This window comes from Nostoc sp. ChiVER01 (assembly GCF_034531155.1).
GTDB lineage: Bacteria > Cyanobacteriota > Cyanobacteriia > Cyanobacteriales > Nostocaceae > Nostoc.
Map to the genome: position 1 here is coordinate 1 of NZ_JAVRBS010000001.1, position 461,373 is coordinate 461,373.

Annotated in this window: 335 protein-coding genes and 17 pseudogenes (1 of these 352 only partly in view); 173 read left to right on the plus strand and 179 right to left on the minus strand. The window is 41.5% G+C overall.

Translation table 11 applies throughout. The features are described 5' to 3' along the window. From RMY00_RS00005 to RMY00_RS00020, 4 genes are all read right to left on the minus strand, one after another. A partial coding sequence (locus RMY00_RS00005) for a tetratricopeptide repeat protein (protein WP_322645601.1) occupies window positions 1–831 on the minus strand: 831 nt, incomplete at its 3' end. After that, window positions 828–1,598 carry a hypothetical protein gene (locus tag RMY00_RS00010; protein WP_322645602.1) on the minus strand — a complete coding sequence of 257 codons (771 nt, stop codon included), beginning with the start codon at window positions 1,596–1,598 and terminating at the stop codon, window positions 828–830. The genes RMY00_RS00005 and RMY00_RS00010, both read right to left, overlap by 4 nt. Beyond that, window positions 1,595–2,095, minus strand: a complete 501-nt coding sequence (locus RMY00_RS00015) for a hypothetical protein (RefSeq protein WP_322645603.1) — start codon at window positions 2,093–2,095, stop codon at window positions 1,595–1,597. Before RMY00_RS00015 ends, RMY00_RS00010 begins: the two co-directional genes overlap by 4 nt. Window positions 2,096–2,294: 199 nt before the next feature. Further along, window positions 2,295–2,441, minus strand: coding sequence for a hypothetical protein (locus RMY00_RS00020; RefSeq protein ID WP_322645604.1), 147 nt, complete (start codon window positions 2,439–2,441; stop codon window positions 2,295–2,297). A gap of 195 nt (window positions 2,442–2,636) precedes the next feature. Between RMY00_RS00020 and moeB the strand changes: the two genes are divergently transcribed. Next, window positions 2,637–3,812, plus strand: a complete 1,176-nt coding sequence (moeB, locus tag RMY00_RS00025; RefSeq protein WP_322645605.1) for a molybdopterin-synthase adenylyltransferase MoeB — start codon at window positions 2,637–2,639, stop codon at window positions 3,810–3,812. A gap of 140 nt (window positions 3,813–3,952) precedes the next feature. Here moeB and ftsH4 read toward each other — a convergent pair whose 3' ends face one another. Both ftsH4 and RMY00_RS00035 read right to left on the minus strand, forming a co-directional pair. Further along, entirely contained in the window at window positions 3,953–5,818 is a 1,866-nt protein-coding gene (ftsH4, locus tag RMY00_RS00030; RefSeq protein ID WP_322645606.1) for an ATP-dependent zinc metalloprotease FtsH4, read from the minus strand. Between the two features lie 174 nt (window positions 5,819–5,992). Beyond that, a complete protein-coding gene (locus RMY00_RS00035) occupies window positions 5,993–6,178 on the minus strand; it encodes a DUF2949 domain-containing protein (protein ID WP_322645607.1) in 186 nt (61 codons plus the stop codon). A gap of 547 nt (window positions 6,179–6,725) precedes the next feature. On the opposite strand from RMY00_RS00035, the pseudogene RMY00_RS36040 reads away from it, so the two are divergent. Further along, window positions 6,726–6,833, plus strand: a pseudogene (locus RMY00_RS36040) (hypothetical protein); the annotation flags it as partial. Between the two features lie 247 nt (window positions 6,834–7,080). On the opposite strand, the gene RMY00_RS00045 reads toward RMY00_RS36040, so the two are convergent. Next, window positions 7,081–9,327, minus strand: a complete 2,247-nt coding sequence (locus RMY00_RS00045; protein ID WP_322645609.1) for a protein phosphatase 2C domain-containing protein — start codon at window positions 9,325–9,327, stop codon at window positions 7,081–7,083. Between the two features lie 233 nt (window positions 9,328–9,560). Here RMY00_RS00045 and RMY00_RS00050 point away from each other — a divergent pair, with 233 nt between their 5' ends. From RMY00_RS00050 to RMY00_RS00065, 4 genes and pseudogenes are all read left to right on the plus strand, one after another. Further along, entirely contained in the window at window positions 9,561–9,995 is a 435-nt protein-coding gene (locus RMY00_RS00050) for an NfeD family protein (RefSeq protein ID WP_322645610.1), read from the plus strand. A gap of 85 nt (window positions 9,996–10,080) precedes the next feature. Continuing rightward, window positions 10,081–11,088 (plus strand): SPFH domain-containing protein, encoded by a 1,008-nt coding sequence (locus RMY00_RS00055; protein ID WP_322645611.1) that lies wholly within the window; start codon window positions 10,081–10,083, stop codon window positions 11,086–11,088. 93 nt (window positions 11,089–11,181) lie between these two features. Beyond that, on the plus strand, window positions 11,182–15,624 hold the full coding sequence (locus RMY00_RS00060; RefSeq protein WP_322645612.1) for an NACHT and WD40 repeat domain-containing protein: 4,443 nt from the start codon (window positions 11,182–11,184) through the stop codon (window positions 15,622–15,624). 115 nt (window positions 15,625–15,739) lie between these two features. Then, window positions 15,740–16,309, plus strand: a pseudogene (locus tag RMY00_RS00065) (Uma2 family endonuclease). A gap of 76 nt (window positions 16,310–16,385) precedes the next feature. Here the strand turns inward: RMY00_RS00065 and RMY00_RS00070 are convergent. The 3 genes from RMY00_RS00070 to RMY00_RS00080 all read right to left on the minus strand — a co-directional run bounded on the left by RMY00_RS00070 (window position 16,386) and on the right by RMY00_RS00080 (window position 17,612). Next, window positions 16,386–16,808, minus strand: a complete 423-nt coding sequence (locus RMY00_RS00070; RefSeq protein WP_322645613.1) for a type II toxin-antitoxin system VapC family toxin — start codon at window positions 16,806–16,808, stop codon at window positions 16,386–16,388. Continuing rightward, window positions 16,805–17,041: a hypothetical protein gene (locus tag RMY00_RS00075; protein ID WP_322645614.1), complete on the minus strand. Its 237-nt coding sequence runs from the start codon at window positions 17,039–17,041 to the stop codon at window positions 16,805–16,807. The genes RMY00_RS00070 and RMY00_RS00075 overlap by 4 nt, the downstream gene beginning before the upstream one ends. Before the next feature lie 166 nt (window positions 17,042–17,207). Beyond that, the gene (locus tag RMY00_RS00080) at window positions 17,208–17,612 is read right to left on the minus strand and encodes a Fur family transcriptional regulator (protein ID WP_322645615.1); all 405 of its coding nucleotides are present in this window, start codon (window positions 17,610–17,612) and stop codon (window positions 17,208–17,210) included. Window positions 17,613–17,756: 144 nt separating this feature from the next. Here RMY00_RS00080 and purS point away from each other — a divergent pair, with 144 nt between their 5' ends. Both purS and purQ read left to right on the plus strand, forming a co-directional pair. Beyond that, window positions 17,757–18,035, plus strand: coding sequence for a phosphoribosylformylglycinamidine synthase subunit PurS (purS, locus tag RMY00_RS00085; RefSeq protein WP_100897184.1), 279 nt, complete (start codon window positions 17,757–17,759; stop codon window positions 18,033–18,035). Window positions 18,036–18,207: 172 nt separating this feature from the next. Continuing rightward, window positions 18,208–18,882, plus strand: a complete 675-nt coding sequence (gene purQ, locus RMY00_RS00090) for a phosphoribosylformylglycinamidine synthase subunit PurQ (RefSeq protein ID WP_109008146.1) — start codon at window positions 18,208–18,210, stop codon at window positions 18,880–18,882. A gap of 410 nt (window positions 18,883–19,292) precedes the next feature. Here purQ and RMY00_RS00095 read toward each other — a convergent pair whose 3' ends face one another. The 4 genes from RMY00_RS00095 to RMY00_RS00110 form a co-directional block, all read right to left on the minus strand. Continuing rightward, the gene (locus RMY00_RS00095; RefSeq protein ID WP_322645616.1) at window positions 19,293–20,876 is read right to left on the minus strand and encodes an HlyD family efflux transporter periplasmic adaptor subunit; all 1,584 of its coding nucleotides are present in this window, start codon (window positions 20,874–20,876) and stop codon (window positions 19,293–19,295) included. Window positions 20,877–21,180: 304 nt separating this feature from the next. Then, complete coding sequence (locus RMY00_RS00100; RefSeq protein WP_322645617.1) at window positions 21,181–24,183, minus strand: peptidase domain-containing ABC transporter; 3,003 nt, start codon at window positions 24,181–24,183, stop codon at window positions 21,181–21,183. Between the two features lie 812 nt (window positions 24,184–24,995). Then, window positions 24,996–26,606 carry a putative Ig domain-containing protein gene (locus RMY00_RS00105; protein WP_322645618.1) on the minus strand — a complete coding sequence of 537 codons (1,611 nt, stop codon included), beginning with the start codon at window positions 26,604–26,606 and terminating at the stop codon, window positions 24,996–24,998. Between the two features lie 410 nt (window positions 26,607–27,016). Then, the gene (locus RMY00_RS00110) at window positions 27,017–29,683 is read right to left on the minus strand and encodes an alkaline phosphatase family protein (RefSeq protein ID WP_322645619.1); all 2,667 of its coding nucleotides are present in this window, start codon (window positions 29,681–29,683) and stop codon (window positions 27,017–27,019) included. A 172-nt stretch (window positions 29,684–29,855) separates the two neighbouring features. Here RMY00_RS00110 and RMY00_RS00115 point away from each other — a divergent pair, with 172 nt between their 5' ends. Further along, window positions 29,856–30,074: a hypothetical protein gene (locus RMY00_RS00115; RefSeq protein WP_322645620.1), complete on the plus strand. Its 219-nt coding sequence runs from the start codon at window positions 29,856–29,858 to the stop codon at window positions 30,072–30,074. A gap of 38 nt (window positions 30,075–30,112) precedes the next feature. Here the strand turns inward: RMY00_RS00115 and RMY00_RS00120 are convergent, their stop codons facing one another. From RMY00_RS00120 to RMY00_RS00130, 3 genes are all read right to left on the minus strand, one after another. After that, on the minus strand, window positions 30,113–33,202 hold the full coding sequence (locus RMY00_RS00120; RefSeq protein ID WP_416212022.1) for an esterase-like activity of phytase family protein: 3,090 nt from the start codon (window positions 33,200–33,202) through the stop codon (window positions 30,113–30,115). 767 nt (window positions 33,203–33,969) lie between these two features. Next, on the minus strand, window positions 33,970–38,190 hold the full coding sequence (locus RMY00_RS00125; protein WP_322645621.1) for a phytase: 4,221 nt from the start codon (window positions 38,188–38,190) through the stop codon (window positions 33,970–33,972). Between the two features lie 310 nt (window positions 38,191–38,500). Beyond that, complete coding sequence (locus RMY00_RS00130; RefSeq protein WP_322645622.1) at window positions 38,501–43,471, minus strand: Ig-like domain-containing protein; 4,971 nt, start codon at window positions 43,469–43,471, stop codon at window positions 38,501–38,503. A 231-nt stretch (window positions 43,472–43,702) separates the two neighbouring features. On the opposite strand from RMY00_RS00130, the gene RMY00_RS00135 reads away from it, so the two are divergent. After that, the gene (locus RMY00_RS00135) at window positions 43,703–43,843 is read left to right on the plus strand and encodes a hypothetical protein (protein ID WP_322645623.1); all 141 of its coding nucleotides are present in this window, start codon (window positions 43,703–43,705) and stop codon (window positions 43,841–43,843) included. Window positions 43,844–44,052: 209 nt separating this feature from the next. Here RMY00_RS00135 and RMY00_RS00140 read toward each other — a convergent pair whose 3' ends face one another. The 7 genes and pseudogenes from RMY00_RS00140 to RMY00_RS00170 all read right to left on the minus strand — a co-directional run bounded on the left by RMY00_RS00140 (window position 44,053) and on the right by RMY00_RS00170 (window position 51,454). Then, entirely contained in the window at window positions 44,053–44,835 is a 783-nt protein-coding gene (locus tag RMY00_RS00140; protein ID WP_322645624.1) for a COP23 domain-containing protein, read from the minus strand. Between the two features lie 183 nt (window positions 44,836–45,018). Continuing rightward, window positions 45,019–45,204: pseudogene (locus RMY00_RS00145) on the minus strand (hypothetical protein); the annotation flags it as partial. Window positions 45,205–45,491: 287 nt separating this feature from the next. Then, window positions 45,492–47,303 carry a vanadium-dependent haloperoxidase gene (locus RMY00_RS00150; protein WP_322645625.1) on the minus strand — a complete coding sequence of 604 codons (1,812 nt, stop codon included), beginning with the start codon at window positions 47,301–47,303 and terminating at the stop codon, window positions 45,492–45,494. 891 nt (window positions 47,304–48,194) lie between these two features. Continuing rightward, complete coding sequence (gene psb34, locus RMY00_RS00155) at window positions 48,195–48,365, minus strand: photosystem II assembly protein Psb34 (RefSeq protein ID WP_322645626.1); 171 nt, start codon at window positions 48,363–48,365, stop codon at window positions 48,195–48,197. A 498-nt stretch (window positions 48,366–48,863) separates the two neighbouring features. Beyond that, the gene (locus RMY00_RS00160; RefSeq protein ID WP_322645627.1) at window positions 48,864–49,187 is read right to left on the minus strand and encodes a hypothetical protein; all 324 of its coding nucleotides are present in this window, start codon (window positions 49,185–49,187) and stop codon (window positions 48,864–48,866) included. A gap of 184 nt (window positions 49,188–49,371) precedes the next feature. Next, window positions 49,372–50,418 carry a DUF1611 domain-containing protein gene (locus RMY00_RS00165; RefSeq protein WP_322645628.1) on the minus strand — a complete coding sequence of 349 codons (1,047 nt, stop codon included), beginning with the start codon at window positions 50,416–50,418 and terminating at the stop codon, window positions 49,372–49,374. Next, complete coding sequence (locus RMY00_RS00170) at window positions 50,402–51,454, minus strand: dipeptide epimerase (RefSeq protein ID WP_322645629.1); 1,053 nt, start codon at window positions 51,452–51,454, stop codon at window positions 50,402–50,404. The genes RMY00_RS00165 and RMY00_RS00170 overlap by 17 nt, the downstream gene beginning before the upstream one ends. Before the next feature lie 126 nt (window positions 51,455–51,580). Between RMY00_RS00170 and RMY00_RS00175 the strand changes: the two genes are divergently transcribed. The 3 genes from RMY00_RS00175 (at window position 51,581) to RMY00_RS00185 (ending at window position 52,927) form a co-directional block, all read left to right on the plus strand. After that, complete coding sequence (locus tag RMY00_RS00175) at window positions 51,581–52,135, plus strand: NUDIX hydrolase (RefSeq protein WP_322645630.1); 555 nt, start codon at window positions 51,581–51,583, stop codon at window positions 52,133–52,135. A 186-nt stretch (window positions 52,136–52,321) separates the two neighbouring features. Further along, window positions 52,322–52,651, plus strand: a complete 330-nt coding sequence (locus tag RMY00_RS00180) for a flavoredoxin (protein ID WP_322645631.1) — start codon at window positions 52,322–52,324, stop codon at window positions 52,649–52,651. Window positions 52,652–52,666: 15 nt separating this feature from the next. After that, window positions 52,667–52,927 carry a hypothetical protein gene (locus tag RMY00_RS00185; RefSeq protein ID WP_099101510.1) on the plus strand — a complete coding sequence of 87 codons (261 nt, stop codon included), beginning with the start codon at window positions 52,667–52,669 and terminating at the stop codon, window positions 52,925–52,927. 27 nt (window positions 52,928–52,954) lie between these two features. Here the strand turns inward: RMY00_RS00185 and RMY00_RS00190 are convergent, their stop codons facing one another. Next, a complete protein-coding gene (locus RMY00_RS00190) occupies window positions 52,955–53,878 on the minus strand; it encodes a nucleoside hydrolase (protein WP_322645632.1) in 924 nt (307 codons plus the stop codon). A gap of 15 nt (window positions 53,879–53,893) precedes the next feature. On the opposite strand from RMY00_RS00190, the gene RMY00_RS00195 reads away from it, so the two are divergent. After that, complete coding sequence (locus RMY00_RS00195) at window positions 53,894–54,325, plus strand: nucleoside deaminase (RefSeq protein WP_322645633.1); 432 nt, start codon at window positions 53,894–53,896, stop codon at window positions 54,323–54,325. 158 nt (window positions 54,326–54,483) lie between these two features. Here RMY00_RS00195 and RMY00_RS00200 read toward each other — a convergent pair whose 3' ends face one another. Continuing rightward, window positions 54,484–55,608: a metallophosphoesterase family protein gene (locus tag RMY00_RS00200; RefSeq protein WP_322645634.1), complete on the minus strand. Its 1,125-nt coding sequence runs from the start codon at window positions 55,606–55,608 to the stop codon at window positions 54,484–54,486. A gap of 329 nt (window positions 55,609–55,937) precedes the next feature. On the opposite strand from RMY00_RS00200, the gene RMY00_RS00205 reads away from it, so the two are divergent. Further along, window positions 55,938–56,810, plus strand: coding sequence for an S-methyl-5'-thioadenosine phosphorylase (locus RMY00_RS00205; RefSeq protein WP_322645635.1), 873 nt, complete (start codon window positions 55,938–55,940; stop codon window positions 56,808–56,810). Window positions 56,811–57,009: 199 nt separating this feature from the next. Then, window positions 57,010–57,815 (plus strand): annotated as a pseudogene (locus tag RMY00_RS00210) (Rpn family recombination-promoting nuclease/putative transposase). Window positions 57,816–58,029: 214 nt separating this feature from the next. Here the strand turns inward: RMY00_RS00210 and RMY00_RS00215 are convergent. Beyond that, window positions 58,030–58,548: a DUF2085 domain-containing protein gene (locus RMY00_RS00215; RefSeq protein WP_322645636.1), complete on the minus strand. Its 519-nt coding sequence runs from the start codon at window positions 58,546–58,548 to the stop codon at window positions 58,030–58,032. Between the two features lie 124 nt (window positions 58,549–58,672). Then, window positions 58,673–60,784, minus strand: coding sequence for a TIGR00300 family protein (locus RMY00_RS00220; protein ID WP_322645637.1), 2,112 nt, complete (start codon window positions 60,782–60,784; stop codon window positions 58,673–58,675). A gap of 364 nt (window positions 60,785–61,148) precedes the next feature. Between RMY00_RS00220 and RMY00_RS00225 the strand changes: the two genes are divergently transcribed. Beyond that, a complete protein-coding gene (locus RMY00_RS00225) occupies window positions 61,149–65,123 on the plus strand; it encodes a DUF2157 domain-containing protein (protein WP_322645638.1) in 3,975 nt (1,324 codons plus the stop codon). 20 nt (window positions 65,124–65,143) lie between these two features. On the opposite strand, the gene RMY00_RS00230 is transcribed toward RMY00_RS00225, so the two are convergent. After that, on the minus strand, window positions 65,144–65,485 hold the full coding sequence (locus tag RMY00_RS00230; RefSeq protein WP_322645639.1) for a DUF5615 family PIN-like protein: 342 nt from the start codon (window positions 65,483–65,485) through the stop codon (window positions 65,144–65,146). A gap of 2 nt (window positions 65,486–65,487) precedes the next feature. Then, window positions 65,488–65,814, minus strand: a complete 327-nt coding sequence (locus RMY00_RS00235) for a DUF433 domain-containing protein (RefSeq protein WP_190727535.1) — start codon at window positions 65,812–65,814, stop codon at window positions 65,488–65,490. A gap of 726 nt (window positions 65,815–66,540) precedes the next feature. Here RMY00_RS00235 and RMY00_RS00240 point away from each other — a divergent pair. Further along, the gene (locus RMY00_RS00240) at window positions 66,541–66,900 is read left to right on the plus strand and encodes a hypothetical protein (protein ID WP_322645640.1); all 360 of its coding nucleotides are present in this window, start codon (window positions 66,541–66,543) and stop codon (window positions 66,898–66,900) included. Window positions 66,901–67,077: 177 nt separating this feature from the next. Here the strand turns inward: RMY00_RS00240 and RMY00_RS00245 are convergent, their stop codons facing one another. Continuing rightward, window positions 67,078–68,037: an NAD-dependent epimerase/dehydratase family protein gene (locus RMY00_RS00245; protein WP_322645641.1), complete on the minus strand. Its 960-nt coding sequence runs from the start codon at window positions 68,035–68,037 to the stop codon at window positions 67,078–67,080. A 596-nt stretch (window positions 68,038–68,633) separates the two neighbouring features. On the opposite strand from RMY00_RS00245, the gene purD reads away from it, so the two are divergent. From purD to RMY00_RS00265, 4 genes are all read left to right on the plus strand, one after another. Continuing rightward, a complete protein-coding gene (gene purD / locus RMY00_RS00250) occupies window positions 68,634–69,929 on the plus strand; it encodes a phosphoribosylamine--glycine ligase (protein WP_322645642.1) in 1,296 nt (431 codons plus the stop codon). A 359-nt stretch (window positions 69,930–70,288) separates the two neighbouring features. After that, entirely contained in the window at window positions 70,289–72,235 is a 1,947-nt protein-coding gene (nblS, locus tag RMY00_RS00255) for a two-component system sensor histidine kinase NblS (protein WP_322645643.1), read from the plus strand. A gap of 181 nt (window positions 72,236–72,416) precedes the next feature. Next, the gene (locus RMY00_RS00260) at window positions 72,417–72,674 is read left to right on the plus strand and encodes a hypothetical protein (protein WP_322645644.1); all 258 of its coding nucleotides are present in this window, start codon (window positions 72,417–72,419) and stop codon (window positions 72,672–72,674) included. After that, entirely contained in the window at window positions 72,664–73,044 is a 381-nt protein-coding gene (locus RMY00_RS00265) for a type II toxin-antitoxin system RelE/ParE family toxin (RefSeq protein WP_322645645.1), read from the plus strand. The genes RMY00_RS00260 and RMY00_RS00265 overlap by 11 nt, the downstream gene beginning before the upstream one ends. A gap of 133 nt (window positions 73,045–73,177) precedes the next feature. On the opposite strand, the gene RMY00_RS00270 is transcribed toward RMY00_RS00265, so the two are convergent. Beyond that, window positions 73,178–73,549, minus strand: coding sequence for a zinc ribbon domain-containing protein (locus RMY00_RS00270; RefSeq protein ID WP_322645646.1), 372 nt, complete (start codon window positions 73,547–73,549; stop codon window positions 73,178–73,180). A 259-nt stretch (window positions 73,550–73,808) separates the two neighbouring features. On the opposite strand from RMY00_RS00270, the gene RMY00_RS00275 reads away from it, so the two are divergent. Beyond that, window positions 73,809–75,188, plus strand: coding sequence for an AAA family ATPase (locus tag RMY00_RS00275; RefSeq protein WP_322645647.1), 1,380 nt, complete (start codon window positions 73,809–73,811; stop codon window positions 75,186–75,188). Beyond that, on the plus strand, window positions 75,188–75,904 hold the full coding sequence (locus tag RMY00_RS00280; protein ID WP_322645648.1) for a chromosome partitioning protein ParB: 717 nt from the start codon (window positions 75,188–75,190) through the stop codon (window positions 75,902–75,904). The genes RMY00_RS00275 and RMY00_RS00280 overlap by 1 nt, the downstream gene beginning before the upstream one ends. Window positions 75,905–76,113: 209 nt before the next feature. Here the strand turns inward: RMY00_RS00280 and RMY00_RS00285 are convergent, their stop codons facing one another. Then, the gene (locus RMY00_RS00285) at window positions 76,114–77,061 is read right to left on the minus strand and encodes a glycosyltransferase family 2 protein (RefSeq protein ID WP_322645649.1); all 948 of its coding nucleotides are present in this window, start codon (window positions 77,059–77,061) and stop codon (window positions 76,114–76,116) included. A gap of 296 nt (window positions 77,062–77,357) precedes the next feature. Between RMY00_RS00285 and RMY00_RS00290 the strand changes: the two genes are divergently transcribed. The 3 genes from RMY00_RS00290 to RMY00_RS00300 all read left to right on the plus strand — a co-directional run bounded on the left by RMY00_RS00290 (window position 77,358) and on the right by RMY00_RS00300 (window position 80,934). After that, window positions 77,358–77,780 carry an ester cyclase gene (locus tag RMY00_RS00290; RefSeq protein ID WP_322645650.1) on the plus strand — a complete coding sequence of 141 codons (423 nt, stop codon included), beginning with the start codon at window positions 77,358–77,360 and terminating at the stop codon, window positions 77,778–77,780. A gap of 372 nt (window positions 77,781–78,152) precedes the next feature. Continuing rightward, on the plus strand, window positions 78,153–79,916 hold the full coding sequence (locus RMY00_RS00295; protein ID WP_322645651.1) for a Rieske (2Fe-2S) protein: 1,764 nt from the start codon (window positions 78,153–78,155) through the stop codon (window positions 79,914–79,916). A gap of 568 nt (window positions 79,917–80,484) precedes the next feature. Beyond that, window positions 80,485–80,934, plus strand: coding sequence for an antibiotic biosynthesis monooxygenase family protein (locus RMY00_RS00300; RefSeq protein ID WP_322645652.1), 450 nt, complete (start codon window positions 80,485–80,487; stop codon window positions 80,932–80,934). 298 nt (window positions 80,935–81,232) lie between these two features. Here RMY00_RS00300 and RMY00_RS00305 read toward each other — a convergent pair whose 3' ends face one another. The 10 genes from RMY00_RS00305 to RMY00_RS00350 form a co-directional block, all read right to left on the minus strand. Continuing rightward, window positions 81,233–81,400 (minus strand): hypothetical protein, encoded by a 168-nt coding sequence (locus RMY00_RS00305; RefSeq protein WP_322645653.1) that lies wholly within the window; start codon window positions 81,398–81,400, stop codon window positions 81,233–81,235. Between the two features lie 484 nt (window positions 81,401–81,884). Next, window positions 81,885–83,267, minus strand: a complete 1,383-nt coding sequence (locus RMY00_RS00310; protein WP_322645654.1) for a PAS domain-containing sensor histidine kinase — start codon at window positions 83,265–83,267, stop codon at window positions 81,885–81,887. Window positions 83,268–83,271: 4 nt separating this feature from the next. Further along, window positions 83,272–83,874, minus strand: coding sequence for a cysteine hydrolase family protein (locus RMY00_RS00315; protein WP_322645655.1), 603 nt, complete (start codon window positions 83,872–83,874; stop codon window positions 83,272–83,274). A gap of 910 nt (window positions 83,875–84,784) precedes the next feature. Further along, on the minus strand, window positions 84,785–87,886 hold the full coding sequence (locus RMY00_RS00320) for an efflux RND transporter permease subunit (RefSeq protein ID WP_322645656.1): 3,102 nt from the start codon (window positions 87,884–87,886) through the stop codon (window positions 84,785–84,787). A 284-nt stretch (window positions 87,887–88,170) separates the two neighbouring features. Further along, window positions 88,171–91,293, minus strand: coding sequence for an efflux RND transporter permease subunit (locus tag RMY00_RS00325; RefSeq protein ID WP_322645657.1), 3,123 nt, complete (start codon window positions 91,291–91,293; stop codon window positions 88,171–88,173). Continuing rightward, window positions 91,290–92,822 (minus strand): efflux RND transporter periplasmic adaptor subunit, encoded by a 1,533-nt coding sequence (locus tag RMY00_RS00330; protein ID WP_322645658.1) that lies wholly within the window; start codon window positions 92,820–92,822, stop codon window positions 91,290–91,292. The genes RMY00_RS00325 and RMY00_RS00330 overlap by 4 nt, the downstream gene beginning before the upstream one ends. 457 nt (window positions 92,823–93,279) lie before the next feature. Then, the gene (locus tag RMY00_RS00335) at window positions 93,280–94,251 is read right to left on the minus strand and encodes an RNA polymerase sigma factor, RpoD/SigA family (protein WP_322645659.1); all 972 of its coding nucleotides are present in this window, start codon (window positions 94,249–94,251) and stop codon (window positions 93,280–93,282) included. A 20-nt stretch (window positions 94,252–94,271) separates the two neighbouring features. Continuing rightward, the gene (locus tag RMY00_RS00340) at window positions 94,272–95,180 is read right to left on the minus strand and encodes a hypothetical protein (RefSeq protein WP_322645660.1); all 909 of its coding nucleotides are present in this window, start codon (window positions 95,178–95,180) and stop codon (window positions 94,272–94,274) included. Window positions 95,181–95,225: 45 nt separating this feature from the next. Next, complete coding sequence (locus RMY00_RS00345) at window positions 95,226–96,506, minus strand: S41 family peptidase (protein WP_322645661.1); 1,281 nt, start codon at window positions 96,504–96,506, stop codon at window positions 95,226–95,228. Window positions 96,507–96,605: 99 nt separating this feature from the next. Beyond that, complete coding sequence (locus RMY00_RS00350) at window positions 96,606–96,983, minus strand: hypothetical protein (protein ID WP_322645662.1); 378 nt, start codon at window positions 96,981–96,983, stop codon at window positions 96,606–96,608. Between the two features lie 389 nt (window positions 96,984–97,372). Here RMY00_RS00350 and RMY00_RS00355 point away from each other — a divergent pair, with 389 nt between their 5' ends. Both RMY00_RS00355 and RMY00_RS00360 read left to right on the plus strand, forming a co-directional pair. Next, window positions 97,373–98,590 carry a sensor histidine kinase gene (locus tag RMY00_RS00355; protein WP_322645663.1) on the plus strand — a complete coding sequence of 406 codons (1,218 nt, stop codon included), beginning with the start codon at window positions 97,373–97,375 and terminating at the stop codon, window positions 98,588–98,590. A gap of 48 nt (window positions 98,591–98,638) precedes the next feature. Continuing rightward, entirely contained in the window at window positions 98,639–99,286 is a 648-nt protein-coding gene (locus RMY00_RS00360; RefSeq protein ID WP_322645664.1) for a response regulator transcription factor, read from the plus strand. Window positions 99,287–99,485: 199 nt separating this feature from the next. Here RMY00_RS00360 and RMY00_RS00365 read toward each other — a convergent pair whose 3' ends face one another. Together RMY00_RS00365 and RMY00_RS00370 are read right to left on the minus strand one after the other, a co-directional pair. After that, window positions 99,486–99,716 carry a hypothetical protein gene (locus tag RMY00_RS00365; RefSeq protein ID WP_322645665.1) on the minus strand — a complete coding sequence of 77 codons (231 nt, stop codon included), beginning with the start codon at window positions 99,714–99,716 and terminating at the stop codon, window positions 99,486–99,488. A 34-nt stretch (window positions 99,717–99,750) separates the two neighbouring features. Next, on the minus strand, window positions 99,751–100,545 hold the full coding sequence (locus tag RMY00_RS00370) for a tryptophan-rich sensory protein (RefSeq protein ID WP_322645666.1): 795 nt from the start codon (window positions 100,543–100,545) through the stop codon (window positions 99,751–99,753). Window positions 100,546–100,850: 305 nt separating this feature from the next. Between RMY00_RS00370 and RMY00_RS00375 the strand changes: the two genes are divergently transcribed. The 4 genes and pseudogenes from RMY00_RS00375 (at window position 100,851) to RMY00_RS00390 (ending at window position 125,252) form a co-directional block, all read left to right on the plus strand. Then, the gene (locus RMY00_RS00375; protein WP_322645667.1) at window positions 100,851–101,807 is read left to right on the plus strand and encodes a putative 2-dehydropantoate 2-reductase; all 957 of its coding nucleotides are present in this window, start codon (window positions 100,851–100,853) and stop codon (window positions 101,805–101,807) included. Between the two features lie 238 nt (window positions 101,808–102,045). Further along, window positions 102,046–102,619 (plus strand): annotated as a pseudogene (locus RMY00_RS00380) (DUF4114 domain-containing protein); the annotation flags it as partial. Between the two features lie 729 nt (window positions 102,620–103,348). Next, window positions 103,349–117,991, plus strand: a complete 14,643-nt coding sequence (locus RMY00_RS00385; RefSeq protein WP_322645668.1) for a DUF4347 domain-containing protein — start codon at window positions 103,349–103,351, stop codon at window positions 117,989–117,991. Further along, window positions 117,966–125,252 carry a transporter substrate-binding domain-containing protein gene (locus RMY00_RS00390; RefSeq protein ID WP_322645669.1) on the plus strand — a complete coding sequence of 2,429 codons (7,287 nt, stop codon included), beginning with the start codon at window positions 117,966–117,968 and terminating at the stop codon, window positions 125,250–125,252. Before RMY00_RS00385 ends, RMY00_RS00390 begins: the two co-directional genes overlap by 26 nt. Window positions 125,253–125,306: 54 nt before the next feature. Here RMY00_RS00390 and RMY00_RS00395 read toward each other — a convergent pair whose 3' ends face one another. The 3 genes from RMY00_RS00395 to RMY00_RS00405 form a co-directional block, all read right to left on the minus strand. After that, entirely contained in the window at window positions 125,307–126,623 is a 1,317-nt protein-coding gene (locus RMY00_RS00395) for an FAD-dependent oxidoreductase (RefSeq protein WP_322645670.1), read from the minus strand. A gap of 136 nt (window positions 126,624–126,759) precedes the next feature. Further along, on the minus strand, window positions 126,760–128,295 hold the full coding sequence (locus tag RMY00_RS00400) for an NAD(P)/FAD-dependent oxidoreductase (protein WP_322645671.1): 1,536 nt from the start codon (window positions 128,293–128,295) through the stop codon (window positions 126,760–126,762). 317 nt (window positions 128,296–128,612) lie between these two features. Next, entirely contained in the window at window positions 128,613–131,060 is a 2,448-nt protein-coding gene (locus RMY00_RS00405; RefSeq protein ID WP_322645672.1) for an S-layer family protein, read from the minus strand. Between the two features lie 244 nt (window positions 131,061–131,304). Between RMY00_RS00405 and RMY00_RS00410 the strand changes: the two genes are divergently transcribed. The 3 genes from RMY00_RS00410 (at window position 131,305) to RMY00_RS00420 (ending at window position 136,462) form a co-directional block, all read left to right on the plus strand. Beyond that, window positions 131,305–131,946: a glutathione S-transferase family protein gene (locus RMY00_RS00410; RefSeq protein ID WP_322645673.1), complete on the plus strand. Its 642-nt coding sequence runs from the start codon at window positions 131,305–131,307 to the stop codon at window positions 131,944–131,946. 117 nt (window positions 131,947–132,063) lie between these two features. After that, window positions 132,064–133,389, plus strand: coding sequence for a guanitoxin biosynthesis MATE family efflux transporter GntT (gene gntT / locus RMY00_RS00415; RefSeq protein ID WP_322645674.1), 1,326 nt, complete (start codon window positions 132,064–132,066; stop codon window positions 133,387–133,389). Window positions 133,390–133,696: 307 nt separating this feature from the next. Beyond that, complete coding sequence (locus RMY00_RS00420; RefSeq protein WP_322645675.1) at window positions 133,697–136,462, plus strand: TIGR02921 family PEP-CTERM protein; 2,766 nt, start codon at window positions 133,697–133,699, stop codon at window positions 136,460–136,462. 382 nt (window positions 136,463–136,844) lie between these two features. Here RMY00_RS00420 and RMY00_RS00425 read toward each other — a convergent pair whose 3' ends face one another. Next, complete coding sequence (locus RMY00_RS00425) at window positions 136,845–136,982, minus strand: hypothetical protein (protein ID WP_322645676.1); 138 nt, start codon at window positions 136,980–136,982, stop codon at window positions 136,845–136,847. Between the two features lie 118 nt (window positions 136,983–137,100). On the opposite strand from RMY00_RS00425, the gene RMY00_RS00430 reads away from it, so the two are divergent. The 6 genes from RMY00_RS00430 (at window position 137,101) to RMY00_RS00455 (ending at window position 144,402) form a co-directional block, all read left to right on the plus strand. After that, on the plus strand, window positions 137,101–138,345 hold the full coding sequence (locus RMY00_RS00430; protein WP_322645677.1) for a cytochrome P450: 1,245 nt from the start codon (window positions 137,101–137,103) through the stop codon (window positions 138,343–138,345). A gap of 209 nt (window positions 138,346–138,554) precedes the next feature. Next, complete coding sequence (locus RMY00_RS00435) at window positions 138,555–138,719, plus strand: hypothetical protein (protein WP_322645678.1); 165 nt, start codon at window positions 138,555–138,557, stop codon at window positions 138,717–138,719. Further along, window positions 138,709–139,458, plus strand: a complete 750-nt coding sequence (locus tag RMY00_RS00440; RefSeq protein WP_322645679.1) for an SDR family NAD(P)-dependent oxidoreductase — start codon at window positions 138,709–138,711, stop codon at window positions 139,456–139,458. Before RMY00_RS00435 ends, RMY00_RS00440 begins: the two co-directional genes overlap by 11 nt. 902 nt (window positions 139,459–140,360) lie before the next feature. Then, a complete protein-coding gene (locus RMY00_RS00445) occupies window positions 140,361–142,253 on the plus strand; it encodes a lipoxygenase family protein (RefSeq protein ID WP_322645680.1) in 1,893 nt (630 codons plus the stop codon). A 190-nt stretch (window positions 142,254–142,443) separates the two neighbouring features. After that, window positions 142,444–143,793: a cytochrome P450 gene (locus RMY00_RS00450; protein ID WP_322645681.1), complete on the plus strand. Its 1,350-nt coding sequence runs from the start codon at window positions 142,444–142,446 to the stop codon at window positions 143,791–143,793. Window positions 143,794–143,841: 48 nt separating this feature from the next. After that, the gene (locus RMY00_RS00455; RefSeq protein ID WP_322645682.1) at window positions 143,842–144,402 is read left to right on the plus strand and encodes a hypothetical protein; all 561 of its coding nucleotides are present in this window, start codon (window positions 143,842–143,844) and stop codon (window positions 144,400–144,402) included. Between the two features lie 103 nt (window positions 144,403–144,505). On the opposite strand, the gene RMY00_RS00460 is transcribed toward RMY00_RS00455, so the two are convergent. Together RMY00_RS00460 and RMY00_RS00465 are read right to left on the minus strand one after the other, a co-directional pair. Then, a complete protein-coding gene (locus RMY00_RS00460) occupies window positions 144,506–144,898 on the minus strand; it encodes a hypothetical protein (RefSeq protein ID WP_322645683.1) in 393 nt (130 codons plus the stop codon). A 522-nt stretch (window positions 144,899–145,420) separates the two neighbouring features. Next, on the minus strand, window positions 145,421–145,825 hold the full coding sequence (locus RMY00_RS00465; RefSeq protein WP_322645684.1) for an NIL domain-containing protein: 405 nt from the start codon (window positions 145,823–145,825) through the stop codon (window positions 145,421–145,423). Window positions 145,826–146,205: 380 nt separating this feature from the next. Here RMY00_RS00465 and RMY00_RS00470 point away from each other — a divergent pair, with 380 nt between their 5' ends. From RMY00_RS00470 to RMY00_RS00480, 3 genes and pseudogenes are all read left to right on the plus strand, one after another. Continuing rightward, window positions 146,206–149,223: a response regulator gene (locus tag RMY00_RS00470; RefSeq protein ID WP_322645685.1), complete on the plus strand. Its 3,018-nt coding sequence runs from the start codon at window positions 146,206–146,208 to the stop codon at window positions 149,221–149,223. Continuing rightward, the gene (locus RMY00_RS00475; RefSeq protein WP_322645686.1) at window positions 149,195–149,578 is read left to right on the plus strand and encodes a response regulator; all 384 of its coding nucleotides are present in this window, start codon (window positions 149,195–149,197) and stop codon (window positions 149,576–149,578) included. Before RMY00_RS00470 ends, RMY00_RS00475 begins: the two co-directional genes overlap by 29 nt. Before the next feature lie 31 nt (window positions 149,579–149,609). Next, window positions 149,610–149,792 (plus strand): annotated as a pseudogene (locus RMY00_RS00480) (L,D-transpeptidase); the annotation flags it as partial. A gap of 209 nt (window positions 149,793–150,001) precedes the next feature. On the opposite strand, the gene RMY00_RS00485 reads toward RMY00_RS00480, so the two are convergent. From RMY00_RS00485 to RMY00_RS00495, 3 genes are read right to left on the minus strand one after another with little or no spacing between them, the layout of a single operon-like run. Beyond that, window positions 150,002–150,709: an actin-binding WH2 domain-containing protein gene (locus tag RMY00_RS00485; RefSeq protein ID WP_322645687.1), complete on the minus strand. Its 708-nt coding sequence runs from the start codon at window positions 150,707–150,709 to the stop codon at window positions 150,002–150,004. Window positions 150,710–150,751: 42 nt separating this feature from the next. Beyond that, window positions 150,752–151,456 carry an actin-binding WH2 domain-containing protein gene (locus RMY00_RS00490; RefSeq protein WP_322645688.1) on the minus strand — a complete coding sequence of 235 codons (705 nt, stop codon included), beginning with the start codon at window positions 151,454–151,456 and terminating at the stop codon, window positions 150,752–150,754. A 30-nt stretch (window positions 151,457–151,486) separates the two neighbouring features. Further along, window positions 151,487–153,028, minus strand: coding sequence for an FAD-binding oxidoreductase (locus RMY00_RS00495; protein ID WP_322645689.1), 1,542 nt, complete (start codon window positions 153,026–153,028; stop codon window positions 151,487–151,489). 232 nt (window positions 153,029–153,260) lie between these two features. Here RMY00_RS00495 and RMY00_RS00500 point away from each other — a divergent pair, with 232 nt between their 5' ends. From RMY00_RS00500 to RMY00_RS00510, 3 genes are all read left to right on the plus strand, one after another. Further along, window positions 153,261–153,482 carry a hypothetical protein gene (locus RMY00_RS00500; protein ID WP_322645690.1) on the plus strand — a complete coding sequence of 74 codons (222 nt, stop codon included), beginning with the start codon at window positions 153,261–153,263 and terminating at the stop codon, window positions 153,480–153,482. Between the two features lie 153 nt (window positions 153,483–153,635). Continuing rightward, on the plus strand, window positions 153,636–153,869 hold the full coding sequence (locus RMY00_RS00505) for a hypothetical protein (protein WP_322645691.1): 234 nt from the start codon (window positions 153,636–153,638) through the stop codon (window positions 153,867–153,869). Further along, complete coding sequence (locus tag RMY00_RS00510; protein WP_322645692.1) at window positions 153,866–154,099, plus strand: PIN domain-containing protein; 234 nt, start codon at window positions 153,866–153,868, stop codon at window positions 154,097–154,099. The genes RMY00_RS00505 and RMY00_RS00510 overlap by 4 nt, the downstream gene beginning before the upstream one ends. Window positions 154,100–154,307: 208 nt before the next feature. Here the strand turns inward: RMY00_RS00510 and RMY00_RS00515 are convergent, their stop codons facing one another. The 3 genes from RMY00_RS00515 to RMY00_RS00525 form a co-directional block, all read right to left on the minus strand. Next, entirely contained in the window at window positions 154,308–154,742 is a 435-nt protein-coding gene (locus RMY00_RS00515; RefSeq protein ID WP_322645693.1) for a hypothetical protein, read from the minus strand. Window positions 154,743–155,344: 602 nt separating this feature from the next. Continuing rightward, window positions 155,345–157,366: a pentapeptide repeat-containing protein gene (locus RMY00_RS00520; RefSeq protein WP_322645694.1), complete on the minus strand. Its 2,022-nt coding sequence runs from the start codon at window positions 157,364–157,366 to the stop codon at window positions 155,345–155,347. Window positions 157,367–157,741: 375 nt separating this feature from the next. Continuing rightward, entirely contained in the window at window positions 157,742–159,253 is a 1,512-nt protein-coding gene (locus tag RMY00_RS00525) for a hypothetical protein (RefSeq protein WP_322645695.1), read from the minus strand. A gap of 416 nt (window positions 159,254–159,669) precedes the next feature. Here RMY00_RS00525 and RMY00_RS00530 point away from each other — a divergent pair, with 416 nt between their 5' ends. The 6 genes from RMY00_RS00530 to RMY00_RS00555 all read left to right on the plus strand — a co-directional run bounded on the left by RMY00_RS00530 (window position 159,670) and on the right by RMY00_RS00555 (window position 166,504). Beyond that, entirely contained in the window at window positions 159,670–159,855 is a 186-nt protein-coding gene (locus RMY00_RS00530) for a hypothetical protein (RefSeq protein ID WP_322645696.1), read from the plus strand. A 343-nt stretch (window positions 159,856–160,198) separates the two neighbouring features. Further along, window positions 160,199–162,076 (plus strand): NAD(P)H-quinone oxidoreductase subunit F, encoded by a 1,878-nt coding sequence (locus RMY00_RS00535; protein ID WP_322645697.1) that lies wholly within the window; start codon window positions 160,199–160,201, stop codon window positions 162,074–162,076. 61 nt (window positions 162,077–162,137) lie between these two features. After that, window positions 162,138–162,854, plus strand: a complete 717-nt coding sequence (locus tag RMY00_RS00540; RefSeq protein ID WP_322645698.1) for a carbonic anhydrase — start codon at window positions 162,138–162,140, stop codon at window positions 162,852–162,854. 112 nt (window positions 162,855–162,966) lie between these two features. Continuing rightward, a complete protein-coding gene (locus RMY00_RS00545; protein WP_322645699.1) occupies window positions 162,967–164,463 on the plus strand; it encodes an NADH-quinone oxidoreductase subunit M in 1,497 nt (498 codons plus the stop codon). 43 nt (window positions 164,464–164,506) lie between these two features. Next, complete coding sequence (locus tag RMY00_RS00550) at window positions 164,507–165,814, plus strand: CO2 hydration protein (protein ID WP_322645700.1); 1,308 nt, start codon at window positions 164,507–164,509, stop codon at window positions 165,812–165,814. Window positions 165,815–166,189: 375 nt separating this feature from the next. Next, complete coding sequence (locus RMY00_RS00555) at window positions 166,190–166,504, plus strand: hypothetical protein (RefSeq protein ID WP_322645701.1); 315 nt, start codon at window positions 166,190–166,192, stop codon at window positions 166,502–166,504. Window positions 166,505–166,549: 45 nt separating this feature from the next. Here the strand turns inward: RMY00_RS00555 and xylB are convergent, their stop codons facing one another. The 6 genes from xylB to RMY00_RS00585 form a co-directional block, all read right to left on the minus strand. Next, window positions 166,550–168,016, minus strand: coding sequence for a xylulokinase (gene xylB / locus RMY00_RS00560; RefSeq protein WP_322645702.1), 1,467 nt, complete (start codon window positions 168,014–168,016; stop codon window positions 166,550–166,552). A gap of 232 nt (window positions 168,017–168,248) precedes the next feature. Continuing rightward, the gene (locus RMY00_RS00565; RefSeq protein ID WP_322645703.1) at window positions 168,249–169,736 is read right to left on the minus strand and encodes a mannitol dehydrogenase family protein; all 1,488 of its coding nucleotides are present in this window, start codon (window positions 169,734–169,736) and stop codon (window positions 168,249–168,251) included. Further along, window positions 169,693–170,850, minus strand: a complete 1,158-nt coding sequence (locus RMY00_RS00570) for a sn-glycerol-3-phosphate ABC transporter ATP-binding protein UgpC (RefSeq protein ID WP_322645704.1) — start codon at window positions 170,848–170,850, stop codon at window positions 169,693–169,695. The genes RMY00_RS00565 and RMY00_RS00570 overlap by 44 nt, the downstream gene beginning before the upstream one ends. A 101-nt stretch (window positions 170,851–170,951) precedes the next feature. Continuing rightward, window positions 170,952–171,773, minus strand: a complete 822-nt coding sequence (locus tag RMY00_RS00575) for a carbohydrate ABC transporter permease (protein WP_322645705.1) — start codon at window positions 171,771–171,773, stop codon at window positions 170,952–170,954. 1 nt (window position 171,774) lies between these two features. Continuing rightward, entirely contained in the window at window positions 171,775–172,698 is a 924-nt protein-coding gene (locus RMY00_RS00580) for a sugar ABC transporter permease (protein ID WP_322645706.1), read from the minus strand. Window positions 172,699–172,779: 81 nt separating this feature from the next. Then, window positions 172,780–174,126, minus strand: a complete 1,347-nt coding sequence (locus tag RMY00_RS00585; protein ID WP_322645707.1) for a sugar ABC transporter substrate-binding protein — start codon at window positions 174,124–174,126, stop codon at window positions 172,780–172,782. Between the two features lie 147 nt (window positions 174,127–174,273). Between RMY00_RS00585 and RMY00_RS00590 the strand changes: the two genes are divergently transcribed. Beyond that, window positions 174,274–175,074, plus strand: coding sequence for an SDR family oxidoreductase (locus tag RMY00_RS00590; RefSeq protein WP_322645708.1), 801 nt, complete (start codon window positions 174,274–174,276; stop codon window positions 175,072–175,074). 101 nt (window positions 175,075–175,175) lie between these two features. Then, window positions 175,176–176,168 (plus strand): sugar-binding transcriptional regulator, encoded by a 993-nt coding sequence (locus RMY00_RS00595; RefSeq protein WP_322645709.1) that lies wholly within the window; start codon window positions 175,176–175,178, stop codon window positions 176,166–176,168. Between the two features lie 5 nt (window positions 176,169–176,173). Here the strand turns inward: RMY00_RS00595 and RMY00_RS00600 are convergent, their stop codons facing one another. Then, window positions 176,174–178,093: a sensor histidine kinase gene (locus RMY00_RS00600; protein ID WP_322645710.1), complete on the minus strand. Its 1,920-nt coding sequence runs from the start codon at window positions 178,091–178,093 to the stop codon at window positions 176,174–176,176. Window positions 178,094–178,483: 390 nt separating this feature from the next. On the opposite strand from RMY00_RS00600, the gene RMY00_RS00605 reads away from it, so the two are divergent. After that, window positions 178,484–179,542, plus strand: coding sequence for a glycosyl hydrolase (locus RMY00_RS00605; RefSeq protein ID WP_322645711.1), 1,059 nt, complete (start codon window positions 178,484–178,486; stop codon window positions 179,540–179,542). A 337-nt stretch (window positions 179,543–179,879) separates the two neighbouring features. Continuing rightward, window positions 179,880–182,471, plus strand: a complete 2,592-nt coding sequence (locus RMY00_RS00610) for a chloride channel protein (protein WP_322645712.1) — start codon at window positions 179,880–179,882, stop codon at window positions 182,469–182,471. On the opposite strand, the gene cofG is transcribed toward RMY00_RS00610, so the two are convergent. The 7 genes and pseudogenes from cofG to RMY00_RS00645 all read right to left on the minus strand — a co-directional run bounded on the left by cofG (window position 182,472) and on the right by RMY00_RS00645 (window position 187,462). Further along, window positions 182,472–183,485, minus strand: coding sequence for a 7,8-didemethyl-8-hydroxy-5-deazariboflavin synthase subunit CofG (gene cofG / locus RMY00_RS00615; protein WP_322645713.1), 1,014 nt, complete (start codon window positions 183,483–183,485; stop codon window positions 182,472–182,474). It lies immediately after the preceding gene. 86 nt (window positions 183,486–183,571) lie between these two features. Next, window positions 183,572–184,333 carry a beta-carotene ketolase CrtW gene (gene crtW, locus RMY00_RS00620; protein WP_322645714.1) on the minus strand — a complete coding sequence of 254 codons (762 nt, stop codon included), beginning with the start codon at window positions 184,331–184,333 and terminating at the stop codon, window positions 183,572–183,574. Between the two features lie 324 nt (window positions 184,334–184,657). Further along, window positions 184,658–184,744, minus strand: a pseudogene (locus RMY00_RS00625) (high light inducible protein); the annotation flags it as partial. Between the two features lie 24 nt (window positions 184,745–184,768). Then, window positions 184,769–185,218 (minus strand): SRPBCC family protein, encoded by a 450-nt coding sequence (locus tag RMY00_RS00630; RefSeq protein ID WP_322645715.1) that lies wholly within the window; start codon window positions 185,216–185,218, stop codon window positions 184,769–184,771. A 19-nt stretch (window positions 185,219–185,237) separates the two neighbouring features. Beyond that, window positions 185,238–185,426: a CPXCG motif-containing cysteine-rich protein gene (locus tag RMY00_RS00635; protein ID WP_012411100.1), complete on the minus strand. Its 189-nt coding sequence runs from the start codon at window positions 185,424–185,426 to the stop codon at window positions 185,238–185,240. Window positions 185,427–185,437: 11 nt separating this feature from the next. Beyond that, window positions 185,438–187,084 carry a radical SAM protein gene (locus RMY00_RS00640; protein ID WP_322645716.1) on the minus strand — a complete coding sequence of 549 codons (1,647 nt, stop codon included), beginning with the start codon at window positions 187,082–187,084 and terminating at the stop codon, window positions 185,438–185,440. A gap of 171 nt (window positions 187,085–187,255) precedes the next feature. Continuing rightward, window positions 187,256–187,462 (minus strand): SemiSWEET transporter, encoded by a 207-nt coding sequence (locus RMY00_RS00645; RefSeq protein WP_322646011.1) that lies wholly within the window; start codon window positions 187,460–187,462, stop codon window positions 187,256–187,258. Here RMY00_RS00645 and RMY00_RS00650 point away from each other — a divergent pair. Next, window positions 187,380–187,565, plus strand: a complete 186-nt coding sequence (locus tag RMY00_RS00650; RefSeq protein ID WP_322646025.1) for a hypothetical protein — start codon at window positions 187,380–187,382, stop codon at window positions 187,563–187,565. The genes RMY00_RS00645 and RMY00_RS00650 overlap by 83 nt on opposite strands. Window positions 187,566–188,306: 741 nt before the next feature. On the opposite strand, the gene RMY00_RS00655 is transcribed toward RMY00_RS00650, so the two are convergent. From RMY00_RS00655 to RMY00_RS00685, 7 genes are all read right to left on the minus strand, one after another. Continuing rightward, window positions 188,307–188,510, minus strand: coding sequence for a hypothetical protein (locus RMY00_RS00655; protein WP_322646026.1), 204 nt, complete (start codon window positions 188,508–188,510; stop codon window positions 188,307–188,309). A gap of 220 nt (window positions 188,511–188,730) precedes the next feature. Further along, window positions 188,731–189,627 (minus strand): S-layer family protein, encoded by an 897-nt coding sequence (locus tag RMY00_RS00660; RefSeq protein ID WP_322645717.1) that lies wholly within the window; start codon window positions 189,625–189,627, stop codon window positions 188,731–188,733. Window positions 189,628–189,645: 18 nt separating this feature from the next. After that, on the minus strand, window positions 189,646–192,576 hold the full coding sequence (locus RMY00_RS00665) for a filamentous hemagglutinin N-terminal domain-containing protein (protein ID WP_322645718.1): 2,931 nt from the start codon (window positions 192,574–192,576) through the stop codon (window positions 189,646–189,648). 367 nt (window positions 192,577–192,943) lie between these two features. Next, complete coding sequence (locus RMY00_RS00670; protein ID WP_322645719.1) at window positions 192,944–195,523, minus strand: CHAT domain-containing protein; 2,580 nt, start codon at window positions 195,521–195,523, stop codon at window positions 192,944–192,946. Window positions 195,524–195,577: 54 nt separating this feature from the next. Continuing rightward, complete coding sequence (locus tag RMY00_RS00675; RefSeq protein ID WP_322645720.1) at window positions 195,578–200,914, minus strand: filamentous hemagglutinin N-terminal domain-containing protein; 5,337 nt, start codon at window positions 200,912–200,914, stop codon at window positions 195,578–195,580. A 131-nt stretch (window positions 200,915–201,045) separates the two neighbouring features. Then, window positions 201,046–202,428: an HlyD family secretion protein gene (locus RMY00_RS00680; protein WP_322645721.1), complete on the minus strand. Its 1,383-nt coding sequence runs from the start codon at window positions 202,426–202,428 to the stop codon at window positions 201,046–201,048. Window positions 202,429–202,469: 41 nt separating this feature from the next. Continuing rightward, on the minus strand, window positions 202,470–203,726 hold the full coding sequence (locus RMY00_RS00685) for a polysaccharide lyase family 7 protein (RefSeq protein WP_322646012.1): 1,257 nt from the start codon (window positions 203,724–203,726) through the stop codon (window positions 202,470–202,472). On the opposite strand from RMY00_RS00685, the gene RMY00_RS00690 reads away from it, so the two are divergent. Beyond that, the gene (locus RMY00_RS00690) at window positions 203,674–203,880 is read left to right on the plus strand and encodes a hypothetical protein (RefSeq protein ID WP_322646027.1); all 207 of its coding nucleotides are present in this window, start codon (window positions 203,674–203,676) and stop codon (window positions 203,878–203,880) included. The genes RMY00_RS00685 and RMY00_RS00690 overlap by 53 nt on opposite strands. 86 nt (window positions 203,881–203,966) lie before the next feature. On the opposite strand, the gene RMY00_RS00695 is transcribed toward RMY00_RS00690, so the two are convergent. The 3 genes from RMY00_RS00695 to RMY00_RS00705 all read right to left on the minus strand — a co-directional run bounded on the left by RMY00_RS00695 (window position 203,967) and on the right by RMY00_RS00705 (window position 207,628). Further along, complete coding sequence (locus RMY00_RS00695) at window positions 203,967–206,183, minus strand: peptidase domain-containing ABC transporter (RefSeq protein WP_322645722.1); 2,217 nt, start codon at window positions 206,181–206,183, stop codon at window positions 203,967–203,969. A 203-nt stretch (window positions 206,184–206,386) separates the two neighbouring features. Continuing rightward, the gene (locus RMY00_RS00700) at window positions 206,387–206,731 is read right to left on the minus strand and encodes a beta/gamma crystallin-related protein (protein ID WP_322645723.1); all 345 of its coding nucleotides are present in this window, start codon (window positions 206,729–206,731) and stop codon (window positions 206,387–206,389) included. A gap of 477 nt (window positions 206,732–207,208) precedes the next feature. Then, on the minus strand, window positions 207,209–207,628 hold the full coding sequence (locus RMY00_RS00705; RefSeq protein WP_322645724.1) for a hypothetical protein: 420 nt from the start codon (window positions 207,626–207,628) through the stop codon (window positions 207,209–207,211). Between the two features lie 619 nt (window positions 207,629–208,247). On the opposite strand from RMY00_RS00705, the gene RMY00_RS00710 reads away from it, so the two are divergent. After that, window positions 208,248–208,742, plus strand: a complete 495-nt coding sequence (locus RMY00_RS00710; protein WP_322645725.1) for a helix-turn-helix domain-containing protein — start codon at window positions 208,248–208,250, stop codon at window positions 208,740–208,742. A gap of 32 nt (window positions 208,743–208,774) precedes the next feature. On the opposite strand, the pseudogene RMY00_RS00715 reads toward RMY00_RS00710, so the two are convergent. From RMY00_RS00715 to RMY00_RS00725, 3 genes and pseudogenes are all read right to left on the minus strand, one after another. Next, a pseudogene (locus tag RMY00_RS00715) lies at window positions 208,775–209,801 on the minus strand (transposase). 491 nt (window positions 209,802–210,292) lie between these two features. Continuing rightward, complete coding sequence (locus RMY00_RS00720; protein ID WP_322645726.1) at window positions 210,293–210,961, minus strand: DUF6875 domain-containing protein; 669 nt, start codon at window positions 210,959–210,961, stop codon at window positions 210,293–210,295. 777 nt (window positions 210,962–211,738) lie between these two features. After that, complete coding sequence (locus tag RMY00_RS00725) at window positions 211,739–213,385, minus strand: alpha/beta hydrolase (RefSeq protein ID WP_322645727.1); 1,647 nt, start codon at window positions 213,383–213,385, stop codon at window positions 211,739–211,741. 810 nt (window positions 213,386–214,195) lie between these two features. Between RMY00_RS00725 and RMY00_RS00730 the strand changes: the two genes are divergently transcribed. Continuing rightward, the gene (locus RMY00_RS00730; protein WP_322645728.1) at window positions 214,196–214,651 is read left to right on the plus strand and encodes a hypothetical protein; all 456 of its coding nucleotides are present in this window, start codon (window positions 214,196–214,198) and stop codon (window positions 214,649–214,651) included. Window positions 214,652–214,702: 51 nt separating this feature from the next. Here the strand turns inward: RMY00_RS00730 and RMY00_RS00735 are convergent, their stop codons facing one another. The 3 genes from RMY00_RS00735 to RMY00_RS00745 all read right to left on the minus strand — a co-directional run bounded on the left by RMY00_RS00735 (window position 214,703) and on the right by RMY00_RS00745 (window position 217,625). Further along, entirely contained in the window at window positions 214,703–215,755 is a 1,053-nt protein-coding gene (locus RMY00_RS00735; RefSeq protein WP_322645729.1) for a M28 family peptidase, read from the minus strand. Window positions 215,756–215,889: 134 nt separating this feature from the next. Continuing rightward, window positions 215,890–216,288, minus strand: coding sequence for a type II toxin-antitoxin system death-on-curing family toxin (locus RMY00_RS00740; RefSeq protein WP_322645730.1), 399 nt, complete (start codon window positions 216,286–216,288; stop codon window positions 215,890–215,892). 362 nt (window positions 216,289–216,650) lie between these two features. Continuing rightward, window positions 216,651–217,625: a toll/interleukin-1 receptor domain-containing protein gene (locus RMY00_RS00745; RefSeq protein ID WP_322645731.1), complete on the minus strand. Its 975-nt coding sequence runs from the start codon at window positions 217,623–217,625 to the stop codon at window positions 216,651–216,653. A 240-nt stretch (window positions 217,626–217,865) separates the two neighbouring features. Here RMY00_RS00745 and RMY00_RS00750 point away from each other — a divergent pair, with 240 nt between their 5' ends. Continuing rightward, entirely contained in the window at window positions 217,866–219,137 is a 1,272-nt protein-coding gene (locus tag RMY00_RS00750; RefSeq protein WP_322645732.1) for a sulfite exporter TauE/SafE family protein, read from the plus strand. Beyond that, a complete protein-coding gene (locus tag RMY00_RS00755) occupies window positions 219,112–219,807 on the plus strand; it encodes a hypothetical protein (protein ID WP_322645733.1) in 696 nt (231 codons plus the stop codon). The genes RMY00_RS00750 and RMY00_RS00755 overlap by 26 nt, the downstream gene beginning before the upstream one ends. Before the next feature lie 84 nt (window positions 219,808–219,891). Here the strand turns inward: RMY00_RS00755 and galE are convergent, their stop codons facing one another. Beyond that, window positions 219,892–220,890 carry a UDP-glucose 4-epimerase GalE gene (gene galE, locus RMY00_RS00760; protein WP_322645734.1) on the minus strand — a complete coding sequence of 333 codons (999 nt, stop codon included), beginning with the start codon at window positions 220,888–220,890 and terminating at the stop codon, window positions 219,892–219,894. A gap of 413 nt (window positions 220,891–221,303) precedes the next feature. On the opposite strand from galE, the gene RMY00_RS00765 reads away from it, so the two are divergent. The 4 genes from RMY00_RS00765 to sppA all read left to right on the plus strand — a co-directional run bounded on the left by RMY00_RS00765 (window position 221,304) and on the right by sppA (window position 227,119). Beyond that, window positions 221,304–221,933: a hypothetical protein gene (locus tag RMY00_RS00765; protein WP_322645735.1), complete on the plus strand. Its 630-nt coding sequence runs from the start codon at window positions 221,304–221,306 to the stop codon at window positions 221,931–221,933. 372 nt (window positions 221,934–222,305) lie between these two features. Next, entirely contained in the window at window positions 222,306–224,057 is a 1,752-nt protein-coding gene (locus tag RMY00_RS00770; RefSeq protein ID WP_322645736.1) for an ABC transporter ATP-binding protein, read from the plus strand. A 68-nt stretch (window positions 224,058–224,125) separates the two neighbouring features. After that, window positions 224,126–225,175, plus strand: coding sequence for a type 2 isopentenyl-diphosphate Delta-isomerase (fni, locus tag RMY00_RS00775; protein WP_322645737.1), 1,050 nt, complete (start codon window positions 224,126–224,128; stop codon window positions 225,173–225,175). 108 nt (window positions 225,176–225,283) lie between these two features. After that, entirely contained in the window at window positions 225,284–227,119 is a 1,836-nt protein-coding gene (sppA, locus tag RMY00_RS00780) for a signal peptide peptidase SppA (protein WP_322645738.1), read from the plus strand. A gap of 308 nt (window positions 227,120–227,427) precedes the next feature. Here the strand turns inward: sppA and RMY00_RS00785 are convergent, their stop codons facing one another. Together RMY00_RS00785 and RMY00_RS00790 are read right to left on the minus strand one after the other, a co-directional pair. Beyond that, window positions 227,428–228,531, minus strand: coding sequence for an aromatic ring-hydroxylating dioxygenase subunit alpha (locus tag RMY00_RS00785; RefSeq protein ID WP_322645739.1), 1,104 nt, complete (start codon window positions 228,529–228,531; stop codon window positions 227,428–227,430). Window positions 228,532–228,544: 13 nt separating this feature from the next. Then, a complete protein-coding gene (locus tag RMY00_RS00790; protein ID WP_322645740.1) occupies window positions 228,545–229,276 on the minus strand; it encodes a DUF3865 domain-containing protein in 732 nt (243 codons plus the stop codon). Between the two features lie 460 nt (window positions 229,277–229,736). On the opposite strand from RMY00_RS00790, the gene RMY00_RS00795 reads away from it, so the two are divergent. After that, complete coding sequence (locus RMY00_RS00795; protein WP_322645741.1) at window positions 229,737–231,959, plus strand: sensor histidine kinase; 2,223 nt, start codon at window positions 229,737–229,739, stop codon at window positions 231,957–231,959. 56 nt (window positions 231,960–232,015) lie between these two features. Here the strand turns inward: RMY00_RS00795 and RMY00_RS00800 are convergent. Further along, window positions 232,016–232,216: pseudogene (locus RMY00_RS00800) on the minus strand (S-methyl-5'-thioadenosine phosphorylase); the annotation flags it as partial. Between RMY00_RS00800 and RMY00_RS00805 the strand changes: the two are divergent. After that, a pseudogene (locus RMY00_RS00805) lies at window positions 232,217–232,372 on the plus strand (ISKra4 family transposase); the annotation flags it as partial. 35 nt (window positions 232,373–232,407) lie between these two features. Here RMY00_RS00805 and RMY00_RS00810 read toward each other — a convergent pair. Beyond that, the gene (locus RMY00_RS00810; protein WP_322645742.1) at window positions 232,408–232,965 is read right to left on the minus strand and encodes an HPP family protein; all 558 of its coding nucleotides are present in this window, start codon (window positions 232,963–232,965) and stop codon (window positions 232,408–232,410) included. A 761-nt stretch (window positions 232,966–233,726) separates the two neighbouring features. Here RMY00_RS00810 and RMY00_RS00815 point away from each other — a divergent pair. The 7 genes from RMY00_RS00815 to RMY00_RS00845 all read left to right on the plus strand — a co-directional run bounded on the left by RMY00_RS00815 (window position 233,727) and on the right by RMY00_RS00845 (window position 243,299). Next, window positions 233,727–236,159 carry a dynamin-like GTPase family protein gene (locus RMY00_RS00815; RefSeq protein ID WP_322645743.1) on the plus strand — a complete coding sequence of 811 codons (2,433 nt, stop codon included), beginning with the start codon at window positions 233,727–233,729 and terminating at the stop codon, window positions 236,157–236,159. Window positions 236,160–236,728: 569 nt separating this feature from the next. Beyond that, on the plus strand, window positions 236,729–236,854 hold the full coding sequence (locus tag RMY00_RS00820; protein WP_322645744.1) for a hypothetical protein: 126 nt from the start codon (window positions 236,729–236,731) through the stop codon (window positions 236,852–236,854). 272 nt (window positions 236,855–237,126) lie between these two features. Then, window positions 237,127–237,681 (plus strand): calcium-binding protein, encoded by a 555-nt coding sequence (locus tag RMY00_RS00825; RefSeq protein ID WP_322645745.1) that lies wholly within the window; start codon window positions 237,127–237,129, stop codon window positions 237,679–237,681. A gap of 32 nt (window positions 237,682–237,713) precedes the next feature. Then, entirely contained in the window at window positions 237,714–238,736 is a 1,023-nt protein-coding gene (locus RMY00_RS00830) for an S-layer family protein (RefSeq protein WP_322645746.1), read from the plus strand. A gap of 188 nt (window positions 238,737–238,924) precedes the next feature. Continuing rightward, complete coding sequence (locus RMY00_RS00835) at window positions 238,925–239,944, plus strand: LD-carboxypeptidase (RefSeq protein WP_322645747.1); 1,020 nt, start codon at window positions 238,925–238,927, stop codon at window positions 239,942–239,944. A gap of 201 nt (window positions 239,945–240,145) precedes the next feature. After that, complete coding sequence (locus tag RMY00_RS00840) at window positions 240,146–241,759, plus strand: NAD(P)/FAD-dependent oxidoreductase (protein ID WP_322645748.1); 1,614 nt, start codon at window positions 240,146–240,148, stop codon at window positions 241,757–241,759. Window positions 241,760–241,958: 199 nt separating this feature from the next. Continuing rightward, window positions 241,959–243,299: a TMEM143 family protein gene (locus tag RMY00_RS00845; protein ID WP_322645749.1), complete on the plus strand. Its 1,341-nt coding sequence runs from the start codon at window positions 241,959–241,961 to the stop codon at window positions 243,297–243,299. 151 nt (window positions 243,300–243,450) lie between these two features. Here RMY00_RS00845 and RMY00_RS00850 read toward each other — a convergent pair whose 3' ends face one another. After that, a complete protein-coding gene (locus RMY00_RS00850; protein WP_322645750.1) occupies window positions 243,451–243,717 on the minus strand; it encodes a hypothetical protein in 267 nt (88 codons plus the stop codon). A gap of 84 nt (window positions 243,718–243,801) precedes the next feature. Continuing rightward, window positions 243,802–244,926 carry a THUMP domain-containing class I SAM-dependent RNA methyltransferase gene (locus tag RMY00_RS00855; RefSeq protein ID WP_322645751.1) on the minus strand — a complete coding sequence of 375 codons (1,125 nt, stop codon included), beginning with the start codon at window positions 244,924–244,926 and terminating at the stop codon, window positions 243,802–243,804. Between the two features lie 447 nt (window positions 244,927–245,373). Between RMY00_RS00855 and RMY00_RS00860 the strand changes: the two genes are divergently transcribed. Further along, window positions 245,374–246,771: a hypothetical protein gene (locus RMY00_RS00860; RefSeq protein WP_322645752.1), complete on the plus strand. Its 1,398-nt coding sequence runs from the start codon at window positions 245,374–245,376 to the stop codon at window positions 246,769–246,771. A 102-nt stretch (window positions 246,772–246,873) separates the two neighbouring features. On the opposite strand, the gene RMY00_RS00865 is transcribed toward RMY00_RS00860, so the two are convergent. Together RMY00_RS00865 and hemW are read right to left on the minus strand one after the other, a co-directional pair. After that, the gene (locus RMY00_RS00865) at window positions 246,874–247,761 is read right to left on the minus strand and encodes a UTP--glucose-1-phosphate uridylyltransferase (protein WP_322645753.1); all 888 of its coding nucleotides are present in this window, start codon (window positions 247,759–247,761) and stop codon (window positions 246,874–246,876) included. A 44-nt stretch (window positions 247,762–247,805) separates the two neighbouring features. Continuing rightward, window positions 247,806–248,987, minus strand: a complete 1,182-nt coding sequence (gene hemW / locus RMY00_RS00870; protein ID WP_322645754.1) for a radical SAM family heme chaperone HemW — start codon at window positions 248,985–248,987, stop codon at window positions 247,806–247,808. A gap of 405 nt (window positions 248,988–249,392) precedes the next feature. Here hemW and RMY00_RS00875 point away from each other — a divergent pair, with 405 nt between their 5' ends. After that, the gene (locus tag RMY00_RS00875; protein ID WP_109008493.1) at window positions 249,393–250,469 is read left to right on the plus strand and encodes a PIN/TRAM domain-containing protein; all 1,077 of its coding nucleotides are present in this window, start codon (window positions 249,393–249,395) and stop codon (window positions 250,467–250,469) included. Between the two features lie 86 nt (window positions 250,470–250,555). Here the strand turns inward: RMY00_RS00875 and RMY00_RS00880 are convergent, their stop codons facing one another. The 4 genes from RMY00_RS00880 to RMY00_RS00895 all read right to left on the minus strand — a co-directional run bounded on the left by RMY00_RS00880 (window position 250,556) and on the right by RMY00_RS00895 (window position 255,829). Then, on the minus strand, window positions 250,556–251,347 hold the full coding sequence (locus RMY00_RS00880) for an Rpn family recombination-promoting nuclease/putative transposase (RefSeq protein ID WP_322645755.1): 792 nt from the start codon (window positions 251,345–251,347) through the stop codon (window positions 250,556–250,558). Window positions 251,348–251,711: 364 nt separating this feature from the next. Then, window positions 251,712–252,098 (minus strand): VOC family protein, encoded by a 387-nt coding sequence (locus RMY00_RS00885; protein ID WP_322645756.1) that lies wholly within the window; start codon window positions 252,096–252,098, stop codon window positions 251,712–251,714. Window positions 252,099–252,182: 84 nt separating this feature from the next. Further along, complete coding sequence (locus tag RMY00_RS00890) at window positions 252,183–252,710, minus strand: PEP-CTERM sorting domain-containing protein (protein WP_322645757.1); 528 nt, start codon at window positions 252,708–252,710, stop codon at window positions 252,183–252,185. Window positions 252,711–252,805: 95 nt separating this feature from the next. Then, window positions 252,806–255,829, minus strand: coding sequence for a beta-propeller fold lactonase family protein (locus RMY00_RS00895; protein ID WP_322645758.1), 3,024 nt, complete (start codon window positions 255,827–255,829; stop codon window positions 252,806–252,808). Window positions 255,830–256,310: 481 nt separating this feature from the next. On the opposite strand from RMY00_RS00895, the gene RMY00_RS00900 reads away from it, so the two are divergent. Both RMY00_RS00900 and RMY00_RS00905 read left to right on the plus strand, forming a co-directional pair. Continuing rightward, the gene (locus tag RMY00_RS00900) at window positions 256,311–257,711 is read left to right on the plus strand and encodes an esterase-like activity of phytase family protein (protein WP_322645759.1); all 1,401 of its coding nucleotides are present in this window, start codon (window positions 256,311–256,313) and stop codon (window positions 257,709–257,711) included. A 258-nt stretch (window positions 257,712–257,969) separates the two neighbouring features. Continuing rightward, window positions 257,970–258,188, plus strand: a complete 219-nt coding sequence (locus RMY00_RS00905) for a DUF433 domain-containing protein (protein ID WP_322645760.1) — start codon at window positions 257,970–257,972, stop codon at window positions 258,186–258,188. Here the strand turns inward: RMY00_RS00905 and RMY00_RS00910 are convergent. Further along, window positions 258,175–258,579 (minus strand): type II toxin-antitoxin system VapC family toxin, encoded by a 405-nt coding sequence (locus RMY00_RS00910; RefSeq protein ID WP_322645761.1) that lies wholly within the window; start codon window positions 258,577–258,579, stop codon window positions 258,175–258,177. The two genes, RMY00_RS00905 and RMY00_RS00910, sit on opposite strands and share 14 nt — an antisense overlap. Beyond that, on the minus strand, window positions 258,569–258,829 hold the full coding sequence (locus RMY00_RS00915; RefSeq protein WP_322645762.1) for a hypothetical protein: 261 nt from the start codon (window positions 258,827–258,829) through the stop codon (window positions 258,569–258,571). The genes RMY00_RS00910 and RMY00_RS00915 overlap by 11 nt, the downstream gene beginning before the upstream one ends. Window positions 258,830–258,842: 13 nt before the next feature. On the opposite strand from RMY00_RS00915, the gene RMY00_RS00920 reads away from it, so the two are divergent. Next, window positions 258,843–258,974 (plus strand): hypothetical protein, encoded by a 132-nt coding sequence (locus tag RMY00_RS00920; RefSeq protein ID WP_322645763.1) that lies wholly within the window; start codon window positions 258,843–258,845, stop codon window positions 258,972–258,974. Window positions 258,975–259,250: 276 nt separating this feature from the next. Here RMY00_RS00920 and RMY00_RS00925 read toward each other — a convergent pair whose 3' ends face one another. Then, complete coding sequence (locus tag RMY00_RS00925; protein WP_322645764.1) at window positions 259,251–260,531, minus strand: VWA domain-containing protein; 1,281 nt, start codon at window positions 260,529–260,531, stop codon at window positions 259,251–259,253. Continuing rightward, window positions 260,528–261,784, minus strand: coding sequence for a VWA domain-containing protein (locus tag RMY00_RS00930; RefSeq protein WP_322645765.1), 1,257 nt, complete (start codon window positions 261,782–261,784; stop codon window positions 260,528–260,530). The genes RMY00_RS00925 and RMY00_RS00930 overlap by 4 nt, the downstream gene beginning before the upstream one ends. 238 nt (window positions 261,785–262,022) lie before the next feature. Here RMY00_RS00930 and RMY00_RS00935 point away from each other — a divergent pair, with 238 nt between their 5' ends. The 3 genes from RMY00_RS00935 (at window position 262,023) to RMY00_RS00945 (ending at window position 264,333) form a co-directional block, all read left to right on the plus strand. Continuing rightward, a complete protein-coding gene (locus RMY00_RS00935) occupies window positions 262,023–262,685 on the plus strand; it encodes an ATP-dependent Clp protease proteolytic subunit (protein ID WP_109008535.1) in 663 nt (220 codons plus the stop codon). A gap of 157 nt (window positions 262,686–262,842) precedes the next feature. Next, window positions 262,843–263,454: an ATP-dependent Clp protease proteolytic subunit gene (locus tag RMY00_RS00940; RefSeq protein ID WP_109008536.1), complete on the plus strand. Its 612-nt coding sequence runs from the start codon at window positions 262,843–262,845 to the stop codon at window positions 263,452–263,454. Between the two features lie 252 nt (window positions 263,455–263,706). After that, a complete protein-coding gene (locus tag RMY00_RS00945) occupies window positions 263,707–264,333 on the plus strand; it encodes a J domain-containing protein (RefSeq protein ID WP_322645766.1) in 627 nt (208 codons plus the stop codon). Between the two features lie 167 nt (window positions 264,334–264,500). Here RMY00_RS00945 and RMY00_RS00950 read toward each other — a convergent pair whose 3' ends face one another. Further along, window positions 264,501–265,700 (minus strand): PLP-dependent aminotransferase family protein, encoded by a 1,200-nt coding sequence (locus tag RMY00_RS00950; protein ID WP_322645767.1) that lies wholly within the window; start codon window positions 265,698–265,700, stop codon window positions 264,501–264,503. Window positions 265,701–265,924: 224 nt separating this feature from the next. On the opposite strand from RMY00_RS00950, the gene RMY00_RS00955 reads away from it, so the two are divergent. The 3 genes from RMY00_RS00955 to RMY00_RS00965 all read left to right on the plus strand — a co-directional run bounded on the left by RMY00_RS00955 (window position 265,925) and on the right by RMY00_RS00965 (window position 270,402). Beyond that, complete coding sequence (locus tag RMY00_RS00955) at window positions 265,925–266,743, plus strand: basic amino acid ABC transporter substrate-binding protein (RefSeq protein WP_322645768.1); 819 nt, start codon at window positions 265,925–265,927, stop codon at window positions 266,741–266,743. Window positions 266,744–266,998: 255 nt separating this feature from the next. Continuing rightward, window positions 266,999–268,993: a serine/threonine phosphatase gene (locus tag RMY00_RS00960; protein ID WP_322645769.1), complete on the plus strand. Its 1,995-nt coding sequence runs from the start codon at window positions 266,999–267,001 to the stop codon at window positions 268,991–268,993. Between the two features lie 140 nt (window positions 268,994–269,133). Further along, a complete protein-coding gene (locus RMY00_RS00965; protein WP_322645770.1) occupies window positions 269,134–270,402 on the plus strand; it encodes a protein kinase domain-containing protein in 1,269 nt (422 codons plus the stop codon). 77 nt (window positions 270,403–270,479) lie between these two features. On the opposite strand, the gene RMY00_RS00970 is transcribed toward RMY00_RS00965, so the two are convergent. After that, window positions 270,480–270,698 carry a DUF4327 family protein gene (locus RMY00_RS00970; protein WP_012407469.1) on the minus strand — a complete coding sequence of 73 codons (219 nt, stop codon included), beginning with the start codon at window positions 270,696–270,698 and terminating at the stop codon, window positions 270,480–270,482. A gap of 859 nt (window positions 270,699–271,557) precedes the next feature. Here RMY00_RS00970 and RMY00_RS00975 point away from each other — a divergent pair. The 15 genes and pseudogenes from RMY00_RS00975 (at window position 271,558) to RMY00_RS01045 (ending at window position 289,600) form a co-directional block, all read left to right on the plus strand. After that, window positions 271,558–271,983 carry a tetratricopeptide repeat protein gene (locus tag RMY00_RS00975; RefSeq protein ID WP_322645771.1) on the plus strand — a complete coding sequence of 142 codons (426 nt, stop codon included), beginning with the start codon at window positions 271,558–271,560 and terminating at the stop codon, window positions 271,981–271,983. Window positions 271,984–272,033: 50 nt separating this feature from the next. Further along, window positions 272,034–273,023 (plus strand): UDP-N-acetylglucosamine 4,6-dehydratase (inverting), encoded by a 990-nt coding sequence (gene pseB / locus RMY00_RS00980; protein ID WP_322645772.1) that lies wholly within the window; start codon window positions 272,034–272,036, stop codon window positions 273,021–273,023. Continuing rightward, complete coding sequence (gene pseC, locus RMY00_RS00985) at window positions 272,981–274,186, plus strand: UDP-4-amino-4,6-dideoxy-N-acetyl-beta-L-altrosamine transaminase (protein ID WP_322645773.1); 1,206 nt, start codon at window positions 272,981–272,983, stop codon at window positions 274,184–274,186. Before pseB ends, pseC begins: the two co-directional genes overlap by 43 nt. Continuing rightward, window positions 274,183–274,920: a glycosyltransferase family protein gene (locus RMY00_RS00990; protein ID WP_322645774.1), complete on the plus strand. Its 738-nt coding sequence runs from the start codon at window positions 274,183–274,185 to the stop codon at window positions 274,918–274,920. Before pseC ends, RMY00_RS00990 begins: the two co-directional genes overlap by 4 nt. Beyond that, window positions 274,910–275,548 carry a pseudaminic acid biosynthesis-associated methylase gene (locus tag RMY00_RS00995; RefSeq protein WP_322645775.1) on the plus strand — a complete coding sequence of 213 codons (639 nt, stop codon included), beginning with the start codon at window positions 274,910–274,912 and terminating at the stop codon, window positions 275,546–275,548. Before RMY00_RS00990 ends, RMY00_RS00995 begins: the two co-directional genes overlap by 11 nt. Beyond that, window positions 275,545–276,582: a UDP-2,4-diacetamido-2,4,6-trideoxy-beta-L-altropyranose hydrolase gene (pseG, locus tag RMY00_RS01000; protein WP_322645776.1), complete on the plus strand. Its 1,038-nt coding sequence runs from the start codon at window positions 275,545–275,547 to the stop codon at window positions 276,580–276,582. Before RMY00_RS00995 ends, pseG begins: the two co-directional genes overlap by 4 nt. Continuing rightward, window positions 276,579–277,628 carry an N-acetylneuraminate synthase family protein gene (locus RMY00_RS01005; protein ID WP_322645777.1) on the plus strand — a complete coding sequence of 350 codons (1,050 nt, stop codon included), beginning with the start codon at window positions 276,579–276,581 and terminating at the stop codon, window positions 277,626–277,628. Before pseG ends, RMY00_RS01005 begins: the two co-directional genes overlap by 4 nt. Before the next feature lie 51 nt (window positions 277,629–277,679). Then, entirely contained in the window at window positions 277,680–278,369 is a 690-nt protein-coding gene (locus RMY00_RS01010) for a class I SAM-dependent methyltransferase (protein WP_322645778.1), read from the plus strand. Between the two features lie 7 nt (window positions 278,370–278,376). Next, window positions 278,377–279,300, plus strand: coding sequence for a methionyl-tRNA formyltransferase (locus tag RMY00_RS01015; protein ID WP_322645779.1), 924 nt, complete (start codon window positions 278,377–278,379; stop codon window positions 279,298–279,300). Beyond that, window positions 279,293–279,895 carry a class I SAM-dependent methyltransferase gene (locus tag RMY00_RS01020; RefSeq protein WP_322645780.1) on the plus strand — a complete coding sequence of 201 codons (603 nt, stop codon included), beginning with the start codon at window positions 279,293–279,295 and terminating at the stop codon, window positions 279,893–279,895. Before RMY00_RS01015 ends, RMY00_RS01020 begins: the two co-directional genes overlap by 8 nt. Further along, a complete protein-coding gene (locus RMY00_RS01025; protein ID WP_322645781.1) occupies window positions 279,892–280,611 on the plus strand; it encodes a WbqC family protein in 720 nt (239 codons plus the stop codon). The genes RMY00_RS01020 and RMY00_RS01025 overlap by 4 nt, the downstream gene beginning before the upstream one ends. Then, complete coding sequence (locus RMY00_RS01030; protein WP_322645782.1) at window positions 280,608–281,291, plus strand: PIG-L deacetylase family protein; 684 nt, start codon at window positions 280,608–280,610, stop codon at window positions 281,289–281,291. Before RMY00_RS01025 ends, RMY00_RS01030 begins: the two co-directional genes overlap by 4 nt. Window positions 281,292–283,869: 2,578 nt before the next feature. After that, a pseudogene (locus RMY00_RS01035) lies at window positions 283,870–286,290 on the plus strand (glycosyltransferase family 4 protein); the annotation flags it as partial. Window positions 286,291–286,500: 210 nt separating this feature from the next. Then, window positions 286,501–287,181 (plus strand): annotated as a pseudogene (locus RMY00_RS01040) (FkbM family methyltransferase); the annotation flags it as partial. Between the two features lie 280 nt (window positions 287,182–287,461). Continuing rightward, window positions 287,462–289,600, plus strand: a complete 2,139-nt coding sequence (locus tag RMY00_RS01045; RefSeq protein WP_322645783.1) for a tetratricopeptide repeat protein — start codon at window positions 287,462–287,464, stop codon at window positions 289,598–289,600. Window positions 289,601–289,826: 226 nt separating this feature from the next. Here the strand turns inward: RMY00_RS01045 and RMY00_RS01050 are convergent, their stop codons facing one another. The 3 genes from RMY00_RS01050 to RMY00_RS01060 form a co-directional block, all read right to left on the minus strand. Next, complete coding sequence (locus RMY00_RS01050; protein WP_322645784.1) at window positions 289,827–292,037, minus strand: O-linked N-acetylglucosamine transferase, SPINDLY family protein; 2,211 nt, start codon at window positions 292,035–292,037, stop codon at window positions 289,827–289,829. Between the two features lie 118 nt (window positions 292,038–292,155). Next, window positions 292,156–292,710, minus strand: a complete 555-nt coding sequence (locus tag RMY00_RS01055) for a type IV pilin-like G/H family protein (RefSeq protein ID WP_322645785.1) — start codon at window positions 292,708–292,710, stop codon at window positions 292,156–292,158. Between the two features lie 187 nt (window positions 292,711–292,897). Then, window positions 292,898–293,464 (minus strand): Uma2 family endonuclease, encoded by a 567-nt coding sequence (locus RMY00_RS01060; RefSeq protein WP_322645786.1) that lies wholly within the window; start codon window positions 293,462–293,464, stop codon window positions 292,898–292,900. 114 nt (window positions 293,465–293,578) lie between these two features. Here RMY00_RS01060 and trxB point away from each other — a divergent pair, with 114 nt between their 5' ends. Beyond that, window positions 293,579–294,949: a thioredoxin-disulfide reductase gene (gene trxB / locus RMY00_RS01065; protein ID WP_322645787.1), complete on the plus strand. Its 1,371-nt coding sequence runs from the start codon at window positions 293,579–293,581 to the stop codon at window positions 294,947–294,949. Window positions 294,950–295,018: 69 nt separating this feature from the next. On the opposite strand, the pseudogene RMY00_RS01070 reads toward trxB, so the two are convergent. Beyond that, a pseudogene (locus RMY00_RS01070) lies at window positions 295,019–295,237 on the minus strand (XisI protein); the annotation flags it as partial. A 148-nt stretch (window positions 295,238–295,385) separates the two neighbouring features. Here RMY00_RS01070 and RMY00_RS01075 point away from each other — a divergent pair. The 6 genes from RMY00_RS01075 to RMY00_RS01100 all read left to right on the plus strand — a co-directional run bounded on the left by RMY00_RS01075 (window position 295,386) and on the right by RMY00_RS01100 (window position 301,001). After that, a complete protein-coding gene (locus RMY00_RS01075; RefSeq protein WP_322645788.1) occupies window positions 295,386–295,652 on the plus strand; it encodes a hypothetical protein in 267 nt (88 codons plus the stop codon). A gap of 276 nt (window positions 295,653–295,928) precedes the next feature. After that, window positions 295,929–296,993 (plus strand): vWA domain-containing protein, encoded by a 1,065-nt coding sequence (locus tag RMY00_RS01080; RefSeq protein ID WP_322645789.1) that lies wholly within the window; start codon window positions 295,929–295,931, stop codon window positions 296,991–296,993. A 262-nt stretch (window positions 296,994–297,255) separates the two neighbouring features. Continuing rightward, the gene (ligA, locus tag RMY00_RS01085; RefSeq protein WP_322645790.1) at window positions 297,256–299,292 is read left to right on the plus strand and encodes an NAD-dependent DNA ligase LigA; all 2,037 of its coding nucleotides are present in this window, start codon (window positions 297,256–297,258) and stop codon (window positions 299,290–299,292) included. Between the two features lie 275 nt (window positions 299,293–299,567). Beyond that, the gene (locus RMY00_RS01090; protein ID WP_322645791.1) at window positions 299,568–300,536 is read left to right on the plus strand and encodes a TauD/TfdA dioxygenase family protein; all 969 of its coding nucleotides are present in this window, start codon (window positions 299,568–299,570) and stop codon (window positions 300,534–300,536) included. Window positions 300,537–300,552: 16 nt separating this feature from the next. After that, window positions 300,553–300,708 (plus strand): hypothetical protein, encoded by a 156-nt coding sequence (locus RMY00_RS01095; RefSeq protein ID WP_322645792.1) that lies wholly within the window; start codon window positions 300,553–300,555, stop codon window positions 300,706–300,708. Between the two features lie 62 nt (window positions 300,709–300,770). Continuing rightward, on the plus strand, window positions 300,771–301,001 hold the full coding sequence (locus RMY00_RS01100; RefSeq protein ID WP_322645793.1) for a DUF6737 family protein: 231 nt from the start codon (window positions 300,771–300,773) through the stop codon (window positions 300,999–301,001). A 95-nt stretch (window positions 301,002–301,096) separates the two neighbouring features. Here RMY00_RS01100 and RMY00_RS01105 read toward each other — a convergent pair whose 3' ends face one another. Continuing rightward, complete coding sequence (locus RMY00_RS01105) at window positions 301,097–302,605, minus strand: SIMPL domain-containing protein (RefSeq protein WP_322645794.1); 1,509 nt, start codon at window positions 302,603–302,605, stop codon at window positions 301,097–301,099. An 845-nt stretch (window positions 302,606–303,450) separates the two neighbouring features. Then, on the minus strand, window positions 303,451–303,804 hold the full coding sequence (locus RMY00_RS01110) for a hypothetical protein (protein ID WP_322645795.1): 354 nt from the start codon (window positions 303,802–303,804) through the stop codon (window positions 303,451–303,453). 507 nt (window positions 303,805–304,311) lie between these two features. Between RMY00_RS01110 and nifH the strand changes: the two are divergent. Next, window positions 304,312–304,407: pseudogene (gene nifH / locus RMY00_RS01115) on the plus strand (nitrogenase reductase); the annotation flags it as partial. A 526-nt stretch (window positions 304,408–304,933) separates the two neighbouring features. Here the strand turns inward: nifH and RMY00_RS01120 are convergent. Together RMY00_RS01120 and RMY00_RS01125 are read right to left on the minus strand one after the other, a co-directional pair. Continuing rightward, complete coding sequence (locus RMY00_RS01120; RefSeq protein ID WP_322645796.1) at window positions 304,934–305,719, minus strand: WecB/TagA/CpsF family glycosyltransferase; 786 nt, start codon at window positions 305,717–305,719, stop codon at window positions 304,934–304,936. Window positions 305,720–305,785: 66 nt separating this feature from the next. Next, complete coding sequence (locus RMY00_RS01125) at window positions 305,786–306,862, minus strand: glycosyltransferase family 4 protein (protein WP_322645797.1); 1,077 nt, start codon at window positions 306,860–306,862, stop codon at window positions 305,786–305,788. Window positions 306,863–307,086: 224 nt separating this feature from the next. On the opposite strand from RMY00_RS01125, the gene RMY00_RS01130 reads away from it, so the two are divergent. From RMY00_RS01130 to RMY00_RS01140, 3 genes are all read left to right on the plus strand, one after another. Continuing rightward, window positions 307,087–308,586 carry an acyl--CoA ligase gene (locus RMY00_RS01130; protein ID WP_322645798.1) on the plus strand — a complete coding sequence of 500 codons (1,500 nt, stop codon included), beginning with the start codon at window positions 307,087–307,089 and terminating at the stop codon, window positions 308,584–308,586. 40 nt (window positions 308,587–308,626) lie between these two features. After that, complete coding sequence (locus tag RMY00_RS01135; protein ID WP_322645799.1) at window positions 308,627–309,016, plus strand: hypothetical protein; 390 nt, start codon at window positions 308,627–308,629, stop codon at window positions 309,014–309,016. 194 nt (window positions 309,017–309,210) lie between these two features. After that, window positions 309,211–310,320 (plus strand): DNA-methyltransferase, encoded by a 1,110-nt coding sequence (locus tag RMY00_RS01140; protein WP_322645800.1) that lies wholly within the window; start codon window positions 309,211–309,213, stop codon window positions 310,318–310,320. Between the two features lie 11 nt (window positions 310,321–310,331). Here RMY00_RS01140 and RMY00_RS01145 read toward each other — a convergent pair whose 3' ends face one another. Continuing rightward, on the minus strand, window positions 310,332–310,904 hold the full coding sequence (locus tag RMY00_RS01145; RefSeq protein ID WP_322645801.1) for a restriction endonuclease: 573 nt from the start codon (window positions 310,902–310,904) through the stop codon (window positions 310,332–310,334). 98 nt (window positions 310,905–311,002) lie between these two features. After that, a complete protein-coding gene (locus tag RMY00_RS01150) occupies window positions 311,003–311,251 on the minus strand; it encodes a helix-turn-helix transcriptional regulator (RefSeq protein WP_322645802.1) in 249 nt (82 codons plus the stop codon). A gap of 180 nt (window positions 311,252–311,431) precedes the next feature. On the opposite strand from RMY00_RS01150, the gene cobJ reads away from it, so the two are divergent. From cobJ to RMY00_RS01165, 3 genes are all read left to right on the plus strand, one after another. After that, on the plus strand, window positions 311,432–313,150 hold the full coding sequence (gene cobJ, locus RMY00_RS01155; RefSeq protein WP_416212025.1) for a precorrin-3B C(17)-methyltransferase: 1,719 nt from the start codon (window positions 311,432–311,434) through the stop codon (window positions 313,148–313,150). A gap of 129 nt (window positions 313,151–313,279) precedes the next feature. After that, the gene (locus RMY00_RS01160; protein WP_322645804.1) at window positions 313,280–313,771 is read left to right on the plus strand and encodes a DUF4174 domain-containing protein; all 492 of its coding nucleotides are present in this window, start codon (window positions 313,280–313,282) and stop codon (window positions 313,769–313,771) included. Window positions 313,772–313,876: 105 nt separating this feature from the next. Continuing rightward, window positions 313,877–314,233 carry a hypothetical protein gene (locus tag RMY00_RS01165; protein ID WP_322645805.1) on the plus strand — a complete coding sequence of 119 codons (357 nt, stop codon included), beginning with the start codon at window positions 313,877–313,879 and terminating at the stop codon, window positions 314,231–314,233. A 202-nt stretch (window positions 314,234–314,435) separates the two neighbouring features. Here the strand turns inward: RMY00_RS01165 and RMY00_RS01170 are convergent, their stop codons facing one another. From RMY00_RS01170 to ssuD, 6 genes are all read right to left on the minus strand, one after another. Continuing rightward, window positions 314,436–314,783, minus strand: coding sequence for a cupin domain-containing protein (locus RMY00_RS01170; RefSeq protein WP_322645806.1), 348 nt, complete (start codon window positions 314,781–314,783; stop codon window positions 314,436–314,438). Then, window positions 314,783–317,674: a glycerol-3-phosphate acyltransferase gene (locus tag RMY00_RS01175; protein WP_322645807.1), complete on the minus strand. Its 2,892-nt coding sequence runs from the start codon at window positions 317,672–317,674 to the stop codon at window positions 314,783–314,785. The genes RMY00_RS01170 and RMY00_RS01175 overlap by 1 nt, the downstream gene beginning before the upstream one ends. A 357-nt stretch (window positions 317,675–318,031) precedes the next feature. Next, the gene (locus RMY00_RS01180) at window positions 318,032–318,208 is read right to left on the minus strand and encodes a hypothetical protein (RefSeq protein ID WP_181374256.1); all 177 of its coding nucleotides are present in this window, start codon (window positions 318,206–318,208) and stop codon (window positions 318,032–318,034) included. Between the two features lie 288 nt (window positions 318,209–318,496). After that, a complete protein-coding gene (locus RMY00_RS01185; RefSeq protein WP_322646015.1) occupies window positions 318,497–319,447 on the minus strand; it encodes a D-2-hydroxyacid dehydrogenase in 951 nt (316 codons plus the stop codon). A 102-nt stretch (window positions 319,448–319,549) separates the two neighbouring features. Next, window positions 319,550–320,497: a D-2-hydroxyacid dehydrogenase gene (locus RMY00_RS01190; protein ID WP_322645808.1), complete on the minus strand. Its 948-nt coding sequence runs from the start codon at window positions 320,495–320,497 to the stop codon at window positions 319,550–319,552. Between the two features lie 426 nt (window positions 320,498–320,923). After that, the gene (gene ssuD / locus RMY00_RS01195; RefSeq protein WP_322645809.1) at window positions 320,924–322,072 is read right to left on the minus strand and encodes an FMNH2-dependent alkanesulfonate monooxygenase; all 1,149 of its coding nucleotides are present in this window, start codon (window positions 322,070–322,072) and stop codon (window positions 320,924–320,926) included. A gap of 228 nt (window positions 322,073–322,300) precedes the next feature. Between ssuD and RMY00_RS01200 the strand changes: the two genes are divergently transcribed. From RMY00_RS01200 to RMY00_RS01275, 16 genes are all read left to right on the plus strand, one after another. Beyond that, complete coding sequence (locus RMY00_RS01200; protein WP_322645810.1) at window positions 322,301–322,621, plus strand: DUF433 domain-containing protein; 321 nt, start codon at window positions 322,301–322,303, stop codon at window positions 322,619–322,621. A gap of 591 nt (window positions 322,622–323,212) precedes the next feature. Then, window positions 323,213–323,920 carry a TVP38/TMEM64 family protein gene (locus tag RMY00_RS01205; RefSeq protein ID WP_322645811.1) on the plus strand — a complete coding sequence of 236 codons (708 nt, stop codon included), beginning with the start codon at window positions 323,213–323,215 and terminating at the stop codon, window positions 323,918–323,920. Window positions 323,921–324,027: 107 nt separating this feature from the next. Beyond that, the gene (locus tag RMY00_RS01210) at window positions 324,028–325,032 is read left to right on the plus strand and encodes a glycosyltransferase family 2 protein (RefSeq protein ID WP_322645812.1); all 1,005 of its coding nucleotides are present in this window, start codon (window positions 324,028–324,030) and stop codon (window positions 325,030–325,032) included. Between the two features lie 727 nt (window positions 325,033–325,759). Next, window positions 325,760–327,574 (plus strand): iron uptake porin, encoded by a 1,815-nt coding sequence (locus RMY00_RS01215; protein ID WP_322645813.1) that lies wholly within the window; start codon window positions 325,760–325,762, stop codon window positions 327,572–327,574. 532 nt (window positions 327,575–328,106) lie between these two features. Beyond that, on the plus strand, window positions 328,107–329,720 hold the full coding sequence (locus RMY00_RS01220; RefSeq protein WP_322645814.1) for an FAD-binding protein: 1,614 nt from the start codon (window positions 328,107–328,109) through the stop codon (window positions 329,718–329,720). Then, entirely contained in the window at window positions 329,717–330,046 is a 330-nt protein-coding gene (locus tag RMY00_RS01225; RefSeq protein ID WP_185582283.1) for a 4Fe-4S dicluster domain-containing protein, read from the plus strand. The genes RMY00_RS01220 and RMY00_RS01225 overlap by 4 nt, the downstream gene beginning before the upstream one ends. Before the next feature lie 19 nt (window positions 330,047–330,065). Continuing rightward, a complete protein-coding gene (locus RMY00_RS01230; RefSeq protein ID WP_322645815.1) occupies window positions 330,066–331,115 on the plus strand; it encodes an ABC transporter substrate-binding protein in 1,050 nt (349 codons plus the stop codon). 340 nt (window positions 331,116–331,455) lie between these two features. Continuing rightward, window positions 331,456–332,946 carry an amidohydrolase family protein gene (locus RMY00_RS01235; RefSeq protein WP_322645816.1) on the plus strand — a complete coding sequence of 497 codons (1,491 nt, stop codon included), beginning with the start codon at window positions 331,456–331,458 and terminating at the stop codon, window positions 332,944–332,946. A gap of 150 nt (window positions 332,947–333,096) precedes the next feature. Then, the gene (locus tag RMY00_RS01240) at window positions 333,097–334,578 is read left to right on the plus strand and encodes an amidohydrolase family protein (RefSeq protein ID WP_322645817.1); all 1,482 of its coding nucleotides are present in this window, start codon (window positions 333,097–333,099) and stop codon (window positions 334,576–334,578) included. A gap of 374 nt (window positions 334,579–334,952) precedes the next feature. Then, window positions 334,953–336,134: an acyl-CoA dehydrogenase family protein gene (locus tag RMY00_RS01245; RefSeq protein ID WP_322645818.1), complete on the plus strand. Its 1,182-nt coding sequence runs from the start codon at window positions 334,953–334,955 to the stop codon at window positions 336,132–336,134. Window positions 336,135–336,621: 487 nt separating this feature from the next. Next, window positions 336,622–337,728: an aliphatic sulfonate ABC transporter substrate-binding protein gene (locus tag RMY00_RS01250; protein ID WP_322645819.1), complete on the plus strand. Its 1,107-nt coding sequence runs from the start codon at window positions 336,622–336,624 to the stop codon at window positions 337,726–337,728. 36 nt (window positions 337,729–337,764) lie between these two features. Further along, complete coding sequence (locus tag RMY00_RS01255; protein ID WP_322645820.1) at window positions 337,765–338,628, plus strand: TauD/TfdA family dioxygenase; 864 nt, start codon at window positions 337,765–337,767, stop codon at window positions 338,626–338,628. 278 nt (window positions 338,629–338,906) lie between these two features. Then, a complete protein-coding gene (locus tag RMY00_RS01260) occupies window positions 338,907–340,103 on the plus strand; it encodes an aliphatic sulfonate ABC transporter substrate-binding protein (RefSeq protein ID WP_322645821.1) in 1,197 nt (398 codons plus the stop codon). Between the two features lie 89 nt (window positions 340,104–340,192). Continuing rightward, the gene (locus tag RMY00_RS01265) at window positions 340,193–341,275 is read left to right on the plus strand and encodes a sulfonate ABC transporter substrate-binding protein (protein WP_322645822.1); all 1,083 of its coding nucleotides are present in this window, start codon (window positions 340,193–340,195) and stop codon (window positions 341,273–341,275) included. A gap of 210 nt (window positions 341,276–341,485) precedes the next feature. Continuing rightward, complete coding sequence (locus RMY00_RS01270) at window positions 341,486–342,523, plus strand: aliphatic sulfonate ABC transporter substrate-binding protein (protein ID WP_322645823.1); 1,038 nt, start codon at window positions 341,486–341,488, stop codon at window positions 342,521–342,523. Between the two features lie 296 nt (window positions 342,524–342,819). Beyond that, window positions 342,820–343,860, plus strand: coding sequence for an aliphatic sulfonate ABC transporter substrate-binding protein (locus RMY00_RS01275; protein WP_322645824.1), 1,041 nt, complete (start codon window positions 342,820–342,822; stop codon window positions 343,858–343,860). A gap of 21 nt (window positions 343,861–343,881) precedes the next feature. On the opposite strand, the gene RMY00_RS01280 is transcribed toward RMY00_RS01275, so the two are convergent. Continuing rightward, entirely contained in the window at window positions 343,882–347,721 is a 3,840-nt protein-coding gene (locus RMY00_RS01280; RefSeq protein ID WP_322645825.1) for a PAS domain S-box protein, read from the minus strand. A gap of 412 nt (window positions 347,722–348,133) precedes the next feature. On the opposite strand from RMY00_RS01280, the gene RMY00_RS01285 reads away from it, so the two are divergent. The 3 genes from RMY00_RS01285 (at window position 348,134) to rnhA (ending at window position 352,349) form a co-directional block, all read left to right on the plus strand. Continuing rightward, window positions 348,134–348,418 (plus strand): hypothetical protein, encoded by a 285-nt coding sequence (locus RMY00_RS01285; protein ID WP_322645826.1) that lies wholly within the window; start codon window positions 348,134–348,136, stop codon window positions 348,416–348,418. 181 nt (window positions 348,419–348,599) lie between these two features. After that, window positions 348,600–350,798: a CHASE2 domain-containing serine/threonine-protein kinase gene (locus RMY00_RS01290; RefSeq protein WP_322645827.1), complete on the plus strand. Its 2,199-nt coding sequence runs from the start codon at window positions 348,600–348,602 to the stop codon at window positions 350,796–350,798. A gap of 642 nt (window positions 350,799–351,440) precedes the next feature. Continuing rightward, a complete protein-coding gene (rnhA, locus tag RMY00_RS01295) occupies window positions 351,441–352,349 on the plus strand; it encodes a ribonuclease HI (RefSeq protein WP_322645828.1) in 909 nt (302 codons plus the stop codon). 100 nt (window positions 352,350–352,449) lie between these two features. Here rnhA and cruG read toward each other — a convergent pair whose 3' ends face one another. Then, window positions 352,450–353,679: a 2'-O-glycosyltransferase CruG gene (cruG, locus tag RMY00_RS01300; protein ID WP_322645829.1), complete on the minus strand. Its 1,230-nt coding sequence runs from the start codon at window positions 353,677–353,679 to the stop codon at window positions 352,450–352,452. 212 nt (window positions 353,680–353,891) lie between these two features. Continuing rightward, window positions 353,892–354,803, minus strand: coding sequence for a gamma-carotene 1'-hydroxylase CruF (gene cruF, locus RMY00_RS01305; RefSeq protein WP_322645830.1), 912 nt, complete (start codon window positions 354,801–354,803; stop codon window positions 353,892–353,894). A 424-nt stretch (window positions 354,804–355,227) separates the two neighbouring features. Here cruF and RMY00_RS01310 point away from each other — a divergent pair, with 424 nt between their 5' ends. The 3 genes and pseudogenes from RMY00_RS01310 to RMY00_RS01320 all read left to right on the plus strand — a co-directional run. Then, window positions 355,228–356,313, plus strand: a complete 1,086-nt coding sequence (locus tag RMY00_RS01310) for a spermidine/putrescine ABC transporter substrate-binding protein (protein ID WP_322645831.1) — start codon at window positions 355,228–355,230, stop codon at window positions 356,311–356,313. 83 nt (window positions 356,314–356,396) lie between these two features. Further along, a complete protein-coding gene (locus RMY00_RS01315) occupies window positions 356,397–357,290 on the plus strand; it encodes an ABC transporter permease (RefSeq protein ID WP_322645832.1) in 894 nt (297 codons plus the stop codon). A 58-nt stretch (window positions 357,291–357,348) separates the two neighbouring features. Further along, window positions 357,349–358,051: pseudogene (locus tag RMY00_RS01320) on the plus strand (Uma2 family endonuclease); the annotation flags it as partial. A 44-nt stretch (window positions 358,052–358,095) separates the two neighbouring features. On the opposite strand, the gene RMY00_RS01325 reads toward RMY00_RS01320, so the two are convergent. From RMY00_RS01325 to RMY00_RS01360, 8 genes are all read right to left on the minus strand, one after another. Next, window positions 358,096–361,794, minus strand: a complete 3,699-nt coding sequence (locus tag RMY00_RS01325) for a hybrid sensor histidine kinase/response regulator (RefSeq protein ID WP_322645833.1) — start codon at window positions 361,792–361,794, stop codon at window positions 358,096–358,098. A 191-nt stretch (window positions 361,795–361,985) separates the two neighbouring features. Beyond that, window positions 361,986–362,375 (minus strand): four helix bundle protein, encoded by a 390-nt coding sequence (locus tag RMY00_RS01330; protein ID WP_322645834.1) that lies wholly within the window; start codon window positions 362,373–362,375, stop codon window positions 361,986–361,988. A gap of 31 nt (window positions 362,376–362,406) precedes the next feature. Continuing rightward, complete coding sequence (locus RMY00_RS01335; RefSeq protein WP_322645835.1) at window positions 362,407–365,715, minus strand: GAF domain-containing protein; 3,309 nt, start codon at window positions 365,713–365,715, stop codon at window positions 362,407–362,409. Between the two features lie 125 nt (window positions 365,716–365,840). Beyond that, window positions 365,841–366,314 (minus strand): chemotaxis protein CheW, encoded by a 474-nt coding sequence (locus RMY00_RS01340; RefSeq protein ID WP_322645836.1) that lies wholly within the window; start codon window positions 366,312–366,314, stop codon window positions 365,841–365,843. 125 nt (window positions 366,315–366,439) lie between these two features. Next, entirely contained in the window at window positions 366,440–366,802 is a 363-nt protein-coding gene (locus RMY00_RS01345) for a response regulator transcription factor (RefSeq protein ID WP_322645837.1), read from the minus strand. 889 nt (window positions 366,803–367,691) lie between these two features. Beyond that, a complete protein-coding gene (locus RMY00_RS01350; protein ID WP_322645838.1) occupies window positions 367,692–368,894 on the minus strand; it encodes a response regulator in 1,203 nt (400 codons plus the stop codon). A 639-nt stretch (window positions 368,895–369,533) separates the two neighbouring features. Continuing rightward, a complete protein-coding gene (gene murQ, locus RMY00_RS01355) occupies window positions 369,534–370,460 on the minus strand; it encodes an N-acetylmuramic acid 6-phosphate etherase (RefSeq protein WP_322645839.1) in 927 nt (308 codons plus the stop codon). A gap of 163 nt (window positions 370,461–370,623) precedes the next feature. Next, window positions 370,624–371,052 carry a DUF3110 domain-containing protein gene (locus RMY00_RS01360; RefSeq protein WP_322645840.1) on the minus strand — a complete coding sequence of 143 codons (429 nt, stop codon included), beginning with the start codon at window positions 371,050–371,052 and terminating at the stop codon, window positions 370,624–370,626. A 264-nt stretch (window positions 371,053–371,316) separates the two neighbouring features. On the opposite strand from RMY00_RS01360, the gene RMY00_RS01365 reads away from it, so the two are divergent. Continuing rightward, entirely contained in the window at window positions 371,317–377,112 is a 5,796-nt protein-coding gene (locus RMY00_RS01365) for a translocation/assembly module TamB domain-containing protein (RefSeq protein ID WP_322645841.1), read from the plus strand. 21 nt (window positions 377,113–377,133) lie between these two features. Here the strand turns inward: RMY00_RS01365 and RMY00_RS01370 are convergent. Both RMY00_RS01370 and RMY00_RS01375 read right to left on the minus strand, forming a co-directional pair. Continuing rightward, window positions 377,134–377,925 (minus strand): annotated as a pseudogene (locus RMY00_RS01370) (Rpn family recombination-promoting nuclease/putative transposase). A 44-nt stretch (window positions 377,926–377,969) separates the two neighbouring features. After that, window positions 377,970–378,899 carry a sugar ABC transporter permease gene (locus tag RMY00_RS01375; protein WP_322645842.1) on the minus strand — a complete coding sequence of 310 codons (930 nt, stop codon included), beginning with the start codon at window positions 378,897–378,899 and terminating at the stop codon, window positions 377,970–377,972. 123 nt (window positions 378,900–379,022) lie between these two features. Here RMY00_RS01375 and RMY00_RS01380 point away from each other — a divergent pair, with 123 nt between their 5' ends. Beyond that, entirely contained in the window at window positions 379,023–379,685 is a 663-nt protein-coding gene (locus tag RMY00_RS01380; protein WP_322645843.1) for a GIY-YIG nuclease family protein, read from the plus strand. A gap of 35 nt (window positions 379,686–379,720) precedes the next feature. Here the strand turns inward: RMY00_RS01380 and RMY00_RS01385 are convergent, their stop codons facing one another. From RMY00_RS01385 to RMY00_RS01395, 3 genes are all read right to left on the minus strand, one after another. Next, window positions 379,721–380,761 carry a methyltransferase gene (locus tag RMY00_RS01385; protein ID WP_322645844.1) on the minus strand — a complete coding sequence of 347 codons (1,041 nt, stop codon included), beginning with the start codon at window positions 380,759–380,761 and terminating at the stop codon, window positions 379,721–379,723. A gap of 144 nt (window positions 380,762–380,905) precedes the next feature. After that, on the minus strand, window positions 380,906–381,688 hold the full coding sequence (locus RMY00_RS01390; protein WP_322645845.1) for an ABC transporter ATP-binding protein: 783 nt from the start codon (window positions 381,686–381,688) through the stop codon (window positions 380,906–380,908). Window positions 381,689–382,033: 345 nt separating this feature from the next. Continuing rightward, a complete protein-coding gene (locus tag RMY00_RS01395) occupies window positions 382,034–382,876 on the minus strand; it encodes a methyltransferase domain-containing protein (RefSeq protein WP_322645846.1) in 843 nt (280 codons plus the stop codon). 230 nt (window positions 382,877–383,106) lie between these two features. Here RMY00_RS01395 and RMY00_RS01400 point away from each other — a divergent pair, with 230 nt between their 5' ends. Both RMY00_RS01400 and RMY00_RS01405 read left to right on the plus strand, forming a co-directional pair. Next, the gene (locus RMY00_RS01400; protein ID WP_322645847.1) at window positions 383,107–384,444 is read left to right on the plus strand and encodes a TrkH family potassium uptake protein; all 1,338 of its coding nucleotides are present in this window, start codon (window positions 383,107–383,109) and stop codon (window positions 384,442–384,444) included. Window positions 384,445–384,618: 174 nt separating this feature from the next. Next, window positions 384,619–385,314, plus strand: coding sequence for a TrkA family potassium uptake protein (locus RMY00_RS01405; RefSeq protein ID WP_322645848.1), 696 nt, complete (start codon window positions 384,619–384,621; stop codon window positions 385,312–385,314). 266 nt (window positions 385,315–385,580) lie between these two features. On the opposite strand, the gene RMY00_RS01410 is transcribed toward RMY00_RS01405, so the two are convergent. From RMY00_RS01410 to queA, 3 genes are all read right to left on the minus strand, one after another. Beyond that, window positions 385,581–386,711: a tetratricopeptide repeat protein gene (locus RMY00_RS01410; RefSeq protein ID WP_322645849.1), complete on the minus strand. Its 1,131-nt coding sequence runs from the start codon at window positions 386,709–386,711 to the stop codon at window positions 385,581–385,583. A gap of 100 nt (window positions 386,712–386,811) precedes the next feature. Next, window positions 386,812–387,435, minus strand: coding sequence for a serine acetyltransferase (locus tag RMY00_RS01415; protein ID WP_322645850.1), 624 nt, complete (start codon window positions 387,433–387,435; stop codon window positions 386,812–386,814). A 154-nt stretch (window positions 387,436–387,589) separates the two neighbouring features. Further along, window positions 387,590–388,789: a tRNA preQ1(34) S-adenosylmethionine ribosyltransferase-isomerase QueA gene (gene queA, locus RMY00_RS01420; RefSeq protein ID WP_416212023.1), complete on the minus strand. Its 1,200-nt coding sequence runs from the start codon at window positions 388,787–388,789 to the stop codon at window positions 387,590–387,592. Between the two features lie 272 nt (window positions 388,790–389,061). On the opposite strand from queA, the gene RMY00_RS01425 reads away from it, so the two are divergent. Then, on the plus strand, window positions 389,062–389,451 hold the full coding sequence (locus RMY00_RS01425) for a hypothetical protein (protein ID WP_322645851.1): 390 nt from the start codon (window positions 389,062–389,064) through the stop codon (window positions 389,449–389,451). A gap of 70 nt (window positions 389,452–389,521) precedes the next feature. Here the strand turns inward: RMY00_RS01425 and RMY00_RS01430 are convergent, their stop codons facing one another. Beyond that, complete coding sequence (locus tag RMY00_RS01430; RefSeq protein WP_322645852.1) at window positions 389,522–390,058, minus strand: YraN family protein; 537 nt, start codon at window positions 390,056–390,058, stop codon at window positions 389,522–389,524. Window positions 390,059–390,081: 23 nt separating this feature from the next. Between RMY00_RS01430 and RMY00_RS01435 the strand changes: the two genes are divergently transcribed. Then, the gene (locus RMY00_RS01435; RefSeq protein ID WP_322645853.1) at window positions 390,082–390,678 is read left to right on the plus strand and encodes a pentapeptide repeat-containing protein; all 597 of its coding nucleotides are present in this window, start codon (window positions 390,082–390,084) and stop codon (window positions 390,676–390,678) included. A gap of 140 nt (window positions 390,679–390,818) precedes the next feature. Here the strand turns inward: RMY00_RS01435 and RMY00_RS01440 are convergent, their stop codons facing one another. From RMY00_RS01440 to RMY00_RS01450, 3 genes are all read right to left on the minus strand, one after another. Then, entirely contained in the window at window positions 390,819–391,196 is a 378-nt protein-coding gene (locus tag RMY00_RS01440; protein WP_322645854.1) for a hypothetical protein, read from the minus strand. A 350-nt stretch (window positions 391,197–391,546) separates the two neighbouring features. Continuing rightward, window positions 391,547–394,810, minus strand: a complete 3,264-nt coding sequence (locus tag RMY00_RS01445) for a calcium-binding protein (protein WP_322645855.1) — start codon at window positions 394,808–394,810, stop codon at window positions 391,547–391,549. A gap of 464 nt (window positions 394,811–395,274) precedes the next feature. Continuing rightward, window positions 395,275–397,050 carry an N-acetylmuramoyl-L-alanine amidase gene (locus tag RMY00_RS01450; RefSeq protein ID WP_322646017.1) on the minus strand — a complete coding sequence of 592 codons (1,776 nt, stop codon included), beginning with the start codon at window positions 397,048–397,050 and terminating at the stop codon, window positions 395,275–395,277. 86 nt (window positions 397,051–397,136) lie between these two features. On the opposite strand from RMY00_RS01450, the gene RMY00_RS01455 reads away from it, so the two are divergent. Both RMY00_RS01455 and RMY00_RS01460 read left to right on the plus strand, forming a co-directional pair. Then, the gene (locus RMY00_RS01455) at window positions 397,137–398,774 is read left to right on the plus strand and encodes a CTP synthase (RefSeq protein ID WP_322645856.1); all 1,638 of its coding nucleotides are present in this window, start codon (window positions 397,137–397,139) and stop codon (window positions 398,772–398,774) included. A 94-nt stretch (window positions 398,775–398,868) separates the two neighbouring features. Then, a complete protein-coding gene (locus RMY00_RS01460) occupies window positions 398,869–399,291 on the plus strand; it encodes a hypothetical protein (protein ID WP_322645857.1) in 423 nt (140 codons plus the stop codon). Between the two features lie 16 nt (window positions 399,292–399,307). Here the strand turns inward: RMY00_RS01460 and RMY00_RS01465 are convergent, their stop codons facing one another. The 5 genes from RMY00_RS01465 to RMY00_RS01485 all read right to left on the minus strand — a co-directional run bounded on the left by RMY00_RS01465 (window position 399,308) and on the right by RMY00_RS01485 (window position 402,713). Continuing rightward, entirely contained in the window at window positions 399,308–399,964 is a 657-nt protein-coding gene (locus RMY00_RS01465) for a type I restriction endonuclease subunit R (protein ID WP_322646018.1), read from the minus strand. Window positions 399,965–399,967: 3 nt separating this feature from the next. Continuing rightward, window positions 399,968–400,870, minus strand: coding sequence for an ROK family protein (locus RMY00_RS01470; protein ID WP_322645858.1), 903 nt, complete (start codon window positions 400,868–400,870; stop codon window positions 399,968–399,970). 96 nt (window positions 400,871–400,966) lie between these two features. Continuing rightward, entirely contained in the window at window positions 400,967–401,176 is a 210-nt protein-coding gene (locus tag RMY00_RS01475; protein ID WP_322645859.1) for a hypothetical protein, read from the minus strand. A gap of 66 nt (window positions 401,177–401,242) precedes the next feature. After that, on the minus strand, window positions 401,243–402,139 hold the full coding sequence (locus RMY00_RS01480) for an ABC transporter permease (protein WP_100901440.1): 897 nt from the start codon (window positions 402,137–402,139) through the stop codon (window positions 401,243–401,245). A 118-nt stretch (window positions 402,140–402,257) separates the two neighbouring features. Then, window positions 402,258–402,713: a hypothetical protein gene (locus RMY00_RS01485; RefSeq protein WP_322645860.1), complete on the minus strand. Its 456-nt coding sequence runs from the start codon at window positions 402,711–402,713 to the stop codon at window positions 402,258–402,260. 246 nt (window positions 402,714–402,959) lie between these two features. Here RMY00_RS01485 and RMY00_RS01490 point away from each other — a divergent pair. Continuing rightward, window positions 402,960–403,167, plus strand: a pseudogene (locus RMY00_RS01490) (glycerophosphodiester phosphodiesterase family protein); the annotation flags it as partial. Between the two features lie 35 nt (window positions 403,168–403,202). After that, a complete protein-coding gene (locus RMY00_RS01495) occupies window positions 403,203–404,339 on the plus strand; it encodes a DUF3466 family protein (RefSeq protein ID WP_322645861.1) in 1,137 nt (378 codons plus the stop codon). Between the two features lie 281 nt (window positions 404,340–404,620). Here RMY00_RS01495 and RMY00_RS01500 read toward each other — a convergent pair whose 3' ends face one another. The 4 genes from RMY00_RS01500 to RMY00_RS01515 all read right to left on the minus strand — a co-directional run bounded on the left by RMY00_RS01500 (window position 404,621) and on the right by RMY00_RS01515 (window position 409,533). Then, window positions 404,621–405,316 carry an SAM-dependent methyltransferase gene (locus RMY00_RS01500; RefSeq protein WP_322645862.1) on the minus strand — a complete coding sequence of 232 codons (696 nt, stop codon included), beginning with the start codon at window positions 405,314–405,316 and terminating at the stop codon, window positions 404,621–404,623. A 222-nt stretch (window positions 405,317–405,538) separates the two neighbouring features. Then, complete coding sequence (locus tag RMY00_RS01505; RefSeq protein WP_322645863.1) at window positions 405,539–406,645, minus strand: iron-containing redox enzyme family protein; 1,107 nt, start codon at window positions 406,643–406,645, stop codon at window positions 405,539–405,541. 189 nt (window positions 406,646–406,834) lie between these two features. After that, window positions 406,835–408,658, minus strand: coding sequence for a penicillin-binding protein 2 (locus tag RMY00_RS01510; RefSeq protein ID WP_322646019.1), 1,824 nt, complete (start codon window positions 408,656–408,658; stop codon window positions 406,835–406,837). Window positions 408,659–408,831: 173 nt separating this feature from the next. Then, the gene (locus RMY00_RS01515; protein ID WP_322645864.1) at window positions 408,832–409,533 is read right to left on the minus strand and encodes a hypothetical protein; all 702 of its coding nucleotides are present in this window, start codon (window positions 409,531–409,533) and stop codon (window positions 408,832–408,834) included. Window positions 409,534–410,031: 498 nt separating this feature from the next. On the opposite strand from RMY00_RS01515, the gene RMY00_RS01520 reads away from it, so the two are divergent. From RMY00_RS01520 to glgB, 3 genes are all read left to right on the plus strand, one after another. After that, window positions 410,032–410,250 (plus strand): hypothetical protein, encoded by a 219-nt coding sequence (locus tag RMY00_RS01520; protein ID WP_322645865.1) that lies wholly within the window; start codon window positions 410,032–410,034, stop codon window positions 410,248–410,250. Window positions 410,251–411,163: 913 nt separating this feature from the next. Beyond that, window positions 411,164–411,496: a hypothetical protein gene (locus RMY00_RS01525; protein ID WP_322645866.1), complete on the plus strand. Its 333-nt coding sequence runs from the start codon at window positions 411,164–411,166 to the stop codon at window positions 411,494–411,496. A 173-nt stretch (window positions 411,497–411,669) separates the two neighbouring features. Further along, complete coding sequence (gene glgB, locus RMY00_RS01530) at window positions 411,670–413,961, plus strand: 1,4-alpha-glucan branching enzyme (RefSeq protein ID WP_322645867.1); 2,292 nt, start codon at window positions 411,670–411,672, stop codon at window positions 413,959–413,961. Window positions 413,962–414,005: 44 nt separating this feature from the next. Here glgB and RMY00_RS01535 read toward each other — a convergent pair whose 3' ends face one another. Further along, entirely contained in the window at window positions 414,006–414,188 is a 183-nt protein-coding gene (locus RMY00_RS01535; protein WP_322645868.1) for a hypothetical protein, read from the minus strand. A 111-nt stretch (window positions 414,189–414,299) separates the two neighbouring features. Between RMY00_RS01535 and RMY00_RS01540 the strand changes: the two genes are divergently transcribed. Next, window positions 414,300–416,384, plus strand: a complete 2,085-nt coding sequence (locus RMY00_RS01540) for a protein kinase domain-containing protein (protein WP_322645869.1) — start codon at window positions 414,300–414,302, stop codon at window positions 416,382–416,384. 320 nt (window positions 416,385–416,704) lie between these two features. Here RMY00_RS01540 and RMY00_RS01545 read toward each other — a convergent pair whose 3' ends face one another. The 6 genes from RMY00_RS01545 to RMY00_RS01570 form a co-directional block, all read right to left on the minus strand. After that, on the minus strand, window positions 416,705–418,594 hold the full coding sequence (locus tag RMY00_RS01545) for a VgrG-related protein (protein ID WP_322645870.1): 1,890 nt from the start codon (window positions 418,592–418,594) through the stop codon (window positions 416,705–416,707). Window positions 418,595–418,694: 100 nt separating this feature from the next. Next, on the minus strand, window positions 418,695–419,195 hold the full coding sequence (locus RMY00_RS01550) for a hypothetical protein (RefSeq protein ID WP_322645871.1): 501 nt from the start codon (window positions 419,193–419,195) through the stop codon (window positions 418,695–418,697). A gap of 33 nt (window positions 419,196–419,228) precedes the next feature. Continuing rightward, window positions 419,229–419,822: a hypothetical protein gene (locus RMY00_RS01555; protein ID WP_322645872.1), complete on the minus strand. Its 594-nt coding sequence runs from the start codon at window positions 419,820–419,822 to the stop codon at window positions 419,229–419,231. 21 nt (window positions 419,823–419,843) lie between these two features. After that, entirely contained in the window at window positions 419,844–420,359 is a 516-nt protein-coding gene (locus tag RMY00_RS01560) for a phage tail protein (RefSeq protein WP_322645873.1), read from the minus strand. Between the two features lies 1 nt (window position 420,360). Further along, window positions 420,361–420,552, minus strand: coding sequence for a hypothetical protein (locus RMY00_RS01565; RefSeq protein WP_322645874.1), 192 nt, complete (start codon window positions 420,550–420,552; stop codon window positions 420,361–420,363). Between the two features lie 167 nt (window positions 420,553–420,719). After that, a complete protein-coding gene (locus RMY00_RS01570; RefSeq protein ID WP_322645875.1) occupies window positions 420,720–421,763 on the minus strand; it encodes a hypothetical protein in 1,044 nt (347 codons plus the stop codon). 603 nt (window positions 421,764–422,366) lie between these two features. Between RMY00_RS01570 and RMY00_RS01575 the strand changes: the two genes are divergently transcribed. The 9 genes from RMY00_RS01575 to RMY00_RS01615 all read left to right on the plus strand — a co-directional run bounded on the left by RMY00_RS01575 (window position 422,367) and on the right by RMY00_RS01615 (window position 429,590). Further along, window positions 422,367–424,214 (plus strand): bifunctional serine/threonine-protein kinase/formylglycine-generating enzyme family protein, encoded by a 1,848-nt coding sequence (locus tag RMY00_RS01575; protein WP_322646020.1) that lies wholly within the window; start codon window positions 422,367–422,369, stop codon window positions 424,212–424,214. A 518-nt stretch (window positions 424,215–424,732) separates the two neighbouring features. After that, window positions 424,733–424,900, plus strand: a complete 168-nt coding sequence (locus RMY00_RS01580; protein ID WP_109008822.1) for an NblA/ycf18 family protein — start codon at window positions 424,733–424,735, stop codon at window positions 424,898–424,900. Between the two features lie 519 nt (window positions 424,901–425,419). Then, window positions 425,420–425,974, plus strand: a complete 555-nt coding sequence (gene cpeB, locus RMY00_RS01585) for a C-phycoerythrin subunit beta (protein ID WP_322645876.1) — start codon at window positions 425,420–425,422, stop codon at window positions 425,972–425,974. An 80-nt stretch (window positions 425,975–426,054) separates the two neighbouring features. Further along, the gene (gene cpeA, locus RMY00_RS01590) at window positions 426,055–426,549 is read left to right on the plus strand and encodes a C-phycoerythrin subunit alpha (protein WP_322645877.1); all 495 of its coding nucleotides are present in this window, start codon (window positions 426,055–426,057) and stop codon (window positions 426,547–426,549) included. A 153-nt stretch (window positions 426,550–426,702) separates the two neighbouring features. Further along, complete coding sequence (locus RMY00_RS01595) at window positions 426,703–427,980, plus strand: HEAT repeat domain-containing protein (protein WP_322646021.1); 1,278 nt, start codon at window positions 426,703–426,705, stop codon at window positions 427,978–427,980. A 163-nt stretch (window positions 427,981–428,143) separates the two neighbouring features. Then, complete coding sequence (locus RMY00_RS01600; RefSeq protein WP_322645878.1) at window positions 428,144–428,758, plus strand: HEAT repeat domain-containing protein; 615 nt, start codon at window positions 428,144–428,146, stop codon at window positions 428,756–428,758. A 92-nt stretch (window positions 428,759–428,850) separates the two neighbouring features. Further along, window positions 428,851–429,000 (plus strand): hypothetical protein, encoded by a 150-nt coding sequence (locus RMY00_RS01605; protein WP_322645879.1) that lies wholly within the window; start codon window positions 428,851–428,853, stop codon window positions 428,998–429,000. Between the two features lie 39 nt (window positions 429,001–429,039). Beyond that, window positions 429,040–429,297, plus strand: a complete 258-nt coding sequence (locus tag RMY00_RS01610; RefSeq protein ID WP_322645880.1) for a type II toxin-antitoxin system ParD family antitoxin — start codon at window positions 429,040–429,042, stop codon at window positions 429,295–429,297. Next, a complete protein-coding gene (locus RMY00_RS01615; protein WP_322645881.1) occupies window positions 429,294–429,590 on the plus strand; it encodes a type II toxin-antitoxin system RelE/ParE family toxin in 297 nt (98 codons plus the stop codon). Before RMY00_RS01610 ends, RMY00_RS01615 begins: the two co-directional genes overlap by 4 nt. A gap of 225 nt (window positions 429,591–429,815) precedes the next feature. On the opposite strand, the gene RMY00_RS01620 is transcribed toward RMY00_RS01615, so the two are convergent. The 5 genes from RMY00_RS01620 to RMY00_RS01640 all read right to left on the minus strand — a co-directional run bounded on the left by RMY00_RS01620 (window position 429,816) and on the right by RMY00_RS01640 (window position 433,871). Next, complete coding sequence (locus RMY00_RS01620; RefSeq protein ID WP_322645882.1) at window positions 429,816–430,727, minus strand: HEAT repeat domain-containing protein; 912 nt, start codon at window positions 430,725–430,727, stop codon at window positions 429,816–429,818. Between the two features lie 218 nt (window positions 430,728–430,945). After that, window positions 430,946–431,224, minus strand: a complete 279-nt coding sequence (locus RMY00_RS01625) for a hypothetical protein (protein WP_322645883.1) — start codon at window positions 431,222–431,224, stop codon at window positions 430,946–430,948. A gap of 304 nt (window positions 431,225–431,528) precedes the next feature. Then, complete coding sequence (locus RMY00_RS01630; RefSeq protein WP_416212024.1) at window positions 431,529–432,314, minus strand: phycoerythrobilin:ferredoxin oxidoreductase; 786 nt, start codon at window positions 432,312–432,314, stop codon at window positions 431,529–431,531. Window positions 432,315–432,358: 44 nt separating this feature from the next. Continuing rightward, window positions 432,359–433,090 (minus strand): 15,16-dihydrobiliverdin:ferredoxin oxidoreductase, encoded by a 732-nt coding sequence (locus RMY00_RS01635; RefSeq protein WP_322645884.1) that lies wholly within the window; start codon window positions 433,088–433,090, stop codon window positions 432,359–432,361. A 193-nt stretch (window positions 433,091–433,283) separates the two neighbouring features. Further along, window positions 433,284–433,871: a phycobiliprotein lyase gene (locus RMY00_RS01640; protein ID WP_322645885.1), complete on the minus strand. Its 588-nt coding sequence runs from the start codon at window positions 433,869–433,871 to the stop codon at window positions 433,284–433,286. 70 nt (window positions 433,872–433,941) lie between these two features. Here RMY00_RS01640 and RMY00_RS01645 point away from each other — a divergent pair, with 70 nt between their 5' ends. Continuing rightward, on the plus strand, window positions 433,942–434,745 hold the full coding sequence (locus RMY00_RS01645) for a pentapeptide repeat-containing protein (protein WP_322645886.1): 804 nt from the start codon (window positions 433,942–433,944) through the stop codon (window positions 434,743–434,745). 203 nt (window positions 434,746–434,948) lie between these two features. On the opposite strand, the gene RMY00_RS01650 is transcribed toward RMY00_RS01645, so the two are convergent. The 3 genes from RMY00_RS01650 to RMY00_RS01660 all read right to left on the minus strand — a co-directional run bounded on the left by RMY00_RS01650 (window position 434,949) and on the right by RMY00_RS01660 (window position 437,023). Beyond that, entirely contained in the window at window positions 434,949–435,155 is a 207-nt protein-coding gene (locus RMY00_RS01650; protein ID WP_322645887.1) for a hypothetical protein, read from the minus strand. A 368-nt stretch (window positions 435,156–435,523) separates the two neighbouring features. Next, window positions 435,524–436,183 (minus strand): HEAT repeat domain-containing protein, encoded by a 660-nt coding sequence (locus RMY00_RS01655; protein WP_322645888.1) that lies wholly within the window; start codon window positions 436,181–436,183, stop codon window positions 435,524–435,526. A 42-nt stretch (window positions 436,184–436,225) separates the two neighbouring features. Beyond that, window positions 436,226–437,023, minus strand: a complete 798-nt coding sequence (locus tag RMY00_RS01660) for a DUF1838 family protein (protein ID WP_322645889.1) — start codon at window positions 437,021–437,023, stop codon at window positions 436,226–436,228. Window positions 437,024–437,141: 118 nt separating this feature from the next. Between RMY00_RS01660 and RMY00_RS01665 the strand changes: the two genes are divergently transcribed. After that, window positions 437,142–437,723 carry a phycobilisome protein gene (locus RMY00_RS01665; RefSeq protein WP_322645890.1) on the plus strand — a complete coding sequence of 194 codons (582 nt, stop codon included), beginning with the start codon at window positions 437,142–437,144 and terminating at the stop codon, window positions 437,721–437,723. Between the two features lie 159 nt (window positions 437,724–437,882). Here the strand turns inward: RMY00_RS01665 and RMY00_RS01670 are convergent, their stop codons facing one another. The 4 genes from RMY00_RS01670 to RMY00_RS01685 all read right to left on the minus strand — a co-directional run bounded on the left by RMY00_RS01670 (window position 437,883) and on the right by RMY00_RS01685 (window position 443,836). Beyond that, window positions 437,883–439,004, minus strand: a complete 1,122-nt coding sequence (locus tag RMY00_RS01670; RefSeq protein ID WP_322645891.1) for an ABC transporter permease — start codon at window positions 439,002–439,004, stop codon at window positions 437,883–437,885. Between the two features lie 83 nt (window positions 439,005–439,087). Continuing rightward, window positions 439,088–440,194 carry an ABC transporter permease gene (locus tag RMY00_RS01675; RefSeq protein WP_322645892.1) on the minus strand — a complete coding sequence of 369 codons (1,107 nt, stop codon included), beginning with the start codon at window positions 440,192–440,194 and terminating at the stop codon, window positions 439,088–439,090. 94 nt (window positions 440,195–440,288) lie between these two features. Beyond that, on the minus strand, window positions 440,289–442,286 hold the full coding sequence (locus tag RMY00_RS01680; protein WP_322645893.1) for an ATP-binding cassette domain-containing protein: 1,998 nt from the start codon (window positions 442,284–442,286) through the stop codon (window positions 440,289–440,291). Window positions 442,287–442,468: 182 nt separating this feature from the next. Further along, entirely contained in the window at window positions 442,469–443,836 is a 1,368-nt protein-coding gene (locus RMY00_RS01685; RefSeq protein ID WP_322645894.1) for an HlyD family secretion protein, read from the minus strand. A 122-nt stretch (window positions 443,837–443,958) separates the two neighbouring features. Here RMY00_RS01685 and RMY00_RS01690 point away from each other — a divergent pair, with 122 nt between their 5' ends. The 6 genes from RMY00_RS01690 to RMY00_RS01715 all read left to right on the plus strand — a co-directional run bounded on the left by RMY00_RS01690 (window position 443,959) and on the right by RMY00_RS01715 (window position 451,353). Then, entirely contained in the window at window positions 443,959–444,594 is a 636-nt protein-coding gene (locus RMY00_RS01690; protein ID WP_322645895.1) for a TetR/AcrR family transcriptional regulator, read from the plus strand. Next, the gene (locus tag RMY00_RS01695) at window positions 444,587–444,931 is read left to right on the plus strand and encodes a hypothetical protein (protein ID WP_322646028.1); all 345 of its coding nucleotides are present in this window, start codon (window positions 444,587–444,589) and stop codon (window positions 444,929–444,931) included. The genes RMY00_RS01690 and RMY00_RS01695 overlap by 8 nt, the downstream gene beginning before the upstream one ends. Window positions 444,932–445,331: 400 nt before the next feature. Continuing rightward, complete coding sequence (locus tag RMY00_RS01700; protein ID WP_322645896.1) at window positions 445,332–445,877, plus strand: PadR family transcriptional regulator; 546 nt, start codon at window positions 445,332–445,334, stop codon at window positions 445,875–445,877. 32 nt (window positions 445,878–445,909) lie between these two features. Further along, entirely contained in the window at window positions 445,910–449,290 is a 3,381-nt protein-coding gene (locus RMY00_RS01705) for an efflux RND transporter permease subunit (protein WP_322645897.1), read from the plus strand. 231 nt (window positions 449,291–449,521) lie between these two features. After that, window positions 449,522–450,892, plus strand: coding sequence for an efflux RND transporter periplasmic adaptor subunit (locus RMY00_RS01710; protein WP_322645898.1), 1,371 nt, complete (start codon window positions 449,522–449,524; stop codon window positions 450,890–450,892). Between the two features lie 305 nt (window positions 450,893–451,197). Then, window positions 451,198–451,353, plus strand: a complete 156-nt coding sequence (locus RMY00_RS01715; protein WP_322645899.1) for a hypothetical protein — start codon at window positions 451,198–451,200, stop codon at window positions 451,351–451,353. Window positions 451,354–451,483: 130 nt separating this feature from the next. Here RMY00_RS01715 and RMY00_RS01720 read toward each other — a convergent pair whose 3' ends face one another. Continuing rightward, on the minus strand, window positions 451,484–451,840 hold the full coding sequence (locus RMY00_RS01720; protein WP_322645900.1) for a hypothetical protein: 357 nt from the start codon (window positions 451,838–451,840) through the stop codon (window positions 451,484–451,486). Between the two features lie 566 nt (window positions 451,841–452,406). Between RMY00_RS01720 and RMY00_RS01725 the strand changes: the two genes are divergently transcribed. Continuing rightward, complete coding sequence (locus tag RMY00_RS01725; protein ID WP_322645901.1) at window positions 452,407–453,207, plus strand: SDR family NAD(P)-dependent oxidoreductase; 801 nt, start codon at window positions 452,407–452,409, stop codon at window positions 453,205–453,207. A gap of 100 nt (window positions 453,208–453,307) precedes the next feature. Next, window positions 453,308–453,772, plus strand: coding sequence for a YbhB/YbcL family Raf kinase inhibitor-like protein (locus tag RMY00_RS01730; RefSeq protein WP_322645902.1), 465 nt, complete (start codon window positions 453,308–453,310; stop codon window positions 453,770–453,772). Between the two features lie 333 nt (window positions 453,773–454,105). On the opposite strand, the gene RMY00_RS01735 is transcribed toward RMY00_RS01730, so the two are convergent. From RMY00_RS01735 to RMY00_RS01755, 5 genes are all read right to left on the minus strand, one after another. Continuing rightward, entirely contained in the window at window positions 454,106–454,723 is a 618-nt protein-coding gene (locus RMY00_RS01735; RefSeq protein ID WP_322645903.1) for a hypothetical protein, read from the minus strand. 361 nt (window positions 454,724–455,084) lie between these two features. After that, window positions 455,085–455,813 (minus strand): phycocyanobilin:ferredoxin oxidoreductase, encoded by a 729-nt coding sequence (locus RMY00_RS01740; protein WP_322645904.1) that lies wholly within the window; start codon window positions 455,811–455,813, stop codon window positions 455,085–455,087. A 188-nt stretch (window positions 455,814–456,001) separates the two neighbouring features. Continuing rightward, window positions 456,002–457,948: a response regulator gene (locus tag RMY00_RS01745; RefSeq protein WP_322645905.1), complete on the minus strand. Its 1,947-nt coding sequence runs from the start codon at window positions 457,946–457,948 to the stop codon at window positions 456,002–456,004. Between the two features lie 8 nt (window positions 457,949–457,956). Beyond that, a complete protein-coding gene (locus RMY00_RS01750; RefSeq protein WP_322645906.1) occupies window positions 457,957–458,331 on the minus strand; it encodes a response regulator in 375 nt (124 codons plus the stop codon). Next, window positions 458,303–460,516, minus strand: coding sequence for an ATP-binding protein (locus tag RMY00_RS01755; protein WP_322645907.1), 2,214 nt, complete (start codon window positions 460,514–460,516; stop codon window positions 458,303–458,305). The genes RMY00_RS01750 and RMY00_RS01755 overlap by 29 nt, the downstream gene beginning before the upstream one ends. 353 nt (window positions 460,517–460,869) lie before the next feature. Here RMY00_RS01755 and RMY00_RS01760 point away from each other — a divergent pair, with 353 nt between their 5' ends. Continuing rightward, window positions 460,870–461,373, plus strand: the 5' portion of a protein-coding gene (locus tag RMY00_RS01760) for a Uma2 family endonuclease (protein ID WP_322645908.1). 123 nt of this gene lie beyond the right edge of the window; the window shows 504 of its 627 coding nt (coding positions 1–504); it begins with the start codon at window positions 460,870–460,872; its stop codon lies off the right edge, out of view.

Sequence of the window (461,373 nt, forward strand, 5' to 3'; positions counted from 1 at the left end):
TAGGAACTGCAAGACATCGCCGATTGCTATTAAAGTATTAGCTTCACCCAAGCGATCGCCAATGTCGCGGTAGAATGCCAATGCTGCTTCGTAGCGCTCTAAGGCTTCGCTGCGTCGGTCTAGGAACTGCAAGACATCGCCGATTGCTATTAAAGTATTAGCTTCACCCAAGCGAGCGCCAATGTCGCGGTAGAATGCCAATGCTGCTTCGTATAGCTCTAAGGCTTCGCTTGCTCTATAAACTCGAAATTGTGCTTTACCTGCCCAATAATAAACTTCTGCTTTAGCTGGAGTTGCCACTTGCTCTGTTGCAACCTGTTCTAATAATGCTGTAATCAGCGATTCTAGTTCAGCAACACGAAAATTATTGTTCCACTTTTGGGCTAAATCCCAAAGCTCACTGCCTTTCCACTCCCGGTCAACTACAATCAAGTGATACAGCCATTCAATTTGAGTTTCTGGCTGTTCATTGGCGCTGCTAAAATACTCGGCTGCCCGTTGCGACAACGTGATAAACTCATCACGACGTTCTTGCCGCAGATGTTTTAACATCAGATTTCGCGTCAAATCATGAACATTATGCCCTCTATCAGGAAACTCTTCCACAAAAGGTAAAGCTTGCAATTCTGTATAGAGTTGAGATGATTGGGTTTGCAATTCTGGGCGCAGTGCTGCCAAAATCTCTGCATTAAACCAGTGTGGTACTACCGCCGCCCATACAGCCGCCGCTAACTCAGGCGAAAGCGTTAAGAGAAAACTCTCCGTTACAATCCAAGAGCGTTCTTCGTCTGTTTGTGCCTTTGCCAGCTTCTCTAAGAATGAATTATTCACAGCCGTTTCCTCGCCATCGCGTGTAGCGTTTTTAAGGCTGTCATAGTTGCCGCAGGTTGACCTTTAGACAGTATCATTGCGGACTCAACTTGAAATTCATTCAGCGATAGTCCTTCATTTTGGGCATAATCACACCAGGCTTTCAATTCCAAAATCGCTTCCAAAGGACAAAAGTCATGTAAACCCATCCACTCAACTGTTGGTTCCGGAATCTCTTGTCCGGCAATTACCACAATCAGCTTTTTTATCTTGACAACTTGTCTTAAAAATTTGCCACTTAACCAGTTTGCCAGTTCAGTAGGAGCTTTTTGATAAGAATCAAACAAAAATACTAGCTTTTCAGGAATTTGCTCTAAGTCCTGAAAAAAGGCCTCTTGTACTTTAGCAAAGCGAATATCAAGTGCCAACTTATCTTCACCAGACAAAACCACACTTAATTGGTTATCTTTGCCAATTATTGTTGTGTCAGAGACTTCTATTCCTGAACTGAGATATTGCTCCATAGCAGCATTTAATCTGGGAAAACGTTTCTTTCCTAGATAGTCAGGTACACAATCAAAAATGTAGGCAATTCCTCGCTGTGCCGATTTTATATCTATGTCCACACACAATACATTTTCTTCAGGTAATGTGTGCTTAAACCTTGTTAGTAACCAAGTTTTGCCAAAACCAGATTCAGCTTTAATTAAAAGTATACGTTTGGCAACGCTTCCCTGCACCATCCGATTAAAAAGTAAAACTTCCTGTGTGCGATTGGCAATAATCATGGATTCGGAGGATTATTTTGTTGAGGAGAAGCGGGAGGATTAGCATCATCTGTCACAGAAAACTCTTGGTTTTCACCGTCTATATTAGTATCTTCTACCCAAACATCTCCTTTAGTAACTCTTGCTTTATTTCCCTTCCCTTTCATTCGTGTTCCTCTAACAACAGTTCCCGGATTTGTCCCTGGCTGAGGGGGAGTTGGTTGTGAAGACTGTCTACCCCAAACATTACCGAAGATGAGTTGAAGAATATTAACTAAAAAGGCTCCCATTAAGGCAGCACCAATCATTTGAACCAATCCTCTGACATTTGATGTTTTCGCAACTTCTCCAGATAACCATGCCCAGATTCCTCCCAAAAGAGCAAGTTCAATTACTACAGCAATAACCAAGAACCAGCTACCCCGAAAGGTTCTTAACGGGGGTAATTGATTAATCAGATATCCAGAAACGGCACCGATAAATGCAGGTACTAAAATTTGTAAAAGCTCGTTTGGCATAGCAAAACAAACTAATTCGGTTGCGATTTTGCTTAATTAGGCTGAATTTACTATACACCCTAGATATAGCGGTTCTCGAATGGAAGCAATACACTTTGACCTCTCTCCTAAAAGGCTAACGGTGTACACACAAGTCGAATTACCCCCCTTAATCCCCCCTTGTGAAGGGGGGAAACAATAGATTTTCGTTCCCTCCCCTTTACAAGGCTGTAGCGATCACAGAACCACAGGAAATAATCACCGAAACAATAGATTTTCGTTCCCTCCCCTTGTAAAGGGGAGGGTTAGGGTGGGGTAATTCGAGGACTGGTAGTGATTCGATAACTTGTGCGTAAATCTTATTCATGGATAACCAAGTGCGTTCGTCGAAGACGTTGCCGTTCGCGGTAGCGTCTCTGAAAGAGAAGGCATCGCTAATCCCAAAACGAAGAGGTACAGAAGTAGCTTTTCCCACAGTAAGATAAAAAAACAGCTCAAAAACTAAATTAGTATATTTAATACTAGAATTACAGATTAAACCTTAAAACTATTGGTACATGGTATGTCGCTCAATCCCAATCTGGATGAAATCCAGTTGACCAAAGACGATTACGAACGCTTCTCCCGACACCTAATTTTGCCGGAAGTAGGACTAGAAGGACAAAAGCGCCTGAAAGCTGCCAGTGTCGTGTGTATCGGTACAGGTGGACTAGGTGCACCACTACTTTTATATCTGGCGGCGGCGGGTATTGGACGTATCGGGATTGTCGATTTCGATGTTGTCGATACTTCTAACTTACAACGCCAAGTCATCCACGGTACATCCTGGGTAGGTAAACCTAAGATTGAATCGGCAAAAAACCGCATTCACGAGATTAACCCCTATTGTCAGGTTGATTTATACGAAACCCGCCTAACTTCCGAAAACGCTCTAGAAATCCTTGAACCTTACGATATCGTCGTGGATGGTACTGATAACTTCCCCACTAGATATCTAGTTAACGACGCTTGCGTATTGCTGAATAAGCCCAACGTCTACGGTTCAATTTTACGCTTTGAAGGGCAAGCTACTGTATTTAACTACCAAGGTGGGCCAAATTATCGTGACCTTTTCCCAGAACCACCACCACCAGGAATGGTTCCCTCTTGTGCAGAAGGTGGGGTATTGGGAATTTTGCCCGGAATTATTGGTTTAATTCAAGCAACGGAAACTGTCAAAATTATTCTGGGACAAGGTAATACCTTAAGTGGACGATTGCTACTATACAATGCCTTAGATATGAAATTCCGGGAGTTGAAGCTGCGTCCTAACCCAATTCGCCCTGTGATTGAAAAACTGATAGACTACGAACAATTCTGCGGAATTCCCCAAGCTAAGGCAGAGGAGGCTAAACAGCAGATGGAAATGCAAGAAATGACCGTTAAGGATTTGAAGGAGTTGCTAGATAGTGGTGCGAAGGATTTTGTACTGCTAGATGTCCGCAACCCCAATGAGTACGACATTGCTAAAATTCCTGGTTCAGTGTTAGTGCCCTTACCAGACATTGAAAATGGCAATGGCGTTGCTAAGGTGAAGGAAATATTGAACGGTCATCGCTTAATTGCTCATTGTAAGATGGGCGGGCGATCGGCAAAAGCCCTCGGCATTCTCAAAGAAGCTGGGATTGTTGGGACGAATGTCAAAGGCGGAATTACCGCTTGGAGCCGAGAAATTGATCCTTCTGTTCCAGAGTATTAAAAACGCATAGGCGCTTCTCTACGAGACGCTACGTGTAGCTTGCTTCCCCGTAGGGGTACGCCTTCCCGGAGGGTAGGAACGCAGAGGTACGCAGAGAATAATCTTTGCGTACCTCTAAGTTTACAACCTGACTTTCTTAATTATGAATGAGCTACAGGTTTAACTTGACCCAACAAACTGTGCAGTTTTTCGCCTTCAATGACCTCTGTTTCTAAGAGTTGAGTAGCGATCGCTTCTAGCAAGTCTCGGTTCTGTCTAAGAATCTCTAGGGCTTGCTCGTGGGCTGTTTCTACGATTTCCTTGACTTCGATATCAATAGCTTTCGCTGTGTCTTCACTCACCGCCCGCCGAGGATTAGGAGCACCATTACCCAAGAACATAGACTGTTGTCCTTGTTGGTAAGCTAATGGCCCTAAAACTTTGCTCATACCATAAGTTGTTACCATCCGTTCTGCCAAGTCAGTTGCTCGTTGCAAATCGTTGGAAGCACCGGTTGTAATACTGTTAAACACAATCTCTTCGGCGGAACGTCCACCTAACAAAGTCGCAATCTGACCCCGCAGTTCATCTTCATTCAGCAAAAAGCGGTCTTCAGTTGGTAATTGCAGAGTGTAACCCAAAGCTGCCATTCCCCGAGGAATAATCGAAATCTTTTCTACGCGACCGTTTCCTGTGGTTAGCGCCCCGACCATTGCGTGACCAACTTCATGGTAAGCAACAATCTTTTTCTCAGTCTCGTTCATCACTCGACTTTTCTTCTCTAAACCGGCGACTACCCGCTCAATTGCTTCAGCAAAGTCTTCTTGAGCAATCCTTTCACGCATATTACGCGCTGCTAATAGTGCCGCTTCATTTACCAAGTTTGCCAAATCTGCACCAGCAAAACCAGGGGTACGAGTAGCGATCGCTCTTAAATCTACATCATCTCCTAATTTTACCTTTTGAGCGTGAATCTTGAGAATTGCTTCCCGACCAGATAAATCGGGACGGTCTACCAACACCTGGCGGTCAAAGCGGCCTGGACGCAGCAATGCAGAGTCAAGGCTTTCGGGGCGGTTGGTAGCTGCTAATACAATCACTGTTGCATCTCCTGCTGCAAACCCATCCATCTCAGTTAGTAACTGGTTGAGAGTCTGTTCTCGCTCATCATTACCACCGTAAAAGCCGTTACTGCTACGAGACTTACCGATTGCATCTAATTCATCAATGAATACAATACAAGGAGCCTGTTTCTTTGCCTGCTCAAACAAATCCCGCACTCTAGAAGATCCTACACCGACAAACAATTCTACAAACTCCGAACCAGAGATACTAAAGAATGGAACTCCTGCTTCTCCGGCTACGGCTTTCGCTAAAAGTGTCTTACCAGTACCCGGAGGCCCAACTAACAAAACACCTTTGGGAATCCTAGCGCCAATTTGCGTAAATCGTGCCGGAGTCTTGAGGAAATCCACAATTTCCACTAACTCAGTTTTTGCTTCTTCTACCCCAGCCACGTCTGCAAAGGTGATTTTACCTGATTCGCCTTCAACGTAAACCTTAGCTTTGCTCTTACCAATAGAAAGCGCACCTTGGGGGCCACCGCCACCACCACGGGCAACAAAGAACTGCCAAATACCAATAAAAATTAGTGGTGGAATCACCCAACTTAAAAGGGTTGTAAACCAAGTATTCTTGGGTGGAGGTGTAGCAGCGAATTCAACTCCCTTTTCTTCTAGCAGTTTGGGTAACTCTAAATCAAAGATTGGTGTAGTTGCAAACACCGGGCCCGGCTCGGCATTTTCTGCTTTTAGTTGGTAAATAATCTGGTTTTGACCAACAGAAACGCGACTAACTTCGCCTTCTTGTACTTGATGTATAAATAAGCTATAGGGAACACCAGTAGGGCCAGAGGCAAATAAACCAGGCGAAAATAAATTTAAGAGCAAAAATAGCCCTGATACTGCCAGTAATATATTAGCAATGATCCGAAAACGAGGTGACTTAGGCTGTTCTTTAATTGGCATTGAGGTTACTAATCCTTAAAATGAAACCCGTTAAAAATGTGACTTTCACAGAAAGTCTGTTGTTTGCCATCCAAATAGTTGAAGCAGTAGCTCATACCATTTAACAAACAATTTGATACAGAAGTAAACCTTGAAAGCATTGCTGTATCTAAGTTTTTTAATTGCGAATTGGTATTATACTGTCTCCAACCAATCAAAAATTTGGGCTAACTGATCCAGTGTTACCAGTCCATACTGCCAGAGGGTCATAGCCAGAAAGTTTGGGGTTTGCTCACAATGTCGCAAAGCAAGAGAAATTGCTCCACTAGGAACACCCAACTCTTCTTTTAAGAAATGCACCAATTGATCTGTAGCTTTCATAAAAATGTTAAATAAGCTTTATTTCTGAGAGAGCTTAACTTGGGTGATGTAATGCCCAGGCTTGTTCAGTTTGTTTTTATCGTTAACAATACTAACGCTTCTCATAATTTCTCTCCTCTAGCAATGGTTGCAGAATTTTTTATTTATGTAACTAAACTTAACAATTAAATTAATCTTTGTGAACTAACGAGCAAATACGGTTTACCGTACTCAAAGAGTTAATATCACTTGAAATGAGAAAATTTTAGGAACGCGGATTTAATTAAACCTGAGTTCGACAGATTCCAAAGAACCCCTCTGCAAACCTCTCTCTGCTTCGGGGAGAGGTTCATTGATTTTACAACTTACCAGAGCGATCGCCTTTGCCAAAGTCATGTAAAGTTATCTGTGGTGCGATCGCTTCACTGTATTATCTCACCAGTTAAACCGTGACTTTAAATCCAGAAACTGTCTTCAGCAACATTGCAACTGAGACGATTCCCGTCAACTCTGTAGCGGCTCCCGTCAACTCTGTAGCGGCTCCCGTCAACTCTGTAGTGGTTCCCGTCAACTCTGTAGTGGTTCCCGTCAACTCTGTAGTGGTTCCCGTCAACTCTGTAGTGGCTCCCGTCAACTCTGTAGTGGCTCCCGTCAACTCTGTAGTGGCTCCCGTTAACTCTGTAGTGGCTCCCGTCACGATTGAGATGACTAATATTTAAAAATTGGTCATCTCAATCGTGATTTTGTGACTATATAGGTAATAAACCTACAATAGTTGTCACTAGAAGCTAGTTTCTACTTCTGATATCAAAATCGGTGAATCACTTATGATTACCGTATCTGTGGAAAAATCGGAAAAGCCTCTTTCCCCCTGCCTCCTATGCTCTAAATGATAAGTCTTTAGCCGGACATGATATGATTCCCTATTTTCCACCGGGACACACTTGCTGCAATCTTTGGGGAAGTTGCCGACACATCTGCTGAAATCCTTGAGGATTAATTTGCCACCAAGCAAATAATCCCAAACTTGTACCCCCCACAAGCAATGCCAAAACTCCCCCTAGCATTACCAAACGTTTACCCCGCTTAGGTTTTGTAATTAAAGTTGGTGGAATTTCAGGGCTTAAAACTGGTTCCTCTGAAAGATCCAAATCTAAATCCAAATCTAAATCCAAATCTAGCAAAGCTTGCGAACTTTCTGTAAAAGAAATTGGTTCTTCTAATTTCTCTAGTTCCTCTAATTCCTCTAGTTTTTCTTCCTCTGGTTCCTCTAATTCCTCTAGTTTTTCTTCCTCTGGTTCCTCTAATTCCTCTAGTTTTTCTTTCTCTGGTTCCTCTGTTTCTTCTTGTATCGCTGCTTCTATAATTTCTTCTGGCAACGCCGGAGTCACAGGTACTAAGTATTCTGGGGAGATACGGCAATAAGTGAGAACAACCGACGTATTATCATGCCCATTTTTTTCGTTTGCTAAGTTAATCCAGTTGCAAACAGCATCTTCAACTGTCAGTTCACCTTTTAACACGGGTATTGCATAATCTTGCCAAGATTGTTCCACCAAGTTTTTATCACTTAAACCATCAGAACAAAGTAGCAATATGCCATCTTCTTCCAGGATGAATCGCTGAATTTTGATACGCAAAGATTCTGCATCTCTAGTCCCCAATGCTTGAGTTAAGGCATTAGCATCTGCTCTCAAGAGTGCTTTTCGATACAAGCTTTTAGCAAAACGCACTTCTCGCGTTGCCACATCATCATCTACTGTCAGTAGCTGACAATAATTGCGAGTAATCCAATAAGCACGGCTATCGCCAACATTAGCCAAGTAAAGTTCATGAGTATTATTAGATTGCCAGCCAGTACTCGTCTGCACTCGTTGTGGAACTTGCAGCGCCATCACAATGGTTGTAGCCATGCGTTCTTTGCCTTGGCGTTTTTGTTCATTATTGCGGGCACTAATCAGATTATTTACCACCCGTAAGCTTGCTTCTAATTGTTCCTGCAATAACTCTGGTGGTACAAGTACGGTTTGTTCTCTAACCTCCTTAAGTAAAGCGCGGATTTGCAACTTTACAGACTGCACCGCTAACTTACTGGCAACCTCCCCGCCTTCATGTCCGCCAATGCCATCGCAAACAATCGACAAGTGAGGCAATAAAGGTTCATTGAAAGCGACGGGAAACTCCATCCCCTTGTCGGTGGAGAGGGACAGTTGCTCCGCCGCATGGGGCATTGGGGATTGAGCATTGGTAACTTCTTCCTCATGCCCGATGCCCGATTCCCCACGCCCAAAAACTCCATCTCCTTGTGAGTGGAGTTTGTTATCTAAGTCACTTACAGCATTTGGGTAGCAAGCGTCTTCATTTTGCGCCATAATTGGCCCAATATCTGTAGAGCCTGCCACCTTCAAAACTAGTGGCAATTCTGCCGCAGACGCTAGTAGTAAATTATTGAGTTGAATATTAATAGTCTCTAACTCAACCTCATCACACATCTGCTGGACTATGTTCTGTAACCCTTTGGCTACTGATGCCTTTGCAGACGCTACCCAAAACTGCCAACACTCTCCCAGATTTCGTAAACTCAGTTTCTCATCTGCTGGTGTTTGGTAAAGTTCCAATAGTCGCACACACCAACCTTGAACTCTCAAGTTGTCTACTACTAGTAAACTGCGGCTAAGTCCCAATTCTGATAAAGATGGCCAAAGTTGGAGAATTTGCCACAGCCAATAAACTTGTCGTACCGCCGTTGCTTGCTCCCATGCCTCAACAATAGTTGAATAGATATTTCCTTTCTCATCTATCGGCACATTTTCTAACAACAGAATATCAGTTGTATCTCCCTCAAAGTTACTAGCAAACCCATAAGCCTGGGGGAGATGTAATCGCTCTTGATATAATCGTAGGTAAGGAATTACTTCCGTTGGCAATTCTTCAGGTGCATCTGGCGGCAGTCCCGGTTGAGTATCCAGCCAAATCTGGGGACTAATTACCTCATATCTCTGTGCTACCCTCGTACCTGGTGAGATTTTGGCAGACAATGAGCCAGTAGCCCAAAGATAGCGGTGAACTAAAGGAGTTTGACAAGTGGCACAAACACTATCTCCAATCGGATTAATGGGGCTATTACAGCGTGGATTTATACAATAAATTATCAGTTGAGTAGAAATCATAAAGGTATAAATTTAACAAACAAATCAACTAATGAACTTCGATTAAGTTTAGCTGGCAAAGATTTGAAGGCTAGAATAGACTTGATTTGTGTACCGCTAGCTACATCTTGTTACTGAAATTAATCAAAATTATTGGTAAAAAGACCAAGTTTTGTTTTCTGTAAATAACTTACGTCTGGCTGTATCTAATCGTAGAAATGCATTTACGTCAATGTAGAGTTTAGGATGGCGCTATGCCAAGTTTTACTTTAATTTGGCTTCTGGCAGGAGCAGTACTGTGTTTAATGGAACTGTTGTTACCATCGGCGTTTGTTGCTTTGATGATGGGAATTAGCGCTTTGGTGGTGGCGCTGCTGTCTGGTGTGGGTTTGGCAAGTGTATGGTTGCAAATTGTAGTTTGGCTATTACTTTCCACATTACTAATCGTGCTTTCTCGTCGGTTTTTGCAACCGCGACAACGCAAATCAAAAATTCGGGATGCAGTCATAGCTGAAACTTTAACAGAAATTCTGCCTGGGAAAACAGGGCGGGTGCTGTATGAAGGAAATTCTTGGCAAGCACGATGTGACGATGACAAATTTACCGTACCACCTCATCAAAAAGTTTATGTGGTTAGGAGAGAAGGTACTACTTTGATTGTGATACCAGAAAATTTGTTGAATTCTTAGTCATTTGTCATTAGTTCTTCTTCCCCTGCTCCACTCCCCTTTCCTTTTGAGTCACATTTAATACTTAAAAATTAGGAGATTTACAATGGAACAGTTTTTTTTACTAATATTTTTAGCCCTTGGTGGTTCTGCCGTAGCGGGATCTGTGAAAGTCGTTAATCAAGGCAATCAAGCTTTGGTGGAAAGATTGGGTAGTTATAACAAAAAACTGGAACCAGGACTAAACTTTGTCGTCCCTTTCGTAGATAGAGTTGTCTACCGAGAAACTATCAAAGAAAAAGTTTTAGATATTCCTCCTCAACAGTGCATCACCCGTGACAACGTTGGCATTGAGGTAGATGCAGTGTTTTACTGGCGCATTGTGGATATGGAAAAAGCCTGGTATAAGGTAGAAAATCTCCAGTCGGCAATGGTAAATATGGTGCTGACTCAAATTCGCGCCGAAATGGGACAACTGGAGTTGGATCAAACCTTTACTGCTCGTTCCCATATCAGTGAGCTTTTATTACAGGATTTGGACGTTGCTACCGATCCTTGGGGTGTGAAAGTGACACGGGTAGAACTACGAGATATTATTCCGTCTCAGGCGGTGCGAGAATCGATGGAATTGCAAATGTCGGCAGAACGGCGCAGACGGGCAGCAATTTTAAATTCTGAAGGTGAACGCGAAGCTGCCATCAATAGCGCCAGAGGTAAAGCTGAGGCACAAATCTTGGATGCTGAAGCTCGTCAAAAATCGGTAATTTTGCAAGCAGAAGCCGAACAAAAGGCGATCATTTTGAAGGCTCAAGCTGAACGTCAGCAGCAGGTTTTGAAAGCCCAGGCGATCGCAGAATCATCAGAAATTATTGCCCAAAAGCTCCACAATAACCCTAATGCCAATAAAGCGGTGGAAGTTCTGTTTGCCTTGGGTTATCTCGATATGGGCGCGACAATTGGTAAAAGCGATAGCAGCAAGGTGATTTTTATAGATCCGCGCACCATCCCCGCTGCTTTAGAGGGCATACGTTCTGTCGTTTCAGATGGTCAGGTTAGCTCTAACGAATTGTTTTCTAAACAAATACCAGGATTAGAAAACAATCGCCCTAGTTAGAAGGGGTAGAAGGGGCATGAGGGGACAAGTTTCTTTCTTGTCTCTTGGTCTTTTCCCAATGACCAATGACCAATGACTAATGACTAATGACTAATGATAATTAACCCAGAACAGGTCATCAACGCTATTATTGCGATCGCTAATCCTTTAATTAAGGAAAAGATTCAGCGCAATGAGACTGTAATTAAATTACTTCAGCAGTTTAACCTCGACCCAGAGCATCCACCAGCAGATTTTAGTGGGGTTTATGCATACACACTGGTAGAGTACGGTGTTGGTAAACCCAAGCCTTTTTTAGAACTTTTTCGCCAAGAAGCAATAAAACAGGCTTTCCGCAAAGCATTTGACCATAATAACCCCTCAATTTTGCTTTCTGAGGTTGATACTTGGCTTGATGCCTACGCGTTGGGTGATGACATTAGAAGTTTGGGAATTAATATTAGACGGGAAATTGCCGCATTTTATGTTGTTTTTGCAGAAGTTGCTAAACGCACTCGCAACCCAGCAGATACACTTATGAGTCAACAAATTGGCTCTTTGCAAAAACGTATTGTAAATATCCAAGAACTACTTGACAGGTTGCCAACGCTGGAAGGTATTCGTACAGAAATAGCACGGTTGGCTGCACAAAATTCCCCCGCATTGCTGGAGGCTGAAACATCTACTGAAAATAAATGTCGAGCCATAGCCCTAGCTCAACAAATGCGCGGCTGGTTTGAAACCTTGGGCTACCGCTTTGAAAAGTATGAAATTTGGGGTGATTCATATTTTGAGTGGATTATTAATGTGCCAACACGGCGTAACCGATATGACCGCATTTTAATCAGGGGAATTGAGGGGGAAGTTGGACTCAAGGATGTAGCTGTTTTGCGTTCCTCTGTGGAGCAGCAGAGAACTGATGAAGGTTGGTTAGTAACAGCCAGACGGATTGCACGCGCGGCACGGAATGAGGTGGAAAAGGAGGAAAATCGCCATTTAGGTTGTTATACTTTTGACGAACTCATTGACCAAGATGCCGATTTTAGCGATTATCTGGATTGGTTGTCAGCAGAAATTATCCGGCGGCAAATAGATACAAAATACGTTCCTTTAGCCTGCACAAAAGAGGAAATTGACCCCGATACTAAGCAGCGAATCGGCATTAGTCATTATAGCGATCGCGATGGTTGGATTGATGGTTATATTGATGTGTGGTTGGACGATCCCGCCAAAGAGCATATTTCTATACTAGGAGAATTTGGTACGGGGAAAACTTGGTTTGCTTTCCATTATGCTTGGGTGGCATTGCAACGTTACCGAGATGCCCAAAAACGCGGTGTTGAGCGTCCCCGTTTGCCTTTGGTAATTACACTCCGGGATTTTGCCAAAGCAATAAATGTTGAGAACGTTTTAGCTGGGTTCTTTTTTACACAACATAATATCCGTTTAACTAGCGAAGTATTTGATCAGTTGAACGGCATGGGTAAATTGCTGCTAATTTTCGATGGTTTTGACGAAATGGCAGCAAAAGTTGACCGTCAGCAGATGATTAATAACTTCTGGGAACTGGCAAAAGTGGTGGTTCCCGGTGCCAAGGTTATTTTGACTTGTCGCACCGAACATTTTCCTGAAGCTAAAGAAGGACGCGCTTTACTTAATGCCGAGTTACAAGCTTCTACCAAGCAGTTGACGGGAGAAACACCGCAGTTTGAAGTGCTGGAACTGGAGAAATTTAACGACGAGCAAATTCGACTGGTGTTGTCGCATCAAACGGAAGCTGCAACAGTTGAACAAGTAATGGGAAATCCGCAATTATTGGATTTAGCCCGTCGTCCGGTGATGACAGAGTTAATTTTAGAAGCTTTGCCAGATATTGAGGCGGGTAAACCTGTGGATATGTCGCGGGTTTATTTGTACGCGGTGCGGCGGAAAATGGAACGGGATATTAAGAGCGATCGCACGTTTACATCTTTGGCAGAAAAGTTATACTTTTTGTGCGAACTATCTTGGGAAATGCTGTCTAAAGATGAAATGAGCCTCAATTATCGGCTTTTCCCTGATAGAATTCGGCGGTTATTTGGTTCCGTGGTGCAGGAAGAGAAAGATTTAGACCACTGGCATTACGACATGATGGGGCAAACAATGCTCATTCGCAATGCTGATGGTGATTATACTCCAGCACATCGCTCGCTGTTAGAGTTTTTTGTAGCGTATAAATTTGCGGCAGAGTTAGGAGTCTTGGCTAGTGATTTGACGGAGTTAGCTCAAGCACAATCGTTTATAGATAGGAGTGCTGCACCCGTTGATTATACTTGGTCTGGTTATTTTTCGCGTCAATTAGATGAAACTATCGCACCACTAAAAGCATTTACAAGTGAGTCTTTTGAAAAGTTAAGGCAGACTTTTGGCAAAGCGCCACTCACAAAAGTGGTTATAGAATTGCTTTTACCGATAATTAATGTTGATGCTCAAGCTGACATAATCAAACTAATTGAAGTAACACAAGAAAAAAGTGAGGATGAGGTTGGTTATGTTGGTGGGAATGCAGCAACGTTGGTAGTGAAGGTAGATAAGGCGGCTTTGGAAGAGAAAAATTTCAGCCAAGTAGTAGTTAAGGGAGCAGATTTTTCTGATGCAAGCTTACGTCATACTAATTTTATAGGAGCCAATCTAACCGAATCAGTTTTTCCAAAAGTCTTCGGTGCAGTTTTTTCAGTTGCGTATAGTCCTAATGGTGAACTATTTGCAATAGCTGATGGCAATTGTGAAATTAGTATATGGCTCGCTGAAAATAATCGACAAATTTTGAAATGTAAAGGACATAATAATTGGATACGCTCAGTAGTCTTTAGTCCTGATGGTCAAATTTTAGCAAGTGGTAGCTATGACCATACTGTGAGGCTGTGGGATACTGCCACTGGAGTATGTATAAAAATTCTGGAAGAACATAGCGATAGAGTGAATTCGGTAGCATTTAGTCCAGACGGTAAAACTTTAGCAAGTGGAAGTCGGGATAGAACGGTAAAGTTATGGAATACTAGCACTGGAGAATGTCTGAAAACTTTAGAAGATATGAGCAGAATATTTTCAGTAGTTTTCAGCCCTGACGGTGAAACTATTGCAAATGGAGGAAACGATAAAACGATAAAATTGTGGGATATTTTTACTGGCAAATGTTTAAAAAACTTTGAAGGACATACCAATCGGATATTTTCAGTGGCTTTTAGTCCTGATGGTCATACTTTAGCTAGTGGTAGTGATGACAAAACGTTGAAAATATGGAACGTGCGTAATAATCAATGCATTAAAACTTTAGAAGGACACGCCGACCGGATATTTTCAGTGGCTTTTAGCCCTGATGGTAAAACTTTAGCTAGTAGCAGCAAAGACCAAACGGTAAAGCTATGGAACATAAAAACAGGCGAATGTTTGAAGACTTTACAAGGACATACTAGTTGGGTACGCTCAATAGCAATTAGTCCCGATAGTACTAATTTAATTAGCGGTGGTGACGACGATCAAACTGCTATGAAATGGGATATCAATACCGGAAAATGTTTGAATATTTTGCAAGGTTCTAATAGTTGGGTACGTTCAATTGCTATTAGTCCTAATGGTAAAATTTTAGCTAGCTCCGGTGAAAATACAACTATAAAACTATGGAATTTCGCTACAGGAAAATACTTGAAAAACTTGCAGGGACATAGAAGTAGAGTTAATTCAGTTGCAATTAGCCCTAACGCTAGTATTTTAGCCAGTAGTAGTTATGACGGAACAATTAAGTTATGGAATATCAGTACTGGAAAATGTTTGAAAACTCTATCTGTTCATGCTGGAGGAGTGAATTCAGTAGCTTTTGCTCCTGATGCTATAACCCTTATAAGTGGTAGTGGTAATGACAAAATCAATGTATGGGATGTTAGTACAGGAGATTGCCTTAAAACCTTGGCAGGACATACTGACTGGGTATGGTCTGTAGTAAGTAGTCCCGATAAAAAAATCTTAGTCAGTAGCAGTCATGATAAAACTGTGAGATTATGGGATGTCGAGACTGGAGAATGTTTAAACATAATTCAAGGTCATACTTTGAGAGTAACTGCATTAGCAATCAGTCCCGATAGTTGCATAATTGCTAGTGCAAGTGGTGATACAACAGTAAAGCTTTGGAATATCCATAATGGCGAGTGCTTAAAAACTTTGCATGGGCATTTGGATTGGGTAAACACGGTAGCATTTAGTCCAGATGGTAAATTTTTAAGCAGTGCTAGCAATGATGCACAAATAATCATTTGGGATGTCCATACTGGTGAATATATTAAAACTTTGCTGGGACACAGTAGTTGGGTCAATACTGTTATTTTTAGCCCTGATGGTCAAACTATTGTCAGTGGCGGTAGAGATGAAACAATTAAGGTTTGGGATTTTCAGTCTGGTAAGTGTCTAGTAACACTAGACAATAGACTTTATGCAAGCATGAACATCACAGGTGTTAAAGGTTTAACCGAAGCCGAAATTGCTACCCTCAAAGCGTTAGGTGCTGTGGAAGATGGGGAATAAATTTTAGGTGATACCTAACTGTAAGCTAGGGCGATGTCTACGACGGGCACACTTACGCACTAATTGTTACATTTTTGTATAAACGAAATAATCAAGTTTTGATAAGTTGTAAATTATGAAATTATCTATTCAGCGAACCACAGGACTAAGTTTATAAAAGTTCTTACAACTAGCAGAGACAAAACCAGCAAGCGAGTATTTTAATGGAAAAATATACCAAAAGCCTATGCCGCAAGGAGAAGATAGTACTTTACAAAGCAGTTTAGTTACAGCTATTAATGAGATTGCTAAACCGCAAAAAATTGCTTATGCCTTTCCTGAATTACGCTGTACATTTGAAGGTCGTTCAATAGTACCGGATATTACTGTGTTTGAATGGCAAAGAATTCCCCTTGATGCAAAAGGTAGAATTGCGAATAAATTTGAAATTCCTCCAGATTGGATAATTGAAATTCTTTCACCAGAACAATCACCCAACCGAGTTATCAGCAAAATTACATTTTCTATTCAAAATGGAGCAAAGCTAGGTTGGTTGCTCGATTCTGCTGATGAGTCAATCATGATTTTTGAACCCAATAAATTACCAGAATTAAAATAACAGCAAGATATATTACCCGTTTTGAGTGTTTTAGAAAATTGGCAATTAACAGTTGCAGACGTATTTAGTTGGTTAACTTTTGTTTGAATAAAGCAACAGTAAGCTGACGCTAATGCACTTCTGAATCATTATGCTAAATGAATATTTGTAAAGGAAAGTTGATTTACCGCAGTAACAAAACCTCAACTCCTAAAATTTCAGCACTTGTTGCTAAAGCTTCATCAGCCGTTACCAATTGAATATTATTTTGAAATGTAATTGTCAAATGTAGAGCATCCAGTGTACGCAATGGTGTATCAAACCGACTAATCCACTCACGCGCTAAATTATAGTGAACTGTTTCTACTGCAATTTGAGTATAAAATCCACTATCCAAATCTGCTTGGAAACTTTCTACAATGGCTATTGCATCTTGCTGAGATATTTCTTGCATTCTGACTCGACGCGATAACGCAGAAACGAGTTCAACCTCAACCAACTGACTCAAACCTACTTCAGTTTCATTGAGTAGTAATTGTTCAACTGCATCGCTTAAAGCTTCTGTCCAATACAAAGGAGCAATAACGCTTGTATCTAAATAAATCAACGACGTTCCTCTATACGTGTATTTATGACAGTTGTACTCAATGACTCACCCTTAATCCCAAGAGAATCACGAAATTGTTTCATACTTGCTAATCGTCCTTCTTTTTGTAGCGGAGGAACTAAACGAGCTACAGCTTTATCTTGCTCTAGCAAAATTACTTCTTCTCCCTTAGCTACTAGTTCTAAGAGAGATTTTAAATTCATAGCTGCTTCTTCAACGCTAATTCTCAACACTGCATTACTCCTGTAGTTAAGCTTGAAGACCAAAGAAAATTGCCTGCTCACACCATTTCTTTATAGAAATTCACATTATTAGCCTGCATAAGCAGGCTTTTTTCTGGTAGCCACGGGCTTGAGTCTGTGGAAAAATGAAATGCAACATCACATAAAATGGGTATGATTATTGACTAATTTCACTAGCTTGATTTACTTGGCATTGACTGCACAACCCAAAAAACTCTAGGGTGTGGTAAAAAACTTTAAACTTATGGCTGGATTTTAACTGGTCTTCTAGGTCATGAACGGGGCATTGATTAATCGGAATTGAGACACCGCATTGCAAGCAAGTAAGGTGGTGTTTGTCTTGCTGCGCTAGACTATAGAGGGCTTCACCGTTAGCCAAATTTCGCACTTGTACCATGCCTTCGAGTTTTAAGGCTTCTAGGGAACGGTAAACTGTTGCTAAACCCATGCTCTGATTTGTGTTACGTAGTTCTACGTAAATATCTTGAGCGGAAATGCCTTTTTTGATGGTTTTCAGTAGATTGAAAATACGCTCTTGACTGCGGGTGCGTATGACTCTCATAGATAATTATTTTAATATGCCACTGTAGTTGAAGCTGTTAGATAGGCTAATTGATCAATTAACTTTAACGGCTTCGTAATCTTATTTTCACTCAGTTGGAACAGAAAGTTATAGTATAGCGATCGCAGCATTCAGCAAAAGCCCGTGCAAACCAAGTATCTAGCCAAAATTTTCGTGACGCTTCGTCCTTCAGTCTTAGACCCTGCTGGCGTAGCTGTACAATCCGGTCTTAAGCAAATGGGATACGAGAACGTTGACCAGGTGCGGATTGGTAAGTACATTGAACTCACCATTACTTCGTCTGATGAGAAAAAAGCTCGTCAAGACCTCGATCGCATTTGTGACCAAATGTTAGCAAATCCCGTGATTGAAAATTATCGCTTTGATTTGATTGAGGTCGAAACCCAAACGGGAGTCTTTTAGGGATTAGGCATGGAGAAGAGGACAAGGGGACAAGGAGAATTGGGGACAAGGGGAAAGACTTGTTGCAAGTTCTAACTTTTGTCCCCTTGTCCCCCTGCTCCCCCTGCTCCCCCTGCCTCCCCTGCTTCCCCTGCCTCCCCCACTCCCCACTCCCCACTCCCTTTGATTAATCATGAAATTCGGTGTTATTGTTTTTCCCGGTTCTAATTGCGATCGCGATGTTGCTTATGTAACCAGAGACTTGTTGGGGCAACCGACTCGCATGGTTTGGCATCAAGAAACAGATATTGCTGATTTAGATGTCGTTATTATCCCTGGTGGCTTTAGTTACGGGGATTATCTGCGCTGCGGTGCGATCGCGCGTTTTTCACCCGTGATGCAACAGGTTATTGAACATGCCCAAAAGGGTAAGTTTGTAATCGGTATTTGCAACGGTTTTCAGGTATTAACTGAAGCTGGACTTTTGCCAGGGGTGTTGACTAGAAATCGAGATTTACATTTTATTTGCGATCGCGCCCCCTTGAAAGTTGAGCGGACTAATCTCCCTTGGACGCAAGCTTATACGACTGGTGAAGTTATCACTTTGCCCATTGCCCACGGAGAGGGTCAATTCTACGCTAACGCAGCCACTCTGGCAGAAATTGAAGATAACGGGCAAGTTGTGTTTCGCTATGAAGGGGAGAATCCTAACGGTTCACTCAATAACATTGCCGGAATTTGCGATCGCCAGGGCAATGTGTTGGGGATGATGCCGCACCCAGAAAGAGCCTCTGACGCGATGCTAGGGAATAGCGATGGCTTGAGGCTGTTTCAGGGATTGTTGGAGAAGGTAGCGGCATTAGCCTAGTACCGCAGGGCGGAAGTCAAAAGTCAAAAGCCAAAAGTTTTATATATCAAGACTTTTGTAAGTTTTAAAATGGTAGTTTGATTTTTACCGCGCTGTACTAGTAGTCTGTCAATAAAAGACCTCTTGCAAAAATCCCTAACACCCCATCCCCAACCCCTCCCCGCTTGCGGGGCTACGGTGTACACACAAGTTATCGAATCACTACCAGTCCTCGAATTACCCCACCCTAACCCTCCCCTTATAAAGGGGAGGGAACTAGATAGATTTCTTTTTCCCCCCTTTCTAAGGGGGGATTAAGGGGGGTAATTCGACTTGTGTGTACACCGTAGGCTTGCGGGGAGGGGAGCGTTTGCGTTAGCAAATGCGGGGTGGGGTTCTTCGGGTTAATAAGTAATCAAGCAGACATAATATTAACGTACCTCTTTAAGAGTATCAATTTGCTTGGTAAACAATTCAGTGAATAAACTAAGCACAGTCCGTTCTTCGCGTACTTTTATATTGGCACTAATTGACATACCTGATTGTAACTTGACGTTTTTCCCCTTAATCACTAAGAATTGTCTATCTAAATGGAGTTTTGCTGGAAATCTATAAAACTGATGTGTTTGATCTGGTGGTAATGCGTCTGATCCTATCCCATCCACTTCTCCTTTGATATCGCCAAATTCGCTGTAAGGAAAAGAGTCAATTCTGACATCTACCTTCATTCCTTTTCGGACGAAACCAATATCTTTGTTAGTAATGAAAACTTCAGCTATATAGTTTTCATTTGGGACTATTTGCATCAGTTTTGTAGTCGGAGTCGCTACGAATCCAGGGTTTTTTGCTTGTAAATCGAAAACTGTTCCGGCTACAGGCGCACGGAGTTCTTGATATTTAACATTTAACTGGGCTTGAGAGATTTTACTATTGACATCTGCCAAACGTTGCTCATTATCTAAAATAACCTTCATGAATTGGCTATCGATTTCGGCAATGCGCTGCTTATTATCAGCTATCTTATCCAAAATGTTTTTATCAGAAAGAGCCACTGTATTGCTTAACTCTTGTTGCCCTTTTTGTATATCAAACTGGAGGCGCTTTTCTTCCTCACCTAATTGTGCTACTTCCGCCGTGCGGTTTTGTACTTCTTGTTGCTGGTTGAGATACTGAAGCTGAGAAATACCACCTTCTAATGCTAATATTTTAAGTTTAGCTAAAATCCCCTGTTGAATAGCTAAACTTGCTTTACTATCTTCCAGCTTATATTTATTTTGAGCGAGTTGTTTTTTGGTTTTTTCTACTTCTAATCGTGCTGCTGAGGAGCGAGAGTCTAATTCTTTTTTGGCAACTTGTAGGAGTTGTTGTTCATCAATACCTAGTGCGGAACCACTACCAGAATTTTTTAATTGAGTCCGTAATAATTCGTTTTCTGCTACTAACGTTGCCCGACTTTTCAGCAGAAAAGCAGCTTCTTGTGGCAAATTACTGCGTAAATATAACAGTTCAGAACCACTGGTGTTAGTTGCCATCATCAATCGGCGATAAATTTGGTTTTCTTGAGTTAATGCAACGCGAATTTTCTTCAAAGAATCTAATTCAGCAACAGAAGCGATAGAATCAAAAGTTAGCAACAAATCTCCTGGCTTTACTGCTTGCCCATCTTTAACATTAACTGTTTTCACGACTCCACTAACAGGAGCCTGAACTTCTTTAACTGTTCCTTCTGGCTTTAATTGCCCTGTTGCTGGCACTACTTGCTCAATTTTGGCAAAATAAGCCCAAGCAATCCCAAAGCAGGCTAATGCCATTAGAGTGATCATGATTGTACGCGACCACATTGGAGATTGGCGCAAGACAATAGATTGCTCAAATTCCTGACTACTTGAGTTGATTAAAGACTGTTGAGCAGCTTTCTGTTGTTTTGTAAGGACTAATGAATCTTGCTTGACTCCATTTTTGTGATTGCCGCTTTTGTGATTGCCGTTGATGTGATTCCCATTAAGTTGAGTCATAACGATTTTAGATTTTGGATTTTAGATTTTGGATTTTTTGTAGAGTCGGCATTCTTTACCAATGCGAAAACCTTGATTTTGATATTTTGTAATAGTACCTACTTTACAGTTATTGCTATATCTATAAAATGTTAGTCAAACGGAAATATTTTGAAAAAGATGCAGAGAGTGAGGGGCATGAGAGAGCAGGGGAAGCAGGGGAGGCAAGGGGACAAAAGTTTAGAACTTGCAACAAGTCTTTCCCCTTGTCCCTAATTCTCCTTGTCCCCTTGTCCTCTTCCCCATGCCCAATGCAATTGACTAATTACAAGTTCACATCTTGTTGCTGATACAGGTAAAAATAATGACCCTTAGCAGCCATTAATTCTTGATGGCTACCTTTTTCTATAACCCTGCTATTATCCATCACAACGATCATGTCTGCATTACTTACAGTATTCAGTCGATGGGTAATAAAAAATACTGTATCACCCTTGAATGCTTTGGCTAAATTGAGACATATTTGCCGCTCTGTGGGATAATCTAATGCGCTGGTTGCTTCATCTAAAACTAGCAATTTTGGTCGTTGTAAAACAGAACGAGCGATCGCAATTCTTTGTCGTTGTCCCCCTGAAAGTGCAGAACCCCGTTCTCCTACCCGCGTGTTGTAACCGTTGGGTAAGTTCATGATAAACTCGTGGGCGCACGCCACCTGAGCCGCTTCGATAATTTCTTCGGTTGTCGCATCAGGATTGGTTAGGGCAATATTTTCCTGAACGCTACCATCAAACAACAACGTTTCTTGGGGAACTACGCCAATTTGTCTTCGCAGTGAATAAAGTTCAACTTTGGCAATATCATAACCATCAATCAAAATTCTGCCGGACTCAGTTTCGTAAAGCCTCAGCAATAACTTCATCATCGTACTTTTACCAGATCCACTTTGTCCGACAATGCCGACAAATTTTCCTGGCTCAAATTCGAGGTTGACATTAGAAAGTTGCAGAGGGCCACTTGTGCCAAAACGGAAGGAAACATTTTCGTATTTCACTGCTCCCTTAATCGTAGGTAAGGGTATATTGTAGCGGTCTGTTTCTCCTTCTTGTGGCGTATCGACAATATCACTTAAACGTTCTAAAGACAAGGCTGTTTCTTGGAAGCTTTGCCAGAGTTGAGCTAAACGCAATATTGGGCTGGTGACGTAACCCGATATAATTCTAAAGGCAATTAATTCGCCTAAAGTTAATTCTCCTTGGAGTACTAAATAAGCTCCTACCCACAAAACGAGTAAGCTACTGAGTTTGTTGAGAAAGTTGCTGGTAGAGTTAGCGAGGGTGGAAGTAACAACAGTTTTAAAACCAGCAGCAACAAACCGAGCGTAACGCTCTTGCCAAGAAAAGCGCGATCGCAATTCGATATTTTGCGCTTTTACGGTTTGAATTCCTGACATCACCTCAACTAAATAAGATTGAGTTTCGGCGTTGCGTTCGGCTTTGCCACGTAACTGTCTACTAATCGTGGGAGAAGCAACTAAGGTGATAATCACAAATATTGGAATTGTGCTTAAGCCTACTAAGGTGAGTTGCCAACTGTAAATCAGCATCACACCGATATAGACTAGCGAAAACAGAGCATCTAACCCAACTGTTAAAGCAGTACCTGTCAAGAATTGGCGGATATTTTCTAATTCGTTGATCCGAGTGGAAAGCTCACCCACCGGTCGGCGTTCAAAGTAGCGCAGTGGTAAACGTAACAAGTGGTCGATAATTTGTGACCCTAAACCCATATCGATCCGGTTAGTGGTATCGACAAATAAGTAGGTTCGTAAAGTAGTCAATACTGCTTCAAATAGCCCGACTACTAATAGTAAAATCCCCAAAATATGTAATGTGCCAATACTATTTTGAGTGATAACTTTGTCGATAATTAACTGAACCACCAGAGGATTCGCCAACGCTGCCAACTGCACGAAAAAGGAAGCGACAAATACCTCTATCAGAACTCGGCGGTGGCGTGACAAATAGGGTAGAAACCACCGTAAACTAAAACGCTCTTGCGGTGTTTGATTGGTAGCAGTCAGCAGTAATACCTTAACTTTGGGCGGAAAGTCGGTTGGATCGACATCTAGTTGTTCAACCAATTGAGCGGGTTTGCAGCGCACAATTCCTTTGGATGGGACACCGACAACCACGCTATTTGCATCCACTTCATATAAAACGGCAAAATTATCACCATAACGAATCAGCGCCGGTGTGGGGATGCGCGACACTGAGGCGATTGGTAGCTCTATCAACTGCGCCTTCAGTCCGATTAACTCTGCCAGGTAAGCAGTAACTTGAAACGATATGACACCCTGACGTTTGACTTGCTCAGTTAAGATACGGCGAACCACTTCTCGACGAAACGGCATTTCTAGGTGCTTCGCAATCATTTGGAAGCAGGCGAAGGCTGTATTTAATTCTCCCTTACCACTAAAAAACGGGTATTTTTGTTTTGACGAACTTTTTGAGGTTGTGGGGGGTGTCTGAGGAAATATTTCGTCTGATGCATAGGGAATATCTAATTCCTCTGTGCTATCTGATTTAGTGTTACTTGCCGCAAGGACTATCTCATGACTATCTTCTAATATCAAATCTGACGGATGTATGCCAACCAACCGGGCAGGGTTTTGACTTATGACTTGGATATTGTCTCTGTCATTATCGAATTCTATGCGATCGCCAGGTGAGAAATTCGTGACTATACCTCCACCACTCAAAAACCAGACCCTTTCGCTATCGAGTTGGTTGAATGGAGTTGCCCCTGGAGGGAGGTAATGTATTTTTGCCTGTGGTAGGGCATTTTCTGCCACTTCTTTAAAATTTAAAGTAGCAAGCGGTTGCTGTTTCCAATACGAGCTGAAAATATCAAAAACTTCTACTAAATAGCTGCGGTTCTTGCGAGCATTGGCAAAATCTGGGTATAAACCCAGAAAGCTAAAATATGCCGATGCACTCACGGTTAAACATACTACTTCGGTGGAGGCGATCGCGGTTTCACAGGCAACATCGCGTAACAAACCAATTTCGCCAATAATTTCCCCCGGTTGCAGCAATTTTAGGGTAATTGGCAGTTGCGTGTGGGGATCGTATCCCAACAGGCGCACTTGTCCCTCATAAATGATGGTAATGTGTTCTGGGAGACTTTCCTTACCAATGATTTTCTGACCTATCCGATAGCGCCAAGCTTGCACCTGTTCTGATAGGTTAGCGATCGCTGCATCTGGTAAACGATCAAACCCTTCTAGGGTGGTGACAAATTCGAGGAAACTGTTCTTAATATAAGTCATATAAAACAAGTAAAAGTGAGGAATTAAGCCGAAAACATTAGGGAGTATTACTTACTAACAGTTAGAGCTTTGGCTTTTATGCTAGTACTGGCAATACTTCTGTGCATTCCGGTGTCTAAATATGTAAAAGTACAGAGGGTAGCTTCGTCTAATTGCAAGAATGTATTTATATCACACGGTTAAAATTGTTGGGCGTTTTTCAAAATCAATTAAAGTATGGTGTAAATACATTGAGGATAAGTTATCACTTGAGTAACCTACATAATTTATACAAGCTTAAAATCAGTAACTAGCATTGCAATTATGTAAAATGGATATTTATCATCAGACGAAGACACATAAACGCAGTTATTAAATTTAGTATCGCCTATTCTAATTTATGATAATCAACATGAAACTATCACAGATGCTTTTTTAAGTAAATACCCTAGTTAAGAATTATGTAATAAACAAAACTTTAAATTTCGGAATTTTTTTAACAAATTCTTGATTATGGGGATTGAGGGTATCACTGATGGCAAAATAGTAAGCTTTTCTCAGCAAACAGCGCTATCCTGATTTGTAAAACAATTCTCCATCACTTTTTTGCTAGCCTAATTTAATAAAAATTAACTAGAAAAGTAAAGGTGAAGATTTTTTGTCACCTTACAGTAATTAAGTATTAAATTTATGAATAAAAGACAATAACTGGCTTCGGTAAATTTACCGATTTAATTAATATCAAGTTCATCTAATTACTATGCATAAAACAACCTCTTTTTCAATAAGTATGAGGTTGTTTTATGCTACTAAGTAATTACTATGATTAGATATTACGCAGGATTAATACGTAAATTTGCCTGCACAATTATATCGTTGTAATCTTTGTCGCCACCATTTACCAAATCCTCAAAGCCAAAGGTGTTGTTCCCTAACATCCGAATGTGATCTGTCTTGTCTGAGTTAGCACCCAAGAATGCGAAGTAAACATTATTATTAGCATTGTTATTGAGAATCGTATCAGGACTACCATTAACAATAATAAATGGTGCAAACAGAGAATCAGGCCCGAAAGTCGCAGTAGAATCTGCTGTCCCTTGGTTATTCACTCTTAAGTCAATGCTTGAAACGCGTCCACGCACGGCGGCTTGGGCGTAACCAGCCTGTCCAACGAGAATATCTGCTGTGCCATCACCATTGGTGTCAATGCCACCATTTTGATCAGCCACCCGATAAAAGCCCACAAAGTTGTTGTAAGAAGCTTCTCTGTTGACTACAAAGTTAGCTGTTACCGATTGTGCCACACCCCGTAAATCAATCAGTTCCCCTTGATACTGATCTTGCAGATTTGTACCTAAAGTTACTTGTTTATCTGTTGGCTGAATCGTCACAACCAAATCCGGGAAGTTGAGAGAAAACCCTTCCTCTTCTGTGTTGTTATTTGTAGCTGAGGAAAAAATAACGTTTGAGAAAGAGCTTTTTCCTGAGAGTATATCCTGAGTAGTGCTGTTAGATACCAGATAAAATCTGAGTTTGGTATCAGAGTCAAGTTCTAAGATGTTTGTTAGATCGGCAGGATTAAAACCATTAGGCAGATTGGCAAGGGTAGAAAAAACCAGTTTGGAGCGCAAAAGAGCTGCTTGTGTATAGCCTTCTGCACCAGGGGCTATGCCGTTAATCCTACCTTGTTCATCATCAACAGTAAATACATTCAGTTCATTCACCTCTTTGGAGGTGTTGGTTTTAATCTTGATTGAGAGCTTTCCTTTATCACCTTTAAGGTTCAGCTTAGTCTTGACACTAAAGATATCGCCTGTAATTTTTGTCAGTAGAGGAGTCCCCTCAGCAACTGCAATTGTAAACACATCACTGGCTTTTTCTCCAGCAACATCCTGAGCGGTAACTTTGATGTTTATACTACCTACCTCCTGATTATCAGGAGTACCAGTAAAAGTCCTGGTAGCAGCATTAAATTTCAATCCATTCGGCAGAGGCGTATCGTCGTCTAGAGTTGCAGTGTAGGTGAGGGTATCTCCGACATCTGGATCGGTGAAAGTGTCATCTGGTACAGTGAAGCTGAAGAAAATACCTTCAGTGGCTTGTTGGTCTGCGATCGCCTTAGACAAGACTGGAGGATCATTGACATTATTAATCGTGATTTTAAACACATCACTGACTTTTTCTCCACCACCATCCTGAGCGGTAACTTTGATGTTTCGACTACCTACCTCCTGATTATCAGGAGTACCACTGAAAGTCTGGGTAGCAGCATTAAATTTCAATCCATTTGGTAGAGGCGTATCGTCGTCTAGAGTTGCAGTGTAGGTGAGAGTATCTCCGACATCTGGATCAGTAAAAGTGCCATCTGGTACAGTGAAAGTGAATAAAATACCTTGGGTGGCTTGTTGGTCTGCGATCGCCTTGGACAAGATTGGTGCTGCCATAATCTTAATTGATTAGTACTTACTATTTATGAATATCTTCGCCAAAAAAAGGGTACGAAAAAATCACGCTGAAGTAGTAGAGTTATTGTTTCTCACTACGACAACTCAGAAACCACTTTTCAGCCCGTGCCGGATATCTTATCACTGTTACACTACCGCAGATCACCCCTACAACGGAAGCCAATACGGTTCGGTTAATAATATTTTAAGAGTTACATACTTTACAAATTAAGCATCTTATGAGTTATCAAGCTTATTAAGATAAAACTTTTGCCCTATCTCGTTCCTGGGCTGCTACCTGGAAATGCGATCGCTCAAAAGCAAGAATGAGTAACAAAAAATCGGGCTTTTTGCTCCCCTCTCCTTACTAAGAAGAGGGGTTAGGTTTTGTAATTTATTAAATCCGCGTTTTAAGTCAAGACACTAGCAGAAAAAACGAAATCATTTATTGTGAGGCTAGTTGATACAATTCCCACTAATGAAGCCAACTCTATATTTCCAGTTTTCACGATAGTGTCAGCACCCTGTTGCAATAGCCTGAGATTACTGAAGTTAATACCGCCCAACCCGATTTTATCAATGCCGATCGCAAAATCAGTAATAATGTTCTTGCTAGTTGGCAGACTGGCGTTAGCAATCCAAAACTGGTCAGTACCAGCACCACCAGTTAAGCGATTACCGCCTCCAATACCTGCAAATAGCACATCATCGCCATCACCACCAAACACCGAATCATTAGCACTAGAGAAGAGTTTGTCATCCCCAGAACCACCGTAGAGACGGTTATTGCTACCATTACTTTTGAGGGTGTCGTTACCTGAGCCACCGAAGGACAGTTGACGAGTTCCTTCAACTACTGTGAGAGTATCATTGCCTGCTGCCCCAAATAGGTTATTACTACCATTGGCTTCAACTACGGTAATTTCATCATTACCATTTCCACCATCAGCACTAGTGTTGTTAGCAGGACTATTTGCGCCAATCAAGACTTGATCGTTACCCTCCCCTGTCGACACCGAGGAGTTACTGCCGACCACCACCGTGTCATCACCTGTTCCAGTGAAAATTGTGTTACCTTTATTACCCTCTAAAAAGTCTGCTCCGTCGCCTGTAAATAAGGTTTGCTTTGGCTTGAGTGTGACATCATCACTGTTAGTAGAACCAAATTGAAGGTCTAGTGTTGTTAGTCCAACAGTGCGACCATCAAACCCTGCGGCTGTAAAGTACTGAGTATTACCTACACTTTGATAATCTAGAGTTGTTGCTTGACCATTAGTAGTTTCTTCCGAAGTCAAGACTTGTTTATTGGAGAGAACTGCATTCGGGCCTCCCACTAGTGCTTCTGTAATGACACGACCTTTTAAATCGCCATTACTGGGAATATCTAAACCCAGAATCCGAGCAAGTGTAGGCGTTACATCAGCATTACTGACGGGTGCATAGTCTACATAGCCTTGTTTAAAGTCGGGGCCAATAGCCTCCATGTTATTAAAAGTATCACCTCGACCAAAGCTGCCATGCATCCCCTGTCCTTGCTGCAAAGTTGTATCAGCAATTTCTACTTGAGCTTGAGGATTGTTTGGGTTGCTTGGGTCAGTGCTAAAGCTTTTGAAATTGATAACTATAGATGGAACTGGTGTTTTAGCATCACCTTTTAGCCCGATCGCACTCAGTGGTAAAGCACCTGGGATGTCTCCATAGGCATCGTCTACAAAAATACCACTGATGTAGTCTTTTTGGGAAAGCAGATCCACGACTTGTTTAGCAAAGTTAGCATTGCCATTAGGCAGATAAATTAAGTCAGAACCACCATTGGCAGCTACAACTATCTTTGTACCTGAGTCAAGTTGGCCATTAATTACCTGACCTGTACCACCAATTACACCATTCCCAGAAATAGGACGTTGACCTTTTGTGGCATCAACAGTTGCATACTGGATTTGGTTGAGGTTTGGGGGAAGGGTTGTCGGGTTAGGATCGTATAATGGTAGACCGAGATCGTGAGCTAAATCAATCGCCACAAAGCCTGCTGGTAGAAATCCCGGATTTACGCCTTCATAAGTTTGGGTGGCAGCATAACTTGTAGTTTTTGTGCCTTGACTATCAATAGCTTGTTTGCTGATGGTAGAAAAACCGTGGTCAGAAGTAACAAAGACATCAGTAGTCTTGTCTAAGCCTGTGCTTTTGAGATAGTCAAGAAGTTGCTTTAAATTATCATCAGCATTTTTGACCCCAGCTTTTGACGTAGGGCCATTGATACCTGGTGTCAAAGTGTTTAAACTATCACCCTGATTGTGTTGACTACCATCAGGATCTCTTGACCAGTAAACCAATGCGAATGGTTTACCGTCTTCCTGAAACTTGGGTAAAATTACTTTGGTAGTGGCATCTGCAAAATATTGTTGTTGAGCAATATTGGCATTGAGAGTGCCAGGAGTTGTATTATTACCAGCTGGTTGGACTCGTGGTGTGGGTTTTACATCTAGACCAGCTGCTTGTAAGCGATTAACAATATCTGGATCGAGTGGAACACCAGAAGGTGAACCGGCGGCTGTAGGCGGCGGTGTTGCACCATTTGTAGTGTCATCAATAATAATTGTATCGGGAGTAGAAATAGTACCTGTAGTACCACCTTCTCGGTTAACTTGGGTAACATCTTGGATGGCAACTGGCCCTAGTTTACCAACTGCTGCTGTGTTGAAACCCTGCGATCGCGCATAAGCTAGAAGTGACTCTTCATCTAAAAAGTTGTTACCGGGAAACTTTTCGTCAATATCCCCTAGAACCGCATCATTTTCGATAAATGGCGTAACACTACCATTGGCATTAGCACTAGGAAAACCAGTGTAGATGGTGTTGCTAAAGTCACCTGTATCACCAAGATAATGCCCGGTGGCGATCGCAGAAGCATTCGGCGTGGTAAATGTCGGAAACAGTGAATGACTATTGGCAAAAGTAACTCCCTGCTGACGGATGCTATATAAAGTTGGCGTATCAATGGGGTTTACAGAACCGTTACGCAATCCATCTGCAACAAAAATAATGACATTTCTACCGTTGCCATTTGTATCAGCCATGTCAGTTAATCCTTAAGTATTGTGAGCTACGATTAATCGCAGCAATTGTATGTCTGTAGACTGAGCGATTAATTACACTCAACCCAAACTGAAAAATTTTTTGCTAGAGAAACCTGGGTAGTATTTGGCGACAAAATGCTTGGTGTCCACATAAATTAGTGGAGAAAATCAAATGAGTATAACTCTGGTCACTGCCTCAAAAGATAGTTGCTCAATGTTTAAGAAAGGTTATAAAAAAGTTAAGATTTGGGACAAAAAGCAGAAGGCTCTTTACGAACAAAAAGATCCCCGATTTATTGAAGGAATCGGGGATCTGCTCCTTTCGGTGGAGAGCAAATCAAATATGATTGCTATATCACTTTTTTGCATTAGCAAAATTGCTACAGCTTAATTAATGAATGTTACATCTAAGCTGTAATCATCTTTGGGCTAAATGACACTAGCAGAAAAAACGAAATCATTTATTGTGAGGCTAGTTGATGCAATTCCCACTAATGAAGCCAACTCTATATTTCCAGTTTTCACGATAGTGTCAGCACCCTGTTGCAATAGCCTGAGATTACTGAAGTTAATACCGCCCAACCCGATTTTATCAATGCCGATCGCAAAATCAGTAATAATGTTCTTGCTAGTTGGCAGACTGGCGTTAGCAATCCAAAACTGGTCAGTACCAGCACCACCAGTTAAGCGATTACCGCCTCCAATACCTGCAAATAGCACATCATCGCCATCACCACCAAACACCGAATCATTAGCACTAGAGAAGAGTTTGTCATCCCCAGAACCACCGTAGAGACGGTTATTGCTACCATTACTTTTGAGGGTGTCGTTACCTGAGCCACCGAAGGATAGTTGACGCGAACCTTCAACTACAGTGAGAGTATCATTGCCTGCTGCCCCAAATAGATTATTACTACCATTGGCTTCAACTACGGTAACTTTATCATTACCATTTCCACCGTCAGCACTAGCGTTGTTAGCAGGGCCATTTGCGCCAATCAAAACTTGATCGTTACCCTCCCCTGTCGACACCAAGGAGTTACTATCCACAAGCACCGTATCATCCCCATTCCCAGTTTGGATTGTGTTACCTTTATTACCTTCTACAAAATCTGCTCCGTCGCCTGTAAATAAGGTTTGATTTGGCTCAAGTGTAATATTATCGCTGATAGTGGAGCCAAACTTAATTACTTCGGATTGAGGTTGACCTAAACCAGGAGCAAGATTGAGGGAATTATCCAGCTTCAACAGAATAATTTCATTGTTGTCTATGACTGGATTTTGAGGATCGTTTCCAGGACGACCTGTAGAGAAAGGATAGTTGTTGTCATTAGCTACCAAAATGGTGTTTTTGTCAACAACTAAAACATTTTCAATGGTTTGGAATGGGAAGTCAAAGGTAGTTTTACCATCTCCATTCAGGTCGTTGGGGTCTTGGATCTTTAACAAGTCTGCAACTTCTTGTTTAGCTACATAGCCATTAGAATCTGTCTTAGATAGATCTATTTTGTAAATCTTCTTAAATTTAGCCGCAGCCCCTTGATTGTTATCCCGTTCAATAACTAGGTACTCATTATCATTAATTACTGCTAAATCACCGATGGAATTTGACGGATTATCCAATCTGTAGTAACGTAACTGATCGCTGTATTTATGGCTAGCAATATCAAATTCGTTAATCCGCAAAGCACCAGGAGTATCGCCTTGAACCGTACCCTCTAGCAGCATATAGAGTTTGGTTTTGCTGGCGTTGATTGCTCCACCTTCAAAACCTTTAGAACTAGCTAAGTTAGCAAAAGCATCTCCTGAGAGAACATCGGGGTTTTGTGGCGATCGCACTACATTATATTGAGGATCGTCTCTGAGTTTATCTCGTACTTGATCCGCGATATCTGGAAAATCTGAGAAGAGTGCATCTACGCCTAATTGATAGAACTGCTGAATTTCTAGTGCCAGCTGGCCTTTGTAATCTGCTGCTAAATATTGGTCTTCCGCGCGGAAGGTGTAAGGATGAACCTGCAACCCGGCATTGTGAGCATCTTGAATTAAGGTAGAGGGAGGTAATGTTGTCTTATCAGCATCATTTACTGTTCCATCGCCATTGACATCATCGGCTTTGCCATCACCATTAGCATCAGTACCTTTAACGCTAACAATCATCCGCTTCCAAGGGCCAATGCCATCAGCATAAGTGGCAACTTCAGCCAAACCTTCTGGTGTTCGCAAGTCGCCATAAGTGCGAGTGTCACCACTGACTTTCAAATCATAAGGCTGACTCTCGATGATCTTGCCGTTAATATCAATGTCACTAGCATCTAAAAGTTGAACAAGGGGAATATCCACCCCTGCCGCAGGCATAATGCGATCGTGCAGTTCTTTAAGGTTACTCACTTCAAAGGACTGGATGAAAATGCGACTGGGGTCAGTAAAATTATTTGCCTTCAGTGTATCGATTAATAACTGGCTGATATTTCTGTTTATTTTGTTCGTGGTACCAACATAGGTAGCTTCATCGGCAAAATAGGTCGGATGCTTAGTTTCAGGGTAGATACCAATCTTTTTACCTGTATCAGCTTCTACTTGCTTAACTAAATTAATGATTTCCGTGAAGGTAGGAATTTCAAATTGATCGTCAAAGGAGTGATCGCGGAAAGGTAGACGTTCTTCTGCACGTAAAGTCTTGATTTCAGCTAAGGTGAAGTCTTCAGCAAACCAACCTGTAATTGTGTTTCCATCTAAACTTACCGTTTTCTTGCGATCGGCAAACTCTGGATGCTTGTAAACATCTGTGGTTGTATTGTTGAAATTGACAGTACCATCAGCGTTCAAAACTGCTAAAGCTGGCTCATGACGAGCAATTAGCACACCATCTTTTGTAACTACCAAATCAGGCTCAATAAAGTCAGCGCCTCGCGCAATTGCTTGTTTATAAGACTCTAAGGTATGCTCTGGACGATAGCCACTTGCACCTCTATGACCAATTACTTTAGGAGCTTCTCCATCTAAAGTTTTGAATCGGTCGGGTGTAGCGATCGGAGCCTCTAATAACTTACCAGTCGCATCAAAATGTAGTAAGTAGGGGCCAAACTCATCTCCCACCCAGATTGTCCCATCTTTATCAAAGACGAATGACTCTACATCAAAGTCTGCACCAGTTAATAATCTTCCAGTAGTTCCCTCATTTACAATTTGGAAAGGAACTTTTTTATTAGGATCAGACAGTTGGATGTAGTCTAAAACTTTAACGCTGCCGTCTCCATTTTCTGTTCCTTTAAAATTTGGATCTACACGATTGATTCGTAGTAGAAAATCTGCACTATTATCTTTGCTACCGTAACCATTATCTGATAAAAAGTACAAAGAGTCACTGTTAGCAAATTGGACACCGCTAAAGCCTTGTATTGGCTGTCCTGGGAAAGGCCCGGTTCTGCCATTAGCTGAAACGTCTGCACCAGAAGCTGGCCCATCACTAAAGGTATCAGCAGGTAAAGAAGCAAAGCCGACTAACTCAATTGCCATAATTTAGAATGTTGGTTGGGTATTTGGATTTAACTGCATCACAAGCTATTAAAGTTTTCTCATTGCTTGTGGGAAAAATAAATCATGAACTCAGCCTAGAAAACGGAATTACTAGTAAATTTCAGAATTGCAAAAATATAGCTTGGAGACTTGTACCCGAAATTAATCAATTATTCAATTACGTCAGCAATTGCAAACTGCGATTTGTTCAGTCAACTACTAATGTGTGTTAGTGAATAATGAGTCTAGAATCTGAGATTCAGAGAATATTTTTCCAGGAGAAGATTAAGATAAGATAAAATTAAATAGAAGAAATGATTAAGTATTTACATGAAAAACAAAACTTATACAGATGAGATTTTGACATGATAAAGTCAGCCCCTTGCCCACAAGATGCTGCGCGAACGGGGAAGTCATACCGTTTCACTTTAAGGTTGATACATTTAGGCAAGCAGGGGAGCAGAGGAGCAGGGGAGCAGAGGGGAAAGAATTTGTATCAGGATTTTAGTGAAATGGTATCAGAAGTCAAAAGTCAATATATTTATATTTGAAATCCAACTTAATGTGTTGAGAATTATCAAAAGATAAAATTTGAGTTTTTGCAGCTTGATTATGCTAGCGATCGCATCACTTTTAATCGTCAGTATTTATATCATTTGTGAAAATATTTATAACTAATGAAATGTTTAGATACCCGACTTGTTTAAGGAGTCGGGCATCTCATTGTTCAAGAATAATTTAGGATTCGGATGACCCTAGCCAACAAACTAAGCCACAACGCTAGCAGAAAAAACGAAATCATTTGCAGTCAGACTCGTTGAAATAATTCCTAGCAATGAAACCAACTCTGTATTTCCAATTTTCACCAAAGTGCCACTACACTGTTGCGACAGTGTTAGCTCACTAAATTGAGTTACGCCAACACCGCCAAGCCCAATTTTGTCAATCCCGATCGCAAAATCAGTCACAATGTTCTTGCTAGTTGGGAGACTACCATTGGCAATCCAGAATTGATCGGCACCATCACCACTACCGAGGCGATTACCGCCCTGTTGAGCAGCAAAAAGCACATCATTACCATCATCACCAAACAGCGAGTCATTGATATTAGAGAAGAGTTTGTCATCTCCAGAACCACCGTAAAGACGGTTATTGCTACCATTACTCGTGAGGATGTCGTTACCTGAGCCACCGAATAATGATTGACGAGAACCTTCAATTACTGTGAGAGTATCATCACCTGCCGCCCCAAATAAATTATTACTACCACTGGCTTCTACTACGGTAATAACATCATCACCATTGCCACCATCAGCACTGGTATTTTGAGCCGGGCCATTTTGACCAATAAAGATGCGATCGCTACCATCTTCCCCAGAAACTGAAGAGTCGCTGCCTGCAAGCACTGTGTCATCATCGTTTCCAGCTAGGATTGTGTTACCTTGAGTGCCTTCTACAAAGTCTGCTCCGTCACCGCCACTAAAGAATTGTCCTGGCTCAAGATTGACAGTATCGCTGTTGCTAGAACCAAAACCATTGGGGAAAGTAGGTAGTTGGGCAACAGGATGACGCGGATCGTAACTAGTGGTGTCGATATTTAGAGAATCAGGGAAGGCATTGGCGATATTTTCCCAAGGTACTAGCTTAAAGTTAGAGTTGACATTTTCGCCATCGATAGTCTTAGCAGGTTCATTGGAGCCGTCTTGGGTGACAAATAAACCAAATGGGAAGTTAGGCCCCAGTGGCACATTAATCACATCAGCCCCATCTGACTCTTGTACGCTATCAATTGATCCATTGTTACCAATAGCAAAGTTACCCACGTATTCGTTGTTACCTTCACGAGTGTAGGCAACAAAGGTGCTATCGCCTTGGCTGGATGCTAGCAGGTAGCCTGTGCCGTTTTTGCCGTAGTAGATGGTTAATCCTTCTGCATCGTCGGTAAGGTGAGAACCACCCTCAAAACGAACGCGATCAATTAGCTTGCCTGTTGTGCTACCGTCCGGTTCTGCCTGGAATTTCCAGATGCCCACATCTTCTTGGGCTATATAGAGAAAACCGGTTTCTTGGTCAACCACCATACCCTCTGTTTGGGGAGAACGCCCTTCTGTAGTAGGCGAGGGGATGGTGAATTCCCGCACCAGTTCTGTTCCAATTTGGCCATTACCTTTGTCAATCAATTTGAACTGGGCTATATCTCCAGTTTGGCGGCGACTGGTAAAGACATAGTAATCATTAGTTACAGGACTACGGTATAAGGTAAGTCCGTAAGAACTGCGAGTTGATGGCGAATAAGGAGGTTCAAAAGGTGATGCTTGGAAGATAGTACCAATATTGCTATCGGTGATATTTTCCAGATATTGACCGGGAGTGGTGGGGTTGGGGTTAATTTTGAAGATTGCTAGTTTGTCGTTATTGCGATCGCTAGCTACGGCAATATCAACAGATTGATTGCCTAATTTGAAACCGTATTGCAGGTCAATGTTGTTGTAGCGAATGCCACCAGGATTAACTGTCTGCAACAAATTACCAGACAAGTCATAAACCCGCAATCCAGCATTTTTGACTGAGGTTAATACTAGGCTATCACCAGAGTTTGTAGCATTAACATAGATGGCAGGATCATCAGCATCGGCATTCTGATCTACAGCAGGTAGTGCTGAATCTTCATCATCAAATAAATCGGGGTGGGTTTCTACTGTGGGTGCAGCAGTAGGAACTAAGTCTGCATTCAAAGTGAGAATTTGGGTAAATTGACTTTGGCTGAAGTTATTATCACTTACCAGCACAATCGACTGGCTACCATCTGCTAGTTTTGGCCCAAAGGTAATGCCCTCGATGTTATCTGTACCGTTAGGCAAGTTTAAGTCATTTAAATTCAACAGCAGACGTTTTTGAGCAGGTTTGATAGTAGCTAGTTGTTCAGCACTCAAATTATTGAGAGAATCGTAAAAACTAATGTCAGTTGCACCTTGCAAAGAAACTTCGTAGATTTTAATGGTGTTGCCTACACCTTCGGCAAAGGAACGTTCTAAGGCCAGTAAGGTTCCCCGGTTATCTATTGCTAGTAAATCTGTCAAACCATTGTTACTGGAACCTGTGCTAGGGTTCGGCGCTTGAGCGATAGTATCGGTAGTGTAGAGGTATTCTTTTTCTGGTTGTCCAGTAACCAGATTGTATTGCAGAATCCGGGAAGGGCTGCCACTAGTGAGTGAAGCCTTTAATCCATCTTGGGAGAGCGCGTTTTCAGTGGCGGTAAATAAAGTTTTTTGGTCGGGTGTAATGGTGAGACTTTCAAATGCCAAATTATTGTAAACGCCTGATGTCTGCGTATCACCTGCATCGATAATACCGTTGTTGTTGGTATCTTCAACTACTGGTAAGAATTTGGTAGGAATAAGTAGAGATCCTACTTCTTGCCCTGTTGTAAGGGAAAATTCCTTAATAAAGGGATTGGTAACACGACCAGCAGTAGGATTTACTTCGCCCTCTGAAGAAATGAAAACATTACCATTGTTAGTTAAAGCAATGCCTTCTGGGTCAAGGCTATTGAGTGCAAAGAAATTACCATTGCTATCTTTTAATGGTGTAACATCCGTAAAAGTTACCCCATCGCCAGCAGTGAAGGTATAAAAACGAGCAGGGGCAACTTGAGAGCGATCGTCTGAGATCGCGTAGTAACGATTATTTGCTGCATCATAAGTTACACCAGACAATCCACCTAAGGGAGTAGAAACTCCATTTACAGTTCCCGCCGCACCAGCAGGAATAAAGCCAGTAACGAAGGTAGTTTGTGTTTCAAAACTTACATTAGGAATGGTTTTACCTGCTTCAGTTGGTCTACCTTGCACATCTGCGAACACTAAGCGATGGTCAGAACTGGGGAAGGGAAAAGTACCTACTGGGGAGAATGTCGGGTCAGTATTTAAAGGCCAGAAGATTCCTGAGTTGGTAATTGTTAGGTCAGCAGATGGTAGCACGTAATCAGTCCGCAGGTTTCCGGGAGTTGTATCAGCAAAGTCTGCGGTATCAAAGCTAGGATTACCTTTTTGGCTAGCATTTGCACCACCTTGTAACCTTGCTTGTTGGGGGCCACCAAGGCTGGTAGGGATGACATTAGTATTGATATTGGGATTTTGCAGCAGTTGGCGAACAGCGTTGTCATAACTGTCACCATCTACGGGGTCAGCATTTTGATCACCCATAATCACAAAGTCTGAACCAGCAGCAATACCACCCGTTTTACCTGCATCATCATAGATATAATCATTTTTACCAGGCGTAATATAGTCTGCCCAAAAACGGATTTCATCATGGTTGCGTTTGCCGTTGCGGTCTTCCGGCCCATCAAAGGTTGGGGGTGTAGGGTGGCTGACGAGCACATGAATTGTCTCGCCGTTTACCTGAATGGGGACATCCCAATGACTTTTGGAGGAGAGGCGTAAAACTTTCAGTTCGTCCTCAGAATACCAATCTCTTGTCTGTGGTGTTGTCGGATCATCGGGAAGCAAAGCATTGGGCATATCCTTCCAGAGGAAGTTTTGGAAGGTGCGGACGTTGGCAGTGTCGATGGGATATTTAGATAACAGCAACATTCCGTATTGACCAGGAAAATTACCGAATCCGAAGGCATCATCACCATATCCCGGTTCGCCTGGGGTTGTAACTACTGTGCCGTTATTGTTCAAGTCAAAGCCAGAGGCAATACCCGTGTTGGAAGGGGCAATATAAAAATAAGGGTAATCAACAGGATTTGCACCATTCTGGCTGACTGCAAGGTAATTTTGCTTGAATAACTGAACTGCTTCTTGGGAGTAGTCAAACTCATTGATTAGCAGCACATCCGGGTTGTTACGCTGGATAATTTCTGCAACAGCTTTTGCTTGAGCATTGTCGGGGGTAGACAGATCGGTTACTAGCTGACCTGCTTCATTGCGATTCAAAGAAGCATTGAACTGGGAAAAGCGAATTGTATTTGTAGTTACCATACTGGGAAAAGTTAAAGGAATTTTTAAAACTTATTGTTTTTGCCTAGCCTCAGACAACAGCGAGTTAATAGTGAAAGCGTCATCAACTCACCCTCGTAAATTGGCGAAGGTATTGGTTAAGAATCTGCTTTCTTGGATTAACTTTTGCAGGTGGATACAACAAGGTTTCAGGTCGATACATCAAAGGTGCAGGTGGATACATTAAAGATGCAAGTCGATGCAACTTAGTTACAAGTCAATACATCAAAGGTGCAAGTCGATGCAACAAAGCAATTTGTAGAGTGGGCAAACATTTGCCCACCCAACACACTTAAACAGAGATAAAATTACTTTGCGTCAGCGTCTTAGTATCAAACGCAGTCAGCACCGCTAGAGTTTGATTGCCTAAGCTAATCTGATTACCAGAGAAAGACAACTGATTAAAACTCAAACCAGACAAGCCGATTTTATCGCCCTCACCTAAACTGAAATCGGTAATGGTTTCTCGACCTGTGGCTTTCTCCAACACAAAGATATCGCTACCAGTACCGCCAGTTAAGTTATCATCACCCTTGCCACCGTTGAGGAAATCATTACCCGCACCGCCGACAAGTAAATCTTGACCATCACCACCTAAAAGGGTGTCGTTACCGTCACCGCCATAAAGTTTATCATCACCGTTATCACCTTCAAGATTGTCATTACCAGCATCACCATAAAGTGTGTCTTGACCATTACCGCCAAAGAGATTATCGTTGCCAGTACCGCCATAGAGTAAATCGTCACCATTGTCACCCACAAGGTTATCATTGCCAGCATTGCCGGAAATGGTATCTTGCCCATTGAGTCCGTTAATGATGTCGTTGCCGGATGTGCCACTGAGGTTATCGTTATTGTTAGTGCCGTTGAGGTTTGTACCGATTGCTACCGTTACTATCGCCACATCTGTGCCACCATTACCATCGCTGACGGTATAGTTAAAGCTGCCATTACCAGTGAAATTGGTTGTGGGAGTGAAAACTACATTGCCACTGCCATTTAAGGTAACACTACCGTTAACACCGTTATTCACAGCAGTGATGCTCAAAGCACCGCCGTCTACATCGGTATCGTTGGCTAACAAATCAGTCGCTAACAGAGTCAATGGCGTATTTTGATTGGCGCTAGCAGAGTCATCACCGGCTACAGGTGCTTGGTTTGCAGACAGATTAAACCGAGCTAGGCTAGGGTCATGGTCGCTATCCTGATCGGCGAACTCTGAGTTGATGTGAACTACATCATATCCATCCAGCTTACTGAGTAAACTATTACTCACTAAAACGTGGTCAAGTGTCTGCGCGTTGCCTTCAAAGTTGTAGGTGTAACGCTCATTTGGAGGTAGGGTTTCAATTAAGGAAGTCAGCCCAGCGCTTTCTAAAATGCTAACAGGATTGGAGAACTCAAAGTCATTTAAGTCGCCTACTACTGCGACATTGGCATTGGAGTCGATCGCTAAAATACTTTGGACAAAGTTTTTCACCAGCGTAGCTTGTTGCTGACGCTGGGTTTCGCTACTAAGAGTTGGCGGTTGGTTTGGCCCATATAGCGGTTGGTCGCCACCTTTAGAATTAAAGTGGTTGCCAACTATATAAACAGTTTTACCGTTGAAAGTAAATTCACCAACTAACGGTTTGCGACTGGTAGTAAAGGCGGAGTTGGTGGGATCAATGCGACCAGGGCTAGCAGAAAGTGTGGGTACACCATTGACATTGCTGACTGTGGTATTCGTTAGAGTACCGCCACCGGGGATGTCTACAAACTGAACTCGGCTAGGATTAAATAAGAAACCTTGGCGAATATTACCACCAGGTTCACCGCCATCTTGGTTGTTTGCTGGGTCAATTTCTCGATATTGATATGTGGGGCCGCCAGCCGCAACAATGCTATTTATTAATGTTTGGAAGGTTGTGCTAGCATCAACTACACCGTTATTTGTCGGCCCGTTATTGTCTTGAATTTCTTCTAGAGCAATGATATCTGGCGATTTCAGATTATTAACAATGCGGCTGGCAAGGTTGTTAAACTTGGCTGCACCATCGCCAGGGTCAAGGTTTTCAACGTTGAAGGTAGCAACTGTCAGTTGATTATTGGTGGGAGTTAAATTAGTGACTTCCTTAGTCAGCGTGTTGGAAGTCACACTCACCGAGGTAGGCAAAACTTCATAGTTGCTGAAACTGTAATCGACCACACCTTTAATCGTGTCGAAAGTAGCACCGACGTTAACTTTGGGTGAGCTACCAGAGGTAAACAGCGCGTCATCAATTTGGATACGTTCTGGATTAAAATCATTAGGACTAATCACCACACCACCGCGTGCTGTGCGTCCAGTGGCATTTGCGCCATTGTCCGCTAGTACCCAAATCTCTCCAAAAGAATTAGTTGGACTCACTGCCACAGGATTATTTACTTGTACTAGCATTCCTTCTAAACTTTCATAGAAATCAATGCCATCTTGGGCAGGGTCAAAGGTGGTGGTTCCAGTTTCGATATTACCAGTAGTGTCGTTATCGATTACTGAAGTGGGAATGGTTCTGCCGCCATTGCCGAGAATGGTTGCAGATGGTAAAGCATTACCACTAGAGAGTTTGACAATTGTGGGGTTAGTAATTTCTGTGGTTGTGAGGTTGTTAGAACCAGTAGCGCCACCAGGGCGGAACTCTGTTACCGTACCGCTTACCTTTACAGAGTCACCTACTTGTACAGTTGGCGCTGATGAGGTGAAGATAAAAATACCTTCGGAAGTGCGATCGTCGCTGTCTGGGTTGGGGTCTTGGATGTAGAAACCATTAGATTTCAGTGCGGTAACAATTCCTGGAACATCAGCTACATCTTGTCCATTTAAGGGTGAGATGTGAGATGCACCCTGAATATCGTGAATCCGAGGATTCACGACAACAGCGCCTAGTATAATGCTATCGGTGCGAAACTTTTTGAAATTGTTTTCTGATAAATCTTTGGCTGCTGTGCCGTCGTTGTAAAGAACGCTGTTGCCATCATCGCTGACGAATTGAATTTGAGAGGTATTTGTTAAATTCTCAGGGATGGTGATAATTCCTTCCGGGTTGAAGCTAGCAGGAAAAGTGGCAGTACGCAATTGCGGGGCGCTGTTAGGATTGCCATCCCAAGTGTAGAGGCGGAAATCGTTAGGGGCTGCTCCGGCATCTCCTGCTGGGCCAGCAATAATTACGTACTGGTTATTGGAATTCTTGCGAATTTCCCGAATACCCCGACCGCCTAAATCTAATTCTATAGGAGCGCCGAATTGTGCCGAGCCTTGTGTACCACCGCTAGCTGATATTAGGCTGGCGAAGTTGGTAACTTGAACAATCAGGGCATTAGCTCGTCCAGACGGGGGAACTTGGGGGGCGCGGAAAGCAATATAAGCTGTGGTATTGTCGGGAGCTATTTCTAAGCCCTCAATATTGTAGCCGTTTGTTTGCTTTGACCCGATACTAGTTGCAGCACTAGCAGCCAAGCCGTAGTAATTGGCTCCCTTGCCATGACCATTGGTAACATCCCAGTTAATGATGTCTTCGCGTAAAAAGTTATAACGTCCACCATAGCTAAGTGTGGTGGATGCTCCCGTACCAGTAATATCGGTGGCAAAAACCCGATCGCGGTTAGGGCGAGATTTACCATCATCGCTATTACTTTCTGATCCTAACCAGAAAATGCGATTGCCTACCCTGGTAGAAGCTTCAAGATCCACTTCTCGTAATACCCCAGAAGAACTATCAGTTAATCCTAAAGAGCTTGTAAAATCAAAGCCAGTTACCGGGAGTCCTGACTTACTGGAATCGTAGAGACGCAAAACTTGATTTTCGTCATCGGCTTCTAAGAAAAATGTTCCGCCCACGGGGATAGCGGTAGATGCATCACTCGTACCCGTTAAAAATTGAGTTGTGGGAGTACCGTTATTCGCTGATGCTGCATAAGCGATCGCATAATTAGCAGTATTAGCACCATCACTGACGGTCACTGTAATATTGGCATTACCAACACCTACAGGATTAATTTTCAGATTGCGGCTATTTCCAGTGCCAGTTAGCGTTAAATTGCCGTTAGGAACTACTGCGGCATTACTGCTGGTGACTGTGACGGTTAAATTGTCTACAAGAGTATCGGAATCTGCGATCGTAAAGTTTACGCCTAGTGTCTTTGCTGGATCGTTGGGGTTGTCGATAACACCGCTAATTGCTCCTGTTCCTGTGGTGGATAAAGCACCGTTAGCATCTAACAAATCTGTGGTGCTGGCTGTGTCTAGTTGAATAGTTGGCGCTTGTCCACTGACAACATCATTATCGGTGATGGTAATATTTTGAGTAGTAGTGCTGCCAAGGCTGATACCAGAGGAAGGGTTGCTGATAGTTAAGGTAGCGGTTTCTGTACCTTCAACCAAGGCATCATCAACAACGGTAAAGGTAACAAAACCTGTGGTTGAACCACTAGGGATAGTAATTATAGTGTCGCTGAGGTTGTAATCCTCTGGGGTGATGTTAGTTCCGGTTACAGCCAAGTTAACTGTTTGATTGCTGGATACTGCACTAGAAGTTGTGGCTGTAACAGTAATTGCTGTTTTACCTGCTTCCGAACCAGCATTCGGACTGACAGATAGGTTGACTGTTGGTGTTGCTGCACCACCAATACTAAACGTACCACTGAAATTTGTTGTGTCGGTGTCGCTACCAGTCCAGTTGCTTGCTGTATTAATTGCAGTCCTCGCTTCTGCTACTGATGCAAAACTAGTCGGGCCTGTGTAGCGTGAATCGTCAAATTCAGAAGATGCCTTACCGACTGCAACTGCATTGGTTCCAACAGTCAAACCAGTCGGCAAGGCAGTGGTGTTAGAATCGATCGCATTGGCATCGAAGCTTGAACGGTTGATAGTCACAGCAGCCAGGAAAGTAGGCGAAGTGCTGGTAGTTGAACTACCTGAACCACTTAGCGCACCCTGAAAGGCAATCAGGGAGTCACCCGATGTTGATAGGGCAAAGCTTGTACCGCCACTAACATTAGTCCAACCAGTGTTAGTGCCTCCATCAACATAAGTAACGACGGTTCCGACAGTCTGAGCCGTGGGTGCTACATACTGCAAAACTCCTTCGCCAGTACGGAAAGAGCCAGATGACTGCCAGCCATTATCTGTAACATTAATGATAGTCCCAGCGTCGATGTCTTTTAGCAGTACAAAAGAGAAGGTGTCGGGATTATCGGCAATCAGACTTAGAAATGCAACATCGCCAGCAGTTAGATTTGTAGGCATAACAATTTTCTTTTCCTTGAATTGGGGGAAACAAGCTTGAAGAATTCAGAAGTGAGAATTTAGTAGTCAAAATTAAAACAAAAACTCAAGTAATTTTAACGAAGCCAATTAATTCGCAAACAATCTAGATCGAACAAGGGTAGTTATGTGACAAGTATGACTTAATAAGATGTAATTGCTTATGTATTAAGTGCGATCGCAACACTCATACTAATTCACGAAAATCCTAATATGTATAGATTTATTGTAGGGGATGATAATGCCATGCCCTTACCAGTATTTAAAGTGAAATGGTATCACCAGCAACTGAGGCGATCGCATCCCATAACCACAAAAGGATGGATGCAAAAACTTAATTCATCCAAAAATTGACTATATAGTTAGTAAAAAAGTCACATATTTTAGTAGTATTAATCCGTATTCAACAACCTCAAACTATCTTGTTAACATTAAGAAACCGCTAGCAAAAGGTTAAAACAACAAATATTTGGTATGGCATCTCGTTTGCCCATAAAAAAAGCGGACACGATGCCCGCCTTACAATAAGTAGTTGGATATTATTAACTAAAAGTTACTATTGCCTACCGGAAATTACCAGGATTTAAGCGAACAGAGTTAGGTTGAGACTGACGACGAATTGCTACTCCATTGCGAAGATTTCTAGCGCTACCACCATCTTTGCGATCAAGGAAAGGTTTGAGATTAATACCACTTCTAGATGAACTAACCCGATTATTGCCACCGCCTAAAAGAGTGCGTCCTAAATTATATAATTCGTTGCCTCCACTACTGCGATCGCCATAGGTGTTAACGGCTATAGTTTGTTGCCCACTGTCAGCAGTGGTCAAGTTCTGAAAAATACTATTGCGGATAACATAGGGGTCTTTCCCAGGCGGTACTGTCAGCACAATTCTACAGGTTGGGTTAGCTTGTGTTGTAACGCAGACAATATTTTCGTTATTTTCTGTTGCTGTCTGGAGTTCCTGTAAGCCATCTGGGCGATACTGTTCTAAGCGACTGGCAATTGCTGTACAACGTCTTTGTGCATCCCAACCACCGCCCAAAGCTGCAGGTGCAGCCCAAGCAAAGTATTGCCCTGGTTGACTTTGTGGCTGATACATAACAGTGTATTGACCATTGTAAGTCTGACAGGTAAACCGAGTTGTACCATCAGCTGAGGGTGAAGTTGGTATACCGGTTGACGTGTCTATTGGTACTGGTGCTGATGAACCATCTGATGGTACTGTTGGTACGACAACGCCATCGCCAGTAGAATTATATTGCGCCATTGCTACGGAATTGCCCAGACACAAAGATAAGCCAAGACTACCCAAAGATATCAATCGAAGCAGTTGTGATGGCATAAATCATCCTCCAGTAGAAATAGGTAGGGAACTGATAATTTAAGTGACGAATAATTCTCTGTTTTGATTCATCAAAAACGCTATTTTTTTTCCTCTCTTGCTTTTTTCTCTGCAAGTAGCTTTTTTACCCGTGCTTTAATTTCTAGATAACGCATTATTAATTTTGACTTTTGACTTTTGACTAAAATTCGAGGCTATCAACATCTGCGGTTGGATAAAACCACTTATCTCAAGGCTTTCGCGCAAAGCACCAGCCAATAGTGGCTGACCTGTATTTTCCACAGATTCATCCTCTAACTGAAAATCTGCGGGCAAGGCTTCCCAAGATATTACCAATTCTGTTGAAGATTTAGCTTTAGGGACTTCCAGAAAATAAATTATCCAATTTACTCAGATCATATTTTTCTTTCTCCCCCAGCAAGAACTGCTCCCTGCCCCCCTGCCTACACCACGATAGAATATTTTTTTAGTTGGAAGTCCCTTATCGAGTTGGGTTGTCATAAACACCCCTTTTTATTGATTTGTCTTTATTTTATGGCTGACCCGTAGCTTGTTGCTGACGAGGTGACAAAAAAAGGCTAGGATGTAAGTCAACCGCTCCGCCCACAAGGGGGTGGGGCGGTTGAACCAGCGCTCCCATAACACCGAAAATCTGTTTAAACTGTGACTTTTGTACCGTCAAATTTGGTGAATGTAAAGCCATTGAATATTTCGTTGTAACCCAGTCTCTCATCCCTAAGCAGGCTAATAGCAACCTCTTCTCCCAAAGCCAAAGCAGCTGAACCATCGGAACGCCAATGGATACCGCCATGACCGCGACCAATAGCATAGTTAGTTGCTAATTTATTCAATTCTCCACCTACAGTTAGTGGTGTCCCACTGTAAGGAATTACTTTTGTGGGATCATTGGGATCAGGTACTACTGGTGAAGGGATAATAAAGTTTTCATCAAAAAACGCTTTCAACAGTGTGACATTGACGCCAGCAGTGGCAGCCGCACCACCAGTATAAGAGGAATGGGTTGGCGCTGCTTCTGGATATGCTTGGGGCAGTAGATAGGTATTGAAGGTGCTAAAGGTCTGAGCCAAAGCTTGGGAATTAAAAACCTCCGAATTAATCGGATACTTAGTTTTATTAACAATGTTGTTGTATACTAGCCCACCAAACGCTTCTGGGCGTAAAGTGCGGTGTACATAATACTTCTGCCAGTATGATGCTCTGATTACACGCGAGCTAGCCAAGTTAAGCAAGGCTTGGAAATGTCCCAGTGCAAAGGTTGCATTAGAACCAATTTGAGTCTTCGATCTGACATAGGGATTGCCCGGATTCAAAGGTGTACCGTTGCTATTAAGAATCAAGGAAGCTCCCAGGTATGTAGGGCCGCCAATATGGGCATATTCACCTAAATCCCGAACTGTGGTTATGTAACGATTTTTGGGATCGTATTTTATGGATTTCCCTGAACTACCTCCATTCTGAATAGTCAACCATTCTTGAAAATTGAGTAGAAAGTCATTACCTGGAAGAGCGGTACGAATCAATGGCGAAACAAACTGAGTTCCCCAAGGAATAGTTAGCAACAAAAATTGTGAGAGATAGGGCCCATCTAGTACTCCTGGTGGAATAACATATCTTGTACTTGAACCTGAACCAACGTAGTTGACACTACCACGAAATAAAGTTTGAGGAGTGACACGGCCATTTTGTTTTGGCCCTCGAAACGCCGAAAGCTTGTTGAGGTCTTCGACGGCTGCTAAAACTTTTGGGTTGTCAGTATTGTTTTGCAGCTTGGAAAGAGGTACATCTCGGAGTAAAGCTTGCCAGTAGAGTTCAACTGCTTCAGCAGCGCGTTCGGCGCTAGCTAGAGCTGGTGGTGGCGGCACAGCTATCTGTGCAGCATTGATTCCTTCTAGGCTAATTGCCAGAGGCCCTTGAGGATTAACCAGCTTTCTGCCGCCACCCAAGATGATATTTTCATAATCATTCGGGTTTTGCGTTGTCAGTGCTTTGGTCAAAGAGTTGTAAGCTTCTAGCTTGACTTCGCCTCGCTCGTTATGCGGTAATCCCCTACTGTCTGAGCCGATTTTGTTGGGATAACGCTCTTCATCGCCGTTGGTCGGATGCGGCGGAATGGGAATACTCCGTTCAACTCTGGCTGCTTCAACACGGACTCGATAGGCTTTATCAACAAAGCTGTTGTAGTTGAAGGCTCGATTATACCGTCTGTTGATATCTTGGGCTTGTACAACATTTCCTCCCTTCTTTGAAGAGAAAGGTGAACCTAAAACTCCTGCAACAACGCTAGCGGCACTAAACAAACCAGCACGACCGAGAAATGAGCGTCTGCTAGCGTGACTACCAAAAAAACGTTTGCTAGCTACACGGGGTTGTTTCAGTTTATTTATTTCGCTATTAGCCTGAGCAGCTTGCTCGGAACCTTCATGAGAATTCGGATCTTCTACTTGCATGAGATGTTCTCCATTGGCAAAAAATAATACAAAAATTTAGTTATGAGTGAATACATGAGCATTGCAAAGCTAGAACAACTAGCCACACACAAAATACGCGCCTCCAGAAAAACAAGTTAATATCGCCGGATTTAGGATGAAATCTGGGATTACTCTACTGGAGGTTAACTTGCATAGAAGGTGATTTTTCTGAAAGTCATCTAGATATTCAGTGCTGTTATGATGCTTTCATCACACGGCTGTTATAACTTTGTGGTTGTAACTCAGTCTGATAGGATGTTGCCGGGGTTAAAACATAGCTAAAACTACGGCTTAATTCTAGTCAAACTACAAACTACTGTAAATTTATCGATTTACCGTATTTTATAGATATTAAATTAGACTTTCTCACAATCGGTGATAAAAATCAAGAGGTTTTTACGTTAAACTTAGGGACTTCCAAGAAATAAATTATCCAAATGAACGAACCACAGAGACAAGGCAGCGCGGTCTTGGGGGTTTCCCCCATGAGCGACTCCGCGCACAGAAGCCAGTGCGTCCTTGCGGTTCCCCGACTTCTACCCCTACGGGGATCTTGTCTTGCTACGCTTTTAGCATTCCCGCTCTTTAGCAACTGGCGCGACATAGAGAGAGAAGGAAGAGAAGGAAAAATTGCTTAACTGAACTGTATTGAGATAAATTTCCGTCAAGACAAAGGATTGATTATTGCAAAGACGGCGATTTATCGCGTCTCTTGCCTTAACCGAACCATATTTGGATTAGCGCCAATCAGAGAAGCATTAAAGCCAACCCACAGGATTAAAAAACAAAAAACCCCGGCGAAACTAACCGAGGTAAGAGAGAGAGGTACGAATGACGATGAGATACAGCAATACCGAAATTTAAAAAATCTTAGCTAACGCTAAAACCTACTAAAACTAAAGTTGTAACAATTAAAGTTGCAAAAAGACCCTGTAAAACATATTTACGTTGTTCCCAAATTGCTGGGTACTCAGCGTAGTAAATTTTGGGTTCAGATGCGTAGTTATTGAGAACGCCGTCTTCGTTAGTGGTGGTGTACATAGTTTTTTCTCTTTTTTGTTTGTTTATGTAACTAAATTTAACAATATTGTTACAAAACGTCAAGAGTACTTGACAAAAAAAGACTGATGGATTTAATAAAAGTTGCTTATCAGGTATAGGGGATTTAGGCGAAGCTGCCCCAGCCGCCGAAAGCGGCATATCTGTTGGCTCACCGCTATGCCTTTACGAAATTTTTTAAATCGCAAAATCTAAAATCCAAATTAGAAACACGTTAGCGTAGTGATTTCGCGTCTCTACTAGTAATCACATTTAGCGCTCTATCTATTGCAATTATTCAGGACTTACGCAAAAATTGCTAACTTTGCTTAATTTATCGAACTGCCAAGAGCGCCGAGAATTCATAGAGTGTGCGTAAGTCCTACTAACCAAGGTGCGAAGCTCGTCACATCGAACCTTCGACGTGGTAGACTTCGGGCGATCGCTTTACTTTTTCTGGTTGGAGATCGCCTGTTTATTCGACAAGCGCTCGCGCTTCGACTAAGACTCTGCATCACCATCATCATCTATTCGTTGAATTTGCTCTTGATGAGTTGTCACTGTGGTAGTGGGATTGCTTTGCATAATCGCTGGCGGAACAGGTATTGATGGTTTTAAAACCATCACCGCCAAAGCAAAAAACATTGCAGTTATAGCTACGATGGCAACATTATTGCTACTGTCTTTACTCACGGCAGTCATCACATGTTTTAGCAGTGCATGAAACTGCTGCTCTTGTTCGGCATTTGCTGCCCTAAGCACAAATGCTTTAGGAGCATTTAATTTATGATTGAAATTGCTGGGTCTAGGGTGATCGGATTTCATGGTTGTAACCTCCTACTTTTGATACTTGCCTGGAGAAATCCAGGTTTTTTCTTGAAACAGCGATCGCTCTCTATCTGAAGTTGTCGTCAAAAGCTTGAAACGACCAAATTCCGTTAATACACAAGATAGTATTTTTGTACAGTGCGTAAGTCCTATTATTTTTAGATGAAGTATAAATCTACATCTAATTATTCATTACCGCATCCAAAAGCACATTGGCATCAAAGCGGACTACATCTGTGCAAGGTAGCCCAGTTTCTGCTATTGTTTGAGCAATGCTTTCCTCTGCGGCAGACTGATCTAAATGGGCTGTATTCAGCGCTATCCCCACTACAGGAACACTTCCAAAAGCACCACCAGCGCTAGCAACAGTTTCATAAAGCCGAATCACTTCTGATAAAGGTGGAATTAGTACATGGGGATGATTACGTACATGAACTTGTCTTGCGCGATGTGCTAACAGCAGTTGGGTTGGTTGCGAACCACGGATTAGGGGTAAGGTTGCTGTTGAACCAGGATGTAGCAGTGAACCTTGTCCTTCAATGTGCAGGATGTCGTGGTTTTTGCCATAGCGCATAACTATTTGTTCTACAGCACCGGCGGCAAAGTCTACCCGCACGGCATCTAAAGCCACTCCGTCCCCTTCTAACATCACGCCAGTTTGACCGGTGGCGAGGAATTTAGAACGCCAACCTCGCTGTTTTGCTGCCCAATGTAACTCTAGACTAGTTGACATTTTACCGATCGCCATATCGGTTCCCACTGTCAAAACCCGCCGACAGGAAAGGGTACGTGCCATTCCACTAGCAACACTTATATTAGGTGGCTCTTTGCGTATATCCCAAATTACTTGCCCTGGTTTTAACAGTGCATTTAACTCTGGTATGTTCGCCATTGGTGTATGTAAACCATTTACCAGCGACATTCCAGCTTCTAGAGCGCCTTTAATTTCCAACCAGTAATCATCTGGTACAGCACCACCTCCTGGAGCAATGCCAATTACCAAGACTTCTGGCTTGTATTCTAGGACTGCGGCTACCGATGCCACTATTGGGACATCACGCTTGATTTTGGTTAATTCTGGTAGGGATTTGCCAGCACACTCGCGATCAATTACGGCTACGATTGGGGCTTGACTGTAACGTAAAATTGCTAACCCTGTTTTGCCGTGATGCCCAATAACTCCTTCATGCAGCAAGATAGCTACTCGTTGATTAAGTGATAGTTGCACTGTGGTGTACCCCCAAACCTGGTAAATCGTTTGGCAAAACTTTTCCTTCTTTTAGCAATGCACCCATAAAAGGGTCATCAATTAAATTGAGGTGACTGTCTAAATCTAGATAATCAGCTAGTGGCGCTAGCTGTAATGCTGCTGTATTAGCTAGGGAACTGTCAGAATAGCAACCAAACATTACTTGCAACCGATATGCTCGCGCTGTATGTACCATTCGCATTGCTTCAGTTAGCCCCCCTGATTTCATCAGTTTGATATTAATACCATCCACGTAGTTTGCCAAATGGGGAATATCGGAGCTTGTGAAGCAACTTTCATCGACAAAGATGGGCAGGGGAGAGTGTTCTTTGAGTTTTGCTAAACTTTTTTCCTGCCCCCGTGGCAATGGCTGTTCTACATATTTTATACCTAAATTAGCTAGCCAATTGCACATTGCGATCGCATCCTCCAAACTCCAGCCCCCGTTGGCATCAACAAAAAATTCTAATTTAGGTGCTTCTTCTCGCACTGCTAAGAGCATTTTTTTATCTGCATCTATGCCATCTGGATTACCCAGCTTTACCTTGAAAAGGCGGACATCAGTAAATTGTAACCAGTCTCGCGCTCTAGCCCTGGCTGCTTCTGGTGAATTAATCCCAATTGTGACGGAAGTCGGGACTATTTGGTTGCGATCGAGTCCCCAAATTTGCCATAAGGGTAATCCTACGCGCTTACCCAACCAGTCATGCATTGCTATATCTAACGCCGCTCTTGCAGCAGAAGGAACCTGGTTTTGTGTTAAAACTTGTTCAATTTCTTGTCGTTGTAAAGGGCTGAATCCTTCCAAAAATGAAACAACTTGCTGTAGGGCATCTTTGATTGTATCAGTTGATTGCCGATGATTACCCACACCGAATGGCGACGCTTCCCCCCAGCCTTCGATCCCATCATGTGAAATTCTCACCCAGACATTAGTTGTCTGTGCCGTTGTACCTCGACTAATAGTCAACGGAAACCTTTTATTTACTGTAAATAACTTTATATTTATTTGCATACTTCTTATACATATTATGTTATGCAAAGCCAGTGTAAGTTCAAAGTTTAGATTATTAGATGCATCTGTTATACTTTTTTACATTCATTGCTTGATGACTGAAGTTTTTATACATTATTTTTATTTATGAATGACTTAAAAAAATGGAAGATTTTAAAATCAAAAATGGTTTTAGATCATCCTTGGTGTCAGGTGAGGCAAGATGAAATAGAATTACCGAATGGGAAAATTATAGATGATTATTTTGTCAGTATTAAGCCTGACGTTGCGATGGTTTTACCTATTACTAATAATAAAGAGATAATTTTTGTCCGGCAGTACAGACATGCAGTAGGTGAATTTTTCTTAGAACTGCCAGCAGGCAATTTTGACCCAACAAAAGAGAGTGCAAAAATAGCAGCAATTAGAGAACTGAGAGAAGAAACGGGTTATATTTCCCAAATAATTAGAAAAATCGGAACTTTATACGATAAGCCGAGTAAAGATACCAATAAAATACATTTATTTTTAGCAGAGAATGTGAGCAAAATTGGAGAGCAACAATTAGATATTACAGAAGAGATTGAAGTTGTATTAATTCCCGTAGAATCAGTTTTAGACAAAATTATTCAGGGAGAGATTTGTGTTGCAGGAACTATAGCCGCTCTCTTCTTAGGTTTAAAGTTTATCACTTCTCAATAATTAATATAGCTTTTTTGGTTTTAGCAAGAATGATGCTTGAGACAGTTTTAAACTTTGGGTAATTTCAACTACTTCAATTGACATATAGTTACGCATAGCAGCCTAACAATTCTTTAAATTTGTAGCATACAATGCAATCCATGAGTACCGGACAAATTCCAATCTTTAATCAAAAACACTATACTTGTGACGATAATTCCAGATGAAGCATTGGTAGTTCGGGGAGGGCGTAATCGTCCAGAGGATATTCGACGTGGAATAGCTACTCATCCTAGTGGCATAACAGGAATTTCTGTAGAATGTGCAGTAGGATCGTCAGTAGCGGAGTTGGCATTGAGTATTCCTCATGGGCAGATTGGTGTAACAACAGTTGGCGAGGTTCGCCAAGCAGGTGGTGATGTAATCCGAACATCCGGTAGAAGTGCTAATCATGCAACATTAAGGGGTTTAAACCCGCAGCAAGTTAGTCAACTCCTTACACCTACTGTTCCAAATCCAATAAAGCAGCAGTTATAGTTTGGATCACCTAGAATGATTACTCCTAGAGTTTTTGCAGATTTTCATAATGCTGATGCTGAAGGGCGTTTGCGTTTGAACTGTATTGGTACAATCGAAGACTTGGCGAATCAAAGTATTGAGCTACGAGATGGGCAGTTACTCACTATATATAGCGAGGATTTGGAAGTTGATGGAGTGGTGCAGTTCTCCGAAGAGGAGAAGTTGTGGGTTGCTGCCATTGATTGGGATCGAATCAGACAAGTTGAAGATTTTGTTGTGCAGGCACAAGTTTGAGTATGCACGCACCTAATTTTTTAGTTTTTATCTTGCCCATTGCTGCAAGATGTAAGCATAAAAAGCCTCTTTATCTACTTTATCCATTGCATAAATTTTCCGACCACCAGGAACTACTTTAGTACGCCCCTGACTAATACCAGTGGTGATAATTTCTGTTTCCCACTCGCGCAATTGATAAAATTCTGGATGTCCCAGATAAGCTGTTGCCAACACATCCCAAAAATAATAATCCTGGGGGATAACTAGTGCATAACATTGTCCGGCTAAATCAGAAATTGGGTAGTGGCGTTGTCGTCCCATTTTGTATACTAACTCCGATGTAACTGGAACATTGTTAGTCAAATCTAAAGGACACATAATAATTTCAATTTGCGTTTGCCATACCCGCGCTGCTGAAACCGCATCCCAATAAACATTCCATTCGGCAGAAGCATCTTGTCCTGCTTCTAAGCTTTTTTCAACATTGCCACCAACATTTAATGCACCCCCCATCCACACAATTTTGTGAATCTTGGCTTCAATGTCTGGTGCTTTGTCTAGCGCCACTGCAACCGTTGTCAAAGGCCCAGTTACCATCAACGTTACGGGGTCTGATGCCTCCCGCAACACCTGTATCATGAAATCTTGACCTGTTTCGGCAACCAAAGGCGTAGTGATGGTTTGGCTTTGATTGAGAATGGGGAGATGATCAACGATAAACGAATCACGGCGATAGAGAGTAGGAAATGGATTGATACCGCGCACAGTACTTTCTGCTACCGGGATATGAGAAAATCCCATCAAATCTATAATTTTACGTGTGGCGCTAACAGCTGGTTGAATGTAGCAATCTGCTGGAGTAACAACAATACCAAGGAGTTCAATATGATCCATTGTCAAGAGCAGCATAGTTGCTAAATAATCATCTACACCGCCATCGTGATCCATTAATACTAGTTGTTTTGTCATAGAAGGAGAATTAATATGGATGAGTTTATGGAAGCTGCTATTCAACAAGCAAAACAAGGTAGACAAGAAGGCGGAATTCCCATTGGTTCAGTTCTTGTCAAGGATGGCAAAATTCTCGGCAGAGGACACAATAAACGTGTGCAAGACGCAGATCCTGTCACTCACGCGGAAATCGATTGTCTCCGCAATGCTGGGAGAGTTGGCAGCTACAGAGGTACTACACTTTATTCAACTCTAATGCCGTGCTACCTATGCGCTGGGGCAGTGGTACAATTTGGAATTAAAAAAGTCATCGTTGGAGAATCTAGAACTTTTCCTGGTGCTAAAGAATTTATGGTATCTCACGGTGTGGAAGTAATTGATCTTAATCTTGATGATTGCGAACAAATGATGAGTGAGTTTATTGAAACTAACCCCCAACTTTGGAATGAAGATATCGGTAATTAGAGACAAGAGAGACGCGATTAATCGGCGTCTGTACAAGAGAGACGCGATTAATCGCGTCTGTACAAGAGTAGCCGGTGTCTTAGTGACTTTTGATAGGAGAATTATAGTAAGAGCGATCGCTATCTAAAAAGTCACCTTCACACGGACACTCATCACTCCTAACCTAGCAAAAGTGTGCTGTTATTATCAATCAGCGTCAGAGTTGCATTAGTAGCCATACCGGGGTTTTGCTGCGCCAATGCACCATAAGACTGAATGTAACGTCGCACTTCTAGGGGAAAGTGGGGGTAATCTAATAGTGCATCTCCATCAGCAATAGTTGCCCAAAACTCGCGCAAACTAGGAGCTAATTTTTTTGCCTGTGATAATGGTAAGTTTAATGGAGAGTGAGTTAGTAGCTTGATTAAGAATGGGAAAGAGCGATCGCCCATCCACTGCCGCGATGACTGTTGCAAGTCGGGGAACTCAGGCAATGACTCAACCCGATGAGATAAAATTTGCAACGATTCTTTACCTTGGTTATCTCGATGAAACTCTAGCACCCGATAAGGGTGAGGATAGCTTACTAAAGAACCTGTGGTAATATCATATACTCCATCTGAGTAAGCAATATCCTGAACGTGCAAATGCCCCGTAAATACTAGTTTGACTCCGTAGCGCCTTAGCAACTGCAACAGTTCTGCTGAATTGGATAACATATAGCGATTTGCCAGTGGATGGTTGGATTGATTAGGCAAATGCTCCACTACATTATGATGCACCATCACCAGAACTAATTCATCAACAGATGCCGCCAGCACCTCTTCTAACCACCGTAGCTGTTTGGCATCCAAACACCCTACCTGCTCACCTTGGTCATTAAAGGAGTTAGAATTCAGCCCAATCAGCTTAACTCCAGGCAATAACTGACGAATATAGTAAATCTGTTGTGGATCTTCATAGCCATACTTTGTGTAATAGTAGGGAAAATCCGCAAAAGCAATTGATTGCTGATCAGCCCATAGCACAGGAACATCATGATTGCCAGGAACAACATAGACGGGAAAAGGTAGCTGGGCTAAACATTGTTGCAACCAGGCGTGGTTCTCTGGTTCGCCGTGCTGGGTTAAGTCTCCTGGTAACAACAAGAAATCTAAATCAAGTTGTGTTAAATGTTCTAGTACACTTTGAAACGCCGAGATACTGACTTCTACTAGATGGAACCGATTGGGATGATCCCAGATTGTATGGGGAAGTGCCAGGTGTAAGTCACTGACTACCGCAAAGCGAAAATTGAGAGCCATTGATTTATGAAAATGTTAAAAGCAGAGGTTAAAACAAGCCTTTTCTCAAAAGTATAACGCTTGCTTTGTTTCGCTGCTCAGGAGTGCATTTACTTAATATTTGTATACATTGAGCATAGATTAAACGCTATGCTGACAATTAATTTAAAAGCTGAATATAACCATTAATCTGTAAAAATTATCGGAAATTAGCATCAGCCAATAACTAATGGGTAATAATTCAATAGTGTTAGCGACACGAAATGCAATCGCTTTGTTTGTTGGTTTCTCTGCTACTCACCTTTTCGGTAAAATAACTTAGCAGATCAGCAAGGAACAGGTTCAGGATCATGGCTCAAGCTAGTATTGGGATTATTGGTGGTAGTGGTCTGTATAAAATGGACGCGCTCAAAGATATAGAAGAGGTGCATATCCAAACCCCCTTCGGTTCACCATCAGATGCTTTGATTCTGGGGACTTTAGATAGTACACGGGTAGCTTTTCTGGCGCGTCATGGTCGCAATCACACACTGTTACCCTCTGAGTTACCGTTTCGCGCTAATATCTATGCGATGAAGCAATTGGGTGTGAAGTATTTAATTTCAGCTAGTGCTGTGGGTTCTTTGAAGGAAGAAGCGAAACCATTGGATATGGTAGTGCCAGATCAGTTTATTGACAGAACGAAAAACCGAATTTCAACGTTTTTTGGTGAGGGAATTGTTGCTCACATTGCCTTTGGCGATCCAATTTGTAAGAATTTGGCTGGTGTGTTGGCAGATGCGATCGCATCTCTCAATTTACCAGAAGTTACTCTCCATCGCGGCGGTACTTATGTGTGCATGGAAGGGCCGGCTTTTTCCACCAAGGCGGAATCGAATCTTTACCGCAGCTGGGATGCAACAATCATTGGGATGACGAATTTACCAGAGGCGAAGTTGGCAAGGGAAGCCGAAATTGCCTACTCAACTTTAGCTTTGGTGACAGATTATGATTGTTGGCATCCAGATCACGACAGTGTGACAGTAGAATTGGTAATTGCCAATTTGTTGCGAAATGCTGCGAATGCTCAAAAGGTTATTCAAGAAACTGTGCGGCGGTTGAGTGAAAATCCGCCGCCGAGTGAGGCGCATTCGGCGTTGCAGTATGCAATTTTGACTCAGTTAGATAAAGCACCAGCAGCGACGAAGGAAAAATTAGGGTTATTGTTGCAGAAGTATTTGTAGTATAAGAATTCAGAATTTATAAAAATTGGAAACCCTAATTTCATAATTTGAAGGAAATTAAGCAGCTTTACCACCCTTAATTTTCCAGTCATTCTGACTTCTAATTTTTGTACAGGCGCGATTAATCGCGTCTCCTAAATTCTTACAAAATAACTAATGGCAAATGACAGACAAGACCTCGCTAATATAATATCCATCTATGTTTGATAACGTCTGTCGCTTTTTAGCAGAGTCATTTTCAGGCGATTTTGCCACCTGGTTACTTGGCGAATCTATTGCACTTACCCAACTCAGTCCATCAGAATTATCCCTCGAACCGATTCGAGCAGATGCGTTAATTCTATTACAGTCAGACGAAATTGTTCTGCATATCGAATTTCAAACCGAAGCAAAAGCCGAAATTCCCTTTCGGATGACTGATTATCGATTAAGGGTGTATCGCAAATTTCCCCGAAAGCGAATGCATCAAGTTGTCATTTACCTGCAACCCACAACATCTGAATTAGTCCAACAAACAGCTTTTGTTTTAGAAAACACCCGTCATGAATTTGGAGTTATTCGTCTTTGGGAACAACCAAGCGAGATATTTTTAAATACTCCTGGTTTGTTACCGTTTGCAACTCTCAGTCGAACTGAGGATAAAACGCGAACATTGCAACAGGTTGCTGAAGCTATTGAGCAAATAAACGATACCCGAACACAAAGTAATATTGCTGCGTCAACGGCAGTCAAAGCTTAGGGTTAGTATTAAACAAGGAACTGATTAAAAGGTTATTACGGAGTGATGCTATGCGCGAGTCTGTAATTTATCAGGATATCCAGCAGGAAAAAGCTTTATCGATTGTTATCCGACTACTTTGCCGTAAAGTCGGAACTGTTCCACCTGCACAGCTATTAAAAATTCAAGCTTTAGACTCAACACAGTTGGATGATTTAGCAGAGGCTTTACTTGATTTTTCGAGTTTAACCGATTTAGAAGCTTGGTTAGCGCAAAATCAAAGTTAGTACAGCAGAATTGGGGAGTTTTCCGAGTCAGATATAGTTCAATACAGTTCAGTTAAGCATTTCTTTCTTCTCTCTGCGTCCTTGGCGTCCTTGGCGGTTCGTTAAAAAAATTGAGTTTGACAAAGAGTTTTAGCCTTAACTGAACCGTATTGAGATATAGTTTTTTAAATTAGAGCAAAAGCACAGATGCGTCAAGGAAGTACCAACGACGAATTTATTCGTCTTGAATATTAGCACCTCGCCATCCATGCAAAATAGGCATAGCAAACAATCCCCATGCCAAACCTGTAATCAACCCAAAAGGCGTAACCAGATAGTTATTAAAACTCCACAAACCGAAAATCTGTGCTGCTAATTCCAAAGGATAAGCCATCATTAGCACACTAGCTAAAGCTACACCACTCCAGCCATATTGATTCAGCCAGTAAAAACCTTTACCACCAGTTACCCCATACAACACACGAGTAATCAGCAAACCCGTGACAGTGCCGTAGCAGCGCATACACACAGCCATAATAAATGGTGGTGCTAAATCTAACCCCATATCTGGTTGCGGACATACATGATTACCCATGAAATAAATGATGTCCGCAATCCCAGGAAGCAAAGACACTCCAGACGCAGCCAAAAAGGGAGCGATAGGTGGGCCAAAAACCATCCCTACCAACAAGAAATCAGCAATCAAACTTACCCAATTAATCTGCAATTCTTCAGTGAAAGCTACTCTTGTCATTTTCCTTTCTTCGCGCCCTTTGCGTCTTTGCGGTACCCTGCGGGAAGCCCTACGGGTTCGCCAGATCCTTTATGCCGGGGAACCCGTCCACCGGACTGGCTCACCGTTTCCCGTCTACGTCCTCTTAACCTACCTTATTAACATAAGGACTTGTCAACTTATCCAACTGCTGAATCAACAGACTTAAGAATAATCCCACATCTGTCACTACACCCACCGATTCTACAGAACCGCGATCGCTTAACTTAGTCACCACAGCTGGATTAATATCCACACACACCATTTTCACTCCCGCCGGAGTCATATTCCCTACGCCAATGGAGTGCAGCATTGATGACAGCATCAAAATCATCTCCGCACCTTCTAAGTGTTTAGCGTATTCCTCCTGTGCTTGAATCAAATCCATTACGGTATCAGGCAAAGGCCCGTCATCCCGAATCGATCCCGCAAGCACAAAAGGCACATTATTGTGGACACACTCATACATCACGCCACTTTTAATTGCCCCCGCTTCCACAGCTTTATGAATGCTGCCATAACGGCGGATACTATTAATTACCTTCAGGTGATGCCGATGTCCACCATGCACTACAACACCCCGCTTCATGTCTACACCCAAGGAAGTGCCCATGATATTTTGCTCGATGTCGTGAACTGCGATCGCATTACCACCCAGCAACGCTTGCACGTATCCTTGCCGAATCAGTTGCGCCAAGTGTTCACCGCCACCAGTATGAATCACTACCGGGCCAGCCGTGACAACTACCTTACCACCAGCATCACGGATTTTCCGCAATTCCCAAGCCACTTGCTCAACAACCAATTCCACGCGCCGTTCGCTGGAAACTCCCGCCGACATAAAGCTGAATTCTTGGGTGCTGCGGAGTTCGCGCGATTCAGTTTTGCGGATGGTGCGGATACCTAACACATCTACAATTACTCGTTCGCCAACTTTTAAATCGCGTAGTATTTTACACCGAGCAACTAGGCCATTAGCGGTTTGGGTAATTGCGATCGCACCATCCATCCGTTGATTTTCCACCTTCACCCACTGGCCATTAATTCGGACTTCGGTGGGATAAATTGTACTAACGTAGAAATCATCAGGTGCAACGCCGTCTTGAATTACCGGCTCAAGTTTTGCGTCTCGCTCATCATGCGGTAAATCTACAGCACCCAAATCAATCAACCGAGAGATGATTTCTTCCATCACCTCATGGGATGGCGCTGATACCCTAACCTCGGCGGCTGAGGTACTTTGACGCTGTTCTCCCAAGTTAAAATTCAGGACTTTGAAGCTTCCCCCAGCGTCTATAATTAAATCCAAAGCGCGGTTAATTAAGCCTGCGTCGAGCAAGTGTCCTTCCATGCGGATGACACGGCTTTCTACCGAGACATTAGCATGAAGTTCATCTCTAACTGGTTCTGTTACCCGCAAAGTTAAGCATTTAGCCGCACCGCCAGCTTTGAGAAATTCGGTAAGCGGTGTTTCCAGCACTTGGAAACCTACATCTGCAAGGCGGGTTTTCAAAGCCTCACTCGCCTTGTTCATAATGACGATGCTATCTACATTCACCGCATTACAAGCGAAGTTGACTGCATCAGCTTCTTCAAGTGCGATTCGCTTTTCGGGTGCGACTCGCATTTCGATTAAGCGGTTAGAGTAAGCATCAAAAGCGCCTGGATAATATAGCAAATAGCCATTTGCTAAAGGACAAAAACAGGTATCTAAGTGATAGAAACGTTCGTCTATGAGTCGCAGGGATAGCACCTCAATATCCAGCCATTTAGCTAAATAAGGGTGAGAATCTAATTCCGAGCGGAAACCGTATCCCGCCCATAACCAGCGTCCTTCTCGATCCAGCAGTGCGTCCCCTGCTCCCTCAAAGGGCAAATCTTTGGGAAGTTCATTGACTGTATAACCATTTGCCTCAAACCATTGTTTGAAGAAAGGCTCCTCTCCCTGACGTTCTTTGTGTAAAAAGCGACTGAGGACGACATTATTCCCTAATACTAAGCCAGCGTTGGCGGTAAAAACCAAATCTGGCCAACCTTTTTCAGGTGGTACTAAGTCTACAATGGCGTGTTCTTTAAGGATCTGGTGTAGTCCCTGCCACTGTTCCACGGCGCGATCGCGCGATGACTTGTGAATATTTCCTTCCATCCAAGGATTAATCACATAGTCCACATCGTAGTGGTCAGGAGGGCACATCAAAAAGCGAATACGGGAAGTCATAAAAATCTTACAAGCGTTTTATATGCTAGCCTATTTGGGATACAGAGGGATAGAGATTTTCGATTTACTGACATTCGATAGAATCTGTTACTAGAGCTTCTATCTTTTGATAGTTGAAGGTTTTACAAAGGGTTCACTATTAATTCTATTACTGGTAGATAGTAATAAGTACAGAAGGTGGCAAAAGTAATTAGTCATTAGTCATTGGTCATTAATATTCTCCCCCTGCCTCCTGCCCCCTGCCTTAAAATATTGCTCGTAGGTTAAAAATTAATATCATTTAGCCTAATAAGTGGCACAAGTAGAGCCAAAATATACTTTAATTAGATGAAAAATTAAGTATATACTTATACTGCTGCCGCTTATGTCATCGCCCCTTGAGCGCCCGCTAAAACTTGAGATCAGACTGCCATCCTCCCATCCTCACTTATTAGAAGGGCTAGATATATGGCTGCGTTTGGGTTTGATATCCGATGCCCAAGTTAAGCAGCTATGCCGAGAATTCTTGGTGTGTACGGTGGTGTTACAACCCCAGCCTGAAGCTAAAACAAAGGTAGCGTTTGTAACTTCCAACCCCGTGCAGCAGTTGCCCGTAGCAGCTTTACAACCTAGTAGCCGTAGACAACCGCAGCAACAACCAGCTAAACCCAACTTTATCAGCACAATGTTGCAGTCCTTGGGGGCAGAACTGAGTGTGCGTTGGCTACTTTTTCTAGGGGTATTCTTGGTAGTTGTGTCCTCTGGGGTACTGGCTGCGAGTCAGTGGGAGAGGTTTCCGGCTTCTGGACAGTATGGAGTTTTATTTGCTTATACTTTAACTTTCTGGGGATTAAGCTTTTGGGCAATTAGGCAAAGCAACCTTAGATTGACGGCTCAGACATTGCTAATTGTCACCATGCTGTTAGTGCCAGTGAATTTTTGGGCAATGGATAGCTTTCGATTGTGGCAAAATCCTTTAGATTGGATTGTAGTTGCGATCGCTTGTCCTACCCTCACTGCTATAACTGTTCTACTCTCCAAAAATCGCAGTATTTTTCCCAATTTACTTACCGGCAAATTACCTCTAATAAATATTCTGGGGCTGAGTTATCTGCATTGGGGTTGGCAATTACCAGGATTTCCCTTGATTGCCGTTTATGTGGCAATGATCGGCACAACTATTCTTACCGTTTATCATAATTACCAACAGCTTAATGCTATCAGTGAAGAAGATCGGCGTGATAAGCGCCAAGCAAGTATTAGTTTGGCTGCCACTGTAATTATTTATGCTTTGATAGTGCTGCTAGTGCGGGCAATTTTTGTTGTTCGGGTAGATGTGACGCAGTTGGGGTTAGCTATTGGTATTTGTGGCTGGCTTGTAACTTGGTTAGCAGAGAAGGGGAGGGCAGGGGGCAGGGGGCAGGGGGTAGGGGGAGCAGGGGAGGCAGGGGGAGCAGGGGAAGATAAAGAAGTAAATTCTTCATCCTCCTTATCTCCTCCATTCCCTTCGTCCTTGTTACTCTGGGAAAGACTGGGCGGCACTCTACTCTTCTTGGGTTGGCTGGTTTCGGTAGTAAGTTATCCTTGGCAGGCAATAGCTGTAAGTGGTTTGGGTTTGTGGTTTGTCGGAAGTCGTCTGCGGCAGTACAGTTTAAAATTAGACTTTGCAGCAGTTTTCGTTATTGGCTTGCAGACGATTTGGCTAGGTTGGCGATTAGTACCTGATAGCTTACAGAAATTAGCGATCGCAACCGCTACTCAACTTACTAATTCTCAAAATGAACCTTGGGCGTTGCTGAGTATAGCTTTATTTCCCTACATAATTTTGATGGTGGCGTTCACAGATAGTTTGCATCGCAACGAAAAGCGAGAATTGGCTAAATTTGGCGAACTGCTCACCCTCTTATTTGGAGCTTTTTTAACAACGATCGCAATAGTAAATCCGGCATTGCGATCGCTAAATCTGCTATTTTCTACAATTACTCTGGCATTTGTCACTCAACGCCGCTCCCCCGCATCCCTTCCCCTGATATATCTAACTCACATCGTGGGAGTGCTGACTTTTTGTTTTACCATTAATTGGTTATTACCAACCCTGAATCATCAAGTCTGGGCAAGTATTTTATTAGCTCTGATGGTTGCAGAATGGATATTTAGTTTAAGCGAAGGACTATGGCGACGTAGTGCCTGGGACATTGGTTTAGGATTAGCCGCCGCTAGTTTTTTCCTATTGTGGATGAATGCAGAATCATCTTGGTATGGCATAGCTGATAGACAAGCTTATTGGGGAGTCTTATGGCTAATTACGCCTATAACTCTCACAGGTGTTGCCAATGCCACAATTATAGAGCGTCGCCTTACTAGCCGTTACTTGAGTGTATTGGCTGTGGGAGTTGCCCAGTTACTGACTTTACAGCTACCTGAAACCAGATTAATTGGTTTAGCTGTAGGTACAGGATTGATGTTTGTAAATACGCGCTATTTGCGAAACCAAATATCTGCGGTAATTACAGAAGGATTTCTTCTAAGTTTTATCGTGGCACTTTTATGGGTAGGCGTACCTGGCTTACCTCGCCTCGCGCTACCAGGTTGGTTCGTCGTCGGAGCGATCGCAATCCTAATTTTATGGTTAACGCGGACAGTTTTGAACCAACGCGGTAACGAATTAGCAATTATATATGCTACCGCCAGTGATAAATGGGCGATCGCCTTGTGTGGTTTTGAGTTGTTTGGTTTAACGGTACACTCAATATTAATTTACTCAGGGTTTATTACTTCGGGATTTTTGTACTTAGCTGCCACTGCAATCACCCTGGTAGCCATTGTTTATCGAAGTTGGCGAGAACCGACAAATTGGGCATTTTATGGCATCGGTTGGTCTTTGGAATTATTGACTGCCCAAGTGTTGGGATTTGGGGAACGATCAATAATTAGGATTGCGATCGCAAATATTGCTTTAGGTTTAACCGCTCAACTTGTCGGCGAGTGGTGGCGGCGACGACATCAATTAGAAAGCCTTCCTAGCAGTTTTCACATTTTGCCATTAATTTATGGTGCATTCAGTGTATTGCTGCGTGTGAACACCTTCACCGAATGGACTGGTTTGTATTCTTTGGGTGTAGCTTTAATTATCATTGGCGTGGGGCGACGCCGCGAAGACTTTAAACTCCTGCTGTACTTAGGAATTATTGGCGTATCAATTTCTGCCTATGAACTTTTGTTCTATCAAATGTCACAAGCTACAGGAGGAGCATTAGGTGATGGATTGATTGCCATGTCTACCCTTGGCGCAACTATTATGTATGCTTACCGCATCCTGTCGCCTTGGTTGGTAAGCTACTTACGGCTGACTCCTCAAGAACTGAAAGGAATTGCCCATATTCACTGGGCTTGGAGTAGTTGTTTATTAATGGCTGCAATTCCTCTTCCCATTGCAGTTAACCGTTTAGTGGGATTGGGAACAGGGGTATTTTTGATTCGTTATGCCATCTTTCAGGGACGAAATTTGCCCACTTCCCCCAGCATTTTTGGAAGAATCACAATAGCCGAAATGTGGGTTTATCTTGGCTTATTAGAGGTAGCTGGGATGAGGGTTTATTGGCGCGAGACAGCAGTAGGACGATTTTGGGCTGGGCCGTTAGTTCCTTGGAACGGTGCGATCGCCTGTGTGGTAGCCTATTTTCTATATATTCTGCCTTGGGAAAGTTGGGGTTGGTCTAAAAGACCTTGGCAGCAAGCCGCCTACATCATACCATTGATAATTTTATGGGAAACTAGACTGCAAACTTACCCCATTACCTTGCTAATTGCAGCTGGATTTTACATCTTCCTGGCAAAGGTAGGTGAAAACATCCGTTTTACTTATGTTAGTGTGGCGTTGATTAATTGGGCGCTTTACCGTTGGTTTAATTCCTTACGCCTGACAGATGCTTTGTGGTATGTAACACCCATTGGGTTATCACTGCTTTATGTTGCTCAAGTAGATACCCAACTGAAGTTACCAGAGTATAAAGGCGCTCGTCATCTTGTTAGATTGCTAGGTAGTGGTTTAATTTGTGGGTGGGCAATTTTATTTAATCAAAATGCAGCTTGGATACCTGGAATTTTCAGCCTCATCGCCATTTTTGCAGGATTAGCTTTGCGAGTGAGGGCTTTTCTCTACGTTGGTACAGCTACTTTTTTAATCACTACAATCTATCAATCAGTCATTTTTAGTTTGCAATACTCCTTTTTAAAATGGGTTGTTGGCTTGCTAGTTGGCATTCTCCTGATTTACATCGCCGCTAACTTTGAAACCCGTCGCGCTCAAATAACTTCCTTAATTCGTAGCGCCATTGATGAATTCCAATCATGGGAATAGTCAGCTAAATGTTGAACTAATTAGATAGGCGGGCGATTGACTCGTATCAGTTTTCCAAACAAAGATTCTTCAGCTGCAATTGCCTCATGAATCCGGGTGGCTAATCGCTGCCGATCCAAATCCTCTGTGCAAACAATGATACCTGCATGATCTGGACTCATGCGATGCAAGCGGATAAAATCATCTCGATTTACTGTCAGCACTGCCCGCCCCTGAATCGTCGCCAATACAAGCACTTGGTCATCAGGAATTTGCTGGTTGGCTTGCCCTGCTTCTTGTACCGTCAGCACATCGTGACCAAATTGACGCAATAGCCCCGTAACCACTTTGGGAAACCCTTCATCGGCATAAAGCAATGCCACCTTTAAGCCGCCTCTTGCCGTGCGATCGCTGCCTCAATTTCTTTAGGATAAACCTCAGCGTACAGCCATGCGTTCACCAAATCAGCAGCAGTTAGCGTCGGGTAATCTTCTAACAAATAGGCTTCACTTGCCCCTTGATGGCGCAAGCTAACCAACAGCCAAACCGGAATTCGAGTCTGCCGAATACAGGCATCGCCCCCCATCACCCCTGGTGTTTTCTCAATACCAATCAACCCATTGCCCAGACTCGCCGCCAAAATCTGAATTGCTTGTGCCTTTTCTTCCAAAGACAGGGCTAAAAGTTGAGGTTGTAGCTCTTTGAGTGTCATTGTGAGTATTAAACTGAATACTTGAGATGACTCATCTCCTAAATTGTTTAATTCTATCTTAATAGAACACTCTTGACTCCCGATGCGATTCGTTCGCGTAGCATCTCGCACGAAAAGAGCAATTACAGGAGATAAATTGCAACTAATACAGCAATCCTATCTAATTTGTGAAAATTCGCAGTGTCCAGATCCCCGACTTCTTTAAGAAGTAGGGGATCTAACTTTTCAATAAAACTCGTTAGCATCCATCAAAAAATATTGCTCCAGGGTTGACGTTTCGGTGTTTCGCGCAGTCTGTAGCAGCTTCCGTCTTCCCTGCAAGAACTTCTGTCTTCACGTTTCGGTGTTTCGCGCAGTCCGTAGCAACTTCCGCCTTGCCTGCAAGAACTTCTGTCTTCACGTTTCGGTGTTTCGCGCAGTCTGTAGCAACTTCCGTCTTCCCTGCAAGAACTTCTGTCTTCACGTTTTGGTGTTTCGCGCAGTCTGTAGCAACTTCCGTCTTCCCTGCAAAAATTTCCGTTTTTCCTGTAGCAACTTCTTCTTTAACTCAGTGCTAAGTCGTGAGTCGTGAGTAAAGAGCAACTACGGTTATAAAAGGGAGAGGAAGAATGAAAATTGCTGAAATGACTCAAATTTTAGTTTTCTGAAAAAAAATCAACAATTTTACGCAGGACAACCTTGTAAAAAATTGTCCACTATTGAATTACTTGAATTAGGGTATTAATTATGGCAAGACAAAAACGCGATTCACGTATCCTTAGCAAAGCTGAGATGCGCTTGGCAAGTGTTAAATCTATCAGTCCTACTCTAGATGTAGGAGATAATTTAACGGTTAAAGATTATACAAACAAAATTGCAAGTCTCCGTCAATCTTTGGAAGCATACAATACCACTCTCTCTACTATTGATGTTTTATTAACCCAAATCACCGAAAATGAAAGAGATTTGGCAGACTATTCTGAAAAAATTTTGCTTGGTGTTGCTTATAAGTTTGGTAAAAATAGCCACGAGTATCAGATGGCTGGTGGTACTCGTAAAAGCAATCGCAAGCGTAGTGTACGCCAAGGTGTTGTTTTAACTAAGTAGGTCGTGGTGAATATTTATCGTCAGGATAAGGCAGGAGGCAGGAGGCAGAAGGAAAGAGGGTTTAAGCCTATTTCATTTTTCTTTACATAGTTTGGTTTTTCTTACTCGTTCTACTTACCAGCTAAAGGCAAGACTCTTCAAAAGTGAAGTTTAAGAAGATGAGGGGGATAAGGAAAGTTAAGAGGATAGGGAATACAAAGATTTTATCCACTCCCATTCCTGTATCAAACCTTCTCTTAAGGAAACTTGCGGCTGATATCCGAGAATTTTTTTCGCTTTAGATATATCAGCCGCCGTGTGGCGGGCGTCTCCCATCGCTTTTTCTATGTAGTTTTTCTTAATTGATTTTCCAACAATTTCTTCAATCGTATCCAAGACTTCTGCTAAAACCACCCTGCTACCGCCACCGATATTAAAGATTTCTCCTACTGCTTCAGATGTAGAGGCGGCGGCTAAATTGGCGGCGATGATATCACTAACAAATGTAAACTCTCGCGTTTGCTGGCCATCGCCGTAAATAGGAATCGCCTCATCCTGCAAAATCGATTTAAAGAACTTATGAAATGCCATATCTGGGCGCTGTTTGGGCCCATATACTGTAAAATAGCGCAATGACACACAAGGGACGCCAAAGTTTTTGTGGTATAGTTCACATAAAAACTCCGCAGCTAGTTTCGTAATGCCGTAAGGAGAAACTGGTTTAGGACAAATTCTTTCATGGGTAGGTAACGTTTCTGCATCACCATATATACTAGATGAAGATGCAAACACTAACCTTTTCAGATGTTTAGCATCCTTAGCTGCTTCTAACAAAACTTGTGTAGCGTTAATATTTCGTTCTGTATAACCTCGAAAAGCTTTACCCCAACTTGCTCTAACACCTGCTTGCGCCGCTTGATGGTAAACTACATCTACATCTTTTAAGAGTTTTTGCCAATCTAAAAACTGCATGTCTGCTTCAATTAATGTAAAGCCAGGTGACTGATGTAAGTGTGCAATATTTTTACGCTTTAACATCGGATCGTAGTAATCATTAAATTCATCAATTCCGATCACTTCTTCTCCTTGTTGCAGTAATGTTTCTACAAAATGAGAGCCAATAAAGCCAGCAGCTCCAGTAACAATAATTTTAGCCATGTTGCCTATTTTTTGATATTTAAATTGTTTTCTATATTCACAGATTCATAATTGTAATCAATAATCGTCATTACTTGAAGATGATTTTTTTACTCAATTATTTAAATGGTTAAAAACCATGATAAATAGTTAAATATTTTACTGACATTGGAACAAATTCATATACTTGTTTAAGTATTGCAATTTGAGAAAAGTTATAATTATACTAGTTAATTAAGTTAAATTTTAAGAATTAATACAGTAAAAATTCAATATAGTAGTTCTCAGTTTACTAGGTACAGAACCCCATTTTTAACCTAAGATCAAACAAAGAGCTTGCTTTGATGAACTTCATTGGATTACGAAAAGCTATAGCTATATTTATTACCGCCCCTGCTTGTGAGCCTTTTTATTTATGAGGCAATACAGTTCAGTTAAGCTTTTATTCTCTCCCCCTGCCTCCCCTGCCTCCCCTGCCTGCCTTAACAGATAAATTTCCTTAACCCAAGCGTATTGATTTAGGAGGGGGCTTGCATAAGTGTGAAAATTAATGAAAAATTGATCCGCGAGAGCCAAATAGGGCATTCTCATTTCGCAAGGAACGCACGAGGAAAGCAGTGAAAGTTTTAGTTGTAGGGAATGGAGGGCGCGAACATGCTCTGGCATGGAAACTGTTGCAATCTAAGCAAGTTGAGCAAGTTGTCTGTGTACCAGGCAATGGAGGCACAGCAAGTCTGGAACGTTGCCATAACTTGTCTTTAACAGTAGATGATTTTGAGGGCATGAGCCAATATGCTCTAGAAAATGGTATTACTCTGGTGATAGTTGGGCCAGAAGTGCCTTTGGCAAAGGGAATCACAGATTACCTCCAAGGCAAAGGGTTAATGGTATTTGGCCCAGTCAGAGCGGGAGCGCAAATTGAAGCGAGCAAAGCTTGGGCAAAAGCCCTGATGCAAGAAGCAGGGATTCCGACGGCACGGGCTGCGGTATTTACGCAGGCAGCAGCAGCAAAATCTTATATTAAATCTCAGGGAGCGCCAATTGTCGTTAAAGCTGATGGCTTGGCGGCTGGTAAGGGCGTAATAGTAGCTGAAACAGTTGCACAGGCAGAAAGTGCCGTTGATGCAATTTTTCAAGGGCAATTTGGCAGTGCTGGTGAATTTGTTGTCATTGAAGAATGTTTAGTTGGGCAAGAGGTATCAATTCTAGCGTTAACAGATGGGTTAACGATTCGCTCCCTGTTGCCAGCTCAAGACCATAAGCGAGTTGGTGAGGGCGATACAGGAGACAATACTGGTGGCATGGGAGCATACAGTCCAGCACCCATCGCTACGCCAGAGTTGATGGCACGCATTCAAACGGAAGTATTAGAAAGAGCGATCGCAACCTTACTAGCTCAAAATATTGATTACCGAGGTGTACTGTATGCTGGGTTAATGATTGCACCCGATGGCGACTTTAAGGTTTTGGAATTTAACTGTCGCTTTGGCGATCCAGAAACCCAGGTGATTTTGCCACTCTTAGAAACACCCCTAGAAGAGTTGCTTCTAGCCTGTGTACAACAGCGATTAAGTGAATTGCCACCCATTGCCTGGAAAAAGGGAGTATCTGCAACTGTAGTTGCAGCTTCAGGTGGTTATCCAGGAGAATATGAGAAAGGCCAAGTCATTACTGGCATTAGTGAGGCAGAAGCAACCGGAGCAACTGTATTTCATGCAGGTACGAAATTGAACCAACAACAAGAAGTTGTCACAGATGGGGGTCGAGTATTAAATGTGACTGGAATTGGAGAAAATTTTCAGCAAGCGATCGCCCAAGCATACGCAGGTATCAAATATATCCAGTTTGAGGGGATATATTACCGGAGAGATATTGGGCATAGAGTAGCCAGCGTAAAGCAGAGGCAAGGATAAGGCAGGGGGCAGGGGGAGGGAAAGTCGTAGTGAAGTCCAGAAATTGGATAATTTATTTTTTGGAGTTCGCTAACCTGAGCCGGAAAACTAGCCTAAAATCACGACAGGTTGAATTTTTGTTAGACTGCTCATCTGATCTGTGCGTAACTAATAGTCACAAAAATGGAGTTTAACGCCTTAATCCTCAACTGGATATCAACTCGGATGCCTGAAATGAGGTAAATTCGTTAAGACTACCTTACATAAATATCCCCTGGAGTTTCCCATCTCTCCCTCTTCCCTAACATGTTTGTCAAATTAACTGTTAATTTTTTAGTTGTTGGGCTTTATAACAAAGAGTATTAACAACTTTATTTAAGATGCTAAGTCTGTTTAAAACAATTCGACACGCGATCGCCACTTGGTGGTCGGAGTTCACACTCCAGACCAAATTATTGGCTGTAGCCACAATGGTAGTTTCATTGGTGATGAGTGGCTTGACCTTCTGGGCTGTGAATACAATCCAGCAGGATGCGCGGATGAATGACACCCGCTTTGGCCGCGACTTGGGGCTGCTGTTGGCTGCCAACGTTGCCCCCCTAGTCGCTGACAATAATCTGACTGAGGTTGCCCAATTTTCTCAACGCTTCTACAGCAGCACCTCTAGTGTGCGTTATATGCTTTACGCTGACGAAAACGGGGAAATCTTTTTTGGCATTCCTTTTTGGGAAGCGGAGGTAGAAAACTCTCTCACCATAAAACGGCGGATACAACTGCCGGAAGATTACCCTGGTGATGGGGAAAAGCCAATGGTGCGGCAACATACAACCCCAGATGGAACAGTCACCGATGTATTTATTCCCTTGATTGTCAATAAAAAATACTTAGGTGTATTAGCGATCGGTATCAACCCCAATCAGACTGCTGTCATCTCCACCAATTTTACCCGCGATGTCACCATTGCCGTTTTTATTACCATTTGGGTAATGGTGATTTTGGCAGGAGTAATAAACGCCTTGACCATCACTAAGCCCATTAAAGAACTACTGGTGGGAGTGAAGCAAATTGCTACCGGGAATTTCAAGCAGCGCATTGATTTACCTTTAGGGGGCGAACTGGGGGAGTTAATTTTAAGCTTTAATGAAATGGCAGAGCGATTAGAACGCTATGAAGAACAAAATATTGAGGAACTGACCGCAGAAAAAGCCAAGCTACAAACCCTAGTTTCAACGATCGCAGATGGCGCTGTGTTGATTGACAACAACATGCAGGTGATTTTAGCTAACCCCACAGCAGAGCGAATTTTTGGCTGGGAAAACGCTGATGTGGAAGGTAACAATTTGTTACATCACTTGCCATTATCGGTACAAATGGAAATCGCTAGCCCCTTGTACGAAATGGCAGCAGGCAAATGCGAAAGCGCCGAATTCCGAATTTTTCTTAACCAACCCACCCCGCGAACGATCCGAATTCTCTTGACTACAGTACTCAATGTGCAAAGGGAAAGCATCAAAGGTATTGCGATTACTGTCCAAGATATAACCCGTGAGGTGGAATTAAACGAGGCAAAAAGCCAATTTATCAGCAACGTTTCTCACGAACTGCGAACGCCTCTATTCAACATCAAAACTTATATTGAAACCCTGCACGACTACGGCGAAGACTTAGCTTTAAAAGAACGAAAAGAGTTTCTGCAAACAGTCAACCATGAAACCGATCGTTTAACCCGCTTAGTTAATGATGTTTTAGATTTGTCAAAACTCGAATCTGGTCGCAACTACAGCTTCGATGGCGTAGATTTAGCCCAAGCGATCGAGCAAACCCTGCGTACTTACCAACTGAATGCTAAAGATAAAGGTGTTGAACTCATTCAAGAAGTTGCTCCTAATTTGCCATTAGTGATGGGTAATTACGATCTATTAGTACAAGTGTTTGGCAATCTGATTGGTAATGCCCTTAAATTCACTAAAGCCGGTGGTAAAGTGGCAATCCGCGCTTACCAACTAGATTTTAAACCCAGTCACACCCAATCTGCTCCAGTGCGGATTGAAATTTCTGATACTGGAATTGGCATCGCCACAGAAGATCAACACTCAATTTTTGAACGCTTCTTTCGCGTAGAAAACCGAGTTCACACTCTAGAAGGCACGGGTTTAGGTTTATCGATTGTCAGAAATATTATTGACAGACATCGTAGTAAAGTCCATCTGGTGAGTGAAGTTGGTATAGGCACCACTTTTTGGTTCGATTTAGCCACCTTTGAAGAAAAAGCGCCTGCCATATTGATTGAACCTATTGTTGAAGCATCCAAAATCACAACAGTTTGAAGGTTACGGAAGCATCCAAAATCATCACAGCCTGGAGATTAGGAATTGGGCATGGTTTGTTATTTTTTACCATTCCCTATAGTGGCGATTTTGGATGAAGCGTTTGAGGGAATTGCCAGATGAATGGGGAATAGCTGCACTAGACTATAAGTAAGTTGAATTGACTCAATATTTAACAACATTGTCATTATCTATGAAAGCAATTGAAACCACAGCGACAATTAATGAGAGTGGACAACTTACGCTCGATCAATCACTGGGATTCATCAAACCACAACGTGTTCGTGTTATTGTCTTACTTTCCGAAGATGACGAAACCGATCCCGATGAAACACCTACAGAAGTTGTTATAGAAGGTATTCGCCAAGGTTTACACGAAGCTTTAACTGGGCAAACTCTTCCCCTCTCCGAAATGTGGTCAGGTATCGATGCAGAGTGAACCATCGCCAACCCAGATCGCTCTTACACCTCGTTTCAAAAGGGATCTTCGAGAACTTGCCAAACGTTATCGTTCAATTCGTACTGATCTCCAACCCTTAATTGACCAACTTCAAGCAGGTGAAATCCTCGGTGATAGAATTGCTGGAGTTAAATATCAGGTTTTCAAAGTTCGTCTCAAAAATAGCAACATTCAAAAAGGAAAAAGTGGAGGTTATCGAGTCATTTATTATCTGAAAACTGATCGAGGAATTATACTTACTACAATTTATTCCAAATCCGATATTTCAGATGTTAGTAATGAAATAATTGAAGAAGCAATCGCACAATACGAGCAAGAAATTCAAATAGCTGATAATTCAGATGTATAAACTTGGGTTTTTTGATACATCATCAATTGCAATTTAGCTGGGGAGACAATTTAAATATAAAATCGTAACTATTTAGCTCTGTATTAGACTCAACACAAAAGCATTATATTCCCTACTCCCCAGAAAACCCAAATCAAGACCTTAATATAACGAACAACAAACAAACCAATAATAAACCCAAAAGTAACAGCAAAGCCTGATTGCGTTTTACCCAATTTTTTACAGTTATTGCAAAACTATTACTGTAACGTTGCTGTTCTAACTCTAACTTTGTCTCTTCAATATTTTGGTAGAGGGTACAGTCTTTAGCGTAGGGACGCTGAGGAAAATTGCAAGTATCATCAGCGTGATAAGTGCAGGTGTCACATAGATATCCGCCCCCAGTGGCGCGGTGCAATGGTATACCGGGATGACCGTAAGCTTTGAGTGTCGTCCGGCAATAAGGACAACTAATAGCTTGACTATCAACGAGTTGATGGCAGTGGGGACAAGATACAGTAGCCAAAACCTTTAGCGCAAATAGGTAAACACTTTGATTCTAGCCATTTACAAAAATAATGGGGAAATACATACATAGGCTGGTACTTTTGAATATGGCTAGCTCTCAGAAGTGGTTATTATATCAGCAAAAGTACTAATTTTATGATGACTCTTTATATCTTTGTAAGTGATTTATATCACTTAACATAATTAAGGCTATGCCATAATCTAGCAAATATCAGGTTTTATCCCAAGTTCAATAATTATTTAGAGGTAGAAAAATATTGCCTTTTAATCCTGAGCTGTGCCGTAACGAAAGCGAAGTTGAAAGCAAACTCATAGTGCAATATTTGCTACCGCAGCTAGGTTATACCCCTGATACCTGGCATCAAGAGGTTGCCGTTGGTAGCATCCGCTTAGATTTCTTAGCATTTGCCGCACAAGTGATTCCCTTTGTCTTAGATGCCAACTCGCCGTTGAGTGTCGTCATGGAGGCAAAGCATCCCAAACAAAACTTAAATCATCATGTCCCCCGGCTCAGGCATTATTTAACCAGCTTGAATGTCAGATATGGATTGTTGACTAATGGCAGAGAGATTAGAATTTATCAAAAATTGCAGACTGATATTCAACTCGTATTTCAATGTTCTGGGAAGGACGTTGAGACGAAATTAGAGAATATTAAAGGTCTAATTGGTAGAGAGAGTCTAAAAGAAGGACAGTTAGTAGATAAGCCAGAAGTTCAAATCAATAAAAGTAATTTAGATTTTGAAACAAAGAGGCAACATTCAATGAAAACGATTGCAATCTACCACAACAAAGGTGGCGTTGGTAAGACTACTGTTGCAGTAAACCTTGCAGCAGCATTACGTAAGAAAGGTAAAAGAGTACTTTTGATTGATATAGATTCTCAGGCGAATACTACTTTTGCGACAGGATTGATCAAATTTCAATTTGAAGAAGATGATAATTTAAGAGAGCGAAACGTGTACCATTTATTAGAATCAGGAGATTTTAATTTTATTGCAGAATTAGTGCGTACATCTGATTATTTTAATAATCCAGAAATTGATGTTATTCCTTCACATATCACATTGATTGAGTCTCAAGATAAACTAACTAAAATATTAGCTAGTAGGAGCAGGCTAGTAACAAAATTAAAAAAGGTAGAAGACAGCTATGATGTTGTAATCATTGATACTCCACCTTCTAGAGATTTGTATGCTGAAGTTGCACTGATTGCTACTGATTACCTGATAATTCCATCGGATTTGAAACCATTTGCTAACCAAGGTTTGCCAACGGTCAAAAATTTTGTTAATCAAATTAATGAATCCAGAGAAATTATGGGTAAACCGCCCATTAGTATAATAGGTGTTCTTGCTTCTAAAATCTCAACAAATGCTAAATTTTTACAATACAATTTCCCCAAAAAGAGAGAAGTAATTTTAGAGCGTTATCAATTGCCACTTATGGAAGCTGTAATTTATGACAGAACAGCGTTATCAGAATGCATGAATCAAACTATCCTAGTTGGAGATTTAGAATATCCTGACCCTAAATCTATTATTAAATTTGCCGAATTAAAAACTTCTGCTCAAATTTCTGCTGAAGAATTTAATGTATTAGCAGATGAAGTTATCCAAAAAATAGGAGCTAATTAATGATTAATTTTTCTTTGGTAGACGTAAAAAATATTACTTCTAATGAACCTCGGTCAAATTTTTCAGAGGCCGATTTGGAAAACCTCGCAGACATAATTATAGAAACTGGAGGAATTATCAGACCATTAGTCGTAAAAGTGACAGGATTAGAGAGCTATACAGTAGTTGATGGACATTTTGAATATTATGCTGCTGTCAGAGCACGAGAAAAAAATCCTCGGCAAGCTGAGATGGTTAATGCCTTTGTCATCGCCCCAAAATTAGAGGATTTAGTACTAAAGCAAATTGTATCTCTCCAAGAAATTGATTATTCTGGTAAAACAGTAACACTACAGCCTGAAACAACAAAGTTAGAACCACGTTTGGCAAATCTAGAATTACGTCTTGAGAAGCAATTCAATGAATTTAAGTCAGAATTTCTACAAGAAAGACAGAGAATAGATAGTCAGTTCAAGCAACTTGAAAACCTTATTCCCCAAAAGGGTGAACAGAGTAATCCACTTAGTTTATTGAACTCTTTGGATAGAGACGAGTTATCCAGAAAGTTACAACGCTCTAGAATTTCTGGGGCGGAAAAACTTGCAAAAGCCATAGAAGATGCTCGGCATAAAAAACCAAAGCAAGAGTTTGAAGATTATCGTGATGTAGTAAAATCTGTTAAGAACTTGGGTGATAAAACAATTTTGACTATTATTGATGAGTGGTCAAGAAGTTAGTAGTTAGTCAAATAAGCAGCTACTAGGTTGAATTTCACTTCGTTCAACCCAATGATTAAGACTTAATGTTGGGTTTCGTTCCTCAACCCAACCTACGTAGCTTGAAGTTTTTAGGGCTAACTTAACTGTATTCGGAGAGGTTCTTCACAGTGTAAAATCCTGCATAATTTTCTCTGCACCTCGACGTGAAACATTTCAAGAACTATTTTCTAACCCCGCGCTTGTCGCAGTGCATTAAACGCCTTACCTCGTAACCCAACTGGTAACAGCGATAATCCTAAACCAGTCAAAGCTTTAACAGCCGAAAAAGACTGTCCCGCTAAAACTAATTCTCTACCTTTTTGCGTTTCACCCTTTTCAATTAAACGCAAACCTAATAGTAATTGCGTTTCTATTAAACGATTTTTCCTGATTGTCTCTATTTTTTCAGACTCAAACTTATAACTTTCTAAATACTGCATTTTATCATATAAATAAGGAATAGCCCGATTAATACCTTGCTGCTCTGCATGGGTGCGATATTCCATCAATAATTCTGGTAAGTAATAACCTTTTTTGCCAGCCAACGCCAGACGCACAAATAAATCATTATCCTCACAATTTTGCAGATTTGGCTGCATATATCCTAATTCTTGTAATGTTTTACGGCGAAATAATGTCGCCCCAACTTGAAAGCTTTGCTGAATAAATACCACTTCCAACAAATTATCTACAACACCTACTGGTAAATTCTTTCTACCCCAACGATGAGAATTTTCTTGAGTTTTTACTTCATCCCGCACATTGTCAATATCAATTATCCAATGATCTGTGCCAACAAAATCAATGCTAGAGTCTTGAGCAAGAATAGCTGCTGTACTTGCTAGAAAATCGGGTGTTAGCCGATCATCATCATCAAATTTAATAAAGTATTCACCACTAGCTGCATCAAAGCCAGAACGCATATTATTACTTTTACCAATATTTTGCAGATGACGGATATATTTAATCCGGTGATCTGTATACTGTGACATTAATTCGGGTGTGCGATCGCTAGAACCGTCATCACAAATAATTAGCTCAAAGTCTTGCTCAGACTGATTGAGTACACTGTCAATGGCATAAGGAAGGAGATGAACACGATTAAAAGTAGGAATACAAACAGTAATGTTAGGCATATCTTATACTATTTTAGGAAATAAATATAGTAAATAAAATTGTATCCGCTCAATAAGTAGGGGTAAAGAGAAAAATAACAAGGAATATTGATACGTTTCACGAATGATTTAAGATTGGTATAGTTTGTATAACGTTAACATTACCCTTTGTTTGTTTACATTGGTAAAATCCCTGCTGTGCTATCGTTTGTCTCAAAAATTCACTGTGCCCTTGGGCATTCGATTAAAACACTCAGCCGACAGTTAATCACTGATAAATAAATACTATTTTTAATTTAAGTAGAAAAGGAGTAACAATGTCTGGCATTGAAGACAACAAAATAATTGCTCGACGGTGGATAGAACTCATTAGCGAACATCGGATTGAAGATATCTGCGAGATGACTGGCCCAACTTGGAAAATGCACGGTGGTTTACCTGGGCTTCCTCCAGGGCCAGATGGAGTACGTAAACTTTTTGGTTCATTTGGGGCTATCCAGCAGAAATGGACAATTGAAGACGTAATTGCTGAAGGTGACAAAGTAGTGGTGCGTGCAACTAATACCTGCCTTCAGGAAAGTTTCTTTGGAATACCAAGTTATGGTCGAGAGCAAACGTTCACGGCTATTTTCATTCATTGGATTGTTGACGGGAAAATAATTGAAACCTGGCGTAACGCTGATGATCTCGGACGAGTTCTTCAGCTTGGGGCGCGGATTGAGCCAGGAGCTTCTGTATAGTAACTTTAGAGACTTGCTGAAATGGCAAGTCTCTTGAGAAACATTGGTGTCGTCGTTTTGATGACTGCTTTGGTTGCAGAAGCGGAGATTCATTGAGATTAACTTTGTCGCTAAATTGAGCCAAGCACTCTTGTATTTGGCGATCGCTTAAATAACTGCCATCCCAGTAGTACTAGTGTATCGCTAACAATATTTATCCAATTCCACGTTCATCTGGGTTAAAGCCTTTTGCATCCGTTGAAAATGAACACAAGCACTATTAGTAGCTTAAGGTATTGTTAACAAAAATTAGTATTTTGCAAATGCTCCAAGAAAGGAAAATTTTGTCAGAGTAGAAGTAAAGCTTTTGATATTCATTCGTGTGTAAATTAAATGACTCTAATATTTAAAGAAACAACCAATAAAGACAATTATACCCGTGTTGCTCAACTTAAAGATGTTCAGGCAGCAGGCAGTTTGTTAGTCCACAAGGGAAAACATACTATTGTTTTGTTTTACTCAGATAATAAAGTTTATGCAATAGATAACCGATGTCCCCACATGGGTTTTCCATTGCAAGGTAGCACCTGCAAAGATGGTATTGTTACTTGTCCTTGGCATTATGCCCGCTTTGATATAGCTAGTGGGGGAACCTTCGACTCTTGGGCAGATGATGTTCCGGCATTTCCTGTGGAAATCCGTGATGGTGAAGTTTGGGTAAATTTAGTACCGCCAGTTAATCTTCATGCCCACCAACGCCAACGCCTTGAAGATGGTTTAAAGCAGAGTATTTCTTTAGTGATTGCCAAATCAACGATCGCACTGTTAGATATAGGAGTAAATCCGGCTGAACCATTTCAAATCGGTTTAAAATTTGGCACTAGTTACAACAAAACAGGTTGGGGTATAGGTTTAACTATCCATACCTGCATGATGAATCTCCTACCTTATCTAGATGAAGAAGACAAGCCTCGTGCCTTATTTCACGGACTTTCGGCAGTCGCTAATGATAGTGCAGATGCGCCGCCTCTATTTGTTGTTCAGCCATTGCCTAACTCTACCGTTGATTTTCCGACTCTTAAAAGCTGGTTTTGCCAGTTTATTGAGGTACGGGATAGTGAAGCTGCACAAAGATGTCTGGTATCTGCGATTCGCTCAGGGGCTAATTTAGAGCAAGTTGCAGATATGCTATTTTCATCGGCTACAGATCATCGTTATCTTGATATTGGGCATACCCTTGATTTTATTAACAAAGCACTGGAGGCACTTGATGTTGTTGGTTGGGAAGCTGCGGAATCTGTTCTACCTAGCTTAGTTTCGGGTTTAGCTAGTGCATCCCGAATGGAAGAATCTAATTCTTGGCGCTACCCTGTAGATTTGGTGGCAATATTAGAGTCGGCTTTTGAGCAATTACCCACTGTTTTAAATGCGGGGAAATCTCAACGAGGAACTTGGTCAAACTCGGAGCAATTAATACCAATTTTATTAGGTGAAGACCCACAAGCGATCGCAGACTCGCTACTAAATGCCCTACAAGCTGGTTGTACAGAAGAACAATTAGCAAGTGTAGTTACTTATACAGCCGCACTGCGTGTTGCTCGTTTTAATACTAACAATGACTTTGGAGATTGGAATTCAGCACATCATCCATTTACTTTTGCTAATGCTGTACATCAAGGGTTACGACGAGTACCAACAGTTGAACTACTCAGAGGAGTCTTTGATGCGGCGATGAGTGTCTATTTAAATCGTTTTTTGAATGTACCACCAGCACGACTTCCAGAGGCTAAAGACTCCGTTTCAAATCCCGAAGAATTACTCCAGCAGTTACCAGATTTATTAAATCGTCAGCAGCAAGTTAACCAGACAGGTCAATTAGTCGCTAATTATTTATATAGTGGTGGCAAGCCTGAAAGACTCATGGCGCTGCTAGGAAAAATGATGCTCAGAGAAAACCGTGATTTTCATGTAATTCAAGAGATAGAAGCCGCTTTTCGTCAGTATTCTTTATTAGGTGACACTCCTGCTGGGATTCATGTATTAGTTGCTGCTGCCCGGTATTTAGCAGCCCATTCTCCCACAATGCGATCGCAAGCACAAACCTATCAAATCGCTTATCGGTTACATAAAGGCGATCGCCTATTCGAGGAATCTTGACAAGCTCTCGGTTTCTAGTCATAAGCGCCGACTTTGAAAATTGAGTTTTCAATTTAAAAAGCCCTGGTAAAAATCCAGGGCTTTGTTTTATATCGGTTTATTAAATGCCAGCTAAAAATCTTTGCCAGCGCTTTCTATACACATAATCATCGCTCAATTATTTACTAAAAAATACCGCAGAACTACCCAATTTTTACCCATCTTACCTGGGTATTGCCTTAATAATTTCTTTAGATTTGCACATATTTTTACAGCGAAATCATTTATCTTCAGATTTTGCACTACGGGATTTTAGTGTAAACGCTCCTCCCTAACTACTCTACCCCCTACAATCCATGCTACCCAATGGCTTTAGGTCAACAGCAGCACTACACCCGACATCCTCCGTTATCACTTAGCATGAGGTCATCTGCTTTGTAATCCCAGGCGTGACAAAGCAGATACTCCTACCCTACCAAATTCACTTTGCTGTTGCTTACCAATATCTTGTAATCTATTTTTTAAACTTGATAATGTTATGAAAAAAATATCATCGCTCAAATCTTCTAACTTTAGCAAAAAATTCACAATGAGAAGAAAAAAAACTTTTGGCATATTTCTTGCATCTGCGCTATTACTTGCTTCTTTACCTTGTGTAACAGTTGCACAGAATAAACCTGGCGTAGTTCCATCTAAAATTAATGGCAGTACAACCCAATCCAAAACAGTAGTTGCACGTATTTGGCATGGTCAAACACTGACGAATAAAGCAGAGGAATATTATAAATATTTAACTGAAGCTGGAATCAAGAAAATCCAATCGATTCCTGGAAATCGAGGAGCGCAAGTATTTCGTCGAACTAATGGTACAATTACAGAGTTTACTGTTATCTCTTATTGGGAGTCACGCGATGCTATTCGTGCCTTTGCTGGCAATGATATAGAACAAGTACACCCTTTACCCAAAGATAACCAGTATCTGATTGAACCAGAAACCAAGGTTAAACATTTTGATGTTTTACTAGATCAACGCCAATAACTCTTAAGGGAGTAAATACTCTTACGTCGAGATTCCACCTTAAATGCCGATTACTAAAATTTACCCTAGCAATACCGACCGGAAGCAATTGGTTTAGTAGAGCTAGCGGTAAAGGGGAGCATTGGCTCTATATTACTAAATTACTAAGCCGCCGCGAACTGAATCACACCCCATTGTCCATTGGTCAACCAAGAATGGTCAGATTTTGCTACTTTCTCAACAACCTCATATTCTAAACCCACTGCTACTTCCGACTTTAGGGCGCGTAATGCTACTGTTGGTACAGGTAAATAACAGACTACAGTTCTGTAGCAAGGCTTTCTAATCTTGTATTAATATCGTCTGAAAAATTATTTTCCACGATAACTCGGCGAGCGATCGCAGGCATTCTTTGAGTGACTGTAAACTCAGTAAAAGAACCGATTTCTGAACCTAAAAGTGATGGAGGTAGTGGTAATTTTAGCACTTTATATGAATTGATCACTCTTTAAGAGGAACATATGTGTGTAATAACGTTAAATTCCTAATATTTGAGTTCATCTCCTTGAATTGCTTAAGCATCACCGCAAAAATAAGTTGTATAAATTTATTTTTAAACTAAATATTAGCCTTAATTTTCAAGCAAAAATATTTAATTTTTTTTTCTGTGGCTCCTTACAAGAGCTATAACCTTAACCAAGACTACTTGTTTTAAAAGTAATAGTTACATGAACCTATCCCACTAATAATATTTGTGCTACAAAGCTTAAGTTAATTGAGAACTGAAAACGAAAAATCAAGGTTTTCAAGCATATTTTACGAAAAGAAGTAGGGATTTTTAGAATAGTGGGATAGGTTCATAGAACTCATATTTGATTTTTGAACAAAACTCAGTACACCCTTATTCCTTTTTCCCAGTCCCCAATCCTTTACCTCTAGGAGTGATTCAAAAATCAAATCGGATTGCTATATTAGATAGGAATTTGGATACAAAATTCTGTTTCTTGGCTTGTTTTTGAGGTGCAAGTTAATTTGCCCTGATGCATTTCTACTACAATCTGATAACTAATAAATAAGCCAAGCCCAGTTCCTTTGCCAACAGGCTTTGTTGTAAAGAACGGATCAAATATTTTGGAAATTACTGATTCTTGAATACCTAGACCATTGTTTTTAATGCAAATATTAAGCCAAGTTTCATCAACGATATCAGTATTAATCCAAATAGTAGGAACAAAAGTTTGACATTGAGTCTCTTGACTAATTGATAGATTAGCAATTGCCTCGTTTAAAGCATATATAGCGTTATTTAAAATATTTAAAAATACTTGATTCAGTTGTGCAGGATAGCACTTTACATAAGGAATTACTCCATAGTTTTTAATTATTTGAATTACCGGATTTCCTGACTCACTTTGGAAGCGGTGACGAAGCAATGTGATTGTATGATTGATACCTGCGTGAATATCAACATTTTTGATATCTGCTTCATCCAACCGAGAAAAATTTCGCAGTAACAGCACAATTTCTCTAATGCGTTCGCTGCCAACTTGCATTGACTCCAGCAGCTTACCTAAATCTTTTTGAATAAAGTCCAAATCCCAGGCTATTATTGCTTCTTGAATGTGTAGCGAGGGAACTGGATAGGTTTGCCGGTAGAGTTGCAAGATTTTTAATAAGACTTCTGTATACTCAGATGCATGAGTGAGATTAGCGTAAATAAAGTTAACTGGATTATTAATTTCGTGAGCAATCCCTGCAACTAATTGCCGCAAACTCGACATTTTTTCAGTTTGCACCAGTTGAGCCTGAGTATATTTGAGTTTATCAAGGGTAACTTTTAGGTCGTGATTAGCTTGAATTAGCTCAATATTTCGTTGTTCTACCCTAGCTTCCAGTTGCTCATTCGTTTGCTTCAATAATGCTTCTGCTTGTTTGCGTAAGCGAAGCTCGTTGTAGACATCACTAATATTGATCAGTGAGCCAGAGAATTCTGTTTCACTTTGAGGTTGAGCAGATAGTTCCAACCAAACAATTACACCAGTTTGATGGTAAAAGCGGAGTACTTGACAAACCTCTACTCCGGTTTGTAGCTTTTCTAGAGTTTCTGACCACAAGTGCCGATCATCCAAGTCAATGAAATTGCCTAAAGCACTACCGATGACATCTGTTATCCCATAACCAAGGGTGTTTGTCCAGGCTCGGTTAAGAAAATTGAGATTACCCAAGCGATCGCACTTAAACACAATTTCGCGCAGACTATTCACCAATTCCCGGTAACGCCGCTCGGATTCAGACAATTTCTCAATCAAACTGTACTGAATCTGTGTATGCAATTCATTGTTTAGATCTGACATTCTACTATACTCTCAAACGCTGAAGTAGCTCGGTATGGTTAATTGTATCGGCGTATAAGGGGAAAACGTGAGTGTGGTAGAATTCTTGCTCAAAAACCGTGCGAGCAGAAGTACAATCAGACAAAATAACAACCTGATAGCCTTTCTCATGTGCAGAACGACCTGTAGAATCAATACAGACCGAAGTGACTGCACCAGCTAGAACTACATGAGTAATCTCTTTTTCATGGAGAATTATGTCTAAGTTCGTATTCATGAAAGCATTAAATCCTCGTTTCCCGGGAACTTCGAGAATTCTGCTGCTAAAGGGTAGCAACTCATCAATCATCTGCGATCCCTTCGTACCAGCTTGAAAAGCCCCAACTGACTTGATAGTTTTAAGAATGCCAACAGGTTCAACCAATTCCTCATAGTTTGGTGTAAAAAAAATCGGTGTGGCAATCATCAACACTGGAGTTTGTCGCAAACATTGTACAAGCTCAACAGTGTTTTCTAATACTTTGGTGGCCCTTGAAGATTCCTCAATCACATTATGTAGAATACCATCGGCTGCAAAGTAGTCATTTTGATAACCAATCAAGATCACAGCAGTACTTTGGGGTTGCATTGTATTTTTAAGTATTTAGTATATATAGACTCTTTATTATTCCCGTTTTAAATGTGTTTCTAACGAAAACTAACACAGAGAACATATAGGGGTGTGAGTCGAATGGCATAATCGTTAAGCGTTAACCCTGATCTGGTTGGCTTTGAAGCGTAGGGCAAAGCAGCGCCATCGCTCTTAAGGCAAGCGAACGCGAACGGCATCAAAAAAGCCCAAAGATTTCCATTCTTAAGTATAATTACTCTTAGCTATTCCGATAGAAGCCAAAGAGCTTAAAACTTTGTAATAGTTCTCCCTAGTTGCTGTTATCTAGTCAGGACTTACGCAACCGACACAGAGCAATCGCAAACTAGTAGTACATAGGTATTGCTTGGAAGGAGAGATTTAAGTCTTCAGGTTTTAAATCACCGTTATCTTCAGATGCGTCTTTTAAGATTCTTTCTATACCTTTAGATACCATATTATGTATGCCCGAATCTAATACTTTTTGTATTGTTTTCTGTGCAAGTTAGTTGTTTGATATAAGTTCTTTTCTTTCTCACAAAATTTAGGTGTTCACTGAAGGGTTTTCTACATTTTTCACATTTGATTTCCTATCAAGGAGCAAAGCTGAAACCGATTACTAAAATTGCATCAATCGCTGCTTTAAAGCAAATTAATTGGTATAAGCTTTCCCGTTAAGTCTTTCTAACTCTAGTAGTTCGCCAAGGGAACTTAGCGGGGTAAAGGTTAAGGGGTAAGGGGGAAAGGTTTTAAATCCCTTACCCTTTTCCCTTTTTCCTTTCCCCAGCTCTCACCCAGCATTTTTGGGTTGGCAGAGTACTAGTGGTTTATCTCATAAGTTCTGATTGATTAGTTTGTTACCAAAACCCTATAGAGACGCGAAATTTTGCGTCTCTACAACCCAGCAGAATTAATGCGACAGACCACTAGTACTTTGTCTACCAAGCTTTTTCCGCCATGCCTCCATGTAAATGTAAAACACTGGAGTTAGATAGAGAGTCAATATCTGAGAGAACGCTAATCCACCAACGATCGCAATTCCCAAGGGACGACGCGCTTCTGAACCTACTCCTGTACCCAGAGCAATAGGGAGCGTGCCAATTAAAGCTGCCATCGTCGTCATCATAATTGGGCGGAAGCGAGTCAAGCAAGCGGTATAGATGGCATCAAAGGAATTTTTACCTTCCTTTCGCTGCGCTTCAATGGCAAAATCCACTAGCATAATGCCGTTTTTCTTGACGATACCCACTAGCAGAATGATGCCGATGAAAGAGTAAAGGTTTAAATCAACCTGGAAAATCAGCAGCGTCAGTAATGCGCCAAAACCCGCCGAAGGCAGACCGGAAAGAATAGTGATTGGGTGTATAAAATCTTCATAGAGGATACCGAGAATTAGATAAATTACTAAAATAGACACCAACAACAATACACCTAAATCGTTGAAAGATTGTTGGAAGGTTTGGGCTGAACCTTGAAAGCTGGGGGTAATTGTTGAGGGTAATAGCTCACTGGCTGCTTGCTTGATAGCATCTGTAGCCTGACTTAGAGATGTTCCTGGGAGCGTATCAAAAGAGATAGTTGCAGAGGGGAGTTGAGCAACGTGAGTAACGGTGAGAGGGCCGACATTTTGAGTAATATTAGCGATCGCACTCAGGGGAACCTGTTTTCCAGTACTCGATTGCACATATAGTAGTGATAGGGCGCTGGGATCTCGCTGAAACTCCGGTTTTACTTCTAAAATTACATAAAATTGGTCATTTGGAGTATAGATAGTTGACACCTGGCTGGAACCATAAGCGGCGCTGAGGGTTTGTTCAACTTGTTGGGCGGTAATCCCAAGAGTTGCAGCTTTGTTGTGGTCAACTTGGACTTGGATTTGAGGAGTGCTGAGTTGTAAATCGCTGTCAACGTCCCGGAGTCCTGGTAGAGTTTTGACTTTATTTACAAGTTTAGGAACGTATTGGCGCAGGTCTTGTAAATTCAAACTCTGCAAGGTGAATTGATAAGTAGAATTAGTTTGTTGACCACCGATGGGAATAGCTGGCGGAGAACGGAGGAATGTCTTAACCCCAACTACACGTCTCAATTTGGGGGTTAGTTCTTGAATGATTTCGTCAGCACTCAGTTTACGTTCTGAACGTGGCTTGAGCCGAATCGTAATTCGCCCGGAGTTTACCGACGCATTCGGGCCACTTGCACCTACAATTGAGTCAACTGCTTCAATGTTGGGGTCTTTACGAATGATGTCAACAACCTTTTGCTGGTGACGGCGCATATCATCAAAAGAAATATCTTGCGCTCCTTTGGTGTTCGCCATCAGTTGTCCGGTGTCTTCGGTTGGAATAAATCCTTTGGGAACGATGACGAACAGATAGACGGTCATTACCAGCAAAATGCCAGAACCAATCAGTGTCATCAGGCGGTATTTTAAAATTGGTTTGAGCGTCCAATCATATCCTCGCAGTAGTAAATCAAATGCCCGTTCTGAAACTCGATACAGCCGATTTGGTCTTTGCTGATGTGAACCTAGAAAGCGACTGCATAACATGGGGGTGAGACTGAGGGAAACAAAACCCGAAACCAAAATTGCCACTGCGATCGTCACGGCAAATTCATGAAATAATTTCCCGATTATTCCACTCATAAACATGATGGGAATAAACACCGCTACTAAGGAAAGGGTCATTGACAAAATGGTGAAGCTGATTTCCTTCGATCCCTTCAATGCCGCGTTCAAGGGAGATTCGCCCATTTCTCGATAACGGACGATATTTTCTAACACCACGATCGCATCATCCACGACAAAGCCCACAGAAAGGGTTAACGCCATGAGTGAAAGGTTGTCTAGGGAGAAACCCGACAGATACATCACCGCAAAAGTGCCAATAATTGCTACAGGTAACGCCAAACTGGGAATTAGGGTAGCTGTTATGTCACGTAAAAATAAGAAAATCACCAAGACAACTAGACAAACCGAGAGAACCAAGGTAAATTTCACATCATTAACAGAGGCTCGAATGGTTTGGGAGCGATCGTACATAATCCCCATTTCAATGGATTTGGGAACTTGTTCGCGGAGTGTAGGTAAAAGCTCTTGGATAGCATCAACAATATTTACCGTATTAGCACCCGGCTGCGGCTGTACAGCGAGAACAACAGAATGACGATTTGTTACTTTGCGATCGCTATACAAATTCGAGACTTTAACGTTTTGTTCGCTGTCAATTACCTGCCCCAAATCCTGAAGCCGCACGGGCGCACCATTCTTGTAAGTTACAATTAGCTGGCGATAGCTGGCAGCATCGGTGAGTTGACCGTTCGCCTGAATCGTATAATTTTTGTAACTGTCAGAGAGACTGCCAGTTGGTAAGTTGACATTTCCTTGTTGAATTGCAGTTTTTACCTGACTTAGACCAATTCCCCGCGATGCTAACTCTCGCGGGTCAAGCTGGACGCGGACTGCATATTGCTGTTGACCAAAAACCTGTACCTGAGCAACACCATCAATCATCGAAATTGGTTGACCAACTGTTACCTCTGCGTATTCATCTACTGTCGAGATTGGCTGTGTCTCCGAATACATATAGAGGAAGAGAATTGGTGAGACAGATGGGTTAACTTTGCGATAGGTGGGTGGGTGAGGCATTCCGGCTGGTAGTTGTCCGGCTGCTGCTGAGATGGCTGCCTGTACATCTTTGGCGGCATCTTCCACTCTGCGGCTAAAGTCAAATTGTAGGGAGATGTTAGTGCTGCCTGTGGAACTGGTGGAATTGAATGAATTGAGTCCGGCAATTTCGGTAAACTGTCTTTCGAGGGGTGCGGCGACTGAAGATGCCATTGTTTCTGGAGTGGCACCAGGGAGACTAGCAGAGACAGATATAAAAGGATATTCAACGTTGGGTAGGGCGCTGATGGGTAATAGTAGATAACTCATCAGACCGAAGATGAGGATACCCATCATTACCAAAGTGGTCATGACTGGACGACGGATGAAGAGTTCTGAAAGGTTCATGGGTTTTGTTATTGAGTTAAGGCTTAACTCTTTGTCAAAGTCAATTTTTTTTAAACGAACCGCAAAGGACGCAAAGAGCGCAAAGGAAGAGAAGGAAGAAATGGTTAAGTGAAATGTGTTGAAATTATATTTCAAAGTGAGTTTAATAAATGTGTGATGGGTGCAACGGCTCTATCTGCATATTTATAAACATCTCTAACGACTCCCACACTGCTTCTTGAACTTATCTATCTCTTCCTTTGTGTCCTTTGCGTCCTTTGCGGTTCGTTTAAAAAAGTTAAACATTACGATCGCTCACCTGTAAATGAGAACACCCGCCGAAACTTAACTTGATTAAGCTTTTTCCGCCACGATTCCATATATATATAGAACACGGGTGTTAAATAAAGCGTTAATATCTGAGAAAACACTAGTCCACCCACAACTGCAATACCTAAAGGACGGCGGGATTCGGAACCAGCCCCAAATCCGATCGCAATAGGCAAGGTTCCCATTAATGCTGCCATCGTCGTCATCATAATTGGACGGAAGCGCACCAAACAGGCTTGATAAATCGCCTCGGACGGCTTTTTCAATTCATTTCGCTGGGCTTCGATGGCAAAGTCCACCATCATGATCCCGTTTTTCTTCACAATGCCCACTAAAAGAATTATGCCGATGAAGGAGTAAACGTTGAGTTCAACATGGAATATTATCAGCGTTAACAATGCCCCAAAACCTGCTGATGGTAAACCCGAAAGAATTGTAATTGGGTGAATGAAATCCTCATAGAGAATACCCAGGATTAGATAAATTACTAGGATGGCGATCGCTAACAATAAACCCAAACTCGGCAGTGAACTTTGAAATACTTGGCTTGCGCCTTGAAAGCTGGTGGTAATGCTCTTAGGAATTACCTGATCGATCAGTTCTGTAATTTTTTGGTTGGCATTTCCCAAGGACGCACCAGGAGCGAGGTTAAAGGAAATGGTGGCGGCGTTCATCCGACCGTTATGATTGACCATTAACGGGCTGACTCCCTGAGATAGTTTGGCGAATGTCTTTAGAGGAACTGCTACTCCTGTGCTGGAGTTAATGTATAAGGTTAACAGAGCATTGATATCCTGCTGATATTGCGGTGCTAATTCCAAAATCACCTGATACTCATTAGTTGCTGCATAGATGGTTGACACTTGATAGGAACCGTAAGCACTTCTGAGGGTATTTTCGATTTGCTCGGCGGTAATCCCATAAGTTGAAGCTTTATCGCGGTCAATGTCAATTTGAATCTGGGAAGCAAATTGTAAATCGCTGTTGACATCCTGGAGTTCTGGCAAGTTCTTCATCTTCAGAACAAGTTGGGGAACATATTCCTGCAAGGGTTTGACATCAGAACTCTGAAGTGCAACCTGATAAAGTCCTGTGCTTTGTTGAGCGCCAATGGGTATCGCTGGCGGATTTTGTAAGAATACTTGGATGCCTGGAACAGTGGCGAGTTTGGTTCGCAAATTTTGCACGATTTCGTCAGCCCCTAGTTGACGCTGCGATCGCGGTTTTAACCGAATAAACAAACTCCCAGAATTGGCTGCAACTGCTGCCCCACTGCCACTAGCACTCGCTCCTGCCCCGATATTGGAGTTGACTGCATCTACATTCGGGTCTTGGCGAATCAGGTTAGCAACTGTCTGCTGATGCTGAACAAGATTATCAAAAGATGCATCTTGGGCTGCTTGGGTAATGCCTGTAATTTGTCCGGTATCTTCGCTAGGAATAAAGCCTTTGGGAACTATCACCAACAGCCCAACTGTCACCGCCAATAGAAAGGCAGATAAAATCATTGTGGTAAGGTGATATTTTAAGACTTTTTTGAGACTCCAATCGTACAGAGCAAGGAAGCGATCGAATACATATTCGGAAGCTTGATATAACCGACTTTGATTAGCATGATCCACAGGACGCAGAAAACGGCTGCACAACATCGGAGTCAAAGTCAAAGACACAAAACCAGAAACGAGAATTGCCACTGCGATCGTTACAGCAAATTCATGAAATAATCGTCCCAGTACTTCACTCATGAACAACATGGGGATGAAGACTGCAACTAAGGAAAGGGTCATCGATAAAATTGTGAAACCAATTTCTCTCGACCCATTCAACGCCGCTTCTAGGGGACGTTCTCCCATTTCCATGTGACGGACGATATTTTCTAGCATAACGATCGCATCATCCACAACGAAACCCACCGAAAGGGTCAATGCCATCAGTGATAGATTATCTAGTGAGTAGTGCAGCAAATACATCACCGCAAAGGTTCCAATCAACGAAACAGGTAATGCCAAACTGGGAATCACAGTCGCCGAGAGGTTCCGTAAAAAGATGAAAATTACTAAGATAACTAGAGCGATCGTCAGAATCAACGTAAATCTGACATCATCTACTGAATCTCGAATTGATTGAGATGCATCATAGAGAATCCCAATTTCCACGGATGCCGGAATTTGATCTCGCAAATCCGGGAGCAATTTCTTAATCGTGTCTACGACTTGTACCGTATTGGTTCCGGGCTGTCTTTGAATGGTAAGAATAATGGCGCGAGTATTGTTATACCAGCTTGCTACCTTGTCATTTTCTACACTGTCAATAATCCGACCCAGTTGATTGAGATAGATGGGCATTCCATCTTTATAAGATACTATTAACTGACGATAAGCAGCCGCATCCTCAAGTTGTCCGTTAGTTTGGACTGTAAAATTCTTGTGATTTCCTGAAAGACTGCCGGTAGGCAAATTGACATTACCTTGTTGAATCGCCGTCGCCACCTGATCTAGCCCAATTTGTCGCGCTGCCAATTGCTGCGGATCGAGTTGAATACGAGCCGCATACTTTTGGGAACCGTAGACAGCTACCTGTGCTACCCCATTGATTGTAGATAGCTTTTGCGCTAAATAAGTCTCGGCATAATTGTCTACCTGGGAAAGCGGCAGAGTAGGAGAGTCTAAGTAAAGGTAGAGAATCGGTTGATCTGCGGGGTTAACTTTGCTGTAGGTAGGAGGATTGGGTAAATCGTTAGCAATTTGTCCCGATGCTCCCGATATCGCAGCTTGTACATCCTGCGCTGCATCATCAATGTTCCGACTCAGGTTAAATTGCAGGGTAATTTGAGTCTGTCCTAGAGTGCTAGTTGAGTTGAGCGAATCGAGTCCAGCAATACTAGAAAATTGCTTTTCTAGAGGACGGGCAACCGATGCTGCCATTGTTTCGGGGCTGGCTCCCGGTCGGGAAGCACTTACCTGAATTGTGGGATAATCTACACTTGGTAAATCGCTGATTGGCAGCAAGCGATAACTCATGAAACCGAAGATCAAAATCGCTGCCATCACCAGAGTCGTCATGATCGGGCGACGGATAAATGGTTCTGAGAGGTTCATGAATCACCTCCACCAGAGTTACGGGAATGATTTCTTCTTGGCTGATTCGAGTCATTACCGCCTTGGGAATTGCCGGCTGTTTTAACGCGAACTTTGCTCCCGGAAATGAGATTCGCTTGACCATCGGTAACAATTTTATCCCCTGGTTGTGGCCCTTTCTGAATTACATCTAGCCCCTGAATCGTGCTGCTAACTGTAACTGGAACGTTTTCTACCGTCATGTCTGGCTTAACTACAAAGACAAACTGCCCATCGGGGCCATTCTGCACGGCTTGGGAAGGAACAACCGTTGCATTCGGTTCTTCGGTCAACGTCAGCGTTGCGTTAACAAATTGACCAGGAAATAAGTGTCCCTGAGTGTTGTCAAAGTCGCCAATTAGTTGAATTGTCCCCGTGGTGTTATCAACTGTGTTATTGACAAAGGTCAAAGCACCTGGTATTGGATGAGATGGATTATCGGGGAACGTTACATCTACCTTCAGCTTGCCATTCTGCATATACTTTTGTACCTGGGGCAGATTTGTTTCAGGAATGGAAAAAGCAACTTGAATCGGGCGAATTTGGGTGATGGTAACAAGTGGAGTCGTGCTATTGGCTTGTACCACATTGCCCTGAGTCACGAGAATATTGCCAGCGCGACCATCAATCGGCGCATAAATTTTGGCGTAAGATAATTGCACTTTGGTATTGTCTAATGCTCCCTGGTCTGAAACGACAACAGCTTGAGCATTAGCGATCGCAGCTTGATCGCCCTTGACAACTGCGCCAGCATTAGTCAGCGCCACTTGATCGCTTTTCAAAACTGCTTCAGCATTAGCGATCGCTTCTCGATCTGCTTGGAGGGTTGCTGTAGCCGATTTACTATTAGAAACGTATTGTTGTGCTTGATCTAAACTGATAGCGCCTTTTTTGTATAACGTAGTATAGCGGTCGCTCTGTCCTTGGGCAAATTCTGCTTGCGCTTGATCCTTGGCCAAATTCGCCTGGGCTTGTCGCACTAAAGCTTGGTCTTTGACTAAAGTGGCTCTGGCTTGATCTACCTGACCCAAATCTCTAGTTAATGCGTCTCTGGCTTGTTGTACCGAGGCTTGGTCTTTGGCTACAGTACCTTGAGCTTGCTGGATTGCAGCAGCTTGCGATCGGTCATCTAGAGTAAACAAAAGTTGTCCCTTTTTTATATCTTGACCTTTCTTGAAATAAACGCCAACAATCCGCCCACTAGCTTGGGGCGTAATCGATACCGTAGAACCCGCTTGTACATTACCGATCGCCTGTAGTTGCAACGGAACCGTTTTTTGTGTCACCATTGCCACAGTTACAGGTGTCACTTGCTGCCGATTACGCCCAGACTTTTCAGATTTGTCTGACTTGGCTGCACTCGCATGGATACCAAAAAAACCTAGCCCAGCCAGCAATAGCATACCCAAAATTACCAAACGAATCTTTTTCTTTTTAGGCGATCGCGGTAGCTCTGGTTCTATCCTGTTCTCAGTCAAATTCTCGTTAGAAATTTCAATTTCATGGTTCATCAGAACCTCCAATGGATTTTAGTGTAAATATCTAGGCGTAAATAAATTAAAGTTTGTAGTGAGTTAGCGCGGTCTTCTCCCAAAGGGAGAGGCTTCTGCTAACACGAAGCGTCTCGTAGAGAAGGCGGTTTCCCTGATGAGCGACTAACTTTCCTGTTGGGTAAGGACTTTAGTTTTGATAGTCATTATTTTTAGAGATGAATCACTTATCACAAACCAGGATTATTAGAAACAATGAAATCTTTTACCACTTCAACTCCCGCTTATACCAATTTTATTTGAGGCGGCACATTTGAATAATTAGTTTTTTCCGGCTTGCCCGACGTGTTTTACAAATGGTGATTTTGTAGAATGTGAATCAAACCAATAATATTGTTCAATGCTTTTTAGAAAATCATACTTAAAATATTTCCTCATTTTATATACTTTGATAAATACTTATCTTTGTGTTTATTTATTACTTGTTAAACTGCCGATATAGAACTTGTAGAGCTTGTTTTTCTATCTGTCTAACTCGTTCTCGACTAATACCTATTCGCTTACCTATCTCTTCTAGAGTAAATTCATGTCCATCTGTTAATCCAAAATGCAAGGTTAATATTTCTTGTTGTTGTTTGGACAAGCTTGACAATAAGCTATCAACTTCATCATCGAAAAATTGCTGAGTAGTATAGCCATTTTCAGAATATCTATAATCTTCTATTAAATCTTCTAATTTCATCTCTTTATCTGACCCAACTCGAAGTTCGAGGGAGATAGTTGTACGAGCCAAAGCTAGATATTCTCGAATCTGACTAGGCTCTAAAGAAAGTGCATGAGCAATTTCTTTAGTGGTAGGAATACGTCCCAGCTTTTGAGATAACTCTCGCTGAACGCGCTTAATTTTGTTTAACTTTTCATTGATGTGCATCGGTAATCGAATCGCGCGTCCTTGTTGGGCGATCGCTCTGGTAATTCCTTGACGAATCCACCAGTAAACGTAGGTTGAAAATCTGTATCCTAGAGCCGGATTGAATTTTTCAACTCCTCTCTCTAAACCTAATGCACCTTCTTGAATTAAATCCATTAGCTCTAAGTTACGTCTTTGATATTGCTTGGCAATTGACACCACAAGCCGAAGATTAGACGCGATCATTTTCTGCTTGGCTTTTTTACCTTGATTTAGCTGTTGAAGTAGTTCCTGTTCACTTAACTGCATCTGGTTAGCCCATTCTGGCAATGTAGGTGTACGCTTTAATTCAACAGTCATTTTTTCTGATTCAGCAAGTATTTTCATCATCTGCTGAACTTGCTGGGCAAAAAAAACTTCTTGTTCTTGAGTCAACAGAGGTATCCGTCCAATTTCTTGAAGATAAGCACGGACTGTATCAGTGGAAGCTTTGCTTGTGTTAATAGCTTTAGTATCTGGAAATGATGTTAAATTACTCATAGTGAGTTAGCCTTTGCTCATTAATTAGGGTATTTTAGATTAGGGAAAAACCGTAGATAGTGGCTCGACGCTCCATAAAGGTTTTTATAAAAAAACCAGGTATCAAGCACTAGCTCCAAAAGAGCAATCAATACCCAAATTGCTAAAGAAACAATTACAGGTAGGCTGATATCAGGAAACTTCCTTTGCAAATCGATAATGCCAAATAACAGCAAAAACAGAAGTGAAACTCCCAATAGAAAGGACAGCTTAACGATCGCCAGAATGAAACGACTCATCTCTAAGATGCGATTGTAAAGCCTGGAAAATCTTTCCAGGATTTCCTCCATATTATTGATGACCAGTAGAATTTGTTGTTGATGTAGATGGGTAGCTAACGATAATTGTTGCTGCATTTGCATCAATTCATGTTCATTCTTGAAATTATCTAAAAGCTTGTCCCAAGGCAGTACTTGAGAGTTATTTGCCCAGATTGGAAAATCTTTTAAATGCAAGGGAACTAAATAGTTAATGAGTGCTATCAGAGCTTCATCAAAGTTACTAAGTTCAGAGGGAAGGGACTGAGTTAAACGAATGAGTTGGTCAATCTGAATCTGAAGTGTATAGTAATCTTCATATCTCCTTTGAGCGATCAACTGACTAGTAAAGGTGAGGAAAACAATTAACACCCCCAATAAAGCAGCTAGGGACTGGGATACAGCAGAAAAAAATTCAATCGCTACCTGTTTAGGTACTGTCAGCCAGGGGGCGTTTTCCCGCATAGAAAAAACTAGAGTGGCAACAAATACAAGCCCAACGATCGCTAGCTGATGGCGGGTAATCATAGCTATGACTATCCGCACTAAAGGAGTGTTACTGAGTTGAACCAGGATTTTTAGACCTGGGGCTGGTTCATAAATTTGGAGTCGTTTGGTTTTATAGGTTGACATGGTTGAAAGATACACTTCTTGACTTGTTGACAAGTATTCGTATACTTATTTACCACGCTGTAAACTTAGATGATTGTCCCCCGATTGAATCAATTTGCTCAGGTTAGCAACGGCGCTAGCATACTGAGGATCGGCTAATGTCGCCAAGGTTTGGTTTTGCACTAATGCTTTCTGTTGTGCCTCGCTTAACTCCACGTTAATATCTGGGGCAATGCCGACATGATTGATATCTCGACCTTTTGGTGTGTAGTATTTAGCGATCGTTAGTTTCAGACCTGAACCATCCTCTAGTGGCTCTACGGCTTGAACTAAACCTTTACCGAAAGTGCGAGTCCCTACTAAGGTAGCGCGATGATCGTCTTGCAGCGCTCCCGATAGAATTTCGCTAGCGCTAGCAGATCCCTTATCAACCAGTATTACTAAGGGTTTGTTGGTGAGAGGATGTCCCGATGCATTGTAGCTCTCTTTAACTTGGTCTCGATTTACCAAAGACACGATCGCCCCTTGCTTCAACCACATACTGGCAATTTGCAAACTTGCATCCAGCAGTCCACCTGGATCGGAACGCAAATCCAAAACGTAGCCCTGCACCTGCTGTTTTTCTAATGCTTGAATTGCTCGGTGCATCTCTGCGGGGGCAGTTTGTGTAAACTCTGGCAAACGAATATAACCAATTTTACCTGCTGTGGTTGTTTGCGTGTTGTAAGTTACAGGATGGATAGCAATATTGGCACGGGTAAGTTGGAAAGTTTGCGATTTATTGCCCCGTTGAATCATGAGTACTACTTTGGTTCCCACGGGGCCAAGAATCCGCTTAACGGCATCGTCAATTTTCATCCCCTGAGTTTTTTGACCGTTAATCTGAACAATTACATCATCCGGCAAAATACCTGCTTTAAAAGCAGGGGTTCCTTGAATTGGGGCGACAACGGTTAAGGCTTTAGTTTTTTCATTCTGTGCAAGTTCTAATCCTACGCCACTGAGGTTGCCAGAAATGTCGTTATTTAGGGCTTTAAATTCTTGTGGGTCAAAAAACTCCGTGTAGCGATCGCCTAATTTTGCCACCATTTCTTGAATCGCTCCATAAGCCTCTTTCTTAGAACTATAGGAACGGCTCATATACTGTTGTCGAATTGCTTTCCAATCTTGATGGTTAAAGCTGACATCAACATAATTTTTATCTAGGATTTGCCACACCTCATCCACCATATTTTGGGAGTTAGATTGGGGTTTACCTAAAGCTTTAGAAGCGTAAAAACTACTTCCTACAAGGATTGCTGCGATAGCGGCTAGTTCTATATTGACGAAGAATTTTTGTTTAAACATGCTTTAACTCTTGAAGAATAAGACAGAATTTAGAATATAATCCATGAAGGACTAATTTTTGACTTTTGGCTTTTGACTTTTGACTTCCGCCTTGCGGTACTAGGAGTTACCTTGGGATTGTCCTTTGCGGTGGGGATAAGCAGTCTTAAAAATATTCTGAATTTTAGTCTTTTGTTCAGCCGTAAGATTCAGGCTCAAAACTGCTTTACGCATTTTTTCACCTTGCTGTAATTTCGTTGACAATTCCTTTACCTGATCTGGGGTCAGAACTGCCTCAACTTGCTTGCGAACTTCTTCGCGCTTCTGGGCACGTTCTGGCGTATTGGCTCCTGGAGATGTCGTAGAAGTATCAGATACCTTTGTTCCATCATTCCCTTGAGATACATCTGGAGATTTAGAACTGGTGCAACCTGTCATTCCTCCAATCAGGATAGTTGCAAATAGCAGGATTGGTAAAATTATCTGTTTTTTAATCATTTACTTCTCTTGTGTTTGTTGTGTGTAATTATAAATAGCTATTTAGTAGAAGATGTTTGAAAAGTCGCTGCTTTACTTACACAAGCTAATCTTAAAAGTTAGAATCAGTTTGCACATGAGCTAGAATTACTAACCTAACCAGTAAAAAAGTACTCAAGTTATTGTGACTTTTTTCCTAATTTAGAAATAGTTAATTAGTCGGAACGGCTCTACCGATACTAGAGACAGATTCGTTATATAGGGAAGTAATGAGGACTGGGTACTGGGTAAAAAATTATCAGTCCCCAGTCCCTAGTTTCCATTCCCCATTTTCCAGTTCAATATTTACCTCTAAAATTGTGAAAATACCTATGGTTTTGTTAGAAAGACCATTGAGTTGGAACAGTTCTATGGTTCGCTTGATCTACCCATCTTTCCGTCTGTTGCTTTACTTAGAGTGGCTGTTATTAGCCACGGCAGTGTTCATGGAAGTTCTGCTGCCGTTTCAGTTGTCCTGGTCGTTGCTGCTAAGAATTCTGGCGATCGCAACTTTCAGTTTGATGGGCTTGAGACTACCAATGGTTAAGCTGGAAACAAAATTACTTTATACAGCCCTGGAATTCGGTTTAATTTGGCTACCGGCGACTCAACATAGCTTATCTCCTCGCTCCGTTTTGCTACTGTGTCTGGTACTGGTGATGCGGAGTTGTCTGATATTTAAGCGATCGGGACAGTTGGTTGTCTTGGGTTTATCTTTGCTATCGCATGGAATACTGCTTTTGTCAAGACCCATTGAACCTGAGAATTTTATGCGAGATAAGATGATCGCTATGTCTTGGGATTGGCGATTAAGTAATATATTATTGTTTAGCTTAACGTTAGTATTCGCTTTATTGTTAATTAACGCCCTGCTTGCAGAGCGCCAAAGTCGAGAGCAGTTAGAAATTGCCCATCAGCAATTAGAGAAAATCAATCAACAACTGTGCCAGTATGCTCTACGGATTGAAGATCAGGCAACTTTGCAGGAACGCAACCGAATTGCCCGCGAAATTCATGATGGGTTAGGACACACTCTCGCCGCCCAAACCATTCAGATTAATAATACTTTGTTGTTTTGGCAATCAAATAATGATAAAGCATTGACATTTCTCAAGCAGGCGAAAGAATTGGGGGCTGAGGCACTGCTAGAAATTCGGCGATCGCTTTCTGTTTTGCGTTCAAATCCTTTGCAAGGGCAATCTCTCAAATCAGCCATTGAAAAGCTACTGACAGATTTTCAGCAAACCACAGGTATTGAACCGTCCTGTAAAATTGATCTACCGTACAGTTTATCAACAGAAGTAAACACGGCCCTTTACCGCATTGTGCAAGAATCGTTGACAAATATTTGCAAACATGCTGAGGCAACGAGTGTCACTGTTAGACTACTGGCTCACGCTGGAATGATTCATCTGTCAATCGAAGATAATGGAAAAGGGTTTAACCCCACTCAAAATACAACCGGGTTTGGGTTACAAGGGATGCGAGAACGGGCTGTTGCACTGGGCGGCCAGTTGAATCTCCACAGCCAACTAGGAACCGGTTGCTGTATTTCTGTTTCTTTACCACTATCAAAGGTGTTGTTATAAGGCTTTTCAATTAATTGAATTACCCACTCCCTACTCCCCATCTAAGTTATGATTCAGATTTTATTAGTTGACGATCAGCATCTTATTCGCCAGGGACTTAAGAGTATGCTTGAGTCGAATGCCCAGATGCAGGTAGTCGGTGAGGCGGAGAATGGGCAACGGGCGCTCGAACAGATTGCCGCGCTGCAACCCGATATTGTACTAATGGATATCCGAATGCCTGTAATGGATGGAGTTGCCACAACAAAAGCGATCGCTCAACAATATCCTAATATTAAGGTTCTCGTCCTCACCACCTTTGATGATGATGAGTATGTTTTCCAGGCGATGCGACTAGGAGCCAAAGGCTATTTGCTCAAGGACACCGAACCAGATGAACTAATGTTGGCAATTCGAGCCGTCTACAAGGGACAAACCTTACTCGGCCCAGGATTGTTTGAGAAAGCACTCACGCCTATTGCTGCACCTGTCGCATCTGTGCAACCTCCTCCAGAATTGGCGCAACTTACAGCTAGAGAATTAGATGTATTGCGGTTAATTGCTTGTGGAGCCAATAACCGTGAAATTGCTGAATCCCTGTTTCTCTCAGAAAATACTGTTAAGAATTATGTTACCAACATTTTGAGTCGGTTGAGTTTACGCGATCGCACTCAAGCCGCTTTGTTTGCCTATTCGTTGTTTGGTGAACTTAAATAGATAAATACAAAAATAATATTAAGGGCAGGGGGCAGGGAGAAAGAGAGTTTGAGGCTTGTTTATTTTATTTACACAGTTTGGTTTTATTATGCCGACTTATTTAAATTTGGGATTGTGAATGAGGAAAATCAATATTTTCTTTGATCGACAATTTAAAATTTGGGCATTGTTTAACTCTATAAGTATGTTAATAGAGGAACTATTCAATTTGCTGTCTAAGCGACGGTGTTAGAATCATTAGTCCCCGGACAATCTCTTCAGGAGTGGCTGTGCCATCTATCGTCTTTTGAGCGATCGCCATCACTTCCAAAGCTAGGTTCGTGGGAATTCCCCTTGCTTCTAACCGCTTCAATTCCAAAATGTCAATGCCTGCTGCCAATCCATCCAAATACTCTTCTACACTCACTCCTAAGTTTTCAATTTCCGACATGGGTATAATTAGTTTTTTGTTTGACTTCTATAATTCAAGCATCAATATGTTCTTGTTGGGGGCGTAAACTGTTAATCGTAGCGGTCAAAACTAGGACAATTGCCAAAATCAACACGCTATTTCTGAGCATTGAATTATCAAAGTGCTTGATTGCGATCGCCACCAATGCCCAGAGTATTACTCCTGTATAAGCGATGTCTCGACGCTGGATGACAATAAATGCTGCAACTGCTGTTGCTATCGATACCATGACGAGAGTCCAGATTACAGCAGAAATTCCCCAACCGTTCCACCTATGAAAATACAAAGCACACGCTACGTTGACAATGGTAGCCACGCTGATCCAGCCTAGATAAATGCTGATCGGAAAGTGAATACACCATTTTTTCAGCCGAGATACACGCGATTTACCAATTTCTAACCGCATATAAACACCAATCAGGGGCAACAGAATCAAGAGCATTGCTATTACAGAAAGAGCAAAAAAGCGAGACAAAAACAGATACACCCAGATACTTTGAGCAACACAGGCAATTACCAATAGATAACCTGTGTTACGCAAATCAGGCTCATCTCGTTGGTTAGGTAGAGCTTGGTATACCCCAAAAGCAAATAACCCAAGGTAAATCAGCCCCCAGATAGCAAAGGCATAATTGGCAGGGATAATCAGGACATTTTTAAACAAAGTATTGGAAATTTCCCCTATGCTAAGTCCATTGAGCGGAAAAATATTCGATATTACGTTGATAACAAATGCACCAAAGATTGCAGCCAAAGTAACAAGCTGTCGCCAAAAATCCCGGTAATTGCCTTTTGTGGACTGCTGCATAGGATGTTAACTCATATCTTTTGTGTTTTTAGCTTACATCTGAAAAAGAGCGACGCATATAAACCACAGGCATATCGTGCAAGTTAATGAAGAGAGCGATCGCTCTCTACCTAACTCAAATTTCTTTTCTGCGATCGCCTGCCGGAAATTGTAAACCAGCCCACTGCCAGAGATTTCCTTTCTACGAGACGCTGAACGCGAACGCTAGAAAGAGCGTGATTCAGTACCTAATGCCACACCAGCAGTTTTTGGCTGTATGTATACAATGTGTTCTATGATCATTGAAAAATCTTTTTGTTAGCAAAATGTCCAAGCGTAGTTACGCCATTCTAGGAACTGGTGCATTAGGTGGCTTTTATGGTGCAAAACTGCAAAAAGCTGGCTTAGATGTCCACTTTTTGCTGAAGAGTGATTATGAATATGTCAGTAAATCTGGTTTACTTATTGAGTCAAAAGATGGTGATTTCACCTTGACTCAAGTCAACGCTTACAATGATATAGAAAAAATGCCACAATGCGATGTGGTGGTGATAGCACTAAAGACTACACAAAACCATTTATTGCCGCAGATGTTACCGCCACTCGTCAGGGATGATGGGGTAGTGTTGGTATTGCAAAATGGACTGGCGGTGGAAGAAGAAGTTGCCAAAATAGTTGGCAATGTCAGCATTATTGGTGGTTTGTGTTTTCTTTGTTCCAATAAAGTCGGAGCAGGACATATCCGCCACGTTGACTATGGAAAAATTATTTTAGGGGGATATGCTTCTGGCTATGATCCTACTGAGATTACAGATAAGATGCAGCAAATTGCCGATGACTTTACTAATGCTGGTATCTCAATAGAATTAGTTGAAGACTTATTAATAGGGCGATGGAAAAAATTGGTGTGGAATATTCCCTATAATGGACTGTCTGTAATTCTCAACGCTAGAACAGATGAATTAATGTCATATCCCCACACCCGCAAATTAGTTGAACAATTGATGTATGAAGTTGTAGCAGGGTCGAAAAGTTGTGGACGCATCATTCCTGATAGCTTCATTCAAACAATGCTGGATTACACCTTGAAGATGAAGCCTTATCGTACCAGTATGAAAATTGACTACGACGAAAGGCGACCTATGGAAGTAGAAGCAATTTTCGGGAACCCATTACGGAAAGCGCAAGCAGCAGATGTAGATTTACCGCAGATTAGCTGTATATACCAGCAGCTAAAGTTTTTGGATGAAAAAATAAGAGTGGGAGAACGGGAAAACGCTTAATTATTATTGTCTGAAACACTACACCCAACACTTAATATCGTGGTAAGACGATTAGCATAAAATTTTACCCCTCAAAACTTTTCAAACAGCCTCTAAAAACACAAGACATCATGAGTCAGGGAAGCATAATATCTCTCGGTAACGTTAATGCAGATTTTCAGGTACGAGTTGATCGCCGTCCAGACTGGGAGCAACGCGAAAAAATGAAACCATGAATGCGGATGGAAGAATACTTTAAATAATCGTAAAAATTCAGTCCACAAATCAACCTTTACCTCTTGGTGTAAATCTGCAAACCCAACAACAGGGAGAACTGATTGATTTACGGGGTGTCACAGAATTGGTTAAAGCTGATTTTGTGGTGAATAGAGAAGCTGCTTTTAATAACTTTGTTGGATTCTATCAAGTAGCGAATGAGAATGGTGGTATTGATACTAATGGCGATAGCCAACCTGATATTCTCCCCGGAGAGGCTGGTTATACTCAAGCAGCAGTTCGTGGGCGTATTGCTGGCATTGAACTAAAAGTTAATAACCAAGGTACGCCTATTTACATCGGCAGTTTAACACCTGGTTCTATCTTTGCACCATTTATATATAATTGTTGATGGCAGACCCGATGCAGTGTTAGATACTAATTCTAGTAACGATCCAAGCGTTTACTTCCCTTTTTTGGGTGCTAACACTGAGAAAGTGGATCATCTTCGCCTGTTAGGAAGTAATATCTTTGGTTTTGAAGATTTAGTCAATGGTGGCGATCGAGATTTTAATGATGTAATTGTGCAAGTTAATTTAAGTAAATATATTGTTTAAATAGTCATACCTCCTCAAGTTTCAGCACTTAGAACCGGGAACTCTAAACCCTCAATAGACCATTCGTAAGAGGTTAAGATCACAGGAAATCTATTGCTTTATCTTGTCGCAGCATCCCAATGTTTACCTGGCTTTGGGGTTGCCGATTTAGAGCTTGTTCCAAACCCTCCTCCACAAATAGCTGTCTTACCCTTTCAATTGTTGAGGTCCTGATGTTTATGGTCGAAGCGTAGGCGTAGCCCGCCGTAGGCATCGCTTGATCTATCCAACCTCCTGACTCTCGGTTAGTATCTGCCACTAGTAACACACGCGTGTAATTTATTTTATACGCAGAAGTTTTACATGTAGTTGTCAATTTATCTAAGTATGCTCTCTCTTTAGATGTTAGAGAGACAATGTATTTTTTCTTCGGCATCAGATACGCGCACTACTTTGAGTATCTACAGATTACACTATCCGCATATCCATCAATTTTAAATTGACAGACTACTAAAACTGTATTCAATCAGACTCCTTTTTTTTCTTGAACATTACCGATTTAGTCTAAACTTCAGTATTAATACTAGTGTTGTTAGTATTTTTTCATGCCATATTAGGGCATCAATCTCAGTGTTTTAACTAAGAATCATTAGATATTTTACACAGATTGAAAACTATAGTTTTCAATCTAGTATTTCTGGCTAAACAGCAAAAATAACTGTAATTTCACCTTACCTTAAAGAAATAACTATGAATATAAATCATAATCTCCCCTATACCATTGTTTTTATTGATGCCAACATTTCGGGCTATCAAGACTTAATACAGAAAGTTAACCCAGACACTGAAGTAGTAATACTTGATACTGCAAAAGATGGAATTGAGCAGATTACTGAGGCTTTAAACGGACGGCAAGGTATAGAGAGTATTCACATTGTCTCTCACGGCAGTGCTGGAAAACTGCAATTAGGGACAACGCAGTTAAACGGAGATAATTTACAGGCTTATTCTGCTCAATTAAAGCAATGGGGACAAGCCTTAAGTAATAACGGAGATATTCTTCTCTATGGATGTAGTGTTGCTGGAGACAAAGCAGGATTCGAGTTTGTTCAGAAATTAAGCAAGATTACAGGAGCAGATGTTGCCGCTTCAGACGATCTTACAGGGAATGCCGCTTTAGGGGGTGACTGGCAGTTAGAAGTTGAAACTGGCGCGATTGAAGCACAGCAAGCTTTTTATGATGTAGAAAACTTTGCTGGGCTTTTGAATATTATTTCCGTCAAGAACACCAACGATAGTGGCGATGGTTCTTTACGAAAAGCCATTGAAGATGCGGCAAGCAATCCAGGACTTGATGTCATTGATTTAGGAGGAATTTTTGGCACGATTTACCTTAACTCTTCCCTGCCGACCATTCAAAGTGGAAATGATCTTTTCTTTGTTGGTAATAGCAACCTGACTTTCTTTTTTGGTAATAGCAACCTGACTATTGATGGCGGTAGTAACTTTCAGATTCTAGCGATTGATGGTGCAACCGTAGGATTTGAAGGACTGACCTTTGCCAAGGGCTATGCAAGGGGTGGAAATGCTTCCAGCGGAGGCGGGGGTGGACTGGGTGCAGGGGGCGCTCTATTTATTAACAATGGGAAAGTTGTTGTTAATAATGTTAACTTCCAGAATAACAAAGCTGAAGGAGGAGATTCCTCCGACGATGGAGGTGCAAAAGGAGGGAATGATGAGCAAAGCGGTAATACCGGCGGGCGCGGTGGTAGAGCAAACTCAACTGGCTCTTTTTATCTTTTTGGAGGTAATGGGGGTAGTCGGGGCAATAGTAGTGGTGGGAAGGGTGGTCAAGGCGGTCAAGGTGGGTTCGGCGGCGGCGGCGGTGGCGGCGGTGGCGGTGGTGGTGGTGGTGATGATTATGGTCATGGTGGCGCTGGCGGTCAAGGTGGGTTCGGCGGCGGCGGCGGTGGCGGCGGTGGCGGCGGCGCTGATGTTGACACTTTGAGTAATGGAGAAAATGGTAGTGCCGGTGATAGAGGGTATGGAGGCTCTTTTGGTGGTGGTGGTGACAGCGGTTGGGGTGGTGGTGGGCCAAACCGCGATACTATAGGCGGTAAAGGGGGGCGAGGTGGCGGTGGGGCTGGTTTAGGTGGTGCTATCTTTGCGCGTCAAGGAGCAGCACTAACTATTCTCAACAGCAATTTCACAGATAACTCTGTTGTGTATGGAAATGGATACAACAAAGGTCAAACTTATGGTTCAGCATTTGCAGCCCAGTACAACAATACTGCAATTAGTGGTAGAGACAATGGTACGTGGTCTAAAGTTGTCTATCGAGGCAACAATGACCCTGAACGTGCAAATACAGATATTAGTCTGCCCACTATTAGCATTACTCCTGATAGTGCTTCAGAGGTGAGCGGTAAAGCTAACTTCAAGCTCAATGTTAATGGGAGTTTGCCGTCTAATAGTGTAGATGTTTATTATTATGTTAGCAATACAAGTGGAGCTATAGAAGGCACTGATTTTAAGAGTAATACAGGTAAATTTAGTCTGAATCCTAATGAAAAATTACTAACTTTTGATGTAATTAACGATCAGATTTATGACCCTAATGAGTCTTTTACGGTGCGGCTGCTGCCAGGAATAGAATACCAAAAAGATGCTAATAACTTTGAAGCACGAATTACGATTCAAGATGACGAACCGCTCATTAGTATTGAAAAACTCACCGATGGCTCAGAAAATAGCAGCAAAAATGCTGAGTTTAAACTTACCTTTGACAGGGTAAAAACAGAACAATTTAAATTAAAGCTGGACATTCCTAGCGTTTATGAAAAAGACAATAATAATCCCAAAAAATACTTATTAATAACAGGTAATGAGACAATCCGAGGTGCTTATAACAACACGGCTAAAGGTGCTGATTATAAGGTTTATTGGCGCTATGCAGATCACTCTACAAAACAATATTTGACTGGTAATGAAATTACCATTGAACCCAACACAGGAAGAGATAATAAAGCCATTGTGATTGGGCTAGAGCCTATTGATGATGATGTTGCGGAGAAGACGGAATCAGTAACTGTGGGATTGTTACAACAAAAAGACAGTTCTGGTAATCTCTACTATCAGGTTGATCCAAATAAACCATCAGCAACAGTTTCTATTCAAGACAACGAACCCACCTTAGAACTGGTAGAAATTAGAGATGCTAAAGAATATGGCAAGTTACTACTCGCTCAAGAAGATTCTGAGTCTATTGGTTATATTGAATTAAAAGCAGATAGACCAATTACCAATTCTTTTGGGTTGTGGGTAAAATACACTATTACTGCTGGCAGTAATGTAATTCAAGGCATTGATTACCTCAATTCTCAGTATCGGAAAGTATCTTTGCAACCGGATACACAACAAAATGGCATCATTATTCCTCAAGGCGAACAATTAAATATTCCGGGCAATAGTGTTGTCGATGCTTCTAAAATTAGAATTTACTTTATGGCATTGCCAGATGCTATTAAAGAAAATGCTGAAACTGTCACAATTGATGTTCAGCCTTATCATTTTGATACAGATATCACAGGCAATCCCTCAATTTCTAATTTCCGGTTGAAACAAGACGGTCAAATTGTTAGTAAAATTACGGCTAAGTTAAATATTGAAGATAGTAATCTCTATCAGCCACAAGTTTTCATATTAGATCAGGATAATCAGTTGGTTTCTGCAACAAATCCCTTAATAGTTAGAAACCAAAAAGTTGTCTTTAAGGTCAAGTTAGGCAGCCAACCTATTAGTGATGTTAATCTTCAATTTAATTCCCCAACATCAGGGAATTTAGACCGCAGCAATGTTAAATTCCAGGCATCGGCAAAACTAAATCTCGGCACAACAACTGTCAGCGAAGAAACCACAGGTGCTACAGAACCTAATAATACAGCATTCCAAGCAATTCCCATTACAACAACTAGCTTCAAATTTGATGGTTCCATTACTAGTAGCGCCTCCTCGACTGATGTTGATTTGTTTAAAATTTACTTGCAAAAAGGTGACAAAATTACTATTCGGGTAGATGCTCAATCGATCAAGTTATCGAATTTAGATTCAAGATTAAGGTTGCTAAATTCTCAAAGTGAAATTATTGTCGATAACGATGATACGAATGGAAGAGATCCGTTTATACAATATACAGTTACTGCGACGGATACTTACTATATCGGAGTTGCTCATTACAGTGTAAATTATAAACTTTCAGGCGCAACAGATACCAATTCAGGTTCTGGAAAATATAAATTGGCTGTTGATGTAAATCCTATATCTGCTACCAATTCTTGGGATGAATTACAAACATTCACTATTAATAATGTTACATCAGATTTGAATTTGACGGCTCAGATTACAAGTCAGGATGCTAACTTTGCTAACTTAAATATTAGCATTCCAGTTACAACGCAAATACCCTTAAAAACAAAGGTTACAGAAGGGACACAACCACAGGATCTTGGTAACCCAGAAATTAGCCTTTTAGTTTCTGACGCTATCAAAGAAGACAATAATCAACCGGGGCAATTTGGATTACAGTTGAATCATGCAGCGAAGCAAGATTTAGCTGTCAAATATACCATTAACGGTAATGCCACCCTTGGTAAGGACTATCAAGGTTTAATTAGTCAAGGAACGATCGCGATCGCTAAGGGTGAAACATCCGTCACAATTCCCATCTCTGCAATTAGCGATTCTATTAAAGAACCGACAGAAACGATTACTCTGACTTTAGATCAGGGAACAGGCTACACCCTAAATAGTGCTAATTCCACTAAAACCCTAAATCTTTTCGATAGCAATACTGTAGGGCTAGAAATAGCAAACGTTACCGTTGATGATCAAATTGTCAATGCTGAAGGTAAAGTCCTACCCATAATTGCCCCTACGTTCCGGACATTGCAAACCTCAGAACGGGTTGATAAAGAAACCTTTGCCATTCGTCTGAAAAGTCAACCTACTCAAGATGTCACCGTCAGCTTTGATGGATTAAATCAGGCTGAAGGTGAGTTAAAACTCTATAACGGTGCTTCTGTATCGACAATCACTTTTACTCCAACCAACTGGGATAAATACCAACTCTTTGATATTGTTGGGAAGCCTGATAATAAAGTTGATGGCGATATTACTTATCAGCTACAAGCAAAAACTACAAGTAGTGATTCTAACTACAATAAATTAACGTTTCCCATTGCCGTTGCCAATCAAGATATTGATGACGATATCGATAATTCGGTAACCATAACTCGTCCTGACCCTACCATAGCGATCGCCAGCTTGCAAGGAGGGAATGTCAATCTTGCTGAAGACAATGGCACGCAAACATTGAAAGTGGTACTCGACCGACCTGCACCACAAGGGGGAACCACGGTCTTCTTATCTTTAGATGGGAGTACTGCAACCTTAAATCAGGATTTCGCCCTCAATACAAACTACTTCCAATTACAAAGCGATAATAGCCCCTTTCAAGGGATAGGTGTCGGTCAATTTAGTACGCCCAGTTTTGCCGATCTCGATCAAGATAGCGATTTAGATTTAATTGTTGGCAAAGCCGACGGTCAAATCGCATTTTATGAAAACACTGGTACACCTGCTGTTCCCTTATTTAAAGAACTACAAAAAACCAATAATCTTTTTAACAACATTAATGTAGGCAATAACAGTACGCCAACCTTTGCTGATCTCGATAAAGATGGCGATCTAGATTTGATTGTTGGTAATGCCGATGGCAAACTTGCCGAGTATGAAAATATTAGCGATCGCACAGGAGTTAAATTTGGGCAGCGTTTCGGCTTAAGTAATCCTTTTGAAGAAATTAATAACAGCCTGCCAAACTTTTTTGAACGCTATTTTAGAAATATTAGTGTACCGCAAAACAGTGCCCCAGCCTTTGCCGATCTCGATCAAGATGGCGATCTAGATTTGATTCTTGGTAATGCTGATGGCAAACTCAAATACTACATAAATACTGGCACAGCTTCAAAACCAGTCTTCTCACTTAAAGAAAATAGTCCATTTGACGGTATTGATGTTGGCGATAATAGCATCCCATCTTTCACAGATATCGATAACGATGGTGACTTAGACTTATTTGTGGGGCGAAAAGACGGTTCTGTTGCTTTCTATCGCAATACAGGTAACCCAACAACACCAACTTTTACCGTAGATACTATCAACTTCCCTGGTAGTCCGTGGAAAGTAGGAGCAAATAGTGCGCCTGTTTTTGCCGATTTAAATAACAATGGCAGTGTAGATGTTGTCATTGGCGCAGCAGATGGAAAACTGCAATACCTCAAGCAATTTCCAGCAGTTGTGATTCCTGAAGGACAAACTAGCGCTGAAATTACAGTTAAATCTCTTGGCGATCAAATTAAAGAAACAGACGAAACTATTAATCTGAAACTCGGTAGTGGAGAAGGATATCAAATCGATCAAAATGCGCCAGAAAATTTCCGGCAACCTCTGACAATTCAAGATAATGACCAAGCTGGAATTCTGATTAAGGATGCTCAAGGAAAATCATTACAGTCGCTACAATTTTCTACGAAAGAAGGCGATACTACTCCCCTCACCTTCACAGCCGAATTAACCAGTAAACCCACAGATACAGTTGAGATTTATTTTTCTACTAGTAATAGTATAGAAGGAAAACTCATCACCAAAAACTCAAAAAAGTCACAATCTTCAGATGAAGTTGCTTTAAAATTTACTCCCGACAATTGGAATCAACCGCAACAATTTTTCATTGTTCCCCAGGACGATCGCGTTCAAGATGGGGCTGTTAGTTATGTTATTAACAGACGTATTCAAAGTAATGACCCCAACTATAACGATACGAACGATACGAAAAAATATCAGTTGACTGTCGTCAACAATGACGATGGTGACCAGGCAGGATTGACAATCACTCCACTAGTGGGTGTGACAGAAGGTACAGGAGATTCCTTTACAATTAAGCTCAACAGTCAACCTGTTGGTAACGTCGTGGTAACGATGACTCCAGGTAATGAGGAATTTAACTTCATCGGTAAACAACCTGGAGAAATAGTCAGTCTTACCTTCGATTCACAAACATGGGATATACCTCAAACCGTTCAAATTACTGCTGTTGATGATGACAAAGTTGAGTATCTACAAAAAAGTCAGATCAACTTCCAAGTTTCTGGAGAGGATGAACTTTATAAAAAACTAACTGCAACTCTCAAGCCTTTAGAAGTCCTCATCAAAGATAATGATATTCCTACAGCTCGCATTACAGCAGGGAGAGCCGCAGCAGAAATTTTCTCCACTCCTGGATACTTCATTATCGACTTGGATCGCGATCTGACATCACTACCTCCAGAAAATACAGGAATTGAGGTCAATTATCGTATTAATGGAGGAAGTGCTACTCTCAATCAAGATTATCAATCAATTCAAACTGATTCTAATACAACTGGTAAGGTTCGCGTTTTTGGTAATCAAGTCTTAGTGCCGATTGTTCCCATTGACGATAAGGTAGTTGAAGACCTAAACCTTTCTGTTAAGAATGTAACTCGAATTAACAATACAACATTAAAATTAGGAGTTTCTGCCAAAGCTTTAAGCTCTAATAAAGACGTAAAAAATGCCCAATCTTTGCCATTGTCTAAAGACAGCATTGTTGAATTTGGTAATATTAAAGGAACCGTAACTGAAACCACAAATCTGACTCAAATTGGCCAAGGTTGGTTCAACTTTGATGGCAAGGATGACTACGTTTCTGTCAATGATCCGAAAATTAGCGGCGATTATACAATTGAGGCTTGGATTAAAATCGATCAACATCAATCATTCTCACGGATTGTTGATTTTGGTAATGGTGAAGCACAAAATAACATCATTTTGAATTTTGATGGTGCTACAGGGAGACTGCGCTTAGAAACCTATGTAGGGAAAAACAGAAACTATACATCGGTAACCACAGAGAACTTGCTACCAACTGGTGAGTGGATTCATGTTGCTGGAGTCAATGATGGTAAAGGAAATGCTCATCTCTATATCAATGGAGAGTTAGTAAAATCAGCAAGCGGACAAAATATAGCTGAGAATGTGGATCGGGCAAGTAATTACATTGCTCGCAGTAATTGGGCAAATGATAAGTATTTTCAGGGGAATATAGCGGAAGTCAGAATTTGGGATACTGCCCGTACGCAACAGCAAATTGTAGAAAACATGAACCGTTTTCTCATTGGTAAAGAAGATAGTTTAAATGTTTACTACAGTGCTAATACTAATAGTATCAACCAACAGCAATTAACAACGGGAACAATTACAGATATCAATGGCAAGGGTGTCAATGGCAGCTTAAAGAATGGGGCCAAGTGGACAGTTGACACTAATAATAACCCTGTTGACAATAACGTACTAAATTACAGGGGCGATATTCAAGTAAATGTTGACTCTGCTGTAGCACAGCAAATTACGGCAGGTTCTGTGGCCCGAATTCCTTCAGAAACAGTGTCGGTAGAGTTACTTCCTGATGACGGCTATAAGTTAGATAATGCTACTAAATCAGCCAGTCTGAATATTATTGACAATGATGTCCCAGGAGTGCGAATTGTCGAAGCGGGAAATCGGACAGTTGCGATCGAAGATGATCCCTTCAAAACTAGCGATCAGGATCAAATTCGCTATTCTCAATTTGAAGTGTCGTTACTGAGTGAACCTTCTGCACCTGTGACATTAACGTTAACTAGCCCCACCACGAAAAATGGGAAAAAGCAGTTAACCTTGATGGATCTGTCTAGTGGAATTCCTAAGCCTGTTGATTCGGTGACGCTAACGTTTAAACCAGAAAATTGGTATCAACTGCAAACCGTTAATGTGCAAGGGTTTGATGATGGTATCCTCGAATCCGATACAGACCCCACAAATCCCCATGAGGCGAAGATTAAATATCAAGTTACCAGTAGCGATCCCAATTACCATAATTTACCAGTTGTCGATCAAACTATTGGTTTAGTCGATCGCGTTCTGGATAAAGCAAAAACCACTGAAGGCGTAACAGCAGGCTTTGGGACACTGCAACAGACGATAAATCAAATTGAATTGCCAATTATTGGTTCTTTAGAAGGGCGTTCGCCGACGTTGTTTGCAGATTTAGGGAATGCGATTGTTAAAGGCATTTCTCAAGCGCAAACCGATCGCCTGACTTCAACAAAACTCGATAGCATTATTGAAAACGCTTTAACAGATTTAGGACTTACTGGTGTCAAAGTTAATACTAAAGTTACAGATACAGACACTTATTTTTCCTTTGAACTGAAAAAGCAGTACAACGCCTTTAATGTCAATCTGTCTAGCAATTTGGGGTTACCAGCTTTAGGAATTGGGTTTCAATCGCAAGGGAAACTCAGTGCTGATTTTAAATTTGATCTATCGATTGGGTTTGGGCTAAATAAGTTACTTGGGTTCTATCTCGATCCAGAAAAGACAAAATTGAGTGCGGATGTCAGCCTCACCCTCCCAGGTTTTGCAGCTAAGGGGAATTTAGGATTTTTGCAAGTTGACTTTAAAGACGACGATAAAAATCCGACGAAGTTAGGGGTTTCTTTTAACGCCCGTCTCAAAGATCCCGAAGCAGAGAAAAACAAACGTCAAACTGTTGAGACTCCTACAATTACAACAATTGATGTTAAAGCTACTCAAGTAGAAACCTCTCCAGATGATGCGGTAACAATTCCCAAAACGAAGAGTCTTGCCGCTGTTCCGTCAGAAAAAGCGCCCAGTGAACCTTTGGCGAATCCTGATAAAGGGCTACCCGATCAACTCACCAAGGCGATTCCCACCAAAAAGATGCAGCAAATTCCTGTGGGTAGTCGTACTTTGGCACAGACGGTAGACCAAAAAACGGTGCAATACAATCAGAATTTGCAGACAATTGAGCGAATTCCAGATTTAACTTCTGCTTTTCCCAAGGTATCTACCCAAACCTTAATAGATTGGTTAAAGAAGCCGTCTACAGAGATTTCTGGTATAGATCAGGCGATCGCCGATCTGCTCAAGCAAGCTTCTCCAGAAGTGAAAACAGCGCTGTTAACTCTCCTCAAAGACGCGGGTAATGTTGACATCGCACTGACAAATTTGCCTAATCAAAAAGACCTGCAAATTACCTATACAGGAACCCTAGATTTAACCAAGCTGTTGAGTGTGATTCCTGGAGTTAAAGATTTACCACTCAAAGGATTGAAGTTACCTGTCGAAAAACCCAGATTAACTATTACAAATTTAGGGCAGGAAAATGCAGACTACATTTTTGCGGCTGACAGTCTACCCAAACAAGAATTAATAACTTGGCTCGCAAACCAAGGCAAAACTCTATTACCTACAGAAGTTCAAAGTGTTCTCGATCAACTCTCAGCCCTGACAAAAAAAGTCAATTTAGTATTAGGGAAGCATCAAATTAAAGTCTCCTATCAAGGCGACTTAGATATAGCGCAGTTGACTGGTATAATTCCAGGTATTAAAGATTTACCCTTGAAGGGATTAACCCTAAACGTCACCAATCCTAGTATTACGATTACCAATCCAGGTAGTAAAAGTGCAAATTATGCGTTTATCGCTCAAGAACTGCCGAAGAAAGCACTAGTAGATTGGTTAACTAACCAAGGCAAAACACTTTTAAGCACAGAAAGTCAGGATGTTTTAAATCAGCTTTTAGCACTGACAGAAAAAATTGATTTGGTGCTAGGAAAAGAGCAAATTAAAGTCACTTATAAAAATAGTTTAGACTTAGCGAAGCTGACAACAGTAATACCTGGGATTAAAGATTTACCTTTAAATGGATTAACGCTACCTGTCATCAATCCTAGCATTACGATTACCAATCCTCAGAGCAAAAATGCCAGTTACGCCTTTAGTGCCGATAGTCTACCAAAGAAACAACTAGTAGATTGGTTAAGCAACCAAGGAAAAACACTTTTACCCGCAGAAGTTCAAAGTGTTTTAAATCAACTGTTAGATTTTACAGAAAACATCGATTTGGTGTTAGGGAAGGATCAAATTCAAGTCGCTTATCAAGGTAACTTAGATTTAGCCAAGTTAGCTAAAGTAATTCCAGGGGTTAAAGATTTACCTTTAACTGAATTGATTTTACCTGTTACCAATCCCCACCTGACAATTAGTAATCTCAAAGGGACTCCAGATTATGCCTTTGCTGCTGACAGTCTACCAAAACGTCCTCTGATAGAGTGGTTAAGCAAAAAAGGTAAAGAACTTTTACCCGCAGACGCACAAACTGTTCTCAATCAACTTTTTGCTTCTGGATTGGAACAGGTAGATGTGATTTTGGGCAATCAACAAATGCAAATCACTTATAACGGCGATTTGCAGTTGAATGCATTAATACCCTTAATTCCTGGGTTGACAGATTTACCTTTAGAAGGGTTGAATTTGCCTGTCACTAATCCCAGCCTAACGTTACTAAATTTCGGCGTGAAAGATAAAGCAGTTGATTATGCTTTTTCTGTGAAGCGCTTACCGAAAAAAGAGCTACTTGATTGGGTGAAGAATAAAGCTGTAAACCTTCTACCGCAAGAGGTACGTGAGGTTTTAGATAATCTATTGCAGTTAACAGAAAATGTTGACTTACAACTAGGTAAAAACCAGATTCAAGTTGCTTATTTGGGCGATCTAGATTTAGGGGCGATTTTAAAACAAGTTCCGGGGCTAAAGGATTTACCATTAAACACCCTGAAACTACTTGTAACAAATCCTCGGCTAACAATTACGAATCCTAGCAGCAGAGATATTGATTACAGTTTTAGTGCCGATCGCTTACCTAAAAAGGAACTGATTGAGTGGTTGGTGCAGCAGTTACCCGAAGATGCTAAATCCATTGTAAATCAGGTTTCTGATATCGCCCAACAGGTGGATATTCTGTTTAGCGATCGCCAATTGCAATTAGCTTATCAGGGCAATGTCGATTTAGCTGCGATCGCAAAAGTCATACCTGGCATTAAAGACCTATCTTTAGATGGATTGACTTTACCTGTTAACAATCCGCGCCTCACTCTCAGCAATTTGGGAACAAAGAATCTCAAAGATATTGATTTTGCATTTGCTAGCGATCGCTTACCTAAGACAGAATTAGTCAATTGGTTGACAAAAACTGTCATCGCCAAGTTACCCCAAGATGTTCGAGAATTTATCAAAGGAGCGATCGCGGTTGTTGAGAATCTCGATGTGAAGTTTGCCAACAATCAAATCCAAATCACCTATTTAGGCGATCTCAATTTCAAAACTATCCTCGATAAAATCACCACGCAACTAGGAGACTTTTTACTTCCCCTCAAAGGATTAGATTTAGCGATCGCTAATCCCAGCATCACGATTACCAATCCTCAAGATTCCCCTAGCTTCAGCTTCAGTGCCGATCGGCTACCGCTCAACACCATCAATTCAGTGAAAACTTGGTTGACTAATCAGGTTAACACTTACATTACCGATGAAAGCACGCGTAATGTCTTCACGGGACTGTTGAAGGAAATTTCTCAAGTTGATTTAGTGCTGGGAGATAAACAAACTCAAATCAACTACCTGGGAACAGTCGATTTAGCCAAGGCGCTGAGGGTGATTCCGGGATTAAGTTCTTTGACTCCCAGTACTTTACAACTTCCGGTTCTCAATCCCAGCTTTACTGTCATTACCAACGCCAAGAATCGCAGCTATAGTTTACTTGCTGAACAGTTGCCCAAAAAACAGTTAACAGAATGGCTAACTGAAAAAGTTAAGGCGTTGCTTCCAACAGAAGTGAGTAGCATCATCGATTCCCTGTTGAACATAGGCGATCGCTTGGATGTGGAATTGGGTAACAATCAACTGCAACTGAGTTACAAAGGAAACCTTGATTTAGCCAAAATTATCGCAGTCATTCCGGGATTAAAAGACTTACCACTCAATGGTTTGCAGTTACCTGTTCTCAATCCCAGATTTGCGATTACGAATTTGGGTAAAAATGCCAGCTTTAGCTTTGCTGCCGATCAGTTACCCAAACAACAACTAATTACTTGGATCAAAGCCCAATTGCCTGAAGATGTGCGATCGCTACTCGATAATATCTCTGCGGTAGCACAGCAGTTGGATGTGGTTATGGGCAACAACCAGATTCAAGTCACCTACAATGGTGCAGTCGATTTGGTGCAAGTGCTTGGCTTGATTCCGGGAGTAAAAGAACTGCTTGCTAGTTCTACAACTCCCCTCAACATTATCAACCCCAGTCTGACTATCTTCAACCCTGGTAAGAACGCCAGCTTTAGCTTTGCTGCTGAGAAGTTACCCAAAAAAGAACTGCTCGATTTAATCAGTTCTCAATTACCAGCAGATGTTAAAGCTGTCTTTGATAAGTTATCAGCGAATCTGGATGTTGTCTTTGCCAAAGATAAAATTCAACTGGATTATCGCGGCGATATCGATCTCATGCAGATCGCCAATTTAATTCCGGGGGTAAAAGACTTACCTTTGAATGGGTTGGCACTCATTGTTACTAATCCCAGCTTGACATTAATCAACCAAGGTAAGCAAGGAGGAGCCTATAAATTTGACTATCTCTTGAGTGCCGAACGCCTCCCTGTTCAACCCCTAATTACTTGGGTAAAGGCTAATACTGGCAATGTCTTACCCCAACAAGTGGGTACGCTTCTCGATCAGCTACTAGCAATCGGTAAAGATAAGAATGGTAAAGACCTTGACATTAATCTCATTTTAGGAACTGGACAAATGCAAATCGCTGTGGTTGGCGATCTTGACATTGTGAAAGTCATTAGCTTGATTCCGGGTGTGAAAGATATCAAAGCCCTTGCGGGACTTAACTTGCCAGTTACCAATCCCAGCATTACCATTATTAATCCTAAGAGTAGCGATCCCAATCAAAAAGCTCAGTACCTCTTCAAGAGCGATCGCCTACCCAAAGAAGAACTCGCAACATGGTTAAGAGAGCAGGCGAAAGTCGTACTACCACAAGATGTAGTAGCAATAGTGAATAGTTTGAGTGCGATCGCTCAAGGAATTGATTTAGAAGTCAGTAACGATCAAATTGAGTTGTCCTACGAAGGGACAGTAGAACTGAGCGACATCCTCAAGCAAATTCCCGGCGTTAAAGACCTTCCCCGCGACCAATTCAAGTTACCTGTTCTCAACCCTAGTCTCACAATTAGCAATCTCGGAGCCAATCAAAAGGCTAATTATAGCTTCGTCGCCGATCGCTTGCCCAAAAAAGAATTGATTGATTGGCTGAAAGTCCAAGGAAAAGAACTAATTCCGGCAGAACTGCAATCTATCTTCGACACCTTAAGCGCAATAGGTGAACAGCTAGATGTTAAAGTCGGTGATAGTCAAATTCAAGTAACTTATCAGGGTGACTTAAAGCTAGTAGACATAATTAAGAATATTCCTGGGTTATCCTCCTTTAATTCCCAAGATTTAACTCTTAATGTTAAGAATCCTAGTATTACTATTCTCAACCCTGGCAAAAAAGCTGACTTTCGCTTTCAGGCAGAAAATGTCCCGATTCTAGACTTAACTACCTGGTTAGGAAATCAAGCAGCAGATATACTTCCGCAAGCTGCTAAAGATATTCTCAAGAGTCTGTCTGAGCAAAAAGGCAATCTCAATGTTGTCCTTGACAAGAACGAAATTCAAGTTCTTTATGATGGTGATTTTGATCTGTTTAAGCTTCTGGGACAAATTGATGGAGTCAAAACTTTAACATTGCCACCAGCAGGCAGTTTGTTAGTTAGCAAGCCAGCCTTCACGATTACCAGATACAAAGACAAACCCACAGACACTACTTACAAAACAGACTTTAACTTCACCGCCGAAAAACTCAAAAAAGACGGATTAAAGCAATGGTTAATCGACCAGGCAGGGTCTGCACTACCCCAATCCGTCAAAGATATTGTGTCTGCGTTAGTGGATACAGCCGCAGAGTTTGATGTCCTGTTCAAGAACAATAAACTGCAAATTAGTTACCCCGGAACGCTGGATGTTGGCAAGATTATTCAGAAGATTCCGGGCTTGTCAGACTTAACCACAGGATTGAACTTACCGATTACCAATCCCGTGCTGACAATTTATGACTTAAATAAAGGACTCAGCAAAGCAAATTATACCTTTGCAGCAGATCATTTACCCAAGGAAGAATTGGTAGATTGGCTGACCAAACAAGCCAACGCTCAACTCCCCCAAGAGGTGATGAATGTTGTCAATGATCTTCTGGAATTAGCTCGTCGCCTTGATGTACAGCTAGGCACAAATAAATTCCATCCAAATCACTTACGAAGGCGTTCTCGATTTAGCCACAGTCTTGAAAAAGATTCCTGGCATAGATAACTTATCCGTTGATAATTTAAAACTACCAATTACCAATCCCAGTATCACCATTATCAAACCGGAGAAGAATGCTAGCGGGTTAGCTGGCACTTGGAAAGATGCAACTTTTAAATTTAAGGCAGATCAATTACCAACAAAAGAGTTAACATCTTGGCTTGGTGAAAAAGCGAAATCCATATTGCCGAGTGAAATGTCTAATACCGTTACCCAGGTCTTGAATGCTTTTGGTACGGTCAATTTGACATTAGAAAGCAATAAATTTCAAGTTACATCGGATCAGATCAAACTGGATCAGGTAATTAAGGCAATTCCTGGGCTAGACACTGTATTCACCACCATCCCCGATTTGTCTTTAACCAATCCCAGCTTGACACTGAGCAATTTTAATAAAACAACCAATTATCAGTTTTCTGCTAGTGGCATTAATCTGAGTAATTTAGCCACTTCCTTGGGATTACCAGCCAAAATTGGGGATGTAGATTTACTGCCGTCTACTGTTAATTTATTTGTCAGTAACGATCGCGTACAAATAGTTTCGCCAACTAGTCTTAATCTCACATCCTTAAGTAAAACTCTGGGCTTGCCAGAGGTGATTACTAAATATATTCCGGAAATTAAACTAGATAATCCTCAAATTAGCGTGATTAAAAGCAGCGCTTCCTCCAATAAAGAAATAAGTCTTTCAGGAGAGTTGAGCGGCTTGCAAGTTGGCTTAAGTTACAAAAATGGCAAGTGGGAATCTCAGGGCATTAATGATGGCAATCGCTTAAGTGTCTTGGATTTGGTCAACTTACTAAAAACAGCTAAATCTGTGGCAAAACAAGGTTTCTATGACCTGGTTGAGTATCAATTAGTAGGTGCGGCAAATCTGGGACTGAAAGCAAAAACAAGTATCAACGGTAATTCAGTATTTCCATCCTTCAGTTTTGATATCGCGGCTCAATTCCCCATATTTAACTACGGCAATCAACAACAAGCCGAAAAAAATGGGGCCAACATCAAACTTAATAATATCGCTATTGACTTAGGGACATTTATTAGTAATTTTCTTGGGCCAATTATTAAAGAAGTCAACGAAATTATTGAACCTATTCGCCCTGTAATTAAACTGTTAAATAGTGATACAAAACTTCTGGGTGAATTGGGGCTAGGAAAAGTATTTGATGCGAATAATGATAAAAAAATCACTCTTTTAGAAATTGCCAAAAAGTTAGTTCCAGCAGAACAGAAAGCGAAATTAGAACAATCAGAAAAATTCATCAAGGCTGCCGGGGATATTATCGATCTGATTGAGATTTTAAGCCAGATTCCTGCTAATGAACCGATTGTGATTGATTTGGGCAGCTATGCATTAACTGACTTTAAAGCAGCCAGTCAGAATGCTAAAGATGCTGCGGGTAAAGTAGATACTGGTGCGGGTAATACTAACGGACTACAAACAACAAAAACCACATCCGATCCACTCAAGCAATCGGAACAGAAAGTTAGTAGCAATCCTAATGCTAAAGCTACATCTAGTTTCTTCAGCAAACTAAAAAATCTTGAAGGGTTACAGTTCCCCATCCTCACCAATCCCCTCAAGGCAATTGATCTGCTGTTAGGTAAAACTACCGACCTGGTGATTTATGACATCCCCGACCTTGATTTTAACTTTGCTATTTCACAAAGCTTCCCTATCTATACTCCTGTCTATGGAGAGTTAAGCGGTGGATTTACAGCCAAAACAAATTTGGTTGGGGGTTTTGATACCTATGGAATTAATCAGTGGAAAAACAACAATTTCTCCTTAAAGGATTCCTATAAAGTCTTCGATGGTTTCTATCTCAGTGACTGGGATAGTACAGGAAAAGATATTGATGAGTTGACCTTAACTGCCACTATTGCTGCTGGCTTGCAGTTAAAAGCCTTAATTGCTGACGCAACGCTCCGAGGCGGTATTCAAGGTACGGTTGGTTTAGATATTGTCGATGTGGGTGAAAACAATGGCACCAGCGATGGCAAGATTCGAGCTTCTGAAATTATTTCTCGGATCGACAAACCATTTGAATTGTTTAACCTCAATGGTAAAGTTGATGCTTTTCTCGAAGGAGAAATTAAAGTTTTCGGATTGGGTTCAGTCTGGAAAAAAGAATTTGGACGACTGAATTTAGCAAAGTTCTCTTTGGGTGCATCAGGATTTAGTGCTAGTGGTTCTGTTTCTCAAAGCTATATTGCGGCAGCGACAATTATCTTCGATACGAATTTCAACAATCAATGGGATGAAGGCGAAATTAAGACCATTTCCGATGAATATGGTCAATTTAATTTAGATTTACCCCAAGAATTCGATATCAATGGTGATGGCATCATTAACCCATCAGAAGGGCAATTGCTAGCTTTGGATGGTTTTGATACTTCCAGTGGCTTGCCATCTGGTGCTTTGATTGCGCTTCCAGATGCCAAGATTATTACGCCTCTAACGAGTTTACGAGCGAAATTAGTTCAAAAAGCAGGATTAACTGATAAAGAAGCAGATGTGCTGGTAAAAGAGCAACTAGGGCTAGAAAAATTTGACGATGATATCGATACCTTTGATCCGCTTTTGGCTTTAGGTAAAGGTAGCCAAAAAGGTTTAACTATTTATCTCACCCATATTCAAGTACAGGCGTTGCTAAATCATGGGCGTGCTTTTCTGGATGGTTTACAGAGCAATCCCAATAATTTACTAGAGGCGATCGCATCTTTGGCGAAGTTTTTCCAACAGCGATCGCAACAGCAATTACCAGCTTTTGATTTAACGAATTCAGAAGTTGTCAAGTCTTTCCTCACCTTCTTACTCGCAGAAAATCAACTCACAGCAACAGATGCCCAACTAAGTAAAGTTGCTGAAATTACCGCCGAAGGGAACAAATTCTTATCCCAAGTTGCTAAAGTTGGTGCATCAAAATCTCTAGTGGATGCTTTACCCGCCTTAGCTTCTGTGAAGCGAGTAGTTCAAGGCGATGTCGCAAAGTTAGTTAAGCAATTGGCTGAGGGGGGCAATCCAGATGTCATCTTCCAAGAGTTTCAAACCACCCTCAACCAAAACTATACTTTTGTAGATGCCGATATCAGCGCCTTTGGCAATCGCATAATTCGCGTTATTGCTACTGAAGACATCAATGAAACTACTGATAATAAAGCAGAATTTAAAATTGAACTCAGTCAAGTTGCACCGAATCAAGGGTTAACGATACTCTACTCACTGTCTGGGACTGGAACTGAGAATGAAGATTATAAAGTTGGACAAGAAAATGTAGAAGAACTCTACATTCAACCAGGAGAAAGCAGTGCCACAATCACGGTTTCTGCCCTAAATGACGAAGGTACCGAAGGTCAAGAATCCATTACCCTAACACTCAAGTCTGTTGGCGAAGGTTATCTTATTGATCCGACAGCAAAAGTAGCGTTAATCAAGATTGGAGATGATGAGAAGCAGGTAATTAATAGTGTAGTCAAGGGATCTGATATTCGCGGTGGCTTAGGTGATGACACCTTAAATGGCACTCCAGATGATGACCAGTTAGATGGAGATTATGGTAATGATCTGCTGGATGGTAAAGATGGAGATGATGATCTCTTAGGCGCTCAAGGTAACGATACCCTGATCGGTGGTTTAGGTGATGATGTTCTTGAAGGGAATTTCGGGGATGACAACCTTGACGGTGGTTTCGGAGATGATTTTATCGCAGGTAGTTCCGGAAGCGATCGCCTCGTGGGGGGTGACGGTGCAGATATCCTCAATGGTGGAGTTGGCAATGATTATCTCGAAGGAAATCATGGTAACGATGAAATTGCAGGCGGCAGCGGCGATGATATCCTGAACGGTAATGAGGATAATGATTGGCTGGTTGCTGATGACGGCAATGATATTTTAATTGGTGGTACGGGTGATGACATCCTCAATGGCGGTGACGGTGCAGATGTCTTCTTCCTTAATTCTCCTGAAGATGGATTTGATACTATTTTGGATTTCAATCCTCAAGAAGGAGATAAAATTCAGATTTCTAGCAAAGGTTTTGGTGTCACCAATCTGAATGATTTCCGCTTCATTAGTGGTGTGTTAGATTTTAAAGGTAAAAATATTGCTCTCATCCAAAATCAAGGCGATACATATTCCTACTTCCCGAATCTAGCTGACAATATTCAGATAGTTGATCAACAACCCACGGCGATTTCTCCGCCAACCAACAACAATCACAGCAACTCTATAATACCCAGCGATCCAGCCAAAGCTGCTAATACTAATAACCCTACACTGCTCGACAAAATTTTGCAGCGTGGTTATATCAAATTGGGTACATCTGCATCATCAAATACTCTGAAGTTTGATACTGAATTTGTCCGCGCTTTGGCTGCGGCACTTTTTGGGGATGCTAGTAAAGTTGAGCAGGTTACAAGCAATTTTGCTGACACATTCCAACTCGTTGCCGATCGCAAAGTTGATTTAAGTGCGCGCCGAGTTACCGAAAATCTCACAAGAGATGCCAGCCTGAATGTAGATTTTGGCCCTGTTTATCTCTACGATCACCAAGCTGTTCTTGTCCGAGCTAATAGCAATATCAAAAATGTCTTAGACCTGAATAGTCACACAATTGGTCTGCTGACTGGGACAACAGCCTTAGATAATTTACAAAACCTCTTAACTCCTGAAGGAGTTAAATTTGTTCCCCGCTTCTTTACCTCCACTGATGAACTATTTACTGTTTATAGCCGAGGTGAAATCGATGCTGTTTCTACAGATCGGTCGCTGATTTATAATCGAGTAGGCAGTTTATCCCAAGCGCAAAATCAGCGGGTTTTAGATGTCGAATTTTCTCAAGAACCCATTGCCTTAGTCTTACCGGAAAATGAGTCAGAGTGGGCAGATGTTGTGCGCTGGGTGACGAATGCGACAATTCAAGCTGAAGAATTTGGCATTAGTTCCCAGAATATTGACCAGATTTTCGCTGATAATACCGATAAGCGTGATGATAATGATTCTGATCTGGCAATTCGTCGTTTCTTAGGTTTAGAAGACGAATTGGGTGCAGCCTTGGGTATCCGCAAAGATTTTGTTGTCCAAGTAATTAAGCAGGTGGGGAACTATGGGGAGATTTATCAACGTAGTTTCCCAAATTTAGAGCGCGATCGCAATCTTCTGTGGACAGATGGCGGTTTAATGTATTCTCTACCTTTCTCTGGTAGCTCAGACGATGTTCAGTTAATCGATAACGATCAGCGCCAATTGTTAGCAGAGATTCAGCAGCGAGGCGTAATCAAGTTTGGTTTACCGGAAACTCTACAATTTCCAGGAATTGCCGCTAAACAAAATGATGGCACTCTCAAAGGCTTTGATGTTGATTTAGCTAGAGCTTTATCTGCTGCGGTGTTCGGAGATGCAAGCAAAGTTGAATTTGTCACCCAATTATTAAATGATGCTTTTGTCAATGCAGCTAATGGCATTGTTGATGTTTCTGCGGGAGCTTATACCCACAACCTGATACGTGATGCCAAGCTGGGAATTGACTACAGTCCAACTTATCTTTACAGCCAACAAGGGATTCTGACTCGGTTTGATAGCGGAATTACTACACTACCTACCCTCAATGGTCGTAAAATTGGTGTCGTCACAGGAACTTCTGCCCTGCAAAACCTGGAAGATGCTCTGGAGAAATTTGATGTCAGTTTCACTCCTTCCTACTTCGATCGCAGTGATGATATGTATGCTGCTTACGTCAAAGGAGATGTGGATGCTATTTTCAATGACATCACCCTGCTGGCAGGAAAAATACCGACTTTTGAGCATCCAGAAGAACACGAAATTTTAAAAGAAGTCTTCTCTAAGGAACCCTTAGCTTTAGTGATTGACGAAAACCAGTCAGAGTGGGCTGATGTGGTGCGTTGGGTAACTTATTCCTTAATTCAGGCGGAAGAATATGGTATTACCTCAAAAAACATTGATGAGTTGATTGCTAAAAATACCAATGACAACCTGGCTGATGATTCTGATGCCCAAATTCATGAATTTTTAGGAATCAAAGGGAATTTAGGAGCCACCCTTGGCTTACCCAATGACTTTGTAGTCAAGATAATTCAGGCAGTAGGTAACTATGAGGAAATCTATGCACGGAATTTCAACACAGACTTGTTACCCCGCGATCAAAATGAACTCTATAGCAACTTTGGCATCCAATATGCTCCACCTTTTAGTGTTAACAACGCTAGTTTAACCGATGAACCAGATTTCCCATTGCTGCTGAGTCGCTCTCTTGCCAATGACAAAGTGCTAAAACTGGGTAGTGCAACTAAACTAAAACTGAAAATCAATAAAAACAATAGTACCCAAGTTAACGAAATTGGCGTATTTGTCGTAGATGACGACGCTGGTACTATAGGCGGACTGACTCCAGGTGCATCTGGTTATGCCCAAGCAGCATTAGCAAGGGCGCAAATCATGTTTAGTGCGATCGCTAACTTACCCCAAGGTTTTGCAGCAGAAGAACTGTCACGCATCTTAGACGAATTACCAGCATACACTCGTTTGGGCTTCTACGCCGTACAAAATGGTACTACTGATGCTCTCCTGCGCGGACAAAATCAAAGCGTATTCTTTGGCACTGTAGTTGGCAGTGATAATGCATTGAAGCTGTTGGATGCAGGTAACAATACCTTCTCCTTAGTTTGGCGCACCCCAGATGGCAGCAATTTTCTTGACTTAGAAATGACCATACAGCCAACTACTCAACTCCCAACCTTGGGCACAAAAACACAAACTCGATCCCAAGGCGAGATGCTAGACTTGCGCGAAATGAGTAACCAAAGTACCACAGCCAACTTCATGATTTATCGTGAAGCTGCCTTCGATAACTTTGTTGGCTTTTATCGGGTGATTGATCCCCTTAACGGAGCTATTGATACTGGTAATGGCATTGTGCTGCCAGGTGAAGCTGGTTACACTCAAGCTGCGATCAAAGATGCTCAAAAACTAGGTATCAATCTAAGTACCGCTAACCAAAACACCACAACCTTGAGCGCTACTCTTGATAAATCGATATTTGCACCATTTATTGTCAGCAATAGTAGTTTTGAACAAGTACTGAATGGGCAAGAACTTGACCAAGTTTACTTTTCGTTCCTCAGCGCTAATCGGGATGGTGTAGACCACATACGGATGTTAGGAGATAACATCTTTAGCTTTGAAGATTTGCCAGGAGGTGGTGATGTTGACTATAACGACATCATCATCCGCGTTAATTTGTAGCAAGGATTTTAATATCATGCATAATCATTTTCATATATGAAATCAGCAACGCCTCTAATCAACCTGCAAAACTTTGTCATGCTCTGTTGTACATGCTGCTAACCTGAGCGTGTTTGTATTTTTGTCGTTGAAACCAGAAATGGAGAGAGCCAAAGGTGAACCGATGAGTTGAGCAACTCGAAAGGCAGACTCGATCGCTCCTTCATGCAAGCCATCTCCAAGATAAGCTCCCGCATAATAAGTATTGTTCTCTCCATTGGTGGCAACTACTTCATCTCGATATATAAAAGACTCAGTAGTGTACAACGGAGTGTGATGTTCTTGAGTGTGAATAATGCGATCGCGAGCAATCAATCCTTCTAGTTGAAACGATAAAAAATAATGCTGTGGCGATGAGATGTCGCAAAGCTGATTCAAATAACTGTTATATCCCCATCGGGTATCTGTCTGGAAGAAATCAAATTCCGAGGGGTGGTGGATGTGATGACGATCGTACATGGAAGTATCCGTATGAATTGTAGTGGTTGCATAATTGGCTCTCCAACCTGAAAAACGTTTAATTTCAGCATCGGTTGGGTCAGCTAACAGCGCCATAACTTGGTCGGGTGGCGTGGCAAACACGACTTTATCAAACTCTTGGATCTCACCCTGCGATCGCTTAATTTTCACACCATCTAGGCTTCTTTCAATATTGGCAATCTCCACATTCAATAAGACTTCACCTTTAAATCGTTCCAAAATTTTTTCAATATAGGAATATACACCGCCTTTAATCCTGACCCATTTAACTGCAAGGTAGTCGCGTAACATCGGAATTGCCATCTCTGCGGGAAAGTTATCAATGAGTTGAAACGGCATTGAGTAACTATACATCGTCAGCAATTTTAGCCAGATATTGCTGATACTTTGGTTGTTCACATATTGAGATAGTGGCTGATCGTAAAAATCTTCCATCTGAGCAAATCGCGTTTTTAGCCATAATCCAACAGAACGGGCATGGAGAACATCGAACCGCAGAGATTCAATAAGGCGGTGGATGCCTGTATAGTTGTTCTCAATCGTGACCTTCGAGAAAAAGGGATTGCCATCTTTGGGGAATAAAGCTGAACCAACATGGATGGGTTCTAATTCCACTCCTAGCTCTTGCATGAGAGCAATGAAGTTGTGAAATACAGTAGGAAATTCTAGCACTCCACTTTCCAACATTTCATTGCAATCAGATTGGTTAGGCTGAACATTCTTGTTGAGTGTCCGAATATGTCCCCCCAACATCGACTGCCGTTCAAACACGGTGACATGATGCCCTTGTTTATCAAGTAGGTAAGCTGTAGCCATACCACTGCCTCCGCCACCGATAACTGCAATTCTCATAACTGACCTCTCAGTTGTTGAATATGAATGATATGTGTGATATCAAGTCCGGTTAATCACTTGTGATTACCGCATCTGTGCAAAAATCAGAAAAGCCTTTTTCCCTCTGCCTCCTTTCCTCTTCCTAACTGTCTATTTAGCTATTGCCTAAAAGCACATCACCAGATAATCGTTGATACAGCAATGCTCCAGTCCAGAATGTGGGAGCAAAACCGGGATAGCCTGATGAAGCATTGCAGAAATAGAAATGGTTGAGTGAGGTTTCGTGATTTAAGCGTCCCAGACCCATGTTGCGGGGTGTGAGACTAGAACCGTAGGAATTTCCATTGGGACACCAGCAAAAACGTTCATTGGTGGTAGGGCTGCCCGTGATATGAAAGACTAGATGCTTTCTAAAGTTCGGCACATATTCTTTTTCTACGACATCCAAAATAGAGTCAAAGATTTCTTGCTTTTTCTGGTTGTAAGCTTTGCGATTGCTCTGCCGCAATTGTTTAAAGTAGTTGTAATTAGCAACGGTAAGAAATTCGACAATCTGGGAATCTTCTGGACAATCCCGACTTGCTTGTGTCAATAAAGTGGGCGTTGTTATGGCAAAACTGGGATTGGAAAAATCATTATGTTCATACATCTGAGCAAAGGCTTCATTCAAATCCTGATGACCTGTGTGGAAAAGATTCCACTCGCCAAATCCATAATTTCGCAAGTCCAGGTCTTTGACGACGCAATAAGCCATGTAGTTAGATGCAGAATACTCATAGTTGAGTTTTCGGCGCACAGTTTTAGAGAAGTTTGACTCACCAATCATTTTGGCGGCTTTTTTAGGGTCAATGTTGCAAATCACCATGTCGCCTCTAAATTCATGAGTTTGATGGGTAGTTAAATCCATCGCCTCAACTCCCGTAACTGTGCGGTCTGTGAGTCTAAAATTCGTGACTTCATGGTTGAGCAATACCTGCCCTCCATTTGATTCAATCACTTTGACTAAGGAATTGATTACATGCTCAAAATGCTGGGTTGGGTAAAATGCACCGGCTTGATAACCTTTGAACAAAGCTACCCAGGCATAAAACGAGAGTTGATTCGGAGGCAGCAAAAAATCAGGCCATTGCAGAGCCAATAGGGTTTGGGCGGCTTGGGGTAGCTGAAACTTGTTGAATACATCCTGAAGTGTGCTGTTGAGATATTGCACGGTACAAACCACTTCACCCGGATGTTGGAGCAGTTCAATTGGTTTAACTGGAGGAGCGAGTATTTTCAAACCTGCGCTCGTTTTTTCGACATCGTTAACAAATTGGCGAATGCGATCGCTATATGCAGGAAACAACCTTGATAATCGCTGGATTAGTTCTTCCGCTTCCGAAGGAATATCTAATGCATATCCCGGCATTCGCATGTGGTCAAAGCCATCTGGGTCGTACCGCTCAAAAGTCACTTCCCGATCCAAGCCCAGTTTCTTGAGTACCCGATTGACCGTTTGTCCTTCACCGCAATCCCAAACATAATGGAATTGGGCATTAAATGTATATTTTTTAGCCATCGTAAAGGTGTGACCAAAACCACCTGGATGCTCATGGGCTTCAAGGATTTGCACGGTCTTGCCATTTGACATTAAAGCACCAAAGACTAATGCTGATAAACCGCTACCGACAATAAGATAATCCGGTTTCATAGTATGATCCCTCGCTCGACGAGATATTCACAATTCGTCCGCTTTTTATGCTAATAGCCGTATTTCAAACAGGATGCGATTAAATGATGGCGATCGCATCGTAAATTAATTATTTAATACCACTTTAGAAGATGTTGATGCTTAAGTTCTCTTTCATCAGGAATAAACACCAATTCGTCAATAGGTGAACTTATAATAAAAAATATTGTGATGCCGAAGATGGCGGCATAAATTTCTCTTGATACCGCCCGGAATTAGAGTAACTTTAGTAGAGACAAACGTCCTGATAATTTGGGGTTGCAGAGTTCCTAGAGCCACTAATTCTTCACAAGTGCAGCACAAGTTAACTGGGGTTGTGTATTTGCGGGAGATTGCGTTGCAATTAATTCAACTTTGCCATTAGCGTTGCGATGCCAGGAAGTAGCTTGGACAAGTCTCTCTGGAGAGGGAGGAATTTTGACTGTCACCTCACGATTGCGGTATGCTGAGATATCGCGGGTGTCAGACCAAGTGCGATCGCTCACTATTTGTTGATTTGGATTTTGCGGCACACCACCCCGACCCGTTGCGATAAAGCGGTTGCTTTCATTGTCCGCGCAGCCTGTGGCAATTTGCTGAGATGGATCGGTGACATTTGCTGGTAATTCAACTAAACCCGAATTTGGATCAACGCCGATGGTATTGACTTGAACCGTGCCGCTAACCCCAAATTGGGAACTGGCAGTGATGTCATTTTCTGGCGTCAGTTGGGGACGAAACTTTAGTCCGAAAAGCCCTTGTGTAGTGATTTGGATATTGCCCCCCCGACCTTTGACGGCATTAGCAATAATGTCACTATTTTCTAAACCTACAATGTTCGGAGCGTTGAGCGTGATATTACCACCATCTCCTGCTTCCTTGGCTTCAACAGAAATTTTGCTGTTACCCCGCATTAATAACAGTTGTTGAGCATTGAGAACCAAGTTTCCTCCGTTTCCAGATTGTGTAGTTGCAGAAATTGTCCCGCGATTAGTCAGGAGAATCGAGTCAGCATAAACCTCGAAATTACCTGCATTGCCTGTACCCTCATTTCTCACCCCGATGTCACCTCGATCCATAACGCGCAATTGAGGCGTTATCAGGATTACCCCTCCCGCATTACCACTGGGAAATTCCGGTAGCCCATAAGTCGCACGGGTGACAGGATTAAGGCGTAGTGCATTAGAGCCAATTCTACTACTTAACATAGTATTTGGTGATGCACCGCTCACCTCGATAAAGTCTGAAGCCAAAATCTTTACATTGCCAGCATTTCCGATTGCGCCAGTTGAAGAGGTAACTAGGCTTCCAGCCTGCACTGTTAATCGTGCAGTTGTGATAGTTAGATTTCCAGCATTTCCACTTCCTACTGTTGATGAACTCACAACAGTAGGGAGAAATGTGATGTTATTAATTCCAGAAACATTTATCGAATCTGAGGCATCAATTTCGACATCGCCACCATTACCAATTGTAAGAGTCGTTGACCCAATAGTAGCGCCGTTAGCAACTGTAAGTTTTTGAGTTGACAAGGTAACGTTTCCTCCCTTTCCAGAACCAAACGAGCTTGTCAAAATCGATGTCATTACTGAAGGATTAACAGGATTAAATCCATTGGCTGAGATAGACTCGGCAGCCTTTACCATGATATTCCCACCCTGCCCCGAACTCAAGTTTTGAGATTTGATTTGCGCTCCATCCCGCAGCAATAGTTGTCCAGTTGAGATGGTAATGTCTCCAGCCTGCCCCTTCCCGGTTGTGTAGCTTGCTAATTGGCTGCTTGTAGTTCCTGTTGGGTTCGTTCCTGCGAGGGTGAACGATCCAGTGCTATTAATCGTAATCCGATTCGATGAAAAGACACCTTGATTTTGACTGGTAACAGCCGAACCTTCTAAAAAGCTGATATCTCTACCCTGCATTTGAATAATACTATTGCCAAACCCAAAGCCAGATACTTGTGCTTGTTGAGTCAACTGGATATCGCTTAGTCCCTCAGTATTAGAATAATCAAATGTCCACCCTTGGCTTGTAGGATTTAAGCGAACTTGTCCTGACTGGACACTACCAAGTTGGATCGAGCCATTTACGGTTCTGAGAACGCCACCTGCTAAATCAATTCCATTTCCTAGCAAAGCAAGGGTATTACCTGAACTTAGCTGCAAACCGAGTGGAGTTTGGGGGATGCTATTAATCGAGTTTTGTACTGCGATCCCGCCTGAGTTTTGGCCAAATTGCAAGCCAACTGGTACATTGATTGTCAACAGGGGTGCTACTGTAGTGTTGGTAGCATTAAACTCCACCCCATCAGCAAATTTAATGCTATTTGCAGTTGTACCAATAAAGGAGCCACCAATATTCAGTTGAGCATTGGGGCCAAAGACAATACCACTAGGATTGAGCAAAAATAAGCTAACCGGGTTGTTGTTGTTAATGGTTTGAATCACGCCATCAATGTGAGAAATACTACCTCCTGTAACCCGACTGAATATTGAGGATATATTAGGTGTGTTGATTAAATCAAAGATGGCTGAAGTACCCGTGGGAACACTAAACTGCTGAAAACTGTGAAAAAGGTTACTGTTTGCAGCACTACCATTAGTAATAGTGAAATTATTCCCAGTTTGGGAGACAGTGGTGTTGACAGTGCCATCTGCGGTGACTTGAGCGTTGGCAAAGCCGCACCAAAAGAGCATCCCACCTGTCAAAATTACATTAACCAAATTCCAGCAAACAGAGACAGCTTTCATCGCTCAGTTCCCATCAATATATATATATCAATAGGTTTCCCTAAATAAGATTGTGCATTAACAGTTTTAGAATCTTTAGTGTAATTCTGTAAAAACAGAACTTGCCGCAGACATTGCGTTCACCCTACCTTGATAGGTTTGTCCTTGCGATCGCATTGTGGGACAATGGGCTGCTAGATACCGAGTAAAAAATGCAGTCCCAATCTCCTCGGAAAAATCGTACTAAGAAAAAATAAGAGAAGCAATGAAGTTATATTACATCCCCACAACAAGAGCGGTACGGCCAAGGTGGCTTTTAGAAGAAATGGGAATTGCTTATGATTTAGTTCGAGTCAATATGAGCATGACCAAACAACCAGAATATAAAGAATTACATCCACACAGGAAAGTACCAGTTTTGGTAGATGGATCAGTGACAATTTTTGAGTCTGCTGCAATTTGTGCTTATCTTGCAGACAAATATATCAGTTTGGGATTTGCTCCACTGCCAGATAGCCCTGAGCGTGCTTATTATCATCAGTGGCTCTTTTATGCGGCAGTTACCCTAGAACCACCTGTTGAACATTATATGTTTAATGTTTTGCCAAATCTACCAGAAAAACTGCTGCCGAGCTTTGTGAGGTTGGAAACTTCAAAACAAGAATCTCGACAATGGTTTGACAGAGTTGCTGAACCTCTAAGAGAAGTATTGGTTGGCAGAAATTATTTAGTAGCTAATAGGTTAACGACTGCTGATATTATCACCGGGGGAGTTTTGCTCTGGGCTAAAAAGTTAGGAATGCTCTTAGATGATGATCCCCTCAATGAATATATCAATGGCTTGATGCAGCGGCCTGCTTTTATACGTGCTGATGAAGATTTTTATGCCAATATAGCTACAATGTAGAACTCCTCTTGCTTTAAAGAGCAAAAAAGAATCATCAGAGGTTGGTTAAGAAATTGATAATTATTGTTGTTATTTCTAAATTAGAATTTATAGCAAAGGTCAAGGAATTTAGTAATTTTGTCTAGCTTTGCTCAACGTTCAGTATTCATCCGCCATTTTCTAAAACTTGCATCTGTAAATGTTCTTTCAAATCTAATGGTTCCGTTGGCAGGACTAATAGATGTAATGTTTTTAGGGCATTTAACGGAAATTCGCCATTTAGCAGGTGTAGCACTAGCAACAATTTTATTCAATTATATTTATTGGACATTCGGTTTCTTACGCATGGGTACAACTGGAATGGTTGCACAGGCGATCGGGCGTAAAGATAACCAATCGGCAGTACTGATTGGTTTACAGCATGGAATTTTAGCACTGATATTAGGACTCGCCATCCTGATATTTCAACAACCTTTACAAATATTAGGGTTTGCGATTCTAAGTGCTACACCAGAAGTTAAAAGTTCTGGTGTTGATTTCTATAATGCCTTAGTATGGGGTGCCCCAGCAACACTGATTAACTTTGTCTTGATTGGTTGGTTTCTTGGACAAGCACAAAGTAGTAAAGTGTTGTTGCTTTCAGCTATTAGTAATTTTGCAAATGTGCTACTTGATTATCTATTTATTGTTCAGTGGGGATGGGCAAGTAAAGGAGCTGGGTTAGCCACAGCCACTAGTCAATATCTGATGCTAATAGTAGGGATTTTGCTATATTGTCAAACAATTTCATTTAAACAAATACAAGCTTTAATTCGGGAACTATTTAACCTATCTGCTTTAAAATCAGCTTTAATGCTGAATGGAGAAATTATTATTCGGACTTTCGCTTTAATTTCGACAATGGCGATGTTTAGCAACCTCAGTTCTATGTTAGGAACTGAAATTTTGGCGGCAAATACCCTGCTGATGCAAGTGGTAAGCTTGGCAGCATATTTCATAGATGGCTTGGCATTTGCTACTGAGAGCTTGGCTGGAATTTTTCAAGGTAGTGGAAATATTACTTCTTTAAAAAAACTGTTGCAAACTTCTGTAGTCAGTAGCTTAGTTATAGGATTAATGTTTGCTACTGCATTTATTTTGGCCCCAGAATCATTGTTAAGATTGCTGACTAATCATACTGAAATTATCAATCATTTACGTTCTTATATTCCCTGGTTGTTACCAGTTTTGGGTTTTGGCTCAGTCGCTTATGCGTTAGACGGTTATTTTCTAGGGTTGACTCAAGGTCATATACTTCGGCAAGCTATGCTTACAGCCACTGTAATCGGTTTTATTCCATCAGCAATTACAGCTTGGTACTTTCATAATAGTCATTTACTATGGCTATCAATGTCTTTATTTATGGCAGCAAGAACAATAACTTTGGCATTGTGCGTACCAAAAACATTTTCTAAAAGACAGTGAGTTTATTGACAAAGATTGGGGCGTAGACGTAGCCCTTCGTAGACATTAGATACGCTGGGTAAGGAAATCTAGGATAGAGCAGCGAGCGCTCTAAAATCGAGGCATAGAATCTTAATATTGCCAAAACCCTGCTGATGTGGGCTATTGGAGTGATAAATAGAATATTTGATGTTAAAGTGCCAAGATTTCATTATCTAAGCAAATTGTTAGAAAAGCCAAGGTTGAGGGAAAACTTAAAGTAAGGAACTATGAACTATTAAGGCTGGAGTATGAATGCAGGAACATCGACTTTAGGAGGAGTAAAGCTGTGAAATGGTTTTGGAATATAAGTTTTTACGCAATTTTTTGGCTTTGGAATCTGACATTTTTAATGTTAGTTTACGTGGGGATATTGCCATACGTAGGTGTGCCATTATTTCAGGCAACCTTAATAGGTGATATTCCAACTGAGTTTTCCTTGACTCTAGTTACTTTAATTGCCATTCCCACAATTTGCAGTATTATTGGTGGTTGGAGGTTTATTAAACAACCTTTACAACTAATTCGCCTGTTTTATGGTGTAGAAGCACCACTATTTGTGTTGTGTTTATTGCGGTTATTTGTGATTCGAGAACTGACATCAGCTAGTAGCCAAATTCTGATAACAACGGGCGTATGTATAGCCGCTTTTACTGGAGAATTATTTTGGGGTTATGCTTCCCGGCGCAAAAGTAGTTTGCAATGGGTACAAATGTTAGCCCATACATTAATGCTGATATTTGGCATTTATGCAGGTGCAGTATTGTTATTTTATGCCTTGCCTTTAGCAATATTTCTGTTGCAAGCATTCATCAAATTTGCATGGGTACAACCATTATGGGATGTACTATATCACTCAGCTTTCGTGGGTGGTTTATTCCTGATTCTCACTTGGCTAGCTATTCTTGGTTTTAGCGCCACATTGTTTATTGCAATGCCATCGGTGTTAACAGCAATGTATGTACATTCGGGAGCAAAAATTTTAAGAGCTTTTGCTTCAGAACATGGTAAAAATAAAACATTTGCTGGTGCTGGTGCAGTTGTTGTGGCATTTGTAGTTACTTTTGTATCTTTACAACAACAACCCCAAGTATTAGCTTTTTCACTCTTAGCTAATGCACCCAAAAATGATGGCGATCGCCAAACACTCGTAGCCAAATCAGAACAAATCCGCACAGGATTAGTTAACGCTTATTTATCTTCTTACCGCTATCTTAGCAGCAAGCAAGAAAATAACCACATCAGTGCTATGTATGAGTATGTATTAGGCTTAGATAAGTCGGCTGCTAATGGATTGCAAGCAACTTATAACTTTCTAATGTCACCATTTTTATATAATGGCTCTGACAAAGATCCTGCTAAGGCAGAGAAACTTTATGCCGATTTTTTTGATACACCTCTACAAAAAGCAGAAAAAGCAGCAGTTAGTCACGCAGTACAATCTACTTTTAATGAACAAGAAGTTAAAGCAGGTTTATTAAATATCAACGAAAAAAAAGTTTTATTGGTATCGCAACAAGTCACAGTTAAAGAACATGGTGATTGGGCTGATGTCGAATTGTACGAAGTTTATAAAAACCAAACACAAGAAGTTCAGGAAGTTTTTTATTCCTTTTCTTTGCCAGAAAGTGCTGTAATTACTGGCTTATACTTGGGAGATACTAATAAATTAGACCAACGTTTCCCTTTTGTTGTCTCTCCTCGTGGTGCTGCCCAGAAGGTTTATAATTCTCAAGTTAGACGTTCACGGCCTATAGATCCCGCTTTATTGGAACAAGTAGGGCCGAGACATTATCGCTTACGGGCTTTTCCTATTCCTCCTAAGAATGTACAACAAATAGTAGGGCAATCACCACTCCCCACAGAAATGCACCTATGGTTAACTTACAAAGTGCTGGGACAAAACTTAGGTTGGGAAATGCCCGATTTAGGGGAAAGACGTAATATATTCTGGACTAATCAAACCAAGCGTATCCGCAACGGCAAAGAAATCGGTTTGAAAGACGATGCTTGGTTAGAAAAATTCATCCCCGCGAGTGGAAAAATTCAGCCTGTATTACATGAAGTAAATTTAGAAGAAGGCTACAAAATATTAGCTAAACCCCTATCTCGTCAAGATTATACCTTACCCAAACACCAACAAATTGCGGTAGTTCTCGATACTTCTCGCAGCATGGGGAAACATATTAAAGAATTGGCGCAAACATTATCATGGTTGAAAAAACACGGTTTTGCAGATAATGATTTGACAAACAACGATGCAGATTTATATCTTAGTGTTTCTCCAGGGGCTGCACCCAAACGGTTAGATGATCTCCAGAAATTTCAACCGGAAAAAGTCGCCTTTTACGGCACAATTCAACCCCAAGAAATGCTGACACAGTTTAATAATTTGCGTGAAGATACAGCTTATGATGTCGTTTTGCTGTTGAGTGATGAAGGTAGTTATGAATTGTCGAAGAACGATAAAACCGTTCCCGATACGCCCGCACCTCTGTGGATGGTACATCTAGGTGGATTACCTGGGGTTTATAACGATGGCATCATTAAATCATTACAAGATAGTGGTGGTGGAGTTGGTGTTGATATTTCTGAAGTGCTGCAACGAATTGCTACCAAATCAGTTTTAAGCGATGTTGTGAGTGTTGTTAATGGTTATGCTTGGTATCTGCAAACATTAAACACAGCAATTGTAACTAGCAACCAACAGGATGATTTATTGCCCTTAGCAGCCAGACAATTAATTTTAGGGTTGAGTAAAAAAATTAAGTTAGACAATCTCAAAACTTTAGATGCAATTCATGCCGTAGCTAAAAAGTACAAGATTGTCAGCCCTTATTCTTCGATGTTGGTATTAGTCAACGATGAACAAAGACAGTTACTCAAAGAAGCAGAAGCCCAAAGCGATCGCTTTGACCGTAAAGTTGAGAATGGTAAGGAAAATCTCTCTAAACCCATTAATCCCTTGAAAGTTAGCGTCCCTGAAGCATCAGGGGGATGGCTTTTAGGTGTGAGTGCGATCGCCCTATTGATCTTTGTCAAGCGTCGGCGTTAATTAATTACTCACCGTTCTCGATTAAACAACGAAATCATCTCAGTGGATAAGTACACCTATTGATGGCTAGCATATACTGTTGATAAATGCGGATACATGATAACTGATTTCACCTACACTGCAACCAGGCAATCACAGACCACGGATTTATACCATGTGTAGGGTGGGCGTTGGCAATTGTCAGCGCAGTAAATGAGTTTAGCTGCACCGTGAGACTTTGGGATGGCGAACACACTGTTGGGTTGCATTTGAAATCATGCAATTACTTACCGATTGAGTGCTAGCAGGTTCAGAAGATTAACGATGGCACAAGCCAATACTGCACGCTTTGTGCATTTTTAACTCGGAATTGGGTTTTGGGAAAAGGTTAAAGGGTAAAGGTTCAAGGTTTTTTCTTTCCCCTTTTCCCCTTAACCGACAAGTATTGTGGCACAAGCAAGCGCCTACCGTAGGCGATCGCATCAGTATAATTATTCCAGTTCCCTCGAAGAATCAGTTTTTGCACAGATCCGGCAATCATAACTAATCAGGCAAACATCATATAATTCCTCAAAAATGAGCCAACGGTGAGTAACTTGCTAAGATGATGTTGATTCATTTTGACTCAAAGCAAACCATCGCTGACGAGCATTAGAACCATGAAGCATTTGTCAGACTACAACTTCTTTGACCCAGAAGTGCTTGTGTGCCCTTATGAATTCTACAAGCTAGCACAAGAGCAAGCACCAATTATGGAGCTACCAAGTCCCAGAAGGGAAGCAAAACTGTTTCTTGTTACTCGCTATGACTTAGTGCTCGAAATTCTTAAGGATACCAGAGTATTCTCTAGCAATTTCTCTACTTTACTAGCTGGCAAAGAAGAACAGGATGATGAGTTGCAGAAAATTTTGGATCAAGGCTGGCCTCAGATGAACACCTTACTCACGGCAGATCCACCAGAACACGAGCGATTTCGCTCGTTGGTAAATAAGGCATTCACCTCGGCGCGTGTTAATAAAATGCGTGACTTGATTGAGCAGATTGTTGATGAACTCATTGACAGTTTCATTGCTCACAGCAAGTGTGAATTCGTCAGTGAGTTTGCCGTACCTTTACCGCTCAAAGTTATTTCTCAACAGTTAGGTGTGCCGCAAACACATCTGCCGAAGTTGAAGCAATGGTCTGATGCTTTTATTGCGCGTTTAGGTAACACACTTTCTAAAGAGCAGCAGATCGAGTGTGCTAAAGATGTTGTGGCTTTCCAGCATTATTTTCGTGATGTCATAGAGTCACGCCAAAAACAGCCTCAAGATGATTTGATCACTGACTTAGTAGAGGCAAAAGTGGATGGAGAGCGATCGCTCGATACTGCTGAACTATTGAGTATAATTCAGCAAATATTAGTGGCAGGCAATGAGACTGTCACTAATGCGCTTGCAGGTGGGATGTTGTTGCTGACAAACAATAAAGAGCAGATGAAGTTGCTACAAACAGATATTTCTCTGTTAGAGAACTTTGTTGAAGAAGTTTTACGAATGGAAAGTCCCACAGCAGGAATGTGGCGAGTTGTGACGCAAGATACAAAACTCGCGGGCGTTGATCTCAAAGCTGGGTCTTTAGTTATGATCCGCTTTGATGCTGCTAACCGCGACTCTATAAAATTTATTGAGGGTGAACGTTTCGATGTGCGTCGCCATAATGCCAGCAACCACCTAGCTTTTGGTCATGGCATTCATTTTTGTTTGGGCGCTATGCTTGCTCGTAAGGAAATGCAGATCGCATATCAGCGTTTGCTACTACGGCTGAAGGACATTCGCTTGGCACAAGAAGGATACCAATACTTACCCAACGTACTCATGCGGACACTGAAGCACCTCTATATTGAGTTCGATAAGGTAGCATGAAATCTGCCTGACCACAACCAAACGGGAGCAGTATCAAGCAGTATTACTTACAGATGTGATGTCTATTACTATGACATCTGGGGCATCGATTTATCAACAAGACCTACAATAATCTTCTTCATTACAAAACTATTCACATTTTTGCAACACCAATTGTCTCGCTAACTCTTGAGGCGTGATCTGTCAAACCAAGCAGCATTTTCTTTCTCGTGAAAGTCATCTTCACGCCATCCATTCCACCTAATCGGGCGCTGCTAACACCAGTTGATAAAACTTGGATAGGTCAACAGAAACAACTGCATAATTTTTGGTCAATTGATTTTTACGTAAAAAACGAAAAAACAAACAACGGAGAAGCTAACAATGGCTGGTAAGTTAACTGACAAAGTGGCAATTATAACAGGGGCATCGTCTGGTATTGGCGAGGCAACAGCACTAGCGCTGGCATCAGTTGGGGCTACGGTAGTGATTACTGCCCGTCGAAGCGATCGCCTACTTGACCTAGAAACCCGTATTACTAGCACTGGTGGAAAAGTCTTATCCATTACTGCTGATGTTTCAGATGAGGCACAGGTAGAAGCATTGGTGAATAAAACTCAGGAAGAATTTGGCAGAGTTGATATTCTGAGCAACAATGCAGGGTTGATGCTGTTAGGTCTGATTGACGGTGCAAATACAGAAGACTGGCGACGCATGATCAATCTCAACGTATTGGGATTGATGTATGCCACTCACAAAGTTTTACCCTTGATGAAGGCACAAGGTACTGGGCACATCGTCAACATTTCATCGGTAGCAGGTCGAGTTGCAAACGCCGGAAGCGGTGTCTACAACGCCAGCAAATGGGCGGTTGGTGCATTTTCGGAAGCACTTCGCAAAGAGGTTTATCAAAACAACATCCGCGTCACGATTATCGAGCCAGGGTTGGTAGCAACAGAGCTAACACAGCACATTACAGATTCCACTGCAAAAGAGCAGGCGAAAAACTTTTACGGTTCGGTCAAAAATCTGGAGAGTGAAGACATTGCTAATGCGATCGTCTATGCCGTCACACAGCCGTCACACGTTAACGTCAACGAAATCTTGATCCGCCCGACTGAACAAGAACGGTAATTGACATTCTCTTAAAACTTTAAAGTTGCTTTATATTTTAACCTGCAATGCCATTGCATCGACCCGTTATGCCATTGCATCGACTCGTTATGCCATTACATCGACTCGTTATGCCATTACATCGACTTGTTATGCCATTACATCGACTTGTTATGCCATTACATCGACTCGTTATGCCATTGCATCGACTCGTTATGCCATTACATCGACCCGTTATGCCATTGCATCGGCCCGTTATGCCATTACATCGACCCGTTATGCCATTGCATCGACTTGTTATGCCAATAAACTGGTAAAAGTTAGCCTACTCTACGTTGTTACGTAGCAACTCTAAAACACTTGTGTCTACACCGTAGCTTTGATAAGGAGAGGGACTGGTTTTGCTTAAGCATTACCAGGGTGAAGTATCTCAGAATCTATCTGGACGATAAACTTGAATGACCTCAACAAAGACTTGTGTTTACACCGTAGCCCGAAGAGCGACGAGTTAATGGCAAAGAGTCTATAGGACTAATGTTTGATTTCTGAAAAAGCTTGGTACAAATTAAATAGCCTAATTCCCTATTCCCTACTCCCTACTCCCCGCCCACGGAGATAATTTCAAAAATCAAATACGATTCCTATAATCGTTTCAGTGTTAAAAATGTAAATTAAAGTACAGGCTTTTACTACGAAAGTGTTCTTTGAGAATTGTTTCTAAATCTTGGCAAGTATGATTTGTATTGCTAAAAATTACTTGTAATATTTCTAAAGGTTCAGTCTGTGGTTGAGAAGTTGATAAATTCCAGAAAATTTCTTTAGAAAAATCACAATTTTAAACTAGATTGCGATAATACGTTTAGAGTAACTCAAACCTGTTTATCCTTAACTGTTAATCCCCATATTAAATATAAGTAGAGTCAATGGCTGCTTCATCACCAGATAATTCAATCAGTTCATCAAGTACTCATACTTTAGATATAGCTAGGCAAGAGTATCAATATAACTACATCCATATTCCATCTATTGCGATGCTGGATCAGCTTTCTATTGCTGAAGAGTTCACCACTAACTGGTATTTTTTATTAGCCCAGCAGTTACGAGTTATTTTTGTCAATACCTTGATTGTCAACAGAGGTAATCAAGGTTCTAAGTCGATTCGTGATGATGTCGAAAGGTTTATTTTAGAAGCCTTGCTTAAGGGAGCATTACCAGCCCGAATCAGCATTATAGTAAGAGTCCTGCAAATTATCCCTCAGTTTTTACTCAAAAGCATATCTAAGGATCTTAGAGAACTCGACGATCTTTTTTATTCTATTTTGAAAGAAAACGGACTTGTAATCCTCAGAGATGCTCTAAATAGGGTAATTAACCTTTTATATGAAGGACAGCCTACAGGACATGCAACCAGTCTCAAAGACTACGAAAATTTGTTTCCAGTGATTGGTGTCCCAGCGATCGCTAAAAGTTACCAAGAAGATGAAGTCTTTGCCTACACGCGAGTGGCTGGCTATAATCCCGTGATGATCGAGCGAGTAACTAGTCTAGGCGATCGCTTCCCAGTCACAGAGGAACATTACCAAGCAGTGATGGGAAGTGACGATTCATTAGCAACAGCAGGACAAGAAGGAAGGCTCTACTTAGCTGACTATAAAATTTTATCCGGTGTGATCAACGGGACATATCCACATGAGCAAAAATATGTCTACGCTCCCTTAGCACTGTTTGCCTTACCCAAAGGCTCAGATCCCACCAGGCTATTACGTCCGGTAGCCATTCAATGCGGTCAAACCCCAGGTTCAGATTATCCAATCGTTACCCCTAACTCCGGTAAATACGCTTGGCTTTTTGCCAAAACAGTTGTTCAAATAGCAGATTCCAACATCCACGAAGCTGTTACTCACCTAGCAAGAACTCACTTGTTAGTTGGTGTTTTTGCGATCGCAACTGCTCGACAATTGCCACTTACCCATCCCCTCCGAATTCTGCTGCGCCCACATTTTGATAGTACCTTAGCAATTAACGATGCCGCCCAACGGATTCTCGTTGCTCCTGGCGGTGGCGTAGATAGATTGCTCTCACCATCAATCGATAACTCTCGCGTTTTAGTAGTGCTAGGGTTGCAAAGCTATGGTTTTAATAATGCCATCTTACCCAAGCAATTCCAACAGCGTGGTGTGGATGATCCCAATCTATTGCCTGTTTATCCTTACCGGGATGATGCATTATTAGTCTGGGATGCTATTCATCAATGGGTTTCAGACTACCTAAAGCTTTACTACCCTACCGATGAAACCATTCACAAAGATATAGCCCTGCAAACATGGGCAGCTGAAATCTCAGCTTACGATGGTGGTCGTATCCCTGATTTTGGCGAAAATGGGGGCATCAAAACGCTAAATTACCTGATTGATGCCACTACGCTGATTATTTTTACTGCCAGTGCCCAACATGCAGCCGTTAACTTTCCGCAAAAAGATTTGATGGGTTACGCCGCAGCCATGCCATTGGCAGGTTATTTACCAGCCTCAACTCTCAAAAGAGAAGTTACCGAGCAAGACTACCTCAATTTGCTCCCCCCTCTAGATCAGGCACAACGGCAATATAACCTACTCAGCTTATTGGGGTCTGTATACTACAACAAGCTAGGCGAATATAAGCAAGGATACTTTACAGACGAGAAAGTAAAACCATTTTTACAAGCATTCCAAAGTCATCTTCAGCAGGTAGAAAATACAATCAAGGAGCGTAATTTGCACCGCCCAGCCTATGAGTATCTGCTTCCTTCTAAAATTCCTCAAAGCATCAATATCTGAATTGGGGACTGAGGGAGAAATCAATTCAAAATTCAAAAATTTCCCCTGACAGGTATCTTGCTACGCGCAGGCTCTCGTAGAGAAAAAAAGGACTTGAAAAGATAAAGAACAGAGGGAGAAAAATTAATTACCAATGACCAATGACCAATGACAAATGACAAATGACAAATGACAAACGACAGTAAATATTATGACACTCAAAGATAAAGTTCTCAAAGGTCATGCTCGCCAGCTTTGGCTTGCACCCATACTAGATAAAGTAGGTTATGACACTGCGATCGGCAAGTTTCTGCGTTTGATTTTCTATTATATGGATGCCTTAATCATGCTCAAAGCATGGCGGGACTTTCTTTACATCCGTAAGAACAATATTGGAAACAAGTATTTTGCAGTAGACCAAGCAATTATGCATTCTTCTCACTCCCAAGTGAGTGAATTAATGCAAACCCAACCACAACTGCGAGGAAATGATTTAGGCATTATCAGAATATTAGCTCCTAGCTACCTGCTCGATAATCCTTTAAGCTTGGGAACCAACAGTAACGAACATACAGGGCTACGTACTGTGATCTTACAAGCCTTACCAGAACCGTCTCAAAAGATAGACTTTTTAGGGAATCTAGTTGAGCAAAGCTTGTTAGAAGCTGTTAAACAAGGCAAATTACACATCGGCGACGATTTGCCAAAAATTATCCTGTCAATTTTGCACCAACTGATTTTTCAGATATCTTTATCTGAGGAAGAAATCACAGCATCACGTAGTTACATTAAGGGTTTGCCTCTTGCATCCTTGCCTAATTTCATAAGCAAGTATCTGCTAGCAATATTAACAGCGCCAAAAATTCGGCATCGTCAACATTTAATCAAGCGATATAAACAATCCGCTAAATGGGCATCTTACTTTGAAACAGGCGCTCAGTATCAGTTGAACGAACACCAAATCGCTAATACCCTTTTCGATACGATTCATATAGCTGGTACTGCCGGTACAAGTGCGCTTTTAGGATCAGTTATTGGTGTTCTATGCTTGGATAATGCCCTCAGAAATGATGTAGTTTCAGAAGTCAATGCAGTCTGGAATGGCAAGAAAACTTTAGATCCAGATGCTTTAGACCAGTTAACAATCCTCAATCAGGTGATTTTAGAAACAGCTCGTCTCTATCCACCTGTGCGATTTGTTAGTCAACTCACCACTGAAGGAGGTGAAGTTGAGATTGGAGAACAAAAATGCCCATTCCAAAAAGGTACTCGCTTGCTAGGCTCTATTTTTACGGCTAATCGGGATGCCAACAGATACCAAAATCCAGATGATTTTGACCTAACACGGAATTTTTCAGATATCTTATCTTGGAACGGCGAAGGACATGAGCGAGCTTGTCCTGGTAAATCCTTATCAATTGGCTTTATTAAGATTTTCTGTTTACATCTATTCCATAACTATCAATGGGAATCAATTACAGAAGTCAAGTGGGATTTTGAAAAAGTGACTGCCGTTACTCCTAATAATTTAGTACTACAAGGTTTTTCTCAACGACCGTGAGTAATAAGTTACCGTTTGCCCTTGAGTAATTATGAATTACAAATTAGTATGACTGAATTAATTGAGAAAAAGCAACTCAATGATATTGCAACCTGGATGATTCCAATCAAACCAACAAACTTACCATCTGTCCTTCAGGGTGTGTTTTTTATGGATGGGAATCCACTGCCAGATACTTGCATTACTATGTACAATTTGGAATGGGACATACAGAATAGAACTTTGGTTTTACCAATTTTTGCCCCGTTACAGTGGACTTTTCATAACTCGATTGCGGGTTGGATATTACTACGTTCAGTTCAATTGTCTAAAGCAACTTACAAAATTCAGTTTGAAGATGAAACTTTGCAAGAAGCTCAAATCATACCTGTTTTCTGGGGAATACCAATTCCAAGAGCGATTCTAAGTTTAACAATGTCCCAAGACAAAAATTCTGTCAATGGAGATATTTGGCATAGAAAGAACGTTTGGTTTGGTGGACTTTCTAGAGTTGGTGAGTATACTCTCCGTAAGGTTGTTGATAAAGATGGTCGTTATACTCCTGCTTTTAACGATATGCTTACCAGGGTGGAAAATGAGTGTTTAGTGATTGTAGCCCACTCAAATTGACAGTTTCCCGGCTAATGCTCTCTTAGAAAAGAAAACTCAAGTGATTCTTGCGCCGTAAATTTATCAACAAAAGACTAAAGTTTAGACAAAAGATAGTGAATATTTACTCCAAACTAATTTTCCACAACCCATCTAGCGGATTGGACTGTTGCAATTGATTATCACTGCTGCCGAGCCAATTATTGTCATATACCAACCCAACACTGAATGTTCGATTTAGAGGATATTGCCCTAGCTTTCCAAAACCTTCAATATTGCGTGAGTCAGTGATCACTTTCTGGTTCAACTGTATGGTTGTTTGGTTGCCGTCGTCAAAGTAAATTGTGGCTCGTTTATTGTGAAAACTTACTTGAACTTTGTAGACACCACCAGTTGCATAATAGTAAGCTTTAGCAGGTAGCTTTTGACCATCAATATTTTGCCCTTTGAACTCAACTGCGATCGCAGGCGTGCCTAGCAGTAACAGGACTGGTAGGACTAACCCTAAAACTTTCATTGGTAGTAACAAGCACTTTCAATCAAACTACTTTCTACTTTAAAACATAAAACTAATTTGTGGGTTAACTAGCGATGGAAAGTAACAAGCCGCTTTAAGCCTTTACGCTTAATGTTTCGTTACATACTTGTAATTTTTTCCGCCCACCTACTTAGGTGATAGGTAAAACTGGGGCTGATTCATCAAACAAACTGAGTTGTTGTATAATCTTATTCTCCAAGCTTTTGAGTCAGAATTCTAGAAATATTGCAACCATGCTTGTGCAAGTTTTTTGACTTGTGTGAGCGTTAAATAGTATGCTAATAACAAGCAACTAACTAGAGTATTCGGCTATCATAGTCAAGCGAACGCTTTTTAAACGAGCGTTCGCTTTTAACTTTTGCTCAACACTTGTGGCTTCTCAGTAGCAAAAGCCCGACTCTCCAGCAACAACTAGACTGGTGAGTGATAGTGGTGTAAGAACGGATGTGTTTAAGCTGGGATAATATGAATCTTGGGTTTTAGATTTTAAATTTTGGATTGTTAAAGGTTAGTGGAGATTGCTTGTACAGGGCAGGTGGGGATACACTGTTCGCAAACGATACAACGCGATCGCGTGAATGTGAGTTTGTATGTCTCTGGGTGGAGAGTGAGAGCTTCGGTAGGACAAACCCCAGTACACAAGCCACAATGGACACACACATCCTCGTCGATCGCAATTTCGCCTAAGGTATGAGAAACATTAACATGGCGCGATCGCATCCACTCGATCGCCGCATCTAATTGATCGATATCTCCCGATAGTTCTACTACCAGTTTGCCAATTTGATTTGGGGCAACTTGGGCACGGATAATATTGGCGGCAACGTTGAACTCTTTGGCCAGTAAATAAGTGACTGGCATTTGTACGGCGCGTTTCGGGAAGGTAAGAGTTACTCGTTTTTTCACAAGTTTTAGCAGAGGGTTTTTTCTGTTGTAGCGTATTCATCGAAGAGGCAGGGGGAAGAATTTTTAAATTTTCCTGCCTTTATGGTCTTAGAGCCAGCAAGTTTATTTATCTCAAAGTAAAAATATTTATTTTCCAGACCCGAAGCGCAATAAATAATGCGTCCTTGTTTCAAAGCCAATAAATTTATTTATGCGGTTCTCTCCCCTGCTCCCTGCCCCTTTTCCTCTTTGATGACTCGAAAGATAGTTAATCAGTTAGAGGGTGTAACGAGTAGGGAATGGTGTGGTTTAATTACTTGAAAAGCACTGTAATTAATTTTGCAATTTAAGTTTATTACTTGTTATCTGTAGTATCCATTTTAACTTAGAAAACTTTTAACATGAAAATTTTAGTTGTAGAGGATGACGAGTTAAATGCTTATGTACTCACCGCCGTTTTGACTAACCAAAACTATGCGGTTGAAGTTGCCACTGATGGAGATGCAGCTTGGGATCTTATTCAAACTTACGATTATGATTTAATTCTCTTGGATGTAATGTTACCCAAACTAGATGGCATTAGTCTTTGCCGTCAAATCCGGTCTAGTGGTCTGCAAATGCCAATATTGTTATTGACAGGGCGCGATAGTAGTCATGAGAAAGCAATCGGGCTAGATGCAGGTGCAGATGACTATGTAGTTAAACCCTTTGATCAAGAGGAATTAGTTGCCCGGATTAGGGCGCTGTTACGTCGCAAAGTTGTAACCTCACAACCTGTGTTGGAGTATGGTCAGTTGCAGCTAGACCCTAGTAGCTGTGAAGTGACTTATGCAGGCAAGCTACTACCACTTACGCCCAAAGAGTTTGCTCTATTAGAATTATTCTTGCGGAATAATCATCGGGTGTTTAGCTGCGACATGATTTTAGAACATCTTTGGTCTTATGAAGATACGCCACAAGAAGAAGCTGTTCGCACTCATATCAAAGGATTACGACACAAACTCAAAACCGTAGGAGCGCCCAATGATTTGGTTGAAACAGTTTATGGTATTGGCTATCGTCTGAAACAACTAGGAGAGGGAATAGGGAGTAGGGAGCAGGGGGTAGGAAATAGGGAAGAATTAAATTGTGCAAAATCCTCGGTTCCAAATCTGAAATCACAGCAGCAAGCACTAATGGCAGTTGCAGAAATTTGGCAACGATTTCAAGGGCGAGTAGATGAGCAGGTGAAGGTAATAGAGCAAGCGATCGCAACTTTGAATCAAAATAGTTTAAATCCTGAATTGCTCTCCCTTGCAACCAAAGAGGCGCATACTTTAGCAGGATCTTTAGGTACTTTTGGCTTACCTCTCGGTTCAAAATTGGCACGCAATATTGAATTGCTGCTGAGTTCTGATAAAAGCTTGAGTAAATCTGAAATTGGCAACCTCGCAAGTTTGGTAAAGTTATTGCGTCGAGAAATTGAAGGAAACGACACAGCAGCAATATCTACATCAACAACGCCACAGGTATTAAAAACAGTAACGCAACCGCCGCAAAATGACCCCCAGGCAGAAACTAAAATATTGGTTGTAGATGATGATCCACAAATTCAGGCATTGTTGCAAACCTTACTTAGTCCTTGGGGATTCAAAGCGATCGCTCTTGAAGATCCGCTTCATTTTTGGAGTACTTTAGAAGAAGTTGCGCCAGATATGCTGATTCTAGATGTGGAATTACCCTATAAAAATGGTATAGAACTTTGCCAATTGGTACGCAACGATTTGCGCTGGGGTGAGTTACCCATCTTATTCCTCACTGTGCATAGTGATGCCAAGATGATAAATCAGGTGTTTAGCGTTGGTGCTGATGACTTTGTAAGCAAACCAATTGTCGGGCCAGAACTAGTTACCCGAATCGTCAATCGCCTAGAACGAATAAAATTGCGGCAACGCATGGTGCAGGTAGGCAGAGGAGTAAAGGGAGCAGGGGGAGTAGGGGGAGATAAGAAAGTAAATTCTTCCTCATCTCCCTCATCTCTAAATTTACAAGCTATCAGTGATCTGGAACTGAGGGTAGCAGAGCGCACTGCTGAGTTAATTACTGTAAATCGACAGTTACAGTCACAACTAGATGAACGTCAGCGAACACAGGAAGAACTACGATTTTCTGAAGCCCGATTTGCGCGGATTTTAGATATTGCTGATGATGCAATTATTTCCATTAACGGATTTCAAAGCATCACCTTGTTTAATCAAGGAGCAGAGAAAATTTTCGGCTACTCTGCCCAAGAAGTGATTGGCCAGGGTCTTGATTTACTCTTACCGCAACGCTTTTCACAAATGCATCGTCAACATGTGGTTGACTTTGGTCAATCTCCCAATATTGCCCGCAGAATGGGGGAACGGCGTGAAATCTATGGTCGTCGTAAGGATGGCACTGAATTTCCAGCAGAGGCTTCCATCTCTAAAATTGATATGGGCAAGGAAATATTTTATACAGTTATATTACGAGACGTGACAGAGCGTAAGCAAATTGAACGGATGAAAGATGAATTTATCTCCGTTGTTAGTCATGAACTCCGCACTCCATTAACTTCAATTCACGGCTCTCTAGGAATGCTAACCAGTGGTTTGCTACCGACAGACTCAGAGCAGGGAAAACGCCTGCTGCAAATTGCTACTGAAAGCACCGAACGTCTAGTACGCTTAATCAACGACATCCTAGACATTGAGCGGATTGAGTCGGGTAAAGCGAAGATGGAACCAGAAATCTGCAATATTGTTGATCTGATTGTTCAAGCAGTAAATGTTATACAGCCTTTGGCCGACAAAGCAGGAGTGACGCTATCCATTTCAGCTTTATCTAATCAAGTATTGGCAGATTGCGATCGCATTGTTCAAACTTTGACCAATCTACTAAGTAATGCCATTAAGTTTTCGTCTACTGGATCTACAGTTTGGTTGGGGGCGCAGCAACAAGGGGATGAAGTTTTGTTGACAGTCAAAGACACCGGACGCGGTATCCCATCTGACAAACTTGAGAGTATCTTTGAGCGCTTTCAACAAGTTGACTCTTCAGATTCGCGCAACCATGATGGTACTGGTTTAGGTTTGGCAATTTGTAAGAGCATTATGCAACAGCACGGCGGACGCATCTGGGCTGAAAGTGTATTAGGCGAAGGTAGCACTTTTTACGTCACTCTACCTTTGTTTTGGACTTTGAAAAATGCTGATTTAGAAGATTCTAACATTCCTCTAATTTATAGTCGTTATGAGCAAACTACAAATAGCCAATTAAATCAAGATACAGAATTTTTGACTAAAGAGAGTGTGACTAACGAAGATTTTGAACAACGCATGATGGAGTTACTTCAGCGAATTACCGTGAACCAACAAGAGGATGGCAATAATGACAACAAAGCAAATTCTAGTGGTTGATAACGAGCAGTATATTCAAGAAGTTGCCAAGATTTGCTTGGAAACAGTTGCAGGCTGGGAAGTAATGACAGCAAGTTCTGGTAAAGAAGGCATAATAAAAGCCGAGACTTACCTACCAGATGCGATTTTATTAGATGTGATGATGCCAGAGATGGATGGTATCGCTACCTTTGAAAAGTTACAAGCTAATCCGTTAACTAAAGCGATTCCAGTGATTTTGTTAACTGCCAAAATCCAGGCTTCCGATCGCCGTCGCTATACTCAGATGGGAATGATCGGTGCGATCGCTAAACCATTCAATCCTCTAGAATTAGCCACTGAAGTAGCCGTAGCACTGGGTTGGAGTCTAGAGTAAGCTAAATACCCCCCATATCATCTATTAATCACTTGGCAAATACTGGATTGGATTTTGGACAAACGGTAAAAATTGGGTTGGCTTTCACGGAACGCCTAATCCTGATTCAGTTGGTAAAGCTGCCTCACACGGTTGTATTCGGATGTACAACAAGGATATGAGAGAATTATTCGAGCAGGTAAGTCTGGGAACACCAGTTATTGTAGTGCGATAACTGATATCGGGGGATGATATTAAAGCAATTCGCAATGGGCAACTCTTGGAGACGCTAAAAGCGAACGCCCCGCTACACTAACGCAATTACATTTTGCTATGGGGATTTAGACCCCGACCCAAAACGGGCTGCCGTCATTAGGCAGAGGACTTAAACCCCCAAAGTTTATTAAATGTGAAAGAGTTTATAAAACACGTATAAATCTTAGATTAACGCAAACCTAAAATTTCGGAAATCGCCGCTACAATATCCAAATAAAAATTGCCTTTCACTGCCCGAAATAATTCAAATTTAGAGTCAGGGGCACCAAAAAAGGGTCTGAGAAACCATCCTAACTGCATACCAACAAAGGCATAAAGCAATAACCAGGATCTTAGAATAGTGGTGCGGGTTTTTTTACCAACTTCATCTTGTTGAGAAAGTAATTGCATTCCTTCATAAAGGAACTTAACTCCAAAGATGCCTGTAATACCAAAAATTAATACATTTAACAGCTTAAAAAATTGATAAGAATCGGGTGTAGTGATCAGAAAAAATAGCGTAACTGGTGCCAAGCTGAATAAAAGCACACTAATCACTGATACCGATGTGAGCAACACAACGAAATGCTGTTGAATACTGCTCCGTGAACCAAACAAAACGTTAAAAAAGAACAAAGTTGGAAAACAAATGATCAGTGTTAATAGATAAAATGCTGGAAGCTTGATAGCACCAGATAATGCCTGTGCCCAACTGTTAGATGCACCAATAATTGCGCCATATATTGCAAAGAAAATGGAACTAGATACAAACAGAGAACTGATTTTATTTTGTAATCGGACTCCTTGACGAATTTCTTCTAGAAATGCCTGGCGATCGCGCAATAAATTAACCAAAACTCCAAATTGTTGAATCCCGAACTTTTCGTTTTTCCGCATATTTTTAAATCTTTTATATTTTATATAATTACTAATGCCTGATTAACGGATTCCTAAGAGATAGCTAATAGCTTGAATCACACTCAAATAGAAATTACCTTCTCTTTCGCGGAATAGTTGAAAAGCAGAATCAGGCGTACCAAAAAACGGTCTGAGAGTCCATCCTAACTGACTACCTACGAAAGCGTAAAGAAATAGCCAAAATTGTAAAATCTTCTGACGTGTCTTACTACCTTCATTATCTTGTTCTAAAACTAAACTTGTGGCCTGATATAAAGACGAAATACCAATGAATCCTGTTAATGCAAATATGAATACATTTAACAGAATTAAAAATTGGTAGTTATTGGTAGTAATCAAGAAAAACAGTGTGATTGGCGCAAAGCTAAATAAAAGTACACTCGTAACTGAAACAGCAGTCAAGACTAATGCTAAATGCTGTCCAAATGTGCGCTTTGAACCAAAAACAATGTTAGCAAAATACAACGTTGGAATACAAATTAGCAGTGTGATTAAATAAAGTGCTGGAAGTTTAATAGCGGAAGACAAAGCTTGCATCCAACTATGGTATGCACCAATGATTCCGCCATAAGCAGCGAGAAATAAAGAACTGCAAACTAGTAAAGAAATAATTTTATTTGGTAATCTCGTACCTTGGCGAACTTCCTCTAGAAATCCTTGGCGATCGCGCAGGAATCCAATCAGCACCGCAAAGTATTTGATTCCTACAGATTTCCGTTCAATCATATTATCCTCACACAGCTAAAATTCTAAGTTTCATCTTCCTTGATCACCGCCAGAACCATACTTCCAGGCATCAATCAAACGATGCCAATAATATTGTTGTTCTTTTGGTTGATTTTTAATCCATGTTTCTAACATTGGACTTAGCCAAAATAAAGTAGTGTATACACCTAAATTACTGTAATGTAACATCCAATCTAACAAACTGGCAAAACCTACTTGCGGAATTATTTTCGCAACTAATACAGGATGATCTAAACCAGTTTTTAGCAGTGTTTTTGTTAGTGCCGAAAACTGCACTATATCCTGTAAAAATGGTTTTAGCACCGGTGTACCCAACTGCTGCATTTCTTGAAATACCGCAGAGAGGAGTTGGTTGATTTGATCTGGGGCAATTTTCTGATTTACACCAACACTCATCGCCCTTTGAAACAACCAGGTAACAGTCAAACTTGGTTGATAGGGTTGCAGTAGTGTTAACGCTTTTGCAGATAATTGTTCTGTTTCCAGTGCTTCGTAAATGCCAAACGTTAAACGCTTCAAATGACGCACCATTGCCCCAAAACCACCAAAACTCAAAGGAGATTGACTACCACTGCTATCTCCGGCTGGTAGAATGCGATTCCAAGGGGTTTTGATGGGGCTTTGGCGATAGGTGGGAAAGAAACCAAATAGCGATCGCTGAAATTTCAGTTTGCTTAATTCCACTCCCTGATATTCTGGTAAAAGACGCAGATATTCCTCAAATAGAGCTTCTAAACTTAAACGTTGGGGATCTGCATCCATATAAGTAAACAAGTAAGTTGTTCTGCCATCTCTAGCTGGAAAAGCTTCCCAGAAGTACTGACATTGATTTTGCAAAGGTGTAAATGATAATAACAAGTCGCCTGAGTTATTTTCCGCAAAACCTTGGGCGCAACTTCCTACAACTAAGCACAGTGCGTCTGGTTTTTTGCCTTGACGTGCTTGTTGGCTGATAGGTGAAAGATGTCCCATTGCGTCGATTAATAACCGAGTTTTGAATTGGTTATTTACCATCACCCCATCTGGATGAACTACCGCTTCAGTAAAGGGTGTGTTTTCTAACAACTTTCCATCTGCGGCGAGAAATCGAGTTTTCAAAGTAGCTAGTAGGTAAACTGGATCTACACCGATATTCAAGACATCCTCTACCCAAACTTCTGTACCGCCAGCAAAACTAACTCGCGCTGGGTTATATTGAGTTGCGATCGCACTTTCTAATTCTTCCTCAGTCAGCAAGTTTAATTCCACAAACACATCTAATTCTTTGCGAGAAATATTCCACTCTTGTTCCCTCCCCCGCAAGATTCCCCGTTCCAGTAACGCTACCCGCAGTCCCTTTACCGCCAAGGCGCAACCAATTAAAATGCCCAAAGTACCACCGCAGATAAGCACATCGAAGTCTACAGCGCCTAAAGGCTGTTGATTTTCTTTAACTAACGTTGGTACTGGTGCGGAGTTTTCGCGCAGAGATGTTAGGATGCGATCGCTTTGGCGCAATCCTGCTAAAGCATCGCCGGGTAATTGGGAAAGAATTTCTTCAGTTAAAGACATTTTGGAAAAATTCAACTCTACATTCCAAAACTACCTGAGAATGAAGAAAGTAGATACGATACAGCATTTTGCATTTGAATGAAGTACATCTTTTACCCCCCTTAATCCCCCCTTGTAAAGGGGGGAAATTCCCAATCTAGTTCCCTACCCTTTCCAAGGGGAGGGTTAGGGTGGGGTATTTTTGTACTTCATTAACTTGCAATCTGTTGTATATTTATGGAGAGCTACGAGCATGGTCAACAATAAGAATCAAATACTACCATTAACCTCAGAGGTTGATAGAGAAGAGTTAGAAGGCGTTGTACAGGTGTTAGCAAACGTAACTAAGTTCCCTGCTGAAGTGGTTAAGCCACGTTTAGATGCATTGCTTGAGCAGTTGATCAAATCAAAACAGGAGCAACCATTTTACAAAACTGCAACGGCTTTTGAGTGGATAATAGCTTTTTGGGAATGAGCAGAGAGCCATAGGAGAGATACGCCCTTATTATCAGAGTATGCTTTAAGTCGGGCAGGAATATACGATGATGAGGAATCGGAAGATATTTAAGTGACTTATCTTGTCGATACCAACTTATTGCTACTAAGCTTTTATTAGGATAAAAATACGATGGATAGTATAAAAATCCGGTCGCATGTGGGTAAAGATGGTATTTTACATTTAGATATCCCAGTAGAAATGCCAGATACAGAAATTGAAGTTACGGTAACAATTCAAAGAGTTACACCACAACAACGGGGCTGGATACCTGGGTTTTTTGAAGAGGTAATTGGTGGTTGGGTAGGAAAACCGCTAGAACGGGCAGAACAGGGAGAATACGAAACTAGGGAGCCGCTATTTTGATTTATCTGCTCGATTCTAATGTCTGTATGCGTTTAATAAATAATAGTAGTCCTGCGGTAACAACTAGACTGGCATCCCAACAACCGGAAGATATTTTAGTTTCTAGAATAACCCAATTAGAACTGTACTATGGTGCTTACCGTAGTGCCCAACAGGAGAGAAATTTAGAAATATTGCAATTAGCTGCTTCAACTAGGGAAGCGATCGCAGGTAAGCTGTTCTATATTTAAGTTGCATAATTATGGCGGGCAAGATGCCCACCCCACAAGACTTATGTTTAATTCAGTTATGCAAATTAGATGTTTTTCAGCTTAAGCCTGTAAATATCCCTTTCAACATGGTAATTGTTTCGGGAATAATGGAAGTGCGATCTTTCAGGCAGCAGCAGAGCAACGCTTACGCCCATTAATTTTCAAGCGTCGGGACAGATGGAGTAAATCAGTTCACTTTTTTCCAAGTCCCAACAATTACTGTACCTGGATTGGTTTGCAAAAGCAAGATTTCCTTGCCACCATCAACAATAGTACCGGAAGCACTACTGCCATCTGTATATCTTATCTGCACCGTGCAATTTTGTTTAACACTATAGGTTCCTGAGTATGTTGCGTTTAGAGATATGGTACCGTCAAGGCTACTAGACTGTGTTGCTTGAAAATTTCCCCTTCCATTAAACTGGACTAAAGCAACTCCAGCTATAGGCGTTGCTAAGATCGTCCCAGTGAATTGAGTTCCATAGCTACCTGTTATGGTTGCATTATTACAAGAAGGCGTAGCTTGGGCGTTCACCTTTTGAGAGATAGCATCTGAAATGGTCAACGCTGACACACTACCAATTATTAATGTCGTAAAAAAGCCCTGGATTTTAAAGTTCATCAGATTCATGGAATCAAGACACCTTTGCATTAAATATTGACATAGGTCTTACGCACTGTACAAATTAATCATGGTATGAATTTACCAAAATAGGTTATTTCAAGCCTTGATTAATTATTCTTGGATAGTAAATAAACGCGTGTTGTAGGGGTTTATCAATGCTAAACCCTACGACAGATATGGTTTTTAAAACCATCTATATTTATTTTGTATTTCTGTCAATGCGTAAGTCCTGTGACACTAGAAGATTACTATTAAATGACTTAACTTGTAAATACCACGAGAAAGTAAAAATACAATTTTTTCCACCTTTGAGGTTAGCGTTAGTGAAGTTTGCCCCTCGGATGTGGGCAATAATTAGTCAAATAAAAAGACCTCTAAGAGGTTTTACTACATAAAATCTGTCCCTCTTATACCAATTCACGAAAATTCTGATACAAATGATTTATCTTTAAATTCTTTCCCCCTGCTCCCTGCCCCCTGCCCCCCTGCTGCCTATTTGTATCAATTTTAAAGTGAAACGGTATTACGCGTCGCAGAGGGACAGAGTTGAACTTTAGTCCAAATCAAAGCAGGGAGAGGTTCGTCTAACTCACGCAAAATTATCCTAAACCAAATAATTTTGCGATCGCAGGCAATAATTTATTACTCGCTTCAACCAGTGAAGCAAAAGCAGGTAAGCCTGTAAATATCCCTTTCAACATAGTAATTGCTGTTTTTGCAGTCTTCTGCTTAGTCGATTCTTGGGGATTTTTCCCCGCTTCAGCCAAAGTTTTCACCTGTTCTAGGGCTTCGGCTTTCTCTTCTTCTGGTAAATATGTGGATTGGATGATTGCATCTTGCAACTGCGACAATAATTCTTTAATTCCTGGTTTCTCGGCATCGGTTGCATCAGGTAACTGATTCAGGGCAATACTCACGTTACCGCTAATGGTTCCTAGATTAGCAATAGAATTATTGCCAGCGATACCGCTAACATTACTACTACCTTCAATATTGATGCCGCTAATATCTGACATATTTGTATTTCCTTGTGTATAAAATTTCGGCTGCTTGAGAGCAGTATCTACCATATTTTCTAAACTAATAATGCGCTTATCTTTTTCTACCAGCAATAATTGCTGACTCTGCGATAAAGCTTTGAGTTGATTATAGTCATCAAAATACTCGGCACTCAGTTGAGATTTATCGCTAAGAGCGGCGGTTTTGGCTCTGAGCAAGATTTTATCATCGCCGCGTTTCTCCATTGCCACGATTTCTAACTCGGCTTCGGGATGGTTTTCGGCAAGGTTTTTGAAGGCTATGGCAACAGCGCGGGGGTCAACACCTTGATTATGGTAAAGGTCGAGAGTATCAAAAATTGGTTTGATAAAATCGGCAAAGTCACCGTCTGCAAATACCTCTTGTTTATTATCAGGTTTGCGGAGCGGGTCGGGGTCTTCTTTGGTGGGTAAGCGCATAAAGACATATTCACACCTTACCCCATGCAATTTAGTTGTATTTGTAATGCCCCAATCTTCAATGTACGCGCCTGTGAGGGTTGCACCTGTAAAATCTGTGCCGTCTAGTTGCGTTTGCTTCAGTTTTGCTCTTGACAAATCGGCATCTTGCAAATTGGCTTCACTGAGATCGACACCAATAAAGCTGGCATCTGCTAAATTTGCTGATTGTAAGTTGATACCCCGCAGGTTTTCACGGTAAAAATTCTTATCCTGTCCCTGTCCTGTAACCAGCAGTTGACGTACTTGTGAGTTTTGCAGATAAGTTGAGCCAGGACGAACACGGTCAAGCATTTTGGCTTGATGCCAACGGCTACAGATAAGAATAGTGTTTCGCAAATCTGTACTTTTGAGTGTGGCTTGAGTGAAATCAGCATTGGTTAAGTTAGCACCACGAAAACTTGTACCTCCTGTTGCAGCAAAGGCGATCGCGATATTACGAACTAAAGAGTGTTTTTGATCTCCTTTTATGGCTCGCCAGCTGATGTAGATACTAAGGAACGCTCCGGCTCCGGCTCCGGCTACGGCTCCGGCTCCGGCTACGGCTCCGGCTCCAGCTATGGCTCCGGATAAGGCTACGGCTCCAGCTAAGGCTCCGGCTACGGCTACGGCTCCAGCTACGGCTCCGACTCCGGTTAAGGCTCCGGCTACGGCCAAGGCTCCGGCTACGGCTAAGGCTCCGGCTACGGCTAAGGCTCCGTCTACGGCTAAGGTTCCGGCTACGGTAAAGGCTCCGGCTAAGGCTACGGCCAAGGCTCCCGCTCCTAAACCAGTTGCTATTCCTTGGCGAGTTGTGACGAAGAAAAAGGCAATTAATACGATTAGGGCAGCCCAGCCGCTAATCTGCTCCTTTAAGCTGGAAGTATCAAATATTAGTGACACCAAAGAACCGTTGATAGCCCATAAAAATCCTGACAGTCCCGACAATAAGAATGAGATAATAACTAAACCAATTGTCCAACGTCGTTGCAGTCCAGCTTTGGCATGACTGAAGTTTGCCCCTGTCAGGTTGGCTTTGGTGAAGTTTGCCCCTCGAATGTCGGCATAGCTAAACTTTGCACCCGCAAGGTCTTGTTCCTTGAAGTTGCGTCCTCGAAGATTTTGACCGGAGAAGTCTAAAGCCATGTTGCACTTTACGGAGGTGAGCAAATTTTACTACACGCTCACCCCTGTAAATTCAGGAATGGTTAGATATATTTGTTAGTTGAGCTTAAAAGGTGCAATTTCGAGGATAAAAGGTGCAACTTTGAGCTTCAAAAGGTCAACGTCGAGGATAAAAGGTGCAACTTCGAGCCTCAGAAGGTCATCGTTGAGCCTCAAAAGGTCAACGTCGAGCCTCAGAAGGTCAACATTGAGGTTCTAAAGCTGATTGTTGTACAGCCAATAGGGTTTGGTTATCTCAAAAAATAAAATTTACAGGTGCGATTTCGGTGATTTTAGCGATCGCCTACTTTATCCTAGTTCAACTGCTAGACTACCACCACATGAAACCTACCCCGATCATTTGATGATATACCAAATACCGTTATTGCTTTGACGTAAAATCTGGTATTTTTGCTCAACAAATTCCAGCAGCTTAGGAAAATTTTCTTTGATTATCTTCTGTGGTTCATAATCAATGAAGATATAAGGAGGCTTTGATGAATCTAACTGCTCTACAAGTGTTAACCATTGCTCAGGTAGAAAATATTCAAGTGCCCAACCACGTAGTATTGTCGCTTGAGTCCGACCAGAAAAGTAGTAAATAGCTGGATCGCCAGCTACATAAATCTCACCAGCAACACTTCCTGATTGAGATATAAAGTTAGCCTCTGAATGAAGAGATGGATATTTTTTTCTAAACACAGTCTGATATTTCAATCGTGTATTTTCAGTTAAAGCGAAGTTATTATTAACCAGAGTTACACTCTTTTTTATAAGAGTGGAAGACAAGGGTAAGAACAATAAAAATATTAGCAGCATTGTTGGGAATGGGGAACTTAATTCTTTTAAATAGCCCCATAATATATCTAATCCTTTTGTTGCTAAAATACCTATGGGTACAAACAATAGTAAAAAATGGTATTCCCACAATGCTTTATATTGTAGAGCAATAACACTCAAACCAAAAATGCACCAAGCAACAAGTAACCAAGTTAATATATTCTTAGACTTACGCAATGAAGTATCTATTGCAACAATAGCTATTAAACCTAAAGGATAAAAATTCTGTAAGAACCATTTTACTCCCGAAATTAAGTCCTTTTTATTTAATGCAGAATTAGCAATAATAAGAGGCGGATCTATAAAAAATGTCTTATACACTATTGAAAAACTATTAAACCAGGCAAAGTAGCTGGCAACCACTAAAAGAGGGAATATAACCCCTAAAAATATTGGTAAACAAACTTCAACAAATATTTTTTGAATGTTCTGCTGTTTTATTAGTACAGAATACATTAATATAGTTAGCCAAAATGAAAGTAATATCAGCAAAAATATTAATTTAAATAAGAGGACAATTCCACCAATAAAACCTGATAGTAAAAGCAGGATAAATCTTTGTTTCCCTTTGCTTTGAAAAGATTGAAAAGTTAGCCAAAGACAAAGGAATAAAGGAAAACCAACCAGTGCTTCCACTTGAGTAAGATGCCAAGCACCTGAAACAATGTAGTAAACACCAACCGTTAACAAAGGTACTAGGCTTGCGATTATCTGATGCCGAAAATAGCTTTTTAGAGTCAGCAGTAATATTATGGAAAAAAATACCATGTAAATAAGTTCAAAGGCATGGATGCCAATCTCATTAAAACCAAACAAAGTTCCTGCCAAAAAATAAAAGCAGAAAATTCCCGGTTGCTTTACATCCCAAAAATCACGATAGAGTAGCTTTCCTTGTTGCATCTCTAAAGCACCTAGCCTAAAAAATGCTTGATCTCCATCAAAGGGAAAAGGTAAATGTACAAGACCAATTATGACAATAAAAATTACAACTAAAAAGTCAATTTTATTTAATTTAGTAATACTAATCATGACACTTTTAATTTAAATACAAGTGACTATCCCGCATTAATAAATATCCTAGCAAGATAATAGTAATTATGTAGCTTATTTATCACTGATAATGTTTAGATAATGTTTATAAACTATAAAGAAACTGTAATAGGGAATAGCTATAGTCTCTTAATACTTAACTTTAATCTTAATTTTGTTTTGCTATACCAAACTTTTTATAGTTTGCAAATGCTTGCGGTGTAAGCAAAACTCCATATTTATATCTCGTTTTAATAAGCAGGTAGGCACGGAAAAACTAAACTATGTAAAGATAAATAACTTGAATGCATTATTAACGGAACGTCTAAACCGTTGCCTCGATAAACTGCAAGTATGTCTCAAGTATTAATGTAGATATAGATACAGCACAATAACTTGCATTAAAGGAAATACTGATGGAGCGTTCAAAATTAGTTGCCATTATTACAGGCGCGATTTCGATCATTTTAGCGATCGCCTACCTCATCTTAGTCCAACTCCTCGACTACCGGGATATGAAACCCGCCCCCATCAGCCAATTTGACCAAGCACCTGCGATTATTTCTGTTTTTTGGCAGGTTGACAAAACTACCGAGGCATGAGTCACATTTAGCTGAATTGTAGAGACGCAAAGGACTTGCGTCTTTTATCATTTATGTCAATAAGTAATAACTCATAATGAATAGATAAAAAACAATAGCTATTATTCATTACTCAAATAGTTTTATATATAAGATTTATTTAGAGGATTTATCTCAAATTTGTTTAGATAAAGTAATACCATTTTGACAAAGATAACGGTAAGCTGTTTTTAAGAACATTAAATAAAGATAAATTTGTCTGATCTGCGTAGGCGTAGCCTATCGTAGACATCGCTAGGTTAACGGGGATCAACGCGAGTTGACTCAAACCCCAAATTTTTGATGACAATATAGAGGTAAGTTAATGGCTCAGTTTCTACTAGAGACTGTTTGGCTAGTTCCGTGCTATGCCTTAATAGGTGGTTTGTTAGCCGTACCTTGGTCGCCAGGGATCATTCGGAAAACGGGGCCAAGACCGGCGGGTTATGTAAATTTGGTAATGACATTTTTGGCATTTGTACATAGTGTGGTCGCCTTACAAGCAACTTGGAATCATCCAGCCCAAGAAGTATTTATTCCTTGGTTATCTACAGCTGGTTTAAACCTCACCATTGCTTTAGACATATCCTCGGTGAGTGTCAGTGCTTTAGTTGTGATTACTGGCTTGAATTTGCTGGCGCAGATTTATGCCATCGGCTACATGGAGATGGATTGGGGTTGGGGACGCTTCTATTCCTTATTAGGACTATTTGAAGCAGGACTATGCGCCCTTGCTTTATGTAATAACTTGTTCTTCAGCTATGTAATTTTGGAAGTCCTGACACTGGGAACCTACCTATTAGTTGGCTTATGGTTTAGCCAGCCGTTAGTAGTCTCAGGTGCGAGAGATGCTTTCTTAACTAAACGGGTGGGAGACTTATTCTTACTAATGGGCGTGTTGGCATTATGGCCCTTAGCCGGAACTTGGAGTTATCCAGAATTAGCCAAGTGGGCGGCTACTGCTAACGTCAACCCGACAACAATGACACTGGTAGGTTTAGCCTTAATTGCTGGGCCAATGGGTAAATGTGCCCAGTTCCCCCTGCATCTGTGGCTGGATGAAGCGATGGAAGGCCCTGTTCCCAGTACGATTTTGCGGAACTCGGTAGTAGTAGCTAGTGGTGCATGGGTACTGATTAAATTGCAACCTGTGTTAACTATCTCGCCTATAGTTTCCTCAGCTATGGTGGCCATTGGGGTAGTGACAGCGTTGGGTGCTTCTTTAATTGCGATCGCTCAAATTGATCTTAAGCGCTGTCAATCCTATTCTGTCAGTGCATACATGGGTTTAGTATTCATCGCCGTAGGAACGCAACAATACGAAACGGCGCTATTGTTAGTACTCACCCATGCTATATCCGCAGCCCTTTTGGTAATGAGTACTGGGGGAATTATCTGGAATAGCATTACCCAAGACGTAACCCAATTAGGCGGATTGTGGAAACGTCGCCCGATTTCAGCAATAGCCTTTATCATCGGGACTTTGGGATTAATTGGTTTTCCACCCTTGGGTAGCTTTTGGGCGTTAGTGAAACTAGCAGATGGCTTGTGGCAAACCCAACCTTGGTTAGTAGGCGTAGTAATAGCGGTAAATGCTTTAACAGCCGTGAGTTTAACCAGAGAATTCGGTTTAATTTTTGGCGGTAAAGCTACACAAATGAGTCAGCGATCGCCTGAAGCCCACTGGCCTATGGTTCTGCCAATGGTGATTTTACTTGGTGTTAGTCTACATCTTCCTTTAGTGTTGCAAAGCTTATCACTTTTACCCGATTGGGCAACTCTCAATAAAGATGTCGCACTGCTTTTAATTTGGTCGAGTATTTTCGGTTGCACTATAACTGGGGTGATTTATTTAGGCAATATTCCTAAACCGATTCGCCTGCCTTGGCAAGGTTTACAAGACTTAATCGCATACGACTTTTACACCCCTAAACTCTATAAAATGACCATAATTTTTGGAGTTGCCAAAATTTCCCAACTTGCCGATATGATTGACCGCTTTGTAGTCGATGGCATTGTTAATTTCATTGGTTTATTTTCGCTACTAGGTGGTGAAGGTCTTAAATACAGCACCTCTGGTCAAACCCAGTTTTATGCCTTAACCGTTCTTTTAGGAGTAGGTGCTTTAGGAATGTGGGTAACTTGGTCATTTTGGAAAGTGCAGTTTTTAAATTTGATTTTTCAAATCTTGACACTTGGTTAGTTAAGCACCCCTTTCTTACAAACAGATAGTTTAATATTTTGACAATTTGGACAAGAATTTTATGAGCAGACAACATCCTCAAATCAATCTTTCTAGAAGAACTTTATTCAAGTTTAGTGCAGGCGCGATCGGTACAGGTGTATTGACAGCCGGACTTAGCTCAAACTTACTTGCAGCCGAAAAAAAAGCCCCAGTAGAAGATGATATTAGCCCTGACAAGGCATTGCAAGAATTATTAGAAGGTAATAGAAGATTTGTTGCAGCAAAACGGCGCAATCCTAACCAAACTCAATCACGTTTAGTCGAAGTTGCCAAAGGTCAAAAGCCCTTTGCTTCCATTCTAGGTTGTGCAGATTCACGGGTTCCTTCAGAGATTGTTTTTGACCAAGGGCTTGGAGATTTATTTGTCTGCCGTATAGCTGGTAACATTGCCACAACACAGCAAATTGGTAGTTTAGAATTTGGCAGCTTAGTATTAGGTACTAAAGTCATAATGGTAGTGGGGCATGAAAGATGTGGTGCAGTAGATGCCGCTCTTAAAGGTGCTGAAGTCCCAGGACAAATTGGAAGTTTGCTTGAGGCAATTAAACCAAGCGTAGAAAGTTCAAAAGGAAAAGCAGGAGATAAGTTAGAAAACGCTTGTAAAGCAAACATCTTAGCACAAATTGAAAAATTGAAATCATCGTCAGTTTTATCTGAGTTAATCAAGGCAGAAAAGCTGAAAATAGTTGGTGGTTATTACGATTTAGATACTGGCAAAATCAGTATAGTCAGTTAGATTTTTTCAATCTCGTTTCCAGGTTCCACCTGGAAATGTACTTCGTTGCTATGCAACCGCAAATTCAGAGACATTTATAACAATTATCAATTTTTTCAAATCCCCAATTGCCATGTTAAGTGTTTTGATTTGGCTTCCAATTTTCGCTGCTATTGTTATAGCAATATTACCTGAAAGTTTCCCTAAACATCGTATTCGTTTAACAGCATTAATTTTTTCTGGGATAGTTCTTTTCTGGAACCTTTTTATCCTGCTAAAATTTGATATCAGCAATCCAGGGATGCAATTTAAAGAGTATTTACCCTGGAACGAAACCCTTGGCTTGAGCTATCAAATAGGTGTTGATGGGCTTTCTATATTAATGTTGGTGTTAAATAGCTTGCTCACCTGGATTTCCATTTACAGTAGTAGTAAAGAAACTGAACGCCCCCGGCTGTTTTACTCCATGATTTTATTAGTTAGTGGAGGAGTTGCAGGCGCTTTTCTAGCAGAGAATTTGCTACTATTCTTCTTATTCTACGAACTAGAATTAATCCCCTTCTACTTACTAATTTCCATTTGGGGAGGGGAAAAACGGGGTTATGCTGGAATTAAATTCCTGATTTATACTGCTGTCTCAGGAGCATTAATTCTGGCAACATTCTTGGGTATGGTATGGCTGAGTGGTTCTACCAATTTTGCTTTTGATGCAGTCTCAACAGAAAACCTGTCAACGGCAAAACAAATCCTTTTACTAGCAGGGATAGTATTAGGTTTTGGTATTAAAATTCCCTTAGTTCCCTTCCATACTTGGCTACCGGATGCTTATGTTGAAGCTTCAGCACCAATTGCAATTCTTCTCGGTGGTGTGTTAGCAAAACTGGGAACTTATGGACTGTTGCGATTTGGATTGGGTATGTTTCCCCATGCTTGGAGTATTATTGCACCGACTTTAGCAATTTGGGGGGCAGTCAGCGCTATCTATGGAGCAGTAATTGCGATCGCTCAAAAAGATATCAAGCGGATGGTAGCATACAGTTCCGTAGGTCACATGGGCTATATCTTGCTAGCTGGTGCTGCTAGTACTCCCTTAGCACTTGTGGGTGCAGTCGCTCAAATGTTTAGCCACGGTATTATCCTAGCGATTCTCTTCCATTTGGTGGGAGTTGTAGAAGCCAAAGTTGGCACCCGTGAATTAGATAAACTCAATGGTTTGATGAGTCCCATACGCGGTTTACCCCTAATTAGTGCCTTACTAGTTTTAAGTGGAATGGCTAGTGCAGGTATTCCTGGTTTAACAGGATTCATCGCAGAATTTATCGTTTTTCAAGGTAGTTTCTCTATCTTTCCCATTCCGACAATTTTGTGTGTAGTAGCTAGTGGATTAACCGCAGTTTATTTTGTCATCCTCCTCAACCGCACTTGTTTTGGCAGACTCGATAACGTCGCCTACTATCCTAAAGTTCTTTGGTCTGAGAAAATACCAGCTTTAGTTTTAGCAGCTTTTATCATCTTTTTAGGAGTACAACCCACTTGGTTAGTGCGTTGGAGTGAATCCACAACTACAACAATGGTCGCTGCAATTCCTGCTTTAGAAAAAACTGTAATCTCTGAAGTCGCGTTGAAATAAGTTACAGTTTCTTCCCCATTCCCCATTCCCCATTTTTTTTACCATGACAGCAATTAAAACAGCAATTAAATTACCTCCTTCCAAGCACGAATTTGCCGATGTAATTCATCGCTTAGAAGCTGGTGGCGCAATGTTACCCGATACTCCAGAAAATTTGATGCAAATCATCGGTTTATACAAAGCTTATGCTGTACCGATGGATTTCTACTGGCGCGACCTACTTTATATTGCCGAACGTGAATTTTTAAACCCGCTTCCCTTCTTTAAATACTTCTTACCCAAAGAGTATTTAGAACTGCATAATCATTACGCTGGCGATGATGCCGATTTGCGAATTTGGCGCGGCGAAGCTACTGCACATCCAGAACTTTTGGCATTTATCGAAAAAGGTGAAACCTTCAAAATGCCGAAACTGTTCCATCACTTGTTCCACGATCGCATTAACATGGAATTTGCCGAAGCTTGTATGCGGGCGATGTTATGGCATAGAGGGATGGGTGGACAATTTGACCCTTACCTAGATTCAGACGAATACAAAGCCAACGCTGACAGGGCAATAAAAGCTTACTTCCAAGGGAACCCTGTAATGCTGGGACTTTACAAGCTGTTCCCAGATATGTTTTTGGAACAGTGCCGCCAGATGTCATACTACGCTAACCTGGGCTTATTCTGGGAAATCATGGCTCCGGTATTCTTTGAAATGTCAGACCGCTATGACGAAGGTACTATTACCAGCGTCCCAGAGGCGATGAGCTTCATAGTTAATGGTATATTTGCGATCGCAGGTCGTCCCATTTACCATCACGTTTATATTCGTGGCGAATGCTACGAAATAGTCCCTAAATCCAAGGGTTTCATGTGGCTATATGAAGCAGCATTACCTTATGTAGAAGCCGTTTTCTACCGCACCGCACCCTTCCGAGGGACAAAATCTTATAATGCTCAAGCGCGTCAAGTACCGGCAGACCAGAAAGACTTTCACTTTGGTATTCTTTACGCTGATGTATTTCCAGTGGGTACTGCTGGCATTCCTCCCACATTATTAATGCAAGATATGTTGCATTTTTTACCCCCATATCTTCTTGATTACTACAGCCAATATTGCCGGGGCGAAGAAGATATGTTGATTCAGTTAGGAGTTAGTTTTCAACGGTCAATGTACTGTGTAACTTCTGCGGTAATTCAAGCCTTGCGAACTGCTCTTTTATATCCATTAGATGACCCAAATCCCAAGCATTTACAAGCCAATCGTGATTTCTTTGAGATGCAGATAAATCGCTTTACTCGAACCGACTACAATATTCGTGATGCTGCTCGTTTGCGGAGTATTCAAAAGCAAGATTATAGATAAGAAAACACCTAAGAAGATGCTTGAAAAGGGTCGCCTTGAGCCTCAAGTGCGACTCAGAGGTGCAAAACTCAAATGCCAAACTTGAAGGAGGCAGAGGGCAGAAAGAACAATTGCAAAACCTTACAGCAATTTTCATGTATTTAGACCACAATTATGAGACCTAACCCCCAGCCCCCTCCCTACAAGGCAAGGGGAGAAAATCAAAGCCTCTCTCCTACGAGGCTACGGTGTATACACAAGTCTGAAATAGCTGATGAATCTGGATTTTACCCCACCCTAACCCTCCCCTTATAAAGGCTACAGTGTACACGCAAGTCTTTTAAAGTTGCTGTGTAACGTAGGGTGGGTTAATTTTTGTAGGTCGATGCAACAAAGGTGCGAGTCGATACAACCAAAGTGCAGAACGATGCAACAAAGGTGCGGGTCAATACAACCAAAGTGCAAAGCGATGCAACAAACGTGCAGGTCGATGCAACAAAAGTGCGAGTCGATACAACCAAAGTGCAGAGCGATGCAACAAACGTGCAGGTCGATGCAAGAGACTTGTGTGTACACCGTAGCTCCTACGAGGAGAAAGGTTTAGAGAGAGGTCTATTTGTGGTTCATTTACCTGAAAATCGCTGTAAGGAGCTTGCGAAAGCTTCTAGCTACAAAGGAGATATGAACTTTTGTTACATCCAAAAGCAATAAAGAGTGGGTATTAGCTTTTTTAAATTTTTTGTAAAAAGTCCAATATCAACGAACAGCTTTCAGAGTATCGTAAAGTAGTTTGTAGCGATTAAAACCTGCTTCATATAAAAGATTTGCCTGTGGCTGTACTACATTACTATCTGGCGGTAAAATTTTAAGTGCAGTTTCTAAATTGGGGTAAACACCAATCCCCACCATTGCCAAAATAGCTGCCCCGTAAGCAGCTCCTTCTTCGGCTTTGGGAGCTATGAGTTTTGTTTGCAAAATATCTGCTAAAATTTGTAACCAAATGTGAGAGCGTGCGCCTCCACCTGTTGCTAAAAGTTGAGCGAGGGGAGCGATCGCACTAATTACCTCCAATGCTGATCGCAAGCTAAATGCAACCCCCTCCAGCACAGCACGAGTTATATCTGCTTGTGTATGAGCTAATGACAAATTCAGGAAAGCACCGCGAGTATCTGGATCGAGGTGCGGACTGCGTTCTCCTGCAAGGTGGGGTAAAAATAGCACACCACGCGCACCAGGCTGCGATCGCTCTGCCATATCCATCAAATCGGTGTAGGATATCTGCGGGGCAAATGTATCTCGATACCAACGTAGAGAACCACCTGCTGCTAGCGTCACTCCCAGCAGATGATAGCCACCATCCACATGACAGAATAAATGTACCCGACCTTCGGCATCGGGAATTGGATGATTGCACGGTGCAAAGATCACTCCTGATGTGCCAATACTCAAACTACCCCGGCTCAGGTTGCTTGATGAGATGCCCAAACCGATCGCTGCTGCGGCATTGTCACCTCCACCTGCGACTATGGGTAATCCGGCTGGTAATCCCACGCGGGCGGCTATTTCTGGTTTGAGTCGTCCTGCGATCGCAGTAGATTCGATTACCGGAGGAAACAACGCTGGATTAATATTAAGAGGATGGAGAATATCTGTATCCCATTGTCGATTTGCCAGATTTAGACAGCCGACACCAGAGGCATCAGATGGTTCTGTTACTGCTTCGCCCGTTAGCACATATCCCAGATAATCTTTGGGCAAAAGAATCTGCCATAACCGAGTGTATGCTTGTGGTTCTTCAGTCCGTAACCATAAAAGCTTCGGCAGTTGAAACCCTGTAATTGCCGGATTTCCAGTGCGCTGGATCAACTCCTGTCGGGGAATAGCGGCTTCAATCTCAGCAACAGCTTTACCTGTGCGCTGATCGTTCCATAGAATTGCCGGTCTAATCGCTTTGCCATCCGCATCAAGAGCAACCATACCATGCATTTGTCCAGATAAACCGAGGGCAATTACCCGATGTCCGTTTAGCTGTTGAGTAACATCGAAGAGAGCATCCAAACTGGCTTCCACCCAATCCGATGAGTTCTGTTCCGTCCAACCGGGTTGTGGAGTTAACAGGGGATAGCTTCTGGTTGACTGAGCAATAATTTGCCCTTGTAGATCAACTGCGATCGCTCTTACTCCTCCTGTACCCAAGTCTAAGCCAACTACGATGTCAGTCAAGTCGCTTCGCTCCCAATTAAAAATTAAAAATTATTAATTAAAAAATTGAATAAACAAATCTTAATTTTGCATTTTTAATTCCCGCAGGGTGGGGGCTTATACATAAAATTAATTAAAAATTATTATTCTTAATTTTTAATTTTAAAAAAGTTAATTGCCCCTCCAAATTCTTAATATTCAAAAGGCAGAAATGAAACTTCCGCCTTCAAAGCTCGCAGCTTTCACTCTCCGGTTAAGTTTTGACTAATGTTTCTTTAGCTCCAAACTCATACAACCTGCGTAAATGATTCGTAACTGCATCAACAAAAAGCGATGACTGTGATAAATCACCAAAAATCTCAGTTAAATTAAGCAATGGTTTGGCATCGCTACCACTGGAATGAGCTAGTTGAGTCAGAGTACCTGCTATTGGGTCATCAATGGCAATGGTATTGCCTTGGTCATCGTTTCCATTGAGGTAACGGAACCAAGCAGCAACAGTTAGGCTCATATAATCAATGGCTCCTCCTTGATGCAGCGCGTCACGGACTGAGCCGAGAACAAATTTTGGCATTTTAGCGGAGCTATTCAAGCAAAGACGCGGGAGTTGATCCCGAATCTTGGGATTGGCAAAACGTTCGATTAAAGTTTTTTTGTAATTATCTAAATCAATCCCCGGTACAGGTTGGAGTGTGGGCGTAACTTCTGCCATCAAATTATCAACGGCTTGCCGAATCAATGGATCTGCCATGACTTCATGAACGTATGTATAACCTGCCAAGGAGCCGAGATAGCCAATCAACAAGTGACTGGCGTTGAGTAGCCGGATTTTCATCATCTCATAGGGATGAACATCGCTAGTCATCTGAACGCCAACTGATTCCCAATCAGGTCTACCTGCGCTGAAGTTGTCTTCGACTACCCACTGAAGAAACGGTTCGGCAACAACTGGAAAGGCATCATCGATATTAAACTGTTCCGCCACCATTTTGATATCTGCTGGGGTTGTGGCGGGGGTAATGCGATCAACCATGCAGTTAGGAAAAGCCACCTGTTCAGCAACCCAATGCCCCAATTCTGGATTCTGCATTTGGGCAAATGCGGTTAACATTTTGCGGGCAATATTGCCGTTACCTTGCAGATTATCGCAGGATAACACGGTAAACGGTGCTATTCCTTGTTGACGGCGGCGATTAAGGGCTGCTGTCAGAAAGCCATATACTCCAATTGGTTCATCAGGATGCTGCAAATCGTACTGGATTGTTGGGTGATTGGTATCGAATTCACCGCTACCTTCAATATAGTAGTAGCCGCCTTCGGTAATGGTGAGGGTAACAATGCGGCATTTGGGATCTGCTAAGGTGTCAATCACCGCTTGGCAGTTATCTGGAGCAAACAAATATTTTGTAATTGCTCCAATCACACGGGCGCGATCGCCTTCTGTGGATCTTTCAACTAAGGTATACAAACAATCTTGTGATTTCAGTGCATCCCGCATCCGTTTATCGAATTCTAGTAGCCCAACCCCGTATATTCCCCATTCACTATCGGGATTTTGATGAAAGTAATTATCCAGGTATAAAGCCTGATGTGCGCGATGGAACCCACCCACACCGATATGGACAATACCGTTAGTAATTCGATGGCGATCGTAATTGGGTACGCGAATGTTATTGCCTAAATGAGACAGAGATGCTTCATTCAGCTTGATTGCTGAGTCTGTGCTGATATTGCTGTTCATGGGATTCATTCTGGGTTAGGTGGTGACGATGAACTTTGGGGATGGCTTCACCGTCGCGATCAAACAGATGGCAAAGCTCACCATTAATGTAAATCGGAACGTAATCGTGCATGTTGGCTGGATTATCTCCGTCTGTTTGCACAACTATGGTTTCGCCACCGGCAATTTTGATGTAGAGAAAGGTTTCTTTGCCCAATCGTTCTACGACTAATACTTCACCATTCACGCTTGGGTTATTGCGATCGAGCCGCAGATGTTCGGGACGAATCCCTAATGTTGCTCTATCCCCAACTGAGAGGGTTTTGGGCTTCACCGGAATCGTTACGGTTGCGTCACCAGGGAGTCTAACTGTTGCCCCTGAGTCATTGACGGCTGAAACTGTCACCGAAATAAAGTTCATTTTTGGCGAACCAATAAATCCGGCGACAAATAGATTGCGGGGATGATGGTAGAGTTCCAGGGGAGAACCCATTTGTTCGATGATACCGCCTTGTAATACCACAATTTTGTCGGCAAGGGTCATTGCCTCAACTTGATCGTGGGTAACATAAATCATCGTGGCTTGCAGGCTGTCGTGTAAACTGGCAAGCTCAATCCGCATCTGCACCCGCAATGAAGCATCCAGGTTGGACAGTGGCTCATCAAACAAAAATACTTTCGGATTACGCACCAAAGCACGGCCGATCGCTACCCGTTGCCGTTGTCCTCCTGATAGTTCTTTGGGCTTCCGGTTCAAGAGTGGCTCCAGTTGCAGGATACGGGCGACTTCACGCGCCCTTTCATAACGCTGGGCTTTCTGCATACCTGCAAGCCGGAGGCTAAAGGCCATATTTTCTGCCACTGTCATGTGAGGATATAAGGCATAAGTTTGAAACACCATTGCTAAACCACGTTTATCGGGTGGCACATCATTGACTTTTTGTCCATCAATAAGTAAATCGCCGGAGGAAATTTCTTCTAGTCCAGCAATCATGCGGAGTAAGGTTGATTTTCCACAGCCGGAGGGGCCGACGAAAACAACAAATTCGCGATCGCCCACGTCGAGATTTATGCCTTTGATAATCTCTGTGTCGGCGTAGGTTTTATGGATATTTCTTAAAGCAACTGTTGACATAAAATGTTTCCATTAATGAGTTTAAGTTTTTCTCACGCACAGACGTAAAGGTGCAGCGAGGAACACAAGAGTTTGTTTTAATACCTTCTCCCTTCTGCCTCCTACTTCACAGCACCAAAGGTCAGACCCCGGACTAACTGCCGTTGACTCAGCCAGCCAAAGATAAGGATGGGTGCGATCGCTAGTGTTGATGCTGCGGAAAGTTTTGCCCAAAATAATCCTTGAGGACTAGAAAAGGAAGCAATAAAAGCTGTGAGTGGGGCGGCATCTGCCGTTGTCAAGTTTAAGCTCCAAAATGCTTCGTTCCATGACAAAATAATCGAAAGCAAAGCAGTAGATGCAATTCCGGGTACTGCTAATGGCAACAACACATGCACAAGTTCTTGCTGTGTGGTTGCTCCATCCATGCGATCGGCTTCGAGAATTTCTTTGGGAACTTCTTTGAAGAAGCTGTAAATCATCCAGACGACGATTGGCAAATTAATCAGGGTATAAATAATAATCAAACCGATGTGAGTATCCAGTAATCCGGCGTTGCGACACAAAATGTAGATTGGCACTAGCACACCAACAGGTGGCAGCATTTTGGTAGACAGCATCCAGAGTAAAGTGCCCTTGGTGCGTTTCGTTGGGAAAAATGCCATTGCGTAAGCGGCAGGTACGGCAAGCAGTAGTGCGACTATAGTCGATCCAAGGGAAATCGCTACGCTGTTAAACGCATAATTGAAATAATTTGCTCGGTCTTGGATGGCAATATAATTCTCCAATGTCGGGCGGAAAAACAACTGGGGCGGAGTTGAAACTGCTGCTACTTCGGTTTTGAAACTGGTGAGAAACATCCAGAAAATTGGAAAAAACAATATGCAAGCGGCAAGCCAGCCGAGTAATGTCCATAGCCAAATCTTCGAGGTTTTACGTGCCATGTTAAGTATCCAAATTACGAGCAACACTACGCATCAAAAATATTGCCACGATGTTGGCAAGGATTACGGCAATTAATCCACCGGCTGATGCACCGCCGACATCGAATTCCAGCAAGGCTTTTAAGAAGATGTAATAGGCAAGGTTAGTGGTTGCAAGTCCTGGCCCGCCGCCTGTGGTAACAAAGATTTCAGCAAAGATGGTCAGGAAGAAAATTGTCTCAATCATGGCAACCACAGAAATGGCGCGGCTCAGATGCGGTAGCATGACGAAACGAAATAGAGCGATCGCATTTGCGCCATCCATTCGCGCAGCTTCTAACTGATCGCGATCGAGTGACTGAATTGCAGTCAATAAAATCAGCAAAGCAAAGGGCAGCCATTCCCAGGAAACAATAATAATGATGGCAAGTAAGGGAACGCTAGCAAACCAATCAATTGCCCCTAAACCCAAACCTCTAGTAATTTGAGCAAACAGCCCATTCACTGGATGCATCAGCATATTTTTCCAGATTAGGGCGCTAACTGTGGGCATCACGAAAAATGGAGAGATTGCTAGTACCCGCGCCACTCCACGACCATAAAAGTCTTGGTCAAATAGTACTGCTAGTAATGTACCCAGACCAATTGTGATTGCTAAAACGGAAACAACCAAAACTATTGTGATAGCGATCGATGTCCATAAAGCTGAGTCACTGAGGATGAAAGTGAAATTTTCAATGCCGATGAATTTCCGTGCATCTGGATTCAGCAAGTTATAACGCTGAAAGGAAAACCATATAGTCATCACCAGAGGCACAATCATCCACAGCAGTAGGACAACGACTGAAGGCGCAACCAGAGGTAAGGTTGACACTTGCCGCGTAGTCCGTTGTTTGGTTGGTGGTGGTGTTTCGGATTGAGGTTTTACCGCTAATGAAGAAGACATAAGCAATTCGTAATTCGTAATTAAGAAAATCAGGTTAAATCTGGGTTTCTGGGGTTGGTATCGCCGTGGAACATCTGAGAATTATTCGATATAACCTGTGTGTTTCATGAAGCGTTCAGTCGATTTCTGCGATCGCTGCAACGCTTGATCTACCGAAGTTCGATTGGTTAACGCTGCTGCCAAGGTTTGCCCGACTGAAGAACCGATCGCCTGAAATTCTGGAATATCTACATATTGAACTCCCTTATAAGGAGTTGGTTGTGCTGATGGACGGGTAACATCGGCAGATTGGATCGCTGCCAGCACGATTTCTGCAAAGGGTGCAGCTTTTCGATAGTTGGGATTTTCATAAGTGGAAGTCCGAGTTCCTGGTGGTACAGCAACCCAGCCATTTTCCTTGGCAACCAGTTGAATGTATTCTTTTGATGTTGCCCAAGCAACGAATTTTTGCGCTGCTTCGGGTGATTTTGAGGTTTTTGGAACCGCTAGCGCCCAAGCCCAAAGCCAATTTGAGCCGTTAGGATATTTTTCAATTGGCGCACGAGCAAAGCCAACTTTGTTATACACTTGGGATTCTTTGGGATTGGATAACAACCCCGCAGCAACGGTTGCATCTACCCACATCCCGCATTTACCCGTTGAGAATAATGCTAAATTCTCATTAAATCCATTGGAACTGGCTCCTGGCGGCCCATATTTGTTAAGCAAATCGACATAAAAGGCGATCGCCTCTTTCCAAGGTGGAGTATTGATCGTTGGTTGCCACTTCATATCAAACCACTGTCCACCATAGGTATTAACCAATGTGGAAACAAATGCGATGTTTTCACCCCAACCAGGTTTTCCGCGCAGGCAAACACCATAAACCCCATGCGCTGGGTCGTGGATTTTGCTTGCCCATTCTCTCATTTGGGGATAAGTTGGCTGTTGAGGAACCGCAATCCCAGCTTTTTCAAACAAGTCTTTTCGGTAGTACAGCATGGAACTTTCCCCATAGAATGGTACGGCATATAGTTTGCCGTTATTGGAAAGCCCTTCTCGTATGGGTTTGAGCAAGTCATTTACGTCATAGTTTGCGCCTAGATCCAAGGGTCTTAACCAATCCCGTCTAGCCCAGATTGGTGTTTCATAGGAACCAATGGTCATGACATCAAACTGCCCACCTTGGCTTGCAACATCTGTAGTTGTGCGTTGGCGTAACACATTTTCTTCCAGCACAACCCACCGGAGTTGAATATCAGGATTAGCTTCCTCAAATTTGCGAGAAAGCCCTTGCATCACCACCATGTCGCCATTATTTACAGTGGCGATCGTTACTTTAGTTTTCTCTGCGGCTTGGGATCGCGGTGAGCAAGCATATAGCAGTTGCGCCAGCATCACTCCAGCGAGAAATGCAGCTACCACTTTAGCGAAGCGGCGAATACGCATCGCATAACTCCTTTAAAGTAAAAACCGAACGAAATAAATTTTTGATTTTATGCTCTAATTTTGGGCAAAAGCTCAATAATAGAAATCATACCAATCTGACTTCCATCACGGTCATTTGCAACAATTCTTCAATAAGAGGTTGAATCTATGACAGCAAAAGCAACTTATCAGTTTGCAGGTAAAACGATCCTAATTACTGGCGGTGCAGGAGATATTGGCAAGGCAACTGCACACCGTTTTGCTGCCAATGGTGCAGGAATAGCCCTGCTAGATTTGAATGAACCGAAGATGGCAGATGTGGCTGGGGAACTAAAAGGTTACAACGTTCCAGTTGGCACGTTTCGCTGTGATGTTACAGCTAGTGATGATGTTGCCAAAGCTTTTACTAGCGTTGTAAAGCAGCTTGGGCGGATTGACTATGTGTTTAATAATGCGGGTTATCAAGGAGTGTTTGCCACGACTGACGAATATCCTGAAGACGACTTTCAAAAGGTAATTAACATTAACGTTGTCGGCGTTTTTCATATTCTCAAGGCGGCTGCACAACAACTACGCGATGCAGGTGGAGGCGCGATCGTCAACATGGCGAGTTATGCAGGGGTGGTTGGGCCGCCAAATATGTTGGCTTATGCTGCTTCTAAGTTTGCTGTCATTGGAATGACTCAAACAGCAGCAAAAGACTTAGCTCCCTATGGTATTCGGGTGAATGCGCTCTCGCCTGCGTTGATTGGCCCTGGTTTTATGTGGACGCGACAAACCGAATTGCAAGCAGCAGTAGGGTCACAATATTTTGATGCCGATCCCAAAGTAGTTGAGCAACAGATGATTAATTCAGTACCAATGCGGCGTTTGGGAAGCTTGGAAGAGGTGGCAAATGGAGTAGCGTTTTTGATGAGTGAAGAGGCAAGCTACATTACTGGGTTTAACTTGGAGGTGACTGGGGGATAATAGAATTTTAAAAATAATTGAGCAAAGATTATCTCTTTGGGCATATAGTATAAATAATGCAATTATACCTTTGATAGAGACATAGTTTTTGCAGGTAGTATATGGGACAACCTTTTTTAGAGCAGCGCGATGCCAGCAAAGCTGGCTTGCCTCTGAGGGCGCGCAAATTAGACCTGGCTGCACATGCTGCTTGGCTCTATTACATCGCTGGCAATACGCAAGAAGAAATTGCCGCCAAGCTCAATGTGTCCCGGCAAGCTGCACAACGCTTAGTAGCACTGGCAGTCAGTGAAAAATTGATTAAATTTCGACTCGATCATCCCCTGAGTGAATGCATTGCTCTGGCTGAGTCGTTACGCGATCGCTTTGCTCTGTCACTTTGTGAAGTAGTACCAACTGATGCAGGCAGTGGTGATACATTATACGGAATTGGTGTATGTGCTGCCACCCATTTAGAGGCTTACCTGATGGCTAAAACCCCGACCATACTAGCGTTGTCATCAGGTCGCACATTGCGAACAATGGTGGAGCAGATACCCTCAATGAACCAACCCCAGCATAAAATTGTATCAATTATTGGAAATATGTCTCATTCTGGGCGTGCAGGTCGTCACGAAGTAGTTATGCATTTATCCGATCGCGTCGGTTCCCAAGCTTACCCAGTGCCGACTCCGGTTGTTGCGACTAGCATTGAAGAACGAGAACTTTTGCAGACTCAGCGATCGTTTGTCGCCGTCAAAACTCTTGCAGAGCAAGCCAAAGTAACTTTTGTTGGAATTAGTCATATTGCCTGGAATGCTCCGTTACATCAAGACGGCTTCATCAATGACGATGAAGTGGCTGAGTTGATTGAACTGGGAGCAGTCGGAGAAATTGCAGGTTGGGCTTATAGCGATCGCGGAGTATTGCTGCAAGAAGGGACAAACAGTCGGGTTGCCAGTGTAGCCCTCGAACAACCCGCTCATCGACTCATTATTGGTGTGGCAGGCACTGTGAGAAAGTCGGAGGCGATTTTGGCTGCTCTACATGGCAAGTTAATTACAGGACTGATTACCGATGAAGCTGCTGCTCAAGCGATTCTTTCTAAGATTTAATAAGTTTACTTTTTACTTGTTAAAGGAATACGAATAGTAAACTCTGTTCCACATCCTGGTGTAGAATCAACTTCAATAATTCCTGCATGTTTGTCTACAACAATTTGATATGCGATCGCCATTCCTAATCCCATTCCTTTGCCTACGGGTTTAGTAGTAAACATATAATCAAATACCCGTTGCTTGACATCCTCTGACATCCCAATACCATTATCGTAAATCTGAATGATCGCGTAATGACTTGATTTATCAACTTGAGTTTGAAGCTTAATTTGATTGGTGTTGGTTTTAATATCCTTAAAACTCCGCTTTTGGCTGGCTTCTTCAAGTGCGTCAATCGCATTCATTAGAACATTTATAAACACCTGATTGAGTTGCCCTGCGTAGCATTCTACTAGGGGTAAATCACCGTATTTCTTAACGATCTGAATTTCTGGTTGATTGGGCGTGGCTGTCAGACGATGGTTCAGAATCATCAGAGTGTTGTCTAATCCTTCATGAATGTCTACAAATTTCATGTCTGCTTCATCGAGGCGCGAGAAATTACGCAGCGACAACACAATTTGACGAATGCGCTTGGTTCCCCCTTGCATCGATGCCATTAGCTTGGGTAAATCTTCTGCTAAAAACTCAATATCAAGGTCTTGGGCGCGATCGCGAATTTCTGGTGTAGGATTTGGGTAGGTTTGTTCATAAAGCTTTAGCAAATCGAGGATGTTTTGGCTGTATTCATTGGCATGGTTGAGGTTGGCGTGAATAAAATTAGCAGGATTATTGATTTCGTGTGCCACCCCAGCCACCAATTGTCCCAAACTAGACATTTTTTCAGTATGGATAAGTTGAGCTTGGGTATTTTGCAATTCTTTCAAGGTTTTGCTGAGTTCCTGCGCCTGCTGACTGAAAACAAAGGCGCGATTGCGGATTTGTTCATATAGTTGCACCTGTCGCCATGCACTGATCAACCCAATCACCAACAATCCTCCCAAAACTGTAGCCAACAGGTTCAACGCCTGCAATGGCGATTCAATATTTTCTTGTGGCACAATCAACGCTACCGACCAATTTGCTTCTCTGAGGGGAGTGTAAGCAACATAGCTCCACCTACCATCCAGTTGAACCAATTCAATACTTGTGCGTTTAGCTACCATCTTTTGAGCAATTTCCACTAACTGGGGATTAGGCAAATTAAGGAAACTTTGAGCAGCTTTTTCGGGTGTACCAATTAGTTTTATATTGGGATGGGCGATAGGAATTCCTTGAGAATTCAGCGCAAAGGCATAGCTGCCCTTACCTTGATGTAAATTGCTGATCACCTCAACTACCCGGTTAATCGGAATTCCTCCCATTAATACACCTGCTGGCTTTGTGCCTGTCTCGGCAGGAATCGGCGAACTAATCTGAATCTGTAACTGATTAGTTGTACGGCCAATAATTGGATCGGCAGCTACCGTTTCACCTACCATACTCCGCTTAAAAAATTCTCGATCTTTAACATTAAGATGATCCCCATGAGTATTAATTAATGTAGCATCTGGTGTAGCCAAAGCCATAAGTAAAAACGTTTGCAGCCGTTTTACCTCAGATTGCAAGTAAGGTTGAATTGCAGACAAATCCAGCGATCGCACCACAAGAGAATTTGCTAAAGTCTTAATTTCTGTCTTACGAATGGCTAACCAGTTATCAATATCATCCTGACCTTGGGATGTTTTTAATAGTGCTTGCTCCTTAAGACTATCGAGCAACAATCCCTTAACAATGTTGTAACTAGTGATAGCTGTGGCGCTAATGCTAATAGACAAAATCACCACAATTGATAACAATAGTAAATTTCGCGATCGCCATTTCGATAAATAGTAATTTTTTTTGATTGGTACATACCGCCGGAGGTTGACTTTCAACCAACATCTGCGTAATTTAAGGATCATCGTCACTTTGCTCAAAATCAAAATTTAACAACAAAGACAATGTTGCTGGAAGAATAAACTAAAAAATATCTAATGTGCCTTAGGTCGAAAAGCCCACCCAGCTTATGTAATTTAAAGGTAGAAGAGCTTACTGCCCTTTGTCTCCTACTTTTTTGAAAAGCAACTGCTGTATTCATACTCGATCAACGTTAAATCAGCTATTTCTTTAAAGTAGTCTGCCCAAAAATCAGCTTTTTCTAACCCAAATTGGCGAAGTCTGCCAAATGATAGATGCAAAGGCAAAAAAGAAGAAAGAGAAAGAGATATATAATTTTTACAAATGATTTAAGACTGCTATATTAACCAAGTTACTAGTTATAGACATTTTCTTTTTTAGATTTTAGATTAGATATGAGTGACCCAAAAACCCCAAATGATCAACCAGGATTGGTTTTGATGCCTGGCCCAGAAGGCTGGTGGGATTCGGAACGAGTTTCTTCGCCACAAGTCTTGTATTGTCCCGATGGAACTTGGAAGATGTGGTATTACGGTCGGGATGCGTCTTTTGATCGGCAAATCAATTTGCCCACTGGTCGTTGTGGTTTAGCGATTTCTGCTGATGGAATTCATTGGCAACGCGTCCAAGGATTATTAACTATGGGGGCTGTCTTTGAGCCTCACCAAAATCCTAGTCGGTTTGACTCAGCCCATGTTGGTGTGAGCAATGTCTACTTCTACGATGGGCTTTATTGGATGTGGTATTTCGGTGGAGACCACACAGTTGTTGAAATGGGAGGCTTTAAAGCTAAAGGATTAAATATGCGCCCTGGCTGCGCTATCTCCCGTGATGGCATAAATTGGGTACGGTTGGAAGGTACTTATCAAGGAGCTTTTCTCGATTTAGGCAAGGCAGGGGAGTTTGATGCTCTATTTTGCGCCTGGCCACAAGTCTTGCGTGATGATGATGGAACCTGGAAACTTTACTACCATACCTTAAATCCTGACAAAGGATTCTTGGTCGGTTTAGCTGTGTCTTCCGATGGTTTTCATTGGCAAAAAGTTGGTCATATTTTAGAAGCAGGTGAGTCTGGCAGTTTTGATGAGAGAGGCATTGGTACTCGTAATGTTCTGAAAATAAAGGGACAGTATGTAATGTTCTACGAAGGTGTTAACAACAATGGTTATCACTCCATAGGTCTAGCTGTTTCTAGCGACGGAATTCATTGGCAAAAACATCTAGGACAGCAAGTTGGAGGTTCTATCTTTTCCCATGCTCAAAAGGGTTCTGGCCGTTGGGATGCACGGGCTGTAGGCACACCTTGTGTAGTCGCAATGGATGATGGCAGTTTCCGGATGTACTACATTGGCGCAAACGAAGGTGGCCACGATGAACTATCTTCACAGCACCAAATTGGTTTAGCTGTAAGTGCCGGAACAGATTTTCGCCAATGGCATCGTTGGGGTGAATAGTCAAGTCGTAGTGAAGTCCAGAAATTGGATAATTTATTTTTTGGAGTTCCTTAACTACTCGCTCTACTAGGTCAGAGCAATCACCTACTGTACATATCTATCTTTAGGTACAGAAAAAATTCATTTTGATTTCATTTTTTTATGGAACACTATGGATAGGTGAACGATAAGATATTTCAGACATTTATCGTGAATTAAAGGGTTTAAGACCCCTACATAATATATGTAGCACCCATTTCAATCGGGGTTTAAATCCCTGTCTGAAATGTCTTTAATTTTGAATTTTGAATTTTGAATTGTTAAATACCTTCATTTATGACAAGTGATTGTTAAAAATATGTTAGCCCGGAGTAAAATTCTCTGGTTAAGGCTTTGGCGTCAGCTGCTTCGACCCAGGCGATTAGCTTTCGTGGAAGCTTGCCTGATTGGTCTTGTCTCTGGGCTAGCGGCAGTTCTGTTAGGACAGGCAGTGGATTGGGCAGGCGCATTGCGAGTCCATATTTCTTACCTTTGGCCTGCCTACTTGGTGCTACCAGGCATTGGACTGATAGGAGGAATCTTAGCTGGTTGGCTAGTCGAGCGCTTTGCACCTGAAGCATCAGGTAGTGGAATGTCTGAAGTCAAAGCCGTATTGGCTCGCGTACCAATGCCGTTAAATCTGCGGATTGCTTTGGTGAAGTTGATCAGCGCAACACTAGTGCTGGGTTCTGGAATGCCTTTAGGGCGGGAAGGGCCAACTGTCCAAATTGGGGCAGCCTTGGCAAATCAACTGAGTAATTGGGCGCCGACTTCACCAGAGCATCGTCGGCAACTCATCGCCGCCGGAGCCGGGGCTGGGTTAGCGGCGGCTTTTAATGCACCGATCGCAGGTGTACTCTTTGTAGTGGAAGAATTACTGCAAGATGTATCAGGTATTACTCTTGGCACTGCGATTTTGGCTTCTTTTATCGCTTCAGTCATCTCCCGGCTCTATGGTAGTCACAGCCTGGATCTGAATCATCTAAATTTAGGTCTTCCCGATACAACTTTCTTTGCTCAGGAAATCCCTTTCTACTTGATTTTGGGAGTGCTGGCAGGACTTCTAGGCATTCTATTTAATAAAGGCATTCTTGAGAGTCTAGCAATTAACCGTCGCCTGGTAAGGTTGAGTTTACCCTGGCGAATTGGAATTGCTGGGTTAGTCAGTGGTATTGCGATCGCTTTGTTACCTGCTACCTTTCGGGATCATGCTGGGCTAAGAGAAATTTTGCTTGTAGGTAATACTAATTGGTCATTTGCCGCGATCGCTCTTTTAGTTCAGTTTACCTTAATTATTTTTACCTACGGCTCTGGAGCGCCAGCAGGTTTACTAGTTCCCACCTTAGCTTTGGGGGCTGCCCTTGGTTACTTAGTAGGTGCTGTCGAACACAGTTTACTGGGAATGAGTGCTGCAACAGTCTATGCTCATGTCGGCATGGCTGCTTTTTTTAGCGCTGTCTCTAAAGTACCAATTACAGCAGTCGTCATTGTGTTTGAGATGACAACTGATTTCAATCTGGTGCTACCGTTAATGATTGCTTCTGTGGTTGCCTATTTAGTAGCAGAAAAAATTGATCGGCGATCGCTCTACGACCTTCTACTAGAGTGGAAAGGGATTCACATTACCAAAGAGCCAAGCACAGAGGGGCTTTTAGCACAACTGAGTGCCGCAGATGTGATGCAAAGGCGTGTGGAAACTCTCTCTAGTCAAATGAGTACTGATGAAGCAGTACAAGCATTTTCCCACTCTCACCATCGCAATTTTCCAGTTTTAGAGAATGGTAAAGTTGTTGGCATTGTCACTCAAAAAGATTTAGTTAATATTGCTTCCCAACAGTTAGAAAAAGATACAACGATCAGCCAGATTATGACACCAGAGCCAGTGACAGTAACCCCCACGGCTACACTAGCTCATGTCCTGCATATACTCAATCGTTATCATCTAAGCTGTTTACCTGTTACAGAAAATCGGAAGTTAATCGGAATTATTACTCGTAGTGATATTATCCGTGTAGAAGCAGAGCGACTCAGTGGTAATAGCGAACAAATAGAACGTAAATCAGCACCTTCTTATGTGGTTTACCAAACGCGCGCTCCGGCTACAGGCAAAGGACGTTTGTTAGTACCACTCTCACATCCACAGACAGCCGAGACTTTACTGGCAATGGCAGTTGCGATCGCTAAAGATCGCAATTACGAAATAGAATGCCTACAAGTGATTATCGTTCCATCTAGCCGCATCCCATCGGAAACACCAGTGCAAATCAGCAAAAGTCTTCAACTTTTGCAACAGGCAATATTATTAGGAGAGAAATGGCGGATTCCTGTTCACACCCAAATCAGAGTTACACATAATGTTGCTGGGGCAATTTTGGAGACTGTCAAAGATCGACATATTGATTTGGTACTGATGGGTTGGAAAGGCAGTACATCAACTCCTGGTAGAGTTTTCAGCCGAGTGGTTGATACGGTAATTCGACAGGCTCCTTGTGATGTTATTTTAGCGAAATTGGATGATAAAAGAGCTTTTGACCGTTGGTTGTTGCCAATGGCAGGCGGCCCTAACTCTAGCCAAGCAATTAAGTTATTACCTGCTCTTGCTTCTTTAAGTACATCACCTCAAATCAAGTTATGTCAGGTTTTTCAGCCTACTAATTCTATTCTTGACACAACATTACTAGATAAATCTGTTCACTTTCTGCAACGCCGAGTTAGTGGTAAAGTTATGGCAACTCCAGTTCGTGCCAATTCTGTTTCTGATGCTGTGCTTAAGTGTGCAAAACTTGACAACAGTGATGTGATTGTTCTGGGAGCTAGCCGTGAAAGTTTACTACAACAGGCAATTCAAGGAAATATTGCAGAGAATATTTCTCGCAAGAGTAATTGTACAGTTATCATGGTCAAAACTTAATTACGAATTACGAAAATCTCTACTTCGCTGTTCTGACAAAAGAGAAACTGGTGTTAGAGTTTTTCGCCAGCGTTTCACTGCTGTTTGTAATTCCCCCGACAACCAGCTATCAAATTGCGGATAAACTGGCGATCGCGCCACCAATTCCCACTCAGCAGGTTGTAAAATTTCTCTTAATGCTTGTTCTTGAACATGAGGATAATCGGGATTCACTTCATCTTTTGGGCCAATTCCACCTAAATCTCGCGCACCAGCTTCGATACAAGCGAGTAACCAGCAGTTATCTTGAACTAAATTGGGCGGAATTTGAATAGTAATATCTGGCGGTAAAATCTGACGCGCTTTCGCAATTACTTCTGGTAATTCATGGGGATCAAAAGGTGGTGCATCAAAAGTTTGCTGATGTCCAGGACTATGAGGTTGCAGGATGACTTCTTGAATGTGACGATAACGTTGATGCAATTTAGAAATAGCTTCCAAAGTTTCCCACCAATCATTTACAGTTTCTCCAATTCCCAACAGTAACCCAGTTGTAAAAGGAATCTGTAACTCTCCCGCCCATTGCAATTGTTGTAAACGAACTTCTGGTAATTTACTTGGTGCGTGCCGATGTACAGTATTTAACAATGTTGGCGTTAACTGTTCCAACATCAGCCCCATCGAAACATTTACACGCTTAAGCTTTTGCATTTCCTCAAAACTCAGAGGGCCTACATTGCTATGCGGTAAAAACCCCATTGAAAGTGCTAATTCACACAAATCAAAAATCCGCCCAAACCACGCTTGACGTCTTGACGAATGGGGATGCACTTCACCACTGAGGATAAGAATTTCACAAACTTTTTCGCTTTGAAGCGATTTTAAAATACTTTCTGCATCTGAAATACTCATCCAAGGACTTTTACCCGGTTCGCTGCGAAAGTTGCAGTAACTACAGCGATTAAAGCACTCGTAAGTAGGAACGATTGTATAAGCAGGGCTATAGGTGACAAGACGAGAATTATTAATTGGCATAAGTAAGATAATCTAAAAGAATGCTTTGCTCAAACTATATAGATTATCGTGTGATTTTTGTTGCTATTATATTAGATAGACAATAACTATTTTGCTTTATAAACTTCTGGTAACTGCCACCAAGAAATATGAGGATATTCGTGATGTTCTTCGTGGTAGCCGAAATGATAGCATGTAATAAATGACCACCAAATTGGACGGCTAATCGTTTGAGCACGATGAGGCTGAATATAACCTCCTATGGGTTCGCTATGGGGTATAAAAGTACCAAAATAAAATAATTGCAATGAACTTAAGAGCGAGGGAATCACCCAAAAACTCGTTAGATTAGCATGGGGTATATGAAGGATGTGATTAGCAAAGTGATAGATAATCGTCAAAGCAATCATTTGTCCCCAACTCCAGTAACCCTTCATAAAATGAAAATACCAAGCAAAGAAATTTTTGTGCTTTCCATTATGGAAATCTGGGTCTATTTGACTTGCTGGATTGTGGTGATGTACCCAATGTTTTTGCAATAACTTTTTATAGGGTAAAAGACCATAAAGAGATAAACTTAATGTCCCAATAAAATGATTAATCTTGGGGTTCTGGGGAAACACTACCCCATGCATGGCGTCATGAGATGTAATAAATAATCCTGTATATAAAAATGTTTGCCATAGGATTACAGGCAATAACATCCAAAATTTTAGCTTAGAGATGTCAAGGGAAAGTAATAAACTCAGGCTAATGACCCATGCGCTAATAATGATGATAGCAATGAAAAGCCCCTTAAACTGAGATTTACTTTTCACTACTGGAGTCAGTTTTGTTGGATGACTGGGTGGTTCTTCTAACTGGATCACGCTTTTACTCCGCCTAGCATTCAGGTGAAAATTCCAAAAATATAGTCATGAAAAAAGCAATTAACAGAGAAAATCTGTTAGTGGCCAATGTTTTACACTGGACAATGCCAATGCTCAAAATATATATATGTATAAATATTAAGATACTTTAACTAGTATTACACAAGTAGATGCTATTTTAAAAACTGTTTTCGGTTGAAAGGTTGAGTAAAATAAGTAAAGATACTGCCAGACTTAGTGTTTATTACAACTAATGCTTTCTGTTTGATACTTGTAGATATAATCTAAGCCTGCAACAAAGATGGTCAATAATTAGCAGCAAACTTAGGAAACGAGGTGAAGCACGTCCCGCAATACGCTATAACCCTTGAGATCCCAAAATAGGTAAGCTAGAAAACCGATCATAGCCAAGATTTTTGCTACCAGTACATTCTGCTATTGTGACTCACATTCTCGTTTCGTTACATAGTGGCGATAGCGAAACATCGCTTCTAGTTGCACTTGCACTAACCAACCACTGACAAATTCAACTGTTCCTCCGCCGGGCATAGAGAAGGAAATAGCATCAGTCAGCCTAGTTTTACCAGCTTCCGGTTCAAATTCATGGCGATGTACCCAAGATTCAAAAGGGCCAGATATCTGTTCGTCGGTAAACAGGCGATATTTTTCACATTCAGTATGACGCGCTAACCAAGTTAAGGGTAATGGGCCGAGAAACAGGCGAAATTCTGTGATAGCGCCCACGTTCAGCCCCCCCTCACGACGAACGATTTGGACTGGCTGCCAAGGTGGATTCAGCAGTTGCAAAATATCTGCCCTTTCGTGAAATTTCCAAACTACTTCTGGTGGGGCATTAATTACTGAGGAATGTTTAAAGTGCAGCATGGAAAGAAAAACCTAAAATTCAACTTTCGGATTCTGTATCAATCTCGATATCTAGGGTATCTTCATCAACCCGCACGTACAAAATATTTGGGTTACAGCAAACTTGACAATCTTCAACATAAGATTGCTGTCCTCCAGCACTCAAGTCAATAAAAGTTAAGTTCGGTTCGCCGCAATAGGCGCAGTAATACTCGGCTGTGTTTTGCATCAAGTTTTCAGCTATAAATTCAATGGCTGTAGTTCCTTGAGGGATGGGTTGATATAACTCTGAGCTTCAGCCAAATGCTTTAGTAGTGTAGACTGTGGCAGAGGCCCTTGCAAGTGGCTCCAAGGTAATACTTGTTCTGTTGACCAATCGGCGTGGACGTAGTAATCTAAATCGGGGATTTGTCCTTTGAGTTGTTTAAAAGCACGTTTGTAGCTACCCAAGGAGTCGCCAAAGTCACGAGTCAGTTGCAGGAGTTGGGACACTCTGCGATCGCCTCTCGATAACAAAGCCTGTATAATCGACCAATTATAGCTTTCTGGGCGAAACTCTATTCCCTGTGGTTTTAGCTGTTTTTGCAAAAACTGCAACCGCTTTTCGGCTTGGCGATTCACCCCAAACCATTGAAACGGTGTGTGTGCTTTGGGTACAAAGGTGCTGCATCCGTATGTTAACCGCAATCCCGGCGCAGCTTTTTTGATATTACGCATCATCGTCACGGTTTGTTCTAAATCTTCTGCTTCTTCACCGGGAATTCCTGCCATTCCGTAGAGTTTCAAGCTTTTTAATCCGCCAGCTTTGGCATTTACCGCCGCTTGGATAATTTCGTCGTTATGCAGCTTTTTGTTGATGATTTGCCGGATTTTCTCAGAACCACTCTCTACTGCAATGGTAAGCGATCGCGTGTCTCGTTTCGTCAAAGTTTCTGCTAACTGCACTGTTACGGTATTAGTTCGCACTGAAGCAATGCTGAGACGGACATCATCGTATTTTGGCTGACTAATATAATCTAGCAAAGTCTCAAACTCTGGGTGTTGAGTTACAGAAGCCCCTAATAATCCTAGCCGATTTGTGACTTCTAGACCTTTTGCGATCGCTGGAATTAATGAACTCTCAAGACTGGCTGTTCTAAAAGGCAGTGTTAGATAACTCGCCAAACAAAAGCGGCACATTTCTGGACAACTTCTCACCACTTCCACCATGTAAATATTTTCCCATGCGGCTTTTTCGGTGACTACAGTTGATGCCGATAGCGTATTTCCTCTGTAAGTTTGCTTTTGCACCACTGCGGGAATTTCGGAAGAAATTGGTTTAATTGACTTTACTGCACCATCTATGCTGTGATATTCGATTTCATACAAACTGGGTACATAAATTCCTGGGATTTGTGCAAGTCTTTTTAATTGAGTTTGTCTAGAAGCATTTCTCACTTCTTTGTACGCCTCAATGAAATTTCCCAGGAGGTTTTCGCCATCCCCGAGTAAAATTACATCAAAAAAATCTGCAAAAGGTTCGGGATTCGCTGTGAGAACGGGCCCACCACCAAAAATTATCGGATGAGAATCGTCACGAGAAGTTGCCAGAATAGAAATTTCTAAAGATTCCAGCAAATTTAGAATATTCACATAATCCAGTTCCCAGGAAATCGAAAATCCCACAATTTCCGGGGTTCTAGGGAGTTGTTCGTGAGTATCTGTAAACAGGCGACTCACCTGCACATCATCACGCATTGCTAAGGTTGCCCAAACTACCTGATAGCCGAGGCTAGTTATGCCTACGCTGTACTCATTAGGAAAGGCGAAGATGATAGGTATAGCGTTGGTATCTGGGTTAGCGGGGGTGAAAAGGAGGTGTTCAGAGGTAAATACAGATGATGTCACAGATGTTGTTAGGGGTGTTTAAATAATGGAGTCTCATAGAATTCGCGCCTACACAGGCAAAAACCATTCCTTCTCTTTTCTACGAGACGGTACGCGAACGTGGGTTTGATTTTAGTCCGCGCAGGCTGACAAGAGTTTGTCTAGCCGAGATTTATAGTCGCCAGGGCTTCTTTATCTATATTTGATTTTAAGCCATAAAATTATCAAGTTAAAAAACAATGTCACGCTATTAGCAAGAATAATTGGCAAGGCTTGTAAATAAATTCCGTAGATTAACCACAAAAAAACACCAATAATGAATGTAATCAGTGTTACCATAGAAACATCTTTTGCTGATTTTGTTCGCCACGTTTTAAACATCTGTGGTAAAAAAGAGATTGTGGTTATTGTGGCAGCCGCTAATCCTAAAATTGTCAGAAAATCCATTACGATGCAAACCTATAAAATAAAGTTTTCATTGGTTAAACAACTTATAAATTGATTTTTGCTTGAGAGTTTGTAATTGGCAGTTCTCCAATAATACTTTTTATTTAAGAGCAACGTGATTTTCTGAAATTTGGGAAAAACAGGCGACAATGCTATACCGAATATCTTTGCGATCGCTAAAACATAGCTTTCAGCAAAATTTTTGAAGAAGAATTCAGAAGTCAGAATTCAGCAGTCAGAATTAATCAGTCGGGGATTCAGACCGGCGCAGGAATTGAAGACCTCCAAATCGGAGATTTGGAGGGGGTTTTAGACCCGTTTATTCATCCGCTAAATCGATTCAGAATTCATACTGAATTCTGGCTCCTGACTTCTGAATTCTGTTTGATAAAATATTCAAGCACTGCTGGGATTAAGGAAAGAATCGAAAATAGAGTTACAAAAATTATCTCAACACCCAGCTATCCATCGACATCGTAAATGTAATATAATCTCTGCGTTACCTTGCAGCCAAAATTTACTGTTTTCCTTCATTATGTGATGAAATATATGATGCAATACGGTTCAGTTAAGGCTAAAACTGTGTTATCAAAATCAATTTTTTAACGAATCGCCAACACGCAGAGAAGCCAGTGCGTTGGGCGGGCTTCCCGACTTGAAGCAACTGGCGCGACGCAGAGAGAAGAAAGAGATGCTTAACCCAAGCGTATTGATATATGATGAGCTTTCAATATCTAAAAAATATATGTGTGCTAATTTTATCGTAGTTAGAAATCTAACTCCTGAACAAGTGAAATCAGATAAAAATTGAAAAGATGCTTGTTATGATAAATGCCATGTAAACAATTCCTTCAATTAATTCTACTTTTTTTCGGTCTGGCATCGCATGATAACGGCGTTCAAACTCGCTTTGAGTTAGTCTGTCACCGTTTTCCAGAGCAGGAATTGTGTTTTTTGGCGCGATGTCTTCGACATAGCTAAAGTAGGCATTTGAAGTCATAGCTGGAATATTAAGAGGAGAAACTGTAGGGAAAATATTTTGCTTCTATCCAGATTCTAAAACATTACTATGCTGATATAGGATTACTATTTGATTTTTGAACGAATTATATGTGCGCCAATGCGATCGCATTGTTAGTCGATGCAATGGCATTGTCAGGCGATGCGATCGCATTGTTAGTTGATGAAAAAAACCAGATTGCAATCTGACGAATCTGAAATTACGAATTACGAATTGCTTTGCAAGATGCAGGCTTTAACCAAGGACTATGGGGCGTAGTGGTAGGATGATTTGCTGTTAGCACGACTTCCCCTTTTTGATTTAGCGCCAAACCAGTAGCTTCTATAATCGGTTCTGGTGCGGGGGTAGTTGTTTTGCTGGGAACAAATGAGCGATCAGGGTTATCACTGTTTGGATTGAGACTCACCAAATCTACATGCACTAGGTCAGGAGTTAGAATATCCGTTGTCGGATTAGGCGGTAAACCGCCGCGTCCAGTGATTGTAAAACTGCTCTTAGCAAAAGTTCCACCAGCTTGACAAGTCTGTGCTACTTCAGTGTCAATTGGTACTGTTGGTAGGTTGACTAAGCCACTCTTGGGTTCAACATCGGGCGTGTTTAATGTGACCTGTCCAGTTGCAACAATGTCACTTTCAGGGGATAACTGTTGCCGAAATTGAGTGCCAAAAATTCCTTGTGCATTGACTTGAATATTACTACCGGGGCTGCGTCCAAAGCCAGTCGCAATAATATCACTATTCTCTGAAGGAACAGCAACTAAAAATTTAGTACCAATGTTTATATTGCCATCAACTCCATTACTACCAGCAACACCACTAGTGGCAGAAATTAAACCCTGATGACGTAACATCAGTAAATTTTTTATCTTTAGCACAATATCTCCACCCCGACCTGTTCTGGATTCTGCAAATACACCCGTGGGTGAGCCATTGCTATTAGCTCCATTTACTAAAAATTTATCGGTAGCTTCAATTGTTACAGTACCTGCATTTCCTTCTCCAAAACTGCTGGCAACTAATTGAGCGCCACCCTTGAGTGTTAGTTCATTTGTGGTAATTTTAATGGTTCCGGCATTTCCCACTGCCTCTTTTTCCACTGCACTAAAAACACCGCTCTATAAACCATTGATATTAGTACCACTGAATACTGCATTTTGGGTATTAATATTAATACTACCTGCGTTTCCTCTGCCAAAAGTGCTAGCGCTCAGTCGAGCGCCATTAGTGATAGAAAATAACCCAGATGTGATATTTGTGTTTCCACTATTACCTTGAGCATTTGGATTGATAGTTTGTTTTCTAGGCTCAATTGTGACTGGAGGAGCGCCATTAATGATAGAAAATGACCCAAATGTGATATTTATGTTTCCACTATTACCTTGAGCATTTGGATTCATAGGTTGTTTTCTAGGCTCAATTGTGACTGTAGGAAACCCAAAGTCATTTTTGTTGACTTTAATGATTGGCGCCGTTGTAGAACCTAGCGTGCTGAATACACCGCTTTTGAAACTATCAAGCGCAATTACATCTGCGTCTAAAACTATAGTGCCTGCGTCGCCCACTCCTAAGGCACTAGTAGCTACTTGCGCCCCATCAATTAGTGATAGAGTTCCAGCATTGATGTCAATATTGCCGCCTTTACCTACGCCTCCAGATTCCACCGTGCTGAAAATGGCAGCTTCTCTAAGCTCAACAGCATTTTTGGCACGCACTGTCACATCCCCCGCCTTCCCTTGTCCACTGGTTAAGGCAGTGAGGAATGCGCCATCGTGTAACGAGAAAGAACCAGAATCAATAGTAATATTACCCCCATTACCAACTACCCCCGTTTCCACCGTACTGAAAATCCCACTGACAATACCTTTTTTCTCGCCAGTAATATTAACAGCGCCTGTAACATTAATATTGACATTCCCTGCATCCCCTTGTCCTGCTGGCTGGGTAGCAGATGCTCGACGAATAAGGGTTTGCAGTTGAGCGCCATCAGTGAGTGACAGAGTTGCAGCATTAATGTCAATATTACCTCCCTTACCCATGCCTCCAGATTCCACCGTGCTGAAAATAGCAGCTTCTCTAAGGTCAACAGCATTTTTGGCACGCACTGTCACATCCCCCGCCTTCCCTTGTCCACTGGTTAAGGCAGTGAGGAATGCGCCATCGTGTAACGAGAAAGAACCAGAATCAATAGTAATATTACCCCCATTGCCAACTGTCCCCGTTTCCACCGTACTGAAAATCCCACTGAAAATATCATTTTTCTTGCCAGCAATATCAACTTTCCCAGTCACATTAACGTTGACATTCCCTGCATCCCCTTGTCCTGCTAGCTGGGTAGCAGATGCTCGACGAATAAGGGTTTGCAGTTGAGCGCCATCAGTGAGTGACAGAGTTGCAGCATTAATGTCAATATTACCTCCCTTACCCATGCCTCCAGATTCCACCGTGCTGAAAATAGCAGCTTCTCTAAGGTCAACAGCATTTTTGGCACGCACTGTCACATCCCCCGCCTTCCCTTGTCCACTGGTTAAGGCAGTGAGGAATGCGCCATCGTGTAACGAGAAAGAACCAGAATCAATAGTAATATTACCCCCATTACCAACTACCCCCGTTTCCACCGTACTGAAAATCCCACTGACAATACCTTTTTTCTCGCCAGTAATATTAACAGCGCCTGTAACATTAATATTGACATTCCCTGCATCCCCTTGTCCTGCTGGCTGGGTAGCAGATGCTCGACGAATAAGGGTTTGCAGTTGAGCGCCATCAGTGAGTGACAGAGTTGCAGCATTAATGTCAATATTACCTCCCTTACCCATGCCTCCAGATTCCACCGTGCTGAAAATAGCAGCTTCTCTAAGGTCAACAGCATTTTTGGCACGCACTGTCACATCCCCCGCCTTCCCTTGTCCACTGGTTAAGGCAGTGAGGAATGCGCCATCGTGTAACGAGAAAGAACCAGAATCAATAGTAATATTACCCCCATTGCCAACTGTCCCCGTTTCCACCGTACTGAAAATCCCACTGAAAATATCATTTTTCTTGCCAGCAATATCAACTTTCCCAGTCACATTAACGTTGACATTCCCCGCATACCCCCGTTTTGCTGGCTCTCCTGCAACAGTTTCAGGTGTCTTCAAACCTTGCCCAATACCAGCAGTTAGGACAGTTCCTCCTAAAATCTCTAGATTCCTGGCATTGACTGCAATATTACCGCCACCAGCCCCAGTTACAAATACACTTGAATTATTAGTAAGGGATACATCTGTTCGCGCAACATTATCAGGAAATTTCAAGCTGAGATTATCACCATCTACACCCAGCGCTACACTACTAGGTTCCGCCACTCCTCCTAACTCAACTCGTCCACCATAAGCATTTAATTTTCCCCCATCCATGCTGACATTACCACCAACCAGCAGTAAACTTTTACCATTTGGTACTCGTAGACCAAATGCGTCAAACCCTGCTGGATCTTTACCTGCAAATGCAATTGAGTTATTTTGAATCGCTGCGTTTTGATTAATCTGATTAAATAGCAATGCTGAAGGATTAATAGTCAATAACGGTGAAGGAATATTTTTCTCAGTAGCGCTAAAAAATCCTCGATTTCCAAATTGCAGTGCATTCGCTGTTGTCGCCACAAACGAACCGCCAACATTTAATTGAGCATTCTGACCAAATACAATTCCATTGGGATTAATTAGAAACAGGTTCGCCGTAGGATTAGTGCGGATTATCCCATCAATATCAGAACGTGACCCACCCGTTACCCGACTGATGATATTTTGAATATCCGCAGCATTATTAAATATTGCAGTGCCTCCAGTGGGAACAGAAAACTCCTGAAAACTGTGGAACAAGTTGCTTCCTGCTTGAGTTCCTTCAGTGATATTGAAGATGTTCCCATTCTTTGTAACATTAGAGTTATTAGGCAAAGTGCTATCTGGAATAATTTGGGCAACAGCGCAATTTGTACTCCCAATGCTTGAACCACATATTGCTGCAATTCCTATAAACCAGCCCCAACGAATATTTATCTTGGACATTGCACCCCTCTTAGCAAACAGCAGTTGCTAAACTTTTGGTTATGTCACACCACTAACGTGGGTTTACGATGATTAAAGTCACCTCTGGATAATTTTTAGTTGCGATCGCATTAGTTTTACGCAAAACTTGCTGATTTCTTTACATAAATTTATACAATGGCATTGTCAGTCGATACAATGGCATTCTCACCCAATACAATCGAATTGTTAGTCGATGCAATCGAATTGTCAGTCGATGCAATGGCATTGTCAGTCGATACAATGGCATTGTAAGTTGATGCGATCACATTGTCAGCCGATGCAATGGCATTGTCAGCCGATACAATAGCATTGTAAATTGATACAATCTTGAAACCAAATATCATAATTACAGCCAATTACCCAACAGAACATAGGGGGCCCAAAACCTGGGACGTTTGTATTTGGGATTTTGCAAAAGAGCTAGCTGGGCGCGACGGAGTACTTCAGCTTTAGTTAGGTTTTTGTTGGCTAACTCTTGGTAAAATTGACTCATCAACACAGCAGTAGACTCATCATCTAAGTTCCACAAAGAAGCGATCGTACTGCGTGCTCCTGCTTGAAAAGCGACACCAGCAATTCCCAATGCAGCTTGTTCGTCCCCAGCAGCTGTTTGACAGGCACTAAGGATGAGCAATTCAATCGCTTCGGGTCTATTTTGCTCTAGTGTTCGCACTAACTCATTTAACTTTTTGACATAAATACGCTCATTCCAAGCGACAATAAATGTCTTCTCAGCCTTAGAGCTAAACTGACCATGAGTTGCAAGATGAACGATAGGGAAAGATAAAGAATTAATCCGGTTTTGCAAAGTTTTGCTGGTAAATTCTTGATTTAGAAGGATAGTGCTAGGGACTTGAGAGCGAATTTCTTCTAATTCAAGTTTGACGTTGGGTAGTGCAGAAAATCCCGAACTTGCTTGAGTCAATCCTGCTGCTATTGCCTTTAATCCTTTATCCAATGGTTTGGGTTCAATCAGTTGCAGACTGGGGGTAAGTGCAATGTTATACTTCTCAACTAGATACTGTTTGCCATCGTATAGAGCTGCCATCGGAATATTCCGCAACCAACCATCCAGTATAAACACTAAAGTAGGAGTCTTATTTTCAGCTAAGGCAGCTTCAGCAGGTTGAATCAGCCATTTGTAAACCTTCTGGGATAAAGATTGAACCTGTCGCAGCGTGTGTGGTTTGGGTAGATTTTCTTGTAGTTGCGCTAAAATAGTTTCCAATTCTTTTTCAACTACAGGGCTACTGTAGTGCAACCAACGCTGTTGAGGCAACTTAATAATTACCTCTAGTCGATCTGGCAAAATAAATGGATAAATAATTGCTGCCGTTGGATCTTTTTTGGGATTACGGATTTGAGCATTTAAACAGTTGTTGCGAAAGAAGTTTTCTAGTTCTGCTATTTGGAGTGATTCGATTGTATTGCTGGCTTTGGCAAGATTTTCTGAGCTAACTTGATTACCGTGAGATTGCAAAAGTAAATCAACCAACTGACGATAGACTGGTTCAACTTCCTCTCTAAAGGAAAATTTCACCGCAGAATTGACAGCAACTAAATCACTACGGAGGGCTTGGAGGTTATTAACTGCTTCTGTGTAAGCTGCTACTGCTCCTTTTGTATCTCCCTTAGTTTTAAGCAAACGTCCCAGTTGCCATTGCCATTGATAGCCAATATCTTTAGCATCGATATCTTGAGCGATGAGTAAGGCTTGTTGGGTGAGGTTTTGGGCATCAGACCACTGTTGAGTTTGTTCGTACACTTGACCTAAAACACCTGTAGCATAGGATTGTGTGCGTTTATCTTGCAAACTTTTTGCTTGCTCAATCGCAGTTGCTAGTAATTGGGCAATATCCAACCATGAGTCCGTGTCTGCGGCGGTCTTTTTTCGGAATTGCATTAGACTTTGGGCAAAGTTAATGCGGGCAGAAATTGCTGTCCGACTAAGGGGTAAGTCGTTAAGCTGAGTTTTAATTTCAGAGGATAATGTTTGGAAAGCTGACAATTGATCAGTTTTCAGCAGTAGTCTTAGTTGATTGGCTTGAGCTTGGATACGTGTAGTCGGTGAGGTTGCAGTTTTGATAGTTTGTTGATAGTACTTTATCGCTGTTTGCGTGTCTTGCTGGACACGGGCTGTATTACCCAGACTGAGGAGAATATCAGCGATCGCTTCTCGATCTGGCAACGATGAAGCTATTTCTAAACTTTGCTGCAATATTTGCCGAGATGTTTCTAAATCACCTGTAACTTGCACGACATTGCCAAGACTATGCAGGGCTGCGACTTTAACAGGTGAGTTGGGTTGACTTTGGAGAATCTGGGTACTTTCTCTTAAGGTCTTCTCGGCTTGCCGATAAAACCCTAAAGCTTGCAAAGCTTGGGCTTGGTTAATCCGATTTTGAATAGTTGCCCTTTGATTTCCTATTTTGGTATAAATGTCAAGTGAAACTCGCCAAGTATCTAGGGCATCTTCAGTTTTGCTTTGAGCCAATTGCAGGCGACCTTTGATATCCAGGACTTGGGCTAGAATTTGCGAGGAGTCTTTGGTGTCTATTTTTTTAGCAGTTTGTAATAAGTTGAGACTTTGAGCGATCGCAGTTTCTGCCTCTGACCACTTTCCCAATTGCTGATAAGCTAATGAGAGATTACCCAGTGCGATCGCTTGTCTTAGTTCATCTTCATTAGCTTTGAATGCAGAGATAGCCTGTTGCCAAGAAGTAGCAGCTTCAGCAAACCGTTCAGCTTCATAAAATTTACTGCCCTGTTCCAGCAAATGGGCATAAGACAACTTTTGAAGACTAGAGTTTTCCGCAGTTACATGTGCGAAAGTAGGGGGCAATAACCCCGCGCCTAAGAACATAGCCAAAAGCAGCAGTACACTTAAAAAGCGTTTGATTTTCCGTAATCTAAATTTTTTTGCCATGTTTTTGTCCCCACTTGCACCGCGTTTTTACTAAAAATAGACAGTGTTAAGTTCTCAACCTCCCTGGCGTTGATTAAATACACGACAATCGGCTGTCCTCTGCCAAGAAGAATGAGGCGTGACAGTCGGTGCAGAGTTAGTGAGAATTACATCGCCATTAGCAGCAATTACCCAACCAGTAGCTTCTACAATGCGATCTGGTGTTGGATTAATAGGATTTGTGGAAACTGCTGGAGTATTACCTACTTTTGGGTTGAGAGTCACTAAATCTACCTGCACTGCGTCAGTGCTGAGGGCTTCACCCGGATTAGGTGGTAAGCCACCGCGTCCAGTGATTGTAAAACTGCTCTTAGCTACAGTGCTACCTGCGGTACAAGTCTGTGCTACTTGGGTATCAACTGGTACGGTTGGTAAATTGACTAAGCCACTGTTAGGGTCAACATCAGGTGTGTTAATTTCTACAGTGCCGTTTACGCCAAACTGAGAACTGGCAGTAATGTCACTTAAAGAAGTTGGGTTAGAACGGGGCTGGATACCAAAAATACCCTTAGCTATAATGTCAACTCTGCCACCTCTACCTGTGAAGGCATTGGCGCTAATGTCGCTATCTTCACTAGGGACGGCAACAATGAAGCCGTTGGGGATATTAACTTGAATATTTCCGCCATCTCCACCCTGCTGTCTAGTACCCGCAGTAGTAGAAATTTCACTGCCTTGACGCATCAGCAGTAAGTCTGCAATATTTAGCGTTATATTGCCACCATTACCAGAGAAAGTTTGGGCGCTAATCGCTCCATTGTTGAGTTCCACAGATTTAGCAGTGATGTCGAGGTTGCCTGCTACTCCTGTTGCTAGGCTGCCAACTGTAGCTTCTGCACCGTCAGATATCAGTAATTGCTGTGTATTGATTCTCATATCTCCTGCCTTTCCTGTCCCTTGAGTTTGAGCAGATAAGACGCTAGCAGACTGACCATTAACTGAAGTGCCAATCACTTGTATTGTTTTAGAGGCATTGATATTTAAACTTCCTCCCTCACCTGAACCAAAGGTACTAGCATCAACTTGTCCTCCATCAAAAACAAATAATTCTGGAGAGTTAATTGTCAAAGAACCCGCCTTTCCTGTACCCTGAGTTCTGGTACTTAAAACGCTAGCAGACTTACTATTGGCTGAGATGCCATTCACTTGCACCGATTGTGAAGCATTGATATTTAAACTTCCTCCCTCACCTGAACCAAAGGTACTAGCATCAACCTGTCCTCCATTAAGGACAAATAACTCCGGAGAGTTAATTGTTAAAGAACCCGCCTTTCCTATACCCTGAGTTCTGGTAGTTAAGACACTAGTAGACTGACCATCGGCTGAGATGCCATTCACTTGTACTGATTGTGAAGCGTTAATATTCAAACTTCCTCCCTCGCCTGTACCAAAGGTACTAGCATCAACTTGTCCTCCATTAAGGACAAATAACTCCGGAGAGTTGATTGTTAAAGAACCCGCCTTTCCTGTTGCTGTCTGGCTAGCTTGAGTAGACAAGATGCTGACAGCCCGACCACTAGCTGATTCTCCAGTTACTAAAACCGATTTGGAAGCATCAATATTTAAACTACCTCCCTCACCTAAACTTCGGGTAGCAGCTGAGATTAATCCTCCATTAGAGACAAGTAACTCACGAGTATTAATCGTCAAAGAACCCGCCTTTCCTGTACCTTCAGTTCCAGTGAATAAGCCGCTAGGAGACCTTTCATTGACTGAAGTGCCAAACACTAGCACCGATTCTGAGGCATTGATATTCAAATTTCCCCCCTCGCCTGCACCATCGGTACTAGCACTTATTTGTCCTCCATCAAAGACAGACAAATTGGGAGTGTTTATAGTTAAGGAACCTGCCTTTCCAGTAGCTGTCTTTCCAGCTTGAGTAGTCAAGGTGCTAACATTTGTACGATTGGCTGATTCTCCAAACACTAGCACCGATTCTGAGGCATTGATATTTAAATTTCCTCCTTTACCTGAACCTAAAGTACCAGCATCAACCTGTGCCCCACCATAGACAGATAACTCAGGAGTAGTAATTGTTAAAGAACCTGCTTTGCCTGCGCCTTCGGTTCTAGTAAATAAGCCGCTACTAGGCTGACCATTGGCTGAAGTGCCATACAGTTGCACCCGTTGTGACGCATTGATATTCAAGCTCCCGCCCTCACCTGTACCAATGGTACTAGCGTCAATCTGCGCTCCATCAGCGAGGAGTAGTACAGGAGTGGTAATTGTTAAAGAACCTGCTTTTCCTGTCCCCGTAGTTCTACTAGACAAGCCAGTAGTGAAATTACTATCAGAGGAGATGCCATACATCAGCACAGATTCAGAAGCGTTAATATTCAAACTTCCTCCCTCACCAGCGCCAAGAGTACCAGTAGTAACCTGTGCCCCATCAGAGAGGAATAAAATGGGAGTGTTTATTGTTAAGGAACCTGCCTTGCCTATACCCGCAGTTGCAGTAGACAAGCCACTGACGTATCCATCTGAACTGACTCCAAAGATATCAACCAACTCAGAAGCATTAATTTGAATACTTCCTCCTTGTCCGCGTGCAGTAGGAAGATTGTTACGTGAATTCTCAACATTTGCTCGGATTTGCGAGCCATCTCTCAATTGGAGCGATCGCGTTTGAATATTAATATCTCCTCCATCTCCTGTAGATCCTGGTGCTACTGAGCTGCTAATCTGGCTATTGTTTGCGAGAGTCAAAAAGTCATTAATTTGCAAAAATATATCTCCAGCATTCCCTTTTCCACTAGTGCCAGCAGCAAAAAGAGCATCATCTAAAGCAAGAGAATCAGCAATTATACTAATATTACCTCCTTTACCTTCTGCTTCCGTTTCTCCGATACCTGGAAAATTCAGGCTAGTAGTAGCACTTAAGATATTACTACCACTAGCAAAGGAAACAGAACCACTAGCATTGACAAATACATTACCTGCATCTCCCTGACCATAAGTACTGCTACTTAGTCTAGATTCATCACTTAAGGAGAGCGATCCAGTTAGAATACTAATATCTCCTGCCTTGCCTGCTAATTCTCCTACATTGTTGAAGATTTCGCCGTAACTACCACTAGCAATGTTACTGTTTACAAGCGAAATTGAGTCATTCGCTTGAATTAATACGTTGCCAGCATCTCCTTCTCCATCTGTGGCAGTACTCAATCCAGAGTCATAGAAAGATAGCGAGTTAGCTTTAATTTCAATATTGCCCCCTTTTCCTACTGCTGTTGATAGCAAATCGCTACTAATTGAGCTATTAAATAGTAAAACTGAGTCATTCGTTTGCACAGAGATACTACCAGCATTTCCTCTGCCAAGAGAGCTAGTACTGAGTCCAGCACCGTCTAAATCAAGGTCATTTGTCCATAAGAGTGACCTGGCTTGAATATCTATATCACCCCCATTACCAATGGCTGGCTGTGTCATACTGCTAGAAATAAGGCTACTTTCACCACTAACCAAGTCACTCGTTTTGATAAAAATACTGCCAGCATTTCCTCGTCCCGAAATGTCAGTATTTAATGAAGCATTGTCTGTCAAAAACAATGACGTAGCTTGGATATTTATGTCTCCGCCATTACCTACGGCTTCCTCTCTCACATTGCTACTGATCGAGCTATTATTTAGAAACACAGAATCTCTGGCTTGCACAGATACCTTGCCGCCGTCTCCTCGTCCATCAGTGCTAGTATCCAATTGTGCTTCATTGTCTAAGGAAAGTGACCCAGTTTTGATATTGATATCACCGCTCTTTCGCACTCCTCCCTCTACTAAAGCGGGAAAGTCGCCCAAAATTTGGCTATTAACGCCACTATCAAAAAATGCAACAGAATCATCGCTCTGAATCAAGACGTTACCACCATTTCCCTGTCCGCTAGAAAAGGTATCAATAGAAGCTTTATCACTTAAAAAGAGTGAGCTAGCTTTGATTTCGATGTTACCGCCATTACCTACTGCTTGCTCTAATACACTAGTGGTCAACGAGCTATTGGTGAGGGAAATTGCATCATTAACCTGTATGGACATACCGCCAGCATTCCCCTTTCCGGCAGTTAAAGTACTCAGTGTAGTGTTATTGAGGGAGAGTGATCCAGCCTTAATGTTGATGTCGCCGCCTTCACCTGCTCCCTTTTCCAATACACTAGTGCCAAAGAGGCTATTAGCGATCGCTGCTGAGTCGTCAACCTCTATAGAAATAGCACCTGCATTTCCCAAACCATTAGTAAAGGTACCCATTCTAGTATTATCAAAGGAGAGTGACCCAGCTTTGATGTTGATGTCACCGCCTTTGCCTGTTGCATTCTCATCTAAAACGTTGAAAATCTGACTAAAAGAGTTTTCGCTACTATTAGTGACTGTGATGGCTCCTGTTGCATTCAGTGTAATATCCCCTGCTTGAGTATTCACTGATCCCCGTTGTGAGCTGATTCCAGCAAGCAGTGAACCTCCTAAAATATCCAAGTTCCCGGCGTTGATAGCAATACTACCACCGTCCCCAGATACATTAATTAAAGCCGGATTTGTGAGGGTGACATCAGCTAATGTTACGCCATCAGGAAAACTTAAGCTTAGACTATTGCCTTCTACATTTAACCCAACCGTTCCTGTTGCGGTTAATCCTCCGAGTTCAACTCGTCCACTGGGAGCAGATAGAGAGCCTTCATTTAATATTGCTCCAGTCGCAGTTAGAGTTGGGGACACTTTGCCCCCTACTAGTAACAGGCTTTGACTATCACTAACTGAGAGAAATCCTCGATTCTCAATAGAATAAACTGGCTGAGATGTAATTTGATTGAATAACAAAGCTGAAGGATTGACTGTCAGCAAAGGTGGAGTATTTGGATTAGTAGCACTGAAAAAACCTTGATTGCCAAATTGCAGTGCATTAGCTGTTGTCCCAATAAAGGAACCACCAATATTTAATTGAGCATTCTGACCAAATACAATTCCATTGGGATTAATCAGAAACAGATTAGCTGTTCCATTAGCGCGAATTATCCCATCAATATTGGAAGCTGACCCACCCGTTACTCGACTAATGATATTTTGAATATCCGCAGCATTATTAAAAAAAGCAGTGCCGCCAGTGGGGACAGAAAACTGCCCAAAACTGTGGAACAAGTTCCTTCCAGCTTGGGTTCCCCCTTCAATGGTACTGATGTTATTTTGTGTTGTAACCCTGGAATTATTGGGTAGAGTGCTATCGGGGGTAATTTGGGCAAAAGCGGAATTAACAGAAAAAGCGAATGTCTGCAATACAGCTTCGCCGATCGCACTACTCATCACCAACCAACTTCCCAGTGCAAATTTCCACCACCAATGCTGCCTATGTCGCTTCATTGTAGACATTGCACCCCTTAAATAACCAGCAAGAAGACTACATCCCCTTATCAAGGATAGATAGAAAATCCACAGTAGGATTACGAGAAATAATTACGAATAGTTACAATGCGATGCCTGCGGCGGGCTACGCCAAGGCTCTACAAATCTGCAATCAACCTTGCCTTCCTCAAAAAGAATTGCATCACAGTCTCTTCTCTAGAAATAATATCAACTGTACCCTCCATTCCTAATTGAATAGCACACTGGTGTTTGTCTCTACCTAAAGAAAGGCTTTCTGGCTCAATTGTTAACTCATAGAACGCACCAACATCTGTCATCTTTTGGCTGGCAGATGTTGTGGCGGTGGCATTAGCAGCATTTCCTTGAGGTGCTATCGCATCTGGGGAAATCGTCTTAACCTTGCCTTTGAGAGTCCCATAATCTGGATAAGGACAAGCAGAAACTCGCATTTGTACCTTTTGACCTTGTTTCAACTTATTTTTATCCTGAAGTGCTACTGCTGCCTTAATCTCCAAAAGAGCATCACTAGGGACAATTTGGGCAATCTGCTCTCCAGCAGGCACAGTTTGACCGGAGTTTCGCAGGTTTAATTTAGAAATAATTCCGTCTGCTGTGGCAGTAATTTTAGTCTGGCTGAGGTCAATATTTACTTGTTGAAGTTCGCGGGTGTCACTCTCTAGTTGTTTTTGGATTTCAATTCGTTGCTGGATTAAAGCTTGGCGTTCTTTGTCCAAAGTAGCAATGTTGGCTTGACCTGTAGCTTTTTCTTGGGCAATGCGATTATAAGCGATCGCTACTTGTGCATTACTGGGATTAAGAGCAGTTTGGACATTTTGCAATTTGGCTTTAGCTGCTAAGAGAGCTTGTTCTTGCTGGCGAACAGTTAGTTGTGCTTCCTCAAATTGATCTTGAGACAAGGCTCCGGCTTTGGCTACAGTCTCATAGCGATTTCGCTTTGACTGGGCTGCTTTTAAACTAGCATCCGCAGCTTTGACATTGGCATCCGCTTCTTCGACATCAGTAGTGGTAGTAATAAGTTTATCTTGATAGTTCCGGCTGCGATCGCTTAATTCAGCTTCAGCACCAGCAATAACCCGGTTGACGCGCTCAGTTTCAGCTAAAACTTGGCTATTAATGGCATTAATCTGGGCGTTGATTTGAAACAGTTGTAAACGACTTTGCCCAATGTTACTTTGCAGTTGGCTCTTTTTGGTTTGTAGCTTCGAGTTGTCAATAGTAGCAATCACATCCCCTTTTTTGACAACTTGATTTTCTGCAACAAAAACCCGCATCACCTGACCTTCCGTAGCAGCTTGCACAAGTCGCAATTCACCAGCAGGGCGGACAACAGCTTGTCCTTTAACTGTCACTTTATATTTGGTAACAGAGGCGAGTGGAACGCCTAACCCCACAGCACAGACAAGAACTAGTCCGCCCCAAGTAGTCCAACGACCAAGTGGCGGGAGAAATTCGTTGTCTTGAATTGGGGGCAAGTAGTCTGAGTTTGAATGGCTAACCATGATGGTTTAACTTAATGTATTGACAAATTAGAGTGGCAAAATTAGCGTAGGGTAATTTTGCGTACTTCTATTTCCGAGTAAGCGTAAGGGTCAGTTTCGTATTTATTAGCAGATAAGTTTTTGTTCGCACACACAGTGTTGGTTTTGCCGTAAATATCAGTTTTTGAGCAAGCTTGAATATACATGCCAGCCTTGAAGTAACAGGAACCGATAATACCCGTCATCCTCACTGTACCAGTACTACTCGTTACACCGGAACGCAGGTTTTTATAGTTGACGGTAACATTGCCACCGGACGTAACAGCAATGTCGATAGTCATCGGATCGCCAATCTTATATGTGCTGTCGAGAAGCTTGGTAATATTGTCGTTGTTGAAGCGGGCTTCAAGCTTGCCGATGTCCGTCGAGCCGTTAGCAAAGGACGGGCCGAAGTACTTCACCATCACGAGGTCGTTTTTTGAGTCATGGATCTGCCCGATGGTGGCTTCCGGCTTGTTCGTGGTGGTGTGCAACAGGGTCTGTTCCAGGTACATGGCATGATCAATATTCCTACAGTTCCAGGCAGCGGACTCCGTACCATCACCCTGCATTTCACGCAGTTCAGAACGGGGGTAAGCAGTATTTGTGCTGGTACGTGCGCCACCAGCGATCGCTTTCAAAAGCACACCATTCTTCGCAGCATTCAGACGAAAATATTCTGAATTACTGTATGTTTTGAGTTGCGGCTGCTTAATTTCCGTTGCCTTGTTTGAGTTGGGCGGGGAATTCAAGCTGATTGGCAGGGTGAGCTTCCACTTGCTTAAGTCAAGCACATCGGCCGGATACTGAGCGTTACCATTGCTCTCACCAGTTGAAGAAATTGAAGTATCACTACTTTCATCAGTTGAAGAATTTAAAGTATCACTACTTTCACCAGTTGAGGAATTTGAAGTATCACTGCTCTCATCAGTTGAGGAATTTGAAGTACCACTGCTCGTACAGCCATTGGTCGAACGCAAGGAATTAATCTTCAATTCGTCGATACGCAATCTAGAATCATTATCACCCACAATCTTGATCGCGTTGGCGGCTTGGTCGTTGACGTTTTGCTTGTTTTCATTGCCCTTGCCAGAGGTTTTACTGACCACAGTAGTCCAAGTTGCACCATTGTCCTTAGAAAGCTGTACGCTGTAGGTATACTTGTTCGTGCCGTACCAGTTAAGCACCAGATCATCTACGCGCTGGCAGCTATTGAATCTCGCAGTTATGGAAGCACCACGGGCGGCAGCCTCCCAATGGGTATTCTTATTTTTGTCAATAGCGTTGTCTGCAACAAACGAACCACTAGTAGATGTGGCAGTAGCATCGCTGAACGACACAACGGTAGGCGACGCTAGAGAAGTACTAGCTATCATTGCAGTCGAGACAGCTATCGTGAAAGACAGCTTTGAAAATTTTCTATTCATTCTTTAACCTTTATTAAATGTTGAACAATGAGTTGTTACTTAGATTTCATAAATGAATGATCTTTTTTGTCAATGCGTAAGTCATAGATGATTTTATTTACTGATTGCGCTGAATTTACCATTAGAGTTAGAAGAGAATGGCACTAAACCATTTGTAAATGGGTCAACGCCGTCTAAAAAGTCTAAGTGTTCACCAGGCTGATGGCGCAGAGCCTCTGGAGTGCCTTGGATTTTTAAACGCCCTTCTTCTAGCAGTACAATCCAATCAGCCCGCCCAATGACTTTCGGGCGATGGCTAATCATAATTGTGGTTTTGCCCAGGCGATGAGATAGCAGTCTATCTAGCAGTTTGGCTTCACTCACTGGATCGAGAGCGCCAGTGGATTCATCTAAAATTAATATTGGCGGATCAGTAACTATAGCTCTAGCGATCGCTAATCTTTGTCGTTGCCCACCAGAAAGATTCGCGCCAAATTCGCCTAAAACAGTTTGATACTTATCGGGAAGTTTACTAATAAACTCATCTGCACCAGCAATCTCGCAAGCTTGTACAATTTGTTCAAAGGTGATTTGAGGATAGCTGAAGCGGAAGTTTTCAAGAATTGAGCGACTCCAGAAGTGAGGTTCTTGAGGTACTAGCACCACCTGTTGACGCAGACATTCCATTGAGAGGTCTTGCTGATTATAGATGCCATAGCGGATATTGCCAGATTGGAGGAAATATAAACCAGCAAGCAGTTTGGCGAGGGTGCTTTTACCACAACCGGATTTACCAATCAGAGCAACGACTTGACCGCCAGGGATAATCAGCGAAAAATCTTGCAGCAAATCAACTCTACCTGCGTGGTGGAAATTAAGGTTGGTGCAAGTAATATCTACATTGCCCTTAAGTTCTGCCCAAGGCTTTTTCTCGTCTTTGTCATCTTCTGGCGTAGCATCAATCACCTCCGTCAGGCGTTGGATGACAATCTGGGCAGTGATAAACTCATCAACTAAGCCGATGACTGAACTCAGAAAGCCGAGAAAGTTACCACTCATCCCACTAAACGCTAGCAACTGACCGATGCTTAAGGTGTGATTAATTACCAAGTATGACCCTAACCACAGTAAGGCAATACTAGTAAAAGTGGAAATAATATTAGTAATTGTGCCACTGTAAAGCCCCAACTTCATAGTACTCCAGCCCAAGTTAGCCAGCCGACCATAATTTGCCTGATACTCTTGCCAAGCTTGGGGAGTGGCTTGGGTAGTTTTTAGCACCTGGACACCGCGAAAAGTTTCAACGAGAAAGCCTTGGTTTTCTGTACCCAAGACGATCGCCTGACGGGTTTTCTGGCGCAAAGCCGGGAGAAAAAGCAAGTTAACAAGGGTGACAATCATAAAGGCAGCCAGGGAAGCCAAAGTCAGCCCCCAACTGTAAAAGAGCATGAAGCCCAAGGAAACCAAGGCGATAAAAAATTGGCTGGGTAAACCGAGGACAATTTGGGAAACTAGCTCGTTGATGTGATCCACATCGGCAATGCGGCTAACTACTTCCCCACTGCGTCGTCCTTCAAAGTATGAGAGGGGCAAACGCAACAGTTGTCGCCCGTATTCTAGAATCAGTCCTAATTGCAAGCGTTGACCAAAGTGACCAATTAGGTGAGATTGTACCAAACCGATCGCACTGCTAAATAGACTCATAGCGATCGCTCCAATTGCCACGACTGTCAGCAGTTGCGTATCTCCCCGCACAAGTACGTCATCGGTAAGCAATTGCATCATTAAAGGAGAGACAAGGGAAAGTAGTCCGATGACTATGTTAATTGCGATCGCTTGAATCAGAATAGCGCGATAGGGTAAAACCCGCATCAGATAACGCCCAAAGCCACCGATTTTATCATCTGATTGCTGATAAAAGCGGTTGTCATCTGGCGTTAGCAGCAGCATGATGCCATTGCCCCACCCTTCGAGCAACTCCTCGCGGGTGAGATAGCGGATGCCTACACCAGGGTCAGCAATTACGTATTTTCTCCCCTTTTGCCCATACAGAACTACCCAGTGGTAGCCTTTCCAGTGAATGATGGCAGGTAGAGGCGCTTTATGCAATTGGTCAAGCAGTTGCACGGAGGCTTTAACTTGACGCGTATTAAATCCTAGAGTTTCTGCACCCCGGCTCAAACCCAGCAGGCTGGTTCCCCGCGATCCTGTACCAACTACTTCCCGCATTCGACTAATGGCAAAGGTGCGTCCGTAGTGTTTGGCAATAGTAGCAAGGCAGGCAGCACCACAGTCTTCTTCACTGTGTTGGAGTACACTTTGGTATTTCATAACTTAGAACTTACACATAGGAGAAAGTGAGTCGGGGCTTTCACCCCGACCAAAGCTAGTTTTCAAAATGTTAGAGGTGTTGACTCAACTCAAAAATGAATAAAATAGGTCAACCTAATTAAATTGGAAAACTAAGAAAAATCGGGGTAGACCAATTAAAATTTCAGCCCCACCGTGCTGCACAGTTTCGGTTCTTTACGGGATTATTTTACACGCTGAACCGATGAGATCGAATCGTTAGGCAAGCCTATGTCAAAGAAAAGATTCGGATACTTTCCTACTCCTACTCGCCTAGACGTCCCCGTGTAATTCGCGCCTGTCCATAACAACCATGTACCACGCTTAACTATAGCTGAGGTAGTTAGGTCATTTGCGGTATCACCTACATTCTTGCGGCTTTTGTTCGTAGCCAGTATCAAACCCCTAAATTTGTCGCCATTGTAAAGTTCTAAATCCGCACCACCTTCGATGATGGCTCCTTCTTCAGGAGTTAATTCTGTAAATAGTTGTTGCTCAGAACTACAAATTACTTTATCGGTACTGAACATTGTTTTTCTCCTATTCAAGTATGAATTATTCTGCAAGAATTGATTAAGCAATAGCTAGAACCAGTTTCCTTGATTTCATATTGATATTGAAATGTAATTAGTGAAAATTGGTCTAATCCCACTTTAAGATTCTGATATTAAATCTATAAAGTCAAGAATACAAAAGTGATTTTTTTTGCATAATTAAATGATTTATGTTTTTATTATTCAAGTTTTTTTATTAAAAAATACTTCATTTTTTATTTTTATTTTTGAGCATAAAAAAATGAATGTAGGAGCGCTCGTTATATGCCCCTACAGGTTTAATGTGTATGATCTTGGAAAGTGTAATTAGATTGTTGAAACAGAGGTTGTTTGATTTTACATTGCCCTTGATTGAACAGGAAGGCGATCAAGAGAAAAGTAGCGATCGCTTTAGTTAAGCTAGTCTATCAGCTTGTTCTATCGGACTCCTAAGCGTTTAGTAAAAGTGCTACCTCAGGTATCGTAGGCAACGCCTATAGTGCCAGTGACATATATACCATCTTTAGTATCTTTAAAATCGATTTTGTAAGTACCTCCTCGTATTTTGTCCCATTGAGTAGTAATTGAATTACCAACTTTAACTGACTTTGGTGGCGTTGTATTACCAGTCTTAACATTTCTAATAATGGCATTAAAGGATCGGTTATTCTTACCCGATTTGGTACTGGTAACGAGAGTGATGCCTCCACCTGGCCGCACATTGAACGATCGTGAGGAGAGAGATGTATCAAAATTAATTGTACTACCAAAACTATCAATACCAGCTCCTCCTTCAACAACGGCAGCAGCCTCGGGAGTTAATTCGGTAAACAAAAGCTCCTGTTGAATAGTATCCATCTCAAGTTGATTGAAATGTTCTTTGGTGTTTAACATTGTTACTTTCCTTTATTTCAGATTTTTATGTGGAATTAGTAATGTCTTGTCTAAATCCATTTAGATTTTCTGAGATTAAATCTATAAAATCAAGGCTTTTCAACTAACTTGTTACACATAATTCAATGAATTATGTTTTCATCATTCAAGTTTTTTATATTAAAAACAAGTTAATTTTGTTTCTCAAACTAAAGTTTTATAACATTCTTTGACTACTCTGAATCATGGAATTTAAGGGACTTGGTTCATGTAGCGAATGGCTTTAGCCTCTTGGGTATTCTTTTTAAGGGGATTAGGCGACTGAGACCAATTCTATATAAAGATGCGCCCAATTATATGAGGAACGAACCGCAAAGGGGAGGCAGCGCGGTCTTGGGGGTCTCCCCCATGAGCGACTGCCGTCGCAAAGGGCACAAACAAGAAGAATCCAAGGAAATTTGGGGCAGCCTCACAAAGAAATGGTATGAGTGCCTAAGTCCTAGTTAATCCACTTGATAATTATGAACTTTTGTAACTAGTTGCGGAATTCATAGACTTTTGATTCCGATAAGTAAGCAGAGGTTCGCAAAGAAGCTAAACGAACTTTCAAAGAGTGCAAGTTCTACTAGGGGGAATCGTTATGGAAAATCCAGGTCTTTGCTTAACACCCTTTCAGCGCAGATACCTGCTGAAAAGCTTAGAAACCGACTTACGTGCAGAATACCGTCGTCGCATTGAAATTATGCTGCTTTTCGATGCAGGTGAATCTCAAACTCAAATTTGTGAAGCTTTGGGATGTTCTCAAGAGACAGCACGCTACTGGATTACGATCGCACAAACAGGACAAGCTCACAAATGGAGCGATCGCTTGATGGGAAGACCTAAAACTGTCAATGAGCAATACCTCACTCACTTAAAAGAATTGGTAAGCCATAGTCCACGCCTTGCTGGCTATTCATTTGAAAACTGGACAGCACAATGGTTAAGCAAGCATTTGGCAAAAGAATTGGGAATTAAGGTTAGCAGTTGTCATATTAACCGTTTGCTTAAGGAGATGGGGCTTTCCACACGACCAAAAGGCAACACAACTAAGCAAGAAACCTTACACCAAAAAGGTTTAGTGCGGCTTTTATAAAAAACAGTACTCTTTTCAATACCTTAGCCAATTTACGAGGGTTCAACACCTGTGGAAAGGGGATGAATACGTCCCAAAGAAGCGAGCTTGGCAAAAATTTGCGCTAATAAAATAGGCTCAGGCTTTTGAGGAAGTATTTTTAGCATTTCACGGACATATCGAAAACCTCGGTAATAAGCTTTCAGGTCAATAATGCCAGAACCAGGATTATGTTTACGGAAATCAGCCAAAAGATGATGGGATAAATTAACCATAAAGAAGGCGAGATTAGCGGCATTAGTCACAGCAGTTTGGCTCAAATTCATAAAATCCTCTAAACCCCAAAATTGCTTGGCATCCCGGAAGTTAAATTCGATTTGAAAACGGAGTTTGTAGTAATCTATTATTTTGTCAAATGATAAATCTAAGTCACTAGAAAAGAGAATTACACGGCTGCGAGCATTGGTTTTGAGATTGATTTTAACTAGAATCACTACATTGAGAGACTGGGCAAATTCTTTGTGAAGAAGTGTGGCTTGATAAAGATCAGTTTGAATCTCATCTTCAATATCACTTTTACATAAATATTTGTCAGGTATATGACAATAGTCTAGTTTGTCACCGTATTTACGACGAGAGCGTTTACTGAAGTCAGGATTTTCATAAGGGACGTATAATGCTGAATCATGGCGCAGCTTGGAAATTATGTGCAAGTTAACTTGTCGTGCCATCTGCAAAGCATTCTTGTTACCAAAATGACCATCTAATACCAAGTACGTCAAAGGGATAAAGTTAGCTACTAGCTCGAATAGTGAGTTAATCATCTTTTTAATTAGTAATAGTTCAGATGTTAATATCACTAAAAAACAGCCAAAACAATGTTGCCCAAGGTATTACTGTCGAGAAAAATCTCCCCATTGTCCTATAGCTACCACCTGCACTTGTCCAACGGGCAATTCCCAACATCGTAACTCGACCATTTAGAGCTAACATTGCCAGGATAATTTGGTTCAATTGCCGCATCGTTGTTGCGTTTATTTGCGGCAGCAGGCATTGCAGGAGTGATAAGATATCGGGCATGGGCGAGAAGTAGTTTTTGAGTTGTCGTTGTGAGAGACAATAACTCTACTACGAAACGCCCTACCTCTTCATGCTCTTATTTTGGCTACGGTATTGCTTTTAAATAGTAAAAAAGTCATTAGTAATTAGTACCAATGACTAATAGACTTCTTGCATAAGTCGGGAAAAGGGGAAGGTAGGGCCCCCTCTGGGGATAAGGGGAAAAAGTTCTGTATCGTCTTTTTCCCCTTTACCCTTTTCCCTTTCTTGCAAAAAGCACAAATGCCAAGAGGTCTAATGACTAAATCGGCGGACAACTAAGCTAATCGGCATTCAAATTGCATAATCAGCACGGGCAAGATGCTCACCGCACAAAATATTAAAAAAATTTTAATATGCACATTTAGATGTATTTTAGCTTATTCCTCCCATTCCTTGAAAGAATGGGATTACCGCCGATTTTCGTTGACACCCATAGGCATTGCTATGTCCCTACAGAGTGGTTGGTATATTTACCTGAAAATAGCTGTTTGTTCTTTTGCTAAAGCTAATGCGCGATGAGCATTTCTAAACTTTGTTTCATCTGTAAATTTATGACCAAAACACTTTAAATAAGCTTCCAGATATCGAATACGTAAGTATGGATCAGCCGGACTCTCAAGAAAGGGTAGGTCAGCTTCAACCATAAATCGGATAGCCAATAAGGGGATAGGGCTACGAAGTGGACGAAAGTTTGGGTTGTGCAAACCAGGACTTTGATTACGGTTATGAAATTCTCCTATCATTAGTCCTGACTCAACAAACAAAGGTTTAAGTTTTTGTTGGACACTATCTACTAACTTAGGAGCATCTTCTACATGGATGTCAGGAAAGATAAGTAAAAAAGCTCTATTTATTGCTAATTCCTCCTCTTTAACTTCCATCTCAAGAAAGATATCTCGGTAGCGTCCAACAATTTCTTCTAATTCCTCTACATACAAATCTTTTGTGTGAATAACTGCCAGACGAATACTGTTTGACTTGAGAGAGTGAGGTACAAAAGGGCAAACTACGCCAGGTCTTCCTAAGTTAGGATGAGGTCTTCCTAAAAAATTTTTCACCCAATTCATAATTTCAATCAAGTAAGGAAGGTCTTCATTCTGCTGGAGTTTTTCGATTTCAAGAGTTGTATAAAGTTTCATGAGCTTAACTCAAATAGGGTAATTGTCTAATTCTGAATCCAAAATTGCTTTGACAATATGATGTGTCTGAAACTACTTATTATCTAAGCAAACAAAACAAGCCTTGAACTCTCTTTTTTTGGGTTAATCTGTGATTTTAGCGAATAAAAATGCTTTAATATTTTTGTGAATTTAAAAGAGCTTACACCAATAAATACACAAACATATTTTGCATCAAGCCAGTTGTATTCATTTATCTATCCTTTGAGCAAGGTAGAAGTCAGAGGACAGATAAAGTTTTAAGCTATGCTTTTGTGCCTTGCCCAAACTAGGTTTAAGACTCCCAACTAAATCATAAATTTAGTGGTTTTCAATTAGAAGGGATTCAGACCCCCTCTAATTGCCTTCAGCATAGCTGCCTTCATCAATTTGGTAATTTTAGGTAGAATACATCTGTATTATTCAGCAAATATCCATACTTTTTTACACTCTTAAGCTTCTATTATTTTTAATGAGTATATTATAAAGTTTATATGTAAGTAGTTATTTTTACTGTAAAATTTTAGTGTAGATTTAACAGTAAACACGCATTTAATATCAAGTTACTATGATTTTATCTAGCTTAAATTACTATAATTTAATCTAGCTAGATATTATAAATTCAGCCTAATTTTATCATCTGTATATTACTTAATAGATAAAGTCTAGTCTATTAAGCTAGTACCGTTTCGACAAGGGCTTAGACATCTGCAAAATCTATTTAGTACAAAATTGGATATTTGTTTAATTGGAAGTCGCTTATTTCTCAACAAATTCTCTCACTACTGCCATAGCATCAGGAGGAATCTGCGTAATTAGGCGAAATGGAAATGCCTTAGTTGAAGCAAATTGGGCATAATCTGATGTCAGAAAAATAGCATATTTTTTAGCTTCTGGAGTCATCTGGAAAGCAAAGGCCAAAGCTATAGCTTTAACGTACTTGCGAACATCTGCTGCTTGTTCACCCACAACTTCACCACCACTAATTGGTGTATTTGGTTTTCCTATCTGATCCAATGTGGTAGTGGGGTCTTTTACACTCAGATGAGTACCGCCAACTATACCAACTAGCCATTTTGGGGATGGGATTTTGTCAAATCCCGCAATCTGTTCTGTTAAAGCTGGGGTGGTTTTATCTGCGGAACTTGCTAACACTAGGGTAGGAACTTGCACCTTAGTTAACCCAGTTTCGCCAAAAATCAGAGAAGTTGTAGGATTGAGAGCGATCGCCTGTTTTATTCTAGTATCCCGTAGTTGATAGGTATTTTCTGGTAGCTTTTGAGCGATGCACTGCATAACTTCTCCCTCACTGAAAGTAGTCAACTTATTTTTACAGCGTTGTTTGAGTTGTTCAAGTTGTAACTCTGCTCCAGCAATTTCTAAAGCTGTACCACCACCAAAAGAATGGCCAATGACCATCACGTTATTTGTTGCAAGTTTTCCTTGTAGCGGATGATTAGCCGTTTGGTTGAGCTTTTCTAATTCGTCGAGTATAAAACTAATATCTCGAGGGCGATCCAAAAACTCCTCAGGCTTCATAAGACTGGTTTTGCCTTGTAATGCTGAGTTAGTATTTGCCTGGTTACTACCGGGATGTTCTAAAGCTGCTACTACATAACCGTGAGATGCTAAATGTTCTGCCAGGTAATGCAAGTCTGTGCGGACTGATGTGAAGCCGTGAGAAAGGACAATCAAAGGTTTGTCGGGAGTTGCAGTAGTTGACCAGTAAACATCAACTGGAATTTTACGGTCGCGCTTTTGGTCATTCAGGCTTAAGTTGAGTATTTTTACTTGAGCGGTTCCTGGTTGACTGGGATCAAAAGGGTAAGCAATCTGCGGTGTTTTGGTGTCGAGTTGGGGAGCGATCGCTAGCATAAATTGCTGGGTGCGCCAAAAAGCTGTATTCAAACTCTGTGCAACTATAAAAGCCTTTGGTAAATCAATTTCTAAACGTTTACTGGGATAAGCCGCGATAAAACTCAGTATAGAAAGACCTTCCGGCGCTGTAGAACCTAATACCAATCCTGCTCTCAGTGCTTGCACCCCAGCTTTGTCCTTTCTGGCTAAGGCTGTAGCAAAGTCACTGAGAATAGTTGTACCAATCTGGGTATTAACTAACCTATTAACAGTGACAACATTCATCGGTATATTCATACCCAACGCTCCCAAGAAGAAACGGCGTTGTTCTTCAGATAATCGTTTAGCGTAAGGCTGTAAACTCCCAGGTAATTCCCCAGTTTTTGCAGCCTTTCGCAACTCAGCAAGGGAAATGGTTTCTGTAAATAAACCTAAACGTACAACAACTGTATCAGCCGCAATGACCGGAGTATTTGCCCCGAATTGTGTAAGTACAATTGCGCCAAAGAAACCCGCAATTGTCTTAAGACTTCCCCAACTTCTTCTCATAAATATATACCAAGTGTTACTTACGGGAATATAACGGATATTTGTGTATTTGGCTACCCTAATAATTATCTATAAATAAAAGCAGATTTATGCATGAATTTGATAATGATGTTTAGGATGGGCTGCGATGCTCGTTCGCGCAGTGTGCCGTAGACAAGGCTCGCTATTGGCATTATGCTGATCTCCTTAAAGCATTAGCAGATGCGGACAGAATTACATCAAAAACTTGAAGAAGAATTCAGAATCAATCAGTGAAGGATTCAGATTCATCACTGATTGAAGACTACTAAATCAAAGATTTAGTGAAGCTCTTAAACCTGCTTATTCAGACGCTCTCTACGAGACGCTAAAAGCGTAGCTTGCAACTCTTACAGAGTAAGCAGACTCGCTAACTCTACGCTATCTGCTTTTTTGGTCTTCAGAATGAATTTTGACTAATAAATTCTGTTTCGATAACAAAAGCAACGAATTGTAAAATTCATCACAGCTAAAAAAATTGAGGATAAATCAGTGTTGACAGCCACAAAAGCCTGATTGCTTCTCAGCTAGGTTTAATACTGTAAGGAAAGTCTAGAACAGGGTAAGCGATGCCTACGGCGGTAAACTAAGCATCTACAATCTGAACTTTTTGTAGGTTGATATCTTGACTGCAATTTTTTTCAACAGCAAAGTTTAACTCATCGCTTAATGTTCTGTTTTTTCCCTTTAGAACGTGTTGCAGAGGTGTTGCCGGGGATAGTCTTACTGCTTTAGTAGCTTGTCATTACCCATCAAATTCTACCAGCTACATCAACAATTTTTCTTGGCTTTATGCATCGCAGACTCCGCTACATTTTGATTTTGCTGCTCTCCCTGAGTATTATTATACTGTGGTGGCCTGTGAATAATTCTGAGTGCAATTCCGAGGCAATTCTTGCTGCCAAAACTACAAAGTTCAAAGTACATGCTACTCAGGTTATAGTTCAGCCGTGGCGTGGTCGTCATCATGTTTATGGGATTTTTATGATTCCTGACAAATACAAAAAAGCTCCATTTCTTGTATTAACCGTAAAAGGTGCCGGCAGTTACTGTTCAAAACAATTTGGTCAGATAAAAAACTATAATGATATTTTTCCTGAACCAGGAACTTATTTGGTGAGAAATTTTATTAGAACTCGAACGGCTTTGCGGCTGATTCTCCAAGGTTTGTACTTTCAAATCAATGATAAAAACAATTGGACTTTGACTTTTCCTGAACCAAACACTAGTACCGTTACACGTAATTAGTCATTTCTTCTTTAATTACGAATTACGAATTACGAATTACGAATTATTCAGTCAGTTTGGTGATTGAGTTTCCAAAACTTCGTTTTTCTCTAACAAGACACTAGTAGCATTGACCACAATCTGTGCTGCTCCGGTAAAAAACGATCGCTCGATAGTCGCTGGAACATCGCTAGGTTGATGATAGTGCGGAGTACGTAAATTTGCGGTATCAGTCACTAACACAGCACCCACACCTTGATACCAAAATGGTGCATGGTCGCTGCGTAGGGTGTCTGGTGTCAGTAAACCTTTAAAAGGAATTGGTAATGTTAGGACTGATGGCATTGATTTTTGTTTATTCAGAGCATTTGAGGGAAGCATCTGTGAGTTTTGAAAAGCACTCAGCAAAGGTAAATGTTCTGTATCACCGACTACTGCCAAAAAGTCGCCCTTGTCGCTAATTGGGGTAATAGGCAACCCCGCAGGGTATTTTTGACATCCGGGAGTGTAACATGCATAACTTACCATATCCATAACGATCGCTCCGCCTAAATTTTGTAAGCGTGCTGTCTTGCTGACAAAAGCTTGACTACCCAAAAGTCCTGCTTCCTCTTTGTCAAAAAAAGCTAACTGTAACGTTCGTGGCGTGGGACGGGAACCAAGCAACCGAGCAACTTCCAACACCACAGCTACACCACTGGCGTTATCATCAGCACCAGGGGATAAGGCAACAGTATCGTAATGCGCTCCTACGAGAATTGCTTTAGCGGCTTTGTTAGTTCCTGGGCGTTCGGCAAAAATATTTACACCCTCAGAGAACTTTTCCAATTTGGGCTTCCAGCCTAATTTTATGAGTTCAGTTGTGATATAAGTGCGAGTAAGCGATCGCTCTTTTGTTGTGTAGCGCTGAAAATTCAATTTTTGGATATGGGTTAATAGCTTATTAGTAGACACTTGCGGCGCATTGTCAACTTCTTTTGACTCTGGCTGTGGTTGGGATGTTTCCACTGGAGTGCGCTCAACAATTGCTGGCGACGGACGCTGTTCAAAAAACGTGCTACCTCTGCTACCCACTACGGCAACTGCCATCAGCACCAACAGCATCAGCCAAATCCATTTTCTCATGTGATTTATCCTTGCCTTCCAGACTTAGGGTAGCGCAAATCCCCAGGCACAACTTTTCAGGATTGCTAGGAAGGGTTTAGTATTTTGGTTCCTTAAATTCTTATATAAACCTGCAAAGCTACTTTGTAATCAGCTTAATTGTCTATTTTAATAGAATTTTCTTTAATCCAATCCGCGATTGAGTCTTGAGTCTCTTGATCAGTTGAAAGTCTTTTTATCATTAATACAACTTCTTCTTCTGGCACTTCTAAAGAATATCCATTCAATATAAGAAAAGTAGCCATCGAAACGAAAGCGATCCTTTTGTTACCATCTATAAATGCATGATTTTTTACAAATGCAAAAGCATAAGCTGCCGCTAATTCAAAAACAGTTGGTGTAGGTTCGCCATAAGCAAATAAATTTTTGGGTCTATCTAAACTAGCTAAAAGCAGATTTCTATCTCTTATACCTGGAAGTCCGCCGTGTTCCACTAGTTGTTCTTTGTGCATAGCTTTTATGACTGCCTCAGTCAACCAAAAAATATCATTCACTGAGCTAGTTCACGAAGTGCATTTCTATACTTACTGCTTACTTTTTGATAAGCTTCTATAGCCTTTTCAAATTCAGACTTATCAGGTGTCGTTTGAGCATTACCAGAATGTTTCGTAACTAAAAGTACCCCATCCTTACTACGTCTAAACTTTAGACTTTGAAAAGATGGTATCAATTTGTTTTTTATCTTACTAAGTCTCAAGGTTTGCATGATAAACTCAAAATTGGTGGTTAGAAGTTAGAAGATACAAATGTTGACGGTAATCCTCAGTTAGCTTTTTAGTTAATCAGTTATTATAATATAAATTATTTGTGCAAGAGGTCTCTTTTAGTTTACAGATTGACCCTTATCACAGAACGCTCATGTTGAGCCTTGTTGCAATGGTCTTAGCAAGATATCCCAAAAATACTCAGAGGCTCCTTGTTGAGACAATAATTTATTGACATTTTGTTGGCTTGCAAAGAAAGCCATTCCCAAAGGTTGCAGAAAAAGAGCATATCCATCATCAACTATAGATATGGATTCATTAATACTATTATCACTTCCTGAAGCATTCGAGGAATATGCAATCCCGTTTGTAAAAAGGTGGCTACTTCCTCTTATCCAAATTCGACATTCAGTAGCTTTCTTTCCCCTAATGTAGACAATAGCCGAAAAATGATTTGCATCTATACGCTTGAAATGTGTATCCACTTCTAGATTTCGGTTGGATAGTTCAGCAAGTGAATTCTCAAAAAAGTTGGATATGTATTCAAACGATTCCTCTACAAATTGATCCCTGTCTCGATCCAAGAATGTTTTGCGAATACGAAGATTGCTCGATCTTGGTATATCCAAAATTTGTGGTTTGATAGCAGAACCGTAACTTATGCTTGGTGACGTGGAATCCTGACGGAGTTTTAGGCGAGTAATTGTCCCTTTTATAGCGTTGACTACTTCAAGAAAAGCATCGTCTTTATCAGGGAATTTTGTGATAGGCTTGCCATCAGTTGGCATGACCAAGAGCTTGCCAAATGGGGCACTGCGCCAATCGCATGGACGCAGGATGATAGGTATAATGTAGGATTCTCCTTTCTCATGCTTTTCCATCGCACGTTGCATCTCAATGTCATAACAATAATTGGAAGCTAAAAAATCTGAACTGACTAATAAAAGAATGATGTCTGCTTCTTCCAAGTTTTTGCTTATTGCCTTATCGAATTCCTCACCAGCAGTTATTCGCCGATCATGCCACATCTCAATGAAGCCTTGCCTTTTTAGCATAGCAAGATGAACTTCCAACTCATCGCGCAGGGTTTCATCCCGATGTGAATAAGAGAAAAAAATTGTAGCCATTCCACGATTATTAATTAAAGGCAGGTATTTACTTATGATTAATACCTTTATATCTTATACCAGTACAAAGGAACTAATAAAGATCAAGTTTGACGCTTTGTCTTTTGACAGCGATCGCAACTTCACTTACAGTGCCCCACTAGAGGAGTGCTGAGTAAAGAAGAAAAGAATTTATTATTACTTCTTCAAAATCTTTATTCTGACACTCAGAACTGATGACTCAGAACTCAGGGCTTTTTTATGGTAGATTTGTTGCTGATCACAATACTGGGGTTCCTGGGGAGTTTTGGACATTGCTTTGGGATGTGTGGCCCTTTAACAATGGCATTTTCCCTATCTCATCAGCCGAAAATACCACCAGCAGCCTCTTTGGGACGCACATCAACCTTAGAAAAGTCCGGCACTTGGCAACAGCAATTAAAATTTCATATTTTGCTAAACCTGGGGCGGATGTTGAGCTATGCTCTAGTCGGTGCTGGCATTGGGGCGCTAGGTTCGGTATTGTTGCAAGGCGGACAACTAGCGGGTGTTGGTAGCGACTTCCGGCGCTGGATGGCAATTCTAACTGGCGTAATGCTGATTTGGTTTGGCTTAGGACAAGTAAAACCCGATTTACTGCCGCGAATACCCGTGTTACACCCCTTGTTACAAGGTAGTTTACACGATCGCCTCAGCACAGGAATGGTTAAGCTTTCCTTAAAAACCAAATGGTGGACACCAATGCTTTTAGGAATGACTTGGGGTTTAATGCCCTGTGGTTTCCTATATGCTGCCCAAATTAAAGCTGCTGAAACTGGCAATTTATGGATGGGTGGGGCAACTATGCTGGCTTTTGGCCTGGGAACTCTGCCCACTATGCTAGGTGTAGGCGTTTCCACATCTTTGGTAAGTAAAGACAAGCGCAGTCAGTTGTTTCGATTAGGCGGTTGGGTGACACTCATCATTGGCGTTATCACCTTGCTGCGAACTGGTGACACAATGGTAGATTACACCGGACACGCTGCCTTAATCTGCTTAATTTTGGTTTTAATTGCGCGTCCCATTAGTGGCTTGTGGGCATCACCACTGCGTTACCGTCGAGCCTTGGGAGTGGGATCTTTTGTGCTTTCTGTGGTTCACACCGCCCACATGATGGAACACTCATTGCAATGGAAATTTGCCGCCTTTTCTTTCCTGCCGCCAGAATTTCAGTGGGGTATGGCTGCGGGTGCTGTAGGATTGGTATTAATGTCCCCCGCCGCTTTAACGAGTTGGGAATCGTTGCAGAAATCTTTGGGCAAGCGTTGGCGACAGATTCATCTATTGGGTGTGCCAGCCTTGCTCTTGAGTGCCATTCATGCCGTGTTGATTGGTTCCCATTACCTGGGTTCCTCGCAATCAACTTGGGGAAATAAATTAGCAGTAGTACTGATGGGAATTGTTACCCTCAGTGTCTTAATGGTGCGATCGCACTTTTTTTGGTCAAAGTTAGCCGTAGAAAAGTTTTATGTTCCCCCAACCAAATCGCGGTAAATCATCTTTATTTTCTGGCTCCATCTCAACGAGTCAAAAACAGAGGCGTTACCTATTTAAAGCCATTTCCTGGCATCAAGGAACAATAAAGTATTTATTATTCCTGAGTTGCTTAGTTATATCAATAACTAATATTTACCCGGCGTCTGCTCATAAAGTGGAAGTAGCCAGAGATGTCGGTGGCACTCTCCACATTGAACCAAATGATAATCCTCGTGCTGGAGAACCAAGCCAAGCCTGGTTTGCGCTTACCCGCAGAGGTGGAAGAGTGATTCCCCTGTCACAGTGTAATTGTCAGTTAGCCGTTTATGCCGAACCTTATGCCACCGGAGAGCCACCACTGTTAGAACCAGAGTTAAAACCTGTAACAGCTGAACGTTATCAAGGTATTCCAGGTGCGGAAGTTGTCTTTCCTAAGCCAGGTATTTATGAGTTGCAACTAAATGGTAAACCAGTTTCTGGAGCAAGATTCAAGCCCTTTGAGTTCAAATTTGAAGTTACTGTGGCAGGCGGATCCACACAGGATACACAAAAGCTACGAGATGTCAACGGTAATTTAGGAGAGAGTGAATCTCAGCAATTACCAATTTGGGCGATCGCACTGCCAATCCTCGGATTTATCGGCATTTTAGTTGTCGTACTACGAAATATGAGAGGGGGTGGGGAGTAGGGAGTGGGGAGTGGGGGCAGGGGGCAGAGGGACAAGGTGATTTGAGTGAGAACTTACAACAAGTCTTTCCCCATTCCCCTCTTCTTACTTATGTCGCTTTTGATGCCACTGCCACGCATGACCGACAATATCTTTAATGGCTGGATACTGAGGTTGCCAGCCTAAAATTGTTCTGGCTTTTTCGCTAGCGCCAATGAGAATTGGGGGATCGCCAGGACGGCGATCGCGTTCTTCTACTGGTATAGAAATTCCTGTTACCTGTTCAGTAGCTGCAATAACTTCTCTGACAGAGAAACCACTGCCATTGCCCAAATTGAAAACTTCGCTATCGTTACCTTTTAATAAATATTCCAATCCCAAAATGTGGGCATCTGCTAAGTCATTAACATGAATATAATCACGAATACAAGTACCATCGGGCGTAGGGTAATCAGTGCCAAAAATTGAGATAGATTCTCGTTTGCCTAAAGCTGTCATCAGCACCAAGGGAATCAAATGGGTTTCTGGATTGTGATCCTCTCCAAGCAAACCACTGGGGTTAGCACCAGCAGCATTAAAATAGCGGAAACGCACTGATTTAAAACCGTAAGCAACATCAAAATCAGAAAGAATCCGCTCTACCATGAGCTTTGTCGCGCCATAAGGATTAATCGGATTTTGGGGATGGTTTTCTGGAATGGGTACAAATTCTGGTACACCGTAGGTGGCACAGGTAGAAGAAAAGACAAATTTCTTTACAGATGCCGTCAGCATCGCTTCTAACAGAGTCAAAGTACCAACAACGTTATTGCGGTAATATTTAGCCGGATCAGTTACTGATTCTCCTACGTAGGCATAAGCAGAAAAGTGCATCACAGCAGCAATATCACGGGTTTTAAATAGATGATCTAGCAAAGGGCGATCGCCTGTATCCCCTACTATCAGTTCTACCTGTAAAACTTTTTCTACCAAATCACGATGCCCATAGACCAGATTATCAAGTATGACAACGTTATAACCCGCTTGCTTCAAGGCAAGCACCGTATGAGAACCAATATATCCAGCTCCCCCCGTGACCAAAATGGTAGGCTTTCCAGGCGACATAATTTTTCCTTTTGAGTCGATTACTCGATTGATTTAGTTTACCGGTACTATATTACTCTTCTAGAAAAATATAAATAATAGACGCAGTGTCAAAAAATTGCACTAAAATCACTACGACGGTAGTCATTAGGTGTGAGGTTTAAGGTATTTTAAGTCAAACAGTGCAATTACAATTTGGCAATAAAATAAATTCATTTCCCGAAACCTCTAAGTTGACCCTTACGGGTGACGCTCCTAGCGTCGCTAAAGCTAAGAAGTCGCTAGTTGTTTTATGCAGGGAAACCATGCACGACAGTTACTCTTGGGGAACCACTTCTTTTCTGAACAAAAGAAATGGTGTGGAAATTCCAAGCAAGGAGGACTGTTTTACCACCTCATTGGCTCACTGCACCAGAAAATTTGAGAGTTAATCTATGTTTCTATTGTTAAGCCGAGTATTGCTGTGGCTGCTGATTGGCACTATCGTATATTCTCTGTTCCAGCGATTTTATCCCTCTGGAAGTTTTGTCGGACGATTAATCCTAGTCGTTATCTTGGTAATCGTAGCCCTATCATTTCTTAACCCCAGTGAACCTGCTGTGGCGTCGTTGTGGAGGATGCTGTCTTTTCCACTCAAGCCATTAGGAGCCTCTGTTTTACTGATGATTTTGGCAGCTCAGAAAATAAAAGGAGGTGGCATAGACAAACCAGGAGGATACATGATCGGTTGGGCACTGACAATTTTGCTGTTAGCAAGTACACCAGCCGTTGCCTATTTCCTTTATAGGGCACCTCTAGTAACTGCTACACCAACATCTGGGACACTGGTGGCGTTAGGACAACAAACCACCGCAGCGAACATTTCAGATGTTACAGGGGATGGCATTTTTTCTTATAATTTGAAAGTGCCTCCCTATTTATTACAAGGAAGTCCCCAAGATATTCGCACACGCGGTTTACGACTGGAAGACTTTGTACCGAATGCGGAAACGTTGCAATTGACAACAAGAACTTGGGAAAGTTATCTCGTTGAAATTTACAGGTTCTTACGTGTTCAGAGGTAATAAAGGTGAAGAAGGCAGGAGAAAAGAAGCAGGGGAGCAGGGGAGCAGGGGAGCAGGGAGAATTGGGGAAAATTTTCCCCTTACCTTTGCACCAATTCTTCTTTACCCTCTGCTCTTCGCCCCCTGCCCCAATTCCTCTTCTCTTCTGCCTCCTGCCCAATGCTCGCAAACTCGCTCATAGCGTTGCCATGCCGTTGGCGCAGCCTCTCGTAGAGAAGGCTTTACGCGGCGCTATCTGCCTCCTGCTTTTTTCCATAACTATCCAGTTCAAAGAGGTAATAAAAGCTTAATTTACAAGCAATATTCCCTCTACAGTGCTGTCTCCTTGGACTAGCAGTTAATCTAGGATGATAAAGTTGCAAAATTGCTTTAATGGCAAAATCTCGACGAATCGCTAAACTCATTGCTTACCTACGTCCCCATTGGCGGGAGGCGTCTTTAGGCATTCTCGCTTTGTTGTCTGTCAATGCACTGGGCGTTTATATCCCCTTGTTGATTCGTGCTGGCGTTGACAAACTCTCCACAACCTTCGTCTTGAGCCAAATAATACATGACGTAGTAATCATTGTCTTACTCAGTTCGGCAATGTGGCTAATGCGGATGGCATCCCGTATTTGGCTATTTGGGGTAGGGCGACAGGTAGAATTTGATCTGAAACAAAGGATTTTTGAACACTTACTCAAGCTGGAGCCGGCTTATTTTGCTAGTAATACTGCTGGCGATTTGATTAGTCGGGCTACCAGTGATGTGGACAATATCAAGCGGTTGTTGGGTTTTGCAGTCTTGAGTTTGGCAAATATCGTGTTTGCCTATGCCCTAACACTGCCAGTAATGCTGGCAATTAGTGTGGATCTCACACTAGCCTCTCTGGCAGTGTACCCTTTTATGCTCTTGTTAGTGAGTCTGTTTAGTAATCGCTTACGCAAACAACAAGCAGCAGTCCAAGAGCAACTCTCTGACATCAGCGAACTTATCCAAGAGGATATCAGTGGTATTGCCTTAATTAAAATCTATGCCCAAGAAGCAAACGAGCGTCGAGCTTTTGCCAAGAAAAATCAGCAGCTATTGACTGCTAACTTGGAACTGGCAAAACTCCGAAATATACTGTTTCCGGTAATTAGCGGGTTAGCCAATATTAGTTCGCTGATAATCATCTGGCTAGGGACGGCACGGATGTCTTCTGGGACACTTCAAGTTGGTGATTTTTTAGTACTGTTAATTTATGTAGAGCGTCTAGTTTTCCCCACAGCCATTTTAGGATTCACAATTACAGCCTACCAACGGGGTGAAGTTAGTATAGATCGCCTTGAATCGATTCTCTCTGTAACACCGAAAATTCAAGACACAGCCGATACCATACATCTACCTGTGGCTGAACTTAAAGGGGAAGTGACAGCTAAAAATCTCACCTATACTTACCCTGGTTACACTACTCCTGCGCTAGAAAATGTTAACTTTACCATTGCTCCGGGAGAAACCGTAGCCATTGTTGGGGCAATTGGTTCGGGAAAATCCACTTTGGCCAATGCTTTACCGCGCTTGTTGGATATTGAATCAGGACAATTGTTTTTAGATGGGGTGGATATTACTAAGATAGCGTTGGCAGATTTACGAGGTGCGATCGCCTACGTTCCTCAAGATAGTTTTCTATTTAGCACTACAATCAAAAATAATATCCGTTACGGTGATCCAATTAGCGAACAAGAGCAGATAGAATCTGTTGCTAAACTTGCCCAAATTGAATCAGAAATTAACAATTTTCCCCAGCAATATGAAACTATTGTTGGTGAACGTGGTATTACTCTTTCTGGTGGTCAACGACAACGTACTGCCTTAGCTAGGGCTATGCTGGTCAATGCTCCAGTATTAATTTTGGATGATGCCCTCTCTAGTGTGGATAATCAAACAGCCACGCAAATCCTCAAAAATCTCTCTGGTGGTACTGTACGCAAAACAGTAATTTTCATTACCCATCAATTATCGGCGGCGGCGACGGCTGACCGAATTTTTGTGATGGAAAAGGGAAAAATTGTCGAAACAGGTAATCACTTAGAACTTTTAAAACAACAGGGTCTATACAGAATTTTGTGGAGCCAACATCAAGTTGAAGAATTACTGCACTAAGTAGGTCGGCGTAAATAGACAATGTAACAATAGCGATCGCAAGCCAATACTTTTAGCTATACCTACCAGTGAACGCCCCTATCAATATCTCTGCACAAACTCAGAATCGCAAAGCCGATCACATTCGGATCTGTTTAGAGGAAGATGTTCAGTCTCATCAAATCACCAATGGACTGGAACGTTATCGTTTCACTCATTCTTGCTTACCCGAACTCAATCACAACGATATTGATATCAGTACAACTTTCCTGGGGAAACACCTTAATGCACCCTTGTTAATTTCTTCCATGACTGGCGGAACAGAACAAGCCGCAATGATTAACCAACGTTTGGCGCAAGTCGCGCAACACTACAAAATTGCAATGGGTGTTGGTTCCCAGCGCGTAGCGGTAGAAAAACCCCAGGTAGCTGATACTTTTGCTGTCCGTAAGTATGCCCCCGATGTTCTGCTATTTGCGAACTTGGGCGCTGTGCAACTTAACTATAAGTACGGCTTGGATGAATGTTTGCGGGTAGTGGATATCTTAGAGGCTGATGCCTTGATTTTACACATTAACCCTCTACAAGAGTGCATTCAACCCAAAGGTGATACTAATTTTCGGGGTTTGCTTGACAAGATATCTGAGTTGTGCATTAAAATGCCAGTGCCAGTAATTGCAAAGGAAGTAGGTAACGGCATTTCAGCAGCGATCGCACAAAAACTTCTCGCCTCTGGAGTAGCAGCAATTGATGTGGCTGGTGCGGGGGGTACTTCGTGGGCAAAAGTAGAAAGCGAACGGGCGGAAAATCCCTTGCAACGTCGCTTAGGAACGACGTTTGCCGATTGGGGTTTACCGACAGCAGAGTGTATTACAACTATTAGAGCGATCGCTCCAAATGTGCCCTTAATTGCTTCGGGAGGTTTGCGTCATGGATTGGATGTTGCAGTCGCGATCGCCTTGGGAGCAGATATAGCTGGTTTAGCAATGCCTTTTTTGCAAGCAGCAGCAACATCAGAAAAAGCAGTTGCAGAACTTGTTGAAGTATTAATTGCCGAAATTACTACAGTCTTATTTTGCACTGGCAACGCCACTTTGTTTCAGTTAAAGCACTCTGATAGTTTACAGCGCATAGAATAAGTAAATAGGGAATAGGGAATGGGGAAGATAAGAAAGACAAGGAAAATAAGCAATGCCCAATGCCCAATGCCCAATGCCCAATGCCCAACGCCCAATAACTAATAACTAATGCGTAATTTTATCAAACAAACTTTTGCTAGTTTAATTGGCACCTTACTAGGACTAATTATTTTTGGTGGTCTGGGAACCACTGGATTATTCTTGCTAATATTGGCTGCTACTTCTTCTAAAGATACTGGGCCAAATGTGAAAGATAAGTCAATGCTAGTTTTTGACTTGTCAATGAAAATTACTGATAGCGAACCTAGTTCAGATGAATTGTTTCAAAGCACAATATCAGGTGTAGATGACGAAAGAATGGCACTCCGCAAAGTTGTAGAAACTTTGGAAAAGGCGCGGCGCGATCCGCGAATTGTTGGGATCTATTTAGATGCAACAAACACAAGCCAAGCTGGTAACGTCGGCTATGCCTCTCTGAAAGAAATTCGGAAAGCGTTAGAGGAATTTCGCGCTGCGGGGAAAAAGATTGTCGCCTATGGCAGTGATTGGAGTAAAAAAGAATATTACCTTAGTTCAGTAGCAGATTCCATTGTACTGAATCCTCTAGGAATGATGGAAATCAACGGCTTGAGTTCACAACCGATGTTTTTAGCCGGTGCATTGCAGAAATATGGCATTGGTGTTCAAGTCGTGCGAGTGGGGAAATTTAAGGGGGCTGTAGAACCGTTTATCCTCACAAAGTTGAGTCCAGAAAACCGCGAACAAACTCAGAAATTGTTGGATGATGTTTGGGGAGAGTGGCGTACTACTGTAGGCGCAAGTCGGAAAATTGAACCTAAGCAGTTGCAAGCGATCGCAGATAGTCAGGCGCTACTCGAAGCCACACAAGCGAAAACTAGCGGTTTAGTTGATCAAGTCCAATACCCTGATGAAGTGGTAACTGACCTCAAAAAGTTGACAGATAGCGATAAAGACGACAAAACATTCCGACAAATTAGCCTGAATAGTTATGCAGAAGTTTCTGGCAAATCTTTGGGTGTAGAACGTAGTTCAAAAAATGAAATTGCCGTTGTTTATGCTGAAGGTGAGATTGTCGATGGTAAAGGAGAAGATGGGCAAGTAGGAGGCGATCGCTTTGCCAAAATCTTCAAGAAACTTCGACAAGATAAGGATGTAAAAGCTGTTGTATTACGAATTAACAGTCCTGGTGGTAGTGCTACCGCAGCCGAAGTTATGCAGCGAGAGGTGAAATTAACTCGTCAAGCGAAACCAGTGGTAGTGTCAATGGGTGATGTGGCCGCCTCTGGTGGTTATTGGATTGCTAGCGACTCTAATCGCATTTTTGCCGAACCAAACACTATTACAGGTTCAATAGGTGTATTTGGGTTGCTGTTTAATGGTGCAAAGCTAGCGAGTGATAACGGCATCACCTGGGATTCAGTAAAAACTGCAACCTATGCTGATAGTCAAACAGTTTCGCGTCCGAAATCGCCTCAAGAGTTGGCAATTTATCAACGTAGTGTGAACCGAATTTATGATATGTTTCTGAATAAAGTTTCTCAAGGTCGGAAACTCCCAGAACAAAAAGTTGCAGAAATTGCTCAAGGACGAGTTTGGTCTGGTGTAGCGGCTAAAGAAATTGGTTTAGTGGATGAAATTGGCGGGTTGAATAGTGCGATCGCTTATGCTGCCAAGCAGGCAAAACTAGGAGAAGACTGGGAAGTGCAAGAATATCCTCGCACTAACAATTTCGGAGAACGGTTCTTTGGACGTGCAACCGAAGAGGTGCGGACTGCTTTAGGAATTGAGGGGACGCAACTTCAACAATCTAATCCCCTCATCAATGAATTCCAAAAGTTGCAACAAGAAATCGGAATTCTGCAAAAGATGAACGATCCACAGGGGGTTTATGCCCGTTTGCCTTTCAACTTGAAGATTGATTAACATCATCACCGGATCTATCCAACAATCACAACACCAATGCCCTTGCGATCGCAAGGGCGTTGTCATCCCTCTAGACTTGATACTAAGGAAAGTGTAAGTAATACCATTTCACTAAAATCCTGATACAAATTCTTTCCCCTCTGCTCCCCTGCTTGCCTAAATGTATCAACCTTAAAGTGAAACGGTATAAGTCGGCACAATAAAACTAAACTGTGTGAAGAAAAGTAAACAAGGCTCAAACTCTTTTTCTCCCTGCCCCCTGCCCCCCTGCCTTGTCCCAACGATAATTATTTACGCCGACCTACTTATTAGGGTTGGTAGTACTTCGACAACACTTGATGAAAGTGAGAAATTCCATATTCAATGTCTGCAAGCTGAAGTACACCATAAGCTTTGGAGTGAACACTTGCTTGTAGCGATCGCACTACCCCAAAGTCTTCATTTAACACCCGCTCAAATTCAGGTCGAAATTCATCCTGCTTATAAGGAAATGCTTCAATCTGTGCTTTTGTTTGATAAATAAAAACCTCAAACTTAGTTCTTGTGGGAGATAAAGGAGTCAGCCGAAAAACTGAAACTTTGTCTCTTGCAGTATTAATCATCATATTGGGAAAGATGAAGCCCTGGTAAGATTGTCCCCTTGGTTCTCCTGAAAAAGCGGGATGATCTTTCACAAATTCATCATCTGTAAAAGGAACAAATATCTGATAGTGTCGCCCAGTGGGAGTGTAAATAATATTCTTCGGATCGAAACACTTTAAACTTTGGGCATGAACAACTGACAAGTGATAACACTCTAGATAATTCTCAATGGGAAATTTCCAATTGGCTGGCTCTTCATAAAACCAGTGGTCAACCTGCTGAAGTTCCTGCAAAGAGTGCTGATATTGCTCTAGATAGGCTGAGAATCCGGCTAAATAACTGACTAAAGATTCCCCATCTGCTTCTGAGCAAACAAAGATAAAGCCGCCCCATGTCTCTACTCGTCCCTTAGCTAGATAGACAGCCGACTTATCTAAATTGGGAAAACACTCAGCGCGAGGTAAACCTTTAAGATTGCCTTCATAATTGAAGTTCCAACCATGATACGGACAACGCACCCGTTGACAATGACCCTGCCCTTGTAACATCTGCGCTCCACGATGCGGACAAACATTGTGCATCCCTCGCAATATGCCATTATTATCTCGAATCACGAACATGGGCTGATCGCCAACTTGGCAAGTTAAATAATCCCCAGGATTAGGTAGATCGGATTCACGTCCTACAAACTGCCAGATATTACGCCAGATAGTTTGCTGCTCATAAGCAAAAATTTGTTCACTAAAGTAGTAATCACCAGGTAGCCCAAATTTTGGTTTATTAGTATTAAGAGTTTCATCCACAAATGATGGATGGGTGAAGATATTCATAAGTTCTATCTAATCAGTGGTGTTGAGCGATCGCTGTACTCAGAACAACCTCAGATGAGATTGCCTCTTGCGCTAATTCCTGCCACCAAACCTGCATTGCATCAATCATTGCTCGGAACCCTGCTGCAAACTCTCCAAATTCTTCGGGTTGTATGTAGGCTGCCACAGATGTTCTTAAGCCCGCTTCATGTTCAACTTCCCACTCATCTAAATGTTTACTAAAAAAATATTGCAAATCCTTGGGCATTGCTCCTTCGTGTAACCACTTTACAAGTTTCACAATCAGAGTCAACTCAGGAATTGAAGTTGCCTCGATCGCGTAGGTTGCCCCAAGTACATAGCTTGCTTGGTGGTCAAATAGCGATAGCATAGTTCTTAGCAGTTTGGATGTAGCAACTGATGGCATTGTATTCTTCACAGCAACACCCAGCCCTTTTTCCAGCCCGTCAGCTAAAAGCGTGTAATGAGAGATTCCTCCAGTTGTGCTACCCATTTCTTCATCTATGTTTTCTTGGAGTTCCTGAGCTACACCGTTCCATTTTGCACCCAGCGCTTTTCGTCTTGCTAACTCTGTGAAACCCACCAACTCCTTTGGAAAAATCGAATATTGCTGCATGACATAAGCAATCTGAGCAAAGCTTGCCTGACTAAGTATTTTTACGACAGGATTTTCTGTAATGCTAAATGCCACATAATCCTGAGCGAGCAGTTGATTAAGTCGCTTTGTTAAGTGATTAAATTCCATTAAATTTTTAGTCCTTTCTTATAGATTTGCTGAATGCTAATCTAGCTTTAACAGTTGCTAACAATTAACGCGCAATTGATATCTTATATGGACAGAATAGCTTCCTTAAATTGATAAAACTTGAGTAAAGCTACTGGAAATAACTAAGTAATTAAGTTGATTAAAATTAGTATTTTTTAGGTAAAAATACTAAGTCAGAATGATTTTAAAAATTTAATTAGTGGAAATTTACTATATTACAGAATTAAACTGATTAAAAATATTTGAATAATGAAATTCTTATAAGGATAATATGTTGTAAGATTAAGTCCAATAGCAAGCAGTTGATGAATTGTAAATAGAGATATTACCTATTAATTATTCGTTTCTTAATTAAACACAACATTATTTTGATAGTCTGAAGTTACTCATGGGTAATCTAGGTTAAGCAAAGACCTGCGCGAACCAAGATTTACCACTCATGAAGATACATCCATCTGGCAAAGTCCGTGCATTTTCATTACAGCTTGTTCTGGTCGTTCCTTTCGTATTGCAACTTTTTGGCATCGTGGGGCTGGTCGGGTATCTGTCGTTTAAAAATGGCGAGAAAGCGGTGAACAATCTAGCAGATCAGTTGATGGAGCGAACCAGTGGTGAGGTAAATCAACATTTAGATGCTTACTTATCGATTCCTCATAAAGTTATCCAGTTAAATGCGGATGCAATTCGCATGGGATTGCTGAATGTGCGCGATCGCCTCAAGGTTGGCAAGTACTTCTGGCACGAAATGCAAGCCTATGACCTAACCTTTATCAGCTTGAACCTAGCAACTGGGGAAGGAACTGGAGCTGGTCGTTACGATGGCAAAACGGTGACAATCGATGATAATGCGATCAAAACTCCAAGTCTGCCGAAAAATACGAAAACTTACTTAACAGATAATGATGGCAACCCAACCAAAGTGATGACGACCAGTACTTGGGATACCGTCAATGAACTTGCTTACACTGAACCTGTCAAAGCCGGGAAACCTATCTGGGTTCGCATTTATACTTATTACGATCCTGCTTATCCCCCTTATATTGTGGCATCGGCAGGTCGTCCGATTTATGATGCCAGCAAAAAACTGATTGGTGTTGTGGGGGCTGAAATTCACCTGTTGAAACTCAGTGAATTTTTACAAAAATTAAATGTCAGCCGCTTCGGACAAGTTTTTATTATGGAGCGTGATGGTATGTTGGTTGCCAATTCTGCTCAAGAAAAGCCTTTTACCGTAGTCAATAACGAAATTAAACGCCTTAAAGCAATCGACAGCCCCAATCCGGTGCTACAAAGCATTGCCAAGCAGCTTCAGCAGCGCATTCCAGATTTTCAGTCCATTACCAATACCCAAAAACTGAAAGTTAATGTTCAAGGAGAAAATTTCTATGTGCATGTTGTACCTTGGCGTGACCAACATGGTTTGGACTGGTTAGTGGTAGTTGGTATTCCGGAAAAAACTTATATGTCGCAAATCCATGCCAACACCCAAATTAGCATCCTGCTGTGTTTTGGGGCACTGATAGTAGCAACGACGATTGGCATATTTACCTCGCGTCGGATTGCAGATCCTATCTTGCGTTTAAATCAGACCACCAAAGCAATAGCATTTGGTGATTTAGAACAGACACTCCCAGAGGGGAATATCCATGAACTCAACACTCTTGCTCACTCTTTTAATCACATGGCAGGGCAATTGCGGGAATCCTTTATTGCTTTAGAAAATAGTAATGCCGAACTAGAAGCGCGAGTCGAACAACGAACTGTTGAACTAAAAACAGCTATGAGTGAATTGCAGCGTACCCAAGCACAAGTAGTTCAAAGTGAAAAAATGTCTAGTCTGGGCCAACTAGTAGCAGGTATTGCCCATGAAATCAATAACCCCGTCAACTTTATTCACGGCAATATTACTCACTTGGATGAATATACTCAAAACTTGTTACAGATGATTTATCTCTACCAAGAACGCTATTCTAGTCATGATCCAGAAATTCAAGCATTAGCAGAGGAAATTGATCTAGAATTTCTCATTGAAGATTTACAAAAGATACTGCCTTCAATGAAAATGGGGACTGAGAGGATTCGTAACATTGTGCGATCGCTGCGGAATTTTTCGCGTATGGATGAAGCAGAATTTAAAGCAGTTGATATTCATGAAGGCATCGAAAGTACGCTTTTAATTCTGCAACATCGCCTCAAAGATAAACCAGACCGTCCAGCAATTGAAATTGTTAAAAATTATGGCAACTTGCCGCAAGTGGAATGCTATCCTGGTCAACTCAACCAAGTATTGATGAATATTCTGGTAAATGCAATGGATGCCCTTGATGAGTTAGATATCAAGCATACCTCTCAACAGATAGAGGAAAATCCCAGTCAAATTACTATCCGCACTTCATTAGTTGATTCACAATCAATAGAAATTGCGATCGCTGATAACGCACAAGGAATGCCAGAATCGGTTCAAAGCCGGATCTTCGATCCATTTTTTACTACCAAACCTGTAGGCAAAGGAACAGGCATGGGTATGGCAATCAGCTACCAAATCATTACGGAAAAACATGGTGGGAAATTGCTATGTTTTTCTAGCCTTGGGCAAGGCACTAATTTCATAATTCAAGTGCCTATCCGCCAAAAAGCTCCTGAACCCGCCCTCAAAGTATAGAGCAATCGCATCATTTATTAAAATTGTTAAATCAACGACTGGAGTGATATTCAATACTATAAATACTTCCGCAACAATAACTCCAATTTTTCTTTTGTCGCTACTGGTGCTTTATGCAATTGAGTCAAAATCCCATACTTCAAAGCCGAATGCGCCTCACTCGGCTGTGGATTTTCACTCAACCGCCGCACAGTTTCTTGAATCACCTTTTGAGCATTCACCGCATTCCGCAGCAAATTGCCGATCAGCATTTCCACGAACAAATTTGTTCAATTGATTCTGGTTCGGTTGAATCTGCCGTTAAACAGGTTGACTGTCGAACAAAAATTTTCGGGGCACAATGGAAACAAGAAAATGTGCCTCAAGTCCTTGCCCATCGCTGTGCTTACCTTAATGAATTATTGTCGGTTTGAGCCACTTTAAAAAGTGAGATGCTCCCGATACAATGCTATAACCAGTGTTTCGGATACGTCCTTTCCTCGGCTAAGTTATTGAAGATCACAGCGCATAGCACTAGAATCATCGATCCCTCAAAAGCAGGTGTTAGCAAAAATTGCCAGTCTGGTTTCGTCATCATGACGACTAATGCAACAGCGCCCGAAGGTGGGTGTAAAGTTCCGGTAAGCTGCATGACTCCGATCGCACTAGAAACAGCCATTCCCATTGACAAGGGAGAAGAACCGAGAAAATGCAGAATTATCAGACTCACGATAGCAGCTAAAAGATTACCCCCAACGACATTACGAGGTTGAGCCAAAGGACTGTCAGGGACACCAAAGATCAAAACACTAGTAGCACCAAAAGGAGCCATCAGCAAAGGAGAATTAGTTTTTGCAGCAAGGTAAGACGTTGCACTGATGGCTAAGAAACTACCAATCCAACTCCAAAAAACATGCCGATGATGAGGTCTGTCTATTGGACAGGTTAGCGGACAGGATCGCCATCTGGCAAAGGTTTTAAACCAATAATTTTGCAATTTCAACCGAAGTTTTTTAGCGTCGATCATGAATGAACCACTCGATAATCACGACTCCCTGAATTGACTGAGCAAGGCTTTACTAAAGTTACAATAACATGACATTTCTCAAAAAATCTTTAAAAAGTATTCAAATATACAGAATTTTCTATTTTGTTGGGATTTAGCCTAAATCGATCAGTTTAAGTTGCATAAAAGTGGGCTGTTCGCGTTGACGTAGGGTAGCCCTTGCTACAAGCTAATCCAATACGGTTCAGTTAAGGCTAAAACTCTTTGTCAAACTCAATTTTTTTAACGTAGACGCTTCTCTACGAGACGCTACGCGAACGGCTTGCCGCAGGCTACCGCCAAGGACGCCAAGAACGCAGAGAGAAGAAAGAAATGCTTAACTGAACTGTATTGCAAGCTAATCATTCGTGGAAAATGAATGACGATTAGCTTAGTTGAAATTGCTCTTTGTTTGATTTGTTCTTGCTCACTGACTACAGCGAGGCGAATAAGTTGGCGAGGCCAACCTCTTAAACTTCTCTTCACGTCAGCCTAATAAATTTATAAAGGATTTCCAGAAATTAAATTATTCATTTTTGAGAGCGAAGATGATCGTTAGATTTTTCCTCCCCTGCCTCCCCTGCTTCCCCTGCCTGCCTCAACGGATAAATTTTTTAACTGAACCGTATTGGGTTAGGTGATACTCAACAGCCAAACTACATTAAATATCTCAGAAATCCTACTGAACCATCAAGACAATAAATGTAACTAACATATACATAAATATTGTCAGGATGCTGAATATGTCAGATTTACCGCTTCAGTGCAAAAATTTGAAAGAGCAGGTTGAGTGTATATTACAACTTTTACAGCAAGAACCAACGCTACGTTTCCAAGATATTACATCTGTACAAACTTCCCTAAATAAAGCGATTTCTCCAAAGTTTGAAATTGTATTTGCAGGTGCGTTTAGTGCTGGTAAATCAATGCTTATAAATGCACTATTAGAAAGGGAATTACTCTACAGCGCAGAAGGACACGCTACAGGTACAGAATGCAAAATCGAGTATGCAGAAGTAAATAAAGAACGTGTTGTTTTGACGTTTTTAAGTGAAGCAGAAATTCGTGAACAAGCAGTTTCTTTGTGTCAACAACTAGGATTTAAGACAGTAGCTAATATCAACCAAGCTGATGTAATTAACCTGCTACGCCAAGGTTGTGAAGCGATTATTCAGCAAGAGGGTGGTGAGAATAAATCAGAACGTGCAAAACAGGCGAAAGCGTTAATATTGTTACTAGAGGGATATATAGCAAACCGCGATCGCATCAACACGGTTAATAATGCTACATATTCAATGGAACAGTTTAACTTTTCCAATCTCAAGGAAGCGGCTGGATATGCCCGTCGTGGTAGTAATAGTGCAGTATTGAAGCGAATAGAATATTACTGTAATCATCCTTTGCTACAAGATGGCAATGTAATTATTGACACACCCGGTATAGATGCACCAGTAGAGAAAGATGCACAACTAACTTATGCCAAAATTCAACATCCTGATACTTCGGCGGTGGTGTGTGTGCTAAAACCTGCGGCGGCGGGTGAGATGACAAAAGAAGAAACAGAACTTTTGGAATTAATGCGGGAGAATGGGGGAGTACGCGATCGCGTTTTCTATATCTTCAACCGCATCGATGAAACTTGGTATAATACTCAGCTACGGCAACGATTAGACGATTTAATTAGTGGGCAATTTCACAATACAAGCAAGGTTTATAAAACGAGTGGATTATTAGGATTTTATGGCAGTCAGATTAAACAGACAAGCCAACAAGATAGATTTGGTTTAGATTCTGTTTTCGCAGAAAGTATTAAAGGTTTAGATGGTAAAGAAGAAACACCACAATTTGTCTATGCGTTTAACAACTACTGCGTAAATTCAGGAAAGCTGTCTTCTAGTAAATTCCGTGTTTCTGTTAACGGCTTTGAAACCCCAAATCAAAATTATGTGCGAATTCTAGGAGATTGGGGAAATGAAATTATAGAACAGCTAATTAAAGATAGTGGTACTGAAGAATTTCGCACGGCAATTACTCGCTATCTTACCGAAGAAAAGCGTCCCCAATTATTTAAAAATCTTGCTGATGATTTGGAAGATATTTGTATTAACCTCAAAAAACATTATCAGAATGTACAACGCAACTTAGATAGTCAGCCTCAAGAAATTGAGACAATGAAGTTGCAAGAGTTACAACGCCTAAATCAGCAACTCCAGCAAATTGGTAGAGACTTTAATGAGCATATCACAGAAGAAGTTAACCAAGTAATTAATAATTCTTGTGATGCTTTTGAAGCAGATTTTAAGCAGTTGCAATCAAGAATGATTCGCCGTTTAGATGAATTGCTAGATACATTTTCTGTAGCTTCTGCTTATCAACGTGCAACTATCAGCCATCCTCGTAACGCTACCGCACCTTTAATTGCTATTTTAGTAGAGGCATTTTATTACTTAGCAAATCAATTAGAAGATATTTTACTTGAATCTTCTCAGCAAGTAGTAGCGAATTATTTTCAGCGATTGATTGAAAAGATTCGTAAGTCAGAATATTATCGCCAGTTATATCGTTTATTAGATAATGATGGTGGTATTGAAAAAGAAATCAATATATTAGAAAAAAGAGTTGCTCAAGCATTATTTAGTGCAGCTAGTGTAGAGTGCGATCGCTTTGTACGAGAAAGTCCCAGATTTTACGATGAAGGCACTTTTTCTATATATCAATTTCGCCAAACTTTATCACAAACTTCTCAAGGTTACGACGCTGAAAGTATTGTGGAAGCAGAACCAGCAATTAGGCAATTATTGAAGTTAGATTTTGAGCCAAAAGTGTCCCAAACTATTCGTAAATCTTTCCGTCAAACCATTAATCAAACCCTGAAAACTCAGTTGTTACCAATGGCAGATAAGCAAGCAGATGAAATTTTGCAGCAATATCCACAGGCGCGTGCTTATTTAGAAAAAACATTAGAACAAGAAGCTAAAGAAAAAATTACGACTAATCGCCGATTATTGAGTGTTGTTGAAGAAAATATTGCAGCATATAATTTAGCAGTTTCTAATATTAACACTTGTTTACAATTAATGCAATTATATGACAATCTTTTGCCTATAATTGGTGATTCTTTTGATACTGTTAATAAGTTTGCTGATAGTAAGCTTTTGGTTTCAGATTTCGTGTAAGAGGTTTAATATTAATCTCAATTAATCTGTATTAATTGAGATAATTGTAGCTTGTAGTGAGTGCTTTAGCGCTCACTATGTACAGTTTTGCGTAAAATAGAAAAATCTAAAAAATTGATAGTGAGATAGAATATAAATTCAAGCCAATAGGTGTAATGATGGTGATGTTTTAGACTAGAGGTGGATTATGAACCTATTCCACTAATATAAAAATGTGGTAATCTGCTTTAAAGAATGTTTGAAAAGTCGTCTTTTCAGTAGCAAAATGTTCTAGATTTTCCTAAATCTATTAAAAAGGGGAACTTTGATTATTTTCCCTTTTTAATAGGGGTTAGGGGGGATCAATAAATGCCTGAAATCACAGCCAACCACTTTTCAAATAACCTCTTAAATACCCTAATTACAGTCTCAACTTTTTTTGTACCTTGTTTAATCCGTTGAACTACTAAGAAACTAGATTGTTTCTCTTAAAGGATAACGAATACCGTTGGTTGTCAGCTTACGTTAAATTAACTTAATTCTGCACTGAACCATAGTTAGACAAGGAATGATAGACATGGCATCTATTAATGGTACTATTGGTAACGATATTCATTCTTACTGGGACTCCAGAAACTGATTCCATTTTCGGTGATTTAGGTGATGACACTCTCGATGGTCTTGGTGGTGATGATAAGTTTTCTTCAATAATGTAATTGATGTCCTCGTTTTCGGTTCTTCTAACATATCCGATTTATACGTCTATAGTACTGATGGTTTTGACATCATTAAAAACTCTTCTATTGGGAGTATTATCAATATTGATCCTGGTAATCCCAACCGTAAACATAAAGATATAGATAAAACTATTGGAAGTGCTATAAATTCGATAGATTCGGAATTTCGTTCAGGAAAAACCAAATTCATCGACAGCATCACAGATTCTGATACAATCCAAAGGAGCTCGGTAGAGAAGAATATTTATGATTTGAAAGGCAACGATGTACTGTATAGCAACAATAACTTGGGTGACAATCTAGAGAACTTGATTCTCACAGGTAGCGCCGATATTAGTGGCATAGGCAACGCTCTGGACAATCGAATTTATGGGAATGCCGGTCACAACTTTTTGGTTGGCGGTGATGGTAATGACCACCTGCTTGGCTATGGGGACTACGACATTTTGGTTGGTGAGGCTGGTAATGACACGCTCGAAGGCGGTGCTGGTAACGACTTCTTAAATGGGGGTTCTGGTAGCGATATACTTATTGGCGGTGCAGGTAACAATACACTCACAGGCAATGCTGGTGCTGATAAATTTGTCTTCAACTTCAAATCTGAAGACATTGACATCATCAAGGACTTCAGCAACTTGGAGAGCGACAAAATTCAGATTTCTACAATTGGGTTTGGTGCTACTTCCACTAACGAGTTCAGTTATAACCGCAACACTGGTGCCTTGTCCTTCCAGGGAACTCAATTTGCCACTCTTGAGAACAAGCCTAATTTCATACCCCGTATTGATATTGAGCTTGTTTCTTAAGGTCTGATCTCTTCAATTAGCTAGGTCTTGTAGTGCCTAACCAAACTCAACTTTTAGATACTATGGCCCGTACTACGGGCGAGGGACGAGGAGGAAGCGTAAAGGTGAATGCTTCTAACTCTATAGAGTTAAATGGTACCTCAGCCGACGGTCAGATGCCCAGCCTCTTGACAACTGAAACCACAGGCGGGGGAGACCCCGGGAATTTAACGATTGAAACTGGGCAGTTGACTATCAAAAATGGCGCACAGATAACCAGTAACAGCACAGGACTTGGAAGAGCAGGTGATTCTAAAGTAGAAGCAAGCTCTCTGAGTCTTGACCAGGGAAGTATTACCTCGCAAACGACATCGGGTAATGGAGGAAACATTACTCTATCAGTAAAAGACCTCTTACTGCTGCGCCGTGGCAGTAAAATTTCCACTAGTGCAGGTACAGCAAAACAGGGTGGAGATGGTGGTAGTATCGATATTAACTCTAAATTTATTGTTGCTATCCCCGAAGAAAACAGTGACATAAGCGCTAATGCTTTTTCAGGTGCAGGTGGGAGAGTGGATATCAAAACGAATGGCATTTATGGTATTAAGTTTCGTGAAAGTCTAACTCGCCTAAGTGACATCACTGCTAGTTCAGAATTTGGTAGACAAGGCACTGTAGAACTTAATACACCTGGTATCGACCCCAACAGTGGCTTAGTTGAGTTACCCACAATAGGTGTAGAAACTAAAGTAGTGCAAGTCTGCGATAGTCCAGGTTATGCTCAAAGCAGCTTTATCATTACCGGACGCGGCGGTTTACCTCTTAATCCCACTAAAGATATTTTCCCAAACCGCACAGTAGAAGTAGGTTGGGTATCGGTCAAACCTAGCAGTGAGCGCAACAATGCACCTGTTACCACTAGGACAGTTACCACCACACCAGAACGTATTGTAGAAGCAAGTGGATGGGCGGTAAACAAAAAGGGAGAGGTAGTACTTACAGCTAATATACCTGCTGGCGATCGCGGTTCGTGGCAGAAAGATGTACCTTGCAGTGCAACTCATGCTCATCAGTAAATGCTGTTGAGTTGCAAGTAATCACTCGTGATTCGCTCATTTTTATAGGAGTTAGAAAAAATATATTCAACCTACGCAGTTTAAGGTTTTGGCGCTAACTGAACTGTATTGTGCTATAACTACTCTTTCTTTACAAAATTGGGTACTAGGTATTAGAAAAACAATCCCTAATTCCCAACTTAATGGTTATGAATATCAAGCGTCGGCAATTTCTCACAGCTTGTGGACTAGCTACACTAGCTACCCAGATATCACCACTTACTGCCCAAGGTAAACTATCTCCAAACACCAGCAGCAAGCCGCCTCGCCTACAAGCTGGTGATACCGTAGGATTGATTTCCCCTGCGGGTATAGTTGACGCTAAAGATATTGAAGCAGTACAGCAATCTATCTCACAGTTAGGGTTAAAAGTCAAGCTGGGGAAGCATATTTTAGACCGTTATGGTTATCTAGCGGGTAAAGATACTGATCGCGCCGATGATGTAAACTTGATGTTTAGCGATCGCACCATCAAAGCGATTATTCCCATGCGTGGAGGTTGGGGTTGTAATCGCATTTTACCCCTACTCAACTACTCGCTAATCCGCTCCCATCCGAAAATTATCATTGGTTACAGCGATATTACGACGCTATTGTTAGCAATTAATGCTCGTAGTCAAATGATTACTTTTCATGGGCCAGTTGCTACGTCTACCTGGAATCAATTTACAGTCGATTACTTCAAGCGCATCCTATTTAATGCTGAAGCTGTAACTATGCAAAATCTCAACCCTAGCGAAGTGCGGATGGAGATAATAGCACCGGGAAAGGCGAGGGGTAAACTTGTAGGTGGAAACTTGTCAGTTTTATCAGCAATGGTAGGTTCACCTTACCTACCTTCTTGGAACAAAAACATTCTGTTTGTGGAAGAAGTTGGCGAGGATGTTTATCGTATAGATAGGATGTTGACGCAATTAAAAACTGCTGGGATACTTAATCAAATTGCTGGCTTTATCTTTGGGCAATGCACTAAATGTAGTCTTGGAGATGAACCATCGTTTACATTAATGCAAGTATTGCAACAACACATACTTCCTTTAGGTATTCCTGCTTGGTACGGTTCAATGATTGGTCATATTAAGGATAAATTTACCTTGCCAATCGGTGTAGAAGTGGAAATAAATGCTCAACTTGGGACAATACGAATGTTGGAGGCGGCAGTAAAATAATTTAGGATTTTAGATTTTAGATTTTAGGTTTATTTTGCGTAGCTTGCTGATTGGGGAGCAAGTATAAATTCTGGCGCAACTCTTTGAGATAAATTCGCGTTCAGACCTTTTGAAATTTTGGATTGAAGATTCAAAATCCACAATATCAAATTCGCTGATTTTGATTAAAATTTTGATAGATAGTATGTATTTCTCCTCGCTATGTTACGACTAACAGAAGTAAAGCTTCCGCTTGATCATCCTGAAGATGAGATCAAGACTGCCATCCTCAAAAAGCTGCAAATCACGGACGAAGATTTGATTAGCTATTCCATCTTCAAGCGTAGCTACGATGCCCGTAAAAAAGGAGAGATTACCCTTGTTTATATTCTGGATGTAGAAACGACTCAGGAAACTCATCTACTCAAGCGCCTGAAAAAAGATCCTCATGTAAGTGTCACACCAGACATGAGTTATCGCCTAGTGGCACAAGCACCAAGCAATTTGACGATTCGCCCCATCGTCATTGGTACTGGCCCTTGTGGCTTATTTGCAGGTTTGATGCTAGCGCAAATGGGTTTCTGTCCGATCATTTTAGAACGTGGCAAACAAGTCCGCGATCGCACTGCTGATACCTTTGGCTTTTGGAAGAAAAAATCAGACTTTAACCCAGAATCTAATGCCCAGTTTGGCGAAGGTGGAGCGGGTACATTCTCTGACGGTAAACTTTACAGTCAAGTAAAAGATCCTCAGCACTATGGGCGCAAGGTGCTAACCGAACTCGTCAATGCGGGAGCCTCACCAGAAATTCTCTATATCAACAAACCGCACATCGGCACTTTTAAACTTGTGGGAATCGTCCAAAGTATGCGTGCCAAAATTGAATCCCTCGGCGGTGAAATTCGCTTTCAAAGCCGGGTGGAAGATATCAACATCGAAAACGGAAAGGTGCGGGGCGTAACCCTCGCCAGTGGAGAGTATATCGCCAGCGATTATGTAGTTTTGGCGGTGGGTCACAGCGCCCGTGATACCTTCCAAATGCTGTTTAATCGTGGAGTTTATATCGAACCGAAACCATTTTCCATTGGCTTTCGGGTCGAACATCCCCAGACTCTCATCGACCAATGTCGTTTCGGGCCTCAAGCTGGTCATAAGCTTTTAGGTGCTGCCGATTATAAACTGGTTCACCATTGCCAAAATGGTCGTTCCGTCTATAGTTTCTGTATGTGTCCGGGGGGCTTGGTGGTTGCAGCCGCATCAGAACCGGGGCGAGTCGTCACCAATGGGATGAGCCAATACTCTCGCAATGAGCGCAATGCCAATAGTGCGATCGTTGTGGGCATCACACCCGAAGATTATCCTGGCAACGCCTTAGCAGGAATTGACTTGCAACGGCGCTTAGAAGAACGAGCTTTTGAATTGGGCGGTGGAACTTATGAAGCGCCAGGGCAATTGGTGGGAGACTTTCTCAACCATCGCCCTTCTACAGCATTTGGCACAGTTAAACCATCTTATACACCGGGGGTACATTTGGGTGATTTGAGTCAGAGTTTACCAGATTATGCGATCGCAGCCATCCGTGAAGCACTTCCCGCTTTTGACAAACAAATTAAAGGATTTGCAATGAATGATGCCGTGTTGACTGGGGTAGAAACCCGCACTTCATCACCGATTCGGATTAAACGCAAAGAAGATTATCAGAGTTTAAATACAGTCGGTCTTTATCCGGCTGGTGAAGGCGCGGGATACGCAGGAGGAATCCTCTCGGCCGGTATCGATGGTATCAAAGTGGCAGAGGCGGTGGCTTTAAGTATTTTGAGGAATGTGAGTTTGTAGTAGGCACAAAACGTGCTTAAAAATCCAGAAATAAAGTCCTGACTACGAACTTTATTTACCCTCTCTGCTCAGAAAAAATTGTCAGACTTACCACGCAAGATACTAAAATTTAGTTATCAATAAAAACATAATGTTTGATACTCGCCATTTTCCTGGGGCTTGGCAAACCCATTGGTTATATTTCGATTAATCTTTGAACATGGTTGTTGACAAAAATCTAGAAGCGTTCATTCCTTATACTCGCAGCGATATTATCAAAATTTGCCTGCAAGACGGTCAACTAAATGAGGCTGATGCCAAAAAATTTCAAGATTTCTGCCAAATCCTCACTGCGTATTATCACTTTCGTTTCCATAAAACCTTAGAAATTATTAAAGATAATTATGTACCTTTTAACCCCAATGAAGATATTCAACCAATAACTCCACTAACCTTCGAGCAATATGATGAAATGGAGTTAAATATAGTTGATGCTTTTCAGCATATTGTCGAAAGAGCGAATTATCTTCTGTTACCTGAATCGATTGTCAAGCGATCGCTAACAACCAAATCTCTAATTGATTTGAAAACTCAAGTTGATTTTGAGGATTTTGACCGCTTTATCTGTTACTACCGGGGTAATAGCTATAAAAAAATTTCAGTAAAAAAGTTCTTCTTTTGGCGAGAAGAAAAGACTATTGATATTTTGGAACGGATTGTTTTATTTGTCAAGTTCAAAGAAGCGGCTTACTTTCGTGCAAAGAAGATCAACATCCAAGATTTGAAATTCATTCCCGGTAAGATGTATGTTTACTGCTATAAAAATATTCTGAAGCTAGACATTGACTTACTCTTTCCCAATGTAAAAACGAGTATGACCTGGAAAGATCGCTTACTATTTGGAATTCCTGCTATTGGGGCAGCAATTCCTTTGATATTAAGAACCTTGCCAAATTTGTTATTGCTGGTTGCGGCAATTTTGCTAGTACTAAATGTATCATTTTTAATTGAATTATTCAATGTAGAGTTGGAAAAAGTTAGAAACTTTATGCCAGTTTTGGTGGCAACTTTATCATTAACTATATCTTTGGGTGGATTTGCCTTTAAGCAATACACTAATTACAAAAATAAAAAAATTAAATTCCAAAAAATAGTTACCGATACGTTATTTTTTCAGAATTTAGCTAATAATATAAGTGTCTTTCAAATGTTTATTGAATTGGCAGAAGAAGAATGTAAAGAAATTATTCTGGCATACTATCACTTACTTACTAGCCCTATACCGTTAAGCCCTCAACAATTAGATTCTCGTATCGAAGCTTGGATGGAGAATAAACTAGGCACAAAGATTAACTTTGATATTCAAGGGCCTCTGAGCAATCTAGAAGATATTCGTGGTCAAGTAATTCCCAACAGCGAAACAACAGATAATGTACCAGAAGTCCCTTTACTAACCTATAATCAGCAGGGAGCGTGTCAAGTTCTCCCCTTGGATGATGCGAAAGCAGTGATTGATTATGTTTGGGATAATGCCTTTCAATATAATGGGATAATTTTGTAGGCAGGACTAGGGTTCCGATGTCAATTCTAATATCAAGCCTCACCTAGATACTTTCGAGGTAGGGCTTTTGTTTTTATGTCTGGATTGGATATGCAATCATCTATCAAGCGCGATGGTGTACACATCCGCGTAGGCGATCGCAGTGCAGAATTTATCCGATTATTAAAGCTGGTTCTTTACAGAAGTTAAATAGGGCTGACTCAGTTTCTGATTCATCTTCAAATACAGCAGAGATGTACCATTCACAGGGCGAACCATTCGTATACTCAGCCCAAGCAATTGTTGCTGTTTGACCTGATGGAATCCCTGACTCACCCAAGTTAAATGAAGCCCACTCTTCATCATCGACAGATACCCACAACTCTGTAATTGTCAGTTCAGTTTTATTGGTAACGGTAAAGGTGAATTGGTCTGACATAAATAGCCTTTTAGCAATAAATAAATTGCAGATTGTCAGTCACAGATCATACTGACACTTTTTTAAGGCATTTGCAATCTGGAGCTAATACAACTCATATTTCATTAACTGACAGGGCAACGTTCCGTTATACACCGCAATTCGCTGCGATGATTTTAGTCCAATCGATTGAGACAGTTCCTTGTTACCACTCAGGACAAATGCAGTCCAGCCTTTGAAGCGTTGTTTCAACACATCGCCCAAAAGTTTGTAAAATGCCCCTAAATCGCTATCTCGCCCCAGCCGTTCGCCATAAGGTGGATTGCAGAATAAAATCCCACTGTCTGCGGGGGCAACAACATCAGCAAGCTCCATTTGAGAAAACCATACATGGTTATCAACACCGCAGTTTTGAGCATTGTTAATCGCTTGCTCAATTATATTTTCATCGCGATCGCTTCCCCAAATAGGTGCAGGCAGAGTATCCAGTTGGCTATCCTTAGCTTCTTGCAGCAGCTTTTCTAAAAGGGATAAATCAAAATCGAGCCAATTTTCAAATCCAAAAGATTCACGAAACAACCCTGGTGCGATATTAAGTGCCTTTAAGCTAGCTTCAAGAGGTAAAGTGCCAGAGCCACACAGAGGATCATAAAACATTTGGTCTGGCTGCCAGCCCGAAAGTTGAATCAGGGCAGCAGCTAGAGATTCCTTTAGGGGGGCTGCTCCAACCGCAGGACGGTAGCCTCGACGATGCAAACTATTTCCAGAACTGTCGAGTTTAACGGTACAACTATCGCGTTCAATATGAACATTAACCCGCACATCTGGATTGTGAAGCTCTACATTTGAACGCTCACCCAGATTTTCTTTCTGCTGGTCAACGATCGCATTTTTGACTTGGAGAGATGTAAAGTGGCTGTGGTTGAGGCGATCGTTTTTGCCTGTGACATTCACCGCCAAAGTCATATCGGGCGTGAGATAGTTTTGCCAATCGATACTCTGAATACCGCAATAGAGATCCTTGGTATCAAGGCAAGGAAACTCATGGATATTCACCAAGATTCGGAACGGCAGCCTAGCCCAGAGGTTGACTCGATAAAGTAGGGTGCGATCGCCCTCAAAGGCTACACCACAAAACCCAGGCTCCACTGAATGAGCGCCTAGCTGCTCTAACTCCTGAGCCGCAAGGCTTTCTAATCCACGAGCAACCGTTGCAAAATACTGATTCATCCGCTAATCCAAAGCATACTCTTCACTGCTGACCCCTTGACGAACTTTAGCTTAACTTAACTTATATATTGTGACATTCGCTGTTAAGTCTGCAATTATAACCTTAGTATAGGAATCGTATTTGATTTTTGAAATTATCTCCGTGGGCGGGGAGTGGGGAGTAGGGAGTAGGGAATAGGGAATTAGGCTTTTTAATTTGTACCAAGCTTTTTTAGAAATCAAACATTAGTCCTATAGAATACAAAGAATTAAATAACAAGCCTCAGCTAAACGAAATCAAGCCGGAGTAGTAACACCACAGCAAGTATTTGTGAAAAAAGATTATTATTTCTTTATTTTAAGTACTATCTTAAATCCAATTAACCCTGATAACATCAAGCTGAAATAGTGTTCAGGCACTTTGTTTGCAAGACAACCCATTAATTAAAATAGTGAGAGGGATAAACAATGACTTTCGTATCTGATATTGTTCTGCTAAAAGACTTAACATCGTCATCAGATCAGGATTTGGGCCGGGTAAAAGCCGTAATTCCGGCGACAGTAAATCGTTTAACCAACCCGACGTTAGCAAGTATTTTTGGTAATGACCTGAAATTTGGTATTGCCTCCTTTAAGGATAAGCCACTACCGCCTCTTGGGGGTTACGCTGACTATGTATATAAACCAGAAGTCGCTTTAACAAATAATGTAACAACAATCAAAGACAAAATCTTTGACTTGAAAGCTTTTGGTGGCAATGATAGCTCCGAATCACAATTAGACGCACTCTTATACGCAGCTTTAGATAGCGGTGGCAGTCTCGGTTACAGAGTCGGTTCATTTCGTATTGTTATAATTGCTACCGATAGTATTTATCACGTTGCAGGCGATCGGGCAGCAGTTAGTCCAAGTGATACTATTGCCAATAATGGAGATGGTGTAATTGATCCTAATGAAGATTATCCAGAGATTGGACAAGTAAAAACTGCGCTAGAAGCAAATAACATTATTCCAATTTTTCTCACTACAAGTGATGTTGCACTCAATTACCAGACACTAGTTACCCAGCTTGGCCGAGGCAGTGTACTGACTCTTGATTCTAAAAGTGAGAATTTTGCTGATGCCATAAAAGAGGCAATTGCTCAATCCAGAAATGTGATAAGTAGTGATGTTGTTACGACAAATGGAGACGATACCTTTAGTTGGGGGAATTTTTCGGCTGGCGATAAGGTTATTTTTGCTGGGGATGGTAATGACAAGATTTCGCTTTCTGGTGTTATTGGTAATCATTACATTGATGGGGGAGCAGGTTCTGACATCCTTGTTGGTGGAGATGGTACAGACAGAATAGATGGGGGTAGTGGTGACGACAAGCTTGTGGGGGGCAAGGGTGATGATACTCTTTTTGGCAGTAGTGGAAATGATGTTCTGATCGGGAACAAAGGCAACGATTACCTACAAGGAGATAGTGGGGACGACTTCTTAGTAGGAGGCGCTGGTTCAGATAAGTTTGCATTTGCAACAGGGTCAAAGTTTGATATTAAGGAACTCGGAGTTGATACTATTAATGATTTCAATCCCAAAGAAGACAAAATCCTACTATCTAAATCTACCTTTACCGCTCTAAGTAACTCAGTTTTCCCAACTGAATTAAATTCCGCAGACTTTGCTACAGTGACAAACGATACTTTAGCAGCAAGTAGTAGCGCGGTGATTGTTTACAATAGCGCAAATGGTTGTCTCTTTTATAACCCCAATGGTTTGGCAGATGGTTTTGCAGATATAAACTCCGGGGGTAAATTTGCACAATTGAGTGCTAGCTCCTTTCCGGCTCTAACTAACGCTAGTTTTGAGTTAGTTTTGTGATTGATTGAGCTTAATTTTCAACTTCACATAAGAGACTTTCAAGAAATAGAGTATTCAGGAAAAGTGAGATGCTCGAGGCAAACAAATTGAACTGAGATTACTCTATAATTTTCTAAAATCAATCATTGTCTGACGATAAGTATCTGGCAAACCTGTATCAAAACACTTGCCTTGAACAACATATCCTGTCATTCCCTTTTCCTGACATAATCTATCAAGACAAGAGGTTAACTGAAATTCGCCTCGTTCTCGGAAATTTTGGTTGATGTGTTCTGCTAAAAAATCAAAAATTCTTGGTGTTAGTAAATACAAACCAAATATGCATAAAAACTCATTTTCTGCCATTCCCTGTACACGCAAATGTTGTTGTGCATACTCAATGGTAGGTTTTTCATAGAGTTGTGTAACTTCTAGAATGGAGTTTAACTCATGCCAAACTCCTGTTACACATCCAGATGTATGAAGATTTTCTCTTGGCGTTGTAGTTAAGCTAACAACGCTTTGATTAACTTGCTCATAAACATCTAAAAGTTGACTAGCACAAGATTTATTAATATCAGATGCATAAATATGGTCGCCCAACATTAGCAAAAATGGCTCATCTTGCACCCAATTTTTGGCACAAAATACCGCATGACCATAGCCTAATTGCTCCTCTTGCAATAATATGGTAACTCTGCTTCCTAAATCTTCGAGATATCGGCTATATTCTTGATTTTGCAGTGAAAGTTTATTTAAAAGTTCTTTTTTGGGTGGCTTCTTGAATAAATCTTCAAATACTTCTTTATCATCCGGCTGTACTACAATCCCCACTTCTGTAATTCCAGCACTAATTGCCTCTTCAATAATTGCTAAAATTACAGGTTTTGCCCTACCATCTCGATCAATAATCGGAAAAAGTTCTTTTTTCACAACTTTAGTAGCTGGAAATAACCGAGTCCCAAAACCAGCTACCGGAATCACAGCTTTTCTAACTTTATTTTTCTGCATCAATCCTTAATCCTCATCAGCTTAAAATCTCCCCTGCCTCTTTGTCACCCCAACTTCTCAAACAACTCTGCTAACACCACATTAGAAAACAAAAACCCTTGGGGATCAGTCAAACGCAACCTTCCCTCTGCAACTTCCACCCAACCTTTCTCAAAATATCCTTGCAAACAACAGCAAATCTCCTCCACCTTCTCTTCCCCAAACCCCTCGGCCAACGCCGCCAAACTCACACCTTCCGCCAAACGTAACCCTAACATTAACGTTTCTAACAATACTTCCTTTGGGGGAGTCACATCACAATCAATCACACCGCCAGCTTGCACCCACTGGTAATATTCCCTAGTTTTACGTGGACGAGTGAAGCGTTTCCCATCAACATAACTCGCTGCACCCATACCAAAGCCATAGTAAGGGCGATTTTCCCAATAGACTCGATTATGCCGACACTGATGACCAGGTTGAGCATAATTAGAAATTTCATAATGCTCATAACCTGCACTAGTCAAAACTTGTTGCCCCATCTGGTACATTTTGACTGTAGCTTCATCCGTAGGCAAAGGAGTATCGCCAGGTTTGTAGTAACGCCCAAAAGCTGTACCTGGTTCGATGGTAAGATCATAGATGGAAATGTGAGTGGGTAAAAGTGCTACCGCTTTAGCGAGAGAATCTTGCCATTGATCCAAAGACTGATGCGGCAACCCAGAAATTAGGTCTAAACTAAATTCGGGAATCTCGACTTGGTGGATTAGTTCCACAGCTGCAAAAATATCTTCAACTGAGTGCGATCGCCCTGCTCTCTGCAATAATTCTGATTGAAAGGCTTGTACACCTAAACTTACCCGGTTTACGCCTGCACCGCGATAGCCTGCTATATGGGCTAAATCAAAGGTGCCTGGGTCAATTTCCATAGAAATTTCTGCCCCAGAAGCAATACCAAAATGCTTCTCTAGTTCTGTTACTATCCGTTGTAACTGCTCTATTGATAACAGTGAAGGAGTACCACCACCGAAGAAAATTGTCTTCAGAGGTTGACCAAATGCGCGTGTAATAGCAATTTCTTGACATAACACCTCAACATATTGAGAAATAGTACCAGATGTTTCGCCCCGCAAGCGATCGCCCACAACAGACACCGGAAAATCACAATAAAAACACCGCCGTCTGCAAAAGGGAATATGCACATACGCAGAACTCGCAATTCCAGAAATACTAAATTTTTGACTCATTTTGAGAAAAGATGAATTTAAGCCAACTGCGAATTAGAGACAATGAAAATGAGATAAGAATTCAGTCCTTCTGAAGTCAGGAGCCAGAAGAACTCTAAAATCGAGCGTGAAATCACTTCTAGATTTTATTAAAATTATCAAGTTTGGGTATCAAAGTCTTCTTAATTCTGACTTCTGGATTCTGGATTCTGAATTCTTACAAAACAAGTAGTTTCTTTACAACTTTTTGTCGTTTTACAACGAAACAATGAAAAATATGAAGATAAAAGCCTTTGGTTATAATAATTGCAGATATTGCCCTACTAAACCCTTAGTGTAAGTCAATATTGATGAGTTTATCTTACCGATGAAATAAAAAATACTTAACTTTATCGGTGAACACAGTTGCAGGAAAACAAGACAACCATGCTTGACGCCATTATTATTTTTTCATTCATCTTAGCAGCGTCGGGAATAGGGTTCTACAGCATTGAACTACTGCCCAATGGCACACTAGATCAGGTAACAAATCTTGAAGCTTTACGCTTGGTTGTTGCCGTCTTTGCGGCTATTATTGGTGGTGCGATCGGGCTGAGTTTCCAGACGACATATCGTCGCCTAGAATCACAAATCAAAGAAATGCCTCTGGAAGTGATTTTAACTCGTGCGATCGGCTTAGTGATTGGGCTATTACTAGCTAACCTGATGCTAGCCCCACTATTTTTGCTACCCATCCCGGCGGATTTTGGATTCATTAAGCCACTGGTGGCAGTTGTCGGCAGTATTATCCTCTCCGTGACTGGCATGAATTTGGCAGACACCCACGGACGAGGCTTACTGCGGTTTATTAATCCCAACACCGTCGAATCGATGGTAGTAGAAGGAACGCTAAAACCCGCCAATACCAAAGTTTTAGACACCAGCTGTATTATCGATGGTCGCATTGAAGCGTTACTTGAAACAGGATTTTTGGAAGGGCAAATTCTTGTACCGCAGTTTGTTTTGCAAGAACTTCAACAAGTAGCGGATGCTAGTAAAGACCAAAAGCGGGTTCGGGGAAGGCGAGGACTAGAAATTCTCAACCGCATCAAAGAAGAATATCCCGATCGCATCGTGATTAATACAATTGACTACGAAGATATTCCCACAGTCGATGCCAAGTTGGTGCGCTTTGCCCAAGAAATTAACGGCACATTGTTAACCAACGACTACAACTTGTCTAAAGTCGCTAGCGTCCAGAAAGTACCTGTTTTAAATGTAAATGATTTAGTGAACGCCGTCCGTCCCAGTTATTTACCAGGTGACAACCTTGATTTGAAAATTCTCAAGGAAGGCAAAGAACCCAGTCAAGGCATTGGCTACCTAGATGACGGCACAATGGTAGTCGTTGAAGAAGGCAGCAGTTATGTGGGTGGTGAATTGCGAGTAGTAGTCACCAGTGCTTTGCAAACCACCGCAGGAAGAATGATTTTTGCCAAACCCCAAGCTTCCGCATTAGCGTGAGGCAAATGTCCGGTGCAATTAAATATAAATTGTGCATACGCGCAGCGTCGGCGCGGCCATCGGTGCAGTCAACCTGCACCGATTATTTATTTGGACTCACCAGAGTCAGTTACCTGCAAATACTGTAACTGCTCAATTGATAACCCTGTCAACCTTGCTATTTGTTCTAATGGCATACCAGTATTAAAAAGATTGGTTGCCACTTCAAGTAAAGCTTCAGCTTTGCCTTCAGCTTTGCCTTCAGCTTTGCCTTCTTCTAAAATATCTTGATAAATCACTGACTCGCGCATAATATCTGACCTCAAAACTCGTCTGATAACCTCTTTGTCTAATACTAAACCAGCTAAAATTGCTGTGGAAGCAGCAATATTACTTTGATTTCTTGATTCTGTCATACTATTAATTTCTCGTGCAACTTGATTAAGCACGGCTTCTGGATCAATTGTACTACTCAAAACTGCAAAGGGTAACAGCCCAGGCGTTCTCAGAAATACTTCAGTTGGTTGTTCCCAAAGTCTGATAACTGAAAATTCATGGCGTGTTCCAGCAATTGTAAATGTATTTTGTTGCACCAACTTTGAATTTGTCTGCTTAAGATAAATTACAACTTGATGCATTGCTTTGTCTGGAAAGCGGCGATACACTCGCAACCGATAGTCAATCATCCGAAAAGGAATTTCAGCATCAGGTTGGGTTTGAAATTCCAAATGTAAAATATTTTGCTCCGACTGTAGCAGAATTAGGGCATCAGCACGAATGGGTTCGAGAGATAATTCTTTTGGACTGAGTTCGGTTAAAGTAATAGGTTCGCCTAATAACCAAGTGGCAAAATCGCTGGAGAAATTTTCAGCTAAAAATTTACAGATATTGTCAAACATTTTAGAATTTTACCAAATAGCTCACCCATTTGCTATTTATATTAATTTTGTTAATTCAAACATCTATTAATATTCTAATTTTTATAAATATTTAATGGTAAATTATCTAGAACTTTGTGGAACTAATGGATGCAGAAACTAGCGATCCTTTTGGTAGAAGTATTTACTGTCGCTCCAACAAAGTGATAAATTTTATGCCGTAAATTTGATGCATAAATGAAGGAAGACTATAAAAAACGTATTAAAGCGATCGCTTCTACAAGAGTTGTGAATATACCAATTTGGGTAGCAATAAGCTGTAATTCCGCGCTTGGCGATCGCTTCATTATCTATAATGATGACAAGTTCACTCGTCAGTACCAAGTTAATGCTGATAAATCTCTAATGGTAAATTATCTGGATCTTTAAAAAAAGTAAATTTTTTATTTGTAATTTCATCAACTCTAATATTTTCTACCTCTACTCCTTTAGATTTTAAATAAAAAACAGTTTCCTCAACATCATCAACTTTAAAAGCAAGATGTCTTAAACCACAAGCCTCTGGTTTACTAGGCCGTTCTGGAGGATTTGGGAAAGAAAATAGCTCTATTTGAGCATTTTCTCCAACTCGTAAATCTAATTTATAAGAATTTCTCTCAGCGCGAAAAGTCTCTTGAATAATTGGAAATCCTAAAACTTCTACATAAAATTTTTTGGAGCGATCGTAGTCAGAACAAATAATAGCTACATGATGAATACCAGTAGTTTTCATTGGTGTTTTGCTTGTTTTATTACAACTATTAAGAGAGTGTACGTAGTTGGTAACACAACCACATTACACCCTCTCAAGTATAGATTAAGCTTTAATCTTTTTAGTTGATCTTACCTTCCTTTTCAGAAACAAGCCAATGCTGCCAACAACAAACATGCTAGCTAAAGTACTGGGTTCAGGTACTTGTCGATAAGAAACTATACCGGAATCGGAAGTTTCGGAGGAAACAGAAAATAATGTTCCACTAATGTCGTAACTTTTATCAGGATTAGCTTTGTCAAGGAAGCTGTACAGCAATCCAATAGGTGCGTTATCTGCTAAGGATACAGTTGGAAATGCAACGGGATAATCTGGATATTCAACATCATCCTTTGCAGTGTAAATATTGGGATCATTATCGAATTGAAAACTTAGCGATTGCACTGGCGCTACTGGGATATTATCATTACTGAAAGTTGCATCATCAAAGCTAAATAGACCGTTACCCTTAGCTGTAGAACTATCAACATTGAACGCATAATTAATAATTGCAGCCGATGCAGATTTAGTGGTTAAAGTAGCTAAACCCAGAATCAGACTAGTAGCGATCGCTAATTTTTGAAACAATTTCATCTCAATTTTCCTGTCGCATTAGATAAATAAACTATTTAAACCCTGTAGAGACGTAGCAATGCTACGTCTCTATATTTTCACCAAACGTCTAAGACTTAATTCTTAGCGCCAGTAGAGTTATTCGTTTGACTCAATTGCCAATTCTTTAGAAGTTGATCGCGGTTTTGCCGTAAGTTTTTACCGTTACGTTCTTTAGGATAAGGAATATTATCGCCCTTAATTCCTTCCCAAAGAATTTCGTTGAATTCTTCTGCATCCAGGTTATCTTCACCGATAAAATTGAAACCCTTGGTTATAGCAGCCCACCATTTTGCATCATTTAGAATGGGCACAGCTGCTGTATTTTCAACCTTGGGATCTTGGCAAGCTGGTACTAGTTTCGGATCTACAGGTTTTGCACACAAATTACCTGGCACAATCGCTGTGTAAGGCTCAAAGTTCGGTTCTCTAATGAAAGCATCTGACATTGGTTCAGCATTAGCATCAGTAATTGCCAAATACTTAATATTTAACAAATCCTCTATCGTCCGCAATATATTAATGGTGTTGTAGTTAGTGCTAACGAGCGCACCCCGTTTTGTATAGGGTGAAATAACGTAGGCTAACGAACGGTGGGAATCAACATGATCTGGGCCATTTTGAGAATCATCTTCAATGATGAAAATTGCTGTTTCTTTCCACTCCGGCAAATGAGAAATTTTCTCTACCAGCTTGCCAATAGCATAGTCATTATCTGCCATTTGCAATTCAGGAGTATTTAGTCCAAATAAAGCAGTGCCAAAGGAACCAAAATGATCGTGAGATAAACGCACAAGCATTAAATTGGGTAATCCATTTTGCTTAAGATCCCTTTCCCATTCGTTGTACAAATAAATATCGGCATTATTTTGATCGAATGACCGGAAGTAAAGATCGGTTTTATCCAACAATGCAGTTTTAGTAACAGGAGCTTGAGGAATTTTGTCAGCGTAAGGGGTTGGAGAGATGGGAATATAAGCCGGGTTTTTCGGATCGGGTTTAGTAGGATCGGTTTGGCTAGTAGTGTAAGGAATTCCGTTATCAACGAAGAAACCGTAATTGCGTACAGTCTTGCCAGCACGTAGCGCCGTATCCCACAGATAACCACCAATGGCATCCGGTTTGAGATTACCATCTCCTTCGGGAGCATCAACATCCCTGTCTCCAGGTAATATGGAAGATCGCCCAGAAGGATCTAAAACTCCTGTTATACGGGTATTGATTGGCGAGTTATTTGAGGAAGTTTGCGGTAGTCCAAGACTGATATTCCGATTTGTACCTTCGTAATCGTAGGTTAAGCCGTTAAAGCCAGCGTTACCGTAAAGAACTGATTGACTTTTTTCGGTGTAGTCTGTAGTACGACCGTAAGTAGACCAGTTCCAACCTACTCCACTGGATTCGCCACTGTCGTAGAAGTTATCAAAAGTTGCAAAGCTAAGGGACAGCTTGTGATGGTTGGGTGAAATCTTGTAGGGAAACAAGGTAAGTGCTGGGTCGCCATTACCGATAGGTAAGTCACCGAGTACCTGGTCATAGGTACGGTTTTCTTTAACTATGTAGATAACGTGCTTAATTTTGCCTTGTAAATACCTCATTGTCCGGTCAGGACGACGACTATAAAAACCGTTGTTTTTGTCTACCTGGGTTGAAAGCGTAGCCAAAGTACTGCTACTTGGCACTGGAATAATTGAGATACCAGCTTTTTCTAAAGCCCAGTTGTAATCGTTTTTAAAATTAGTGTTACGTGCTTCTCCTGCTGGTGTCGTGCGACTGTTTGACGGGTTGGGGCCGGAATTACTCTTGGCATTGACAACGTAAAGTCTTTGACCATCAAGACTGACACTTACAGAATTAGGATACCAGCCAGTGGGGATGCGTCCATTCACCCGACTAGCTTGCAAGTCTACAACAGCGATCGCATTCTCGCCGCCTAGAGTAACATAAAGTGTTCGTCCATCTGGACTGAGAGCTAAAGAGTTGGGATTAGCACCTTTATATTTTTCACCAGGGCGAGACAGAGAGATGGTTTGAACAACCCGATTGCTATTTGTATCAATGACTGAAATCGAGTCATCATTACCATTAGCTACATATAGTCGATTTTGATCGGTCGAAAGCAGTACTTTGTTGGGCTGGCTACCTACTGGTATACGAGTGATTTTTCCAGAAGCAATTTCAACAGTAACTACTTCGTCATCGCGCTGGCTACTAATAAAAACTTTAGCTGCTTGACCTTTTTCTGTACTTTTGATAGCGACATCAAAAGGAAATTCACCAGTTGCTATTTTATCGCCTGCCCTAAAGAACTTAATTTCTTTAGTCACCTTACGGGTAGGAGTATCAACGATTGATATAGAGTCATTTTCAAAGTTTGCAGCTACTAAGGTCTTACCATCCTGACTAACTGCAATACCTGCTACAACTGCTCCTGTACTCACAGCTTTGGCTGGTGTATCCTTCAACAAACCACCATCATATTTAGGGAAGGGTGCAGTTTGGTCAGAATTGTGACCTAGTAGAATAAACGGGGCATCTGGTACGTACTGACTACCATTAGATGCATAAACATAAACGCGATCGTCAATTCCGCCTGATACAAAGAAGCGTGAGCCATCTTTAGCCCAAGCCAAACCGTTATAGGTATTAGGAATATTAATTTGTTGTTTTTTAACTAACTTACCGCTAGTCACATCATAGACAAAAACCCATTCTGCTTTTGGGGTTGTTGTACCACTTGGCTTGCCAGTTAGCGGGTCTAATACAGGATAAGTGAAAGTATTACCTGTATTTTCATCCTTGAAGTTTTGGTTATAACCACTAGTAAGCACCAGTAAAGTTTTTCCATCAGGGCTGAGGGCTGTGCTTACGGCTTCAGCAGCATCAGCATTATCATCTGTACGTAAACCAGTTCCTAAAGGTGCAAACGTCGAACCTGGTGCTGCTGCGGGCGTGATGATTTGACCTGTAGGTAGCAAAGCTGCTCCACTTTGTGAGTTACCAACGGGTCTGGTAGTTCCAGCGCCAGCTGATTGGATACTTGCACTCAAGCTACTTACCAGCAAAAGACTTAATAGATACCCTTGGTTTCTACTAGTTTTCATGCAATTTTTCTATGAATAGGGATAACCATAACTATTCAAGTACAGATATTTATGGTTGATGGTTAAGCCATGAGTAATTTTTGGTTATGTTTTGGTAGTAGCAGATTTTATCTAGTTAAGTTATTTAAACACCTTGTTTCTTTTTTGACGTTACTGAGTGGAAATATCAAAATCCAGTTTTATTTTTGAAGTTTATAAAATTAATTGCTAGTATTTTTAATTTTGAATTGTTAGTTTTACTTTTAAATTGTAATTATTTCATTGTTACATTTTAGACTTTATGAATTTTTATATATAACGTGGTTTTTATTTGTTTCTCCCTAGTAGATTGTGAATGCTACTAGTAAAAGTTTTATACAAACTTTAATATTTTTACTTAATTTAAGCTTAACTTTTACTTAACCACTGGTAATAGATACTAAAAAAGTAAAAAACTGACAATATTTTTTAATAAATACTGTCTTTTAGCAATAGAAGTGATATGCTCAACAAAAGTCTTATTTTGTCATTGTTGGTGTTATTTGCAATAGCTCCTGCTGCCAATGCAGAGGTTAAATTGATTGCAATTGGGAGCCTAGATGGTAAGATTAGCGATCGCTCCACCCAAACATCTGCTCCTCTAGAAAACGGCGTTGCGGGAAACCTTTTGGGTGGTCTAGGGTCAGGACTAGCTTACGCTGGCAATAATACCTTTATCGCTATCCCAGACCGAGGCCCAAATGCCGTCTCATACAACAGCGCTGTGAGTGATACAGCATCCTATATCAACCGCTTCCAAACTATCAAATTGGAACTTATACCAAGCTCGCTTGGTTCAGCGTTGCCTTTCACCCTTACCCCTTCCTTAATTGACACAACTCTCTTATCAAGTAATGAGCCTCTTTACTACGGAAGTGGTGCGGGATTGGGTGTACCTAGCGGTGTCCCAGCCTTAAATACCAACGGTAAATACTATTTCACTGGACGCTCAGACAATTTCGACCCCAGCCAAATCTCAACATATAGCAACAATGCGCGTTTCGATCCTGAAGGGGTGCGTGTATCTAAGAGTGGAGAGCAGATATTTATCTCGGATGAATACGGCCCTTACATATATGAATTTAACCGCAATACAGGCAAGCGTATCAAAGTCTTTAACCTACCTAGCAAGTTTGCAGTCAGCAACTTGAGTCCTGTTAGTGATACAGAAATCAATGGCAACACCTCCGGTCGGGTTACGAACAAAGGTATGGAAGGACTTGCAATTACTCCCAACGGTAAGACACTGGTTGGCATTTTGCAGAGTCCACTACTCCAAGACGGTGGTACTAATGGTGCTTATACCAGAATCGTCAAGATTGACATAGAAACAGGTGCTACTCAGGAATACGCTTATCAGCTAGATAATATTGGTACGGCAGATAAACCGAAATATCCCACCGTCAGCGAGATTTTGGCCATCAACGATAACGAATTCTTAGTAGATGAGCGCGATGGCAAAGGTTTGGGCGACGGCTCTAAGGCTGCCTTTAAAAAGATTTATCATATCGATCTGACAAATGCTCAAGAAGTTAGCAATATCACCGGGGAAAGCAACCTTGTTGGCAAGGCGGTTAGTAAAACCCTGTTCCTCGATGTGGTGACTGCGCTGACTCAATACGGCATCAAAAAAGAGGACATTCCAGCCAAGCTTGAAGGTTTAGCCTTCGGAGAAGATGTGGTTGTCAACGGAGTCGAAAAGCATACATTGTTCATCGCCAATGACAACGATTTTCTTGGTACTTTAGCGCCAGATACTAACCATTCGACAAGTGTCGACAACCCAAACAAATTTTTTGTTTTTGCGGTTGACAGTATTGACTTACCAGGTTTCGTACCGCAGAAGATTAAAGGAAAAAACTGATATTGAGTTTGGTTGATAGTGATTGTTAGAAGCTGTTAGAGTAGGAATTTTACCTACTCTATATGCCAATACGGTTCAGTTAAGGCTAAAACTCTTTGTCAAACTCAATTTTTTTAACGAACCGCCAAGGACGCCAAGGACGCAGAGAGAAGAAAGAAATGCTTAACTGAACTGTATTGCTCTATATGCTTAACTATTTTCGTTTGTTTGCTAGCTTGTTAAGAGAGGCAAGAGGAAAACTGAGCTAGGGTTACTTCCATGAAATTAGATTGCATCACCAGCAATCCAAATCGCATGAATGGACAACCTTCTATTCGTAATCTTCGCCTTACCGTTCGTCGGGTGATTGAGTTATTAGCTACCTACCTTAATCGAAAAGAACTGCGCCAAGAGTTTCCCGAATTAGAAGATGAAGATATTCAGCAAGCCTTAATTTTTGCATCGTCCTACTTGGGCGATCGCTTTATATTGAAATAATCTGGATTTCCGTTACTCGGTGCATTGGTTTGGTTGGCTTTTCAGTAGTGATCAGTTGATCGGCTTTAATTTGCAGAGCAGCCGCCACATGAAGTGCATCCATCGCAGCTAAACCGTAAGTACAGGCAATTTGAGAAGCATTCTGTATAATTTGCTCTAAGTCAGTTGCCCAGTGAATGACAGAACTAAAAAATGTTTCGTAAAATTCTGCTTCGTCTTGTTGCTTGTTAAAAGTTGCTTTAGGCAGGACTTCTAACTGAACGAAGCTACTTGAGGCAAACTCTAGATTTTCATCGTTAAGAATTTGATGAGCTACAATGCTGACTGACTGAATGCCACAGAAAGCGCTGATGAGTACACCAGAGTCTATGTAAGTCTTCTTAAGACTCACGGAATCCACCTCGACGTTCAGCAAGTTCAAGTTCAATTTCGTCTTCGTTGAGAAGTTGCAATCCAGCAGCGATCGCTCTTTGTCGGATCGACCATAATTTTTTGGCTAAGGGTGTTTGTGGCACAAAATCAGATTCGGCAGGTGTTGTTTCTGGCTCAGATTTAAGTAGTTCAACAAACTCCAAAACTTTTTGTTGCTTTTGGGGTGTAAGTTGTCGCCAGTGTTCAAGTAGTTCAACTTCATTACCCATAAATACAACGCACGTGAATGATTTTTCTATTTTAGTGGCAGAAGCCTTAATTTTTGCATCGTCCTACTTGGGCGATCGCATCATTGAACTACCTAACCGCGATGAAGAGTGGTTCAAAGAAAGCATCACCGAGTTGTCCTTTTAATAAACCAGGGGTGCGGGGTTATGTACGTTCTTGACTTAAACCTAGCCGAAAGTAGTGAATTTGGTCATAAATTTCTGCTAGTTTGTCTTCAGGGATGTCTTACAATTGTTGGACAATCTTCTGGATCAGCATAAATCAAACTCTTCAGTGGTTGTTAATCAATAAGTTAGGAATATACGATTACTTTGTTGCTCAATTGAGGAATAAAATATTTTTTCTTGCTTTGCACCAAGGCGCAAAATTTTCATACCGTTAATCAGCAACGTTGAATTTTTGCTATTCCTGTAAAACAGTCTTTGATACAATCCTAGTTTTCTTGAGGTCTGCTTCCGAAAGTTCTTCTCCAGCTTGCAAGCGAGTGGCGGAAGTTTGCAACACTGTCGCTGCCCCTTTATCTCCAATTTGTAAGGCGGTTTTAGCTGCTGTTTGCAGCATCGTTGCTGCACCAGTGCGATCGCCTTGTTGCAATTTCGCCTCGGCTAACTGGGTTTGGCGATACTTTGCTAATGCTAAAATAGACTGTTGTACCTGCGGATTAGATGTTGGTTGATACGCCCGCACTACATCTGCATACACTGGCATCACGGGCGAAAGTAAACCTTCTTCGTTAACCAACGGGTCATCATAACGAATTTGTAGATGAGCGATCGCTTGCTTCCCCTCTGGCAATTGTCCCAGATAAATGTTCGCCAAAACTACCCGTTCTACATCCTGCATCAAATCTCCCAAACGGACAGCAAAGCTACCATCAGCTTCGGGTTCTACTGGTAACTCGATTGTGTCTGGGGCAACTTGGGCAATGGGTTTCAATTCTGCTAGTCGGACATTAGGTACTAGAGATAACAGCAAGTAGGCATTAGTTAGCCCAATCGACTGAATCCGGCCAAACAGTCGGTTAAATTGCTCTACAGCTTGTTCAGGGCGTTCAATATGGGCTAAAGTGCCACCACCGACATCGGCAATTTTTTCTAGCAAATCCTGATTCCAGCTATTGCCAAATCCGAAAGTGTTGATAGTTAGGTTCAGCTTGGCAGCCTTTTGTGCCAGTTTCAGACAGCGTTTGTTGTCATCTCGCCCAATATCCCATTTCCAAATCCGCAAAGCACTTTCACCATGCCCATCCGTCAGCAGAAACGCCTGGGAAACAGCGCCTCTTGTGCCCTTCATCAGTTCTGTAATTCCCAGTTCCAAACCGTCAGCGATCGCAGTGCCGCCGCTAGCAGTCAGTTTGCTTTTTATTTGAGATTTGATGCTTTCGGGGTCTTCAATTGTTTGGTTAGGGATAATGACTTCCGCAGTGCCGGAAAAAGCCACAACTGAAATGCGATCGCCTACTTTCAACCGATCAATTAATCCTTCTACAGCCTGGATCACCGTATTAATTGGGTGTCCATGCATGGAACCACTTTTATCCAAAATCAAGCAGAGATTGAGTGGTAGATTTTTGTCAGACTCATCAGCAATCGCCGAAATTGTAATTGCCAATTGACGTTGGCTACTTGTTTGAGCGACATCAACATTATTGTCATTTAACGCCGAGAGCAATTTAACTTTCATTGAGGAGGGGTATCTTGCAAAACTGTTTTAGAGACAATCCGGGTTTTCTTGCGATCGCTTTCGGATAAATCTCCACCAGATTGTAGCTGGGTGGCAGAAGTTTGCAACACCGTCGCTGCACTTGTATCTCCCATTTGCAGTGCAGTTTTAGCAGCCGTTTGTAACATTGTCGCCGCACCAGAGCGATCGCCCTGTTGCAATTTCGTTTCGGCTAGCTGGGTTTGGCGATACTTAGCTAATGCTAAAATAGAATGTTGTACCTGGGGATTCGGGTCTGCTTGGTAATTTTTGACTACATGGGCGTAAACTGGGATATTTGGTGTAACTAAACCTACCTTATTGGCGGCTGGATCATCGTAGCGGACTTGCACATGAGCGATCGCTTGTTCACCTGTTGGCAATTGTCCCAAATAAATATTAGCTAAGATTACCCGTTCTGCATCTTTCATTAAATCTCCCAACCGCACAGCGAAACGGCCATCAGCTTCTTGTTGCAGTGGTAACTCAATTGTGTCTGGGGAAACTTGGGCTACAGGTTTAAGTTCGGCTAACCGGACATTGGGCATCAAGGAGAATAACAGATAAGCGTTAGTCAATCCTACAGTTTGAACGCGGCTAAACAGGCGATTAAATTCTTCTACTGCCTGTTCGGGCTTTTGAATATAAGATAAAGTACCTAAGCCAGCATCAGCAATTTTTTCTAAAACATCTTGGTTCCAATTATCACCAAATCCCAAAGTGTTTAAAGTCAAATTATAGCTAGCAGCCAGTTGAGCGAATTTTAAACAGCGATTATTATCACCGTGTTCATTTTCACCGTCGGTTAATAAAAAAGCTTGAGAAACAGTATCTTTTTTACCCTTTGCCAACTCCTCAATGCCTAAGCGTAGTCCTTCATCAATCGCAGTTCCACCATCGGCGGCGAGGCGATTAATTTGCTGTTTAATTTTCTCTGGATCTTCGACACTTTGATTAGGTACTAAGACTTTGGCACGGTGATCAAAAACTACCACACTGAGGCGATCGCCAGGGTTAAGTCTATCTACCAGACGATTCGCGGCTTTTTTGACTGTTTCTAGCGATCGCCCGTTCATCGAACCACTATGATCGAGAATTAAGCATAAATTCAGAGGTACATGGCGGTCTTGATTTTCTGCGATCGCCGAAATCGAAATTCCCAACTGACGTTGACTGTTCAGTTGATTTGCGTCCAAATTACCATCATTCAAGGCAGGCTGCAAATTAACCTTCATAACTCAAAGTCCCTATTCAGGATATACATATTAAAAAATAACTTCAAAGCAACACTTTAACTCTACGGAAAACCTATCCAACACAAATACACTAATATAATCAGAATATCTTAGAAGCCAAGCATTGGCAGATGCGAAGCCGCCTTTAGCATTAGGGAGAAATCCGCACCTTAAGGAAGGCTGGCATCGCGCTAGGATGTATTACAGTTAACGGCATAGTTTCAGGCGATCAGTTGCTATGGACATTTCCCCAATTAAGGCTGTTCAAGCCCCGTATTACGGCGATAACTTTTACCGGACACCACCGCCAGATTTACCTTCCCTCTTATTGAAGGAGCGAATTGTCTATATTGGGATGCCTCTGGTGCCTGCTGTCACAGAATTAATCGTGGCCCAATTGCTGTTTTTGCAATCTGACGACCCCGAAAAACCGATTAAAATTTATATCAACTCCACCGGCACTTCCGGTTACAGTGGCGAACCCATTGGCTTTGAAACCGAAGCCTTCGCCATTTATGACACCATGAAATATATCAAACCTCCTATCCATACCATCTGCGTCGGTTCCGCAATGGGTATGTCAGCGATGCTACTCAGTGCTGGTACAAAAGGTTGCCGTGCTAGTTTGCCTCACTCCTCGATTATCCTGCATCAGCCCAAGAGCTACGCCCAAGGTCAAGCAACGGATATTCAAATTCGCGCCAGGGAAGTTTTGGTAAACAAAGGGGCATTAGTTGATATCTTACATCGCACCACTGGACAACCTCCAGAAAAAATTACTAAAGACATGGATCGCTTGTTATATTTAACACCCTACGAAGCGAAGGAATACGGTTTAATTGACCGAGTTTTTGAAAAAGAAGAACTCGCTAATCCCCCACTTCCTGCCAGTGTGCTTTAATTTGTCCTACCCTGCGGGTTCGCCCTTGGCGTTCTCGAAGAGTAGCTGCTAGCGCGTCTATGTCATTCGTCCTTTGTTAATAACCAAAAATTATTAATGACCAATGACTAATGACCAATGACTAATGACCAATGACTAATTAAGAACGGAGTAAATTATGCCTATAGGCGTTCCTAAAGTTCCTTACCGGATGCCCGGAGGACAATATACAGATTGGATTAGCATCTACGATCGCCTTTACCGGGAACGGATTATATTTTTGGGGCGAGATATTGATGATGAAATTGCCAATCAGATTATCGCTGTAATGCTGTATCTGGACTCCGATGATCCAGGTAAAGATATTTATTTATACATCAATTCTCCAGGTGGGATGGTTACATCTGGCATGGCTATTTTTGACACCATGCAACATATCAAATCAGATGTAGTGACTATTTGCGTAGGTTTAGCGGCTTCAATGGGGTCTTTCCTGCTGGCAGCTGGCACTAAGGGCAAACGCCTAGCATTGCCTCACTCACGGATTATGATTCACCAACCTTCAGGTGGCACCCGTGGACAAGCAACCGATATCGAAATTGAAGCTAGAGAGATTCTACGGATTCGTCACCAGCTCAATGGCATTTATGCCGATAAAACCGGGCAGACCATAGAAAAAATTGAAAAAGATATGGATCGTGACTTTTTCATGTCTGCCGAAGAAGCAAAACAATACGGTTTAATTGACCGTGTGATTGAAGAAAGAACCTCGGTAATAACAGGGGAGTAGGGAGTAGGGGAGCAGGGGAGCAGGGGAGAGTTCAATGTGCCAAGTTCAATCCCCTCTGCCCCTCTGCCCCTCTGCTCCTCTGCATTTCAAGCTTGTGAGAAATGCGGGTTAATTATTCCCCACTCCCTTTCTTTAAACAAACTGTAAACATTGAACTTTAAAATAGCAAATTAGCCCTTATTATTAATAGTTCAGGCGTGAAGCAGATAGCTAATAGCCTCTTGCTGGATATTCGATAGCTCATAGCTCAAGATGGATCTTGGAGATTGCTACCGTTTACTAGGTTTGCGATCGGGAGCTTCTTTTGCTGACATCAAAGCGTCTTACCGACGTTTGGCGCAGCAATATCATCCCGATATCAACCCAGATGACAACAAAGCCAAAGATAAGTTTATTGCGTTGACAGAGGCTTACAAACTCCTGCTGACAGTAGTACTGCCAGAGGAAACTGTGGCACATTCAACTCAGGTGTCAACATCTGGTGTGCGTGGTGATGCTAAGGCAACGCATAGGCAGAAAACACCAGTAACAACGGTGACAAGCCAAGAACCAGGGAAACCAAAGCCGCCTAATGTGTTGGAAATAGAAGAACGGCTGAAGTGGAAAACTTACGATCAATTACAGCGATTTTTGCAAGAAAGACGATTTCCGCAAGCGATCGCCTTGGCGGAAGCCTTAGCAGATCGTTTGTCAACAGATGCAGAAGTTCGCCAATGGCTAGCGATCGCCTATCAGATTTGGGGACGGGCGCTAATTTCCCAAAACCAGCTGCTCAAAGCCAGAATTTATCTCAAAAAAGCTTTGAAGACAGATCCCCATAATAAAAGTCTCTGGTATGAAGTGCAGCGAGATTTCCAACGATTAGAACAAATTTTTTAAATATTGACAAAATTTATTAAATTTATTAAAAATCAAAATCTCGTTTCCAGATTTTAAGAAGGAAATGGTCTTCATTGGCCTGCTACCACTGAGACGGGAGGCGGTAGCCTCCCAAAGAGCATTCCCAGTCTCAGACTGGGAACGAGGTAGGAATTACGAATTACGAATTACCGCCATCCGCGCAACACTGCTCCTAATGTAGCGATTCCCTCAACAATCTTCTGAGTTGGCTGAAAGCTAAAAGCTAACCTGATCGCATCATCCCCCTGCCCATTAGTGTAGCAGCGAGTCCCTGGTAGAAAACTGACACCGTGTTCACTGGCAGCCATTAAGAGTGCTTTGGCGCTAATGTCTGAGGGCAATTTACACCAAACGAAGAAGCCGCCATCGGGACGCAAAGCAACTACATCACTGGGAAACTCTTGAGCGATCGCTTCTAACAACAAATTGCACTTATGCTTGTAGCAGGCAATTAACTCCCGAATGTGATTCTCTAATTTGCCTGTGGCACAATAGCGGGCGACCACATGGCTGACAAATGGCCCCACCGTCCCCTCACTTTTGAACATTGCGAGCCGCTCAATAATCGCTGGCTCGCCGCAAGCCCATCCCAACCTGATACCGGGCGCAATAATTTTCGAGAAGGTACTCACATATAATACCCACCCCTCCTTGTCAAGGGTTGCCAAGGGAGGCACAGTTTCTCCTTGGAAGCGCAAATCGCTATAAGCATCGTCTTCCACCACCAGCACGCCATATTCAGCCGCTAATGCCACCAATTTTTGGCGGCGAAATAACGGCATAGTAGTACCTGTGGGATTGTGAAAGGTGGGGATAGTGTAAATAAACCGGGGCCGGATGCCCTGCTTCTTCAAATCGCTCAATGTTACTTCTAGGGCATCTACATCCATCCCCAACTCATCCACAGGAATGGTAATTATGCGTGCGCCAGCTTGGACAAATCTCACAACTACTCCCAGGAAAGTTGGGCCTTCGACAATTACCACATCACCAGGTTCGACAAACACATCTGGTAGCAAGCCCAGAATTTGACCAGAACCATAGCCAATGATTAGGCGATCGCGATCGGTAGTGATTCCTTTAGCCTGCAAGCGGAGGATAATTTGCTCGTATAGTTGAGCTGAAGGTGGGCCGTAATTGAGAGCTAGGGGAGCCTCTTCTGCCAGCACAGCAGCACTTGCAGTAGCCAAGTGAGCGTGAGGAAAAAGAATTGGGTCAGCTAGACCGTAGGTAAAGCTGACATTGACGATTTTGGTTAACTCTGTACTGTAGGTTGGCGGTGCAATATTTCTAGCTCGTTCGGCGAACAAATCAGCAATTCGATAAGCAGGGGTAATGGCAGCCATAAAAAGTTCAAAATTGGAAGTTACAGTAGAGAACACACAAGAAGACAATTAGCGAAAAGTCAGATTGGAAGAAGCCTTCAATCTGTCAGCGCAGCGTCGGAACAAGCATCATTTTTCAAAAAATAGGGATCTTAAACTTTCATGAGTCGCCGAGAATTCATAGTGGATTCTGGCTCCTGACGGATATATTCTTCCTTATAACATGATGACAAGTATCGTGAATATTGACTGATAAAACGGAATTACTGACAGTGAAATTAATTAACCTCAAGTGGCAGCAGCTAATTCTAAGCTTAGGCTGTCTGCTACTGATGATTGCCTGTAAAAATTTCTATCCCACTACTAACCCAAATGCTAACCTTCTCAAGGTGGCGACAGACCCTACGTTTATCCCTTTTGAAATCCAAAGGGCTAGCGGGAACTTGGAAGGTTTTGATATTGATTTAATGAATGCGATCGCTAAAGTCGCAGGTTTTGCAGTCCAGTTTGAAAGTCTGCCCTTTGATGGGATGATCTCGACTTTGCAAGCCAAAAGAGTCGATGCTGCAATTAGCGGAATCACTATTACCGCCGAACGCCTGAAAACAATTGCTTTTTCACGGCCTTATTTTAAAGCCGGACTAGCGATCGCTGTCCGCCAAGACAATCAAAATATTAAAGACTTCAATAGTCTTAAAGGTAAAAAAATCGCTGTACAAATTGGTTCTACTGGGGCAGATTTTGCCAAAACCATCCCCAACGCCAAAATTAGTACTTTTAGTTCTGGTCCAGAATTTTTCCAAGACTTACTCAATGGCAATGTTGATGCTGTGATTAGCGATGCTTTCGCAACTTTGTATGCGATTAAAAATGGCAACCTCCAAGGCATCAAAGTTGTTACTGACTTGCTCACCCAAGAATACTACGGAATTGCTACGCCTAAAGACTCCCCCCATCTAGATGTAATTAACAAAGGTATAGCGACTTTGTTATCTAACGGCACTTACAACCAAATTTATCAAAAATGGTTTAACGTTGACCCTCCGCAATTGCCAGATTCTTGACAATAGGACATTGGGCATTGGGCATTGGGCATTGCTTGTTTCTCCCTCATCCCCCTCATCTTCCCCATTTATAAGCAATTACCAGCCAATATATTAAATATTTATCTAATATGCGTCACAATTAATACTGCCACCAAAATTCATTGATAAACTACAATCTCTTGTAGGTCTACTGTAGTCAGGGACAGCCAATTGTGGCACCTTGAATCTTAGTGGCTAGAAGCACCTTGGAGCGGGAATAAAGGAACTTCCACTATGCTGATTTGCCCTCAGTGTAAATTTGAAAACCCCAATAGTAATAAATTTTGTCAAAGCTGTGGCACATCCCTGACTCACAAGGTTTGTCCTGAATGCAGTACCGATGATGTACCTCTGAATGCACTACGTTGTCATAACTGTGGCACAGAATGTGGAACAGTGTTTTGGGCAATTATTGCTAAAGAAACGACTGCGAAAGCTTTGGGAGTAGGGGAGGATGTGGCAGAAAAGGGAGATGAGGGAAATGAAGGAGCTATATCTTCTTCATCTTCTCTATTTGCTAGTCCTCAGATTGCACCAGGCTCCTATTTAGACTCCCAAGAGCGTTATCAATTGTTAGATCCGCTACCTGGCCAAACGGAAACTGCCACTATTACTGATGTAGGGGTTAGAGTTCTAGACTGCCAGCCGTATCAAATATCACCTATTGAGGCAATACTAGCAAGTCAACAATCGGATTTGCTAACGCCATCAGTGGAAGCAAGTGGAATTCCTCACCTTGCTAGACTTTATATTTCATTACAATACCAAGGTCAGCCGGGGATACCGCAGATTCACGATGCATGGCAGCAGGGAAATATGGAGATAGTCATAATCGAAGACCGCTCACATTGGCAGTTTTTACTCGATTTATGGCAAGAAGAAACAACGAGTTCGTTAAAAATTTTACACTGGTGTTATGAAATGACCCAACTTTGGGCATTATTGGAACCAGTAAGTTGTCGTCAGAGCCTTTTAGATTTGTCGAATTTGCGATTGGATGAAGACCAAACGCTGGCGCTACAAAGGTTATATGTGGAATCATCCAATTCTTTGCCTGTCACCGAGTCGGCAGAAGATGCCGAAACCGAAACATCGGCTATTCCAGAGCAACCGTTAACCATTCAAGCTTTGGGGCGGGTTTGGCAAGCGCTATTTAGGCAATCTCAACGCACTCAATTTGGCCCTGTAGTCCAGATGTTGGGGGATTTAGAGGTAGGTAAGATTCAGACGATGGCACAATTGCGATCGCGTTTGGAGGAAATCTCTCTTGAACTGGAAGCACTAGGAACCGAAACTTTACCCCCAATAAAGGAGAAAAATACTGCTGTGCCAATTATCCCGCAATCATATGAGCCGGAAGATATCATTAGCAAAACTGATGATATGCCAACTGTTGTGCTGGCGATGCAGTTAAGTAGTTTAGAAGATGCAGGACGTACAGATGTAGGGCGTCAACGTCATCATAACGAAGACTACTTTGGCATTGAAACCAAAATTCAAAAGCTAGAGTCGCCCAAAAGTCGAGTCTTAGAAGGGCATGGTTTGTATATTCTCTGTGATGGTATGGGTGGACACGCTGGCGGCGAGATAGCCAGTAAGTTAGGAGTCGATACTCTACGGCAATACTTTCAAGAACACTGGATTACTAACCAACTGCCAACAGAAGATAGCATTCGTGAGGCAGTGTTTTTAGCTAATGAGGCGATTTATAAGCTCAATCAACAAGATGCCCGTTCTGGAGTTGGGCGCATGGGTACAACTCTGGTAATGTTGTTAATTCAAGATACTCAAGTAGCAGTCGCTCATGTGGGAGATAGTCGTCTCTATCGCTTGACGCGCAAGCGGGGACTAGAACAAATCACAGTAGATCACGAAGTTGGGCAACGGGAAATTACACGCGGAGTGGAAGCAAGCATAGCTTACGCCCGCCCGGATGCCTACCAACTCACACAAGCTTTGGGGCCTCGTGACGAAAACTCGATTCATCCCGATGTGAATTTTTTTGAGATCAATGAAGACACTCTTCTACTGTTAGCATCGGACGGTCTATCAGATAATGATTTAATAGAAACTCATTGGCAGACTCATTTAGAACCCTTACTTAGTTCTGGCGTTAACTTAGAACAGGGCGTTATAGACTTGATTGATTTAGCTAACCAACACAATGGTCACGACAATATTACTGGTATACTTATTCGAGCAAAAGTACGCCCAAATCTGGAAAGTTGAAAAAATGGGGAATTGGGAATGGGGAATCGGGAATGGGGCATGAGAACTAGGAAATAATTTTCCTAATACTTAATCCCTACTTCCTCATCCCTACTCCCTACTCCCCACTCCCCACTCCCTCTTAACTTGTAGGTTGTATTGTGGTTAGTCTGACTTTGTTAGAACCGCAACAGAAAACGCCCCTCCAGCAGTGGTGCTTTGAAAACTCTTCCATAATTCGGATTGGTCGAGCGGTAGATAATCATGTTGTTTTAACTGATAGTTTAGTTTCGCGGCATCATCTAGAACTGAGACACGATTCTGCTGACAATGGCGGTGGTTGGCGGCTGATTAGTCAGGGTACTAATGGGACTTTCCTCAACGGTGTCCTTGTAATTCAGAGTCCGTTACCAGACAATTCATTGTTACAACTGGCACAGGGAGGCCCAATACTGAAATTCCAAATTCAGGATGTAGCAGTACTGGAAACTGGTGTGCGATCGCAACAGATGCAAGAAACAGAAGAAAACGCCGTTGCAACACTCCATTCAGCCCAAGGTAGATATACTTGCACCCATGAAGGCAATTCCCCAAACAATCTGTTTTGCATCCACTGCGGACAACCTCTCTCAGTACAACAGAAAATTCGCCATTATCAGGTGTTGCGAACTCTCGGACAAGGAGGTATGGGTACTACTTATCTCGCTTGGGATGCGGCTGGCCAGATTGCGGGTATGCCACAACTGCTGGTGTTGAAGCAAATGAATGCCGATATGGTAAAAATTGCCAAAGCTCAAGAATTATTTGAGCGAGAGGCGCATACTCTCAAATCCCTTAACCATCCGGGAATTCCTAAGTATTACGATTTCTTTGTAGAAGGCGGAAAAAAATACTTGGCAATGGAACTAATCCACGGACAAGATTTAGAAAGACGTGTCTATACTACTGGGCCAGTTACGCCAAGCCAAGCGATCGCTTGGATGATCCAAACCTGCGATATCCTAGACTATCTTCATAGCCAAGAGCCGCCACTAATTCACCGCGACATTAAACCCGCCAACTTAATGCTGCGAAGTTCAGTAAATCGCATAGTGGTGCTAGATTTTGGTGCAGTTAAGGAAATTGGCACAGCGCCCGGTACTCGGATTGGTGCAGAAGGTTACTGCGCTCCTGAGCAAGAACGAGGACAACCTTTGACTCAATCAGATTTGTATGCAATTGGGCCAACGCTGATTTTTCTGCTCACAGGCGAAAACCCTTTCAAGTATTACCGCCAACGAGGGCGAAACTTCAGGTTCGATGTGGCAAAAGTTCCCACCATTAGTTCCCAATTAAGAGATGTAATTGATCGCGTTACAGAACCATTACCACGCGATCGCTATCAAACTGCGAAGGAATTAGCTGCGGCGTTAGCTGCTTGCCAACTTTAGGGAGTGGGGGGTGGGGGGTGGGAAGTTAGGAGTTAGAATTCTTCCCCTACTTCCTCATTCCCCCTATTCCCTACTCCCTATTCCTCATCCCAAGTCTCTACAGCTAGCAATTCACTAACTGGGTCTTGCATACTAAAGCCAAAGTCAAGCAGTTCCTGTTTCCAGTGCTGCCATTCATTACCGTAGAGCAAAGCGATTTTCCAGATGCTATCGCTTGGCTTGATAATGTTCGATTCTATGAGTGATTGCACATTGCGCTGCAATTTCACCATTGGGTGAATCACTTGCTGAGTCATAACCTCGATTGAATTCAGATTTTGTTGGTAAATACTTAATTAAAACTGCTTTCCATTCTGCAATTGTTGCTGGATCGTAGAGTGGTGTAATTTTGGTAAAGCTAGTCTTAACTTTTTAACTATACCATAACAAACTCTACTAAATTACTGGTAAATTCGCTTTTGTACGGTAATTACCACCACAAAACTCTAAATTCACCAAGCAGTCCTTAAACTTTTTGCAGAACCTGGGCAGAGGTTCAGGGGATAAGGATAAGGATGCTTTTGTTTCTCTTTAACCTTTAGCCGCCTTCTTTTTCCTTGTAACCTTTTACCACTAGAGTGCAACAGTACCTTTTGTAAGATATCTATTGTGGACGCCAAGCAAAATAATTAGTCGTCTGGGAGGTTGCACTATGTAGTGTGACTGAGGATGACTAGGAAAATTTTATTTTGTTGAATCACGAAAAATATGTGTGTTTGTTGAAGAACTGTAGGACACGGGCTAGTTTGAAAGTTTTTGACTGACAGGGAAATTTGCAATTGAGTAGAAATATCTACTGTTTATGTTTATTTAAACGTTATTTACAATATCGCAAACATCTAACTTTAGGCTGAATAATCGCAAATCTTTATATAATCTTAATTTTCTGCCCAGTGAATAAAACTTGGAGAGCGATGCCTACGGCGGTAAACTACGCACGGGAAAATTGTCGGTACAGCATAAGCTCACCATAAAGCTTCCTTATCTCCAGAGTCAGCATTTGAATTTTATGTAAAAAATTTCTAGCAAAGATGTTAGTTTCCTTGGGGAGATGGGTAATCTCATAACGGGAGGCTTGCTACTACCTAAGTATTTACCGCAGCAAGTATGTGAAGCATGACTGATTCGGGGGATGAATACTTAATTTCCCGCAAAAAGCAAATTGAGCGGCGACAAAAGATCGTCACTATAGTGTCGTTAGTGTCGTTTCTTGGTTCCACAGTGTTTGCAGTAATTCCGGCAATCCAACAAGCTAGTCAACCTAAGCCAGTAATTGCATCTCCTTCTGTTGAGTCAGAATTACAGCAACAGGCACGGGGCTACGAGATGATTTTACAACGGGAACCAGAAAACCAACTTGCTCTAGAGAAGCTGTCTATAGTGCGGTTGCACTTGAAAGATACTAAGGGTGCGATGACACTTTTGGAGAAGCTGGTGAAGTTGCACCCCAATCGGCAAGATTACAAAGTTGTATTAGAGCAGATTAAGAAGCAAGAGGGAAATAGCGATCGCAGCCCAAATAACCAACCAAAATCTAAGTAAGAATTTCAGTTAAATACTTTTGGAAATTAATAATTTTCAGATTACAAAACATGTTTGATCGTAAATCTATTTTGATCACTGGTGGTACAGGCTCCTTCGGTAAGCAATTTGTTAAAACGATTCTCAGCCGATATCAACCTCAGAAAGTCATAGTTTATTCACGGGATGAACTGAAGCAGTATGAAATGGCGCAGGAGTTTAACACACCAGTGATGCGCTATTTCATTGGAGATGTGCGCGATCGCGATCGGCTACGTCTGGCAATGCGGGGTGTAGATTTTGTTATTCATGCTGCGGCGCTCAAGCATATTCCTGCTGCTGAGTACAACCCAATGGAATGTATTAAAACTAATATTCATGGGGCAAATAATGTTATTGATATCGCCCTCGATCAAGAAGTAGAAAAGGTGATTGCCCTCTCAACAGATAAGGCAGTTAATCCAATTAATCTCTATGGTGCAACCAAGCTAGCTGCTGATAAACTTTTTGTTGCAGCTAATAATATTGTTGGGGAGATGAAAACTCGGTTTGCTGTAGTTCGTTACGGTAATGTTGTTGGTTCAAGAGGCTCAGTAGTACCTTTCTTTCAAAAACTAATTCAAGAAAAATCTCCAGAGATTCCCATTACAGATCCACGTATGACCCGCTTTTGGATTACACTCCAACAAGCTGTGGATTTAGTTTTTAACAGTTTTCAAAGAATGCAAGGAGGAGAAATATTTGTACCTAAGATTCCTTCAATGAAAATTACCGATTTAGCTGAAACACTCGCACCAGGAGTCCCAATTAAAGTTGTTGGCATCAGACCAGGAGAAAAATTACATGAAGCCATGTTTTCTTCTGAAGCTTCACATTTAGTCTTGGAGTTTACCGATCATTATGTGATTAAACCAACTATTGAATATGCTCATTCTGTGGATTACACCTGCAACGCTTTAAGTGAAAAAGGAGTCCCTGTCTCTGAAGGGTTTGAGTATAGCTCAGAGATAAATACAGAATGGCTAAAAGGTTTTCAATTACTCGATATGCTAAAGAAATGAGTGACTACATTCCTTATGGAAGGCAAGATATTAATCAAGAAGATATTGATGCTGTAATTGAAGTTTTGCGCTCAGACTGGATTACTCAAGGCCCAGCTATAGATAGATTTGAGCAAGCTGTTGCTAACTACTGTGGAGTGAAATATGCCGTAGCGGTTTCTAGTGCAACAGCTGCATTACATATTGCTTGTCTTGCTGCTGATTTGGGGCAAGGAGATATTCTCTGGACATCACCAAATACCTTTGTTGCCTCAGCTAATTGTGGACTTTACTGCGGTGCAAAGGTTGACTTTGTTGATATTAACTCAAATACATACAATTTAAGCGTATATGAATTAGAAAGTAAGTTAGCTGAGGCAGAAAAGCAAGGTTGTTTGCCCAAAATATTAATACCCGTGCATTTTGCAGGGCAATCTTGTGAGATGGAACAAATTGCTGCTTTATCACAGCGTTATGGTTTCAAAATTATCGAAGATGCTTCTCATGCGATTGGCGGAAGCTACCAAAGACAACCTATTGGTTGCTGCCAATTTTCCGATATGGCGGTTTTTAGCTTCCATCCAGTAAAGATTATCACAACTGGTGAAGGCGGTATGGTGCTAACAAATCATAAGGAATTATATCAGAGATTGATTAGATTAAGAAGTCATGGCATAACTCGCAATCCATATTTGATGCAAGGAGAATCTCATGGTTCTTGGTATTATCAGCAACTAGAACTAGGCTTCAACTATCGGATGACAGATATTCAAGCAGCATTAGGTAGCAGTCAACTGCAAAGACTAGATAAATTTGTGGAACGTCGGCAGTTGATAGCTCAAAGATATAATCAGCTACTACAAGATTTACCTCTAATATTACCTTGGCAACACCCTGATTCTGAATCTAGCTGGCATTTATATGTAATTCGGCTCAAGCTGGACAAGATTAATAAAACTCATCGACAGGTATTTGAAGAACTTCGCAGCACAGGAATTGGTGTGAATTTGCACTACATTCCAGTTCATACACAACCTTACTACCAAAAATTAGGTTTTCAATTAGGAGACTTTCTACAGGTTGAGCAATACTACGAGGAAGCTATTACTATCCCTTTATATTATGGGCTAAATGAAGAGAGTCAGAATAAAGTAGTAATTTCACTAAGAGAGAGCCTGACATGAAAACTGTAATTATTGTTCAGGCAAGAATGACTTCAACTCGCCTTCCTAGAAAAGTACTCAAAAAGGTATTGGATAAGCCTTTATTAGAATATCAGATTGAGAGATTAAAGCGAGTCAAGTTAGCTGATGAAATTGTAATTGCTACTACCATCAATAGTACAGATTTGCCAATCATTGAACTTTGCGATCGCCTTTTAATTCCATATTTTCGAGGTTCTGAAGAAGATGTCTTAGGCAGATATTATGGAGCAGCAAAAGAACATCATGCAGATGTAGTGGTTCGCGTTACCTCTGATTGCCCACTTATCGATCCACAAGTGATTGACAAGGTAATTCAATTTTATCTTGAGCATAAATATGAATATGATTATGTTTCTAATTGTTTAGAAAGAAGCTATCCACGGGGAATGGATACTGAGGTTTTTTCATTTATAGCATTACATCAAGCGTTTGTAGAAGCAACAGCACAACCCGACCGGGAACATGTGACTCCGTTTATTTATATGCACCCCGAACGTTATCGATTTGCTCAAGTAGTTTCTTCAGAAAATCAAAGTTCACATCGCTGGACAGTGGATACAGAAGATGATTTTGAACTGATAAAAAGAATTATTGAAGCACTTTATCCTCAAATTCCAAAATTCAGCTTAGGAGATTGTTTAGATTTGTTGAGGCAGTATCCTGATTGGTCGCTAATTAACGCACACGTAGAACAAAAAAAATATGGTAAGTAACTCGGAATTTAGAACTGAGCAAGAATATTTTTGGGCTGGTAAATTTGGTGATGAATACATCGCTAGGAATAAAGGAAATATTTTGATTGCTAATAATATTTCATTATTTACAAAAATCCTTTCCAGAACTCACTATATTCACTCTTTAATTGAGTTCGGTGCCAATATAGGTCTTAATCTTCAAGCAATTAGACAACTTCTTCCGGAAGCAGAAATTTCAGCAGTTGAAATTAACCAAAAAGCTGTGGAAAAATTGCAATCACATGATGATTATCAGGTTTACCATCAGTCAATATTTGACTTTGTACCTGAGCGCCAATATGACTTAACTCTGATTAAGGGAGTTTTGATACATATCAGTTCAGATATGCTTACCAAAGCGTATGAACTACTTTATCAAGTTAGTAATCATTATATTTGTATTGCAGAATATTATAATCCCACACCTGTAAAAATAACTTACCGTGGTCATCAAGATAAATTATTTAAGCGAGATTTTGCAGGTGAGATGCTTGATAAATTTCATGACTTACGTCTATTAGATTATGGATTTGTATATCACCGAGATAGCCAATTTCCTCAGGATGATTTGACTTGGTTTTTATTAGAAAAGACTGGTTATAAATGAAACTATTGATTCGGGCAGATGCATCAACACAAATAGGCACAGGTCATGTAATGCGCTGTTTAGCTTTGGCTCAGGCTTGGCAAGATGCAGGGGGTGGAGTAATTTTTGTGATGGCGACGGAAGCTCCAGATTTAAAAACTCGGTTAAAGTCGGGAGGAATGGAAGTTATCTATCTACCGATTGAGATTGGCAGTGCTGAAGATGCCGAAGAAACAGCAAAACTTGCGCGTCAATTCGATGCAAATTGGGTTGTAGTGGATGGCTACCAATTTGGTGCTAAGTATCAAGAAATCATCAAGGAATTTGAGCTAAAACTTTTATTCATTGATGATTATGGACACGCAAAACAGTACTATGCGGACATTGTTTTAAATCAAAATATTCATCCCGAGGAAGAATTGTACAGAAATCGACAGCCATATACTCAGTTGTTGCTTGGTACAAACTATAGCCTTTTGCGACGGGAGTTTTGGCAGTGGCGGGGATGGCAGCGATCGCTCCCTTTGATAGCTAAGAAATTATTAGTTACACTAGGCGGTGCAGATCCAGATAATGTAACTCTCAAAGTTATTCAAGGATTGCAAAAAGTAGAAGTGGAAGAGCTAGAAGCTGTTGTTATAGTTGGAGGAAGCAATCCACATTATGATCGGCTGCTAGTGGTTAGTCAGGAATCAAAGTTTCCGATTCATTTGAAAAGGAATGTTAAAAATATGCCTGAGTTAATGGCTTGGGCTGATGTGGCGATCGCAGCTGGTGGCTCTACATCTTGGGAACTGGCTTTTATGGGTTTACCCAGCATTGTGCTAATTTTGGCAGATAATCAGCAAGATACTGCTGAAAAACTCGGCAATTTGAATATAGTTATTAATTTAGGCTGGCATCAAGATATTTCAGAAGTAGAGATAGCACAAGCAATTAAGAAATTACTATTAGCCAAGCAAACAAGGATAGAAATTAGTCGGCACGCTCAACAATTGCTAGATGGTTATTGCACTGCCAGAATAATAACCATATTAATGGAGGCAAAAAAATGAATCCAATTCGCATTGACCAGCGCTTAATTGGAGGAGGTCAGCCTTGTTTTTTGGTGGCAGAGATAGGTATTAATCATAATGGTGATATCGAATTAGCCAAAAAAACCATTGATGCAGCTGTTAATGCTGGTGCTGATGCAGTGAAATTTCAAAATTATCGAACCGAGGATTTCATTTCTGATAAGTCTTTGGCTTACGAGTATATTTCTCAAGGTAAAACTGTTGTTGAGTCGCAGTATGAAATGTTTAAACGCTGCGAACTCACAACAGAAGCGCTGCGTGAATTAAAAGCTTACTGCGATCGCCGCTTCATCAGCTTTCACAGTACACCTACTAGTAAAGCTGGCATTAGAGATTTAGTAGAAATCGGTGTACCAGTATTGAAAAATGGCTCTGATTACCTGACACATTTACCCCTGATTCGACAAATGGGGCAAACAGGTTTGCCTACTGTACTTTCAACAGGTATGGCAACACTGGCAGAAATTGACGATGCTTTACGTACCTTCTACCAAACAGGAAACAACCAGCTAATTCTGCTTCACTGTACCTCATCTTACCCAACACTACCAGATGACGTACACCTACGTAAAATACCGACGCTGTTAGCAGTTTTTGGGTGCTTAGTGGGCTTCAGCGATCATACTGAGGGGACTACTGGAGCAGTCGTAGCAGTGACACTAGGAGCTTGTTGGATTGAAAAGCATTTTACGCTTGATAAAAATTTGCCAGGCCCAGATCACCACTTCTCATCTGACCCCGATGAATTTCGGGATCTGGTTACAGCAGTACGAAAAACAGAAAAATATCTAGGCAATTCACGTATAGAGCCTACATCTAGTGAAATACAAAGCCGTCATAACTATCGCCTATCTTGTGTAGCCGCGCATTCATTACCAGCAGGGCATTTGTTGACCCAAGATGATATTGTCTTCCAGCGTCCTGGGACGGGTATACCACCAGCTCATTTATATTTACTAGTAGGACGCACTCTTAAATATGCCTTACCAGCCAACAAAGTTATTAAGTTATCAAACTTGAATTAAAGTATTTCCGTAACCAGCAACAGATAGTATTTTCAATACTATAGATTTTATATGAGTGAAACACTAACCTTCGATCCCATTTGGGAAGAGAAATATAGCCAGGGGCATTCGCAGCGCTATCCTTGGGATGCAATAGTAAGCTTTGTTTTCCGGCATTATCCATATTACAAGCCACGCCATGAGCTGAGAATTCTAGAGGTTGGTTGTGGTACTGCCAGCAATCTTTGGTTTACAGCACGTAAAGGATTTTCCGTGTCGGGTATTGATGCTAGTCCCAGCGCGATTAGGTATGCACAAAAACGTTTTTCTGAAGATAATTTGATTGGTGACTTTCGTACAGGTGGCTTTAATCAACTACCTTTTAAAAATAACTATTTTGATTTGGTAATAGACCGGGCTGCTATTACCTGCTGTGGTTTTTCGGTGGTACAACAAACGGTAGCCGAAATTAGACGCGTACTACAAGCAGGCGGGAAATTCTATTTTAATCCTTATAGCGATCGCCATAGTAGTTATGCATCTGGACGACTGGGATCTGATGGGCTAACGTTAGATATCTCTGCTGGCACATTGGTGGGAGTGGGGCAAATTTGCTTATATGGGAGGCGTGAAATAGATGCTTTATTTACACAGGATTGGCAGTTGTTGAGCATACAGCACTTGGAAATAATTGAACAGGTTCAACCCCAGTATACGGCGCATTCAGAGTGGCGAGCGATCGCTCAAAAATTACCTCAATAAGCTGTGTATGAAAATTGTTTTTTTAGGCAATCATACCGTTGGTGTCAAGGCTCTTGAGACAATAAGTAAAATGGCAGATGTGGTAGGTGTAGTTAGCCATCCTCCTGATCCTGAAGATGGAATTCGATATCTATCTGTTTACGATTTTGCTATTCAACAGGGGTGGACTGTTATTCGTAGTATTGGTAAAAATCCAAGTTTAGAAAATTTCATCCAGAATGCACAACCTGATTTGCTATGGGTAACAGATTATAGATATCTCTTACCACTTTCCCTGCTTCAGTTAGCTCCTTTGGGTGCAGTGAATTTGCATCCGAGTTTGTTACCCAAATATCGAGGCCGTGCTCCTCTTAATTGGGCTATTCTCCAGGGTGAGCGTGAATTAGGATTGACTGCTCATTTTATAGATAATGGTACAGATACTGGCGATATTATAGAGCAAATCAGATTTGAACTGAGTCCAACACAAGATGTAGGTGATGCCTTAGAGATCATCTATCCTATCTATCAAAACTTGACTCGCATTGTCCTCAAGTACTTTCAAACAGGAAAAATTCCTAGAAAGCCACAAAATCATAGCCAAGCTACAATCTTTCCAGCTCGTAAACCTCAAGATGGTTTGATTAATTGGCAGCAAACAGCTTCCAGTATACATAATCTAATTCGAGCAGTAGCAAAGCCATATCCTGGTGCTTTTACTTATTTTGGCAATTGGAACATAACGATTTGGAAAGCTTGTGTTGAATCTAGTTTTCATAAAGCTACACCTGGACAAATACTATCAGTTAGTTTAGATAAGCAGTTCTGTGTCGCATGTGGAGAGGGTATTCTGCGGGTTCTAGACTTTACAATTGAACCACAAATTGAGCAAGGCTTTCGCATTTCTTTAGGTGATATGTTACATCAAAATATTGGTGAATCAATTGAGTAAGTATTTTCTTAAACTTCAAGAACACTATGTACAATTACTCCAACAACATGGTTCTACATTTCGTGCAGTGGATTGGGGATCTAGTTACGGACAAAAAATAAGATTTCAAGTCTTATTAGAAGTAGCAGATGTTTTGAATACTTCTTTATTAGACATTGGTTGTGGAGTAGGTCATTTAGTAGAATATTTAGAAGAAATTAATTTTAGAGGTCAATATTTAGGTATTGATGTTTTGGCAGAAATGATAGCATCTGCTAGTATCTCTTATCCTAAATTTCAGTTTAGAGTCGGTAACATTTTAGAGCATGATAATAATTGGAATGCAGACTATGTATTAGGAAGTGGATTGTTTACTTTTGCAAATAATGAATTAATGCAGAAGAGTATCAAGGCAATGTTTGATATCTGTAATAAAGCAGTAGTATTTAATTCTCTAAGTAGTTGGGCTGAAAATAAAGAGCCTGGAGAATTTTATGCAGACCCTTTGACTACACTTAAATTTTGCCGAACATTTACGCCTCGGGTAACTCTTCGTCATGATTACTTACCACATGATTTTACTATCTATATGTATAGGGAATCTGATTACAAATGATTGTATCCATTAATCAACCAGCTTACCTTCCTTGGCTAGGTTACTTTCATCGTATTGCTATCAGTAAATTGCACATAGTTTTAGATCATGTGCAATTTGAAAAGAATAGTTTTACTAATCGGAATAAAGTTAAAACAACTAATGATTGGTGCTGGCTAACAGTTCCAGTCAGAACAAAAAATAATTTTGGTAGTCTACCAATTCATAAGTTAGAAATTGATAATAATACTAACTGGAGATTAAAGCATTGGCAAACAATATATCATAGCTATAAAAAAACGCCTTATTTTCAAGAACATAGTTCATTTTTTGAGTCAGTTTATCAGCATGAATGGCAATATCTTTCTGACCTGTGTCGAGAAATTACTAATTACTTGCTGAGTGCTTTAAAGATTAATACTTCATTGCTATTCAGTTCCCAAATGCATCCAGAAGGAGTAAAAGACGAGTTGGTATTGAACCTATGCCAAAAAGTAGGAGCAAATATTTACCTGTCTGGTATTCTCGGACAGGACTACATTCGTCAGGAGTTATTCGAGATAGAAGGGATTAAAGTTATCTACCAGAATTATCATCACCCAAATTATCCTCAATACCGAGGAAAAAACTTTGAACCATATATGTCTATTATTGATTTGTTATTTAATTGTGGTTCTCAAAGTAGGGATATTTTACTCAACAATCAAGACCTGATTCAGACATCAGCTTTAGTATGAAAATTCTTGTAGTTGCTGCTCATCCTGATGATGAAGTACTCGGTTGTGGAGGGACGATCGCTAAACATACTCAACAAGGCGATCGCGTTGATGTTCTGATTTTAGCAGAGGGAGCTACCAGCCGCACTCCACAACGCGATCGCAAAAAGCTGCAAAATGAACTTTCAGCTTTGGCTGAAGTTGCCCATCAAGCTAATGAAATCCTGGGAGTAGCTTCTCTAACGCTGCATGACTTCCCTGATAACCGCATGGACACTTGCGACTTGTTAGACATAATTAAAGTCATAGAACAAAAAATTATTCAATATCAGCCAGCAATTATTTATACTCACCATATTGGTGATGTTAATATTGACCACTGCCGTGTTCATCAGGCGGTAGTAACTGCTACTCGACCGATGCCCAGTAGTACTGTTAAAACCCTACTGTTTTTTGAAATTGCTTCTAGTACTGAATGGCAAACTCCAGGTTCAGCTCCTGCCTTTGTCCCTAACTGGTTTGTGGATATATCAGAAACCTTAAGTTTGAAACTAGAGGCATTAGCAGCTTATGAGTCTGAGATGCGTCCTTGGCCTCATGCTCGTTCGATTGCGGCTTTAGAGCATCTAGCTCACTGGCGTGGTGCTAGTGTAGGTGTCGAAGCTGCTGAGGCATTTATCTTAGGGAGAAGACTGAATTAGTTGAGGCAGTGAAGGTGAGGTATTGCTGTTGTAGTCATAACTCTAAGTAGTAGATTTAAATTTTTATAAAGACTCACTGTCCTGCAATCACCGTGAATTCACAGAAGTAATTTTGCAGTTAGCGTGAATTTAGAAGAATTTATCAGTAGAATTCCCCTTGGATACATAGTAGATATAGCGTTAGATTGCTTGAGTTAATAGGCGATCGCTTTGCATTACTCCAGTCATGGAAATGGGAGATATTTTCACATCACTAAAATATTTTTTTAGGAAGTAAATCAACGCTATGTCTACCAAAAATAAAGTTCTTTTCTTTTCTCCCTATGGCTTGTGGCTAATTCATAACCAACTGGATGCTGTTGTAGCTACTGCATTACAACTTCGTGACTGTGAAGTTTTAGTTGTGGGTTGTGACGGCATTTATAATGACTGCGCTATTACAAGGTTTAATAGTAGCGAAGAATTATGCAAAAGCTGTTCTAAAGTAGGCAAAAACTTTTTTGAAGATTTATTTGGTTTACCATACACACAACTACGCAATTTTATTGAAAATGATGATTACACTATTGCTAACAATTGGATAAAAACAGTCAGTCCTGAAAATTATAATAATGCTGTATATAATGACTTACCAATTGGTAAATGGGTAACCTCAACTATTTATACCCACTTTCGTATATCTGTGACAGGACTAGGTAGCAATCACATTCAAAGAGTTCATAGAAAATATTTAATCGATGGTTTAGTTACTTATAATGCACTGATTAGACTATTTAATAATTATAAGCCAAGTAATCTATTTTTATTTAATGGGCGATTTGCTCCCTATCGTATTGCATTTGAAGTAGCACGTCAGCTAAAAATTGATGTTATAACTCACGAAAGAGGTTGGATTGATGATAGCTTTATATTTTTTGACAACACTACTACATTGAATACACAGCCACTTTTAAATTGTGTAAAAAACTGGCAAAATACAACATTAACTAATGAAGAATTAGCACAAACCAAGAATTATTTCATAAATCGTGAATATGGCTTGGATATGAACTGGCCATCATTTTATAATTTTCCAACAAATCATATAGATATTCGTCGTCAATTAAGAATACCTTTAGAAGCTAAAATTTTTGCAGTATTTACTTCAAGTGAAGATGAATTAGCAGCATTAGATGATAGAGCAAGAATTACTGAGCAATTTAATATAATTGCCAATTTAATAGAAATATTTAAAAATAGAAATGAATACTTAGTAATTCGTCATCATCCTTATATAGGAGGTAACAAAGATACTCCAATAGAAACAGATTCTTTGTCAAAAGCTTATCAACAGGTATTCTCTCTACCAGAAAATGTCCGCGTTGTGATGCCTTCTGAACAGTTAACTTCTTATGCATTGCTTTGGCATACAGATGCAGCGCTCGCCTTTTTTAGCACAGTAGCAATTGAAGCGATCGCTAGAGGTGTACCAACAGCAATATTAGCAACTTCATCCTATGAAAAAGCCTCACGATACACTATTCAAGACACTAGTATTGAACATCTAAATCAACTCATTAATAACCTATTGACAGATTCATCGAAACTAACAGCAGAAGATTTAAAGAGACTTTATCGCTTTACAAATGCTTACTTTTTTAAATTTTCTCATAAATTTCGCTCAATTGGTATAAAGGATTTTTATTCACACAACTTGAGATTTGAAACTTTAGATGATTTACAACCAGGTAATGATCCAACCTTAGATAAAGTTTGTAACAGAATTATACTAGGTTCTTCCCTTGATAATTTACCTAGTAACGATTTGGATAATCTATTGCCAGAACAAGAAAAGGCTTTTTACAAGCAAGAATTGCAAGAAATAGAAAATCATAAAAATTTGGTAAGAGAACAGAGTTTAAATTACCATAAAAATTTGGATTCAGATATTTCTGTAGTAGCTATTATATATCTTAAGTACAAAAATTTTTCATCGACTGAAAGTCAAGTTTCACCTGATTATTTACATGAATCTCGATATAAAAACATAGCTATATATGAAGTTAATGATTGCAAATTAAGCGATTATCAAACTATTATAGACTCTGTTTTATCTTTAACAGAAAATATAGCAGCAGATTATATACTTCTCGCTAACAACTATACTCAGTATGATGAATCATTTATATCCTCAGCCATTGATATCCTAATATCTCCAGATTCTCAAGATATAAATGGAGTTTTTACTGGAGGTTGGCTATCAACTGTAGAAAACAGAATAGAGGATGGCTTATTTATCTCTGGGGTATTCAATAAGCAAGAAAAACTTGTATTTCGCCAGGGAAACATTACATATCCACAAGCATTAGAAGTACTTCCACTACTCAACATTCCGTTTAGTGTATTGTCATTTGGAATACTTAGAAAGAGTACACTAAAAGAAATTCTGCAAGAAGTTAAAACAATCCCAGAAAATCAAGCTGCTCGATACTTATTTGAATCCGTTTTTAATAGTGATAATATTTGTAAAGTTGAACTGCCTAAACTGGTTATTCGTCAAGAGTTAGAAGTCTTGAACACTGTTAATAAATCAAAGCCAGAATTACCAATTCATTTTTTTACAATAGTCCTAAATGGGCAACCGTTTATTCAGTATCACATTGAAGTATTTAAACATCTTCCTTTTAAATGGCATTGGCATATTATTGAAGGCGTAGCCGACTTAAAGCACGACACAGGTTGGAGTGTGAAACTGGGTGCAAATATCAGTGAGGAAATGCATAAAAATGGTCGTAGTTATGATGGGACTACAGAATATCTAGATGAAGTAGCACAACTTTACCCGAGCCAAGCCACAATATACCGAAAACCGGAGGGTGTTTTCTGGGACGGAAAACGAGAAATGGTCAATGCACCACTTCTAAACATTCAAGAGGAATGTTTACTATGGCAAGTTGATGTAGATGAATTATGGACATTAGAGCAGATTTGTACTACTAGAGAAATGTTCATTAGCAATCCTGAGAAAACAGCTGCTTTCTATTGGTGCTGGTGTTTTGTAGGAGAAAAATTAATTATCAGTACTCGTAACTGTTATACACAAAATCCTCAACTAGAGTGGCTAAGAACTTGGAGATTTAAACCAGGAGCATTTTGGGCAGCACATGAACCGCCCGTATTAGTAGAAACTTTATTAGATGGTCAATATCAAAATGTGGCAGCAATCAATCCTTTTTTACATCAAGAAACTGAGAAACTTGGTTTAGTTTTTCAGCATTTTGCCTACGCAACAGCAAAACAATTGCGATTTAAAGAGCAATACTATGGTTATAGTAATGCTACTTGTGAGTGGCAGACTTTGCAGGAAGCAACTAAATTTCCAGTTCTTTTGCGTGAATACTTATCATGGGTAAGAGATGAAACGAGGGTTGATACTGCTGAATCATTGGGTATAGTACCAATTGCACAGAAAGAACCTAACACGAATAATTGGCGATTCTTACAAGAAGATGAAATGCAGCAGCAAATTGCACAAATTAAAAAACCAAGACCAATAATTATAGTTGATGGTGTTTTCTTTCAACTCCATGAAACTGGCATTGCTCGTGTTTGGAAATCCTTACTAGAAGAATGGGCTAAAACGAGATTTGCTAAACATCTTATTGTGCTTGACCGTCAAGGAACTTGTCCCCAGATTGCAGGTATTAAATATCGGACTGTACCATTATATAACTATTATAAAACTGAATCTGACAAAGCAATGTTACAGAAAGTGTGCGATGAAGAAGATGCAGATTTATTTATCTCTTCTTACTATACAATGCCGATAACAACGCCTTTTGTCTTCATGGCACATGACATGATACCAGAAATCATGGGCGAATTTTTGGGATGGGACTTAAATAATCCACTTTGGCAAGAAAAGCATTATGCAATTCAGCACGCCATAGCCCATATAGCTGTTTCAGAAAATACAGCTAAGGATTTGGTTAAGTGTTTTCCTGATATTTCTTTAGACTCTGTAGCAATTGCTAAAAATGGTGTCGATCATCAAGTATTTTCACCCGTATCTCAGGAAAATATTAACTTATTAAAAATAAAGTATGGTATTACTAAGCCATACTTCCTTTTAGTTGGTGCTGGTACTGTCTATAAAAATAGTATGTTATTTTTCGTAGCTCTTTCACAGCTCGTTAGTAAAAGTGGATTTGATATTGTTGTGACAGGTAGCGGCGGTTTACTAGCAAATGAAATCAGAGAATACACATCAGGTTGTGTTGTTCACAGGGTAGAACTCAGTGATGCTGAATTAGCAACAGCTTACTCTGGTGCAGTGGCACTTATTTATCCTTCTAAGTATGAAGGTTTTGGTATGCCTATATTAGAAGCAATGGCTTGTGGTTGTCCTGTAATTACTTGTCCTAATGCTTCAATTCCAGAAGTTGCAGGCCAAGCTGCAATATATGTAAATGATGATGACGTAGATGCTATGAGAAATGCACTTTCTGAAGTGCAAAAACATAGTATTCGTCAGTCATTAATTAACGCAGGTTTAGTAAAGGCGGAACAGTTTTCTTGGCTAAAAATGGCGCAAACTGTCGGTTCTGTATTAATTAATGCTACACTTTTTCATTTAAATTTAAAGAAAATTAATTTAATTATTTTTCCTGATTGGTCACAACCAGAAGAGTCTCTTGGTTTAGACTTACAACAAGTTATCAAGGCGATCGCCACTCATCCTAATAGTGAAGAAACTACCCTAGTTATTGATACTGCTAACATTGCTAATGAGGATGCTGAACTATTTTTATCTAGTGTGGCTATGAATCTTTTGGTAGAGGAAAATTTAGACGTTACTGAAGGATTAGAAATTTCTCTAGTGAAAAACTTAGCTGATATTCAGTGGGAAGCTTTGCTACCTCGCCTCAATGCCAGAATTATTTTAGAACATGAGGATAAACAAGCTTTAGCACAAGTGTCAGTAGCTAAAGTACCTTCTTGCCAAATCGATAATTTAAGCAATCAACTAAATATTTTATTGAAGCAAGAAAAACAAATTAAATATCAATTATCAAAAAACTTAATTACTTACAATATTAAAGAAATTCCTATAACTCTTCCCTACGATCATGTTTTGCCACATTATCAGAATAAGTTTAGACTATATGATAAATTCATAGGTGTTTTAGCTAAATATTTACCAAACAATCAAGACTTTATAGTTGACATTGGAGCAAACGTTGGTGATACAACAGCCCTGTTACTACAATATTGTTTAAATCCAATTATATGTATAGAAGCAGATGAAGAATTCTTTAGTATTATGGAACATAACCTTTCAAAATATAACCAAAGAATTGTTTTTGTAAATTCTTTTGTATCAGGAAACAAATTGAAAAATGTAGAACTGGTAAAAAATATGGGTACAGCAAGAGCAGTAGAAAGTAAAACTAAAACTTTGAAATCAGATTCATTAGAATCAATTATTAAAAATTCAAATTTAGGTAAGTGTATACTCATAAAAACTGATACTGATGGATTTGACTTTGAAATTCTACTATCCTCTCTGAGCATAATTAAAGAACATAGTCCAATACTTTATTGGGAAAATGAGATTTCATCCTTAAAAGATATCGATCTGGCAAAAGATTTACTTAAAAAGCTAGCAAGTATGAATTATACAAAATATATCGTTATAGATAATTTTGGTAATCCGTTGTTTTATGGATGTTCATCTCAATGCTTAGAGCAAATTAATGAGTATCTATTTAACAATATTCATACTAAAAATAATACTTTTTATTATACAGATATAGTTGCTTTTCCAGAAAAATATAGTCATTTTATTCCACAAATAGAATCTGAGTATAATGATTTTATCAGAGGTTCAAATGTATACCCTACTCATTAATACGAGTAATATTGGTGTTGAAAATGCCAAAGTGGTTTCATCTAGTGTTGCTATAAATCTACTCATCTAAGAAAATTTAGATATTATTGATATCGGTTAATTCTGCTAGTGATTTTAATAAGCAGCTAAAATTCATTGCTTTGCTAACTCAAAAAAATTATGATTGAATGATTTTAGTTGTAAATTGTAGGTTGTATGTTGTCATTTTTTTTGTAAATATTCTTTATTATACTAGAAAATTTTGTATTTATAATCTTAGCTAATTAAAGGTAATTTAAAAGTGAAACAAACTAACTTAACTAATAGAGTGGAAGTGTCTATTACAGAAGTATTAGGTGTGAAATATGGAAATATTAATGTTATAGTTTTTCCTGATTGGTCGCAATCAGAAGAATTACTGATTATACAATTAGAACAAGTAATCAAAACGGTAATCAATCATTCTGATAGTAGCCAGATAACGTTACTTATAAATACTAATGGCATTTCTGAAGATGATGCAAATTTAGTTTTATCTACTGTGGCGATGAATCTGCTACTAATAGAAAATTTTGATATTACTGTAGAATGTGAAATTTCTCTGCTGGGAAATTTAGATGAAATTGAATTAAGAGCTATAATTCCTTTTCTCCACGGTCGAATTATTTTACAAAATGAAAATATAGAGGGTTTAGCATTATCTCTAATACAAAATATCCCAGTGTATGAAATAAAAAGCTTCAATAATATACATATAGAGCAGTTAACTTTTGATTTAAGTAATAGATTATTTCAAGAGGGCAGATGGACAGAAGCGATCACTCAATATCAAAAACTTTTAGAAATCCAATCGGGTGATGCAGATATTTATTGGAATTTAAGTTATTGCTATAGACAGTTAAACTTGTTAGATGAATATTTCCAGACTCTCCAACAAGGAATTAAACTTTACCCGCAAGAAGGAAGATTACATTTTTCATTAATCATAGATTTGCGGCGTAATGGACGTATTCAAGAAGCTATATTAAGTGCAGAGAATGCGGCTAAATGCTTACCTAATGATTACACTTTTAAAATTCTCAAATATTTAACAGTTCCATCAATATACGAAAATAAAGAAGAAATTAACTTCTATCGCCAGCGCTTTACTCTAGGACTGCAAGATTTAGTTCAGCAAACATCTCTCAAAACTACAGAAGAACAAAAAAGTGCTTTAGCAGGTATAGGCCGCCTCACAAATTTTTACCTATCATATCAGGCACAAAATGATATAGATTTGCAACGCCAGTATGGAAAGTTAGTACATGAAATTATAACAGCTAACTATCCACAATGGGTAATTCCTTTATCTATGCCTAAGCTTCAGCCTAATCAAAAAATTCGTATTGGCTACGTTTCACATTACCTGCATTCTTATAGTGGCACACTTTGGTTAACTGGCTGGTTACGTTACTGCGATCGCCAAAACTTTGAAATTTACTGTTACTACACAGGAAACGAGCCAGATCCTGTTACCCAACAGTTCCAAAATTACAGCGATGTTTTTCATCATATTCCTTATAACTTATCAGCAGCTTGTGAACAGATAATTGCTGATAAATTGCATATCTTAGTCTTTCCTGAAATAGGTATGGACGCACAAACCATGCAAATGGCCGGTCTGCGGCTTGCGCCTTTGCAATGTGTGGCTTGGGGACATCCGGTAACGACTGGCTTACCCACAATTGATTACTTTTTATCTAGCGAGTTAATGGAACCCGAAAATGCCCAAGAACATTACTCAGAAAAATTAATTCGCTTACCTAACATTGGAGTTTCTTACCCTAAGCCATATATTCCCCCAGTTATCAAAACCCGTTCAGATTTTGGCTTACAAGATGATGCAGTCATCTACTTATGCTGTCAAGCTCCTTTTAAATACCTACCGCAATATGATTTTATTTTTGCGGAAATTGCTCGTCGTCTTCCTGAAGCTAAATTTGTATTTTTGCGTGGTACTTTACTTGAGCCACGCCTAAAGCGTGCTTTTGCTGCTGTTGGACTTAACAGTGAGGATTATTGTGTATTCCTCAATATTCCAGAGCGGCTAGACTATCTAATTATTAACTTACTTTCAGACGTTTATCTAGATACATTTACTTGGTCTGGTGGTAATACTACTCTAGAAGCGATCGCTTGTAATCTCCCGATTGTCACTTGTCCAGGGGAATTTATGCGTGGTCGTCATTCGGATAGCTTTTTAAAAATGCTAGGGGTGACAGATACTATTGCTGAAAACGAAACTGAATATATTGAAATTGCTGTCAAATTAGGACTAGATCCGGCTTGGCGAGGCACTATTGCAGAAAGGATGAGCCAAAATCATGATCGTCTTTTTGATGATAAAGCTTGTGTCGAAGGTTTAGAAGCCTTCTATAAAGAAGTTTGTAATAAGCACTGAAGTGCTTAAATTTGTAATTAAAGAGGAGAAGGACTAAAGTCCTTACTACGAACTTTTGAATTGTTTGTAGTAAGGACTTTAGTGCTAAAAAAATCTATGTACCAATATCGGAATAGTTGGGGAAAAGTAGGACGGCGTAAATAATTAAAGGTTTGTAGTGTACCCCTGCGGGGAAGTAAGCTACGCGTAGCGTCTCGGAAAGAGGGCTAAAGCCCTCACTACAAACTTATCTTTTCTCAATATACCTTTGCCACATTTGCTGGTAAGCTTTCTCCATTTCACACGTAAACTGCTTACCATTCCATAGTGGTGCTGTCTGTCGAGATGCTTTCAACTTCAAAGCTACCTGTTGGCGTAAAGCTTCATCTTTCCCCAAACGCACACCCCACTCTACATACTCTTCATCAGTCCATGCAATACCTTCTGTGATACCAGCGTTCATCATCATGGTATAGCTATTTCGGGCGGCAAATTGCTCTCCAACTCTGCTTACTAAGGGAATACCCATCCAAAGTGTTTCTAAGGTTGTCGTCGCGCCGTTATAAGGATAAGTATCTAATACAACATCAGCGATCGCTAAATTCGCTCTGTGGACAGACTCAGAAACATCTAAGCTTAAAAATCGTAGACGTGAATACTCTACACCCTCTTCTTCTGCTAACTGCATAAAAAATTTCTGCACAGCTTCAGAGTCTGCTATCCCTTTAATTAAAAAATAGCTATTAGGCACTTCCTTAATAATTCTCATTTGCAGCCGTGCTGTATCTGGGTGGCGCTTAAATCCTCTTTGAGCGCTCAGAAAAACTACAGCATTACTAGGAATATCTAGAGAGTCCCGTCGTAAAGTTGGCACACCGATTTCAAAACCGTCCACTGCTATATAAGTTTGTGGTAATCGCCAGATTTTTTCTGTATAGTACTCCTGAGCAGATTCGGGCAAAACATAAGGATCAGCAATAAAGTAATCAACTGCTGGTATTCCCGAAGCATCCCAACCCAACCAGGTTACTTGTACAGGTGCAGGTTTAAGCGCTATTATTTCACAAGTGACATCCAGAGTAATACTATCCAAATCGATTAAAATATCAATTTCATCTTCGTAGATTTTTTCAGCAATGTCATCACTATAAATTCCCCCTAGATAAGCTTGATTAAATTGCTGGACATACCATCCCTGCAATGGATCATCTACTTGTTTATAATTTATAAAATATCCATAAATATCAAACTGTTCACGGGTATGGTGTTGAATTAGCCACCTAGCTAACCAGCCAACTGAATGCCTAGATAAACAATGTGATAAGTAGCCAATCTTTATTTGCTTATTTCTATTACGTGAACTCCGTTGTTTATATCGCTGAACTTTTTCAATAGCATATTCTTGCACGTTAAGCTGACATAGTTGCGCTATTTGATTCTGAATTTGTCTATTTTTATGCGGATTGTCTTGTAAGTAAGGTGCATAATAATTGGCATTAAATAGACGCAATACTCTAGCATATTCAAGATTTATAGGTTGTTCTTCTATTAAAGATTTCAGTAAATATTTCTGCTCTAGGAAAACTGTGCATGCTTCGTTCCAATAAGCAGGAGCTTCCATTAATCCTCTCTGGATTAGGTGTTTAGCAAAGACTTGATCGGTTAAACTATTTGACAGTGAGTAGCATAATTTAGCAGTTTCTATTCCTTGAGAATAATTGTAATCCCTTAAATAAAAACTAGCGAGATGGCGCAGAAGTTCTGTATTTTCAGGCTCCAGCCGTAAACATAGCTCAACCAATGATATTGCTACCTTAGGCCGCCGCATAGAATGGGCAATTTTAACTGCGGCTGGCAGTAAAATATTAATGAAAGATTGAGGCTCACTAACATGGGTTAGACAACATTCTGCAAACTCTAGGACAGAGGGATGTAAAGGGTTATCATTGATGATATTCCCCAATACTTCCAACAATAACTTAATATCTATGATTGCTTCTGACTGAATTAACTCAATTACCTCTAGAGAAGTTAATTCATCACCAGTAAAAGTTTTGAGTTTGATAGATAGCTCAATTAAATACAGAAGATTATTCACATATATAGGAGAAATTTCCCGTATATGTTGGCGAATTGCCCAAGCAACTGAATAATCTGCCAGTGTCTCTCTGCGTTCGGCTTCGGTTTGCAGAACCTTTATCAATTCCACAGTCCATTGCTCAACTTGTTCGGCTTCTCCCTCCTGCATAGCCAGCAGCCAAGTCATTTGCGCTTCTGCTTCTTGTCCCTGCAATAGCAACATTAATCCTAAGTTCCAGTAGTGAGATTTCACTTCTGGTTCTGTTTCGATAGCTTGTTCATAGCAGCTAGCAGCTTGAGTATAGTTACCTTTGATAAAATATTGCTGGGCTTGCTGCTCTGATGAGGTGATGTTAGTAAAAGTTTGGACAGAAGTCATAGTCAATAATTTTTAGGATAGTACTAGTACTATTCCCAGAATTGAGAACAAAATTAAAGTGGGTAGCCTAAACTACCCACTGTTATAAAGCTTGCAATTGGATATAGAACTCAAGTTATTACTTAGAAGTCAACTCTGAATAGACGGCGTTACAATTTGGTTGCAGTGGAGTGCCTGATGAAGCTCCAGCTGGACCAAAAGTTGCAACACTAGTACTCTGATCACCAACAGCATTAGACTGGCATAACACAGCTAGAGTAGTTGCTTCACTGGTAGATAATACTATTGATTTAATAACAACACCCTGGTAAGATTTGAGCACCGGCTTCAGAGATATACCATTATTGGCAACCTGAGTATCACCCCCATTAACAGCGTATGCATAATTCTCAGTTTGGGTTCTAATACCAAGTCCTAACTGATCCATACTAGTAGTGAATTTAGCATTTTCTAAAAAGTATGCTTGTTGAGCGCGGTTCATAGAACCAGTATACTGTTTAGCTTCTGACTGCTTACCTTTGTTAGCTTGGTTCAAGAAAGAAGGTAGTGCGATCGCAGACAAAATACCGATAATAATAATTACTACTAGTAATTCAATAAGTGTGAAACCTTCGTTTTCCTTCTTTTTGCCGATGATGTGTTGGAGAAACTTTGCTTTCAATTCGGTTTTCATAAGTGTTTTCCCTGGTGTAGGATGTGGTTGTGTGTTCTAGATATAACTTACCCAACTGCGATCGCTTTCCTATCACCTTGATAAAAAAAGTTTAGCGAAATCTAGTTACACAATCCAAAATCCTTGCATCTAAAAGCCCCTAGCCTAAACCAGGGTCTTGATTCCCAATTTCGTTTGTGAGAATGCCTTACTCAAACTCAGGTGGCCACAATTCTGATACCGCCAGTTCCCAACCTGGTAGCAAGTCTGGTAGTCTAAGGATGTCTCCATTCTGCAACACCACTAGAGTTTGGTTTAATCGGTAAACTGTTACTGTCAATTCGTCAGGGTCAATCAATATGCCGACTACAGACCCAAGTTGCAAAAATAGCTGAATCTTCTCTTCAAGTGGTTTAATTCTGTCGCTTTTAGATTTAATCTCAACCATCAAGTCTGGAACTAACTCTACAAAGTCGCGTTTGGTCTTTTTCAATCTGTCAGCGCGAACAAAAGACACATCAGGGGCACGCAGGTTTCTTTTTTCGGAGTCGCCCTCTTCTATTTTAGGTAATATGAAGCCTGCGCTAGAACCAGTCACTCGCCCTAGTTTGCGCGACATGACCCAGATATTCAAGAAGGTACTTAATCGAGTGCCAATTTCCTCTGACTCGTAATCTGATGGCCCCATAACTATAATTTTCCCCTCTACTAGCTCCATCTGCCACTCTGGATGCTCGCTTTGGAGCTGCTCTAAGTCTGTAATAGCAAAGGACATAATACACTAAATAACGGTTTTATCTCTATCATACGTACCGTTTCCCATCTGGCATAGCCGATCGCAATTTATTATGCTATATTAAACGTAGTCGTTATGAGTTCGTATATTTTCATGTCTAACACAACAACAGAAAACTTGGTAATTATCGGTTCTGGCCCAGCAGGGTACACAGCAGCTATTTATGCTGGACGCGCTAACCTGAAACCCGTTGTATTTGAAGGTTTCCAAGCCGGGGGATTACCTGGTGGGCAATTAATGACAACGACAGAAGTTGAGAACTTTCCAGGGTTTCCGCAAGGGATTACCGGGCCGGAACTGATGGATCAGATGAAGGCGCAGGCGGAGCGCTGGGGGGCTGAACTATATACTGAAGATGTTATATCAGTTGACTTGAGTCAGCGTCCATTTACAGTGCGATCGCAAGAGAGGGAAATAAAAACCAACAGCATCGTCATTGCTACGGGTGCAACTGCAAAACGTTTGGGTTTACCCAACGAACATGAATTTTGGAGTCGGGGTATTTCCGCTTGTGCAATTTGCGATGGTGCAACACCAATTTTTCACGGTGCAGAATTGGCTGTAATTGGTGCTGGCGACTCGGCGGCGGAAGAGTCAATTTACCTCACCAAATACGGTTCTAAGGTAAATATGTTGGTACGCAGCGATAAAATGCGGGCTTCTAAAGCCATGCAAGACCGCGTTTTGAACAACCCGAAAATCCAAGTGCATTGGAACACAGAAGCCGTGGATATCTTCGGTAACGGCCACATGGAAGGGGTGAAAGTTCGCAATACTAAAACTGGTGAAGAGAGCAAACTGCACGCTAAAGGTTTATTCTACGCCGTTGGTCACACTCCCAACACCTCTTTATTTAAAGGTCAGTTAGAACTGGATGAGGTAGGTTACGTTGTCACTAAGCCTGGTTCTGTGGAAACCAGTGTAGAAGGCGTTTTTGCTGCTGGCGACGTACAAGATCATGAGTTTCGGCAAGCAATTACGGCTGCGGGTACTGGTTGTATGGCGGCGATGTTGGCAGAACGTTGGTTGTCGTCCACTGGCTTGATTCAAGAATTCCATCAACAGCCAGAAACAGCAGTTAATGAATTAGAACATCAGCCAGCCAAAAAGACTGAAGCCGAGGAAGAAGCTGGATTTAAATTGGATGCGACGCGCCATGAGGGAGGTTATGCTTTACGGAAATTGTTCCATGAAAGCGATCGCTTACTCCTTGTTAAATACGTCTCTCCTGGTTGTGGCCCTTGCCATACTCTGAAGCCAATTTTAAACAAAGTGGTGGATGAGTTTGACAGCAAAATTCACTTTGTGGAAATTGACATCGACAAAGACCGAGATATTGCTGAAAATGCTGGTGTGACAGGAACGCCAACAGTTCAATTGTTCAAAAATAAAGAACTGGTGAAGGAAGTCAAAGGTGTGAAGCAAAAGAGCGAATACCGCCAGTTGATTGAAAGTAATCTATAGGAGAATAGGGCATGGGGAAGACTGTGCCCAATACCCGCTACAGTTGGCTTAAATGTTAGCTTTAATAAGTTAGGCAATAGCATACCCTGTGTGTTGCCTAACATTTGGCGGGTGAAATCCCAAGACAATTTTCTCTTTGTGAATTCCTGCTGCTATCAATTCGTAGGTTACACCATCTTCTGTGTCATCCCGTTGCACCCAAATTTTGCCATCAATAATATCAAGATGAACTCAGCAACCGTGAATTCGCTTAACACCATCCCAGCCTAGCGTTATCAACAAATAACTTCAACCTCACATTACGGCGACGAAACAAAGCACGACTGAAATAAAATCCAATGTTGTTTGATTCATCCAAGACACAACAGAACTAGATTACACTCATCATCGGTAAATTAAGGGATTAGGGCATATTGGTGATGGTAAAGGTAGAGGAATGATGCTACACAGTTGTTTAGCAGTAGTACCAATACCTCACAATCCACAAATTTTGGGATTGGCAGGACAAATACCTTGGCTGCGTAGTCAAAAAAAGGATAATGACAACACGTTGGTCGAAGCGCTACCAGAACTATTGAGAACAGATGGTGAAGGGGAGATTTGGGCAGAGATGGTAGAATCCATAGGCACTGCACCAGCGCCACAAACTGGGTCAATTTGGGTAAGTGTCGGGGGGATTAAGGGGAGGGTTAGGGTAGGGTAAAAAAATATTGGACTTACGCATGAGTTATGGAATAACGTAGACACAAAGTGGCTTGCCGCAGGCTACCGCAGAAGCGCAGAGGAGAAATGAGAGTTTGAGAGATATTTTGCGTAAGTCCTAATTTCATAAGACTTTTGACTTTTGACTTCCGCCTTGCGGTATTAACGCCTCAGTGAGTAATGATAATTGGCGGCTTACCTGTAAAATTTTTAACCATGATTACGTGCCATTTGTAATTTTGTAAGTTAAAAATTAAATATTAATTTAGGTGAGCGGATGACAAGTAATAATATTGAGATTGTTTTCAGTTTTGATACAACTGGAAGTATGTATCCTTGCCTTACTCAAGTACGGCGAAAAATCAAAAATACCGTTACCAGACTAATAGACGAAATTCCCTTAATTAAAATTGGAATTATTGCTCATGGTGACTATTGCGATGCAGGTTCAACTTATGTCACCAAAATATTTAATATATCTGGTGATGTTGATGCTATCTGTGATTTTGTGCAAAATGTCGAACCTACTGGTGGCGGAGATGCACCGGAATGTTACGAATTGGTATTACATGAATCGCAATCTTTATCTTGGTCAAAATCAGCAACAAAATCACTGGTTTTGATTGGCGATGATATTCCCCATCCGCCAGCACACAATCCTAAAAAACTGAATTGGCGCAAAGAGTTAGATAAATTAGCTGAGGCAGAAATTACAGTTTACGGAGTTCAAGCACTCAATCGCCCTCATGCCACTCCTTTTTATCAAGAACTTGCAGAAAAGTCTGGCGGTTTTCATATCAACTTAGACCAATTTTCGTATATTAGTGATTTGTTTTTAGCAGTCTGCTACCAACAATCTTCTAACGATCAGCTACAAGCTTATGAACAAGAAGTAATTGACCAAGGACGCATGAGCCGTGGGTTAAATAAAATATTTAACACCATGATGAACCGGGAAGCAACATCCTATTACGAATCGGCTGATTTACGGGCAGTTTCTCCGGGGCGTTTCCAAATTTTAGAGGTTGAACAAGATATTTCAATTAAAGCCTTTGTATTAGAAAATGGTTTAAGTTTTAAAGTTGGGCGGGGTTTCTACGAATTTACAAAAACAGAAACTATCCAGGCTCAAAAAGAAATTATCTTAATGGATCGAGCAACGGGTGATTTATTTGAAGGAGGTGCTGCACGAGAAATGTTAGGTCTACCGATGGATGCAACGATTCGGATTAAACCGAGTAACCTAGAAAAGTATGTTGTGTTTGTCCAAAGTACCTCTGCTAATCGTAAACTAATTGGCAAAACTCGATTTTTATATGAAGTCGAAGACTGGGATCGCTAAATCCCAACGATTATAAGTCAAAAGAGGCAGGGGAGCAGGGGAGAGGATTGAACGGAGCTTGTACTCCGACCAATCAAGAACTTCTTAGAAAGACGGGGCTTGATACCCATGTTCCGCTCCGCTTCACAGCTTCTCTGCGAGACTCTACGCGAACGGGGCAGGGATTGCTTCCCCTGCCCCTCCGCCTCTTCGGTCACGGCTACCCAAACAAAGCCTGCTCATGCAGGCTATTCTATTCGCTAGGTATTTTGTAATAAGTCTAATGACCCAGATTAAGCCAGAAGTAAAACGTACAGAAGAACTGCGCCAATTATTGCAACAAGCCAGTTATGCTTATTACGTTTTAGATGCTCCAATTATGGAGGATGCAGTCTATGACCAGTTATATCGAGAATTGCAACAACTAGAAATTCAGTATCCAGAATTGGCGACTCCCGATAGTCCGACTGTGCGCGTGGGTGAGAGACCAGCAACGCAGTTTACCTCGGTGCGGCATAATATCCCCCTGTACAGTCTAGAGAATGCATTTAATATCAATGAGTTGCAAACCTGGGATCAGCGTTGGCGGCGACAAGTACCGAAAATAGACTCGGTAGAATATGTCTGTGAACTCAAAATTGATGGTTCTGCTTTGGCTCTGACCTATCAAAATGGCATTCTAGTTAGGGGTGCAACTAGGGGTGATGGGGTGACGGGTGAAGATATCACCCAAAATGTGCGGACAATTCGCTCAATTCCCTTACGTTTGAATTTTGAAGGGTTAGAAATTCTAGAAAGGGTGGAAGTACGCGGTGAGGCGTTTTTACCGTTGGAAGTATTTAAACAAATCAACGAGGAAAGACAAAAAGCAGGCGAGCAATTATTTGCCAACCCCCGCAATGCCGCAGCTGGTACACTCAGACAACTAGACTCGCGCATTGTCGCTAAACGGCGATTAGATTTCTTTGGCTATACCTTACACATTCCTGGTAGAGATGACGCCAGTATTGCCAATACCCAATGGGAAGCATTGGAGTTATTAGAAAAGATGGGTTTTCGAGTCAACCCCAACCACAAACTGTGTGCCTCGATCGCAGAAGTGGCAAAATATTATGAATACTGGGATACGGAACGGCTGAATTTACCCTACATGACTGATGGGGTAGTAGTAAAGCTGAATTCTTTTAAACTTCAAGAACAGCTAGGGTTTACCCAGAAATTCCCTCGCTGGGCGATCGCTCTAAAGTACCCAGCCGAAGAAGCACCCACTCGTGTCGAAAATATTGCTGTGAATGTCGGACGAACGGGGGCGTTAACGCCGTTAGCCGAGATGCGCCCAGTGCAACTGGCGGGGACAACAGTTTCTCGCGCTACTTTACATAATAGCGATCGCATTACTCAATTAGATATTCGCATCGGCGATACTGTCATTGTCCGCAAAGCCGGAGAAATCATCCCAGAAGTGCTAAGGGTACTCAAAGAACTCCGTCCCTCTGACACTGAACCTTTCGTTATGCCCACCCATTGCCCAGTTTGTGGTCAACCAGTGGTGCGAGAATCAGGTGAGGCGGTGACTCGGTGCGTCAATGCTTCCTGTGCAGCGATTCTCAAAGGTTCCATTGAACATTGGGTAAGTCGTGATGCTTTAGATATTAAAGGCTTGGGGGAAAAGCTAGCGCATCAACTTGTTGATAAAGGTTTGGTGCATTCCGTTGCCGATTTGTATGAGTTGACAAAAAGCAAATTGTGTGCATTAGAAAGGATGGGGGAAAAGTCGGCTGAGAAATTGGTAGATGCGATCGCTCAATCGAAAAACCAACCTTGGTCAAGGGTATTGTATGGTTTAGGCATCCGGCACGTTGGCAGCGTCAATGCTCAATTGTTGACTCAGAAATATTTCACTGTAGACCAGTTAGCGACAGCAAAGCAATCAGATATTGAAGGAATTTACGGTATTGGTGCTGAAATTGCCCAATCTGTGTACCAGTGGTTTCGGATTGATGCCAACCAAAAGTTGATAGAACGCTTACAAGCAGAAGGGTTGCAATTAGCTGCTACAGAGGAAACAAAAACAATTGGGGATGGTAATCAAAAGTTCGCAGGTAAAACTTTTGTAATTACAGGAACATTACCAACCTTAAAGCGAGATGAAGCCAAGGCTTTGATTCAAAAAGCTGGTGGGAAAGTGACTGAATCAGTGAGTAAAAAAACCGATTATTTGGTAGTAGGCGAAGATGCAGGTTCTAAATTAGAAAAAGCGGTTTCTTTGGGAATTACGCAATTAAGCGAGCCGCAATTATTGGAGATGCTGGAGGATTGATGTATATCTGGCAAATGCGTCAGACTCATTAATTATTAACGTTTATTAAGCTTGGCTTCTGCCTTAATCCTCCCTAACCCTGTTTTTTAGGAGGGAATTAGAGCAAGTATAAAAATAGGATATTCTTATACTACTGTAAATTGATCGATTTATCGTATAATATTTTTCAGCTGCGATCGCTTCCTTTGGTATGTAGTTATTAAGTGCAAGCAACATACCAAAAGAAACGAACGAGTGCGAAGACTGCCCTATAGATCAAACTATGGAGAATTCAGATGAGCAACAAACACATTGAAGTCAAGCAGGTAGCTGGTTTCATCGGTGCCGAAATCAGTGGCGTAGACCTTTCGCGTCCCTTGCACGATGATGCAGTCAAAGAGATTCGTCAAGCACTATTGAAGTGGAAAGTCGTGTTCTTTCGCGGTCAGAACATAGATCATGCTGCACAGATTGCGTTCACCGCTCGTTTTGGCGAAGTTACCTACGCGCATCCCCACGAAGATGAGCCAATTGAAGGCTTCTCAGAAATATTGCCGATTGACCGCAGTCGTTACGAACGGCGCAATGGCCTGCGGCGTTCTAGCTACGAGAGCCGTTGGCATACCGATGTGACAGCAGTTGTCAACCCGCCTGCGGCATCAATTTTGCGTGCGGTTAACGTTCCTAGCTTCGGTGGTGACACCCAGTGGACTAACTTGGTTGCAGCCTACGAGGGTCTATCAGCACCCTTGCGATCGCTAGCAGACGGATTGAAAGCCGAACATCGCTTCAATGCCCGTTTGAACCTGCCCAGCAATAGCAAAATCGCCCAGCGCATTGCAGCCAATCCCCTGGTTTCAATACATCCAGTTGTCAGGGTTCATCCTGAGACAGGCGAACGAGCATTGTACGTGAATCCTGGCTTCACCTCGCACATTCTTGACGTATCACGGCAAGAAAGCGACCTGCTGCTTGAGTTGTTTTTCAACCAGATTACCAAGCCTGCCTACACTACCCGCTTCCGATGGAACAACGGTGACATTGCCTTCTGGGACAATCGCGCCACCTCGCATTTAGCCCCGCAGGATCTGGATCATCTGGAAGTCGAGCGCGTCCTCTATCGCACCACCATAACGGGTGATGTTCCAGTCGGGCCTGATGGTTTCCGATCGCAAGTGGTTGAAGGTGAAGCGTTCAACAGCCAATTACCAACCGTCTTGAAGAACCGATCTGAGAAGCTGGAAGCAGAACCAGTGCTTTCGTAAGCAAGTACTGCGGAATATGTCCGTAGTCCGTTTGAGTGGACTTGCGCTATTAGCCAGAGAATTTATTCTCTGGCAAAAAAGTGGGCAGGTGCAAGAATATAAATCTGAATTGTACTGTTATATTTCTTACGAATTTATGTCTAATGGTAGGTTTATTTCCGCCGACCTGTAGTAATAGATAATTTATCCTAAAAATTGTTAAAAGAAAATTTGGAGTTTTATTAAATAAAATCAATGTCTGAACAAAAGCCCATAAGCCCCTGGAATTATAAACCTTGGTGGTGTCAACCCTGGTCTATAGTTCTCACAGGTGTAACCCTGATTGCTGGTAGCTGGTTACTATTTAAAACTATCTGGCTAACAGTTCTCGTCTCCATTCCTGTAGTGACATGGATGGGGTTTTTTGTGTTGTTTTGGCCACAACTAATGATTCGCAGTGGGATTTTGGAGTCGTATAAGGACTAATTCGAGTATAAACGTCGGAATATTTCCATGTTTCTCGCCTAGTTGTTTGGCAAGGGGCGCAACTACACCGCGCCCTTGCTTTTGACAGTAGCAGATCACTGCAATCCATGAAAAGCTAGACCGAGAGTACCTGCTGGAGTTGAAGAATAAGCGATATCTAGAGAAACACTAGCTTCTATCGTCAGAGGGCCACCAATTAAAGGAGTTGTAGTACCTGTTGCAAAAGCTTTACCTGCTACTAGATTAAAGTCCAAAGGAGATGGGCTAGGATTGCTAGCTGAGTTAATATCAATGTCAATAATCTTTCCAGGGGTTAACTGCAAGGTACTAAAAACTGTATTAGCCTGAGCTTGGGCGTCTTTAGCCGCTTCGCTAAGAACCTGGAGACGTGCCTGCTTTAATGCTTCGTCTGAGGCAGTGAAGCTTATATTCTCTATTAGATTCGCACCTGCTTTGATAGCTTTGTCAATTGCTCCTCCAGCTTGATCCGTTGGTAACTCAAACTGAAGTTTGTTGAGTCCTTTAAAGCCGATTAGGGTTTGATTACCATCTTTATCATATTTATAGACGGGATTTAGTTGAATAGATGTAGTTTGAAGTTCTTGCGCTCCAAGCTTTTTCAGCACATCAACTACTGCTGTTGAACGTTGAGCAACTTCTTCTTGAACTTCGGTTGCAGTTTTTCCCTGTACTTGAATCCCTAATTGCACCTCAGTTAAAGTACTGGGAACAGTAACTTTTCCTTGACCAGTAACTTCCAATTTCTGAACAGTGTTTGAATTAGTGCTACCAGTCAGGGGATCGATAATCCCAAGAGCCTGCTTAATCGCACCTGTGAGATTATCATTAGTAGCCGAAGCGAGAGTGCCTGCTGAATTTTGAGAATAACCGATATCTAGAGAAACACTAGCTTTTATCGTCTCAGGACTACCAATTATAGGAGTTGTGATATCTGCTGCAAAAGATGCCTTATTTAATGTTAATCCTTCAAGCAACAAAGGAGATGGGCTAGGATTGGCAGTTGAGTTAATATCAATATCAATAATTTTTCCGGGGGTTAACTGCAAGGTACTAAAAACTGCATTAGCCTGAGCTTGGGCGTCTTTAACTGCTTCGCTAAGAACCTGCAAGCGTGCCTGCTGCAATGCTTTGTCTGAAGGAGTGAAGTTTATATTCTCTATTAGATTCGCACCTGCTTTGATAGCTTTGTCAATTGCTCCTCCAGCTTGATCCGTTGGTAACTCAAACTGAAGTTTGTTGAGTCCTTTAAAGCCGATTAGGGTTTGATTACCATCTTTATCATATTTATAGACGGGATTTAGTTGAATAGATGTAGTTTGAAGTTCTTGCGCCCCAAGCTTTTTCAGCACATCAACTACCTCTGCTGAACGTTGAGCAGTTTCTTCTTGAACTTCGGTTGAGGTTTTTCCCTGTACTTGAATCCCCAATTGCACCTCAGTTAAAGTAGTGGGAACCGTTATCTCTCCTTGACCAGTAACTTCCAATTTTTCAGCAGTGTTTGGATTAGTGTTACCAGTCAGGGGAGGGATGATCACAAGAGCCTGCTCACTCGCAACTGTGAGATTATTATTTGTGTTAGCCATCTTATTCTCCTTCCTTAAATGATGTTTGAAACCTGTTAATGTCTTAATCTTAGAGGATGTCTGAAAAGTAAGAAAGCTCACTCACCGATATCCTGTCAATAGAAAAAATACTTAAGGATGACAGCGTGACGAGAGCCATGAATCCACCGTACCTAATTAACTTTCATCGCCGCAGTGGGAATTGCTATCAGGACTGATTCCAGTAGCTAGAAAAGACGGTATAAATCGCAGTGTTGACATGTCAAGTAGTGAATGCAATCTTTTAACACCATCTGCGACTTAATATTACTAGGACTTACGCATCAGTAACGAAAAGTCAAAGGTTTGGGCTGGGCATTGATCATTGGGTATTGAGCATGGAAAATTTACCGATGCCCCATTCCCTATGCGCTATACCCAACTCAACGAATAATTGTACTGCGTAAGTCCTGATTACGTAACAAGTTTGTCGAATTTAAGAGGGTCATAATTGTAGCAATTAAGGCACTTTTACCATTTGGTACGCCAAAACCAAGTAAATTATTTTCTATAAATATATTTATCAGTTAGTGGGTTGACAACAAAATGCGTGTGATGCGTAAACGCATTAGCGAAGCGGTAGCGACGTTCGCGTAGCGTCTCGTAGAGAAGGAGCGTCAGCGGCTTGTAGTCAGACATCGCCTGCTAATAAAAACTTTTTATTAGTTGCTTTTTCGAGTTGTCTAAACAGTATTTAACTTAATTGAATTATCAGATTGGAAGGCAAACATCTGGAGATAGGTAGGGCTGATTCATGAAATTTTTGTACGTTTTAAGAAATTAAGCTGAGGATTTTGCAGGATTAAAATTAGACATTATTTCAGTTTTCATAATTCTTGATTTTGTGTAACAATCCACTGCAAATCTAACCATAATTTAGGATAAATCTTCTTAATCTGCGATTTGGGATCGTGTAACAAATTTGTAGCATTCACGCAAACAACTTCTACTAGACCCAGATATTCTGCCACTTCTATCAGTAAATTTTTTTCTGCTACTACAGCAGAAATCAGTCTGTCAGGGCAGTAAATTCTTATATATTTGGCATGAGGGATATACATTCCTTTTGATTTAGAATTTAGCACTTTTATATAGCAGTACTGTAGTAATTTCCATGCTCTTGGGTGAGCTTGCTTGATAATCAGAGTAAATTGTTGGGCTAAGTCTTCTTCGGTAATCATTACTCTCTCCATTATTATTGTGCTAAAAACTGTTATTTCATCTCATTTATACACAGTAAAGGTGACGTAGCATTGCTAATGCTGTCTGCATTTTTACCTGAGTAAAATTAACAATTTTTAGTTGGGGTAAAATTTACCCATGCGGCAGAATTTATTGGTAAGTTTTCTACGGCTTTTGTTACTTTCCTATCAAGGATCAAAGCTGAAACCGATTACTAAAACTGTATCAATCGCTGCTTTAAACCAAATTAATTGGTATAAAGCGAAGTTACTGAAAAAAGAATTAAGCAGCCAGTATTGATTACTTTCATTGGCTTTACGGTAGTCAGTGTTACTTGCTGACTACCTTTCTCTTTTTAGTCCAAAGTCCAGTCCCTATATCAAATCATCTCTGCACAGAAGCGCAGAGATGATCCAAACTGTGCTGCAAAGTTAAGCGATCGCTTTCACTACATGCGATCAATCATGAACCGACATACTCAGCAAATAATTGCAGGATAAATTATTATGTCCGACGACAAAATTAGACAGATTGCTTTCTACGGTAAAGGCGGTATTGGTAAATCTACCACCTCCCAAAATACCCTAGCTGCGATCACTCAAGCAGACGGTGAAAAGAAGCAAGAAGATGCTCAAGGCGAAGGCACTAGAAGCACTTGTACCAATTCACAATGGGCTTCACCCCGCTACGCTAACACAATGGGCAACTCTTGGAGACGCTAAAAGCAAACGCACCGCTACGCTAACGCAATGACGCTCTTACGGACGCTCGTTCCTCTCTACGAGACGCTGCGCGAACGCTACCGCTTCGCTAACGCTAACGCTGCGCTAAAGCAATTAAAAAAATTAGATACAGCAATGCTTTCAAGGTTTGCATCTGTATCATATTTTTCGTGAAATGGTATTGCAAAAGGAAATGTCGAAATCGTTACTGGTAGGAAGAAAAAGTAAGTCCAATAGAGACATCTAAAACCTTTTTATACCGACAATAGGAATTTTGGCCTTGCTGAATCGAGGTATGAACTTGGGTGTAGAGACGTAAAATTTTAATTATCTCCAAGGATTTTCACCACAACGCACAATTGTTTTTATACCGCAATCAGCAACGCCAGAATTCTCAAACAACCTCTTAGCGATTTGCTACCAATTTTTGAGCGATTTTTTGCTTAAATAGACGATAAAAAAACAATGGATTACCTATGACATAACGATCCCAAAGACGAGTAGGTTCAGTAACTAAGCGTGTTAACCACTCGAAGCCATTATTCGTCAGCCACTCAGGGCCACGATATGTAGAGTTAGTATAAAAATCTAGACACGCGCCTAAAGGTAAAAATACACGAGCTTCAATTTTATTGAAGTTATCTAAAATCCACCGCTCCTGTAATGGCATACCAAAACCAATATATAAAATATCAGGTCGGAATTTATTGATTTTTTCTATTATTAAATCATTCTCTTTTCCTGATTTCTCAAAGTAACCATGATGTCCACCTATCCGAAGGTTTGGTGCAATTGATACCAACTTTGTAATTGCTTCATCCACTACGCCAGGTTTTCCAGCTAATAAAAACAAAGAAACATTTTCTTTTTCACATTTTAATGCTAAATCTTCTATATAATCTGGTGCTGTCATGCGATGTACAGAATCCAGTGAATAACCGCTTAAGTTAGCCGCTAACAATACACCAAATCCATCGCAAAATACTAAATCTGCATTATTTAAAAAATCTCGATACCAAGGCTTTTCATAAGCAAAATTCATCGCTCTAATATTAACATTTTCGACAATTGTCTTTTTTGGTTTTTTGACTGATTCTACTAAATAATCGATTAATTCTTGTACTTTCACTTTATGGAATCTTGTATCAAACAACTTAATTTCAGGGAAAGTTTTCGTATTCATTGTTTCCATTGTTATTTCCTCCTTGTCTACTTTACACAAACTTATGGTTAATCAATGATCATCAGAATATGGCTCTTAACCTACGACTGATGCATAAATGTATTTTAAGGATGCAAGATAATTGTTGATATCCAAGTGTTTAACACTTATCCGTGCATTAGCTCCTAGAGATATTCTCAAATTCTTATCTGCAATTAAAGATTGCATTGCCTCTGACAGCTGTTGAATATCACCCGGATTGAGTAATAAACCATTCTGATTTTGAGTAACTACTTCGGGTATTCCTCCTACCTTAGTCGTTATGACAGCTAAACCCCAACTCATTGCTTCTAGTAGTGCCATCGGCAAACCTTCGTTGTAAGAAGGTAAAACAAATACATCAGCTTTAGCTAAAAGCTCGTCGCGTTTTTCTTTGTCTACCCAGTCAAGGATAGTAATGTGGTCAACAAGATTTAGACTTTGAATCAAACTACGAGCTTTTTCTACATCTCCATCACCTGCCATAGTCAACTTTGCTTTACTTTTCTCTTGGGCAGGTATAGAAGCGAATGCGTTAATTAAATCAAATGCACCTTTGCGCTGACCAATGCGACCTAGAAATAAGAAAAATACCTCGTTGGAATCTACATGCTGTGGAATTTGGGCAGGAATTCTTACTGCATTAGGAAGAACAATAACTTGCTCTGGCTTCAAACCAAGATTTTCGATATAAAATTTTTTCCAGCTATCTGATAAAACAATAAAACGGGTACATTTCCTAAAAGACCAACTAAGCCATTGCTTCAGTAATTGAGGAAGCTCAGAGTAAAACAAATGAAAGTCAGCACTATGAGCATGAATAATTAGCGGTTTTTTAAACAGCCAACAAATTACACTAGTGATTGAGTGACGAAAAGCACTACCTCTCTCTGAAACATGGACGTGAATTAGGTCGGATTTTTTATTTAATAAATTCCAAAATAACTCCCCTATTGCCTGCACAAATACCAATACTTTCTGGAGAGCAGAGCCATTGGGTAAAGTAGCTATATGTGTAAATTTAATATCAGAAGTAGCTTCAGTGGCTTCTTCAAGGATGAGCTTTTGCACGGAAACTATTCCACCTTGGCGCTCCAAGCTTTCGCCTAACATAGTAATCTTTATAGGACTCATAACAAAAGAGCTTATTTAGGGTAGATAAATTCATCAAATATTTATGTACGGCACATTGTACTTAAACTATGATTAAGTTATGTATTTGTCAATGATAGTCATTAAGAGTTTTAGTGTAATAAAGATTACCATGCCGCAAAGACCGGGCTAAACGTTGTTTACCCGTGGCGTGTACTTTATTCTTAAAACTGATTGAATTATCCGTTGACAGACCGGAAAAACTAATGAACTTATTTGAGCTTTTAACAGGGCAAGACAATCATCTAGCCCTAGTTACACCGTCTGAGCGATCGCTAACTTATAAGCAATTGCGCGAGAATATTGTTGGACTAGTAGCGCAACTCAACAGCTTTGGATTGAAACGAGGAGAACGTATTGCCATAGCCATGACTAACGGTTCACCAATGGCTATTACCTTTTTAGCTGTTGCCCTGTGTGGCACTGCTGCACCCTTAAATCCTAAATACAAACAAGAAGAATTTGCTTTCTATTACGAAGATATCCAAGCAAAAGCACTGATTACGTTATCTGAGTTGCCAAAAGCAGCGATTGCCGCCGTCACACCCGACATGATGCTGATTAATGCCAAGGTAAATACTGACAGTACACTGAGTTTTGAATTAGTCAAAACAGCCTCAAAACCAGCAGAATCCTCGAATCCCGCAGCTCCCAACGCCGATGATTTAGCGATGATTCTCCACACTAGCGGCACCACCAGCCGTCCCAAACGTGTGCCGATTCGTCATCGCAATCTAATCGCATCAGCCAACAATATTATTACTGCTTACTCACTCACAGCAGCTGACACTACACTTTGCCTAATGCCCCTGTTCCACATTCACGGATTGGTAGGATGTTTGCTGGCAACTCTAGGATCGGGCGGCACATTAATTTGTCCCAATGGTTTTAATGCTTTGGAGTTTTGGAAACTGGTAGATATTTACAAACCTACCTGGTACTCCGCAGCGCCAACCATGCACCAGACAATTTTGGCCCGCGCTAGCCGCAACACAGAAATTGTCAAAGCTAATCGCTTTCGCTTCATTCGCTCTAGTAGCGCTCCCTTGCCTCCAATTATTATTGAACAACTAGAGGCAACTCTGAATGCTCCCGTTGTGGAATCTTACAGCATGACTGAAGCATCTCACTTAATGACTACTAACCCTTTGCCGCCAAAAGTGCGGAAACCGGGTACTGTAGGTTATGGCTTCGGTGTGGAAGTCGGCATTATGGACTCCGAAGGCAACCTATTATCTCAGGGAAGCTTGGGCGAGGTGGTGGTAAAAGCACCGAATGTCATAGATGGTTACGAAAACAACCCGGAAGCTAACGCCACCGCTTTTGTAAACGGTTGGTTCCGCACAGGAGATCAGGGAACACTGGATGCAGACAGTTACCTCCGTTTAACTGGACGCATTAAAGAATTGATTAATCGGGGTGGAGAAAAAATTTCTCCTTTAGAAGTCGATGATGTCTTACTGCGCCATCCTGTCGTCGCCGAAGCCTTAGCCTTTGCCGTTCCCCACAAATCTTTAGGAGAAGATATCCATGCTGCTGTTGTTCTCAAAGGAGAAGTGAGCGAAAAAGAACTTTTAGCTTACTGTTCAACTATGCTGGCAGACTTCAAAGTTCCTAAGCAAATTCACATTTTGGATCAGCTACCTCGTGGTGCTACCGGGAAACTGCAACGATTAGCTATGGCGAAATTGCTTAACATAGGCTGAATCAGCGATACACTAAGGAAAATTCCTTGAGGAAGCTTTGATGGCACGGCCAAATGGGGTTAAAACTGAAATGTCTGCACAGGAATTGCCTACAATTTCAGATGAAGATACAGTGACAATTGAAGATTTACCAGAAGCAGTGGAGGATGTTCAGGATATTGATGACATCTTGAACTCACTTAAAACTTTGCTCAGTAGCTTAGAAAAACTCCAAAAAGTCCGGCAGGAAGTGGGAGACATCAAACCGTTAATCGGGCGGATGCTTGATGGAGAACTGGTTGCTGGTGAAGAACTAGAGCAACTTAAGACAGGTGTGAGCAGTCTTTCTCGCCTTGTTCGGGCTTATAATGACCATCAAATAGCGTTGGCTAAAGCACAATCTGCTAGAAACTTGCTAGATCAAGTCCTTAAAGAGCGTAAAGCTAATTGAAACAAGAAGCGATCGCCTTTTTAAAGAGGCGATCGCCTTTAAGTATGTCTACGGCAGCAAAATAGATCATTAAAGTTAAGTAGGGAGGGTATTGTACTCTACTTAATATTGATATTTTTCTCAAGAATTGGTTAATAACCTAAAATAGGTTATACTCAGGAAGGTCTAGTATTACTTGCAAGGTAGGTATCGTAATGAAGACTAATAGAGAGAGTCTACCCTTGGATCAGATTCTCTTAGAGGATAGCTTACAACTGCTTAGGAATCTACCTGATGAATGTGTTGACTTAGTTGTATCCTCTCCACCTTATAATCTAGGCAAAGAATACGAATCAAGGCAGGCTCTTGAGATTTATTTGGCAGAACAAACAGCCGTTCTACTTGAATGTAGCCGGATTCTCAAAAATACAGGTTCGCTATTTTGGCAAGTTGGTGCTTTTTCTGATCGAGGAATGTTGATTCCTTTGGATATTCGTTTTTTTCCGATTTTAGAGTCATGTAGATTGATTCCTCGCAACCGAATTATATGGGCTAGGCAACATGGTCTTCATGCACAGAAAAAGTTTTCTTGTAGACATGAAACTATTCTTTGGTTTACTAAATCTGATAATTATAAATTTAATCTAGATGCTATTAGAGTTCCGCAAAAGTATCAAAATAAGAAACATTATCAAGGAAATCGGAAAGGTGAACTTTCATGTAATCCAGAAGGAAAAAATCCTGGTGATATTTGGCTATTTCGGAATGTTAAACACAATCATGAAGAACAAACTATACATCCATGCCAATTTCCAGAAGACTTGGTAGCTAGAATTATCTTAGCTACAACTAACAAAAATGATATTGTTTTAGATCCATTTATGGGTTCTGGTACTGCGGCAGTGGTTGCGAGAGATCATGAACGCCATTTTATCGGCTCAGAAATTGAGCCAAAATATCATCAAGTTGCGTTGCGTCGTCTCAGTGGCAATCCAGATAAAAATGGTTGTTTTCCAAATTTAAAAACATTGCGCGATTATGTTGAAAAAACTGGTCAATCTATTGATAAATTCCACTTTGATGTGCAAGTGGGAAATAAAGCTTCAGAACGCGGCAAAGCAAAAATTTATCCAGAAGAGTATCACTTGCAAGAAATGGAAGATAGATTGATTTATGAAGAATCTGCTTTTGCAGCTAATCTAAGAGGTGAAGAGATTCCACTAGATCCAAAGCTTAATGGTAATGGTAAAAAGACCTCTTTGCAAAATAAAATAGTAAAACAGGTAGAAGAAATAGAACAAATTGAATTAAAATTATGGAGTTAATAGATTAATTTTTACAATAAGTTAAATAGGCAGCGACTACGGGCTAAACGTCCAGGAATGATTTGGCATTGGCGATTGATTCTAGTGTTCACAGTTCTAGAATATCTTTTAGATGAATACTCAGTCCAGATGATAGGCACTATTGTATTTTGTTGTTCAAATAATCCAACCAGTCTGATTGGTACATCAAAAACTTGGTATTTAGTCAAAGCTGTTAACTGATTAACAGCTTGCTCGTAATAAAGAGTGCTGTTGGAAGCAGGAAACATTAAAGCCTTTGTCACTAAAATCACTAGATTAGTAGGGTATCCAATAAATTCAGTTTTAGCTTTGAAGAATAATTCTGAGTGCAAGGTGTTATTAAGTAGGAAGGGATAATTAGAAAATTGAATTTCAATGATGATGCCAGCTTTGGGAAAATCAACCTCTGTACCCAAAAATCTGTAAGGTACTGGAATAGGTATATTTGATTTCCAATCATCATGAATAAAGGCAGCTTTAATGTATTCGTTCGTACCTACTGGATCGAATATTGCATTACCCTGAATTCCAGCTTGATCTGAAGCCTTGATGTGCAAAGGCATTCTAGTAAGAATAGTACTAATCTTATGCCATTCGTTCTGGTATTGGGTGTTAATGATTGTATCTGCTGAGTTAAAGTCAACATATTGAATAATGATTATTATGTCTCCTTTTGGTATTTCAACAGTTCTTCGATAAAAGTAAACGGATCTATTTTAAGGACTTGGGCAACTTGTAAAAATTCAATCACGTCAAGACGACGCTCTCCACGTTCATACTTTGATACATAGGATTGCGGAAGCTCTAGCTTTGCTGACAACTCTGCTTGAGTGAGCTTGGCAGCTTTGCGGGCTTCTATAAGTAGCTGGCGAAACCGATTGTACTCTTCGCTGAAAACTGATTTAGGCATTTTAGCTTGCCTTTTTTCTGGCGATGGTTTATTCGATCTCAATAAGAGTTAGTACATATTACTGAAACTTAGTTAAATTCTAAAACCTAATATAGGATAAACCCAAAATAGGTTTTTAAGTATATCTAAATCTATGCTTTTATTTGAAGGATATTAAATTTTGCAAGATATCTATTTATGATGATGAACGTTGCACCCGCCATTGTAATACTAGGTCAAAATAGCGTGACAGTAGCACGCAAAATAATCACTGTGCTACCAGGGGCGACACTATACGGTTTAGCCGATCGCACATCGGGAGTTGATGTCAGCTTTACTAACTTTGGCGAGACGTTGCGCGAGTTATTTGCCCAAGGAACGCCGCTAATTGGCATTTGTGCCGCCGGCATTTTAATTAGAACGCTAGCGCCCGTAATCTCGGATAAACGACAGGAACCACCAGTGTTAGCTGTAGCTGAAGATGGTAGTGCTATTGTTCCCCTCTTGGGCGGACTTGGTGGGGTAAACGATTTGGCTCGTCGCATTGCTGAAGCCCTTGATGTCAAACCTGCAATTACGACTACTGGCGATTTACGTTTGGGTACAACGTTGTTATCTCCTCCCCCTGGATACCATTTAGCAAACCCAGAGGATGCTAAGAAATTTATCTCAGATTTGCTAGCCGGGGCAAAAGTCAAGTTAGAAGGTACAGCACCTTGGTTAAGAAATAGTAAACTGCCCATAGATTCACAGGGAAATTTGACCATTCAAGTTACGGAACGTTTGGTGGCTCCTACAGCTAACTGCCTTGTCTACCATCCAGCAACGATCGCGATCGCAATTAGTGCCTCCATTGATGATGCAGTAACTTTAGTACAGCAGCTACTAGCTGATGCCAAACTAGAAAAAGCATCAGTCGCCGGGATATTTGCACCTATCACCGCCGCCGATCCCGCAATCCACGCCGTAGCTAGCGCCTTCGGAGTGTCTGCCCGCTTTTTTACCCCAAATCAGCTAGAAAATCTGTTATTACAAGGTTATAGCCCCGCCCAAGCAGTAGTGATCGCAGCTACAGGTACATCTCCCTTATCTTCCTTATCTCCCGACATTGCGATCGCCATTGCCCCTCAACCAATTGACCCCAACACCATTGGTCAACCGCGTGGACGGTTAGCGATTATTGGTACAGGCCCTGGTGGATCGCAATGGATGTCTCCTGAAGTGAAGGAGATACTCAAGTCGGCAACTGACCTAGTGGGTTATAAAACTTATTTAGATTTAGTTGGTTCTCTGGCTGATGGCAAGCAACGGCATGAATCTGACAACCGTGAAGAAGAAGCACGGGCAAAAATGGCCCTTGATTTGGCAGCAACTGGGCGATATGTAGCTGTAGTTTCATCTGGTGATCCTGGTATCTATGCAATGGCAACAGCAGTTTTTGAAGTATGCGATCGCTATGCTAAACCTGAATGGAACACTATCGACATTCATGTAGCACCAGGTATCTCCGCCATGCAGGCAGCAGCCGCCGCCATTGGTGCGCCCCTTGGACATGACTTTTGTGCTATTTCTCTGTCTGATATCTTGAAGCCTTGGTCTGCGATCAAACAACGAATTGCTGCTGCTGCTGAAGCTGATTTTGTAATTGCTTTCTACAATCCTGTTTCTAAAGAGCGTACCTGGCAACTGGCAGAAGCGAGAAATATTTTGCTGCGACATAGAACACCAGATACCCCAGTAGTGTTGGCCCGGAATCTTGGTAGGCCAGGACAAACAGTGAAAGCGATCGCACTTGACCAGTTAGAACCAGCAAGCGCTGATATGCGGACAATTATTCTCGTTGGTTCCACAAAAACCCGAACCATCAAGCGCAACGATGGCAATATCTGGGTTTATACGCCGCGTCGCTATACCGAATAGTAGGCATGATCAGCACTGTTGTGAATGGTTTTCACCAACCTACTTAATCTAATACAAAACCATCAACAGATAGAGAAAAAGTGGGGATAATGATAAGTTGAAAGGATAGAAAACAGACAACAACTCATTGTGAATAATTCAGTATTAATTGCCCTTTCCCTATTAACGTGTATAATCCTGTCGCCAGTTAGCAAAGCTGATACTGTCCAAAGTTCAATCAATCATGCCATCAAAATGTCTTCATTCAACCTCAGTTCCCAAAAATGGAAAAATCGTGTGCTACTAGTCTTTGCACCGTCTGTTGATAACCCTATCTATCAGCAGCAAATGCAACTATTACAAAAGTATAATAACGGTTTTGCAGATCGGGATTTAGTTCTCGTTCAGGTTTTGGCAACAAATGAAAGCTATGCCAACAAACAGCCAATAGATGAGTCTTCTGCTGCCAAGTTGCGCGAGTCCTTTGGGGTTGACAAAGAAAATTTCCGCGTAATTTTGGTGGGTAAAGATGGTGGTGTTAAGCGCAGTGATGCTACAGTAGTGCAGGCGACAGCAATTTTTAAAGAAATTGACGCTATGCCTATGCGTCAGCAAGAAATGCAACAGCGACGCAGAAAGTAGCTAGAATTGCTCATACAACTAGCAATATTCCTGATAGATGTTTACTTGCACTGTAAAATTTAATCGGATAATCTGAGCGATCGCAATTGTTTTTTAAGAAAATCAATGAACAAATTCCTACTGAGTTTGCTTTCTTCTCCTGTGCTGATTAGCTCTATTCTCTTTATGGGAGTAATGCTCAATCACGCAGAAGCTATGGAGCCAGAACCAACAGCTAAAACTACAGACCGTCTATCTTGTATACGCAACAAACATAAAGTGGGTTTAGTATGTGCAAGGGCTTCCGTATTAGCTCAAATTCCTAACTATCAACGTGAAATAGAATTTTCTCAAGAAGATGCTCCTATGCTGGAGTTCAATGATGAAGAAAGCAATGTGGCAATCAACTTATTTGGCTGCGATTGTCCTGCTTGTATAAATTCTTTACGTCAGATGCGCGGCGCGACACCCTTGGTATATTAAGATTTTACGAATTTACCTCTGTTTATAATCCAATATGGTTCAGTTAACGCTAAAACGTTTTAACGAACCACAGAGACGCAGAGAACACAGAGAGAAGGAAGAAATGCTTAATTGAACTGTATTGGTTTATAACTCACATTCCGCAAACTTTTGTGAGGGCATAACAATATTGTGCCCTCACTGTATGTTGTATTAAAAATAATTACGCTGATTTTTCCACTCGCAAACCAAAGTAGGTCAAAACAAGCTCAGTTAAGCCACTATTGACAACTTCGTGTACTTCTCCTGGTTCTATCGCCACGCAGTTCCCTGGAAGCAGAGGGTATTCTGTACCATCAATGTGAATTACTCCCGAACCCGCTTCCACAAAGAATACTTCGCACATATCTTGATGTGCGTGTGCTGGTGCGGTTTGTCCGGGAGCAAAACGTGCTTGAGAAAAGTTGGTTAAGTGAGGCAAATCGCCGAAGCGTAGCATCACCTTTTTCTTGATTTCGGCATTGTGAGAAACAGATTCTTCTGGTAGGTTTTTCAAAGAAGTGGTAATCATTAAGGTCTTAAATCGTTAGATAATTCCACAATACCCCTAGAGCCATCAATCCTTACCCGTTGACCATCTTGCAGTAGCCATGTAGCACCTCGAACATCCATGACTGCGGGAATTCCATACTCACGAGCAACGATCGCACCGTGAGAAAGCCGTCCACCAGCTTCGGCAATTAATCCTCCAGCCCTTAATAATAACGGGGCCCAGCCGGAATCTGTGTAAGGTACTACCAGAATCGTATCTCGATCAATTTCTGGCACATCTTGTAAATTTCGTAACACCTTTACCCTGCCTTCAGCCTGTCCCTGGCTGGCTCCAATCCCTTGTAAAATTTGGTCAGAGTAGAGTTTAGAGGGAGCTAAGGGGTGAGGAGGTGTATTACCGTAAACTAAAAGGGGTATTTGAATGATCTCACCATCTTGGACGAATTGCGATCGCCTCGATTCCACTAACTCATCTAACTCCTCAATTAACCTAGAATCGTCACCCGTAATTAAACGCCGCACTTCATCAAATTCTAGAAAAAAGATATCTCCTGTTTTCTTGAGTAAGCCGGACTTTAACCAAATCTTCTCTAAAGCTACAAAACTCCAACGCAATTCAGCCAAAAGCCGTGAATAAACTTCGGTAACTCGTCCCTTGATATCCACACGCCGTTGCACAAATCCACGTTTGCGCTTACCAGCAAAAATGCTATTAATCGCGTCTTTAGCGCCTGATTGCGGTTCGTTACCCTGCATTAACTGCACAAACATCTGCTTAATCATCTGGGGATTTTCCCGCCAAGTAGGAACGGAAATATCTGTTCCCACTTCACTTAAATAGCCGTAATCCTGAAGTAATTCATCAAATTCTCGCAGGATCTTTTCTCCCTCTGGGGTTTGCTTTAATTGCTCAAATACTCGCTGTGGTTCAAATTCAAGCAATACTTGTTTAGCATCTGTTGCTATTGCACTGAGCGATCGCAATGCCGCTACCTCTGGAGTCACGCTATTATCAATTTGCCCATCCTTTACCCGAAAAATCGCTTGCCGCACGGCAGCACTCAAAGGAGCTAAAATACTGTAATATGTCCCATGACGTAGCAACTCTAAAATAAAGTCAATTCTGATTAGCAGCTTGGCTGGTTCCAAGTTACTTATATCTTCTTGTGCCAACTGCGACAAACCAGGAATGAAGCGTTTGTGATAATCCTGCTTGAAGTCTTTTTCTAAGCTTAATTCCCGCCTCAGCAACTTTCCTAGTCCTGGTAAATTCTCCCAGGTTGACTGCAAGGACGGTTTACTTAATTTAGCTCCTCTAGTTAAAAATTCCAAGCTTTCTGGCGGCAATCCCATACGGAGAAAAATATCTCCTAAGAGGGATGCATTAAAGTAAGCTCTAGAATAGTGCAGAGTTGCTGTTTCAGTAAAATCTAACCCTAAAGCGCGTTCGCCCAAAACTAGAGTAAAAAATTCTCCCCAAACTCCACAAGTTAAGGGACGATTAATCGACCATGTTAAGGGATGAATTACTCCGGGAATCACTTCGGCGGCAATTTTGCGTGTCCAGATTGGCAGTAGAGTAGTGATTGGTCGAGATTGCAACACCCAGAGTGTTTGACCGTCGTAACTCCATTCGATATCTTGAGGAGTGCCATGATAGCGTTTTTCGAGTCGATAAGCTAAGTATGCAACTTGCTTGATTAATGCTTGAGGGACTCTTCCTTCACCCTCTAATTGCACAGAGGAAGAATTTTCTGTTTCAATGACAAAAGCGCGATATTGTTCTGGTGTGACTTTTCCCGAAACGACTTGCGTCGGGCTACCTGGAAGGGCTTCAATGATGATTGCATCAGCTTGCCCAGTTATGGGATCGCGGCTGAAAGCTACGCCAGAATATGCACTTTGGACTTGTTGTTGAATCAACACAGCCATTGCTGTATCATTTAAGCCGCGATCGCGCCGATATTGCACAGCAGACGGATGATTGTAAGAAGCTTGAACTTGAGCGATCGCTGATTGTAATGCCTCTTGGCTAGTAACATCTAAAATTGTTTCATACTGCCCAGCCGCAGAAGCGTGTTCTGAGTCTTCTCCAATGGCAGAAGAACGCACCACCAAGGGAGATAATTCTGATGGCTGGAGGAATTCTGTCAACATTTGGGGATCGTCGATTGGGGCGAGTACCCAGCCTTTCGGGACTGGATAACCCCAGCGCTTAATTTGAGACAATGTAGCCGCCTTTTCTCCAACAATGGCAGCATCCAACTCTTCATCTAAAGAAACTATCGCGCGCTCACCGCGCAAAAATTCCAACATTCCTTGCGATTCAGTTTGTGCCTCTTGGGCTGGCAGATTCATATCATCAGGAATTTTAGTATAAATCCAGCCCATTAAACCAGCTAAAGCAACAGCAGCAAGTATTCTGGGATAATCGCCAAGGTGCAGAATCATCACAAACAGAGGAAAGAGAAGTAAAACCCCAAATTTTACTACCTTTCTCGATTGCAGAATTGTAAAGCTAATACCTGCAAAGAAGAATACAAATATTGCAACCAGTGGATCATGTACTACAAATCCCCAGACGACATTTGTCGTACCTGCCCCTTTGCCTATCCAGTATCTACCTATTACCAGAGCAATCAGGGCGATCAATTCCCAAAACGATCCCTCTGGGAACAAAACGCGGGTGAGTAAGACTGCTGCAACTCCTTTCAAAGCTTCTGACAAGACTGCCAGAATTCCGACAAACCTACCGCCATGATAAAAGGCAGCTGATACACTAATGTTTCTTGTACCAACTTGTGATAATTGCTTGCCCGTAAGCGCGTAAGTGATCCATGCAATCAGGGGTAATCCGCCCAAGAGGGGGCAGACAATTAAAATAACTAAGACACCCCAAGGTTCAAACATTCGTGATTTTGGACTTTAGATTTAAATTTTCCATCTAAAACCTTAAATCTAAAATCTAAAGTTTTTCTAAAATTTTTGATGATGATAATTAGGGCGTTTTTATCAAAAAGAATTCAGGAGTCAGGAGTCAGAATTCAGAAGGGATTGGGCATGAACACAGGGGTTTCAAACGATCCAAATCTTAGATTTAGAGGTCTACAACTAGGTAGTGGTTTAAATACCCAAAGGAAAAGCATTCTAAATTCTGGATTCTGGATTCTGGATTCTGGATTCTTCTTCATTTACTAGTTGCTGAATGGACACTTGGCTACGACGGCAACCGTTTAAGACAAGTGTCCTTCTAAGCTACTAATGGTTTTAGTTTAGCGCATAGGCCGCTTGCAGCGCCCAGATTATGAGAGCAGCGATCGATCCCAGAAGCAACACGGTAGAGATAGTGACTACTTTTGGGGAATCTGCACCCTCAAACTTCATAATTCCGCGATTTAAGTCGGACATAGCTTTGTAATCCTCTTTTGTTGGAGCATGAAACATTTGTCCGTTTTGATTGTAGTCCTTCTTTTTGCGGATGATGTTAAATTCCTTATATTATTTTGTTTCAGCTTGGCAATTTTTCCATCGCCAAAATTGCTTACTTCTTTAGAGATATTTAGTCTGATTTATACAAATGTGGCGGATGAGGGAGCAGGGGGGATGAGGGGACAAGGGGACAAGGGGACAAGGGGACAAGGGGACAAGGGGACAAAAGTTTAGAACTTCCAACAAGTCTTTCCCCTTGTCCCCAATTCTCTTTGTCCCCAATTCCTCTTTCCCAATGCCCAATTAATATCCTGCTTGCTTGTCTACGACGTTCCGCAAGGGCTGACCGGTTTGGTAGCGTTGGAGATTGTCAATAAATAGTTGTGCTATTCGCTCTCTGAGGCGTGGCGAAAGGGCTGAACAATGGGGGGTGATAAAGGCGTTTGGCAATGACCACAAGGGACTTTCCGGTGGCAGGGGTTCTGTAGCTACTGTATCTAATCCAGCACCCGCAATCCATCCCTCACGTAGTGCGGTGATTAATACGGCTTCATCTACGATCGCACCACGAGCAATGTTAATTAAGTAAGCAGACTGACGCATGGAGCTTAATGCAGCTTCATCGATCAAGCCTTTCGTTTCTGGAGTTAATGGTGTAGCAATAACTACATAATCTGCTGCTGGTAGGAGCGATCGCCACTCATCGACACCCACAATCTTGTCAAAATTCGGTAGGGGTTCGGGATGGCGGCGACTACCCCAAACTGTGACTCCAAAAGCTTTGGCACGAGATGCGATCGCTTTACCTATGTTCCCTGTACCGAGAATTAATAAATTCGCGTCTGCCAACTCTTCGAGAGATATTCCTCTTACCCAAGTGTGTTCATCCTGCAAAGTTTGCAATTTCCGCAGATTCTTGGCGTGATGGAGCATAAATGCTAGTACGAATTCCGAAATTGGAATCGCATGAACCCCTGCGCCATTAGTCAGGATAATATCCTTTTGCAAAAAATTTGGTGTGAGGATGTGATTCACACCAGCACTCGGTGATTGTTGCCAACGCAGCCTGGGTGCTGCTGCCAGTACTTTGTCATGGGTAGAGGTTTTCAGGTAAAATCCGTTAACATAAACTTCTGCATCACTAGCATCACCATCAAGATTACCTTCACTATCCACCTCCACAACATCTATATTAGATGGTAGGTGTGGCTCAATATCAGCAATGAGATGATCGGGTAAAATTAGTTTCACTATTTGCTACTCCCTCATTTCATTTTGGATTTTTAATTTTGGATTTTGGATTGTGCAACCCAATCGGCAACACCTCTTCATTTTTAATTTTTAATTTTTAATTGTTTAGTATCCTGCTTCTTTGTCTACTACATTTCGTAACGGCTGACCAGCTTGATAACGCTTTAGATTGTCGATAAATAGTGCTATTGAACGCTGTTTACTTTTTGGTGAATGACCGGAAGTATGAGGTGTGATAAAGATGTTAGGAAGTGACCACAAAGGACTTTCTGGCGGTAGTGGTTCTGAATTAACTGTGTCTAATGCTGCACCTGCAATCCAACCTTCTGTAAGTGCTTTTATTAATGCCGATTCATCGACTACGCCACCGCGAGCAATATTAATTAGATAGGCATGTTTTGGGAGCGATCGCAATACAGATTCATCAATAAATTCTTTGGTTTCTGGAGTTAGTGGTGTTGCAATAACTACATAATCAACCCCTGGCAGGAGCGATAGCCATTCATCAGCACCCACTACTTTATCAAAATTTGGTAGCTCTTGGGGATGACGACGACTGCCAATAATTCTTAAGCCGAAGGGTTTAGCACGGGCGGCAATTTCTTGACCAATACCACCAGCGCCAATAATTAGCAAGGTAGCATCTGTCAACTCTTGGATGGCAAAGCCTCTTTTCCAGTGACGTTCTGCTTGTAAAGCATATAATTCCTGTAGATGCTTGGCATGAGCCAATATATAAGTGATCACAAATTCTGCGATCGGAATTCCATGCACTCCGGCCCCATTTGTGAGGATGATATCTCTTTTCAAATAAGTTGGTGTCAAGATGTGATTCACGCCTGCATTTGGTGCATGATGCCAACGTAGTGCAGGTGCTGCTTCTAGTATTTTATGCAGTGTCGGACTTCTGGATAAAAACCAACTGAAATAAACTTCAGCATCGCTAGCATCCCCATCTAAATTTCCTTCAACATCTACCCTGACAACCTCTGTATCAGGTGGTAGATGAGGCTCAATGTCGGCAACGAGATCGAGCGGTAAGATCAGTTTCATGGTAGATAACCTCTTTCCTATTTACAGGACTATCTCTAGAAATTGCTTCTGTTTAACTAATCAATTAAGTATTATTGACTACTAGTACAATTTTTTCTAATTATTAATAGTCATGGAATTTTAGATTTTAGATTGTTCCAAAGGATGAATCTACAAATATCCCATACATAACTCGTAATTTGCTCTTTAATTACGAATTACGTTAGCGTAGCGTCTCCAAGAGTTGCGGCAGCGTTAGCGAGTCAGAAGACGCTCTTATACCATTTCACTAAAATCCTGATACAAATTCTTTCCCCTCTGCTCCCCTGCTCCTCTGCTCCCCTGCTTGCCTAAATGTATCAACCTTAAAGTGAAACGGTATTACGTCGCTAACGCAACGCTTACGAGCGTCGAAACGAGCGTCATTACGAATTACAAATTATTAGGTTATGAAGCACTAGTTAGTTGTTTAGTAAGTTTTTCATTGGTGACAAATTCGCTAAAAGTACTCACGACTGGTGGCGTTAGCGGTGTCGGTTCACTCTGTAAAGGTAAGCGTGGAAATAATAATTCAGCAGTGCGATACGCTTCTTCTAAATGGGGATATCCAGAAAACACGAAAGTTTCTATGCCCAAATTTTGATATTCCAGCATCCTAGCAGCAACGGTGTCGGGATCTCCAACTAGGGCTGTACCAGCACCACCCCGCACCAATCCAATTCCTGTCCAGAGGTTGGGGCTAATCTCTAAGGTTTTTCGACTACCACTATGTAGTTGACTCATCCGCCTCTGTCCTTCAGAATCAGAGCTAGCCAGGTCTTTTTGAGCTTTTGCGATCGCATCCTCATCTACATACTTAATTAGCTCATTGGCGGCATCCCAAGCCGCAGATTCGGTTTCTCGTACAATTACATGCAAGCGAATCCCAAAACGAACTGTTCTCCCTTGTTCAGCCGCTATTCGCCGAACTTCGGCAATCTTTTGGGCTACTTGTTCTGGAGGTTCGCCCCAAGTCAGGTAAACATCTATATGTTTAGCAGCAACCCGCTTGGCAGCAGCAGATGAGCCACCAAACCACAAAGGTGGATAAGGTTTTTGAACTGGTGGAAATAGGAGTTTACCACCTTTGATATCTAAGTAGTTTCCTTTAAAATCCACTGTTTCCCCACTGACAATACCCCGCCAAACTGTGAGAAATTCATCGGTTAAATCATAGCGATCATCATGACTAAGATGCAAGCCATCCCCAGCAAGTTGCACCGGATCTCCACCTGTCACCACATTAATCAACAATCTTCCTTTAGAAATCCTGTCAAATGTTGCTGCCATCCGTGCAGCAGCACCTGGAGAAGTAATTCCTGGACGAATTGCTACAAGAAATTTCATCTGCTTGGTGACAGAGATGAAAGCAGCAGCCGTAATCCAAGCGTCTTCACAAGAACTTCCTGTGGGTAATAATGCGCCGGTGTAGCCTAAATTATCCACAGCTTGGGCAATTTGCTGCAAATAATCAGGTGTGGCAACACGAGAGCCAATATCTGTGCCTAAATAGCGTCCGTCATGAGATCCAGTAGGAATAAACCAGAGAATTTGCATGTTTGTCAGGGTATGAGAGATTTAAACACCGTTAATTCGACGCATTTACCGTAGTTTAATTAATATCTTACAGGAAATTATTTAAAAAACCAGTATAGATTCACGATTCATAAATGGCTACGCCCGTCGTAGGCATCGCACTCAAGTCAGAAGAATATAGCGCAGCCTCATACAGAATTGGTATTAGTATACTAAAAGTAGAAATTTTGCCTTATCCCAGTCAAAAAAATGCCTATTCAACAGGTAAGTAAAGAGTACATTGCCATAGATCCTGACTATTGTTGTGGTAAACCCCGCATTGTGGAAACAAGAATAACTGTTGCTGCTATTGCAAAAATGTATTTGGAGATGGGGGAATTTCTAGAAGAAATTGCTTCTGAATATGATTTATCTAAAGCAGCAGTTTATGCAGCAATGGCGTACTATTACGATCATCGAGAAGAAATTGAGCGCCATACGGCAGAAAGTGAGGCGTTAGTAAAGGAAATGAGGCGTAATAGTCCTCCTTCTCCTTTAGAAGCAAGGCTAAAGGCAATTCGGGGTGAGTAGTCGGATAAGATTTCATTTAGACGAACAGGTAAGGTCAGTTATTGCCCAATACAGTTCAGTTAAGCATTTCTTTTTTCTCTCTGCGTCCTTGGCGTCCTTGGCGGTTCGTTAAAAAAATTGAGTTTAACAAAGAGTTTTAGCCTTAACTGAACCGTATTGAGTTATTGCCCGTGAATTGCGCCGTCATGGTATTGATGTGACGACAACCACTGCAAGCAAGGAACTCGTTCAATTGGACAGATAGTTGAAAGTCTGCTGCTGATTTATGAGGTTTATACGCCTGAGCAAATGGTAGGGCGTGTTGAGTATTTGTAAATAAACATTATGTCCTCAAGTGCGATCGCACTTGACAATCAAGACAGGTTCTACAAGATCAGGCGATCGCTTGACTTTTAAGACAGTCGCTACAAATTAAGATTGAATGATTTATTTTTTGATAATAACTAATAATTTATAGTTGTTCCTATTCAGATGCGGTGTAACATATCGCAAGGTGTAGGAAAACCGCGAGGGCGCAAGGTTTTCAAAAATTAATTAAAGGGAAAATTTGCCAAAGATGGATTGTGTTACAAAAAAAGCAGGAGTATTCTAGTGTGGAATTTGAAAGCTGGTATTTTAGTACTCACACTGAGTTGCATAATTACGACTGGTATAGCAGTATATCTGATTGGCGGCATTGAACCAGCACAAATTCAAGCTTTGCTAAAATCTTCTGGAATCTGGGCACCTGTTATTTATGTTGCTTTGTACGTTGTAGCAACTATGTTAGTTTTGCCCTCAACAGTGCTGAATTTAACTGGAGGTGCAATTTTTGGCCCTTGGCTAGGTACTTTTTGGACTAGTCTAGGAGCAGTTATTGCGGCAATAATTGCCTTTATTTTTACTCGGACTATCGGACGTCAAACCGTTGCAAAACGACTAGCAGGACGCTGGCAAGCTATGGATGCTGAGGTGCGGCGTGGAGGGCTTTTTTATATGTTTGCCATCCGATTAGTACCAATCATGCCCTATGGCTTGGTTAACTTTGTAGCTGGACTGACTTCGATCACCTTTAAAGATTATGTTGTAGGTACAACACTAGGAACAGTACCAAGTGTATTACCGTTTGTATTATTAGGTAGTTCTGGTTTGAAAGCAGTTAAGACCGGCGATTTTTTGCCCCTAGTACTCGCCTTGGGCTTAACTGGAACCTTGGTAGCAGGGTCTACTTGGTATCGTCATCGTCGGACTTTTCCTAAAAAAGCTCTAGAAAGCCTTAAAGGATCAGATTCAAATTACATAAATCCAAAGAACAAATAAATTATCGGAATGGGACTTGAATCTTGCTAGGTATACTGAGAACGAAACCTTGATGATGACAATCAGTCTGTCAGCTTGGCTGTTCAAAAATTAAACAAGATTTTTAGATGCTACCAAAGTATTCATTGATTGTTCCAATTTATAACGAAGAAGAAATTATTCCTGAACTATATCGCAGACTGAGTGCAGTAATGAATCGGTTGGATGGTGTTGTCGAATTAATTTTAATCAATGATGGTAGCCGCGATCGCTCCCTACAACTACTGCGAGAACTCCATCAAAAAGATCCACGCATTTGCTATTTAAGCTTTGCTCGTAACTTTGGTCATCAAATAGCAGTTACGGCTGGTCTTAATTTTGTCCGGGGTCAAGTTATCATCATCCTTGATGCTGACTTACAAGATCCACCAGAACTAATCCCAGACATGATTGAAAAATGGCGACAGGGCTATCAAGTCGTCTACGCTCAACGCACTCAACGCCTCAAGGAAAGATGGTTTAAGCGTTTTACTGCCTACTTTTTTTATCGCATCCTCAAGAAGCTTGCAGATGTAGAGATTCCTACTGATACTGGTGATTTTTGTTTAATGGATCGCCAGATCGTAGATATTCTCAATTCTATGCCAGAACGTAACCGTTATATCCGTGGTCTGCGTTCTTGGGTTGGATTTGAGCAAACAGCAATTCAGTTCGAGCGCAACCCCCGCTTTGCTGGGCAAGTTAAATACACTTTCAGCAAATCCTTGGCGCTTGCCATCAATGGTCTAGTATCCTTTTCGATAGTGCCACTGCGATTATCAACCTATTTAGGATTAATAGCGGCTGCGGCGGCTATTTTCATGGCTTTATTAGTCTTGTATTGGCGGCTTTTTGTCCCCCATTCGCCTTTAACTGGGTTTACGATTATTTTGATGGCAATCTTCTTTCTCGGATCTGTGCAGTTAGTAAGCGTTGGTATCTTAGGCGAATATATAGGGCGCATCTATGAAGAAGTTAAAGCCAGACCTCTTTATACTTTGACAGAGGTAGGTGGTTTTTATCACAAATCCTCCAACTCAACGCGCAATTCTGACAAACTAGATAATTTAGAAGATCCTACTATTCAAAATTAGACAAGTATTGACCTAAGAAAGGCAAAGGACATTTGCTGGAGCCAGGAGGGGTAAGATCCTGTGTAGCCCATATCTACAGGTTAAGCGATTTGCGGCGATTACCTACGAGACAGTAAGCGATCGCAGTTGCTAAAGTTAACTTAGCCAAAAATTTTGACATATTTTCGCCTCATGGAAAATTACTGGGTATTGCATTGTAGCAAGCTCTATGCAAAGATAATTCTACAAAAGTACGGTAAGTCGATAGAACTATCGTATTTGCTAACAATTGATGCTGTCAGAATATAGCTGATTACAAATTAGTGTTTTCAGTTAATGTTAATTGGCAAATAATAACTTGCATCAAAATTAAGCTTTAGTCGATGTCAGTAGCCATTGATTAACTTTGTACAGCATAACAAAAAAACGCCATTACGATGTCTCAAAACTATCAGTTTATATAGCATGGGTTTGAGTTTTTCTTAAAAAAGACTTTTCTTTTTTAAAACAGTGATTGTCTCATTTAAGACGTTTATGGGATTCTGTCAATCGTCAGAATTCATAGTTTGCTGCAAATTTTGGATTGTACATTCAACTGCTTAGTACTGATTTGAAGCTTGTCAGATAAATTTTGGTAAATCTATAATTAAATGTTTTATTAAAAGCATTTGAATAAATGGTTTATCTTGTTTTTCTGACAGATTGACAGCTAGTTTATTCATTTTTGAGGTTGAGGAGTTAAGGAGTCATGTTGAATTGGCGCTGGAATTATAGATATATATTTTTCCTGCTTTCGTTGCTAGATATTCTAGCTATTTTGGTTTTTTATCCAGCCAAAAGTCAGGCTGAACTGCCTAAATCTGATGTATCTACTACTGAAGTAGAAGATAACAAAGCTCCACAAGCAGTTGTCAATCAAACAGTAGACACTTTAATTGCACCAGTCACTCGTAAAAAAGCTCCAAATGATCTCCGAGATCGAGTCACACCTGTCTCACAATTGTTGCAAGTTGCACCGCCAACTAACAAAAAAGCTCCAAATAATGCAACAGGGCAAGTAACATCCGTCTCGCAACTGTCAGATGTTAAGCCGACAGATTGGGCATTTCAAGCATTACAGTCTCTAGTTGAGCGCTACGGTGTAATTGCGGGATATACAGATAATACATTCAAAGGCGATCGCTCCCTAACGCGCTATGAGTTTGCAGCTGGATTGAATGCAGCTTTAGATCGCCTCAATGAACTAATAGCAACTTCAACGGCAGATTTAGTTAAACGCGAAGACTTGGATACCATCAAAAAACTACAAGAACAGTTTTCTCCAGAACTCGCTCAACTTCGGGGGCGCGTAGATAGCCTGGAAGCGCGAACTGCGAATTTAGAAGCAACTCAGTTTACGACCACAACCAAACTTATAGGTCGAGCTCAGATTGTCCTTGGTGAACTTATAGCAGGTAATAACGTCGTCACCAAGAGACCAGCACCTCACAATGCCACACTTCAAGGCTCAACTTCTTTACGGTTAAACACCAGTTTTAATGGTAAAGATTCACTAGCTATAACAATAGGAGGTGGAAATATTGAATCATTGGGACAAACAAGAGCTGGATTATTGGGAACTTACGAGGGGAGAACTGCTGATAACTCCAGTATTACTTTTGCACGCAACACTCTTATTCTCAGTGGTGTTCGCTATCGGTTTCTACCTTTTCCAAATACCCAAGTCAACATTTATCCCTTATCTGATGGAGCTAGTGAGATAGGTCTTTCTGGCCCGATTAACCCATATTTTGAATCGTCTTCTGCGACTGGTGCTAATGGGATTTCACGATTTTCCCGGCGGTCTTTGGTCTATAACTATGGAGATAGCGGCCCCGGAATTGCCATACTCCAAGGATTAGGCAAACAGCTTCAATTTGGGGTAGCGTACAGCGCACCAAATGGTAACAATCCCACACCTAATAATGGCTTATTTAAAGGCAGGTATTTAGCTTTAGCACAGTTAATATACTACTCTTCTAATCGGAATTTTCGGGTGGCAGCAACTTACGTTAATACCTATAGTCCACCAAATACTCTAGGTTTTAGTGGAACAAATTTCGGCCCAGCAGTCGGGAGTAACCTGGTAAACAGCACCGTGCCAGGAGCAGCAACTATAGGCAACCTTTATGGTCTACAAGCGTTTTATCAAGTTAATCCTAAGCTTGCGGTCAATGCGTGGGTAAGTTATGCAGCACACCGCTATGTGGGGCGCGGAGATGGCGAAGCTATGGATTGGGCTGTAGGACTGGCATTCCCGGATCTTTTTAGTGAAGGTGCTCTAGGGGGGATTTTAGTTGGTATGGAACCAAAAATGATTAGTCTCAGTAGGGGTGTAGATTTGGGAGCAGGTGCCGGACGAGCGGACAAAGATACTTCCCTGCACGTTGAAGCATTCTATCAATATAAAATCGGAGATAATATTGAGGTTACACCAGGTTTGATCTGGATTACTGCACCGAACTCTGATGCTAGCAATCCTGATAGTTTATTTGCTTGGGTTCGTACTGTCTTTAGGTTTTAACCTTTGACACTCCCCGGACTGATTAAACTTTGCCTAGACTCGTTTAATCGAAAAGTCTGGGGATTGTTGAGTTTTAGGGAGCAACTTAACTCGCAAGTATAGACACGTTAGCTTGGACGTATGCACAAAATAGTCCAAAAAACAAGCCTAATTAGATAGGTAATAGATTCATTTAACATAACTTGACGTTTGAATTTGTTTACTAAAATACTTGCTTTTTGTCGAAAACTGTGAAAAGCTTTGTTATGTATAAAACTACGGTTTGTCGATCAAGTTAAAGTACTAATTGACTATCAATCTTGTGGCAATCTGTCTTAAGGAGCCACGATTTAAGGCTACTAAACTCTCGATCAGTAATTAAAAACCTAATTTCCAGCCTACTTCCCTTGTAGGTCAAAGGTTATTTCAGGATTACTAAATTGGTGTTGTAGTAAGTCGTCAAGAGGTAGGCAAACAGATTTATGAAATGGTGTGTAGCATCGATGGGGTGAAGACTTGATGCTTAAGACTTATCGATGGGGGGAAATTGTAAATGCTGAAGACGTTAACAACCGATTTTGAACTCGACTTAGAAGGCGATGTGCTTGTGATTGGAGGTGGGCCGGCTGGAACTTGGGCGGCTTGGAGTGCTGCATCAAGTGGAGCTAGAGTGATCCTCGTAGACAAAGGGTATTGTGGAACAACTGGATGCGCTGCTGCATCTGGCAATGGTGTGTGGTACGTGCCACCCGATCCCGAAGCACGAGAAACAGCAAAGGCAAGTCGGGAATCATTGGGTGGGTTTTTATCCGATCGCAACTGGATGGATCGGGTACTGAATCAGACCTATGTCAACGTTAATCAGTTAGCAGAATGGGGTTATCCCTTCCCTACCGACGATGATGGTAAACCCTATCGGCGATCGCTGCAAGGGCCGGAGTATATGCGCCTGATGCGGCGACAAATCCAACGGGCAGGAGTCAAAATTTTAGACAACAGCCCCGCCTTAGAACTACTGGTAGATGACGATGGTGCTGTTGCTGGTGCAACAGGTGTGAACCGTCAAACTGGTGAGAAATGGATAGTGCGATCGCAGTCCACAATTATCGCAACTGGTGGCTGTGCGTTTCTCAGTAAAGCGTTAGGATGCAACGTCCTGACGGGGGATGGTTATTTAATGGCGGCAGAAGCTGGTGCTGAGATGTCGGGTATGGAATTTTCTAATGCTTATGGCATCTCTCCCGCCTTTTCTTCAGTTACCAAAACCCTATTTTATAATTGGGCAACCTTCACCTACGAAGATGGTAGTGTGATTCCGGGAGCAAGTTCTCATAGACGTTCAGTAATTGCCCAGACATTACTGCAACAGCCTGTTTACGCCATCATAGACAAAGCGGCGGAATCAATGCGGCCATCTATGCGTCTAGCACAGCCTAACTTCTTTTTACCTTTTGACCGTGCAGGTATCGATCCATTTACCCAACGTTTCCCTGTGACTCTGCGCCTAGAAGGAACTGTGCGCGGTACGGGAGGAATTCGGATTGTAGATGAGAGTTGTGCCAGTTCTGTACGGGGACTCTATGCAGCAGGAGATGCTGCTACACGCGAACTTATTTGTGGCGGATTTACTGGCGGTGGTAGCCATAATGCAGCTTGGGCAATATCTTCTGGCTATTGGTCGGGAAAATCGGCTGCTGAATATAGCCGCATGGGGGAACAGAAAACTCAACGACAAGTTAAGGGTGTTGGAGAGGTAGTATTACAAAGTGATCGCTCTCAAACCTTGGCAACTGATGAAGTAATTCAGGCAGTCCAAGCTGAAGTATTCCCTTACGAAAAGAACTATTTCCGTACAGAGCAAGGCTTAACTGAATCTTTGGGTAGGCTAAATCATCTTTGGCAAGAACTCCGTAGTAGCCACGTAAGTTCAGAAAAAGAACTGATCCGGGCGCGAGAAGCTGCGGCAATGGTAGCCACAGCCCGGTGGATGTATAGCAGTGCCATTGAACGTAAAGAAACTCGTGGTATGCACAAACATCAAGATTATCCAGAACTTGATGCTAACCAGCAACATCACCTAATTAGCGGCGGATTGGATCAAGTTTGGGTGAAGAGTCAGCCGCTAAGTACAGAAAAGCCTTTATCTAAAATAGGAGCAGCAGTGTGATTGAGTTGGTCAGCGAGTCGCGGTGCATAAAATGTAATATCTGTGTGAACATTTGTCCAACCAACGTGTTTGACAGAGTACCCGATGCGCCGCCAACCATTGCTCGACAGAGCGACTGCCAAACTTGTTATATGTGCGAATTGTATTGTCCAGTTGATGCTCTTTATGTTGCACCAGAAAGCGATGTGACGACTTCAGTCAACGAGGCAGAATTGGCAGAAGTTGGGCTACTGGGTAGTTACCGTGAAAACATCGGTTGGGGACATAAACGCACCTCAACAGCAAAAGCCGATCAAACATTCCAAATTCTGAAGCAGATGAAATAGTGCGGCGGAGAAAAGAGTCATGTTGTTATCAGTAGGAACAGGTTATATCAGTAAAAATAAATTTGCTTCCAGATTATCAACATCAGTGGCTTGTATCCTACTGCTACTAACTACAGCATGTAGCCAAGGCGAAACTAAATCTGCTCAGTTGATTGAGGCTATTAATGCTAATAGTACTGTTGCTGCATCTAATAACATTTCTACCCTACGTATAGGTTATGTAGGTAGTTCAGAACCGACAGGGCCACTTGGTTGGGCAAAGAAAAAAGGAATATTAGAGCGTGAGTTGCAAAAGCTAGGATTTAAAAACATTACTTTTGCACGATTTCCTAATGGGCCGGATCTAAATGAGGCGCTTGTCGCAGGACAATTAGATGTTGGTTCTTTAGGGGATACACCAGCCATAGTTCTGAGAGCGAGGGGTCAGGAAACTCGATTATTGCGAATTACTCAATTTAATACAACTGCTTGGTTAGTAGCGAAAAAGAACGGCCCGCGATCGCTTGCTGAACTTAAAGGTCAAACAATAGCTACTCAAAAAGGTTCTTATATGCATAGATACCTGCTGGGTCTATTAGCTGAAGCTAAAATTGCCAAGGATGTAAAAGTTGTCCACTTGATGACTACTGAGGCAAAAGGAGCTTTAGAACGTGGTGATGTAGCAGCTTACGCAACTTCAAGTGATTTGGGGCCTTTTCTGAAATCACAAGGGTTTCCAGTGATTGATTCTTCGGCAAATCATCAGGGTTTATCAGGGACATCATTAGTCGTTGCAACCGAAAGCTTTTTGGCGAAACAACCTGATTTTCCCCAAAAATTTAATGCAATTCTCACAGAAGCAGCGAAGGATTTAAAAGCTAATTCTGAAGAATATTATCAATATCATGCTCAAACTACTAAATATCCCATCGATATTATAAAAGTATCGTTCCCACTGAAACAGATATCAGAAGAACCATTACCAGCCGAGGGTGTGAAACTTTTAGAGGGGACAAAGAAATTTTTAGTCTCGCAGGGTTTAGCAAAGTCGGACTTTAAATTAACAGATTGGGTTGCTGAAGAAAAATAGGAAATGGGGACTTGTACTGAGCGTTTGCGTAGCGTCTAGTAGAGAAGCCGAAGTAGTAGGGAGTGGCAAAGATAAAGGAGATGAGGAGGCAGAAATCAGTAAGTTTTTTGAGCAAGAAAAACAAATTTCTGTAATTAAGTCTTTCAAAAGCTCAACCTTCAGGCTCAAAGCCTCAACTCTCAGGCTTATAAACTTAGAACTTACGCAATAACTCTCTAAAACTCTCATTCCTTTGTGTCCTTTGCGCCTTTGCGGTTCGTTTTTCCATTATTTTGCGTAAGTCCTGTAAACTTTCTGCCTCCTTCTTGAGCAATACATTTAAAAATCCAGGTAAAATGCTATGACTATTGCACTAGACCGTCCACATAAAACCAAGTCTGCTCAAATCCGCGAAAAACTTGGTTATCCGATCATTGACACCGATGTGCATACCCAAGAATTTCCCCCAGCATTCTTAGACTATTTAGAGCAAGTTGCTGGAACTGCGATCGCAGAACGTTTTCAAGAACACTTACCCGGTGCATCTCGCTCTAAATGGTTTAAGCAATCTTGGGATGAACGCCGCACTTACCGCACCGCCCGTCCTCCTTTCTGGACTCGTCCCACCAACGACGCTTTAAATTTAGCTACTATTAGCTTGCCAAAGTTGCTGCACGAACGCTTACAAGAAGCTGGTACAGACTTTGCCGTTGTGTACCCCAACTTGGCAACGATGGCTCCACACATCGGCAATGAAGAGATGCGGCGGGCTGTTTGCCGTGCAACTAATACGTATCATGCTGATATTTTCCGTCCTTATAGCGATCGCTTAACACCAATTGCCGCTATTCCCATGCATACGCCCGAAGAGGCGATCGCAGAATTGGAATATGCGGTGAAAGTGCTGGGACTCAAAGCCATTCAAATCCCCGGACATATCCGCCGCCCGATTCCCGCCTTCGAGAAGTATGGCGAAGAAGTAGCCAACGAAGCCATCTGGATTGATACCTTTGGCTTGGATAGTAAATATGATTACGATCCCTTCTGGGCGAAGTGCCAAGAACTGAAAGTTGTACCCACCACCCACTCTTCCGGTATGGGCTGGATAAATCGGCGTTCCATTAGCAATTACCAATACAACCATATTGGTCACTTTGCATCGGCTGGGGAAGCACTATGTAAATCTCTGTTCTTTGGTGGTGTAACTCACCGCTTCCCTACACTCAAGTTTGCCTTTTTAGAAGGAGGTGCAGCTTGGGGTGCTAGTTTATATACCGATTTGATTTGGCACTGGGATACTCGCAATAAAGACCATTTGGTAGAAAATAACAATCCCGCCAATGTTAATTATGAAGAACTGCTTGAATACTACACCCGCTATGGTGGCGAACTAGTACATGGTCGTTTGGATCAACTAGGCAGTGGTTTAGGTTTCCATGCTGATTTAATATCTCCCCTAGAACCAGGTGATTTGGATGAATTCGCTGCTTCAGGAGTTACCAAGCCAGAGCATATCCGCGATCGCTTCTTGAATCATTTCTACTTCGGCACAGAATCAGATGATACCCGTGTAGCTCAAGCTTTTAACCGTAAAGCTAATCCTTATGGCGATCGTGTTAAAGCCTTTTTAGGTTCTGATTCTGGTCACTGGGATGTACCTGATATTACTGCGATCGCTGCTAATACATATTCAATGGTAGAACGCAAGATTATCACCGAAGAAGATTTGCAATACTTCTTGTCAATTCATCCCTTGGAGTTGTACACCAGCTTGAATCGTGACTTCTTTAAAGGTACGGCTGTGGAGAAAACAGCAGATGAATTTTTGGCTGGGAAAGGAATTAGGGACTAGGGACTGGAGACTGGGGACTGGGAATGAAGAAGATGAGGGAGAAGAATTAATAACCAATGCCCCATCCCCAATGCCCCATTCCCAATCCCCAATCCCCAATGCCCCATCCCCAATCCCCAATCCCCAGTACCCAATCTAAGGTAAACTATCATGACGATCGCTTTAGACCGCCCACAAAAAACTAGGTCTGCTCAAATTCGAGAAAAACTTGGTTATCCGATCATTGACACCGATGTACATACCCAAGAATTTGAACCAGCAGTCTTGGATTATTTAGAGCAAGTTGGTGGAACTGCACTTGTCGAACGTTTCAAAGAAAATTTACCAGGATCTTCCCGCTTTAAGTGGTACAAGCAAACTTGGGAAGAACGTTTTGCTTATCGCTCCAATCGCCCTAACTGGTGGGGTCGTCCAACAAAAAATACTTTGAATTTGGCTACTATTAGTTTGCCCAAGTTGCTGCACGAACGCTTGCAAGAAGCAGGTACAGACTTTGCCGTTGTGTACCCCAACTTGGCAACGATGGCTCCGAATATCGGTAACGAAGAAATGCGGCGGGCTGTTTGTCGAGCAGTTAACACCTACCATGCTGATATTTTCCGCCCTTATTCTGACCGATTAACACCCATCGCCGCCATCCCACTGCACACTCCTGAAGAAGGGATTGAAGAGTTGGAATATGCGGTGAATGTTCTGGGACTCAAAGCAATTCAAATTCCCGGTTACGTTCGTCGGCCAATTCCTGCCTTTGAAAAGTATGGCAAAGAAGTAGCTAACGAAGTGGTTTGGATTGATAACTTTGGCTTAGATAGTCAATATGATTACGATCCATTCTGGGCTAAGTGCCAAGAACTGAAAGTTGTACCCACAACTCACGCTTCTAGCCAAGGTTGGACAACTCAGCGTTCTGTCACCAACGCTCAATATAATCACATTAATCACTTCGCCTTTGCAGCAGAAGCATTATGTAAATCGCTGTTTTTTGGTGGAGTTACCCGTCGCTTCCCAGAATTAAAGTTTGCCTTCTTAGAAGGTGGTTCAGCTTGGGGTGCTAGTCTATACGCTGATATTATTTGGCATTGGGAAACCCGCAACAAACAACATTTGTTATCAAATAACAATCCAGCTATTATCGACAAGGAAGCATTAGTAGAGTTGTACACCCGCTACGGTGGCGAACTGGTAGATGGACGCTTAGATCAGATTGGTGACGGTTTAGGATTCCACCATCAACTATTGGCTCCAGAAAATCCAGGCGAACTCGACGAATTTGAACTAGCAGGAATAGAGAAGCCAGAAGATGTGCGCGATCGCTTCTTGAATCATTTCTACTTCGGTACGGAATCAGATGATACGCGTGTATCTCAAGCTTTTAATCGTGCAGCTAATCCCTTTGGGGACAGAGTTAAAGCCTTCTTGGGTTCAGATTCTGGTCACTGGGATGTGCCAGATATCACTGCCGTTACTGCCAACGCCTACTCAATGGCAGAACACGAAATCATTACTGAAGAAGACCTCCGCTACTTCCTCTCAATCCATCCCTTAGAGTTGTACACCAGTCTTAATCAAGACTTCTTCAAGGGTACAGGTGTTGAGAAAGCCGCCAACGAATATCTAGCGGCTAAGAAATAACTGTCATTAGTCATTGGTCATTTGCAAAGGACAAAGGACTAATGACAAAGGACAATTACAACGTTCCATGTTCCATTTCCTCTGTTCATTTGTAGAGTGGGCAAGACTCACTCTACATTTCTCCTAAATTCTGTGTCTAATACCAATAATCTGCACCTTTATTGCATTGATTTGTACCTTTGATGCATCGGTTTGTATCTTTATCGCATTGATTTGTAACTTTATTGCATCGCTTTGCACCTTTGATGCATCGGTTTGTATCTTTATCGCATTGATTTGTACCTTTATTGCATCGCTTTGCACCTTTGATACATCGATTTACACCTTTATTGCATCGACTTGCAAAAACTGACCTACACAAAAATGATTTAATTATGGTACTAGATATTACAAAACCAAAGGATTACATTGACCTAGCAGCTTCTCTATCCAAGGAACTTGCTCAATCAGCAGTAGAAAGGGATGCTCAAGCCGGAGTTCCAGAAGAAGAAATTAATAAACTGCGTGAGAGTGGTTTGTTACCACTAATTGTGCCTAAGCAATATGGTGGCATTGGTGCAACTTGGATTGATGCTTTAAAAATTGTTAGAAAGTTATCAAAAGCTGATGGTTCAATTGGGCAATTGTATGGTAATCATCTCAATTTGACAGCTTTAGGTCACGTTTCCGGCACACCAGCCCAAAAGGAAAAATATTATCGAGAAACTGCTAAGAATAACTTATTTTGGGCAAATGCTATTAATACGCGAGATACTAGGCTGAAAATTAACCCAGAAGGCGAAAATTTTCGGGTTAATGGTGTTAAAAGCTTTGGTACTGGTATTTCTGTTGCAGATTATCGAGTATTTTCTGCTTTAGAAGATGGTGTAGAATTGCCCTTTATATTCATAATTCCCAAAGACAGGGAAGGGTTAGTTTCTAATCAAGATTGGGACAACATCGGCCAACGTCGCACTGATAGCAGTAGTTATACATTTAATAATGTTTTAGTGGATAAAGATGAAATTTTAGGGCCATCCAATCCTCCTAATAGTGCCTTCTCAACCTTTCTTGGTATTATTGCCCAGCTAACAAAAACCAATGTTTATCTGGGAATTACGAAAGCAGCTTTCGCCGCCGCTCGTCAGTATACAAAAACTACTACTAAAGCGTGGATTACATCAGGGGTAGATAGTGCTACTCAAGACCCCTATCTTTTGCATCATTACGGGGACTTTTGGGTGGAAATCCAAGCTGCGATCGCTCTAGCTGACCAAGCAGCCGAGAAGGTACAAGCAGCATGGGAGAAAGATGTAGAACTTACTCATCAAGAGAGGGGAGAAGTTGCGATCGCAGTTTCCGCATCCAAGGCATTAGCTACCCGTGTAGGTATAGATATTACCAACCGCATCTTTGAAGTTACCGGAACTCGCGCCACGGCAACCAAATATGGATTTGACCGTTACTGGCGGGATTTACGAACCTTTACTCTGCACGATCCTGTGGATTACAAATTGCGTGCGATCGGTGATTGGGTACTCAACGAGCAGCTACCTGTCATTACCCAATATTCTTAGGGCATTAAACATTGAATAATACTAAGTTTCACTCACAAATTTTAATCTTCCACTAGCACGATATTGGAGTGGGATCTTCTCACTCCACTTCCTAAATTTTCCCTCCTCACTATTAAATTTTCATTTCCTCGAGTCGTTGCGGGGTGGGTAATACCCACCCATTCCCTAAAATCATAATTGAAGAAGAATTCAGAATTCAGCAGTCAGAATTAATCAGTCGGGGATTCAGACCCGCGACTGATTGAAGACCTCCAAATCTCCGATTTGGAGGGGGTTTTAGACCCGTTTATTCATCCGCTAAATCGATTCAGAATTCATACTGAATTCTGGCTCCTGACTTCTGAATTCTGTTTGATAAACTTTTTAAACTTAGAAAAAATATGTATTGGAGTTTTTAAATAACTTAATATAAAAGATTTTTTGTTTGTTACATGGCAATTAATCATCATTGTTCTAACCAACTAGAGGGAAATCAATAAAACAACCCATGCCAGCTTTAAAAGGAAAGTTTGAATTCAGAAAAAACCAGAGAACAACACGTCGTTCCTTGTTGTTTGCTCTCGGTTACTGCTTAATGCTATCAACGGCCCTATCAAGTTGTAGTGAAGCAAAAAATAATACTCAGCAGTCGGCAGCTTCCCCTGAATCGGTAGTTTCATCTAGTACTACAGAGAAGTCAACACAGAAACAAGTAGTACGGATTGTACGTTCAAAACAACTTACCGCTCTGGCAGTTTTAGAAAAACAGGGTTCCTTAGAAAAGCGATTAGAGCCTCTGGGTTTTAAAGTACAGTGGCCTGAGTTTGCAGCTGGGCCACAACAACTAGAAGCCGTAAATGCAAATGGACTGGATATCGCATCTACAGCCGAATCGCCTCCTGTATTTTCACAAGCAGCAGGAGCGCCTCTTGTTTATCTAGCTACTACACACCCTAGTGGTAAAGCTATTTCACTTTTAGTTCCTGTAAACTCTCCGATTAAAAGTGTTAGCGATTTGAAGGGCAAAAAAGTAGCTTTTCAAAAAGCCTCTATTGGGCACTACTTATTAGTTAAAGCATTAGAAGATGCCGGATTAAAACTGAGTGATGTCCAATCAGTTTTTCTCCCGCCGTCAGATGCAAATGCAGCATTCAGTCAGAACAAGGTGGATGCTTGGTATATTTGGGAGCCATTTGCTACCAGAAATGTACAAAATAAAATAGCTCGTGTTTTAGCAGATGGTGGTAAGTTGCGGGATACTGGCAACTTTTACTCAACCTCACGCCAGTTTTATCAGGCTCATCCTGATGTTATCAAAGTGTTTCTAGAGGAACTAGAAAAGGCAGAAATTTGGACTAAGGATCATCCCAAAGAAGTAGCACAACTGCTTGCTCCTGTAACTCAACTAGATCCGCCTACTTTAGAAATAATGCATGATAAATATGATTATGGGCTGGTACCAATTACTGAAAAAACTATTATCAAGCAACAACAAGTTGCAGATAAGTGGTACAGCTTAGGACTTATCCCCAAAAAAGTGAATGTTAGAGACGGGTTTTTGACACCTGAAGAGTACGCCAAAATTACTCCCTCTGAGGTTTTAGCGAATAAATAATTATCCCAAGAATAAACTAAAACACAGGAGAACCTGATGCCTACCTTAACTTTGACAGAGGTTAAAATTAGGTCTATTAATGCTCCTTTGGGAGCCATAGTTACTAATCTTGATGCCAGTCAAGCGATCGCACCTGAAGTTATATTACAACTTAAGCAAGCTCTGCGCGATCGCCACATCTTAATTTTCAAAGACCAAAAGCTCTCCGATGAACAGCTTTTGAACTTTTCCCTATACTTTGGTGCGCTGTTTGTACCATCTGATGAAACTCCAGTATTGGCTTCTAAACCAGGAGAAACTCCGGTAGTGATTCCAATTTCTAATGTCGATGGTGGCTATACCGGTACTGGAGAACTCACTTTCCATTCTGATCACAAATGGACTCCTACCCCATCTAGTGGTTCACTTCTTTATGCGTTAGAAATACCAACTCATGGTGGGGATACTTATTGGTTAAATACCAATTTAGCCTATGAGGCATTAGATGAAGCTACCAAAGAACGGATTGCAGATTTACAGTTAATTACCTACAATCCATTTTTGCGAGATCGGAATGCACCCCGGTCTTTGTATCGTTTGGACAAAACTATTCCTTTAATCAGTCCGATCTTTCCCCATCCTTTAGTTAGAACACATCCAGAAAGTGGTAAAAAGCATCTTTACTTAGATGCTGCTACAGAAGTGGAAATTGTCGGGTTAGAGCCGCAAGAAGGATCTAAACTGATTGAGCAGTTGAGACAACATCTAACTCAACCCAAGTTCTACTACAAACACAAATGGTCTGTAGGTGATATTGTCTACTGGGATAATCAAGCCACCTTGCATTACCGTCAAGCATTTGATCCAAATGAGCGACGAGTATTAAAGCGGGTTAGCCTTGCAGGTAGTCGCCCCTTTTAGGATTGATAGCTCAGAAGATTAAGCTAATGAGCATTTGATTTTATATATTCTTAAGGCAGTCAAGAGTTATTCTAATTCTTGACTGATTAAACTTTTCTAAATGTCAGACTATATGTTTAGAAAAATCATAAAAATATTACTTTTTTGTTTTAAACAAGTGTTTATAAATACTTTATTTTGAAAAAAAGCTTGATAATATCTAAACTGAAAGTGAGAGTTAATAGCACTTATTAAAAGCGCGACAAAGAAAATTATTAAAATTAAATATAAAAAATATTATGGCACTTTCCAATTTTTTGCAAAGTCTCAATTTGTCTATCAATAAGCCGCAACAATCAAAAGTAAAAAAGACAAAGACAAAGACAGTATATGAACATAGTCTAAATAGTAAACCTATAGAAGTAAAATATAAAATTGAGCGTAAACATATATCTTTACTGGTGGCTGCTTGCTCCCTGACGATACCAATGAGCATAGTTGGTTGTAGCCAAGAAACTAAAAATGCTCAAAACGAAGCATCCGCAATTAGTACACAATCTCAAAGTCAAACAGTTTCTAATACTCCACAAAAACAAGAGCTACGAGTTGTTTATTCTAAACTTGGTTCTCTTGCAGTGATGAGAAAACAAGGAACTCTAGAAAAAAGTTTGGCAGCAAAGAATTTTACTGTTAAGTGGCTAGAGTTTGCTGCTGGCCCACAAGCTTTAGAAGCGTTAAATGCTGGTTCCCTTGACATTGCAGCCACAGCTGAGTCACCACCTATATTTGCTCAAGCCGCAGGTACGCCTCTTGTATATATTGCAACAACCCGATTTAATGGTAGAGGAGTTTCTTTTTTAGTACCAAAAAACTCTCCGATTAAAAGTGTTGCTGACTTTAAGGGCAAAAAAATCTCCTTTCAAAAAGCCTCTATTGCCCATTATGTCTTACTAAAAGCGTTACAAAAAGAGGGACTAAAACTGAGTGATGTAAAATCTCTTTTTCTGCCACCTCCAGATGCAAATGTGGCTTTTAGTCAGGGAGGAATTGATGTTTGGGTCATTTGGGAACCTTACATTACCAGAAATGTCCAAAAAAATCTTGGTCGTGTATTAATAGATGGACAAGGACTCCAGGATATTGGTAGTTTTTATACTACCTCACAGAAATTTGCCAAAGAGCATCCTGAAATTATCAAAGTTTTTTTAGAGGAGTTTATCAAAGCTGAAGATTGGTCGCAAAAAAATATTGATAAGTTAGCAGAACTTGAGACGGGTGACGTTGGTATCGATGTACCAACTCTCAAAGCGATTCATAGTAAAGCAGTATATGGTTTGCTACCAATCACCGATGAAGTTGTTAACAAACAACAACAAATAGCTGATTTATGGTATACACAAGGACTTTTGCCAAAAAAAGTTAATGTCAAAGATGGAGTACTTACTCCAGAAGAATATGCAAAATTCACACCTGATTCAATTAAAGCTAATAAGTAATAATTGTAATTAACTTTAAAACACTGAAAAATGTAAGTTATTAACTGATATTTTTATATCAGTATTTAATCAAAAATCGAGGTGCAAAAATGTTTAATAATTTTTTGGAAACTAAGACAACGGTAATTAGTAAGATAGCTTTATTTGTAATCCCTGGCTTTGTTGCTTTATCTACTACTTTAATAAGTTGTACGTCAATATCTAATACAAATACAGCAGATCCTAAAGCAGAACCAGTAGGGGCTAAGACTATAAATTTTAAAACAAAGTTGCTGCGAATAGGGTATCAAAGCTCTGGTGATTTAGTTAGAGTCAGAGGAGTTTTAGAAAAACGTTTGGAGCCTTTGGGCTTGAAAGTAGAGTGGGCGCAATTTGCCCAAGGGCCACAACTCATGGAAGCGATGAATGTGGGCAAAATTGATATTGGCTCAGTTGGAGAAACTCCTCCCATCTTTGCTCAAGCTGCGGGTGCAAGAATCGTCTATTTGGCTGGGAGAAGACTTGGCCCTAATTCAGGTAAAGGTAGTGCGATCGCAGTTCCTAAAGGTTCTCCAATTAAAACTTTAGCTGATATCAAAGGAAAAGAAGTCGTCTTTCAAAAAGGTTCTGCTTCTCACTATTTTATCATCAAAGCTTTAGAAGAAGTAGGCTTAAAATATACTGATATTAAAGTTTTGAGTATGCCCAATGTCGAAGCCCGTGGTGCATTTATTGAGGGAAATATTCCAGTTTGGGTAACTGGTGATCCTCACTTAGCTTTGGTAGAAAAACTCTACGGTGCGCGTGTACTGCGAGATGCCACAAATATTGGAACCCCAGGCGGATATTATGTAGGAACACGCGAGTTTGCTAAAGAGAATCCTGAATTACTTCGGATTATCTTAGAAGAAATTGATAAAAACGGTCAATGGGCAGAAGCAAATCGTAAAGAGGTAGCCAAACTCATAGCACCAGTACTTAAAATTGATCTACCCATTCAAGAAATAATTTCTGGACGCGCTACTTATCGAATAAAAGGAATTACCCCAGAGTTGATGAAAGCTCAACAAAGTGTTGCAGATTTATTTTATAACGAAAAAATCTTACCAAAAAAGATTGATGTTCAGGAAGCATTACTCACGCCTCAAGAATATACAGCTATTACTCCACCAACACTGATAAGTGAAAAGTAGAGAATAACCAAATATGAAGTTTGTTTAAACAAACTAGAATACCAATTTCCTAAATGCAAAAGGAGATTTGCTGAATTAGCATAATCTCAATTTGTAACCGTAAATTGGTGTTCTAGGAGGTTTAAATATCAACTTCCTATTATCTTACTTGCTGAAGGAAAGTAAGACTGACAACGTAAAAACTAAAACTTACAAGGAAAATCACAACTCATGATCAAGCCATTTCAACCACAACGCCGTACAGTTTTAAAGCATATTGTCCAATATTCAGTACTCGGACTGTTTACTTTATCATCTTCCTTAGTGGGTAGCCTTGTGCAAAGCACCCAAGCGCAGACAGCCAAAGTAATTAACTTGGCTTATCAAGCTTCTGGTGATATTGTCAAGTCCAAAAAAGCTGTTGAGCCACGTTTCAAAGCATTGGGTATAACCGTAAATTGGGTTGGGCCATTTGCAGCAGGGCCGCAATTGATAAAAGCGCTGAATGAAGGTAAGGTGGATATCGGTAATGTGGGAGAGACACCTCCAATATTTGACCAAGCTGCACGCCCAGGTCTCATCCCTGAAGTTGTCTATCTTACTGGACGCACGCCCAGTGATGGTACAAATCAAGGTATTGTAGTGAAAGCTAATTCTTCCATTCAGAAAGTAGCGGATCTTAAAGGCAAAAAAATTGCTTTTCAAGTAGGATCGAATGCACAGTATTTACTAGCAAAAGCTTTGCAAGAGGTAGGGTTAAAAATTAGCGATATTCAAATCGTTGCTTTGACTCCACCTGAAGCCCGAGACGCTTTTATTCAAGACAAGGCTGACGCCTGGGTGGGTGGCGATCCCCTTTTAGCTGCTGTAGAAAAAACTACCCCGATTCGGAATCTGAGAAATGCAAAAGGAATTAATACTCTCAACGGGTTTTATATTGGCAGGCGTGCATTTGTCACCCAAAATCCGCAATTGGTGCGAGTGTTTTTAGAGGAAGCAGAGAAGGTAGGAGAACAGGCTGAAAAAAACCCAAGCGATTATGCAAAACTTTTAGTTGATGAACAGAAATTAGATCCATCAGTTGCACTAAAGGTGGCAAGCCGTCGTACTTATAAATTGAGAAAAATTACACCTGCGATCATTGCCGAACAGCAGCGCGTTGCTGATTTCTATTTTGCAGAAAAAATCATCTCACGTAAGATAGATATCAAAGAAGGGATTCTTTCTGATCTATTATATAAAGCTATCATACCTGATAATATCAAGTAACGATAAGCACCTAGAGGCAGGTTTATTCAGCTATTAACTTGAGTGGGTGTATTGGTTTGGCAAGATACTTGTAAAATCATGCTGAAAGCAGCTATTACACTGTAGCGGAAGTTTGCTTACCTTTAACAACGGGCTTAACAAGTTAGTTGAGCAACTTGTTAAGCCTATTGTCTGGTTAATTGAGATGGATAATAAATAGATTAGCGAAAATCGAGGAAGAAAAAACAGGCGATCGCTAACCTTCTTACAGATGTGATTTGGGACTGACGATTAGTTCTAACTAAAATATTTCAGTAATGAAAATACCATTTATTCCCCAACGCCGCACAGTTTTAAAACGCATTGTCCAATTTTCTATATTGGGATTGTTTATATCAACTCCCTTAATAGGTAGCTTAGTAAATAACGCTCAAGCACAAAAAAAAGCTAATTTTACTGCTAAAGTTATCAACTTGGCATATCAAACTTCTGGTGATATTGTCAAAGTCAAAAAAGTTGTTGAGCCACGTTTCAAAGCATTGGGTGTGACTGTAAATTGGGTTGGGCCATTCCCAGCCGGGCCGCAACTAATAGAAGCGATGAATGCAGGTAAGGTGGATATCGGTAATGTGGGAGAGACACCGCCAATATTTTCGCAAGCCGCAGGTATCACAGAAGTTATCTATATTGCCGGACGCACACCCAGCAAAGGTGCAAACCAAGGTATTGTAGTCAGAGCTAATTCTCCAATTAAGAAGATTGCGGATCTTAAAGGTAAGAAAGTTGCTTTTCAGAGGGGATCGAATGCACACTATTTATTAGCAAAAGCCTTGCAAGAGGTGGGGTTAAAAATTAAGGATGTTAAAATTGTTGGTTTGACTCCATCTGAAGCCCGTGACGCTTTTATTCAAGACAAAGTTGAAGTTTGGGTAGCTAGTGACCCTTTTTTGGCTCTTGTGGAAAAAATTATCCCAATTCGTAATCTGAGAAATGCAGCAAAAATTAACACTCTTGGCGGCTTTTATCTTGGTAGGCGTAAATTTGTTACCCAAAATCCTGAATTGGTGCGAGTCTTTTTAGAAGAAGCAGACAAGGTAGGAGAATGGGCTGAAAAAAACCCAACTGAAGTTGCCAAAGCTTTTGCTCCCGAACTGAAATTAGATGTATCAGTTTTAGAAAAGGTAGCACGCCGACGTACTTTTAGGTTGAGAAAACTAACACCTGCCATTATTGCCGAACAACAGCGCGTTGCTGACTTTTATTTCCAAGAAAAAATCATTCCCCGTAAAATAGATATTAAAGATGCGATCCTTCCTACTCAACTTGATGTAGCTATTACGCCTGTTCGTCTAAAGTAATGTAAACAGCTACAGACAGGTTTATTCAGCTATTAAATTGGCGATCGCATCTACTAATTCGGCTGGCTCTACTGGTTTGGCAAGATGCTTATTAAATCCGGCTGCAAGTACTTGCTTGGCGTTTATTTCTCCAGCATAGGCGGTAAGTGCGATCGCTCGAATTTGCCCTCCTTGTTCTGCTGGTAGTGTTCTCAACTGTCGCATGAACATACATCCATCCACTTCTGGCATCCCAATATCGCTTAAAAGTATATCTGGCAGAGATTGGCTTAAAGCGGTTAGTGCCTCATTTGCTGATGCCACTGCTGTCACATTTGCCCCATACTGCTCTAATAAGAAGGCAATAAATTCTCGCGTATCTGCATCATCATCCACTACTAAAATATTGACACCATTTAAATTTGAGGATGTCTCTGAGTCGCTAATGTCTGGTTTAATCTCTAATTGATTTTGAATCAACGGGAGTCTCACGGTAAAAGTTGCCCCCTGATCTTCTCCTCTGCTTTCTACCTGCACTGTCCCGCCATGCAGTTCGACTAAGTGACGAACGATCGCTAACCCTAACCCCAGTCCACCAAACTTTCTGGTAGTGCTGCTGTTCTCTTGGCGGAAATATTCAAACACGTAAGGCAGAAAATTAGGATCGATACCTTTCCCAGTGTCGCTGACGATAATTTGAGCATAAAGCGGGGAGTGGTTTGGTGTTTCTTTACCCCCTACTTGTTCGAGTCGAATATCAACCCGTCCCCCCGCAGGTGTAAACTTAACTGCATTTGAGAGCAGGTTCCAAACGATTTGCTGCAATCGGCCGGAGTCACCCAAAACTTGCCCTAAATGTGGTTCCAGGCTGATGTGCATCTCAATTGACTTAGCTTCTGCTGACAGCCGCACTGTTTCCATTGCTGCCGAAATCACAGATGTCAAATCAACTGGGTAGATATTTAAGCTAAGTTTACCTTGTAAAATTCGGGAGATATCCAGCAAATCTTCAATCAGTTGAGCTTGTAACCTAGCATTTCGCTCAATAGTCTTTAGCGCTTGAGGAATTGTCTTTTCATCAAGTTTTTTGGTTTGGAGTAGCTTAGACCATCCTAAAATTGGGTTGAGTGGCGATCGCAATTCATGAGAAAGAACTGCTAGAAACTCGTCTTTAATTCGGTTAGCGTTTTCTGCTGCTTCCCGTGCCGTTTGCTCTGCCTCGTATAAACGCGCTCGTTCCATTGCTTGAGCGCACTGCTGTGCTAGTGCCAGAATGAAGGGTCGATCATCCTGATTAAACTCTTGAAGTTCGTCAAAAGCTAGAGACATGCCACCTATGGCTCGTCCCTCGATAATCAATGGAATTGAAATCCAAGCTCCGTAGTCAACCTGGGCGTATTCCTTAGCAAGGTGTGAGTAACGAGCAATCCTCGCTGTTGTTGACTCTTGCCAGATGGGCTGCTTGTTTCTCACTGCTTCTGCCAGTGGTACGGATGTATGAATAGAGAATCGACGCCATGTATCCATCGCTTTCTGTTCATAACCTACTGCACGGACAATTTCTAGTTCAGTGCCGCTTTTAGTCACTAGTGCTACTAAAGCAGAACTAGCTCCCAAAGCTGCCATACCTTGCTCTACCATTACTTCAGCAACCTGTGCCAGAGTTAGACATTCAGAAAGTGCGGCGGTAATGGCTTGCAGACGCGCAGTGCGAGATGCTGCCCGTAAAGCCGCCTGTTGAGATTGCTGTGTTTCTGTATAGAGTCGGGCATTATCAACGGCTATGGCAGCCCGGCGAGCCAACTCCTGGGCTAACATTAGGCTTTTGGTAGGGTAGCGACGGTCTGAAGAAGATACCAAAGTCATAGCTCCCAGCACCCTTCCCCGAACTATGAGCGGTACACTAATGCCGGATGTAGGATTTAGTTCTTGCAAAATTTTTAGATGACTGGTATTAAGGCTTATCTCTTGTATCTGTTCATCAGAAATAAAATGAGTAATTTGTGATTTGCCTGTCTCTATTACCTCAGCAATACCTTTTTTGAGTGTTAAATCAGGTGGATAATTTTGTAACTGTTCTACCAATTCTTGTTTTTTTGGATCGGCATGGGCTGCTGTAACCCGGCGAACTAATTGATTGTCACAAATAATATCAACTAAGCACCAATCAGCTATTTCAGGCACTACCAAACGCGCTAAACTAGCTAAGGTTGTCTCGTAGTCTAATGATGCAGCCAAAATTTCACTAGCTTCAGCTAGAAAACGCTGCTCCACCTCCACCTGCTTGCGCTCTCTAATATCCCGCGAAGACGCTTGCATTTCTAAAATTTCTTTAGTTTGGCGATCGCGGATAGCTCGAATAGTTGCTTCTAACCAAATATAATGTCCGTCTTTGTGACGAGCGCGGTGAGTAACAGTATAAATATCTGGTAAATCGGCATTGATTGGATAATTCCTGGCAATCTCTGCCAAATCATCAGGGTGAACTAACTCTTGGCTGTGATTACCTACTAATTCCTCTGGTTGATACCCCAATACTGTGTAGCAAGCTGGTGAAATGTACAGAAGAGTTCCATCGACTGTATGGCGGGAAATAATATCCGTTGAATTCTCAGCCATCAGCCGAAAACACGCCTCACTCTCGCGCAGTTTTGCCTCTGCCTGCTTGCGTACATTAATGTTACGGAAATAAACTGATAACCCTGTAGATGAAGGATAAGCGCGAACCGCAAACCACGCATCAAAGGGTGGGTAATAATCTTCAAGCTCAAGCGGCATTCCTAGAGCAACTGCCCTTTGATAAAGCTGACCAAAGCTAGTATTAGCCAGTTCTGGAAACTCTGACCACAAATTTTTTCCGAGCAGATCCTCGCAGGAACGCCCTAGAGTTCTGCTTCCCTCATGATTGAGGTAGGAGAAGCGCCACTCACTGTCAAAGGCAAGAAAGCCATCAGTGATACTTTCTAAAATCTTGGTAACTTGCTCTTTGGCAGCTTCAGCCTCAACACGAGCCGCTTGCTCTCGCTCAAATAGCTGTTGACGCTCGACTTCTGCTTGCTTACGCTCAGTAATTTCTTGACAGATTGCACCCACCCAGGTTATATAACCTGGTAGTTGAATCGGATAGTAATTCACCGACCAATGCCGCTGCTTTCCAGGCGCGGCGGGTGTCTCTCCACTGGCCTCTTGGGCAATAGATTCTCCCGTTTCGATCACATGGTGGAAAGCTTCCATGACCGCAGAATCTACCCCCGGTAGCACTTGGGCAACGGTTTTACCGATATGCGTCTCTTGGGGAAAACCGTTAATTTCAGCTAAAGCATCATTCAACCGAACGTATCTTAATTTTTCATCCCATAAACCAATACCTATAGGTGCATTATTTAAGAGGGTATCAAGTAGAACATTAGCTTCAATCAAGCGAGTCTGCTCTGTTTTCAGTAGCGCCAGCAATTGCTCACGTTCTGCCTCAGCTTGCTTGCTATCGCTGATATCTACGCACATTCCAACCCATTCCTCGATTTCGCCTGTTTCGTCGAGTATCGGTACACCGCGTATCTTCATGTAACGGTATTCGCCATCATGCCGCAGAACACGATACTCGGCAACTGCAACGCTGCGTCCAAAAAAAGCCTGTCGCCAAATACCAGCTACAGATATACGGTCATCTGGGTGCAGTGCATCAACCCAACCCCATCCTTTGTATTGTTCGGGACTTTGCCCAGTGAACGCCTCCCAAGTCGGAATCTCCTCAACAACGTTGCCCCAAGGTCCGGCGCTCCAGACAATGGATGCGCTTGCTTCTGCCAGTGAGCGGTAGCGTGCTTCACTATGACGCAGATTTTCTTCTACTTGCTCCTGTTCGCCCAAATATTGCCGCAAATCTGTAACCTCTTGAGCTTTTAGATGATCAATTAAATCTTGAACAAGGGGAAAATTTTCTTTCTCAATCGAGACATCTGAGGTTTCAAAAATCTAGCGACGTGTCCATTCGTTTTCCCATCGGTTTATACTGTGGAACGAAACCCCTAATATTGTTCCCAGTTTTACCTGTGAAAGTTTGAGGCACTACCGAGTCTAACGAATTTATGCAATCCTTGGCTGTTCGATTGCAGGCATAAGCTTAATATATTTTTATTTTTATAGTCGATATTGGAATATAGCAGATGCTATAACTCTCACTACATCTATCTAGAGTTATAGAGGTTGTAAGTTGATGATTATGTACTACATCAACTATTAGGCAACCTATTTAAGCTAGTAATAGAGTTGTTTCAATCTAGGGAATGAAAACATGAAGGTTTGGCTTGCCTGCTTTTTAGTGCTGTTTGCTTTGGCGGAACTGTTTGACTGGTTAAAAAAATTTAATTTGCCATTACCTATCTATATTTTGGGTGGCGCTTTTTTAGCTGTTGCTTCTAACTATGATAAGATATTCGACTCCTATTTTGCTGATTCAAGCATTGAAGCATCACTCGAACAATCAGAGTTAGATTCACTAACCCCATCTACTAATCCTATTTCTTTTCCAGTTGCCAGTCCTGTTGAAGATGCTCAAACATTTCAAACGGATGATTAGCTACATAGCGCGTAAGCGTAGAGCGTCGTAGACATCGCTTGTCTACTCTCTAAGCAACAAGTAAACTGCTACATTAATACATTAATATAGAAGCTCAGGTTAATCAGCTTTGAACCTAGAGTCAGAAAACTAACTTCTGCGCCTGTAACATCTACCCAATTCAGGCTACCGCCGCAACGCCGTGATTAGTAGACTATTAGAAAAATTCCGTGTGCCTTTTGTCAAAGTTCAAGATTCCCGTGAAACTTCCAAGAGCAAAAGCTGGTTGCAAATGATTTTAGTTACCAGTGTAGGAGTTACCGCCTTTATCTGGGGAGTTCGGGAACTCAAAGGGTTGCAGCCTTGGGAGTTGAGAGTTTATGACCAGATGTTGCGATCGCGTCCACCAGAAGCACTTGAACGGCGAATTTTGCTGGTAAAAATCACTGACGAGGATCTTAAACAAGGTAAATGGACTATATCAGATCGTAGAATCAATCAGCTATTAAAAAAAATAGAGTCTTATCAACCGCGAATTGTTGGTTTATATCTTTTTCAACCAGAAAACAAATATTTGGTGGCTAATTTGCAAAATCAAGATAACATCTTCAGCACCTGTTTATTCAACACCTTGGGTAAAGATGAAATGCCACCACCGCCAAATTTTCCTATAGATAATGTTGGATTTGGTAATGTGGTTGCTGACAATGAAAACGACCAAATTCTCCGCCGCAGTTTGTTATTTGTCCACTCTCCAGAAGAAAAATGTACAACACCATTTGCATTTGGTGCGCTCATAGCAATTAATTATTTAGATAAACAAGGCATTGAATACAATTTCACAAATAAAAAAGAATTTCAGTTAGGTAAAATTATATTTCCGCGTTTACAACCGAATTCCGGTAGCTACGAACATCTGAATGCAGATGGCTATCAAATATTATTAAATTATCGTCATCCCAACAGCATTGCCAACCAAGTAACCCTCACACAAGTCCTTAGTGGACAAGTCAAACCCAGTTTAATCAAAGACCGCCTTGTAATTATTGGCACTACAGCAGCTAATTTCCCTCAAAGTAGCTTTTATACACCTTACAGTGCTTTGCCAGATCAACCACCCAGAATGCCCGCTTTGCTTATTCATGCACAGATAGCAAGTCAACTCATTAGTACAGTGTTGGATGGGCGACCTATAATTTGGTATTGGCCAGACTGGGCGGAACTTATTTGGGTGTGGGGCTGGTCGCTTTTAGGTGGAATTATAGCATGGCGGTGGCAAAATCCGTTGCTGTTGTTGCTGGTAGTCGGGACAACTCTACTTGGTTTAGTAGTAATCTGCGTTGTTTTGTTTTTGCAAGGCGGATGGATACCATTAGTTCCCTCTGCTTTGGCTTTGGTAATTAGTAGCATCTGTGTGATTGCTTATACTAGCTACCAAAATCAGCAGCAAACTCAGGTGATTATTCTGCAAGTTGAAAAACAACAAGAAGCGATCGCTCAATTAAATGTACTCTTAGAAGATAAAACAGCACTTCCCGACTCGTCTGTTGATTTTACTCCCCCAGTTGATTCACCAGAAATAAAATCAGGTGATTTGGTTTTGGGTAGACGCTACAAAATCTCTCAAGTTCTCGGTGCAGGTGGATTTGGCCGCACTTATTTAGCACAGGATACTCAACGCCCAGGAAATCCGATTTGCGTAGTTAAAAAGTTAATGCCAGCCCGTCAAGATACACGATTTTTGCAAGTTGCTCGCAGGTTGTTTAATAGTGAAGCTGAAATTTTACAATGTTTGGGTAAACATCATCAAATTCCCGAACTACTTGCTTATTTTGAAGATGACCAAGAATTTTATTTGATTCAACAATATATCGAGGGACATACCCTAAGTGAAGAATTACCACCTGTGCAGAATGTGCAGAATGAATCATTTGTAATCGAGATGCTCAAACAAGTTTTAGAAGTTCTAGAATTTGTTCACCAGCATCGAGTGATTCATCGTGATATCAAACCGGCTAATATTATTAGATGTGCTGAAGATAATCGCTTAGTATTGATTGACTTTGGTGCAGTCAAATTGATGCAACCGCCAAGTAGTGAGCAAACAGAATTAGCCACAGTAGCCATTGGGACGCGGGGTTATACACCTCCAGAACAATTTGCTGGTCATCCGCGCTTATGCAGTGACATTTACGCTTTAGGAATGATTGCCATTCAAGCCATAACTGGGATACTACCCCAAGACCTCCACCCAGATCCAGAAACGGGTAATATTATGTGGCGGCAAACGCTGCAAGTGAGTGAAGAATTAGCGGTGATTTTAGATAAAATGGTTTGCTATCATTTTAGCGATCGCTATCAATCAGCCGCCGCAGTTTTACAAGATTTGAAACGTCTTTAGGTTAAGTGTAGAGACGTTGTAATGCAACGTCTCTACAAAGTTTATCGATAGATACTTAATTATTAATGCTATTCATCTTTAACCCATATTGACCTTGTTTTTCTATAATCTGAGTCAATATTTTGTGGCAATGACAGTCACTTTTACATTGATGTAATATGTTTTGTGGAGCAATTGAACTAGAACCTAAAGCCAGACATATTTTTCCAGTACAAGTAAGCTGTTTCCCGCTTCAGCGCCAAAGGCCGTGCTGATAAAGCTGGCGATGTAGCCGACAAATGGGGGCATTGTCGCCACCACAATCAAGATCCTTAGGTAAAGACGCGATTCATAGCGTCTCTACAAATGGTCTATTTGTGGCATTCTTTTTTCAAATTGGTATAACACTTTATGTCTACATCCTGAGCCTATAGCTTTTCGGATATCTTCCCAAATTTCTGATTAATACTTATGACAATACTCCTCGATTGAGCCTAAGCATTACCCAACGAATAGCAAAATACCATTTTTTCCTACAACAGCTTTTTTGTGGAGCGTTGTTGCCAGAGTGCAAACCAGTATAATAGCCTGGATGTTCAAAAATAGCTAATCTACTCTTCTCTTAGCGTCCTTTGCGCCCTTTGCGGTTCGATATCCTAAATCATGTCCACTCAACCCACAATCCAAAGCATATACACCGATGGTGCTTGCACCGGAAACCCTGGCCCTGGTGGTTGGGGAGTTGTCGTCTATTTTAGCGATGGTTCAATCCACGAAATGGGCGATGCATCTCCTCATACCACTAATAATAAAATGGAAATGCAAGCTGCGATCGCAGCCCTCCAATTTTTGCAAACATCTCAACAAACCCAACTTATCACCCTGCATACCGATAGCGAATACCTAATTAACTGCGTTACCAAGTGGGTGAAAGGCTGGAAAAAGAAAGGCTGGAAAAAATCAGATGGTAAACCCGTCCAAAACCAAGAGCTTTTGGAAACTCTTGATGAACTCAATACCCAACAGGTAAAATGGCAACACGTTAGGGGACATTCTGGTAACATAGGTAACGAACGTTGTGATGCGATCGCTCGCACATACGCTAGTGGTAAAATTCCTTCGCTACAACAATTAACTCCGACAAATTTTTATAAATCTTTACCTTGCAAAAATGACCTAAATGTAGCAAAAGTAGCTGATTATGAAAAAAACTCTCGAATAGTTAACCAAAGTCCCCAACAAATCAGTACTTCTGCACTAGAAATAACCGTTATGGAACCATCTATTGGGCCAACTGCGGCCGTAACCGATGAAAAACCGCCAGAAATCAGGGTTTCGCAACTCCGCAGCTTGGTCGAAACTCTGCGTATCGCTGACGAAATTTCAGAGAAAGGCTACTTAATCACCAGTTCTGAGTTAGCAGACTTGATGGATGTCCACGCCAGCGCTGTTACCAGTCGGGGAGATCAATGGCGCTGGCGCAACTGGATAGTGTCACGGGTACGCCGTGAAGGAAATCAAATTCTTTGGGAACTGGAACGCGGGGATCAAGTAGGAGGTGAAGAGGAATAGGCAGCAGGGAAGCAGAGGGGACAAGGGGACAAGGTGACAAAAGTTTACAGCTTCCAACAAGTCTTTCCCCTTGTCCTCTTTCCCATGCCCAATGCCCCACTCATAACTCACCACTATATTTCCGTCCCCGCCACTCGCGTGGCTTGCGGAACGCAGATAAGAAGATTCGCAGCACAGCTAAGGGATCGGCAAAAGGGGAAAGCCAGAATAACCAGCAGCCCTTAGCGCTTTTACGATCATAGGAAGGTGCGATCGCAATTAGCATAGCAAAGCGAATTATCACTAAGAATAAATTTAGTCCCAGCAGAAGAAGTGGGGGAGTGGGTAACGCGATTAATCCCGTTTGTAGCGAGTACGAGAGTGGGGGAGAAATCAGCAAAAAAGCGAAGACTATTAAAAGAGGTAGACCTTGAACAGATGTAAGTAGCCATAAATCTCCCCACAACTGCGAACGAGAAGTTGCATCTTTGAGATCAAGACTCCGCCCCCATTCCTTCCATGTCTCCATCGCCCCTTCATACATCCGTACTTTCAGCACCTTTGCACCATCTAAAAAACCCACCTTATACCCTTGAACAGCAATATTTCGCGCCAAAGTGACATCATCACAAAAAGAACCACTCGCACTGCTATAGCCACCCACAGCAGCTAAAACAGAGCGGCGACACAAAAAACATTGCCCATTTGCCATCACCCTTTCTGGCTGCTCTGTATTGATCCCAGCCGGGTCAAATCGGTAAAGCAGAGTCATCAACAAAGCCGGTTGTAGCCAGCACTCTCCCGGATATTTGAGGATGAACTGGGGTGAAAGGGAAACGAGATCATAGCCCTGTGCTTCGGCCGTCTTCACCAAACCAGCAACCAAACCAGGATGCGGTTGAATATCAGCATCCAGCCCTAAAAACCACTGACTACCCTCAGAGCTAAATAGAAAACCGTTATGCAACGCCCAAGGACGCCCCACCCAACCAGAGGGTAAAGGGTCATCTGTCATCACGCGAAAGCGCGGATCTTTCTGCTGTATTGCTTTTACTAAGTCCGGTGTACCATCAACAGACTTGCTGTCTACAACAATAATTTCCCGAACTTCGTAGCTTTGATGACTTAAACCAGCCAACAACGGGCTAATGCGAAGCGCCTCGTTCAGCGTGGGAACGACGACGCTAACCTTACCCAAAAGCTCCAGTGTCGGCTGTTGCGGTTCTATTGGAGGAAGCCGTCTTGGCCCCTTTAGCAGGCGCGAAAACAGAATCGCCGTTGCTGGTACTTGGATAAGTAGCAGTAAAAGAGAGATGGCGCTTTCTACCATCAAAGCGTTGTCATTGGTCATTGGGCACTTGTACTGAGCGTTCGCGTAGCGTCTCGTAGAGAAGTCGAAGTATTGGTCATTAGTCATTCATTGGGCATTAGGCATTGGGAAAGAGGAGGCAGTTCTTGCTGGAAGCAGAAGGCAGAAGTTCTTTAATTTTGAATTGATTTCTCCCTCTGCTCCCTCATCCCCTTATTCCCCACTCCCTACTCCCTACTCCCTAATTTATCGACCTATTTCAAGGCAACTTTAACGCTTCTTGCCACTGAGACTTCCTTGTTTGCTGGTTCAACAGCAACTGGAGTGGGAGTGGTTGAACTGCTTAACCACAGAGCCACAGCAGGAGTCACACCAAACAATAAACCGAGCAACACTGGGATGGAGAATCCAGCGGCCAAGCTTAGTCCGGCGGCGAAGGCAAAGTTAGTTAAATAAACGACTAAGGGTAGATTAAGTTGCGATCGCTCTAATTTAATCGAAACGTTTCTCCACAACAATCCTGCCACAGTCATAAACAGGGCACTAGTACCAAACCAACCTGCATAGTTCTGGTAAGGTGTGCCAAAGAAAGCTCCTGGATGTTCCCAATACCAAAAAGGCAGAGAAGTTTGACTCATCGCTGGCTCAAGGGCAAAATCCCAGCAAGTGAAGAGCAAAGCACCAACGGCTACAGCCGCAATATGGCGTCCCCAACTAGGTTTTTGTGCCACTTTCAAACCAGTTCTTGCAATTAAATAAGACGACAGCCCAACATAGAACCAAGATAAAGGAATTGTGAAAGGAACTAGCCCTGCAATCTTATATCCCAAGCCACTCAAGTAGCTATAATCACCAAATGGAAAACCTGTGCTGGTTCCCAGTAGTTCACTACCCAAGGAAATAAACATAGCTGGCAGCATAAATGCTAGCCAAGTTCCCAATCCTAACGTCCGGTAGGCATAAATAGAGACAGCTATTGTCCCCAAGATGATATCAACTACACCACCACCTGCCATACTTAACTGTACGGCAGTTTCTCCAACCTGCGATAAATTGAAAAGTATTTCAGCATTAGGTACGACCAGTAGCATCCCTACCAGTCCAAAGGCTTTTGACACGATATGACCAATCAGGCATACGCGTTCAGCAATAACAAGTTGTCTCATGATAATTCCTTAACAAGATGTGACACGCGGCTACTCGGCTGCTAACAGTTTACAAATGTTTAACAACATATTTAACTACTTTGTGCCGCAATTCTCTACAAACTTGTTTGGCTTTCTTGGGAAGAGCATAACAGCCTATTGATTGAAGCTATAAAAAATATGATGATAGATTTACTAGTCTAAGCTATATAGTCAAAATCTACATAATTTCATCTGTAAAAATTTCTAGTTTCTTGCCCCACTGATATCCGTATGATGAAGAACTCCTTCCGATGTAAGGATCTGGTTGAGGCAGGACAATGACCATAGATTAAGCAAGCTCTACAGTAAGTGTGAAGATTGACACATTTATCCATAAAAATCACGGCAAGGGTTACTAGGTATACCGTAATCTAGAGGTTGTTGATAAACAGCTTCTAACTTAATGACTAACAGACGCCAATTTTTAAAAGGAGTGGCAGGGCTTTCTGGCTTATCTTTAGCTGGTTGTGGCTGGAGGCTAGCTGAAGTACGTGCTAATTCTAATACTTCGGGTCAACGTGACCAACTTTATATCTTTACCTGGACGCAATATACCGACAACCAATTATTGAAAACCTTTAGCACCCAAACAGGCATGAAAGTGCTAGCGGATGTTTATGATTCCAATGATGTCATGCTGGCTAAGTTGCAAGCTGGAGGCGGTGGGACTTACAGCATCATTTACCCATCCGATTACATGGTGCAGAAGATGGTAAACAAAGGTTTATTAACAGAAATAGATCACGATCGCTTAATCGGTTTAGAGAATTTATTCCCCCGGTTTCAGAATCCTAGCTATGACCCGAATAACCGATATAGCATCCCTTTTAACTGGGGGACAACAGGTTTACTTTATAATTCTGAAAAAATCAAAGATGTACCACAAGACTGGGATTACCTTTGGCGAAACCAAAAGCAACTTAATCAGCAGATGACCTTGCTCAATGATGTTCGAGAAGTGATGGGTGCGACATTACGGATGCTAGGTTACTCTTACAATTCAAAAAATGAACAAGAAATCAAACAAGCTTATGAAAAGTTGAAAGTGCTAAAACCTGCGATCGCACGTTTTGACACAGACGCTTGGCAAAATCAAATTCTGGCGGGAGATTTACTATTGGCAATGTGCTATTCAGCAGATGCCGTGAGAATTTCTCAAGAAAACCCTAAACTCAAATATGTAATTCCTCGCAGTGGTTCTTCATTATGGACAGACACTATTGTAATTCCTAAAACAGCCCCTAATTTAGCTGGAGCTTACGCTTGGATTAACATGATTTTGCAACCAGAATTAGCAGCCCAAATTAGTAAACGTCTGAATATTTCTACGCCTAATAGTGCTGGATTTGAGCAATTGCCAAAAAAAATCCAAAATAATCCTAATTTATTTCCCTCCGAGTCACTTTTAGCAAATTGTGAACGTGTTACTCCTGTAGGAGAATTTGAAGAGGTTTATGATCGCTATTGGACTCAATTAACTAGTGGCTAAAATAGGAGAGACGCGATTAATCGCGTCTGTTAGGAGTAGAGACGCGATTAATCGCGTCTGTTAGGAATTAGGAGTTATAAATAGTGAATTTTAAAAAAAGTGATATTTCTAAAATACAAGAATTGCATCACCCACGAGCGAATTGGCTGCAACCTTTGGTATTACTTGCACCATCTGGGATTTGGTTATTGCTTTTATTGGTGCTACCAACTTTGATAATTTTCCAGTTAAGTTTAGTTGCAGACATCCGTCCAGGAGATTTGGTCAATCCCAACGGATTCAAAAACTACATCCGCATATTTGACCCCCTTTATGTGCAAGTAATTGTGCGATCGCTGTTTTTTGCGTTTGGTACTACAATAATTTGTTTAATTTTGGGCTTCCCTGTCGCCTATTGGATTGCTCAGATAGCACCGCAGCGTTGGCGGAATTTGCTACTATTAGGCTTTGTCTTACCTTTGTGGACTTCTTCGTTACTTCGTTCTTATGCTTGGATTACAATTCTTCGCCCTACTGGTTTATTGAACAGTTTACTCAGCAATTTAGGCTTACCTACTTTGGAATTACTTAACCAGAGTCAAGCTGTATTTATTGGTATGAGTTACAGCTTGTTACCCTATATGGTTTTGATTTTATATGCTTCTCTCGAAAAGCTAGACAAGCGGTTGCTAGAAGCGGCGGCTGATTTAGGTGCAAATCCGATAGAAACTTTTTGGCAAGTAACCGTACCGCAAATTTTGCCTGGAATTGCGGCTGCTTCCATGCTTGTATTCATCACAGGCTTAGGGGATTTTGTCGATCCAGAATTACTTGGTGGTGCTTCTAGTATGACGGCGGCACGGTTAGTTTATAACCAGTTTCTGGGAGCAACACAAAATTGGGGATTTGGTTCAGCTTTAAGTATGACGTTAATTTTGCTTGTTAGTATTGCGATCGCACTTTTAATTAAGTTTGGCGAGACTGCGCCCAAACGCTAAACTTTTCGTCACTTATATATAATAAGGGCATCAAACGCCAGCGAGACAACGGTTATGCGTCTCACCTGATCTCAAAAATGCGTTACCAACTACTGATGAACTTCCCTGTTCAGACGATACGCCAGTGGATAACGAAGATCAAAATTTTTTGCCCAATATTTTACTCTTCTTACTCAACTCCATTTGGGCAAATCGTATGGATTTGGTACTTCGGAGTAGATATGGCAGTATATCACACCACAGGAGTAAATCCCAGAGTACCTGTAGTGCCAGATGCTTTTTTAAGTGTGGGAGCAGAACGGAAAAAGGGTAGCAAATCACGTAAAAGTTACGCGGTTTGGGAAGAAAATGGGGTAATTCCAATATTCACATTAGAAATGGTATCCCACACCCCCAGAGGTGAATACGACGAGAAGCTAGATATATACAAAAAACTCGGTGTTTTGTACTACGTAATTTATAACCCTGAGTTTTGGCAACGCGACCAACATCAACCCTTTGAAGTGTATAAGTTAATAGATGGAAACTACCAACTACAAATAGGTGAACCTTATTTGATGCCAGAGGTGGGGTTAGGTATTGGGCGACACCAAGCTGTAATTGCCGGCATACAACAGGAGTTTTTATGTTGGTATGATGAGCGAGGAAATCGCTATTTGACAGATGCAGAACAGGCAGAACAGCAGCGACAAAGGGCCGAACAGTTAGCGCAATATTTACGTTCTATAGGTGTAGATCCAAATAATCTACCTAGTAATTAAGGCGATCGCATTTCCCAAAATATCAAACCGCAATGCAAGATTCATTAGTTATTAGTCAAATGACTAATGACTAAATGGTTTAAATCATCTGTATTACTATTAATTAACTCCTTAATTGTAGAAAGAAACTCATGCTCTAAATAAGGCTTAGTCAAATAAGCTTTTGCACCTAATTCTTGAGCAAGCTGGCGATGTTTTTCAGCGCTACGAGAAGTGAGAATCACTACAGGTATTTTTGCTAAATTGGGGTATTGACGGAAATTGCCCAACAACTCAAAACCATTCATTCGTGGCATCTCTAAATCGGAAATGACAACTTGTATTTCTGGATGTAACTGTAACTTTTCTAAAGCTTCTACACCATTTTGAGCTTGTATTACTTGATAACCAGATTTTTGCAGTGTGAGAGAGATAGTTTGGCGCAGACTAATTGCGTCATCTACAACTAAAACAACTTTTGGTAATTTATTCTCTGTTTCTTGAGAGTAACTGGATTGGGTTCCTTTCGGTAATTTATAATCTGGCTCTTGAGAGTAACTCGGTTGGGTTTCTATAGGTGAATTGTTATCTGACTCTTGAGAATAACTGGGTTGGGTTTCTATGGTTGTCGTAGAAGTAGAAGCAGCAAGTAATGGTGTAGATGAAAAAGTATGTCCTGATATTGCTAAGGCTTTTTTATTTGACAAAGAAGGTACTGGTAGCGCCATGACATCAAGTGTTGTTTGTTGAAGCTCACTAGATACCAGGAATGAAGCATCAATCACTAAGATGAGATTACCATTAGCTAAACTACTACAACCATAAATGTATTTTGCCGGTGCGATCGCATTTCCTAAAGGTCTAATTACCAGTTCTTGTTCACCAATTATTTGGTCAACTTCTAAAGCAAATCTTCCCTGATTTCGTCGTAGCAAAAGCACCGGATTTTTTGCTATGCTTGGGTCGTGATTACTTGATGTGTTGTATAAGGTATCATCATTAAAGCATGAATCATTATAACTAATCAACTTTGAAAGTTGACGGAGGCTGACCATAGTTTCATCATCGTCTGTATTCCAATATAAGACTTTTTGACCTTCTATTTCTTTTATTTGCTGCTCAGAGGGAATCAATATTTTTTCGATACTGTCCAAAAGAAGGGCATATACAACACCTTTGGCTTGAACTAGCATTAATTTTTCGGTAGTCATAGAAAAAGGAATTTTGAGTATGAATATTGTTCCTTGGTTAGGTAAGGATTGAACTGAAATTGATCCATTAAGTGCGTTCATCTGAGTCCGCACGATATCTAACCCCATACCGCGCCCAGAGATTTCACTTACTTTAGCAGCAGTAGAAAATCCGGGTGAAAATATCATGTCTAAAAGTTCAGATTCGACCAGATTAGAAGCATAGGTTTTAGTTTTTTCTTCAGTTTGTATGGGATAAAATTCAGCAGCTTTTCTGCGAATTCTATCTAAATTTAATCCCTGTCCATCATCTCTAACTTCAATAACAGTTTGGCTACCCTGATGATAGGCGCGGATTTCGATTAACCCTTGTTCTGCTTTACCAAACTCTCGGCGAAGTTGCGGAGATTCAATCCCGTGGTCAAAAGCATTACGTACTAAATGTAACAATGGATCGTACAGTTTTTCTGCGATCGCTTTATCAACTAGTACTTCAGTACCACTAAGTTTCAATTCTACAAGTTTGGCATGAACATTCCCCAACTTATTTACCATGTGGGGGAAGCGATTCAGAATATTGCCCAAAGGCGACATTCGTGCTTCTACTAAGCTATCTATAATATTAAGAGTTAAATTTTCTTGTTTGTCACTAATTTGGACAGCTTGCGTCACAAGCAAGTCAAGAGATTCTGTGGTTTCTTGTAGTTGTAGAGTCTCTTCTATTGCTTCATGCAATGTCATCTGAAAATCTGTATATACATCCATTTCTAAAGAGTCAAAATTCACTGCAAAATTTTGCGTTTGTTGTGAGGCAATATTTTGTTTTTGTAATGGTAAATCACGTAACTCATTTAAAGTTGTTTGGTGTCTACTGAGTTGCTGGATTAATTGGTCAATTATTTCTTTGACTTGTTCATTTTGCAAACTATGTCGTTTTTGGTAAATCAACGATTCTCCAGCTAGATAATTGAGGTGTTGCAGTCTCTCTGTATCTACTCGGATAAAAGAAGGTTGGCGAAAGTTTTTAGTTTGAACATACTCTGATTTATCTTCTGTTTCTTTGTTGATTTGTGTCGCTAAATCAGGTATGACTTCAATAGCTGTTTCAGGAAAATTTACAATTTCCTGCTCATTGACAGTTAAGGAATCACGCTTTACTGAAGAATCATTCGTGGTTGTCACCACTTGCTCTGTAAGATTTTCGTTAGCTTCTTCTCCCCATATTGCCTCTAGTAGGTTCTCAGTTGTTTGAGAAGGATCATTAGGTATTTCTTTAAGAACTAACAGTGTTTGTAACTTGGGATTATCAAGCCAGTTTTTCTCTTTATTAGTAACAGGAGGATAGTTTTTATATTCTTGGGCTAATCTATGAATTTGGTTTTGTAATATTTTAATGACTGATATGTAACTATCAGATATGTCAACAGAATGCTGAAATTTTGTAACGGCAAATAAAATTATTAAAATTATCCCATTTCGATAAATAGTAAGGCTTTGACTATCTTCTTCATCTTGAACAAAATCAAGAAACTTTTGTAGCCAGTTATCGATATAATCAAGTAAATTTTCTTTTTCTAATCTGGGAACCATTAAATCAAAATTAAGCTCTGCTTCTGGTATTTTGATTTCGTGATTAAACCAGCCAAAAATGTAACGAATGACTTTTAAATAAAACTTGGCAGTTGTTGGCTTTACTGATTCATTTTTATTATTATCAGATGTAGTGATAAATTGGTAAAATTGTTCTTCTGAATTATTTTGTAATTCTTCAGATAACTCATTATTTACCACTGTCGTGAGTTTTTCCAAAGCTGGAGAAGTTTTTCCGCCAGAAGTGCGATCGCCTTCTAATACCAATTTTTGTGCTTGTTGCAAATCTGCAAGAGCAATTTCTGCAATTTGCTGCACCTGAGTGGGGTTTGCTTGCAGCGCTGACAGAATTGTTTGAGAAATTTCTCCCAATCCAGGTAAATTTAGAGATTCTGCTAAACCGAGAAACACCTCAGCTTGAGAGTGTAAAAACTCGATAAATTTGTCATGACTTGGTGGATTGTTAACAGCTTTAGCAATACTGTTTAGACGTTGCTCTACTCCCACTTCAAAAACGGACTGGACAATATCAAATCCCAGTTCTTCAGAAGTAGGAATATGAGTTTCAGCACCAAATGCATCGCCCAGCTTTTCTTGCAACTGTGCAAACACTGAAGTCGCTCGATGGAGTAATTCTTCATCATTAACAGTACTGCCGATTAATTCGGTATTTAATGCTATGCTAAGACACTCATAAGCTTGTAACAAAAGTGTTTGTAATTCGGCATCAACTACCACTTTTGGATTATATAAAGCCTTAAATACATCTTCTAAAAAATGGGCTATCATCTTAATTACTTCTAGCCCAACATTAGCAGCACCACCTTTAAGCGTATGAGTAGCTCGCATTAAGTTATGAACTTTAGCAGTACTGTAATCTTCTGATAAGCTAAATAATTCTTGTTCAATAATCTGGACTAATTCTGGGGCTTCAGCCAGAAAGTAGATATATCCTTGTTCGCGGATTTCGTTATCTGTGATCATAAGTGGGGAGTGGAGAGTGGGGAGTAGGGAGTGGGGAGTGGGGAGTGGGGAAGATTGAAATTTACGTCTAATGTGAATTGAGTAGTTGAAAACCTTTCAGTTTCGTTGATAATTCCAAAATCATGGTTTTGTCCAAGCCTGAAACCCTTATGGAAAAATGGGATTTTTTAATTCACATCAAATGTAATTCCCTATTCGCTACTCCCCTTATTCTCTAAAGAACGAATCAAAGCACGGAGTAATCTTCCTACAGATTCACATTGCCTCAAAATAGGGGTGACTAGTTGAGTATCTGTAAGTCCAACTTTGGCTCTAGCTGATAGTAATAAGTGAGTTTCTAGTTCTTTGAGAGAGCCTTGTGCTATTCGGAGAAATTTTATGTATTTTGGGCGATACTCTCGCCCATAGCCCTCAGCTATATTTGCTGGAGTTGATACAGCTGCCCGACGAATCTGTGAAGTCATTCCGTAAAGTTCCTCTTTTGGAAATGCAATCGTTAGCTGATAGCAAGCTTCAGCTAAATTCATGCCTTCTTGCCAAACTATTAAATCTTGATAAGATCGAATTTCAGAAACTGTCATTTGCCACTCCCCACTCCCCACTCCCTATTCCCTACTTCACTTTAAACTTACTAGCAGTTGTTAATAAATCTTGCGCCATCCCTGATAAATCTTGGAACACACTAGCAATTTCTTGAGATTCTGCAAAAGTCTTATTAGCAATTTCTGCTACATCTTGCATTGATTTTGTGACTGTTACAGATTGCGTCATTTGTTTTTGAGTCGCTGCGGTAATTCGCTCGATTAGCTGGCTAATTTCGGCAGTTGCATAAACGATCGCATTCAAGTTTTGGCGAGTATCATTGACCAGATTTGTACCTTCCACAACCTGCTGAATACCAGTTTCCATCGCTACTGCTACTTCTCCGGTTTCTGCTTGAATCTCTTGGACTAATTTTTCTATTTCGATGGTTGCTGCTGCTGACTGGCGAGATAAAGAACGGACTTCATCAGCTACAACTGCAAAGCCTTTACCATATTCACCTGCACGGGTGGCTTCAATAGCTGCATTCAAAGCCAGCACGTTTGTCTGTGTGGCAAAATTACCAATCAAATTAACCACTTTGGAGATTTTTTGCGAAGATTCACTGAGGCGTTTAATCTTCTTGCTGGTTTGAGCAACGGTTTCACGAATTCCTTGGATTGCTTTTACAGTTAAGTTCATCGCAGTATCGCCAGACTCAACAGTTTCATTGGCTTGTTGTACCGCTACTTGCACTAACTCAGCATTCGTCACTACAGCTTGAGTAGAGTCTACCATCTGTTGAATCTCACCTAAAGCTGCGGTAATTTCCTCAGATTGTTGTTGTGCTAAATTAGTCAGTCCCGTTAGTGAAGCCTCGCTGTTACCGGAAGTTTGGGCAACTTGTTGAGCAGCTCCCTGTACCTGAAGAACGATTTGCCGCAGTGCTTGCAGGGTATTATTATAAGCATCGGCGATCGTGCCTAATTCGTCTTCTGTAATGGGTGCGCGTACTGTTAAGTCGCCGTTGAGGGCGGGTCTAAGGGCTAGTAAAAGTTGAATAGATCGTTGTTGTAGTAATTCTTTGGCTGCCTTTTCTCGCGCTGCGGCTTCTGCTAATTTGGCTGACTGTCCTTGTACTTGTTGCAAATATTCAGTCTGTTGTAATGCTAGCCCTAACTGGTTGCCAATGCGTGCTAACAAGGTGACTTCCGATTCATCCCAATCACGAGTTCCAGAATTTTGATAAGCTGCTAGCAATCCCCACAATTGTTCCCCAGCAAATACAGGAACAATTACATAAGCTTTAACTTCAAATTGCTCTAAAATCTCAATGTGGCAAGGAGAATGACCTACCTGATAAATGTCATTAACAACAAAGTTTTCTCCTTGGGCATATCGACCTCCTTGAGTTTCTTGTAAGTGGGTATCTTCCCAGACAGTTTTGATATCGGGGCCTACCAGTTTTACCCAAGTATGAGCTACTGATTCTGCTACAAATTCACCACTCCAATTAGGGTTGAAGCGATAGACTGCGACGCGATCGCATCGTAGTAATTGCCGTACTTCTTGATTAGTTGTTTTGAAGATTTCTTCTACATCTGAAGATTGCCGAATGCGGTTACTAATTTTAGTGACAGCTTTCTCTTGTTCCGCTATCTGAGCTAGTTTGTCAGATTTCAACCGAACTAATTCCAAATAATCTATCTGTGATTTAGCTAGGCTAAATTGTAAGCTAGTCTGAACCAAAAAGTTAACTTCCCAGGTTTCCCACTCACGGGAGCGAGAATTTTGATAAGCTGCCAGCAAACCCCACAATTTCTCCCCGAAGAATATAGGAACAATTATGTAAGCTTTGGCTTCAAACTGCTCTAAAATCTCAATATGGCAAGGAGCAAGCCCTACTTGATAGATGTCATTAACAACAAAATTTTCGCCTCTGACATATCTACCTCCCTTAGTTTCTTGCAAGTAGGTATCGTCCAAAACGGTTTTAATATCAGGGCCTACCAGTTTTGTCCAACCAGTACCCACAGACTCAGCCACAAATTCGCCACCCCAGTCAGGGTTAAAGCGATAGACTGCGACGCGATCGCATCGTAATGATTGACGCACTTCTTGAGTGGTTGTTTTGAAGACGCTATCTACATCTAAAGATTGTCGGATGCGACCTACTATTTTAGTAAAAGCTTTTTCTTGTTCAACTATTTGAGCTAGTTGCTCAGATTTCTTATGCATCTGTTCTAGATATTCGCCTTGTGAGATAGCCACACCAAATTGCAGTCCAATTTGGGTAACAAAGCTTTCTTCCCAAGGTTGCCAATCACGAGGCCCAGAATTTTGATAAGCTGCCAGCAAGCCCCATAATTTCTCTCCAGCAAATATGGGTGCAATGATGTAAGCCTTCATTTCATACTGCTCTAAAATATCAATGTGGCATTGAGCATGACCCATTTTATATATGTCTTTGGCCACATAGCTTTCCCCCCTGGCATAACGTCCTCCTTGGGTGTCTTGCAAGTGGCTATCTTCCCACACCATGTAAAAATCGGGGCTGACCATTTTTACCCAGCCATTACCCACTGACTCAGCGACAAACTCGCCACTCCAGTCAGGTTTGAAGCGATAGACGGCGACGCGATCGCACTTTAGTAATTGCCGTACTTCTTGAGTGGTTGTTTGAAAAAGCTTCTCGACATTTGATGCCCGCAAAATTTTGTCGATGACTTTAGCCACAGATTTTTTTGCTAGTATGCGCTGCTGTTCTTCTCTTTTGAATTCAAAACTCTGTAATTTGTATATGAGTTCTGTTGTAATTTGGGATAGTAGGCTAATTTCTACTTCTTGCCACTGCCGCGTTGATAAGCAATTATTTACTACCAGTAATCCCCATACTTTACCTTCTATTACAATCGGTAAACTCAAACTAGCTTTAATTTGAAATTTATCTAGAAGTTGCTTTTGATAAGGGGTAAGTTGAATCTGACTAACATCATCAATAACTACAGGTTCTATATAGTCTTGATTGGTATATAAACCAAAAATAATTCCCGGAATATTTTCGCCTAAAGTTGGTGTCCAACCTAATGTTCTTGATTCTGCTAAAACATTACCTGAATCAAAGGAAGTAAACTGATAAATTAAGGCGCGATCGCAGCCAATTTTTTCTCTAATTTGCGCTACAGTAATTTTGAGTAGTGTATCAAGGTCTGGCGCTTGGCGCATGTGAGTTGCGATGTCTTGCAACTGTCGCCGCCAAGTTTTAAATTCCTGAGCGATCGCATTTAACAAAGATATTTCATTGCCAGCAATATTTTTTATATTAGCGTTCCCATTCAGATTTTCTACTTCAGAGATTAAATGCTGATTTTCCTGGCTATTGTTATACAAAAATGTCATTTTATTAACCTCAAAATTTATTAGAGTAATAGTTGGTTATTAGACCGATAACAAGGAACTAGTATCTGGCTAAAAAAGATTAGAAATCATTAAATTAATATGCCTAATCACTCATGATCAAGCCTTTAATTGTGAATTTTCCACATCGGAGCTTGGATAATTGTTATGGCATCCAAGTTAAAAATCATATCCTCAGAATCATTAATAAAATATCCCTGTAAAAAAGGTGATATTTTAGGATAAAATAATTCGCTACTTGGGGGCTTCATTCGCTGTGTATCTAGCCATTCAATATCTATCAGTTGTCGCACTAATAGTCCTAAATACTTCCCTTTGTTTTCGAGAACAATCGCCATCATTTTTGAAAGTAAATTTGCTCCTTGCGAAATTGGAGGATAACCTAACATTGCCTCTAAATCTACTAACCAAAGCATCTCACCGCGCCAGTTATAGATACCCAAGACGCTACTGGGCATCTGAGGAACGGCACATATTTCTGGTAATGATACTTGCAAAACTTCTGTAATATGTTGTAATGAAATTATCGCTGTATCCCTTGCTCCCAAATTAAAACTTAAAAACTTTTCCTTGGTTTCCAAAGTTATTAGTTCCTTTATGCTTGATTATTGCTCTCTAGCCACTATTTGGAGTATTATTTTATTTTGTACAAGTTCTCAATTAGAAAGATAGACTTCTAGTTTTTTGTGGATTTATCAAATTTTCCCTAGCTAATTAATCGTTTCAAAACTACCGTTAGTTCTTCTCGATCAATCGGTTTGGATAAATAACCATCAGCGCCCAACATATTACCCCAAATTTTATCTACATCACTATTTTTTGTAGAACAAAACACTACAGGTATTTTGCTAGTACTAGGATTGTTTTTTAACTCTCGGCAAATTTCAAAGCCGCTTTTACCTGGTAAAATTACGTCAAGAAATATTAGGTCTGGCTTATTTTTATCTATTTTATCTTGAGCTTCTTCACTGCTTGTGGCGCTAATCACAGAATAACCTGCCTGTTGCAAGTAACGGCTGATTATTTCCATATCTGTTAAGCCATCTTCAACAACTAAAATAGTATTCATGGTAATTACCCTTTAAAAAATTTTAAGCATGTAAACAAATTAGACATACAAATCCTAAATTATGCGTGAATAAGGACATTTAAGGAACTAGATACTAGTACAGTACCGCGGAAATAAACTTACCATTTGAAAATATTTAGAAAGCCCAAAATTAAAGTATGCGTAGATTTTGACTTTTGGCTTGTGTTACTAGCTCCTAACTCCTTATCATAAATAATATTCACAGAGCAAATAGGACTGCTTTGAAGAAGAATTCAGAAGTCAGAATTCAGCAGTCAGAATTAATCAGTCGGGGATTCAGACCCGCGACTGATTGAAGACCTCCAAATCGGAGATTTGGAGGGGGTTTTAGACCCGTTTATTCATCCGCTAAATCGATTCAGAATTCATACTGAATTCTGGCTCCTGACTTCTGAATTCTGTTTGATAAATACAAAATCTGTATTTGTCTAATTTTGATGCAATCTTTATATATTAACCTCCGAAAAATTACGTAATGAACATAATTTAATATATGTTTTAGTTACGTAATAAATTTCGGTTTTATATAAAAAAAGTAGGTGGATTTAAAAACGCCACCTACTTGCATCTTATGAATTTGGATTTCTCATTTATCACCCCAGTAATTTTATGTTTACTGGGGTGGAAAAGTTTATCGATTGTAAAATTTTTTGTTATCGCTATTCTTAATCAATAGGCTCATGCTGAGGAATGAAATTGTAAAACTAATCAGATTAGTTGATAATTAATCATCAATAAAAATTATTACAGCATTTTGCAACCAAATGAGGTATAAAACCAAGGATTTACAAATCAAATTATTCTTCTCCTTTCTGCTCAAAACCAGTGACTTTGTACCTCATGCAAAAGAAAATTGCTGTAATTCTCGCTACTTACAAACTTCTAAATTAGCTTGAGTCTTATCGATGGATACACTCGGCGTAGGTAAATATTTACGTACTATACTCATTACCTTGTCAGGCACTACAGGTTTAGTTATAAAATCTGTAGAACCGACTACCTTAGCACGAACTCTATCTAAAAGACCATCACTACCTGTTAATATAATTACTGGTGTATTGGCGAAAGCAGATATTCGTCGCAACTGAGTACAAATTTCGTAACCACTGGCGACTGGCATAATCAAATCCAAGAAAATCAGGTCTGGTTTATCTTGAATTAGGGTTGGGAGAGCTTGTACAGCATCTTGAATTTTGATAAACCTTAGTCCATTGGAAGTGATAATATCCTCTAGCATTTTACAGACCTGAGGGCTATCATCTACGCAGGCTACTAATGGAGCAATTGATTTCTTTGGTTGTGCGTTGATAGGCTTATTATTGCCCTCCATGACTACTAAGGGCATGTCAGGTATTTCCACTAATTCGATGATTCCTTTAAGGATATAAGGAAGCAATGAACGAGTGAGCGGCAATACATTCTGCTTCATTTTCACGGCTAAATCTCGCAAAGTTAATTTGCCGTTGATTAAATTTACAAAGTTTTTGTAGACAGATGGACTTACCATCTGCTGAAGTTGTTCTGGTCGCCGTAGAATTGGTGCCAAGTCAGGAGAAAAATTTGCTAAACCTGCTTCTGACCAAATTTTCCACGAGTCTTCCATGTGTTTTACAGACATTTCTGCACTCGTGAAGCTCATTGGTGCTTCTAAGATAACTTCTTGACTGCGATTGCAACTTATAGAAGCAAAATTTCCTTGTATAGCTAGGTCAAATAATAATTCTGCTATGGTGTTTTCGGCAATAGACTGAATCTGTTCTCTCTGAACTTTCTGTTTTTTATGAAAGATTTCTAGAAGGCGATAATCCCAGTAATCCATTGATACGTCTTGTAAACGCAACTGCAATTTATCAACATCAATCTGGGGACAATTTTGAGCCATCTGTCTACGCCAACGGCGGAAGGGATGAGTTCCACCTGTTGCCCAAACTATCCGCCCCAGCCGATAATAAAAAGTCCATTGGCTGCCTTTAGAACTTTTAATATTTAATTTGCCATTGTATTGTAGCTGAGTACAAGTTTTAAATTCATTAACTAGGTTATTTGAAAAAATAAGTTCCGACTGGGGCATATTTTGTTCCTTATATTAAAAAGCCAGCTATTGAGAAACCCACACTAGTACCGCAAGTCAAAAGTCACTTATTCTTTAATTTTTTATGATTTATGACTGTTGGGAATGATAGGTTTATTTCCACCGACCTGTACTAGCTATATGCTGGTTAGCAGATAGGTCAGTAAATGCCAATATATTTCGTATGTGGCAGTCTATATCAAGTTTATAAAGTCAAGGGATATAGGAGAATAGCAAAAATATTACTAGTAAAAAAGTCATATAGCATAGAGTTGATTCTCGGCAAATTTTATGACTCAAATAGGTTGCTATAGCCCACATCATTAAGAAAAATGCATTCAGTATTTATATCTTTAATTTTAATAATTTTCATACGGAATTCTATCCGTATAATTTCTGAATTTTTATTTAAAAAACATTGGCAGTCTCTTTCTAGATTTCATTTATTTAGATTGACAATGTATCTTAAAATATTTATTTTTATTTACATTTATTAATATTTATTGCTTGTAGAGAGACGCGAAATTGGACTGGGCAACTCTTGGAGAGGCTACACCAACGCTAATGCGTCTTTCTACATACCTGAAATTACCACTAATAATTATTAAGTGTATCAAGTATTTATTTAGGATAACTTATTTAAGGTTTGTTGTGGTTTTGATAACTGATAACAGCTGCCCTAAGATTACTTTGGTGTTCTGAAAGAAGCCGATCGCCTTCGTCTTTTTCTAAACCAGTCCAGTGCATTAATAGCGCTAGCTTAACCCATTTACCACTGCGTTCTAATAAAAAACCAGCTGCTTCTCGACTTAAACCTGTGAGGTCTTGCAAAATTCGCAAGGCGCGATCGCGTAACTTTTGATTTGTTACTGCTACATCTACCATGCGATTACCATAAACTTTGCCTAGTTTGACCATCACCCCAGTAGAAAGGATATTTAAAGCTAATTTTGTGACCGTACCAGCTTTCAGGCGAGTTGAGCCAGCGATTATTTCTGGCCCTGTTAATAGGCGAATGTCAATATCGGCATCAAAGCTAACTTGTTCTGCGGGAACACAGGCGATAAAAATAGTCTTGGCTCCTCGCACACGAGCAGCACGAAGCGCACCGTGGACATAAGGCGTTGTCCCACCTGCGGTAATGCCGACTACGACATCTAGCTGGGTAATTTGTCGCCCTGCGATCGCAGCCTCCCCATCTTCGATGCTATCTTCTAAATCTTCCGAACTGCGTACCAGTGCGCCAGCACCACCAGCAATAATCCCCTGTACCAACTCTGGGGGCGTACAAAAAGTAGGTGGACACTCAGCAGCATCTAACACTCCTAACCTGCCACTTGTGCCCGCACCGATATAAAATAAGCGTCCTCCGTGGCGCAAACGCTCTGCGGCGCTATCAATTGCTTGTGCCAATTGAATCTTCGCCGCCGCAACCGCCTCGAGAGCCTTTTGGTCTTCGCTATTAAACAGCTCTACCAATTCCAGAGAACTGAGCTGGTCTAAGTTAAGACTGTTAGGATTTACCAGCTCGGTTAAAAGATGCCCACGTTCCTGCAAGTTTGTCATTTGTCATTTGTCCTTTGTCATTTGTTCTACCCTGCGGGAAGCCGCAGAAGCGTCTATGTCATTTGTTCTACCCTGCAAGAAGCCACAGAAGCGTCTATGTCATTTGTCTTTTGTCAGTTAGCGACTAGTGACCAATGACTAATGACCAATGACTAATGACTAATTACAACAATCCTTCTAATTTGCGACGCATCTTCTCTAGTTCAGAATCAGATAATTCTGGTTCTTCTAGTGGCTGTTGATTAAGAGGGTAGGTGTCTTCAACAGTATCCTCCTTCTGAGCGTCTGCTTGCCAGTCAGTTTGTTCGACGTTAAGTTCTGGGGGAGTTACAACTAAATTGCTGGCTTCTGGGATGATTTCCCATTCATATCCAGCACTTTCGCAAAATTCCTTGATTTCCTCAGCATCGATCGGCTCTGGTGTAGGTGAGGGAAAATCCTGAGCTTCTAACATCAGGGCAAAGCGGGTGGCGTCGTCTTCTGACTCGAACATCAGAATTTTATTGCGATCGCCTTCCCGAATGGTATGAATTCCCTCATTTTCTGTTCGAGCATTAAAAATTAACACAAAAACACGCATTGGTGTAATCATCTGTCTTTTTTAAGGTCTATCCATATTAAAGTTCTATGTTGTGCCTCAGCGAAAGTCACAGGAACAATTTTCATTCTATTGGGATCAGATTTACCTGAAAACGCCAATATTATGAAGCATAAGTATTGGATTAAGCAAATACCGTAACTTGACCAATGAGGTCTTGGTTTAGTTAGCGTATCCTGGAAATGGCATACTGAATCAGCGTGTCAGTTAATGCTTGTGTGTGCCAGCAATATCTGGCAATTAATACTGTGAAAGCAAATGACTAAATCTCCCAATCAAGATATTCCCTCACCATGTCCTATCCGCAAGCGTCTATGGTTGCTGGTGTTGAGTCGGGGTAGCATTGCTTTGGGCGGACTTTTGCTGTTAGGAGTTATTGTCGGTATTTGTCGGTTGTGGACTTTTGTCCAAACAGAGTTAACACCTTTAGCACAACAAAGTCTCACAACTACACTCAACCGTCCGGTAAAACTGGGAAAAGTCACACAATTTTCGTTGACGGGAGTGCAGTTTGGGGCTTCAGCTATTCCAGCGACATCCACAGATCCAGATTGGGCTACAGTTGAAGCTGTAGAGGTGGGTTTTGACCCTTTACAACTAATCTTTAACCGCCATCTAAAACTAGATGTTACCTTAGTCAACCCAGATATTTATATTGAACAGGATAAACAAGGGCGCTGGGTTTCTACTAATATAGCGCCGTCGCGTGAAGGCGCTGCTATTAAAACCGATTTGGACAAGCTGTGGTTTCGCAATGCCAAGCTGGCCTTGATGCCGCAGAAGAAGGCAGGGGGAGCAGGGGGAGAAGCAAGGGAGCAGGGAGCAGGTGAGACCAGCCCCCGTCTTGGCGGTCTCCGTCACGATGGGGGACTGGCGAACCCGAAGGGGAGCAGGGGGGAAGAGTTGCGACCCTCACTCCGCCCCTCAGACTCATCTTCTTTATCTCCGGTAACATTTTCTCAAATCAATGGTTCTGCACAACTTCTAGCAAATAACCAGTTGATCAGGTTTGATGTGGGGGGGCTAGCAGACAGTGGTGGCAGTATTTCTATTCAGGGAGAGACGCGTTCTCGGGTGCTAGCAGGGAACTTTCAAGTGCGATCGCAAAACTTCCTGGCTGTGGATATTTATCGATTAATTAAGTTACCAGTGAGTTTACAGGCGGGTCGAGCCAATGGCGACTTGTTAGTTAGGTTAGCACCAGGACAACGGACTTTATTGTATGGCAACGCTACTGTGCAAGGCGTAACAGTTCAAGTGCCCAAAGTTCCGCAACTGTTGAGCAATAGCCAAGGAAATCTTCGCTTCCAGGGAACGGAGTTGCAGTTAAACAATGTTACTAGTAACTACGGCAAAATTCCCCTAGTGGCTACGGGAATCATCGACTCTCAAGCAGGCTTTAAGTTGGCAGCGCGTGTTAATGCGGTGAGTTTGGTTAATGCCCAAGAGACTCTCAAGGTAAAACTACCTGTGCCGATCGCTGGACAAGTACAAGCTGATTTGCAGATTACTGGATCAACTACCCAACCAATTCTCTCAGGTACAGTTACCACTATTCAAACTGCTCGGATTGACAAAGTTGATTTTAATACCATCAGTAGTAAGTTTGAACTTGCTACTAGTTCCTCTTTAATTACCCTAAAAGATATTCAAGGTAAAGCTAAAGTTGGTGGTGATATCACGGGCGCTGGGACAATTCAACTCGGTAAAAATCCGCGACTGGATATAAATTTCGCTGCCAAGAATGTTCCAGGGGATGCGATCGCAAAAGTTTATGACATAACACCCAACTTTCAAATCGGCAATGTCTCAGGTACTGCCCAACTAACTGGCCCTCCCACAAATGCCCAAACGGCGGTACAATACCAGGCTCCTAACGGGACTTACCCAGGAACGGGTGAAGTTGCGATCGCTCCAAATCGCAATGTCTCTTTCCGCAATGTAGCTCTGAATGTAAGTGGTGGTACAGTCCAAGCAACTGGTAGTTACGCCAATCAGCGTTGGCAAGCTGTGGCTGTTGCTTCCGGGGTAAAATTGGAACCCTTTGTAGACAAAAGTCAACTACAAAATGTCTCTTTGGGGGAAGCACAGTTTAATGGTCGTCTCATTCTCTCAGGCAGCACAGCACCATTTAAAATTGCTACGATTCGCAGTGATGGTGGAGGAGTTCAAATTGGCGGCGGTACAGTTGCAGTTTCTAATATCCAACTACAAGACCAAAGCTTCTCTGCTCAACTCGTAGCTAATGGTGTGCGGTTGGGACAAATATTAAAACAGTCTCCCCCAGCTTTAAATAACCCATTGGCGGGTACGTTCCAAATCGCAGGCAACAGAGATAATTTCAGCCTGAAAACCCTCCGTGGCAGTGGCGAGGGTCGTCTTGCTATTGGGGATGGTACGGTTACAGCTTCTAATATTCAAGTAGCTAATGGTACATATCAGACGCAAGTTCAAGCAAATAATGTTCCTGTGCAGCAGTTGACAACAGTACCAAAGCAGTTCCAAGGAGCGTTAACTGGTCAGTTCAACGTCGCGGGTTCTGTTGACTCTTTTAAGCTGCAAAATATTCAAGCCAACGGTCAAGCACAGATAAATGTTGCGCGTGGGATTATTACAGCCTCTAATATTCAAGTAGCTAATGGTGCATATCAGGCGCAAGTTCAAGCAAATAATGTCCCGTTGCAGCAGTTAGCAGCAGTACCACCGCAGTTTCGAGGGACGTTAACTGGTCAAGCAAACGTGGCGGGTTCTGTTGAGTCGTTCCAACCGCAAACTATCCAAGCCAGTGGTCAAGGACGGGTGAATCTTGCAGGTGGAACGATCGCAGCCTCTAATATCCAGTTGGCTAATGGTCGCTATCAAGCTGTAGTTAATGCTTCCGGTTTGGAATTAAATCGCTTAAATCAGCAATTGCGGGGTCAGTTTGGCGGTCAGTTGCAATTAGCTGGCAAGTTTGGCTCATCCAAATTAGCTGATGTACGTGCTGCTGGACAGGTGCAATTATCCCAAGGTATCCCCGGTCTTGAGCGACCCTTGAATGCTGCGATCGCTTGGAGTGGTGAAAGGCTGACCATTGAACGAGCAACTGCTCCCGGTTTAAGTGTTACTGGTAACATATTAGCCAATGCAAGAAAGGCAGGTATACCGGAAATTACTGCATTAAATCTCAACGTCCAAGCCCAGAATTACAACTTAAAACAGTTACCAATCAATCTTCCTAATCAGGTTGCTGTGGCGGGGAGAGTGGATTTTAATGGTCAAATCACTGGTAAGCTGCCCTTGCCAAATGTGGTAGGGCAAATTAATTTACGAGACTTAGTTGTTCAAAATATTGCTTTTGAACCATTGTTAAGTGGAAACATCGATTCAGCACAGGGACGCGGGCTAAATTTGAACTTGGCAGGAAATCGCGATCGCCTGGCCTTCAATTTAGATGCTAATAATCGCCCGAAATCCTTCTTAGTAAAATGGCAGCAAGCATCAGCTATAGGTAATGCTCAAGGTAATGATTGGACGCTCAAACTTGCAAATTTTCCCTTACAAATATTGAATTTGACTCCGCCAGCAATTACTCGATTAGGTACTGGTAAGATAGCTGGTTTGTTAACTGGAGATTTGCTATTTAATCAGCAGACATTGGCAGCAACGGGGAATTTAGCGATCGCTAATCCACAAATTGGGCGGCTTAAAGGTGATCGTTTAGCTGCTCAATTCCGCTACAGTGATGGGAAAGGTACACTTACCAGTAGCGAATTTGTCAAAGGCAAAAGTAGTTACGCTTTTGTCGGTAGTTTTGATCAAAGTCCTAAAGGCCCTCAACTACAAGGTAAACTGAACGTCAACCAGGGAGAGATCCAAGATGTTCTAACGGTAGCGCAGATATTTGATTTACAAAACTTGCCAGGTGGTTCAGCAGAAATCTACGGCACAGCAGAGGATCTAACCACCACCCCTCAAGGAGCGCCAAATCAACCTTTATTAACCCAAATCCAACGGTTTTCTGAAATTGAAGCTTTGGTAGAACAACAGGAAGAACAGCGACTTAATTCCACTCCTATACCAGATTTAGCAGACTTAAAAGGAACTTTCAACGGGGAAGTGGCTGTAAATACAGCTACAGCCAATGGATTATCAGTAGATTTTAATTTGAATGGACAAGACTTTGCCTGGGGTAAAAAGGAAGAACTGAATCGTTATTATACTGCCGACAAAGTGATTGCCGAAGGTAACTTTGAAAATGGTGTTTTGAGTTTGCGACCTTTACGGCTTGAATCTGCAAACAGGTTGATTGCCTTTACGGGTAACGTTGGCGGTGATGAACAATCTGGACAGTTGCGGGTGAATAATTTGCCTGTACAAGTGCTGAATAATTTTGTCAAACTACCAGTTGGAATCAGAGGTAATCTTAACGGTACAGCAGCCTTAGCAGGCAGCATTGCTAATCCCCAAGCTAGAGGAGAATTGCAAATCACAGAAGGATTATTGAATCAAAATAAAATAGATTCAGCGATCGCAAGTTTCAGCTATGCCAACGGACGCTTAAACTTTGGTAGTACGGTAGCAGTTGCTGGGCCAAAACCTGTTGATATTACTGGTAGCATCCCTTATAAATTGCCTTTTGCAACCGTTGCACCAGACAGTGAGCAAATCAATTTAGACATGAAGTTAGAAAATGAGGGATTAGCGCTGTTAAACGCATTGACTAATCAAGTAGTATTTGAAAAAGGTGAAGGAGAAATAGACCTCAAGGTACGCGGAACATTGCAAAAACCCGAAGTAAATGGAACTGCTACTATTAATAATGCTACTTTTTCAGCCCAAGCTTTGCCAGGTAAAGTAAGACATGTTACGGGTAAAGTTCTGTTTAATTTTGATACCATCTTAGTAGAAAATCTTCAGGGTCGATTTAGCCGTGGAAAGGTAGAAGCTGCTGGAGAAATTCCCATTTTCAACAATGACAACACTATCAACAATCCCTTGAGAGTTAATCTCGATCAGCTAGCGTTAAATCTGAAGGGACTTTACCTGGGAGGTGCTAGCGGCAATTTACAGATTACTGGTTCTGCTCTTAACCCAGTAATTGGCGGTAAAGTAAATTTATTTGATGGTCAGGTATTACTAGCAGAATCTACTAGCACCGCTTCATCTGCAAATAGTGGTATTGGCGTATCACCCACAAAAGCCAATAAGCAGAGTAAATCTCAAATTGGAAATGGGACGGGAAATACGGTTGCTAGATTTAATAATTTAGATTTAGAACTCGGTAAAAACGTCGAAATTACCCGTCCACCTATTCTCAGTTTCCGCGCAACTGGTAATCTCATAGTTAACGGCTCAATCAATCAGCCAATACCCGATGGTACTATCCGACTAGAACAAGGTGGAGTAAATTTATTTACTACCCAATTTAATCTTGCTCGTGGCTATACACACACCGCAACTTTTAGTCCCTCTCAACCCCGTGATCCCAACTTAGATATTCGGCTATATGCCAAGGTACTGGACGTAACCCAAAGTAATGACTTCAGCCGGGTAAATACCACAGGTTTATCAGCATTAGAGAGTGTTCGAGTCGAAGCCACTATTAACGGTCTAGCCAGCAAACTGAACGAAAATCTAGAACTAACAAGTAGTCCGTCACGTAGTCAAACCGAAATTGTGGCACTTTTAGGAGGTGGGTTTGTAGACACCCAAGGACGAGGTGACAGTACTTTAGGTTTGATTAACATCGCAGGTTCGGCTGTGTTCAACAATTTTCAGTCAGCTTTTAACCAGATTGGGAGTAGCTTTGGCTTAAGTGAACTCCGGATATTTCCTACCGTTATTTCTGATAATCCCGAAGCTGGAAGGAGCAGTTCAACTTTGGAATTAGCAGCAGAGGCTGGGGTTGATATTTCTTCTAAAATCTCGGTTTCCAGCATCAAAATTTTGACAACAAATGACCCCTTTCAGTGGGGTGTTAACTACCGAATAAACGATAAGTTTCGTGTCCGCGCTTCCACTAACTTAACCGATGATAGTCGTGCAGTAGTGGAGTATCAAACACGGTTTTAAATAAATCTCTTTAATTTTAAATTATGAATTAGTTCCTGTTCCCTCTTCTCCTTGCTTCTCAATAGCTTGTCGTACCTGTTCAACATTCAATTCTAATGCTTGGGCGATTTGCTCTATACTTAAACCAAACTTAAGCAGACGGGGTATAGTCTCCAGCTTTGTTTCTTCCTTTACTTCTTGGTAAAATTTAGTTTGTCTCCAATCAGTTAATCCAAACATCGCTTCCAACTCCTGCTGAGTTTTGTTTACAAATTTATAGATAAGCATTCTCTCTACTAATTCTAAGAGATTGCTACGGTTAGCTTCATCCGTTTGCTGTACTTGATTTATCAAGTTTTTCGCTTGCTGTACGGCTTTATCTTCTGTTGCAACTACTAACTTAATCACACCTAGCCCAATCGAAGACAATGGGACATCATCTAACTCATCTAAATAAATTATCCGAATTTGCTGTTGAGCCAATGATGTTTAATAAATGAATGGCACGCCTGGGTCGAGACTGCGTTGAGCAAAAAGTAATACCGCTTGCCAACGACATTGAGGTTTATATTGATTTATATACAGGAAAGCCTCTGTTATTATTCGCCAATAAATATCATCATCGCGCTGAAACTGTACCTCAACAAAATAGATTGGATATTCTGGAAAGTCAGGTTTGGGTACGAATAAACCATCGATACGGCGTGCTAGTTCTTTTATTTCTACCGAGGTAAATTGGTAGTGCAACGCCAGGGATTCAGATTGTTCCAAAAGTTCAAATAAGACACCTGGAAAAGTTTGAAATAAAGTGTAAAAAATCGTGTCTGTTTTCATGCACTCTGGATGTTTAAATATTTTGATATATTCATAAGTAAATATTAGATGTTGATATTATCGCCCCCCTCTTGATTGATAATTAATCGTAAAATTGATAATCCTAAAATTATCAGAAATAGCACTAAACCAATTGTGCAAGCATAGCTGATTTCCAAGTTACCAAAAGCTTGCTCGTATAAATAATAAACAATCGTTTTTGAGCTATTAAGTGGCCCCCCTTGTGTCATAATATATACTTCTTCAAATACTTTGGTGGCAGAAATAGCCGAAATCACCGCCACTAATGCTAAATACGGCTTCATCAAAGGTATGGTAATATCCCAATGTTTACTGATACCATCAGAACCATCGATCGCAGCAGCTTCGTACACATCAGCAGGAATAGATTGCAACCCCGCTAAATAAATCACCATGTAGTAGCCTAGCCCTTTCCACACGGTGACAGCCATAACACTAGCAAGAGAAATTGGTACAATACCAAAAATTTTTTCTGGGCTAGTTAACCAAGGAATGCCTTCTGGAAAAAGGCCCAAAGCTTTCAAAAATTGATTCAGTAATCCGTTTTCTGCATACAGCCATTTCCAAGCTATTCCGGCAACCACCATTGAAATTACCACTGGGGTGTAATATGCGGATCTAAACCAATTCATCCCCCGCAGTTTCTGATTTACCAAAATTGCCAGCACTAAGGGAGCAATTACTAAAATTGGGACTACACCCACAAGATATAGAAAAGTGTTTTCCAAGGTTTTCCAAAAAACTGCATCCTTCCAAAGCTTGAGGAAGTTGGCAAAACCGATCCATTGTGGCGGCTGGGCAATATCTTCGTAGCTGGTAAAGCTGAGGTAAAACGCTTGCAGTGCAGGCCAAAAGACTGTTAACGCCAAAAGAATTAAGGCGGGTAGTAAAAATAAATAAGGGGTCAATCGCTGTTTGATGAATATCCAATTTTTAGGTGTTAATTGATTCATATAAGGTCTAATAGTTGTTTTCACTTTGTCAGCAAGAATTTGGAGATGTGAGTAGATTTAAGCTTCAATATTCTAAAGGGATATATTTGCGTAGCGCTAATTAATAATTCGGAGAGAATTACGATGGAAACTCAACACAACCCGCCAATTGAACATCAAAATGTCCCCATAAACCACCGTGGACTGCATGAATTTTTGTATAGTTCTGACGATGAACACACCGCTACTGAGGTGAGTATAACCCCTGAACTGGCAAACGATGGTACTGAAATTATTGAGCTTGAGGCATGGAGTGCATCTGCTCAGAACGCTAAAATTGCAGGTGTTTACGCAGTATTAGACGCAGAACGCCAGGTGCAGTACATTGGCTATTCTCGGAATGTGTTGCTTTCTCTAAATAGTCATGTCAGTCAAAATGGTCAGCAAAAATGTGCTTTTGTACGTGTGCAAGCGTTCAAGTTCCCCAAGCGTCAAGAAATGGAAGATTTGAGAGATGCGTGGATAGCAGAACTCGAAAGTATACCACCTGGTAATGCAACTGATGGCGATATGTGGGCTGGTACGGTAGGGGAAGCTGCCAAGGCCGTAATGTCAGAGGTGGAACGTCAAGCCTACGAAGAGAAAAAGCTAAAACTGCGGAAAGCAATGGCTGACACAACCCTTTCTAAAGAATCAGAAACAATAGATGCGACTATGGCCGAACGTCAGCGTCAGCTTGAAGCTGCTGTGACAAATGATGATTGGAGTGTAATTATTGACGCACAGACACAAGAAACCAAGTTTTAGGATGAGGTTTCTTCAGAGAGCGTTAGCCCCTAGTCCTATAGCTTTACTGCTTCAATGACGTTTATTGGTAAAGAAGTGGGAACGATGCGAGTGAGTTTGAAGCCTGCTGATGCTAAAAGCGATCGATATTCGCCTTCAGTGCGTTCGCATCCACCTGTCATCACCAGCATATTCAGGTCGATAAGCTTGCCAAAGGATGAGGATGGGTTATTACCAGGGGTAATTACTTGTTCAAAAAGCAAGAGTTTGCCATCTTCTGGCATCGCTTGATGACAGTTCTTCAGAATCACAAGGGATTTTTCATCATCCCAGTCATGAATGATGAACTTGAGCAGATAAGCATCACCACCAGATGGTACTGATTCAAAAAAGTTTCCTGCAATAGTTGTGCAACGATCTGCAAAATTTTCTCCTTGCAAGCGAGGTTTTGCATTCTCTATCACCTTCGGTACATCAAAGAGAATGCCTTTGAGTTTTAGATTAGCTTTGAGTATGGTAGTAATTAAACTACCCTGTCCGCCTCCGACATCCACCACAGTGTTAAATGAAGAGAAATCATAGTTATTTATAATTGCTTCTAGTACTGTAGCGGTCACATTGGTCATTGACCGATCAAAGAGTTTGCCAGCTTCAGGATTTTGAGCGTAGTAATCCCAAATATTCATGCCAGCGACGTTATCAAAAGCAATTTCGCCAGTTTTGACGCTGTGTAGCAGGTTTCCCCAGCCCAAGTAATGGACTTGTCCCAGTTCGGAGATTGCAAAAAAACGTAAAGAACCAGGAGTATCTGTTTGCAAGGTTGCCGCTAAGGGCGTTAAGGCAAAGCGGCGGTTTTCATCCTCAGCAAATATACCCACACTGGCAAGGGCACGCAGTAAGCGGTAGAGAGATGGTGGATGCGTTTCGGTGATTGCAGCCAGTTCATCGACAGTTTTGGGTTGTTCTTGGAGGTAGTCGGCAATACCAAGCTTTGCAGCGATATAGATTGCCTGTGACACCCAAAAGCCAGAAATCATTTGTAGCATGGCAATGGGTGGAGGTAGTTCAGCATTAGAGGTTACATCTATTTGAGTCATATTGATTGATTTTTTCCTTTGTTTAGTAATAACGAAAGTCCGTTAAAGTCTTCATCCCCACCTTGATTTTGTGTTGACACAGGTAACGAATGCCCTGCTCTACTGCTAACAGTACCTCCAAGCTCGGCAGTAAGCGTAATCGAGTTATAATGACACAGCACAAATGGCACAAACTTGTAAACCAACGGGTGTCTGAATAATCACAGATTCTACACCAAATACTTGGGCGATCGCATTTGGTGTTAGAACTTCTTCAGGTGTACCAACTTCCCAAATATGACCCTGTTTTAATAATGCAATGCGGGAACTATATCGGGCCGCTAGATTGAGTTCATGTAAAACTGTGATAATAGTTAATCCCTGCTGCTGATTCAGTTCTTTAAGCAGTTCTAATAGTTGCAATTGATAGTTAATATCTAAAAAAGTTGTCGGTTCATCTAATAGTAAAACTTTTGGTTCTTGCGCTAGTGCTAGAGCTAAAAAAGCTCGTTGCCTTTCACCACCTGAGAGATGTTCGATTAAGCGATCGCTAAATTTTTCTAATTGCGTTTTTTCAATTGCAGCTTCCACTTTGCCCCAATCTTGGGCGGTTAATTCCCATTGCCACCAAGATTGATGTGGTGTGCGTCCTAAGCTTACTAATTGTCGCACTGTTAAGCCAACAGGAACCGTTTGTTGTTGCGGTAATAATGCCAGTTTCTGTGCAACTAGATTTGGGGGCTGAGAGTGAATTGCTTTGCCATCAAGTAGCACTGTTCCCTGCTGTGGGGAGAGAATACGACTCAGCAATTTGAGTACAGTAGATTTACCTGAGCCATTAGCACCAACTAAACTCAACCATTCTCCTGTTTGCAGAGTGAGATTAATATTTTGAACAATTGGTACTAATGTGTAACCGCCTGTGAGGTTTTGCAGTTCGAGTGGCATTTCAAATATTCAAAAATTAGAAACTTAATTTTACAGTGAGTTGATTATTTAGAAAGCTTTTCACTCTGTCCCCAATCCATTGGGCAACGGGAGCAATGCGATTTTGTGAGGTGGGCAAGCAGGGGAGGAAAAATAAATTAAGTGTATTTTGAAGTATTTATAGTAGCGCATGTTACTAAATTCTCTCTTTACTCTCCCTGTTCCCCCTGCTTCAAAAAGCGATGATCTCACATTTTCGCGTTGCTCCACTGGGCAACTTTATCAGGAGACACTCCTTCACTAGTTGCCCAAGTAGCAAAGGTGTGACGTGTGTTACAGGGTTTAAGGGAATAGGGCAACGTGTCCTTACTTATTGCCGCACAATAAGCCAAACCGAATTAACCCACGCTGATAACCGCGACGCATTAATCCCAGTGATAATGCCCCTTGGATGGTAGTCCAACCAGCATTTAGTAAGCCCCAAAAGGCTTGGGGAGTGAATGCGGAATCAATCACCACGTTCCAAAAAGGGGCAACAGCAGTTGACCAATCGGCGGTGCGGATATTATGTAATGGTAGTTGATGTGCGATCGCTTCGTACTCTGGCAAAGAAATCACATAAGGCAAACAATACACCCGATAAATATCCTGCAAATGCTTTTCCTCATCCGCCGTTAGTGGCAACTCATCAGTTGATCGATGACACCAAGTCACCATAATTAACTTGCCACCAGGCTTCAATACTCGGTAGCACTCCTGGAGAAACTTGGTTTTATCTGGCATGTGTTCACCGCTTTCTAGCGACCAAACCAAGTCAAAAGAATCGTCAGCAAAGGGCATTGCTTGAGCATTTGCGACTTGGAATTCTGTTCTCAAACTCAAATTAGCTTCCATTGCGCGTTCCGTTGCTCTGGCGGCTTGTACAGGACTCAGTGTAATGCCTGTAGCCTTAGCATTAAACTTTTGTGCTAGGTATAAAGAACTGCCGCCAATACCACAACCCACATCTAGGATATTGTCTGCGGTTTGTACCCCTGCCCAATTCAGCAGTTCTTCGATTAAATCAATTTGAGCCTGACGGCGGTCTTTTTTCTGGGTGCCATCAGCGCCGTAATAGCCGTGGTGCATGTGTTCGCCCCAAATCTGTTCCCACAGACCAGAGGAAGCATCGTAAAATTGCTGAATTTGCTGGTAAAGTGTTGCGCTCATGAAAAAAGCTGTGTTAAGACAAAGCCGAATTAAAAAAAACATACACATTAGGCTACCATGTGTGTTTTTAATTAAAATAGGTCTTTTGGTTTGCAGGGATCATAAACTCCGGTTTTTCTTCTCTGGAAAATTTTACTGACTTTACCTTAATAAGCTGCTTTTGCTCTCATTTGCATACCGGATGTTTCCTGGATGCCTAGCATGATTGAGTTTTTGAATTTTAAATAATTATGACTGTTGCTCGCACAATTTGTTTGGGATTTATGGCTGTCATTGCTGTGGGCACTATCCTGTTGATGATGCCTTTTTCAGTTAACAATGGTACGTGGAATAACCTTATTGTGGCGCTATTCACATCTACATCCGCAGTTTGTGTCACAGGCTTATCAGTAGTTGATCCTGGTACTTATTTTTCCTTTTGGGGTCAGTTGTTTATTGCCCTATTAGCTCAGATTGGCGGATTGGGCTACATGACAACTACTACATTTCTGATTTTGCTCATTGGTCGAAGGTTTGATATGCGGCAAAAAATAGCTATTCAACAAGCTTTAGACCGACCGGGGATGAGTGGTAGCGCCCAGGTTATTCGTTCAATTATTGCCACAACTTTAATTTTTGAAATTACCGGGATATTCTTACTCTTACCAGCTTTTGTTCCTGAATATGGATGGAGCAAAGGACTGTGGTTAGCAATTTTTCATAGTATCAATGCTTGGAATAATGCTGGTTTTAGTTTATTTAAAGATAACTTAATCAGCTACCAATCATCCTTCTTAGTAGTCTTCACTATCACAATGTTAATTATCTTTGGGGGAATTGGGTATCAAGTAATTTTGGAAATGTACCTCTGGTTGCGCGATCATATTTTTAAAAAATCTATTAAAAACCAAATATTTTCTCTAGACTTTAAAGTTGCAACCAGCACAACTGTTATATTATTATTAATAGGATTTGTTGCATTTTTTTGTATAGAAATCAGAAACCCTGAAACTTTTGGTTCTCTAAATTTAAGCGACCAGATATTAGTAGCTTGGTTCCAATCAGTTACTCCTAGAACTGCTGGTTTTAACACCATCGATATTGGCAAAATGACCAGTGCTGGTCTATTTATTACGATTGCACTAATGTTTCTTGGCGCAAGCCCAGGTGGTACAGGAGGAGGATTGAAAACAACAACCTTGAGAGTGTTGACTAGTTGCACTAAAGCTATTCTCCAGGGGAAAGAAGAAGTTTTATTGTATGATCGCAAAATAGCAATATCTTTAATTTTGAAAGCTGTGGGTGTGTTGGTGGGTTCAGTCGCGGCCGTAATTTTAGCTACGATTTTAATAAGCCTCACAGATCCAACATTAGATTTTATTCAAATTTTGTTTGAAGTAGTATCAGCCTTCGCCACTGTAGGACTTTCTACAGGCATTACAGCAAGTATTTCTACAACAGCAAAACTCATCTTAATTGTCACGATGTACGTTGGACGAGTAGGTATTTTACTTCTGATGTCTGCTGTACTAGGAGATCCACGTCCTACCAGAATTCACTATCCTGAAGAAAATTTACTCGTGGGATAGTTAGAAAGAGGGTAAGTAACAAGAAGTGGGGAGGAGAATAATTTTGACAACTAACAACTGCTAATGACTAAACTGATAACATATACATTTGAAGGCAAAAAATAAAATTTTTAATTCAAGCGGTATAACCGTTTTTTGCCCTAAATACAGGGAGCCATAATAAGGATAACAACGGTGAATCTGTCATCATTAAGTTTTTTTCGCAGTTTACGTAAAGATAACCACCAATTTGCTGTAATTGGGTTAGGTCGCTTTGGTAGGTCTGTCTGTTCCACGCTGCACAATTTTGGTTATCAAGTACTGGCAACAGATATTGATGAAAAACGAGTTTCAGAAGCATTAACTGAGGGAATCGTTGGTCATGCTTTGCAACTAGACTCCACAGAATCAGCCGCACTCAAAGAAGCTGGAATTTTTGAATTTGATACTGTAATTGTAGCGATTGGCAACTACGTTCAGGAAAGTATTATAACTACCCTAAATGTGAAAGAAGCTGGTGTACCCCACGTCGTAGCCAAAGCTTCTAGTGAAGTTCACCGTAAACTGTTGCGGCGAGTAGGAGCAGATCATGTTGTTTTTCCTGAGTATGAAGCTGGTTGTGCCTTAGCGCGTACACTTACCAAACCAGCAATCTTAGATCGGTTTGATCTAGACCCAGATAACAGCATTGTAGAGTTGATTGTACCTGATGAATTTCACGGCAAAACAATTACTGAGCTTCAACTTCGTAACCGCTACGGATTAAATTTGCTAGCAGTGAGCCAGGATGGTAAATTTATAATTAATCCTGACCCTACAAAACGTTTAGAGCGTGGATCGGCAATGGTAGTTATTGGCTGCAACAAAGATATCAATCGTTTGCCGATTTAAAAAAGTTAGGAGTTGAGAGTTAGGAGTTAGGAATTATTAACTATCAAGAACCTATCCCACTAATAATATTTGTGCTACAAAGCTTAAGTTAATTGAGAACTGAAAACGAAAAATCAAGGTTTTCAAGCACATTTTACGAAAAGAAGTAGGGATTTTTAGAATAGTGGGATAGGTTCAAGGAAAATAAAAGCGCCAGTTTCCAGAATTGATGCTAAATTCTGACGCCTGGCGTATGACTTGTTTTTTTATTTCTAACTCTGAGTTTTTTATTGTCCAGGACTTGTTAAAATAGGCTGGAATTCAATTGAGGCAGGCACATTGCCAGGGTTCGCTGGAGTTTCTGGTTGATTTGGCGTTTGTCGCTTAAGTGTTTGTATTAAATTATTTGTAGTAGCTGTTTGACTGGGTTGAGGCTGCTGTTGTCCAATTTTCTGGGCAATTTGCTGCATTAGCTGCTTAATTTTTTCAGCTTGTTCAATATTCCCTTGCTCACGATACTTGTTATGGGCATAGTTCAAGACTCTACTAGCTTTTTTGATGTCGCCCTGATTATATAAAGTGACTCCCAAGTTATAGTAGGCTGAGGCATTTTTCGGATTTAGGCGAATAGCTTGCCGATAAACGGAAATAGCCTCATCAGCTTGACCATGAATTGCTAGCAAATTTGCCATATTGTTGTAAGCTGTGGCATTTTTAGGATCTAGCTGCAAGGCTTGGCGATAACTGGCGATCGCAGGCTCAATTTGACCTTGTTGTTGCAAGGCGATCGCTAAGTTAAAATAAGCGTTGGCGTTGCTGCTATCTAGATCAATTGCTTTTTGGTATGTTGCGATCGCATCCTCAAGTTGCCCTTGTTCATACAACGCTAAACCCAAATTATACAGCGCTGCTGCCCTTGTGGGATCTATCACAAGACTCTGGCGGTAAGCTATAATTGCTGCCTCTTTTTCTCCTTGTTGGTGCAACACTAACCCTAAGTTGTAATAAGCTTCGCTAAAGTTGGGATTAGCTTTAATCGCCTCTGTATATTCTTGTAAAGCTACATCTAGGCGATTTTGCTGCATAAATATATTACCCAAAAAATTTCGGGCTGCTGCAAGACTTGGATCTAGCTGCAACGCTTGGCGAAAGGCATATTCTGCACCTTGTAAGTCTTGGCGGTTATAGCGCGTGACTCCTTGCTGAAAAAAGCTCGCTGCCTCAAGATTTTGAGAAACTGCGGTTTCTGCTAGCACCTTACTTTCTGCAAAATTAGTAATTGCCGATGCAGCCAAGACTAAAAACGCAGAGGAAGCAAACAGAAGTTTGAGCAAAGATTCTTGCTGAACAGGGCTTCGGTGAAATGTCACCTGAAATAACCAATGTAACCACTGTTCCAGTTGAGATTTTTTAGACATGAGTGCCAGACCTGTACTTATGCTTGGATCGTTATAAGTCAGAGTACCCACCACAGCATGAGAAATTACAAATCAAAAACACCCTTATTAATAAATAAATTTAAACTAACTGCTCTTTTACTTTTACGCCATCTCTCTTGACTATATAAGCTGGAACACCGACAACAACACAATTTTTGGGAACATTTTTGACTACAACTGCATTCGCACCCACTTTGACATTATCATCTATAGTTATTTTACCAATCACTTTTGCTCCTGCACCGATGCTGACATTGTTACCAATTATGGGAGATCCCTTAGTGTTATAGCCGATTGTCACCTGTTGGCTAACCGAGCAATTTTCACCAATACTTTCTGCTGAAATTACTGTACTGAATCCATGTTGAATAAATAGCCCAGAACCAATATTAGTAGAGTAAATAAAAAGCGATGGACATGGTTTATATAAAATTTTGAAAACCTGCGTCAGAATAAAGCCAATCGTGTCATCCTGCTTAATTCTGTGATAGTAAATATTTCTAAATTCTAGATATTTAGAAAGAAAATATAGCAAATTAACCCAGTCTGCACTAGATTCCTTCTTATCATCAAGTCTCTTTATCCATTGATTCACATCTAAAATAATTACCTCTTTATTTTTACTTAAGAGAAACAAGATGAGCATGGGAGCAGTTAGGATCTGTCGAATAGTTTGGGCAAACTTAATTATGAAATCACGCATAACCTGACCTCACACTGGATATGATTATTATCTAAACAAATTAAAAGTTGCTGTTGTTCAGCAACTCTAAACATAATATCCTGAAACTCTACAGTTTCATACTTGAACGAAATTATGGTCTTCGGCAGAGTAGAAATCTAGTTTTGGAGATTAATCAATTGGTGTTCTTGATAGCTGACGGTAAAATTAGCATTGCATCGCCGAATGAATAAAAGCGATATCCAAAAGCGATCGCTTCGTTGTATATATTCAATAACCGTTGTCTGCCAATTAGCGCACTTACCAACATCAGCAAACTGGAACGCGGCAGGTGAAAATTAGTAATTAAACCATCTACCACCCGCCATTGATAGCCGGGATAAATAAACAGGTCTGTTTTGCCGCAAAATGGTTGTAAATTCCCAGATTGAGCCGCCCCTTCTAAGGCCCGTATTACTGTTGTTCCTACAGCAATAATTCGACCACCAGCTGCTTTAGTAGCGCGGATTTGCTCTACTGTAGCGGCGGGGACTTCAATCCATTCTTCGTGCATCTGGTGGGTAGTTACATCCTCCACTTCCACAGGGCGAAATGTCCCTACACCAACGTGTAGCGTTATAAAAGCTTGATGGATATTGCGATCGCGCAACTTTTGTAATAATTCTGGGGTAAAATGCAATCCTGCCGTCGGAGCTGCGATTGCTCCTGGTTGTTTAGCATAAACTGTTTGATACTGCTCATCAGCAGCTTCTGAGGTAGTGATGTATGGTGGTAGCGGCACTTCACCAAATACCTCTAACAGTTGCACCAAAGATTTTCCCTCTGGCACATCGAATTGCAACAAACGCCCCCCGGTTGCTGCGTCTGTTTCTAGAACCGTAGCCGTGAGTTGGGGACTGGAGACTAGGGACTGGAGACTGGGGACTAGGGAAGAATCTTCCCAATCCCCAATCTCTAATCCCCAACCCCCAGTTCCTCCTTGCCTTGCTTCAAAAATAATTTTCGCTCCCTGTTTGAAGCTTTTTCCCGGCTTAACTAAAGCTAACCAACAGTTATACTGCCGCTCTTCCAACAGCAACACTTGGATTTTACCACCAGTGGATTTATGACCATAAAGCCGCGCTGGAATGACTCTTGTATTGTTCATGACCAACAAATCATTAGAGCGCAGCAGTATAGGCAAATCGCGGAAAATGTGGTGCAAGGGTGGTGTTTCGATGCCCGTAGTCGGAGAATCAACTACCAGTAACCGTGAGCTATCTCTAGGAACTGCTGGGTTTTGGGCAATGAGTTCTGGAGGTAATTCGTAGTCATAGCCAGCTACCGAGCAATCTAATTCAAAATCTTTTTCTTGTGGGCGAGAGGTATCTTTCAAATTGGCTTCTACTAGTTTTTGGTTTATTTAGTATTTATACTCTCTTAAAAAAGCTTGTTTGAGCTTTCCCTTATATTGGAACTTTAAGAGATTTTCGTTTAGTTTCATCACTTGACTATAAGATGGGTACTATTAGGTAACACGGAAAAATTAACAAAAAAATTGGGTAAACCTCCCCATCAAAAAAGGGGGGCTTTTACCCTACCGGGAACAGGCAATGATTGACGAATATATATATGTAGGATTGGCTTTGATCCCAAGCACCAACAAACATGGAATACTTGTACTATCTGGCAAATGCCAGTCTAACCCTGAGGGTCGTTCAACACCTGCACGCTAGACCTCAGACACCAGTTTCTTTCGTCACCGTAATTCATCAAATTGATGGCTGGGTGGTTAGGATCAAACTCAAAGGTCAAGTCTCGCCCCAAGAAGATGGCGACTTTCGCGCTTTTCTAAATGAATTAGGAATTAGCTACGAACCGCCAATGAGGGTGCAGATGGCACTTTGGAGTTTGGAAGCCGGACAGTGCCCTGTGGACGTGATGCGTCGCTATCAGGTTGCGATCGTCTCTCATGGTAACCCAGAGAGAGATGAAATTGAAGCGTTCCGGCAACAGTTTGTCCGGGGCTTAGGCTACTGTCCAGAAACTTTGGCGTAATCCTATTTGGTTGTAACGCCACTACAAAATTATTGGTCATTGGTAATCAAAATATTTTATCGATTACCGATTAACCATTATCAATTAAAGAGTCGAAAGCTGCCAGAATGTATTCTTGCAGCTTAAACTTATATCCGGCAGCTGATGAAGTAGCTAGAGCTTCTTGGCTTGCTGTAACCATAGTCAGATTTTTTGATATCCTTTGACAGTAGACAATAGCAACATCAAATCGACAAGAATAATCTGCCTTCTCAGGGTACTGGGCTAAAAACATTCCAGCCGTCCGCGAGATTTTTGCTTGCTTTTGTGGGGTGATTGCGCTTCTTCCCCCTGCATCCCAACTACCTGAACTGCGGGTTTTGACTTCCACAAATGCTAGTAATGAGTGGGGAATGGGAAGTGGGGAGTGGGGAGTGGGGTATTCTTGCCTGCTGTCCTGCTCTTTCCCAGTTATTCCATGATATTCAGCAATAATATCGATTTCTCCCCAGCGACTAGAAAAGCGACGATGGAGAATAATCCAACCTGTAGATTGTAACCATTGGGCTACTAGGTCTTCTCCTAATTCACCAATATCTGGATAATGAGATGGAGGAAGGTTAGCCATTGACTAAAAATATCATGAATTCTATGAATTCTAGGTTAAGCGATGCTTGGGGCGGGCTACGCCTACGCATAACAGGTTCTAAGCAAAACTCATGCCGTACTGAGTTGGGGCACAAGTGTAAAACAGACCATAAGATTTGGGCAAGTATACTCAGCTTATTCCTTTGGGGAATAGTTGGCATCACCGCAACCGTCGGTTTTGCTCCCACAGCTTTGGCACTTGAATATAATAAAGAAATTTTGGTTGACGCTGATTTCTCAGGGCGTGATTTAACAGATTCCAGCTTTACCAAAGCTAATCTCCGCCAGAGCAACTTCAGCCACGCTAATTTGCAGGGTGTGAGTTTCTTTGCAGCAAATTTAGAGTCTGTGAATTTGGAGGGAGCTGATTTGAGAAATGCCACTTTAGACTCAGCTCGTTTAGTTAAGGCAAATTTGACAAATGCACTGTTAGAGGGTGCTTTTGCTGCTAACGCCAGATTTGATGGCGCAATCATTGACGGGGCAGATTTTACCGATACGCTGCTGCGTTCAGATGAGCAAAAAAAATTGTGCAAACTTGCCAAAGGAACTAATCCCATTACAGGACGAGATACGCGTGATACGTTATTTTGTCCTTAGTATTTTTTAGCTAGGAATTGGGAATTGGGGACAAGGGGAAAGACTTGTTGGAAGCTCTAAACTTTTGTCCCCTTGTCCCCTTGTCCCTTTGTCCCCATTCCCCACTCCCTACTCCCCATTCCCCATAATATATTGAGCAACTACCAACCACTAGCACCAATCTTTTGACAAACAATTTTCATTCCTTTGCCTGGTGAAGAACTTGCTACAAAAGGGATTTCTCCTTTTTCTTGATCCTCTTCAAGTAGCTGTCCTTCTGGCCCGTAAATCGCAATGCGATTGCGAAACAGCCGCGATTCATTGCAAGAGGCATCAAAGGTAGTCTCGAAGACGCCATCACCGTAAATCCCGTAAAGCTTGTATGTGGTGCCCTTAATAGTTTCCGTGTCTAGAGCTACGCTGTTTCCCAATTTATCATGCCCTACAGTGACATATCTTTCTGCATCTTGAGCGATCGCACTACCATTGCTCAACAAAATAGCGATCGCTCCCACCATGCCGCATATCTTAAAATACATACGCTTTAAAAATATCAAGATTTCATATATTTCTACCCGCAATTAAACTAGTTCTGGCACTGTAGAAGCACTGAAATCAAGATAGAGCGAGGTATTATACTACTGAGTAATACCTTATGAAAAGTGTAAAGCACTAAGTAAATAGCTGTAATACTTGTCAAAGTGTGAGTGAAACACTTGCTGATATTGCCATACGTTGTACACAATGCAAGAGTTACTGAGTCCAGCACTATACAAAGTATTTACGTAAAACAACCCGAAATGACTTGCATTGAGCAATCGAATAAGAGATGCTAAAAATAGCACCTTGTAAACTGTAGCGCTTGGTAATAGCAGAGCGCTAATAAAGATTAAACAACCACAAAATTCTTTTCGGTTACTGATAATCCAGCAGTAACTAAAGCAAATTGTACCTGAGTAAACTTAGACGCACTGCCATCAAGGTCAAAGAACAATCCACCAGTAGCGCTGTTGTAGATAAATCGCTCTTCACTACTAGTTGCAGATGTTCCGAGGGTAAACAGACTTGTCTCAAGTGTACCTGATGATAACCCACCACCAAAGCCAGCAGCTGATATCTGAATCAGTTCATTAGTCGCGTTGAAGTCATAAATAGTATCAATACTTTCATTGAAACTATTGAAAGCAAAGGTGTCAGTACCAGCTCCTCCAATTAGGCTATCATTGCCTTTGCCACCTGTGAGGGTATCATTGCCATTACCACCTGTAAGTGTGTTCTTACCAGACGCACCAGAAGCTGTAAGATAATCATTGCCATCGCCACCAGCTAGGAGATTATCGCCTGATGAATAGTCAACAATCAAGCGATCGTTACCTGCACCACCGTCGAGCGTGTTATTGCCAGAGACAGTATAAACTCCGTATGAGGAGTATAAAGAGGCTGAACCAGAGGCATCAAGAGAATCATTGCCATCGCCACCAGAGAGTAGGTTATTCCCTGATGAATAGTTAGTAACTAAGTTATCATCACCAGCGCCACCATTCAGGGTGTTCTTACCAGAGACAGCATCAAGATAAAACTCGCCTCGGTAGTCGTTGTAGTCGCCAGAGATACTAAGAGAATCATTCCCATCGTCGCCAGAGAGCAAATTATTACCATTTGAATGGTCAGCACTCAAGAAATCCTGACCTGCACCGCCGAAAATCGTATTATTCCCACCTGCCCCATTTATCGTATCGTTACCATTGCTCCCCACTATAGAATCATCGTACTCTGTACCTGAGATATTTAATTGTTCGATATTTTTGTAAGTAACGTGACTCGTGCCTGCTGTAATGGAGCCAGTGTTAGTAGTAGCATCGAATGTCGAAGTAATTCCGTCGCTAGTAGTATAATTATATAACGACAACAAATCGTTACCTAGCCCTCCATCGATGGTATCGTTGCCGCTATTGCCCCCGTGGAGCGAATCGTTGCCATTGCTGCCCACAATCAAGTCATTGTAGTCTGTACCGTAAATATTTAAGCCTTCGATATTCTTGTAAGTAACGTGACTCGTGCCTGCTGTAATCGAGCCAGTGTTAGTAGCAGCATCGAATGTCGAAGTGATGCTTTGGGTTGCACTATAGTAAGAGAACGATAAGTAATCGTCACCAGCGCCCCCATCTATTGTATCTTTTCCACTAACGCTCCCATCTATTTTATCATTGCCATTGCTGCCCACAATCAAGTCATCATACTCTGTACCTGAGATTTTTAATCCTTCGATATTCTTGTAACTAACCTGATTCGTGCCTGCTGTAATCGAGCCAGTGTTAGTAGCAGCATTGAATGTCGAAGTAATTCCCTCAGTAGTATAGATACACGAGACTTCCAATAAATCGTCACCTGTCCCTCCATCTACTGTTTGAGTTACTAAGTCAGAGGGGGAAGTATATAGAACCAAAGAGAAGGAATCATTGCCATCCCCTCCAGAGAGTAGGTTATTGCCAAACGTGCCATCAAACCTTCCAGAGTAGTCGTAGTAGCTAGAGACAAAGAGAGAATCATTGCCATCGCCTCCAAACAAGAGGTTATCGCCGCTTGAATAGTTAGCAATTAAAGTATCGTCACCAGCACCACCGTCGAGGGTGTTATTGCCAGAGGTGTCAAATCCGTATCTGTCAGAAGCGTAGCTAGAGGTACTAAGAGAATCATTGCCATCCCCTCCAAAAAGCAAGTTATCGGCTGTTGAATAATCAGCACTTAAGATATCATCACCAGCACCACCGTTGAGGGTGTTATTGCCAGAGGCGGCATTGGTATTTCCCCCGTCGTAGTCGATGTGAGTCCCAGAAGTGGAGAGATTATCATTGCCATCGTCCCCAGAGAGCAGGTTATTACCTGTTGAAGAGGTAGCACTCAATTGATCGTTACCAGCACCACCGTTGAGGATGTTATTGCTTGTTGAATAATTAACGTTTAAGTCATCGTTACCTTCACCGCCAAAAATTGTATCATCACCATAACTTGGATCGTTTCCACTACTGCCGCCAAAAAGATAATCGTTGCCATTAGTCCCCACAATTAAGTCATTGTAGGTTGTACCTCTGATTTCTAATCGTTCAATATTTTTGTAGTTAACCTGATTCGTGCCTGCTGTAATCGAACCAATGTTAGTGGTTGCATTGAATGTCGAAGTCATTCTCCCCGTAGCATTGGTATAATACGCTTGTAAAAAATCATCACCTTTCCCTCCATCTACTGTTTGAGTTACTAAGAAAGATGGGGCAGTAGATGAAGCCCTTAAAGAAAAGTTGTCATTGCCATCCCCACCAAAAAGCAGGTTATCGCCTGTTGAACCTTCAACACTCAAGTAATCGTTACCAGCACCACCGTTAAGGGTGCTATTGCCTGTTGAATCCTCAGCATTCAATACATCGTCACCAGTACCACCAACGAGGGAGTTATTGCCCGTACCACCAATTAGGGTATCTTTCCCTGCACCACCAATGAGAGTGTCATTTCCCGTACCACCCCGTAGCAAGTCGTTGCCACTTTTGCCGTCGATTTTGTCATTACCGCCCTGACCATTCACTACATCATCTGAGTTGTCTAAACCCGTAATGTTGTTGGAGAGGTCATTGAGGAAAGTTACCGTGTTTTTGCTGTTCAGTTTAGTTTTAGTGGAGTTGGCATCAAAGACATCAAAACTGTCGGTAATACTAGTTTGCCCATTAAACAGGATATTGCCAATCGCTGGTGTTGCACCAGTTGCTTTCTGGTTCTCCAAATTTTCTAATTTGAAGTTTTGCAGAATGACTATGGTTTCACCTACCCCTTCAAAGGCAATTTCCAAATTGCTGCCATTCTGGGTAAGCAGCAAATTTTCGGCACGAAAGAAGTCATAGCCCTCGAATTTTAGGGTGTCCACTTCGGCAATGACTGCTGCTGTTGGGTTTGTTCTTTTACCGACGCCACCGAAATCGGTGATGGTATCAGTGCCGTTGAACACGTCAACAAATTTAAACTTATCCTTGCCACCACCACCAGTCAAAGTATCGTTGCCATTAGTAGCTGTGATGGTATCGTTACCTGCAAGACCGTTAATCGTATCCGCTAACTCGCTGCCGACTAGCGTATCATTACCTTTGGTTCCAATTATATTTGCCATAACTTTTACTATTTAAATCAATTTTTTCAGGAACTTAAGTTGTCAATTTGCTATAAGTGCTATTTTCGGGCACCAAAATCCGCCTCAAGGGTGATACTTGCGGTATAATCTAGTACACTAATTCGATACTTACTGAAATTTTTGGTTTCGGTTTAGGAGTGTTATTGAGCCAACCCTCTTGCATTTAACAGAGGTTGATTGAGGAATTATGCAAGAGCCGAAGAATCGTTTCTTCTAAGCTCGACTTTATCCATTTTTTGACAATACTCAAGCTGACGCTAAAACCTTTGTAGGACACTAGCTTTACTTTTTCGATTTCAGGGTGAATCAGTGAGATGGATAAAGTTTTTGCCAAAAAGCTAGGGTTTTTGCTCTATAAGGAGAACCAAGTTATTAATTTTGATAAAGCAGCTAAAGATATTGATAGAGCGATCGCACTCCACCAAAGTAAAATACCTCCAAATTTATCTCACACTCTTAAACCATTCAGTAATTCCCTGAGCGATCGCATTTGCCGTTTTCTTCTGTACCTCTAGGTTAACTATCTGCTCAAATTCATCGGGATTGCTCATAAAACCCAATTCCAACAACACTGATGGTGCAGCAGTTGGACGTGTCAGCGCCAAGTTATCCCAAAACACACCATAAGAAGGTTTGCCGATTTTTTTAACTACATATTTCTGTAAATACATTGCTAGGTTGTGGGCTTGGGGTTGATACCAAAAAGCGGCGAATCCCTTGGTTTTTTCGGCATCGCCATCATCGGGTAAGGAATTGTGGTGTATCGAAATAGCGATCGCAGGTTCTTCTTGACTAATAATTGCTTGACGTTCTGCTAGAGAAAGTTCGCGATCGTCCTCCCGTGTCATCACTACCGTTGCTCCTCGCTTCACCAACTCATCCCGCAGCAACTTGGATACCACCAAATTTAAATCTTTTTCTAAATATCCAGTTGGGCCACTGGCACCAGTTTCTTTACCTCCATGCCCTGGATCTAGTACAATCTTGAGATTAGCTAAAGGCTTGCGTCTTGTGTTACCAATTTTCGGCGGATGACGCAAAGCTAAAACCAGGGTTGTACCGTCGTATCTCAGCTTATATCCCCACTGTTGAGCTTTTTTGAGGTTAAAGGTGTATTTTACTTGTTCTGGAGCCTCCTGTTGCCAATCTAGGCGAGAAATTAGGGGGTCATCATCCAGGCGAATAATGTCTGTTTGGGCAGTGGTATTGTAGAGAGTGAGAGCGATCGCACCCTCACTTTGTTGCACGCTCACAGGTACGGGAACTTGTAAGGGGAAAACTATCTCTGTCGCACCAGGGAGTTGACGGTATCCGACACTGCGAATTATTGTCTGTGGCGGAACTGCACCAGGGAGAATGCGGGTTTCTTTACTATTAATCCAAGCGCCATAGTCTAGGCGCAACCATTCACCTTCTCTACCTGTTACTGTCGCGCGTGTGCCTTTGGGCAGTGGTGTAAGTCGGGAATAATCGGTGCTTGGGCCAGTGCGAGCAACGCCTGACTCTACTGTAACCTCAGAAACTGGCAACTCTGCTCTTGAAAGGATTTGAATTTTACCAGTCCCTGGTTGAGTTGTCGTCTTGCCATTGAGTGTCAGTTGAAATTGAGGTTGTCCCAAATTGGCGGCTGTTGCCACAGTGGTGCAACCTTTATAATTGCCTACGCTAGACTGGGCATAAGGCTGATTTTGCCCTGTCAAAGCTGCCAAATTATTTGGTAGTTGTGCCTGTTGAGGTTGGAGTGAAAGGGCAATAGTTTGATTAGCCAACTTGACAGATACGCTAGCGTTAGGGGGTGCGATCCCTTCGGGGAGCTTCGCTAACGCGCTAAAACAAATTAGCTCTCCCGGTAGTCTGGCAATGTCAACTGCGGGAGCCAGGGAATCTTTAGCAAAGGCTAACCCCTGTGGTAGCTCAGGATCAGTGGGAAGCCTTGTCACTTTAATCTGGAGTTCTTGATTGTCGTGACGTACAGTAAAAAGATTTTCCCCCAATTGCAAGGGGAAACTAGGGGAAAAATGACCAGCTTTGCTGCGGGTAATTGGCTTACTATTGATCAAAACCTGACCATCTGGAGGTGCAGTTCCCAGAAAGAAGATTTTTTGGGAACTTGTCTGGTAGCTTGTTTCGGGAAAAACGACTTTAAGAGATGGCTCTGCCAATGCTACAGAGGAGGTGACAATACAGCCTAATATTACTAATCCTAAAAGGTTTTTCACAAGCTCAATCACAGAAGATTACACCACAACAACTGTGGCACAATGGCGGGATGTATTTTTAGAAGTTGTTTAAAATTCAAACTAGTATGACTAAGTTTATTTTTGTAACTGGGGGCGTAGTTTCCAGTATTGGTAAGGGCATTGTAGCAGCAAGTCTAGGGCGTTTGCTCAAGTCGCGCGAATATTCCGTGTCGATTCTCAAACTTGACCCTTATATCAATATCGATCCTGGCACAATGAGTCCCTTTCAGCATGGGGAAGTATTTGTTACTCAGGATGGTGCAGAAACAGATTTGGACTTAGGGCACTACGAACGCTTTACCGATACCTCAATGTCGCGTTTGAATTGTGTAACGACTGGCTCGATTTACCAGGCAGTTATCAATAAAGAGCGGCGCGGAGACTACAATGGCGGCACAGTACAGGTTATTCCTCATATTACTAATGAAATAAAAGAACGGATTCTGCGAGTTGCTAAAAGTACAAATCCATCTGTAGTAATTACAGAAATTGGCGGTACGGTGGGAGATATTGAATCACTACCGTTTTTGGAAGCAATTCGCCAGTTTCGCAAAGAGGTAGGAAGGCAGAATGTGCTGTATATGCACGTAACTCTGGTGCCGTGGATTGCTTCTGCGGGTGAAATGAAAACGAAGCCAACACAGCATTCAGTTAAAGAACTCAGATCCATTGGCATTCAACCAGATATTTTAGTTTGTCGGAGCGATCGCCCCTTACCCAAGGGATTAAAACAGAAATTGTCTGGATTTTGCGATGTGCCGGAAGAATGCGTCATCACCTCCCAAGATGCCAAAAGTATCTATGAAGTACCCCTAAATTTAGAACGGGAAGGAATGGCAGAACAAGTGCTGAACTTGCTGCAAATGGAACAGCGCAAACCAGATTTGACGCAGTGGCAAACCTTGGTACAACGGTTACATAGTCCCAAGCATGAGCTAGAAATTGCCATTGTTGGTAAATATGTGCAGTTAAGTGATGCTTATCTATCTGTAGTGGAAGCATTAAACCATGCGGCAATTTCCACTTATGGCAAACTGCGCCTACGTTGGGTGAATTCAGAAGATTTGGAAACGAAACCGCCCGAAACTTATCTTGAGGGTGTCGATGGGTTAGTTGTGCCAGGAGGTTTTGGAGTTCGGGGAGTGGATGGCAAAATTGCCGCGATTAAATACGCCCGCGATCGCCAAATTCCCTTTTTAGGTTTATGCCTGGGTATGCAATGTTCTGTGATTGAATGGGCCCGGCACGTAGGGGGATTAACAGGTGCTAATAGTGCTGAATTTGACCCTCATACATCTGATCCAGTAATTAATTTATTGCCAGGACAGCAGGAAGTGGTGGATTTAGGGGGTACAATGCGCTTAGGGCTATATCCTTGTCGTGTTCTTCCTGATACACTAGCTTTCAAGCTTTATCAAGAAGATGTAATTTATGAACGACATCGACATCGGTATGAGTTCAACACTGCTTACCGCGATTTGTTGTTAAAGTCTGGCTATGTAATCAGTGGTACTTCTCCCGATGGACGCTTAGTTGAAATTGTGGAATTACCCAAGCACCCATTCTTTCTTGCTTGCCAATTTCACCCAGAATTTCAATCACGCCCCAGTAGCCCTCATCCTTTATTTAAAGGATTTATTCAAGCAGCGATCGCTCTTTCTCTTTCAACTTTAGGTACACCAACACCATTGGAGGTTTCATAAAAATTGATAATTAATTGCAACATTACCTTAAGGCTTCAGTAGACTTGGATATACAGGGTGCATCATTGGTAAATTTCGGACTTGGGGAGATGTTGTGGCGTACTGGGTGAAAATCCTTTACGAAAGGAGAGAATATGTAGTGAATTTTGAACGTGTCCATGCTTTTTGTTATGAACTGAACGGCAGGGTTACTTTTTGGTTACCCGATAGTGCCATTCCGATAGTGATTAACCCACAAAATAGCTTGGAAGATTATCAAAAGATCCTCAATTATTTAGAATGTGTGACTGGATTGGAATTAGATCATGCCCACTGGGTAAAAATCTATTACGATAAAAACGAATATGTAATTAATCTCAACTGCATCAGTTCTTTTTGTCATGAACCGAATGGCAGGATAACTTTTTGGTTGCCAGATGGCACTATTCCCATCATCATCAACCCTGTGAGTAATCCTGAATCTTATGAAAAAGTTGTAAAATACGTTAAGAAAGCAACTGGATATTCTTTGTCTTAGTATTACAAATTACAAATTACGTTATCGTAGCGGGGCGTAGCCCATTACGAATTACAATTAATTCTCCAAGGCGCTTTAATACACTAAGTACTTGGTGTAGTTCTGAATCACGTTCAATTGATAGCGCATAAGAACGTGCATACCAAGGATGTTCTTGTTGAATCAATTTAACAAAAACAAATTCTCTACCGTTGATTAGTAAACCAAAAGTTGGTTGTTCAGGATTTGGACAATCAAGCATATATGCGAGTGCTTGAGGTAAGGCTGTCATCACATCAAATTTACTGCTTTTAGATTCGATGACAAGTACCCAAAAACGTTTTTGGATGACAAGAACATCAATGTTTCCTTTAACGATAAAACTCTCGTCTTCAGCAGAAATCTCAACAGAAGTCTCGGTTTCAATCTCAAAAGGAGGTTGATAAAATCCAGCTAAATCGAGTAAAGGAGATAGCACTACCATCTTTACTGCCTCTTCTGACATTAGACGGTGCTTATTCAAGTTTAAATAGTTACTTTTTACTCGCGCCATCGCTTGCTTTTCACCATCAGTCAGAGTTGGTAAATTTTCTGTCCACTCTGGAAAAAAGTTGATGTCTGTGGCAAGTTGCAAATTAAATTTTTCTTCTAATTCGTAAAGACTGATATCTCTAGCTGAGATTGTTTGAACCATCATTTAAAATTCCGAATAGTGTTGCCACGCCAACTTTGCTGCACCTACTATCCCAGCAAAATTACCTAACTCGGCAGGCAATATTTGTAAACCCACCCGTGATAAAGGCTGAACTCGCTTCTCAATTTCTGCCTTCACTGCTGGTATGAAGAATTCAAAGCTGCCACTTATACCACCACCAATGACGATCGCTTGCGGTGTGAGTACATAAATTAAACTCGTCAAACCAATCCCCAAATATCTACCATATTCTTGCCAAAAAGTCAATGCTGCGCTATCTCCTTGTTGAGCAAGAAAACCCAATTCGACGGGTTCCTTAAGAGTGCGACGGCGAATTGCAGTAGCACAAGCATATTGTTCCAAAGAGCCTTGATTGCCACTATTACAAATTGGGCCATCAGGATTTAATGAAATTAAACCTAATTCTCCGGCGGCTCCTTGATGTCCAACAAATAGTTTGCCATCAAGGATAATTGCGCCACCAACCCCAGTACCTAAAGTTAGCAGAATCAGATTTTGAAAATGGCGACCGGCTCCCAGCCAAGCTTCTCCCAAAAGAGCGCAATTAGCATCATTAGCGATCGCAGTCGGTTTGCCAGTTTTCGCTTCTAACCAGTCTGCTAAAGGCACATCGATCCATCCAGGTAAGTTAATAGCGATTTTAGCAATGCGTCTTGCTGCATCAGATGGGCCAGGAGTACCAACACCAATAGCAACAGCTTGATTATCTGGATCAATTTGAGCGATCGCATCTACGATCACCGCCAGCACAGCCTCTGGCGTTGTCGGTTGGGGAGATGCCACAGTCAAAGATAAGAGACAAGTACCATCAGATGCAAAACGCCCCAGCTTAATTGCCGTTCCCCCCACATCAATGCCAATTACTTGAATTTTGTCATTTGTCATTTGTCATTTGTCATTTGTCATTGGGCATTGGGCATGGGGCATTGGTAATTGCTGAATAGTTATTCCCTATTCTCTATTATTGGGCGCGAGTTGTTTTCATCCCCGATCTGTTCGCGTAGTGTCTTTGCTTGGGAGAAGACGCGCAGCTTTCAACTCTGATTTTTGTAAATTAGCAAAAGTCGTGCTGCGGAAAGTCGATTGCTCTTGCCAACCTGTAACTGGCGCACCTCTTAAGATACCAGCAAGCGCAACGGAAAGGATAAACCCGCCAGTAGCGGCAGCAATTAACGTTAGATTATCTTTCATACAAATCTCTCTATTGTTTATTTGTCATTTGTCAGTTGTCCTTTGCTAATGACTAATGACCAATGACTACTTTCGGATTCTATTTTCTCTTCGTAAACGGGGATTGACAAATTCATTTAACCCTTCACCAAGTAGTGATAACCCTACCACCATGAATGTCATGGTTAAACCAGGGAAAAGTGTAGTCCACCAAATGCCAGTAGGTAGAGCTTCTAAGGCTTGTTTTAAATCATGTCCCCATTCTGCCACTTCTTCGGGAAGTCCTAGCCCCAGAAAACCCAAACCGCCCAATACCAAAATCGCATCAGCAGCGTTGAGTGTAAATAAGACGGGTACACTTTGAATGACGTTGAAAAATAGATAACGAGAAAGCACAACCCAAGTAGAAGCGCCCATTGCTTGAGCAGCTTCGATGAACACTTCAGTTTTCACGCTCACGGTGTGGTTGCGAACAACGCGATAATATTGGGGAATGTAAGCAATGCTAATAGCGATCGCTGCATTTAATATCCCACGCCCCACCACAAACGCCAGTGTTACAGATAGCAGTAATCCCGGTAGAGTGTAGATGCTATCCATAATAAACAGCAACACTTTATCCAATTTACCGCCGAGATAACCACTCAGCATCCCCAAAGGCACACCGATAATCATACTCAACGCTGTTGCTAAAATCACCACCTGTAAAGCAGCTTGAGCGCCAAACAATGTCCGGGAGAACACATCATAACCCAAACGACTAGTACCAAACCAATGTTTAGCTGAGGGTGGCTCGTGAATTGGATTAGAGAGAAAATCTTTTGGGTTTTGCAGCCATCCCCAAGCCTGGAATACGGGAGCGAAGAATGCCAGGAAGATGAAAAATAGGGTAATGGCTAACCCGATGAGCATGAGTTTTTGCGAAAGATTGAGACTATTGCCAAACTGTAAAAATGTCGGTAGTCGCCGTTTTGTAATGGCCATAAAGCGATCGCCTGGATCAAAGCTTGATACGCTGACTATTTTACATATCAGATAGGGGATTGCGTAAACATTCTGAATAAAAGTCCGACTCTTGAGCGCTTGTCATTACTAACATCTTTTAAAGTGACTGGGTGATAAAATCAGCAGCCCAACACATATCCTGTAATCGCAACCAGCCTCGCCATAAGGTCTGCCAACCGGATAGACCATCAGATTTGCGGCCAAGAAAACCACCCAAACGAGCGATCGCTAAAAAGAATTCACCCAGGGTCAACTCACAATTTGTTAACCCAAGACGAGCAACTAAGACTTTTAACATAATTGAAGGTATGTACTCGTGTGCCAAGAGCTGAGGATTGCTGCGACTAAGTTGGCGTAACTGTAATAATCTGACTGAAACTATCGCAAAAAATGGTAAACTCCCTTGCGAGTTGGCAGCTATGGCTGCACCGATAGCGTAGGCGTAGCCCGCCGCAGGCATCGCTCTTTGTGTACGACGACTGTCCCCTAACTTAGCATCTCCCCATTGTTCCACTGCCCACGTCTGGAGGTCTGTGAAATTTTCCAAATTCATACTCTGACTCTCATACACCCCTACTTCACTTTAAAAGATGTTGGTAATGACAAGCCTTATAAACCTACGGTGTACACACAAGTTTGAAATAGCTGATTGACTAAGGTTTTACCCCACCCTAACCCTCCCCTTATAAAGGGGCTACAGTGTATACACAAGTTGGAAGTAGCTGATAAATCTGGGTTTTACATACTCAGTGTTGAGTATGGTAAATTGCGTAGACGCAAAGCGGCTTGTCGCCAGACATCGCTAACATCTTTAGTCATTGATGCTCATAATGCTGGTTTGCTGGTTCATGTCTGGACTTTTCGCAATGAAGACTATTTTTTGCCACTAGACTTTTAAGGAAGGAAATTTCCAAAGCGAATTTGAACTATTTTTCAGCTTAGGTGTTAATGGTGTATTTAGTAACTACCCAGATATAGCAGTTTCCCACTCTACTGTTGAGTGGTAATTTGGTAGGGGAATAACAAATCACGGAAAAGTCACATGCTTTTACCTCAGTGGAAATCCTGTATAACAGCAATAACCTTGACTGCAATCAGTCTTATTGCATCCAAGTCGGCGTTGGCAGTATCGCTATATTCAGTTACCGACTTAGGCAGTCTTACAGAACAAGCCTACAGTTACGCTACAGGCATCAATGACTCAGGTGAGGTAGCCATTAATTCTTTGACAAGTTCTTTTTTTTACAGCAATGGTTCAGTTAAAAACATTAGTCCCTTACCTGAAGATAATCAACTTGCAGTATCTGGTATCAATAACTTGGGGCAAGTAGTTGGTAATTCGGTTCGTAGTAACAACTTTACTGGAAATAACCCTTTCCTATACAGCAATGATATCACCCAACGCCTTCCTATCCGAGACGCTATTCCTTATGCCATTAACGATCGCACCCAGATAGTCGGGGGAGCAAGCGGACTTGGGCCTTTTTTATACAGTAATGGTACAGCAACCAGCATAGGAAGTCCTGGTACTATTGCCTACAGTTTAAATAACTTGGGACAAGTAGTAGGCATTCTCAATTCAAGCACAGCTTTTCTGTACGAAAACGGCCAAACTACTAATTTGGGAACTTTGCCAGGTGACGCGTACAGCGTAGCAAATGATATTAATGACTCAGGACAAGTGGTGGGTGGTTCGGGACTTACTGGAGTAGACGATAGTAATGCTTTTCTGTACAGTTCCAACACGGGACTCCAAGACCTCGGTAGGTTACGTCCTACAGATTCATTCAGTCTTGGTGTGGGAATCAATAATTTGGGTCAAGTAGTCGGGTTTTCTGGCAGTAACAACAACTTTTTTGCAGCAGATGGCAATGGTTTGCGGGCTTTTCTTTATAGTGATAACACCCTGTACGACTTAAATGACCTGATTGCTCCTGGTTCAGACGCTGGCTTTACCTTGACAGCAGCATCTGCCATTAATAATAATGGCCAAATTGTCGGTCGTGGTGCAGTTAATGGTGAATTACGCGCCTTCCTCTTGACGCCAACCTCATCTGTCTCTGTACCTGAACCAACTTCAGCCTTTCCTTTTTTGTCGTTCGGTGGTGTTATAACTTTATTTGCAGCACTCAAGCGTAAACGTTACTTTAGCAGTGCATTCATACAACAAAAACTTTAGGTAAACAAAGCAATTACTTAAGAATAGGGATTGATATAATGTGTTGCAAAAGTCCCCATCTGCAACGAAGAGGCAGGGGGCAGGGGAAAATGACCCCTGACTTCTGCCGTGGAATAAATGGGGCAACATTTTTTTACGTCCCCCACTTCAAAAAGCGTGGTTTTCATTCAGGTGGGGTTAGAATCCCCTTTCTATTCTATCCCCCTTGCTCCCTGCTCCCTGCTCCCCTGCCTCTTTTTCAAGGTACTCCTAAGATGGGGATTGCATAAGCGTATTTGTTTTCACAAACTAGTCATAATCTGAGCCAATTGATTAGATAAATCAACTACAGAATCCTGGCATTTGTTAAATAAAACGCCAGCTAGAAAATAATAATCGCCAGAATAAAATGCCATGTTGTTTTTTCGGAGTTCTTCTATGTGGTTTTTTACCTTAGGATCAGAGCTATAGTAGCCGAACTGTAAAGGTAGTACCATGAAATTTTGAACGCAATATCCATATTCTTTTGCTAAGTTCAGGGTACTTGTTGGATTAGAAAAACTAGATATTAAAACCAACACATTTTCATAACCTAACGACAAAAGATCGTTGGTAACTGTGGCTCCATCCACGCCCCCAAATAAGAGTGGCATATAAATATCATTATCTGGTGCGGGGAGGTAAGGCGGATTGGCTACGAGATACTCGGCATTTGGTTGAGAAGAATTAAACAAAGATGAATTATGAATTATATATTTATTAGTGAGATTATATTCATCGATAGTTGAATTTGCGACTTTCCATGCAGAGGTATTTAATTCAAATCCTTGGATTACGCCATCAAAGTTATTTCTTAATAAGGAATTAATTACAGGGCTGCCATCTCCTGAGCCAAACTCCACAATAGATTCGTAATTTTTACAATTTCTGAAAACAAAATTTTCTAAGCAATTTGAGTAAAAATTAGATTCTTCAGGGCAAAAAAAGATATCTTTCATTTGACTGCACTTCAATGTGTAAGGTATAATCAATCTAGTATTAGGTTATTTAATACCTTGAGTTACAAGCCATAAACAACCGTTTCTTTAGTAAAGAAATCTTTGCTAAATAAATTGGATGTAGGGAAATTAGGAATAGTAATGATGTAAAAATGTGAAATTATAAACGTCAGAATAAATCTGCCATTTTTAATTTCTAATTTTTTAGATTTCTTAGATGAGTTAAACAGACTGTTTTGCTTCGCGTATCGATCGCACAACAGCAATACCCGCGCGATCGCTCATGAGTTTCTGCTGATCGTACCCAAGCAGTAATTCCCATGCATCATTGGGATATCGTTCTGCTAATGGCAAAGCCACATCATCTAACATCCAACGACCGTGGCGTTCATCTTCTCTGATGTGGAGTTCCCAATAACCCACCGCTACTTCTGAGAGTCCGAGTCGTTGTGCCGCCACCATATAATTTTTGTAAACCGCAGGGCCAGCCACCTCAAAATAGGTCAAACCGCCGCTATAACGCAGAAAATAGCGTTTGCGCTCAGTCACTAGAAAATTATGATTGGTAGAAGCCAAAACTTCCCAAGGTACTAAATCGAAATACGCCTCTGGTTCAGTGTTCATTCCGAACTCAGCAAGCATTTGGGCAAAAAATGTAGAGTGCTTGCGAGATAAACGACCATTGCCGTATTCTTCTATTAGTACTCGCATCAGCGTACACTGCACTTCATTAGCAACACCACCCAAAATGCGGGAAAGATGACTAGCTTCAACCAAGCCATCAAAAGATCCGATTGCTAGCAGGTGACGATAGCCAGATTCAGTCATTTCCTCACGAATGTAGCGGCTACTCTCCGACAAAAGCGGATCTAAATCGGCAGATGTGCGCTCAATTAGCGCTTGTTTTACATCTAATTGTTGCAGTGCAGCCACATCAAATTGTGCCAGTTCCCACTTCTGCCAAGCAGCTTCAATTTGGTCACGACATGAACACAAGTAAAGCGATCGCTCATTAGTATAATGCCGCAAATCGTCATACCAAAACAGCTTTAGCCGATTGATTCGATAAAGTATCCGTTGCAGAAAATTGTGAGCCTGTTCATCAGAGCGATCGTTTTTATAAGCAGACCGAATTGCTCTTGAAAGTGCCTGTTCAAACTCACTAGCTATTGCAGGTTTTACATCTAATTGATGATCCAAATCCTCCATTGCTAGCAGTTCTATAAATTGTTTCTCAGCACGGTCGTAGTTGGTAATTGTTCCTTCTTCTGTTTGCGTACTCTTTTTTGCAGCCCCAGCGTTAGGAAATATAACTAAATTGCTTTGCATGGAATCTTCGGTAGCATTGTAAAAGTGAGAAATAATTTTCACCTTTAATACTTAACTTCCCACACAGTAGCTTTCTCTACCTCTTTCCTTGGTTATAAAGAAAAATTAAGTCTAGGGGAACAAAGAAAAGGGACATTGGGCATTGGGCAATAGTTCTGCCTCCCCTGCCTCCCCTGCTCCCCCTGCCCCCTACGGTTGCCCAACCGCCTTACTTGGCGGAATCTCCTCAAGAGGAATGAGTGCTTCGATTACCGACTTGACAATTGGGGCGGCGACAGTAGAACCATAAGCACTTTCTCCTTTTGGTTCATCCACTAGGGCGAACACTACATACCGAGGAGATTCCACTGGCAAAATAGCCACGAAGCTAGTCATTCTAGCACCCTTAATGTAACCACCATTAGGACTAGCTTTTTGAGCTGTACCAGTTTTACCAGCAATGCGATATCCCGGAATTTGTGCCGCCTTTCCGCTACCTTCATTAACAACAGTTTCCATCATTTCCACAACCTTTTGGGTTGTTGCGGATGAAAAAATTTGGCGGGGGACGGTGTGAGTAGGTGAATCATGCATTTGCCCTTTGCTATCAATCAGTCCCCGAACTACATGGGGTGTGACCAATTTACCGCCATTGGCTAAAGCACCGTGCATTTGTACTAGTTGTATGGGCGTCATAGAAAAGCCTTGCCCAAAGGAAGTAGTAGCTGGTTCAATTGGCGAAGCGATAAATTCTTCTTGACTTTTGAGCCGGCCACCAACTTCAAAAGGTAAATCTGTATCAACTTTTTGTCCTAGCCCTAAGCGTTCTAGCCAGTTATAGTAAATTGAAGGCTTTAAGCGTTGGATAATTTGCACCATGCCAATGTTGCTGGAATATTGCAAAATCTGAGCGATGCTGATTCGCCCATTAGCATTATTCATCGCATTTTTAATAGTGTAATTAGCTACTCGAATAGAACCGGAGTCATTAAACATATCATCTGGTTTGATGACTCCATTTTCTAGAGCGATCGCTACATTCAAAGGTTTAAAAGTCGATCCCGGTTCATAAAGATCCGCCACCGTCCAGTTTTTAAATAGTGAGATATTAGCTTTAGCGTATTCATTAGGGTTATAAGTGGGCTGAGAAACGAGGGCGAGTAAGGAACCATCCAAGGCATCCATGACAATTACTGCCCCACGTTTAGCGTTAAACTTATCCATTTGTTGTTTGAGTGCAACCCGGGCAATTCGTTGCAGACGGCTATCAATAGTGAGTTGCAATCGCAAATCATCAAAATGCAAAAAACCTTCAGGGGCATGATCCGGCATCAATGCCCCATTACCCGACCGACTGAGGCGCACCGTTTGCACAGGACGTTCTAGCAACTTCTCTTGAGAATATTCCACACCTGCTTGACCACGGCGATCAAGATTCACGTAGCCCACCACATCAGAAGCCAAATCGTCTGGCGGATAATATCGGGAGTATTTTTCAGCCCACTCCAGTCCATTTAAGCGCAAAGAGCTGATGCGATCGATAGTTTCTTCGGGCAGAGCTGAAGCAAGTATAATTCCGCTTCTTTTGCTTTGAAAAGTTTTTACCAATTCAGCAGTATCTTTTGCCAATATTGGGGCAAGTCGCCCTGCCATATCTTCATTCGACTTATCAAACAGCTTGGGATGAGCGTATAAAGTATATACAGGAAGGTCAATCGCCAACAGACTACTATTGCGATCTACCACCGGGCGACGGGGCATAAAAGGTCGCAAATTCACCATTTGCTGGTTTCGCGCCTGCTCTGTTAACTTTGGCCCCTTGACAATTTGTAAATTGTACAACTTAACACCCAACCCCAGCCCTGCTGCCATTAATATGCCCCATACTATAAACAGTCGAGACTTGGTGTTAGATGTTTGATTTTGGATATTAGAGGCAAGTGTCCCTAACAATCCTCTTTTAGAACCCTTCTGTCGCCTTTTAAATGCTGGGTTCCGAAATTTTCTATTTGTTCTGCTTGGTGATTTTTGCATTGGGTTGTCCTTTGTCATTAGTCATTAGTCATTTGTCCTTTGTTGTTCGTCCTTCGTTCTTCGTCTTTTAAGTTCTGTTCCTTCTTAGAGTTGGCACTATTACCTAAAATCGACACTCAGATTTGTTTGTCTGAAACTAATGACCAATAACCAATGACCAATGACTCTTAACCTTAATACCCCAGTGGCGAGAGTGTTTGCTGTTGTGTTTGGGGATTTGGCGTTGTGTTAGACGATGCTGGCTTAGGACTACGAGATGCTGGAGATAAGAAAATCATCCCTTGAGGAGTCGGTGATACCAGCCCTGCTGTTGGTTGTTCTGCTTCCTGGGCAATTTTATTTGTCAGCGTCGCGTTGGTTGTCGTTAGTAGCCGCTCATGACGTTGGAGGTTTTGCAGCCTGCGATATGACTTACTCCAAAGCTCTTGAGAATATACCGTCCAGCCATAAACAGCAAGTGTCGATGCTACTAACAAGAACGCCAAAACTGTCGAATAACGGTGAAAGGTATACAAGCGCAGCAACCACAAAGGTGCCGCTCCAGAATTAGGCATTATGGGAAGGCGAAGAAAACCTACCCCTGAAGTTTTCTGATTTGCACTCGACTGCTCATTGAGATTTAGCACTTGTTGTCTACCCAACTGTTTCCCTGATTTGGGTATAACGTCTCCATTTGTGGAAGAAACCGCTAGCTTTTTCGGGGAACGCTGTCTTTTTTGAGAAGATACTAGTGCAGCTTCTTGGGCAGCAGGTGTAGAAGCGCTTTGTGCTGCTGATTCTATACGTGCAGAACGTCGCCTTCCTAAAGAAAGGATAGAATCTCGCCCGAACCAAGTACCCCTTGTAGAAACAGCAGATTTACGAGCAACTACCATAAATTTTTTAGATGAGAAATACTGTACTTTAGATTGATTGTCTTAATTGTCTCTTTTTGCTTAATTAAAATCGCCTTCTGTGCAACAAGCACACATAACAGACTACACCCTTTTAACTGTTCTGATAGATAGCTATACCAATTGCATCCTCTCGATATTGCAATTTTGCAATCAGCGATTAGCAATTTGACAGCTTGCCCTTTAGATATCGCACCTAAAGTATGGCAACGCAGGGCAGCAAGGTGCAATACTCCAGGAAAAAATAAATTTTTTGCTATGATAGCTCGGTTTGCTAGAAAATTTCGTAATTTCCTTCTTGCTACTGGGTTAAGAGAAACTAATCAGATGGCTATATGACACCTAATCAAAAAAAAGAATACCCCAAAGGATTGTTTTTTTTTATATGTAATCTCGTAGCATTTAAAAAAAAGCAATAAATACGGTATCGTATTCAACAGGCGAAAAATTGTTCTAGCCACAATTGGTGAAAGAGGAGTTATGAAAACAAGAATCTTTGGTTTAGCTGTAATCTTAAGTCTGGCAACAATTCTCGGAGCTTGTGAAGGCGGCGGTGGTGATGCTGGTGGTGGCGGTACTACTAGTACCCCAGCTGCTGGTGAACCAACTGATGCACCTGCTGCTGGTGGTGGGTCGTCTACACCTGCTGCTACTCCCGCAACTACTCCCGCAGCTAGTCCTACTGCTACTCCTAAATAGGACATCCTAAACTTTAGTTGAAATTATGCCCAAAACAGCTTAATTAACAACGCTCATCACCACATAGTTTGAATTAATTAGGTTAACTAAAAACCTATATTTTTCTATTGGTGTATCAGAGCCTAGAGTATGCTTGAATATCAGCTAAGTAGGGCAGCAAATAAAGGACACTGGTGATGAGGATTACCTCTTTAACCATGTGTCCGCCTAATATCCTCGCCTGACCATAAAGGCAGGTGAGCAAGGAGCAAGATAAAAAGATGTTGGAATTGCCCAGTAATAGAGGGTTTCAAGCATTTAAATTTATTTATGCTCAATGTTCAATAATTATTTCGATAGCGCAGCGTTAACGAGTCAGACGCTCCTACGTCACTAATGCAACGCTTACGAACGTCGCAAAAAGTACCATAAGAAATAATACATGCTTGCTTCAGCAGCCCTAAATTTAGGGACTTTCAATTAAAAAAATAATCAATCGCTGTGTAGGCAAAGGAGCAGGGGAGCGGAGGGGACAAGGGGACAAGGTGACAAGGTGACAAAAGTTTAGAACTTCCAACAAATCTTTCCCCTTGTCCCCAATTCTCCTTGTCCCCAATTCCTCTTTCCTCTTCTGTGACTGAACTTTATTCCAAGTCGCAGGAAGTTGAGTTATGTAAATCTAAGCCATTATGTAGGCAAAATATTTCCCTGATTTGGTGTTCGGAATGACTTAGACTCCTAACTTTTCAGAGGACAAAACAATTCATTGCGATCGCTGGCAATCCCTCTTGGGCATTCCCTGTCGTCTGCTCTGTATCAGAAGAGACCTGGTGATGTCCCTTGATATTGCCAGATTTTTATTGGGAAAATTTTTAATGGGAATGGAGAATGGAAAAAACAGATTTTCATCCTGCGTTGTGAACGCAGTTCAGATATGGAGAGAGTTAAAGCGATAAAAGCAATAAGATTATTGGGCTTAATTGTGATTAGTGGAACCTTTTTTGTGTTAATTAGCTCTTGGCGATCGCCAGTAATAGCATTACCACCACCAGAGGATACACCAGAAGAAATATTACGCACTAAAATTATCATAGAGGCGCGATCGCCTATTGATGGAAAATCCCTAACAGCTGCCGAATATATTCAATTACAAGCGCAGCTCCAACTTGCTCCGCCCCCAAAACTAGACCCCAAAATTCGAGAACAGATTTTCTTGCTTCGTATACGTAAAACCTTACTTCAGTTTTTCCCATTTTTAAATTTTTGAGAAATTCGTCATTTAGTCATTTGTGCAATGCCCCATACCCCATTTCCCATTCCCCATTCCCCATTCTGATGTAGGATAACGGTGGCGACAAAATTGCAAATAAATGTAAAGAATATATATAGATATTAAAAAAGTAGATTTAGTCAATCACGTTATATCACTTAGGTAGCTTCATGTCCATAACCACGATTGCCCCTGAACAGGTTAACAGCATCGTTTGGAATCAGCATAACGATCCCTTTGAAATATTAGGTTCTCATCCCGTAGAACAAGACGGTAAAACTGTCTGGGCTGTGCGGGCCTATCTACCAAATGCCAGTGCAGCATGGGTGGTTCTTCCTGAACAACGCAAGGAATACCCAATGCAAACAGTGCATCATCCCCACTTTTTTGAATGCACGATTGACACTCCAGAACTGGCAAACTACCAGTTAAAGATTAAAGAAGGGGAACATGAGCGTGTCACTTATGACCCTTACGCTTTCCGTTCTCCCCGCTTGACAGACTTTGATTTGCATTTGTTTAGCGAAGGCAACCATCACCGGATATACGAAAAACTGGGAGCACACCCCACGGAAATAGGCGGTGTTAAGGGCGTTTATTTTGCCGTTTGGGCACCCAATGCTCGCAACGTTTCATTGTTGGGAGATTTCAACCTCTGGGATGGGCGTAAACACCAGATGCGTAAAGGCCCCACCGGGGTTTGGGAATTGTTTATACCTGAAATCGGTGTGGGAGAGCATTACAAATATGAAATCAAAAATTTTGAAGGACACATTTACGAAAAATCTGATCCCTACGGTTTCCAGCAAGAAGTTCGCCCGAAGACAGCATCCATTGTCACTGATTTAGATGCTTACAGTTGGAATGACGAAAGCTGGATGGAAAAGCGGCGTCACACTGACCCCCTCACCCAGCCTGTCTCAGTCTATGAAGTGCATTTAGGCTCTTGGTTACACGCTTCGAGTGCAGAACCAGCTAAACTGCCAAATGGTGAAACTGAACCAGTAATTATCGTTTCTGGACTAAAGCCGGGCGCACGCTTCCTTACCTACCGAGAATTAGCTGACCGACTCATTCCTTATGTCAAAGAATTAGGATACACCCACATAGAAATGTTACCCATTGCGGAGCATCCCTTTGATGGTTCTTGGGGTTATCAAGTAACTGGTTACTATGCCCCCACCTCCCGTTTTGGCAGACCCGAAGATTTCATGTATTTTATTGACAAATGTCATGAAAATGATATTGGGGTTATTGTGGATTGGGTTCCTGGTCACTTTCCCAAAGATGGACATGGTTTAGCTTTCTTTGATGGTAGCCACCTATACGAACACGCTGACCCCCGCAAAGGCGAACACAAAGAATGGGGTACTTTGGTGTTCAACTACGGTCGCCATGAAGTAAGTAATTTTCTAGCAGCAAATGCTCTCTTCTGGTTTGACAAATACCACATTGACGGGATTCGTGTCGATGCTGTTGCCTCGATGCTCTACAATGATTATTGCCGCGAACCAGGAGAATGGCTGCCCAATCAGTACGGCGGCAGAGAAAACTTAGAAGCAGCAGATTTTCTACGTCAGGTAAATCACACCATCTTTAGCTATTTCCCAGGTGTTCTCTCAATTGCGGAAGAATCTACTTCTTGGCCAATGGTATCTTGGCCTACCTACACAGGCGGACTTGGTTTTAACTTGAAGTGGGATATGGGCTGGATGCACGATATGCTGGATTACTTCAGTATGGACCCTTGGTTCCGCCAGTTCCACCAAAACAATATCACTTTTAGTATGTGGTACAACCACAGTGAAAACTTCATGCTGGCTCTGTCCCACGATGAAGTGGTGCATGGTAAGAGCAATATCATCGGCAAAATGCCGGGGGATACATGGCAGAAGTTGGCTAATGTGCGTTGTTTATTTACCTACATGTTTGCTCACCCAGGTAAGAAAACCATGTTTATGAGCATGGAGTTTGGGCAGTGGAGTGAGTGGAATGATTGGGCTGATTTGGAGTGGCATTTATTACAGCATGAAGCCCACCAACAGTTAAAAACGTTTTTCCGGGAATTGAACCATCTCTACCGTTCTGAGCCAGTTTTGTACACCCAGGATTTTGCTGAACCTGGGTTTGAGTGGATTGACTGTAGCGATAATCGCCATAGTGTAGTTTCCTTCATGCGTCGTGACAAGGATTCTGATGATTTTGCGATCGTCGTTTGCAATTTTACACCGCAACCCCATTCTCACTACCGTATTGGTGTACCGCAGAAGGGATTTTATACAGAGTTGTTCAATAGCGATGCGCGTCAGTATGGCGGCAGCAATATGGGCAACTTAGGCGGTAAGTGGACGGATGATTGGTCTTTGCACAGTCGTCCCTATTCGCTGGATTTGTGTTTACCACCTTTGGGTGTGTTAATTCTCAAGTTGGATAAGAAGAAGACTGCTGAGGCATTGCAATAACAATTAAGGGTGGGCATCTAGCCCGCCCAAGAGTAATCAAAACTTTATTTATATATCGACAGCATTGCTAGCATTGCTGCACCATTAGAGCATGAAAGCGATCGCGCAACATCTATTTTTAAACTAGCGATCGCTCTGTATTTATCCGTGGAATTATATCTAGCACTTAGCATCAGCGCAATACTGAAGGCTGACAGTAGCTGTTTACTAGGTAATAATAAGTCCATCTGTAGATAGATGCACTCTGTATGATATGTTGCCTAAACTCCTCTTGCCACAATCCCCCCTGTTCTGATGAGATCAAGTTTTGCGCTAATTGTGGAATTCCCCTGATAATATTGCGACACTATCGCCCTATCCAAGTATTAGGTAGCGGGGGATTTGGTAAAACTTATTTGGCTGAAGACGTTGAAAAGTTCAATGAAATATGCGTCATCAAACAATTTGCACCGCAGGTACAGGGAACTGGCGCACTCCACAAGGCAACAGAATTATTTCAGCAAGAAGCAAGGCGACTGCAACAGTTAGGAGAACATCCTCAAATTCCAACGCTGTATGCATATTTTGAGGAAGATAAACGTTTGTATTTGGTACAGCAGTATGTGGAAGGGCAGAATTTATTAGAAGAATTACAACACCAGGGAATCTTTAGTGAGTTCAAAATTCGAGAATTATTGCTCGATTTATTAAATATTCTTCAATCTGTTCACCAACACAAAGTCATTCACCGAGATATTAAGCCACAGAATATTATTCGTCGCAAATCTCCCCAACCGCCAAAAAGAGATTTGGTACTCATCGATTTTGGTGTGTCTAAACAGTTGAGTGAGACAGTGGTTGTTCAACAAGGAACAACTATCGGCTCTTTTGGCTATGCACCTTTAGAACAAATGCAGGCTGGTGAAGCATATCCAGCTAGTGATTTATACAGTTTAGGTGCAACTTGCTTTCATCTGCTTACTACTATTCCCCCTTGGGAATTATGGAAAAAACAAGGATACGGCTGGATTGATAATTGGCGTCAACATTTGCGACAACCATTGAGCGAAGAATTGGCAGCTATTTTAGATAAGTTGCTGCAAACAGATTACCAGGAGCGTTATCAATCATCTGAGGCAGTTTTACAAGATTTAAATTGTTTGCCACCACTGCCAAATATCCCGCCCACGGCAACTTATTATCATCAATCATCCGCGCCACAGCCAGATATCCCACCTACGGCAACTTATTATTATCAATCATCCGCGCCCCAGTCAGATATTCCACCTACAGCAACCTATTATTATCAATCATCTCTGCCAAAGCCAGATATTCCACCTACGGCAACATATCATCATCAATCACCACTGCCGCTACCAGAAATACTGCCCACAGCAATCAACGATAATCAACTACTATCACCTGTAGATTTACCCAAACAAAAAGCTAAATCTAAAAAATCATTGCTAATAATTGGTATTATTCTGTCTTTGGGTTTAGGCGGATATGGAATTTCGCAAATTACTAATCATCTTTTTGCCAAAACCGTAGCTTATCAGAAACTGGCGCTAGTTAATAACCTGACTGGGCATACAGATTGGGTGAGTAGCCTTGCCATTAGTCCCGATGGACAAACTCTAGTAAGTGGCAGTGGAGATAGAAGCATCAAAATTTGGAATCTGCAAACCAGTGGCTTGAAAACTACTCTTTCATTGCATACAGATGTGGTGAGTTCTGTTGCGATTAGTCCAGATAGCAAGACTTTGGTAAGTGGCAGCAAAGACGGCACAATTAAGATTTGGAATCTGGAAAATGGTAGCTTGAAAAATACTCTCAGTGGACACAAAGATGCGGTTAATTCTGTTGCTATTAACCCCGATGGAGAAACTTTAGTGAGTGGGAGTGCTGACAAGACTATTAAGATTTGGGATTTGCAAACAGGGAAACTGAAAAATACTCTTACTGGGCATACTAAATCGGTTTGGCGAGTAGCTTTTAGTCCAGATGGTAAGACTTTGGTGAGTGGAAGTTACGATAATACAATCAAGATTTGGAATCTACAACCACCTTCTTTAAAAGCTACCTTTACTGGGCATACAGATTTAGTTTACTCTCTCGCCATCTCCCCAGATGGAAAAACTTTGGTGAGTGGTAGTACTGACAAAACAATCAAGATTTGGAATCTACAAACGGGTGAGTTGAAAAATACTCTCAACTGGCATAAATATGGGGTGACTTCCGTCGCCATCAGCCCAGATGGACAGACGCTGGTGAGTGGAAGTTTTGATAACACAATTAAAATTTGGAATTTGCAAACGGGTGAGTTAAAAAATACCCTGGCTGGACATACAGATTTAGTTTATGCCGTTGCTATTAGTCCAGATGGACAGACTCTGGTAAGTGGGAGTAAGGATAATACTATTAAAATGTGGCGCGTACCATAGATTTACAGTATCTTCCTTATTTAAATGTTATGTATGCAGCAAAACCCGCATTTTTTAGCGATCGCACTTCACCTACCCACTTAAGCAAATTCATACCTAGCAACCTTTTTGGGCTTTTCTATCCGTCGAACTCACGTTGAATTACGGTAATCAGTCCGTAAATAATTTATTTTCAGTCAAGCTATATTGTCACACGAATTTACCTTGTAACGATAGCTTGAGAATATATCTTTCTAGTTTTTTAATAGCTGTGACGGAAATTAACTTATGCACTTGTAAAAAAGGATTCAGCAGTCTAGACTGGGAATTTTCTTCTATACCTAAATAGGCACGCCCTGTACATAGACTATACCGTTAAGCATAATGTTGGGAGAATTAATAGTAACTGCCCCTATTGCGTCAATAGTAATTGCTCCACCTGCGTTAATAGTAATTGCTCCACCTGCATCAATCGCAATTGCTTCACCTGCGTCAATCGCAATTGCTTGTGCGGTATTAGTAATTGTAGCAGATTCCAAATCTATAGAAAGAGGAGCAGTATTATTAATCGTTCTATTAGCTTTGACGTTTATGCTACCATCAATGTCATTCAAAGTGACGGTTTGCCCCTGAGCAGTCTGTGTTTCGATAAATTTTTGTGTATCATTAAAGCTGAGGCGATGGCCAGAACCAGTTGCAGTTTGGACATAATAGCCTCGATTTTCAGTACCTTTATCATCATCAACAAATCTTACTATGTGACCAGCACGGGTTTTTATGGTGCGTAGTCTCACTTGACCGTTTTGAATTGTGTCATCTACAGTTTCAACTGTTTTATCCTTACCATTCCAAACTCCACCAATAATATAGGGTCGATGAATATCTCCATGCTCAAAGGCAACCAGAACTTCGTCGTCGATCTCAGGCAAGCAATAAAATCCTCTATCATTGCCTGCTCCTAGCCCTACCACCCTAGCCCAATGGCTTTCATCATTCATGGTTAAGGTAGGGAATTTTACTTTAACGCGCCCCCAACCTTTTGGATCGTTATTGTTAGTCACCAGACCTACTAAGAGAGTTTGGCCAGGTTGGAGATGTGTCTTGGGAGGCAATATAGAAAGTAAGCTACCTTCTCTCAGCCCTCGAACTGTAAAATTAGTTGTGTAATTCCTATGGATGTATCGGTGACAGGTTCCTGTTACGTAGTATTTGCCACTATAGCGAGTTCCCATATTTTTAAGTGTAACCACTTTGCCCGGTCGAATCATAGGGTTTCCCATAGCTTTCGCATCAGCAGTCACAAACTCTCCACTAAGTTCATTACAAAGGGACTGAGCCATTTGTTTTGCTTCTTTTGAAGTATCTACAGGTTGGTCTACCACAATCATTTTAGGAGGTTGTTTCATTTTAAACTTCTGACTGATGCTGCTCCCATCACCATTTCCTGTCTCCGTGAGCAACTGTTCCTTTGAAATGGTTTCTGAGATTAATTTTTTATTACCATAATCCCAGCTATTAACCTGGACTGAACTAACTTGTTCGGCACTGGTAACTTTAACATCAAAGCTCGTAATATCTTCAAGCCAGTCCAGCTTGAGAGAACCGTCACTTTTGGGTTTGCAAAAGTGAATCTTATTGTCCTGCACAAAGAGTTCAAACCCGATTTTTGCAGCGCGTTCCCGCAGAAATTCCATATTGGTTTGATTTTCTTGAAAAACATATTCATGGGAGACACCACTCGCATCCAATTGACCGATTTTAATCTTTGCTTCTTGAGCAATACGTCGCACAATATCGGTATCGGTAGAGTTTAAAAAAGATCGGTTGTAGCGACCCCGATGCAGTCGATGGGAAACGTCATAGCCATGCACGATAATATGGGCTTCAGATGTATGAGAAAATTTGACTTCAATACCTGTAATTTCCCCCTCAATTAATCGATCCTCTATTTCAGCCACTTGAAAGTCAAGGTCTTCTGTCGTACTAGCCTCAAATCCAATCGAAATTGGATCGCCAATATTAAAGTACTTTTCGTTTTTCCAAGGTTCGCTGTCCTCGCTCGCGGCGACATAAACATTATGAATTTTAATAATAAACATACTTGGCAGATGTAAGCTTTCATCCACAACAATTTCCAGAATGTCCTGCATTAGTTTTTCTGGTGCTTTTGCTCCACCCAGTTTGAGTATAGGTTTGTGTAAATAAAGGGTTTGACTATTTTTAGTAGGCATTGGAAGATACTCTTATTATTGTTAGGTAAAAATTAGAAGTTGTTCTTTTGACAGATAGGATAGTTATTGGATTAAGATAACCTTTAGTAAGTTTTAGAAATTAAGGAAGTTGTTTAGCAATAGCTCCTGTTGTAGGTGGCTTTCCTCCTGATATATTTTCAGGATCGACTTCTTGGAGTCCAATATTAACGATCGCTTTAACCGGTGTGCCATCAGCCAGAAATAGAGTGAGTCGATAGTTTAAACTTGTCATAACGCAGTGGAAATAGCTATCGTGCCAGGTCAAAATATACACTGGTGGGCGAGTAAGAGTATTGCTACGAGCTGTCGCACCCTTTTTAATGTTATTAATATATTCTTTAAGAACAGATGTCTTTTTTTCATAAGTATCAAATAATAAATTCTGTAATGTAAATGAATAGGGTTCTACTCCAGAAAAATTAACCTTTGGCAATAAAGTGCTTCCTCGATGGCCTACATCACTATCCCAAATTATTTGTCTAGTAAAATCAAGTTCTGATGGATTAAACATGAACTCAATATCTTTCGCCTGTCCGCTAGGGTCACTATGAACTATCAGCTTTGCTTTTTCAAGTTTCATTGCGTTTTCCTCAATTCTTTGAATGCATTAAAATTACCAGGGTAAACAGCCTACAGATCGTCCCCGTCGTTCGCGCTCATGGATTAGACGATGGTGCAAAAGCTGTTCGATTTCCTGAACCAATCTTTCCAGTACATCTGGTATTTGTTCAGATTTTGAGAAAGTCTGAGGGGTTGTAATCGTTTTTTGCGAAAAGATCCGATTGCTTTGATGGAAGCCGTTACGTTCCATCTCAAGATTTAGACGCAAATTGATGCGATCGCAAACTATTTGTGTAAGCAATTCTAAATCTTCTACTGCTTGCTGAACAGTATTGACATCTGGAGTTAGTACTTCCTCAAGTATGGGGTTTTGGGGCGCAAAAGTACCCGGTGGAAGCTGCGTTAAGTTTTGGGTTAGCGACACTTTAGCAGGTTGGTCATAGCGATCGTTGTCATAAGCCAGTAAGTCTTGAATACTAGACTGTTGTGTAGAGCGATCGCTTGATGTTTTGGCTGCATTATTTTGATTGAGCTGTCGCAATAGCTCATGAACCGTCTTGAAATCTGCTTCGTTGTCTACACCATCGTCAGAAGCGCCTTTACGCTCTGAAGATTTGGAATCAATCGGGGGCTTAAACTCACTCATGATTAAACTTGCAACTTACATTCATTTCCAGGCGCTTTCACCAAAATATCCCTTTGCATCCCTAGAGACTGCATCGCCGCCAGCAGACTGCTTGCCAATTTTCAAACCCTCAAAGGCTAAAGTTAATTCTTCAACTGCAACCATATTGCCATCGGCCTCTAAACTAGGGAGTTTCCATCCCACTGGAATGGCACCAATCAGGCACCAGCTCTTCATGATTTCTCCAGCTTGGTTGTATGTCAAAATATTAACGTTGCGTCGCCGCGTTTTTTGCTCAAATAACTCGCTTAACCATTCTGAGAAGGTATTATCATCAGTTGTCCCCCGCTTTAGGGTAATATCTGAAAAACGAGTGTGTCCTAAACTAATTCTTTGCTGCTCGTTTACGCCACCTTCGTGATATACTTCTTTTTCCACCTCAATACTGATGCCTGAACATTCTGAAAATGAGGCAACTATATTTTTCCCAATTTCTATATAGAATCGGTTGGTTGTGACGTAGTTCTCAACGTGAGAATTGGATTGTTGTGTAGCCATTTTATTGTCTTCCTGTACTAGAGTTACCGATTCTTTCTCTCTGAATTTTGATATCTGCGTTAAGTCGTTCGTAAACGCGATCGCATAATTGATGCATTAGCACCGGATTGTTGAGATATGCTTGAGCTAACTGTGCCAGACGGTTATGCTCAAAAGCTGTGTAGGTTAAGTTTGTATGACTATTTTGGGACATGGACATCACCGAATCATTGATGGATGTTAACTTCCCAAGGAGAGGCTCAGGCGATCGCTACACTATGATGTGCTTATTTCCGTGGGTAAGCCCATATTAAGGTGGTTAATGAAGGATAAAAACAGACAAAAGTCGCATTTCAAATTTCCAAAAGCAGTTCCTTAAAATTATTTCCAACTTTGAATCAGCATTTGGGCATCCTTAAAAAAGTGGCTCGTCTCAGAAATTTGTTCAGCCATAGCGATCGCATTACGGAATTTACCATTTCTAGCCAACTCTTTGGCAAAAGAAAGCCGACAAAGATCCAACTCCCGCAGTTTTTTCTGATACTGTTCCGAGCTAGGCGGCTCTTCTGAAACCATCACGTTATAAGTAGAACGATTGATGTAGCTTGAAGATGGCTGTTTTAAAGTCTTTGCCACAATTGGCTGCTTGCCTAGATGAAAACGAGATTGTAGTTGCTTTAGGTCAATCTTCCTCCAGATTGAATCAAACAATTGCCTTGTGATACTTATGAAGCGCGAAGTAAACGAGCCTGATGTCCGAAACACATCCTGAAAAATACTTGGATGGAATAGTTGAACATACGCCCGATTTTTTGGCACAATCGTCGCTGTTGATGACTGCGGAGATTGTCGCATCCCCAATTGGAAAACCGTTTGATCCAGATCGTTAGATAATGGCCGCATTGCTTGATAAACTGTTCGATCTGCTGGATTATGAATGGCTGAGTCCGAGTATTGGACAATAGTTCGATCTGTTGGGTTTTGAATGGCAGAATCTGAGTATTGGACAATAGTGTTGTTATGGTTTTGAACTACAGCAACCCCAGCAGCATTAAGATTTTTAGAATTATTATCTAAAGAAAATTGAGCAATGGTATTCGGCGTAAAGCTTACTGCCTCAACGGTTCGGGTAGGTTGGGATGAAGAACTGATCCGTTCTACCGCTCCAGGTTTTTGCAGCGAGAGAGGTACATCATTGACCAATTCTACCGAAGAAAGAGAGTCTTGGGGGCTTGGCTTCGGTAGTCTTTGCAAAACGGTCTTGTCATTTCTTGCTTCTGAAAAAGGACTTGCGACTTGCATAATGGTCACATTCTCTAGCCTGCCGGAGGCATCGCTTACTTCTACTTGTTGCAGTGCCCCCCGTAACTTTTGCTCTGAAGGGTTAAGATCGTTGGATGGATTCTGCATAGAGGTCTGTCTCATAATAATTGAGTGTATAGGTTAAGACATCAATAAACATTTATTTTCTAGACTTGTCATCTAAAAAATATTGATTGGTTTTGCACCCTTCTGAGTGCTTATCCAATTAGCACAACGTTGAAAGGAGATAATCTCAAATTGGCGCAGAGAGAGAGGCAAAAAACAGCCATACTTTTAAGCAACTACTTAGATATAAGCTATATAACTCTATATAAAGGGAGTTTAAAGCAGAAGAGATCAGACAGAAGTCTGATTCTAATTTCCTCACATCAACAAGGAAAATAATATTGCAGAACTAAAGAAGCATATTCCAAAAAAAGCGCTGGATATTCCTTGAGTACCTCTATTAACGCTCTTTTATATCTCTGTTGAGAGAAAAATGAGCGTGAGCATCCCAGTTTTTTGCAAAGAGGGTAAGAATCAGGCAGGATAGCTAATAGAAGAGTGTATTTACCGATCAATCACTCCACAAAAACAGCAGGCACTTCAAGAACATATACAGACGAGCGCTAAAATATTGTATGAATAAACGTCATCGGCTCCAGGGGAAATCTCAATGGATGTAACCGATTATCAGATTTTTAGGAGTATAAAATTGTTGTGGACATGCTGGTTGGACGCTACGAAATTATTCGAGAATTGGGTGGCGGCGGCTTTGCGATTACCTTTCTAGCAAAGGATTATCTACAACCCAGTCAGCCGTTATGTGTTGTCAAGCAATTACGTCCTGAACGTACTGAACCTCGGATTGTGGAGTTCTTTGAAACAGAAGCTACTGTTCTGGAAAAGTTGGGTAAATATTCCCAAATTCCTCAATTATTGGCGCATTTTAGAGAAAAAAGTAATCTTTATATTGTTCAAGAATTTATCGAAGGACATGACCTAAAGGCAGAAATCATTCCAGGTAAGCAATTAAGTGAAGGTTATGTCACTAAGCTATTACAAGATGTTTTAGAAGTTTTGTCCTTCGTACATAATCAGCAAGTAATTCACCGCGACATCAAGCCTGAAAATCTGATGCGGCGGCATCGGGATGGAAAGATTTTTCTGATTGACTTTGGGGCAGTCAAGGAAATTAGCACTTTAATAGTAAATGTACAAGGTAAGGTGACTTCTAGTGTCATCGTAGGTACTCCTGGCTATATGCCTAATGAGCAAAAGAATGGTAAACCCATATTTGCTAGCGATATATATGCCTTGGGAGTAATGTTGATTCAAGCATTGACGGGTGTTTCGGCAGTGGACTTTGAAGAGGATGCCAAAACAGGTGAAATTCTCTGGCGTCATCAAGCACGGGTAAGTAAGCATCTAGCTAATGTGTTAAGCAAGATGGTGCGTCGTCATTACAGTTTACGCTACGCCAACGCAACCGAAGTGCTACAAGACCTTTCAAAAAAACTGTCTCCACCACCAACACGGCCACAACAATCAGTTAACTGGTCGCGGCGCAGAGTTATTCAAACCGTAGGGTTAATGGGAGCTAGTTTTAGCTTTGCAATTGGGGTTGAGAAACTCTTGCTCAACAATGCTAAGAGAAAAGCTTTGCCATCAAACTCATCTATTCCCGCAAATAATATTCCAGTACCTTTGCCGAATGAGACTCCAGCATTACCTACAAAAAGCGTAAATACTAAGGAATTAGCTTTAAAAACCTTCCAGTTTGAAGTCATGAAGGTAGATAAGCAAGGAAACATTACTACAATCACTCCTGGTCAGGCAATTTATTTTATAGAAGACCTTGGTAACGGCAACATACTGGAGATGGTAGAAATTCCTGGCGGTCATTTTCTCATGGGTTCACCAGTAGGAGAAAAACAGCGAAACACAAATGAGGGGCCGCAGCATCCTATGACCATTAAAGTTTTTTTCATGGGTAAATTTACGGTCACGCAAGAACAGTATCAAGCAGTTATGGGAATCAACCCCTCTTACTTCCAAGGGGCTAATCGACCTGTCGAACAAGTAAGTTGGAATGATGCAGTCAAGTTTTGTCAAAAGCTGTCACTCATGACTAACAAGAACTATCGTTTACCCAGCGAGGCGGAGTGGGAGTATGCATGTCGAGCTGGAACGACTACCCCATTCTATTTTGGTGAGACGATTACGACTGAGATAGCTAACTATAATGGCGGTTATATTTATGGTTCTGCTCCTCCGGGTGAAAATCGTCAGGAGACTATGGATGTTGGTAGTTTACCTGCGAATGCTTTTGGTTTGTATGAGATGCATGGCAATGTCTGGGAATGGTGTCAAGACAAATACCACAATGATTACCGTGGAATGCCTGCTGATGGAAGTGCTTGGGTAAGTGGAAATAATAATCCTTGCCTGCTGCGAGGTGGTTCATGGTTAACTCAGTCAAGCGTCTGCCGTTCATCTGCCCGTTTAGACGGAGGCAATTCGGATGTAGCGTTCTACGACTTCGGCTTTAGGGTGGTTTGCACACCAGGGTAAACACATCTTATTTACTAATAAAAAGTAAAAAGAATTCCCCAATTATCTAAATAACAGAACAATCAAAGGTTGTATAACGTGCAACAGATCAAAAGTTGTTGCACGTTATGCCAAATAAACTAACGCGCCTACATATTGCACTATTTCCGTGTAGACAGTTATTAATTAAAAGTGTTTACCAAAAAAGGCAGAGGGCAAAAGGCAGTCCCGATGTGGTAAATAATTTGGCATTCGATATCTCCACCCACACTTACCACCAATTGATAGAAGACTGAAAGCTCTGGCAAAGTGTAGCTTTGTTACAAGAACTCTGGAAAAGGAAGAAACAGGGCAAATGCGATGATCGCCCGCAGGCTACAGCACTTGTGTGTACACGCTTCAAAGGCGTTTGTTGACTAACCCCAATGAGTAGCACACCGTCTAGAAGTGTCCACTTGTCAAGCATGTGTAACTTTTGTTAATATTAAGTCAAGGGAATATATAAAGCTAATGTTGCAAAACACCGGAGAGTAAAAACTATGGATATCCCTATGGAGCTTAACTTAGAGCAAAAATTTAACCTCAAACTTTACGAAGAGCAAATTAAGGGGTTAAACCAGGAAGAATCTAACAAATTGCTTTTAGAGGTGCTGCGGCAGTTAATGGTCAAAGACAATATGATCAAGCATCTTCTCAAGCAGACTTAACTAACTGGGGATATTTGTTAATTTTCTAGAGGACAAATAGAAACAAAAGGATGTAGCAAGCCTTCTTTAGATAAAACTGCAAGCCGACTCTATCCTCTGGCGGTATATATTCAATCTCAACAACAACTGGCGTTAATGTTGCTCCTGCCTAAGGAGGTTCATCTCCACAAAGTTCATTACCAAAAGCTTGTCGGATTTACTCAGCACGATCGCACTATTTTTTAGAACCAAGCAGAAAAATGGGCATGAGGCATTTGTCAATGTTATTTATCTTCTGCTTTCTTATCTTCTTCATCGCCTCACAATCCCAATCCCCGTTACCCCTTCGCCCCTAATCTTCAAAGCGTACCCCTAGTTCCCCAGTCAGACTAATCCTGACTGGGGATTGTTTGTTAAGGATTATTACTTAGTTTCTCATAACTGAGACTAAGATAGGTGTCATCTTTTATGTTCTATATTGTCTTGTTCAGGGAACAGGCAATCAAGTTTCAGAGAAAACCAATTTTTAAGGAGAGCGAAATGCTTGACGCTTTTTCTAGATCTGTAGTTTCAGCAGATGCCAGCACTACTCCCGTATCTGATATTGCTGCTCTCAGAGCTTTCGTTGCTAATGGTAACAGACGTTTGGATGCTGTAAATGCGATCGCTAGCAACGCTAGCTGCATCGTCTCTGATTCTGTTGCTGGAATGATCTGCGAAAACCAAGGTTTGATCCAAGCTGGTGGTAACTGCTATCCTAACCGTCGCATGGCTGCTTGTCTGCGTGATGCTGAAATCATCTTACGCTATGTAACCTATGCTTTATTAGCTGGTGACGCTTCAGTTCTAGATGATCGTTGTTTGAATGGTTTGAAAGAAACTTATGCCGCTCTTGGCGTACCCACAACCTCTACAGTACGTGCCGTTCAAATCATGAAGGCGTGTGCAGCTGCTCACATTCAAGATAACCCCAGTGAGGCTCGTGCTGGTGCAAAATTGCGTAAGATGGGTTCTCCTGTCGTAGAAGATCGCTGCGCTAGCTTGGTTGCGGAATCTTCCAGCTACTTTGATCGCGTAATTTCTGCTCTGAGCTAAGGAATTTGCGAATCGCAATTCACTCAACAGATTGACATCCAACACAGTTTAAATAAAAAGTCTTTTGGGAGATTTAAGAAATGAAATCAGTTGTTACCACCGTTATCGCATCTGCTGATGCCGCAGGTCGTTTTCCCAGCACCTCTGATTTAGAATCAGTACAAGGTTCTATCCAACGTGCTGCTGCTCGTTTGGAAGCTGCTGAAAAGCTAGCTAATAACATTGATGCAGTCGCAACCGAAGCTTACGACGCTGCGATCAAAAAATATTCTTACTTGAACAACGCTGGTGAAGCTAATTCCACCGATACATTTAAGTCGAAGTGTGCTCGTGACATCAAGCACTACCTGCGCCTTATTCAATACAGCTTGGTAGTTGGCGGTACTGGCCCATTGGATGAGTGGGGTATTGCTGGACAACGTGAAGTTTATCGCGCTTTGGGCTTGCCCACTGCTCCTTATGTTGAAGCTTTAAGCTTTGCTCGCACCCGTGGTTGTGCGCCTCGTGATATGTCTGCTCAAGCATTGACTGAGTACAATGCTTTACTAGACTACGCTATTAACTCTCTCTCCTAGTTTGTTGCCAAACTTGTCATTTGGTGACAAGAGTATATTGTGACTCTACAAGCCTGGAGGTTCTTGGCTCTTTGCTTTGCCTGTTAAGGTTGAGTAATGGCAAAGAATCTTCAGGTTTATTTTGTCTTAATAGGATTCGGCAAGTTGATATATATGGATAAACGCTTTTCTAATTTTTTTAATCTCACAGAAGACCAGGCGATCGCTCTTTTGGATACGCCTCAAGACCAATTGAGTGAGGATGATTCACGTTATATTGCCGCTTCTCATTTAATTAATTTTCCCACAGAGCGATCAATTAAAGCGCTGATGCAGGCGGTGCAGCAAACTGACCCCTCATTGGATAACCGCATCGTCCGCCGCAAGTCGGTAGAGACTTTGGGGCGACTGCAAGCTGAGTCAGCTTTACCTGTGATTCGCACCTGTCTTTTTGATGAAGACTGCTACACCGTGGAAAATGCTGTTTGGGCGATCGGTGAAATTGGGACTCAAGACCCCGATATTTTAGAAGATGTTGCTCAATTGCTGGATAAGCCAGGGCAAACCTATCGAGTAATTATTCATACATTAACAAAGTTTAATTATCAACCTGCCCTAGAACGAATTCGCAAATTTGTAGATGATACCGATCCACCGACAGCTAGTGCAGCAATGGCCGCAGTTTGCCGTTTAACTGGCGACTATTCCCAGATGGGAAAAGTAGTGGCAATGTTACAACACCCAAATGTGTTAGGACGGCGGTTGTCTATCCAAGATTTAATGGATGCCCGTTACTATGATGCAATACCCTATATTGCTCGATGTCCAGTATCTTTGGTGTTTCGATTGCGAGGAATTCGGACTTTGGCAGAAGCCGGAATCGCTGCGGGAGCAATTACTTTTGCCACGATTCAACCTTATTTAGAGCAGACGTTATACGACCACCCAAATGATCTGAGTTTGGTTCATAGTTACCCAAGCCCCCCTACTTTACCAGTTCTGATTCGGGGATTGTATGAAACAGACTTTGGGCGCTGCTATTTGGCAGCTAAAACTATTCTTGACCATCACGCTGATGCTGCTCCTGAAGCTTTGTTTGCTACCTACGCCGAAGAAGCAAATAATGATTATGGCGCTCACTTCCATGTGATAAAGCTGTTCGGTTGGTTGAAACACACCCCAGCTTACGATTTACTAGTTGAAGGCTTGCATAACAAACAACCACAGTTTCAAAAATCACGGGCAGCAGCAGCGATCGCTCTTGGTGAACTCGGCGGTCCACGGGCAATTCCCGAACTGAAACTTTGTCTAGAAACCAAAATTTGGGATCTGAAGTATGCCGCATTGATGGCGCTAGAAAAACTTGGTGATACCAGTGGTTATGAACAAGTCGCCAATGATGATGATTGGCTGGTTCGTGAAAAAGCCAAGTCAACCCCTACGGGGAATTAAAAATTAAAAATTAAAAATTAAAAATTAATCACACCGATGATAAATCTAGAGGGTTGAAGAAGAGGCAAGGGAGCAGGGAGCAAGGGGGAAAGTTAAAATGGGGATTCGGCCCAATCAATTCGAGAACCACTGCACATTAATGATAATTTATTAAAATCTTGTTATGTCCACAGAAGAACTATTCCAACAACTAAAACACCCCAACCCTCACCTACGCGACCAAGCAATGTGGGAATTGGCTGAGAATCCCGATGAGACAACTATTCCCCGGTTGATGAGTATTCTTGATGAAGAGGATACCACCTATCGACGAGCTGCCGTCAAGGCTCTAGGAGCGATCGGGCCTGATGCAGTGACTCCTCTAGTTGAAGCTTTGCTCAATAGTGATAATGTCACCGTCCGGGGAAGTGCAGCCAAAGCACTGGCACAAGTCGCCATTAATCATCCAGATGTTCCCTTTGCAGCTGAAGGTGTGCAGGCTTTAACGACTGCTCTTAATGACCCCAATCCTGTAGTGAATATTGCAGCTGTCATGGCTCTAGGTGAAATTGGTTCTCCCGTGGTGGATGTTTTGATTGAAGCATTGCAAAGCACAGACAACCCAGCACTGGCAATTTCTATCGTGAATGCCCTTGTCTCAATTGGCGATCGCCGAGGTGTGGAAGTGCTACAATCCCTCATTCAGGATGAATCCACCGACTCCTATGTACGCGAGTCTGCCACTAGTGCATTATCTCGCCTAGAGATGACAGTGAAGTTTCAGCGAGGAGAAAAGTAATATCAATAGGACGAAAATAGCTTGGTAGAGGGAATTTGTGTGGTTGGTAAAATATAAAATAAACCCAACAAAGTTCCTTTACCCTGATAACCGTGAACCTCCAAATCGGCAAAGATAAACCACTTGCAACCACCAGTACAAATATCGTAGAAACAGAAAAAATTCTCTGTCCTCATTGTCAGCGCACAGCGACAAACGGCATTAAATGTAAGGGAATTTGTGTAGCTGACAGTGATTATTAATAGACAGCAACCAACTTCTAACCAAAACTCTTAGTCGATATGTACATTCAAATTAAACCAGAACTAGAGCAATTTATTCAGGCACAGTTAGCAAGTGGTAGATTCGCTAGTGCTGATGATGTCATTAATGAAGCCTTTAAACTGCTACAAGAAAGAGAGCAAAGACTTGAAGAATTACGCCAAAAAATTGCTGTAGGAATTGAACAAATTGAAGCAGGACAGGTAACTGATGGCGAAGCTGTATTTGCTAGATTTCAAGAAAAAATTCGTCTAATTGCTGAGGAGTCCTCTGAATGAATAATTATTCACTTTCAGAGGCAGCAATTAAAGATTTAGATGAAATTTGTGAATATATTGCTCGGATTAACCCAAAAGCAGCCTCTAAGCTTTTTGATGACATTCGTGCCAAGTGTAAATTATTAGCTAATTTCCCAAATATGGGTAAAGATTATAGCATAATTGTACCAAACCTGCGCGGATTTGTTGTGGATAATTATATTATATTTTACTACCCAAGAGAAGATGGAATTAGTGTTGCTCGTGTTGCCAGTGGGTATCGTGATTTAGAATCTTTGTTCACAGATGAATAATAAAACTATAACTGTGTCTTTGGTCTAGAATTTATTGCTGTGTTTAAGAGCATAAAACCAAAATGGTACTAAATTAGTACCAAAAAAGTAACCTCCAAAGCGATGCCTACGCCGGGCTTTTTCGCAATAAGCAAGAGTTAATGACATTATTTTAAACTTTATTGAGAATATACTTCACTTATTGACATAATACGGTCGCCCTGAGCAAGCACCTGAACGGGAACATTACCAATCATCTGTTTCGGACTGGCGTTCAATTTGCGCGATCGCTAATTTCGCCAGAACCCGCACTACCTCTTGTTCATCATTAAGTAGCGCCTGTAATGATTCTAATGCACTGCGATCGCCAATTTTACCAAGGGAATTGATTGCTGCCTTCCTCACATCTAAATCAGTATCTTGAATTGCCAAAATTAAATGCGGCACAGAGGGAGGATAATTTACTTGTCCCAAGGCTGCGGCTGCTTCAGTGCGGATAAGTGCTTCTGGATCAGTCAAAGCAGAAACTAGAAGGTTGCAGGATTTTTCGTCTGACTGCTCTTGTGCCACATGACCAAGGGCGCCGATGACAGCACATCGGACATCCAAAGAAGCGGCATTCAACGCTTTGTATAAATGGTCTGCTGCTTCTGATCCAATAAACGCCAACGCCCATGCAGCAAGACCCTTAATATCCTGTGGATGCTCGTCTGATGCTAAAATTCCCAGCAACGCTGGTACAGATGCTTCTCCTGTTCTGGCCAACGCCCCGGCGGCTGAACTTCTGACTACCCTATCTTCATCGTTCAGAAAAGCATGAAGCAAGTCTGGCACAGCACACGGGTCAGATATGATAGTGAGTGTCTTCGCAGCAGCCCGACGCACAACTACATTAGAATGATTTGCCAGTGCTTCTACAAGAAATGGCGTTGCTACTTCACCAATTTCACCCAAGGTTTCGGCAAACCGCAGTCGAACCATTCCCCTTGGATCTCCTAAACCCTCCACGAGTTGTTTGAGAACTTTTTGATCTGTAGAATCGAAAGTTTCTAGTGTAATCTGCTCATTTACCCTTTGAACCAGATCATCATTTTCAGCTTGCACTCGCAGGATGAGATCATCCACTGCTGGAGCTTTGGAGTTGAGCGATTGACTCATGACAAATTTCCTATCACCGTTATTGTTAAATGATCTAGTACAGACCGGCGGAAATAAACCTACCGTTTTATTACAGCCAGAAAGCCTAAAATTAAAGATTTTTGACTTTTGATTGTCGCTTCCCTCCAATTAAAAATTGAAAATGTAAAATTAAGAATTGAGAAAAATCCCTAAATTTTTAATTTTTAATTCTTAATTTTTAATTCTCCGAAGAGGTACTAGTTACCAGATGTCAGAGTAGATTGCTGCTGTCGTAGTGACTCAAGGGTTGCATCTAGCTGGGTAAGTTGAGGTTGCAGGCTAACAAGTGCTTGTGCCTTCATAATTTTGGCACGCTGCGCCATTGACAAGGTATCGTTAACCAGACGTTCCCGATATTCTTGTAATTCAGCGATCGCTTCTGTGAGTTCTTCAAGGCTGGTTTGAGCGCTTGAGGTGAGTTCTGTAGTATCAGCCATATCCTTTGTGTTTCCTAAAAGTAGATTTAAAATCCCCATGTTCGATTTTCTCAGATTCAGTCATCAACGGACAAACCTTTTTTATAGTCCTAGTTCTACCTTTGATACCAACTTCGGATAGGTAATCTTGTTTCAAACTTATAGAAGAGTTTATTTATCAAGATTTTCAATTTTATTATCCAAAATCCAAAATTTAAAATCCAAAATTGGTATAGCAGTCCTAAATCATTCGTGAAAATTATATCTCTCTTTATTTCTTTCCTTCCTTGGCGTCCTTGGCGTCCTTGGCGGTTCGTTTCTTAATCTATATTTTTCACAACTCAAATAGGATTGCTATATTGCTTCATCTAATCGCTGATGCTAGCTTTCTTTCCAAATCGAATAAAAACCCGTGGATATATTCTTCTGTCCACTCAGCACCGTAAAAACGGGTGAACATTCCCCGTGCTGGGTCTTTTTCGGCTCGATAGCGGAGATAACGCAGTTGAGCCTGTTCAATATCTGCTAAATATTTGGAGTCGGTTATCGGCTGCGCCTGGTCAACAAAATCTAGGTAGGCTTGTAGATAGTCTTTGAAGGCTGCAAACACATGGGTTTCCACTACCTCAGTTTCCTGGGGGCGCGTCCAGAGAAAGGCGGGTGAGAAAAAGGGCTGGGCTTCTTCGGGAAAGTCGCCCCCCCAAGGTAGATGCTGCTGATGTGCGTGAAAAGTTGGCAGCATAGGCTGGGTATACTTCGCCTGATATCCCAAATCATCCCGAAATAGGGGTTGCATATCGAGGGCAATTAAGTGTCCTCCTGGCAAGGTAACTAAATCTGCGCCAAAGAAGGGCAAATCGTAATTCAGATGGGGAAAAATAACGAAATTTAATACTTGAAGTGAGTTACCCCCTTGGACATGGGCGGCTCGAATTTGCCGGAGTTTGTTAGTTTGATAGGCATAGCTAGTCGTTAAGACCTCTTGTTGATGTTTGCCTTTGCCCACTTTTGCTTGCTTCGACTCAAACCCTTGAGGAATTGCATAAGGCTGCAAATTCAAGCGTTCCTGCAAAAGCGCGATCGCATAATCTAAAAATGGCTGATAGAGAGTCAATGTCGCTTCGCTCCCAATTAAAAATTCAAAATTCAAAATTAACTATCACCATTTTTTTGTGGTGATGTAGATTTAAAGCACTATTTGGCTGCATTAACTACTAATGGCACAGCATCCTCAAACAAAAATTCATGCAAAAATCGCTCTGACCATTGATGTCCAAAGTAGCTACTGAACAAACCAGATGCAGGATCGCGATCGGCACTATATTGATCGTAGTCTTTTTGGGCTTTGACAATCCGTTGAATGTCTGACTGGTCGCTCAGAGGTTTAGCTTGGAGTAACATTTGCCAGTACAAATTCAGATAGTCTTTGAATGCCTCAAAGACTCTCGTTTTTACTGTTTCTGCATCGGTTTTGGCAAATAAGAGATATTTTGAGAAGTACTGATTAGCATCGTAAAATTTCATTTCCAAGCCTTGTGCCAAGTCTGGATACTTATCATGTAATGTCTGCAATGGATGTATATACTTCCTCAAGTAAGCTTCATCTTGAAATAAAGGTTGGAAATCCATCACAATCAGGTTTTTCACCTGACCGAAAGACAGAAAATCAATGCCGAGTAAAGGCAACTCGTAATTATGACTAGGATAAATCACACTATTAAGAATTTGGGCACTTGCGCCTGCATCAATGTATGTATAGCGGATTTTCCGTAACTGTGGGCACTGATAGCACCAACTCTGAATTGTGGCGGGGTTTCTGCCGCGATCGCTCACCTGATACTCTAGTCCTGGGGGAATTGGGCGACTTTCTAATGTAAACCGTTGCAAAAGCCATTGTTCCAGATGCTCAAGGAAGCACTTATACATAAAATTTATAGCCTAATTTGCCTTAACCCCAGAGAATAGGGTATTCCCAGATTCGCCGTCTCGAATATGTTAAACAAAGCAACGATCCTTAACGTTAGGATTAGGCGATAGTGCAATGCCTACTGATGGCGATCGCCAGAATGATTGCCTAGAAACGATAGCAAGTCCTTCAAAATTATGAGCGACCAGATGATCAAACGGATGCTCTAGATAAATTGTGTTGTACCATTTGTGCTAAATTCGCCTCAGTTAAATAGCGTCGTTCAGAACAATAGGTCATCAAATACACTCCATTCATCATCCGTACTGTGCTGACGCGCACCCGAAAATCATCGGTCATAAACCAGCAGCGTTCCTGACCTTGGTTGGTTTCATATTCGGTATCGATGGTTAAAATACCATCTTGTCCGAACCAGTAACGGCTAACTACCGGAATTTTTTCTACATAGCCTTGGTTGCGGAGCAATTTTCCCGATCGCCCTGTTTCATCATCTGGCACATCAATTAAGACAGCGACACGATCCTGATTGGGTTCTTGATCGTCGTCATGTTCTTGCCACATAAAGGTAGCACCTCCCTTAGCACTAGCTGGATCGATACCTTGCGGCTGGCAGATTGCTTTTACCCGTGGGTCATCAAGTGCGATCGCGCCTACATAAAGCTTTGATTCTCCCGATTGATCCGGCACCGTATCAAAGTGATGCACCGTGCGTTGGGTAAACCAGACCCCTTCACTCTTACGGAAAAACTCCGTCATGGTCATTGGTGGTACAAAAGGCATAGCTGATCCCCCTAATGATTGTAGATAGGTCGCGGTACAATACCCCTAAATAATCTCACGATTTCAACTCATGATCAGCAGGGATCAGAAGACACCTCAAGAAGTTTTGGCTGTCCTCAAGGCAGGATTTGCTCTAACTCAAGAAGATTTATATCAATTCAACCTCAGTGGTTTAGAACTGCAAAGAGCTAATTTGCATCAAGCTACTTTGATTCGAGCGAATCTCAGCAAAGCGGATCTCAGTGCTGCCGATCTCAGTGGCGCTGATTTACGCGCAGCCGATCTTAGCCAAGCGATTTTAAGGGATGCCAATTTACAGGCAGCTTGTTTGTACCGAGTCGATCTCAGTGGCGCAGATTTACGAGGAGCTATTTTGACCGATACCAAGCTGGTAGGGGCAATATATGATAGCCAAACCCTGTTTCCCGAAGGCTTTAATTACAAATCCTCTGGGGCGATTGGGCCAAATGCCTATTTGAATGGCGCCCAGCTGAATACAGCCAACTTGCGTCATGCTGATTTGCAAGGTGCAAGTATGTTGGGAGCATATTTAGGAGGAGCTGATTTAACTCATGCTAATCTTCAAGGAGCACGGCTAAGTCAGGCTGACTTGCGGAAAGCCTGGTTGCCAGGAGTATCTTTACGCAATGCTCGGTTAAATGGAGCTAACCTCGCAGGAGCTGATTTACGAGCAGCAGATTTAACTGGCGTTGATTTCGAGCATCTGGAAAGCATTGCTGGAGCAGATTTTACCCATGTTCAAGGACTAAGTGACGAAATGCGATCGCGTCTCCTTAGCCAACCAGCACAAGAGCTAGATACACCTCATGCTTTAACCCGCCGTACTACACGCGCTAGCCTAGAAACTAAGTAGGTCGCTGAGATAAGGCAGGGGGCAGGAGGTGAGGGGACAAGGGGCAGGGGGCAGAGGGAAAAAGAGTTTTAGCGTTGTTGACTTTTATTCACACAGTTTGAGGTTATTGTTATGAAAGTTTGAGAATGGGGGCAAAGAGGACAAGGAGGAGAAACAACTCAAAGTTATTTCCTATTCCCCATTCCCCATTCCCTATTCCCTTCTTAAGATTTAGTAGCTGTCCAGTCTTTTTTCAGCAACGCCAGAAAGGTAGCAATTCCTTTAGAAAATCCTAGTGGGTCGGGTAGAACATACTGCGGAAATTCTTCATACGGCCGCCACGGCTCTGAAGAATTATGTCGCAGGTGCAAAACGCGATCGTTCCCTTCCAATTTCCAGAGCATTTGACCGCCAGTGGGAATTTCAGCCATTTGTTTCTCCTATGGTGCAAACAATAATACTCAGTCACAGTTTGCTCTTTCCCAATTCTGCCAGTCTAAATATTAATTTATGTCAACATTGCTACAAAATTTCTAGACTTTTGTGTTGAATTGCTGTAAGAGCATAGATAAATTATAGGTGTTCATCACTGAGTTAGGCATAACTCAAAGAAATAGTTTTTTCTACCTAGTGGTAGAGTCAGCCTCAACTCTTGGAGACGCCACGCGAACGTGGAAGTCAAAAGTCAAAATTAAGAACCCCATAAATGAATTTAGTTGCTCTGCATCCAAATTATTTTTTAGATAAAAGTCAACAGTAAATATTCTCCTCTGTCCCCTTGTCCCCTTGTCCCCGCTCCTCAAAAGATTAAATTCTCCATTGCCGCCCCCACCACCCGATGATCGGCATCCTGCCTCAGTTGCACCAGGGCTTCCTTGGCTTCAGGAGTATCAAAGTGCTTGAGGGCATAAGCAACTCGTACCCGAATATATTCAAACTCAGAATTTTTCATGTTTAGGAGTTGGGACAAAGCTACCTCAGACTGACGGGAAGCCGCCAATGACCCCAGCGCATCTATAGATGCTTCTTGGACTGCGGCATCGTCACCTTCTAGCCCCAGAATACAAACCTCTACAACTTCTTCAGGGCAATCCATTTCTACCAAGGCTGCTAAAATACTGCGACGTACCAACCAGTGATCGTCTCGTAAAAATGTCTGCACCAGATGAGAGGCTGAAATTCTGCCAAACAAGGACAGGGAATTAGACGCTTCTGCGCGGACATTTGGGGTGTTATCAAATTTCATAATTTGCAACAGGGCAGCAAAGGATTCTGAGGTTTTTTGCTTGCCTAACTCCCTAGCAACAAAGGTTCGCACCAGAAATTCTGGGTCTTGGATATGGCGGTTGAGCAAAGGAAAAGCAACATCTGCCGGATAATCTTGCAGGGCAGAAATCGCCTTCAGGCGGTATTGAAAATCCGAGTTTTGCAGATCGGTTTCGATTTGACTGAGATCCATAGAATTGACAATCTGAAATTAAGTGACAGTTTCAAACCCTTCTCAAAGCCCTTCAGGAATGGGAAAGCGTTCTCCTTTTTGGTAAGCGGCGAAGTGCTGCTTAAAGTACAGTGTACTGGTCATATTTGGTTCGTTACTCTGGTCGGGTGTAAATTCATATATCGGCACTTGTTCCCGAATCAGTTGAATCAGATTAGGATGGAGTTGTTCAAAGGATTCAACCCGAGTCGTTGTTGTCTCAAATCGTAAGCGGGCTGGATGACCATAGCCCAGTTTCATCCAGGGTAACCAGGGACAGTCTCGCGCCCAAGTGGCTGAAGGAAGATTCTTCACCCCTGGCCGGGAAATGTGGCTGGTGAAGTATTCTGTCCCATTAAAGGTTTCACCGGGACAATAATCTCGGTATTTGGGATCTGCTGCTAATGGATGAGGATAGGTCAAGGGAATTTCTACGACAGAAGTAACATAGTCTTGTCCTTTGGGAATCACCGTCATTTTCGGTCGAACAGCCCCCTGCACTATGCGATTGGCAATATGCACGATCGCTACAGCAGAACGAGTAGAATCGGGTTGCCATGTATGCAGGATTTCTTGGGTTTGTGGATCGCAAAATAGACCTAACTCCCGATTGATCCGATAACCTACCTGTTCAAACTCAGGATCGGAACGAATAAAAACTTTGGTTGCATTCATCCCAATAATCGAGAATAATTTCTCTCGTGGGCGTTTGCCTGTTTCTTGCCACCAGACTTCTCCCTCCCAGCGATAGTAAAGCTGCTGACCATGATACTTTCTATAGAAATCAAGGTTATTAACTGTGTAGTCTTCTGAATTGTTCATAGTTTCCCTTTTGAGTTTCCTAACAATTTACCGCTACAGTGTTACTAACTAGCCCTGCTGAAATTTTGAAAAAGGGCAGGAGTTCTACTTTTCAACCAGTCTATTAATAGTTTTGACCATGACTCAGCCACAATTGAGTGAAAAAGTTCGAGAACTGATTCAAAAAGCAAGGATTGTCAGTTTTGCTACTTGGCAAAATACCCATCCAGCAGAGGCTATTGGGCTATTCCAGGCGGCTGACGATCAAGGACGCTATCTCACTGATGAAGATTTGCAGCAGATTCAGCAGCTTGTATCAGCAAATACAGAACTCGTTGCCGTAAGTCAGAGGTTACGCGATCGCGTCCGTGAAATCGTAGATGAAGCCAGAACCCATGTATTGGCTACATTCCCCAATATTATCCAACCCGGTGGTGGACTCTACCCAGTAGTAAGGGCAGATGCCTGTTGGCGTGATTTTTGGCACTTTTTACGCTGTATTACTTACGGTATCGCCGGACAGCACACCGACTATACTAGCACCGAAGGATTACACTATATGCAACTGTTGTATCAAGAGTTACAAGTACCTTTAGATGCAATGGTTGTAGGATTAGAAGGTATTAAAACTGCCAGTTTAAAGCGAGTGGAACCCGAGCAACAAGCAATCGTTGCTCCCTACTTCGATCATCTAATTGAGCAATTAAAGCAATTTAGCTAATTATTGGTGCGATCGCTTGGGGCATTAACAGTTAAATGAATCAATTTTGGATTTTTGATTTTGGATTTTTGATTGGCCCCATGCACACCACTTGCTCTACTTAGGGTAGATATTTTAGTTGTCTTAAAACTACACCCTACACCCTACCCTGACAAGGTTTCAGCTTAACTGACTGCGAAACTTACTAATACTAATAGTTAATAACACAACAGCAAAGGCGACTAAAGCCAAAACATTCATCCACAGTACATCTAAGCCAACACCTTTGAGTAAAAGACCTCGAACGATCGCAATGTAATGACGGAGGGGATTGAGTAAAGATAGCGTTTGAAACAAAGGTGGCATGGCTTCAATAGGTGCGATCGCTCCAGAAGTTTGTACCATTGGTAAATTAATAAAGAAAGCTGTCAAAACTACCTGTTGTTGGGAACTATTCACAGTAGCTAACAAAATACCCAAGCTAATCCCAACAAATACATACATACTTGATAGAGCCAAAAATAGCAGAAAACTACCTCGAAATGGTACATGAAATATTACTGTTGCTAAAGTGGTGGCTAATAAAACATCTCCCATTAATAAAAATGCTAAAGGGACAATTTTCGATAGTAATATTTGCCAGTTAGCAGCCGGAGTCATTAGTAATTGTTCTAAAGTACCCGTATCTTTTTCCCGGACTACAGTAATTGCTGATACTAATGTTCCAATTAATGTTAAAACTAAACCCATAACTCCTGGTACAAAAAACCAACTACTCGTCAGTCCAGGATTGTAAAGAAATACAACTTCGGGTGAAACCGGGGGATTTACTTTACCTTGGGTTAATTGTAGATTATATTGCTGGATAATTTGATTCATATAATTTCCGGCAATCCCGGCTGTATTAGCATTTACAGCATCAATAAATACTTGAATTTCTGCTGATTTTTGTGCCAGTTGACGCGGAAAATCGGGAGGAATTATTACCCCAACATCTAGCTTTCCTTCTTCTACCTGACGACTCAATGCTTTTTCACTGCTTGGTACAGATTCTAAAGTGAAAATCCGATTTGATGTCATGGCTGAAACTAACTCTCGACTAGCACTAACGTTGGCATAATCAATGACACCTAATCGCAAGTTATGAACGTCGGGATTAAGGATAAATCCATAGAGTAATAATTGAACTGTTGGCGGGACAACTAACAGAACAATTAATTGCTTGTTGCGGAGAATTTGATTAATTTCTTTCCGCATTAATGACCAAAATGGACTATCAAATAATCGCTGAATAAGTTTCATAAAATTACTTTTTATTTAACCATAGAGACGCAGAAAAGCCAGTGCGTTACGCTCGTTGTAGCAACTAGCGCGACACAGAGAAATTAATTTGGTAATTGCATTCGGCTTAAAACTCGGCGTGATACGTTGAAAAATACAAATCCCAAAGCTGCAAGCATGAGTAAATCAAACCAAACTCCGGCAAATCCTGTACCACGCACGAAGGCGTCACGAGTGATATCGATATAATAACGCGCCGGAATTATGTTAGGTAGTAATGATAAGGGAAAAGGAATATTGTTGAGGGGATAAATAAAACCTGAGAGTAATAATGATGTGATAAAGCCTACAAGAGAAACACCTTGTACAGCAGCATTTTGGTTACTACTGCGGACTCCTAAAAGCAATCCAAAAAAAACGCTATCTGTCAGAAATAGTAAAGTACCAAGTACTAATATTATGGGATTGCCAACTATGCCAACTTGGAAAATAATTGAGCCTAATATCATAACTACTAATGCCTCCATGATGGCAATTAATAAGTATGCTAATCCTTTACCAAGTAATAGTTCAGTGGCATTAATACTAGAAGCGTAGACTTGTAAAATTGTTCCTTTTTCTTTTTCCCGTACCATTGCGATCGCAGAAAGCAATGAAGGAAAAATCCATAGTACAACTCCGTAAGTTCCTGGCACAATATACAGTGATTCTAATCTCCCAGGATTAAACCATAGACGCATTCTTGCTGTAATACTACTATTAGCAGGTATCAGTCCATGCTCTTGCATGAAAAAGTTTGTCACTCTTTGAATACTATTTCTAATTACACGGGCATTGTTAACATCAGTAGCATCGATTAACACTTGAAAATTTGTATTTCTACCTGCTTGAATATCACGGCTAAATTCTGGCGGAATAATTACTGCGGCTTTAGCAATTCCTTTATCTATTGCATCGCGTGTAGGATTGCCACCAGACCATTGTTTAGGCACAAATTGATTGGTGGCATACAGTCTTTCAATATAACTGCTACTTAGGTTTGTACGACTGAAATCTTGGACAATTAAGGGAATATCTTTACTCTCTAACCTAATGGCAAAACCAAAAATTATTAAACTAATGAATGGCAATAAAAATGCTAGTGCCAACGTCAGGCGATCGCGGCGGAATTGGGCTATTTCTTTTACACATTGGGCAATAATTCGTTTCATATATATTAAGTACGGCTTTAGCTAAAATCAGAGTGTTTTTAAACGCAGAGGAACGCGGAGGTTTTTGGAGGATAATTTGCTGCATACTCATTTTCTATTTTTGCGATCGCTGTACTATACCAATAAAAGCATCTTCTAAAGAAAAAGGAATCGGGCGTAAAGAATTGATAGTAATTTGATTAGCTTCTAAAAGTTGAGTTAGTTGATTTATTTCCTGTTCAGGATGATCGAGAACAACGTGTAAACTATCAGCGAAAATCGAGATGCGCCAAGGCTCGAAATGTTGTTTGAGTATCTTGGAAGCTACTTGGTTTTGATTGACAATAATTTCTATTAATTGTCCCGGTTGCGAGGCTTTGATAGAACTTGGTGAACCTTCGGCGACAGTTTCTCCTGCAACCATAAAACTCATGCGGTTGCACTGTTCAGCTTCTTCTAGATAGTGTGTTGTCACTAAAATAGCTGTACCGTTGCGGGCAAAGTCATTAATCAGCTTCCAAAACTGGCGACGCGCCAGGGGATCTACCCCCGATGTGGGTTCGTCTAAAAATAAAATATCTGGTTCGTGCATCACACAAGCACCGAAAGCAACTCGTTGCTTCCAACCACCTGGTAGCTGTCCAGTAATCATATCTGCTTGTCCTTCTAAACCACAGGTAGCAATTACCCAATCAATTTTTTCCCGTCGAAGTTTGCGAGGTACGCCGTAGACTCCGCTATAAAATTCGAGATTTTGCAGAATAGTTAAATCGTCGTAAAGTGTGAATTTTTGACTCATGTAACCAATACGTCGCCGTAAGTCTGCACTCCGCAGATTTCCGGTTTCACCACCCAAGGAAATTTCACCGCCGCTTGCTGCTAGTAATCCACACAGCATCTTAATTGTGGTGGTTTTTCCAGCACCGTTAGCACCTAACAACCCAAAGATTTCCCCGTAGCGCACTTCAACGTTGACATCTTTAACGGCTTGGAACTTGCCAAAAACACGGTTAAGGTTGTGAGCATATATAGCCAGTGAAGACGCAAATAAAGCATTTGTCTCCTTGTCCCCTTGTCCCCTTGTCCCCTTGTCCCCTTGTCCCCTCTTTCGATAACGAGGAAACGGGAAAAATTGCGGCGCTGAACCTTGTTGTCGCAGGCGCGTGACAAAGACGTTTTCTAATGTGGGTTCGCCATGCTCGATACTGCCAGAAGGTAACTGATGTTGTTGCAGCAGTTCACGGACTTGGATTTCGCCGGAATTTATATCTTCAACAAGGACATCCAAGCGATCGCCAAAAGTTTGCACATCTACTATATTTGTCTGGTCAGTCTGAGATAATATCTCTTCTGTAGCTTGTAAATTTGCTGTTCGCAATTCCAAGCGATGCAAGCCTAAGTTAATCCGTAATTCTTTGGGTGTGCCAATTTCATGAATTTGCCCAGTGTACATCAAAGCCACGCGGTGGCAACGTTCAGCTTCGTCTAGGTATGGTGTCGCAACTACAATTGTCATCCCCTCGGCTGACAATTCTCCTAGCACATCCCAAAATTCCCGCCGGGAAACTGGATCAACACCTGTGGTAGGTTCATCTAATAACAATACTTCTGGTTGAGAAACCAAAGCACAACACAGCGCCAGCTTTTGTTTCATCCCACCAGAAAGTTGTCCCACTAAGCGATCGCCAAATCGCTCTAAATTCATTAATTTTAAATATTTATTGCGGCGTTCCCTTAATAAATCATCTGCTACTTGCCGCAAACCTGCTGCATAACGTAAGTTTTCATCAATACTCAAATCCAAATACAGCGAAAACTGTTGAGTGAGATAACCTGTGATTAATCGGGCATCTCGCGCAGGTTGATTAAATATTTGCACCTCCCCCGCCGTTGCTTCCATCACACCGCCCAAAATGTGAAATGTACTAGTTTTCCCAGCACCATCAGGGCCAATTAAGCCAAACATTTCACCTTTGTTGATACTCAAATCAATTCCCCGCACAGCAGCTAAGTTTCCATAGTGCTTATGCAAACCGCGAACTTCAATTGCTGTGGTTGGCAGATTAGATGATGGGGCTAAGTTTCGAGAGAAAGTAATAATTTGCTGTTTCATTCCCTTCTACCTCCTAGCTTGAAAAGTGGTGTAATGGTCTCAGAGAATGGAGTGTACACGAAGATACCTTTTTCATGGTTGGCAATGAAATTTTTTAATCGGAACTATCTTAAAAGTGCTAAATAAATATTTCCCCCCCTGCCTCCCCTGCTTCCCCTGCTCCCCCTGCTCCCCCTGCCCTCTTACCTGCCCCCTGCCTTCAAACTAATTTCGGCATCTGCTGGCATCCCCATTTTGGCGCAGGGTAAATCTGATTCACTATAAGGTTTTTCGGGGTTAAAGCAGCTATCAGGGTTTTGAACTTTGATCCGAATGCCTACTACTTGTCTGACTCGATCTTTTTGAAAGTAAATATTTTCTGGTGTAAATGAAGCTTGCGGATCGATCGCAATTACTTTACCTTCTAATGGTTTGTCCGGCGCAGAATCAATGAAGATTTTCGTTGTTTGTCCTAGACGCACTTTGCCAATATCACCTTCGGGAATAAAACCTCTAAAATACACTGTTTTGGGGTCAACAATTGTCAAAATATTAGTCTGACTGCTAACTATTGCACCTGGTTCAACACTCCGGGCTGTAACTACTCCATCTAAGGGACTGACTACATTTACATCTTTTTTGGAGTCTGCAATCTGCGTGAGGATTTGCTGATTTGATGCTTGGGCATCTTTAACTTTGGCACGGGCAGAGTTGACTTTCGCCTGTGCAGATTTAAGTTGAGCATAACTTTGCTGCTGCTTTCTAACTAGTGCTGTTAACTGGGCGTTGCGAATGTCAGGATTGAAACCTGTAGTTTTAACTTGAGTTAACGCTCCTGATGTAGCCTGTAATTGTTGGCGTTCGGCATTAACTGCTGCAACTCGTGCTTCTAGGGTTGCGATCGCAGTATCTAAAGTAGTTTGGGCTTGATCGAATTGTTGTTGATTTACCGCCCCTTCTTTTACCAATTGGGCATAGCGATCGCGGTTGATTTTTGCTAAATTAACTTCTGCTGCTGCCTGTTTAACTTGCGCTTGTGCTTGGACTAATGTGGCTCTGGCTGCTGCGACATTTGCTTGTGCCTGCTCAATTCTTCCTTGGGTGTCTCCTTGAGATTGCCGCAAATTCAGTTTGGCTTCGTTAATTTGGCTGTTAATTTCTTGAATTTCTCTGGTGACTCGCTCGACATCTGAAATTGCCTGTTGTTCATCATATTTAGCAGATGTCACTCTTGCTTGAGTACCGAGTAGTTGTTGTTGCAGCAATTGATCGTCTGTGTTGTCTAACTTAATTAACTCTTGCCCCTTTTTAACTGCTGCCCCTTCCCGCACGGCAATTGTCTCAATTCTTCCAGAACGCTTGATCCCAATCTCGGTTTCATAACCCTCAATCCGCCCGCTAACTTGCAGTATATTTGCTGATACTTGCGGTTGAGAGCGCCACACAGCGTAGCCAATGCCACTTACCACCACTAGCCCTATCAGTAAAAAAATGGGTTTTTTGCGGCGTTGCTGCTTCGATACTGGCGTATCTTTAAGATTTTCCGGGGATGTCGGGATAGTCTGAGTCATAGTAGCAGCCTGGATTGTGAAAAATATTTTGTATAAGAGAATGGAAAATTTTGAATTCTTTGTCATCATACTAGACTGTCTAGTATGATATAGCAAGATATACGCAAAAAAATTTACCATTCATGCCTATCAACCCTGCTTTCCAACTAGAAAATCCTTTACCTGCGATCGCTCCAAAGCAAGAGCAAATCTTACAAGGAGCTATACAGATATTTTTGAAGGAGGGTTACGCTAAAACAAGTATGGATCGTGTCAGTGCGTCAGCTGGAGTATCGAAGCAAACGATATACAGTCACTTTCAAGATAAAGAAGGACTGTTTAAAGCGTTGATAGAACGGTTGACGATTACTTGTTTTCAAAGCATTTTTACTATAGAAAAATTACAGGGAGAACCAGCAATTTTGTTGCGTCAAATTGCCGAAATTTATTTAACCAAGGTTGCTGATAATTCCGATTATTTGGCATTATTGCGTTTGATAATCACTGAGTCACAAAACTTTCCCGAACTAGCAAAACTTTATAACCAAATCGTTGTGCAACGAGGTCGGCAAATACTAAGTTACTATTTTGCATCTCATCCAGAACTAGCAATCAGAGATCCAGAGGCAATGGCTCATATTTTTTTAGGTTCGCTAGTATCCTACGTGATTGTAGAGGAAATTTTGCATGGTAAAGAACTTACATCTTTATCACGCGATCGCTTGCTAGACAGCTTAATAAACATGGTCATGAGCCAGTCCCTAAATACGGTTGGATAAACAACAGTACTACAGCCGAAAACTTCGACATCGCCAGCTAACGGGTCATGTACTTTTGCAGGGTAAAGCGATCGCCTCACATGGGATACACCAATATTTACCAATTTTTACCCATGCCTCTGAAAGACCATCAATAAGACTTTTTAGTACATTCCGCATTGAATCTCTCCACCACAGGCTCATTGCTATTAGTGACATCTTTAGTTTTAGCGGTAAGCGAAGCCATGCCGTAGGCTTATACCACAATACAGTTCAGTTAAGCATTTCTTTCTTCTCTCTGCGTCCTTGGCGTCCTTGGCGGTTCGTTAAAAAAATTGAGTTTGACAAAGAGTTTTAGCCTTAACTGAACCGTATTGGCTTATACCAATTCTCCAAAAGGAGGCAACAGATGTAAATCAGGAAAGTCTTGTTGCATCTAAGTTTCTTGATTGCGTTAGCGTTAGCGATAGCGCAGCGTTAGTGAGGAACGAACGTCGGAACGAACGTCGGAACGAGCGTCCGTAGGAGCGTCATTGCGTTAGCGTAGCGGGGCGTTCGCTTTTAGCGTCTCCAAGAGTTGCCCATTGCGAATTGGTATTATCGCTTGTTCGATTAAAGTTGCTGGGAAGCGATCTCTCTACTTAATGCCGAAGCCCACATGCGACATCACAAAAAATTCTGACAACTGAACCTTAAGTACTTGGCTAAAAAGATTCTATTTGATATGGTGAGTTAACATATCAGATTGATATAGCAAAATGCTGAAATTGGCAGTATTGGGACTCTTACAGCGAGAGCCTTTAAATGGTTATCGGCTGAAACAGCAACTTGATATGTTTATGAGTTGCAGTATTTGTGTCAACTATGGGGGGATTTATCCGCTTCTCAAGCGTATGGAAGAACAAGATGAAGTGATGCTATGGGCGGAACAGGTACAAGAAGATGGGAACTGTGGAAAAATATATCAGATTACACCCCACGGTAAAAGCACTTGGTATCAAGAGATGCTGGCATACCCTCATGAAAGTTGGGTAAATGCGCGATCGCGGTTCTTAATCAAATTTTTTTTCTTTAGTTATTTATTACCTGAAGAACGAGTGCAGTTAATTGAACATCGATTAATGTCATGTCGGTTACGCCTGGTAGACAAAAAAGCACTTGAAATTACTGATGATTTATATCGAGCGAAATTACAAAAACGGGCAATTGAAGTGATCCAATCGGAGATTGAGTGGCTAGTTGAGCAACTTCAAACAGAACAACTCCAATTAGCTCAAACGCCAACTCCAGTAAAAGAGCTTTAACATCCAAAACTTTTGAAGTATCCTAACTAACTATGTGGATCGTCAAAATTGCTTTACGTCTTCCGTATACATTCGCGATCGCAGCTTTGATGATTGTGATCCTTGGTGTAGTAACGATATTTAGTACACCAGTTGACATCTTTCCCGCAATTAACATTCCGGTTGTCAGCGTAGTTTGGACTTACACTGGTACCACATCTGAGGAAATGGCACAGCGAATTGTCACCATTAGCGAACGCGCTATGACAACAACCGTTGGTGACATCGAACACATTGAATCTCAATCTTTAAGTGGTGTTAGTGTCGTCAAGGTTTTCTTTCAACCCAACGCTAATATCGCCTCAGCCGTCGCTCAAATCACCTCTGTCAGTCAAACAATTCTCCGCCCTTTGCCACCGGGGATCACACCGCCATTTATCATTCAATACAATGCTTCTTCGGTGCCGATTATCCAGATGAGTGTTAGTAGCAAAACCTTGCCAGAAGAAGCACTCTTCGACTATGCTACCAACTTCGTCCGCACCCAATTAGCAACAGTGCAAGGAGCGAGTGTACCTCTGCCCTATGGTGGTAAACCTCGGCAAATTATGGTTGATATCGATCCCCAAGCGATGTTGGCTAATGGCATTTCTGCCCAAGATGTGACGAATGCTGTCAGTGCCCAAAACCTGGTTTTGCCCGCAGGGGATATGAAAATAGGCGATCGCGATTTCGCCGTACAAATTAACAATAGTCCAGATGTGGTGGCAGCACTCAACGACCTACCCATTAAACAAGTTAATGGTACTATCATTTCCATTCGTGATGTTGCCCAGGTAAGAGATGGCTTTGGTGTGCAATCGAACATTGTACGTCAGAATGGCAGGCGATCGAGCTTACTTAGTATCCTAAAGAGTGGCAATGCCTCAACTATTGATGTGATCGAGCGAGTCAAAAAAACTTTGCCTCGCATCCAATCCACCTTACCCCCAGAACTGAATTTAGCGTTTTTGTTCGATCAATCCATATTTGTGAAAGCTTCTATTCAAGGCGTTCTCAAAGAAGGATTGATTGCAGCCTGTCTCACCGCGCTGATGATTTTGATTTTCCTGGGAAGTTGGCGCAGCACTGTAATTGTAGCCGTATCAATTCCCCTCTCAATGCTGGTTTCGGTCATTGTCATGAGTCGTTTGGGACAAACTTTCAACATCATGACATTAGGTGGTTTATCCTTAGCTGTTGGTATTTTAGTAGATGATGCCACAGTAGAAATTGAAAATATTCATCGAAATCTTGGACAAGGTAAACCAATTAAGAGAGCAATCTTAGATGGCGCTCAACAAATCGCTACTCCAGCACTTGTAGCAACATTATGTATTTGTATTGTTTTTGTGCCGGTCGTGTTTCTAAATGGAGTCGCAAAGTATCTATTTGTCCCGCTAGCGATGGCGGTAGTATTTGGGATGCTTGCTTCTTATGTGCTATCTCGGACTGTAGTCCCGACGATGGCAAGTTATCTTTTACCACATGAAATAGATTGGCATAGAGAAAGCGAGGAGCATAATAGTAATAACAACCATCATCATCTAGATCCGGCAGTTCAAAACAATAATGGTAATAACAATCATCATCTAGATCCAACAATTCAAAATAATAATAGTCATAGCGACAACCACCAAACAGAAGAGACAACAACGAAAACTGCCAAACCTGTAAAGAAAGATTGGATATGGCAGTTACACGAAAAGTTCAACCGACAATTTGAGAAATTTCGTAGTTGGTATTACAACGTCCTGAACTCAGCATTAAATCACCGTCGTATAGTCTTTGTGCTGTTTGGTGCATTTATCGTCAGTGCAGGAGTTTTGTTGCCGTTCGTTGGTCAAGACTTTTTCCCGGAAGTCGATGGTGGTCAGTTTAGCCTACACGTTCGAGCCTTACCTGGTACTCGTTTGGAAGAGACAGAAAGAATTGTCAGCCAAGTTGAAGACGTTATCCGCCAGACTGTACCAAAAGCTAATCTCGCTCTGATTCTGGATAATATCGGCTTACCCACCAGTGGCATTAACCTTACTTATGGCTACAACGGTGCGACAATTGGGCAGGCTGATGCTGATATTCTTGTGTCCCTAAAAGAATCTGGTGCAACTTCTTCTTACATCAAGGAACTCCGCCAGAAATTGAAAGCGACATTTCCCAACTATACCTTCTTTTTTGAGCCAGCTGATATTGTTACCCAAATTCTCAATTTTGGTTTGCCTGCTGCTGTTGACGTGCAAATATCTGGCCCTCTGAAAAACTCAAAAGCCAACTTTGAAATTGCCCAAAAAATCGCCGACCGGATGACGCGCATTCCTGGGGCTGTGGATGTACATCTCCAGCAAGTTGTCGATGCTCCCAAATTACGTCTTGATGTCGATCGCACCGAGGCTCAACAATTGGGTATGACCCAGCGTGATGTTGCCAATAGCGTTCTCACTTCCTTAAGTTCAAGCGGTCAAGCTGCAATCAACCAATGGCTTGATCCCAAAAAAGGCGTGAGTTACACCCTGGCTGTACAAGTTCCCCAGTATAAACTTGATTCTATTGACAGCCTGAAAAATACGCCAGTTAGCAACGGTCAAACTGCACCACAACTTTTAGGTAACTTGGCTACTGTCAAACGCGATACAGTGATGCAAGTTGTGAATCACTACAACATTCAGCCAGTTTTCGATATCTACGCTAACTCCTCTGGTCGTGACCTGGGGGGAGTTGCTAACGATGTCAATCGAATCATTGCTGATTATCAGAAAAAATTGCCTAAAGGAAGTCAGATTAATGTCCGGGGGCAAGTGCAAACCATGAACTCTTCCTTTCTGGGACTTGGTTTAGGACTTGTGTTTGCAATTGTGCTGGTTTACTGCTTAATGGTGGTGAACTTCCAATCTTGGCTTGATCCCCTGATTATTATGATGGCATTGCCAAGCGCTTTAGCAGGGATCATTTGGATGCTGTTTGTGACCCGTACCACTCTTAGTGTCCCTTCGTTAATGGGTGCAATTATGAGTATCGGTGTAGCGACATCAAACAGTATTCTTATGATCACTTTTGCTAATGAGCAACGTGTAGAAGGTAAAAATGCCTATGGTGCAGCGTTAGCGGCGGGCTATACAAGGTTGCGTCCGGTTTTGATGACTGCCTTAGCGATGCTGATTGGGATGGTGCCAATGTCTCTGGGTCTTGGTGAAGGTGGTGAGCAGAATGCACCTTTGGGTCGCGCTGTAATTGGTGGCTTGTCAGCTGCAACAGTCGCTACTCTGATCTTTGTACCTGTCGTATACAGCATTATGCGCCGTCAAGCACCTCATCCGATTGATGAGGATGAAGACGATTTAAATTTCTCAGATCCACAGACAGCCTACTCGTTATCATCATCTCAAAGCAAGTCATGAGCAATTTAAAAGGTCGCTCCCAAGATTCTCTAACTTCTCTACGACACGCTACGCGAACAGCTTAAGCTTGTTGGGGACGGCAGATGCTCCACTTGGGGACTGGATACTGGGGAAGAAATTCTTTGAAAATTTGGTTGGGTTTAAATCCCCATTCAAATCTTCCCCAATCCCCAGTTTAATGACTCTAGCTGCTAAATTTCTGCAAACTAGATAATATGGAACGGTTTATTTATGGATTCTCAGCATCCCCCATCTCCTGATTCTGAACAACAAACGACTTCTAGAAAACAAAAGCGTGGTATTGGTGGAATTGGTTGGGCTGTAGTTGGTGTTGTTTTTTTTGGTAGCCTACTGGCTATAGGTATTTTGCCCCGGTTAAGCCAGAGGTCAGAATTACAAGCAGCAGTCAAGGAAGCAAGCACCATCCCCTCTGTTAAGGTGTTTACTCCCACTCGCGCTACTGCTAGTACCAAATTGGAACTACCTGGTAGTATTGTAGCCCTTAATCAAACGACCATCTACGCTCGTAGTACTGGGTATTTACGGCGGTGGTATGCGGATATTGGCGATCGCGTCCGGGCTGGTCAGTTGTTGGCAGAGATTGATTCACCAGACACTGATCAGCAAGTTCTGCAAGCAAATGCAGAGTTAGTGCAAGCACAAGCTAATGTGTCTCAAAGTCGTGCTAATTTGGCTAAAGGTATTTCTGATTTGAAGCAAGCCCGCGCTAATCTATTGATCGCACGTCAAAGCTGGGAGCGCTGGGAAGTTCTTGTTAAGCAAGGTGCAGTCCCTCAACAAGATGCTGATACAAAATATGCCACATATCAGGCTAATATTGCCAACGTTGAGGCAGCACAAAATACTGTTAGTTCTGACTCTGCCAGCGTCAAAGCAGCAGAAGCTAACGCCCACGCAAGTCTTGCAAACTTTCAGCGTAATAGGGTATTACAATCTTATAAGAAAGTCACTGCTCCCTTTGCCGGAGTAATTACCTCACGTAACGTCAATTCAGGTGTTTTAATTTCAGCAGGTAATAGTAGCACCAGTACTAGTAGTAGCATCAGTACCAGCAACAGTAATACTAGCAACACCAGCCTTTATACTATTGCTGCTTATGACAAACTAAACGTGAATGTGAATGTTCCGCAGAGTTTATCACAGTCACTACAGACTGGACAAACAGCGCAAATTACAGTCAGAGAGTTACCACAACGAGTGTTTACGGGTAAAGTAGTGCGTACTAGCAACGCTATAGATCCAAATACTCGCACTTTGCTAACACAATTAGAAGTACGCAATTCGGACGCGACGCTGCGACCTGGGATGTATGCTAGTGTCAAATTTGCTATTAATCGTAACGATCCTCCTTTTATTGTGCCAGATAGTGCCTTAGTCGTTAACGGTGGAGGTACGCAGGTAGCAATTGTAACTAATGAAAAAAAGGTGCATTATCAAAAAGTTACTGTTGGGCGAGATTATGGTACTGAAGTAGAAATTACATCAGGTTTGACAGAAAATGAATCGCTCATTGCTACTCCTACGGTTGATGAGATAGAGGGTTTACGCGTACAGCCAGTTGTACAAACAAAAACAAAATAGTAGTCTGTCTCATTAATTTTCATGAGTTCGTAGTAAGCACAAAGCGTGCTTAAAAATCCAGGACTAAAGTCTTGACTACGAACTTGTTCACCCATCAATTTCAACTTGACAGACTATATCTCAATACGGTTCATTGCTATGGAACAAACAAACCCCGAACGCCATGAATACCGCATGGAGAGGTTATATCATGTCCGGCAAAAGACTTATCATTAAGAACGCAGAAAGCAGGGGGAAAGAGGTTTTTCTGATTTTTGCACAGATGCGGTAATCATAAGTGATTAATCGGACTTGATATTATTACTATGTCGGGATGTTCGGAATGTCATAGTGCGATCGCCAGCAACTGTAACGATCGCTGGCTATGGCAAGTTCACTCTCACCTTGAGCGCACGATTATGCTGCACAGTTTAAACGTGGAAATTCCCCTGACTGAAATCTATCGTCGAATTAATTTTTAAGGCTGCTTAACTCTCTGACAATAATACTGACAGGAATTTTCATGAATCAATCTCTAATCATATTAGATTGCTTCTCAATTATGACTTTTGAGTGATAAATTTTATCAGAGGCTTTATCCTTTGGAACTGATTAGTGGGACTCGTTACCAAAAGAAGCACTCCCAAGAAAGCTAGAAAAAGTAAACAGCATCCAACCGAAACAAATATGCTTTTGGGTTTGCCAATCGTATCTGGCTTCTATCGTCGGGATTGTGTTAGCTTCAACGATTTCTAATCCCCAGTAGCCCAATGCGCTGATGCCAAACAACATAGTGCTGACAATAGACAATTTAGCGATGACTTTGAAAATGTAATTGCTTAAAGTAGGCGGTGTCTGAAACGATTGTCTGTGACGATGATAAATAGTGAGTTCACTTGGAGCTACAACCAAAACACGTTTTGGTTTTTGTTGAGTGAGTTGGCAGACAACTTGTTTATTATCAGTCATGGGTCAAACCAAAGCCTGTTGGTTGTAGCTAGATTATTTTCAGTAATTATATTGTAAACTTTCGTCAGATAAATGTGGTTAAATTTACATAAAATTTCCACATTTAGAAAAGATATTCTAATGATTAAGCGATGTCATACGAAAAAACCCATAGGACAAACAAGCAGCGTGATTCGATTTTTAAGCAGTGGTTAAATCGGGATGAACTATTTTCTTGTGAGTCCGTGTCAGTCACAGCTCAATAGCATCGCCAATCAACTCATCATCCGTCCAAATTGTTTGCTGGGGTAATGTGATGAATTTACAACCTGATACTTCAATCACTTTCAACCTGCTTGCTATATTCGGTTTCCTCAGTTAAAAGCCATTGAAGGAATAAACCTGAGCTTTAGGGGTAGATAAATATTCTATTAATGACTCTTAAATATACATTTGTTATCTTTCACTAGGAAGACGCGATCGCACAACTGCTTTCGTAGGATGGTAAAAGTCGATGGCTTGTAATCGCATTACTCCCATTTGCAGTCAGCTATTGCAAGTAAAGCAGTTTAGGACTTTTGAACATTATGAATCAGACGTTGACTCGTCCCCTGGCCGTTGTAACGGGTGCCTCAAGTGGTATCGGCTATGAACTCGCCAAACAGTTTGCTCAAAATGGCTTTGATCTGGTTGTCACAGCCACGGGTTCTAGCATCAATGAAGTGATTGGTGCTTTTGAAAAACTAGGTGCTTCTGTTGAAACCATCCAGGCGGATCTTGCCACATACAATGGAGTCGAATCCCTCTATAATCAAATTCAAGCCATTGGAAGACCAGTGGAAGCGATCGCCATTAATGCCGGAGTTGGGGTAGGTGGCAAGTTCACTGAGACTGACCTAAAGGAAGAACTGAATCTGATCGACCTAAATGTGGTGTCATCGGTTCATCTTGCTAAACGGGTAGTCAAGGATATGGTCGAGCGCGGTAACGGCAAAATTCTCTTCACATCCTCAATTGCCGCACTCATGCCTGGCCCATTTGAGGTGGTATATTCAGCCTCAAAAGCCTTTATTCACTCCTTTGCAGAAGGACTCCGCAACGAATTAAAAGACACGGGTGTAACAGTCACAGCGCTCATGCCGGGCCCAACGGATACAAACTTCTTTCACCGAGCCGGGATGGATGATACCAAGGTGGGTGCAGACAAGAAGGATGACCCAGCTATTGTTGCTAAACAGGGGTTTGAGGCTCTGATGGCAGGTAAGGATGACCTGGTTGCAGGCTCATTAAAAACCAAAGTTCAGGGCAATATCAGCAAGGTTTTGTCAGATACAGTTAATGCAGAACAGCACCGCAAACTCACTGAGCCAGGAGCCGCTAATAATTAATTGTAATCAGGGAAAAATCCTATGGTCAGTCAATTGCAGAAGTTACCGACAGATTAAACATTAAGCACCCTGGAACCTGTTATCCACAAGGAAATACATAATGGCGTTGAATATCAAAGATTTACAGATTCACAGCCCTGCATTTACTTCTCTTGAGCGTATCCCAAAACAGTATACCAGCGACGGTAAAAACATCTCACCTCCCTTGGAATGGAGTGGATTACCAGCCGGAACCCAGCAATTAGCACTCATCTGTCACGATCCAGATGCGCCCATACCGCAGGGGTTTACTCACTGGTTAATCTATGGAATTCCGCCGACGGTTAACCAGATTGCAGAGGGAGATGGTAGTAAATTTACTGAAGGTATGAACAGTAGCAATCAGCCAGGGTATACTGGGCCTGCTCCACCAAAAGGGCATGGGCTTCACCATTACTATTTCTGGTTATATGCCCTAGATGCAAAGCTTGACCTGAAGTCAAATATCAACCGTGAGGAACTACTGAATGCGATCGCTGACCATGTGATTGAGCAAGCGCGGTTGGTTGGAGTCTATGAATCTTGACATTTATTAATTCTAGAAATCCAAGGAGGGTGTAATACCAATTCGCAATGACGCTCGAAGACTCGCTAACGCAATTCGCAATGGGCAACGGAGACGCTAAAAGCGAACGCCCCGCTACGCTAACGCAATTAAAAAACTTAGAGATACTTGCCTTTCAGGGTTTACATCTGTTTCATAATTTTAGTGAATTGGTATAAGTCGCTGATGGCAAGATAAAGATGTAGCATTCTTCTTTAACCGAAAAAAAATCGGCGGACTAATAGTCTTGTCGCCGAAGTCATCAATGTTTTAATTGCTACTGTTTTGTCTGGCTATCAATTCAGATTTCTGCTCTCAATCGCTTGGAGCATTGGGACTTTGTACATCAATATCAGATGAAGCTAAATTAGGAATTTGCCAGTTGAGTTGCTCGGCTTTGAGTACTTCAATTAGTGCAGTTGGAGCAATGAACTCAAGTTCTTGGGTGTTAGGATTAGTTTTAGCAACTAATTGAGTCCCATCTACAATTTTTAAAATTGCTGGCTCTCCGATTGGCAGTTTTAGCCCAGCAACTTTTGCATCATTTGGCAGGTAAATAGCGTCACAATCCCAGTCTTCATCTGTAGTTTCGCCATGACCGAGATAGTAAAGAGCGTTTGGAGTTGAGTTTTCAGGTTTCCGAGTATAGATAGCTAATGGTTTCCCCGTTTCATTGCGACATCTAGCCCAATCTTCTGAAGTTTCCATAGTCTGTTTTTGCAATTCTAAAGCAGCAATTTTCTGCTGTAGTTCTTCTGCGGTATATCCCATTTGTTCTGGGTTTTTCCTAACTTGCATCAGACTATTAAGCGTTTGAACAACTTTTGGATAGTCAGGGCTATCTTCAGAAATTCTATCTGCCCATGAAGGTTGAGCTAGTCCTATAGTGATCACAAACAGCAAGACGATTAAAATAATTTTCCCAGGTTTCATAAGTTTCTTCTTTTGTGAAAGCATCATTTCTTGGTGAAAATTTGCTTTGAATGCGAAAAGCGTAGATACATCTTCAACATATTGCGACTGACTAATAAAATCAAATACTCTTAATTGTCACAACCATAAGTTAAAGTAATTATTTGACGAACTGAGTAAACATAAGACATCAAACCAATTCGCAATGATGCTCGTTCCTTGTTAACGCAATGGGCTAACGCCCCGCTTTGCTAATGCAATTGAATCAAGCCCGACACAACAGGCAAAAGAGGTTCTATGAATTCGCTGGCTTTAAACCCGTTTAGATTTTAAATTTTGAATCTTCAATCCAAAATTTAAAATCTAAAATTCGGTGGAATTTTCAAGCTACATAGTCAAAAAGCATAGTGGTCATGTAGCGATCAGCCCACTCTTCACCAAAGGATTTCTCTAGAACTCGCCGAGTTTTGTCATTTTGTTGCTGCTTGGTACAGTAATTTCGCTGTCCTGCCAGAACCTTGGAGATGTCAAGATTTGATGTCAGAGGTGTCTGTTGACTAGCAATCTGACAATGAATGGTTAAAAATTCCCGAACTCGATTGAGAAACCTATCTTCTTCTTGAGAGTCCCCAGGACGGACAAATAGACAAAATTCCGAAAAGATATCGCCCCATTCTGGTAAAACTCGTGGTTGGGAAAACTCAAGCCCAGACAAAACAGACAATTGTTGAGAATAGCTTGGTGGTAGAGTGCGATCGCTACTGACGGGAGACAAATCAGCGATCGCCGCACTAATTCCTCCTCGTCCGCCAACCAAATCTGTACCAAAAATCGGTAAGGCATATTCGGGATTAGGGAACATTACACAGTGCAGAATATCTAATCCATTGCCAACCTGAGCCAATTCTAAATGCAGTTTGCGAAATTGCAAAGCTTGGTAGCAATGATTTTCAATGATCAGTCGTTCACCTTCCAAATGTCCCTCAACGTAGCCTAAACCTTCTGGGACAGAGTAAGGGGAGATATCGAGGTACTGTTGCCAAATTTCTTCAATGGAATCCGCTAATCTGTGGATTAAGGGGTGCTGACGGGTTCTTAATGACGTTTGCATAGAGTTCAACATACGCTTCATCTTTGAGAATAGAATTAATATTTACCTTGGCGTATAGTTTGTGCAAAATTTGTGCAGTCTTGCATTGGGGAAGAAGTAGGGAGTAGGGAGTAGGAAGTAAGGGAAAAAAATTTACCCCTCTGCCTCTTTTCAATGCCCAATGCTCAATGCCCCATATCCCATGACAATCAACTTGCCCAAGCCTTAACTCTTTCTAAGCGTCGCAGAATTCGGTTAGCTAGTTCGACTCCTTTAACGGGCTTACACAGATAATCGTCAGCACCAACAGTAAAAGCTTGATTCTGACTGGCGGAATCTGTCAGCACACTCAGAAATAAAACTGGCAAACGCTGCCAATGAGGGTCACTGCGGAGAATCTGGCAGAGTTCAAATCCGTTGATCTGTGGCATATTGACATCTAATACTAAGGCATCGGGGGTGACAGTTTCTAATACTGTCCAAAATTGTTGCGGATCGGCAAGGGTTGTGACTTTAAATCCCCAAGGTTTCAGCAGAGTGGGGAGAGTGTGCAACCAGTCTTGATCGTCATCAAGAATCATCACCTTCTTTGTTATCTCAGTACCGCTCAACAAGTTTACTGCTGTGTCAATAACCTGTTCAGGAGGAATTGGTGCTGTTAAAAACAGTTTTCCGCCCCGCCGCATTACCTCCAAGCGATCGCCCAATTCACTGCGATCGCTAATCACGACAATTGGCAAGCCAGGGTAACGCTGTGCTAATATCTGCAATGTTTCCCAAAAGTTACTTACTTGGTGAGTATGGGGTTGAAATGGAATTGAGGGAAAATGCAACAGTATGATATCAGGATTTTGGTCTAAGCTATCAAAAACTGAATCTCTTGTGAGCAAAGCTTTAGCCATATTCTCCAGCATCGGCGCAATCTGAATGCGAATTCCTCGGCTTGCCGCCACAGGTTCTAAGGACTGGTTAAACTCGATATCAGAACTCACAATCAATAAAAGCGGTGATTGCCTATTGGGAACCTGAGACGGTTGAATCAGTGTAGTCTGCTCAATGTCTTGCTGGAGAGCCATTACCAGGGTTTTCATCAACGGCGCGTGTTTCGGTTGTAGCGGTTCTCGACCACCCAACCAATACTCTAATTGCCGTGCGATGTGCATTGTTTTGCTTAACCCAAAGATTCCCAGATTCCCCGCCAGTTTGTGAGCAACTTGTTGCGCCTGTGCTTGTTGTTGGGGTTTGAGTTGATTTATTTGTAAGTCTCTGACAACTTGTAACAAAATTGTCATCTGGTCGAGGCTTTTCGGTTTTGTAGTTTTCCAAGTCTCGTTGAGAAAAGCCAAGTATTGTTGTTGGGAATTGTCAGCAAGGTCATACTTTGGGAAATCACTCAACGTTTTTAGAGATACAGCTATTTGAGAGTCACCCTTAGCATTATTTACAGCAGGTGTTGCCGATTGGGTGGTTGATTCTTCTGTGCTTGGTGCTTTTAAATAGTAACCCCGTCCATGCATGGTAGCGATAAAATCATGAGGCGCACCTGCTGCAACTAGCTTTTGTCGCACTCGACGGATATGGGAACGTACCGTTGCCTCAGATGGAAAATCTTCTGAAGACCATAATCTGTTTAGAAGTTGTTCGCTACTAAAAACATGCTGACAGTTTCGCAGCAAAAGTTCTAGCAAATCATATTCCATTGTCGTCAGGTTCAGGGGGCGGCCATTGTAAGTCACTTCACAAGTACTGGGGTTAAGGAGCAAATCTCCCCAAGTCAGTAAAGGAAAGGGATTGTTACTTCCTCGCCTCAACAATGCCCGAATCCTGGCAATCAGTTCTATAGTCTCGAAAGGTTTTACAACATAGTCATCTGCACCTGCATCCAATCCCTGGACTTTGGCGGTAATGTTATCTTGAGCCGTAAGTAACAGAATTGGGACGGTGTATCCCTCTGTCCGCAGACGCTTGCATAAGCTAATGCCATCCAATTTTGGCAGCATGATATCCAGTACAATCAAGTCATACTCAAAGGTGGAGCCATAAGTCCAACCCATTTCCCCATCTTTAACTACATCTACAACATAGTGATGGTTTGCCAGATTTCTAGTTAGGATTTTAATTAATAAATCGTCATCATCTACAAGCAAGATTTTCATTGATGCGGCTACCAATGGAGAATTCTACTAATTTGCTCCGGTAGATCCAGGGAGTTAAAGGGTTTTGTAATTACACCACTAACTCCCAAATCATTAAACTGACGCTTTTCTGCCGTTTGTGCTTTGGCAGTTAAAATAATCACCGGAATTTGTTCTGTTTCAGAATGAGACTGGAGTTCTTTAAAGGTAGCAATACCATCCATATCTGGCATCATCACATCCAGCAAAATCACATCGGGTTTTTCGCTTTGGGCAGTCTGGATGCCTTCAAAGCCAGAACTAGCCGTGAAAACTTCCCAACCTGCTGCCATTTTGATGCCAAATTGCACAACGGTTTGAATGGTTTCTTCGTCATCAATAATTAAAATCCGCTTCATATTCATAGCTCACTCTCCATGAGATATTGACGCACTCAAGGGTAGGTAGTGTGAATGCAAAGGTGCTTCCACATCCTGGAGTACTCTCAGCCCAAATTCTACCGTTGTGTTGTTCAATAATTTTGCGACAGATGGTCAGCCCTAAACCAGTACCACCTTTTTTGCGGGAATCTGATGAATCTACTTGTTGAAACTTTTCAAAGATTCGTTCGAGTTGGTCAGCAGGAATGCCTTGCCCTTCGTCTCGCACCCGAAACACTAATTCTTTGGGGAGGTTTTGGGAACCTTGCTCTTGTTCTACGGTTAGCCAAACAGTCCCTCCAGGTGATGAAAACTTGATGGCATTACTGATTAAATTTGTTAAAGCTTGCAAGATATAATCTGCATCTGCCCAGACTGAGATATCTTGTGGTTGTTTGACCAGAGTGATTTCATGCTGCTGTGCCATTGCTTGCATTGCCTCTGCTGCTTGGATCATCAAATTAGCAGCATTACAGGCTTGGCACTCCATGATGACTTTGCCAGACTCAATTCGCTGTAAATCGAGGACGTTGTTGACTAAACGTACTAAGCGTTCAGTGCTGTCATCGGCAATTCCTAGCATTTGTTGTCCTTCGGTGGAGAGACTGCCCAATCGCCCTGTAGCTAAGATTTTCAAGGCACTGTGCAACGAAGTTAGGGGAGTCCGCAATTCATGGCTAATTACAGAAATGAATTCATCTTTCATTCTTTCAATGGCTTTGCGATCGCTAATATCGCTGCTAAGAGCAAAAAATCCCTTCACCGTGTTCTGGTCATCTACATCAGGGATGTAAGTTACATCAACCGATCGCCAACTCCCATCTTTTAAAAGAATATCATTTTCATAGTTGACGGCTCGCCCAGATAATGCTGTTTTTACATAAACTTGCATTCTTTGGTAGCAATCTTCTCCCCAAACCTGTTGTAGATGGGAACCATAAATTTCTTTAGGAGATTGTCCCAGCCAATCCTGATATGCTTGATTATTAAAGCGATATTGTTGTTGCTCGTCCACGTAGGCGATTAGTACTGGCAGCGCATTGGTAATTAAGCGCAATTGCTCCTCACTCTGTCGCAGTGCCGCTTCCGCCTGCATTCGCACATTAATTTCCTCTTGCAATTCTGCGGTACGAGCTGCTACAACCTCTTCTAAGCGTTCCAGTAGTTGGGCTTGAGATAAAGCAATACTGATTTGATCGGCCAGTTGTTGCATCAATTCCAACTCAAAATCTACCCAATGACGAGTGCTGTTGCATTGGTGCGCGATTAACAAACCCCAAAGGTGATTTTGTGACTGGGCATTGAGGTTTTGCACAATCGGTACAATTAATTTGGCTTTGATCTCGAATTGATCGACAAATTCCACCAAACAATCTGCCAAGCCAGCTGCCGGATCGTGTACATCTGCGGTCGCACGTACCCGTCCCTGAGCATACAATTGTTGATACTGTTGGGGAAAAACTTCTTCAGGAAATTCCAGATCCATCAGTGTGGGATAATCTGGTAAAACTGCTTCGCTGATGGTTTTTCCTGTACCATCCGGCAATACCTGATAAATTAGCACGCGATCGGCTTGCAGAATCCGTTGCACTTCTGTGACGGTGGTATGCAGAATTTCCTTTAGCTGTAACGACTGGCGAATTTTCAGCGTCACTTCCGAAAATAGTTCTACCCGTTGCTGTTGCTGTCGTAATTCCGCCTGCATTGATTCCCGGCGCTGACTAATGTCTCGTAATAGCAGCAGATGACAGTGGGGAAGTACGTTAGGTATTAAGGTATACTCCATCTCTCGCTGCTTCTGGGCAGAAGATGAAACTAACAGTTCCCCCATCAATGATTGTCCCGGCGGAAAACTAAGAGAGTTGGGTTGGCAAGTAAATTCGGCAGTGATGAAATTAGCTAAAGCTTGCCCTTTGAGTTGCTTACGTGACAAACCGAGTAAATCACAAGCAGCAATATTCATATCTACGAAACATAGGCGATCATCAATTAAGGCGATCGCATCATGAGCGTTCTTAAATAAAGTTTGAATCAGACGCTTGTGCGATCTTCGTTGATGTTTAGATTTTTTCGCCCCAGATTGCTTTAGCGGAGCCTCTGGCAGAGAAGCTTTCCGTTCGCGTAGCGTCTCACAGAGAAAGAATCGCTGCTTAGAGGAATGTTTAGACACCTACATCTATCAATGCAAAGGGACATTTCCATTTTTTACTGAACTTCTCGAAAGTTCAAATTTTATAAAGTTAATGTTGGAAAATTTAACATTTTGTCCAAGTCTGCACCAACAGTTTCTTTAGGTGTTGTTTCATCGGTTGTTATACAGAAAAATTCCGTTTAATACTCTCAATAGGAATACAATCTCGTTCGGTTAAGAAATTTCTTGGTTGAGGCAGGCTGTTCTTGAGGGAGAAAAGAATGGCTGAACATATACCCTCTTGCCTCCCCTGCTTCCCCTGCTGAACCGTATTGGCTTGCTTACATATTCCATCTGGTAGACTGGAGGCATTGATTGGGCTAAGTTGACCTATGACTATTGCGATCAACCAACCAATACAACAGAAGCCACTCAACTTTGATGAGTTTCTTGCCCGTTATAGTGGCGATAACCGCTATGAACTGATTGATGGAGAAGTGTTTGACTTGGAACCAACAGGTCTCCATGAACAGGTTGCAGCCTTCATAACCACAAAGATTTGTGTCCAGATCGACAAAGCAGCTTTACCTTGGTTTGTCCTTGAGCGAGGACTATTGCGCCCTTCTAACATTGGTATGACAGCATTTCGACCTGATGTTGCAGTTATCGATCCAGATGAACTTATCAAAGAACCGCTTTGGTCTGACGAGTCAATTTTGACACTGGGCAGTTCGATTAAATTTGTCGCGGAAGTTGTTAGTAGTAACTGGCAAAATGATTATGCCCGTAAGGTTGAAGACTACGCGGTTTTAGGCATTCCCGAATATTGGATTGCAGACTACGCAGCTAATGGTGGTACTCGACACATTGGCAAGCCCAAACAACCCACCCTCTCT

What these genes read in the sequence shown, in the direction of transcription:
- RMY00_RS00010 (WP_322645602.1), bottom strand. Translation starts at nt 1,598, where the DNA reads ATGATTATTGCCAATCGCACACAGGAAGTTTTACTTTTTAATCGGATG.
- RMY00_RS00015 (WP_322645603.1), bottom strand. Translation starts at nt 2,095, where the DNA reads ATGCCAAACGAGCTTTTACAAATTTTAGTACCTGCATTTATCGGTGCC.
- RMY00_RS00020 (WP_322645604.1), bottom strand. Translation starts at nt 2,441, where the DNA reads ATGAATAAGATTTACGCACAAGTTATCGAATCACTACCAGTCCTCGAA.
- moeB (WP_322645605.1), top strand. Translation starts at nt 2,637, where the DNA reads ATGTCGCTCAATCCCAATCTGGATGAAATCCAGTTGACCAAAGACGAT.
- ftsH4 (WP_322645606.1), bottom strand. Translation starts at nt 5,818, where the DNA reads ATGCCAATTAAAGAACAGCCTAAGTCACCTCGTTTTCGGATCATTGCT.
- RMY00_RS00035 (WP_322645607.1), bottom strand. Translation starts at nt 6,178, where the DNA reads ATGAAAGCTACAGATCAATTGGTGCATTTCTTAAAAGAAGAGTTGGGT.
- RMY00_RS00045 (WP_322645609.1), bottom strand. Translation starts at nt 9,327, where the DNA reads ATGATTTCTACTCAACTGATAATTTATTGTATAAATCCACGCTGTAAT.
- RMY00_RS00050 (WP_322645610.1), top strand. Translation starts at nt 9,561, where the DNA reads ATGCCAAGTTTTACTTTAATTTGGCTTCTGGCAGGAGCAGTACTGTGT.
- RMY00_RS00055 (WP_322645611.1), top strand. Translation starts at nt 10,081, where the DNA reads ATGGAACAGTTTTTTTTACTAATATTTTTAGCCCTTGGTGGTTCTGCC.
- RMY00_RS00060 (WP_322645612.1), top strand. Translation starts at nt 11,182, where the DNA reads ATGATAATTAACCCAGAACAGGTCATCAACGCTATTATTGCGATCGCT.
- RMY00_RS00080 (WP_322645615.1), bottom strand. Translation starts at nt 17,612, where the DNA reads ATGAGAGTCATACGCACCCGCAGTCAAGAGCGTATTTTCAATCTACTG.
- purQ (WP_109008146.1), top strand. Translation starts at nt 18,208, where the DNA reads ATGAAATTCGGTGTTATTGTTTTTCCCGGTTCTAATTGCGATCGCGAT.
- RMY00_RS00095 (WP_322645616.1), bottom strand. Translation starts at nt 20,876, where the DNA reads ATGACTCAACTTAATGGGAATCACATCAACGGCAATCACAAAAGCGGC.
- RMY00_RS00100 (WP_322645617.1), bottom strand. Translation starts at nt 24,183, where the DNA reads ATGACTTATATTAAGAACAGTTTCCTCGAATTTGTCACCACCCTAGAA.
- RMY00_RS00105 (WP_322645618.1), bottom strand. Translation starts at nt 26,606, where the DNA reads ATGGCAGCACCAATCTTGTCCAAGGCGATCGCAGACCAACAAGCCACC.
- RMY00_RS00110 (WP_322645619.1), bottom strand. Translation starts at nt 29,683, where the DNA reads ATGGCTGATACAAATGGCAACGGTAGAAATGTCATTATTTTTGTTGCA.
- RMY00_RS00115 (WP_322645620.1), top strand. Translation starts at nt 29,856, where the DNA reads ATGAGTATAACTCTGGTCACTGCCTCAAAAGATAGTTGCTCAATGTTT.
- RMY00_RS00120 (WP_416212022.1), bottom strand. Translation starts at nt 33,202, where the DNA reads ATGGCAATTGAGTTAGTCGGCTTTGCTTCTTTACCTGCTGATACCTTT.
- RMY00_RS00125 (WP_322645621.1), bottom strand. Translation starts at nt 38,190, where the DNA reads ATGGTAACTACAAATACAATTCGCTTTTCCCAGTTCAATGCTTCTTTG.
- RMY00_RS00130 (WP_322645622.1), bottom strand. Translation starts at nt 43,471, where the DNA reads ATGCCTACAAATCTAACTGCTGGCGATGTTGCATTTCTAAGTCTGATT.
- RMY00_RS00135 (WP_322645623.1), top strand. Translation starts at nt 43,703, where the DNA reads ATGTATAGATTTATTGTAGGGGATGATAATGCCATGCCCTTACCAGTA.
- RMY00_RS00140 (WP_322645624.1), bottom strand. Translation starts at nt 44,835, where the DNA reads ATGCCATCACAACTGCTTCGATTGATATCTTTGGGTAGTCTTGGCTTA.
- RMY00_RS00150 (WP_322645625.1), bottom strand. Translation starts at nt 47,303, where the DNA reads ATGCAAGTAGAAGATCCGAATTCTCATGAAGGTTCCGAGCAAGCTGCT.
- psb34 (WP_322645626.1), bottom strand. Translation starts at nt 48,365, where the DNA reads ATGTACACCACCACTAACGAAGACGGCGTTCTCAATAACTACGCATCT.
- RMY00_RS00160 (WP_322645627.1), bottom strand. Translation starts at nt 49,187, where the DNA reads ATGAAATCCGATCACCCTAGACCCAGCAATTTCAATCATAAATTAAAT.
- RMY00_RS00170 (WP_322645629.1), bottom strand. Translation starts at nt 51,454, where the DNA reads ATGCAAATAAATATAAAGTTATTTACAGTAAATAAAAGGTTTCCGTTG.
- RMY00_RS00175 (WP_322645630.1), top strand. Translation starts at nt 51,581, where the DNA reads ATGAATGACTTAAAAAAATGGAAGATTTTAAAATCAAAAATGGTTTTA.
- RMY00_RS00185 (WP_099101510.1), top strand. Translation starts at nt 52,667, where the DNA reads ATGATTACTCCTAGAGTTTTTGCAGATTTTCATAATGCTGATGCTGAA.
- RMY00_RS00190 (WP_322645632.1), bottom strand. Translation starts at nt 53,878, where the DNA reads ATGACAAAACAACTAGTATTAATGGATCACGATGGCGGTGTAGATGAT.
- RMY00_RS00195 (WP_322645633.1), top strand. Translation starts at nt 53,894, where the DNA reads ATGGATGAGTTTATGGAAGCTGCTATTCAACAAGCAAAACAAGGTAGA.
- RMY00_RS00200 (WP_322645634.1), bottom strand. Translation starts at nt 55,608, where the DNA reads ATGGCTCTCAATTTTCGCTTTGCGGTAGTCAGTGACTTACACCTGGCA.
- RMY00_RS00205 (WP_322645635.1), top strand. Translation starts at nt 55,938, where the DNA reads ATGGCTCAAGCTAGTATTGGGATTATTGGTGGTAGTGGTCTGTATAAA.
- RMY00_RS00215 (WP_322645636.1), bottom strand. Translation starts at nt 58,548, where the DNA reads ATGACAAGAGTAGCTTTCACTGAAGAATTGCAGATTAATTGGGTAAGT.
- RMY00_RS00220 (WP_322645637.1), bottom strand. Translation starts at nt 60,784, where the DNA reads ATGACTTCCCGTATTCGCTTTTTGATGTGCCCTCCTGACCACTACGAT.
- RMY00_RS00225 (WP_322645638.1), top strand. Translation starts at nt 61,149, where the DNA reads ATGTCATCGCCCCTTGAGCGCCCGCTAAAACTTGAGATCAGACTGCCA.
- RMY00_RS00235 (WP_190727535.1), bottom strand. Translation starts at nt 65,814, where the DNA reads ATGACACTCAAAGAGCTACAACCTCAACTTTTAGCCCTGTCTTTGGAA.
- RMY00_RS00240 (WP_322645640.1), top strand. Translation starts at nt 66,541, where the DNA reads ATGGCAAGACAAAAACGCGATTCACGTATCCTTAGCAAAGCTGAGATG.
- RMY00_RS00245 (WP_322645641.1), bottom strand. Translation starts at nt 68,037, where the DNA reads ATGGCTAAAATTATTGTTACTGGAGCTGCTGGCTTTATTGGCTCTCAT.
- nblS (WP_322645643.1), top strand. Translation starts at nt 70,289, where the DNA reads ATGCTAAGTCTGTTTAAAACAATTCGACACGCGATCGCCACTTGGTGG.
- RMY00_RS00265 (WP_322645645.1), top strand. Translation starts at nt 72,664, where the DNA reads ATGCAGAGTGAACCATCGCCAACCCAGATCGCTCTTACACCTCGTTTC.
- RMY00_RS00280 (WP_322645648.1), top strand. Translation starts at nt 75,188, where the DNA reads ATGATTAATTTTTCTTTGGTAGACGTAAAAAATATTACTTCTAATGAA.
- RMY00_RS00285 (WP_322645649.1), bottom strand. Translation starts at nt 77,061, where the DNA reads ATGCCTAACATTACTGTTTGTATTCCTACTTTTAATCGTGTTCATCTC.
- RMY00_RS00290 (WP_322645650.1), top strand. Translation starts at nt 77,358, where the DNA reads ATGTCTGGCATTGAAGACAACAAAATAATTGCTCGACGGTGGATAGAA.
- RMY00_RS00295 (WP_322645651.1), top strand. Translation starts at nt 78,153, where the DNA reads ATGACTCTAATATTTAAAGAAACAACCAATAAAGACAATTATACCCGT.
- RMY00_RS00300 (WP_322645652.1), top strand. Translation starts at nt 80,485, where the DNA reads ATGAGAAGAAAAAAAACTTTTGGCATATTTCTTGCATCTGCGCTATTA.
- RMY00_RS00310 (WP_322645654.1), bottom strand. Translation starts at nt 83,267, where the DNA reads ATGTCAGATCTAAACAATGAATTGCATACACAGATTCAGTACAGTTTG.
- RMY00_RS00315 (WP_322645655.1), bottom strand. Translation starts at nt 83,874, where the DNA reads ATGCAACCCCAAAGTACTGCTGTGATCTTGATTGGTTATCAAAATGAC.
- RMY00_RS00320 (WP_322645656.1), bottom strand. Translation starts at nt 87,886, where the DNA reads ATGAACCTTTCAGAACTCTTCATCCGTCGTCCAGTCATGACCACTTTG.
- RMY00_RS00325 (WP_322645657.1), bottom strand. Translation starts at nt 91,293, where the DNA reads ATGAACCTCTCAGAACCATTTATCCGTCGCCCGATCATGACGACTCTG.
- RMY00_RS00330 (WP_322645658.1), bottom strand. Translation starts at nt 92,822, where the DNA reads ATGAACCATGAAATTGAAATTTCTAACGAGAATTTGACTGAGAACAGG.
- RMY00_RS00335 (WP_322645659.1), bottom strand. Translation starts at nt 94,251, where the DNA reads ATGAGTAATTTAACATCATTTCCAGATACTAAAGCTATTAACACAAGC.
- RMY00_RS00340 (WP_322645660.1), bottom strand. Translation starts at nt 95,180, where the DNA reads ATGTCAACCTATAAAACCAAACGACTCCAAATTTATGAACCAGCCCCA.
- RMY00_RS00345 (WP_322645661.1), bottom strand. Translation starts at nt 96,506, where the DNA reads ATGTTTAAACAAAAATTCTTCGTCAATATAGAACTAGCCGCTATCGCA.
- RMY00_RS00350 (WP_322645662.1), bottom strand. Translation starts at nt 96,983, where the DNA reads ATGATTAAAAAACAGATAATTTTACCAATCCTGCTATTTGCAACTATC.
- RMY00_RS00355 (WP_322645663.1), top strand. Translation starts at nt 97,373, where the DNA reads ATGGTTCGCTTGATCTACCCATCTTTCCGTCTGTTGCTTTACTTAGAG.
- RMY00_RS00360 (WP_322645664.1), top strand. Translation starts at nt 98,639, where the DNA reads ATGATTCAGATTTTATTAGTTGACGATCAGCATCTTATTCGCCAGGGA.
- RMY00_RS00365 (WP_322645665.1), bottom strand. Translation starts at nt 99,716, where the DNA reads ATGTCGGAAATTGAAAACTTAGGAGTGAGTGTAGAAGAGTATTTGGAT.
- RMY00_RS00370 (WP_322645666.1), bottom strand. Translation starts at nt 100,545, where the DNA reads ATGCAGCAGTCCACAAAAGGCAATTACCGGGATTTTTGGCGACAGCTT.
- RMY00_RS00375 (WP_322645667.1), top strand. Translation starts at nt 100,851, where the DNA reads ATGTCCAAGCGTAGTTACGCCATTCTAGGAACTGGTGCATTAGGTGGC.
- RMY00_RS00385 (WP_322645668.1), top strand. Translation starts at nt 103,349, where the DNA reads ATGAATATAAATCATAATCTCCCCTATACCATTGTTTTTATTGATGCC.
- RMY00_RS00395 (WP_322645670.1), bottom strand. Translation starts at nt 126,623, where the DNA reads ATGAGAATTGCAGTTATCGGTGGCGGAGGCAGTGGTATGGCTACAGCT.
- RMY00_RS00400 (WP_322645671.1), bottom strand. Translation starts at nt 128,295, where the DNA reads ATGAAACCGGATTATCTTATTGTCGGTAGCGGTTTATCAGCATTAGTC.
- RMY00_RS00405 (WP_322645672.1), bottom strand. Translation starts at nt 131,060, where the DNA reads ATGAAAGCTGTCTCTGTTTGCTGGAATTTGGTTAATGTAATTTTGACA.
- RMY00_RS00410 (WP_322645673.1), top strand. Translation starts at nt 131,305, where the DNA reads ATGAAGTTATATTACATCCCCACAACAAGAGCGGTACGGCCAAGGTGG.
- RMY00_RS00425 (WP_322645676.1), bottom strand. Translation starts at nt 136,982, where the DNA reads ATGATTGCCGGATCTGTGCAAAAACTGATTCTTCGAGGGAACTGGAAT.
- RMY00_RS00430 (WP_322645677.1), top strand. Translation starts at nt 137,101, where the DNA reads ATGAAGCATTTGTCAGACTACAACTTCTTTGACCCAGAAGTGCTTGTG.
- RMY00_RS00440 (WP_322645679.1), top strand. Translation starts at nt 138,709, where the DNA reads ATGGCTGGTAAGTTAACTGACAAAGTGGCAATTATAACAGGGGCATCG.
- RMY00_RS00445 (WP_322645680.1), top strand. Translation starts at nt 140,361, where the DNA reads ATGGCTGCTTCATCACCAGATAATTCAATCAGTTCATCAAGTACTCAT.
- RMY00_RS00450 (WP_322645681.1), top strand. Translation starts at nt 142,444, where the DNA reads ATGACACTCAAAGATAAAGTTCTCAAAGGTCATGCTCGCCAGCTTTGG.
- RMY00_RS00455 (WP_322645682.1), top strand. Translation starts at nt 143,842, where the DNA reads ATGACTGAATTAATTGAGAAAAAGCAACTCAATGATATTGCAACCTGG.
- RMY00_RS00460 (WP_322645683.1), bottom strand. Translation starts at nt 144,898, where the DNA reads ATGAAAGTTTTAGGGTTAGTCCTACCAGTCCTGTTACTGCTAGGCACG.
- RMY00_RS00470 (WP_322645685.1), top strand. Translation starts at nt 146,206, where the DNA reads ATGAAAATTTTAGTTGTAGAGGATGACGAGTTAAATGCTTATGTACTC.
- RMY00_RS00475 (WP_322645686.1), top strand. Translation starts at nt 149,195, where the DNA reads ATGACAACAAAGCAAATTCTAGTGGTTGATAACGAGCAGTATATTCAA.
- RMY00_RS00485 (WP_322645687.1), bottom strand. Translation starts at nt 150,709, where the DNA reads ATGCGGAAAAACGAAAAGTTCGGGATTCAACAATTTGGAGTTTTGGTT.
- RMY00_RS00490 (WP_322645688.1), bottom strand. Translation starts at nt 151,456, where the DNA reads ATGATTGAACGGAAATCTGTAGGAATCAAATACTTTGCGGTGCTGATT.
- RMY00_RS00495 (WP_322645689.1), bottom strand. Translation starts at nt 153,028, where the DNA reads ATGTCTTTAACTGAAGAAATTCTTTCCCAATTACCCGGCGATGCTTTA.
- RMY00_RS00500 (WP_322645690.1), top strand. Translation starts at nt 153,261, where the DNA reads ATGGTCAACAATAAGAATCAAATACTACCATTAACCTCAGAGGTTGAT.
- RMY00_RS00505 (WP_322645691.1), top strand. Translation starts at nt 153,636, where the DNA reads ATGGATAGTATAAAAATCCGGTCGCATGTGGGTAAAGATGGTATTTTA.
- RMY00_RS00515 (WP_322645693.1), bottom strand. Translation starts at nt 154,742, where the DNA reads ATGAACTTTAAAATCCAGGGCTTTTTTACGACATTAATAATTGGTAGT.
- RMY00_RS00520 (WP_322645694.1), bottom strand. Translation starts at nt 157,366, where the DNA reads ATGGCTTTAGACTTCTCCGGTCAAAATCTTCGAGGACGCAACTTCAAG.
- RMY00_RS00525 (WP_322645695.1), bottom strand. Translation starts at nt 159,253, where the DNA reads ATGATTAGTATTACTAAATTAAATAAAATTGACTTTTTAGTTGTAATT.
- RMY00_RS00530 (WP_322645696.1), top strand. Translation starts at nt 159,670, where the DNA reads ATGGAGCGTTCAAAATTAGTTGCCATTATTACAGGCGCGATTTCGATC.
- RMY00_RS00535 (WP_322645697.1), top strand. Translation starts at nt 160,199, where the DNA reads ATGGCTCAGTTTCTACTAGAGACTGTTTGGCTAGTTCCGTGCTATGCC.
- RMY00_RS00540 (WP_322645698.1), top strand. Translation starts at nt 162,138, where the DNA reads ATGAGCAGACAACATCCTCAAATCAATCTTTCTAGAAGAACTTTATTC.
- RMY00_RS00545 (WP_322645699.1), top strand. Translation starts at nt 162,967, where the DNA reads ATGTTAAGTGTTTTGATTTGGCTTCCAATTTTCGCTGCTATTGTTATA.
- RMY00_RS00550 (WP_322645700.1), top strand. Translation starts at nt 164,507, where the DNA reads ATGACAGCAATTAAAACAGCAATTAAATTACCTCCTTCCAAGCACGAA.
- RMY00_RS00565 (WP_322645703.1), bottom strand. Translation starts at nt 169,736, where the DNA reads ATGAACAGCAATATCAGCACAGACTCAGCAATCAAGCTGAATGAAGCA.
- RMY00_RS00570 (WP_322645704.1), bottom strand. Translation starts at nt 170,850, where the DNA reads ATGTCAACAGTTGCTTTAAGAAATATCCATAAAACCTACGCCGACACA.
- RMY00_RS00575 (WP_322645705.1), bottom strand. Translation starts at nt 171,773, where the DNA reads ATGGCACGTAAAACCTCGAAGATTTGGCTATGGACATTACTCGGCTGG.
- RMY00_RS00580 (WP_322645706.1), bottom strand. Translation starts at nt 172,698, where the DNA reads ATGTCTTCTTCATTAGCGGTAAAACCTCAATCCGAAACACCACCACCA.
- RMY00_RS00585 (WP_322645707.1), bottom strand. Translation starts at nt 174,126, where the DNA reads ATGCGTATTCGCCGCTTCGCTAAAGTGGTAGCTGCATTTCTCGCTGGA.
- RMY00_RS00590 (WP_322645708.1), top strand. Translation starts at nt 174,274, where the DNA reads ATGACAGCAAAAGCAACTTATCAGTTTGCAGGTAAAACGATCCTAATT.
- RMY00_RS00595 (WP_322645709.1), top strand. Translation starts at nt 175,176, where the DNA reads ATGGGACAACCTTTTTTAGAGCAGCGCGATGCCAGCAAAGCTGGCTTG.
- RMY00_RS00600 (WP_322645710.1), bottom strand. Translation starts at nt 178,093, where the DNA reads ATGATCCTTAAATTACGCAGATGTTGGTTGAAAGTCAACCTCCGGCGG.
- RMY00_RS00605 (WP_322645711.1), top strand. Translation starts at nt 178,484, where the DNA reads ATGAGTGACCCAAAAACCCCAAATGATCAACCAGGATTGGTTTTGATG.
- RMY00_RS00610 (WP_322645712.1), top strand. Translation starts at nt 179,880, where the DNA reads ATGTTAGCCCGGAGTAAAATTCTCTGGTTAAGGCTTTGGCGTCAGCTG.
- cofG (WP_322645713.1), bottom strand. Translation starts at nt 183,485, where the DNA reads ATGCCAATTAATAATTCTCGTCTTGTCACCTATAGCCCTGCTTATACA.
- RMY00_RS00630 (WP_322645715.1), bottom strand. Translation starts at nt 185,218, where the DNA reads ATGCTGCACTTTAAACATTCCTCAGTAATTAATGCCCCACCAGAAGTA.
- RMY00_RS00635 (WP_012411100.1), bottom strand. Translation starts at nt 185,426, where the DNA reads ATGCAAAACACAGCCGAGTATTACTGCGCCTATTGCGGCGAACCGAAC.
- RMY00_RS00650 (WP_322646025.1), top strand. Translation starts at nt 187,380, where the DNA reads ATGAATGTAATCAGTGTTACCATAGAAACATCTTTTGCTGATTTTGTT.
- RMY00_RS00655 (WP_322646026.1), bottom strand. Translation starts at nt 188,510, where the DNA reads ATGACTTCAAATGCCTACTTTAGCTATGTCGAAGACATCGCGCCAAAA.
- RMY00_RS00665 (WP_322645718.1), bottom strand. Translation starts at nt 192,576, where the DNA reads ATGTCCAAGATAAATATTCGTTGGGGCTGGTTTATAGGAATTGCAGCA.
- RMY00_RS00670 (WP_322645719.1), bottom strand. Translation starts at nt 195,523, where the DNA reads ATGGCAAAAAAATTTAGATTACGGAAAATCAAACGCTTTTTAAGTGTA.
- RMY00_RS00675 (WP_322645720.1), bottom strand. Translation starts at nt 200,914, where the DNA reads ATGTCTACAATGAAGCGACATAGGCAGCATTGGTGGTGGAAATTTGCA.
- RMY00_RS00680 (WP_322645721.1), bottom strand. Translation starts at nt 202,428, where the DNA reads ATGGTTAGCCATTCAAACTCAGACTACTTGCCCCCAATTCAAGACAAC.
- RMY00_RS00690 (WP_322646027.1), top strand. Translation starts at nt 203,674, where the DNA reads ATGGAAGCACCACGGGCGGCAGCCTCCCAATGGGTATTCTTATTTTTG.
- RMY00_RS00695 (WP_322645722.1), bottom strand. Translation starts at nt 206,183, where the DNA reads ATGAAATACCAAAGTGTACTCCAACACAGTGAAGAAGACTGTGGTGCT.
- RMY00_RS00700 (WP_322645723.1), bottom strand. Translation starts at nt 206,731, where the DNA reads ATGTTCAGTACCGATAAAGTAATTTGTAGTTCTGAGCAACAACTATTT.
- RMY00_RS00705 (WP_322645724.1), bottom strand. Translation starts at nt 207,628, where the DNA reads ATGTTAAACACCAAAGAACATTTCAATCAACTTGAGATGGATACTATT.
- RMY00_RS00710 (WP_322645725.1), top strand. Translation starts at nt 208,248, where the DNA reads ATGGAAAATCCAGGTCTTTGCTTAACACCCTTTCAGCGCAGATACCTG.
- RMY00_RS00720 (WP_322645726.1), bottom strand. Translation starts at nt 210,961, where the DNA reads ATGAAACTTTATACAACTCTTGAAATCGAAAAACTCCAGCAGAATGAA.
- RMY00_RS00725 (WP_322645727.1), bottom strand. Translation starts at nt 213,385, where the DNA reads ATGAGAAGAAGTTGGGGAAGTCTTAAGACAATTGCGGGTTTCTTTGGC.
- RMY00_RS00730 (WP_322645728.1), top strand. Translation starts at nt 214,196, where the DNA reads ATGCATCGCAGACTCCGCTACATTTTGATTTTGCTGCTCTCCCTGAGT.
- RMY00_RS00735 (WP_322645729.1), bottom strand. Translation starts at nt 215,755, where the DNA reads ATGAGAAAATGGATTTGGCTGATGCTGTTGGTGCTGATGGCAGTTGCC.
- RMY00_RS00745 (WP_322645731.1), bottom strand. Translation starts at nt 217,625, where the DNA reads ATGGCTACAATTTTTTTCTCTTATTCACATCGGGATGAAACCCTGCGC.
- RMY00_RS00750 (WP_322645732.1), top strand. Translation starts at nt 217,866, where the DNA reads ATGGTAGATTTGTTGCTGATCACAATACTGGGGTTCCTGGGGAGTTTT.
- RMY00_RS00755 (WP_322645733.1), top strand. Translation starts at nt 219,112, where the DNA reads ATGTTCCCCCAACCAAATCGCGGTAAATCATCTTTATTTTCTGGCTCC.
- galE (WP_322645734.1), bottom strand. Translation starts at nt 220,890, where the DNA reads ATGTCGCCTGGAAAGCCTACCATTTTGGTCACGGGGGGAGCTGGATAT.
- RMY00_RS00765 (WP_322645735.1), top strand. Translation starts at nt 221,304, where the DNA reads ATGTTTCTATTGTTAAGCCGAGTATTGCTGTGGCTGCTGATTGGCACT.
- RMY00_RS00770 (WP_322645736.1), top strand. Translation starts at nt 222,306, where the DNA reads ATGGCAAAATCTCGACGAATCGCTAAACTCATTGCTTACCTACGTCCC.
- sppA (WP_322645738.1), top strand. Translation starts at nt 225,284, where the DNA reads ATGCGTAATTTTATCAAACAAACTTTTGCTAGTTTAATTGGCACCTTA.
- RMY00_RS00785 (WP_322645739.1), bottom strand. Translation starts at nt 228,531, where the DNA reads ATGAATATCTTCACCCATCCATCATTTGTGGATGAAACTCTTAATACT.
- RMY00_RS00790 (WP_322645740.1), bottom strand. Translation starts at nt 229,276, where the DNA reads ATGGAATTTAATCACTTAACAAAGCGACTTAATCAACTGCTCGCTCAG.
- RMY00_RS00795 (WP_322645741.1), top strand. Translation starts at nt 229,737, where the DNA reads ATGAAGATACATCCATCTGGCAAAGTCCGTGCATTTTCATTACAGCTT.
- RMY00_RS00810 (WP_322645742.1), bottom strand. Translation starts at nt 232,965, where the DNA reads ATGATCGACGCTAAAAAACTTCGGTTGAAATTGCAAAATTATTGGTTT.
- RMY00_RS00815 (WP_322645743.1), top strand. Translation starts at nt 233,727, where the DNA reads ATGTCAGATTTACCGCTTCAGTGCAAAAATTTGAAAGAGCAGGTTGAG.
- RMY00_RS00820 (WP_322645744.1), top strand. Translation starts at nt 236,729, where the DNA reads ATGGTACTATTGGTAACGATATTCATTCTTACTGGGACTCCAGAAACT.
- RMY00_RS00835 (WP_322645747.1), top strand. Translation starts at nt 238,925, where the DNA reads ATGAATATCAAGCGTCGGCAATTTCTCACAGCTTGTGGACTAGCTACA.
- RMY00_RS00840 (WP_322645748.1), top strand. Translation starts at nt 240,146, where the DNA reads ATGTTACGACTAACAGAAGTAAAGCTTCCGCTTGATCATCCTGAAGAT.
- RMY00_RS00845 (WP_322645749.1), top strand. Translation starts at nt 241,959, where the DNA reads ATGGTTGTTGACAAAAATCTAGAAGCGTTCATTCCTTATACTCGCAGC.
- RMY00_RS00850 (WP_322645750.1), bottom strand. Translation starts at nt 243,717, where the DNA reads ATGTCAGACCAATTCACCTTTACCGTTACCAATAAAACTGAACTGACA.
- RMY00_RS00855 (WP_322645751.1), bottom strand. Translation starts at nt 244,926, where the DNA reads ATGAATCAGTATTTTGCAACGGTTGCTCGTGGATTAGAAAGCCTTGCG.
- RMY00_RS00860 (WP_322645752.1), top strand. Translation starts at nt 245,374, where the DNA reads ATGACTTTCGTATCTGATATTGTTCTGCTAAAAGACTTAACATCGTCA.
- RMY00_RS00865 (WP_322645753.1), bottom strand. Translation starts at nt 247,761, where the DNA reads ATGCAGAAAAATAAAGTTAGAAAAGCTGTGATTCCGGTAGCTGGTTTT.
- hemW (WP_322645754.1), bottom strand. Translation starts at nt 248,987, where the DNA reads ATGAGTCAAAAATTTAGTATTTCTGGAATTGCGAGTTCTGCGTATGTG.
- RMY00_RS00875 (WP_109008493.1), top strand. Translation starts at nt 249,393, where the DNA reads ATGCTTGACGCCATTATTATTTTTTCATTCATCTTAGCAGCGTCGGGA.
- RMY00_RS00880 (WP_322645755.1), bottom strand. Translation starts at nt 251,347, where the DNA reads ATGTTTGACAATATCTGTAAATTTTTAGCTGAAAATTTCTCCAGCGAT.
- RMY00_RS00885 (WP_322645756.1), bottom strand. Translation starts at nt 252,098, where the DNA reads ATGAAAACTACTGGTATTCATCATGTAGCTATTATTTGTTCTGACTAC.
- RMY00_RS00890 (WP_322645757.1), bottom strand. Translation starts at nt 252,710, where the DNA reads ATGAAATTGTTTCAAAAATTAGCGATCGCTACTAGTCTGATTCTGGGT.
- RMY00_RS00895 (WP_322645758.1), bottom strand. Translation starts at nt 255,829, where the DNA reads ATGAAAACTAGTAGAAACCAAGGGTATCTATTAAGTCTTTTGCTGGTA.
- RMY00_RS00900 (WP_322645759.1), top strand. Translation starts at nt 256,311, where the DNA reads ATGCTCAACAAAAGTCTTATTTTGTCATTGTTGGTGTTATTTGCAATA.
- RMY00_RS00905 (WP_322645760.1), top strand. Translation starts at nt 257,970, where the DNA reads ATGAAATTAGATTGCATCACCAGCAATCCAAATCGCATGAATGGACAA.
- RMY00_RS00915 (WP_322645762.1), bottom strand. Translation starts at nt 258,829, where the DNA reads ATGGGTAATGAAGTTGAACTACTTGAACACTGGCGACAACTTACACCC.
- RMY00_RS00925 (WP_322645764.1), bottom strand. Translation starts at nt 260,531, where the DNA reads ATGAAAGTTAAATTGCTCTCGGCGTTAAATGACAATAATGTTGATGTC.
- RMY00_RS00930 (WP_322645765.1), bottom strand. Translation starts at nt 261,784, where the DNA reads ATGAAGGTTAATTTGCAGCCTGCCTTGAATGATGGTAATTTGGACGCA.
- RMY00_RS00935 (WP_109008535.1), top strand. Translation starts at nt 262,023, where the DNA reads ATGGACATTTCCCCAATTAAGGCTGTTCAAGCCCCGTATTACGGCGAT.
- RMY00_RS00940 (WP_109008536.1), top strand. Translation starts at nt 262,843, where the DNA reads ATGCCTATAGGCGTTCCTAAAGTTCCTTACCGGATGCCCGGAGGACAA.
- RMY00_RS00945 (WP_322645766.1), top strand. Translation starts at nt 263,707, where the DNA reads ATGGATCTTGGAGATTGCTACCGTTTACTAGGTTTGCGATCGGGAGCT.
- RMY00_RS00950 (WP_322645767.1), bottom strand. Translation starts at nt 265,700, where the DNA reads ATGGCTGCCATTACCCCTGCTTATCGAATTGCTGATTTGTTCGCCGAA.
- RMY00_RS00960 (WP_322645769.1), top strand. Translation starts at nt 266,999, where the DNA reads ATGCTGATTTGCCCTCAGTGTAAATTTGAAAACCCCAATAGTAATAAA.
- RMY00_RS00970 (WP_012407469.1), bottom strand. Translation starts at nt 270,698, where the DNA reads ATGACTCAGCAAGTGATTCACCCAATGGTGAAATTGCAGCGCAATGTG.
- RMY00_RS00975 (WP_322645771.1), top strand. Translation starts at nt 271,558, where the DNA reads ATGACTGATTCGGGGGATGAATACTTAATTTCCCGCAAAAAGCAAATT.
- pseB (WP_322645772.1), top strand. Translation starts at nt 272,034, where the DNA reads ATGTTTGATCGTAAATCTATTTTGATCACTGGTGGTACAGGCTCCTTC.
- pseC (WP_322645773.1), top strand. Translation starts at nt 272,981, where the DNA reads ATGGCTAAAAGGTTTTCAATTACTCGATATGCTAAAGAAATGAGTGAC.
- RMY00_RS00990 (WP_322645774.1), top strand. Translation starts at nt 274,183, where the DNA reads ATGAAAACTGTAATTATTGTTCAGGCAAGAATGACTTCAACTCGCCTT.
- RMY00_RS00995 (WP_322645775.1), top strand. Translation starts at nt 274,910, where the DNA reads ATGGTAAGTAACTCGGAATTTAGAACTGAGCAAGAATATTTTTGGGCT.
- pseG (WP_322645776.1), top strand. Translation starts at nt 275,545, where the DNA reads ATGAAACTATTGATTCGGGCAGATGCATCAACACAAATAGGCACAGGT.
- RMY00_RS01005 (WP_322645777.1), top strand. Translation starts at nt 276,579, where the DNA reads ATGAATCCAATTCGCATTGACCAGCGCTTAATTGGAGGAGGTCAGCCT.
- RMY00_RS01010 (WP_322645778.1), top strand. Translation starts at nt 277,680, where the DNA reads ATGAGTGAAACACTAACCTTCGATCCCATTTGGGAAGAGAAATATAGC.
- RMY00_RS01015 (WP_322645779.1), top strand. Translation starts at nt 278,377, where the DNA reads ATGAAAATTGTTTTTTTAGGCAATCATACCGTTGGTGTCAAGGCTCTT.
- RMY00_RS01025 (WP_322645781.1), top strand. Translation starts at nt 279,892, where the DNA reads ATGATTGTATCCATTAATCAACCAGCTTACCTTCCTTGGCTAGGTTAC.
- RMY00_RS01030 (WP_322645782.1), top strand. Translation starts at nt 280,608, where the DNA reads ATGAAAATTCTTGTAGTTGCTGCTCATCCTGATGATGAAGTACTCGGT.
- RMY00_RS01050 (WP_322645784.1), bottom strand. Translation starts at nt 292,037, where the DNA reads ATGACTTCTGTCCAAACTTTTACTAACATCACCTCATCAGAGCAGCAA.
- RMY00_RS01055 (WP_322645785.1), bottom strand. Translation starts at nt 292,710, where the DNA reads ATGAAAACCGAATTGAAAGCAAAGTTTCTCCAACACATCATCGGCAAA.
- RMY00_RS01060 (WP_322645786.1), bottom strand. Translation starts at nt 293,464, where the DNA reads ATGTCCTTTGCTATTACAGACTTAGAGCAGCTCCAAAGCGAGCATCCA.
- trxB (WP_322645787.1), top strand. Translation starts at nt 293,579, where the DNA reads ATGTCTAACACAACAACAGAAAACTTGGTAATTATCGGTTCTGGCCCA.
- RMY00_RS01075 (WP_322645788.1), top strand. Translation starts at nt 295,386, where the DNA reads ATGATGCTACACAGTTGTTTAGCAGTAGTACCAATACCTCACAATCCA.
- RMY00_RS01080 (WP_322645789.1), top strand. Translation starts at nt 295,929, where the DNA reads ATGACAAGTAATAATATTGAGATTGTTTTCAGTTTTGATACAACTGGA.
- ligA (WP_322645790.1), top strand. Translation starts at nt 297,256, where the DNA reads ATGACCCAGATTAAGCCAGAAGTAAAACGTACAGAAGAACTGCGCCAA.
- RMY00_RS01090 (WP_322645791.1), top strand. Translation starts at nt 299,568, where the DNA reads ATGAGCAACAAACACATTGAAGTCAAGCAGGTAGCTGGTTTCATCGGT.
- RMY00_RS01095 (WP_322645792.1), top strand. Translation starts at nt 300,553, where the DNA reads ATGTCCGTAGTCCGTTTGAGTGGACTTGCGCTATTAGCCAGAGAATTT.
- RMY00_RS01100 (WP_322645793.1), top strand. Translation starts at nt 300,771, where the DNA reads ATGTCTGAACAAAAGCCCATAAGCCCCTGGAATTATAAACCTTGGTGG.
- RMY00_RS01105 (WP_322645794.1), bottom strand. Translation starts at nt 302,605, where the DNA reads ATGGCTAACACAAATAATAATCTCACAGTTGCGAGTGAGCAGGCTCTT.
- RMY00_RS01110 (WP_322645795.1), bottom strand. Translation starts at nt 303,804, where the DNA reads ATGATTACCGAAGAAGACTTAGCCCAACAATTTACTCTGATTATCAAG.
- RMY00_RS01120 (WP_322645796.1), bottom strand. Translation starts at nt 305,719, where the DNA reads ATGGAAACAATGAATACGAAAACTTTCCCTGAAATTAAGTTGTTTGAT.
- RMY00_RS01125 (WP_322645797.1), bottom strand. Translation starts at nt 306,862, where the DNA reads ATGAGTCCTATAAAGATTACTATGTTAGGCGAAAGCTTGGAGCGCCAA.
- RMY00_RS01130 (WP_322645798.1), top strand. Translation starts at nt 307,087, where the DNA reads ATGAACTTATTTGAGCTTTTAACAGGGCAAGACAATCATCTAGCCCTA.
- RMY00_RS01135 (WP_322645799.1), top strand. Translation starts at nt 308,627, where the DNA reads ATGGCACGGCCAAATGGGGTTAAAACTGAAATGTCTGCACAGGAATTG.
- RMY00_RS01140 (WP_322645800.1), top strand. Translation starts at nt 309,211, where the DNA reads ATGAAGACTAATAGAGAGAGTCTACCCTTGGATCAGATTCTCTTAGAG.
- RMY00_RS01145 (WP_322645801.1), bottom strand. Translation starts at nt 310,904, where the DNA reads ATGCCTTTGCACATCAAGGCTTCAGATCAAGCTGGAATTCAGGGTAAT.
- RMY00_RS01150 (WP_322645802.1), bottom strand. Translation starts at nt 311,251, where the DNA reads ATGCCTAAATCAGTTTTCAGCGAAGAGTACAATCGGTTTCGCCAGCTA.
- cobJ (WP_416212025.1), top strand. Translation starts at nt 311,432, where the DNA reads ATGATGAACGTTGCACCCGCCATTGTAATACTAGGTCAAAATAGCGTG.
- RMY00_RS01165 (WP_322645805.1), top strand. Translation starts at nt 313,877, where the DNA reads ATGAACAAATTCCTACTGAGTTTGCTTTCTTCTCCTGTGCTGATTAGC.
- RMY00_RS01170 (WP_322645806.1), bottom strand. Translation starts at nt 314,783, where the DNA reads ATGATTACCACTTCTTTGAAAAACCTACCAGAAGAATCTGTTTCTCAC.
- RMY00_RS01175 (WP_322645807.1), bottom strand. Translation starts at nt 317,674, where the DNA reads ATGTTTGAACCTTGGGGTGTCTTAGTTATTTTAATTGTCTGCCCCCTC.
- RMY00_RS01180 (WP_181374256.1), bottom strand. Translation starts at nt 318,208, where the DNA reads ATGTTTCATGCTCCAACAAAAGAGGATTACAAAGCTATGTCCGACTTA.
- RMY00_RS01190 (WP_322645808.1), bottom strand. Translation starts at nt 320,497, where the DNA reads ATGAAACTGATCTTACCGCTCGATCTCGTTGCCGACATTGAGCCTCAT.
- ssuD (WP_322645809.1), bottom strand. Translation starts at nt 322,072, where the DNA reads ATGCAAATTCTCTGGTTTATTCCTACTGGATCTCATGACGGACGCTAT.
- RMY00_RS01200 (WP_322645810.1), top strand. Translation starts at nt 322,301, where the DNA reads ATGCCTATTCAACAGGTAAGTAAAGAGTACATTGCCATAGATCCTGAC.
- RMY00_RS01210 (WP_322645812.1), top strand. Translation starts at nt 324,028, where the DNA reads ATGCTACCAAAGTATTCATTGATTGTTCCAATTTATAACGAAGAAGAA.
- RMY00_RS01215 (WP_322645813.1), top strand. Translation starts at nt 325,760, where the DNA reads ATGTTGAATTGGCGCTGGAATTATAGATATATATTTTTCCTGCTTTCG.
- RMY00_RS01220 (WP_322645814.1), top strand. Translation starts at nt 328,107, where the DNA reads ATGCTGAAGACGTTAACAACCGATTTTGAACTCGACTTAGAAGGCGAT.
- RMY00_RS01230 (WP_322645815.1), top strand. Translation starts at nt 330,066, where the DNA reads ATGTTGTTATCAGTAGGAACAGGTTATATCAGTAAAAATAAATTTGCT.
- RMY00_RS01235 (WP_322645816.1), top strand. Translation starts at nt 331,456, where the DNA reads ATGACTATTGCACTAGACCGTCCACATAAAACCAAGTCTGCTCAAATC.
- RMY00_RS01240 (WP_322645817.1), top strand. Translation starts at nt 333,097, where the DNA reads ATGACGATCGCTTTAGACCGCCCACAAAAAACTAGGTCTGCTCAAATT.
- RMY00_RS01245 (WP_322645818.1), top strand. Translation starts at nt 334,953, where the DNA reads ATGGTACTAGATATTACAAAACCAAAGGATTACATTGACCTAGCAGCT.
- RMY00_RS01250 (WP_322645819.1), top strand. Translation starts at nt 336,622, where the DNA reads ATGCCAGCTTTAAAAGGAAAGTTTGAATTCAGAAAAAACCAGAGAACA.
- RMY00_RS01255 (WP_322645820.1), top strand. Translation starts at nt 337,765, where the DNA reads ATGCCTACCTTAACTTTGACAGAGGTTAAAATTAGGTCTATTAATGCT.
- RMY00_RS01260 (WP_322645821.1), top strand. Translation starts at nt 338,907, where the DNA reads ATGGCACTTTCCAATTTTTTGCAAAGTCTCAATTTGTCTATCAATAAG.
- RMY00_RS01265 (WP_322645822.1), top strand. Translation starts at nt 340,193, where the DNA reads ATGTTTAATAATTTTTTGGAAACTAAGACAACGGTAATTAGTAAGATA.
- RMY00_RS01270 (WP_322645823.1), top strand. Translation starts at nt 341,486, where the DNA reads ATGATCAAGCCATTTCAACCACAACGCCGTACAGTTTTAAAGCATATT.
- RMY00_RS01275 (WP_322645824.1), top strand. Translation starts at nt 342,820, where the DNA reads ATGAAAATACCATTTATTCCCCAACGCCGCACAGTTTTAAAACGCATT.
- RMY00_RS01285 (WP_322645826.1), top strand. Translation starts at nt 348,134, where the DNA reads ATGAAGGTTTGGCTTGCCTGCTTTTTAGTGCTGTTTGCTTTGGCGGAA.
- rnhA (WP_322645828.1), top strand. Translation starts at nt 351,441, where the DNA reads ATGTCCACTCAACCCACAATCCAAAGCATATACACCGATGGTGCTTGC.
- cruG (WP_322645829.1), bottom strand. Translation starts at nt 353,679, where the DNA reads ATGACCAATGACAACGCTTTGATGGTAGAAAGCGCCATCTCTCTTTTA.
- cruF (WP_322645830.1), bottom strand. Translation starts at nt 354,803, where the DNA reads ATGAGACAACTTGTTATTGCTGAACGCGTATGCCTGATTGGTCATATC.
- RMY00_RS01310 (WP_322645831.1), top strand. Translation starts at nt 355,228, where the DNA reads ATGACTAACAGACGCCAATTTTTAAAAGGAGTGGCAGGGCTTTCTGGC.
- RMY00_RS01325 (WP_322645833.1), bottom strand. Translation starts at nt 361,794, where the DNA reads ATGATCACAGATAACGAAATCCGCGAACAAGGATATATCTACTTTCTG.
- RMY00_RS01330 (WP_322645834.1), bottom strand. Translation starts at nt 362,375, where the DNA reads ATGACAGTTTCTGAAATTCGATCTTATCAAGATTTAATAGTTTGGCAA.
- RMY00_RS01335 (WP_322645835.1), bottom strand. Translation starts at nt 365,715, where the DNA reads ATGACATTTTTGTATAACAATAGCCAGGAAAATCAGCATTTAATCTCT.
- RMY00_RS01345 (WP_322645837.1), bottom strand. Translation starts at nt 366,802, where the DNA reads ATGAATACTATTTTAGTTGTTGAAGATGGCTTAACAGATATGGAAATA.
- RMY00_RS01350 (WP_322645838.1), bottom strand. Translation starts at nt 368,894, where the DNA reads ATGCCCCAGTCGGAACTTATTTTTTCAAATAACCTAGTTAATGAATTT.
- murQ (WP_322645839.1), bottom strand. Translation starts at nt 370,460, where the DNA reads ATGACAAACTTGCAGGAACGTGGGCATCTTTTAACCGAGCTGGTAAAT.
- RMY00_RS01360 (WP_322645840.1), bottom strand. Translation starts at nt 371,052, where the DNA reads ATGATTACACCAATGCGTGTTTTTGTGTTAATTTTTAATGCTCGAACA.
- RMY00_RS01365 (WP_322645841.1), top strand. Translation starts at nt 371,317, where the DNA reads ATGACTAAATCTCCCAATCAAGATATTCCCTCACCATGTCCTATCCGC.
- RMY00_RS01375 (WP_322645842.1), bottom strand. Translation starts at nt 378,899, where the DNA reads ATGAATCAATTAACACCTAAAAATTGGATATTCATCAAACAGCGATTG.
- RMY00_RS01380 (WP_322645843.1), top strand. Translation starts at nt 379,023, where the DNA reads ATGGAAACTCAACACAACCCGCCAATTGAACATCAAAATGTCCCCATA.
- RMY00_RS01385 (WP_322645844.1), bottom strand. Translation starts at nt 380,761, where the DNA reads ATGACTCAAATAGATGTAACCTCTAATGCTGAACTACCTCCACCCATT.
- RMY00_RS01390 (WP_322645845.1), bottom strand. Translation starts at nt 381,688, where the DNA reads ATGCCACTCGAACTGCAAAACCTCACAGGCGGTTACACATTAGTACCA.
- RMY00_RS01395 (WP_322645846.1), bottom strand. Translation starts at nt 382,876, where the DNA reads ATGAGCGCAACACTTTACCAGCAAATTCAGCAATTTTACGATGCTTCC.
- RMY00_RS01400 (WP_322645847.1), top strand. Translation starts at nt 383,107, where the DNA reads ATGACTGTTGCTCGCACAATTTGTTTGGGATTTATGGCTGTCATTGCT.
- RMY00_RS01410 (WP_322645849.1), bottom strand. Translation starts at nt 386,711, where the DNA reads ATGTCTAAAAAATCTCAACTGGAACAGTGGTTACATTGGTTATTTCAG.
- RMY00_RS01415 (WP_322645850.1), bottom strand. Translation starts at nt 387,435, where the DNA reads ATGCGTGATTTCATAATTAAGTTTGCCCAAACTATTCGACAGATCCTA.
- RMY00_RS01425 (WP_322645851.1), top strand. Translation starts at nt 389,062, where the DNA reads ATGGAATACTTGTACTATCTGGCAAATGCCAGTCTAACCCTGAGGGTC.
- RMY00_RS01430 (WP_322645852.1), bottom strand. Translation starts at nt 390,058, where the DNA reads ATGGCTAACCTTCCTCCATCTCATTATCCAGATATTGGTGAATTAGGA.
- RMY00_RS01435 (WP_322645853.1), top strand. Translation starts at nt 390,082, where the DNA reads ATGAATTCTAGGTTAAGCGATGCTTGGGGCGGGCTACGCCTACGCATA.
- RMY00_RS01440 (WP_322645854.1), bottom strand. Translation starts at nt 391,196, where the DNA reads ATGTATTTTAAGATATGCGGCATGGTGGGAGCGATCGCTATTTTGTTG.
- RMY00_RS01445 (WP_322645855.1), bottom strand. Translation starts at nt 394,810, where the DNA reads ATGGCAAATATAATTGGAACCAAAGGTAATGATACGCTAGTCGGCAGC.
- RMY00_RS01455 (WP_322645856.1), top strand. Translation starts at nt 397,137, where the DNA reads ATGACTAAGTTTATTTTTGTAACTGGGGGCGTAGTTTCCAGTATTGGT.
- RMY00_RS01465 (WP_322646018.1), bottom strand. Translation starts at nt 399,964, where the DNA reads ATGGTTCAAACAATCTCAGCTAGAGATATCAGTCTTTACGAATTAGAA.
- RMY00_RS01470 (WP_322645858.1), bottom strand. Translation starts at nt 400,870, where the DNA reads ATGACAAATGACAAAATTCAAGTAATTGGCATTGATGTGGGGGGAACG.
- RMY00_RS01475 (WP_322645859.1), bottom strand. Translation starts at nt 401,176, where the DNA reads ATGAAAGATAATCTAACGTTAATTGCTGCCGCTACTGGCGGGTTTATC.
- RMY00_RS01480 (WP_100901440.1), bottom strand. Translation starts at nt 402,139, where the DNA reads ATGGCCATTACAAAACGGCGACTACCGACATTTTTACAGTTTGGCAAT.
- RMY00_RS01485 (WP_322645860.1), bottom strand. Translation starts at nt 402,713, where the DNA reads ATGAATTTGGAAAATTTCACAGACCTCCAGACGTGGGCAGTGGAACAA.
- RMY00_RS01495 (WP_322645861.1), top strand. Translation starts at nt 403,203, where the DNA reads ATGCTTTTACCTCAGTGGAAATCCTGTATAACAGCAATAACCTTGACT.
- RMY00_RS01500 (WP_322645862.1), bottom strand. Translation starts at nt 405,316, where the DNA reads ATGAAAGATATCTTTTTTTGCCCTGAAGAATCTAATTTTTACTCAAAT.
- RMY00_RS01505 (WP_322645863.1), bottom strand. Translation starts at nt 406,645, where the DNA reads ATGCAAAGCAATTTAGTTATATTTCCTAACGCTGGGGCTGCAAAAAAG.
- RMY00_RS01510 (WP_322646019.1), bottom strand. Translation starts at nt 408,658, where the DNA reads ATGCAAAAATCACCAAGCAGAACAAATAGAAAATTTCGGAACCCAGCA.
- RMY00_RS01515 (WP_322645864.1), bottom strand. Translation starts at nt 409,533, where the DNA reads ATGGTAGTTGCTCGTAAATCTGCTGTTTCTACAAGGGGTACTTGGTTC.
- RMY00_RS01520 (WP_322645865.1), top strand. Translation starts at nt 410,032, where the DNA reads ATGAAAACAAGAATCTTTGGTTTAGCTGTAATCTTAAGTCTGGCAACA.
- RMY00_RS01525 (WP_322645866.1), top strand. Translation starts at nt 411,164, where the DNA reads ATGGAGAGAGTTAAAGCGATAAAAGCAATAAGATTATTGGGCTTAATT.
- glgB (WP_322645867.1), top strand. Translation starts at nt 411,670, where the DNA reads ATGTCCATAACCACGATTGCCCCTGAACAGGTTAACAGCATCGTTTGG.
- RMY00_RS01535 (WP_322645868.1), bottom strand. Translation starts at nt 414,188, where the DNA reads ATGGACTTATTATTACCTAGTAAACAGCTACTGTCAGCCTTCAGTATT.
- RMY00_RS01545 (WP_322645870.1), bottom strand. Translation starts at nt 418,594, where the DNA reads ATGCCTACTAAAAATAGTCAAACCCTTTATTTACACAAACCTATACTC.
- RMY00_RS01550 (WP_322645871.1), bottom strand. Translation starts at nt 419,195, where the DNA reads ATGAAACTTGAAAAAGCAAAGCTGATAGTTCATAGTGACCCTAGCGGA.
- RMY00_RS01555 (WP_322645872.1), bottom strand. Translation starts at nt 419,822, where the DNA reads ATGAGTGAGTTTAAGCCCCCGATTGATTCCAAATCTTCAGAGCGTAAA.
- RMY00_RS01560 (WP_322645873.1), bottom strand. Translation starts at nt 420,359, where the DNA reads ATGGCTACACAACAATCCAATTCTCACGTTGAGAACTACGTCACAACC.
- RMY00_RS01565 (WP_322645874.1), bottom strand. Translation starts at nt 420,552, where the DNA reads ATGTCCCAAAATAGTCATACAAACTTAACCTACACAGCTTTTGAGCAT.
- RMY00_RS01570 (WP_322645875.1), bottom strand. Translation starts at nt 421,763, where the DNA reads ATGAGACAGACCTCTATGCAGAATCCATCCAACGATCTTAACCCTTCA.
- RMY00_RS01575 (WP_322646020.1), top strand. Translation starts at nt 422,367, where the DNA reads ATGCTGGTTGGACGCTACGAAATTATTCGAGAATTGGGTGGCGGCGGC.
- RMY00_RS01580 (WP_109008822.1), top strand. Translation starts at nt 424,733, where the DNA reads ATGGATATCCCTATGGAGCTTAACTTAGAGCAAAAATTTAACCTCAAA.
- cpeB (WP_322645876.1), top strand. Translation starts at nt 425,420, where the DNA reads ATGCTTGACGCTTTTTCTAGATCTGTAGTTTCAGCAGATGCCAGCACT.
- cpeA (WP_322645877.1), top strand. Translation starts at nt 426,055, where the DNA reads ATGAAATCAGTTGTTACCACCGTTATCGCATCTGCTGATGCCGCAGGT.
- RMY00_RS01595 (WP_322646021.1), top strand. Translation starts at nt 426,703, where the DNA reads ATGGATAAACGCTTTTCTAATTTTTTTAATCTCACAGAAGACCAGGCG.
- RMY00_RS01600 (WP_322645878.1), top strand. Translation starts at nt 428,144, where the DNA reads ATGTCCACAGAAGAACTATTCCAACAACTAAAACACCCCAACCCTCAC.
- RMY00_RS01610 (WP_322645880.1), top strand. Translation starts at nt 429,040, where the DNA reads ATGTACATTCAAATTAAACCAGAACTAGAGCAATTTATTCAGGCACAG.
- RMY00_RS01615 (WP_322645881.1), top strand. Translation starts at nt 429,294, where the DNA reads ATGAATAATTATTCACTTTCAGAGGCAGCAATTAAAGATTTAGATGAA.
- RMY00_RS01620 (WP_322645882.1), bottom strand. Translation starts at nt 430,727, where the DNA reads ATGAGTCAATCGCTCAACTCCAAAGCTCCAGCAGTGGATGATCTCATC.
- RMY00_RS01625 (WP_322645883.1), bottom strand. Translation starts at nt 431,224, where the DNA reads ATGGGGATTTTAAATCTACTTTTAGGAAACACAAAGGATATGGCTGAT.
- RMY00_RS01635 (WP_322645884.1), bottom strand. Translation starts at nt 433,090, where the DNA reads ATGTATAAGTGCTTCCTTGAGCATCTGGAACAATGGCTTTTGCAACGG.
- RMY00_RS01640 (WP_322645885.1), bottom strand. Translation starts at nt 433,871, where the DNA reads ATGCCTTTTGTACCACCAATGACCATGACGGAGTTTTTCCGTAAGAGT.
- RMY00_RS01645 (WP_322645886.1), top strand. Translation starts at nt 433,942, where the DNA reads ATGATCAGCAGGGATCAGAAGACACCTCAAGAAGTTTTGGCTGTCCTC.
- RMY00_RS01650 (WP_322645887.1), bottom strand. Translation starts at nt 435,155, where the DNA reads ATGGCTGAAATTCCCACTGGCGGTCAAATGCTCTGGAAATTGGAAGGG.
- RMY00_RS01655 (WP_322645888.1), bottom strand. Translation starts at nt 436,183, where the DNA reads ATGGATCTCAGTCAAATCGAAACCGATCTGCAAAACTCGGATTTTCAA.
- RMY00_RS01660 (WP_322645889.1), bottom strand. Translation starts at nt 437,023, where the DNA reads ATGAACAATTCAGAAGACTACACAGTTAATAACCTTGATTTCTATAGA.
- RMY00_RS01665 (WP_322645890.1), top strand. Translation starts at nt 437,142, where the DNA reads ATGACTCAGCCACAATTGAGTGAAAAAGTTCGAGAACTGATTCAAAAA.
- RMY00_RS01670 (WP_322645891.1), bottom strand. Translation starts at nt 439,004, where the DNA reads ATGAAACTTATTCAGCGATTATTTGATAGTCCATTTTGGTCATTAATG.
- RMY00_RS01675 (WP_322645892.1), bottom strand. Translation starts at nt 440,194, where the DNA reads ATGAAACGAATTATTGCCCAATGTGTAAAAGAAATAGCCCAATTCCGC.
- RMY00_RS01680 (WP_322645893.1), bottom strand. Translation starts at nt 442,286, where the DNA reads ATGAAACAGCAAATTATTACTTTCTCTCGAAACTTAGCCCCATCATCT.
- RMY00_RS01685 (WP_322645894.1), bottom strand. Translation starts at nt 443,836, where the DNA reads ATGACTCAGACTATCCCGACATCCCCGGAAAATCTTAAAGATACGCCA.
- RMY00_RS01690 (WP_322645895.1), top strand. Translation starts at nt 443,959, where the DNA reads ATGCCTATCAACCCTGCTTTCCAACTAGAAAATCCTTTACCTGCGATC.
- RMY00_RS01700 (WP_322645896.1), top strand. Translation starts at nt 445,332, where the DNA reads ATGCTGAAATTGGCAGTATTGGGACTCTTACAGCGAGAGCCTTTAAAT.
- RMY00_RS01705 (WP_322645897.1), top strand. Translation starts at nt 445,910, where the DNA reads ATGTGGATCGTCAAAATTGCTTTACGTCTTCCGTATACATTCGCGATC.
- RMY00_RS01710 (WP_322645898.1), top strand. Translation starts at nt 449,522, where the DNA reads ATGGATTCTCAGCATCCCCCATCTCCTGATTCTGAACAACAAACGACT.
- RMY00_RS01715 (WP_322645899.1), top strand. Translation starts at nt 451,198, where the DNA reads ATGTCGGGATGTTCGGAATGTCATAGTGCGATCGCCAGCAACTGTAAC.
- RMY00_RS01720 (WP_322645900.1), bottom strand. Translation starts at nt 451,840, where the DNA reads ATGACTGATAATAAACAAGTTGTCTGCCAACTCACTCAACAAAAACCA.
- RMY00_RS01725 (WP_322645901.1), top strand. Translation starts at nt 452,407, where the DNA reads ATGAATCAGACGTTGACTCGTCCCCTGGCCGTTGTAACGGGTGCCTCA.
- RMY00_RS01730 (WP_322645902.1), top strand. Translation starts at nt 453,308, where the DNA reads ATGGCGTTGAATATCAAAGATTTACAGATTCACAGCCCTGCATTTACT.
- RMY00_RS01735 (WP_322645903.1), bottom strand. Translation starts at nt 454,723, where the DNA reads ATGAAACCTGGGAAAATTATTTTAATCGTCTTGCTGTTTGTGATCACT.
- RMY00_RS01740 (WP_322645904.1), bottom strand. Translation starts at nt 455,813, where the DNA reads ATGCAAACGTCATTAAGAACCCGTCAGCACCCCTTAATCCACAGATTA.
- RMY00_RS01745 (WP_322645905.1), bottom strand. Translation starts at nt 457,948, where the DNA reads ATGAAAATCTTGCTTGTAGATGATGACGATTTATTAATTAAAATCCTA.
- RMY00_RS01750 (WP_322645906.1), bottom strand. Translation starts at nt 458,331, where the DNA reads ATGAATATGAAGCGGATTTTAATTATTGATGACGAAGAAACCATTCAA.